The sequence below is a fragment of the Paracoccus sp. MA genome (assembly GCF_020990385.1).
Lineage (GTDB): Bacteria > Pseudomonadota > Alphaproteobacteria > Rhodobacterales > Rhodobacteraceae > Paracoccus.
Genome location: NZ_CP087598.1, coordinates 286,229 through 729,299, shown reverse-complemented (window position 1 = coordinate 729,299; position 443,071 = coordinate 286,229). Strand labels below are relative to the sequence as shown.

Sequence of the window (443,071 nt, the reverse complement as noted above, 5' to 3'; positions counted from 1 at the left end):
CCGGTGCGCCGGATGCGGCGCTGAAGTTGCAGGATGCCGTAAAGCAGCGCCTCGGCGGTGGGCGGGCAGCCCGGGACATAGATGTCCACCGGCACGATACGGTCGCAGCCGCGCACCACCGAATAGGAATAGTGGTAATAGCCGCCGCCATTGGCGCAGCTGCCCATGCTGATGACATAGCGCGGCTCGGGCATCTGGTCATAGACCTTGCGCAGCGCCGGTGCCATCTTGTTGGTCAGCGTGCCCGCGACGATCATCAGGTCCGACTGGCGCGGGCTGGCGCGCGGCGCGGTGCCGAAGCGTTCCAGGTCGTAGCGCGGCATCGAGGTCTGCATCATCTCGACCGCGCAGCAGGCCAGGCCGAAGGTCATCCAGTGCAGCGAGCCGTTGCGCGCCCAGTTGATGATGTCCTCGGTCGTGGTCAGCAGGAAGCCCTTGTCCTGCAATTCGCGGTTCAGCTCGGCCGTGGCGAATTCACGGTCGGCGCCCGCGGTGTTCAGGCCGGTCATCACGCCCATTCCAGCGCCCCTTTCTTCCATTCATAGGCAAAGCCCACGGTCAGGACCGCCAGGAACACCATCATACCCCAGAAAGCCACGTCCGACAGGCTGCCGAAGCTCACCGCCCAGGGAAACAGGAAGGCCACTTCTAGGTCGAAGATGATGAACAGGATCGACACCAGATAGAAGCGGACGTCGAACTTCATCCGCGCGTCGTCGAAGGCGTTGAAGCCGCATTCATAGGCGCTGACCTTTTCCGGGTCCGGGTTGCGCACGGCGATCACCGCGGCCGCCAGAATCAGCACGATGGCAAGCGCCGAGGCCATTCCCAGAAAAACCAGGATCGGCAGGTATTCTTGCAGCAGATATTCCACTGGGTTGGGCTCCCTTTCGCTCGCAGGAACCCGACTGGCGCCCCGCGATGGGTTTGGCTAAGGTCCGTTTATCCCCGGTCGCGGATATGGTCAACGGTGCCACCCCGCGTCAGACCGGCTTTGCAACCGCTGCGACGCGAGAAAACCGCAGGTCACGGCACGGGATTTTCAAGGTATTTTACTCGGCTTCCCGGCCGATTCGACCCAGATGCGTGTCGTGAAAGCCCGAGGGCGATTTCAGCCCGTATCCCAGCATCCGGTCGAAGCCGACATGCGCCAGCCAAAGCCCGCCGCCGGCGATCAGCCCGGTCGATCCCAGCGCCACGCCCAGCACCATCAGCAGGAAGGGCAGCGCATAGAGATGGCCCAGGTTGTAAAGCGCCGCGCCGGTGCGCGGGCCGGCCAGATAGCCGGCCATCGTCAGATCCGGCGCCGGCAGGATCGCCAGCCAGGCCAGCACCCCCCAGCCCGGAGAAGCCAGCGCCGCGACGGCGAGCCCGCCAAGTGCCAGTCCCGCGCCCTCGGCCCGCTGCCACAGCACCGGGCTCATTCCGCCGCCCGGCTGCGCGCGGCGCCAAGCATGGGCGCCAGGTAGCGGCCGGTATGGCTCACCTCGACCTTGGCCACGTCCTCGGGCGTGCCGGTGGCGACGATGCGGCCGCCGCCGTCGCCGCCCTCGGGGCCGATGTCGATGATCCAGTCGGCGGTCTTGATGACGTCGAGGTTATGCTCGATCACCACCACCGTATTGCCTTGGTCGACCAGGGAATGCAGCACTTCCAGCAGCTTGCGCACATCCTCGAAATGCAGGCCCGTGGTCGGTTCGTCCAGGATATACAGCGTCTTGCCGGTCGCGCGGCGCGACAGTTCCTTGGACAGCTTTACCCGCTGCGCCTCGCCGCCCGAGAGCGTAGTGGCCTGCTGGCCGACCTTGATATAGCCCAGCCCCACCTCGACCAGCGCGTCCATCTTTTCGCGGATCGAGGGCACGGCCTTGAAGAATTCCTGCGCGTCCTCGACCGTCATGTCCAGCACGTCGGCGATGGACTTGCCCTTGAAGGTCACCTCAAGCGTCTCGCGGTTGTAGCGTTTGCCCTTGCAGGTCTCGCAGGTGACATAGACGTCGGGCAGGAAATGCATCTCGATCTTGATGACGCCGTCGCCCTGGCAGGCCTCGCAGCGGCCGCCCTTGACGTTGAAGCTGAAGCGGCCCGGCTTGTAGCCGCGCGCCTTCGCCTCGGGCAGGCCGGCGAACCAGTCGCGGATCGGAGTGAAGGCGCCGGTATAGGTCGCCGGGTTGCTGCGCGGCGTGCGGCCGATGGGCCTCTGGTCGATGTCGATCACCTTGTCCAGCAGCTCCAGCCCCTTGATCGTCTCGCAGGGCGCGGGGGTCTGGCGTGCGCCATTAAGCCGCAGGCTCGCCGTCTTGAACAGGGTCTCGATGGTCAGCGTCGACTTGCCGCCGCCCGAGACGCCGGTGACGCAGACGAACTTGCCCAGCGGGAATTCGGCGGTGACGTTCTTGAGGTTGTTGCCGGTGGCGCCGACCACCTTCACCGCCTTGCCATTGCCCTTTCGGCGCTCGGCCGGCACGGCGATTTCGCGCGCGCCGGACAGATACTGGCCGGTCAGGCTGCAGGGATCGGCGGCGATCTCGGCCGGGGTGCCGCGGGCAACCACCTGGCCGCCATGCACGCCCGCGCCCGGCCCCATGTCGAAGACGTAATCGGCATGGCGGATCGCGTCCTCGTCATGCTCGACCACCAGCACCGAATTGCCCTGGTCGCGCAGCCCCTTCAGTGTGCCGAGCAGCCGGTCGTTGTCGCGCTGATGCAGGCCGATCGAGGGCTCGTCCAGCACGTAAAGCACGCCGGTCAGCCCCGAGCCAATCTGGCTGGCCAGGCGGATGCGCTGGCTTTCGCCGCCCGACAGCGTGCCCGCCGCGCGGGACAGCGTCAGGTAATCCAGGCCTACGTTGACCAAGAAGCCCAGCCTTTCGCGGATTTCCTTGAGGATGGCAGCGGCGATCTCGTTCTTCTGCTTGGTCAGGTGCTTCGGCGCCGCCTCGACCCAGGCCAGCGCCTCGCGGATCGACAGTTCGGTGACATTGCCGATATGCGCGCCCGCGATCCTGACCGCCAGCGCCTCGGGCTTCAGCCGATAACCCTCGCAGGCGCCGCAGGGGCGGTTGTTCTGGTATTTCTCGAATTCCTCGCGCACCCAGGCGCTGTCGCTTTCGCGCAGCCGCCGCTCCATGTTCGGGATCACGCCCTCGAACTGGCGGGTGACCTCGTAGACCCGGCCGGCATCGTCGAAGCGGAACGGGATCTCGTCCTGGCCCGAGCCGCGCAGGAACATCTGGCGCACCGATTCCGGCAGGTCCTTCCACGGCGTCTTCTTGTCGAAGCCGTAGAACTTGGCCAGAGCGTTGACGGTCTGGGTCAGATAGGCCGATTTCGACTTGGCCCAGGGCGCGATCGCACCCTGCGCCACCGACAACGCCGAATCGGGCACCACCAGCCGCTCGTCGAAGAACAGCTCGACCCCCAGCCCGTCGCAGACCGGACAGGCCCCGAAGGGCGCGTTAAAGGAAAACAGCCGCGGCTCGATCTCGGGGATGGTGAAGCCACTGACCGGGCAGGCGAAATTCTCGGAGAAGGTGATGCGCTCGGCTTCACCTTCGGAGGGGGCGGTTTCCAGCACCGCGATGCCGTCGGCCAGGTCCAGCGCGGTGCGGAAGCTGTCGGCCAGCCGCGTCTCCATGCCCTCGCGCACGACGATGCGGTCCACGACGACGTCGATATTGTGGCGGAATTTCTTGTCGAGGGTCGGCGGCTCGTCCAGCTCGTGGAACTGGCCGTTCACCTTGACGCGCTGGAAGCCCTGCTTCCGCAGCTCAAGGAATTCCTTTTTATATTCGCCCTTGCGGTCGCGGACGATGGGCGCCAGCAGATAGGCGCGCGTGCCCTCGGGCAGCTCCATCACCCGGTCCACCATGTCCTGCACCTGCTGCGCCTCGATGGGCAGGCCGGTGGCCGGCGAATAGGGCGTGCCGGCGCGGGCAAAAAGCAGCCGCAGGTAGTCGTAGATCTCGGTCACCGTGCCGACGGTCGAGCGGGGGTTCTTCGAGGTCGTCTTCTGCTCGATGGAAATCGCCGGCGACAGGCCGCTGATATGGTCGACATCCGGCTTGCCCATCATGTCGAGGAACTGCCGGGCATAGGCCGACAGGCTTTCGACATAGCGCCTCTGCCCCTCGGCATAGATGGTGTCGAAGGCGAGGCTGGACTTGCCCGAGCCCGACAGGCCGGTGATCACCACCAGCTGGTCGCGCGGGATGTCCATGTCCACGTTCTTCAGATTGTGCTCGCGCGCGCCGCGAACCTCGATGAACTTCTGTTCCATCGCGCCAGTCCTGATTCCGCCAAGCGCATGAGATAGGCATCCGCGCCGAAATGGCAACCCGGAACGGAACAACTCGGGAACATTTCTGCTTGCGGCGCCGGGTCCCCTGCCCCACCATGCAGGTGAGTCGCAAAAGGAGGCGCCGATGAGCCGACAGCATTACAAGGGCAGCTGCCAATGCGGCAGCGTCGCCTATGAGGTCGATGCCGATCTGGACCAGACCTTCACCTGCAACTGCTCGCGCTGCCAGCGGCTGGGCTTCGTGCTGGCCTTCGTGCCGCGGGCGGATTTCCACCTGACCAGCGACGGGCCGGTGACGGAATACCTGTTCAACCGCAAGCAGATCCACCACCGCTTCTGCCCGACCTGCGGCGTGGAATCCTATGCCTTCGGCACCGGACCGGACGGGGCCGAGATGGTGGCGGTGAACGTGAATTGCCTGGAAGGGGTCGATCCGCGCGCGCTGGCCAGCCAGGCGGTGGACGGGGCCAGCTCCTAGCCGCCGGTATGGCTCATGAAGCGGCTGACCTGGCCGGCGACATGCCGGCGGGAATAGTCGAAATCGTGGCCCTTCGGCTTGCGGGCGATGGCCTCGCGGATGGCATCGCGCAGCGGCGCGTCGCTTTGGCTGGCGCGCAGGGGCGCGCGCAGGTCGGCGCGGTCCTCCTGGCCCAGGCACATGAACAGCTCGCCCGTGCAGGTGACGCGGACGCGGTTGCAGCTTTCGCAGAAATTATGCGTCAGCGGGGTGATGAAGCCGATCTTCTGCCCGGTTTCCTCAAGCCGGACATAGCGCGCCGGCCCGCCGGTCCGCTCGGCCAGGGGGGTCAGGGTGAAGCGTTCCGCCAGCCGGTCGCGCAGGTCGGACAGCGCCCAATATTGGTCAAGCCGCTGCTCCTCGCCCATCTCGCCCATGGGCATGACCTCGATGAAGGTCAGGTCGTGGTCATTGGCGGCACACCAGTCGGCCAGGCGGAACAGCTCGTCCTCGTTGAATCCCTTCAGCGCCACCGTGTTGATCTTAACCCGCATGCCGGCGGCCTTCGCGGCCTCGATGCCCTGCAGGACCTGCGGCAATCGGCCCCAGCGGGTGATCCGGGCGAAACGCTCCTCGTCCAGCGTGTCCAGCGAGACATTGACCCGCCGCACCCCGCAATCGGCCAGCTCAGCCGCGAATCGCGCCAGCTGGCTGCCGTTGGTGGTCAGCGTCAATTCGTCCAGGCCGGCGCCCAGGTGCCGCGACATAGCGCGGAAGAATTCCATGATGTTGCGCCGCACCAGGGGCTCGCCGCCGGTCACGCGCAGCTTGCGCACGCCCAGGCCGATGAAGGCGGAACACAGCCGGTCCAGTTCCTCCAGCGTCAGCAGGTCGCGTTTGGGCAGGAACTGCATGTGCTCGGCCATGCAATAGGTGCAGCGGAAATCGCAGCGATCCGTCACCGATACCCGAAGATAGGTGATCGGCCTGGCAAAGGGGTCTATCAGCGGGGCCTGCGCGTCCATGCCGCAAAGATAGGACGGGGCCCGCATCGGCACAAGCCGGCCGATCCGTTAATACTGTCGTAACCACGAATGGAAGCTCGGGTGGACAGAGAGGCGCCGGCGGGTCTAGCCTCGACCCGACCGCACTGGCAAGACGAGGGGAACCGCCCATGACCAAGCCGATCCTGCGCCTTCTGGGCGCTCTGACGCTGCTGGCTCTGGCCGCCTGCACCCAGAGCCCGCAGACGGGGGATGCGCCCGCCGGCCGGGTGATGGACAGCATGATCGACCCCGCGACCGGCCAGCCGGTGATCTCGGGCCCGGTCCTGACCGGCACGGCGCCGCGCACGCCGGGCAAGACGCTCAGCACCGCCTCGCCCCCCGCGCCCGCCGCCCGCACCGCGGCGGAATTCGACACCACGACGCGCGAACAAAGGGCCGCGGCGGCCGCCGCACCGACCACGGGGGAACGCCGGCTCGGCACCACCATCGCTTCGCTCGGCGATCCGTCGCAGCCGGGCTTCTGGATCAAGACGCCGCTGGCGAAATCCGAATCGGAGGGTCGGATCGTGAACCCGGCGAACGGCAAATCCGCCAAGGTGCGGCTGATCCCGATGGGCGGCCCGGCCAGCGGCGGCAGCCAGGTCTCGCTGCCGGCGCTGCAGCTGATCGGCGTCAGCCTGACCGACCTGCCCACCATCGAGGTCTATGGCAGCTGATCGCCGCCGCCCGGCAAGCCCTTGCGATTCTCGGGCAGCCACCGCCCTGCCTCGCGCCGGGCAAAGGGCTTCAGCCGCGCCCCATCCGCCGCCAGCCAGTCGCGGACGCGCTGCGGATCATGCTTGGAGAGATCGCGCAGCCACCAGCCAATGGCCTTCTGGATGAACCATTCCCGGTCCTCGGCCAGACGCGCGAGCCAGGACAGCACCCGCTCGCGCCGTTCCAGATCCTGCGGCTTGGGGTTGCGGATGCGCGTCCAGGGCAAGGTCCCGACCAGGGCCGCGCGCCGCACCCACAGGCTGGGATGATCCAGCCACGGCGCGACCTCGTCGAGCCGCGCCGGCTCGGCCAGCAACCGCCGCTCGCCCGCCTTCATGGCGTGATCGGCGATCGCCCAGCCATCGAATTGCAGCACCCAGCCGGCGATCAGCCGCCAGACCTCTTCGTCCGGCCGGATGCGCGCCTGGGTCAGCAGCTTCGCCGCCGCGATCCGCGCCTCATGCACGTCGCTGTCCCAGAGCCGACGCGCCAGTTCGACCCGCGCCGGCACATCCCTGCCCTCGCGCCAGCCGCGGGCCAGCGCGTCGATCTCGGGCACGGCGACGCCCAGATAGACCCGCGGCGCCTTGTGATAGGCCGCCATCCCGGCCGCCTTGCCGGCATCGCCGCGCGCCTTCAGCTCGTCCAGTTCCCGCATCTTCTCTGTTTTCCAAATACTCCCGGGGGAGCCCTCGCAGGCCCCGTCGAGGGGCCTGCGAGGGCGGGGGCAGAGCCCCCTACTCCACCGTCACCGATTTCGCCAGGTTGCGCGGCTGGTCCACGTCGGTGCCCTTGGCCACCGCGGTGTGATAGGCCAGATATTGCATCGGCACCGCGTAAAGGATCGGCTGGAACAGCCCGCCGCCCGCAGGCATCGCCAGCCCGGCCCGAACGCCCTGGCCGCCGGTCGCCAGCCCCTCGACATCCGAAATCAGCAACACCTGGCCGTGCCGCGCCATGACCTCCTGCATGTTCGAGACGGTCTTTTCGAACAGCCCGTCGCGCGGCGCCAGCACCACCACCGGCACATTGCGGTCGATCAGCGCGATGGGCCCGTGCTTCAACTCTCCCGAGGCGTAGCCCTCGGCATGGATATAGCTCAGCTCCTTGAGCTTCAGCGCGCCTTCCAGCGCCACCGGGTAAAGCGGTCCGCGGCCCAGATACAGCACGTCCTGCGCCTCGGAAAGCCAGCCGGCCAGGCGGCGGCATTCGTCGCTGACCGCCAGCGCCTGGTTCAGCAGGCCCGGCAGCGCGCGCAGATCCGCCAGATGCGCCGCCAGCTCGGCCTCCGTCAGCCGGCCGCGATCCCGCGCCGCCTTCAGCGCCAGCACCGCCAGCACCGCCAGCTGGCAGGTGAAAGCCTTCGATGAGGCCACCCCGACCTCGATCCCCGCCAGCGTCGGCAGGGCGATGTCGGCGTCGCGCGCGATGGCCGAGGTGCCCACGTTCACCACGCCGACCGTCCGCGCCACCTTGTCGCGGGCATAATGCAGCGCCGCCAGCGTGTCCGCGGTCTCGCCCGACTGGCTGACGAAGAGCGCCCAGCTTTGCGGCGAAAGCGGCGGCTCGCGATAGCGGAACTCGGACGCCACATCCAGGTCGCAGGGCAGGCCCGCGAGCGATTCGAACCAATAGCGCGCGACATGCGCCGCATAGAAGGCGGTGCCGCAGCCGACCAGGGTCAGACGGTCCACGTCGCGGAAATCCAGCGCCTCGGGCAGGACGATCCGGTCGCCCTTGATGTAGTGGTTCAGCGCATCGCCCAACACCACCGGCTGCTCGGCGATCTCCTTGGCCATGAAATGCCGGTAGCCGCCCTTGTCGATCTGGGTCGCGCCCACGTCGATCTGCTGGATCTCGCGATTGGCGGGACGGCCCTCGGCGTCGAAGATCTCGGCGCCCGAACGGCGGATGATCGCATGGTCGCCGTCTTCCAGATAGGTGATCCGGTCGGTGAAGGGCGCCAGCGCCACGGCGTCCGAGCCGATGAACATCTCGCCCTCGCCATGGCCCACGGCCAGCGGGCTGCCCTTGCGGGCGGCGATCATCAGGTCGGGCTCGCCCTCGAACAGGAAGGCCAGCGCGAAGGCGCCATGCAGGCGCGCCAGCGTCGCCCGCGCCGCCTCGACCGGCGACAGGCCCTGGTCCATGTGCCAGGCGGTCAGCAGCGCCACGGTCTCGGTATCGGTCTGCGATTCCGGCTGCAGCCCCAGCGCCACCACCTCGTCGCGCAGCTCGCGGAAATTCTCGATGATGCCGTTATGGACCACCGCGACGGGACCGCGGCGATGCGGATGGGCATTGGCTTCGGTCGCCGCGCCATGGGTGGCCCAGCGGGTATGGCCGATGCCGGCATGGCCGGTCAGCGGCTCATGCACCAGCCGGTCGGACAGGTTCACCAGCTTGCCCACCGCCCGGCGGCGGTCCAGCCGTCCCTCGGCATCCACCGTCGCCACGCCGGCGCTGTCATAGCCGCGATATTCCAGCCGCTTCAGCGCCTCGACCAGCTGGGGCGAAACCTCGTGATCGCCGAGAATGCCGATGATGCCGCACATGGATCAGTTCCCCTTCTTCTGGCGCAGGGCCTGCATCAGCCGCGTGGCGAGGCCGGGCTTGGTGATCTGGCGCGCGCGTCCCAGCGCCAGCGCGTCGTCCGGCACGTCCTGGGTGATGACCGAGCCCGAGCCGGTCATCGCCCGCGTCCCCACCCGCACCGGCGCCACCAGCATGGTGTCCGAGCCGATGAAGGCATGGGCGCCGATCTCGGTCCGGTGCTTGCCGACGCCGTCGTAATTGCAGGTGATGGTGCCGGCGCCGATATTCGTCGCCTCGCCGACATGGGCGTCGCCCAGATAGGTCAGGTGGCCGACCTTGACGCCCTCGTCCAGCACGGCGTTCTTGATCTCGACGAAATTGCCGACATGCACGTCGCCGCCCAGCTCCGCCCCGGGCCGCAGCCTGGCGAAGGGGCCGACCGTGGCGCCGGCGCTGACATGGCAGCCTTCCAGATGGCAGAAGGGCAGGATCTCGGCGCCGCTTTCGACCGTCACGCCGGGGCCGAAGACCACGTTCTGCCCGATCACCGCGTCGCGGCCGATGCAGGTGTCGAGGGCGAACCAGACCGTCGCCGGATCGCTCAGCGTCACGCCGTCCTCCAGCGCCCGGGCGCGGGCGCGGGCCTGGAAGGCGGCCTCGGCCTGCGCCAGTTCGGCGCGGGTGTTGATGCCCAGCGTCTCGGATTCGTCGCAGGTCACCACCTCGACCCGGTGGCCGGCGGCGCGGGCCAGTTCGGGAATGTCGGTCAGGTAGTATTCGCCCGCCGCGTTGCGGTTGCCGATCCGGGGCAGGAATTCGCGCAACAGCGCCGCATCCGCCGCCAGCACGCCGGAATTGACCAGGCGGATGGCGCGCGTCGCCTCGTCGGCGTCCTTGTATTCGACGATGCGCTCCAGCCCCTCGGGGCCGGTGACCAGCCGGCCGTAGCGGCCGGGATCGGCGGCCTCGAAGCCCAGCACCACCACGTCGGCGGCATGGCTGGCAAGATTGGCCAGGGTTTCCTCGCCGATGAAGGGGGTGTCGCCGTAAAGCACGATCACCCGGCCCTCGAACCCTTCCAGCAGCGGCATGGCCTGGCGCACGGCATGGGCGGTGCCGAGCTGCTCTTCCTGCAGGGCGATGCGTGCCTCGGGGTCCAGCTTCGCCACCGCCTTGGCCACCGCCTCGGCGCCATGGCCGGCGACCACGATCACCTCTTCGGGTTCCAGCAGGCGGCCGGTGGCCAGCGCGTGCCCGACCAGCGGCACGCCGCCCAGCCGGTGCAGCACCTTGGGCAGGTCCGACTGCATGCGGCTGCCCTGTCCGGCGGCCAGCACGATCAGCGCGACGGGTTTCTCGGTCATCTCTGCCCTCTTGCCTGTTCCTTATCCTTGCCGGGCGTTCTACCTAGAGGGCGGCGGTCGGGAAAGGCCCCGACGGATCAAACATCTTGACGGAAGGTTACAGCATGGCGGGAACGGTGGTCTTCGATCTGGACGGCACGCTGGCCGATACATCCGGCGACCTGATCGCGGCGGCCAATGCCTGCTTCCATGCCCGCGGCCTGGGCGCATTGCTGGATCCCATCGAGGATGCGCTGATCGCCTTTCACGGCGGCCGCGCCATGCTGCGCGCGGGCTATGCGCGGCTGCCCGGTGACACCATCCTGCCGCCCGGCGCCGAGGACGAGGATTATCCGCGCCTGCTGGGCCATTACGGCGAGGCGATCGCCATCCACACCCGGCTCTATCCCGGGGCCGAGGCGGCGCTGGACCGGCTGGCAGCGGCCGGCCACCGGCTGGCGGTCTGCACCAACAAGCCCGCCGCGCTGGCCGAGACGCTGCTGCGCGAACTGGGCATCCGCGACCGGTTCGCGGCCATGATCGGCGCCGACACGCTGCCGGTGCGCAAGCCCGATCCCCGCCCCTATCAGGCCGCGGTCGAAACGGCGGGCGGCAAGGTGGCGCAATCCTTCCTGGTCGGCGATACCGAGACCGACCGCAGGACCGCCGCCGCCGCCGGCGTCAAGGTCGCGCTGGTCGCCTTCGGCCCCGAGGGCGAGGCGCTGCGCCGGCTGGCGCCCGAGGCGATGCTGGCGCATTTCGACGACCTGCCGCGGCTGGCCGCCGACTGGCTGGCCTGAGTCAAAGTGAAAGGGGGCCGCGACGGGCCCCCTGATGCGCGGAATTGCCCCCGGGACGGGACGGCCCCTATTCGGCCTCGTCGGCGGATTTGGCGTTGAGCTGGCCGTAGTTCTGCGCCCCGATCTCTTCGTAAAGGCCCAGCTGGGTTTCGAGGAAGTCGATATGCCCCTCTTCATCAGTCAGCAGCGCGTCGAACAGGTTCTTGCTGACGTAATCCCCGACCTTGTCGCAATATTCCCGCGCCTCGATGTAAAGGGTGCGGGCATCGTATTCGGCCGCCAGGTCGGATTCCAGCGTTTCCTTGAGGTTCTGGCCGATCCGCAGCGGGTCCAGCTTTTGCAGGTTGGGATGGCCTTCCAGGAAAATGATTCGCTGGATCAGCCGATCCGCGTGATGCATTTCCTCGATGGATTCGGCGCGCGACTTGTCGGCGACCTTGCCGTAACCCCAGTCCTCTTGCAGCCGGTAGTGCAGCCAATACTGGCTGACCGCGGTGAGTTCAGACCGTAGCGCTGCGTTGAGATACTCGATGACCTTTGCGTCGCCCTTCATGGCTTACCCCTGTGCGGTTGGCTTTCAGCCCCCGAAGGATGGGGGGCACGGCCAGATTATCGCATCCGCGCATGGTGTCCAGAAACAAAGGCATACAGCTCCCGCAATCGGCGCGCTTGCCGAGTGCGTGATAGATCTTGCCGGGGGTGATGATCGTTTCGGGGTCCGCGGCACGCATCCAGTCAATGGCGGCCTTGATGTCGTGGTCCGAAATCTGGGTGCAGTGGCAGACGATCATTTACTCACCTCGGTTGGGCAAAACTTACCCATTTCCTCGGATAAGTAAAGCCTGAGTTTTTCACTTTGTGATGAAGCCCGCCTTGACGCTTCCGGACGGCGCGGACAGAACCTAAGCCCATGAAGCTGGACGATTTCGATTTTCACCTGCCCGAGACGCTGATCGCGACCCGCCCGGCACGGCCGCGTTCCTCGGCGCGGCTGCTGCTGGCGCAGGGCGATTCGATTCGCGACCTGCACGTGCGCGACCTTGTCGACCTGCTGGGACCGGGCGACCTGCTGGTGCTGAACGACACCAAGGTCATCCCGGCGCGGCTGAACGGCACCCGCGCCCGCCAGACCCCGCAGGGCGAGGCGGTGGCGAAGGTCGAGGTCACGCTGCTGGAGCCCGTCGCCGATGGCTGGAAGGCGCTGGCGAAACCGCTGCGCAAGCTGAAGCCGGGCGAGGTGATCCGCTTCGGCGCGGCGCTGTCCGCCGAGGTGGCCGGGATCGCCGGGGGCGAGCTGACCCTGCGCTTCGACGCCACGGGCGAGGCGTTCGATGCCGCGCTGGCGCAGGTCGGCGCCATGCCGCTGCCGCCCTATATCGCCGCGCTGCGGGCGCCCGACGAGGCCGATCGCGAGGATTACCAGACCGTCTGGGCGCGGCGCTCGGGCGCCGTGGCCGCGCCGACCGCCAGCCTGCATTTCGACCGCGACCTGCTGGAGCGGCTGGCCGCCCGCGGCGTGCGCTTCGCCCATGTCACCCTGCATGTCGGCGCCGGCACCTTCCTGCCGGTCAAGGTCGAGGACGTGACCACCCACAAGATGCACGGCGAATGGGGCGAGGTCACGCCCGAAGCCGCCGCGGCGATCAACGCCGCCCGCGCCGACGGCGGGCGGGTGATCCCGGTCGGCACCACGGCGCTGCGCCTGATCGAATCGGCGGCCGCCGAGGACGGCACCGTGCAGCCCTTCCAGGGCGTTACGGAAATCTTCATCTATCCCGGCTATCGCTTCCGCGTGACGGATGCGCTGATGACCAATTTCCACCTGCCGAAATCGACTCTGCTGATGCTGGTCAGCGCCCTGATGGGGCCGGACCGCATCCGCGGCATCTATCGCCATGCGGTGGAATCGGGCTATCGCTTCTTCAGCTATGGCGACGCCTCCCTGCTGATTCCGAAGGACCCGTGATGCTGACCGTGCTGCGCACCACCTGGCCATTGCTTCTGGGCATCCTGCTCTTGATGGTCGGGAACGGCATGCAGGGCACGCTTCTGGGCATCCGCGGCAAGATCGAGGGCATTTCGACCACCCAGATGTCGGTGGTCATGTCGGCCTATTTCGGCGGCTTCCTGCTGGGCTCGCGGGTGGTGCCGGAACTGATCCGCAAGGTCGGCCATGTGCGGGTCTTTGCCGCGCTCGGCTCGCTGATCTCCTCGGTGCTGATCCTTTACGCAGCGGCGCCGCACTGGATCTCGTGGTCGCTGATGCGGCTGCTGATCGGCTTCTGCTTCTCGGGCGTCTACATCACCGCGGAAAGCTGGCTGAACGCCGGCACCACCAACGAGAACCGCGGCCAGGCCATGTCGGCCTACATGATCATGCAGATGCTGGGCATCATCTCGGCGCAGTTCCTGATGAACACGGCCGATCCGGCGGGCTATCTGCTGTTCGTGATCCCCTCGGTCCTGGTCAGCGTCTCCTTCCTGCCGATCCTGCTTTCGACGCAGCCCGCGCCGCAATTCTCGACCCTGAAGCGCATGAGCTTCGGCAGCCTGTTCCGCGTCTCGCCGCTGGGCTGCATCGGCATCTTCCTGATGGGCGGGGTGTTCTCGGCGCTGTTCGGCATGGCCTCGGTCTGGGGCTCGACCAAGGGGCTTTCGGTGCGCGAGATCTCGGCCTTCGTCGCCGCGATCTATGCCGGGGGGCTGTTGCTGCAATACCCGATCGGCTGGCTTTCGGACCATGGCGACCGGCGCTTCATCGTGCTGGGCCTGTCGGTTCTGGGCGCGGCGGTCAGCCTGGCCACGGTGACGCTGCAGCCGGGCATCTGGGGCCTGCTGCTGGCCGCGGCGCTGATCGGCGGCGTGGCCAATCCGGTCTATTCGCTGCTCTTGGCCTATACCAACGATTTTCTGGACAACAGCGACATGGCCGCCGCCTCGGCCGGGCTGCTGTTCATCAACGGCATCGGCGCCATGGCCGGGCCGCTGATCACCGGCTGGCTGATGTCGCTGCTGGGCCCGGACGGGTTCTGGGTCTATATCGGCCTGCTGCTGGCGATGCTGGCCTTCTATGCCGGCTGGCGCCGCACCCGCCGTCCGGCGGCCCCGGTGGCGGATCAGCAGAGCTTCGCGGTCATCGCCCCCTCGGCCACCCCCGTCGCGGTCGAGGCGGCGCTGGAAACCGCCAGCTCGGACGACGCCGACAAACCCGCCTGACGGGGTTGCGGCGCGCCGCCGGCTCTGCAACCATCCGGGAAAACGGAGGGCGCAGCATGACCGACACCGTGACACCCGAAAGCATCAACCGCTTCTGGCTCGACGAGATCGGCGAGAAGGGCTGGTATGTCCGCTCGGACGCGCTGGACGACACCATCCGCCAACGCTTCCTGCCGGTCTGGGAGCGCGCCGCCGATCTGGCGCCCGGCTGGGCCCGGACGCCCGAGGGCGCGCTGGCCGCGCTGATCCTGACCGACCAGTTTCCGCGCAACATGTTCCGCGAGGATGCCCGCGCCTTCGACACCGACCCCCTGGCCCGCAGCCTGGCCCGCGAGGCCGTCGAGAACGGCTTCCACCTGCGCATCGAGCCGCCCGGCCGGCAGTTCTTCTACCTGCCCTTCGAGCATTCCGAGGACCTGGCCGACCAGGAACGCGCCGTCAGCCTCTTCGCCGAGTTCATGCCCGGCGAGAACCTGCGCCATGCCGAGCTGCATCGCGACACCATAGCCAGATTCGGCCGCTTCCCCTGGCGCAACGCGGCGCTGAAGCGCGTGCCCACGGCGGCGGAAACCCGCGTGATGGAGGCCGGCGGCTATGGCGCGCTGGTCGCCGGCAAGCTGTCGCTTGCTGACCTCTGAAAAATGGTTTAACGCTGAACTATCTTTTTTGATAGGGGGACATCCATGGCGCAGAGCTTCGACATGGTGGTGATCGGTTCCGGCCCTGGCGGCTATGTCTGCGCCATCCGCGGCGCGCAGCTGGGGCTGAAGGTGGCCTGTATCGAGCGCGAGCATCTGGGCGGCATCTGCCTGAACTGGGGCTGCATCCCGACCAAGGCGCTGCTGCGCTCGGCCGAGGTCTTTCACCTCATGCACCGCGCCAAGGAATTCGGCCTCTCGGCGGACAAGATCGGCTACGACCTCGGTGCCGTGGTGCAACGCTCGCGCGGCGTGGCCAAGCAACTCGCCGGCGGCGTCGGCCACCTGCTGAAAAAGAACAAGGTCACCGTCATCATGGGCGAGGCCAGCCTGACCGCCCCCGGCAAGATCAGCGTCAAGACCGACAAGGGCAGCGAAGAGATCACGGGCAAGGCCATCGTGCTGGCCACCGGCGCCCGCGCCCGCGAGCTGCCGGGGCTGGAACCGGACGGCGACCTGGTCTGGAATTACAAGCACGCCCTGCAGCCGCCGCGGATGCCGAAAAAGCTGCTGGTCATCGGCTCGGGCGCCATCGGCATCGAATTCGCCAGCTTTTTCAACACGCTGGGCGCCGACACCACGGTGGTCGAAGTCATGGACCGCGTGCTGCCGGTCGAGGATGCCGAGATCTCGGCGCTGGCCAAGAAGCAATTCGTCAAGCAGGGCATGAAGATCCTGGAAAAGGCCGCGGTCAAGAAGCTCGACCGCGCCAAGGGCAAGGTCACCGCCCATATCGAGATGGGCGGCAAGACCGAGACGCATGAGTTCGACACGGTGATCTCGGCCGTCGGCATCGTCGGCAATGTCGAAAACCTCGGCCTGGAAAAGCTGGGCGCCAAGATCGACCGCACCCATGTCGTCACCGACGAATATTGCCGCACAGGGGTCGAGGGGCTCTATGCCATCGGCGACGTGGCCGGCGCGCCCTGGCTGGCGCACAAGGCCAGCCATGAAGGCGTCATGGTGGCCGAACTGATCGCCGGCGGGCACCCGCACCCGATCAAGCCGAACTCGATCCCCGGCTGCACCTATTGCAACCCGCAGGTCGCCTCCGTCGGCCTGACCGAGGAAAAGGCCAAGGCCGCGGGCTACGAGGTCAAGGTCGGCCGCTTCCCCTTCATCGGCAACGGCAAGGCCATCGCCTTGGGAGAGCCCGAGGGCCTGATCAAGACCGTCTTCGACGCCAAGACCGGCGAGCTTCTGGGCGCTCACATGGTCGGCGCGGAAGTCACCGAACTGATCCAGGGCTATGTCGTCGGCCGCACGCTGGAAACCACCGAGGCCGAACTGATGGAAACGGTCTTTCCGCACCCGACGCTTTCCGAGATGCTGCACGAGGCCACGCTCTCGGCCTATGGCCGCGCGATCCATTTCTGAACGACAAAGGGGCCTCGCGGCCCCTGATTTCTCCGTTTCACAAATACTCTCGGGGGTCCGGGGGCAGACAGCCCCCGGTCCGGCCGTCACGCCGGGATCGGCATCCGCGCCTCGACCATGCCGGCATACCAGCTCGACCCCGCCGGAATCGCATTGTCGTCGAAGTCATAGGCCGGGTGATGCACCATCGCCGTGTCGCCATTGCCGACGAAGATATAGGCGCCGGGCCGTTCATTCAGCATATAGCTGAAATCCTCGCCCGCCATCAGCGGCTCCATCTCCATGTTCACCTCGCCCGCCACCTGGCGCGCCACCTCGGCCGCGAATCCGGTGGCTTCCGGGTGGTTCATCGTCACCGGATAGCCGCGGTCATAGCGCACCTCGGCCGTGGCGCCGAAGGCGGCGGCGACATTTCCCGCAACGCGCTTGATGCCCTCTTCCAGCTGGTCGCGCACCTCGGGCGCGAGGCTGCGGGCGGTGCCCTTCAGCTTCACCACCTGCGGGATGACGTTATGCGCGGTCGAATCGGTCTCGACCACGCAGACCGAGACCACGCCGCTCTTCAGCGGATCGACATTGCGCGACACCACCGATTGCAGCGCCACGATGATCTGCGCCGCGACCAGAAGCGTGTCGATGGCCTCATGCGGCTTGGCGGCATGGCCGCCCTTGCCGGTGACCAGGATGTCGAACTGGTCGGCGGCGGCCATCATCGCGCCCTCGCGGATGGCGAAGCTGCCCACCGGATAGCCGGGCATGTTGTGCATGCCATAGAATTCCTGGATGCGCCAGCGATCGACCAGCCCGTCCTGCACCATGGCCAGGCCCCCCGCCCCGCCCTCTTCGGCGGGCTGGAAGATCACCACGGCGGTGCCGTCGAAGTTCCGCGTCTCGGCCAGGTATTTCGCCGCGCCCAGCAGCATGGCGGTGTGGCCGTCATGGCCGCAGGCATGCATGACCCCCGGATTCTTCGAGGCATATTCCGCACCGGTCTGTTCCTTGATCGGCAGCGCATCCATATCGGCGCGCAGCCCGATCACCCGGCCGCTGCTGTCGCTGCGGCCCTTGATGACGCCGACCACGCCGGTGCGGCCGACGCCCTCGGTGACCTCGTCCACGCCGAAGCTGCGCAGCAGTTCGGCCACCCGGCCGGCGGTGCGATGGACCTGATAGTCAAGCTCGGGGTTCTGGTGAAAGTCGCGGCGCCAAGCGGTGATCTCGGGCAGCAATTCGGCAAAGCGGTTCTTGACGGGCATGTGACGATCTCCTTCGGCCCGCAGGTTACGCCTTTCGCCCCGCGCCGCAAGGCCGTGCAGGCCGGCAATACGCAAGGCGCGACGCCGATGCCCGCGCCTCAGCCATGCGTCACCGGCTCGGTCAGCACCAGATGGCCGGGCGCGACCTCGGCATAGGTCGAGGGCGGCGGGACGTAGCCGAGGGGCTGGATCGGCGAGGGGATCGGGCGGAAGCGCAGATCCTCGCTGATCTTGCGGCGGCGCGGATCGGCGACCGGGACAGCGGCCATAAGCTGGCGGGTATAGCTGTGCTGCGGGTTCTCGAACACCTGCCGGCGGCTGCCGATCTCGACGATGCGGCCCAGATACATGACCGCGACATGGTGGCTAACCCGCTCGACCACCGCCATGTCATGGCTGATGAACAGCATCGAGATGCCCAGGTCGCGCTGCAGTTCCATCAGCAGGTTCAGCACCTGCGCCTGGACCGAGACATCCAGCGCCGAGACCGCCTCGTCCGCCACGATCAGCTTGGGGTCCAGCGCCAGGGCGCGGGCGATGGCGATGCGCTGGCGCTGGCCGCCCGACATCTCGTGCGGGTAACGCTTCATGAAGCCGCGCGGCAGCTCCACCCGGTCGAAGAGCTGGGCGATGCGGTCGCGGCGCTCGGTGCGGTTGCCGATGCCGTAGTTCAGCATCGGCTCCTCGAGCTGGTCCAGCAGCCGCATCTGCGGGTCAAGGCTGGCGAAAGGATCCTGGAAGATCAGCTGCATGTCGCGCCGCGCCTTGCGCAGGTCCGAAGCGCCAAGCGCCAGGATGTCCCGCCCGCCCAGGCTGACCTGTCCCGATGTCGGCTCGACCAGCCGCAGGATCGAGCGGCCGGTGGTGGACTTGCCGCAGCCCGATTCGCCGACCAGCGACAGGGTCTCGCCGGCATTGACGGTGAAGCTGACGTCCTCGACCGCGTGGACCTGGGCCACGGTGCGGCGCAGGATGCCGCCCTTGACCGGGAAGCGGGTGCAGAGATGCCGGACCTCCAGCAGCGGCTCGGGGGCGCGGGGGACGACCGGCTCGGGCCGGGCCGCCTGCCCGTCGCGCATCAGCCGCATCGGCTCGGGCGCGTCGCGGCCGGCCATCTCGCCCAGCCGCGGCACGGCGGCCAGAAGCGCCTGGGTATAGGGCTCGCGCGGGGCCTCGAAGATCTGCTCGACCGGGCCTTCCTCGACCTTGTTGCCGCGGAACATGACCACGACGCGGTCGGCCATCTGCGCCACCACCGCCATGTCATGGGTGATGAACAGCACCGCCATGCCGGTTTCGCGCTTCAGCCGGTCGATCAGCGCCAGGATCTCGGCCTGGATGGTCACGTCCAGCGCCGTGGTCGGCTCGTCGCAGATCAACAGGCGCGGCCGGCAGGCCATGGCCATGGCGATGACGACGCGCTGGCGCATGCCGCCGGACAGCTCGTGCGGGTATTGCCGCAGCCGCCGCTCGGGCTCGGGGATGTGCACCTCGGCCAGAAGCTCCAGCGCCCGGGCGCGGGCTTCGCGCCGCGACAGGCCGCGATGCACCATCAGCCCTTCCGAGAGTTGCTCGCCCACGGTGAAAACCGGGTTCAGCGCCGTCATCGGCTCCTGGAAGATCATCGCGATCTCGTTGCCGCGGATGTCGCGCATGGCGGCGGGCGGGGCCTTGGCTAGGTCGACCTCGCCCCGCTCGCGCTGGAAAAGCAGCCGGCCGCCGGCGATCTCGCCGCCGCCGAACTCGACCAGCCGCATCAAGGACAGCGAACTGACCGACTTGCCCGAACCGGATTCGCCCACCACGCAAAGGCATTCGCCGGGCCGGATGTCGAAGGACAGCGACTCGACCCCGGTAACCGGGCCGTCATGGGTCTGGAATTCGACCCGCAATCCCTCGACCCGGACCAGCGGCTTTCCGTCCAGCATCCGCACCCCCTGACCATTGCCCGACCATTGTTGCGGCATTCAGGCTAATGCCCCGCCGTCACATTGCAATCGCAAAGCGGGGCGGGAACTTGTTTCTTGCTTTTCATCCGGGACCTGTCTGAAACTCGGCGCATCCGAGGGACAGCAAGACCGGGGAAACGGCAGAAGGCAAAACACCACCGGAACCGGCAGCGCCAGAGGTCCCGCGCAGATCCACCGACAGGAGAGAGCGATGAAACTGAAAACCCTGATGCTGGGCGCGGCGGCAACCACCGCCTTTGCCGCCGCCATGACCCCCGCCGCCTTTGCCGCGCGGGGCGCCGACGGGCAGGTGAACGTCATCATGTGGCAGGCACCCTCGACGATGAATCCCTACCTCTCGGCCGGCACCAAGGACATCATTGCCAGCTCCATCGCGCTTGAGCCGCTGGCGAGCTTCACCACCGAGGGCACCATCGAGCCGCGGCTGGCGGCCGAACTGCCCTCGGTCGAGAACGGCGGCATCGCCGAGGACCTGAAAAGCGTCACCTGGAAACTGAAGCCGGGGATCAAATGGGCCGACGGCAGCCCCTTCACCGCCGAGGACGTGGCCTTCACCGCCGCCTATTGCATGGACCCCTCGGGCGGCTGCGCGCAGCTGGCGAAGTTCGAGGGAGTCGAGACGGTCGAGGCGGTGGACGAGCTGACGGTGAAGATCACCTTCGTCTCGCCGCGGCCCGACCCGTTCTCGGCCTTCGTGGGGGCGCAGTCGCCGGTGCTGCAAAAGGCGCAGTTCGAGAACTGCACCGGCGAGAAGGCCCCGACCTGCACCCAGCAGAACTTCAACCCCGTCGGCACCGGCCCGTTCAAGGTGGTCGAGTTCCGCACCAACGACACCATCACCTTCGAGGCGAACCCGGAATATCGCGACCCCGAAAAGCCCGCCTTCGCCCGGCTGGTGGTCAAGGGCGGCGGCGATGCGGCGGCGGCGGCGCGTTCCGTGCTGGAGACGGGCGAATTCGACTATGCCTGGAACACCCAGCTGGCCCCCGACGTGATCGCCGGCATGGAGGCGGCCGGCAAGGGCCAGAACGTCGCCGCCTTCGGCTCTCTGGTCGAGCGCATCCATGTGAACCTGACCGATCCCTCCTCGGACCTGCCCGAGGGCGAACGCTCCACCGCCAAGCATCCGCACCCGATCCTGACCGATGCCAATGTCCGCAAGGCGCTGTCCATGGCCATCGACCGCGAGCTGCTGACCGAACTCGGCTATGGCCCCGCCGGCCAGCCGACCTGCAACCTGGTGCCGGCGCCGGCGGCCTGGGCCTCGGACAATACCGAATGCCTGACCCAGGACATCGAGGGCGCCAAGAAGCTGCTGGACGAGTCCGGCTGGACGCCCGGCGCAGGCGGCATCCGTGAAAAGGACGGCAAGCGGCTGAGCTTCGTGTTCCAGTCCTCGGTCAACGCGGTGCGGCAGGACTTCCAGGCGCTGATCAAGCAATGGTGGTCCGAGATCGGCGTCGAGACCGAGCTGAAGACGGTCGACCCTTCGGTGTTCTTCGGCGGCGATGCGGGATCGCCCGACACCTTCCAGAAGTTCTATGCCGATATCGAGATGTATGCCAACAACTTCGAGGGCAACAACCCCGAGCCCTATCTGGCGCGCCAGACCTGCGACAAGATCCCCGGCCCGGACAACCAGTGGCAGGGCGAGAACACCAGCCGCTATTGCGACCCGGAATTCGACAAGCTGATCGGCGAGATGACGCAGATCGTCGATCCGGCCGAGCGCGGCGCCATGGGTCGCAAGCTGAACGACATGCTGACCAAGGACAGCAATGCCGTCATTCCGCTGGTCTATCGCGGCACCGCCTCGGCCGTGTCGAACACGCTGGGCGGCGTCAAGCTGAACGCCTGGGACAGCGAGCTGTGGAACGTCGCGGACTGGCATCGCATCAAGCAATAGGCCATGCTGGCGAAAGACCGGCCCCGTCGCGGGGGCCGGCCCCTGACCCGTCAACAGGCGGAAAGACCATGATGATTTCCCGACTGATCGCCTCGGCGCTGGCACTGGTCGTCGCTTCGCCCGCCCTTGCCGAACGCGGCGGCGACGGCGAGCTGCGCGTGCTTTACTGGCAGGCCGCCACGGTGCTGAACCCCTATCTGTCGACCGGCGCCAAGGACGTGGACCCGGCCTCGATGGTGATCGAGCCGCTGGCCATCGTCGCCGACGACGGCAGCCTGCTGCCGGTGCTGGCGGCCGAGATCCCCAGCCGCGAGAATGGCGGCATCGCTGAGGATTTCACCTCGGTCACCTGGACGCTGAAGCCGGGGCTGGTCTGGTCGGACGGCTCGCCCGTCACCGCCGAGGACGTGAAGTTCACCGCCGAATATTGCATGGACCCGGCCTTCGGCTGCGCGGTGCTGGCCGAGTTCGAGGGCATCGCCTCGGTCGAGGCGCTGGATGCGCAGAGGGTGCGGCTGAATTTCGACGCGCCACGCTATGCGCCCCTGCAAGCCTTCGTCGGCGGGCGCACGCCGGTGCTGCAAAAGGCGCAGTTCCAGCCCTGCATGGGCGCGGCGGGCGCCAGCTGCACGGCGCAGAATTTCGGCCCCATCGGCACCGGCCCCTATCGGGTGACGGATTTCCGGCCCGGCGACGTGGCGGTGTTCGAGATCAACCAGCATTACCGCGACCCCGCGAAACCCGCCTTCGACCGGGTGACGGTCAAGGGCGGCGGCGATGCCATGGCGGCGGCGCGGGCGGTGCTGGAATCGGGCGAATACGATTTCGCCTGGAACCTGCAGCTGCCGCCCGAGTCGGTGGCGGCGATGGAGGCGCAGGGCAAGGGCAGGCTGGTGGCCAGCTTCGGCTCGATGGTCGAGCGGATCGAGCTGAACCAGACCGATCCCAGCTTGGACCTGCCCGAGGGCGAGCGGTCCACCGCCGCGCATCCGCACCCGGTCCTGGGCGATCCGGCGGTGCGCCGGGCGCTGTCCATGGCCATCGACCGGCCGCTGCTGGCCGAGCTGACCTATGGCCCGGCCGGCAAGCCGACCTGCACCATCGTGCCGGTGCCGGCCGCCTATGCCTCGGGGCGCGACGAATGCCTGGCGCAGGACATCGAGGGCGCGAAAGCGGCGCTGGACCAGGCCGGCTGGCTGCCGGGCGGCGACGGCGTGCGCGAAAAGGACGGTCATCGGCTGTCGCTCGTGTTCCAGACCACGGTGAACCCGGTGCGCCAGGACGTGCAGGCGCTGGTCAAGCAATGGTGGTCCGAGATCGGCGTCGAGACCGAGCTGAAGGCGGTGGACGGCGCGGCCTTCTTCGGCGGCGATCCCGGCAATCCCGATTCGCAGCAGAAATTCTATGCCGATGCGCAGATGTTCACCGATGCCTTCTATATCCCCGACCCTGCCTCGTTCCTGAACAAGTTCGTCTGCTCGCGCATCCCCTCGGCGGAAAACCAGTGGCAGGGCAACAATTCCGTGCGCTTCTGCGACAAGGCCTATGACGCGGGCATCGCCGAGCTGCATCGCAGCGCCGAGCCGGAACAGCGGCAGGAGATCGCGAAGCGCCTGACCGACACGCTGACCGCCGAGGGCAATTACCTGCTGCCGCTGGTGCATCGCGGCATGGTCTCGGCCCATGCGGGCAGCCTGCGGGGCGTCGCCCCGAACGGCTGGGAGGGGCAGCTGTGGAACGTCGCCGACTGGAGCCGCGCCGAGTGAGGAGAAAGCCGTGAGCGGGAAAGGATCGCCATGCTGAGTTTCGCCCTGCGCCGGCTCTTGCTGGCAATCCCGACGCTGCTGTTCATCTCGCTGGTGATCTTCCTGCTGCTGGAAGCCTCGCCCGGCGATCCCTTGGGCGACGTGCCGCTGACCGTGCCGCCCGAGGTCAAGGAGCGGATGCGCGAGGCGCTCGGCCTCGGGCAGGCCTGGTATATCCGCTATGTGCTGTGGTTGAAGCAGTTCTTCTGGGTCGAGCCGCTTTACTGGTTCGACCGCGCCTTCGGCACTGGGTTCAGCGAAGGCATGCAGCGCATCATCAGCTTCCAGAGCCGCAGCCCGGTCTTCGACGTGATCGCGCAGCGGCTGCCGCAGACGCTGACCGTCGTCGGCATGTCCTACCTGATCGGGGTGCTGATCGCGATCCCGATCGGCATCGTCTCGGCCTACAAGCAATATAGCTGGTTCGACCAGATCGGCACCTTCGTGTCGATGGTCGGCTTCTCGCTGCCGACCTTCTTCACCGGGGTGGTGCTGATCATCGTCTTCGGCATCAAGCTGCAATGGTTCCCGTCGATCTACGACACCACCTTGCGGGTGACGGATTGGGACAGCTTCGCCCAGCAGGTGCGGCAGATGGTGATGCCGGTCACGGTGCTGGCGCTTTACAACGCCGCGCAGATCAGCCGCTTCATGCGCGCCTCCATGCTGGACAACCTGCGCCAGGATTACGTGCGCACCGCCCGCGCCAAGGGCCTGTCCGAGCGCGTCGTGGTGCTGAAGCACGTGCTGCGCAATTCGCTGATCCCGGTGGTCACGGTGATCGCGCTGGGTCTGCCAGCGGTCTTCGGCGGCGCCATCATCACCGAGCAGGTGTTCAAGGTGAACGGGCTGGGGCAATTGCTGATCCTGGCGATCAACGCCAATGACATCCCGATGGTGATGACGCTGACCTTCATCTTCGCGGTGCTGATCGTCACCTTCACCCTGATCGCCGACCTGCTCTATGGCGTGCTGGACCCGAGGATCCGCTATGACTGACCGGCTGCTGATCGAGGAAAGCGCGGTCAATGCCGCGGCACCGGGGGCCGAGGCGCTGCCACCGGCCGCCCCAACGCCCGAGGCCCCGGCCCGCAGCCAGTGGTGCGACATCTGGCGGCAGTTCCGCAGCCATCGCGGCGCCATGGTGGCGCTGGTGCTGTTCCTGGCGATCATCCTGTTCGTGGCCGTCGGGCCGCTGGTCTGGACCATCGAGCCGACCTTCGTGGACATCCGCGCCCGCAACCAGGGCTTCAGCGCCGCGCATCCGCTGGGCACCGACCAGCTGGGCCGCGACCTGCTGGCGCGGCTGATGGCCGGCGGCCAGGTCTCGCTGGCGGTGGGGCTGACCGCCATGGCGATCGCGCTGACGCTGGGCAGCCTGATCGGCATCAGCTCGGGCTATTTCCGCCGGCTCGACGCGCCGCTGATGCGGCTGACCGAGCTGTTTCTGGCCCTGCCGCTGCTGCCGCTGCTGCTTCTGATGGTAACGCTGTTCCGCGAGCCTTTGGGAAAGGCGATGGGCCCGGCGGGCGGCACCTTCCTGCTGATCGTCGGCGCCATCGGCGTCACCTCGTGGATGCAGACCGCGCGCATCGTGCGCGGCGAAGTGCTGGGCCTGAAGGAGCGCGAGTTCATCCTGGCGGCGAAATCCATCGGCACGCCGGCGCCGCGGATGATCCTGCGCCATGTGCTGCCCAACGTGGTCTCGCCCATCGTGGTGGCGGCGACGCTGGGCATCGCCACGGCGATCATCACCGAAAGCGCGCTGTCCTTCCTGGGGCTGGGCTTCCCGCCGGATTTCCCGACCTGGGGGCGGCTGCTTTACGACGCGGTGGACCAGATGCAGATGTATCCTTGGCGGGTGGTGCTGCCGGGGCTGCTGATCTCGCTGACGGTGCTGTCGGTGAACTATATCGGCGACGGGTTGCGCGATGCCATGGACCCGCGGATCCGCAAGCGCTGAACGGCGCGGTTGCATGGGTATTGGGCGAGCAAAGAAGCCTAGAGCGCCGCGGCCAGGCGCGGCAGTTCCGCGCGCGGCAGGATCAGGAGCATCGGGCCCTCGCATTCCAGCGTGACCGGGCCCGTGGCTTCGTTCGAGGTGCCGCTGCGGCCAGCCGGCGCGAAGGCCAGCCCGTCGATGGGCCATTTCAGGCCGGTCGAGCTGCCCGAGGCCGGGCCCATTGGGAACAGCGAGACCCGGGTGCCGGGGGCGAGGTCCAGCGCGAGGTGCGGGGGGGCGAGGGTGATCGCGTCCTCGCCGGCGATCAGGATGCAGGGCGGGCCGATGCGGCGGGCGAGCACGCCGAGCGCCGAGAGGAAATGATCGTGGCGCGCGCCCGAGAAACCCAGCGCAATGATGAAGGGCGCACCGAGCCGGGAGAGGCATTTCTCGAAATCGGTGCTGTCCTGCTCGGCGATGGGATGCTGGTTTTCGGCCGGGATCTCGGCCCGGGCGCGGGCCGAGATGCTGTCGAAATCGCCCCAGACCGCCGCCGGCATCAGCCCGTGGCTCAGCGCGGTATCGGCGCCGCTGTCCGCGGCGGCCACCACCGGCGCGAGCCGCAGCGCCTGTTGCAGGTCGGCGCGGCTGACCGGCGCGCCGCCGATCAGCGTGACCGGGCGGGCGCTGGTGAACCTCATTCGCCCTTGCCGATGCCGGAGAAGACCTTGCGGAAGGGCAGCGCCCAGAGGATGCCCAGGGCCACATAGACCGCAAGCTCGACCAGGACCGGCTGGCGGCCCCAGCTCCGGTCCATCCAGTTCACCAGGCTCACCGCCACCACGATATAGAGCGGCAGCCCGACCAGCAGGATCACCAGCGACCAGCGTTTGCGCGTCTTGAGGTCCATGTCAGCCCGCATCAGTCCGCGAAGGGATCGGTCACGAGGATGGTATCGTCGCGCTCGGGCGAGGTCGAGAGCAGCGCGACGGGGCACTGGATCAATTCCTCGATGCGGCGGACGTATTTGATCGCATTGGCCGGCAGGTCGGCCCAGCTGCGCGCGCCCTGCGTCGAATCCTGCCAGCCCTCCATCTCCTCGTAGACGGGTTTCGCACGGGCCTGCAGCGCCGCGGCGGTGGGCAGGTGGTCGTAATGCTGGCCGTCCACTTCGTAGCCGGTGCAGATCTTGAGCGTCTGGAAGCCGTCCAGCACGTCGAGCTTGGTCAGCGCGATGCCGTCCACGCCCGAGATGGCGCAGGTCTGGCGCACCAGCACCGCATCGAACCAGCCGCAGCGGCGCTTGCGGCCGGTGACGGTGCCGAATTCATGGCCGCGCTCGCCCAGGCGCTGGCCGTCGGCATCGTCGAGCTCGGTCGGGAACGGGCCTTCGCCGACGCGGGTGGTATAGGCCTTGACGATGCCCAGCACGAAGCCGATGGCCGAGGGGCCGAGCCCGGTGCCGCTGGCCGCCATGCCCGACATGGTGGTCGAGCTGGTCACATAGGGATAGGTGCCGAAATCGATGTCGAGCAGGCTGCCCTGCGCGCCCTCGAACAGGATGCGCTTGCCGGCCTTGCGGTAGTCGTTCATCACCTTCCAGACCGGCTGGGCGTATTGCAGCAGTTTCGGGGCGATTTCCAGCAGCCTGGCGCGCAGCTCCGCCCGGTCGATGGGCGCGGCGCCGAGGCCCTGGCGCAGGGCGTCGTGATGGGCGAGCAGGCGGTCGAGGCGCGAGTCCAGCGTCTCCTCGTCGCCCAGGTCGGCGACGCGGATGCTGCGGCGGCCGACCTTGTCCTCATAGGCGGGACCGATGCCGCGGCCGGTGGTGCCGATCTTGCTGGCACCGGCGGCTTCCTCGCGCAGCTTGTCGAGGTCCTGGTGCAGCGGCAGGATCAGCGGGGTGTTTTCCGCGATCATCAGGTTTTCCGGGCTGATCTCGACCCCCTGCGCAGCCAGCTTGTCGATTTCGGCGAACAGCGACCAGGGGTCCAGCACCACGCCGTTGCCGATGACCGCCATCTTGCCCTTGCGCACGATGCCCGAGGGCAGGAGCGACAGCTTGAAGACCTGATTGCCGATGACCAGCGTGTGGCCGGCGTTGTGGCCGCCCTGGAAGCGCGCGATCACATCGGCGCGTTCCGACAGCCAGTCGACGATCTTGCCCTTGCCCTCGTCGCCCCATTGCGCGCCGACGACCACCACATTGGCCATTGTGCTTCCCCTTGCGGTCATGAATGCCGCGAACCGTATAATGGCCGAAGCCCTTGGGGGGAAGCGCATTCCGCCCTGCCTGCGAAATGTCCAGCCTGCCCAGATTTCGCGCAGATCGGGGATCGGGCCGGCGGATCTGGTGCCTTTCCTTGCAGTCGCGGCGCGGCTCTGCCGATGCTTCGGGCAAAGAGGTCCCGATGCTGCACCAGACGATCCCCTGCCAGCTTCCCCGCGCCCAAGGGCGCGTCCGCGCCGGATTCGCGCTGCGCAGCGGCACGACCCGGCTGGAGCGGCTGCACCAGTCCGGCAGCGGCAAGGCCATGCTGCCGCCCGCAGGGGGCTGCGAGCTGGTGCTGCTGAACACTTCGGGCGGGCTGACCGGCGGCGACCGGATGGAGATCGCGGTCGGGCAAGGGCCGGGCACGCGGCTGGTGGTGACGACCCAGACGGCCGAACGCGCCTATCGCTCGGTGACAGGCCGGGCGGGGGTTCGGGCGCGCTATGCGGTGGCGGACGGCGCGCATCTGGACCTGCTGCCACAGGAAACGATCCTGTTCGACCGCGCCGCGCTGGTGCGCGAGCAGGAGGTGGCGCTGGCCGGCTCGGCCAGCTGCCTCTGGGCCGAGGTGCTGGTGCTGGGCCGCGCGGCCATGGGCGAGACGGTGACGCGGCTGGACCTGAGCGACCGGCGCCGCATCAGCCGCGACGGCCGGCCGGTCTTTGTCGAGAACCTGCGCATCACCGATGCCGCACTGGCCGGATGCGGGCCGGCGATGCTGGCCGGACGCCGCGCCTTTGCGACGCTGGTGCTGGTGGCCCCCGACGCCGCCGACCGCCTGGGGCGGGCGCGGGATGCGCTTGGCGCGGACGGCGCCGCCAGCGCCTTCGACGGCAAGCTCGTGGCGCGGCTGATGGCCCCGGATGGCTGGGAGCTGCGGCAGGCGCTGATGCGGCTGATCCGGGCGATCCGGCCCGGCCCCCTGCCCCGCGTCTGGCAAATCTGAAGGAAGCCTAGATGAACCTGAGTCCCCGCGAAAAGGAAAAGCTGCTCGTCTCGGTCGCCGCCATGGTGGCGCGCGCCCGGCTGGCCCGCGGCGTCAGGTTGAACCATCCCGAGGCCATCGCGCTGATCTCGGATTTCGTGGTCGAGGGCGCGCGCGACGGCCGCACGGTCGCCGAGCTGATGGAGGCCGGCGCCCATGTCATCACCCGCGAGCAATGCATGGAGGGTATCCCCGAGATGATCCATTCCGTGCAGGTCGAGGCCACCTTTCCGGACGGCACCAAGCTGGTCACCGTCCACGATCCCATCCGCTGAGAGGCTGCCATGAAACCTATCCTCCCCCTGCTGCTGATGCCGACGGCGGCCTTTGCCCATCCCGGCCATGTCGGCCATGCCGCGCCCTTCGCCGAGGGCTGGATGCACCCGCTGGGCGGCACCGACCATGTGCTGGCGATGGTCGCGGTCGGGCTATGGGCCGCGACGGCGGCGGACCGGCGGGGCCTCTGGGCGCTGCCGCTATGCTTCGTCGCCGCCATGCTGGCCGGCGGCGCTCTGGGGGTGGCGGGCCTGCCCCTGCCGGCGGTCGAGCCGATGATCCTGGCCTCGTCCGTCATCCTCGGCCTTGCCGTGGCGCTGGCGCTGCGGCCCTCGCTGGGCTTTGCCTTGCCGGTGGTGGCTGTCTTCGGCCTGATGCACGGCCATGCGCATGGGGCCGAGGGGCCGGCCTCGGGCCTTGCCGCCTATGCGGCGGGCTTCGTGCTGGCGACCGCGGCGCTGCATCTGGCCGGGATCGCGCTTGGCCGGCTGGGCGCCACGCGCCTGCTGGGCGCGGCAACGGCGGCGGCGGGCGTCGCGCTGGCGGTGCTGCCGTGATCCCGGGCGAACTCTTTCCGGCCGAGGGCGAGATCGTCCTGAACGCCGGGCGCGAGGCGATCACGCTGATGGTCGCCAATACCGGCGACCGGCCGGTGCAGATCGGCAGCCACTACCATTTCGCCGAGACCAATCCGGGGCTCGATTTCGACCGGGCGGCGGCGCGCGGCATGCGGCTGGACATCGCCGCCGGCACCGCCGTCCGCTTCGAGCCGGGCCAGCGGCGCGAGGTGCGGCTGATCCCGCTTGCCGGCCGCCGCGCGGTATACGGCTTCAACGGCGCGGTCATGGGCCCGCTGGATTGAGGAGAGGATCATGGCGCTGACCATTTCCCGCCGCGACTATGCGCAGATGTATGGCCCGACCACCGGCGACCGCCTGCGGCTGGGCGATACCGAGATCGTCATCGAGGTCGAGCGCGACCTGACCACCTATGGCGAAGAGGTCAAGTTCGGCGGCGGCAAGGTGATCCGCGACGGCATGGGCCAGTCGCAGGCCAGCCACGCTGAGGGGGCCATGGACACCGTCATCACCAATGCGCTGATCCTTGACCATTCCGGCATCTACAAGGCCGATATCGGCCTGCGCGACGGACGCATCCACGGCATCGGCAAGGCCGGCAATCCCGATACCCAGCCGGCCGTGACGCTGGTGATCGGCCCCGGCACCGAGATCATCGCCGCCGAGGGCCGCATCGTCACCGCCGGCGGCATGGATGCGCATATCCATTTCATCTGCCCGCAGCAGGTCGAGGAGGCCATCGCCTCGGGCATCACCACCATGCTGGGCGGCGGCACCGGCCCGGCGCATGGCACGCTGGCCACCACCTGCACGCCGGGGCCCTGGCACATCCGGCGGATGCTGATGGCGATGGATTCGGTGCCGGTGAACATGCTGATCTCGGGCAAGGGCAATGCCTCGCGCCCCGAGGCGCTGGAGGAGATGGTCCGCGGCGGCGCCGCCACGCTGAAGCTGCACGAGGACTGGGGCACCACCCCGGCCGCCATCGACTGCTGCCTGACCGTCGCCGATGCGATGGACGTGCAGGTGACGATCCATACCGACACGCTGAACGAATCCGGCTTTGTCGAGCACACGCTGGCGGCGATCAAGGGCCGCACCATCCACGCCTTCCACACCGAGGGCGCGGGCGGCGGCCATGCGCCGGACATCATCCGGCTGGTCGGTGCGCCGAACGTCATCCCCAGCTCGACCAATCCGACCCGCCCCTTTACCGCCAACACGGTCGAGGAGCATCTGGACATGCTGATGGTCTGCCATCACCTCGACAAGCGCGTGCCCGAGGACGTGGCCTTCGCCGAAAGCCGCATCCGCCGCGAGACGATCGCGGCCGAGGACATCCTGCACGACATGGGCGCCTTTTCAGTGATCTCCTCCGACAGCCAGGCCATGGGCCGGGTGGGAGAGGTGGTGACGCGGACCTGGCAGACCGCGCACAAGATGAAGCTGCAGCGCGGGCGGCTGGCCGGAGAGACGGGCCAGAACGACAACCTGCGCGCCCGGCGCTATGTGGCGAAATACACCATCAACCCCGCCATCGCGCATGGCATCAGCCATGAGATCGGCAGCGTCGAGCCGGGCAAGCGCGCCGATCTGGTGATCTGGGACCCCGCCATGTTCGGCGCCAAGCCGGAAATGGTGCTGGTCGGCGGCATGATCGCCTGGGCGCAGATGGGCGATCCGAACGGCTCGATCCCGGTGCAGCCCATGTATATGCGGCCGATGTGGGGCGCGATGGGCCGGGCGCGGCATGCCTCGGGCACGACCTTCGTCAGCCGGGCCGGGCTGGATGCCGGCTGCGCCGAGGGGATGCTGAAAGCGGCGGTGGCGGTGCGGGATACGCGCGGCATCGGCAAGGCCGACATGCGGCTGAACGACGCGACACCGCTGATCGAGGTGGACCCCGAAACCTACGAGGTGCGGGCGGATGGCGAGCTGCTGGCCTGCCAGCCCGCCACCGAACTGCCGCTGGCGCAAAGATATTTCCTGTTCTGAAAGCCGCTTACGCCCCCGCTGCAATGCAGCATTGCAAAAGAAGCCATGGTGATGACCGCGAAACAGACCTACATTCGACGCCAGGGGAGGAAACCATTCGCCAATACCGAAAGGGTTTCCAATGGCTACCATCTCGACCAACATCTTCTCGCCCCGCCTGCCGGAACTGTTCGACGCATTCCTCAAGCGGTTCGCGCGCGGCACCGAGGCCTATATCGAGAAGCATTCGCGCCGTGCCGAGATCGAGGCGCTGGAGGCGAAATCCGACGCCGAACTGGCCCGGATGGGCATCACCCGCGACCGGATCGTGCATTACGTCTTCAGCGACCGCATCTGGTTCTGACCTGCAAGGGGGCGCCGCGATGAGCGCGCCCCTGCCGTTGCGGGCCGTCGCGGTGCTGCGCGCGACCCCTGCCGACGACACGGTGGTCCTCGACTACGAGGGCCGCTTCCTGCGCCGCAAGCGCCTGACCTCGCGCGGCGGGCTGTCCTTTCTGGTCGACCTGCCCCAGACGGTCAGCCTTGATCCCGGCGACGCATTGCAGCTGGAAGACGGGCGTCTGGTCGGCATCGCCGCCGCGCTGGAGCCCTGCCTGCGCATCGAGGGGCCGCTGCCCCGCCTCGCCTGGCATATCGGCAACCGCCACACCCCCTGCCAGATCGAGCCCGACCACCTGCTGATCCGCGCCGATCATGTGCTGGAGGCCATGCTGCGCGGCCTCGGCGCCCGCATCACCCCGACCATGGCGCCCTTTGCCCCCGAGGGCGGCGCCTATGGCCATGGCCGCACCATGGGCCAGGACCATGCGCATTAGCCGATGTCCGCGCTGGACCGCCTGTCGCTGATCCAATGGCTGTCGCCGGCCTTCCCCACCGGCGGCTTCGCCTATTCGCACGGGCTGGAACAGGCGATGGCCGAGGGCGTGCGGGACGCCGATGCGGTTTCGGACTGGGTCGCGGATGTGCTGCGCCATGGCGGCGGCTGGCTCGACGCGGTGCTGCTGGCGCTGGTGCTGCGCGGCGAGGATGCCGAGGAGATCGCGGATCTTGCCCGCGCGCTGTCCGGCTCGGCCGAGCGGCTGGCGGAAACCGCGGACCAGGGCCGCGCCTTTGCCGCCACCGTCTCGGCGCTGTCGGCCGCGACGCTGCCGGCGCGGCCGCTGCCCGTCGCGGTGGGTGAGGCCGCGCGCCGGCTGACCCTGCCGGCCGAAGAGGTGATCGCGCATTACCTGCACGCCTTCGCCGCGAACCTGATCTCGGCCGCGACGCGCTTCCTGCCGCTGGGCCAGGCCGAGGCGCAGGCGGCGCTTTCCCGCCTGCATCCGCTGATCGCCGCGCTTGCGGCCGAAGCGGCGACGGCCGGGCGCGACCGGCTGGAAAGCTGCTGCTTCGGCGCCGATCTGGCGGCGATGCGGCATGAAACCCTGGAGGTAAGGATCTTCCGCACATGATGAACGGACCTTTGCGCGTCGGCATCGGCGGCCCGGTCGGCGCCGGCAAGACCACCCTGACCGAACAGCTGGCCCGGGCGCTGGCGCCGCGCCTGTCCATGGCGGTCATCACCAATGACATCTATACCCGCGAGGATGCCGAGGCGCTGATGCGCGCCCAGGTGCTGCCGGCCGAGCGCATCCGCGGCGTCGAGACCGGCGGCTGCCCGCATACCGCGATCCGCGAGGATGCCAGCATCAACCTGGCCGCCGTGGCCGATCTGCGCACCGCCTTCCCCGAGCTGGCGCTGATCCTGATCGAATCGGGCGGCGACAACTTGGCCGCGACCTTCTCGCCCGAGCTCGCCGATCTGACGATCTATGTCATCGACACCGCCGCCGGGCAGGACATCCCCAGGAAGCGCGGGCCGGGGCTGGCCCGATCCGACCTGCTGGTGGTGAACAAGACCGACCTTGCGCCGCATGTCGGGGTGGATCTGGCGCTGCTGGAAGGCGATGCACGGGCGGCGCGGGGCACGCGGCCCTTCGTCATGGCGCAATTGCGGCATGGCAAGGGGGTCCGCGAGATCGTGGATTTCCTGGTGCGCGAGGGCGGGCTGGCCCTGCGCTGACCCGTGAACGATCCGGCCGCGCGAGCACGGCACGGACGCTGCACCTGCACCGTGGCTGAGGGTATTTGGGCAACAGAGAAGAGACCGGAGAAAGGCGCCCGGCCACCGGCCGGCCTTGGCCGACATCGCCCCATTCCCATCGCCCCATTCCCATCGCCCCATTCCCATCGCCGCGGGTTACCGGCCGCCTCCGGAGGAGGTCCGGCGTGGCACAGCCGACCGGCTGCGACGCCTTTCCGGCCGGGGCAAGCAGCCGCCGGGTTCCGGGCCGCCGCAAGGCGGATGGCGCCGACTTTCGGGAGGGGTTTCGTGGCTCAGGCGACGGCGCGCAGCGGCCCCGGCCGGAAAGGCGTGATCGTCACCTCGGCGCCGTCGAAGATGCAGAAGCTTTGCGCCGGCACCTCCAGCCAGCCGGTTTCGTCGCTCTCCAGCGGTTCCGAGACCACCGCGCGGCCGCCGCGCGTGTCGGACCAGCGGTGGAACAAGGTCGGCGCATGCTCGTCGCTGGCATAGCGCAGGGCATAGAGTCTGGTCCCATCCGAGAAGGCCGCCGTCAGCCGCACATGCGGCGCCGCGCCCTTTTGCCGGGCCAGTGCCTCGAATTTCGCGGTGGCGCGGGCCATGGCGCCGGCGGGGTCGTCCTCCAGCCCCTCGCCCAGGGCCATCAGGAACAGCGCCTCGCTGTCGGTGGCGCCCTTGCGATGCGGATAGAGCTCGTCGGGGATCAGCACCTCGGCATGGCGGCGATAGCCGTCGTAGCCGCCGAACTGGCCGTTATGCATGAAGCACCATTTGCCGACGACGAAAGGATGGCAATTGTTGCGGCTGGTCGCCGTGCCGGTCGAGGCCCGCACATGCGCCAGGAACAGGTGCGATTTCACCGTGGCGGTCAGGCTGCGCAGGTTGCTGTCCGACCAGGCCGGCATGATGTCGCGGTAAAGGCCCGGCTCCTCGCGCTCGCCATACCAGGCGATGCCGAAGCCGTCGGCATTGACCGGGGTGTGACAGCGGGTCGCCCCGTGGCTTTGCCGGACCAGCGAATGGCCGGGCCGGCAGATGACATCCTCAAGATAGATCGGACTGCCGACATAGGCTGCCCAGCGGCACATTATCCTGCCCCTTTCCGCGCTTTTTCCTAGGGCTAGCACGAAAAGCCTGACGAATCACCAAAAAGTCTCAGGCGGGGTTTTCTTCCACGATCACAAGGTCGCGTTCGGCCGCATCCCGGGCATGGTCCAGCGCCGCCTGATACTCGGCCGAGCGGTAGCAGGCCACCGCATCCTCGACGCTGGGGAAGCGCGCCACGACATTGCGGGCGCGCTCCTTGCCTTCAAGCTGCACGTAGCGCGAACCGCGGGCCAGGAACACCCCGCCATGCGCGGCGATCGCCGGCCCCGCCAGCCGGGCATATTCGCCATAGGCATCGGAGTCGGTCACGGTCACATGGGCGATCCACAAGGCGGTCATGCTTTCTCTCCGATCAGGGTTTCAACGGCCGAGATGGCGCTGTCGGCCGCGGCAAGGCTGGGCGCCCCGCCCTGGGCGCGGTCGGGACGGCCACCGCCGCCCTTGCCGCCCAGCGCCGCGGTCGCGGTCTGCACCAGTTCGACGGCGCTGATCCGGCCGGTCAGGTCGGGGGTGACGCCCGCCGCTACCGTCGCCTTGCCGTCCGCCTCGGCCAGCACCACCACGGCGCCCGAGCCGAGCCGCGACTTCATCTCATCGACCAGCGGGCCCAGCTCCTTGCCGGTCACGCCCTCGACGCGCCGGGCGATCAGCTTGATGCCGTTGATGTCCTTGGGCTTGTCCTCGGACCCGCCGCCCATCGCCAGCTGGCGCTTGAGCTGCGCCACCTCGTTGGCCAGCGCCTTGCGCTCATCGGCCAGGGCGCGGACCTTGTTCACCACGTCGCCGGCCTGCGCCTTGACGATGCCGGCGATTTCGGAAAGCTCGGCGTCCACGCGACGCAATTCGTCCATCGCCGCCTGGCCGGTCAGCGCCTCGATGCGGCGGATGCCGGCGGCCGAGGCGGTCTCGCCGGTCAGGGCGAACATGCCGATATCGCCGGTGCGCGCGACATGGGTGCCGCCGCACAGCTCCAGCGAATAGGTCTGGCCGCCGGTGCCCTTGCCCGAGCCCGCCAGCTCGCCCATCGAGACCACGCGCACCTCGTCGCCGTATTTCTCGCCGAACAGCGCCTGGGCGCCCAGGGCGCGGGCATCGTCGGGGGACATGATCCGGGTCTCGACCGGGCTGTTCTGGCGGATGAAATCGTTCACCTCGCGTTCGACCTGGGCCAGCTCCTCGGGGGTCATCGCCTTGGCATGGCTGAAGTCGAAGCGCAGCCGATCGGGCGCGTTCAGGCTGCCGCGCTGCGCGACATGCTCGCCCAGGGCGCGGCGCAGCGCCTCGTGCAGCAGATGCGTGGCCGAATGGTTGGCACGGATGGCGCTGCGGCGGTCGTGATCGACGGAAAGCTGCGCCCCCTGGCCGCGCTGGATGCTGCCCAGCGTCACCTCGGCGATATGGATGAAGACGCCGCCCGACTTCCTGGTGTCGGTGACGCGCGCCGCGCCGGTCTCGGTCTTGATCAGGCCGGTATCGCCGACCTGGCCGCCGGCTTCGGCATAGAAGGGCGTCTGGTTCACCACGATCTGCACCTGCTGGCCCTCGGAGGCCGCATCCACCGCGGCGCCGTCCTGCACCAGGGCCAGGATCTGGCCCTCGCTGATCTCGGTGTCATAGCCCAGGAATTCGGTGGCGCCGTGCTCTTCGGCGATGTCGAACCAGATCGCGGCATCCTTGGTCTCGCCCGAGCCGGCCCAGGCGGCGCGCGCCTTGGCCTTCTGCTCGGCCATGGCGGCGTCGAAGCCAGCGGTATCGACCGCGCGGCCCTTTTCGCGCAGCGCGTCCTGGGTCAGGTCCAGCGGGAAGCCATAGGTGTCGTAAAGCTTGAACGCCGCCTCGCCCGGCAGGTTCGCCCCCTCGGGCAGCTTCGCGAGCTCGTCGTCCAAGAGCCGCAAGCCGCGGTCCAGCGTCTGCTTGAAGCGGGTCTCCTCCAGCTTCAGCGTCTCCTCGATCAGCGCCTGGGCGCGGCCGAGCTCGGGATAGGCGGCACCCATCTCGCGCACCAGCGAGGGCACCAGCCGATGCATCACCGGGTCCTTGGCGCCCAGCATATGCGCATGCCGCATGGCGCGGCGCATGATGCGGCGCAGCACATAGCCGCGCCCCTCGTTCGAGGGCATCACCCCGTCGGCGATCAGGAAGCTGGTCGAGCGCAGGTGATCGGCGATGACGCGATGATGCACCTTGCCGGGACCGTCCGGGTCGGCGCTGGTCGCATGCGCGCTGGCCTCGATCAGGCTCCGCATCAGGTCGGTGTCGTAATTGTCATGCTTGCCCTGCAGAAGCGCACCGATCCGCTCCAGCCCCATGCCGGTGTCGATCGACTGCATGTCGAGCGCGCGCATCGAGCCATCCTCGAACTGCTCATTCTGCATGAAGACCAGATTCCAGATCTCGATGAAGCGGTCGCCGTCCTCATCGGCGCTGCCGGGCGGACCGCCCCAGATCTGCTCACCGTGGTCATAGAAGATCTCGGTGCAGGGGCCGCAGGGACCGGTCGGACCCATCTGCCAGAAATTGTCGCTGGTCGGAATGCGGATGATGCGGTCGTCGGGAAGCCCCGCGACCTTCTTCCAGATCTCCGCCGCCTCGTCGTCGGTGTGATAGACGGTGACCAGCAGCTTGTCCTTGGGAATGCCGAAATCCTTGGTCAGAAGCTCCCAGGCAAAGGGGATGGCGCCGTCCTTGAAATAGTCGCCAAAGCTGAAGTTCCCCAGCATCTCGAAGAAGGTATGGTGGCGCGCGGTATAGCCGACATTGTCCAGGTCATTGTGCTTGCCGCCGGCGCGCACGCATTTCTGCGCGGTGGTGGCGCGCTTGTAGTCCCGGGTCTCGACGCCGGTGAACAGGTTCTTGAACTGCACCATGCCCGAATTGGTGAACATCAGCGTCGGGTCGTTTCGCGGCACCAGCGGGCTCGAGTCGACGACGCGATGGCCGTTGCGTTCGAAATAGTTCAGGAAGGTTGAGCGGATCTCATTCAAGCTGGGCATATCGGGCCTTCATCGCAAAGCGGTTTTTCCGGCCAGAACCGGTTTGCCGCCCGGTCTAGCCCCAGCCATGGCGGCTGTCCAGCAATCCCGCATGGCCGGGCGGCCTCCCGGCATCTCTCTTGGGCAAATATCCTGGGGGAGCGCCTCATGCGCCCCGTCGAGGGGCGCGTGAGGCGTGGGGGCAAAGCCCCCTTGGCGATGGAAATGCACGGGAACTTCCCTGCGCACCGCATGCAAGTCCTGTCGGAAGCCACCGATGCCCGCCGGGTCGATCCGGGATCAATCCTCGGTCAGCGCCTCGTCGCCATCCTCCGTAGCCCCGAAATCCAGGCCGTGGCTGGCACGGATCTTGTCCTCGATGGCATAGGCCACGTCGGGATTGTCGCGCAGATATTGCTTGGCATTCTCGCGGCCCTGGCCGATGCGCTCATCGCCATAGGAATACCAGCTGCCCGATTTCTCGACCACGCCGGCCTTGATGCCGAGGTCGATCAGTTCGCCGACCTTCGAGATGCCCTCGCCATACATGATGTCGAACTCGACCTGGCGGAAGGGCGGCGCCACCTTGTTCTTGACCACCTTGACCCGGGTCGAGTTGCCGACCACCTCGTCGCGGTCCTTGATCGAGCCGGTGCGGCGGATATCCAGGCGCACCGAGGCGTAGAATTTCAGGGCGTTGCCGCCGGTGGTGGTCTCGGGGTTGCCGAACATCACGCCGATCTTCATGCGGATCTGGTTGATGAAGATCACCATGCAGTTCGACCGCCCGATGCTGGCGGTCAGCTTGCGCATCGCCTGGCTCATCAGCCGGGCCTGGCTGCCCATCTGCATGTCGCCCATGTCGCCCTCGATCTCGGACTTGGGCGTCAGCGCCGCCACCGAATCGACCACGACCAGGCTGACCGCGCCCGAGCGCACCAGCGTATCCACGATCTCCAGCGCCTGTTCGCCGGTGTCGGGCTGGCTGATCAAGAGCTCGTCCAGGTTGACGCCCAGCTTCTTGGCATATTGCGGGTCCAGCGCATGTTCGGCATCGACGAAGGCGCAGACGCCGCCCTTCTTCTGCTCCTCGGCCACGACATGCAGCGTCAGCGTGGTCTTGCCCGAGCTTTCCGGGCCAAAGATCTCGATGATCCGGCCCTTGGGCAGGCCGCCGATCCCCAGGGCGATGTCGAGCCCCAGCGAGCCGGTCGAGGTCGCCTCGATCTCGGCCACCGGACTGTCGGCGCCCAGCTTCATGATCGAGCCCTTGCCGAATTGCCGTTCGATCTGGGCCAGCGCGCTGTCCAGCGCCTTCTGCTTGTCTGCGGATCGCTTGTCGTTCATGTCGAAAAGTGTTGCCCCTGCCATGCGGTCCTCATGCTTATTTCACACCCCGCCATCCGGGGCAATCAGCGCCCGCCCGCCATTTTGTTCACGGGTTGTTCTTATCTGCGCCCTATTGCGCCGAAATGCAAGTCCTGGTTGGCGAATCAGAGACCGCATCGCGACCTCCTGCCCCAGACTGCCGCGAAAGGATTAAGAAACGGTTTACAGCCGCAGGGCGGATGGCTATCCCGGCGCACATGCCGCAACGGCTGAAAGTATTTGGAAAATGCTGATCTTCTGGGAAAGGCGGCTGGTCTTCCTCGCGACACCCAAGGCCGGGTCCACCGCGGTGGAATCCGCGCTTGAGGCCCTGGCCAATGTCGCCGTCCAGCGCCCGGCCGCGCTGAAACATGCCGACCTGCAGACCTATCGGCGCCATATAGAGCCCTGGCTGCATTCGGCCACCGGCGAGAAATTCACCACCATCGCCCTGATGCGCGAGCCGATCGGCTGGCTGCGCAGCTGGTATCGCTTTCGCCTGCGCGACGATGACGAAGATCCCGATCACCCCATGATCGGCGTCAGCTTCGCGGATTTCGCCAGCGCCTATGCCGATCCCGACGGGCCGGAGGTGGCGCGGGTGGGCAGCCAGGCAGCCTTCCTGACCACGGAAGCCGATCGTGTCGATCGCATCTTCCGTTACGAGGACATGGAAACCTTTACCCATTTCCTCGAGGACCGGCTGGATTGCGCGATCAGCCTGCCGCGGGTGAACGTGCCGCCGACGGTCGACGTCAGCCTGAACCCCGAACAGGAGGCGGGGCTGCGCAAGGTGATGGCGGCGGATTTCGCGCTTTACGATTCGCTTTGATCCCGGCCCGGCGGCGACCTAGCGATTGCCGCCCAGTTGCCGGCTCACCAGCGCGGTCAGGTCCGAAAGCGAGAAGGGCTTGGCCAGGAAGGCGGCATCCGGCACCGGCGGACGGCCCTCCGAGAAGATGTCCTCGGCATAGCCCGACATGAAGATCACCTTGGTGTCAGGCCGGTCGCGCAGCGCGGTGCGCACCCAGGCCGGGCCGTCCATGCCCGGCATCACCACATCGGTGACGAAGACATCCACCTCCAGGCGCTGATCGGCCAGCAGCGACAGCGCATCCTCGGCGCAGGCCGCCTCGAGCACGTTGAACCCCTGCAATTTCAAGGCGCGGCTGGCAAAGGCGCGCACCGGGGCCTCGTCCTCGACCAGCAGCACGGTCGCCTCGACCTCGCGACGCGCGCGCATCGCAGCCGTCGGGGACTGCTGCTGCACCTCTTCGGCATCGCGGCGGTCATGCGCCGGGAAGAACAGAGAAAAGCAGCTGCCCTCGCCCGGCGCGCTGTCGCAGAAGATATAGCCGCCGGTCTGCTTGACGATGCCGTAAGCGGTCGAGAGTCCCAGTCCGGTGCCTTCGCCGGTGCGCTTGGTGGTGAAGAAGGGCTCGAAGATCTTGGCCAGATCATCGGCGGCAATGCCGCAGCCCTGGTCGCGGACCTGGACCCGGACATAATCCCCGGCCGGCAAGGTGGCGCGCCCGCAGGCGGCGCGGCTCTCCAGCCGGACATTGTCGGTGCAGATGGTGATGTCGCCGCCCTCGGGCATGGCGTCGCGGGCGTTCACCACCAGGTTCATGATCACCTGTTCCAGCTGGCGCCGGTCGGCGCGGATCATCCGCAGCGAAGGATCGTGATCGAAGGTCAGCACGATGCGCTCGCCCACCAGCCGGTTCAGCAGATGCGTCAGGTCCGAAAGCGTGTCGCGCAGGTCCATGATCTGCGGCTTGAGCGTCTGCTTGCGGGAAAACGCCAGCAATTGCCGCACCAGCGCCGCCGCCCGGTTGGCGTTCTGGCTGATCTGGTCCAGATCGGCGTAATCCGGATCGGCCTTGTCATGGCGCAGCATCAGCAGGTCGCAATGCCCGGTGATCGCGGTCAGCAGGTTGTTGAAGTCATGCGCGATGCCGCCGGCAAGCTGGCCGATCGCCTGCATCTTCTGGCTTTGCACGAACTGCGCCTCGAGCGTCTTCAGCGCGCTGGCATCGGACAGCACCGCGGTGACGTGATCCCCCTTGCCGCGCGTCAGCGAGACCTGAACGAACCGGTCGGGGCCCTCGGCCCGAACATGCAGCACCTCTGATCCGCCGATCGTCCGTCCCGCGCCGACATCCGCCACCCAATCGCCCATCTCGCGTCCGAGCCCGTCGAGCAGTGCGGCCAGGTTCTGTCCCCCGACCGCCCCCCCCCCAGCAGGTCGCAGGCGGCCGCATTGGCGCGGAGGATATTCGCCGCGGGGTCGAGGATCAGCAACGAGACCGGAAGCAGATCGAAATCGTCGATGTCGCTGCGCGGCGGCGCCGGCGCGGGCAGTGCCGGCAGCTCGGGGGCGGCGGCCCGCCACAGCTGGACGGTCGAGCCCGCCTGGCGGGTCACCATATAATCGCCCGCCTCGCCCAGATCGGCGCGGACCCTGCCGCTGCGGGAAAGGCCGATCCCCAGGTCCTGCCAGAACGCGGCCGGATCGGCATGGCGGCGGCTGAGCGCATCATGAACAGGTCGGCCGACCAGATCGCCGATCCGGTCCAGCGCCATCTGATTCTGCGCCAGGATCAGCCCGTCCGGCCCGACCGCAAAGGCCGGCAGATCATGGTCCAGGACAGAGGGCAGCAGCCGGGACAGGTCGCGCCGCGTCGCCAGCCCCCGCCACAGGTGACGGGCCGAAATGGCGCCGCCCAGAAGATACCAGGCCGTCACCGCCGCACCGACGGTCAAAAGAGTGACGCCGCCCTGCGCGTCCTGCGGGCGCAGCGCCAGCCACAACGCGCCGATCAGCGCGGGAAGCGTCAGAAACGGCACCAGGATTTGCGCAGAGCGCAGGATGTCCGCCCGTTCCGAAATCATCAGTCCCCTCGCAACCAATCTTTTCCTCTCTGCGTAGCGCATGCGGGTTAACCGGAGGTTAACGCCGACGCATCAAGGCGAGGTAGAAGCCGTCCGAAGCCTCCAGCGGCGTGAACCGGCGCTCGGCGACCGGTTCGAATCCCGGATTGCGGGCAAGGAATGCGTGTGCTTGCCCTTGGTTTTCCGCAGAAAGCACCGAACAGGTCATATAGGCGAGATACCCGCCCGGCGCGACGAATCCGGCCGCCTGATCCAGGATCCCGCCCTGCACCGACAACAGCCGCCGCAGCGCTTCGGGGGTCAGCCGCCATTTCGCCTCGGGGCTGCGCCGCCAGGTTCCGCTGCCCGAACAGGGCACATCGGCCAGGACGGTATCGAACCGGCCCGCGACCTTGCCCGGCGCGGCCAGGCGGATGCGCACCCCGGCTCTTTCGGCCCGGGCCGGCAGATCGGCCATGCGCCCGGCATCGATGTCATGCGCGGTGATCGGCCCCGCTCCCCGCGCCGCCATGGCCAGCGCCTTGCCGCCGCCCCCCGCGCAAAAGTCCAGCAGACTGCCCTGCGCCGGCAAAAGCGCGCAGGCCAGCTGGGGCGAAAGGTCCTGCAGCTCGACCAGACCCTCGCGATAGGCGCGGCAGCCGGACAGCCGCCGCGCGCCTTCGGAGACGCGCAGCGCCGTGGGCAATTCGGCATGCGCCACGGTCGCGATCCCCTCCTCGGCCAGCGCGGCGGCGGCGCGCGCCGGATCGGCGCGGCGCAGGTTGACCCGCAGCCAGACCGGCGCGCGGTCGCGCATCGCCAATGCCACCGGCTCGGCAGCGGCGCCCAGCGCCTCGTGCCACAGCGGCAAAAGCCAGTCCGGCAGGTCCAGCGCCTCTGCCGGCGTCGGCGCGCGGCCCGCCGCCAGCTCGGCCGCGGAAAGAGCCGGCGGCCCGTGCCCTTCGCCGGTGAACAGCGTTGCGGGATCGGCGCCTTCTTCGCGGCACAGCCCGAGAAGCAGCCCGCGCCCGGACAGCGCGCCGCCCAGGGCGGCACGAGAACGCCGCCGGCGCAGCGCATCGAAGACCAGATCCCGCACCGCCGCGCGATCCCCCGAACCGGCAAAGCGGCTGGCCCGGGCCCAGCGGATCAGCGCCGCCTCGGCGGCCTGTCCCGCAAGAACGCCGTCAAGGATGGCGATGGCCGCGGCGGCTCGGGCGGCGGGCGTCATGTCTGGCTGCGTCCCCGGCGCGGCGGTTGGCGGATCCCGCCCAGAAACGGCCCCGGCCGTGCTTTGTCAATCCCGTCAGGGCGGCAGGCCGGACCGCCAGAGCGAGGCCCCCTCTTCTCCCGAGGCGACGCGCACCGCGATCATCGGCCCGCCCGGAGCCCCCAGGGGCGAGCGTCCCGAGGCCAGCACCGCCAGCGAGCCGGGCCGGCCCGTGACCTGACTGCCCAGCGGCGCCCCCAGCAGCATCACCCTTTCCCGTACCCGCCGGCGCTGGCCGGACTCGATCGAGGCGAAGCTGTTATAGGTCTCGGGCGAGCCGGTCATGCCCTGGAATCCCCGGTCGCGCAGCATCTGGCGCAGCGTGTCGAAACGCGCCAGGTACCGCTGCGCATGGACCTGGGTGCGAGAGTGGAACGCGCCTGCCGCAATGCGCCAATCGCCCATCTCTCCATGCAGATCGCGCACGAAACGCGCGGCATAGCGGGCATTCTCCAGCGGGTCGAACATCTGCGCGACCGAGGAGAAGTTCTCGCCATGCCAGCGATAGTTCAGCTGGAAGCAGCCTATGTCGATATTGGTGCGGCCCCGGGCCACGCGATCCTCGGCAAAGGCCACCGCGCTGGCGGGGTCGTCGAACCAGGTCCCCTCGCCCTCGGCATTGGCGCTCCAGGCCCAGGGGCGCACGACGCCGTCCAGGCGGCGCCCCGTCTCGGTCAGGGTCAGCGCGCCCATGATGTCCATCGGCACGCCATATTCCTGCGCCGCCTGCTGCGCGGCCCATTCGCAGACATCGGCCGAAGGCAGCGCCCTGCCCCCGCCGGGGCCGAAAGCCGCAGCGCCAAGCGTCAGAAGAAAAAGGAAAGCCCGGAAAAGCATGAAAGGCCGCGAAGGAAGTTCCCTCACGACCTCTAGGGCAAACCGATTAAGATTCGGTAAGCGGATCAGCCCATGCGGTAATTCGGGCTTTCGCGGGTGATCTGCACGTCATGGACATGGCTTTCCTTCAAGCCCGCACCGGTGATGCGCACGAACTGGCAGCCGCCGCGCATCTCGGCCACGGTGGCGTTGCCGGTATAGCCCATGGCGGCGCGCAGGCCGCCGACCAGCTGGTGGATCACCGCCGCGGCCGAGCCCTTGTAGGGCACCTGACCCTCGATCCCCTCGGGGACCAGCTTGTCGCTGGCCGCGTCCTTCTGGAAATAGCGGTCGGCCGAGCCCCGCGCCATGGCGCCGAGGCTGCCCATGCCGCGATAGGATTTGAAGCTGCGGCCCTGATAGAGGATCACCTCGCCCGGGCTTTCATCCGTGCCGGCGATGGCCGAGCCGACCATGGCGCAGGAAGCCCCCGCCGCGATGGCCTTGGCGAAATCGCCCGAGAACTTGATGCCGCCATCGGCGATGACCGGCACGTCGCCGGCGCCGCGCGCCGCGTCCATGATCGCGGTCAGCTGCGGCACGCCGACGCCCGCGACGATGCGGGTGGTGCAGATCGACCCCGGGCCGATGCCGACCTTGATCGCATCCGCGCCGGCATCGACCAGCGCGCGGGCCGCCTCGGCGGTCGCCACGTTGCCGGCCACCACCTGCACCTCGTTCGAATGCGCCTTGATGCGGGAAACGGCACGGGCCACGCCCTCGGAATGGCCATGGGCGGTGTCGATGACCACCAGATCCACCCCGGCTTCGATCAGGGCAAGGCTGCGCTCATATCCCTCGTCGCCGACGGTCGAGGCGGCGGCGACGCGCAGCCGGCCCAACTCGTCCTTGCAGGCCAGCGGGTTCAGCACCGATTTCTCGGTATCCTTCAGCGTCAGCAGGCCGGTCAGCCGGCCCTCGGCATTGGTGATCAGCAGCTTCTCGATCCGGCGGGCCTTCATCAGGTCGATGGCCTCGGCCCGGTCGGCGGGCTCGCGCAGGATGGCGAGGTTCTCGGCCGTCATCACCGCCCGCACCGGCATGTCGTCGCTGTTGGCGAAGCGCATGTCGCGGTTGGTGATGATGCCGACGACCCGGCCGGCCGCGTCCACCACCGGAAAGCCGGTGACGTTGTAACGCTCCTGCAGGGCCTTGGCATCGGCGATGGTCTGGTCGGGGGTCAGGGTGATCGGGTCGTAGACGATGCCCGATTCGAAGCGTTTCACGCGGCGGACCTCGTCGGCCTGCTGCTCGGCGGTCAGGTTGCGGTGGATCACGCCGATGCCGCCGGCCTGGGCCATGGCGATGGCCATGCGGCTTTCGGTGACGGTATCCATGGCGCTGGAGAGCAGCGGAATGTTCATCCGGATCTGCTTGGTGACATAGGTCGTCACGTCGGCGGTCGAGGGCATCACCGAGGACGCCGCAGGAACGAGAAGAACATCGTCGAAGGTCAGAGCCTCACGAATCTGCATGGGAGCATCCTTGTCAGGGGTTCGTTTGGCAGTTTCCCATTTCACGCGGGGAGCGGATTGTCCAGCCTGCCGGGCGCGATCCGGGGCGATTTGGCGACGATTTCCGGATGCCGCCCTCTGGCGCGGCCGGACCGCTCCGATGACGGCCGGCAGGCGCATGCAACGGCCGGGCCGCTGACGCCGCGTTAACGGAATGTTGCGGAGAGGACACGCCCGGAAGGCGGCGGGGCCGGGACGCGGCGTCAGGATATGCGGGAGATTGACGCAACTGTGGCGCGTGCCGCAGGCTGAACCCAGAGGTTTGAAAAGAACCGGTCTCTGGGAGGAAACCATGAAAAGGATCATCACCGGCATCGGCGCCCTGCTGGCCACGGCCGCGCCTGTTCTGGCCGGCGGGATCGAACGCGCGCCGCAATCGCTGGCGCCGCTGTTCGAGCAGGGGAATTATCTGGAGCTCAGCTTCGGCGGCGTGACCCCCGACGTCTCGGGCCGGGACCTGGCGGTGTTCGGCGGCCGCGAGACCGGCGATGTCGCGCAGGGCTACGGTTTCGCCGGGTTCGCCTACAAGCACCAGTTCACGGATGCCCTGTCGGGCGTCTTCATCCTGGAACAGCCCTTCGGCGCCGATATCCGCTACGAGCCCGGCAGGTCGGTGGCCTTCGGCGGCACCGCCGTCGAGGTCAATTCGACCACCTATACCGCCCTGCTGCGCTACAAGTTCGAGAACAACTTCTCGGTCCATGGCGGTATCCGCGGCTCGCACGCCGATGGCGACGTGACGCTGAGCGGGGCGGCCTACGGCCCGCTGTCCGGCTATAACGTCAAGCTGGACGGGGCCTGGGGCGTCGGCTGGGTCGCCGGCGTCGCCTATGAGATGCCAGAGATCGCCGCCCGCGTCTCGCTGACCTACAACTCGCCCGTCGAGCATGATTTCGACACCACCGAGACCCATGCCGCCCTGCCGCCCTCGGGCATCAGCAGCGAGACCACCGTCAAGACGCCGCGCTCCTGGACGCTGGAGGGCCAGACCGGCATCGCCGCCGACACGCTGCTGTTCGGCTCGATCCGCTGGGTGAACTGGTCCGAGTTCAGGGTGAACCCGCAGGTTCTGGTCGGCACGCCGCCGGCGGGCTTCGGCATCGCGGACGGCCTGGTCGAGCTGGAGGACACCACGACCTACACCATCGGCGTCGGCCGCAAGTTCACCGAAACCTGGTCGGGCTCGATGTCCTTCATGTACGAACCCGACGGCGACGACCTGGTCTCGCCCCTGGCACCGACCAACGGGCGCAAGGGCGTGACGCTGGCCGCGATCTATACCCGCGACAACATCAAGGTGACGACCGGCGTCAGCTACATCAAGCTGGGCAACGCCTATGCCGAGACCGGGACGCCGGATGTCGCGCGGGCCAGGATGTCGGACAACCACGCCTGGGCCGCGGGCGTCCGCGTCGGCTATTCCTTCTGAGCCGCCGCAAGGATGAAGGCCCCGGTTCCGCCGGGGCCTTTTTCATGCAAGCCCGGTTCCTGGCTGCACGGTTTCATGGGTATTTGAGGAACGAAGAAGCCGGGTGCCGCGGCCGGATCGACGCAACGGGATCGTTGCCATCTCCTGCATGGGCCGGGCCTTGGCGGCATGGGCCGCTTGAGTATCAGCGCATGAGTATTTGGGAAACGGTGAAGATCAGCGCCGCAGCGCCTCGACCAGGGCGATGAAATGCTCGCCGCGCTTTTCGAAGTTGGGATATTGGTCGAAGCTGGCGGCGGCGGGGGCAAGCAGCACCGTCTCGCCCGGCCGGGCCTCGGCGGCGGCATGGGCGACCGCCTGCTCCATGGTCTCGGCGATCTCATAGGGAGTCTGGCCGATCTCGAGCGCGAAGTCGCGGGCGGAATGGCCGATCAGATAGGCCTTGGTGACATTGCCCAGATGCGGTTGCAGGGCGGCGATGCCGCCCTCCTTGCCCAGACCGCCGGCGATCCAGCGGATGTTGCGGAATGCGGCCAGGGCCTTGGCGGCGGCATCGACATTGGTGGCCTTGCTGTCGTTGACCCAGGCCACGCCGCCGATCTCGGCCACGGTCTGGCTGCGATGCGGCAAGCCTTCGAAGCTGTGGAAAGCGCGCTCGATCTCGCGCGGGGCAAGGCCCACGGCGCGGGTCGCGGCATAGGCGGCGCAGGCGTTCTGGTGGTTGTGCTCGCCCGGCAGGCCCTTGATGTCGCGCAGGTCGATCGAGGCGACCTGGCGGCCCTTGCGGCATTCCGAAAGAAAGCCCTTGCGGGCAAAGACCGACCAGCCGAAGCGTTCCAGCTTTTGCCCCGAGGAGATGCGGATCACCCGGTCGTCCGAGGGGGCCATGGCAAGCTGGCCGGCAAGGTAGCATCCCTCGATCTCATCGACGCCGATCACCGCCCGGTCCGGGCCGCCCTCGGCGAAGAGCCGGCGCTTGGCGGCGAAATAGCCGCCGGGGCCGCCATGGCGGTCGAGATGGTCGGGCGAGAGATTGGTGAACACCGCCACATCGGGCGTCAGGGCGCGGGCAAGGTCGGTCTGGTAGCTGGAAAGCTCCAGCACCACCACCTCGCCGTCATGGGCGGGGTCGAGCGACAGAACCCCGGTGCCGATATTGCCGCCGATCTGGGTCGGGCGGCCGGCTTCCTTCAGGATGTGGTGGATCAGCGCCGTGGTGGTGGACTTGCCGTTCGAGCCGGTGACGGCGATGACCCGCGGGGTGGTGTCGAACCGCTCCCATTCCGCGGTGGCGAAGCTGCGGAAGAACAGCCCGATGTCGTTGTCCACCGGCACGCCGAGCGCGTAAGCCTTGGCGATGAGGGGATGCGGTTTCGGATAGAGATGCGGGATGCCGGGGCTGGTGATCAGGGCCGAGACGCCCTCCCAGCTGGCGTCGCGGGTCAGGTCGAGGATGCGCAGCCCCTCGGCTTCGGCCTGTTCTCGGGTGTCGGCGCCGTCGTCCCAGGCGACGACATGGGCGCCGCCGGCGGCAAGGGCGGCGGCGGTGGCGCGGCCGGAGCGGCCGAGGCCGAGCACGGCGATGGTCTGGTTTTCGACGCCTTGGACGGGGATCATGGTTCTGCCTTCGGTAAAGGAAGGCCGGGGGCGCTTCGCCCCCCGGACCCCCCGAGGGTATTTGTGCAACAGAGAAGGATCAGCGCAGCTTGAGCGTGGCGAGGCCGATCAGCGCCAGGATCAGCGCGATGATCCAGAAGCGGATGACGATCTGCGCCTCGCCCCAGCCCTTCTTCTCGAAATGGTGGTGGATCGGGGCCATCAGGAAGACCCGCTTGCCGGTGCGCTTGAAATAGAGCACCTGGATGATCACCGACAGCGCCTCGACCACGAAAAGGCCGCCGACGATGGCCAGCACGATCTCGTGCTTGGTCGCCACCGCGATGGCCCCGAGCGCGCCGCCGAGCGCCAGGCTGCCGGTATCGCCCATGAACACCGCGGCGGGCGGGGCGTTATACCACAGAAAGCCCAGGCCGCCGCCGATCAGCGCCGCGACGAAGACCGCGAGTTCCCCGGTGCCGGGGACGAAATGCACGCCGAGGTAATTGGCGAAATTCGCGTTGCCGACCATATAGGCGATCACCGCGAAGCTGGCCGCGGCGATCATCACCGGCATGATCGCCAGCCCGTCCAGCCCGTCGGTCAGGTTCACCGCATTGGCCGCACCCAGGATCACCAGCACCGCGAAGGGCACGTAGAGCAGGCCCAGATTGATCAGCGCATCCTTGAAAAAGGGCAGCGCCAGTTCGCCGCTGAGCGCCGCGGGGTGCAGCCAGGCGGCGGCGGCCCCCGCGCCGGCAGCGATGCAAAGCCCGATCAGCAGCCGCACCTTGCCCGAGAGCCCGGCATGGTGCTGCTTGGTGACCTTGGCATAGTCGTCGGCGAAGCCGATGGCGGCAAAGCCCAGCGTGACCAGCAGCACGATCCAGACATAGCCGTTGTCGAGCCGCGCCCAGAGCAGCGTGCCCACCACCAGCGCGGCGAGAATCAGCAGCCCGCCCATGGTGGGGGTGCCGGCCTTGGAGAAATGGTTCTCGGGCCCGTCGTCGCGGATCGGCTGGCCCTTCTTCTGCTTGCGGCGCAGAAGGTCGATCAGCGGCCGGCCGAAGAAGAAGCCGAAGACCAGCGCGGTAAAGAAGGCGCCGCCGGCGCGAAAGGTGATGTATCGGAAAAGGTTGAAAAAATCCCCGCCGTCAGAGAGGTTCGTGAGCCAATAGAGCATTACGCTGTCCTTTCGCCAGGGGGCGTGCTTTGGCGCGTCCGCCTGAGCGCGTCAACCACCGTCGAGACCTTGGAGGATTTCGAGCCCTTCACGAGCACGATATCGCCGGGCGCGACCAGGTCCTGCGCGCGCTCGGCCAGTTCGGCGGCACTCTCGGCATGCAGCCCGCGGCGGGTTTCCGGCAGCGCCTCGTGCAGGGCGCGCATGCGCGGGCCGGCGGTGTGGACCAGATCGACCGAGGTCATGGCGGGGTCCTGCGCCATGCCGGCATGCATGGCGATCTCGTCGGGGCCGAGTTCCAGCATGTCGCCCAGGATCGCCACCCGCCGCCCGCCGGTCAGCCGCGCCAGCGTCGCCAGCCCGGCCGAAAGCGAGGTGGGGTTCGAGTTGTAGGCGTCGTCGATCAGCCGGATGCCGCCCAGATCCTCGACCGCGCCGCGGCCCAGCGGGGGGCGCCAGTCGGAAAGGCGCGCCGCGGCCTGCTTCACATCGGCCCCGGCGGCGGAAAGCGCCGCCAGCACGCCGACCGCGTTCATCACGAAATGCGTGCCGGCGCTGGCGAGGGTGAAATCCACCGTCTCGCCCAGCACCCGGGCGCGGACCCGGGTCGCGCCGTCCACGGTCTCGGCCTTCAGCGGCCTCGCCATGCCTTGCTGGCCGAAGCCGATGACGATGGCGCCGGCCTCGTCCGCGCAGTCGCGCAGCAGCTGGGTGACGGGCAGGTCCTCGGGGATCACGGCGGTGCCGGGCTGGGTCAGGCCGCGGAAGATGGCGCCCTTCTCGCGGGCGATGCCCTCGATGGCGCCGAAGGCTTCCAGATGCGCCGCGGCGACCGTGGTGATCATCGCCGCCTGCGGCCGGGCAAGGCGCGCCAGCGGCTCGATCTCGCCGGGGTGGTTCATGCCGATCTCGACGATGGCGAAGTCGGTGTCCTCGGGCATGCGCGCCAGGGTCAGCGGCACGCCCCAATGGTTGTTGTAGCTGGCCTCGGCGGCATGGATCCTGCCCTGCCCGGTCAGGGCGATGCGCGCCATTTCCTTGGTCGAGGTCTTGCCGACCGAGCCGGTGATGGCCACGACCTTGCCGCGCATGCGGGCGCGGCCGGCGCGGCCAAGCGCCTCCAGCGCCGCCAGCACCTCGGGGACCACCAGCAGCGGCGCATCATCCGCCACGCCCGCGGGGATGCGGCTGACCAGCGCGGCGGCCGCGCCCTTTTCCAGCGCCTGGGCGACGAAGTCGTGGCCGTCGCGGGCGGCCTGCAGAGCGACGAACAGATCGCCCGGCCGGATGGTGCGGGTGTCGATGGAGACGCCGGTGACGGCGAAGTCACGGGTGGCGCGGCCGCCGGTCGCGGCAACGGCATCCTGCGAGGTCCAGAGCGTCATATCTTGCCATCCAGCGCCGCGACGGCCACCGAGGCCTGCTCGGCATCGTCGAAGGGATAAACGTCGTTGCCGATGATCTGGCCGGTCTCGTGCCCCTTGCCGGCGATCAGCAGCGCGTCGCCGGGCTGCAGCGCATCGACGGCGCGCAGGATCGCCTCGGCCCGGTCGCCGACCTCGATGGCATCGGGACCGGCGCCGGCCAGCACCTCGGCGCGGATCGCGGCCGGGTCTTCCGAGCGGGGATTGTCGTCGGTCACATAGACCAGGTCGGCGAACTGCCGCGCCGCCTCGCCCATCAGCGGGCGCTTCAGCCGGTCGCGGTCGCCGCCGGCGCCGAAGACCACGATGATGCGGCCCAGGACATGCGGGCGCAGCGATTGCAGGGCCGAGGCCAGCGCGCCGGGCTTGTGGCTGTAATCGACGAAGACCGCCGCGCCGTTTTCCCGCACCGCCGCCAGTTCCATGCGGCCGCGCACGGTGGTCAGGCCCGGCAGCGTCTCGATCACCCGGGCGGGTTCGTCGCCGGCGGCGATGGCGAGGCCGGCCGCGGCAAGCACGTTTTCCGCCTGGAAGCCGCCGATCAGCGCCAGCCGCACCAGATGCGCCTGGCCGTGCAGGCTGAAGCGCAGGTCCTGCCCGGTCGCGTCGTAACGCTGGCCGAGGATGCGCAGGTCGGCGCGCTCATCCTTGCCGATGGTGGTCAGGTCGAGGCCGCGCTCGCGCGCGATCTGCGCCATCTGCCGGCCGCGCGGGTCGTCGATATTGACGACGGCTCCGGCGCCTTCGTCCAGCAGGTGGTCGAAGAGCAGCGCCTTGGCGGCGAAATATTCGTCGAAATCCTTGTGATAATCCAGGTGGTCCTGGCTGAAATTGGTGAAGGCCCCGGCCTTCAGCCGCACCCCGTCCAGCCGGCGCTGGTCAAGGCCGTGCGAGCTGGCCTCCATCGCCGCATGGGTGACGCCCGCGCTCGCCGCCTCGGCCAGCACCCGGTGCAGGGTGATCGGCTCGGGCGTGGTATGGGCCAGCTTGGCCTGGTAATCGCCCTGCACGCCCATGGTGCCGAGGCTGATCGCCTTGTGGCCCAGCGCCTGCCAGATCTGCCGTGTGAAGGTGGCGACCGAGGTCTTGCCCGAGGTGCCGGTGACGGCGACCATGGTTTCGGGCTGGGCGGCGAACCACAGCGCGGCGGCCCCGGCCAGCGCGGCGCGCGGGTCCTCGGCCACCACCAGCGCCGCGTCCGAGCCGGCCAGCTCGGCCGCGGCGATCTCGGCGCCCTTGCGGTCGGTCAGGATGGCGCCCGCCCCCTGGCGCAGCGCATATTGGATGAACTCGCCGCCATGCGTCGCCGAACCCGGCAGGGCCGCGAACAGATGCCCGGGCCGAACCTGCCGCGAATCGACGGACAGCCCCGTCACCTCGGGGTCGCGCCCCTTGTCCCCCCGAAGCCCCAGAAGGGACAGCCGCATCACCCGTTCGGTCACGGAACCTCCGCTCATCAGTTCGAGACGAGCTTTAGCCGATCCGGCAAAGGCCGTTCAACCATCGGCAGCTGGGTTTCCGTGCTGGGCCTCAGGCCCAGCAGCGGCGCGACGCGGCGGATCAGCTCGCCCGCCACCGGGGCCGCGGTGGCGCCGGCGGTGCGGCTTTCGCCGCCCCCCGCCAGCCCGACCGAGGGCTCGTCCAGCGTCAGCACCAACACATATTTCGGATCGCTGGCCGGAAAGACCGAGGCGAAGGTCGTCACGTTCTTGTTCTTGTAATAGCCGCCGGTCGGGCGCGGCTTGTCGGCGGTGCCGGTCTTGCCGGCGACCTCGTAGCCGTCGATATTCGCGGTCCGGGCGGTGCCGCGCGTCACCACCTGGCGCAGCAGCTGCATGGCGGTATGGGCGGCGGCGGGCGAAAGCACCTGCTCGCCCTCGCGCTGGCTGCGGCCGTGCACCAGCGTCGGGCGCACGCGCTTGCCGCCGTTGGCGATGGTCGCATAGGCCGAGGCCAGGTGCAGCGGGCTGGCCGCCAGCCCGTGGCCGAAGGCGACCGTGGCCGAGGTCACGGCGGGCCAGCGTTGCGGCACCAGCGGCTTGCCGGTCGGCGCCTCGCTCATCTCGATCGGGGTCGGCTCGAACAGGCCGAGCTTCTGCAGGAAATCCCTCTGCCGCTCGGGGCCCAGCAGCTGGGCGATGCGCACCGTGCCGACGTTCGAGGATTTGGCGATGATATCCGCCACCGAAAGCTGGCCGCCGTAATTGTGGAAATCGTTGATGAGGTATTTCCCGATCCGCATCGGCGACTTCGCGTTGATCATCGTGGCCGGGCTGACCAGCTTGAGGTCGATGGCCTGCGCCACCGGGAAGATCTTGAAGGTCGAGCCCAGCTCGTACTGGCCCTGCACCGCGCGGTTGAACAGCGGGCTGTCCGAGGGATCGCCCTTGAGCAGCGGCCGCGGCCGGTCGTTGGGATCGAAATCGGGCAGGCTGGCCATGGCGACGATCTCGCCGGTCTTGACCTCCATCAGGATGCCGGTCGCGCCCTTGGCGTTCATCACCTTCATGCCGTTGCCCAGCACCTCCTCCATCGCGGCCTGCACGGTCAGGTCCAGCGACAGGGTCAGCGGCGCGCCGTCATTGGCCGGGTCGCGCAGCCAGTGGTCGAAGGCCTTCTCGACGCCGGCGACGCCGACGACCTCGGCGCTGGCGACATCCTCCTTGCCGAAGGTGGCACCGCCAAGGATATGCGCGGCGATATGGCCGTTCGGGTAAAGCCGCATCTCGCGCGGGCCGAACAGCAGTCCCGGCTCGCCGATGTCGTGCACGGCCTGCATCTGCTCGGGGCTGATCTTCTTCTTGATCCAGACGAAGGTGCGCTTGCCGGTGAAGTCCTTGCGCAGACGCTCGATGTCCAGGTCCGGGAAGACGCGGACCAGTTCGCGCGCGGCGCGCTCCGGCTCGACCATCTGCTGGGGATGGGCGTAAAGCGAATGGGTCAGCAGGTTGGTGGCCAGCACCCGCCCGTGCCGGTCGGTGATGTCGGCGCGCTGCGAGATGATCTGCGCGCCCGTGGTCTGCACCCGCGGCTCGCTGGGCTGGCTGGAGGCCAGCACGCCCATCTTGGCGCCCACGGTGCCGAAGGCGACCGCGAAGGCGCAGGACATGAAGAACAGACGGGTGCGGGCGCTGCCGCGCGCCTTTTCCTGAATGACGGCATGCCTCTGGGCGCGGTTCTCGGCCTCGATGGCATCGGGGTTCTGCCCGGTTTCGCGGGCGCGAAGGATGCGGGCCAGCGGGCGCAGCGGGGTGCGGATCATGGCGTGCTCTCCTGTGGTCTGCGGGGCGGATATCCGGCGGGGCGCTCGACGGGCGCATCGGCGCCGGCCTCGGGACCGGCGGCGGGCTCGGGCGCCTGGGGCGCCGGGAAGGCCACCTGTCCGACATCGACGAACTGGTCCGAACCGAAGGGCACCAGCTTCAGCCGCTCGAAATTCAGGTCGACCAGCTGGCGCAGGCGCTCGGGACGGTTCAGATAGGCCCATTCGGCGCGCAGCACGCCCAGATCCTCGCGCAGGCGGCCGATCTGGCGCTGAATATCGCCCATCTCGCTGATGGCGGCCTGGGTGCGGTAATTCTCGCGATAGGCCCAGAAGGCCAGGCCCATCACCGCCAGCGTGGTCAGAAGGTAAAGCACGGATCGCATCAGCCCCTCCTATCCGACAGCACCGGCAGGCCCAGGGCCGCCGGATCGACCCGGCCGGCCGGCGCCCCGGTGCGGATGCCGACGCGCAAGAGCGCCGAGCGCGCGCGCGGATTCGCCGCCAGCTCGGATTCGTCCGGGCCGATGGCGCGGCGGAAGGGCAGCGTGAAGGCCGGCTCCTCGCGCGCGGCCTCGGGCGCATGGCGGCTGCCACCGCCGGCGCTGTTCGAGCGCGCCTGCATGAAACGCTTGACGATGCGGTCCTCGAGCGAATGGAAGCTGACCACCGCGAGCTTGCCGCCCGGCCGCAGCGCCCGCTCGGCCGCCGCCAGCCCGGCGACGAGCTGGCCGAACTCGTCGTTCACCCAGATGCGGATCGCCTGGAAGGTGCGGGTCGAGGGATGGCTCTGCCCCGGCTTGGGGCGCGGCAGGCAGCCGGCGACGATGTCCGAAAGCTCGCCGGTGCGCGACAGCGGCCGCGCCGCCACGATGGCCTTGGCGATGCGGCGCGAGGCGCGCTCCTCGCCGTAAAGGTACAGCACGTCGGCGATGACCGATTCGGGCGCGGTGTTCAGCAGCTCTGCGGCCGAGGGCCCTTCGCCGCCCATGCGCATGTCCAGCGGCCCGTCGCGCAGGAAGGAAAAGCCGCGCTCGGGCTGGTCGAGCTGCATCGAGCTGACGCCCAGGTCCAGCACCACGCCGTCGACCGGCCCGCCGGCCAGCTGGTCCAGATCGGAAAAGGTGCCCTCGACCAGATGCAGCCGGTCGCCGTATTCGCCCGCCCAGGCCCGGGCCATGCGAATGACCGAGGGGTCGCGGTCGATGCCGATGACGCGCTCGGCGCCCTGCTCAAGCAGGCCGCGCGCATAGCCGCCGGCGCCGAAGGTGCCGTCGACCCAGATACCCTTCACAGGCGCAACGGCCCGCAACAGCGGGCCAAGCAGGACGGGAATATGCGGAGCCTCGGCCATCTATCCCTCATCCCTCCCGCCAAGGGCCAGCAGCGACAGCGGGTCGGCGCCGGGCTCCAGCTCCGGCACGCGGGCCTCCAGCGCGCGCTCTTCCTCGGCATAGGCTTCGGGGGTCCAGACCTTCAGGCTGTCGCCGGCCGAGATGAAGAAGGCGCTGTCGGTCAGGCCGATCTTCTCGCGCAGCTTCTGCGGCAGGACCAGCCGGCCGTCGCCGTCGATCTCGGCCTCGTCGGCATGGCCCTGATAGATGTTTTCCAAGAGGTTGCGGGCGGCCGAGCCGCGCGGCATGCGGGCGATGCCCTCCTCGATCTCTTCCATGGCCTCGATGGTGAAGAGTTGCAGCCAATTCCAGTCGCGGGTGCCGTAGACGATGACGAGCTGCGCGCGCTTGCCGGCCTGCCAGTCGGGATCGGAGGCTTCAAAGACCCGGCGGAACTTGGCCGGGATGGAAACGCGACCCTTCGCGTCCACCTTGACCTCTTCCGACCCTCTGAACCGGCGTGCCAACGGCCCGCACTCCTTCCACTGTCCCGGCCTTTCCGGTTTTCCCGAAAAGGAAAGGCGGACCGGGCTGCTGCCACCGCCCGATCCGCCGCCCTCGTTCCCATCTCTGGGCCCCGTAGTTTCGGGGATCGCGCCCTGCGTTTCGCGCCACCTGGGGGAGGTGCTGCTCGCGCGCTGCAGAGGTCGTTCGGAAGCGGGTTGCCTGTATGAAAGCTGCTTGTCGCCTTTTGGGGTCTTGATGCCCCTCGTGCCCGTTCCGTGAGCTAAGGGATGCCATGGGAATTTACGGGACGCAATGGATTTGTTTGGGGGAAAGCAGGCTGCAGGCGGGCCATTGCCGGTGAACGGCAAGCGAACAAATTCACGCCAGCGCGATCAACACGGAAGGTTTCGGATTCTTTTCGCCGGCGACCACAAGATATGGTGTCGACCTGGGCTGTGGCACATAAATCCCACAGTTTCCCGGAATCGGCCCGATTTCCGCCCAGGCACGCCCTTCGGGGTGGGGAGAGCGTGGCGGGAATCGCGGATTCGTCGGTTCTTCACGGCCAATCACGCCGTGGTGATTCGGAATCGGAGCGCCTTTCCCGCGAATTCCCGGACCCGTTCCCGTGCTTTCCCGGACGGGTCCCGGGCGGCCGGCCTCAGGCCATGCCGCCAGAGATCAGCCGTTCGGCCAGCCGGGCAAAGGATTGCGCCGCCGGTCCGTCGCCGGCGGCGACCGGCGTGCCCGCATCGCCCGACAGCCGCAGGTCGAGGTTCAGCGGGATCTCGCCCAGGAAGGGCAGGCCCAGCGCCGCGGCCTCGGCGGCGACGCCGCCATGGCCGAACAGATGCGCCTCATGGCCGCAATTCGGGCAGATATAGGTGGACATGTTCTCGACCAGGCCCAGCACCGGGGTCTTGAGCTTGCCGAACATGTCGATGGCGCGGCGCGCGTCGATCAGCGCCACGTCCTGCGGGGTCGAGACGATGATCGCCCCGCTGACCTGCGCCTTCTGGCACAGCGACAGCTGCACGTCGCCGGTGCCGGGCGGCAGGTCGACCAGCAGCACGTCCAGCTCGCCCCATTTCACCTGATTCAGCATCTGCTGCAGCGCGCCCATCAGCATCGGGCCGCGCCAGACCACGGCCTCGCCTTCCTTCATCATCAGGCCCAGCGACATGACGGTGACGCCATGGGCGTGCAGCGGCTCGATCATCTGGCCGTCGCTGGTCGGGCGCTGCCCGGTCAGGCCCAGCATCCGCGGCTGCGAGGGGCCGTAGATATCCGCATCCAGCAGCCCGACCCGCCGCCCCTTGCGCGCCAGCGCCACGGCGAGGTTGGCGGTCAGCGTGGATTTCCCGACCCCGCCCTTGCCCGAGCCGATGGCCAGGATCCGCGCCACGCCGCTGACCGGGGCCGGCCCGGCCTGGGGCGTCGGGTGGCGGCCGATCTTCAGGCTGGGCGGCGCCTCGCCGCCCGAGCGCGCCGTGACTTGCGGCGGGGCGGCGCCGCGCGGCGCGGCGGGGGCGGTGGTGACGATCTGCACCTTCTCGACCCCCGGCAGGGCGGAAAGGCGGCGCTGCGCCTCGGCCTCGACGGGCGCAAGGGCGCGGGCGGCGGCGGCATCCGCGGCCTCGATGACGAATCGCACCACGCCCGATTCGACGCTGAGCGCGCGCACCAGATCGGCCGAAACAAGGGTTCCGCCCCCGGGAACCGCGATCTGCGCAAGTTCCGCAAGCACACGTTCGCGTGATATCGTCATCGCCACCCCCATTTCAAAGCGCCCGCAGCATGGCAATTCGGACGGGTGTCGGCAACCCGCACCAGAAGGCTGATACCGCTAACTGCCTGTGACCCCGCGTAAAATACGACCCGGCTACTAGAGAAACTTGATGAAGCTTGTAAAAAGGCTGAAAAGTTCACGGATTATTAACGCTTTGTGACAGCCTCCAAGAAACAGCCATGTGGTTTCTGCATAGCAGCATCTCGCCCGCGGCCATTGTGCATATGCAGAAAAGGGACCATGTTCGTCTCAACAGCGCGACAGGGAAAACCGACCGCGCCATCCGCAAGACGAAAGAGTGTATGAAATGGCTGTTCTCGATCTGATCCATGGCGGTCTGCACCGCAACGACATCGCCGGCAACGGCGCGATCGCGAAATTCGTGGCCAATATCCGTGAGAATATGGCACGCCGCGCGGTCTATCGCCAGACCCTGCGCGAACTGGGCGCGCTGTCGAACCGCGATCTGGCCGACCTGGGCCTGAACCGCGGCAACATCCGCAGCGTGGCCTACGAGGCCGCCTGGGGATCGAAGTAAGGCATAGAACACCCGACCCACTCCTCCTCCCTTGGGTCCGGGTTCAGGCGGCATCCTCCCTCCTCCTCCCTGAGGATGCCGCCGCTCAGATACGGCGAGACCCCCTCCTCCTCCCTGGGTCTCGCGGTTCAGGCGGCCGCCTCTCTCCTCCTCCCCGAGGCGCCGCCAAACCGATACGGCGAAGCCCCTCCTCCTCCCTGGGCTTCCCGGTTCAGGCGGCACCCTCCCTCCTCCTCCCTGAGGGTGCCGCCAAGAAATACCGCCGAAAGGCGGGACGAATGCGACGGTCCTCTCCTCCTCCCTGGGATCGTCGACACGCGGTGATGGCCTCCTCCTCCCTGCCATTGCCGCACCCCATACGGCGAGACCCCCTCCTCCTCCCTGGGTCTCGCGGTTCAGGCGGCCGCCTCTCTCCTCCTCCCGGAGGCGCCGCCAAACCGATACGGCGAAGCCCCTCCTCCTCCCTGGGCTTCCCGGTTCAGGCGGCGCCCTCCCTCCTCCCTGAGGGTGCCGCCAAGAAATACCGCCGATGGGCGGGACGAATGCGACGGTCCTCTCCTCCTCCCTGGGATCGTCGGCACGCGGTGATGGCCTCCTCCTCCCTGCCATTGCCGCACCCCATACGCGGCCCCTCCTCCTCCCTGGGCCAGCGTTGCGCGGCGGTGCCCCCTCCTCCTCCCTGGGCGCCGCCGCTTTTCATTTCCGGACCATCGGGTTAATCGCGGGACATGTTGTCCTATCAGCACGCCTATCACGCCGGGAACCTGGCCGACCTGCACAAGCACGCGCTGCTGGCTTGGGTGCTGGCCTATCTGACCGCCAAGCCCAAACCGCTGTCCTATCTGGAAACCCATGCCGGGCGCGGCCTCTACGACCTGGCGGCGCCCGAGGCCGAGAAGACCGGCGAGGCGGCGGTCGGCATTACCCGCGCGCTTTCCGAAAACTGGCTGTCCGAGGATCACCCGCTGCGGCTGGCGCTGGACGCGGTGCGCGCCCGCCATGGCGCGACCGCCTATCCCGGCTCGCCGCTGATCGCGCGGCATTTCCTGCGGCCGGGCGACGTGGCGCATCTGGCCGAGCTGCACCCGGCCGAGCACGAGGCGCTGGCGCAGGTCGCCGGCTTCGCGCATCTGCACCGGCAGGACGGCTTCCAGATGGCGCAGGCCCTCTGCCCGCCGATGCCGCGCCGCGGGTTGCTGCTGATCGACCCCAGCTATGAGGTCAAGGCGGATTACGACGCCATCCCGCGCCATATCGGCAAGCTGGCGCGCAAGTGGAACGTGGGCGTCATCGCGCTGTGGTATCCGATCCTGGCCGACGACCGCCATGCGCCGATGGTCGAGGCGCTGCGCCGGGACCATCCCGGGGCGCTGATCTCGGAGGTGCAGTTCCCGCCGGCGCGCCCGGGGCATGGCATGGTCGGCTCGGGCATGGTCGTGCTGAACCCGCCCTACGGGCTGGCCGAGGAAGCCCGGCGGATCGAGGCGCTTTTCTAGGACCGCTTGTCTAGGCGTGCTGCGGGGGGACTTCGCGTCCCCCGTCCGCCGCTGGCGCGGCGGCGTCCCCCTGCGGGATATTTGCGCAAGAAAGAAACCGGCCATCGGCAAGGGCGGCGGCGAGGCGGCGGTCGGTAGCGTCTTCGGGACCGCTGGCCCAGGGGCGGAAGCGCAGGCGAAAGGCGGCGAGGCGGTCGGGGTGCTCGGGATAGCCGATGCGGGTCAGGCTTGCGGCCAGCGGCCGGTCCTCGCCCGCGCCGTCCGGCCAGAGCGCCAGCCCCTGCAAGGCCAGCCGCCGCCAGTCGAAACGCGGGCCTGGGTCGATCTTGCGCCCCGGCGCCATGTCGGAATGCGCGATCACGCCCGCGGGGCCGATGGACCAGCGCGCCATGATGCCGTGCAGCAGCGCCTCCAGCGCCGCCATCTGCGGCTCGGGGAAGGGCCGGTCGCCGGGATTGGCCAGCTCGATGCCGATGCTGCGGGAATTGATGTCCTCGCGCCCCTGCCAGGACCCGGCGCCGGCATGCCAGGCGCGGCGGTCCTCGGGGACCAGCGCCTCGGCCGCGCCGTCCTCATGGATCAGCCAATGGGCGCTGACCTCGGCCGCGGGATCGCAGAGCCGGGCGCGCGCGGAAGGTCCGTCCGCCATGCCTGTGTAATGGATCACCACCAGCGAGGGGAGCTGCCCGCGCCGGTCGCCGTGATTGGGCGAAGGGCTCAAAGCCGGGGCTGGCGGAAGGGGCGCGGATCCCAGCCGCAGACGAAGCCGTCGCCGTCGGGGTCCAGCCCGCGCGGGTCGATCACCGGCCCGCCCGCCGCGATGAAAGCGGTCTGCGCCGCATCGGCGCTGGCATAGCCGCGGCAGGCCTGCGCCGCCGCCGATTCGGAACCGCCGCTGCGCTGATACTTCCGCGTGCCCGGCGCCTGCGCTTCCTGATGCGCGTAACGCACCAGCACCGGGGTCGAGCCGGGATAGGGACCGGTGGCGGCGACCTGGGCATTGGCCGGAACCGCTGGGGCGCGCACCGTCGTCGTCCCCGCCGGTTTCGCCGGCGTGCCGGCGATATCGGCGGCGGTCGGCGCCTGCACCGGCAACTGCACCGGGATCGCTGTCGGCACCGGGCCCCTGCCCTGCAGCGCGACTTCGCGCGCCTGCAGGTATTCGGCATAGCGCGAGCCGTTGTGCATGGCGCTGTAATTCGGGTTCCAGCCGGTATTCTCGCCGCAGCCGGCCAGCGCCAGAAGCGGGGCAAGGCCCAGGATCGCCAGGTTCCGCATCGGTCTCTCCCGTTTGAAGCCGGTCACCACCAGCGCGAGGGTTTCGCCGTGAAGCCTGCCGCAGATTCGAGGGCCTGCGCAAGGTTCAACAGGTTGCCCTCGTCCCAGGGCCGGCCGATCAGCTGCATGCCCAGCGGCAGGCCCTGCCTGTCCAGGCCCACCGGCACCGAGATTCCCGGCAGCCCGGCCAGGTTCACCGTGACGGTAAAGACGTCGTTCAGATACATCTCGACCGGGTCCTTGCCCGCCATCTCGCCCAGGCCGAAGGCGGCGCTGGGGGTGGCCGGGGTCAGGATCGCGTCGATGCCGTCGGCATAGACCTGATCGAAGTCGCGCTTGATGAGCGCGCGCACCTTGCGGGCGCGGTTGTAATAGGCGTCGTAGAAGCCCGCCGACAGCACATAGGTGCCGATCATCACCCGGCGCTGCACCTCGGGGCCGAAGCCCTCGGCGCGGGTCTTCTCATACATCTCGACCACGCCGTCGCCGGCGCCCAGCTTCGCGCGCCGGCCGTAGCGCACCCCGTCATAGCGCGCGAGGTTCGAGGACGCCTCGGCCGGGGCGATCACGTAATAGGCCGGCAGCGCGTATTTGGTATGCGGAAGGGTGATGTCCACCACTTCGGCGCCGGCATCGCGCAGCATCTCGGCCGCCTTGTGCCAGAGCGCATCGATCTCGTCCGACATGCCTTCCATGCGGTATTCGCGCGGAATGCCGATCCGCTTGCCGCGGATGTCGCCGGTCAGCGCCGCCTCGTAATCGGGCACCGCCCGCTCGGCGCTGGTCGAATCCTTGGGATCGACCGAGGCCATGGCGCCCAGCATGATCGCCGCGTCGCGCACCGATTTCGTCATCGGCCCGGCCTGGTCCAGCGAGCTGGCGAAGGCGATCACGCCCCAGCGGCTGACCCGGCCATAGGTCGGCTTCAGCCCGACCGTGCCGGTAAAGGCCGCCGGCTGGCGGATCGAGCCGCCGGTATCGGTGCCGGTCGCGGCCAGGCACAGGTCGGCCGCCACCGCAGCGGCCGAACCGCCCGAGGAGCCGCCCGGCGTCAGCTGCCGGTCGTCCACCTTCCACGGGTTGACCGCCGGGCCATAACAGGCGCTTTCGTTCGAAGAGCCCATGGCGAATTCGTCCATGCTGAGCTTGCCCAGCATGACCGCGCCGGCATCCCACAGGTTCTGCGTCACCGTCGATTCATATTGCGGCAGGAAGCCGTCGAGGATCCGGCTGGCCGCCTGCGAGGGCACGTCCCTGGTGCAGAACAGGTCCTTGATGCCCAGCGGGATGCCGCACATGGCGGGCGCGTCGCCCCCGGCGATGCGGCTGTCGGCGGCGGCGGCCATCTGCCGGGCGCGTTCGGGGGTGTTGTGGACAAAGGCGTTCAGCGCGCCGGCACCCGCAATGGCCGAAAGGCAGGCCTCGGTCAGCTCAAGGCTGGTGAAATCGCCCTTGCGCAGCCCGTCCCGGGCCTCGGCGATGGTCAGTCTGTTCAGATCGCTCATTCCACCACCTTCGGCACGGCAAAAAAGCCCTCGCGCGCATCGGGCGCATTCTTCAGGATCAGCTCCTGCATCTCGCCATCGGTGACGATGTCCTCGCGCCGCTTGAGCCGCATCGGCTCGACCCCGGTCATCGGCTCGACGCCCTCGACATCGACCTCGTTCAGCTGTTCCATGAAATGCAGGATGCCGTTCAGCTCCTGCGCCAGCGCGGGCAGGTCGGCGTCCTTGACCGCAATCCGCGCCAGATGCGCGACCTTGCGGGCTTCGTCCTCGGTGATCGCCATGGGAGGCTCCTTTCGCTTGCGCCGGGTTTTACCGGGGCGGCCGGGGCGGGGCAAGCACCCGCGCAGGCGGAACTTTACGCCCGCCGCCCGGCTTGGCAGGATGCGGCGACGCAAGCAAAGGAGCCTTCCGATGAAACTGACCTGGCTTGGCCATTCCGGCTTCCGGCTGGAGATCGAACAGGCGGTGATCCTGATCGACCCCTGGCTGTCCGGCAATCCGATGTTCCCCGAGGACAGCCGCGACGAGGCGATCCGGGACGCCACCCATGTCCTGCTGACCCATGGCCATGGCGACCATACCGGCGACGCGCTGTCGATCGCCCGCGAGCTGAAGATCCCGGTGGTCGGCATCTACGACCTGATCAACACCTGGCAGACGCATCAGGACATCGAGGGGCTGGGCTTCAACAAAGGCGGCACCGTCGATCTGGGCGGCGCCAAGGTGACGATGGTCAATGCCAGCCATTCCTCGTCCTTCGACGGCAACGAGGGGCCGGTCTATGCCGGCCACGAATCCGGCTACATGATCGCCGGCGAAGGCCATGTGATCTATGTCTCGGGCGACACCGACATCATGGCCGACATGGCCTGGATGGGCGAATATCACCGGCCCGACATCGGCATCCTCTGCGCCGGCGGGCATTTCACCATGGACATGGAACGCGCGGCCTGGGCGGCGCGGAAATATTTCGACTTCAGGACCGTGATCCCCTGCCATTACAGGACCTTCCCGCTGCTGGCGCAGGATGCCGAGGCGCTGAAGGCCGGGCTGCCCGGCGTGCAGGTGATCGAGCCCGAGGTGATGCAGCCGATCGCGCTCTGAGGCATTTCCGGCAAAAGCGGGCGCCGGCTTTGCGCGCGCGGAAATGCGCAAGGACAAGGCCCTGGCGCATTTCCGGCAGACCGGCGGACTGGCGGCGGAATGGTTCAGGGCCAGCGATAGGCGCTGGGCCCGGGCTGTGCGCGCGCCGCGGGCCGGGCCGGCGCGAAGATCTCGACCAGCAGCGGATGGCAGGCGGCGGCGTCGCTGGAATGCTCGCTGCCGCAATCGCCGCCCGGACAGGCGGACAGGCCGCCGATCAGGTCGATCTCGGCGAAGAACTCGATGTGGTCGCCGGGGCGCACGGGGCTTGCCTTCATGAAATACTGCCCGGTGTCGCGGGTGAAGCCGGTGCACATGAAGACGTTCAGCACGTCATGCACCAGCGGCTCGGCCTCCTCGCGCGCAAGGCCCAGCTCGGCCATCAGGGCGTTGACGAGGTTGGAGTGGCAGCAATGATGATAGTCCTGCCCGTTCAGCAGGCGATGGGTATAGGGATCGCAACGCGTGCCGATCACGTCATGGACCGAGCCGCCATATTCGTCGATGCCATACCATTCCAGCGTGTCCTCGGTCACCGTGGCCATCGGGCGCAGGTTGGGAAAATTCGACCACATCCGGTCGCCGCGCGTCAGATGCGTGCCGTGCAGGGCCCGGGTTTTGCCGGAATAGAACCGCTCATGCGGATCGGCGGCGGACCACAGGTTCAGATCGCCGACCTGCGGTCCCTCGATACTGGTGATGCGGAAGAAATGCCCGGCCGGGACGTGAAAGCAGCGCGCCTCGCGCGGCGGGACCAGGCATTCGCCGGATTTGCGCGCCGTCAGGCGGATCTCCTGCAAACCGGGCAGGTCCGGATCGGGAAGCGTGTGGTTCGGATAGCAGATGACCGGGGGGATGGCCCGGCGCTCGGCGGCGTCTTGCGGAATGGTGCGGATCATGCAGGCGATGCTATGCGGGCGTCCGCGATATCGCAAGCGCGTGCTGCCCCATGGGTATTTGGAAAACAGAGAAGCATACACCGCCCCGACGGCTTCTCTGTTTTCCAAATACCCAAAAACAAGAGCGCGGCCGGTCGGCCGCGCTGGAAGGCCCGCAAGAACGGGCGAGCGGCACGCCTCAGGCGGCGCGGCGCATATCGGCTTCGAGCGGCATCGGATCGAAGCTGAAATAGCCGTACATCTGTTCCAGCACCGCCAGGGCGGCGCGGTTCTCGGCCTTGGCCGGTTTCAGCACGGACAGGTTGGCGGTCGGTTTCCGGGTTTCGGCTTGGGATTTCATCTTGGAATCTCCGGGTCGAATGGTGCTCTCCCCGTCGAAAAAGATAACGCCGCACCGCAGAAAAATCCAGCTCTGCGACGCGGCGTCAAACGGTATGGCACGGCATACCGGCCATGCCCCCCATGCAGATCAGACGATCCGGTCCACCATCATGTGCTTGATCGAGGCGATCGCCCGGGCCGGGTTCAACCCCTTGGGGCAGGTGTTGGTGCAGTTCATGATCGTGTGGCAGCGATACAGCTTGAACGGATCCTCAAGCGCGTCCAGACGCTCGCCCGTGGCCTCGTCGCGCGAGTCGATGATCCAGCGATAGGCATGCAGCAGGGCTGCCGGGCCCAGGTAGCGGTCGCCGTTCCACCAATAGCTCGGGCAGGCGGTCGAGCAGCTGGCGCACATCACGCATTCATAGAGGCCGTCCAGCTTCTTGCGGTCCTCGATCGACTGGCGCCATTCCTTGTCGGGGGTCGGCGTCTCGGTGATCAGGTAGGGCTGGACCGAGGCGTGCTGGGCGTAGAAATGCGTCAGGTCCGGCACCAGGTCCTTGACCACAGGCATATGCGGCAGCGGATAGATGTTCACGTCCCCCTTGACCTCGTCCATGCCGAAGATGCAGGCCAGATGGTTGCCGCCGTCGATGTTCATCGCGCAGGAGCCGCAGATCCCCTCGCGGCAGGAACGGCGGAAGGTCAGGGTCGGGTCGATCTCGTTCTTGATCTTGATCAGCGCGTCGAGGACCATCGGACCGCATTTGTCCATGTCCAGGAAATAGCTGTCGATGCGCGGGTTTTCCCCGGTATCGGGATCCCAGCGGTAGATGTTGAAGCGGCGGATGTTGGTGGCGCCCTCGGGTTTCGGCCAGGTCTTGCCGACCCGCATGCGGCTGTTCTTGGGAAGGGTAAGTTGGACCATTGGGTAACTCCTGGTGGTCAGACCGCCGTCATGCGGTGGCTTGGGCGAAAGGCGTCAACTCGCCCTCCAGCCCGGTTGTTCGTAAAGCGGCCGCACGGGCATCTGCCCCGAGCGGCGCAGGACGCATTGGTTGAAGATCTCGGCCGGGTCGCGGCCCATGATATAGTCCGAGGACAGGTCCACGCTGACAAAGCCGCCGCGATAGCCGTGCGAGCCGACCCCGAAGCCGACCTCGGTGCGCGGCCCGCGGGCGTCCAGCGCCTTCACCATGCAGACGCGCTCGGCCTGTTCGACCGGAATCTGCGCCGGCGCGCAGGCCGCCAGCCCCAGCAAGGCCGGGGCAAGCAGGAAAGCCGCGCGGCGCGCGGCCATCAGGCCGCCCGCTTGGCCGCGGCAGCGGCCCCGGCGATGCATTGCGTGGTCGCCGGACGGCCGACGATGGCGGCCACCGCATCCCCGGCCCCCGCCGCGCCGGCATCAGCGATGCTGGCCAGTTCCGCAGTGGTGGCGTTCTGCATCACGCAATCCGTATAGGGCGCGACATTGGCGCCCGGCAGGCGCCGCGCCATCTCGCGGTTCACGATCACGCGCGCCGAGGAGCGGATCGCCGCATCCGGCGCGGGCGCCGCGACCGGCGGCAACGGGCCGGGGGCCGGCGCCATGCCGGGGTTCTGTACCACGCAGCCCGAAAGGGCCAGCGCAGCGGCGGTCAGGATCAGGGGAAGACGCATCAGTAAACCCTCGCTTTGGGTGCGATCTTTTTCAGGTCGATCCCGCCTTCCTCTTGCGTGGTCAGAGGCTCGAGGTGCACGGGCCGATAGGCCAGTTTAACATCGTTGCCTTCGATCCACGCAAGCGAGTGCTTGCGCCAGTTGGCATCATCCCGCTCGGGGTAGTCTTCATGGGCATGGGCGCCGCGGCTTTCCTTGCGCGCCTCGGCGCCGACGATGGTGGCCAGCGCATTGGGCATCAGGTTGGTCAGCTCCAGCGTCTCCATCAGGTCGCTGTTCCAGATCAGGCTGCGGTCGGTGACCTTCAGGTCGTCCATCTTGGCCGCGATCACCTTCATCTTCTCGACGCCCTCGGCCAGGGTCTTGTCGGTGCGGAACACCGCGGCATCGGCCTGCATGGTGCGCTGCATCTCAAGCCGCAGCTCGGCCGTCGGCACCGAGCCGTTGGCGTTGCGGATGCGGTCGAAGCGGTCCAGCGCCTTGTCCACCTGTTCCTTGTTGGTGCTGGGGATCGCCGCCTTGCGATCGATCACCTGCCCGGCGCGGATCGCCGCGGCGCGGCCGAAGACCACCAGGTCGATCAGCGAGTTCGAGCCCAGCCGGTTCGCGCCATGGACCGAGGCGCAGCCGGCCTCGCCCACCGCCATCAGGCCGGGGAAGACCGCGTCGGGGCTGTCCTCGGTCGGGTTCAGCACCTCGCCCCAATAGTTGGTGGGGATGCCGCCCATATTGTAATGCACGGTCGGCAGGATCGGGATCGGCTCGCGCGTGACATCGACGCCGGCGAAGATCTTCGCCGATTCCGAGATGCCCGGCAGCCGCTCGGCCAGGCTTTCCGGCGGCAGGTGCATCAGGTTCAGATACATGTGATCCTTTTGCGGGCCGACGCCGCGGCCCTCGCGGATCTCGATGGTGATGCAGCGGCTGACCACGTCGCGGGACGCCAGGTCCTTGTAGGTCGGGGCATAGCGTTCCATGAACCGCTCGCCTTCCGAGTTGGTCAGGTAGCCGCCCTCGCCGCGCGCGCCCTCGGTGATCAGGCAGCCCGAGCCGTAGATGCCGGTCGGGTGGAACTGCACGAATTCCATGTCCTGCAAGGGCAGGCCGGCGCGGGCCACCATGCCGCCGCCGTCACCGGTGCAGGTATGGGCCGAGGTGGCGCTGAAATAGGCGCGGCCATAGCCGCCGGTCGCCAGCACCACCATCTTGGCGTTGAAGACATGGATGGTGCCGTCGTCCAGCTTCCAGCACACCACGCCGGTGCAGGCGCCGTCGGTGATGATCAGGTCCAGCGCGAAATATTCGATGAAGAACTCGGCCTTTTCCTTCAGCGACTGGCCATAGAGCGTGTGCAGGATGGCGTGGCCGGTGCGGTCGGCGGCGGCGCAGGTGCGCTGCACCGGCGGGCCCTCGCCGAACTCGGTCGTGTGGCCGCCGAAGGGGCGCTGGTAGATCTTGCCTTCCTCGGTGCGCGAGAAGGGCACGCCGTAATGCTCCAGCTCGTAGACCGCCTTCGGGGCCTCGCGCGCCAGGTATTCCATGGCGTCGGTATCGCCCAGCCAGTCCGAGCCCTTGACGGTGTCATACATGTGCCACTGCCAGTTGTCGGGGCCCATGTTCGACAGGCTGGCGGCGATGCCGCCCTGCGCCGCGACCGTGTGCGAGCGGGTCGGAAAGACCTTGGTCACGCAGGCGGTGCGCAGCCCCTGTTCGGCCATGCCCAGCGTCGCGCGCAGGCCCGCGCCACCGGCACCGACGACCACGACATCATATTCGTGCGTTTCGTATTTGTAAGCAGCCATGGCGGAACCTCAGACGACGACGATCGCGCCCAGACCCATCCGGGCCAGGGCATAAACGGCGGCGGCGATCACCGCCCAGCCGAAGATGACGGAAAAGATGATGGCCGCCTTGCGCGTGCCACCCTGGAAATAGTCGTCGATCATGATCCGCGTGCCCTTGATGAAGTGGACCATGCCCACGATCACGAACAGCGCGGTGATGAGCGCCGGGAAGGGCCGGCCGAAATAGGCCAGGAACTGCTCGTGCGGCAGGCCGATGGCGCGGGCGATCACGATCATGAACAGCGGCGTCAGCACGGTCAGCGCCACGGCGCTGACGGTCATGGCCCAATGGTGCTGGGTGCCTTCATGGGCCGAGCCCAGGCCTTCGGCGGCTTTGCGGGGGGTGATGTAACGCATGATCCCTGCCCTTTTCTCAGAACGCGAAGAACACGATCAGCGTCAGCACGGCCAAGACGACCGAACCGGCGATCAGCGCCTGGCTGGATTTCTCGGCCTGCCGGATCTCGAGCCCGTAGCCGGCGTCGTAGGCCAGATGGCGCAGCCCGGCGAGCAGGTGATACCACAGCGCCCACATCGAGCCGGTCAGGATGATGAAGCCCAGCCAGGACCGCACCACCCAGTCGGCGCAGGCGAAGGCGCCGGGCGAGGTCACGGCGGCGACCAGCCACCAGGCGATCAGCACGATCCCGGCGACCAGGGCGTGGCCGGTGATGCGGGTCATGATCGAAGTGATTGCGGCAAGTGGCAGGCGATAGACCTGCAGATGCGGTGACAGTGGCCGGTTGCCCCGGTTGACGTCAGCCATGATGCGCTCTCCTGCGTTCAGGCCCCGCACGCTACGGCTGGCGGCGAGGGCTGGCCGAAATTGGGTTTGCTTTTAGCCGTCTTGTCGCATCTGTCACGGGCGGATGCCAGACGTAAGGCGGATAAGGGCAGATTTTCCGTTTTTGTGATCACGCAAATGCCGGCTGTGATCACAGGCGCCCCATCAAGCGCGAGATGATTGCGGTATCATGCCGGACTCGGCCCATTCGCCCGAATAGCCGAGGATTTCCGTCATGTTGGCCGGGGCGTCGCTCCGATTCGCCGCTCCTCCTTGCCAGCCGTCATTTCGGCATCAGCGCCCAGTAATCCAGGTCCAGCAGCACCTGCGGGGCGTATTTGCCCTCGCCGGTCTTCAGGGCGTGATCACCGGCGGCGCCCTTGTGGGCGACCAGCCGCAGCCGGATCGCGCCGATGCCCGGCGCATGGGTGTCGGCCTTGTCCAGCACCTCGGACCAGGCGCGGATGGTGTCGCCGGAAAAGCAGGGATTGGCATGCGCGCCGCCGTTCAGCGCCACGATCATCTGCGCATTGGCCAGCCCGTTGAAGCTGAGCGCGCGGGCCATGCTGATGACATGGCCGCCATAGATCAGCCGCCTGCCGTCCTCGCGCGCCGTTACGTCGAAATGCACCTTGGCGGTGTTCTGCCACAGCCGGGTGGCCAGCATGTGCTCGGCCTCCTCGACGGTGACGCCGTCGACATGGTCGATCACCTCGCCGATCTGGTAGTCACCCCAGCGATGCGGTTCGCCGGCCAGGTCGAAATCGTATTGGGCGAAATCCATCCCCTCGGGCACCACCAGATCGCCGGGCGCCACCGCCTTCGCCAGCTCCGGCACCACCGGCTCGGGCGCCAGGGCCGAGGCGTCGCGCTTGCGCACCATGACCCAGCGCACATATTCCAGCACCGCCTCGTCCAGCTGGTTCAGCCCGCGCGTGCGCACCCAGACCACGCCAGACTTGCCGTTGGAGTTCTCGCGCAGCCCGATCACCTCGGATTCCGAGCGCAGCGTGTCGCCGGGCCAGACCGGTTTCAGCCAGCGCCCCTCGGCATAGCCCAGGTTGGCGATGGCGTTCAGGCTGATATCCGGAACCGTCTTGCCGAAGACGATATGGAAGGCGATCAGGTCGTCCATCGGGCTGCCTTCCAGCCCCGAGGCCGCCGCGAATTCGTCCGAGGAATAAAGCGCATGCCGCGCCGGATAAAGCGCGTGGTAAAGCGCGCGCTCGCCCTCGGCCACGGTGCGGGGGACGGCGTGGCGGATCACCTGGCCGACGCGGTAATCCTCGAAGAAGCGGCCCGGATTGGTCTTGCTCATCATGGTCCCTTACTGTTGGCCCAGTTTCATCTCGGGGTGGTAATCGGCCTCGATCTCCTTGGTGACGGCCTGGGCGCAGCGCATTACGCCGCGCGCCGCGTCGAAGGCATAGGCCGGGGCGCCATGCAGCTCCCAGCCTTTCGACAGCGCCTCGCTGACCTTGTGGCAGAAGGCCGAGGTGTCGTCCTCGGTCAGCAGGCGATAGATCTTCGGCATGTCAGCCTCCAAACGGGTTATAGCCCAGCCAGGCGTGGATCAGCCCCACGACCAGCATGACGACGATGGCGCCGACCGCCGCCATCGCCTCCTTGCGGGCCGGGAACGGGCCGGCGGGCGGGGTCCAGCGCGGCTCGGCGCGGTTGATGACCGCCATCTCGACCAGCGCCCAGACCAGCAGCCCGCCGAACAGCACGAAGCTGGGCAGATCGCCGTTCGGCAGCAGATGCGCAAAGGCCCAGAGCGCGAAGCCGGTCAGCTGCGGGTGGCGCATGTGCCGGGTGACGCGGGTCTTCATCCCGGCGGCGGCGAAGAGATAGAAGGCCAGCAGCACCAGCAGGTTGTTGATGCCCTTCAGCGGCGCCGAGGCGCCCCACCAATAGGGCCCGTCGGCCATGCGATAGCCGACCACCATCAGCACCACCGACAGAAGCAGCAGTCCCGCGACGCCGCCACGGCCCAGCCGGGCGCGGGATTGCGGCGCAAGGCGCTTGAGCAGATGCGCGCCCCACCACAGGGCGAGGCCAAGGATCAGGATCAACATCTGGCTATTCCTTTCCGCTGGATGTTAATGGCCCTTACTTTGCCATCACCCCGCCAGTTCGGCAATCGCCGCTGCCTTGGCCAGCGTGGCCCGCGCGGTCTCGACATGCAGGTTCTCGACGATCCGGCCATCCACGACCGCGACGCCCCTGCCCTGCGCATTGGCCTCATCGAAAGCTTCGATCTGGCGGCGGGCCAGCTCGACCTCCGAGGCCGAGGGCGCGAAAACCTCGTTGGCGATGGCCAGCTGCGCCGGGTGGATCAGGGTCTTGCCGTCGAAGCCCATGTCGCGGCCCTGCTCGCATTCGGCGCGCAGGCCCTCGTCGTCCTTGAAGGCGTTGAAGACGCCGTCGACGATCACCCGGCCATGCGCCCGCGCCGCCAGCAGGCACAGGCCCAGCCCCGGCATCATCGGCAGCCGGTCGGCGCGAAAGCGGCTGTTCAGCTCCTTGGCCAGGTCGTTGGTGCCCATGACCATGCCCTGCAGGCGCGGATGCGCGGCGATCTCGGCGGCGTTCAGCATGCCCTCCGCCGTCTCCATCATCGCCCAGAGCGGCGTGTCGGGCACCAGCGCCGCCACGCGGTCCAGATCGGCACCGCGGCTGACCTTGGGCACCAGCACCGCATCGGCGCCGGTGGCAAAGGCGCGGGCATCGCCCTCGCCCCATTCGGTGTCCAGCCCGTTGATGCGCACGATCCGTGCCCGGCCGGCATAATCGGCCAGCAGCGCCTTGGCCAGAAGCTCGCGCGCGGCGGCCTTCTCGGACGGCGCCACCGCGTCCTCAAGGTCGAAGATGATCGCGTCGGCAGCCAGCGTCCGGGCCTTTTCCATGGCCCGCTGATTGGCGGCCGGAATGTAGAGAACAGAACGATAGGGACGGGTCATCGGGGCCTCGCGTAATAATCTTGCGCGAACCTGCCCGGAAAGGAAGCGAATCGCAAGCACCGATTTGCCGCACTGCGGCGTCAGATCCCGTCCCAGATCAGCTTGGCCGAAACTAGGATCAGCGCCCAGGTGATGAAGCGATAGAAAAACGCCGGCGACATGCGCCGCACCAGCCACAGCCCGGCAAGCACGCCCAGCACGCCCGGCACCATCAGCACGGCGGCCACCGACAGGTTATGCGCGGAAAGCTGGCCCAGCAGGGCATAGGGAATCAGCTTCACCGCATTGCAGATGGCAAAGAAGATCGTCGTGGTGCCGGCATAGGTCATCGGCGTCATGCGCAGCGGCTGGGCATAGACCTGATAGGGCGCCGCCCCGGAATGGGACACGAAGCTGGTATAGCCCGAGACCGTGCCCCAGAAACTGCCCGCGCCCCAGCGCGGCGGCCGGGCGCCGGCGCTGATGCGGCTGCGCAGCAATGCGTTCAGCGCGAAGGCCAGGCCGATCAGCCCGACGATCAGCCCGACCTGCGCGTCGTCGACATGATGCGCGGTCGCCCAGCCCAGGCCGATGCCGGCGATCGCCCCGGGCACCAGGGTCCGCAGCACCCGGCGGTCGAAATCGCGGCGAAAGGCGATCAGCCCGCCGATATCCGAGACGATATAGACCGGCAGCAGGATGCCCGCCGCCTGCACCGGCGACATGACCAGCGCCAGCAGCGGCACCGAGATGGTGCCGACCATCGACAGCCCGCCCTTGGCCAGCCCGATCGAAAAGGCGGCGATCACCGCCAGCACCCAGCCCAGCATCTCCATTCCGGCACGCCCTCCGCTTTGCCGGCCATGGAGTAATCCAGCCGTCCGGCCGCGGCAATGCACGGGCAGGTTTGTCCTGTTAGCGGTTGACAACGGCCGATTTCGCGCCGGTCCGACAGGCAAGGCTTGCGATTCTCATCCCGAGGGACTAGGCCACCGCGCGAACCCATCATGGAAATCGGAGGTTAACATGGCCCGACCCAAGATCGCACTCATCGGTGCGGGACAGATCGGCGGCACGCTGGCGCATCTGGCCGCGATGAAGGAACTGGGCGACGTCGTCCTGTTCGACATCGCCGAGGGCACCCCTCAGGGCAAGGCGCTGGACATCGCGCAATCGGGCCCGTCCGAGGGCTTCGACGCCAGCATGAAGGGCGCCAACGACTATGCCGACATCGCCGGCGCCGACGTCTGCATCGTCACCGCCGGCGTGCCGCGCAAGCCCGGCATGAGCCGCGACGACCTTCTGGGCATCAACCTCAAGGTCATGAAATCGGTGGGCGAGGGCATCAAGCAGCACGCCCCGAACGCCTTCGTGATCTGCATCACCAACCCGCTGGACGCGATGGTCTGGGCGCTGCGCGAGTTCAGCGGCCTGCCGCATGAAAAGGTCGTCGGCATGGCCGGCGTGCTTGATTCGGCGCGCTTCCGTCACTTCCTGTCGCTGGAATTCGGCGTCTCGATGCGCGACGTCACCGCCTTCGTGCTGGGCGGCCATGGCGACACCATGGTGCCGCTGACCCGCTATTCGACCGTTGCCGGCATTCCGCTGCCCGACCTGGTCAAGATGGGCTGGACCACGCAGGAGAAGCTGGACGCCATCGTGCAGCGCACCCGCGACGGCGGCGCCGAGATCGTCGGCCTGCTGAAGACCGGCTCGGCCTTCTATGCGCCCGCCACCTCGGCCATCGAGATGGCGGAAGCCTATCTCAAGGACCAGAAGCGCGTGCTGCCCTGCGCCGCCTACGTGAAAGGCGCCTACGGGCTGGACGGGCTTTATGTCGGCGTGCCGACCGTGATCGGCGCCGGCGGCATCGAGAAGGTCGTCGACATCACGCTGAACGCCGAGGAACAGGCGATGTTCGACAAGTCGGTCGATGCGGTGAAGGGCCTTGTCCAGGCCTGCAAGGGCATCGAAAGCGCGCTGGCCTGATCGCCGCATCCGCGCCGTGAACGACCCCGCCGGCGACGGCGGGGTTTTTTCATGGCCGTCTTTCCACGGCCGGGGCGCGAGGGGAAAAGGTGCCAGCGACCGGGCTTGCAGCGGCTCGCGCGCCCCGCGAGCCTCCCCGCAACCTGGGACCTTGGGATCTGTCAGGCCCCAAGGCAGCGGCTGCCCGCATCCCCTTGCAGGCGGCGGATTCCCGGGATGCTTGCGCGGCAAGGCGGCATTTGTGATCACAGCCTTGAAAACTGTGATCGCAAAACGCGAATTCCCGCCTGTTTTACGGATTTCGCCGATCATAGTGCTTTGGGGCGTGCGCGGAATGTGCCACAAGCCCGGCCAACCGACAACTGCGGGGAAGCACCATGAATATCCATGAATACCAGGCCAAGGCGTTGCTGCGCCAATACGGCGCGCCGGTCTCCGACGGGCGGGTGGTGATGAAGGCCGACGAGGCCAAGGCGGCGGCGGGGGAACTCGACGGTCCGCTCTGGGTCGTCAAGGCCCAGATCCATGCCGGCGGCCGTGGCAAGGGTCATTTCAAGGAGAAGGAAGCCGGCGAGAAGGGCGGCGTCCGGCTGGCGAAATCGGTCGAGGAGGCCGAGGAACTGACCCGCCAGATGCTGGGCCGCACGCTGGTCACCCACCAGACGGGCGAGATCGGCAAGCAGGTCAACCGCATCTATATCGAGGACGGCTCGGATATCGAGCGCGAGCTGTATCTGGCGCTGCTGGTCGATCGCGGCACCTCGCGCGTCAGCTTCGTCGCCTCGACCGAGGGCGGCATGGACATCGAGGAAGTCGCGGCCTCGACCCCGGAGAAGATCGTCAGCTTCAGCGTCGATCCGGCCTCGGGGCTTTCGGATTTCCACGGCCGCCGCGTGGCCTTCGCCCTGGGCCTCTCGGGCCCGCAGGTCAAGCAATGCGTCCAGCTGGTCAAGAACCTGTATCGCATGTTCATCGAGAAGGACATGGAGATGCTGGAGATCAACCCGCTGATCGTGATGAAGGACGGCAACCTCAAATGCCTCGATGCGAAGATGGGCTTCGACAACAACGCCCTCTATCGCCAGCCCGACGTGCTGGCGCTGCGCGACGAGACCGAGGAGGACCCGAAGGAACTGGCGGCCTCGAAGTTCGACCTGAACTACATCGCGCTGGACGGCGAGATCGGCTGCATGGTGAACGGCGCCGGCCTGGCCATGGCCACCATGGACATCATCAAGCTCTACGGTGCCGAGCCGGCGAACTTCCTTGACGTGGGCGGCGGCGCCTCCAAGGAAAAGGTCACCGAGGCGTTCAAGATCATCACCTCGGACCCGAACGTCAAAGGCATCCTGGTCAACATCTTCGGCGGCATCATGCGCTGCGACATCATCGCCGAGGGCATCATCGCCGCGGTGAAGGAAGTCGGGCTGCAGGTTCCGCTGGTCGTGCGTCTGGAAGGCACCAATGTCGAGCTGGGCAAGCAGATCGTCCGCGACTCGGGCCTGAACGTGATCCCGGCCGACGACCTGTCGGATGCGGCGCAGAAGATCGTGAAAGCGGTGAAAGGATAAGAAGATGGCCGTTCTCGTCAACAAAGACACCAAAGTCATCTGCCAGGGCATCACCGGCTCTCAAGGCACCTTCCACACCGAACAGGCGATCGCCTACGGCACGCAGATGGTCGGCGGCGTGACGCCCGGCAAGGGCGGCAGCGAACACCTGGGCCTGCCCGTGTTCAACAGCGTCCACGAGGCCGTGGCGAAAACCGGCGCCAATGCGACCGCGATCTATGTGCCGCCGCCCTTCGCGGCCGACTCGATCCTGGAAGCCATCGACGCCGAGATCCCGCTGATCGTCGCCATCACCGAGGGCATCCCGGTCCTCGACATGATGAAGGTCAAGCGCGCGCTGCAGGGCTCGAAATCGCTGCTGATCGGGCCGAACTGCCCCGGCATCATGACGCCCGACGAATGCAAGATCGGCATCATGCCCGGCAGCATCTTCAAGCGCGGCTCGGTCGGCGTCGTGTCGCGTTCCGGCACGCTGACCTATGAGGCGGTGAAACAGACCTCGGACGTCGGCCTCGGCCAGTCCTCGGCCGTCGGCATCGGCGGCGACCCGATCAAGGGCATGGAGCATATCGACGTGCTGCGCATGTTCCTGGACGACCCCGAGACCGAGTCGATCATCATGATCGGCGAGATCGGCGGTTCCGCCGAGGAAGAGGCGGCCGAATTCCTGGCCGAGCAGAAGCGCAAGGGCAAGTGGAAGCCGACCGCCGGCTTCATCGCCGGGCGCACCGCGCCGAAGGGCCGCCGCATGGGCCATGCCGGCGCCATCGTCTCGGGCGGCAAGGGCGACGCGGAATCGAAGATCGAGGCCATGAAATCGGCCGGGATCGTCGTTGCCGACAGCCCGGCGGGCCTGGGCGAGGCGGTGCTGAAGGCTCTCGGCCGGTAACGTCTTTGCAAGCTTTTTGACTTAGGCGTGGCCCCTGCCTACCTTCAGGGGGCCGCGCCAGACTTTACCAGCAGGTGCCAGATTGGACGTCCGCCGTCGCCAGATCGTCGCCAGAACCGCCGGGGCAGTGCCCTGCCCGGCCGACGGCCCTGCCCTGACCGTGCGGGGCGCGGCATGACCACGCAGCCCCCTCCGGCCGGCAAGCCCGCCCCCTCGCCCGATCCTTCGCCGGTCGCGGCGCGGAACTGGGCGCTCTGCGTCTCGACCTACAATCGCCGGCGGATGCTCTGCGACTGCGTTCGCGCCGCGCTGGCCTCGGACGAGCGGCCGGCGGAAATCGTCATCGTCGATGCCAGCGCCGACTGGCCGCTGAACCGCCAGAGCGTCGAGGCGGTGGTCGCCGAGGCCGGCGGCTGTCCCCTGACCTATGTGCCCGCCCTGCGCAAGTCGCTGACGGTGCAGCGCAACCAGGCCGTCGCGTTGGCCCGGGCCGACATCCTGTTCATGATCGACGACGACGCGCTGCTGCATCCCGACTGCGCCGGGCGGATCATGGCGCATTACCGCGCCGACAGCCGCGGCCGGATCGTCGCCATCTCGGCCCGCAACGCGCCCCGGACCCGCGACGCGGCCGGCGCGGCCGAGCTGAAGCGGACCAACCCCGCCGGCGGGCTGCTCGCGGACCGGGGGGGACCGGCGCGGCGCGGCATCGACTTCGTCCTGCGGCATCTGCTGATGATCCCCGCCGAGCAGCGTTTCCTGGCCTATGACCGCCCCGAACGGCGCTGGCAGGGCGATGCCACCCTGCCCGAGGGGCTGCTGCGCGTCGATTTCATCGTCGGCTTCGCGCTGACCCTGCGCCGCCACCTGGCGCTGCGCGAGCCATTCGACGAGGGGCTGGTCGGCAGCTCGATCGCCGAGGATCTGGACGCCAGCTACCGCTTTGGCCGGCACGGCATCCTGGCCATCGCGCCCGAGGCGCTGATCCACCATCTCGAAGCGGCGGCCGGCCGCGACCGGCGGCGGATCAACAGCGCCCTGGCGGTGCTGAACATCGCCTATTTCGTCCGCCGCAATTCCGAGCGGCAGGGCCGCGACCTGGCCCGCTACGCGCTGTGGTATCTGCGCATGGTGCTGGCCGAACTGCCCAAGGACATCGCCGGGGGCCGCTGGGACCTGCCGCAGCTGCGCGGCGCCCTGCTGGCCGGGCGCCACCTGCCCGCGCTGCTGCGCCAGCCGCGCGCCGGGCTGCCGGCATGGTATCAGACCCTTCAGACACGGCTGATGACCGGGGCTTCGCCCGGTCCTGGCCAGAACAAAGCGACCGCCCCCGACCCGGGCGCGAACGGATAGGATTTCCCGGAGGCAAGCCAATGAACGATCAATCCCCCAATTCGGCCTTCCACGATTCAAGCTTCCTGCAGGGCCATAACGCGGCCTATGTAGAGCAACTTTACGGCCAGTGGGCCCAGGACCCGGCGGCGGTCGATCAGGCCTGGGACGCCTTCTTCCGCAGCCTGGGCGACGAAGAGGCCGTGGTCACCCGCGAGGCCAAGGGCGCCAGCTGGCGCCGCGCCGACTGGCCGCCGGTGCCCTCGGACGACACCACCGCGGCGCTGACCGGCGAATGGCCGATGCTGCCCAAGGCCGAGGCCAAGGCGGCGCTGGACAAGATCGCCGCCAAGGCCGGCGAAAAGGGCGTCAGCTTGTCGGACGACCAGCTGAAGCGCGCGGTGCTGGACAGCGTCCGCGCCATCATGCTGATCCGCGCCTTCCGCATCCGCGGCCATCTCTATGCCGATCTGGACCCGCTGGGGATGCGCGACATCCCCGAACATGGCGAACTGAAGCCCGAAACCTACGGCTTCACCGAGGCCGACCTGGACCGGCCGATCTTCATCGACAACGTGCTCGGCCTGCAGATCGCCACGATCCGCCAGATCGTGGATCTGATGAAGCGCACCTATTGCGGCACCTTCGCGCTGCAGTTCATGCATATCTCGAACCCCGAGGAAGCCGCCTGGCTGAAGGAGCGCATCGAGGGCTACGGCAAGGAGATCGCCTTCACCCGCGAAGGCCGCCGCGCCATCCTCAACAAGCTTGTCGAGGCCGAAGGCTTCGAAAAGTTCCTGCATGTCAAATACATGGGCACCAAGCGCTTTGGCCTTGACGGCGGCGAGGCGCTGATCCCGGCCATGGAGCAGATCATCAAGCGCGGCGGCGCGCTTGGGGTCAAGGACGTGGTGATCGGCATGCCGCATCGCGGCCGCCTGTCGGTGCTGGCCAATGTCATGGGCAAGCCCTACCGCGCCATCTTCCACGAATTCCAGGGCGGCAGCTACAAGCCCGACGACGTGGACGGCTCGGGCGACGTGAAATATCACCTCGGCGCCTCTTCGGACCGCACCTTCGACGACAATACCGTGCACCTGTCGCTGACCGCGAACCCCTCGCACCTGGAAGCCGTGAACCCGGTGGTGCTGGGCAAGGTCCGCGCCAAGCAGGACCAGCTTTCCGACCAGACTCACCGCACGGCGGTGCTGCCGATCCTGCTGCATGGCGACGCGGCCTTCGCCGGCCAGGGCATCGTGGCGGAATGCTTCCAGCTGTCCGGCATTCGCGGCCACCGCACCGGCGGCACCATCCATATCGTGGTGAACAACCAGATCGGCTTCACCACGGCGCCGCATTTCAGCCGCACCTCGCCCTATCCGACCGACATCGCGCTGATGGTCGAGGCGCCGATCTTCCACGTCAACGGCGACGACCCCGAGGCGGTGGTGCATGCCGCCCGCGTGGCGACCGAGTTCCGGCAGAAGTTCCACAAGGACGTGGTCATCGACATCTTCTGCTATCGCCGCTTCGGCCATAACGAGGGCGACGAGCCCATGTTCACCAACCCGGCGATGTACAAGGCGATCAAGGGCCACAAGACCACGCTGCAGCTCTATACCGACCGCCTGGTCGCCGACGGCCTGGTGCCCGAGGGCGAGATCGAGGAGATGAAGGCCGCCTTCCAGTCGCATCTGAACGAGGAGTTCGAGATCGGCAAGAACTTCAAGCCGAACAAGGCGGACTGGCTGGACGGCAAATGGTCGGGCATCGAGGCCGAACATGCCGAGGAAAATCTGGGCCAGACCGGCATTTCGGCCGAGACCATGGCCGAGATCGGCGGCGCGCTGACCCGGGTGCCCGAGGGCTTCGACCTGCACAAGACCGTGGGCCGGCTGCTGGAATCCAAGAAGCAGATGTTCGAGACCGGGAAGGGCTTCGACTGGGCCACGGGCGAGGCGCTGGCCTTCGGCTCGCTGCTGGTGGAGGGGCATCCGGTGCGCCTGGCCGGCCAGGACTCGACCCGCGGCACCTTCTCGCAGCGCCATTCCGCCTTCGTGGATCAGGCCACCGAAGAGCGCCACTACCCGCTGAACCATATCCGCGGCGGGCAGGCGCGCTACGAGGTCATCGATTCGATGCTGTCGGAATATGCGGTGCTGGGCTTCGAATACGGCTATTCGCTGGCCGAGCCGAACAGCCTGGTCATGTGGGAGGCCCAGTTCGGCGATTTCGCCAACGGCGCCCAGATCATGTTCGACCAGTTCATCACCTCGGGCGAGAAGAAATGGCTGCGCATGTCCGGCCTGGTGATGCTGATGCCGCACGGCTATGAGGGCCAGGGCCCCGAGCACAGCTCGGCGCGGCTGGAACGCTGGCTGCAGATGTGCGCCGAGGACAACTGGATCGTGGCCAACTGCACGACTCCGGCGAACTATTTCCACATCCTGCGCCGGCAGCTGAAGCGCCCCTTCCGCAAGCCGCTGGTGCTGATGACGCCGAAATCGCTGCTGCGCCACCCGCTGGCGGTCTCGACGGCGGACGAGTTCCAGACCGGCTCGACCTTCAACCGGGTGCTGGCGGACGATGCCGACCGCGGCAAGTCCGAGTTCAGGCTGGTGCCGGACGACAAGATCCGCCGCGTGGTGATCTGCTCGGGCAAGGTCTATTACGACCTCGCGCAGGCCCGCGACGCGGCCGGCGCCGAGGATGTCTATATCCTGCGGCTGGAGCAGTTCTATCCCTTCCCGGCCCAGACCATGTCCAAGGAGCTGGAACGCTTCAAGGACGCCGAGATCGTCTGGTGCCAGGAGGAACCCAAGAACCAGGGCGGCTGGACCTTCGTCGAGCCCAATATCGAATGGGTGCTGTCGCGCATCGGCGCCAAGCATGGCCGTCCGCGCTATGTCGGCCGCCATGCCGCGGCCTCGCCGGCCACCGGGCTTGCCTCGCGCCACAAGGCCGAGCAGGAGGCCCTAGTCCACGAAGCCATCACCATCGGGTCCTGACATGGCAGTGGAACTGCGCGTCCCCACGCTTGGGGAATCGGTATCCGAGGCGACGGTGGCCACCTGGTTCAAGAAACCGGGCGACCGCGTCGCCGTGGATGAAATGCTGTGCGAGCTGGAAACCGACAAGGTGACGGTCGAGGTGCCCTCGCCCGTTGCCGGAAAACTGGCCGAGATCGTCGCCCCCGAGGGCACGGTGGTCGCGCCCAATGCGCTGCTCGCGCAGATCATGGAACAGGGCGATGCCGGCCCGGAAGAAATGTTGCCCAAGGCTGATGCGGGCACGAAGGCTCAGGAAGGACAGACGAAGATGAGCGGAAAATCCGTCGATGTGATGGTGCCCACCCTGGGCGAAAGCGTGACCGAAGCCACGGTGGCGACCTGGTTCAAGAAGGTCGGCGACAGCGTCGCGCAGGACGAGATGCTGTGCGAGCTCGAGACCGACAAGGTCTCGGTCGAGGTTCCCGCCCCGGCGGCGGGCGTCCTGGCCGAGATCCTGGCCCCCGAGGGCGCGACGGTCGAGGCCAGCGCCCGGCTGGCGATCATCACCGAGGGCGCGGCCGGCGCCGCATCGGCGCCCAAGGCCGAAGCGCCTGCCGCGGCCGCGGCCGCCGTGCAGTCGCCGGGCGCCGGTCCGGAAACGCCCGCCGCCCGCAAGGATGTCGAGGACGCGCCCTCGGCCAAGAAGGCCATGGCCGAGGCCGGCGTCAGCCGCGACGCCGTGACCGGCACCGGCCGCGACGGAAGGGTGATGAAAGAGGACGTGGCCCGCGCCGCCGCGGCCCCGGCGCCTGCCGCCTCGCCCGCCCCTGCCCCGGCCCAGGCCCCGCGCGCGCCCAGCTCGGCCGACGACGCGGCGCGCGAGGAGCGGGTCAAGATGACCCGCCTGCGCGCCACCATCGCCCGCCGCCTGAAGGATGCGCAGAACACCGCCGCGATGCTGACCACCTATAACGAGGTGGACATGAAGGGCATCATGGACCTGCGCAACACCTACAAGGACCAGTTCGAGAAGAAGCACAAGGTCAAGCTGGGCTTCATGTCCTTCTTCGTGAAGGCCTGCTGCCACGCGCTGAAGGAGGTGCCCGAGGTCAATGCCGAGATCGACGGCGGCGACATCGTCTACAAGAACTTCGTCCACATGGGCGTGGCGGTCGGCACCCCGACCGGCCTGGTGGTCCCGGTGGTGCGCGACGCCGACCAGAAGAGCTTCGCCCAGATCGAGAAGGAGATCGCCGAGCTGGGGCTGCGCGCCCGCGACGGCAAGCTGACCATGGCCGAGATGCAGGGCGGCACCTTCACCATCTCGAACGGCGGCGTCTACGGCTCGCTGATGTCCTCGCCGATCCTGAACCCGCCGCAATCGGGCATCCTGGGCATGCACAAGATCCAGGAGCGGCCGGTCGTCGTCGATGGCCAGATCACCATCCGCCCGATGATGTATCTGGCGCTGAGCTACGACCACCGCATCGTGGACGGCAAGGGCGCCGTGACCTTCCTCGTGCGCGTCAAGGAGGCGCTGGAGGATCCGCGCCGCCTGCTGATGGATCTGTGATCGCTTTGGGGCGCGGCTTCGGCCGCCCCCTTCCTCATTGCCGGGTTCCATGTCGCCGTCCCCTGCCATCGTCACCCCGATCCGCCGCGTCTTGCCGGTCCCGCCTCCCGCGCGGAGTGCGGCGCATGGCTGAGGACGCGGCGACCCTCCCGGCCGGATCGGTCTTCCTTGGCCCGGCGCTGCCCCCCGGTCCCGCCACCGCGCAGGCCGAGGCCATGCGGCGTGCCCATCCGCAGGACTTTCCCACCGCCGATGCGGCGGCGCAGTTCCTGCGCAGCATCCACATGCCCGCCAGCCTGCGCTGGGCCTTCCTGAACAACGGCAAATCCGGCACCAGCTCGGCCCGGAGGCTGTTGTTCCGGCTGGAATTCGGGGTTCCCCTGACCGCGGAATGGGACGTGCCCGGCGACATCAATTCCGACGCGGTCGTGCATTACCTGCAGGGGCCGGCCGGCATCCTGCGCCCGGCCCTCGCCATTCCCGAAGCCGCCGCGCGGCTGGCGGCGGCGCTGCGGATCACCACGGTCCGCCATCCGCTGGACCGCGCGCTTTCGGCCTTCGACTATCTCTGCCGCTCGCATGAGCTGCGCCATGGCTGGTTCGCGGCGGACCGGCTGCGCATGAACGCCCTGGTCGGCTTCGACTGGTCCCGGCATCCGCGCACGGAACAGGGCTTCGCGCGGTTTCTGGACTATGTGGCATGCATCCGCGCCCAGGCCGGCGCCGCCGCAATCGACCCGCATTGGCGCCCGCAGATCGAGAACGTCCGGCCCGCGCTGTTCCGCCCCGACCTGGTCGGGCGGGTCGAGGACATGCCGGGCTTTTTCGCCGCGCTAGCCGCGCGGCTGGATCGCCCGCTGCCGGGGGATGCCGCCGGCACCGCCTCGAACCGGCAGCATCATCGCAGCGACCGCGCCGCCCTGCTGAGCGCCGGGAACCGGGCAGCCATCCGGGCGCTCTATGCCGCCGATTTCGATTGGCTGGGCTATGATCCGGGGGATCGCTGATGCGTCTTTCCCCCTTCCCGGCCGGCGCGGCGCGGCTCAAGGCAACCCAGGCAGCGGCCGTTCCGTTGAACGGCAGGTCGAAACTTGCCCCCGGCAGGGCAGCAAAAAGCTGAAAGGACTGAAGCCATGCAGATGATCGCGCATTACACCGTCGCGGGTTACGCCGCCTTCAAGACCGCTTTCGACGCCGATGCCGAGGATCGCGGCAATAACGGCCTGTCGCTGCTGCAGCTCTGGCGCGAAAGCGACCAGAGCGCCTGGGCGCTGTTCCAGGTGCAGGACGCCGCGGCCGCCAAGGCCTATCTGGAGGGCGCGGCGGGGGTCTTCAACAGCCAGGCCGGCGTCTCGGCCACCGCGTTCCATTTCGTCGAGACCGCCTGATGGCGGCCGAGACCACCGCGCTGGCGCTGGCCGCCTTGCTGCAGGCCGTGCAGATCGGCCTGGCCGCCGCCTCGATGAACCGCGACGTCGGCGCGAAATGGAACGCCAGCCCGCGCGACCGGCAGCCGGAATTCTCGGCCCTGACCGGGCGGCTGCGCCGCGCGGTGGACAACCATTTCGAGGGGCTGATCCTGTTCACCATCGCCGTGCTTCTGGTGGTGCTGGGCGATGCCGGCTCGCCCCTGACCGTGCTTTGCGCCTGGACCTATCTGCTGGCCCGGCTGCTCTACATCCCCGCCTATGCCTTTGGCTGGTCGCCCTGGCGCTCGGTCATCTGGGCGGCGGGGTTCGTCGCCACGCTGGCGATGATCCTGACCGCTTTGTTCACCTGACTCGAATGGCGGCGCCGAAGGCGCGCCGCGAACTGCAAGGAGACCCGAATGTCCACCTATGACCTGATCGTGATCGGCGCCGGACCCGGCGGCTATGTCTGCGCGATCCGCGCCGCCCAGCTGGGGCTGAAGGTCGCCTGCGTCGAGGGGCGCGAGACCCTGGGCGGCACCTGCCTGAACGTCGGCTGCATCCCCTCGAAGGCGCTTTTGCATGCCAGCCACATGCTGCACGAGACGCATGAGAATTTCGAGAAGATGGGCCTGGTCGGCGCCGCGCCGAAGGTCGACTGGCAGAAGATGCAGGGCTACAAGGCCGAGACGGTCGGCGGCAACACCAAGGGCATCGAGTTCCTGTTCAAGAAGAACAAGATCGACTGGCTGAAGGGCTGGGCAAGCATCGAGGCGCCCGGCAAGGTCAAGGTCGGCGACACCGTCCACGAGACGAAGAACATCGTCATCGCCACCGGCTCGGAACCGGCCAGCCTGAAGGGGGTCGAGGTCGACAACGCGGCCGGCATCGTCGTCGATTCCACCGGCGCCCTGTCGCTGCCGAAGATCCCCAAGTCGATGGTGGTGATCGGCGCCGGGGTGATCGGGCTGGAGCTGGGCTCGGTCTATGCCCGGCTGGGCGCCGAGGTGACGGTGGTCGAGTTCCTGGACGCCATCACCCCCGGCATGGACGGCGAGGTGCAAAAGCAGTTCCAGCGCATCCTGGCGAAACAGGGGCTGAAATTCGTCCTGGGCGCCGCCGTGTCCGAGGTCGAGGTCGAGAAGGGCAAGGCCGAGGTCAAATACAAGCTGCGCAAGGACGACAGCGAGCATGAGATCAAGGCCGAATGCGTGCTGGTCGCCACCGGCCGCCGCCCCTATCTCGCCGGGCTGGGCCTCGACAAGCTCGGCGTCGCGCTGACCGATCGCGGCTTCGTCCAGATCGACCAGCATTGGCAGACCAGCGTCAAGGGCATCTACGCCATCGGCGACGCGGTGCCCGGCCCGATGCTGGCCCACAAGGCCGAGGACGAGGGCATGGCGGTGGCCGAAGTCATCGCCGGCAAGCATGGCCATGTGAACTATGACGTCATCCCCGGCGTGATCTATACCACGCCGGAGGTCGCCTCGGTCGGCCTGACCGAAGAGGCCGCGAAGGAAAGCGGCCGCAAGGTCAAGGTCGGCAAGTTCCCCTTCATGGGCAATGCCCGCGCCAAGGCCCTGTTCCAGGCCGAGGGCTTCGTCAAGCTGATCGCCGATGCGGAAACCGACCGGGTCCTGGGCTGCCACATCATCGGCCCGAATGCCGGCGAGATGATCCACGAGATCTGCGTGGCGATGGAATTCGGCGCTGCGGCCCAGGACATCGCCCTGACCTGCCACGCGCATCCGACCTGTTCGGAAGCGGTGCGCGAGGCGGCGCTGGCCTGCGGCGACGGCGCAATTCACGCCTGATCGGCGGAACTTCACCGAAACCGCCGCCGCGCTGCGGCAATAATCCGCCGATGGGCCGCCCCGAACCGGGCGGCCCTTTCTTTTGCATTCCCCGACTCCGGCGGCTGTGGCTAATCCTTCGGGCAATGAAAAGCCAAGGGGCAGTCATGAAATCCATTATCGCACTGTTGGCGCTGAGCGGCGTTCTGGCTGTCAGCGCCTGCGGCGACAATCGGGTCGATCCCGACCGCCGCTATCTGGTCGAACCCCGCGCCTCGGCGGCCCAGGTCGCTGCGCTGCACCCGAACGAGACACCGGAGCTGCGCCGGCTCATCCACAAATATGCCGCGGAATACGATGTGCCCGTCGATCTGGTGCAGCGCGTCATCATCCGCGAATCGACCCATCGCCCCGGCGCCCGCAACGGCCCCTATTACGGGCTGATGCAGATCCTGCCCGCCACCGCGCGGGGCATGGGCTATCGCGGCTCGCCCGCCGGGCTGCTGGATGCCGAGACGAACCTGAAATACGGCGTCAAATACCTGCGCGGCGCCTATATGGTCGCCGACGGCAACAAGGATGCCGCGGTGAAATGGTATGCCCGCGGCTATTACTACGAGGCCAAGCGCAAGGGCCTGCTGGAAGCCACCGGCCTGCGCTAAGGCGAGGGACAGCGGATCGCGGGGGCGGCCTTCGGGCCGCCCTTTGCATTACAGCTTGCGGTTGTAGCGGATGAAGGGCGACTTCTGGCCAACCCGGTCGTAGAGCATGCGGCCGGGATAGTTGTCCTCGGCCGTCAGCCAATAGACGGCGGGGACGCCGGCCCGGTCGGCCTCGGCATAGACGGCCTCGATCAGGGCGCGGGCGATGCCGCGGCCGCGCGCCTCGGGTGCGGTGAACAGGTCCTGCAGATAGCAGACCCCTTCGTCGCGCCACAGGTTCGGGTGAAAGACGTAATGCGTCAGCCCCAGCAGCCGCCCGTCCGACTCGGCCACCAGCCCGTGGAAGTCGCGCGGATCGCGCGCCATCAGCCGGGCAAAGGCGCGGTCGTAAAAGGACGGCGGCCGGTCGTCGAAGCCGTAAAAGGCCTGATACCCCTCGTAGAGCCGCTGCCAGCCCTTGCGATCCTCGGGGCGAAGCGCGCGGATCATCGCTGCCGCCCTCAGCGTTGACGGCGGGCCATGAAGGCCAGCCGCTCGAACAGCGCCACGTCCTGTTCGTTCTTCAAAAGCGCGCCGTGCAGCCGGGGCAACATCTCGCCGGCCGGGCGCTTCAGGTCCTCGGGCGACAGGTCCTCGGCCAGGATCAGCTTGAGCCAGTCCAGAAGCTCGCTGGTCGAGGGCTTCTTCTTCAGCCCCTGCACCTCGCGCAGTTCCAGGAACTGGCTCAGCGCCTCGTCCAGGATGCGGCGCTTGAGGCCGGGATAATGCACCTCGACGATGCGCTTCAGCGTTTCGGCGTCGGGAAAGCGGATATAGTGGAAGAAGCAGCGGCGCAGGAAGGCGTCCGGCAGTTCCTTCTCGTTGTTCGAGGTGATGATGACCACCGGCCGGTGCCGGGCCACCACCGTCTCGCCGGTCTCGTAGACATGGAACTCCATGCGGTCGAGCTCCTGCAGCAGGTCGTTCGGGAACTCGATGTCAGCCTTGTCGATCTCGTCGATCAGCAGCACGACCTTGCCCGGCGCCTCGAAAGCCTGCCACAGCTTGCCCTTGCGGATATAGTTCGCGATATCGTGAACCCGCGCCTCGCCCAGCTGGCTGTCGCGCAGCCGCGACACGGCATCGTATTCGTAAAGCCCCTGCTGCGCGCGGGTGGTCGATTTCACGTTCCATTCGACGATGGGCAGGTCCAGGCTTGCGGCAACCTGCCGCGCCAGCTCGGTCTTGCCGGTGCCCGGCTCGCCCTTGACCAGCAGGGGGCGTTCCAGCGTGATCGCCGCGTTCACGGCCATCGCCAGATCCGCGGGCGCCACATAGGTTTCGGTCGAGGAAAACTGCATCCGCCTGTCCTTTGCGCAATCTGCGCGACCCTAGCCAGCAGCCGCCGGCTTCGCAAGCCGCGGGCGAAACCTGTCGGAATGGCCTAGTGACAATTGGTCTGCCATACTTTAAGGGGGCCGCAAGGATCGGGCATCCAGTCGCCCGGCTCCCGGAGGAACGATGAAAGCCCAGACCTTTCTGCCCGAAGATTATCGCCCCGCCGAAGACGAACCTTTCATGAACGAGCGGCAACTCGAATATTTCCGCCGCAAGCTGATCGCATGGAAGCAGGAGCTGCTCGACCAGTCCGCCGAGACATTGGAAGGTCTGCAGGACAGCGCCCGCAACGTGCCCGACCTGGCCGACCGCGCCTCCGAGGAAACCGACCGCTCGCTGGAGCTGCGCACCCGCGACCGCCAGCGCAAGCTGGTCGCCAAGATCGACGCGGCCCTGCGCCGCATCGAGACCGGCGAATACGGCTATTGCGAAATGACCGGAGAGCCGATCAGCCTCAAGCGGCTGGACGCGCGGCCCATCGCCACCATGACGCTGGAGGCGCAGGAGCGCCACGAGCGGCGCGAGCGCGTGCATCGCGACGACTGAGCCCGCAGCCGCCCCGGCCTCGCAACCCGAGGGAGCAAGCATGCCGGAGACAAGCCTGAAACCCGTGATGATCCTGTTCCTGGACAGGTTCGCGGATTGGGAAACCCCGCTGATCTCCGGTATCGGCGGGGATTTCTACGGTCTGAGGGTCCGCCACGTCACGCCGGGCGGCGGCACGGTCCGCTCGATGGGCGGGCTGACGGTGACCGGGCTCGAGGATGCGGTGCCGCGCGAGGACGAGGTGATCGTGCTTTGCGGCGGCGAAAGCTGGACGGGCGAAGCGCCCCCCGACCTGGCCGAGATGCTGCGCGCGGCACATGGCCGCGGCCAGACTGTCGCCGGGATCTGCGCCGGCACCCTGGCGCTCGGCCGCGCCGGGCTTCTGGACGGGCGCGACCACACCTCGAACGGGCTCGATTTCCTGCGCCACTGGCTGCCCGGCTATGACGCGGCCGACCATTACCGCGACCTGCCGCATGCCGTGGCCGATGGCGGCATCATCACCGCGCCCGGCACCGCGCCCGTGACCTTCGCCGCCGAGGTGCTGCGCGCCGCCGGCCTGCCGCAGGACAGGCTGGACGAATTCCTTGCCATCGCCAGCGCCGAGGTGCGCCGCTGACCCGGCCCCCCGTCACCATCATCGGCGCCGGCATCGCCGGCCTGACCGCGGCCTGCGCGCTGGCGCAGCGCGGCTTTGCCGTGACGGTGCTGGAACGCGCCGGCGCGCTGCGCGAGGTCGGCGCGGGCCTGCAGATCTCGCCCAACGCGGTGCGGGTGATCGAGGCGCTGGGGCTGTGGCCGCGCTTCCGGGCGATCTCGGTGCCCTCGCAACGGGTCGAGCTGCGCGATTCCGCCGGCCGGCCGGTCGCGGTGCTGGATCTGGCCCGATACCGCCCGCAGGACCGTTTCCGCCTTGTCCACCGCGCCCGGCTGGTCGCGCTGCTGGAACAGGCGGCACGCGAGGCCGGCGCCCGGATCGAGCTGGGCCATGACGTGACCGACCTGCCCGACATGCCGCTGCTGATCGGCGCCGACGGGGTGAAAAGCCGCCTGCGCCCGGCGTTGAACGGCGCCGAGGCCCCCTTCTTCACCGGCCAGACCGCCTGGCGGGCGCTGATCCCGGCCGAGGCCGATGCCGCGGCGGCGGCGCAGGTCTTCATGGGGCCGGGCCGGCATCTGGTCAGCTATCCGCTGGGCCAGGGCCAGCGCAATATCGTCGCCGTGGTCGAACGTCCCGACTGGCACGAGGAAGGCTGGTCGATCCCCGGCGATCCGGCCGAGCTGCGCGCCGCCTTCGCCCGCTTCGGCGGCCCGGTGCCCGGCTGGCTGGAACGGGTCGAGCGGGTCGGCATCTGGGGCCTCTTCCGCCACCCGGTCGCCGCGCATTGGCAGGACGGCAAGCGGGCGCTGATCGGCGATGCCGCGCATCCGACCCTGCCCTTCATGGCCCAGGGCGCGGTCATGGCGATCGAGGATGCCTGGGTGCTGGCCGCCTGCCTCGATGCCGGCCCGGATCAGGAAACCGCACTGGCGCGCTTCCAGTCCCTGCGCCAGCCGCGCTGCCAGCGCATCGTCGAGGCGGCGAATGCCAATGCCCGCAACTACCACCTGCGCGGCCCGACCCGCGCCGTCGCCCATGCCGGGCTGCGCGCCGTCTCGCGCCTCGCCCCGGCCCGGCTGATCGAGCGTTTCGCCTGGCTCTACGATTACGACCCGACGGCGGTCTGACACCGCGCCTGCACTTCTCTGTTTCCCAAATACCCATGCCAAGGCCGCCACCGGCACGGCCCGCGCAGACGATCAGGCCGCCCGCTCCACCGCCGCGACGATACCCTCCACGACCTCGCGCAGCACGGTCTCGTCCTCGGCCTCGGCCATGACCCGGATCAGGGGCTCGGTGCCGGACTTGCGGATCAGCACCCGGCCGCAGCCGTCCAGCCGCGCCTCGGCGCGGGCGATCTCGGCCTTGACCGCCTCGACCGACAGCGGATCGGCGCCGGCGGCATAGCGCACGTTCTTCAGCAGCTGCGGCACCGGCTCGAACTGCGCCACCAGCTCCGAGGCCGGCCGGTCGCTATCCGACAGCGCCGCCAGGAATTGCAGGCTGGCGATCAGCCCGTCGCCGGTAGTGGCGTAATCGGTCATCACGATATGGCCCGACTGCTCGCCCCCCAGGTTGAAGCCCGCGCCGCGCATCCGCTCGACCACGTAGCGGTCGCCGACGGCAGTGCGCTCCAGCCGCAGCCCGCGGCCTTGCAAGAACCGTTCGAGCCCCAGGTTCGACATCACCGTCGCCACCAGCGCCCCGCCGCGCAGCCGGCCCTGCGCCGCCCAGCGGTCGGCCAGCAGCGCCATGATCTGGTCGCCATCCGCCACCTGGCCCTTTTCGTCGACGATCATCACCCGGTCGGCATCGCCGTCCAGGCTGATGCCCATGTCGGCGCCGTGCTCCAGCACCGCGCGGGCGCAGGCTTCGGGATGGGTCGAGCCGAGGCCGTCATTGATGTTGTGGCCGTTCGGGGAAACCCCCAGCGGGATCACCTCGGCGCCCAGTTCCCACAGCACGTCCGGCGCGGCGCGATAGGCGGCGCCGTTGGCGCAGTCCACCACCACCTTCAGCCCGTCCAGCCGGTGCCCGGCCGGAAAGGTGGTCTTGGCATATTCGACATAGCGGCCGCGCCCGTCGTCGATGCGCTTGGCGCGGCCGATATTCTGCGGCTGGGCCGGAATGATCTCGCCCGCCACGATGCTCTCGATCTCGGCCTCGGCCTCGTCCGAAAGCTTGAAGCCGTCGGGACCGAAGAACTTGATGCCGTTGTCCTGCGCCGGGTTGTGGCTGGCCGAGATCATGATGCCCACATCCGCCCGCATCGAGCGGGTGAGATAGCCCACCGCCGGCGTCGGCACCGGACCCAGCAGCAGCACGTTCATGCCTGTCGAGGTCAGCCCGGCGGTCAGCGCGTTCTCCAGCATATAGCCGGACAGGCGGGTGTCCTTGCCGATGACGACGCGGTGGTGATCCTCGCCGTTGCGGCGGAAATAGCGGCCGGCGGCGGCGCCCAGGCGCAGCGCCATCTCGGCCGTCATCGGATGGGTATTGGCGCGGCCCCGGACGCCGTCGGTGCCGAAAAGTTTCCTGCTCATCTTGCCCCGCTCAACTCGTTTCTGTGGTCACGGCCCGCCAGAGGGCGAGGCCCTGCCGTGTTTCCGCCACGTCATGGACGCGGTGGATCTGTATGCCCTGCGCGATCCCCGCCAGCGTCACCGCCAGCGTGCCCGCCACCCGGTCCGCCGGATGCTCGGCCCCGCCGAGGCTGCCGATGAACCGCTTGCGCGAAACCCCCAGCAGCACGGCGCAGCCCAGCCCGTGATAGACCGAGATCCGCCGCAGGATCGCCAGATTATGCGCCTGCGTCTTGCCGAAACCAATGCCCGGATCGATCACGATCCTGTCGCGGGGAATGCCCGCCGCCTCGGCCCGGGCGATGCGCTCGGCCAGGGCGTCATAGACGTCCAGCAGCACGTCGCCATAGGTCGGATTGTCCTGCATCGTCTCGGGGATGCCTTGGGCATGCATCAGGCAGACCGGCACGCCCGCCGCCGCGACCGTCGCCGCCATGGCCGGATCGAAATCGAAGCCCGAAACGTCGTTGACCAGCCCCGCGCCTGCCGCGATGGCGGCCCGCGCCACCTCGGCCTTGCGGGTGTCGATCGACACCGCCGCCAGTGCGCGGCCCGCGGCGATGGCGGGGGTAACGCGGGCGATCTCTTCGGCCACCGGCACCTCGCGGGCGCCCGGCCGGGTCGATTCGCCGCCGATATCGAGGATCTCGGCCCCCTGCCCGGCCAGCAGCCGCGCCTGCGCCGCCCCGTCATAGGCCCCGCCATCCGAGAAGCTGTCGGGCGTGGCGTTGACGATGCCCATGATGCGCGGGCGATCCATGGTCAGGCCCAGCAGCGGCGCGCGCGGCGCGGTCAGCGCCGCCAGCACCGCCTCGGGGGCGGCGTCCACCACGCGCGGCGGCTCGCCGCGCCGCAGAAGCTCGAATTGCGAGAAGCGCAGCCAGCCGCCGGCCAGTCGCCAGCGGCCCGTCTCGCAAGGGATGGGGCGGAAATAATCGGTCATGCTCCGGTCTCTACGCCGGCCGGCTGCCGATTCAAGCGCGAAGATCAGATGCGCCCGGTCGGAATGCGAAAACCCGCCGGCACGGCCGGCTCCGCCGCATCCTGGGGTAGAGCCCAGTCCAGCCGGCTCGCCCCCAGCCGCTCGGCCAGCCACAGCGCCAGCGCCTGCGGTTCGGGTGCCAGCCCGGCCACGTCGCGCACCATGCGGGCCGGGGCCCAGACCACGGCACGGCCCTCGCTCGCCGCCCAGTCCAGCTCGGTGCGGCTGTCGGCGACGGTCAGGCCCAGGTGGCCGGCCAGGGCCCAGGCGGCCTGGTCCAGCGCCAGCAGCTCGATCTCGCGCGAATTGCCGCCCTGCGGCAGGGGCAGGCGCGGGGCGTCCGGGACCAGCGCCACCGCGCCTTCGGGCAGCGCCATGTCGCGGCCGTGAAAGACCACCCGGATCGGCGCGGCGACGTCGTCGGCCTCGACCCGCGCCTGGCGGCGCACCAGCGTCACGCCCAGGGCGCCAGGGATGCGGTCCAGCTTCTCGACCGTGACCGAGACCTGTGCGGCGCGCGGATGGGCGAGGATCTGCGCGGCGATTTTCTCGGCCAGCGTTTCCAGCAGGTCGTAGCGGCGATCCGCCAGCCCGGCCGCCACGGCGCCGGTCAGGATGTCATAGCTGAGGATTCGGTCCACCTCGTCGTTCACGCCGACGACATGGGTCGCCAGCTCGACATCGATGTTGAAGCGCAGCCGCTGCGGATGCCCGCGCTCGGTCTGGAACGCGCCGATCTCGGCCGAAAGGATGTAATCGCGCAGGTGGATACGGTCAGGCTGGTCCATACCGCCCGTGTTTTCAGGAAAACGGCCCCGCCGCAAGAGACGGGACCGCGGAATCCACAGAAGGAATGCGTCAGCCCGCGGGCTCAGTTCGCGGCCAGCCGGCGATCCGAGCGATAGAAGGTATGGCTGCCGATGCGGGTCGTGCGTTCGAAACGCTTGGCCCAGGAGGGGCTGACGCCCCGGGCATGGAAATAGGTCGCGCCGTTGGTCAGCGTGCGCGGCGCACCGGCCAGCGCCGCCATGGCGACCTTCTGCACCCGGGCATAGGTGCCCTTTTCGCGGATGCGGGCGTTCTTGTTATAGGTGAACTGGCCGCGCTGGTTCACCACGCCGCAGACGGTCTTGGGGAAACGCGGGTGATCGACGCGGTTCAGGATCACCTCGGCCACGGCCTTCTGGCCTTGGACGCCTTCGCCGCGCGCCTCGAAATACAGCGCCTCGGCCAGGCATTGCAGGTCGGTGGGGTTGATCTGCACGGCGGCCTGACGGGCGCGGCCGGTCTTGGTTTCATAGGCGACCTGGTGCTGCCCATCGGCAAGGGCCGGAACGGTTGCGACAGGGGAAAAGGCGACAGCCACACACACGGAAACGCGCGCCAGCCATGACTTGCTAATCGACATGTTGGTCCTGTTTTCGGTCCGGGTCCGGCCCGGTCTGTTTCGTCGGAAGGGCCGCCCCGAGGTTCCCTCGCGGGCGGCGGTCTGGCGTTAAAGGCCCGAAACAGGACGCCCCTATCCAGCCCACATGGGCGTGAGCGGCGCGATTCGCTTGATTTTAAATGATTTTGGCGGAAACCCGCCGACGACAAAAAGGTTAACGGGCAGATTCCGGCCAAAACCGGCCGGGCCTAGGACCCGAACCAGGCCTGGGATTCCGTCTCTTCCCGCGCCATGAGAATCGATTCCTGCGCTGCAGCAAGGCGCGCCACCGGCACCCGGAAGGGCGAGCAGGAGACATAGTTCACCCCGGCCCGCAGGCAGAAGGCGATGGATTCCGGATTGCCGCCATGCTCGCCGCAGACCGAAATGGTGATGTCGGGTTTGTGGCTGCGGGCGCGCTCGGCGCCGATGGCCACCAGCTCGCCCACCCCGTCGCGGTCGAGGATATGGAACGGATCCTCGGAATAGACGCCCTGGTTGACATAGATGCCCATGAAGCGGCCGGCATCGTCGCGCGACAGGCCGTAGGTCATCTGCGTCAGGTCGTTGGTGCCGAAGGACAGGAAAGCGGAATGCTCGGCGATGTCGCCGGCGCGCAGCGCGGCGCGCGGCGTCTCCACCATGACGCCCAGCCGATAGGTGAAATCCTTGCGCGTCTCGTTGCGGACGGCGGCGGCCACGGCGTCGATGCGGGTCTTGACCAGCTCGACCTCGCGCCGGGCGCTGACCAGCGGGATCATGATCTCGGGCACCACCGGCGCGCCGTTGTGGCTGGCCTCGATGGTGGCCTCGAAGATGGCGCGGGCCTGCATGTCATAGATCTCGGGCACGGTGATCCCCAGCCGCACGCCGCGCATGCCCAGCATCGGGTTGAATTCCGACAGCGCCTCGACCCGGCGGGTGACGTCCGACAGCGGCAGGTCCAGCGATTCGGCCAGTTCCCGCATCCCCTCGCGGTCATGGGGCAGGAATTCGTGCAGCGGCGGGTCGAAGAGCCGGATGGTGACCGGCAGGCCGGCCATGATCTCGAACAGCTTGGCGAAATCGCTGCGCTGCATCGGCAGCAGGCGTTCCAGCGACAGGCGGCGGTCCTCGGGCTTGCCGGCGAAGATCATCTCGCGCATGGCGGGCAGGCGCTCGTCGTCGAAGAACATGTGCTCGGTGCGGCACAGCCCGATGCCCTGGGCGTTGAACATGCGGGCGGTGCGGGCGTCCTCGGGCGTGTCGGCATTGGCGCGGATGCGGATGCGGCAATGCTGGTCGGCCCATTCCAGCAGCTGGGTGAAGCTTTCGTCCAGCGCCGGCTCCAGCATCTCGGCGGCGCCGGCCAGCACCTCGCCCGAGGTGCCGTCGATGGTGATCTCCTCGCCCTCGTGGAAGATGCGCCCGCCGATCAGCATGGTCCGGGCGCGCGAGTCGATCGAGATGCCGCTGGCGCCGACGATGCAGGGCAGGCCGATGCCGCGGGCGATCACCGCGGCATGGCTGGTCATGCCGCCGCGCTCGGTCAGCACGGCGACGGCGGCATGCATGCCGCGGATGTCCTCGGGCACCGTCTCGCGACGCACCAGCACGCAGCGCTCGCCCCGCGCCTCGGCGGCCTGGGCGGCGGCGGCGGTAAAGACGATGCGGCCGGTGGCGGCGCCGGGGCTGGCATTGATGCCGCGGACGATGACGTCGCGGGGCGCGCGCGGATCGACCTGGTGGTGCAGCAGGTCGGAAAGCGCCCGCGGCTCGACCCGCATCACCGCCTCTTCCGCCGGGATGATGCCGTCGCGGGCCAGCGCCACGGCGATGCGCACGCTGGCGCGCGAGCTGCGGATGACCCGCACCGCGTCGATGATCGAAAGCCGGCTGTCCGAGACGACGAATTCGATCTGCATCTCCTCGCGCAGCCTTTCGCGGGCGGCGACCCCGAACCGGACCAGATCGGCAAAGACCTCGGGCGCGGCCTCCTCCAGCGAGGGGCCGCGCGGGTCGCGGGTCAGGTAGAGCGTCTCGGCCCCCTCGGCCTTCGAGCGGCCCTGGGTCTGGCCGCGGAACCGGCCGGTGATGCGCGGCGCGCCGGTCACGCTGTCGACGAACTGGATGGTGCCCGAGCCGGTGACGCCCGGCCCGATGGCCAGCGCCATGTCCTGCACCACCAGCCCCAGCGGCGCGATGGCCGGCGCCCCCTTGGCCTGGCGCAGAAGCCGCGCGGTCGGCCCGTCCCAGGCCCGCGCCATGCTACGCAGCACCTCGGCCAGCTGCCGGGTCGGGTCCTGGGGGAATTCCTCGTCCGTCTCGTCCTCATAGGCGCGCAGCGCCGCGTCGAGCCCGCCCTCGCTGTCCGAGAACATGTCGGGATCGAGCCGGGCGACATGGATGGCATAGGATTGCACGAAGCCCAGATAGATCGCGTCCGCCGCCGCCTTGCCGCGGGTCTGGACCAGCCGGGCGTGGCATTCGTGGTTGATGCCGACGTTCAGCACCGTGCCCGGCCCGCCCCAGGCCGGATTCATCGCCGAGGGCCGCACGCTGACCAGCCCGTCGGCGCGCTCGATGATGGCGGCGAGGCGGGCGCGGTCGGGCATCTGGCCGGCGGCGATGGCGCGCACCGCCTCGGCCGACAGCGCGAAGCTGGTCGGGACCGGCAGCTCCATGCGGATCAGGCGCTGCAGGCATTTCGCGCGCCAGCCGTGGCGTGCGGTCTGGATCCCCGCCGAGGGGGTGATTTCGACGATGGCTCCGGGATCTGTCAGCGCGGTCATGATGCCGTCACATTAGGCATGGCCGGCGCATTGCTGCAAGTGCGAAGAAAGCCGGAGGCGCAACCGGAGGCGGGGGCTCTGCCCCCACGCCCCTGCGGCCCCCCGACGGGGCCGCAGGGGCGTTCCCCCGGGATATTTGCGCAAGAAAGAAGCCGGGAGTCAGCCCTCGATGCGGCCGAAATCCGCGATCAGCCGGCCGGCCTCGCGGATGCGCGAGAGCAGGTTCAGCCGGTTGCGGCGGGTGATCTGGTTGTCGGTGTTGATCTGCACCGCCTCGAAGAAGGCGTCGATGGGCGCGCGCAGGCTGGCGATGCCCTGGGTCGCGGCCTGGAAATCCTCGAGCCGGACGGCTTCGCGGATCGCCGGCTCGGCCTTGTCGAGGGCGGCGAAAAGGGCGCGCTCCTCGTCGGTCTCGGAAAATTTCGGATCGGCGCCGAAACTGTATTCGACGCCGTCCTTCTCCTCGGCCTGGGCGAGGATATTGCCGGCGCGCTTCAGCCCTTGCAGCAGGTTGGTGCCGTCCTCGGTCTTCAAGACGTCGTTGAGCGCGGTGGCGCGGTTGACCAGCAGCACCAGGTCGTCATTGCCAGGCATCGCCAGCACCGCGTCGATGATGTCGTGGCGGATGCCCTGGTCGCGCAGGTGGACCTTGAGGCGGTCGTGGAAGAAGGCGATGAGGTCGGCGGCCGCGGCATCCGGATTGGCTTTGGCGAAGGTTCGGCCCAGATTGGCCCTCACCCCGTTCACCAGCACCAGCCGGATCACCCCCAGCGCGGCGCGGCGCAGCGCGAAGGGGTCTTTCGAGCCGGTGGGCTTCTCGTCGATGGCCCAGAAGCCGGTCAGCGTGTCGAGCTTGTCGGCCAAGGCCACCGCCACGGACACCGGCGCCGAGGGCACCGCATCCGAGGGGCCGAGCGGCGAGTAATGGTCGCGGGCAGCATCGGCCACCGGCTCGGGCAGGCCGGCCTCCAGCGCGTAATAGCGGCCCATGATGCCTTGCAGTTCCGGGAACTCGCCGACCATGGCCGAGCGCAGGTCGAGCTTGGCGATCTTGGCCGCCTGTTCCGCCTGATCGGCATCGGCGCCGACCAGCGGCGCGATCTCGCGCGCCAGCGCCGCGATGCGGGCGATGCGATCCGCCTGCGAGCCCAGCTTGCTCTGGAAAGTGACCGATTTCAGCCCTTCGGCCCAGTCGGCCATGCCCGCCCGCGCCTCGCGCAGGTCGTTGTCCCAGAAGAAGGCCGCGTCCGAGAGGCGGGCGGCCAGCACGCGCTGGTTGCCCTTCAGGATCGTCTCGCCATGGTCGGGGGTCTCGATATTCGCCACGGTGACGAAGCCCTCGATGCGGCCGGTCCTGGGATTGCGGGCCGAGAAGAATTTCTGGTGCTCCTTCATCGAGGTCTGCAGCACCTCGGGAGGCAGCGTCAGGAAGCGGTCCTCGATGGCGCCCATCAGCGGCACCGGCCATTCGACAAGGCCCGCGACCTCGGTCAGCAGGCCCTCGTCCGGCACGATCTCCCAGCCGCGGGCGAAGGCGAGGTTCGCCGCCTCCTGCCGGATCGCGGCCTCGCGCTCGGCGGAATCCAGCATGACGCGGGCGCGGCGCAGCCTGGCGGCGTAATCCTCGAAGCCCGAGACGGCGATCTCGTCCGGGGCCATGAAGCGGTGGCCGCGGGTGGTGTTGCCGGCGCGGATGCCGTCGATCTCCAGCGGCACCACCGCGGCGCCGGATTCGTCCGAGAGGAGGCAGAGGATGGAATGCAGCGGCCGCACCCAGCGCAGGCTGCCCGAGCCCCAGCGCATCGACTTGGGCCAGGGGAAGTTGCGGATCGTCGCCTCCAGCACCTCGGCGACGATCCCGGCGGCGGGGCGTCCCGGCTTCACGATGGTGGCGAACCAGACCTGGCCCTTCTTGTCGTCGCGCGCTTCCAGCTGGTCGCGGGTCAGGCCGGTCGAGCGCAGGAAGCCCTCCAGCGCCGCCTCGGGGGCGTCGGTGCGGGGGCCCTTGCGCTCCTCGCGCGTGGTGGGGCTTTCCGCGGTCAGCCCCTCGACGGCCAGCGCCAGCCGGCGCGGGGTCGAGAAGGCGCCGGCCGAGCGGTAGGTCAGGCCGGCCTCGACCAGCCCGTCGGTGACGAGTTTCTTCAGGTCCTCGCGGGCGCGGGCCTGCATGCGCGCCGGGATTTCCTCTGAGAGCAGCTCGATCAGCAGGTCGGGCATCAGTCCATCACTCCGCGTTCGGGGGTCTTGTCGTTGAATTGGTGCCAGGCAAAGGCGCGGCCGTCGGGATAGACGACGATCACCCGGTCCACGTCGGGGCGGATCTCGGCCTGGCCCAGCACGGCGCGCGCCGCGCCGGATTCCAGGTCGGCGGTCAGCGCCCGGGCGGAATAGCACTTGAACCAGCCCGGCCCGTTCAGCGGCGTCGCGGCGGGATAGGGCGCGGCATCGGCCAGCCCGGCCGGGTCCAGCGTGAAGCAGGCGCGATAGCGGATCGGCGAGCTTGCCGCGTCGATGGCCTTGAAATCGCCGACCGCGACCGGATGCGTCGCGCCCTGCGCATCGGTGACGACGATCTCTTGCGCGCCGCTGATCTCGTCCACCTCGTCATAGAAGCCGTAGACCTGCAGATACCAGACGGCAAGGCCGGCCATGACGGCCACCAGCACCAGCATCGAGGCGACGATCTTGCCCGAGCTCATGCCGCCTCTCCCTCGGCCGCGCCCGCGGCCTCGGTGGTCACGAACAGGTCGGCGCAGCGTTTCGCCAGCGCGCGGACGCGGCCGATATAGGCCTGGCGCTCGGTGACCGAGATCACGCCGCGCGCGTCCAGCAGGTTGAACAGGTGGCTGGCCTTGATCGCCTGGTCATAGGCCGGATGCGCCATCGGGATGCGGCGCCCGGCGCCGTCCGTCTCGGCCGCGGTCAGGATGCGGTCGCATTCCGCCTCGGCATCCTTGAAGTGCTGGAACAGCATGCCGGTATCGGCCTGCTCGAAGTTCCAGCGGGAATATTCGCGCTCGGCCTGGCGGAAGACGTCGCCATAGCTCAGCGGGATCGGGCTGCCGGGCGGGTTGAAGGGCATGTCCATCACGTGCTCGACCCCCAGCACATACATGGCCAGCCGCTCCAGCCCGTAGGTCAGCTCGCCCGAGACCGGCTTGCAGTCATGGCCGCCCACCTGCTGGAAATAGGTGAACTGGCTGACCTCCATGCCGTCGCACCAGACCTCCCAGCCCAGGCCCCAGGCGCCCAGCGTCGGGGATTCCCAGTCGTCCTCGACGAAGCGGACGTCGTGGATCATCGGGTCGAGGCCGATGGCCTTGAGGCTGCCCAGATACAGGTCCTGCAGGTTGGCGGGGGAGGGTTTGATGATGACCTGATACTGGTAGTAGTGCTGCAGCCGGTTCGGGTTCTCGCCATAGCGGCCGTCGGTCGGCCGGCGCGAGGGCTGGACATAGGCCGCGGCCCAGGGCCGGGCGCCCAGGCTGCGCAGCGTGGTCGCCGGATGGAAGGTGCCGGCGCCGACCTCCATGTCATAGGGTTGCAGCACCGCGCAGCCCTGTCCGGCCCAATAGGATTGCAGGCGCAGGATCACGTCCTGAAAGCAGACGGGTTTCGCCGTCTGATTGTCCTTTGGGCTGGTCATCGGGGCTTCCTTCGGCATAACTGGCAGGAAATGTCTGCCGCCTTCTAGGCAGAGGGCGGCGCAGGGTCAATGAGAGGGACATGCCCATGCGGCGCTTTGCATTCGTCATCGGTGCGGCTCTGCCGCTGGCATTCGGCGCGGCCGCGCAAGCCGAGGATGTGGTGATCCGCATCGAGGCCAAGCGCGGCGCCGAGGCCGCCCGCGCCAGTGCCGAAGGCTGGGGCGCCGCCTTCCCCGATGTCGTGACCTTCCCGCTGGCCGATGGCTGGATCGGCATCGCGCTTGGCCCGATGCCGCGCGAAGCGGCAGCGGCGCGGCTGGAGCAGCTGAAGCAGGAGCGCAAGGTGCCGGGCGACAGCTTCCTTTCCGCCGCCGAGGGCCGCGACCTGACCCCGGTGGCCGGGGCGGCCCCCGCCGCGCCGGGGGCGCCCGATGGCTCGACCGGCAATGCCTCGACCTTCCGGCAGGGCGCGGGCCAGCCGGCAGAGGAGGACGGCGAGCCTGCGGTGGGCGATCTGGCGGGCGAGGATGCGGCCACGGCCGCCACGCCCGAAAGCGCCGCCGCCGAAACCGCCCCCGAAAACGCCACCGAAAACACCACCGCGGCCGCGCCGGAACCCGCCCCCGAACCCGCGCCGGCGCAATTCTTCCTGCGCCTTGAATCCAGCACCGACCGCGCCAGGGCCGAGGAACTGCTGGCGAAATGGCGCGAAACCCTGCCCGAGGCCGGGCTCTGGACCCTGCCCAACGGCCGGTCGGCCATCGCCTTCGGCCCGATGGACGAGGCGACCGGCACCGCCTGGCTGAAAGCCTTCAAGGCCGCCGGCGCGGTGCCGAAGGACGCCTTCCTGTCGCCCGGCGAGGAGATGGGCGAGATCGCGATCATCGGCAAGGTGCCGGAGCTTGGCGCGCCCCCTGCCCCGGATGCCGCGCCGGTGCCCATGCCGCCGCTGGAGGACATCCAGCGCGCCCTGCGTTGGGCCGGCCATTACGACGGCGGCATCGACGGCAAGGACGGCCCCAAGACCCGCGCCGCCATCGCCGAAGAGATCGTGCGCCTGCGCGCCTCGCCCGATACCGCCACCGCCATGGCCGAGCTGATCCGGCGGCGCGAGGCCTGGCGGGCCGAGATGGGCCTGACCGAGCTTCGGGACAGCCATACCGGCCTTGCCCTGCCCGCGCCGATGGACAAGCTGCAATTCGACCGCGCCGAGCGCGCGCTGTCGATCTATGGGCCCAAGGACGGCTCGGGCGCGGCGCTGATCCTGTTCTCGCAGCCCGGCGGCCAGCAGGAGATGCTGGACCTCGCCGGCCTCGTCACCGCGCTCGGCTGGGTGCCGGCGCCCCAGCGCCAGGTGGAACGCGGCAGCGTCACGCTGGACGGAAGCAACCAGACCCATATCGGCCATGCCGAGGCCCGGGTCGTGGAAGGGCGCGTGCAGGGCTTCGTGCTGATCTGGCCGATCTCGGACCCCGAGGACCAGCACCGGCTGGCGGCCGAGATCTCGGACAACCTGACCCGCTTCGCCCCCGGCGCGGGCGAGGCGCAGCCCGAGGCGCCCGCCATCGCCCCGGCGGCAGCGCAGAACTAAGCGCGCCAGAACCGCGGCAGGAACAGCACCAGCACCGAGATCAGCTCGAGCCGGCCCAGATACATGCCGCAGATCATCAGCCATTTCGAGGCGGTGGGGAAATCCGTCACCGCCCCGCTCTCGGTCAGTTCCGGGCCCCAGACCAGGCCGACATTGGCGATGGCGGTCCAGGCCGCGGTCAGCGCGGTGCGCGGATGCAGCCCGGTCAACGCCAGCCCGACGATCAGCAGGCCGAAGGTCAGGATGAACAGGGTGAAGAAGGCCATGACCGAATCGACCACGTCCTCCTCCAGCGGGCGGCCGCCGTAAAGCAGCGGAAACACCCGATGCGGCGACTGCATCCGCCGCAGCTGCGCCTTGACCGCCTGGAGCAGCACCAGATAGCGGAATACCTTGACCGAGCACGAGGTCGAACCGGTGCAGCCGCCGATCAGCCCGACCACGATCAGGATGACGAAGGGGAAATGCCCCCATTGCGTGACGTCGGTCGAGGCGAAGCCGGTGCCCGAGAAGGTTGAGATCACGTTGAACGTGGTCTCGCGGATCACGGCGAGCGGATTCTTCGCCTCAAGCCACAGCAGCCGGTAAAGCACCACGACGGCGATGGCATAGAAGGTCCAGCGCAGATAGGCCCGCACCTGGATGTCGCGCCAGATCGGCTCGGCGGAGCCGCGGATCAGCTGCACCATGCGGATGAAGGGGATCGAGGCCAGGATCATGAAGAAGGCCGCCGCATATTCCGCCGGCCCGATGAAGGGCGCGAAGCTGGCGTCGTAATTGGAGAACCCGCCGGTCGAGCAGGTGGACAGCGCCAGCACCAGCGCGTCAAAGCCCTTCATGCCCAGCAGGATATAGACCACCATGCAGCTGGCGGTCATGGCGAAATAGACCCCGGCCATCTCGCGCGCGATGTCGAAGGCGCGGGGCAGGATCTTGCCCAGCGTGTCGAACCCTTCCGAGCGAAAGAACTGCATGCCGCCGACCTTCATCACCGGCAGGAAGATCATGGCGACCACGATGATCCCGAGGCCACCGGACCAGTTCAGGAAGGCCCGCCACAGGTTCGTGCCCTTGGGCAGGCCGTCCAGCCCGGCAAAGGCCGTGGTCCCGGTCGTGGTGACGCCCGACATGGCCTCGAAATAGGCATCGGTGAAGCCAGCATGCGGCGCGCCCAGCATGAAGGGCAGCGCGCCGGCCACCGGCACCACCAGCCACAGCATCGCCGTCAGCAGAAAGACCTGCTGGATGGTCAGGGAACTGTCCCTCTGCCGCGTCGACAGCGCCACCAGCCCGCCGGCCAGCATGGTCAGGATGCCGCATTCCAGAAAGATCAGCCAATGCGCGTCGCCGTGCCACCAGTCCACCAGCATGGGCAGCGCCATCGCCGCCCCGAGCGTGACGACGACCTTGCCGACGATATTGGCCACGGGACGGATATCGATCATGCCGCCCTGCTTGCCCCGCCGCCTTGCGACCGTCAAGCGCGCGACGCGGGACGGCTGGCGCAAGTGCTCGACTTTGCCGAATTCGGCATGGAGGCGGTCTGGCGCATCCGCTGACCCGCTTTCGCCGCATCCGCCGCGCCGATCTGGTCATGCACCGCTTCCTGGTGCGCGAAAGCGGCTCGGGCACCCGCATGGTGCACGAGCATTTCTTCCGCGAGGCCGGCCTGCCGCTGCCGCCGGCGCAGGAAATGGACAGCAACGCCAACATCAAGCAGGCGCTGATGGCGAACATGGGGCTCGCCTTCCTCTCCGCCCACACCATCGCGCTGGAGCGGCAGGCGGGCAAGCTGAGCGTCCTCAGCGTCGACGGCATGCCGCAGCTGCGCGACTGGTTCGTGGTCTATCCGCGCCGCAAGACGCTGGGCCCGGCCGCGCGCTCGTTGCGCGACTTCGTCACCACAGACGGCCCCGCCTTCATGCGCCAGTTCTTCGGCGAGGACTACGGGCCGGAATAGAGCCGGCAAAGCGGGCAGCCGCGGCCCCGCAGGACCGCGCGCTACGCCCAGGTATCCCCCACCGTGAAACCTTCGGCAAACGGATCGTCATGGTCCAGCACCAGGGTGTTCAACCCACAGATCCAGCTGGCCCCCGAGATTTCCGGCACCACGGCGCGGCGGCCGGCGATCTCCGTCTCCTCGACCAGCCGCCCGGTATAGACGTTGCCGAGAATGCCCTGGTGCCGGAAGCTCTTGTCCAGCGGCAATTCGCCCTTGGCATGCAGCACCGCCATCTTGGCGCAGGTGCCTGTGCCGCAGGGGCAACGATCCAGCGCGCCGGTCCAGGTCGCGGGATTGTCCCAGGAGAAATCCCCCGAGGCCATGGTTACGGCGTTCTTCCAATCCGCGTTCGGATCGTCCGTCGGCCCGGACAATTGCGAGATGGTGATGCCCACGCCCGGATAATCGGGATGCTCGACCGGCAGCTGCTCGATCGCCGCCTGCCGGATCATCGCCGAGATGCGGGCGATTTCGCGGCCATGCTCGGGGATCAGTTCCAAGCCGGGGAACTGCCTGACATCGGCGATGGCATAGAACATGCCGCCCCAGCCGACATCGACCCGGACCTTGCCCAGATGCGGCACCTCGATCTCGGCATCCAGATGGGCGGCGAAGGCCGGCACGTTGCGGAACGTCACGCTGGTCACCTTGCCGCCCCGGCATTCGGCGCGGACCCGGATCAGCCCCGCCGGCGCCTCCAGCACCAGCTCGGTGACGGGCTCCTTCATCGGCAGCAGGCCCATTTCCAGCAGCACCGTGACGACCGAGATGGTATTGCCGCCGGACATGACCGGATATTCGATCTGCTCCATGATGATATAGCCGGCATCGGCATCGGGATGCGAGGGCGGCACGATGATGTTGCAGCAATGCGCCGCATAGCCGCGCGGCTCGCGCAGCATCAGCTTGCGCAGCTGGTCGTCATTGGCCTGCAGCCATTGCATCTTCTCGTAGGACGAGCGCCCGGGAATATGGGGAACGCCGCCGGTAATCACCCGCATCGGCGTTCCGGCATGCGTATCGACGGCATGGATCATTCGCTTGAACGCCATGTTTGCTTCTCCTGAGGGGGTGTTCTTGAAGCCGGGATGGGAAAGGCGCGCCCGGTGATGACAGCCGGGCGAACCAAAGGGATCAGGGAATACGGACCGCTGCACCATAAGGCCGGTTTATCCGCCATGACGCAGCGGCCATGGTCACAGAGCGGCTTCGACCTTTTCCGCGACCTCGGCAGGAACCCAGCTCGTCCAGATATCCCTGTTCTCTTCCAGGAAATGCACGGCCGCATCCTCGCCCATGGCCTGGTTGTCGCCCTGCCATGCCATCAGCTTGGCCACGGTGTCGTTGCTCCAGCCGCGGGTGTTGAAATAGTCTAGGATCGCCGGGCTGGTCCGGTCGGCAAAATCCCTGGTCAACACCGTCATCACCGTGTCGATGGGCCAGCCGGTGACCTTCGGGTCGGCGCAATCGAGATTGGTGATGCAGCGTTTCCATTCGACCGGATCGTGCTCGGCGTTCGGTTCCAGCTGCACCAGCTGGTATTTGCCCAAGAGCGCGGTCGGCGCCCAGTAATAGGTGATGAAGCCTTCCTGACGCTCATAGGCCCGGGCGATGGCGCCATCCAGGCCCGCGGCCGAGCCCGGCCGCATCAGGTTGAAGCCCTTTTTCTCGGCCTCGTAGGCCTTGAACAATTGCGCGGTCACAACCGTCGCCCCCCAGCCTTCGGCGCCGTTGAAGATCACGCCGCGGCTGGGGTTTTCCGGGTCCGGGAAAAGCTCGGGATGCGCCAGGGCATCCTCGACCGTCTTGATCTCGGGATGCGCATCGGCCAGGTATTTCGGAATCCACCAGCCCTGAATGCCGCCATCGGGCAGGGCCGGCGCGCCGTAGACGATCTTGCCGTCCTCGAGCCCCTGCGGAACGATCTCGGGCAGCAGGTCCACCCAGGTTTCCGAGGAAACGTCGGGCGAGCCTTTCTCGATCATGGATGTGGTCGAGGGAACCGTATCCCCCGGAATGGTCTCGACGCTGCAGCCGTAACCGTTTTCGAGGATGAACTTGTCGACATAGGTCAGCAGTTCGGCGCTCTGGACGTTATGCAGTGCAAGGGTCACGTTGCCGCAATCCTGCGCGGCAGCCGACCATGCGCCGCCGGAAAGGCCAGTGGCAAGGACCGTCGAAGCGAGTAGTCTTTGCATTTCCATCTCCCTGTCTGCGGCGTTGTTTCAGGGCGGCGCGCCGCGTCTTTACCTGCCCTGTTCTCGGGACGGCTTGGCTACGGGGGGCCCTTTGGCCGCTTCATCCTCGTCGCCCGCTTCTGATCGCCATATTCGTATACGATATTTGTTCTACGAAATCTCTTGCCTTCGGGCGATTCTGTCAAGAAGTTCTTCGGTTCCGGCAATCCGCGTGCATCCATGGTGGCGCATGAAGCACCGGGCTGCTTTGGGCTCCCGCGCCTTGGGCGTCCTTTGGTGGGACGCGACAGGGGGCTCTGCCCCCGGAGTATTTGGGAAACGGTGAAAGCCTTCAGAGCTTCCCGGTCAGTTCCGGGACGACGGAGAACAGATCCCGACGAAGCCGTAATCGGTGACGATCACATTGCTGTCCTTCATCCCCGCAAGGTGCTGGATGGCGCCGGAGATGCCGGTGCTGATGGCGATGACCTCCTCGGCCTTGCCCGCCTCCTTCAGGGGAATCGCCTCTTCCACCGCGATCTGGTCGAGCGGGTCATCGACATCTTCACGTTGTAGTCGATCACGCGCTTCACGAGGACGAGGATCTTCATGGGATTGACCTGCCTGCTGTTGTCGATCCATCAGACCCGGAGCGCCCAGAGGGCGAACAGCGGTTCATCGCCGGATCGCATGGCGTGAACCGCGTTTGGCGGCACGAAGAAGCTGCCGCCGACGCCGGGCTCGAACCAGTCGCGCCCCGGTTTGCGGAATTGGCCCGGCGACAGGACCAGATAGGTTTCCTCGGGCGCGTGCTGGTGGTCGGGATAGCGCGTCTGCGGCGCAAGCAGGCTGAAGCCGATCCACAGGTCGCGGCGCTCCTCCATCCCGCCCGGGCCCAGCAGCATGGCATTGGCATGGCTTTCGCCGAAATTCGCGCTGGCGGTCGCGTCGCCGGTCCGCCTGCGCCAGCACAGCAGCGGCGTCAGCCGCTGTATCGCCTGCGAAAGATCGGAAAGATCCTGGTATTCCATGGGACGGGCCAGAGCCGTGTCGAGCCAAGCCTCGACCACGGGCAGGCGGGCCGGTGCCGCCCCTTGGTCCCCAACCGAAAGGATTGCCTCGGAAATGCCCTGAAGCGAGGCCGGCGAATTGCCGTCATGGGCGCGCGCCCGCATGGCGGGCAAGGCGATATCAAGGAAATCCTGCAGGGGTTGCAGTCGCGGCATTTCAGTTTACCTCCCGGGATCCGGCCGGCGCGCGGATCATCGCCGCGCGCCGGGGTGCGTTACAAGTCCTTGACCAGCCGCAGCGCGTCGTAGATCGCGGCATGGGTGTTGCGGGCGGCGACGGCATCGCCGATGCGGTAGAGGCGGAAGCGGCCCTCGGGGTTCTTGCGGACCTCCTGCAACCCGCCGGTGGTCAGGGCCTCGTAATCGACCTCGCCCAGGTTCGAGGAGAGCGGCTTCAACTCGAAATAGAGCTCGTCCAGCGGCCGCGTGCCGTGGTTGACCACCACCTGGTCGACGATGCGCTCGCGGGCGAAGGCGCCGTAATCGCTGCCGAGGCGCGCACGCAGCTGGTTGCCCTCGCGCGCCACCGAGCGGAGGCGCCAGGTGACGGTGAAGGTGGTGTCGCGCTTCTGCAGGTTGCGCATGTAGGGCACCAGGTTCATCGCCATCACCTCGGGCGAGAAGCTGCGGTCCGGCGTCACGATCTCGACCGCCGCACCGGTGGCCGAGATCAGGTCGGCGGCCTGCAGCGCCGCATGGTCGCCCGCATCGTCGAAGATCAGCACGTTGCGGCCCGGCTTCACGTCGCCCGACAGGATGTCCCAGGCGGATGAGACCAGCTCGTTGCCCGCCTCCAGCACCTCGACATGCGGCAGCCCGCCGGTGGCGACGATCACCTCGTCGGGCTCGGTGGCCAGCACGTCGGCCGCATCGGCGAAGGTGTTGAAGCTGAACTTCACGCCATGCTTCTCGCATTGCGCCATGCGCCAGGCGATGATCGAGGTCATCTCGCGGCGGCGCTCGTCCAGCGCGGTCAGGCGGATCTGGCCGCCGGGCTGGTCGGCGGCCTCGAAGACCGTCACGTCATGGCCGCGCTCGGCGGCGACGCGGGCGGCCTCCATGCCGGCCGGACCGGCGCCGACGATGGTGATGCGTTTCTTCGCCGGGGCGGGCGGGATCGTGTGCGGCATGGTCTCCTCGCGCCCGGTGGCGGCATTATGCAGGCAGAAGGCCATGCCGCCCTGGTAGATGCGGTCGAGGCAATAGTTCGCGCCGACGCAGGGGCGGATGTCCTCCTCGCGCCCCTCGACGACCTTGCGGACCAGATGCGGGTCGGCCATATGCGCCCGCGTCATGCCGACCATGTCCAGCAACCCCGAGGCGATGGCATGGCGCGCGGTCGGCACGTCCGGGATCTTGGCGGCGTGGAAGGTGGGGAAGCCCGTGGCCTTCCTGATCTGCCCGGCGAAGTCCAGATGCGGGGCGTTGCGCATGCCCTGCACCGGGATCACGTCGGTCAGCCCGGCATCGGTGTCGATATGGCCCTTGACCACGTTCAGGAAGTCGACCAGCCCGCTGTCCTTGAGCTTTTGCGAAATCGCCAGCCCGTCCTCGGCCGTCAGCCCGCCCGGCAGGTCCTCGTCGCCGGTATAGCGCACGCCCAGGATGAAATCCTCGCCGCAGCGTGCGCGGATGCCGCGCAGCACGTCGAAGGTGAAGCGCAGCCGGTTGTCGAGGCTGCCGCCATAGGGGCCGTCGAGGTCATTGGTCAGCGGCGACCAGAACTGGTCCATCAGATGGCCGTAGGCCTGGATCTCAAGCCCGTCCAGCCCCGCCGCCTTCATCCGCTCGGCCGCATCGACATAGTCGTCGATGATCCGGTCGATGTCCCAGTCCTCCATCTTCTTCGGGAACGAGCGATGCGCCGCCTCGCGCTCATGGCTGGGCGAGACGACGGGCAGCCAGTCGGCCTTGTCCCAGCGCGTGCGCCGGCCCAGATGGGTCAGCTGGATCATCACCGCACAGCCATGGTCGTGGCATTCGTCGGTCAGCTTCTTCATCCAGCCGACCACCTCGTCCTTCCAGGCCAGGATGTTGTTGAAGACCGGCGGACTGTCGCGCGAGACCGAGGCCGAGCCGGCGGTCATGGTCAGCGCCACCCCGGCCTTCGCCCGCTCGACGTGATAGGCGCGGTAGCGATCCTTGGGCATGCCGTCCTCGGGATAGGCCGGCTCGTGGCTGGTGATCATGATGCGGTTGCGCAGCGTCAGGTGCTTCAGCTGATAGGGCTGCAGAAGGGGATCGTTCGACATGGCTCTGCCTGTGCGGGTGGGAGTCGTTGCCCCAAGAAGGCAAGAAATGTTCACATGTGTCAATATAAAAATCATATGTGATCCTTTAGTATGCATCTATGGACAATTCGCTTGAGGCGAATCGGCGCGCGGGCTATGCAGGGGCATGGAAACCCATATTGCCCCCGAAACCGGCTGGCGCGGGTCGCGCGAGGGCTGGCTGGAAGCCGGCTACCAGGCGCTGATCGACAGCGGCATCGACGCGGTGAAGATCCTGCCGCTGGCCCGGCAGCTGAATCTGTCGCGCACCAGCTTCTATTGGTTCTTCGAGGATCGCGAGGCATTGCTGACCGCGCTGATCGACGGTTGGGAGGCGCGCACCACCCGGCCCTTCGTCGCCGCGACGCGGGAATATGCCGACAGCCAGGCCGAGGCGATGCTGAACGTGCTGGCCTGTTTCCTGTCCGGGGCCTTCGATGCGCGGCTGGAATTCGCGGTGCGCAGCTGGGCCTTGCAGGACGGCAAGGTGGCGGCGCGAATCGAGGCGGCGGACGAGACGCGGCTGGGGGCGCTGCGCGACATGCTGGTGCGCTGGGGACATGGAGAGCAGGAGGCCGATGTCCGCGCCCGCACCATCTACCTGACGCAGATCGGCTATATCTCGATGCGCGCCCGGGAGGAGCTGGAGACGCGGCTGGCCCGCATTCCCACCTATGTCGAGATCTATACCGGCCAGCGCCCCGAGCCGCGCGAACTGGCGCGCTTCAATGCGCGTTTCATGTCCCAGCCCGGGCCCCGTCCCGGCTCCGCGCCATGAGGATCGGCCGCATCGACAGCCCGGGCCGGAATCTGCCGGATTTCCCCCCGCCCGATTCCCGGCTGCGTCCGGTGCCGGGCCGCGGCGGGGCCGGTCCGGCCGGCGATGCTGACGATATCGTCGCACGACATGCCGCTATTGTTGCATCCGGGCCGCGGCCGGACGGGGAAGATACCGCATCGGCGGCCGCCGGCCGCCTGCTGGTTCCCCTCATGACAGGCATTCCCTTGCCCGAAACCGTTCCCACCGGCCTCCGATGCGCCCGCGCCCTGCCGAACGCGGCCGGGCCCAGCCCCGCCAGGGGCCCGGCAGAGGGTGCCGCCGGTGGTCCGGCCGGTCCGGCGGGCGCGATCCGAATTGCCCCGGCAGAGGCGGCGGTGAACCGTCGCGGACCGGGGCGCAAGCCGGCAGGAACCCCATCCTGACCCAAATCAGCCCCCGGCCTTCCGCGACGGGCCGGGCAGGCATGACCAATGTCGCGACAGGGAAGCGAAAACCATGAAACGATCCTATCTCTTTGGCACCGTCCTCGCCCTGCCGTTCGCTGCGCTGGCCGGGACCGCCTCGGCCGATTGCGGCAGCCTGACCATCGCCAGCATGAACTGGCAAAGCGCCGAGGTGCTGGCGAGCCTTGACCAGTTCATCCTGAACGAAGGCTATGGCTGCAGCGCCGAGATCGTCGCCGGCGACACCGTGCCCTCGATCACCTCGCTGGTGGAAAAGGGCAAGCCCGAGATCGTCCCCGAGGCCTGGGTCGACCTGATGCCCGAGATCGTCGAGGCCGGGCTGCGGGACGAAAAGATCGTCTCGCTCAGCCGCTCGCTGTCGGATGGCGGCAAGCAGGGCTGGTTCATCCCGCGCTACATGCTGGACGAGCATCCGAACCTGAACAAGATCGAGGAGATCCTGGCCCATCCCGAACTGTTCCCGGCCCCCGAGGATGTCTCGAAGGGCGCGGTCTACAATGGCCCGGCCGGCTGGGGCGGCACCGTGGTCACCACGCAGCTCGCCAAGGCCTTCGACATCGAGGGCAAGGGCTTCGCCCTGGTCGATACCGGCTCGGCCGCCGGGCTCGACGGCTCGATCGCCCGCGCCTACGAGCAGCAGGCGCCATGGCTGGGCTTCTACTGGGAACCGACCTCGCTTCTGGGCAAATACGACATGGTCGCGGTCGATTTCGGCATGGAGCACGATGTCGAGGAATGGCGGCGCTGCACCTCGGTCGCGGATTGCCCCGATCCCAAGCCGAACGCCTTCCCGATCGACAATGTCTTCACCCTGGTGTCGAAATCCTTCGCCGAGGCGGCCGATCCCGGCGTCGTCGACTACCTGTCGAAGCGCAGCTGGAGCAACGAGACCGTCAACAAGCTGATGGCCTGGATGACCGACAACCAGGCCACGGGCGAGGACGGGGCGCGGGAATTCCTGCGCGAGAACGAAGAGCTCTGGACCCAATGGGTGACGCCCGAGGCGGCGGAACGCATCAAGGCCGCGCTCTAGGCGCGGCCCGTCCGGCGGGGGGCGGCGCGACGCCGCCCTCTCTCCCTTCCCCTCCGAACCAGCGCGGACGAAATCACCATGGCATGGTTAACTTCCTTCCCCCAGCTAGACGACGGCTATCTTCGCGACCTCAAGCGGGTCATCGACGAGGGTTTCCGCCAGTTCACCCGCAACTACGGCGACAGCATCGAGGGCTTTTTCAGCCCGCTGCAAAGTTTCCTCATCTGGTCCGAGCGGCTGCTGACCAACGCGCCCTGGCCGCTTGTCCTGCTGGTGGTCGCGGCGCTGGCCTGGAGCGCCAGCCGCAGCCTGCGCGTGGTGATCGGCAGCCTGCTGACCCTGGTGCTGATCGGGCTGTTCGGCATGTGGGACGACACGATGAAGACCGTGTCGATGATCTTCGCCGCGACGCTGCTGTCGATCGCCATCGGCCTGCCGCTGGGCATCCTGATGTCGCGCTCGCAGCGGGTGCAGGCGGTGCTGAACCCGGTGCTGGACGTGATGCAGACCATGCCGAGCTTCGTCTACCTGATCCCGGTGGTGATGCTTCTGGGCATCGGCCGGGTGCCGGGGCTGATCGCCGTGGTGATCTATGCCCTGCCGCCGATGATCCGGCTGACCAACCTGGGCATCCGCCAGGTCGACCGCGAGGTGCTGGAGGCGGCCGACGCCTTCGGCTCCTCGGCCTGGCAGAAGCTGGTCAAGGCCGAGCTGCCGCTGGCGCTGCCCACCATCATGGCCGGCATCAACCAGACCATCATGATGGCGCTGGCCATGGTGGTGATCGCCTCGATGATCGGTGTGCAGGGGCTGGGCCAGCCGGTGCTGCGCGCCATCAACAACCAGTATTTCACCCTGGGCCTGTTCAACGGCTTCGCCATCGTCGGCATCGCCATCCTCTTCGACCGCATCAGCCAGGCCTGGGGCAAGCGGCTGCAGAAACATCGCGAGGTGGGTCATGGCTGATCCGATCGGCATCGAGATCCGCAATCTCTACAAGATCTTCGGCCCCGCGCCCGAGGCGCATGTCGAGGCGGTGCGCGCCGGCATGACCAAGGCCGAGCTGCAGGCCCGCCACGGCCATGTGCTGGGCCTGCGCGACATCAACATCTCCATCGCGCCGGGCAGCATCCAGGTGATCATGGGCCTGTCGGGTTCCGGCAAGTCGACGCTGATCCGCCACATCAACCGGCTGATCGAGCCCACCGCGGGCGAGATCGTCATCGAGGGGCAGAACGTCGTCGCCATGCCGCCCGAGGCGCTGCGCGCCTTCCGCCGCCACAAGACCGCGATGGTGTTCCAGAAATTCGCGCTGCTGCCGCATCGCACCGTGCTGGACAACGCCGCCTACGGGCTGGAGGTGCAGGGCGTGCCCGAGGCCGAACGTTACCGCACCGCCATGCGCTGGATCGAGCGGGTGGGGCTTTCCGGCTTCGAGAAGAGCTATCCCAGCCAGCTTTCGGGCGGCATGCAGCAGCGGGTGGGCCTGGCGCGCGCCCTGGTCAACGACGCGCCGATCCTGCTCATGGACGAGGCCTATTCGGCGCTGGATCCGCTGATCCGCTACGACATGCAGACGGTCCTGCTGGACCTGCAGCAGGAGGTCCGCAAGACCATCGTCTTCATCACCCACGACCTCGACGAGGCGCTGCGCATCGGCGACCGCATCGCGCTTTTGCGCGACGGCTGCGTCATCCAGCAGGGCACGGCGCAGGACATCGTGCTGCGTCCTGCCGACGATTACGTGGCGAATTTCGTGCAGCATGTCGACCGCGGCCGGGTGCTCAAGGTCGGCGCGGTCATGGTGGCCGAGCACGGCTTCGACAGCCTGCCCGAGGCCGCCATCGCCCCCGAGGCCACGGTCGCCGAGGCGCTCCAGCACATGGCGGCAAACCGCCTCCAGGCGCTGAGCGTCAAGAACCCGGAAGGCCAGACCCTCGGCGTCATCCCGTTCCAGAACGCCATCAACGCCTATACGGGCAACGTCGCGGCGAGCGCATGAGGATCGGCATCATCGGCGCCACCGGCTGGCTGGGCTCGGCGCTTGGCGCGGGGCTCTTGTCGCGCGGCATCGTCCAGCCGGGCGATCTGGTGCTCTTGAACCGCAGCGGGCCGCGTCCCGATTATCACGGCCATGCCGATGTGGTCTGGGCCCGGGACGTGGCCGATCTGACGGCGCAAAGCGACGTGGTCGTGGTCTCGGTGCGGCCCGAGGACTGGCCGGGGCTGGCGCTGCGGGCCGAGGGGCGGCTGGTCCTGTCCTTCATGGCCGGGGTGGATGCCCGCGAACTGGCCCGCTGCGGCGGCCGGATCGTGCGGGTCATGCCGAATGCCGCGGCCGAGATCGGGGCCTCCTATTCGCCCTTCTGGGCCGCCGAGGGCGTGACGGATTCCGACCGCGACACGGTGCGGCGCCTGCTTTCCGCCATCGGCACCACCGACGAACTGGCAAGCGAGGCCGAGATCGACCTGATGACCGCCCTGCCCGGCTCGGGCGCCGCCTATCCGGCGCTGATGGCCGTGGCGATGGCCGGGTTCATGCGGGCGCAGGGCATCTCGGAGGCCATCGCCTGGCGCGCGGCCGAGGCCGCCGTCATCGGCGGCGCGCGGCTGCTGGAAGGCCGGATCAGCGAAGCGCCCGCCATGCTCGCCGCCTATCGCGACTATCGCGGCACCACCGCCGCCGGCATCGAGGCCGCCGAGGCGGCAGGTTTCAGCCGCGCCGTCGTGGCGGCGCTGGAGGCGGCGACCGACAAGGCGCGGCGCATGGCGAAGGGTCCGGCGTGACGCGGCCTGCCCTTACCAGCCTCGACGGGACGGAATACGACGTCATCGTCATCGGCGCTGGCGCGGTCGGCTGCGCCAGCGCCCGGCAACTGGCCGGGCGCGGCTTTCGCACCCTGCTGGTCGACCGTGGCGATATCGGCGCCGGCACCTCGTCGCGCTCCAGCCGCATGCTCTATTCCGGTCTCGGCTATCTCGCCGCGCGCTATCCGCTGTGGCAGATGCCCTTTCGGCCCGCCGACATGCTGCGCCGCCTGCTCTACACCCGCGACGTCATGCGCTGCCGGGCCGAACTGGTCCGCGACATGCCCGGCCACCTGACGAAACACCGCTTTCACTATCCGTTCCGCAAGGGCGACCGCTATCCGCCCTGGCTGGTCGATCTGGGCTTCCGCCTGGTCGAGGCGCTGGACGGCTGGCGGGTGCCGCTGGCCTATCGCCGGCTTGCGCCCGCGCAGGCGGCGCGCGAAAGCGCCATGGCCGCGGCCCTGGGCGGGCCGCTGCGCGGCGTGGGGGTGTTTGAGGAATACATGTATGCCTGGCCCGAGCGCATCTGCGTCGATACCGCGCTGGATGCCGAGCGGCGCGGCGCCACCCTCCGCACCTATGCCGAGGTGACGGCCATCGCGCGCGAGGGCAAGGGCTGGCTGGTCACGCTGGACGAACGCGCGCCCGAGATGCAGGGCCGGGCGCAGGTCCGCGCCCGCATGGTAGTGAACGCCGCCGGCCCCTGGATCGACCGCGTGCCGGGCGGCGGTGCGGGCCGGCGCCGGGTGATCGGCATCAAGGGCGTCAATGTCATGCTGCGCCTGCCCGAGGCGTTCCGCGGCCAGGGGCTGGAGGCCTTTTCCCGCAAGGGCGAGCCCTATTACGTCTTTCCCTGGCGCGATTTCCATTTCATCGGCCCGACCGAAACCGAAGTCACGGCCAATCCCGACGACATCCGCGTCGAGGACGCCGAGATCGACTATATCCTCGCCGAGGCCAACCACCTGTTCCCCGACCTGCACCTGACGCGGGCGGATGTGCTGCATTGCTGGTGCGGCGTGCGACCGACCTCGACCCGCGACGGCCGGACCACCAGCCTGCCGGTCGAGGTGGCCGAGGATCCCGCGATGCCCGGCCTGCTGGCCGTCACCGGCTCGACCATCATGCTGCATCGCCACGCGGCGCGGAAGGTGGCGCGGGCGGTCGAAAACCGTCTGGGACGGCAGGGACCGGAACCCACGGGCGCCATTCCGGCGCCCGAAACCCATGACGACGGCATCGGCCAGATAGCGGCCCGCGAACATGTCGTGCGGCTCTCGGACCTCATCCGCCGCCGCCTGCCGGACGGGCTGGAGCCCGATCTGGGCCGGGGCCGGGCCGAGGCGCTGTCGCGCATCGCCGCCGCCAGCCTCGGCTGGTCCGAGGCGCGCCGACAGGACGAACTGCGGCATTTCGAGGCCGACACCGCACGGGTCTATCGCCAGCTGTAAGGATCTATCCCCAGACCAGCCAATCCGCGAACAGCCGGGCCTTGGCAATCCGACCCGGCCGGCGGGCGTCACCGGGCGGGTCGCAAGCTTATCCGAGCCGGAGGGCGCGCGCCACGCGGGATGAGGCAGGACCCGCCGGACCGAAGGGCTAAAGCCCGATCGCCTTGTAGGCCTGCGCCACCTCGTCGATGGCCAGCACATAGGCGGCGGTGCGCAGGTCCGGATAGCTGCCGTCGGGACGGTTCCACAGCGCGCTCATCCGGCGATAGGCGGCGCGCATGATGTCGTCGAGGCCCGAGCGGACCAGCGCGATCTCGCTGCGCGCCTCCAGAAAGCGGGCATGTTCGCTGGGAAAGTCCCGGCCGGTCATCTGCTCCAGCGAGCGGGCCAGCAGCCGGTGCTCGTCCTCCTCCAGCCGCCGCTCCATCAGGCCGAAGGGGATGTGGCTGAGGTTCTTCACCCATTCGAAATAGGACACCACCACGCCGCCGGCATTGGCAAAGAGGTCGGGCAGGATGATCTTGCCGGCCTGGCGCAGGATGGCGTCGGCCGCGTTGGTCGTGGGGCCGTTGGCGGCCTCGACGATCAGCGCCGCCTTGATGGCGGCGGCATTTTCGGCGGTGATCGCGCCCTCGGCGGCGGCGGGGATCAGGATGTCGCATTCGTCGGCCAGCGCGCCCATGTCGGACCGGCTCACCGCGCCGCCGGTAAAGCCCTCGACCGAGCCGGTCTGCACCAGATGCGCCTTGAGCGCGTCGATGTCGATGCCTTGGGGATTGCGCACCACGCCCGTGCGTTCGATCACCGTGACGATGCGCACGCCATCCTCCTGCGACAGGAACTTGGCGGCGTGGAAGCCCACATTGCCAAGGCCCTGCACCACGCAGGCCAGGCCGGTCAGGCTCTCGGACAGGAACCCGGCGCGGGCGCGGTCGGCGGGATGGCGGAAGAATTCGCGGATCGCATATTGCACGCCGCGGCCGGTGGCCTCGGTGCGGCCCTCGATGCCGCCGCCGCCGACCGGCTTGTCGGTGACGCAGCCCAGCGCGTTGATGTCCTGCGGCCGGGCGCGGCGGTATTCGTCGGCGATCCACATCATGTTCAGCTCGCCCGTGCCCATGTCCGGCGCCGGCACATTGGCGGCCGAGCTGAGGAATTCATGCGCCATCAGCTCCTGCGCGAAGCGGCGGGTGATCTTTTCCAGCTCGGTCTCGGTCCAGTCGGCGGGGTCGATCCGCAGCGCCCCCTTGGAGCCGCCGAAGGGCAGCCGCACCAGCGCGCATTTATAGGTCATCAGCGCCGCCAGCGCCTCGACCTCGTCCTGGTCGGCATTGGGGGCGAAGCGGATGCCGCCCTTGGCCGGGCGGCTATGCGTCGAATGGACAGCCCGCCAGCCGGTGAAGGTATGCATCCGCCCGCGCAGCCGCACGCCGAAGCGGGTCACATAGGTCGCGTTGCAGACCTTGATCTTCTCGGCCAGCCCCTCGGGCAAGTCGCAGCGCGAGGCCGCGACGTCGAACATCTCGTTCACATCGGCCAGGAATGACTGATTGCTCATGAACCCCTCCTCCGGGCTCTTTCTGGAAAACAGGGGGCCGCGGCCCCCTGCGGAATGTCAGCCGGCCAGCAGCGCGGCGGTGCCCCCGCGGCGGTGGGGCAGATACGCATCATGCCGATCTCCTCATTCGATGCGAGAGGGATACCAGAGGATCGCCAGGCGGTGCGCCTGAATATTGCCCATCAGCCAGCCAGATGGAACAAATTCGAGGCCATTTTCAGAACTTACCCGGATCTGGACAGGCGAATCGCGATGCCGAGCCCGCGCGGCGGGGTCGCAACATCTCCCTGAAGCCGGAGGTCGGGCTGAACGTCCGCCCGGCCCATCGCTCACTCCGCCATCACGCGCGCGATCCAGGACGCGATCATCAGGTCCAGATGCGCGCCGCCGCCGTTCTTGAACACGGTGATCTCGTCCTCCGATTGCCGCCGGCGGGCGCCGGGACGCACCAGGTCATAGAGATCGCCCAGCACGCTCTCGGCGGTGATCGCGCCCGAGGCGATGGGCAGCAACAGCTCGCCGATATGGCCCAGCGTGGTCGCGCGGCTGTCCACGAACAGCGCCGCCTTGGCCATCAGCGCATCGTCGGCCTCGCGCATGTCGGCCTTGAAGGCGCCGATCAGGTCGACATGGGTGCCGGCCCGGACCCAATCGCCCAGGATGACCGGCTGCCGCGCCATGGTGGCCGAAGAGACGATGTCGGCCTCTCCGACCGCGTCTTGCAGGTCGGGCACCGCCACCAGTTCGGCCTCGATTCCGTCCAGGCCGGCGACGAGGTTCCGCGCCTGTTCCGGGCGGCGCGACCAGACCGAGACGCGCTCGATCCCCGGCAGCACCGCGGTATAGGCCTTGACCAGACTGGTCGCGACCGTGCCGGCGCCGACAATCAGCAGGTGCCGGCTGTCCGGGCGCGCCAGCAGGCTGGCAGCCAGAACGGAATCGGCGGCGGTCTTGATCTCGGTGACCAGCGGGCTGTCCACGATGGCCTGCAGCGTGCCGGTTTCGCCGTCAAAGACCAGCATCGCCCCCTGGACCGTGGGCAACCCCCGCGCCGCATTGCCGTCGAAGACGGTGAAGGTCTTGGCACCGTAGCCCAGCCCCTCGATCCAGGCCGAGCGGCTCATCATCGTGCCGGTGGGCGGACCCAGGAACACGTCCCTGATCTCGGCCGGGGGCAGCCCGTGGCCCTGCCGCAACGCCTCGACGGCATCGGGCCAGTTCAGCCGGCCGATCGCATCGTCATAGGACAGGAATTGCGGGGCGTTTTTGCTTGTCATGGAAATGCGTTTCCTTCTTTTGCACGGGTCGGCGCCCGCCGGAAATGCCGCTACAGAGCCAGAGACGAGCCAGCCTGGCAAGAGCCGGGGCCTCCGGTGCTTCCTGCCGGCCGGCCATGCCCGTCCCCCGCATCCAGCCCGCCGGCAAGCGGGATGGCGATGCCCCCTATCGATCCATCGGCCAGGTATCCGACAGGCGATAGCCGCCCGGGAACGGATCCGCCGGATCGACCATCAACTGTTTCGTCCCAATAATCCAGGCCCGGCCCGAGATGATCGGACGGATCGCCGGCTTGCCGTTCAGGTCGATCTCGCTGTCGATCCGGCAATGAAACTCGGTCTCCAGAAGCGAGGTGCCGACGAAGCGGTCTCCGGCCTTCATCCGGCCCTTGGCATGCAAGACCGCCATCCGCGCCGAGCAGCCGGTGCCGCAAGGCGAGCGGTCCAGCTTGCCGGGACGGATCGCCACGGCATTCTTGCCCCACAGCACCCCGTCCTTCATCTGCACAGGGTCGGTGATCTGGCAGAACGAGATATGGTCCCAATCATTGGCGGGATGCTTGAAGCCCAGCTGTTCATTGGCGGCCTCGGTTACCTTCACGCCCATCCGGGCGATGTCGCGGGCCTGGTCGGGACGCAGTTCCAGCCCCAGCGCAGCCGCATCGACCAGCACGAAGCTGTCGCCGCCATAGGCGGTGTCCACGGTGATCGTGCCCAGCCCCTCGACCTCGATCCGCGCGTCCAGCCTGTCGGCAAAGGAGGGCACGTTGCGGACCCGGATGCGCTCGGCCTTGCCGTCGCGGCACTCGGCCTCGATCTCGATCAGCCCTCCCGGCGGTTCCAGCACCATGCGGGTGATCGGCTCCTGCATGGGAATGATCCCGGTATCGAGCAGCACCGTCGCCACACACATCGAGTTCGAGCCCGACATGGGCGGCGTGTCGGCCGGCTCCATGATGATCCAGCCCATCTGGGCGCGCGGGTCCTTGGGCGGCACCAGCAGGTTGACATGGCGGAACACGCCGCCGCGCGGCTCGTTGAGCACGAAGTTCCGCAGGGTCTCGTCCTCGGCGATCCAGCGCGATTGGTCCCAGACCGTCTCGCCGGGCGGCGGGGCGACACCGCCGACGATGACATCGCCGACCTCGCCTTCGGCATGGCAGGACACGACATGCACGACCTTGGATGTGCGCATTGGTTTTCCTCGATCATTGCGGACAGGCAGGGCTGGCCACATGTTGGTATTTCGTATACGATATCTCTTTACTACATTGCCGGTTTCGCCCTGCCCCGTCAAGCGCGCTTCCCGAGTCGTCACAGCCCGCACCTTCTCCGGGCGCGGCATCCTCTTGCGGGGGAATATCGGCTACCATATCTTCCTGCCCGTGCAGCCGCGCAGCTGGGGGAAGCAGAATGCCATTCAAGGATGCAGAGGTCCCCAATCTCGGGAAAGCCCCCACCGCCTCGGACATCATCCTGAAATTCATCCGCGATTCCATCGCCGACGGCACGCTGGACGAGGGCGAGCCGATCCGCCAGGACGATGTCGCAAGGATGTTCAACGTCAGCAAGATCCCGGTCCGCGAGGCGCTGAAGCGGCTGGAGGCCGAGGGTCTGGTCGAGTTCCAGCGCAACAAGGGCGCCATCGTCACCGCGGTTTCCGAGCCCGAGATCGCCCAGATCTTCGAGACCCGCGCCATCCTGGAATCGGCCGCCATCAAGCTTTCGGTGCCGCATATGACGCTGGAGACCTTCACCGATGCCGAGGCGTTCTGCGACGCCTTCGCGCGGGAAACCGATGTCGCGCAATGGTCGGCGCTGAACTGGCAGTTCCACAGCTGCCTCTATCTGGATGCGCAGCGGCCGTTCCTGGTCAGCACCATCCGCTCGGTGAACGACCGGCTGGAGCGTTACCTGCGCATCCAGCTGGCCCTGTCGCACGGCCAGGGCACGGCCGACCGCGAGCATCGCGAGATCCTCGCCGCCTGCCGGGCGGGCGATGCGGAAAAGGCGGGCGCGCTGGTCTATGCCCATATCATGGGCGCCTGTTCGTCCCTGCTGCACCACCTGCCGGCAAGCAAGGGCGCAAGCTGAGGCCCGGGCCGTTTCCAAGGGCGGCAACCCGCTTAAGCCATGGCCGGCCGGCCCGCCAGCCGCAACCGCCACGCCGCCCTGACCGGACGGCCTCGCGACCCGATGCCCGGCTGGCTGCCGCCAGGATCATGCGCCCTCGGCACGCTCCCCAGGCGGGGCGTGATCGCGTCAAGGGCATCGATACGGCGCCCGCCCCGTTGGACGTGGCGGCGCTTCGCCCCGCCGATCTCCATCCGCCCGCAACAGGCTGCGACCGACCGCACCCCGAAGGCCGGAAGCGCGGGGATCGATCATTCGAAGCAATGGAGCGGATGCGGCGCGGGGCTTCCGGGCGAATCCCTGCAGACGACCTGCCACGGGGCCGATCCGCAGCCAGGCAAGCTGCGGTCGGCGCCGATCCATCTCTGCAACGCTCCGCCGCGCCCGGGACAGGCTTGCCGCAATACCATCGCCCCCGGCACGCCACCGCGAAGGTCGTGGGCGGACGCTGCCTTTACCGCTACCCATCGCCTCCCTCCGGTCGCGGAAAGCGGGCCCCGCTGGCCCAAGATCACGGCCCAGCCGAACGGATCGGACCGCAGCTCCACAAGCCCGGCCCCCCCCGCCGACCAACGAGAAGCCATCAGGACCAGAGCCCCCGCCGTTGGCTTGCGAAGCATCTCGGGACAGGATACAAGCCAAGGCGATGCGGGTGTAGCTCAATGGTAGAGCAGCAGCCTTCCAAGCTGAATACGTGGGTTCGATTCCCATCACCCGCTCCACTCTCCCCTTCCGCTCGCCCTCCCGCCCGGCACCCGGCTTCTTTCTTGCCCAAATATCCCGGGGGGAGCGCCTCCTGCGCCCCGCAGGGCGCGGGAGGCGTGGGGGGCAGAGCCCCCAGCCCTTCCGTTCCCGCCGGATGCGCCCTATATCCTGCGGGCAATCCGCAAGACGCGGGCATCTCGCCCGACCATCCCGCGGGCGACTCGCCCGACGCGCCGAAAGGAAGCCCATGTCCCGGAAAGCCATGCAGCGCCTGTCCTTCTTCCTGCTGATGGGCCTGACGCTCTACGCCTCCTTCGTGGGCGCGGGCTGAGGGAGGCGGCGATGGCAAAGCGTTTCGGCGGCCGCTTCTCGCCGCAGCCCCGGCTGGACGGAACCGATCCGCGCCCGCCCGCGCGCCCGGCGCCCGGCGAGGTTCGGCATCCGCTGGAATCGCGCACGCGCTGGGTCACGATCATGGCCGTCCCCTTCCTGATCAGCGCCTTCTGGCAGGACCCGGCCGGGCTTGCCCTGCATCTGATCGCCTTCGGCAGCCTGGCCTCGGGCATGTGGATGACGCGCGAGGGGCTGCAGGCCGAGGCTGCCTATGACGCCCGCCGCGTCGCGCGCCGGCCGGCGATTCCGCGCAAGCTCTTCGGCGGCATCCTGACCGGGCTCGGCCTCGCCCTCGGCTCGTATGTCCCGGGCGCCGAGGCCGGTGCGGGGGTGATCGGCATCGCCGGCGCCATGCTGCACTGGCTGGCCTTCGGCACCGACCCGATGCGCGACAAGGGCATGGAGGGCATCGACGGCGTCCGGCAGGACCGCGCCCAGCGCATCGTCGCCGAGGGCGAGGCGCATCTGCAGGCCATGCAGCAGGCCATCCTGCGCACCGGCGACCGCCGGCTGGAGGCCCGCGTCGGCATGTTCGCCGCCGCGGCGCGCACGCTTTTCGGCCATGTCGAGGACAATCCCGACACGATCTCGGCCCTGCGCCGCTATCTCAGCGTCTATCTGCAGGGCGCGCGGGACGCGACGGTGAAATTCGCCGACCTCTACGCCCAGACCCGCGACCCCCGCGCGCGCCAGGATTACGAGACGCTCCTGAACGATCTGGAAACCGAATTCGCAGCCCGCAGCGCCCGGGTGCTGGAAGGCGGCCGCGCCGACCTGGACATCGAGATCAGCGTGCTGCGCGACCGGCTGGCGCGCGAAGGGGTGCGGCCCCCCGCCATCCCCGCCCAGCCGGACGAGCCGGCGGACCTGTCGCGGCCGATGACGCTGGACGACCTGCTGATCCCGCGCGATTCCGAAAAGCCGCGCCGCTAGCCATGCCGCGTTTCGCCCTGCTGATCGAATATGACGGCGGCCCCTTCGCGGGCTGGCAGGCCCAGGCTGACCGGCCCAGCGTGCAGGGCGCCATCGAGGCCGCGCTCGGCCGGCTCGACCCCGGCTTCGCGGCCGGCGCGCGCATCGCCGCGGCGGGCCGCACCGATGCCGGGGTGCATGCCACCGGGCAGGTCGCCCATGCCGATCTGGACCGCGACTGGGACCCGTTTCGCCTGCCCGAGGCGCTGAACTGGCACCTGAAGCCCGCCCCGGTGGCCGTCCTGGCCGCCGCACGGGTGGCGGATGACTTCCACGCCCGGTTTTCGGCGCATGAGCGGCGCTATCTGTTCCGGCTGATCGCGCGCCGCGCCCCGCTGACCCATGATCGCGGCCGGGCCTGGCAGGTGCAGAACCGGCTGGACCTTGCCGCGATGCGCGCAGGCGCGGCGCATCTCCTGGGCCGGCACGATTTCACCACCTTCCGCTCGACCATGTGCCAGTCGAACAGCCCGGTAAAGACGCTGGACGAGCTGAGCATCGACGAGGTCGAGGTCCCGCAGGGCCGCGAATACCGCTTTGTCCTGCGCGCCCGGTCCTTCCTGCACAACCAGGTGCGTTCGATCGTCGGCACGCTGGAGCGGGTCGGCGCGGGGGCCTGGCCGCCGGGGCGCGTGGCCGAGGCGCTCGCCGCCCGCGACCGCGCCGCCTGCGGCCCGGTCTGCCCGCCGCAGGGGCTTTACCTGACCGGGGTGGGCTATCCGCAGGACCCCTTTGCCCCTGTCGCGCGCTGACGCGGCGGCCCCGGCACATGCCGGGACGCGGCCCGCCCTTTGGCAGCAACCATGGGCAGGGCAGGCGTGGGCAGCAAGGACCCGGCGGCACCCCGCGGGCAACAGGCTGCACCCGCGGCCCGGCCCGCGCCGAAGCGGCGGGCTTGAAGATGTCGGGAGGAGGAGAGCGACGACAAGGCTGGCAGACCACAGGACGCGGCGCCGGCAGGCTGCGGCGACTCCCGGCGGCTTACTCGGCGGGAACGCTTGGCTGCGGGTGCACCGCCGGCAGCACGGGCTGGGGCCTGACCGGAGCAGCCGCCTGCGGCATGCTGGGCACCCGGCGGGCGCGGCGGCCCTGCCAATGCGGAATCACCACGGTCATCACCGTATGCCAGATGATCCACAGGTCCAGCCGCAGGCTGCGCCGGCGCTGATAGATCAGGTCCAGCCGCAGCTTGGTCGGCAGGCAGCGGCGGTAATAGGCGGCCTCGGTCGCCGCGGCGGTCTTGCAGCGCGCCATGATCCGGTCCTCATGCGCGTGATAGATCATCGTGGCCAGCCCGGTGACGCCGGGGGGGTTCTTCAGCACCTGGGCGTAAAGCGCCGGGAAACGCTCGACATATTCGCGCAGCGGCGGGCGGGGGCCGACGAAGCTCATGTCGCCGCGCAGGATGTTGAACAGTTGCGGCAATTCGTCGATGCGGGTGCGGCGCAGGATGCGGCCGACACGGGTGATGCGCCAATGCTTGTGCGCGCCGGTGGCGCCGAAATCCCCGTCTTCCAGCAGCATGGTGCGGAACTTGAGCAGGTTGAACGGCTCTCCCGGGGCGCGCATGCGCGGCGCGACGTAGAACAGCGGCCGGCCCTGGGTCAGCAGCAGGATCATCGCGACCCCGGCCATGACCACGGAAAGCGGGATCAGCAGCACCAGGGCCAGCACGATGTCGAAACACCGCTTGCCCGGCGTCATGCCGATCCGGCCCTGCACCTGCTCGCGCGCGATCCAGGTCAGATCGACGCTGCCCAGCGAATGCAGGTTGCGGCAGTCGGCTTTGTCCCAATCGTGGTGAATCGTCACAATTCCGTCCTGCGTTCGGCGCTTTGGCTAACTTTTCCCGCCTAACATAGCACCTCTTAATTTAAAACTACCGCAAGAGGGAAACTGCACGAGACTTGCGCAAGCGTGTCCTTTCGGCCAGTCTTTGCTCATTCTGGGACAACCGGGGCGGGATAAATGCGGAAATTTCTGGTGGTTCTGGACGATTCACGCGAGTGCCTGAACGCCATCCGCTACGCCGCCCTGCGCGCGGCCAAGACCGGCGGCGGCGTGCAGGTGCTGGCGGTGATTCCGGCCACCGCCATCCAGCACGGCATGGGCGTCGCCGACGTCATGCGCGCCGAGGCCTATGAGCGGATCGAGGCGCATTACGAGGTCTTTGCCAAATGGATGCGCGACCGCCCCGGCATCGAGCCGGAACTGGTGGTGCGCGAGGGCGAGCCGGGCGCCGAGCTTCTGGCCCAGATCCATGACGACCCCGAGATCGGCGTGGTGGTGCTGGCCGCCTCGACCGAAAGCGCGGGGCCGGGACCGCTGGTCACCCGGCTGACGCGCGAAGTGGCCAACCTGCCCTGCCCGGTCACCATCGTGCCCGGCGACATCTCGCGCGAGCGGCTGGAGCAGATCACCTGATGCACCGCCCGCTGGCGCTGGCCGCGTTGCTGGCCATCCCGGTCCTGGCGGCGCTGTTCCACGGGCTTCGGGCAAGCCCGCTGCGGCCGCTGAGCGGCCATCTGGCGGGGCTGGCGCTTTACTGGACGCTGCTGGCGCTGGCGCTGGCCCGCTGCGGCGGATGGTCGCTGCGGCTGCGGCCGCCCTCGGCGGCGGTGGTGCTGGCGCTGGCCGCGCTGGTGCTGGCCTGCGCGCTCTGGGCCGGAACCGCGCCGGCCCGGCTGTCCTGGCCGGTGCTCGCCGCCGTGGCGCTGGCGGCGCTGATCAACGGCACGCTCGAGGAGGCGTTCTGGCGCGGCGCGCTGATCCCCCGTCCCGGACCGGGCGCGCAAGCCCTTGCCGCGGCGCTGTTCGTGCTGTGGCACCTGGCGCCGGCGGTCGGCGCGGCGGGGCTGGACATGCCGGGCGGCGCGGGCGGAATCCTGGCCGGCGCGGCGCTGATCGCGCCCCTGATGATGGCGGCGCGGCTGTCCTCGGGCACGGCGGGGGCGGGGGCGCTGGCGCATGTGCTGGCGAATTTCCTCGTCTTCGTCCGGATCGCCGCCGATAACGGCGTGCCGGTCTGACTTGACTTGCCCGCCCTTCGATCCCCATATCCCGGGACAAAGGAGCCCGCCGCCATGTTCATCCAGACCGAGACCACTCCCAACCCCGCGACGCTGAAATTCCTGCCGGGCGAAACCGTGCTGGGCAGCGGCACCGCCGACTTCCCCGCGCCCGAGGCCGCCGCGACCAGCCCGCTGGCCCGACGCATCTTTGCCGTGCCGGGCGTGACCGGGGTGTTCCTCGGTTCGGATTTCGTGACCGTGACCAAGGCCGACGAGGCGGTCTGGGACCATCTGAAGCCCTCGGTCCTGGGCGCGATCATGGAACATTACCAGTCCGGCGCCCCGGCGATCGAGGGCGCGGCCGCCAGCGGCCATAACGACCAGGACGGGCCAGACGCGGAAATCGTGAACCAGATCAAGGAATTGCTGGACACCCGCGTGCGCCCGGCCGTGGCGCAGGACGGCGGCGACATCACCTTCCACGGCTTCGACCGCGGCGTGGTCTATCTGCACATGCAGGGCGCCTGCGCCGGCTGCCCCTCCTCCACGCTGACGCTGAAGATGGGCATCGAGAACCTGCTGCGCCATTACATCCCCGAAGTGACCGAGGTGCGGCCCGTTGGCTGAGGCGCTTTCGCTGGGCTTCGACACATCGGCCGCGCATTGCGCGGCCGCTTTGCTGCAGGGCGACCGGGTGCTGGTCCAGCGCCACGAGGACATGGCCCGCGGCCAGGCCGAACGGCTGTTCCCGCTGCTTGGCGAAGTGCTGGCCGAGGCGGGCGCGGGCTGGCGCGACCTTTCCGTCATCGGCTGCGGCATCGGGCCGGGCAATTTCACCGGCATCCGCATCTCAGTCGCGGCGGCGCGGGGGCTGGCGCTGTCGCTGGGCATTCCCGCCGTCGGCGTCGGCGCGACCGAGGCCGCCGCGCATGGCCTGCCCCGCCCCTGCCGCGTCGCCATCCCCGCCCGCCATGGCGAGGTGATCTGGCAGGATTTCGGCACCGGGCATCCCGGCCTGCCGCAGCAGGCCGCGCCGCAGGACCTGCCGCCGGGCCCGCCCCTTCTGCCGCCCGCCATGCCGCTGGCCGAGGCCATCGCCCGCATCGCCGCCGCGCGCCGCGACCAACCGGACCTGCCGCGCCCGGCGCCGATCTATCTGCGCCCGGCCGATGCCGCGCCGGCGCGCGACCGCGGCCCGCTGATCCTGTCATGACGCCCGAGGAACTGGCGGCGCTGCACGGCCGCTGCTTTGCCACCCATCCCCGGCCATGGGCGGCGGCGGAATTCGCCGACCTGCTGGCCAACCCGCTGAATTTCCTTCTGGTCGGGCCGCAATGCTTCCTGCTGGGCCGCAGCGTCGCGGACGAGGCCGAGCTGCTGACGCTGGCCGTCGCCCCCGAGGCGCGGCGCCGGGGGCTGGCCTCGGCGCTGCTGGCCGAATTCGCCGCCACGTCACGGATGCGGGGCGCGCACGAGGCCTTTCTGGAGGTCGCCTCGGACAATGCGGCAGCCACGGCGCTTTATGCCGGCGCGGGCTGGGAAATCGCCGGAAACCGGCGGAATTACTACGCGCCCGGCGTGGACGCGCTGCTGATGCGGCGCACGCTCTGACCGCGGACAAGGCTGTTGACGGATTCCGGCCCATGCGCCCTAATCCGGAAATCTCGGGCTGACTCGCCCGCAAACCGTCTTGAGGTCCGACATGTCCCTGATGAAATCCCTGCTCGCCGGCGCCTGCCTGTCCTTGCTGCCGGTCGCGGCGCTGGCCGATCCGGCGCTGATCTTCGACCTGGGCGGGAAATTCGACAAATCCTTCAACGAGGCCGCCTATAACGGCGCCGAACGCTGGAAGGCCGAGACCGGGGGCACCTACAAGGAGCTGGAGATGCAGTCCGAGGCCATGCGCGAGCAGGCGCTGCGCCGGCTGGCGCAATCGGGCGCCAATCCCATCGTGATGACCGGCTTCGCCTTCGGCGAGGTGCTGGGCAAGATCGCGCCGGACTATCCCGACACGAAATTCGTCATCATCGACATGGTGGTCGAGCAGCCGAACGTGCAGTCCATCGTCTTCACCGAAGAGCAGGGCTCGTATCTGGCCGGGGTGGCCGCCGCCAAGGCCTCGAAATCCGGCACGGTGGGCTTCATCGGCGGCATGGACATCCCGCTGATCCACAAGTTCGAATGCGGCTATGCCCAGGGCTTCAAGGCGACCAATCCGGACGGCAGGCTGATCATCAACTATACCGGCACCACGCCCGCCGCCTGGAACGACCCGGTGAAGGGGGGCGAGCTGCTCAAGGCGCAGGTCTCGCAGGGGGCGGATGTGGTCTATGCCGCGGCGGGCGGAACCGGCATCGGGGTGCTGCAGGCGGCCGCGGATGCCGGCGTGCTGTCGATCGGCGTGGACAGCAACCAGAACCACCTGCATCCGGGCAAGGTGCTAACCTCGATGGTCAAGGGCGTGGACAATTCGGTCTACGAAGCCTTCAAGGCCGGGACCGAGGTCGAGCCGGGCGTGAAGGTCATGGATCTGGCCTCGGGCGGGGTGTCGCTGGCCATGGACGAGAACAACCAGCCGCTGATCACCGACGAGATCGCCGCCGCCATCGACGCCGCCGCCACGGGCATCGAATCGGGCGAGATCAAGGTGCACGACTACATGACCGACAACAGCTGCCCGGTGCAGTAATGGCCGCGGCCGGCGCGCTGCCCGAGGCCCCGGCGATCGAACTGCGCGGGATCTCCAAGGCCTTCGGGCCGGTGCAGGCCAACAAGGACATCGACCTGATGGTGCCGCGCGGCACCATCCACGGCATCATCGGCGAGAACGGCGCCGGGAAATCGACGCTGATGTCGATCCTTTACGGCTTCTATCGCCCCGATGCCGGCGAGATCCTGATCGGCGGCAAGCCCGTCGCCATCGCCGACAGCCAGGCCGCGATCCGCGCCGGCATCGGCATGGTGTTCCAGCATTTCAAGCTGGTGCAGAACTTCACCGTGCTGGAAAACGTGATCCTGGGCGCCGAGGACGGCCGCCTGCTGCGCCCCTCGCTGGCGCGGGCGCGCGGCGAGCTGAAGCGGCTGGCGGCGGAATACGAGCTGCAGGTCGATCCCGACGCGCTGGTCGAGGAGCTGTCGGTCGGCCACCAGCAGCGGGTCGAGATCCTGAAGGCGCTGTATCGCCAGGCCGACATCCTGATCCTGGACGAGCCGACGGGCGTGCTGACCCCGGCCGAGGCCGATCACCTGTTCCGCATCCTGCGCGGCCTTCGGGACGAGGGCAAGACCGTCATCCTGATCACCCACAAGCTGCGCGAGATCATGGAGATCACCGACAATGTCTCGGTCATGCGCCGGGGCGAGATGGTGGCCTCGGTCCGCACGGCCGAGACCAGCCCGCCGCAGCTGGCCGAGCTGATGGTGGGGCGCAAGGTGCTGCTGCGGGTGGACAAGGCCCCGGCCCGGCCCGGCCCGCCGGTGCTGGAACTGCGCGGGCTGCGCATGGTCGATGCCGAGGGCGTCGAGCGGCTGCGCGGCATCGACCTGACCATCCGCGCCGGCGAGATCCTGGGCATCGCCGGCGTCGCCGGCAACGGCCAGACCCAGCTTCTGGAGATCCTGGGCGGCTATCCCGAGGCGGGCGCCCGGCTCTCGGGCGAGATCCTGCTCGGGGGCCGGCCGCTGCCGCTCTCCGGATCGGACGGCCGCGCCCGGCGCCGCGCCGGCATCGGCCATGTCCCCGAGGACCGCCAGGCCGAAGGGCTGATCATGGATTTCGCCGCCTGGGAGAATGTCGCCTTCGGCTATCAGGACGCGCCCGAGTTCCGGAGCGGCTGGCTGATGGACCATGCCGCCATGCGCGCCGAGGCGGCCGGCAAGATCGAGCGTTTCGACATCCGCCCGCCCGATGCGGACCTGCCGGCGAAGAGCTTCTCGGGCGGCAACCAGCAGAAGATCGTGGTGGCGCGCGAGGTCGAGCGCAATCCCGACCTGCTGCTGATCGGCCAGCCGACGCGCGGGGTGGATATCGGCGCCATCGAGTTCATCCACAAGCGCATCGTCGCGCTGCGCGATGCCGGCAAGGCGGTGCTGCTGGTCTCGGTCGAGCTGGACGAGATCATGGCGCTGTCGGACCGGATCGCGGTGATGTTCGACGGCCGCATCATGGGCGAGCGGCTGCCCGAGGAGGCGACGACCGGCGATCTGGGCTGCCTGATGGCCGGGGTCGATCCCGCCGTGACCCCGCCCGAAGCGGCGATCCCGCCGGCGGCGGCGCCGGGGGCGGATGCCGAGGGGGGCGCGGGATGAGGCGCCGCATGCCTCCGGCGGGGGTATTTGGACAACAGAGAAAGCCGGGGGAGGCGGGCTGATGGAGCGAATGCCGAAATGGGCGGATGTGATCCTGACGCCGCTGATTTCGCTGGCGCTGGCCTTTGCCATCTCGGCGCTGGTGATCCTGGCGATCGGGGAAAGCCCGGCCGAGGCGCTGAAGGTCATGGTCGAAGGCGCGCTGGGGTCCAGCTATGGCTGGGGCTTCACCCTGTATTACACTACGAATTTCATCTTCACCGGGCTGGCGGTCATGGTCGCCTATCACGCCGGGCTGTTCAATATCGGCGGCGAGGGGCAGGCCGCCCTGGGGGGCTTGGGCGTCGCGCTGGTGGTGCTGGCCCTGCCCTGGCCGCATTGGGCGCTGGCACTGCCGGCGGCGGCGGTCGGGGCGGCGCTGTTCGGGGCGCTTTGGGCGCTGATCCCGGCCTGGCTGCAGGCCCGGCGCGGCAGCCATATCGTCATCACCACCATCATGTTCAATTTCATCGCCGCGGCGCTGCTGAACTATGTCCTGGTCAACCTGCTGCGGCCCGTGGGCAGCATGGACCCGGCCTCGGCCCGGTTTCCCGCGGCAGCGCATCTGCCGAAGCTTTCCGACATGGCGCTGGGGCTCGGCTTCGAATGGGGCCGGAACACGCCCGCCAATGTCACCTTCTTCGTCGCCATCGCCGCCTGCCTGCTGGTCTGGCTGCTGATCTGGCATACGCGGCCGGGCTATGAGATCCGCGCCTTCGGCAAGTCCGAACCGGCGGCGCTTTACGCCGGCATCTCGCCGGTGCGGATCACGGTCCTGGCCATGCTGGTCTCGGGGGCGCTGGCCGGGCTGATGGCGATCAACAACGTCATGGGCGAGGCCGAGCGGCTGATGCTGAACGCGGTCGAGGGCGCCGGCTTCATCGGCATCGCCGTGGCGCTGATGGGCCGCAACCACCCGTTCGGGGTATTCCTGGCGGCGCTGCTCTTCGGCTTCCTCTACCAGGGCGGGGGCGAACTGGCGCTGTGGACCTCGATCCCGCGCGAGCTGATCGTGGTCATCCAGGCGCTGGTGATCCTGTTCACCGGGGCGCTGGACAACATGGTGCGCATGCCGCTGGAACGGCTGTTCACGGCGCTGCGCCGGAAGGGGGCGTGATGGATTTCGCGACCGTGATCCAGATCCTCGATTCGGCGGTGCGGCTGATGACGCCCCTGCTGCTGGCCTGCCTGGCCGGGCTTTATTCGGAACGCGCCGGGGTCTTCGACATCGGGCTGGAAGGCAAGATGCTGATGGCGGCCTTCACCTCGGCCTCGGTCGCCTATGCCACCGGCAGCGCCTGGCTGGGGCTGCTGGCCGGCATCGCGGGCGCCGCGGCCATGGCCGGGCTGCATGGCCTCGCCTCGATCAGCTTCCGCGGCAACCAGCTGATCTCGGGCGTGGCGATCAACTTCCTCGCCTCGGGGCTGACGGTGCTTCTGGGGCAGAAGATCTTCGGGCTGGGCGGCCGCACGCCCTCGCTCTCCGGCGCGGCGCGCTTCGGCGAGATCACCCTGCCCTTCGCCGACACGCTGCGCCCGGTGCCGGTGATCGGGCCGGTCTATGCCGAGCTGATCTCGGGCCACACCATCCTGGTCTATGTCGCCTTCGCCATGGTGCCGCTGACCTGGTGGGTGCTCTATCGCACCCGCTTCGGCCTGCGGCTGCGCGCGGTGGGCGAGAATCCGGCCTCGGTCGATACCGCCGGCGTCTCGGTCACCCGGCTGCGCTATGCCGCGGTGATGATCTGCGGGGTGCTGTGCGGCATCGCCGGGGCTTACCTCGCCACGGGCATCTCGGCCGGCTTCGTCAAGGAGATGACCGCCGGGCGCGGCTTCATCGCGCTGGCGGCGCTGATCTTCGCCAAGTGGCGGCCATGGAGCGCGCTGTTCGCCACCTTCCTGTTCGGGCTGATGGAGGCGGTGGCGAACCGCTTCCCGAATCTCGACCTGGGGGTGGTGACCGTGCCCTCGATGTTCATGAACGCCCTGCCCTATATCCTGACCGTCATCATCCTGGCCGGCTTCGTCGGCCGCGCCATACCGCCGCGCGCGGGAGGAGAGCCCTATGTCAAGGAACGCTGAGCTTGCCCGCCTGATCCGCGACCGCACCGGGGACGCGCCGCCGGAATACGGGCTGATCCTCGGCTCGGGGCTCGGGCATCTGGCGGCGGCGGTCGAGGGCGTGGCGATCCCCTATTCCGACCTGCCGGGCTTTCCCCATGCCGGGGTGTCGGGCCATGTGCCGCAGCTGGTGATCGGACAGCTGGAGGGGCGTCGGGTCGCGGTCCTGGGCGGGCGGGCGCATTACTACGAATCCGGCCGCGCCGATGTCATGCGACTGCCGCTCGAGGTGCTGAAGGCGCTCGGCACCCGGCAGCTGATCCTGACCAATGCGGCGGGCAGCCTGCGCGCCGAGATGCCGCCGGGATCCCTGATGCTGCTGTCGGACCACATCGCCTTCGCCGGCACCAACCCGCTGATCGGCGAACCCAGCGAGGCGCGCTTCGTGCCGATGACCGACGCCCATGACCCGATCCTCCGCGTCGGGCTCAGGGCCGCCGCCGAGGCCGAGGGGATCGCACTGCCCGAGGGGGTCTATTGCTGGTTCTCGGGGCCTTCCTTCGAGACCCCGGCCGAAATCCGCGCCGCCCGCATCCTCGGCGCCGATGCGGTCGGCATGTCCACCGTGCCCGAGGTGATCCTGGCGCGCTTCCTGGGCCTGAACTGCGCCGCCGTCTCGGTCATCACCAATATGGGCGCCGGCCTCTCGGACGAATCGATCAGCCACGAACATACCAAGGCCATGGCACCCCTGGGCGCGGCCAAGCTGGAGCGCATCCTGCGCCGCTTCCTCGGCGGGGGTGCCTGACCCCCGGCTTCTCTGTTTTTCAAATACCCCCGCCGGAGGCCACCGGCCTCGCCACCGGCGCTAGCCCGGCAAGCGCAGGCCCGGCAGCGCCGCCTCGACCCGGGCCGCAGCGCCGTCCAGATCGTCAAGACCGCCCAGCGCCACCACCGGGCCGCGCCCGTCGTCATGGCGCGCCCGGTGCCTTTCATAGCGCGGGTCGTAATGGTCGCGCATCAGCCCCGCCGCCAAGCCGGCCCAGTCGGCCGCGTCGATCATGCGCAGCCAGTCCTCGATCCGCTCGGCCGGATGCAGCGGGCGCAGGCTGTTCACGATCCGCGCCAAGGCCTCGGGGTCGGCGCAGGCCTCGGCATAGCTTCGCGCGGTATAGGCGGCGCGGGCCTCGACCGGTACGGCAAGGCGGATGCGCGGCGCGGCGATGATGGCCTGCCAGATGCCGCGCGGCAGGTTCAGATCGCCGATGCGCGAGCTTTCCGCCTCGACCAGCAGCGGGCGCGCGGGGTCGAGCGCCTCCAGCGCCAGGGCGAGGCGGCTTTCGAACAGCTTCTGCGACGGCTGGCCGCCCGGCAGCGCCCCGAACAGGCTGCCGCGATGGTTCGCCAGCCCCTCCAGGTCGATGACCTGATGGCCGCGCGCCGCAAGCCGCGCCAGGATTTCGGTCTTGGCGCTGCCGGTATTGCCGTCCAGCACCACCACCGGCGCGGTCACGGGTGCCGTGACCCGCGCCACCACCAGCGCCCGCCAGGCCTTGTAGCCGCCCTCGATGCGGCCGACACGCCAGCCGATCTGCGACAGGATGGTGGCGAAGGCGCCCGAGCGCTGGCCGCCGCGCCAGCAATAGACCAGTGGCCGCCAGCCGCCGCCGAAGCCGGAAAGCGGCCCGGCGATATGGCGCGCGGCATTGGCGGCGACCATGGCGCCACCCAGCTTGCGGGCATCGAAGGGGGAAACCTGCTTGTAGATCGTGCCGACCTGCGCGCGCTCCTCGTCGGACAGCACCGGCAGGTTGATCGCGCCCGGCAGGTGATCCTCGGCATATTCCGAAGGCGAGCGCGTGTCGATGACGGTGTCGAACCCGGACAGCGCCGGATCCGACAGCGATGTCAGGCGGATGTCCACTTAGTAGACGTAGACCGGGGTTCCGATCGGCACCTGCTCGAACAGGTCCATCACCGCCTCGTTGCGCATGCGGATGCAGCCGTTCGAAACGGCGCGGCCGATCGAGTTCGGCTCGGTCGTGCCGTGGATGCGGATCGAGGTATCGTTGCCCCTGGCGTCGTAAAGATACAGCGCCCGCGCGCCCAGCGGGTTGGTCGGGCCGCCCGGCATGCCGTCGGCCCATCTGGCATATTGCCCGGGATTGCGCTTGATCATCGCCGGCGTGGGCGTCCAGCTGGGCCATTCGGTCTTGCGCCCGACGGTGGCGCGGCCCTTCCAGACCAGCTCGTCCTTGCCCACGGCGACGCCATAGCGGACCGCCCGGCCCGGCGCGATGACGTGATAGAGGAAGAAGTCCTTCGAGACCACGACGATGCTGCCGACCTCGAAATCGTTGCGGATCGAGACCTCGGTCGGGGCATAGGGGTCGCGCCGGGGCTCGGCCTGGGTGGCCAGCGCCGCGGGCTGCGCCTGTGCCAGGGCCAGCGAGGGCACGGCCACCAGCGGCAAGGCGGCCATCAGCATCTGTCTGCGGTTCATCTGTCCGTCCTGAATCCTTGCGTTTCTTGACCATGCGCCTAACCGCTTGGGCGCCCGGGATCAACTCAAAGCGCCGTGACGCGGTTGAAACGCGCGGCAAACGTGCCTAGCTTGCATCGGGAAAGGACCGTCCGCCATGACCTGCGCGACTTGTGCCCCCGCTTTCCGCCCGCCGCGCCGCGCGCCCGCGCGCGCCCCGCATCTGTGCCGGGGCCGGGGCGGCCGCGGCTGCCGCTGCCATGTCGCGGCCCGTCCGCAACTGGCCCGCCCGGTTCTGGCCGGAAACGGCCACGCCTTGCGCTGGCGGCCCGATGCCGGCGAAGGTCCGCCGCGCCATCAGGTCCTGCACCACCTGCCCCAGCATCCGCAGGCTCCGCCGCATCCTGTCTGAATCGCGCCCTTCCCGCCATTCCGACAGGACAATCCGATGAAACATCTCCAGAACGATGCCGAGCTGACCGTCACCGGCATGAGTTGCGCCTCTTGCGTGGGGCGCGTCGAAAAGGCCCTGGCCGCCGTGCCGGGCGTCGAGAACCCGCAGGTCAACCTGGCCACCGGCCGGGCGCATTTCCGCCTGACCGCGCCCGAGGCCCTGCCCCGCGCCGTCGAGGCGCTGGCACATGCCGGCTACCCCGCCGAGTCCCGACTGACCCGGCTGGGCATCGAGGGCATGAGCTGCGCCTCCTGCGTGGGCCGGGTCGAAAAGGCGCTGGCCGCCATGCCGGGCGTGAGTTCGGCTCAGGTGAACCTCGCCACCGGCAGCGCCGCCATCCGGCATTCGCCCGCCGTCGCGCCGCAGGCGCTGGCCGATGCGGTGACCGCCAAGGGTTACCCCGCGCAGGTGCAGGCCGAGGCCGGCCACCACATGCACGACCACGGCGACGATGCGGCCGCACTGAAGCGCAATTTCCTGATCGCCCTGGCCCTGACCCTGCCCGTCTTCGTGGCCGAGATGGGCGGCCATGCCTTCCCGGCCTTCCATCACTGGCTGCACATGGCGCTTGGCCAGCAGACGCTCTGGGTGCTGGAATTCCTGCTGACCAGCGCCGTGCTCGCCGGGCCGGGGCGGATGTTCTTCCGCATCGGCATCCCCGCGCTGATGCGCCGGGCGCCCGAGATGAACAGCCTGGTGGCGCTGGGGGCCTCGGCGGCCTGGGCCTACTCGACCGTGGCGACCTTCGCGCCGGGTCTCTTGCCGGCGGATTCGGTGCATGTCTATTTCGAGGCCGCCGCCGTCATCGTCACGCTGATCCTGCTGGGCCGCTGGCTGGAAGCCCGCGCCAAGGGCCGGGCCGGCGACGCCATCCGCCGGCTGATCGAACTGGCCCCCGACAGCGCCCATGTCGAGCGCGACGGCCGCATCGTCGAAATCCCGGTGGCCGAGCTGCGCCCCGGCGACATCGTGCATCTGAAACCGGGCGAGCGGGTGGCCGTGGACGGCGTGCTGACCGAGGGCAGCGGCGCCGTGGACGAATCCATGCTGACGGGCGAGCCGGTACCGGTCGCCAAGAACCCCGGCGATGCGGTGACGGGCGGCACGGTGAACGGCAATGCGGCGCTGGCCTATCGCGTCACCGCGACCGGCGGCGACACGGTGCTGGCCCGCATCATCCGCATGGTCGAGGACGCGCAGGCCACCAAGCTGCCGGTGCAGGCGCTGGTGGACCGGATCACCGCGGTCTTCGTGCCGGTGGTGATCGGGCTGGCGGCCCTGAGCTTCGCGCTGTGGATGATCTTCACCGGCTCGCCGGGTCAGGCGCTGGTGGCGGCGATCTCGGTCCTGATCATCGCCTGCCCCTGCGCCATGGGGCTGGCGGTGCCGGTCTCGATCATGGTCGGCACCGGGCGCGGGGCCGAGCTGGGCGTGCTGTTCCGGCGCGGCGATGCGCTGCAAAGGCTGGCCGATGCCCGCATCGTCGGCTTCGACAAGACCGGCACGCTGACCCAAGGCGCGCCCGCCCTGACCGCGCTGGAGGCCGAGGAGATCGCGCCCCTTGAGGCGCTGCGCCTTGCCGCCGCGGCCGAGGCGCGCTCGGAACATCCGCTGGCCGCCGCCATCCTCGCCGCCGCCCGCGACAAGGGGCTGGAGCTGCCCGCGGCCGAGGCCGTGCAAGCCGCCGCCGGGCGCGGGCTTTCGGCGCGGGTCGAGGGGCGCGCGCTGCTGATCGGCAATGCCGCCGCGCTGGCCGAGGCCGGCATCACCCCTTCGCCCGCGCTGATCGCCGCGGCCGAGGGCTGGGCGGCGCAAGGCGCGACCCCGGTGCATCTGGCGGTGGAGGGCCGCCACGCCGCCGCCATGGCGCTGGCCGATCCCATCCGCCCCGAGGCGGCCGAGGCCATCGCCGCGCTGCACGGGCTGGGCCTGCAGACCGCGATGATCTCGGGCGACGTGCAGGCCACGGCCGAGGCGGTGGGCCGCAAGCTGGGCATCGACCGCGTGACCGCCGGCGTGCTGCCCGAGGGCAAGCTGGCCGCCATCCGCGAGATGGGGCCGGGCACGGTCTTCGTCGGCGACGGCATCAACGACGCCCCGGCCCTGGCCGCGGCCGAGACCGGCATCGCCATCGGCACCGGCACCGACGTCGCCATCGAATCGGCCGAGGTGGTGCTGGTCGGCGGCGATCCGGCGGGCGTGGCGCGGGCCATCCGCCTGTCACGCAGCGTCATGCGCAATATCCGGCAGAATCTGTTCTGGGCCTTCGGTTACAATGTCGCCCTGATTCCCGTGGCCATGGGGGCGCTGGTGCCCTTCGGCGGGCCGCAATTGTCACCCATGCTGGGGGCCGGGGCGATGGCACTCTCCTCGGTCTTCGTGGTCAGTAACGCGTTGCGATTGAGGCGTGCCGGATGATGCTGCGAACCCTTGTCCTGATCCTGGCGCTCGCCGCCGCACCGGCGGCCGCGGCGCCGTTGCGCATCCTCGCCTTCGGCGACAGCCTGACCGAGGGCTACGGCCTGCCCTCGCGCGACGGGCTGGTGCCGCAATTGCAGGCCTGGCTGAAGGCGCGGGGCCATGACGTGGTGGTGCTGAACGGCGGGCTGTCCGGCGACACCACCGCCGGCGGGCGGGTGCGGATCGGCTATTCGCTGGCCCGCCACAAGCCCGACGCGGTGATCGTCGAGCTGGGGGGCAACGACCTGCTGATGGGCTTTTCCCCGCAGACGGTCGAGGACAACCTGCACTCGATCCTGAAACAGGCCGGCAAGGGCGACAAGCCGCTGCTGCTGGTCGGCATCGCCCTGCCCGACGAGGACGCGCCGCAACGCGAGGAATGGGCGGGGATCTGGCCGCGCCTCGGCGCCCGGCACGGCGCGCTCGTGCTGGAGAACCTGTATCAGCCGCTCTACGACGGGCCGGGCGAAGCCTATATGTCGCTGCTGCAAAGCGACGGACTGCATGCCTCGGCCCAGGGGGTCAGGCTGATCGTCGAGGCGCTGGGGCCCAAGGTCGAGGAACTGATCGCCCGGGCCGCAACCCGGCGCTAATGCGCCATCGCGCCGTGGCCGGGCATGCGGCCGTTGTCCACCGGCAAGCGTGCCTCGATTGTGCCGCAGCCGCCGAAATCCAGCATGAGCACCAGCGTGTCGCCGTCTTGCAGGGGCCGCTTCAGCCCCATCAGCATGACATGATCGCCGCCCCGCGCCAGCGGGTGGCTGCCGCCGGCGGGAATCTCGATCGGCCCGGCCTGGACCATCCGCATCACCCCGCCCTCCTCGCGATGCGTGTGCAGCGCCACCCGCTCGGCCGTGTCCGAGGCGACCGCCGAAAGCGTGCAGGGCGCCGCGCCGCGATTCTCGATCACCATGAAGGCGGCGGCAGAGCGGGGATTGGCGGCGCGGGCATAGCCGTCGCGCAGCACCAGATCCTGCGCCATGGCGGCAGGCGGCAGCAAAGCGAGGCAAAGGGCGGGCAGCAGGGGCTTCATGGCGGCTCCGTTCCGGTTCCGGGCAAGGCTAGCGCAGGCGCCGCCCGGCCGCCATCCCGGCCGGAATCGCCCGCCGATCTGCCGCAGCCGCCCGGGTTTGCATATCTCTCTTGTGGAAATATCCACGGGGGTGCGGGGGCAGTCGGCCCCCGCGTCGCAAGGACGCAACCGGCACGTGCTCATGCAAAAGCCCCGCCGGTGAAGGCAGGGCGCATCGCATCCGCGACGGGCTCTCGATAAGGGGCCTCGAATCGACCGGCCCCTTCCCGAAAGCGGCGGATCAGGCTTTCGCCAGCTCGCGCTTGATCTTCAGGGCGCGATCCGACAGCTCGGCATCCTTGGCTTTCGCCAGGAAGGCGTCGAGGCCGCCGCGGTGGTCGACCGAACGCAGCGCCGCGGCCGAGATGCGCAGCTGGTAGCTGCGGCCCAGCTTTTCCGACAGCAGCGAGACTTCGTTCAGGTTCGGCAGAAACCGGCGACGAGTCTTGTTGTTGGCGTGGGAGACGTTGTTGCCGCTCATCGGGCCCTTGCCGGTCAGTTCGCAAACGCGCGACATGATCTTGTTCCTTCGATTCGATCCTGCACGGGCTTGGGCCCGCAATATGAAAGGGCGCCGCGTGGCAGCGCCCGGAAATCCGTTTGCGGGGGATAAAGCCAGACGGCGGGCGCGTCAAGCCTTTTCGCCCGGGTTTTCCGCCCCCGCCCGGCCCTTCGCGACGCGAAACCCCTCGGCCTCGTGGCGGATCAGCGCCTGCTTGCGCCACAGCCCGCCGCCATAGCCGGTCAGCCCGCCATCCGAACCGATCACCCGATGGCAGGGAATCACCACCGCGATCTGGTTCGCGCCATTGGCCCGCGCCACGGCGCGGACCGCGGAAGGCCGGCCGATACGCCGCGCCAGTTCGGCATAGCTGGTGGTCGTGCCCGCGGACAGGCGCTGCAATTCCCGCCAGACCTGCTGCTGGAAATCGGTGCCGTGCAGGACCAGCGGCAGGTCGAAAGCCGCCCGTTCGCCGGCGAAATAGCCGGCGATCTGCGCCTCGGTCCGGTCGGTGACGGCGGTGCGGCCCGGACCGATGCGGCCCCTGGCGGCAAGGCGGCGCAACTCGGCCGGCAGCGCCGCGCGTTCGAGGAATTCCAGCAGGTGCAGCCGCTCCTGGTCGGCGACCGCGATCATGCCGCCCAGGGGCGTGTCGAACCATGCGGCCAGCAGCTCGGCCGGCCCCTGCGGCGGGCCCGGCAGCGCAGCCAGCAGCGCGCCGGGATCGGCCTGCGGATCAGGCCCGGCGCTCATGCGCCTGCCGCCCGGCGATCAGCGAGTCGCATTCGGCGGCGCCCAGCCAGTCGAGCATCCGGGCCGCTGCCGAATCGGGATCGCTGTCGCCGCGCGCCACGGCATCGCCCAGCTCGCGCAGCCGGGCGCGCACCTCGGGGCGGTCGAGCCGCGCCAGCAGCCCGGCGCGCAGTTCCGACAGGAACCAGTGCCGCGCCTGCTCGGCCCGGCGGGTTTCGAAATGCCCGTGCTCGCGCCGCCAGTCGGCCAGCCAGGTCATGTTGGTCCAGGCCTTGTCCAGCCCCTCGCCGGTATAGGCCGAGACCGGCAGCGCCTTGGGGTAGCCCTCGGGGTCGTAGGGGCGCTTGCGCAAGAGCCGCAGCGCGCCGGCATAATCGGCGACGGTGCGCATGGCGGTCTCGCGCAGATCGCCATCGGCCTTGTTGACCAGGATGATGTCGGCGATCTCCATGATGCCACGCTTGACGCCTTGCAGTTCGTCGCCGCCGGCCGGGGCGAGCAGCAGGATGAACAGGTCGGACATCTCGGCCACCAGGGTTTCGCTTTGCCCGACGCCCACGGTCTCGATCAGCACCACGTCGAAGCCCGCCGCCTCGCAGAGCCGCACGGTTTCGCGGGTGCGGCGCGCCACGCCGCCGAGTTCGGCGCGCGAAGGCGAGGGGCGGATGAAGGCGTTGGGATCGCGCGACAGCGTCTCCATCCGGGTCTTGTCGCCCAGGATCGAGCCGCCCGAGCGCGCCGAGCTGGGATCGACGGCCAGCACCGCGACCTTGAGGCCCTGCGCGGTCAAGAGCTTGCCGAAAGCCTCGATGAAGGTAGACTTGCCGACCCCCGGCGTGCCCGACAGGCCGATGCGCAGCGCCTGCCGCTCGGGCAATTCCGCGAGCAGCGCCACGGCGCGGGCGCGGTGGTCGGGGCGGGTGCTTTCGATCAGCGTGATCGCGCGGGACAGCGCGCGGCGATTGCCCTGCGTCAGGGGTTCGGTCAGTTCGTCCATGCCCATCCCGGCTGCATCCTTGCGACGCGGGGGCCGACTGCCCCCGCACCCCCGTGGATATTTCCACAAGAAAGACATGTAAACGCCGGGGAGTTGTGGCGGATCGGCACGGGGGCTAAATCTGCCGGGAAAGGGAGCGGAGAAATGCTGACGCGGCGGACGATTCTGGCCGGGATGGCGGCGATGGCGGCGGCGGGGCCGGTCCTGGCGGCCCCGGGGCTGCAGCTGCTGATGGTGCGGCGCAAGGGCTGCGTCTATTGCGCGCAATGGGATCGCGAGATCGCCCCGGTCTATGGCCGGCATCCCGAGGGGCGCGCGGCGCCGCTGCTGATGGTCGATCTGGACGGCCCCTATCCCGACGGGCTGGCGCTGGCGCGGCGGCCCTGGCTGACCCCGAGCTTCATCCTGCTGCAGGGCGGCGTCGAACTGGCGCGATTCGAGGGCTATCCGGGGCAGGAGCGGTTCTTCGGCGTCTTGCGCGACATGCTGGCCCAGGCGGCGGGCTGAGATGGCGGGCTGAGGCTTTCGCCTTGCGCCGCTTTGGGTTATCCGGGGCCGCGTAACCTGCCAGAGGAATGGGCCATGCACGACATCCGCGCCATCCGCGAGAATCCCGCCGCTTTCGACGCTGCGCTTGCATTGCGCAACCTGCCGCCGGTTTCGCCCGAGATCCTGTCGCTGGATGCCGACCGCCGTTCCCGCATCGCGGCCGCCGAGGCCGCGCAGGCCGAGCAGAACAAGGCCAGCAAGGAGGCCGGCGCCGCCAAGGGCCGCGGCGAGGAGGCCGAGTTCCAGCGCCTGCGCGCCCTGGTCACCGCCAAGAAGGACGAGACCGCCCGGCTGCAGGCCGAGGCAACGGCCTTGGACGCCAAGCTGCGCGAGCTGCTGCTGACCGTTCCGAACCTGCCGCTGGACAGCGTGCCGCCGGGCAAGGACGAGGATGACAATGTCGAGATCCGGCGCTGGGGCGCGCCGCGCGAATTCGACTTCGCCCCGCGCGAGCATTTCGAGATCGAGGGCGTGAAGCCCGGCATGGATTTCGAGACCGCCGCGAAGCTCTCCGGCTCGCGTTTCGTGGTGCTGAAGGGCGGCGTCGCCCGCATCCACCGCGCGCTGGCGCAGTTCATGCTGGACCTGCATAGCGGCGAGCATGGGCTGGAAGAGACCTGGGCTCCGGTTCTCGTGCTTTCGGAGATGATGGAAGGCACCGGGCAGTTGCCGAAATTCGGCGAGGACAGCTATCAGACCCGAGAGGGCTGGTGGCTGATCCCGACCTCGGAGGTCACGCTGACCAACACCGTGCATGGCGATCTGATCGATCATGCCAGCCTGCCGCGGCGCATGGTGGCGCATAGCCAGTGCTTCCGCTCGGAAGCCGGCAGCGCCGGGCGCGACACGGCGGGGATGCTGCGTCAGCACCAGTTCGAGAAGGTCGAGATGGTCTCGATCACCGATGCGGAATCGGGGGTCGCGGAACATGCCCGCATGACCCGCTGCGCCGAGACGGTGCTGGAGCGGCTGGGCCTGCCCTATCGCACCATCGTGCTGTGCGGCGGTGACATGGGCTTCGGCGCCCGCATCACCCATGACCTGGAAGTCTGGCTGCCCGGACAGGGCAAGTATCGCGAGATCTCCTCGGTCAGCTATTGCGGCGATTTCCAGGCGCGGCGGATGAACGCCCGCTATCGTCCGGCAGGCGGCGGCAAGCCGGAATTCCTCCATACGCTGAACGGCTCGGGGCTGGCGGTGGGGCGCACGCTGATCGCGGTGCTGGAAAACGGCCAGCAGGCGGACGGCTCGGTCCTGCTGCCCGAGGCGCTGCACCCCTATCTGGGCGGCAGGACGCGGCTGGGCGTGGACGGCGTGCTGGCCTGACCTGACTTAACAAAAGCGGGACGGGGCGAAACCCGCCGCGAGCGCGGGGCGTTTTCTGCCCATGTCTCGCGCGGGCGCATTCTTCCTGATCCTGGCGGTGCTGGCCTTCATTGCCAGCACGCTGCTTTACGCGCTGCTGCCCGACCAGGGCATGACCGCCCCTATCGCCGAGCCGGCCCCGGCGCTGTCGCCATGGCAGGGTCTCCCCGGCGCCCGGCCGCAGCCGGTCGATCTGTCCGGCCTGTTCCTGCGGCCCCAGGGGCTGGGCATGGCCGGGCTGCTGGGCATGACCTGGGCGGCGCTCGCCTATCACGCCTTCCGGCGAGGGATCGAGCGGCGGCGGATGCGGCTGGCGCGCGCGGCCGCCCGGGACGCGGAACGGGCGCTGCCGCCGCAAAGCGCCGGGCCGCCGACGCCCGGCCACCTGCTGCGGCTGCACGAGCGGGACGACACCTTGGGCGAACATGCGCCGCTGATCGTCGGGCTGCTGGCCGGGGCGGTCTGGCCCTGGCTTCTGGACAGCCACCCGCTCGGCGCCTTCCTGCTGTCTGCGGCGATGCTGGCGGGGTTTTTGGCGGCGGCCTTGCGCGGCATCCGCATCGGCGGGCTGGTGCAGCACAGCTCCTCGCTGGGCTTCGTCGCCGGCTGGGGTCTGCTGGTCAGCTTTGCCGTCTTCACCGGGCTGCTGAGCGACCGGCTTGACGTGCCGCAGGAGGTGGCGGCGGTGATCGCCCTGCTGATCGGCTCGGTCGCCGCGGTCAGCGTGCAGCTGCGGCTGGGACGGCGGATCGGATTCAGCATCGCGGTGATCTGGGGGCTGATCGGCCTGGCCGCCGGCACCGTCACCACCGACGCGGCCATCGCCACCATGACGGTCATCGCCATCGCCATCATCGCCGTGGCGCTGGTGCAGGTGACGACCTAAGCCTCCGCCGCCTAGCTGCCCTTCGGCTTCTGCCGGTGCTTGTGCTTGGACAGCGCGCCGGACTGGCTGATCTTGCCGGCCTTGTCCCTGTAGGGGTTCTTGGTGCCCTGGTCGCGGAAGGTCAGACGGATCGGCGTGCCGGGCATGTCGAAATCCTGCCGCAGCCCGTTGACCAGATAGCGCTGGTAGCTGTCGGGTAGCTTGTCGGTATGGGTCGCCATGACCACGAAGGCCGGCGGGCGGGTCTTGACCTGGGTGATATAGCGCAGCCGGATGCGGCGGCCGCCCGGCGCCGGGGGCGGATGCGCCTCGGTCATCGCGCCCAGCCACTGGTTCAGCCGCGCGGTCGGGATGCGGCGGTTCCAGACCTCATGCGCTTTGAGGATCGCGTTGTGCAGCCGGTCCAGCCCCTTGCCGGTTCGGGCCGAGACCGTGACCAGCGGCGCGCCCTTCAGCTGCGGCAAGAGCCGCTCGAAAGCCTCGCGCAGTTCCTTGAGCTTCTCGGGCTTGTCCTCTTCCAGGTCCCACTTGTTCGCCGCGACGACCACGGCGCGGCCCTCGGTCTCGGCAAAATCGGCGATGCGCAGGTCCTGCTGCTCGAAGGGGATGCCCACGTCCAGAAGCACCACCACCACCTCGGCGAAGCGCACGGCGCGCAACCCGTCGGCGACGGAAAGCTTTTCCACCTTGTCGGTGACACGCGCCTTCTTGCGCATCCCGGCGGTGTCGAAGATGCGCACCGGCGTGCCCATGAAATCGGTGCTGACGCTGATCGAATCGCGGGTGATGCCGGCCTCGGGCCCGGTCAGCAGCCGGTCCTCGCCCAGGATCTTGTTGATGAGCGTCGATTTCCCGGCATTCGGCCGGCCGATCACCGCGATCTGCAAGGGCTTCGCGGCCGAGGGGCGCCAATCCTCTGCTTCCTCGTCGCCATCCTCGACGGCGACATCGGTTTCCGGCGCCTGCTGGACGTTCTGCGCCTCGAAGGCTTCGGCCAACGGCACGAGGGCGCGGTAGAGGTCGTCCATGCCCTCGCCATGCTCGGCCGAGATGCGCAGGGGCTCGCCCAGGCCAAGCGCATAGGCCTCCATCGCCCCCGCCTCGCCGGCGCGGCCCTCGGCCTTGTTCGCGGCCAGGATCACGTGCCTGGCCCGCTTGCGCAGGATGTCGGCGAAATATTCGTCGGCCGCCGTCACGCCCACGCGGGCGTCGATCACGAACAGGCAGACATCGGCCTCGTCCACCGCGCGCTCGGTCAGGCGGCGCATGCGGCCTTGCAGGCTGTCGTCCTCGGCGATCTCGAGCCCGGCCGAATCGACGACGATGAAGCGCAGGTCGCCCAGCCGCCCCGCCCCCTCGCGCAGGTCGCGGGTCACGCCGGGCTGGTCGTCGACCAGCGCCAGCCGCTTGCCGACAAGACGGTTGAACAGCGTCGACTTGCCGACATTGGGGCGCCCGACAATGGCGAGGGTGAAGCTCATCTGTATGCGATCAACTGGCCGTCATGGGTGACGACGTAAAGGGTCTGCCCCGCCACGGCCGGCGCCGCCGCGGCGCCGCCCGGGATCTGGGCGGTGCCGATCAGCGCGCCCGAGGCGGGATCGAAGACGCGCAGATAGCCGTCCGAGCCGGCAAGGTAAAGCTTCGATCCCGCCAGCACCGGACCGTAATGGTTCCAGACCTTGTCCTGCTTGCGGATGACGGTTTCGGTGAAATAGGGCAGTTTCTGCGCCCAGACCCGGGCGCCGTTCGCGGCATCCAGCCGGATCAGCTGCGCCTGGTCGTTGACCAGAAAGACCGAACTGCCGGCCGCCAGCACCGGGCTGGACGCGCCTTCGCGCGCCTGCCACTTGACCATGCCGCTGGCCAGGTCATAGGCGCCGACGCCGCCCGAGCTGGTGCCGGCATAGACCGTGCCGCCGGAAATGACCGGATCGCCGGTCATCTCGCGGAAATAGGCGACCGAACGGCCCAGCCGCGTGCCGCCGACATTGGCGCTCCAGAGCTGGGCGCCGTTCGAGGCGTCGACGCCGGTCAGCGCGCCGGTATTCGAGGGGAACACCACCGTGCTGCCCGACACCGCCGGCGCCGGCGCGCCCATCACCCCGGCCATGTCCTTGTTGCCGAAGCTGCGCCACAGCACCTTGCCGTCGCTGGCGCGCACCGCCCAGCCGGTCTGGTCGCGGCCCAGCACATAGACCACGCCGTTCGCCACCGTGGGCGCGCCGCCGATCGGCGCCTCGACCCTTTGCCGCCAGGCGATGCCGCCGGTGCGGGCGTCCAGCGCCACCAGCTCGCCATAGCCGGTGGAAGCGAAAAGCCGGTTGCCCTCGAAGGCCAGCCCGCCGCCCGAGACGCTGCGGTCGGATTCGCCGGCCGGGCGCAGGTCGCGGCTCCAGGCCCGGCCGCCGCCCGTGGTGGTGGCGGTGACGGTGGACTGGCTGTCCAGCGCAAAGACCAGCCCCGCCGCGACGACGGGATCGGCGGTGACGCGGTGGCGCTTGTTCGACCCCGCACCGATGGGCGCCGCCCAGATCCGGCTGGTTCCCGCGCCCAAGGCCAGGTTGCCCGGCGCATGCGCGGCATTGCCGGCGCGCTGCGCCCAGTCGGCATTGGCGCGCTGCGGCGGCAGCGACAGGGCGGCGGTGGTCGGCGCCCGGGCGCCCTCGGCGGCGGGGCCCTCGGGCGACAGCACGGCGCGCGGGTCCAGCCGTTCTCCGGGCAGGATCGTGTCGCGCTGCTGGCAGGCCGAAAGGGCGGTCAGGGCGGCCAGGGCGGCGATCAGGGGCAGCCTCGTCATCGCTTTCTCCTCTATCCGGGCCGGGCCTGAGGACGGGCACGGCCGCGGGCGCAGTGGTTCGGTTCGCCGGCGGGGCCGGGTTCAGTTCGCGGCGGGGGCCGGCATGGCCTGAGGGACGGCCTGCGGCCCGGGTCCCTCGCTCTGCTCGGGCTCGACGCCCAGCGTGATCATCATCTCGGACAGGCGGCGGCGCAAGGGCTCGGACAGGCCATCCTTTTGCTGGATCTGGCGGATCAGCATGACCGCGTCCTCCTGCCGGCCGGCGCCGATCAGGGCCACGGCCTTCTGCTCCAGCGCCAGCAGCTCGAAGGGGGCGCCGGGCTTGGACAGCTCGGCCAGCAGCCGGTCGCGCTCGGCCGCGTCCATGGCGGGACCGGCGACCATCACCGCCTTGAGCAGCGCCAGGTCGCGCAGCAGCGGGTCGCCCTCCAGCGTGGCCGCCGCGGCCTTGAGCCGCTCGGCCGCCTTCTGCGCCAGGCCGGCCTCGGCCTCGGCGCCGGCGGCCAGCATCTCGGACAGCGCCTTGCGGCCGGCGGACCCGGCCGGATCGACGGCGGAAAGCGCGGCGATCGGGTCCTGGCCCTCTTGCGCCGCGAGCACCGCGTCGCCCCAGGCCCGGGCCCGGGTCTCGGCCTGGTTGCGGGAATATTCGCGCCAGGCCGCACCGCCCACGATGCCCAGGACGACCAGAAGCGCGACCCAGCCATAGCGGCGGAACAGGCCGAACAGCCGGTCGCGGCGCAGATCCTCGGTGACCTCGTCGATGAAGCTGTCGTTCTGATTGGCCATGTCGCCCCCGGAAGTTCTTTGGCGCTGTTCTATACGGGGTTTCACCCGTTTGCCAATGGCGGGCCGCGCCGGGACTGCCGGAAGGCCGAGGCGCTGTAGACCGCCAGCGCCGCCCAGATCATCGCGAAGGCGATCATGTGCCAGCGCGTGAACGCCTCGCCGAAGAGCAGCACCGCGCAGAGGAATTGCAGCGTCGGGTTCAGGTAGAACATCAGCCCCAGCGTCGCCATCCCGACCCGGCGCGCGGCATAGCTGAACAGGATCAGCGGCACCGCCGTGATCACCCCCGAGGCGGCCAGCAGCAGAGAGACGGGCAGATTCCCGCCGAAGCCCAGGGGCTGGGCCAGGGGCGCGGGCATCAGCCCGAGCCCCTGCAGCAGCAGCCAGCCAAGCGCCAGCGGCGCCAGCAGCGCCACTTCGGCGGCGACGGACAGGACAGGGCCGAGCGGCAGCGATTTCTTGAGCGCGCCGTAGAGCACGAAGGTCAGGGCGAGCCCCAGGCTGATCCAGGGCGCCACCCCCAGGCCCCAGGTCAGCAGCGTCACCGCCAGCGCGGCCAGCAGCACGGCCATGCCCTGCGCCCGGCTCAGGCTTTCGCCGAAGACCAGCACCCCCGCCACCACCGCGATCAGCGGGAAGATGTAATAGCCCAGCGAGCTCTGCACGACATGCCCGGCCTGCACCGCCCAGATGAACAGCCCCCAGTTGAGCGAGATGGTCAGCGCCGCCAGCACGATCCGCCCCACATGCCGGCCGGCCAGCGCCCCGCGCAGCTCGGCCAGCCGGCCCTGCGCGCCCAGCACGACCAGGAACAGCACCAGCGACCACAGGGTGCGATGCGCCAGCACCTCGACCACGGGGACGTCGGAGAGTGCGCGGTAGAAGATCGGCGACAGGCCCCAGGTCACGCAGACCCCGATCATCGCCCAGAAACCCTTGGTCCATTCGCTCATGCGCATTCCCTTTCCGTCCGCCCCAGCCATGCGGTCGATTCGCGACGGAGGCAAGGGGGCGGGGGCTCTGCCCCCACGTCCGCCCGGCCCCGGGGCGGGGCCAGGCGGACGTTCCCCCGGGATATTTCGGCAAGAAAGAAAAGGCCCGCCGGTCGGGGCGGGCCTTGATGCGAAGCCGGGGATGCGAAGCCGGGCCGAGGATCAGAGGCGCGAGGCCACGTTTTCCCAGTTCACCAGGTTGTTCAGGAAGTTTTCCAGGTATTTCGGCCGGGCGTTGCGGAAGTCGATATAGTAGCTGTGCTCCCACACGTCGCAGCCCAGAAGCGCGGTCTGGCCGAAGCAGAGCGGGTTCACGCCGTTCTCGGTCTTGGTGACCTTGAGGCTGCCGTCCTTGTCCTTGACCAGCCAGGCCCAGCCCGAGCCGAACTGGCCGACGCCGGCCTCGGCGAATTTCTTCTTGAACTCGTCCACCGAACCGAAGGCTTCGGTCAGGGCCTTTTCCAGCTCGCCCGGAATGGCGCCGGGGTTCGGGCCCATCATTTCCCAGAACTGCGCATGGTTCCAGTGCTGGCTGGCATTGTTGAAGATGCCGTTCTGCGCCACGGCCCCCGACTGGTAGGTGCCCTTGACGATGTCCTCGAGGCTCTTGCCTTCCCATTCGGTGCCGGCCACCAGTTCGTTCAGCTTGTCGACATAGGCCTTGTGGTGCTTGTCATGGTGGTATTCCAGCGTCTCCTTGGACATGCCGCCAGCGGCCAGCGCGTCGTGAGCATAGGGAAGATCGGGAAGCGTGAAGGCCATTTTCGATTTCCTTTCCAACGGTTTCGGATTGTGTTCTGGCACAGGAGCCAGTCGGGGAAAAGCCCTGTCGGCCGCTAAACGCCTTCAACGCGGCGCGGGTTCCGGCCCTAGCCGCCGCCGGGCGAGCCGCAGACGCCCGTCCCGGTCATGACATTGTCATAGCCCTGCGCGACGGCGGTGACCGAGGCCGCGCCATCGGATTTCCGCACCGTCAGCCGGTAGTCCAGCCGCTCGGTCCGCTGGCCGGAGGCGTTGCGCACCCCGGCCAAGGCCCAGCCGTAGCTGCGGCTGCTGCGGTCGTCGGCGGTGATCCGGGCCTCGATCGGGCGGCCGAGCAGGTTCTGCAGGATCGGGTCGAAGACCTCGATCCTGCCCTGGCGCGGGCCGGAGGTCTGGCGGGTCAGCATGATGAATTCCGGCACCCAGCCGGTGCCGCTTTCGTCAAGGATCTGGCACATCATCACCACCGGCGGCTCCTGCGCGAGATCCTGCGCCCGCAGGGCCGGGGCCGGCGACAGCAGGCCGGCAAGGGAAAGGGCGGGCAGGATCAGAACGGGACGCATGGAATCAACCGGATGGCTTTCGCCTTCCATCCATACGCCGCCCTGCCGCCGCCACAAGCCCCGTCCGGACCCCGCAGCGCGGAACTAGCGCGGGTCGAGCTGCGTGCCCGGCGCCGCGGCGCCGGTCAGGATGCCGCGCAGGTAGTCGGTGACCGAGCGGAAGCCGATCAGCACATAGCCGCCCGGTTCGCGCCAGATGCCGCAGGCGACCTGGGCGGCGCGGGTGCGGCGCAGCCCGTCCTCGGGCATGGCGGCCAGGTCGGCGGGACAGAGCTTCATCAGCACGTCCAGCGCCTTGGCGCCCTGGATGCGGAAGGCGGCCCGCATGTCGCTGACATCCAGCACCAGCGCGTGTTCGGTGGACAGCGCGTCCTGCAGGGCGGCCAGCGCCTCGGCCGCCTCGGCGCGCGGCAGGACCAGCAGCAGTTCGTCCGGCGACATCCAGCCGAGAGAGCGGCTGCCGTCGGTGGTGATGCGGCCCTGTCCGGGCAGCGCCACCCCGGCCGCCGCGGCGATGGCCTCGCCCGCGCGCGCCAGATCGGCGCGGATCTGGATCATGCCCCAGTCCTGCACCTGAGAGATCTTCGCCAGTGCCTCAGCCATTCGCCCGGCTCCCTTCCTTGTCATAGAAGACCGGATCGCAGATCCGCGCCTTGTAGCTTTCCTGACCCGCGACCGGGAATTCCAGAACCTCGCCCATGCGCTCGGGGCCGTTCAGCACCAGCCCCATGGCGATAGGCTTGTTGAGCGTCGGCGACATGTAGGTCGAGGTCACCCGGCCCTGGGTGTTGCGCTGGCCGTTCGGGTTCACGCCATCGGCCACCGCATAGACGCCGTCGGGCAGCACCCGGCCGTCGACGCTTTCCAGCCCCACCAGCTTCCAGCGCCGGGGATCGGTCATGTGGCTGCGCTCCTGCGCCCGCTTGCCGATATAGTCGGCCTTCTTCTTGCTGATCGCCCAGCCCAGGCCCAGGTCCTGCGGGATCACCGTGCCGTCGGATTCGTCGCCGATCATGATGAAGCCCTTTTCGGCGCGCATGACGTGCATGGCCTCGGTGCCGTAGGGGGTGACGTTCAGGTCGCGGCCGGCCTCATGCAGCTTTTCCCACAGCTCCAGGCCGCGGTTCGCCGGCACCGCCACCTCGAAGCTGAGCTCGCCCGAGAAGCTGATGCGATAGACGCGGGCGGGGACGCCGGCGATCTCGCCCTCGGCCCAGCCCATGAAGGGCAGCGCCTCGGCCGACAGGTCCATGCCGCCCAGCCGCTCCAGCAGCACCCGGGCCTTGGGACCGACCACGGCGACCTGCGCCCATTGCTCGGTGACGTTGGCGGTATAGACCTTCCAGTCCCACCATTCGCATTGCAGCCAGTCTTCCATATGGCCATGCATCCGGTCGGCGCCGCCGGTGGTGGTGTGCACCAGCCAGGTATCCTCGCTGAGGCGCGCGGCCACGCCGTCGTCCACGAGGAAGCCGTTCTCGTTGCAGATCAGGCCATAGCGGCACTTGCCGATGGGCAGGCTGGACATCATGCCGGTATACATCATGTCGAGGAACTTGCCCGCATCCGGGCCCTTGACGATGATCTTGCCCAGCGTCGAGGCGTCGAGCGTGCCGACCGAGGCCCGCACCGCCCGGATCTCGCGCGCCACCGCGTCGCCATGGCTTTCGCCCGCCTTCGGGTAGCAATAGGGGCGGCGCCAATGGCCGACCGGCTCGAAGAAGGCGCCGTGGCTTTCGTGCCAGCCATGCATGGGCGTCTTGCGCAAGGGCTGGAAGATCTCGCCCCGCGCCTCGCCGGCGATGGTGCCCAGCGTCAGCGGCGTATAGGGCGGGCGGAAGGTCGTCGTGCCGGTGGCCGGGATCGGCTGGTTCAGCGCATTGGACAGAACGGCGAGGCCGTTGATGTTGCTGACCTTGCCCTGGTCGGTCGCCATGCCGAGGGTCGTGTAACGCTTGGTATGCTCGACGCTGTGATAGCCTTCCTGCGCGGCCAGTTCGACATCCGAGACCTTCACGTCGTTCTGGAAGTCGAGCCACATCTTGAATTTCATCTTGCGCGTGGCGTGGGCCGGCATGACCCAGACCGGCATGGTCGCGGATTCCGCCTGCGCGCCGGTCAGGTCCGGGACCAGCAGGTCGCCCGCCGCCGCGCCGACGCAGCTGGCCATCGCCTTGCCGTCCGCGCCGGTCGGCGGGCGGTTCGGGTCGGGGGCGAACATCGACTGCGCGTCGGACCAGGTCAGCTTGCCGCCGCAATGGCTCCACAGGTGCACCACCGGCGACCAGCCGCCGGACATGGCGACGCAATCGGCATCCACGGTCTCGGTCACCTCGCCCGAGCCGGAATGCGCGCAGATCTTGACCGCCTCGACGCCCTGGCCGCCCTTGATGCCGGCGATGGCGCTGCCGGTCAGGATGCGCACGCCGCGGGCGCGCACCGCCGCGGGCAGCGCGCCGCCGGCCGAGCTGCGGGCGTCGATCACCACCGGCACCTCCAGCCCCGCATCCAGCGCCACCAGCGCGGTGCGATAGGCGTCGTCGTTGTTGGTCACCACGACGATCTTGCGGCCCGGCGCCACGCCGTAATTGTCGATATAATCCCGCACGGCCGAGGCCAGGATCACGCCCGGCACGTCATTGCCGGCAAAGCTCAGCGGCCGCTCCAGCGCGCCGGTGGCGACGATCACATGGCCCGCGCGGATGCGCCACAGGCGCTGGCGCGGGATGCCCGCATTCGGGTCGTGATCGGCCAGCGATTCCCGCACCAGCAGATAGCCATGGTCGTAAAGCCCGGTCGCCTGGGTCGAGCGGCGCAGGGTGACGTTGGTCATGCCCCGCAGCTCCGCCAGCAGCGCGTCGACGCGGGACTGGCCGTCTGCGTGGTCGGTGGGGGTGCGGCCGCCGAAATGCGGCGTCTGCTCGACCAGCCAGACCGACTTGCCGTCGCGGGCCGCGTCGCGGGCCGCGGTCAGGCCAGCGATGCCGCCGCCGACCACCACCACGTCCACATGGGCATAGGCCTGTTCGTACTTGTCCGGATCGGCCTCGGTCGGGGCCTTGCCCAGCCCGGCCGAGCGGCGGATGATCGGCTCGAACACATGCTTCCAGAACGGGCGCGGATGCATGAAGGTCTTGTAATAGAAACCCGCCGGGAAAAAGCGATACATCCAGTTGTTGATCGCGCCGATATCGGCGTTCAGGCTGGGCCAGCAATTCTGGCTGGCGGTAACCATGCCGCCGACCAGCGGCGTGGTGGTGGCGCGCTGGTTCGGCTCGAACCGGCCGCCCTGACCCAGGCCCAGCAGCGCGTTCGGTTCCTCGGCGCCCGAGGCGATGGGGCCGCGCGGCCGGTGATACTTGAAGCTGCGGCCCATCATCAGCTGGCCGTTCGCCAGCAGGGCCGAAGCCAGCGTGTCGCCCGCGACCCCGCGCATCTGGCGGCCGTCGAAGCGGAAGGGCAGTTGATAGGCGCGGTCGATCAGGCGGCCGCCGCGCGGCAGGCGGAAGGGTCCGGTCTCGGTCATGCGTTCAGGCTTTCGGCGGGGGTGTCGGCGGAAGTGTCGGCAGGGATTTCGCTCCAGTCGGGCTGCCAGTCCGGACGCTGCGCCCGGATGGCGGCGACGATCTCGGGCGTCGGATGCGGGGTCTGGGCGCTGTAGGTGCCAAAGACCTGCAGCGTGGCGGTGTCGCGCGCCGCCAGGAACCACTTGCCGCAGCCATAGGCATGGCGCCAGCGTTCGAAATGCACGCCCTTGGGGTTCTTGCGGGCGAACAGATAGGCCTCGAACTCCTCGTCGGTCGAACCGGGGCCGAAACGCTTCAGATGCGCCTCGCCGCCGGGTTGCAGCTCGGTTTCCTCGGCCGCGATGCCGCAATAGGGACAGGTCAGGGTCAGCATGGATCACTCCTTCGGCGGCAGGGCGCGCGCAGGGGGAACCGGCCCGTGAGCAGGCCGGATGCGCAGGACAGCAGTGGAAATCGGGGAACGGGCCGGAAAGCCCCGGCCGGGGGCGGCAACGCAGGCGACCGCAGTCCGCCCCTGGCGGGGCCGGATCACGGGCGTTTCAAAGCGAAGGCGAACACGGCGCGGCAGCGGCGGCAGGCCGCAGGGCCCGCGCAACGCCGCGCTCATGCCAGCGTGGACAGGGACAGGCCCGCCGCGCTGCGCATGAAGACCAGCCGAGGGGCGCAATGCCCCCCGACCCGCGGAAGGGCCGGCACCCGAAGGCGCCGGGACAGGCGCCTTAGTTGGTGGAAGGCGCCGCAGGTTCGGCCGGAGCCGGAGTCGCAGGCTCGGCCGGGACCGGAGCAGCGGGATCGGCAGGAGCAGCAGGCTCGGCCGGCGGTTCGACGGAGATGGCGCCGTCATCGACGGGCGCGGGTTCGGACGAAACGGCCGGATCGGTCGGCGGCTCGGTCGCGGTCGGCTCGGTGCCCGAGGACACGAACCAATAGATGACCACCAGCACGACGACGACGACGCCAACGATGAGCCAGAGGTTGCTCTTGTTCTGTTCGGCCATGAAGAAAACTCCTTGGTCATGGGGACGTAACTTAACAATTCATTAGATGAATAAGAGTTTCCCATGACTTGCACGATTTTTTCCGCAACGGTGCGGAGATGGGCGAAATTCGGCCCAAAATCCGCCCCGCAGGCCGGCAGGAACCCGCCCGCGCCGCGCATCAATGCGCCACCCCCGCGGCGACGCTCTCGTCGATGAAGCGGCCCTCGACGAAACGGTTCAGGCCGAAATCCTTGGCCAGCGGGCCGGGCTGGCCCTTGGCCAGCAGCTCGGCCATCGCCCAGCCCGAGCCGGGGATGGCCTTGAAGCCGCCGGTGCCCCAGCCGCAGTTGACGAAGATGTTGCCGACCGGCGTGGTGGACAGGATCGGCGAGCGGTCGCCGGTCATGTCGACGATGCCGCCCCATTGCCGCAGCATCTTCAGCCGCGACAGCATCGGGAAGGTCTCGATCAGCGCGCGCACCGTCTCCTCGACATGGTGCCAGGAGCCGCGCTGGGTGTAGTTGTTGAAGCCGTCGGTGCCGCCGCCGATCACCATCTCGCCCTTGTCGGATTGCGACAGGTAGCCGTGCACGGTGTTGGCCATGATGACGATGTCGCAGCAGGGCTTGATCGGCTCGCTGACCAGCGCCTGCAGCGCCAGCGATTCGATGGGCAGGCGGAAGCCGGCCATCTCGGCCAGGACCGAGCTGTGGCCGGCGGCGATCAGCGCCAGCTTGTCGCATTCGATGCGGCCCTTGCCGGTGTTCACCGCCCTGACCTGCCCGTTCGCGGTCTCGATGCCGGTGACTTCGCAGTTCTGGATGATGTGCATGCCCATGGCCGAGCAGGCGCGGGCATAGCCCCAGGCCACGGCGTCGTGGCGGGCGGTGCCGCCGCGCTCCTGGTAAAGTCCACCGAGGACCGGATAGCGCGGCCCGTCGATGTTGATGATCGGCAGCATGTCCTTGATGCGCTTGGGGCTGACCCATTCGGTCGCCACGCCCTGCAGCTGGTTGGCATAGACGGTGCGCTTGTAGCCGCGCACCTCATGCTCGGTCTGCGCCAGCATCAGAAGGCCGCGCGGGCTGAACATGATGTTGTAGTTCAGGTCCTGCGACAGGTTCTCGTAAAGCTTCAGCGCCTTGTCGTAGATCGCCGCCGAAGGGTCCTGCAGGTAGTTCGAGCGGATGATGGTGGTGTTGCGGCCGGTATTGCCGCCGCCCAGCCAGCCCTTCTCGATGATGGCGACATCGGTGATGCCGAAATTCTTGCCCAGGTAATAGGCGGTGGCAAGGCCATGGCCGCCGGCGCCCACGATGACGACCTGGTATTTCTTCTTGGGCTCGGGACTGGCCCAGGCGCGTTTCCAGCCGGTATGCAGCCGCATCGCCTCTTTAGCGATGGCAAAGACCGAATAGCGGCCGGTGCTGGAACTTGCAGATGCGGGCATGGCGGAACCTCTTGCGACTCGACCCGTGCAGAGTGAAGCGAGGGCGGTGTTCGGGCAAGCCGCGTTGCGACGGGGCGATTGTTGAATTGCGTCAGGGGACGGCGCAGATGTCCCGAAGGCGATTTGCGCATTTGTCGCAGGGCTTTGACTTTCTCGCCGCGGCGAAAGCCGCTATCACCGGCAGCAGCCAAAAGGGGAAGCCGATGTTCTGGATCATCTGCGCCGCGCTGGCGGGGGTGGTGGCGGTGGCCATCGCCGCGCCGCTTCTGCGCCGGCAGGGCGAGGGCGCCGAGCCCACCGCCGCCTATGACCTGCGGGTCTATCGCGACCAGCTGCGCGAGGTCGGGCGGGATCTGGACCGCGGCCTGATCGACGAGGCCGATGCCGAACGGCTGCGGGTCGAGATCGGCCGCAAGGTGCTGGCCGCCGACCGCGCGCTGGAACGCGCCGGCAGTGCCCGCCGCGCGCCGGGCGGCTGGGCGGCGCTGGCGGTTCTGGCGCTGCTGCTCGTCGGGGCCTTCCTGCTTTACCAGCGCATCGGCCAGCCCGAGCGTCCCGACGCCCCCATCGCGCAGCGCATCGCCGAGGCACAGGCGCTTTACGACGGCCGCCCCAGCCAGGCCGAGGCAGAGGCCAGGACCCCCCGGCCCCAGCGCCCCGAGCCCGATGCAGATTATGCGACGCTGATCGAACGGCTGCGCGAGGCGGTGCTGAAGAACCCGAACGACCCCCGCGGGCTGGAACTGCTGGCCGAGCACGAGGAAAGGCTGGGCAACCTGATCGCCGCCAAGGACGCGCAGCGCCGGCTGGTGGCGCTGCGCGGCGAGGCTGCGAGCGCCGAGGAACTGGCGCGGCTGGCCGGGCTGACCATCGAGGCGGCGGGCGGCATCATCACCGCCGAAGGCGAGGATGCGGTGGCCCGGGCGCTGGCCCGCGATCCGCACAATCCGCAGGCGCGCTTCATGGTCGGGCTGCTGCATCTGCAGAACGGCCGCCCCGACCGCGCCTTTCCGATCTGGGCCGGGCTGCTGGCCGAGGGGCCGGAAAGCGCGCCCTGGATCCAGCCGATCCGCGCCGCGATCGGCGATCTGGCCTGGTTCGCCGGCCGCCCGGACTATACCCCGCCCGAGCCCCGGACCGATTCCGCGCCCGCTTCCGCACCCGGCTCGCCGGCCCTGCCCGGCCCGGATGCGGAGGCCGTGGCAGCGGCGGGGGACATGAGCCCCGAGGAACGCCAGCAGATGGTCGAGGGCATGGTCAAGGGTCTGGAGACCCGGCTTGCCACCCAGGGCGGCACGCCCGAGGAATGGGCGCGGCTGATCTCGTCCCTGCCGGTGATCGGGCAAAAGGACCACGCCGCCGCCATCCTGGGCGAGGCCCGGCAGCGTTTCGCGGGCAACCGGCCGGCGCTGGACCTGATCGAGGCGGCGGCGGAACAGGCGGGGCTGGAATGATCTGCGAGAGCATCGAGGCATTCGCCGCCGCCCTGCCCCGCACCGGCGCAGTGGCCGGGCTGGACCTGGGCACCAAGACCATCGGCGTCGCGGTCAGCGACGGGCTGCGCAGCGTCGCCTCGCCCCTGACGGTGATCCGGCGCGAGAAGTTCACCCTGGACGCCCAGGCGCTGCTGAAGATCGCCGCCGACCGGGCGCTGGTCGGGCTGGTGCTGGGCCTGCCGCGCAACATGGACGGCAGCGAGGGGCCGCGCGCGCAATCCACCCGCGCCTTCGCCCGCAACCTGGAACGGCTGACGCCGCTGCCCATCGGCTTCTGGGACGAGCGGCTCTCGACCGTCGCGGCCGAACGGGCGCTGCTTGAGGGGGATACCTCGCGCAAGCGCCGGGCCGAGGTGATCGACCAGGTCGCGGCCGGCTATATCCTGCAGGGTGCGCTGGACCGGCTGCGCTTCCTGGGCGCGGCGGGATGAAGCCCTCGACCCCCTGCATCGACATCTGCAAGATCGACCCGGCAAGCCGGCTTTGCACCGGCTGCCTGCGCAGCATCGACGAGATCACCCGCTGGGGCCGCATGACCGAGGCCGAGCGGCTGGCCGTCATGGCCGAGCTGCCCCGCCGGCGGCCGGCGGATTAGCGCGTCACCACCCGCACCTCGCGGATCGCGGCCTTCAACCGCACCCGGGTTTCCACCGGCTCGCGCGCCACGGCGTCCAGGATCGCCCGCATGTCGCCGCGCAGCCCGTGCAACTGGTCGACCAGCGACAGCACCAGGCCCAGCGCCTCCTCGTCGAGGTGATAGCCCTCGGCCAGGTCGACCACCAGGCTCAGCCGCGCCAGGTCCAGCTCGCGGAACAGCGGCCCCTGTTCGGATTGCACCGGCATGACGACGCCGGCGCGGATATAGCGGTCCAGCTGTTCGGGCGTCAGGTCGCTGACGGCCGCCAGCGTCTCGGTCAGGGTATAATGGCGCTGGGTCATTTTCCCCTCCTCGGGTCATAGGCGTGGGTCTGCCGCCATTGCTCCATGAAGCGCGCCAGCTCGTCATCGACCTTGGGCGGCATGACGATCTTAAGGACGACATGCTGGTCGCCGCGCCGTCCGCCCTCGCCCTTGATGCCGCGCCCCTTCAGCCGCAGCTTCTGGCCCGAGCTGGCGCCGCGCGGGATGGTCAGCATGACCGGCCCCTCGATGGTCTGCGCCTCGACCTTGCCGCCCAGCACGGCCTCGTCGATGGTGATGGGCAGCGTGGTCTCGACATCGTTGCCGTCACGCTTCCAGTCGGGATCCTCGGCCACGATCAGGGTCAGGAGCGCGTCGCCCGGCCCGCCCTCGCCGATGCCGGGCCCGCCCTTGCCGCGCAGCCGGATCACCTGGCCGTCATGGGCGCCCTCGGGGATCTTCACCTCCAGCACGCTGCCGTCGGGCATGGTGATCCGGGTCGAGCCGCCGCGCGCCGCGGTCATGAAATCGATCTCCAGCGTGAATCGCTGGTCGGGGCCGCGCATGTCGAAGCTGCGCGCCCCGCCGCCGCGCCGCCCGCCGGCGCCGCGCCCGAACAGGTCGGAAAACACGTCCGAGAGATCGTCGAAACCGTGATGCTGGCGATAGGGATTGTCGCCCGATTCGGCATATTCGCGGTAATAGTGCCGCTGCGGCCGCTCCTGTCCCTGGGCATCGATCTCGCCGCGGTCGAAGCGGGCGCGCTGCTCGGGATCCTTGAGCAGATCATAGGCGGTCGAGGCGGCCTTGAAGCGTTCATGCGCCGCCGGGTCCGGGTTCAGGTCCGGGTGGTCGGTCTTGGCGATCCGGCGATAGGCCTTCTTGATCTCGTCCTGCGTGGCATTCTTGTCCAGTCCCAGCGCCTTGTATGGATCGTCGGCCATGGCCGCGGCTTCCTTTCCTCACCTGTCCTCCCCGGAACGCATCGGCGCGTCCTGGGTTTCCTGCCCGTTCCGTCCCGGCCGCGGGGCGGTGAAACTGCCGCCCGGCATGAAGCCGGCGCTGAGCGGCAGCGCCGCCGCCCCCAGCGTGCGCGCCTGTCGCCCCAGGGTTCCGGCGCGCACCTCGGGCAAGGTGACGCCGTGATGGCGCATCGCGGCCAGGCCGTCGGCGGTCGCCTGCACCAGCGCCTCGCGCAGCGCGGCCGGCATGGCGCCGTCGATCACCACCAGCGGCAGGTCCAGCACCGCGACCGCCCCCAGCGCCGCATGGGACAGCACCCGCGCCGATTCGTCCAGCCATTGCCGGGCGATGGCCGGCGGCAGCTGCCAGTCGGCATCGTCCAGCGGCAGGTCGCGCCCCAGCGCCGTCTCCAGCACGGAAACCGAAGCCACGTCCAGCACCTGCCGCCCGCCCGGCACCGGGCAGGAGCCCATCGCCCCCGCATTGCGCGACGGTCCCAGCCGCAGCCGCCCGTCCAGCACCACGCCGCCGCCGCCGAAATGCGCAAGGTAGAAATACAGGAAATCCTCGGGCAGATCCTCGGTGCCGAACATCATCTCGGCCCCGCAGGCGCAGGAGCCGTCGTTCTCCAGCCAGACCGGCAGGTCCAGCGCCGCGGCCAGCTCGGCGCGCAGGTCGCGGCCGCGCCAGGGCTGCATCTCCTCGGCCCAGTCCCACAGGTAGAAGGGGCTGGCGATGCCCATGCCCGACAGCCGCGCACGCTGCGCCTCGGTCAGGTCCGCCAGGATCGCCGCGGTGCCGGCGACGGCGAAATCGCGGATCGCGTCGGGATGCGGATAGGCATGCGGCAGCACCCGGATCTGCCGGATCCGGCCGGCGAAATCGACCAGCACCAGCTCGGCCACCCGGCGCCCGACCTTGAGGCCCAGGAACAGCGCCCCCTCGGGCGCCAGGGCCAGCGGCAGCAACGGCTGGCCGACCTTGCCGCGCCGACGCTCGCCCCCGGCATCCAGCAGGCCGGCGGCGATCAGCTCGCGCGTGATGTTGGTGACGGCCTGCGCCGACAGGCCCGTCGCCTGCGCCAGCGCGGCGCGCGGCATCGGCCCGTTGCGGCGAATCAGCCACAGGATCAGGCGCTCGTTCTGGCTGCGGACCCCCTGCGGCGTCGCCGCCGCCGGCATGGTGTTCGGCATGGTTCCATCCTCCCCCCTATATAAATCAACGAAATTGATTTATTGACAAGCCCCTCTTTCTTCGGCAGCCTTTTGGAGGAGGCGGCGGTCAGACCCGCCCAGAGGAGGAAGGACATCATGACCAAGACGACACTGCTGCGCGCGGCGCTGGCGGGCACGGCCCTGACCCTGATCGCCGGCATGGCGCAGGCCGACAGCGCCTGTCTGATCACCAAGACCGACACCAACCCCTTCTTCGTGAAGATGAAGGAAGGCGCCCAGACCAAGGCGGCCGAACTGGGGATCGAGCTGAAATCCTATGCCGGCCGCATCGACGGCGACCACGAAAGCCAGGTCGCGGCGGTCGAGGCCTGCATCGCGGACGGCGCCAAGGGCATCCTGATCACCGCCTCGGACACCAAGGCCATCGTCGATTCCGTGCAGGCGGCGCGGGATGCCGGGCTGCTGGTCATCGCGCTGGACACGCCGCTGGACCCGATCGACGCGGCGGACGCGACCTTCGCCACCGACAATTTCAAGGCCGGCGAGCTGATCGGCCAATGGGCCAGGGCCACCATGGGCGACGCGGCGGCCGAGGCCAGGATCGCGCTTCTGGATCTGGCGATCTCGCAGCCCTCGGTCGACGTGCTGCGCGACCAGGGCTTCCTGCAGGGCTTCGGCATCGAGCTGGGCGACCCCGAGAAATGGGGCGACGAGACCGATCCGCGCATCGTCGGCCACGAGGTCACCTCGGGCAATGAGGAAGGCGGGCTGAAGGCCATGGAGAGCCTGCTGGCCAAGGACCCCGACATCAACCTGGTCTATACCATCAACGAACCCGCCGCCGCCGGCGCCTATGAGGCGCTGAAGGCCGTCGGGCGCGAGAACGACGTGCTGATCGTTTCGGTCGATGGCGGATGCCCGGGCGTGCAGAACGTCGCGGAGGGCGTGATCGGCGCCACCTCGCAGCAATATCCGCTGGACATGGCGTCGCAAGGCATCGAGGCCATCGCCGCCTTCGCCAAGGACGGCACCAAGCCCGCGCCGACCGAGGGCAAGGACTTCGTCGATACCGGCGTGCAGCTGGTCACCGACAAGCCGGCCGAGGGCGTCGAATCCATCGACTCGGCCCGCGGCGCCGAGCTTTGCTGGGGCTGAGCCTCGATTGAACCGCAGGGCGGGGGATGCCTCGCCCTGACCACAGGCAGCGGCGTCCGGAGCGGCGCCTTGCAAAGGGGGAGACCGTCCATGTCATCCGACACCAAGACGGCCGCCGGCTACGAGGAGGGCCTGCAAGGCGCCTCGGACAAGGTTGCCGAGTTCCAGGAACAGAAAACCGCCTTGAAGCGCCTGCAGCACTGGCTGCACATGACGCCCTCGGCGGTGCCGATGATCGTGCTGGTCGCGGCGATCATCGTCTTCGGCCTGCTGTCGCCGAACTTCTTCAAGGCGGTCACGCTGTCCACCATCCTGCAGCAGATCGCCATCGTCGGCATCCTGGGCTGTGCGCAGTCGCTGGTGGTGCTGACCGCCGGGATCGACCTGTCGGTCGGCGCCATCGCGGTGTTCTCCTCGGTGCTGATGGGGCAGTTCACCTTCCGCTACGGCATCCCGGCGCCGCTGGCCATCGCGCTGGGGCTGGCGGCGGGCACGGCCATGGGCTTTGCCAATGGCTGGCTGGTCGCCCGCATCAAGCTGCCGCCCTTCATCGTGACGCTGGGCACCTGGCAGATCATCCTGGCGGCGAACTACATCTATTCCGCGAACGAGACGATCCGCTCCTCGGCCATCGCCGCCGAGGCGCCGGCGCTGCAATTCTGGGGCTATTCCATCCAGCCCGGCGGGGTGAAGATCCTCTATGCCGTGTTCCTGATGGTGGCGCTGGTCGCGATCCTGGCCTACGTCCTGCGCCATACCGCCTGGGGCCGGCATGTCTATGCCGTCGGCGACGACCCGGAGGCGGCAGAGCTGGCCGGGGTGCGCACCAGGCGGGTGCTGATCCAGGTCTATGCGCTGGCGGGCCTGTTCTGCGCCATCGCGGGCTGGGTGATGATCGGCCGCTTCGGCTCGGTCTCGCCCTCGGCCTCGACCGGGCAGCTGGGCAACATCCAGTCCATCACCGCGGTGGTGATCGGGGGCATCAGCCTGTTCGGCGGCCGGGGCTCGATCGTCGGCATGTTCTTCGGCGCGCTGATCGTCGGCGTGTTCGAGATGGGGCTGAAGATGGTCGGCACAGACCCGCAATGGACCTTCTTCCTCATCGGCCTGCTCATCATCCTCGCCGTGGCGGTGGATCAATGGATCAGAAAGGCATCGGCATGAACGCGAACACTTCCGCAGAACCGCTTCTGAAGGCCCGCGGCCTGGTCAAGCGCTATGGCAAGGTCACGGCGCTGGACCATTGCGACTTCGACCTGATGCCGGGCGAGATCCTGGCGGTCATCGGCGACAACGGCGCCGGCAAGTCTTCGCTGATCAAGGCGCTGTCCGGGGCGGTCCAGCCCGACGAGGGCGAAATCACGCTGGAGGGCAGGCCGGTGCGCTTTGCCAGCCCGCTGGATGCGCGCGGCCATGGCATCGAATGCGTCTATCAGACGCTGGCCATGTCCCCTGCCCTCTCCATCGCCGACAACATGTTCATGGGCCGCGAATTGCGCAAACCCGGCATCATGGGCCAGTGGTTCCGCAAACTCGACCGCCCGGCGATGGAGAAATTCGCCCGCGAGAAGCTGACCGAGCTGGGGCTGATGACGATCCAGAACATCAACCAGGCGGTCGAGACCCTGTCGGGCGGCCAGCGCCAGGGCGTGGCGGTGGCGCGGGCGGCCGCCTTCGGCTCCAAGGTGGTGATCCTGGACGAACCGACGGCGGCACTTGGCGTCAAGGAAAGCCGCCGCGTGCTGGAGTTGATCCGCGACGTGCGCTCGCGCGGGATCCCGATCATCCTGATCAGCCACAACATGCCGCATGTCTTCGAGGTGGCCGACCGCATCCATATCCACCGGCTGGGCCGGCGGCTGTGCGTGATCCGGCCGCAGGATTACTCGATGTCGGACGCGGTGGCCTTCATGACCGGGGCCAAGGTTCCGGACGAGGTGGCAACGGCGGCCTGAACGGCACGGCTGCGGGGGGCTCTGCCCCCCGTCCTTCGGACTCCCCCCGGGATATTTGCGCATGAGAGAAATACTGGACCGGATTGCGGGGCTGGGACCCGGACGGCGGATCGTCGCCATCGTCGGGGCGCCGGGATCGGGGAAATCGACCCTGGCCGCCCGGCTGGCGGCCGGGCTTGCGGATGCGGCGCTGGTGCCGATGGACGGGTTCCATCTGGACAACCGGCTGCTGGAAGCGGAGGGGCTGCGCGGCTGCAAGGGCGCGCCCCAGACCTTCGACGCGGCGGGCTTCGTCGCGCTGGTGCAGCGGCTGAAGGCCGGGGGCGAGGTGGTCCACCCGGTCTTCGACCGCGGGCTGGACCTCTCCATCGCCGGGGCCGGTCGGGTCGAGGCGGCGACCCGGCTGGTGCTGGTCGAGGGCAATTACCTGCTGCTGGACCGGACGCCCTGGCGCAAGCTGGCGGGCCTTTGGGACCTGTCGGTCATGCTGGACGTGCCGATGGAGGAGCTGCGCCGCCGCCTGACCGCGCGCTGGCAGGGTCTTGGCCGTTCGCCGGCCGAGGTGATGGCGCATCTGGAGAACGATCTGGGCAATGCCGAGCTGGTGCTGCGCGAATCCCTGCCGGCCGATCTGCTGGTCCGGCCGGCGGCTATGTCTTCGGCCGGAACGCCTTGATGCGGGCGGGGTCGGTTTCCACATAGGCCGCCCCGATCAGGTCGAGGCAATAGGGCACCGCCGCGAAGACCGCATCGAGGCAGGTGGCGATGGCCGAGGGCTTGCCGGGGATGGTGATCATCAGAGTCGCGCCGCGGATGCCCGCGCTCTGCCGCGACAGGATGGCGGTCGGCACCTCGCGCAGGCTGGCGCGGCGCATTTCCTCGCCGAAGCCGGGCAGTTCCTTTTCGATCACCTCGGCCATGGCCTCGGGCGTCTGATCGCGCGGGGCCGGGCCGGTGCCGCCGGTGATCAGGATCAGGTCGGCGCCCTGTTCGTCGGCCAGGTCGCGCAGGCAATCGGCGACGATCTCGCGCCCGTCCGGAATGATGCGGCGCGTGATGTCCATGGGCGAGGTGATGGTTGCACGCAGCCAGTCCTCGGCCCCCGGCCCGCCCTTGTCCTGATATTCGCCGCGGGCGGCGCGGTCCGAGACGGTGACGATGGCGATATGGGCGGGGCGGTCGGGGTTCTGGGTCATGGCCGCATCCTGCCGCAGGCGGCGCGCGAAGGGAAGCGCGGCTCAGCCGCGCCGCGCCGCCTCGATGGCCGCGACGTCGATCCGGGTCATCTCCATCATCGCCTCGAAGGCGCGTTTCGCCTCGTCGCCGCCGGCGGCCAGCGCATCGGTCAGCACGCGCGGCGTGATCTGCCAGGAAATGCCCCATCTGTCCCTGCACCAGCCGCAGGCGCTTTCCTGGCCGCCATTGCCGACGATCGCATCCCAGTAGCGGTCGGTCTCCTCCTGGTCGTCGGTGGCGATCTGGAATGAGAAGGCCTCGCTGTGCCGGAAGGTCGGGCCGCCGTTCAGGCCGACGCAGGGGATGCCCGCGACGGTGAACTCGACCAGCAGCACATCGCCCGCCTTGCCTGACGGAAAATCGCTGGGCGCGTGGCGCACCGCGGTGACGGCGCTGTCGGGAAAGGTCTCGGCATAGAAGCGGGCAGCCGCCTCGGCATCCTTGTCATACCAGAGGCAGACGGTGTTCTTGGCCATGGTCATTTCCGGTTCCTCCCTGGACCGTTGCCTGCGGGCGAACGCGCCATGGCGGTCGCGGTTCCCCAGGCGGGGGAGCCGGAGAGCAGTGAGCGAGAGGCGGACGCCTCCGGCGAGGGTATTTTGGGGAACGAAGAAGCCGGCCAGGACGATGGGTCATCGGACGGATCGGCCAGCGAAAAGGCCGCGGAACCTGCCCGCGGCCTTTTGCATGCAATGCGGGTGCGGTTACTTGAACCGGGCGTTGCGGTTCGCCACCAGCTTCAGACGCAGCGCGTTCAGACGGATGAAGCCCGCCGCGTCCTTCTGGTCATAGGCGCCGGCGTCGTCCTCGAAGGTGACGTGCTTTTCGCTGTAGAGCGAATGATCCGACCAGCGGCCGACGGTATGGACGCCGCCCTTGTAGAGTTTCAGCCGCACGGTGCCGGTGACGTGCTCCTGGCTCTTGTCGATCAGGGCCTGCAGCATCTCGCGCTCGGGCGAATACCAGAAGCCGTTATAGATCAGCTCGGCATAGCGCGGCATGATCGAATCCTTGAGATGGCCGGCGCCGCTGTCCAGCGTGATCTGCTCGATGCCGCGATGCGCTTCCAGCAGGATGGTGCCGCCGGGGGTCTCGTAGATGCCGCGCGACTTCATGCCGACGAAGCGGTTTTCCACGAAGTCCAGCCGGCCGATGCCATGCTTGCGCCCGTATTCGTTCAGCGCCGTCAGGATGGTGGCGGGCGACAGCGCCTCGCCGTTGATCGACACCGCGTCGCCGCGCTCGAAGCCGATCTCGACATATTCGGGCTGGTCGGGCGCCTCCTCGGGGCTGACGGTGCGCTGATAGACGTAGTCGGGCGCCTCTTCGGCCGGGTTCTCCAGCGCCTTGCCTTCGCTGCTGGTGTGCAGCAGGTTGGCGTCAACGCTGAACGGCGCCTCGCCGCGTTTGTCCTTGGCGATCGGGATCTGGTTCTGTTCGGCGAACTCGATCAGCCTGGTGCGCGAGGTCAGGTCCCATTCCCGCCACGGCGCGATCACCTTGATCGACGGGTCGAGCGCATAGGCCGACAGCTCGAAGCGCACCTGGTCGTTGCCCTTGCCGGTCGCGCCATGGGCGACGGCATCGGCGCCGTGCTGATGCGCGATCTCGACCAGATGCTTGGAGATCAGCGGCCGGGCGATCGAGGTGCCGAGCAGATAGAGCCCCTCGTAGACCGCATTGGCGCGGAACATCGGGAAGACGAAATCGCGCACGAATTCCTCGCGCACGTCGACGATATGGATGTTTTCCGGCTTGATGCCCAGCAGCTCGGCCTTCTGGCGCGCCGGTTCCAGTTCCTCGCCCTGGCCCAGGTCGGCGGTGAAGGTGATGACCTCGCAGCCGTATTCGGTCTGCAGCCATTTCAGGATGATCGAGGTGTCGAGCCCGCCCGAATAGGCAAGGACGACTTTCTTCGGCGCGTCGGACATGCGGATGACCCCCAGTGAAATTTCGGCAGGGAATAGGCGCATTCGCCGGGCGTCACAAGGGGAGCCTTGCCGGGAGCGAGGTTGCGGCGGCCGCTTCATCGTGTTGCTCTGCCCCCGCGACAGATCTTTCCGCTGAGCCACCTTGCCAAATCGCCCGTTTCGCGCCATTCGCGGATATATGGAAAACTTTGCCGCCTCTGTCCGCCAGGCAGAGATCGCGTTGCGCGACCTCTTCGAGCCGACGCCCCTGCAGAAGAACGACCACCTCTCGGCGAAATACGGCGCTGAGATCTGGCTGAAACGCGAGGACCTGACGCCGGTGCGCAGCTACAAGCTGCGCGGCGCCTTCAACGCCATGCGCAAGATCGGGGCCGGCTCGCAGGGGCATTTCGTCTGCGCCAGCGCCGGCAACCATGCCCAGGGCATGGCCTTTGCCTGCCGGCATTTCGGCGCCCGCGGCACGATCTTCATGCCCGTCACCACGCCCAGGCAGAAGATCGACAAGACCCGCATCTTCGGCAACGGCGCCATCGAGATCGTGCTGACCGGCGATTATTTCGACCAGACCCTGGCGGCGGCGCAGGACTTCGCCCGGGCGCAGGACGCGACCTTCCTGTCGCCCTTCGACGATGCCGACATCATCGAGGGACAGGCCACGGTCGGGCTGGAGCTGCTCGACCAGTTGGGCGAGGCGCCGGATGTCGTGGTGCTGCCGGTCGGCGGCGGCGGGCTGGCCGCCGGCGTGACCCGGCTGCTTTCGGAACTGGCCCCCGGCACGCGCGCCGAATTCGCCGAGCCCGAGGGCGGCGCCAGCCTGCGTGAGGCGCTGCTGGCCGGGACGCCGGTGACGCTGCCGGCGGTGGACAATTTCGTCGACGGCGCCGCGGTGGCGCGGATCGGCGACCTGCCGTTTCGCGCGCTCGCCGGCTTCGGCGCCGACCGGGTCCATACCGCGCCCGAGGACCGCATCTGCGCCACCATGCTGGAGATGCTGAACATCGAGGGCATCGTGCTGGAACCCGCCGGGGCGCTGGCGGTGGACGTGCTGCGCGACATGCCCGGGCTGGCCGGCAAGCGCGTGGTCTGCATCTGCTCGGGCGGCAATTTCGATTTCGAGCGCCTGCCCGAGGTCAAGGAGCGCGCCCAGCGTTTCTCGGGCCTCAAGCGCTATTTCATCCTGCGCATGCCGCAGCGGCCCGGCGCGCTGCGCGACTTCCTGCAGCTGCTCGGCCCCGAGGACGATATCGCCCGCTTCGAATACCTGAAGAAATCGGCGCGCAATTTCGGCTCGGTCCTGATCGGCATCGAGACCACCGCCCCCGCCAATCTCGAACGGATCTGCGAAAGGCTGGACGCGGCGGGGATCGGCTATCGCGACATCACCCGCGACCCGGTCCTGGCAGAGTTCCTGATCTGATCCCGGCACGGCGCTAGGTCGTGTTGACAAAAGGGATTCCTCTGGCAGTCGTCCTATGATTCAAGCTCATCTCTACGTGGGAGATGAACTTGGCACGCAACCTGATATCCGACGATGAGTGGACCTTCTTCGAGGGCTTCATTCGTGCCGTCCGGCACCCTAACGGGCGGAAACCTGCGGACCATCGTCTTGTTCTGAATGGTATATTCTGGATCGCAAGGACTGGTGCGCCATGGCGCGATCTGCCCGAAGAGTTTGGCAAGTGGTCCTCGGTCTACCGTCAGTTCCGCCGCTGGACTTTGGCGGGACTGTGGGAGGATATCCTGGATGCGCTGAACCACGCTGGGATCGCGCCAGACAAGCTCCAGATGGTTGATAGCACTGTGATCCGCGCCCATCATCATGCGGCGGGCGCAAAAGGGGGACTCCGAAAGAGGCTCTTGGCCGTTCGAGAGGTGGCTTCTCGACCAAGATCCATCTCCGCGTCAACGGCGCAGGCCTCCCGATGAGGACCGAGATCACGCCGGGGCAGGATTCCGACTACACCGGCTATGATATGGTGATGGCCGACAACCTGCCGCAACCAGCAGTTCTGGTCGCCGACAGGGGCTATGACTCTGATAAAATTCGGGAAGACATCGAGAGCCGCAACGCCCTGCCCATGATACCGATGCGAAGGAACCGAAGGGTGCGCAAGGCTGTCGACATGACCATCTACACCCTGCGCAACATGGTCGAGCGCTGCTTCAACAAGCTGAAAAATAGCCGCCGCCTTGCAACCCGCTACGACAAAACCGCCGAAAGCTTCCTTGGCTTCGTCGACGTCGCCTGCATCAGGCTCTGGCTCCGCCATTTGTCAACATGACCTAGGCATGGCGGGCCCGCTTGCCGGGATGCAACGCCGCGTCCAGCTGACGCATCAGCGCCTGTTTCGAGGCGGAATAGCTGGCCAGCAGCGATTCGACATCGACCTCGCCGTGCCGGCCGGCGGCGGCCTTGCGCTCGCCCGCGTCGCAGAGATTGCCGAATTCCGAGAAACCCAGATTCCAGGCGCAGCCCTTCAGGAAATGCAGGTCGGTTTCCAGCCGCAGCGCGTCGCGGCGCGACAGGCGCATGATGACGCCTTCGACCTCGTCCAGAAACAGCTCCAGGATCAGCTGGAATTCGTCATCGCCGACTTCGCCGCGCAGCTCGTTGATACGGTTCCAATCCAGCATGGACAACCCTTGGAAGAATCACCCCTTATTCATAACAGGGAAATCATCCAGAACGTGTTAATCGCGAAAATTGTCCGGATTAACGGAACCTTCAGCGGCCCGGGCTTACACCGTCCGCATGATGATCCTGGACGGCCATGCAATAAGCTCCATCCCGCATAACTGGCGGCTGGTGCTGCTTGTCGATGACAGCCGGGCGCAAAGGCGCACCCTGGCGGTCCAGCTGACCCGCGCCGGCTATCACGTGGTGGAGGCCGCCAGCGGCGACGAGGCGATGCGCATCTGTCTGGAACGGCGCCCCGACATCGTGATCTCGGACTGGATGATGCCGGGGCAGAGCGGGCTGGATTTCTGCCGCCGCTTCCGCGAGATGCAGTCGGACCGCTACGGCTATTTCATCCTGCTGACCTCGCGCAACGACAAGAAGGACATTGCCGACGGGCTGCGCGCCGGCGCCGACGAATTCCTGACCAAACCGGTCTCGGGGGCCGAGCTGCTGGCCCGGCTGTCCGCCAGCGAACGCATCCTGCGCATGGAGGAAAGGCTGCGCAACGCCAATGCCCAGCTCAGCGCCACGCTGACCGAATTGCGCGCCACCCAGGCCGCGATCGAGCGCGACCTGCGCGAAGCGCAGCGCCTGCAGCAGGGGCTGGTGCGGGAACGTCATGGCCGCTACGGCGATTTCGACCTGTCCCTGCTGATGCGCCCGGCCGGCCATATCGGCGGCGACCTGGTCGGGTTCTTCCCGATCAATGCCCGCCGGGTCGGGCTGTTCGCGCTGGACGTGGCGGGACATGGCGTGGCGGCCGCCCTGCTCAGCGCCCGGCTGGCGGCGCTGCTCTCGGGCGCGACCGACCACAACATCGCGCTGCGCATCACCGAGCTGGGGCTCTACGACGCCCGCCCGCCCGCCGAGATCCTGCGCCAGCTCAATATGCTGATGCTCGAGGAATTGCGCACCGAATCCTATTTCACCATGGTCTATGCCGACCTGGACTTCCTGACCGGCCGGCTGCGGCTGGTGCAGGCGGGCCACCCGCATCCGGTGCTGCAGCGCGCCGATGGCCGGATCGAGCGCATCGGCGGCGGCGGCCTGCCCGTGGGCGTCTTTTCCCATGCCGAATACGAAGAGGTGCAGCTGACCCTGAGCCCCGGCGACCGGCTGTTCATCAGCTCGGACGGGCTGACCGAAAGTGAGAATCCCCGCGGCGAGCCCCTGGGCGAAGAGGGGCTGCACGCCATCCTGCGCACCAATGCCATGCTGCGCGGCGACGCGCTGCTGGAATCGATCTGCTGGTCTGCGGCGCATTATGCCGGCGGCCAGCGCAGCGACGACATTTCGGCGGTGCTGATCGAGCGGCGTCCGGACGGGCAAGGCCCTTGGGGCTGATCCGCCTCAGCGCCGGCGCAGCGCCGCCCTCACCATGGCGCGCGATCCCGGATCGGGCAGCAAGGCCGCGACGCGCGGCAAGGGCACCCAATGCGCCTCATGCCCCGGCTCGGCTGGCGCGCCCAGACGGGCGACCGGCCGCGCCAGCCAGACGGTGCAGAGCTTTTCCGCCCAGAACCCGTAATCCGGCATGTAGCAGAAGCGCCGATAGGCACCGAAGCGGCGCGGATTGCCGATGCTCCAGCCGGTCTCCTCGCGGACCTCGCGATGCAGGGCGGCCAGCGGCGATTCGCCCGGATCGATGCCCCCGCCGGGCAGCTGGAACTCCGGCGCGGGCGCCTGCTGGAAGGTCAGCAGCGCCGCCCCGTCGCGGACCAGCAGCGCATAGGCCCCCGGACGCAGCCGATAGGCGCGCCGTCCGGGCGGCGGTCCGAAACGCGGTATCATGCAGGCCCCTTTTCTTCCCCGCCCCATGCTGCAAGCCTGTCGGGGCCGGCTGCCGCGACCCCAGCACCGAAAGCCGGCGGCTTCTTCGTTCCCCAAATACCCATGCGACGCCGCCGCAGGCAACAAGGCCCGCCTGCCCGGCCCTGTCGTCAAAGCAAAAGCCGCGCAAACCCAAGGGCTTGCGCGGCTTTTGTATCATGGTGCCCAGGAGAGGACTCGAACCTCCACGCCTTGCGGCACACGGACCTGAACCGTGCGCGTCTACCAATTCCGCCACCTGGGCAGGTCGCGTGAGCCGGGTGATTAAGCCCAGCCGCGGGGGGTGTCAACGGGGGGGCAACAAAAATCTTCGCCCACCCGAATCTTTTTTCCGCGCCGCCGCGCGGGTCGCGATATTCTTTCGCCAGCCGCGGCCCGCCGCGCCGCATCGAACGCCGTCCACAACCGCAGCGGGCGATATCCTATCCTTTCGGTCAGGTTGCTGCCGGGAAGCGCCCGGGACTAGAAACCCTTCACAGGAAGTCATTTGTTGCCAGTGCTCTGATAAACGGAATTTTTCCATGGACGACCTCAAGACCCGCGAATGGGACGCCATCGTGATCGGCACGGGGATCGGCGGGGGAACCGCGGGCCGGCGCCTGGCCGAGGCGGGGCTTTCCGTGCTCTACCTGGAAAAAGGGCCCGACCTGGGCGACGCCCCCCTGCCCGCGCTTGGGATCGAGACCCGCGATCCCGAGGCGCGGATGGCCAACGGCGCCTGGCCCTGCATGCTCGAGGCCAAGCTGGACGGCGCCTGGTGCGAGCTTGACGGCATGATCGGCACCGGGGTGGGTGGCACCTCGGCCTATTACGCGGCGACGCTGGAGCGTCCCGAGCGGCACGACCTGGACACGACCGAGGCGCTGCCGCACCCGACCGGCGGCTGGCCGGTCGGCTATGACGAGATGCTGCCCTGGTTCTCGCTGGCCGAGAAATATTTCCATATCAACGGCGAGGTCGATCCGCTTGCCCCCGCGGGGGCCGAGCTGCTGCCGCCGATCCTGCCGCTGCCGGCTTCGGACGCGGCGCTGATGGCGGCGCTGCGCCGGTCGGGCATGCATCCCTATCGCACGCATATGGCGGCGCGCTTCCTGCCGGGCTGCGAGAGCTGCTTCGGCCGGCGCTGCCCGCGGCGCTGCAAGATGGACGGCCGCTCGGCCGGGGTGCTGCCGGCGATCGAGACCGGTCGCGCCGCGCTGATCGACCGCTGTTCGGTGACCCGGATCGAGGCCGACGGCCAGCAGGTCCAGGGCGTCACCTGCCGCCGCGACGGGCAGGAATTCACCCTGCGCGCCCGGACCTATGTGCTGGCGGCGGGCGGGCTGGGCTCGCCCTCGCTGCTCTTGCGTTCGGCCGGCGAGGCCTGGCCCCGGGGGCTGGGCAACCGCAACGGCCTGGTCGGCCGCAACCTGATGTTCCACCTCAGCGAGATCATCGCCATCTGGGCCGGACAGGGCCGGGACGAGACCGGCGCCTCGCGCTCGATCAGCATGCGCGACCTGTATTTCATCAACGGCCAGCGGTTCGGCACCGTGCAATCCATGGGGCTGACGGCCGGCTATGGCGAGATCCTGCACGCGCTGAACGGCCGCTTCGACCAGTCGCCGCTGCGCCGCATCCGGCCACTGCGGCACGGGCTGCGCTTTCCCGCCCTGGTCGCGGCGCGGATGCTGGGCAATGCCAAGCTGTTCGTGGGCGTGCTCGAGGACCTGCCCTATGCGCATAACCGCGTCCTGCCCGATCCGCAGGACCCCGACCGGCTGCGCTTCCGCTACGACATCTCGGACGAGCTGCGCGGCCGGCGGGCCGCCTTCCGCAAGGCGATGCGCGCGGCCTTCCGCCCGCATCGGGCGATGTTCATGGGCAGCGCGCCGCAGCTGAACTTCGCCCATCCCTGCGGCACGCTGCGCTTTGGCGACGATCCCGCCAGCAGCGTTCTGGACCGCGATTGCCGGATGCATGGCGTCGACAATCTCTTCGTGGCCGATTCCTCGTTCATGCCGACCTCGAACGGGGTCAATCCCAGCCTGACCATCGCCGCCAATGCGCTGCGGGTGGCGGACGCGATCGTCGCAGGACTGCGGCCACGGCTTGCCGCTGGCGGAAGCCTTGGGTATTGAACGATCAAGCAAGCCACGAAGGGAGCGCCGCATGTCCGCAGCCAAGCTGGTCACCATCTATGGCGGGTCCGGATTCCTGGGCCGGCAGATCGCCCGGATCATGGCCGCGCAGGGCTGGCGCATCCGCGTCGCCGTCCGCCGCCCGAACGAGGCCGGCGTCGTGCGCACCTATGGCGCGCCCGGCCAGGTCGAGCCGGTGCCCTGCAACATCCGCGACGACCTGTCGGTGACCGCCTGCATGGCCGATGCGGATGCGGTCATCAACTGCGTCGGCATCATGGTGCGCGAGGGCAAGAACACCTTCGACGCCATCCATGAGGAGGCGGCGGGCCGCGTCGCCCGCATCGCCGCCGAGACCGGGGTGAAGCAGTTCGTGCATGTCTCGGCCATCGGCGCGGATGCGGATTCGGAAAGCCGCTATGCCGCCTCCAAGGGCCGGGGCGAGGCCGCGGTGCTGGCGCATCGCCCCGATGCGGTGATCCTGCGGCCCTCGGTCATGTTCGGGCCGGACGATCATTTCTACAACCGCCTCGCCGCGATGACGCGGCTGGGCCCGATCCTGCTGGTACCGGGCGCGAATACGCCGATGCAGCCGGTCTATGTCGATGACGTGGCGCGCGCCGCCGCCATGGCCGCCGCGGGCGAGGCGCAGCCCGGCATCTACGAACTGGGCGGGCCGGACGTCCTGACGATGCGCGAGATCGCGCAGCAGGTGCTGACCGCCATCGGGCGCCGCCGCGCCGTCATCGGCCTGCCGCATTGGCTGAGCCGCGTGATGGGAACGGTGCTGGACGGCGTGCAGACCGTCACCGGCGGGCTGCTGACCAACCGCATCATGACCCGGGACCAGGCGCGGCTGCTGCGCCTGCCGAACCGGGTCTCGGGCCAGGCCAAGACCTTCGCCGACCTGGGCATCGAGCCGACCGCCGCCCCCGCCGTCATCGAAGGCTATCTGTGGCGCTTCCGCCCCTCGGGACAATATGAGGCGATCACCGCCTCGGCGAAGAACCTGCGCAACAGCTGATGGACCACAACACCCTTGTTGCCGTCGCCCTGGGTCTGCTGGAGGGGCTGACGGAGTTCATCCCCGTGTCCTCGACCGGCCATGTGCTGCTGGCCGGGCATTTCCTCGGCTTCGATTCGCCCGGCCGCGCCTTCGAGGTGCTGATCCAGCTGGGCGCGATCATGGCCATCCTCGGCGTCTATGCCGGGCGGCTGTGGCGGATCTTCACCAGCGCGCCGCAGGACCCGCGCGCGCGGCGCTTCATCCTGGCCGTCCTGCTGGCCTTCCTGCCCGCCGTGGTGATCGGCGTGCTGGCGCACCGCATCATCAAGGAGGTCCTGTTCGAGACCCCCGGCCTGATCGCGGTCATGCTGATCGTCGGCGGCGTGGTGCTGCTGTTCGTGGACCGGATGGCGAACCGGCCGCGCTATTTCTCGGCCGAGGACTTCCCGCTGCCCATGGCGGTCAAGATCGGCTTCATCCAGTGCCTGGCGATGATCCCCGGCGTCTCGCGTTCGGGCGCGACCATCGTGGGCGCCCTGCTTCTGGGCGCGGACAAGCGTTCCGCGGCCGAGTTCAGCTTTTTCCTGTCGATGCCGACGATGCTGGGCGCCTTCGTCTATGACCTCTACAAGAACCGCGACATCCTGGACGCGACAGCGACCGGGAACATCGTGATCGGCTTCTTCTGCGCCTTCCTGGCCGCCGTCGTCGTGGTGCGCGGGCTGCTGAACTATGTCTCGACCTACGGCTACGGCTTCTTCGCCTGGTGGCGAATCGTGGTCGGAGCCGCAGTTCTGCTGGCTTTGCAGGCAGGTTGGTAAACTATGCTGACCTATTTTTCGCATTTGCAGCATGGATTTTTTAACCCAAGAGCCGGAAATCGTTAATTAGGTCAACTCTGCTGACTTTTCTTTGGCGGCAGCCTGACTTATCAGGCTGTGAACACCCTCGTCATCGAAGGACGCGCAGCCATGGCCACGCAGAAGATGCTCAAATTCGTCACCATCGGGCGCGAGATGCCCGAGAAACGTGACGCGGCATCCCGCTCGGAAGACTTTCACGAGATCTATCGCGAATTCGCCGAGGCCAAGGCCAAGGAACAGGCCAGCCGCTGCAGCCAATGCGGCGTGCCCTATTGCCAGAGCCATTGCCCGCTGCACAACAACATCCCCGACTGGCTGCGCCTGACCGCCGAGGGCCGCGTGCAGGAGGCCTATCTGCGCAGCCAGGAAACCAACACCTTCCCCGAGATCTGCGGCCGCATCTGCCCTCAGGACCGGCTGTGCGAAGGCAATTGCGTCATCGAACAGTCCGGCCACGGCACCGTCACCATCGGCGCCATCGAGAAATACATCACCGACACCGCCTGGGAAGAGGGCTGGATCACCCCCGTCGTCCCCATGCAGGAGCGCCCGGAATCCATCGGCATCATCGGCGCCGGCCCGGGGGGGCTTGCCGCCGCAGACCGGCTGCGCCGCATGGGCTTCCAGGTCACGGTCTACGACCGCCACGACCGCGCCGGCGGGCTGCTGATCTATGGCATTCCCGGTTTCAAGCTGGAAAAGCAGGTGGTCGAGCGGCGCACCCGGCAACTGGCCGAGGGCGGCGTGGATTTCGTGCTGAACATCAATGTCGGCAAGGATATCAGCTTCGACGCCATCCGCGGCAAGCATGATGCGGTGCTGATCGCGACCGGCGTCTACAAGACCCGCGACCTGGACATCGACAATGCCGCCGCCAAGGGCGTGGTGCGGGCGCTGGACTACCTGACCGCCTCGAACCGGGTCGATCTGGGCGATGAGATCCCCGATTACGAGGATGGCGAGCTGAACGCCAAGGGCAAGCGCGTCGTGGTCATCGGCGGCGGCGACACCGCCATGGATTGCGTGCGCACCGCCATCCGCCAGGGCGCGCAATCGGTGAAATGCCTGTATCGCCGCGACCGCGCCAACATGCCCGGCAGCCAGCGCGAGGTGCAGAACGCCGAGGAGGAGGGCGTCGAATTCGTCTGGCTCTCGGCCCCCGGCGCATTCACCGGCCATGTCACCGGCGAGGCGATGGTGGCGCAGGAACGCGACGTGGACGATACCGGCGACATCCCGACCATCAGCGCCGTGCGGGTGCAGAAGATGCGGCTGGGCGCGCCGGACGTCTCGGGCCGGCAGTCGCCCGAACTGATCGAGGGCGCCGATTACGACGAGCCGGCCGAGCTGGTCATCAAGGCCCTGGGCTTCGAGCCCGAGGAGCTGCCGCGGCTCTGGGGCGTCGAGGGGCTGGAAGTGACGCGCTGGGGCACGATCAAGGCCGATTACCAGACGCATCAGACCAGCCTGCCCGGCGTCTTTGCCGTGGGCGACATCGTGCGCGGCGCCTCGCTGGTGGTCTGGGCGATCCGCGACGGCCGCGAGGCTGCCGACAGCATCGCCGGCTATCTTTCGGGCGCCGCCCGCGTCGCCGCCGAATAGGGGTGTGGCCATGGCGTCTGGACCAAGCATCAATCCCGCAACGCGCCGCGCGGCGCTGGCGGCAGGAATGGCAATCTTGCTGACCTTTCTGCCGCTGCCTGCCGCCGCGGCGAATTTCACCCCGCCCTCGGGCTGCAAGCTCGAGGTGACGGTGCAGAACCGCGGCTGCAGCGTCTCGCAGCATTATCGGTGCAGCGCCGATGCGCCGGGCGACCAGTGGGTGACCTATTTCACCGCCGAGGGCCCGACCTTCCAGTCGCGCATCGACCGCGAGACGCGCTGGATGGAAAGCACCGACCTGCGCAGCGGCCTGACCGACGTGCTGGAGGACGAGGCCGAGGACCACGCCTCGTTCAGCACGCTGCTGGACACGGGCCGGGACGATTTCGACTTCTGGACCCGCTCGAACAGCGGCGAGCGGCTGCGCCATGTCGGCCAGGACGAGCTGACCGGCGAGACGGTGCAGATCGGTGGCGTGTCGCTGGAGGTCACGCGCTTCGAGCTGACCACCTACAGCGAATCCGGCCAGGTGCTGATCCGGCGCCGGGGCCAGCAATTCGTCAGCCGCGCGCAAGGGCGGTTCTATGGCGGCGTCGAGACCTCCGAGGACTGGACCGGCGCCGTGCAGCAGACCAACGACAGCCCGGTGACGTTCTCGTTCCCGGGGCAGCCCGGCTTCGGCTCGACCACGCCGGAATATGATTGCGACCTGCAGATGGTGGGCGGCGAAGGCGCCGGCATCCTGTGGCAGCTTATGAAGGAGGCACGGACGTGATGGACTGTGAACAGATGAGCTGGGAACAGCAGGAACAGGCCCGCCGCGACTGGATGGCGGAACATTCGCTCTACCGTGCCGAGGACGAGCATTCGTCCTGCGGCGTCGGCCTGGTCGTCAGCATCGACGGCAAGGCCAGCCGCAAGGTGGTGGAAAGCGGCATCAACGCGCTGAAGGCGATCTGGCATCGCGGCGCCGTGGACGCGGACGGCAAGACCGGCGACGGCGCCGGCATCCATGTGCAGATCCCGGTGCCCTTCTTCTACGACCAGGTCCGCCGCACCGGGCACGAGCCCGACCATGACAAGCTGATCGCCGTGGGCCAGGTGTTCCTGCCGCGCACCGATTTCGCCGCGCAGGAACGCTGCCGGACCATCGTGGAATCCGAAGTGCTGCGCATGGGCCATTACATCTATGGCTGGCGGCACGTGCCGGTGAACACCGCGGTCCTGGGCGAAAAGGCCAACGCCACCCGCCCCGAGATCGAGCAGATCCTGATCCGCTGCGACAAGGACATCGACGACGAGCAGTTCGAGCGCGAGCTCTACATCATCCGCCGCCGGATCGAGAAGGCGGCGGTGGCGGCGCAGATCGCCGGCATGTATATCTGCACGCTGTCGTGCCGCAGCATCATCTACAAGGGCATGATGCTGGCCGAGCAGGTGGCCGAATTCTATCCCGACCTCAAGGACGAACGCTTCGAGAGCGCCTTCGCCATCTATCACCAGCGTTATTCGACCAACACCTTCCCGCAATGGTGGCTGGCGCAGCCCTTCCGCATGCTGGCCCATAACGGCGAGATCAACACGCTCAAGGGCAACTCGAACTGGATGCGCAGCCACGAGATCCGCATGGCCTCGCGGACCTTCGGCGAGATGGCCGAGGACATCAAGCCGATCATCCCCGGCGGCTCGTCCGACTCGGCGGCGCTGGACGCGGTGTTCGAGGTGCTGGTGCGCTCTGGCCGCAACGCGCCGATGACCAAGACCATCCTGGTGCCGGAAGCCTGGTCCAAGGCCACCACCGACATGCCCAAGGCCTGGGCGGACATGTATGCCTATTGCAACTCGATCATGGAGCCCTGGGACGGCCCCGCCGCGCTGGCGATGACCGACGGGCGCTGGGTCTGCGGCGGGCTGGACCGCAACGGGTTGCGGCCGCTGCGCTATGTCGTGACCGGCGACAACCTGCTGATCGCCGGGTCCGAGGCCGGCATGGTCCCGGTCGACGAAACCACCGTGCGCGAAAAGGGCGCGCTGGGGCCAGGCCAGATGATCGCCGTCGACATGGCCGAGGGCAAGCTTTACCACGACCGCGAGATCAAGGACCATCTGGCTGCCAGCCAACCCTTCGGCGACTGGGTGGAAAAGGTGGTGCAGCCCTCGGAACTGATGGCGAAGCTGCCCGAGACCGCGCTTTACGCCGGCGAAGAGCTGCACCGCCGCCAGATCGCGGTCGGCTATACCGTCGAGCTGGTCGAGCAGATGCTGGTGCCGATGGCCGAGGACGCCAAGGAGGCGCTGGCCTCGATGGGCGACGACACGCCGCCCGCCGTGCTGTCGCGCCAGTTCCGGCCGCTGTCGCATTACTTCCGGCAGAACTTCAGCCAGGTGACGAACCCGCCCATCGACTCCTTGCGCGAAAGCCGGGTGATGAGCCTGCGCACCCGCTTCGGCAACCTCAAGAACGTGCTTGAGGAAAGCTCGACCCATGCCGAGATCACCATGCTGGAAAGCCCCTTCCTCGCGAATGGCGAGTTCGAGGAGCTGACCCGCATGTTCGAGGGCCAGGCGACGCAGATCGACTGCACCTTCGCCGTCGATGGCGGGCCGGACGCCCTGGCCGAGGCGCTGGCGCGCATCCGCGCCGAGGCCGAGGATGCCGTGCGTTCCGGCAACGGCCATATCATCCTGACCGACGAGGGCATCTCGGCCGACCGCATCGGCGTGCCGATGATCCTGGCGACCAGCGCCGTGCACAGCTGGCTGACCCGCAAGGGGCTGCGGACCTTCTGCTCGTTGAACGTGCGGGCCTCGGAATGCGTGGACCCGCATGATTTCGCGGTGCTGATCGGCTGCGGCGCGACCACGGTGAACCCCTATCTGGCGCAGGACACCCTGGCCGAGCGCATCGAGCGCGGCCTGCTGGACGGCAACCTGATCGACATCATGACCCGCTATCGCGAGGCCATCGACGCCGGGCTGCTGAAGATCATGGCCAAGATGGGGATTTCGGTCCTGTCCTCCTATCGCGGCGGGCTGAACTTCGAGGCGGTGGGGCTTTCCCGCGCCATGGTGGCGGAATATTTCCCCGGCATGCAGTCGCGCATCTCGGGCATCGGGCTGCACGGGCTGCAGGCCAAGCTGGAGGAAGCCCATGCCAAGGGCTTCCGCGCGCCGCTGGTCGATCTGCTGCCGGTGGGCGGCTTCTACAAGGCGCGCCGCTCGGGCGAAAAGCACGCCTGGGAAGCCAATACCATGCGGCTGTTGCAGCTGGCCTGCGAAAGGGCGTCCTACGACATCTGGAAGCAGTTCACCGCCACGATGCGGGCGAACCTGCCGATCCATATCCGCGACCTTCTGGACATCAAGCCGCTGGGCAAGCCGGTGCCGCTGGAGGAGGTGGAATCGATCACCTCGATCCGCAAGCGCTTCGTGACGCCGGGCATGTCGTTGGGGGCCTTGTCGCCCGAGGCGCATATGACGCTGAACATCGCCATGAACCGCATCGGCGCCAAGTCCGACTCGGGCGAGGGCGGCGAGGACCCGGCGCACAGCCACCCGCTGCCGAATGGCGACAACCCCTGCGCCAAGATCAAGCAGGTCGCCTCGGGCCGCTTCGGCGTCACCGCCGAATACCTGAACGCCTGCGAGGAGCTGGAGATCAAGGTCGCGCAAGGGGCCAAGCCCGGCGAGGGCGGCCAGCTTCCGGGCATGAAGGTCACCGACCTGATCGCCCGGCTGCGGCATTCGACCAAGGGCGTGACGCTGATCTCGCCCCCGCCGCATCACGACATCTATTCGATCGAAGACCTTGCGCAGCTGATCTATGACCTCAAGCAGATCAACCCGCGCGCCAAGATCACCGTGAAGCTGGTGGCCTCCTCGGGTGTCGGCACCATCGCGGCGGGCGTGGCCAAGGCCAAGGCCGACGTGATCCTGATCTCGGGCCATAACGGCGGCACCGGGGCCAGCCCGGCGACCTCGATCAAGTTCGCCGGCCTGCCGTGGGAGATGGGCCTGACCGAGGCGCATCAGGTGCTGGCGATGAACCGGCTGCGCGACCGCGTCACGCTGCGCACCGACGGCGGGTTGCGGACCGGCCGCGACATCGTCATGGCGGCGATGATGGGGGCCGAGGAATTCGGCATCGGCACCGCCGCGCTGATCGCCATGGGCTGCATCATGGTGCGTCAGTGCCAGTCGAACACCTGCCCGGTCGGCGTCTGCACCCAGGACGAGAAGCTGCGCGCGATGTTCAACGGCTCGGCCGACAAGGTGGTGAACCTGATCACCTTCTACGCCACCGAGGTGCGCGAGATCCTGGCCCTGATCGGCGCGCGTTCGCTGGACGAGATCATCGGCCGCGCCGACCTGCTGACCCAGGTCAGCCGGGGCGACAAGTCGCTGGACGACCTGGACCTGAACCCGCTGCTCATCACCGTCGATGGCTCGGACAAGATCGTCTACGACCGCTCGAAGCCGCGCAACGCCGTGCCCGACACGCTGGATGCCGAGATCATCCGCGATGCCGGCCGCTTCTTCTCGGATGGCGAGAAGATGCAGCTGTCCTATGCGGTCAGGAACACCCAGCGGACGGTGGGCACGCGGACAAGCTCGATGATCGTGCAGACCTTCGGCATGCGCAACACGCTGCAGCCCGATCACCTGACCGTGCGCCTGACCGGCTCGGCCGGGCAATCGCTGGGCGCCTTCGCTGCGCCCGGACTGAAGATCGAGGTCTCGGGCGATGCCAACGACTATGTCGGCAAGGGGCTTTCGGGCGGCACCATCGTGGTGCGGCCGCCGATGGGCAGCCCGCTGAACGCGGCCGAGAACACCATCATCGGCAATACCGTGCTTTACGGCGCCACCGACGGCCATCTTTTCGCGGCCGGCCGCGCGGGCGAGCGTTTTGCCGTCCGCAACTCGGGCGCCAAGGTGGTGATCGAGGGCTGCGGCAGCAACGGCTGCGAATACATGACCGGCGGCGTCGCCGTGATCCTGGGCCGGATCGGCGCCAATTTCGGCGCCGGCATGACCGGGGGCATGGCCTATCTCTATGACCCCGAGGGCGTGGCGCGCGACTACATCAATGCCGAAACGCTGGTCCTGTGCCCGGTGACGCAGGCGCATTGGGAAGCGGAGCTCAAGGGCCTGATCGAGCGGCACCACCAGGAAACCCGCTCGCGCCGGGCCGAGGAGATCCTGCAGAACTGGGAGGAGGAGAAGCTGAACTTCCTGCAGGTCTGCCCCAAGGAGATGCTGCCGCATCTGAAGCATCCCATCGCCCCGGTCGAGGATCTGGCGGCGGTGCCGGCAGAGTAAACGCAGCGCGGATGACGACAGCGGGGGCCCTTGCGGCCCCCGTTTCGTTTCGGGGCGGTGAATCGCGGCTCCTGCGGCGGGGAATCGGCGGCGATTGCCGGGCTGCGCCGCTGGACCGGCCCGCACCGCCATGATGCGGCCTTTTTCCGCGATGGCGGTTGGCCCGCCTTGCAATCGCGGCTAAACCCCCGCGCGACGGATTCGGAAAAGGAAGCGCCCATGTCCGCGACCGAAAAGATCGCCCTCGGCAGCATCCTTGTCGGCCTGGTCGTGCTGGCGCTCAAGAGCTTCGCCTGGTGGCTGACCGGCTCGGTCGCGCTGCTTTCGGACGCGCTGGAAAGCACGGTGAACGTCGCCACCGCCGTCGCCGCGCTGATCGCCATCCGCGTCGCCGCCAAGCCCGCCGACCGGGACCACCCCTATGGCCATCACAAGGCGGAATTCTTCAGCGCCGTGCTGGAGGGGGTGATGATCATCGTCGCCGCGCTGCTGATCCTGCGTGAGGCGTATCACGGCTTCCAGAACCCGCGCATGCTGGATGCGCCGCTGGAGGGGCTGCTGGTCAACGGCCTGGCCAGCGTGCTGAACGGGCTGTGGTGCTGGGTGCTGGTCAGCCGCGGGCGCCGGCTGAAATCGCCGGCGCTGGTCGCGGACGGGCGTCACCTGCTGTCGGACGTGATCTCGTCGGTGGGCGTGGTGGCCGGGGTGGCGCTGGCGGTCGTGACCGGCTGGGCGGTGCTGGACCCGGCGCTGGCGGCGCTGGTCGCGCTGAACATCCTGTGGTCGGGCTGGAAGGTGATGACCAGCTCGCTCTCGGGTCTGATGGACGAGGCGGTGTCCGAGGACACGCTGGCCGATATCCGCGCCACCATCTCGGACGCCGCCACCGGCGCCATCGAGGCGCATGACCTGCGCACCCGCCATGCCGGGCCGCGCACCTTCATCGACTTCCACCTGGTGGTGGACGGCCAGACGACCGTCGATGCCGCCCACGACATCTGCGACCGCATCGAGCAGGCGCTGAAGCGCAAGCTGCCCGAGGCGCTGATCACCATCCATGTCGAGCCCGAGCACAAGGCCAAGCATTCCGGCGTCCTGGTGATCTAGCACAGTGATCTAGCGCAGCCGCCGGCCCTCGGCGTCGAAATGAAAGGCGCGGTTCGGCTCGAAGCCCAGGCCCACCACCTCGTCCACGGCATAGTCCTGCTCGCCGAACAGCCGCACGGTCAAGAGGCCGTGGTCCTCCGAGGAAAGATAGACCAGCGTCTCGCCCCCCAGCTTCTCGACATGGCTGACGCGGCCGCTGATCTGCCCGCCGCCGGGCACCAGATGCTCGGGGCGGATGCCCAGCCTGTCCGAGCGCAGGCCCAGCTTGCCGGCATCCAGGAAATTCATCTGCGGGCTGCCGATGAAGCCGGCGACGAAGGTGTTGTCGGGGTCGTTATACAGGTCCATCGGCCGGCCCACCTGCTCGACCACGCCGCCGCGCAGGACGACGATCTTGTCGGCAAGCGTCATCGCCTCGACCTGGTCATGGGTGACATAGATCATCGTCGCGCCCAGCTCGCGATGCAGCCGGGCGATCTCGATCCGGGTCTGCACGCGCAGCGCGGCGTCGAGGTTCGACAGCGGCTCGTCGAACAGGAACAGCTTGGGCCGCCTCACGATGGCGCGGCCGATGGCGACGCGCTGGCGCTGGCCGCCCGACAGCTCGGCCGGGCGCCGCTCCAGCAGATGGTCCAGCGCCAGCATCTCGGCCGCCTTCCCGGTCGCCGCCTCGATCTGCGCGCGGGGCGTTCCGGCCTGTTTCAGCGCCAGCCCCATGTTGTCGCGCACGGTCAGGTGCGGATAAAGCGCATAGCTCTGGAACACCATGGCGATCTCGCGCCGGGCCGGGGCCAGGTCGTTCACGCGCGCGCCGTCGATGGTCACGTCGCCCGAGGTCACATCCTCGAGCCCGGCGATCATGCGCAGAAGCGTGGACTTGCCGCAGCCCGAGGGGCCGACGAAGACGCAGAACTCGCCATCCTCGACCTTCAGGTCGACGCCCTTGATGACCTGGGTGGCGCCGAAGGACTTGGTGACTTGGGTAAGGGTCAGGGCTCCCATCGGGATCTCCTTGCTGCAAGACGGATCATTTGACGGCGCCGGCGGTGATGCCGCGGATCAGCTGGCGCGAGAAGATCAGGTAAAGCACCAGCACCGGCAGGATGGCGAGGCTCAGCGCCGCCAGCACGGCGTTCCAGTTGGTGACGAACTGGCCGATGAAGACCTGGCTGCCCAGGGTGACGGTCTTGGTCGCCTCGCTGGGCGCCAGGATCAGCGGGAACCACAGGTCGTTCCAGATCGGGATCATGGTGAAGACGGCGACGGTGGCCATGGCCGGCCGCACCAGCGGCAGCACCAGCCGGAAGAAGATGGTGTATTCCGACAGCCCGTCGATGCGCCCGGCATTCTTCAGATCGTCCGAGACGCCGCGCATGAACTCGGACAGGATGAACACCGCCAGCGGCAGCCCCTGCGCGGTATAGACCAGCACCAGCGCCGTCAGCGTGTTGACCAGCCCGGAGGCCACCATCATCTGCAATATGGCGACGGTGCCCAGCCGGATCGGGATCATGATCCCCAGCGCGAGGTACAACCCCATCAGCATATTGCCGCGAAAGCGGTATTCCGACAGGGCGAAGGCCGCCATGGCGCCGAACAGCAGCACGAAGAACAAGCTGGCCACGGTGACGATCAGCGAGTTCTGGAAATAAAGGACGAAATCCCCCTGCGCCAGCACCGTGCGATAGCCGATCAGGTCGAAGCTTTCCGTCGTCGGCACGGCCAGCGGATCGGCGAAGATCGCCCGGCGGTTCTTGAAGCTGTTGATGACCACGACAAAGACCGGGAACAGCGCGATCACCGTGTAAAGGATCAGCACGGCATGGGCGGCCAGGCTGCGGGCGGTGGAATGGCGGGCTTGGCTCATGGCTCTCCCCTCAGAACTGATAGCGGCGCAGCCGGCGCTGGATGGCGAACAGGTAGAAGCCGACGCCCAGCAGGATGATGCCGAACATGGCGGTGGCGATGGTCGCGCCCATATGCGGATCGCCGATCTGCAGCTGGAAGCCGAAGAAGGTCCGGTAAAGGAACGTCCCCAGGATGTCGGTCGAGAAATTCGGCCCCGCCAGCGCGCCTTGCGTCACATAGATCAGGTCGAAGGCGTTGAAATTGCCGACGAAGGTCAGGATCGAGATGATGCCGATCGAGGGCAGGATCAGCGGCAGCTTGATCTTCCAGAACTGCGACCAGCCGGTGACGCCGTCGATCTCGGCCGCCTCGATCACCTCGCCGGGGATCGACAGCAGCGCGGCATAGATCAGCATCATCGGGATGCCGACGAACTGCCAGACCGAGATCAGCGCCAGCGTGGTCAGCGCCGTGCCCTCGCGGCCCAGCCAGGGCGCGAACAGCGACTTCAGCCCGACGGCGTCCAGCATCCCCGGCGCGATGCCCCAGATCGGCGACAGGATCAGCTTCCAGACGAAGCCGACGATGACGAAGCTCAGGATGGTGGGGATGAAGATCGCGGTGCGATAGAACGCCGCCCCCCGCAGCCGCGGCGAGCTCAGCAGCGCCGCCAGCGCCACGCCGACCGGGTTCTGCACCAGCATGTGCACCAGGAAGAACCAGGCGTTGTTGCCGAGCGCGTTCCAGAAGCTCGCCGACCAGCGCGGATCGCCGAACAGCGTGGCGAAGTTCCGCAGGCCCACGAAAACCCGCCCGCCCTCGCCGATGTTGAACAGCGACAGGTTCAGCGTCCCGAACAGCGGAACGATCATGATGGCGGTATAGACCAGCACCGCGGGGGCAAGAAACACCGCGATATGCCAGCGAAACGCTTTCCGCTGCGCCATGACGCCCTCCTTCTCTGTTTGAAAATACCCTCGGGGGGTGCGGGGGGCGGAAAGCCCCCCGCCGCCGGGCCGTCAGGCCCGGCCAACATTTCACTTCGGGCCGTCAGGCCCGGCCAACATTTCACTTCGGGCCGTCAGGCCCGGCCAACATTTCACTTCGGGCCGTCAGGCCCGGCAAGCCGTCACTTCTGCTGCGGCGCGTACCACGAGGCCAGGCCCTGCTGCAGCCGCTCGGCCGCAGCCTCGGGCGTCTCGGCGCCGGTGATGACATTGGCCGAGGCGGTCCAGGTCTCGTTTTCCAGGTTCGGCGTGCCGCGCGACAGGATCTGGTAGGTCGAGCGGATGGTCGGCTCGCAGCTTTCGCGCCAGCCGACAAATTCCTTCGCCAGCGGGTCTTCCATCTCGACCGGGGCCGAATTCAGCGAGAAGAAGCCCGGCAGCGCATTGGCGTAAAGCGCGGCGAATTCCGACGAGCCGACCCATTCCAGGAATTTCCGCGCCTCTTCCGGATGCTTCGTCGCGGCATTCATCCCCAGCGCGATATCGGTATGGTCGCTGATATAGCAGGTGTCGCCCTCGGCCGGGACGGGGGGCGGAAACGCGCCCATCTCGAAGGCGCCGCCGATCTGCGGGCCGAAGACGCCGATTTCCCAGGACCCGGCCGGATAGATGGCGGCGCGGCCCAGGGTGAACAGGTTCTGGCTGTCGGGATAGGTCTGGGCCTCGAACCCGTCGCCCAGATAGTCCTTCCACTTCGCCAGCTGGCGGAAGGGCGCGACCCAAGGCTCGTCGGTCAGCTTTTGCGTGCCCTCGATCAGCGCCTTGCGGCCTTCCTCGCCCTTCCAGTAATTCGGGCCGATGTTCTGGTAGCCCATGGTGGCGGCCTCCCACTGGTCCGCGGTGCCCATGGCCATCGGGATATAGCTGCCGTCTTCCTTGATCTTGTCGAGCAGGGCAAAGAACTCCGCCTCGGTCTTGGGCGGGGTCAGGCCCAGCTCGTCGAAGGCGGTCTTGTTGTAGATGAAGCCATGGATCACCGAGGCCATCGGCACGCAGAAGGTCTGGGCACCGTCATCGGTCTGCCAGGCCGATTTCGCCACGTCCGAGAAATTCGCCATCGCCGCCAGGTCGCTCAGATCGGCCAGCTTGCCCTTCTTGAACAGCTCCAGCGAGGCATCGAAGGGCCGGCAGGTGATCAGGTCGCCGGCCGAGCCCGCATCCAGCTTGGAATTCAGCACCGCGTTGTATTCCGGCGGCGCCGAGGGCGCGAAATTGATCTTGATGCCGGGATTGGCCGCCTCGAAGGCCGGGATGATCTTTTCCTGCCAGATGGCGAGGTCGTCGTTGCGCCAGCTTTCGATGGTCAGCGTCACGTCCTGGGCCCAGGCGGCGCTGCCCAGCAATGTGCTGGCCAGCAGCGCCAGGCGGATGGTCTTGGTCATGGTCTTCTCCCTTCGGCATCGGGTCTCTCGCGGACCCTCCGGTTGCAATCAGATCAGCGGGGCCAGCAGGCCCCCGGTTTCGGCCAGCCGCGCCCGGGCCATGTCGGGCGCCATGCCGCGCGCGACCAGGATGGCGGGCTTGACCGCGCCGCCGCTGCGCGACAGCGCCGCCTCGGCCGCCTCGCGCCCGACCCCCGCGACGGCGGCGACGATGCGGGCGGCGCGGTCCACCAGCTTGATGTTGTCGGCCACCAGGTTGACCATGTAGCCGTCATGGACATGGCCCAGCCGGATCGCCACCAGCACCGAGAGCATGTTCAGCGCCACCTTCTGCGCCGTGGCCGCCCCCATGCGGGTCGAGCCGGAAACCACCTCGGCCCCCGTCTCGATCAGCACCGGGATATCGGCGCGTTGCAGCAGGGCCGAGCCCGCCACATGGGCAAGGCCGGCCACGGTCACCCCCCGTTCCTGCGCCGCCGCGCAGATCGCCAGCGCATAGGGCGTCCGCCCCGAGGCCGAGAGGCACAGAAGCACATCCCCCGCCGCCAGCCCGGCACGATCCAGGTCGGCCAGCGCGAGTTGCGGGTCGTCCTCGACGCTGCCCTGCAGATGCAGAAGCGCCTCGGCCCCGCCGGCGAACATCATCGGCGTGCGCTCGGGCGCGATGCCGAAAGTGCCGGCCAGTTCCAGGCAATCCGCCAGCGCCATCAGCCCCGAGGAGCCGGCCCCGGCATAGCCGAGCTTGCCGCCCCGGCGCAGCGCCTCTGCTGCGGCCTCGGCCGCGCGTTCCAGCGCCGGCAGCGCGGGCTGCAGCGCGCCCAGCGCCGCGACCTGCGCGTCCAGCAGGACGCGCAGCACCTCGCCGCCCGGGCGGGCGTGAAGCCCTGCGGATGCCGGATGCCTTGCCTCGGTGCCGGATGCGGTCATGTGATTCCCCCTGTTCCGTTGATAATGCCAAAACAATACCACTTGTAAAGGCCCTTCTTCAATATCCGCCAAAATTGGCGTTTCATGGCGATTCCGAAAATAGCTCTTCCCTTTTGGTATTGTTTTGGTATCGTGCAGCCAAAGGGAGTCGCCATGTCATATTTCCTGGGCATAGACGGAGGGGGGACCGGCTGCCGCGCTGCCATCGCGGACGGCGCGGGCCGGATCATCGGCCAGGGCGCGGCCGGGCCGGCCAATATCTCGGTCGAGACCGAGGGGGCCTGCGCCAATATCCTCGCCGCCGCCCGCGCCGCGCTTCAGGACGCCGGGCAGGGCCATCTGGACGAGCTGACCGCCGTGCTGGGGCTTGCCGGGGCCAATGTCACCGCCGCCGCCCGCAGCCTTCGGGCCATGCTGCCCTTTCGCCGCACGCGCATCGTCACCGATGCGGTGACCGCCGCCACCGGCGCGCTGGGGGGCGGGGACGGCATCGTCGCCGCCATGGGCACCGGCTCGGTCTTCGCGGTGCAGATCGGCGGCGAGATGCGGCAATATGGCGGCCGCGGCTTCGTCCTGGGCGACGAGGGCAGCGGCGCGGTGCTGGGCCGGGCGCTGCTGGCCGAGGCCCTGCGCGCCGAGGACGGCTTCGCCCCGATGACCCCGCTGCTGCAGGCGGTGCTGGACGAGCTGGGCGGGATCGAGGGGGTGATCTCCTTCGGCTTCCGCGCCCGGCCGGCCGAATTCGCGCAATTCGCGCCGCGCATCATTGCCGGCACCGACCCGGCGGGCGAGCGCATCTTTGCCGCCGCCGTGGCCGAGATCCGCACCATGATCGACAGGCTGCAAGCCGGCTGCGGCCTGCCGGTGGTGTTCCTAGGCGGGCTGGGCCCGCATTACGCCGCCCGCCTGCAGGGGCTATGGCCCATCCAGCCGCCCAGGGGCTCGGGCGTCGACGGGGCGCTGCATCTGGCCCGGCAGGAGGCGTGATGGGCGAGCTGTTCACCCCCGAGGCCTTCGAGGAAACCGGCGGCGGGCCGCTTTACCTGCAACTGCACCGGCTGATCGCCGAGGCCATCGCCTCGGGGCGGCTGCAACCCGGCGACAGCCTGCCGTCCGAGCGCGAGCTGGCGGCGATGACCGGCCTGTCGCGCGTCACCGTGCGCAAGGGGGTGGCAGAGCTGGTCGCCTCGGGGCAGCTGGTGCAGAAGCGCGGCTCGGGCACCTTCGTGGCGCCGAAAGTCGAGAAGCTGGAGCAGGCGCTGTCGCTGCTGACCTCCTTCACCGAGGACATGGCCCGGCGCGGCCGCAGCGTCGAAAGCCGCTGGATCGCCCGCGGGTTGCACGCCCCGGCGCCCGAAGAGGTGATGGCGCTGGGACTGGGCGTCGGCGAGAAGGTGGCGCGGCTGGAACGGGTGCGCAGCTCGGACGGGGTGCCGCTGGCCATCGAGCGCGCCTCGCTGTCGAAGGCGATCCTGCCCGATCCCGAAGGCGTCGATGCCTCGCTTTACGCGGTGCTGGAAGCGCGCGGCATGCGGCCGGTGCGGGCGGTGCAGCGCATCTCGGCCGCGAACCTGAACGCCAAGGACGCGGAATTGCTGGGCGTCAGCCCCGGCGTGGCCGGGCTGCGCATCGAACGCATCTCCTACCTGCCCTCGGGCAAGGTGGTCGAGTTCACCCGCTCGCTCTATCGCGGCGATGCCTATGACTTCGCCGTGGAACTGAAACTTGCCCCGGAAGGCGAAAGGAACCCGTGATGAGCCAGACGCATATGGCGCGCGAAGTGGCCGAGATCCCCGAAGCCGCCGCCCGATTCCTGGAACGCTCGCGCGATGCGGTCGCGGACGCGGCCAGCGCCCTGCGCCGCAAGGACCCCGACCTGGTGGTGACGGTGGCGCGGGGGTCCTCGGACCATGCCGCGACCTATCTGAAATACGCCATCGAGCTGGAGGCCGGGGTGCCGGTCGCCTCGGTCGGCCCCTCCATCGCCTCGATCTATCGCCGGCCCCTGCGGCTGGGCAAGGCGGCCTGCATCGGCATCTCGCAATCCGGCCGCAGCCCGGACGGGGTCGAGATGATGCGCGCCTCGGGGCAAGGGGGGGCGCTGTCCATCGCCATCACCAATGTCGAGGACAGCCCGATGGCGCAGGTCTCGGCCCATTGCCTGCCCCTGCAGGCGGGCGAGGAGAAAAGCGTCGCCGCCACCAAGACCTTCGTCTGTTCGGTGCTGGCCGGGCTGTCGCTCTTGGCGGAATGGCGCGAGGATCACGCCCTGCAGGATGCCGTCGCCGCCCTGCCCGAAGCGTTCGGGCAGGCCGTGGGGCTGGACTGGTCGCCCTTGTCGGCGCGGCTGGCGCGGGCCAGCTCGGCCTTCGTGCTGGGCCGCGGTCCCAGCTTCGCCATCGCCTGCGAATCGGCGCTGAAGTTCAAGGAAACCTCGGGCATCCACGCCGAGGCCTATTCCGCCGCCGAGGTTCTGCACGGCCCGGCCGCCATCGTGCAGGCCGGCTTCCCGGTGCTGGCGCTGGGGATCGAGGATGCCGCCCTGCCCCAGCTCAAGGCCACGGCCGAGCGGCTGGCGGCCCAGGGCGCGGATGTGTTCGTGACCGGCACCGAGGTCGGCGGCGCCGTCACCCTGCCATCGGTCCCCGGCCTGCATCCGCTGGTGGCGCCGCTGGTGACCATCGCCGGCTTCTACGCCTTCATCGAGGGGCTGGCGCGGCGGCGCGGCTTCGACCCCGACACGCCGCCGCATCTGCGTAAGGTGACGGAGACGGTGTGATGGCGCGCGAGGTCCTGACCGGCGCGCGGATCTTCGACGGCGCGCGTTTCCTCGACGGCCATGCGCTGGTGATCGAGGCGGGCAAGATCGCCGCCATCCTGCCCGAGGCCGAGGCGCCGGCCGAGGGGCGGCGGGCGGTGTCGGGCATCCTCGCCCCGGCTTTCCTGGATTTGCAGGTGAACGGCGGGGCCGGGCTGATGCTGGACGGCACGACCGATCTGGGGGGGCTGCACCGCATCTGCGCCGCACATCGCGCGCTTGGCACCGCCGGCGTGCTGCCGACGCTGATCACCGACACGCCCGAGGCCACCGCCCATGTCATCGCGCTGGGGATCGCGGCGGCCGAGGCAGGGGTGCCGGGCTTCCTGGGCCTGCATCTGGAGGGGCCGCATCTGGACCCGCGCCGCAAGGGCGCGCATGATCCGGCGCTGATCCGGCCGATGACCGACGATGATCTGGCCCGGCTTTGCGAGGCCGCCCGCCGGCTGCCGGCGCTGATGGTGACGCTGGCGCCCGAGGCGGCAAGCCCGCAGCAGATCGCGGCGCTGGCCGGGGCCGGGGCGGTGGTCAGCCTGGGCCACAGCGATTGCAGCCATGACGAGGCGCAGGCCGCCTTTGCCGCCGGCGCCCGCTGCGCCACGCATCTGTTCAACGCCATGAGCCAGATCGGCAACCGCGCGCCGGGGCTGGCCGGCGCGGTGCTGGCCGGCGAGGCCGGCGCCGGGCTGATCGCCGACGGCATCCATGTGCATCCGGCGGTGATGCGGCTGGCGCTGGGGGCGCGGCCCGAGGGCATCTTCCTGGTCAGCGATTGCATGGCCTTTGCCGGCACCGACCTGGCCGAGATGGAGCTGGGCGGCCGCAAGGTGCTGCGCCGCGACGGGCGGCTGACCCTGGCCGACGGCACGCTGGCCGGGGCCGACCTGACGCTGCCGCAGGCCATCGCCGTGCTGGTCCGCCAGGTCGGCATCGCGCCGGAACGGGCGCTGCGCATGGCCTCGGCCGTTCCGGCGGCGCTGCTGGGCTTGCAGGACCGCTACGGCGCCCTGGCCCCCGGCCGCGCGGCCGATCTGGTGCTGCTGGACGAGGATTTCGGCCTGCGCGAGCATTGGCTGTCGCCTTGAACGCCGGGAAAGGCCGAGCGGAATGCGCGGTCTTTCCCTCGCCGGCCGGGCGTGCCAGACTTGGGCGGCGCGAAACCATGGATGAGGAATCCGATGAACGCCCCCCTGCCCGAGGCGGTAAAGAAGTCCGTTCTGCTGAACGGGCTGGCCCCCGACATGCGCGACAAGCTGCTGAAGGACGCCCAGCGCCGCAGCTATCGCGAGGGCGAGACCATCTTTCTGCAAGGCGATCCGGCGCGGGCGGTGTTCATCGTCCTGAACGGCTTCGTCAAGCTGTCGCGGCTGACGCCGAACGGAACCGAGGCGGTGGTGGCGATCCTGGGCCGCAACCGCAGCTTTGCCGAGGCGATGGTGCTGCGCGGCGAACCCTATCCGGTCTCGGCCGAGGCGATCTCGGACTGCACGCTCCTGCAGATCGACGGCGCCCGGCTGCGGCAGTTCCTGCTGGAGAACCAGGAATTCGCCATCAGGATGCTGGCCTCGACCTTCGTGCATTTGCAAGGGCTGGTGGACCAGATCGAAAGGCTCAAGGCCCATACCGGTGTGCAGCGCGTGGCGCAGTTCCTGGCCGACCTTTCCGATGCCGAGGCCGGCCCGACCGAGGTGCGGCTGCCCTATAACAAGCGGCTGATCGCAGGCCATCTGGGCATGCAGCCGGAAAGCCTGTCGCGCGCCTTCGCCCGGCTGCGCCAGCACGGGGTCGAGATCGAGGCCGACAAGGCCATCATCGCCGATATCGCCGAATTGCGCATGATGGCCATGGATTGACGGCCGCGGGCGCCGCAAGCTGCGAAGGCGCCGGGGCCCCGCGCCTCAGATGAGATGCAGCCCCCAGATCAGCACCAGCCAGATCGCCAGCGGCACGGTGAAGGCGGCGCGCCAGCCCGTTGCCCGGTCGAGATGCAGAAAACCGGCAAGGATGGTGCGGGCCTTGAGCAGCGCCACCGCCAGCAGCCCTGCGGCGGCGGCGGGGCCGGGCACGAAGGCCAGCGCCGTGGTCGCGGCGGTCAGCGCCAGCAGCATCAGCCAGATGCGCGTCAGTCCCATCCCCTACCCCAGCAGATAGACGGGCGGCAGCAGCAGCACCCAGACCAGATCGACCATGTGCCAGAAGGCGGCGCCGGCCTGCACCTCCTCGGCGCGCAGCCGGATCGCCACCAGCGCCAGCACGCCGATGCCGAACAGCACATGCGCGGCGTGAAAGCCGGTCAGCAGGTAGTAGAAGGTGAAGAACGGGTGGCTCTCCATGCCCAGGCCGGCGCGCAGGTCGCCGGCATATTCCACCGCCTTCACCGCCAGAAAGCCCGCGCCGCCCAGCGCCGCCAGCGCCAGCCCGACGCGCGCCCGGCGCCGGTCGCCCAGGCGGCAGGCGCGCTCGGCCCGGGCAGCAAAGAAGCCCGAGGTGACCAGGATCGCCGTGTTCAGCGCCGCCATCCAGCCATGCAGCTGCGCCTGCGCCGCGGCAAAGCCGGCCGGGTCGGTCAGCCGGACCGCAGCCATGGCGGTGATGCCGGCGGCAAAGACCAGCAGCTCGGATGCGATAAGCACCCAGATGATCGGCTCGCCCGGCAGGTCCTGGACGCGCATCACGCCACCAGTTGCCGATAGATCACCGGCAGCGCCGCCAGCAGCCGGTCGGGATGCGGGATCAGCGAAAAGCCGCCCTGGCCAAAGATGCGGGGAAACCAGCTTTTCCCGTCGCGGTCCACGGTGATGCCGTGCACGGCATGGCCAGCCATGCGCGCCTCGCGCACGGCGCGGGCGCTGTCCTCGATGCCGTGGCGGCCCTCGTAATGGTCAAGGTCGTTGGGCTTGCCGTCGGTGATGACCAGCAGCAGCCGCCGGCTGCCGGCCTGGGCCGAAAGCCCGGCCGAGGCATGGCGGATGCCGGCCCCCAGCCTTGTGTAGAAGCGCGGCCGCAGCCCGGCGATGCGCCGCTCGACCGCCGCGCCCATCGGCTCGTCGAAAGCCTTGCAGGCGCTCAGGAACACCCGGTCGCGTTTCAGCGAGGAAAAGGCGTTGATCGCGAAGCGGTCGCCGCAGGCATCCAGCCCCCAGGCCAGCGCCGCCAGCGCCTCGCGCTCGATCTCGATCACCGCGCGGCCCGTCACCGCGCTTTCGGTCGAGCGCGACACATCGAGCAGGATCGACACCGCAAGGTTGCGCGCCAAGGGCCGGGACTGGCGCCAGATCCGGTCGCTGCCCTGCCCGGTCGCGCGCAGGTCGGCGGCGGCGCGCACGGTCAGCTCGGCATCCAGCTCCTCGCCGTCGCGATGGCCGGTCGAGGTCAGGCGGCCGGGGCGCAGGGCCTCGAACTGGCGGCGCACGGCGCGGATGCGCGCCTGCGCGCCGGGATCGGGGGCCGGCGCCTCGTCATGCTCGGGCGCGCGGTTTTCCAGCACGCGCACATGATGGGCCAGGTAGCGCCCGCGCCGCGCATCCCATTCGGGATAGGTGTGGATGCCGGCGACAGCCTCAAGATCCGCATCCTCGGGCGCAAGATCGAGATGCAGCCGCAGGCGCGTCGCCGGGGCCTTCGACACCTGGCCAAGGCCCAGTTCCTCCTGATCCTCGGCCGCCTTCTTCGCATCGTCCTGATCGTCATCGTCGACATGCCGGTTGAGGTTCATCAGATCGGCCCAGCTCAGCAGGGCCTCGAACTTGTGCAGGATCAGGCTGTCGCGGCGCTGCGGCTGATCGCTGCGACGGCGGCGGGCGCGAAACATGCGCGCGCTGGCCGGATCGGCGGCGATGCCGTCGGGCGCCTCGCCCGGCGCGGCGGCGAGCGCCGTCTCGGGCAGGGCCAGATCGGGCCACAGCGGCACCGGCCGCATCGGGCGATAGCCGCGCGGCGCCTGCGCCTGCGGATCGTCCAGCGCCGCCAGCCAGTCGCGGGCCAGCGGCGGCAGCGGCGCCGGATCGCCCAGCAGATGCCGGGCCAGCGCCTCGACCGCCGCCTCGGCCGGCGGCAGCGCGGCGCGGGGGCGCAAGGACAGCACCAGTTCGGCAAGGTCGTCGTAAAGCCCGGTCAGGCCCGGCGCATCCTCCAGCGTGGCGGCGACGGCCCGCTGCGCCGCGCCCAGCCGTGCCAGGTCGCGGCGCAGCGGATCGCCCTGCGCGGGCACCATGCTGCCATGCGCCGCGCAAGCCGCGAGCCACAGGAAAAGCGCGCCGTTCGCCTGGCGCGATGGCAGCGCCGACAGCCGCTCCGGCAGGCGCAGGATCTCGCCGTCGAAGCTGGCATGCGGCGTCAGTTCCGCCACCGTGCCCAGCCGGCGGCGCCAGCCGATGCGATGCCGCGACGCCTGGGCGGCGGCGGGCCGGATCTCGACCGCCGCACCGCCGCCCAGCCCCCGGAACAGCACCGCGAGCCGCCCCGAGACCTCGGAAAGCGCCACCGCCTGATCCTCGAATTCCTGCGGCGCGCCGAAGCCGCTGGCCCAGACATGCCAGAGCTTGCCGACGGTTTCCTCGGGCTCCCAGGGTTCAAGGTCCAGACCCATGGCACGCTCTCCTTTCAGCCGAAGATCGCCGCGACCAGGTCGCGCAACCCGCGCTTGACCTCGGCATCGTCGGTCAGGGGTTCGATCATCGCCGCCTCGATGGCGCGGTCGATCGGCATGCCGCCGGCGATCAGGCTGGCGGCATAGACCACCAGCCGGGTCGAGACGCCCTCTTCCAGGTCCTGGCCCTTGAGGCCGCGGATCTTGCCCGCCAGCCGCACCAGCCCGGTCACGCGGTCGCGGTCGAGCCTGCTTTCCCGAGCGACGATCTCGGCCTCGCGCGCCGGTTCGGGAAAGTCGAACTCCATGGCCACGAAACGCTGCCGGGTCGAGGGTTTCAGCGTTTTCAGGATGTTCTGATAGCCGGGGTTGTAGGAGGCGACCAGCATGAAGCCGGGCGCCGCCTCGATCTCTTCGCCGGTGCGGTCGATGGGCAGGATGCGGCGGTCGTCGGTCAGCGGGTGCAGCACCACCGTCACGTCCTTGCGCGCCTCGACCACCTCGTCGAGATAGCAGATCGCGCCCTCGCGCACGGCGCGGGTCAGCGGGCCGTCGGTCCAGACCGTCTCGCCGCCCTTGAGCAGGTAGCGCCCGATCAGGTCGGCGGCGGACAGGTCGTCATGGCAGGCCACGGTATAAAGCGGCCGGCCCAGCCGCGCCGCCATATGGGCGACGAAGCGGGTCTTGCCGCAGCCGGTCGGGCCTTTCAGCAGCACCGGCAGGTCGTTGGCGGCGGCGGCCTCGAAGACCGCGACCTCGTCGCCCTGCGGCAGGTAGAAGGGGGCGTCGGCCGCCCCGTTCCGTTCGGTTTTCACATGCGCGTTCATGGCTTACTCCGCGGCCTCCAGATGGCCGTCCTTGTGCGATTGCACCGGGCCGGGCACGACGACCTCGCGGCGCGGGAACAGCACCGCATAGATGAACAGCAGCGCGCCCAGCACCACGGCGACGCCCGAGCCGAAGCGCATCCAGTAGAACAGCGCCAGCCCGTCCTGCACGTCCATGAAGAACCCGCCCTCGACGCGCTGCAGATGGGTCTGCACCGTTCCGGCGAAGGTCAGCGTCACCGTCATGAACACCATGCCCGAGGACATCAGCCAGAACGAGGCCATGTTCAGCACCTGGTTGTAGGGGTCGCGATTCTTCATCAGCGGCATGCAATAGGTCACAAGCGCCAGCACCAGGCAGACATAGGCGCCATAGAAGGCCAGGTGGCCATGCGCGGCGGTGATCTGCGTGCCGTGGGTATAGTAGTTCACCCCGTGCAGCGTGTGCAGGAAGCCCCAGACCCCGGCCCCGAAGAAGGCCAGCACGGTGCAGCCCAGGCTCCAGACCAGTGCGGCCTTGTTCGGATGGTCGCGCCGGCCCTTCCAGACCATGACGAAGGCAAAAGACATCATGGCGAAGAAGGGCACGATCTCGAAGCTCGAGAAGATCGAGCCGATCCACTGCCAGTAAGCCGGCAGGCCGATCCAATAGTAGTGGTGCCCGGTGCCCAGGATGCCCGAGAACAGCGCCGTGGCGACGATGACGTAAAGCCATTTCTCGACCACCTCGCGGTCCACGCCGGTCAGCTTGAGCATCAGGAAGGCGAGGATGGCGGCCATGATCAGCTCCCAGACGCCCTCGACCCACAGGTGGATGACCCACCACCAGTATTGCTTGTCCAGCACCAGGTTCGCCGGGTTGTAGAAGGCGAAGAGCCACAGCAGCACCAGCCCCCACAGGCCCATCAGCAGCACGTTGGTCACCGCCGTCCGCCGCCCCTTCAGCGCGGTCATGCTGACGTTGTACATGAAGATCACCGCGGCGACGGCGATGCCGAGCTTGACCCATTTCGGCTGTTCCAGGAACTCGCGCCCCTCCTTGCCCAGCAGCCAGTGGCCGTGGAACAGGTCGAACAGATAGGTCACCACCACGCCCGCCGTGCCGAGCACGAAGATGCCCAGCTGGATCCAGGCCAAGAGCGGCGAATGGATCTCGCGCTCGGCCTCTTCGGGCAGGATGTAATAGGTGGCGCCGAAAAAGCCCAGGAGCAGCCAGACCACCAGGCTGTTGGTATGCAGCATCCGGGCGATGTTGAAGGGCAAGAGCTCGGACAGGAAGTTCGGGCTGACATAGATCCAGCCCATGATCAGGCCGATCGTGACCTGCACGGCGAAAAGCACCATGGCCACAAGGAAATAGGCATAGGCGATGCGTTGCGATTGGTATCTCATCGGTGTTTCCCCCTCAGCCCGCCTCGTTCGGCGGCCAGTTCTGGGTGTTGATCGTGCCGGTAAACAGCAGGAAGTCGGTCAGCGCCCGGTATTCCTCGTCCGTCAGCTCGAAGCGGGGCATCTGGCGGCGGCCCTCGATGCCGGTGGGCATGGCTTCCATCCAGCCCTTCAGCGTCTCGACGGCGGTTTCGGGGTCGTCCTGCACGCCCCAGCGTTTCATGACATTGCCCAGTTCGGGCGCGAAATAGGCGCCCTCGCCCAGCAACGTGTGGCAGTCGATGCAGGCGTTGCGTTCCCAGATATGCTTGCCCTCGGCCACCGAGGCCGTGAGCTGGCTTTCGTCCACGGCCCTGGTGCGGGCGTAGATATGGCTGTGCACCGTCAAGGCGCCAAAAATCAGAATGAAGAATATGGACCCGCCGTAGAAGACGTTCCGGGCCATGTTCTTGGTCATGATGTCGCTCATGACGCGGGTCCCTATCTGTTATTGTCGGATAATGCCTCACTGGACCCGGGGGCCGAGTCGTTCATTGACGGAAGTCAAGCGGCGAAAAACCTAGGCTTTTCCCGAAGAAATCCCGCCCGGCGCGGGGATCGCCAGTTCGATCCGGCAGCCCGGCAGCCGCGCCAGCGCCGCGCGGGCCGCCGCGGAGGGCATCAGGCAAAGCGCGGTCGAAAGACCGTCCGCCAGCGCCGCGCTGTCGGCGCTGACCGAAACAGTGTCCCAAAGCGGCGCCCCGCCGCCGGGCGCCAGGATATGCGGCAGGCCCCGCGGCCCGATCAGCGTGCCGCCGGGGGAAGAGGTGGCCAGCGCCCGCCCGGCCAGCCGGATGCGGCGATGCTCGTGCCCCGCGGCATCGGCCAGTCCCACGCGCCAGCCCCGCGGTCCCAGCGCCCGGATCTCGCCCGCATCGATCAGAAGGTCGGTCAGGTCGTGGCGCGCGGCGGCCTCGGCCAGCCGGTCGGCGGCCCAGCCCTGGGCAAGGCCGTTGAAGGTCAGCGCCATGCCGGGGCGGGCCAGCCGCACCTCGGACCGCGACCAGGCGACCGCATCCCAGCCGGCCAAGGCGCGGGCCGCCGCCTCGTCCCCGCCCCGGGCCCGCGCCAGCCACAGCGGCTGCACGGTCGGGTCGAAGGCGCCGCCGGTGGCGTGGTGCAGCCGGTCGGACAGGGCCAGCAGTTCCACCATCCCGGCCGCGGGAAAGCGCAGCCGCCCGTCGCGGTTCAGCCGCGCCAGATCGGAATCGCGATGCAGCGAGAACAGGCTTTCGACATGGGCCAGCAGCCGCGCCGCCTCGGCGAAGAAGCCGCGGGCCTGCGCCGGGCTTGCGCCGTGCAGCCGCAGGGCGACATCGGCGCCCATGGCGCGGCCCTGCCATTCCTCGGGCGCGGCCTTCGCCATGGCGGGCAGCGCGGCGCAGGCGGTCAGCAGCAGGAAGCGGCGGCGGTTCATGGCGCATCTCCGGCCGGGGCGGCGCTGCGGGCGCGGCGTTTCAGCACCGGGCAGGTGCCGGGGTCGTTCATCACCACCTGGCAGCGCAGGCACAGCACGCATTCGTTGGGATTGATCCGGCCCAGGGGATCGATGGCGCCGACGGTGCATTTCGTCTCGCAGAGCCGGCATTCGCGGCCGCATTGCGGGCGGCGCTTGAGCCAGTCGAAGATCTTCAGCTTGGCCGGGATCGCCAGCCCCGCCCCCAGGGGGCAAAGGTAACGGCAATAGAACCGCTCGATGAACAGCCCGCCGGCCAGCACCGCAAGCGCGAAGAGCACGAAGGGCCAGGCGCGCAGGAACCGCATCGAGATCGCGGTCTTGAACGGCTCGACCTCGGCCAGGATCAGCGCCTGCTCCATGCTGTAGAAGCTCAGCGCCACGATGGCGACGAACAGCGTGTATTTGATCACCCAAAGCCGCTCGTGCAGCGCCTGCGGCACGGCGATCTGCCGCACCCCCAGCCGCTGGGCGGCGGCATTGGTCAGTTCCTGCAGCGCGCCGAAGGGGCAGAGCCAGCCGCAGAACACGCCGCGGCCCCAGAACAGCAGCCCCAGCGCCACGGCGGACCAGATCAGGAAGATGATCGGCTCGATCAGGAAGGTCTCCCAGCGAAAGCCGGAGAGCAGCGCGTTCAGGAAGGCCACCACCTGCACCACCGAAAGCTGGCCGTTCAGCCCCCAGCCCAGCACGAAAAGCGTGGTGGCCAGAAAGCCCAGCCGCACCCGGCGCCACAGCACGGGCCGGCGCACCAGCGCCTCTTGCCCGAACAGGATCAGCGCCAGCACGAACAGCATGGCCCCGACCACGGCGATGCCGGGGATCTTCTTCAGCCAGAACTCCTGCCACAGCGGGACGCTCTCGGGCTCGGCTGCGGCGAAGGCTTCGGGCAGGCGGATGGTGGCGCGGATGGGCAGCGCGGCCTCTCCTCCCGCCGCCAGCGGCCGGGTCGCGCTCACCACCAGATCGAAGGGCCGGCGCGGGTCGATGCCGCCGGCGACGGGGTCGATGTTCAGCCGGAACAGGCTGATTTCCTTGAAGGCGGGCGCGTCGGGCAGCGCCAGCTTCTCGACCATGACGAAATCGCCGTCGCCCGGTTCGATCCGCAGCGCGCCCTGTTCGAAACCGATGCGCTCGAACCGGCCCGAGCGGCGCCATTCCGTGCCGCGCGGACTGTAAAGCCCGCGCGACAGCACCGCGACCAGCGCCTGACCGGGTTGCAGCGCGCCCGCCGCGGCGGTGAACGCCTGCGCGCCCAGCAGGTTGCGGCCGACGGTCGGCGGGTCGATCAGCCCGGCATAAAGCTCCAGGAAGGGCGCCTCAGATGGCTCGACCGGCACCTTGGCGCCGGCAAAGGCGCGCGCCGCCTCGGCCATCGAGACCGTGACATGGCCGAACGCCCCCTCGGCCAGCAGATCGGCCCAGGTCGCGGGGCGGTAGCCGACGCGGTCGATGCCGCCGCCGCCCAGCCCCTGCGCCTGCACCAGCACCCGGGCGCTGCGCAGGATGCCGTCGCGGATCACCCCGGTCGAGACCGTGGCGCGCGAGATCACCTCGGGCAGCGCCTGGCCGTCTCCCGGCCCCTGCGACAGATCGACGCCCCGGAAGCCGTCCACATAGGCGGCGATATGCGCCTCGGAAATGCCGAGGCTCAGCACCGGCTCGGTCTGGCGCACCAGCTTCGCGCCGGCAATGGCGCCCTGCGGCGTCACCGCGACCAGCACGTCCAGCGGCTTGCCGGAATAGCCGGCGGTCGCCGCGATCTCCCAGGTCGAGCCGATCATGCCCAGCGCCCGGCCGTCGCGGCTGACGTTCCAGCCCGGCACGGGCGTTTCGCGGCGGTCCAGCATCACCGGCCCGTCCGCGCCGAACAGCGCCTGCGCCAGCGCCGCATCGGGAACGGAAAGCGGCTCGGGCCGCGCCGGAAGCGCCAGCAGGACCAGCGCCAGCAGCGCCAGCAGCAGGCGGCAGGGGGCAAGGGATAGATCGCCGGGCATCGCCATCCGCATCCGTGGTTGCCCGCCCCTGATCGCGCAAATGCCGCACCCCGACCTTAACAAAGGTCAAAGCCCCGCGCGCGAAATGCGCCCAGGAACGGCTTGAACGCGCGCCAGCAAATAGGAAAGCCAGATGAGACAAAGGACTCCAATCGCCAGACCGGGCCTGCTGGCCTCGGCAGCCCTGGCCCTTGTCCTTGGGCCGCTTGCGGCTATCGCACAGGAACAGGCCCCCGCCGCCAAGGACCCCAAGGCCGCGCTGGAAGATCACCAGACCAAGACCGACAACCGATACGAACCCTCGCTGGACAATCTGGCGCAGCAGGACGTGGCCGCCCCCGGCGCGCCCGAGGGCATCCCGGCCCTGTCGGACGCCCAGTATAACGAGGCCAACAAGATCTATTTCGAACGCTGCGCCGGCTGTCACGGCGTGCTGCGCAAGGGCGCGACCGGCAAGGCCCTGACCCCCGACCTGACGCGCGAGCTGGGCTTCGACTACCTGCAGACCTTCATCACCTACGGCTCGCCGGCGGGCATGCCGAACTGGGGCACCTCGGGCGAGCTTTCGGCCGAACAGGTCGACCTGATGGCGAACTACCTGCTTCTGGACCCGGCCGCGCCGCCGGAATTCGGCATGAAGGAGATGCGCGAGACCTGGAAGGTCCATATCGCCCCCGAGGACCGGCCCCAGGCGCAGGAGAACGACTGGGATCTGGACAACCTGTTCAGCGTCACCCTGCGCGACGTGGGCCAGATCGCGCTGATCGACGGCCAGACCTACGAGATCAAGTCGGTGCTGGATACCGGCTATGCGGTCCATATCAGCCGCCTCTCGGCCTCGGGCCGCTACCTGTTCGTCATCGGCCGCGACGGCAAGGTCAACATGATCGACCTGTGGATGAAGGAACCCGCCACGGTGGCCGAGATCAAGATCGGCTCGGAGGCGCGTTCCATCGAGACCTCGAAGATGGAGGGCTGGGAGGACAAATACGCCATCGCCGGGGCCTATTGGCCGCCGCAATACGTCATCATGGACGGCGAGACGCTGGAGCCGATGAAGATCCAGTCCACGCGCGGCATGATCTATGACGAGCAGGAATACCACCCCGAGCCGCGCGTCGCCGCGATCCTCGCCAGCCATTACCGGCCCGAGTTCATCGTCAACGTCAAGGAGACGGGCAAGATCCTGCTGGTCGACTATACCGACCTCAAGAACCTCAAGACCACCGAGATCGAGGCGGAACGCTTCCTGCATGACGGCGGCCTGGACGGCTCGCACCGCTACTTCATCACCGCCGCCAACGCCCGCAACAAGCTGGTGGTGATCGACACCAAGGAAGGCAAGCTGGTCGCGATCGAGGATACCGGCGGCCAGACCCCGCATCCGGGCCGCGGCGCGAACTTCGTCCACCCGACCTTCGGCCCGGTCTGGGCGACCTCGCATATGGGCGACGATTCGGTGGCGCTGATCGGCACCGATCCCGAAGGCCATCCGGACAATGCCTGGAAGATCCTGGACAGTTTCCCGGCGCTGGGGGGCGGTTCGCTGTTCATCAAGACGCACCCGAACTCGCAATATCTCTATGTCGATGCGACCCTGAACCCCGAGGCCGAGATTTCCGGCTCGGTCGCGGTCTTCGACATCAAGGCGATGACCGGCGACGGCTCGGACCCCGAATTCGTCACCCTGCCCATCGCCGAATGGGCCGGCATCACCGAGGGCCAGCCCCGCGTCGTGCAGGGCGAGTTCAACAAGGAGGGCACCGAGGTCTGGTTCAGCGTCTGGAACGGCAAGGACCAGGAATCGGCGCTGGTCGTGGTGGACGACAAGACGCTGGAGCTGAAGCACGTCATCAAGGACGAGCGGCTGGTGACCCCCACCGGCAAGTTCAACGTCTACAACACCAAGACCGACACCTACTGAGCGGTCACGACCCAGGCGGGGGCGTTCGCGCCCCCGTCCAGGCAGATTTTCCGAGGGGGTCCGACATGGCCGGCAAGATGGTGACGAATGGCGCGGCGACAAGCGGGGCGGCGGCCCGACCGCCCGGCAAGACGGCGCGCGAGGCGGTGCAGGGCCTGGCCGCGCACGAGGCGGCGGCCCGCACGGCGGCATCCGGCGGGGGGGTGGGCCGCGTCCACCTGATCGGCGCCGGTCCCGGCGATCCCGAGCTGCTGACGCTGCGGGCCCTGCGGCTTTTGCAACAGGCGGACGTGGTGGTGCACGACCGGCTGGTCTCGGACGAGGTGATGGCCTGCATCCCCGCCCATGTCCGGCGCATCCCGGTGGGCAAGGCGGCGGGCTTCCACCCCGTCCCGCAAGAGCAGATCAACGCCCTGCTGGTCGAGCTGGGCCTTTCCGGCCTGACCGTGGCGCGGCTCAAGGGCGGCGATCCGACGATCTTCGGCCGCGGCGGCGAGGAGTTCGAGGCCGTGACCGCCGCCGGCATCCCCTGCGACTATGTGCCCGGCATCACCGCGGCGCAGGGGGCGGCGGCCTCGGCCCGCTTTCCGCTGACGCATCGCGGGCTGGCGACCGGGCTGCGCCATGTCACCGGCCACCGGGCCCGGGACGCGGCGCTGGATCTCGACTGGGCCTCGCTGGCCGATCCGCAGACCACGCTGGCCGTCTATATGGGCGCGGCCAATATGACCGAAATCGCGGCCGAGCTGATCCGCCACGGCATGCCCTCCGACCTGCCGGTGCTGGCCGTGTCGCAGGCCAGCACCCCGCAAGAGCAGCGGCTGCACGCCACGCTTCAGGATATCCCCGACGCCCTCGCGCGCCGGCCGCTGCCGGCGCCGGTGCTGTTCATCCTCGGCCATGTCGCGGCGCTGGCCGAGGATTGCGCCCTGCCCCAGGGGGTCGGCCGCCCGGAATGGCGGCTGGTGGCGCATGGCTAGGCTGGCGCTCCTGCTGGCGCTGCTGGCCGGGACCGCGGTCGCGGAACCGCCCGACGCCGCGCGGCAGGATCAGCTGCGCCATCTGGTGCGGCAGGATTGCGGCTCGTGCCACGGCTTGCGGCTGACCGGCGGACTGGGCCGCCCGATCACCGCCGGGGCGCTGGCCGGGCGCGATGCCGAGGATCTGGCCGGCCTGATCCTGGACGGCATGCCCGGAACCGCCATGCCGGGCTGGCGCCCGCTGCTGACCGAGGACGAGGCGCGCTGGATCGCCGATTACCTTCTGACGACGGAGACGCAATGATGCTCAAGGCAATTCTCGCCGCCCTGATGATCGCCGCCCCGGCGCTGGCCGGGGAGCTGCGCGGCACCGGCGATCTGGGCCTGATCGTCGAGCGCGAGGCGGGCTCGCTGCTGGTCGTGGACCGCAGCGAACGCGCCGCCATTGGCCGGATCGAGGGCCTGGGCGACCTGTCCCATGCCAGCCTGGTCTATTCCCCCGACGAACGCTTCGCCTATGTCTTCGGCCGCGACGGCGGGCTGACCAAGGTCGATATCCTGACCCGTCAGGTGGTCCGCCGCGTGGTGCAGGCCGGCAATTCCATCGGCGGCGCCATTTCGGACGACGGCCGGCTGGTCGCGGTCGCGAATTACGAGCCGGGCGGCGTCAAGGTCTTCGACGCCGAGACGCTGGAACTGGTGGCGGACGTGCCGATGGGCTCCAAGACCGTGGGCATCGCCGATGCGCCCGGCTCGCGCTTCGTCGTCGCGACCTGGGACACGGGCGAGGTCTGGATCCTCGACCATTCCACCGATGCCGCGCAGCCGGCGATCACCAAGCTGGAGGGCATCGGCGCCAATCCCTATGACGCGCTGCTGACCGGCGACGGGCGGCACTATATCGTCGGGCTGTTCGGCGAAAAGGGGCTGGTGCAGGTCGATCTGTGGCAGGATCCGCCCAAGGTCACGCGCTTCCTGCCCGATTACGGCAAGGACCAGCCCGACCTGCCGGTCTACAAGATGCCGCATCTGCAAGGCTGGACGCTGGCCGAGGGGCTTTTCGCCCTGCCCGCCGTGGGGCTGCACCAACTGCTTTGGGTCGATGCCGCGGACCTGACCGAGATCGCCCGCACCGACCTGGCCGGCCAGCCGGTCTTTGCCCTGGCCCGGCCCGACAAGCGCGAGGTCTGGGTGAACTTCGCCCCGCCCGACAACGACAAGCTGCAAGTGGTCGATGTGCTGACCCACGAGGTTCTGGACACGCTGACCCCCGGCAAGGGCGTGCTGCACATGGAGTTCGCCCCGCGCGGGCGCGAGGTCTGGCTGTCGGTCCGCGACGAGAACCGGGTCGAGATCCGCGACGCCCGCTCGCGCGCGGTGCTGGGCGAGATCGAGGCGCGCGCGCCCTCGGGGATCTTCTTCACCGACCGCGCGCATCGGACGGGGCTGTGACCATGGACGACCTGGACCTGCGCCTGCTCGACGGCTTCCAGCGCGACCTGCCGCTGGAGACCCGGCCCTTTGCCGCCATGGCCCACCGCCTCGGCACCAGCCAGGCCGAGGTCATCGCCCGCCTGACCCGGCTGCGCGACGAAGGCATCGTCTCGCGCATCGGCGCCACCTGCCGGCCGAACACCGCCGGCGCCTCGACGCTGGCGGCGCTGCGGGTGCCCCACCGGCGCATGGAGGAGGTCGCGGCGCTGGTCGGGGCCGAGCCGGGCGTCAACCATGCCTATCTGCGCGAGGGCAGCGAATGGAACCTGTGGTTCGTCGCCACCGCCCCCGATGCCGCGGCGCTGGCCGAAAGCCTTGCCCGGATCGAGGCGGCGACGGGCCTTGCCGTGCTGTCCCTGCCGCTGGTGCGCGCCTTCAACATCGACCTGGGATTTCCGCTGATCGGCCCGCGCCGCGCCATGGCGCTGGACCGGCCCGCCGACCTGGACGCCCTGCGCCCGCGCGACCGCGCGCTGATGCAGGCGCTTTCGACCGGGCTGGCGCTGATCCCGCGCCCCTTCGTCGCGCTGGGACAGGCGCTTCACCGCAGCGAAGCCGAGGTGATCTCGCGCATCCGCGCGCTGGCCGAGGCGCGCATCCTGACCCGGGTCGGGGTGATCGTGAAGCATCGCGCACTTGGCTGGTGCGAGAATGCCATGGTGGTCTGGCGCCTGCCCGAAGCGGCCGTCGAAACCGCCGGCACCGCGCTGGCGGGGGTGCCGGGGGTGACGCTGTGCTATCAGCGGCGCTGCGTGCCCGGGCTGTGGAACTGGCCGCTGTTCTGCATGATCCACGCCCGTTCCCGCGCCGAGGCGATGGCCGTGCTGGCCGAGGCCCGCGCCCTGCCGGAACTGGCCCGCGTGCCGCATCGCATCCTGTTCTCGACCCGCTGCTTTCGCCAGCGCGGCGCCACCATCGAGGTCGCCGCATGAGACGCCGGACCCTGCCGCCCGAGGCGCTGGACGACACCGACCGCGCCGTCCTGAACCGCCTGCAAGAGGGGTTTCCCCTGACCCCGCGGCCCTTCGACGATGCCGGCGCGGCGCTTGGCCTGACCGGGACCGCGCTGATCGAGCGGCTGGAACGGCTGCGCGAGATCGGCGCCATCACCCGCTTCGGCCCCTTCTACGATGCCGCGGCGATGGGCGGGGCCTTCTGCCTTTGCGCGCTCTCCGCGCCCGAGGCGGATTTCGACCGCATCGCCGCGCTGGTCAACGCCCATCCCGAGGTGGCGCATAACTATGCCCGCGACCATGCGCTGAACATGTGGTTCGTGCTGGCCACCGCCACGCCCGAGGGCATCGGTGAAACCTGCGCAAGGATCGAGGCCGAGACCGGGCTGACCGTCTGGCGCTTTCCCAAGCTGCGGGAATTCTTCATCGGCTTCCGGGTGGCGGCATGACGGCGCTGGACGATACCGACCGCCGGCTGATCGCCGCCACGCAGGCCGGGCTGCCGCTGGTCGAGGCGCCCTATGCCCGGATCGCCGCCGATCTGGGCCTGACCGAGGCGCAGGTCATCGCCCGGCTGGCCGCCATGCAGGCCAAGGGCGTGATCCGCCGCATCGCCATCGCGCCCAACCATTACGCGCTGGGAATGACCGCCAACGGCATGAGCGTCTGGGACGTGGACGACACGCGGGCGGAAGCCCTGGGCGAAAGGGTGGGCGCGCTGGATTTCGTGACGCATTGCTACCTGCGGCCGCGGGCGCCGGTCTGGCGCTACAACCTCTTCGCCATGCTGCACGGCCAGAGCCGCGCCGAGGTCGAGGACAAGCGCGCCCGGGTCCGCGCCCTGCTGGGCACCGCCTGCCGGGGCGACGACATCCTCTATTCCACCCGCATCCTGAAAAAGACCGGCCTGCGCCTGAAGGACGGCTAAGAAAGGCAAAGCCATGTTCCGCCTGACCCAATACATGCACCAGCTTCTGGACCCCTCGCCGCCGCGCCGCCGCAGCCGGCCGGATGCGGTCCGCCCGGTGGTGATCTGGAACCTGACCCGCAGCTGCAACCTGAAATGCCGCCATTGCTATACCGTCTCGGCCGACCGGCCCTTTCCCGGCGAGCTGACGCATGAGCAGGCCATGGCGGTGCTGCGCGACCTGTCGGATTTCCGCATCCCGGCGCTGATCCTGTCGGGGGGCGAGCCGATGTCGCGCTTCGACTTCTGGGAACTGGCCGAGGAGGCGCGGCGACTGGACTTCCGCCACCTGTCGCTGTCCACCAACGGCACCAGGATCGACGCCGGCAACGTGGAGCGGCTGGCCGGGCTGGGCTTCGACTATGTCGGCATCTCGCTGGACGGGATCGGGGCGGTGAACGACTGGTTCCGCGGCGTCGAGGGGGCCTTCGACCAGGCGCTGGCCGGCCTGCGGGCCTGCAAGGCGCAGGGCGTCAAGGTCGGCCTGCGCTTCACCATCACCGAGGGCAATGCCCATCACCTGCCCGCCATGCTGGACCTGTGCCGCGACGAGGGCGTGGACAAGTTCTACCTGTCGCATCTGGTCTATGCCGGCCGCGGCGACAAGCACCGGGGCGAGGATACCGAACATGCCCGCACCCGCCGCGCGATGGACCTGCTGATCGCCCGCGCCTGGGAGGCGGTGGAAAGGGCCGAGCCGCTGGAGGTGGTCACCGGCAACAACGATGCCGATGCGGTCTATTTCCTGCGTTGGGCCGAGACGCGCTTTCCGCCCGCCGCCGTCGCGCATCTGCGCGCGCATCTGGAGGCCTGGGGCGGCAACTCCTCGGGCCTCGGCGTCGGCAATATCGACCCGCAGGGCCGCGTCCATCCCGACACCTATTGGTCGGACTATACCTTGGGCTCGGTCAAGGAACGGCCGTTTTCCGCGATCTGGACCGGGGACGACCCGATCCTGGCCACGCTGCGCACCCGGCCGCGGCCGCTGAAGGGGCGCTGCGGCGCCTGCGCCTATCAGGCGGTCTGCGGCGGCAATACCCGCATCCGGGCGCTGCAACTGACCGGCGACCCATGGGCCGAGGATCCGGCCTGCTATCTCTCGGGCTCCGAGATCGGCGCAGAGGGCGCCGACCTTGACCGCCTTGCCGTCACGCCTTTCCGGGGAAAAAGCCATGATCCGGCCCATCGCTTCCTTTAGCCTGCTGCTTCTGGCCCTGCCGCTGGCGGTCCAGGCCGACCCGGCCGCCGACTATGCCGAGCATTGCGCCGCCTGCCATGGCGAGGATCGGCTGGGCGGCACCGGCCCGGCACTGATCCCCGAGACGCTGGGCCGCGTGCGCGGCATCGACGCGGTGATCGCCCAAGGCCGGGTCTCGACCCAGATGGAGGGCTTTGCCGACCGGCTGTCGCCCGAAGCCATCGCCGCGCTGGTCGGCTATGTCACCGCGCCGCTGGACCGGCGCCCGGACTGGAGCGCCGAGCAGATCGCCGCCAGCCGCGAGATGAATGCCGACTACCAGCCGGCGGACAAGCCGGTCTTTGCCGCCGATCCGCTGAACATCACGCTGGTGGTCGAGACGGGCGACCATCACGTCAGCGTGCTGGACGGCGACACGTTCGAGGTTCTGGACCGCTTCGCCACCCCCTTCGCCGTGCATGGCGGGCCGAAATTCAGCCCGGACGGGCGCTTCGTCTATATCATGTCGCGCGACGGCTGGGTGCAGAAATACGATATCTGGTCGCTGGCCGAGGTCGGCCGCATCCGCGCCGCGCTGAACAGCCGCAACATCGCCATCAGCCCGGACGGCCGGCGCATCGCGGTGGCGAACTACCTGCCGGAAAGCCTGACCATCCTGGATTCGGACCTGAACCCGCTGCGGCTGATCGACACGCAGGTCGGCGGCATCCCCAGCCGGGTCAGCGCCGTCTATCAGGCGCCGCAGCGCCACAGCTTCGTGCTGGCGCTGAAGGACGCGCCCGAGATCTGGGAGGTCGCGACCGCCGACCTGTCCATCCGCCGCATCCCCATCGACGAGCCGCTGGACGACTTCTTCTTCTCGCCCGACTACCGGCAGCTGATCGGCGCCAACCGCGACGGCGACAAGGGCGTGGTGATCGACCTGGACGACGGGCACAAGGTGGCGGAGCTGCCCCTGCCGGGGATGCCGCATCTGGGCTCGGGCATCACCTGGGAACGCGACGGCCGCCGCGTCATGGCTACCCCGCATCTGGGCGAGGGCGTGCTTTCGGTCATCGACATGCAGGACTGGAGCCTGGTCAAGCAGATCAAGACCGACGGTCCCGGCTTCTTCCTGCGCGGCCATGCCACCAGCCCCTATGTCTGGGCGGACGTGTTCTTCGGCCCGCACAAGGACGAGATGCACATCATCGACAAGCAGACGCTGGAGATCGTCAGGACCCTCGCGCCCTTCCCGGGCCAGACCTTCGCCCATAGCGAATTCACCCGCGACGGCAGCCATGTGCTGGTCTCGCTGTGGGAGGACGAGGGCGCGGTCGTGGTCTATGATGCCAGGACGCTGGACGAGGTGAAACGGCTGCCGATGCGCAAGCCTTCGGGGAAATACAATGTCTGGAACAAGATCACCTTCGAGGACGGAACCAGCCACTGACGGCTGGCCCGCCTGGAAACTGGCGCTGCTCTTCTATCCCTTCGCGGCGGCGGCGGTCTGGATCAACCTGTTCATGCTGTCGCTGCTGGCCAGCTGGACCGGCCTGCCGGTGCTGGCACCGCTGCGGGCGGCCGGGGCCGCGCTGGTGCTGGGCGTGCCGGCGGCCCGGGCCTCGGGGCGCTGGATCCGCGGCCTGATGGACCGCGCCCGCCCGCACGGCTGAACGGCCAAGGCACCTTGGGCAGGATCATAACTAAAGATTATTATAGCCATACAAACATATAAATTCCAAGTATTTTTAAAGCTGCTAGAACCTGTCGGCAGAGGGAGTGCAGATTCGCACGAGCCATCCGCTGCGGTCGCATGGCGGCCGCAGTCCGCACCCGGTATCTGCGCCGCCCCGGCGGCACGACCCAGCAAAGGAGAGCGATCATGGACGGAAACGACATCAAGACCACCGGCAAGTGCCCGGTGATGCATGGCGGGATGACCGCGATGGGCAGCTCGGTCATGGCGTGGTGGCCGAACGCGCTGAACCTCGACATCCTGCATCAGCACGACAGCAAGACCAACCCGCTGGGCAAGGATTTCAACTATCGCGCAGAGCTGCAGAAGCTGGACGTCGAGGCCCTGAAGGCAGACCTGCGGGCGCTGATGACCGACAGCCAGGACTGGTGGCCGGCCGATTACGGCAGCTATGTCGGCATGTTCGCCCGCACCGCCTGGCATGCCGCCGGCTCCTACCGCACCTCGGACGGCCGGGGCGGCGCCAATACCGGCAACCAGCGTTTCGCGCCGCTGAACAGCTGGCCCGACAACGTCAATACCGACAAGGGCCGCCGCCTGCTGTGGCCGATCAAGAAGAAATACGGCAACAAGATCAGCTGGGCCGACCTGATCGTGCTGGCCGGCACCATCGCCTATGAGCAGGCCGGGCTCAAGACCTATGGCTTCGCCTTCGGCCGCCAGGACATCTGGCACCCCGAGAAGGACACCTATTGGGGCGATGAAAAGGAATGGCTGGCGCCCAGCGATTCCCGCTATGGCGACGTCCAGAATCCCGGCACGCTGGCCAACCCGCTGGCCGCCGTGCAGATGGGCCTGATCTACGTCAACCCCGAGGGGGTGAACGGCAAGTCCGACCCGCAGGCCACCGCCTACCAGATGCGCGAGACCTTCGCCCGCATGGGCATGAACGACGAAGAGACCGTGGCGCTGACCGCCGGCGGCCACACCGTCGGCAAGTGCCACGGCAATGGCAGCGCCGCCGACCTGAGCCCCGACCCCGAGACCGCCGGTCCCGAGTTCCAGGGCCTGGGCTGGATGAACACCAAGGGCCGCGGCATCGGGCGCAACACCGTGGTCTCGGGGCTGGAAGGCGCCTGGACCACCAACCCGACCCAATGGGACAACGGCTTCTTCCAGATGCTGTTCAAGCATGAATGGACGCTGACCCACAGCCCGGCGGGCGCCTCGCAATGGCAGCCGATCTCGATCGCCGAAGAGGACATGCCGGTCGATGTCGAGGATCCCTCGATCCGCGTCATGCCGATGATGACCGATGCCGACATGGCGCTGAAGGTCGATCCGATCTATCGCGAGATCTCGCTGCGCTTCATGAACGACTTCGAGGCGTTCAGCGATGCCTTCGCCCGCGCCTGGTTCAAGCTGACCCATCGCGACATGGGGCCGAAATCGCGCTATCTGGGCCCGGACGTTCCGGCCGAGGACCTGATCTGGCAGGACCCGATCCCCGAGGGCAGCAAGAGCTACAACATCGCCGGGCTCAAGGCGCGCATCGCCGACAGCGGCCTGACCATCGCCGAAATGATCGCCACCGCCTGGGACAGCGCGCGGACCTTCCGCGGCTCGGACATGCGGGGCGGGGCCAATGGCGCGCGCATCCGCCTGGCGCCGCAGAAGGACTGGGAAGGCAACGAGCCCGAGCGCCTGGCCCGCGTGCTTGCGGTGCTTGAACCGCTGGCGGCCGAATTCGGCGCCAGCCTGGCCGACACCATCGTGCTGGCCGGCAATGTCGGGGTCGAACTGGCGGCCAAGGCGGCGGGCTTCGACATCGAGGTGCCCTTCGCGCCGGGCCGCGGCGATGCCACCGCCGAGATGACCGATGCCGAAAGCTTCGCGGTGCTGGAGCCGATCCATGACGGCTATCGCAACTGGCTGAAGCAGGACTATCTGGTCAGCCCCGAGGAGCTGATGCTGGACCGCACCCAGCTGATGGGCCTGACCGCGCCCGAGATGGTGGCGCTGGTCGGCGGCATGCGGGTCCTGGGCACCAACCATGGCGGCAGCCGCCACGGCGTCTTCACCGACCGCGTCGGCCAGTTGACCACGGATTTCTTCGTGAACCTGACCGACATGGGCAACAGCTGGAATCCGCTGGAAAACGGCCTCTACGAGATCCGCGACCGCAAGACCGACGCGGTGAAATGGACGGCCACGCGGGTCGACCTGGTATTCGGCTCGAACTCGATCCTGCGCTCCTATGCCGAGGTTTACGCCCAGGACGACAATGCCGGCAAGTTCGTCAACGATTTCGTCGCCGCCTGGACGAAGGTGATGAACGCGGATCGCTTCGATCTGCAAGCCTGATCGGGTCCGGCACTTCCGGGACGGAAACGTCCCGGGGGGCCTGTTTGCGTAACGATTGCAGCCCGGGGCCCGGCGACGGTTCCCGGGCGTTTTCATCAGCGGCAGGGTGCGAAAGCACCGGCCGGCATGGCCCTGCGCGGCCGCCCCGGCGCCGCCGGCATGAGCGGCCGGCGGCCCCGCCCGGACCATTCGTCACAGGAAGCTTTGCGGGTCGATATCGACGGCAAGCCGCAGGTTGGCCGGCGGCTTCGGCGCCCGGGCCAGCCATTGCGCGATGGCGCCCTGCACCGGCGCCTGGCGCGGCGCGCGGATCAGCATCCGCACCCGATAACGCGCGCGGATGCGGGCGATGGGCGCGGGCGCCGGGCCGAACAGTTCGGCGCCGATGCTGCGCAGCGGCTCGGCGCGGCGGGCCAGGTCGCGGGCATAGTCCTCGACCACCGGCTGGTCGGGATGCGACAGGATGATCCCCGCCAGCCGGCCGAAGGGCGGCATCCCCGCCGCCTGCCGCGCCGCCGCCTCGGCATCCCAGAACGCCTCGTCCTCGCCCGAGAGGATGGCGCGGATCACCGGATGCTCGGGCTGATAGGTCTGCAGAAGCGCCAGCCCCCGCGCATCGCCGCCCTCGCGCCCGGCCCGTCCCGCCACCTGCCGCATCAGCTGGAAGCTGCGCTCGGCCGCGCGCAGGTCGGCGCCCTGCAGGCCCAGGTCGGCATCAATCACGCCCACCAGCGTCAGGCGCGGGAAGTTGTGGCCCTTGGCGACGATCTGCGTGCCGATGATGATATCGGTCCCGCCCGCGCCGATCTCGGCGATCGCCTCCTTCAACGCCCGCGCCGAGTGGAACAGGTCCGAGGACAGCACCGTCGCCTTCGCCTCGGGGAAACGCTCGGCCACTTCCTCGGCCAGCCGTTCCACCCCCGGCCCGATGGCGGTCATCTTGCCCTCGACGCCACAGCTCGGGCAGGCCACCGGGATCGGCTTGGTCGCGCCGCATTGGTGGCAGACCAGGCGGTTCTGGAAGCGGTGCTCGACCATGCGGGCGTCGCAATGGTCGCAGCCGATCTGCTGGCCGCAGGCGCGGCAGGCGGTGATCGGCGCATAGCCGCGCCGGTTCAAGAACAGCAGCGACTGCTCGCCGCGTTCCTTGCGGGCGCGGATTTCGGCGGCAAGCCGGGGGCTGATCCAGCGGCCCTTCTCCATCTCCTGCTGGCGCAGGTCGATGGTGCCCATCTCGGGCAGGTCCGCCGTGCCATAGCGCGCCCGCAGGTCCAGGCGGCGATATTTCCCCGAGGCCGCATTCACCCAGCTTTCGACCGAGGGCGTGGCCGAGGCCAGCACCACCTGCGCGGCTTCGATGCTGGCGCGCAGCACCGCCATGTCGCGGGCGCTGTAATAGACCGCATCCTCCTGCTTGTAGCTGGAATCGTGTTCCTCATCGACGACGATCAGGCCCAGATCGGCAAAGGGCAGGAACAGCGCCGAACGCGCGCCCACCACCAGCCCGACATGGTTTTGCGCCGCCATGGTCCAGAGCCGCCGGCGTTCGCTGCGGGTGATGCCGGAATGCCATTCCCCGGGCCGGGCGCCGAAGCGCGCCTCGACCCGGTCGAGGAACTCGGCCGAAAGCGCGATCTCGGGCAGCAGCACCAGCGCCTGCCGGCCCTGCCGCAGGCATTCCGCGACCGCCTCAAGGTAAACCTCGGTCTTGCCCGAGCCGGTGACGCCGCGCAGCAGCGTGGTGCCATAGCCGCGGCTCTTCAGCGCCGCGCGCAGGGTCTCGGCCGCCTCAAGCTGATCGGGGGCCAGCGGCTTGCCCGGCAGGCTCGGATCGAGCTTCGGATAGGGCAGGTCGCGCGGCGCCAGCACCTCGGCCAGCGTGCCGGCCTTGACCAGCCCCTGCACCACCGACGCGCTGACCCCGGCCAGCTGCGCCAGCTCGCCCGGGGCGAAGCCGGCGCCGCCGTGATCCTCGATCACCCGCAGCACGGCGGCGCGGGCATCGGTCATGCGCGCGGGCTCCGGCCCGGCGCGATGGATGATGCGGCGCGCCGAGGGTGGCTGGTCCAGATCCGGCGCCCGCGTCGCCATGCGCAAAAGCGAGGGCAGCGGCGTCAGCGTGTATTCGCCCATCCGGGCCAGGAACTCGATCATCCCCGGCGCCAGCGGCGGCGCATCGATCAGCCGCGCCACCGGCCGCAGCTTCGCCGCGTCGAAATCGCCGATCCCCGGCCCCCAGACCGCGCCCATCACCCGGCGCGGGCCCAGCGGCACCACCACCAGCTGGCCCAGCCGCACGCCGCCCTCGGGCGCGAGATAGTCGAGGATGCCGACCACCTCCTGCGTCAGCACCGCGATGCGCGCGCCATGGGGATAGAAGAGCGGCGGGGACATCTCAGGCCGGCAGCGCCGCCCAGCCGATCAGCAGCAGCAGCGGCCAGTTTCCCACCAGGAACGGACCGGCGGCCAGGGCCGGCAACAGGGCGACGAGATCGGGCTGAAGGGCTTCCAAGTGCATTCCTCCTGCGGCAACGGCGGATAAGCGTGATCCAAAAGGTCCGCCACTAGTGGCATGTCGGCGCCCTGCCCCGCAAGCCGGGCCCGCAAGCCGCGCAGGCCGGACTTCACGCGCCGGCTGTTATGCGCTAAACCCACGGCAAAACCGCAAGAAGGGCTCCCTCCCATGAAATTCTTTGTCGATACCGCCGACGTCGCCGCGATCCGCGAACTGAACGACCTTGGCATGGTGGACGGCGTCACCACCAACCCGTCGCTGATCCTGAAATCGGGCCGCGACATCCTGGAAGTCACCAAGGAGATCTGCGACATCGTCGAGGGTCCGGTCAGCGCCGAGGTCGTCGCCCTGAAGGCCGAGGACATGATCCGCGAGGGCGAGCACCTGGTGAAGATCGCCCCGAACATCACCGTCAAGGTGCCGCTGACCTGGGACGGGCTGAAAGCCTGCAAGGCGCTGTCGTCGCAGGGCCACAAGGTCAACGTGACGCTGTGCTTCAGCGCCGCGCAGGCGATCCTGGCCGCCAAGGCCGGCGCCACCTTCATCAGCCCCTTCATCGGCCGGCTCGACGACATCAATTTCGACGGCATGGAGCTGATCGCCCAGATCCGCGAGATCTATGACAATTACGACTTCCAGACCCAGATCCTGGCCGCCTCGATCCGCTCGGTGAACCACATCACCGACGCCGCCCGCATCGGCGCCGACGTCATCACCGCCCCGCCCGCGGTCATCAAGGCGATGGCGAATCACGTGCTAACCGACAAGGGGCTGGAGCAGTTCACCGCCGACTGGGCCAAGACCGGGCAGAAGATCGTCTGATGACCGAGCAGACCGCGGCCGAACTGACCGAGGAGATCCGCGCCCGGCTGCTGGCGCAGCCCGAGCTGATCCTCGCGGATCGCGACCTGATGCGCGCGCTGATCGGCGCGCGCGAGGCCGAGGTGGGCGAGAACGTCATCGACATCCGCGGCCGCGCCATGCAGGCACTGGAATCGCGGCTCGACCGGCTCGAGGCGGCGCATGAATCGGTGATCTCGGCCGCCTATGACAACCAGTCGGGGATGAACACCATCCACCGCGCCGTGCTGTCGCTGCTGGAACCGACCGATTTCGAGGAATTCCTGGAAAACCTCGACGTCGCCGTGGCGCCGATCCTGCGGGTGGAAACCCTGCGGCTGGTGATGGAATCGGGCGGCGAGATCCCGGCGCCGGAAGCCAGCGGCCCGCTGGTGATCGCGCCCTCCGGCACGGTGGCCCGGCTGATCTCGGGCGGGCGGCGGATGCCGCGCGGCGACGACATCGTGCTGCGCCGCCTGGCGCGCGAGACCCTGCCCTTCCATGGCGAGGCCCGCGCCCCGATCCGCTCCGAGGCGCTGCTGCCCATCGACCTCGGCCCCGGCCGCTTCCCGGCGCTGCTGCTGATGGGCTCGGCCGATCTGGGGCGCTTCAACCCGGCGCAGGGCACGGATCTTCTGCGCTTCTTCGGCCAGGCCTTCCGGCTGGTGCTGATCTCCTGGCTCAGGAAATGACCGGCGGGGCCGAGCCTTTGGCGCTGGCCCCGGCCATGGCCGACGATCTCGCGCGCTGGCTCGACAGCGAACGCGCGACGCGCGACCGGTCCGACCACACGATCCGCGCCTATCAGGCCGACCTGCTGGCCTTCCTGGCCTTTCTCGGCGGCTATCACGGCACGCCCGCCTTGCCGGCGACGCTGGGCCAGCTGACGCAATCCGACATGCGCGCCTTTGCCGCCGCCGAGCGCGGGCGCGGGCTCTCGGCCCGCTCGCTGGCGCGCAGGCTTTCGGCGACGCGCAGCTTCATCCGCTGGATGTCGGACCGCCACGGCTTCGACGCCTCCAGGGCGCTGGCCTCGCGCGGGCCGAAATTCACCCGCTCGCTGCCGCGCCCGCTGGCCCCGGACCAGGCCGAGGCGCTGCTGGAAATCACCGGCGACACCCATCCCGAAGCCTGGATCGCCGCCCGCGACGTGGCGGTGCTGACGCTGCTCTGGGGCTGCGGGCTGCGCATCTCCGAGGCGCTGGGGCTGGACGGCGCCGACTGGCCACTGCGCGAGGCGCTGACCATCCGCGGCAAGGGCGGCAAGGAACGCCAGGTGCCGGTGCTGCCCGCCGCCCGCGAAGCGATCGCCGAATACCTGCGCCTTTGCCCCTATCCGCTCGAACCGGCGGCGGCGCTGTTTCGCGGCGCGCGCGGCGGCCGGCTGAACCCGGCGCTGATCTCGGGGGCCATGCGCCACGCCCGGCAGGTGATGGGCCTGCCGCCAAGCGCGACGCCGCATGCCCTGCGCCATTCCTTCGCCACGCATCTGCTGGCGGCAGGCGGAGACCTGCGCACCATCCAGGAACTGCTGGGCCATGCCAGCCTGTCCACCACCCAGGTCTATACCGGCGTGGACGACGCCCACCTGCTGGCCGTCTATCGCGCCGCCCATCCCCGCGCCTGAACGGGTTCGCCGTTTCCCGAATACTTCCGCAATCCGCACCCGGCGCAGGGCGCGAAGGCCATCCCCGCTCCCGAATACTCGCCCGCCCGCGCTATCGGGCCGGCTTTACATTTCCCGAACGGCGCCCCAAAGGGGCGGCATGTTCGAACTCTCCCTCGACCTCGTGCTGCTGCTGGCCGGCGCCGCCTTCGCGGCCGGTTTCGTCGATGCCATCGCCGGCGGAGGCGGGCTCATCACCGTGCCCGCGCTGATGCTGGCCGGAGTGCCGCCCGCCCAGGCGCTGGCCACCAACAAGGTCCAGGGCGTGTTCGGCGCGGCGACGGCGGTGATCGCCTATGCGCGGCGCGGGCTGGTGGACCTGCGCGGACAGATCGGCGCGGCGGCGGTGGCCTTCGCCGCCGGGCTCTGCGGCGCGGCTCTGGTCACCTGGATCCCCACGCAGGCGCTGCGCTACGGGCTGCCGCTGGTGCTGATCGGCATCGCCGCATTCTTCGCGCTGAAGCCGGGGCTGGACGATACCGACCGCATGCGCCGCATCGCCCCGGCCGCCTTCACCGCCTGCGTGGTGCCCGTCGTGGCCTTTTACGACGGCCTGGTCGGCCCAGGAACCGGCTCGTTCTTCATGCTGGGCTTCGTCATGCTGGCGGGCTACGGCATCCTCAAGGCGACGGCGCATACGAAACTGCTGAACTTCGCCTCGAACCTCGGCGGGCTGGTCGCCTTCGCCGCGGTGGGCAAGCCGCTCTGGCTGCTCGGCGGCGCCATGGCCGTGGCGCAGATCGCGGGCGCGATGCTGGGCGCGCGGCTGGCGATGCGGATCGGCGCGCGGGTGATCAAGCCGCTGCTGGTCGCCACCTCGACCGTTCTGGCGCTGCGGCTGATCTGGCAGCTTCTTTAGAAATGGGGGCTTTGCGCCCCCACGCCCGCCGGGCAGGCCCGACGGGCTTCTCCCGCAGGATATTTCTCCAAGAAAGAAGCATGGCGAAGGGCACCCCCAACCGCCCGGTTTCTTTCTTGTCCAAATATCCTGGGGGAGCGCGGAACGCGCGGGGGCAAAGCCCCCTTTTGGGTCGAAGCGGGCAAGGCGCAAGGCCCCGCCCGTCCCCCGGTCAGGCGAAGACGAACATCGTCTCGTCCAGGTCGGCCAGCGCCACGCCCTGCAGCACCAGCGCATTGCCGCCGCCGAAGTCGAAGACGGTATCGCCGCCGACCTGTTCGGCAGCTGCCATCAGATCGGCATGGCTGTCCAACCCGGCGATGTCGATGCGGATCAGCTCGGCCTCGTGACCGGTGCCGCAGCCGCAGGCGGCGCTGCCGGTCTCGAAGTCGATGATCCGGTCCCGGCCGCCGTTGAAGACAAAGGTGTCGCGCCCGTAACCGCCGGAAAGCAGGTCGTTGTCGGCACCGCCGTCGATCAGGTCGTCGCCGAAACAGCCGTTGAGCGTGTCGTTGCCGGCGCCGCCGAACAGCTGGTCGTCGCCGAAGCCGCCATGCAGGAAATCATGCCCCGCTTCGCCCCGCATGGTGTCGTCGCCGAAACAGCCGTGCAGGCGGTCATTGCCCAGGCCGCCCCAGATCTGGTCGTGACCCAGGCCACCATGCATGAAGTCGTTGCCGGCCTGGCCCCACATCTGGTCGTTGCCGTTGCAGCCATGCATGGAATCGCCGCCGTCGCCGCCCCACATGCGGTCGTTGCCCAGACCGCCATGCAGGAAATCGTTGCCGCCAAGGCCGCGCATCACGTCGTTGCCGGCGCCGCCCAGCAGCGCGTCGTCGCAATCGGTGCCGTCCAGCCGGTCGTTGCCCGCGGTCCCGGCGATGCGGTTGATCGTCGGCAGCCGCGCCATCTGCGCGGCAAGCTCGGCCGCGACCTCGGCGAGGGTGGCGGAGTAGACAGACCAGTAAAAATCATAGGAGAGGGTCGCCATGCTGATACCTCGTCAAAAAAATACCAAAAATTTTGCCCAATTTGTCTGGACCTCTCGGCTATGCCATATCCGCAGGCGAAACGCGATGCGCCCCGTCGCGCATCGGCAGCGGATCGCCTGTCTTCCGAGAGGCGGGATGTCAGACCGGGAAGCCCTCGGCGCGGCGCAATTCGCCCGTTTCCAGGCCGCGCCAGTTGCGCAGCGGGCCGGTCAGGTATTTCCGCACCACCGGGTCGCTTTCGCCGAGCAAGCCCAGATGGACCAGCAAGGCCGCGATCGCGGCCTCGGCGCCGCGGGTGCCGCCGTCCGAGACCTTCAGCGCGATGCCGAGCCCGCGTTCGGGAACGATGCCGACGAAGATCGCCTCGGCCCCGGTCTTGACCACGGCCCGGCCCTTCATGGCGCGCATGAGTTCCGTGCAGGCCCGCCCCTCGCCGGCGACCAGTTCGGGATGGGCCAGCATGGCCTCGACCAGGCGCCGCTGGGCCTGGCCCCGCGCGCCGGCGCCGGGACGGGCGAAACCGGCCATGGCATGGGCCAGCCCCTCGACCGTGCAGGCGAAGTTCGGCGCCGAGCAGCCGTCGACGCCCCAGCCGGCGGCGGTCTCTCCCGTCGTCTCCTCGAAGGCGCGGCGCACGGCGCGCTGCACGGGATGGTCGATCTCGACATATTCCGGCCCGGCCTTCATGTGCCGCTTGAGCGTCAGGAAGCCGGCATGCTTGCCCGAGCAGTTGTTGTGGATCTGGCAGGGCCGGCTGTCCGAGCAGAGCAGCCGGCAATGCTCCTCGGGGTCGCGCGGCATGTGGGCGCCGCAGCGCAGGTCCTCCTCCTCGAAGCCCAGGGCGGAAAGCCAGGCCGCGACCCGTTCGGTATGGATGCGTCCGCCGTTATGGCTGGCGCAGGCCAGGGCCAGATGCTCGCTTCCCAGCCCCGCCTGATCGGCGGCGCCGCTTTCGACCAGGGGCAGGGCCTGGATCATCTTGCAGGAGGAGCGCGGATAGATCACCGCGCCGGGATTGCCCCAGGCTTCGACGATGCCGTTCGCATCCGAAATCACCACATGGCCCAGATGACTGCTTTCGCGCAGCCCGCCACGCCACAATTCGATGAGTCTGGCAGCGGTCATGGCTGTGTTTCCTCTGACAATCGCGCGATTTTCCGCAAACGGGGGTTTTTCACGGCTTCCTTTTCGCATTATCTTGCCGCCAGATGGTTGAAAACACCACCATCATCGGCAACAAGCCGGATCGAACCGGACCATGGCAGGAGGCCAGAGCATGTTGAAATTCGCGCCGCGCGCCGCAGCGGCAGCCGCCGCACTCGCGATCGCCGCGTCTTCGCCAGTCCTGGCCCAGGACTCGACGAACGTAATCGGGACCGAGGGCGACTGGACCGTCTTCTCGGCGAACAGTCCCAAGGAATGCTGGGCCGTCTCGGCCCCGAAATCCACCCAGAACCTGGACACCAGCGGCAAGCCCAAGGAAGTGACGCGCGGCGACATCCGGCTTTACGTCGCCTATCGCCCCGGCCAGAACGGCGAGGTCTCGTTCTCGGGCGGCTACCCCTTCGCGCCGGATTCGGCGGTCGAGGTGAATATCGGCGGCAATGTCTTCAAGCTGTTCACCGAGGGCGAAAGCGCCTGGACCGGCTCGCCGGCCGAGGATGCCAAGCTGGTCTCGGCGCTGCGGGCCGGCTCGTCGGCGGTTATCACCGGGCGCTCGGCGCGCGGCACGGTGACCAAGGACACGTTCAGCCTGTCCGGCATCACCGCCGCGACAAACAAGGCGCAGGCGGCCTGCAAATAAGCCGCACCCGACCGATTCGGCACAGGCAGGGGCTTCGGCCCCTGTTTTCTTTTGGGCCGTCCTGCCCTATATAGGCCCATTGCCCCCTCCCCGCCCGGACAGCCCAGCCATGAACGCCCCGTCGCCCGTCACGCCCGCCCCGATCACCCAGGACCTGCTGACCATCCCGCGCAAGCTGCCCGAGACGGCGCGGCGGAACCTGATCGGCCTGACCCGCGCGCAGCTGCACGAGGCGCTGATCGAGGCCGGCACCCCGGAACGGCAGGCGAGGATGCGCGTCGGCCAGGTCTGGCAATGGCTCTATCACTGGGGCGTGCGCGATTTCGCGCAGATGACCAACCTGGCCAAGGACTACCGCGCCCTGCTGGCCGAGAAGTTCGAGATCGCCCTGCCCGAGATCGTCACCCGTCAGATCTCGGCCGACGGCACCCGCAAATACCTGCTGCGCATCAGCGGCGGGCACGAGGTCGAGACCGTCTACATCCCCGAGGAGAACCGCGGCACGCTGTGCATCAGCTCGCAGGTCGGCTGCACGCTGACCTGTTCCTTCTGCCACACCGGCACGCAGAAGCTGGTGCGCAACCTGACCGCGGCCGAGATCGTCGGCCAGGTCATGGTCGCCCGCGACGACCTGGGCGAATGGCCGAAGCCCGGCGCGCCCAAGGACGAGACGCGGCTGGTTTCCAACGTCGTGCTGATGGGCATGGGCGAGCCGCTGTATAATTTCGACAATGTCCGCGACGCGATGAAGGTGGTGATGGATGGCGAGGGCATCAGCCTGTCGCGCCGCCGCATCACGCTGTCGACCAGCGGCATCGTGCCCGAGATCGCCAAGACCGCCGAGGAGATCGGCTGCCTTCTGGCGGTCAGCTTCCACGCCACCACCGACGAGACCCGCGACCGGCTGGTGCCGGTGAACAAGAAGTGGAACATCGAGACGCTGCTGAATGCGCTGCGCGACTATCCGCGCCTGTCGAACAGCGAGCGCATCACCTTCGAATACGTGATGCTGGACGGGGTGAACGACAGCGACGAGGACGCCCGCCGGCTGGTCAAGCTGATCCGCGGCATCCCGGCCAAGGTGAACCTGATCCCGTTCAACGAATGGCCCGGCTCGCCCTATCGCCGGTCGAGCTGGGAGCGGATCGAGGCTTTTGCCGACATCGTCCACAAGGCCGGCTATGCCTCTCCGATCCGCACGCCGAGGGGCGAGGACATCATGGCGGCCTGCGGCCAGCTGAAATCCGCGACCGAGCGCGGCCGCAAGTCCCGCGCCGAGATCGCGGCCGAGGCGGGCGGAGCGGCCTGATCCGGGACCGCCTGCATCGACGGCGCACGGGGGGCCTTCGCGTCCCCCGTCCGCCGCAGGCGCGGCGGACTCCCCTGCGGGGTATTTCGGCAACGAAGAAGCGACCTCAGGCCAGGTCCAGCACCCGGCTTTCCTCGCGGCCGAAGCCCTGGATCTCGATCCGGTCCTGCTGGATCGTGACAATGGCGAAGCAGGACTGGTCGGGCGTATCCACCATGCCGCGGAAGTTCACGAAATGCTGCTTGCCGATGGCGGCGTAATTGCCGGCATGGTTGTGGCCGTTGAACCAGGCCAGGCAATGCGGATGCGCCTTGACCAGCTCGACGATGCGCTCGCTGTCCCAGAGATTGTGCTCGTTCGCCGGATAGACCGGGTAATGGCACAGCAGGATGGCGCGCTCGCCCGCCCCCACCGCCGCCTTCAGCCGCTCCTCGAGCCAGGCAAATTGCTGGTCCGACAGCGAGCCGTTCCAGCTTTGCGCGTTCTCGGCACCGCTTTCCTTCAGCTTCGCCAGCCGCTCCTCGGCCAGGGTGCGGCGCGGATCGTCCTCGGGCGGCGCGAAGGTCGAGACATCGTTGCCGTCCACCACGATGAAGCGGATGCCCTTGACCGCGAAATCGTAATAGGGCGCCGGCATGCCCACGGTGCGGACCACCGAGGGAATCCATTCCGGCGGATAGTCGTAATCGTGATTACCGAGCAGGAAATGCTTGCGATGCCTGAGCCGGTCATAGACCGGCAGGATATGGCCGTAGCTTTCCCAGTGCCGGTCGATGATGTCGCCCAGCGTCACCACGAATTCCAGGTCGTCATGCTGGTTCAGCTCGGCGATGGCCGCGTCCAGCTTCCACAGCGAATTGCCGTAGAAGCGGGTGGCGGTGGCGTTCGGGACGACCGGGGCGAATTGCGGGTCGCTGATCACCCCGAAGCGGAAGGGAGTGAAGCCGGCCGATGCGGTTTCGCCCTCCTGCGCCAGCGCCGCCGTGCCGGCGGCGGTCGAAACGAGGGCGGCGGCGGCCGGTGCCGCTGCCAGCAGATCGCGGCGGGTGAACATGGTCGGTCCTCCTGAGACGGATGATGGAATGCGTCCCGCTTAGCGGGCTTCCTTGACGGCAGGGTGACATCGCCGCCCGCCGGCCGGCTTCACGATTCCGGCACAATCGCGCCCGAACTTGCCCCCCGCCGCCTGCGGTCGTAGAAGCGTCACGACCCGCGAAAGAGGTGCCGCATGACCCGTCCGAAACCCGTCGTCCTTTGCATCCTCGATGGCTGGGGCATTTCCCCGCGCCCCGAGCAGAGCGCGCCCGACCAGGCCAGGACGCCGAATTTCGACCGGCTGATGCGCGACTGCCCGCATGGGACGCTGGTGACCTTCGGCCCGGATGTCGGCCTGCCCAAGGGGCAGATGGGCAATTCCGAGGTCGGCCACACCAATATCGGCGCCGGCCGCGTCGTCGCCATGGACCTGGGCCAGATCGACCTGGCGATCGAGGACGGCAGCTTCTACGAGAACCCTGCCCTGGGCGAGTTCATCCGCAAGCTCAAGGCCAGCCGCGGCACGGCGCATCTGATGGGCGTCGTCTCGGATGGCGGGGTGCACGGCCATGTCCGGCATGTCGTCGCCGCCGCCCGCGCCATCGCCGACAAGGGCGTGCCGGTCGTGGTCCATGCCATCACCGACGGCCGCGACGTGCCGCCGAAATCCGCCTCGGGCTTCGTCACCGAGTTGCTGCGCGGCCTGCCCGAAGCCGCCCGGATCGGCACCGTCATCGGCCGCTATTACGCCATGGACCGCGACAACCGCTGGGACCGCGTCGCCCGCGCCTATGCCGCCATGGTGCGCGGCGAGGGGCTGCCCGCCCCCGATGCCGCCCAGGCCGTGGCCGATGCCTATGAGCGCGACGAGACCGACGAGTTCATCCAGCCCACGGTGATCGACGGCTATGCCGGCGCCGGGGACGGCGACGGTTTCTTCTGCCTCAACTTCCGCGCCGACCGGGCGCGCGAGATCCTCGCCGCCATCGGCCAGCCGGATTTCGCCGCCTTCGATACCGGCAGGCGGCCGCAATGGGCGGCGCTGCTGGGCATGGTCGATTATTCCGCCAGTCATGACGAATACATGGACGCCGCCTATCCCAAGCGGCAGGTGGTGAACACGCTGGGCGCCTGGGTCGCCGCCAAGGGCCTGCGCCAGTTCCGCCTGGCCGAGACCGAGAAATACCCGCATGTCACCTTCTTCCTGAACGGCGGCAAGGAAACGCCCGAGCCGGGCGAGGACCGCTTCATGCCGGCCAGCCCCAAGGTCGCGACCTACGACCTAGCGCCGGAAATGGCGGCGCCCGAGGTCAGTGCCAAGCTGGTCGAGGCGATCGAGGCGGGCTACGACCTGATCGTGGTGAACTATGCCAACCCGGACATGGTCGGCCATACCGGCAGCCTGCCCGCCGCGATCCGCGCCTGCGAGGCGGTGGACAAGGGGCTGGGCATGATGCTGGAGGCGCTGGAAAAATCCGGCGGCGCCGCCGTGATCATCGCCGACCACGGCAATTGCGAGACCACCATCGACCCCGAGACCGGCGGGCCGCATACCGCCCACACCACCAACCCGGTGCCGGTGATCGTCTTCGGCGGCCCCGAAGGCGCGCGGCTGCGCAACGGCCGGCTGGCCGATGTGGCGCCGACCGTGCTGGACCTGATGGGCCTGGGCCTGCCGCCCGAGATGACCGGCACCTCGCTGATCGAGCACGCATGAAACACGGGCTGCTCCTGCCGCTGCTGATGGGCGTCGCCATCGGCTCGATGGCCCTGGCCCAGCCGGCGACGCCCGCGCAGGGCGATTCGCAGTTGAGCCAGGCCGCGCAGGAGGCGGCGCAGGCCGCAACCATGCTGCGCGAGGCAGCGGGCCAGCTCGACGATGCGCTGACCGAGGACGACCAGGTCGTCGCCCTGACCCGGATGATCCGCGCCTACGAGCAGGGCATGGCGGCCCTGCGCGACGGGCTGCGCCGCGCCGGCATCCGCGAGCAGGAGATCCGCACCGAATTCGACGCCCGGCGCGAGCGGCTGGGCCGGGTGCTGGGGGTGATGACCTCGATGCAGAAATCGCCCGAGACCATGCTGCTGCTGCATCCCTCGGGGCCGGAATCCTCGGCCCGGGCGGGGATGATCCTGTCCTCGGTCGCCCCCGGGCTCGAGGGCGAGGCGCGCGAGATGCAGCAGAAGCTGGAGGAAATCCGCGCCGTGCGGACCATCCAGCTGAACGCCGCCAACACGCTGGCGCAGGGGCTGGGGCAGGTGCAGGAGGCGCGGCGTCTGCTGGCCTCGGCCGTCACCGACCGCTCCAGCCTGCCGGTGCGTTTCGGCGAGGACCCCAAGGAGCTGACGGCGCTGGTGCAATCGGCCGACACGCTGGACGCCTTCGCCTCGGGCATCGCCGGCATGGAGCAGGATGTCGGCCCGCCCATGGCCGATTTCGAGGGGGCGCAGGGCAGCCTGGCGCTGCCGGTGCTGGGCACGGTGCTGCGCCGCTATGGCGAGGCCGACGCCTCGGGAGTGCGGCGCCCGGGCATGGTCGTCGCCACCTCGCCCGCCGCGCTGGTGACGGTGCCCTGGCCGGCGACGATCCGCTATCGCGGGCCGCTGCTCGATTACGGCAATGTGATGATCGTTGAGCCCGCGCGGGGGTATCTGATGATATTTGCCGGGCTGGCGCAGGTCTTCGGCGAGACGGGCGACGTGCTGGCGGCGGGCGAGCCGGTCGGGCTGATGGGCGGGCAGGAACCGCCCGCGCAGGAGTTCGGCGCCGAATTCGTCGCCAATGCCGCCGCCGGAGGCGGTGCTGGACAGACCGAGACACTGTATGTTGAACTCCGCAAGGGCAAGGAAACTCTGGACCCGGCAGAATGGTTCGTGATGAATCCCATTGTCGGAGAGGCCACGGACGGGACAGGCCGCAACGCAACCGGGCAGGACGGAACTGAATGAAACATTATATTCTGGCAGGGGCGATCGGCACGCTTGCGGGCATCACCGTCGCCACCCAATTCGCCGGCCCGCTGGTCGCGCAGGAATCGGGCAAGAACGCCTCGGTCTATGAACAGCTGGACCTGTTCGGCAACGTCTTCGAGCGCGTGCGCGCCGATTACGTCGAGCAGGTGGACGACAAGAAGCTGATCGAGGCCGCGATCAACGGCATGCTGACCTCGCTCGACCCGCACAGCTCGTTCCTGTCGGCCAAGGACTACAACGACATGCAGACCCAGACCCGGGGCAGCTTCGGGGGCCTGGGCATCGAGGTCGGGCAGGAGGACGGGCTGGTCAAGGTCATCTCGCCCATCGACGACACGCCCGCCGCCGAGGCCGGGGTGAAGGCCGGCGACTACATCACCCATGTGAACGGCGAATCGCTGATGGGGCTGAACCTCGACGAGGCGGTCGAGAAGATGCGCGGCCCGGTCGGGTCCGAGATCAAGATCACCATCCTGCGCGAGGGCGAGAAGGAGCCCTTCGACCTGACCATCACCCGCGACATCATCAAGCTGACGGTGGTCAAGACCCGGATCGAGGGCCATGCCGTGGTGCTGCGCGTCACCACCTTCAACGACGAGACCATGGAGACGCTGCGCACCGAGATGGCCAAGGCGATCAAGGATGCCGGCGGCATCGACAAGGTCACGGGCTTCGTGCTGGACCTGCGCAACAATCCCGGCGGCCTGCTGAACCAGGCCATCGAGGTCTCGGACGCCTTCCTCGACAAGGGCGAGATCGTCTCGACCCGCGGCCGCAAGTCCGAGGACAGCGAACGCTGGAACGCCAAGGCGGGCGACCTGGCCGAGGGCAAGCCCATGGTGGTGCTGATCAATGGCGGCTCGGCCTCGGCCTCGGAAATCGTCACCGGGGCGCTGCAGGACCACCGCCGCGCCATCGTCGTCGGCACCAAGAGCTTCGGCAAGGGCTCGGTGCAGACGGTGATGCCGGTGACCGCCGAAAGCGCCATCCGCCTGACCACGGCGCGCTACTACACGCCCTCGGGCCGCTCGATCCAGTCGCTGGGCATCCAGCCCGACATCATCGTCGAGCAGCCGGCGCCGAAGCCGCAGGAGGAGGACGAGGACGGCAAGCCGCGGACCGAGTCGAAATTCCTGAACTCGGAAGCCGACCTGCGCGGCGCGCTGAACAACGATTCGATCAGCGACGAGGAGCGCAAGCAGATCGAGGAAGAGGCCAAGCAGGTCGAGGCCACCGCCAAGCTGCGCGAGGAGGACTACCAGCTGGCCTATGCCGTCGATATCCTCAAGGGCCTGGCGGCGGTGGATTACCATGCCCAGGCCGTGCCCGAGGCCGCGAAACCCGCCGTCACCGGCGAGGACGCGGCCCAGGGGGCGCAAGCGGAATGAGCGGCGATCTGCTGGGCCCCTCGGGCCTGCCCTACCGGCCCTGCGCCGGGGTGGTGCTGATCAACCCGGCGGGGCTGGTCTTTGCCGGGCAGCGCATCGACAATCCCGGCCCGGCCTGGCAGATGCCGCAAGGCGGCATCGACCGCGGCGAGACCCCGCGCGAAGCGGCCCTGCGCGAGCTGGTCGAGGAAACCGGAGTGACCACCGATCTGGTCGATGTGGTGGCGGAAACGCCCGATTGGGTGACCTACGACCTGCCGCCCGAGCTGCTGGGCAAGGTCTGGAAGGGCAAATACGGCGGGCAGAAGCAGAAATGGTTCGCCATGCGCTTCCTCGGCCCCGACGACGCCATCCGCATCGCGACCGCGCATCCCGAATTCGACCGCTGGCAATGGATGCGGGCGGTGGATCTGGTCGACAGCATCGTGCCCTTCAAGCGCGAGGTCTATGCGCGGGTGCTGGGCGAGTTTCGCGGAATCCTGGCCTGACCGCGCCGGTTGCGCGGCCGGTTTGGGTATTTGTGAAACAGAGAAAGCAAGAAGGGCGGCTTTCGGGGCCGCCCCTTTTCCTTAGCTGCGCAGCATGGCCAGCAGGCGGGTATCGGCATAGCCGTCGGGCGTCACGCCGCGGGAACGCTGGAAGGCCTTGATCGCCTCGGTCGACTGGCTGCCGAGCTTGCCGTCCACGCCGCCGGTGTCGAAGCCGCGGGCCATCAGCAGGCGCTGGATCTCGGCCTTTTCGCTGTTCGACAGCGTGCGGTCGCCGCGCGGCCAGCTGCCCTGGATGCCGCGGCGGCCGGCGATGGCCTCGCCCAGATAGGCCACGCCGAGGGCGTAGCTGTCCGAGGCGTTGTATTTCAGGATGGCGCGGAAGTTTTCCGTGATCAGGAAGGCCGGGCCGCGCGATCCCGCCGGTGCGAGGATCGAGCCCGAGGGCACCGGCGCGCCGCTGACCGTGCGCACGCCCATCGCCGCCCATTGGCTGCCGGAATGCTGCACCGACTTGCCGGCCTGGTTGAAGTCGAAGCCCTGCGGCAGGATGACCTCGGTCCCCCAGCTCTGGCCGGGGCGCCAGCCGTTCTGGCGCAGGTAGCTGGCCGTCGAGGCCAGCGCGTCGGTCGGGTCGTCCGACCAGATGTCGCGGCGGCCGTCGCCGTTGAAATCGACGGCGTGGGAGAGGAAGGACGAGGGCATGAACTGCGTATGCCCCATGGCCCCGGCCCAGCTTCCGACCATATGGGCGCTGTCCACGTCGCCGGACTGGATGATGCGCAGCGCCGCCACCAGCTCGCCGGCGAAGAATTCGCCGCGCCGGCCATCATAGGCCAGCGTCGCCAAGGCCGGCACGATCCGGGTATTGCCGCGATTGGCCCCGAAATTCGACTCCATGCCCCAGACCGCCAGCACGATCTCGCGCGGGACGCCGTAGCGCGCCTCGATGGCCGAAAGCGTGCCGGCATATTGCGCGGCCTTCGCCCGGCCGGTCGCGCCGCGCGTGCCGATGGCCCCGTCGAGATAGTCCCAGATCGGCTTGGTGAATTCGCTTTGCTTGCGGTCCAGCGCCACGATGCTGGGCTGGTAATGCGCCCCCGCCATGGCGCTGTCGAAGGTGCCGGGCGAGACGCCGGCCGCCAGGGCGCGCGGGCGGAAGCTTTGCACCCAGTTCTGGAAGCCGGCCTCGGAGCCCTGCCCGCCCGCCGTGGGCAGCCCGCCGAAATTGCCGCCGACGCCGCCCGGGCCCTGGTTCATCGACACGCCGCAGCCTGCCAGGGCGATGGTCAGCACGGCCGAGGTCGCGATGCGGGAAATGCGTCTGGTCATTCTGCCTGTCCGTTCCGTTGCTCGTTCATGGGCTTTTCTTCTGGTTGCGGCCAGTCTAGCCCAGCCCGGCGCGGCTGGATAGGGGCGGATCAGCCGTCCTCCTCGGCAAAGAGCGGCTCCATCTGGGCGACGATCACCGCGTTCTCGTTCAGCGCGCGGTCCATCAGGGCGCGCTCCTCCTCGGGGATCTCGTGGCCCTCGGCCAGGCGCTCGTCGATGCTGCCATGGCCGGTGACCTCGATGGGCGCCAGCCCGGCCTGCTTGAGGATGGCGACGGTCTCGCGCACCGCCTCCTCCTCGGTCACGCCCGAGGCGTAGCAGACCAAAGCCGCGCCGCTGGCGCCTTCCGGCAGACCATCATCCGCGGCGCGGCCGACCTCGACCAGAAGCGTGTAGACCTGCTGGGCCATGGCTTTTCCTTTGCTGCATTTTCGCGTCATATCGCCCGAAACCGGAGGGAGAGACAATGAGCAAGAGCTTGAAGCGGGTGCAATCGGCGCTGCAGGCGGCCGGGCTTGCCGTCGAGATCCGCGAGACCGACGACAGCGCCCGCACCGCCGAGGGCGCGGCGGCCGCGGTCGGCTGCGCGGTCGACCAGATCGCCAAGTCGATCATCTTCCGCGGCGAGACGACCGGCCATGTCGTGCTGTTCCTGACCGCCGGCGGCAATCGCGTCGATCCGGCCAAGGCGACGGCGCTGGCGGGGCAAAGCCTCGGCAAGGCCGATGCGGACCTGATCCGGGCCGAGACCGGCTTCGCCATCGGCGGCGTCGCGCCGGTCGGGCATCTGCGCCAAGTCCAGGCCTGGCTGGACCCGCGCCTGCTGGATTTCGAGACGGTCTGGGCGGCGGCCGGGACGCCGCGCCACGTCTTCGCCATCGCGCCGGAGGATCTGGTCCGCATCACCGGGGCGAAACAGGCGGATTTCATCGCCTGACAGGAAAAGGGGCGGGAAACCCCGCCCCGTTTTCGCTATCCGGCCACTGCCCGGTAAAGCCAGATCAGCACCACCGCGCCGATGAGCCCGGCGACCCCCTGCGCGAGCCAGCTGCCGGCCTGGGCGTTCAGCCCGACCAGACCCAGAAGCGCATTACCGACGATGGCGCCGACGATGCCCAGGATGACGTTGAGGATGATCCCCGTATCCGCCTTCATGATGCTGCTGGCGATCCAGCCCGCAAGACCGCCGACGATGATCGCGGCCAGCCAACCCAAACCCTGCATGTGAAACTCCGCTTTCAGGATACCTGTGCGGGTTGAACGCAGCGGCGGCGCTTGGGTTTCACGCCGGACTCACGCAGGGGTGAGTCCGGTGCAGGGCTGCAACAGGTCAGTCGCGCAGCAGCTCGTTGATCGAGGTCTTGGAGCGGGTCTGCGCATCGACGCGCTTCACGATCACCGCGCAATAAAGGTTCACGCCGTTCTTTGAGGGCATCGAGCCGGCGACCACCACCGAACCGGCCGGCACCTCGCCATACATGACCTCGCCGGTCTCGCGGTCGACGATCTTGGTGGACTTGCCGATGAAGACCCCCATGCCCAGGACCGAGCCCTCGCGCACGATGCAGCCCTCGACCACTTCCGAACGCGCGCCGATGAAGCAATTGTCCTCGATGATGGTCGGACCGGCCTGCATCGGTTCCAGCACGCCGCCGATGCCGACGCCGCCCGAAAGATGCACGTTCTTGCCGATCTGCGCGCAGGAGCCGACGGTGGCCCAGGTGTCGACCATGGTGCCCTCGTCGACATAGGCCCCCAGGTTCACGAAGCTGGGCATCAGCACCACGCCCTTGGCGATATAGGCCGAGCGGCGCACCACGCAGTTCGGCACGGCGCGGAAGCCGGCGGCCTGCCATTGCGCCTGGCCCCAATGGGCAAACTTGCTGTCCACCTTGTCCCACCAGGTGCCGCCCTGCGGGCCGCCCATATGCACTTCCATGTCCTTCAGGCGAAAGCCCAGCAGCACGGCCTTTTTCGCCCATTGGTTCACATGCCAGTCGCTGCCGCGCTTTTCGGCGACGCGCAGAGCGCCCTTGTCCAGCGCCTCCAGCGTGGCCTCGACGGCGTCGCGAACCTCGCCCTTGGTCGCGGGGGTGATCTGGTCGCGGATCTCCCAGGCGGATTCGATGGCGGCTTCAAGTGCGTCATTCGACATGGTCTGGCCTCTCAACGGTGGAAACTCCTGTCCAAGGGCTATAAGCCGAGGGGTGCAGCCGCGCAATGTGCGGCGGTCCCCGCCAGAGGTTTGGATGACAGAACTAGAAGAGCGCAGCCACCCGTTCCGCGACAGCCATCAGGACGTGGCGGTGGCCGAGATCACCCCCGACACGGCCCAGACCCGCGCGCCGGCCTATCGGCTGGCCTTTACCGATACCGAATTCCTGCTGCGCGAGGAACTGCGCCCGGTGCGGCTGCAGCTTGAACTGCTGAAGCCGCAGATGATCATGGACGCGCGCGGCATCCGCTCGACCGTGGTGATGTTCGGCGGCGCCCGCATCCCCGCGCCCGAGCGGCGGGAAGGCGCGCGCACCCCGGAGCTGGCCGCCCTGTCGCATTACTATGACGAGGCGCGGCGCTTTGCCCGGCTGATGACGGAACGCAGCCTGGAAAGCTATGGCGCCGAGAACGTGATCTGCACCGGCGGCGGGCCGGGGGTGATGGAGGCCGGCAACCTGGGTGCGCATGAGGCGGGCGGCGCCTCGATCGGCCTGTCCATCGTGCTGCCGCACGAGCAGACGCCGAACGCCTATGTCACGCCCGACCTGTGCTTCAACTTCCATTATTTCGCCATCCGCAAGATGCATTTCCTGATGCGGGCCAAGGCGGTGACGATCTTCCCCGGCGGCTTCGGCACCATGGACGAGATGTTCGAGGCGCTGACCCTGATCCAGACCGGCCGCATGAAGCGGGTGCCCTTCATCCTGTTCGGGCCGGAGTTCTGGCACAAGGTGATCAACTGGCAGGCGCTGGCCGAGGCCGGCACTATCAGCCCCGAGGACCTGGAGCTGATCAGCTTCGTCGAAAGCGCCGACGAGGCGGTCGAGATCATCGACAACTGGGAGGTGCCCTGCCCCTGACGGGGGACCCCTTGCGCCGGCAGCCCCTCGAGGGCCTTCGCTTTCGGGCCCGACGGACGCCTCGCTCCGGCTATGTCCCGCCGACGGCGATGCGCCGAGCCGAAGCCCGGCCGCCGCGCCTCGCCGCCTGGCCCGCTCTTGCGGCGAACCGCAAGGCCGGCAACGGGCGAGCCTGCGACCATCGCGTCGCACCGGCGCAGTAAAACCGTTAAAAGGCCGCTGGAAAACTCTGAAAAGGCTATGGTGCCGGAAATCGTTCCGGAGCTGGTGAAGATCCGCCTCAGCATCGGGAATTTCCGGCCGTGTCTGAGGCGGGTTTTCTGGTTCCTGGCGCAGGCTGTCCCCACGCGTGGACTTTTTCAGCAGACAGTTAAGGCTTCTACTCCGGCCGAGCCCCAGAGCGGGATACGCCGCAAACCCGTTCGCCGCAAACCTGCTCGGGCGAACCTGTCGACCGCCTGTGACGCCCGGGCGAGCCGTGATCTCGAAATTGCGCCGGCAATCGACCGTCACCCGGTCCAGCCCAGTGCCCCCTGTGCACCGCCTGATTTCAGTCGGCGAGCCATGACAGCCGCCACCCGCTCGCCGCTGCCATTCGGGCTGCGACGGTGCCGGGCAACGCAATTCCGGACGCGTCGACTGCAACCGTCGCTATTTCGGCCACCAGGCGATGAAATCGGTCGCGCCGACAGCTTGGGGCTGGCCGCCTGAGCTGCGCTCGGGCAGAGGCTCGGCAGGCGGATCCGCCTGCTCTGCGCCATGACGATAGATCGCAAGGGAAAGCTCGGGCCGCAATTCGGGGTCGGGCGGATCCTCGGCGGCGCGGATCACGATGGTGCCGAGTTTCAGCGCCCGCCGAAAGGATTCGTCATCGCCATAGATCGCGGTCAGGAACCTGATCACCTTGGCACGGAACACGGCGCGATCCTGGGGGCCGTCCATATCCTCGGCCGCCCTGGCCGGCTTGACGGCCTGCCGCCGGGGCGGGGCCGCTTCGGTCTGCTGCGAGCGGTCGATGCCTCCGCGCCCAAGCGGCACGTCGCCGGCGACGGCACCGGATTCCTCGACCACCGGCACTTCGGGCTGGGCGCGGGCGATGGTTGGACCGACGACCTCGACCTCTCGCGCCGCCTGGGGGGTGGCGGGGCCGGCCCGGCTGTGGATCTGATTGACGATTGGGATCATGACATACCCCGGAAACTGATGACCTTGATGGCCCATCCTAGCAGAGAGGTCTGGGAAATTCACCTGGGCCCTCCCGGCATTCTGCCTAAAAACTTAATCGTTCAAAGGCGTTGCACTCATTCGCGATGATAGGGGCTGCCGGCGAGGATGGTGGTGGCGCGATAGATCTGCTCGGCCAGCATGACGCGGACCAGCATATGCGGCCAGACCATGCGGCCGAAGCTGATCGCCAGGTCGGCCCGGTCGCGCAGGCCGGGGTCGATGCCATCCGCGCCGCCGATCACGAAGGCCACATCCCGGGCCTGGTCGCGCCAGCCGGCGATTCGCGCCGCGAATTCCGGAGAGCTGAGCATCTGGCCGCGCTCGTCCAGCACCACCAGGGCCGCGCCGTCGGGGACGGCCCTGGCCAGCAGCGCCGCCTCGGCCGCCATGCCGCCGCCGCGCCGGTCCTCGACCTCGGCCAGCGTCACGGGGGGCAGGCCCAGGCTGCGGCCCGCCTTGGCCTGACGGTCCAGGTAATCGGCGATCAGCTTCGCCTCGGGGCCCTGCCGCAGCCGCCCGACCGCGGCAATGACCATGCGCATGGGTCAGTTCTGGGTCTTGCGGGCCTCTTCGGCCGCGTGTTCAGCACGCATCCGGTCAAGCGTGGCCGAGCGCAGCGCGTCGGCCGGCATCCACATCTTTTCCAGCTGGTAGAATTCCCGGACTTCGGGACGGAAGACATGGACGATCACGTCGTCGGTGTCGATCAGCACCCAATCGCCGGTTTCCTTGCCCTCGATCCGGGCCGAGCGGCCGGTCTGCTCTTTCAGGCGCTCGACCAGCTTTTCGGCGATCGAGGCCACCTGCCGCGCGTTGCGGCCCGAGGCGATCACCATGTGATCGGCCATAGCCGAGCGGCCGCGCAGGTCGATGGTCACGACATCTTCGGCCTTGTCGTCGTCAAGAGAGGCAAGAATGCGGCCCAGTAGCTGATCGCTCGTCAGCCCGGACTCCGCGGTGGTCGCAGCCGGCGCAGAAGCCGGCGAGACGGTATTGGACAGGGGTTCATCCTCCGGTCATCACGCCGATCTCCCCCGGCGCCGGGGCCCTAGTAATGTAGCACGGAATCGCGCCTGCTCAATGTGGCGGCGGCGGATTTCTGGCGGGCTCGGCCGAGGAACAGGCGGAAAGCGGCAGATTCCCCCAGGGATCGACGCATCGCACCTGCCCGGCACCCCAGGCCAGCTGCCGGGTTTCGGCCCCCGCCACCCCCTGCGCCGGGCCCGGCCGGTCCTGTTCCAGGCCCACGGCCAGCGCAAAGGCGGCCACGCAGAGCAGGGGAATCGTCCGCAGGATGATGCGAATCAGCATGATCGGTCCCTTTCTTGTTCCTTGCGTAGAAAATAGGGGCCATTTCTCAACTTGGAATTAACAGGACCGTGTGGCGATATTGAATATGACGTGAAATCGACCTATTACTGCTGTCATGCGAGGATTCGTCTATTTCGACATTCACGACCGCGCCCGCCTGCCGGGCCGGTTCTACGGCGAAAGCCTGTCCGTCACCGCCCGACTTTGACGACGGCGGGCGCCTTTGCGCGCCCTGCCGCAGGTTGCGGCCCCTCCGCCCTTTCCCAGCTAGTCTTCCAGAAAAGAGACAGCCATGACCGGCAACACGAACGCGGGCGCGCCCCGCACCCTCTACGACAAGATCTTCGACGCCCATGTGGTCGAGCGTTCCGACGACGGCACCTGCATCCTCTATATCGACCGCCACCTGGTGCATGAGGTGACCTCGCCCCAGGCCTTCGAGGGCCTGCGCATGGCCGGCCGCAAGGTGCGCCGCCCCGACCAGACCATCGCCGTGCCGGACCACAACGTGCCCACCACCGCCGACCGCGTGGACGGCATCGAGAACCCCGAGGGCCGCATCCAGGTCGCGGAACTGGACAAGAACGCCCGCGAATTCGGGCTGAACTATTACCCGATGAACGACATCCGCCAGGGCATCGTCCATATCGTCGGGCCGGAACAGGGCTGGACCCTGCCCGGCATGACGGTCGTCTGCGGCGACAGCCACACCGCGACGCATGGCGCCTTCGGCGCGCTGGCGCATGGCATCGGCACCTCGGAAGTGGAACACGTCCTGGCCACCCAGACGCTGATCCAGAAGAAATCCAAGAACATGAAGGTGGAAATCACTGGCAAGCTGCGTCCCGGCGTCACCGCCAAGGACATCACGCTGGCGGTGATCGGCAAGACCGGCACCGCCGGCGGCACCGGCTATGTCATCGAATATTGCGGCGAGGCGATCCGCGACCTGTCGATGGAAGGCCGCATGACCGTCTGCAACATGGCCATCGAGGGCGGCGCCCGCGCCGGCCTGATCGCCCCGGACGAAAAGACCTTCGACTATTGCAAGGGCCGCCCCCATGCCCCGAAAGGCGCCGCCTGGGAGGCCGCGGTCAGCTGGTGGAAGACCCTCTTCAGCGACGAGGGCGCGCATTGGGACAAGGTCGTCACCATCCGCGGCGAGGACATCGCCCCGGTGGTGACCTGGGGCACCTCGCCCGAGGACGTGCTGCCGATCACCGGCACGGTTCCCGCCCCCGAGGATTTCGAGGGCGGCAAGGTCGAGGCCGCGCGCCGCAGCCTCGACTACATGGGCCTGAAGCCGGGCACCCCGCTGAACCAGATCAAGATCGACGCGGTCTTCATCGGTTCCTGCACCAACGGCCGGATCGAGGACCTGCGCGCCGCCGCCGGCATCCTCAAGGGCCACAGGCTGGCGCCGGGCGTGCGCGGCATGGTCGTGCCGGGCTCGGGCCTGGTGCGCATGCAGGCCGAGGAAGAGGGCCTGGACAAGATCTTCATCGACGCCGGCTTCGAATGGCGTCTGGCCGGCTGCTCGATGTGCCTGGGCATGAACCCCGACCAGCTGGCGCCGGGCGAACGCTGCGCCGCGACCTCGAACCGCAATTTCGAGGGACGCATGGGCCGCGGCGGCCGCACGCATCTGATGTCGCCGGTCATGGCGGCGGCGGCGGGCATCAAGGGCCACCTGACCGACGTGCGCGAGCTTCTGGCGGAAACCGTCTGATGCTTCGGGCGGGGCCCCTAGCGGCCCCGCCGCAGAAGCAGCAGGGCGTTGATCGCGATCAGCACCAGCCCGGCATTCTCGAACCAGAAGTTGAACTTGAGGTTCGCGAAATCCATGCTGATGAGCATATCGACATGATGGAAACCCACCGCGCGCACCAGCACGAAACCGCACAGCACGGCCAGCCCCAGCAGGGCAAGGCCGTTGCGGCGCATGTGCCCGCGCAGGGCCTTCGTCGCCCAGATCAGCGCAACCGCCACGCCCAGCACCAGCCCGGCGATAAAGGCCAGCTGCACCAGGTAGCGGCTGTCGTACCAGCCTTGCGCCCGGGCCATGCAGCGTCCGGTGGCAGTCAGCGCCGTCTGCAGGTCAAGCTGCTTGTTCAGCGCCAGGAACGCCATCAGCCCGGCGATCGCCAGCCACAGCCCGCGCGCCGCGCCGGCCGGCCGGCGGCGCAGCACCTTCACCGCCAGGAACAGGCAGACAAGATACGAGAGCACCGTCAGCCAGCCGGTGATCTCGGGATCGCCGATCTGCGGCGTCCAGTCGCGCGCGATGCAGGCGCGCAGGGCGGCGAAACTCGAAAACCCGAAAAACATCAGCAAGACCCGTATAGCCATGGCGCCAGGCGCCGCTCGGGTCTCGGTTAACGGGCGCGCGCGCCCCAAGTCAATTCTGCGAGGATCAAGACATGGACAAGTTCACCACCCTGACCGGCATCGCGGCGCCCATGCCGCTGGTCAATATCGACACCGACATGATCATCCCCAAACAGTTCCTGAAGACGATCCACCGCTCGGGTCTGGGCAAGAACCTGTTCGACGAGATGCGCTACGACGCCGAAGGCAACGAGATCCCGGATTTCGTGCTGAACCAGCCGGCTTACCGCGAGGCGCAGATCATCGTCGCCGGCGACAATTTCGGCTGCGGCTCGTCGCGCGAACATGCGCCCTGGGCGCTGCTGGATTTCGGCATCCGCTGCGTGATCTCCACCAGCTTCGCCGACATCTTCTACAACAACTGCTTCAAGAACGGCATCCTGCCCATCGTCATGCCGCCCGAGGTGGTGGAGGTGCTGATGGAGGACGCGAAGAAAGGCGCCAATGCCCGCATGACCGTGGACCTGGAAAACCTGACCGTGACCACCTCGGACGGGCAGAGCTTCCCCTTCGAGCTGGACCCGTTCCGCCGCCATTGCCTGCTGAACGGGCTGGACGATATCGGCCTGACCATGGAAAAGGCCGGCGCCATCGACACCTTCGAGGCGCAGATGGCCCAGAGCCGGCCTTGGGTGTAAGGGCGCTTGCCGGGGCGGTCCTGCTGGCCGTCCTTGGCCTCGCCGCCCATGCCGAGCCCTTGCGGATCGCCACCTACAGCCCCGACCTGTCGCGCGACGGGCCGGGGCTTTTGTTGCGCGACCTCGGCCGCGAGGATGCGCAGGTCGCAGCGGTCGTCGCCGTGCTGGCCGAGACCCGGCCCGACATCCTGCTGCTGACCGATTTCGACTGGGATCTGGACGGCCGGGCGCTGGACGCCTTTGCCGCAAGGCTGGCCCGGGTCGGGCTGGACTATCCGCACCGTTTCGCGGCGCGGCCGAATTCCGGCATGGCGACCGGGCTGGACCTGAACGCCGACGGGCGGCTGGGCACGGCGGACGACGCGCAGGGCTATGGCAGATTCTCGGGCCAGGGCGGCATGGCGATCCTGTCGCGCCATCCCATCGGGCCGGTGACGGATTACACCGGCGTCCTGTGGCGCGACCTGCCCGGCCACCTGATGCCGCCGCTGCCCGAGAAGGTGGCGGCGATCCGCCGGCTGTCCTCGACCGCGCATTGGGACGCGGTGGTGACGGTAGCGGGCAACCCGCTGCACCTGCTCGCCATGTCCGCGACGCCGCCGGTCTTCGATGGGCCCGAGGACCTGAACGGCCGGCGCAACCATGACGAGCTGGCCTTCTGGCTGCACCACCTGCCGGGCGGCCCTTTCGTGCTGGCCGGCAACCTGAACCTCGACCCCATGGACAGCGAGGGCCGGCCCGAGGCGCTGGCCCGGATCATGGCGCATGTCACCGACCCCCGGCCCCGCAGCGCCGGCGGGGCGGCAGCAAAGGGCGGCGTGAACGACCGCCACAAGGGCGATCCGGCGCTGGATACCGGCGACTGGCCCGACGACAAGCCGCCCGGCAACCTGCGCGTCGATTACGTCCTGCCGGCCAAGGGCCTCACGGTGCTGGACGCGGGCGTGTTCTGGCCGGCCGAGGGCCCGCTGGCCGAGGCCGCCCTGGCCGCTTCCGCGCACCGGCTGGTCTGGGTCGATCTGGACTGGCCGCCGGCCCCGTGATCCGGACAAGCCCGCCTGCCTCGATCCCCGCGCGATCCCTCGGGCATCTTCTTCGTTCTCCAAATACCCATGCGACAGCGCCGCCCGCCGGCCCGCCGCCCGGTCCTCGATTCCGCTTGCCGCCGCGGCGGCGTCGCAGGTAACATATGCGTGTATCGGTGCCCCTTTCCGGGGCCAAAAGGGAATGCGGTGCGGCCCGGGGCATCCGGGGCCAAATCCGCAGCCGCCCCCGCGACTGTAAGCGGAGAGCGGACGCCCATCATGCCACTGGCCAACCGGCCGGGAAGGCGGGCGTCTGCCGTGACCCGCAAGCCAGGAGACCTGCCGATGCGCAAAACCGCAACGTCGTCGGGTTGGACGACATAAGGAAAGGGTCGCGGATGACCGCAAAACCCATGACCGCCGCGGGGGCCAGCCGCGCCTCGGTGCTGTTTCCCGCCATCGCCGCCTTCGCCATCGGCTTCGGGCTGATCTTCATGTCCGGGCTGGTGCAGGCCGAAACCCTGCATGACGCTGCCCATGACGTGCGTCACGCCACCGGCTTCCCCTGCCACTGACATGTTCTCGCGCATTCTGACCAGCGGATTGATCGCTGGCGCTGCAACGGGGCTGATTGCCGCCCTGTTGCAGCTTTGGTTCGTGCAGCCGGTGCTGCTGCATGCCGAGCTTTACGAATCCGGGCAGCTGGCGCATTTCGGCGCCGAATCCGTCAGCGCGCATCAGGATCTCGGCCCCTTCGAATGGACCCGCAACATGCTTTCGGTGCTGTTCACCATGCTGGTCTATGCCGGCTACGGGCTGATGCTGGTGGCGCTGATGGCGGTTGCCGAATCGCAGGGCAATGCGGTCACGGCGCGGCAGGGGCTGCTTTGGGGTCTTGCCGGCTACCTGACCATGCAGCTCGCCCCCGCCTTCGGCCTTGCCCCCGAGGTGCCGGGCGTCGCCGCCGCCGATGTGCAGATCCGCGCCATCTGGTGGCTGGGCACGGCGCTGGCCACCGGGCTTGCGCTGTGGCTGATCGCCTTTGGCAGGGGCTGGGCGGCCTGGGGCGTGGCAATCGTGCTGATCCTCGCGCCGCATCTGATCGGCGCGCCGCAGCCCGACAGCTATGCCGGCCCGGTCCCGCCCGAGCTTTCGGCCGAATTCGCCGGCCGCGCGCTGGGGGCCGGCGCCCTGGCCTGGGCGGTGCTCGGCCTGCTGGCCGGCTGGTTCTGGCAGCGCGAGGGGCAGCGCGCGCCCCTTCCGCAAGCCGCCTGATCCGGCCGCAGCCTTCCGGCCGGGCGCGCAGCCGTGCCCGGCCCTTTCCATGAACCGGGGGGACAGACATGGATCGCTCGATCCCGATGCTGCTGATCGGCCTGATCTTCGGCGGCGGCATGGGCTTCGTCATCGCCGCCGCCAACGGCATCACGCTGGACGGCCACGACCACGGCGCGCATGGCCATGGCGCGCAGGCCGCGGCGCATGACCACGGCGCGCCCATCGACCTGCCCGCCGGCAGCGCCACCGCCTCGGCCCGGCTGGAGCCCGACAGCGTCGCGGGCTGGAACCTGTTCCTGCAAAGTCCCGGCTTCTGCTTCGCCCCCGAACATGCCGGGCTGGCCGACCGGCCCGGCGAGGGGCACGCGCATCTTTACCTGAACGGCCGCAAGATCGCCCGGCTCTACGGCCCGGCCCATCACCTCGACGCGCTCGCGCCCGGCGACCGGCTGCGGGTCGAGCTGAACGCGAACGACCACCGGCCGCTGACGGTTGCCGGCCAGCCGCTCGCCGTCGAGTTGACCGTGCCCGACCGGCCGGTCGCCATCCGCGCCGGGGCCGCGGGCCTGCCCGACAGCGCCATCTGCGCGGCGTCCTGATGGAGTTCGGCCCCAAGGACAGCGCCGCACTGGAGCGCATCCTGCGCTGGCGCCGCGACGTGCGGCATTTCCGCGACGACCCGATCCCCGAGCCGCTGCTGGACGAGTTGCGCGCGGCGATGGAACTGGCGCCCTCGGTCGGCAATGCCCGGCCCTGGCGGGTGATCCGGGTCGAAAGCCCGGCGCTGCGCGCCGAGATCCGCGCCGATTTCCTGCGCTGCAATGCCGAGGCCGCCAACCGCTATCAGGGCCGGCAGCGGCAGGAATACGATGCGCTGAAGCTGGCCGGCCTGGACCGCGCGCCCGTCTGGCTGGCCGTCTTCACCCGGATCGACCCGGCCGAGGGCCATGGCCTCGGCCGCGCCACCATGCCGCAAACCCTGCGGCAATCGACGGCCATGGCGATCCATGCGCTGTGGCTGGCGGCACGGGTGCGCAACCTGGGCCTCGGCATGGTCTCGATCCTCGATCCGGCGCGGATCACGACACTGCTGCAAGCCCCCGACCACTGGGAGTTCTCGGCACTCCTCTGCCTCGGCTGGCCCGAATTCACCGACGACACGCCGCTGCTGCACCGCGCGGGCTGGCAGGAAAACACCGCGCGGGACTGGCAGCGGCGCTGAGCCCTACATCTTCTCGCCGGGCAGGCGGCTGGCCTGGCGCACCCAGTCGGCAAACTGGTCCTCGTCGAACGGCCCCTCGGGGATGTGCAGGTAGCGCACCTCCGGATGTTTCGAGGCGACCGGCGGCATCGGCTCAAGCTGCGTGCCGCGAAAGAAGCCGATCTTGATGTATTTCGTCATGCAATGGAAACTAAGGAACCAGTGCCCCTCCTCGACCCCGTAAAGGGGCGAGTTCCATTTCACCGCCTTCTTCACCCCCGGCACGGTGCGGGTGATGATCTCGTCCAGCTTCTGGCCGATCTCCTGCTTCCAGCCCGGCATGGCGGCGATATAGGCGCGGACCGGCGCCTCGCCATAGCCCTTGGGGATTTGCGGGTTGCCGCCCGAAAGCAGCTTCGGCTTGTCCTGCGATTTCTCCATGCTCCTAGAACTCCACGCCCGGCTGGGCCTTGATCCCGTCGCGGAACGGGTGCTTGACCTGCTCCATCTCGGTCACAAGATCGGCCAGCGCGATAAGTTCCGGCCTGGCATTGCGCCCGGTCAGCACGACATGGTTCATCGGCGGCTTTTCGTCGCGCAGGAAGGCCAGCACCTCGTCCAGATCCAGATAGTCATAGCGCAGGGCGATGTTGATCTCGTCCAGCAGCACCATGCGGATCGAGGGATCGCGGATCAGCTGCTTGGCCTTTTCCCAGCCGGCGCGGGCGGCGGCGATGTCGCGCTCGCGGTCCTGCGTCTCCCAGGTGAAGCCCTCGCCCATGGCGTGGAACTGGCACAGATCGGCGAAATGCGCGGTCAGCAGCCGCCGCTCGCCGGTGTCCCAGGCGCCCTTGATGAACTGCACCACCGCGCAGGGCATGCCATGGGCGATGCAGCGCAGGATCATCCCGAAGCCCGAGGAGGACTTGCCCTTGCCCTTGCCGGTATGGACGATGACCAGCCCCTTCTCGCCCTGCTTCCCGGCCATCATCCTGTCGCGGGCGGCCTTGATCTTCGCCATCTTCTCGGCGTGGCGGGCGTTGTCGTCGGTCTGCATCGGGCACTCCTTCGCTTGACAAGTCGGGACCGGGCGCGCACAGACAGGGGGCGCTGGTTCCTGTCCTATGACAGGCGAAGAGGGAATGCGACAGGCAACCGCCTGGAAGCAGCCGCCCCCGCGACCGTGACCGGAGAGGTCGCCCCGAAGCCACTGGCGAAAGCCGGGAAGGCGGGGCGGCCGTGGGCCAAGGCCCGAATCCGCAAGCCGGGAGACCTGCCAGCGCAGAAGGATCGACCGGCGGACGGGGTGTTCCCGCTGGGGCTTGGGGCATTCGCGCCCCTGCGCCCTGCCGCCACAACGGATGAAGGGCGCATGACAGTCACGCTGCATGTCTGCATCACCTGCCGCGCCGGCCAGCCGGTGCTTGAGGGCGAGCCGGTGCCCGGCGCGCGGCTGCATGACGCGCTGACCGCCGAAGGCGCCCCCGACGGCGTGCGCATCGTCCCGGTCGAATGCCTGTCGGCCTGCGCCAGCGGCGCGGCCATCGCGCTGTCGGCACCCGGCCGCTGGACCTATGTCTATGGCCGCATGTCGGCCGAGGACGCGCCCGAGATCCTGGCCGGCGCCGCCGCCTATGCCGGCGCCCCCGACGGCATCGTGCCCTGGCGCGAGCGCGTCACGATTTTCCGCAAGCGCAGCCTCGCGCGCATTCCTCCGATTGGGTAGCCCATGACCGACCTGACCAAGACCCCCGTGACCGTCATCACCGGCTTTCTCGGCGCCGGCAAGACCACGCTGATCCGCCACCTGATGCTGAACCCGCAGGGCAAGCGGCTGGCGGTGCTGGTCAATGAATTCGGCACCATGGGCGTCGATGGCGAGATCCTGAAATCCTGCGCCGACGAGAACTGCCCGGCCGAGAACATCATGGAACTGTCGAACGGCTGCATCTGCTGCACCGTGGCCGACGATTTCATCCCGACGCTGGAGCGGCTGATGGCGATGCCGGTGAAGCCCGACCACATCCTGATCGAGACCTCGGGCCTTGCCCTGCCCAAGCCCTTGCTGAAAGCCTTCGACTGGCCCGCCATCCGCTCGCGCATCACCGTGGACGGGGTGATCGCGCTGGCTGATGCCGAGGCGGTGGCCGCCGGCCGCTTCGCCCCGGACGAGGCCGCCGTCGAGGCGCAGCGCGCCGCCGACGACAGCCTCGACCACGAAACGCCCCTGTCCGAGGTGTTCGAGGACCAGATCGCCTGCGCCGACATCGTCCTGCTCTCCAAGGCCGACCTGGCCGGCGAGGACGGGCTGGCCGCCGCCCGCGCGGTGATCGAGGCCGAGGCGCCGCGCAAGCTGCCGATCCTGCCGCTGACCGATGGGGTGATCGACCCGCGGGTGATCCTTGGGCTGGGTGCGGCGGCCGAGAACGACCTTGCCGCCCGCCCCAGCCATCACGACGGCGCCGAGGACCACGAACATGACGATTTCGACTCGGTGGTGATCGAGCTGGCCGAGATCGCCGACCCCGCCGAGCTTGCCGCCCGCATCGAGCGGCTGGCCCGCGACCAGAACATCCTGCGCGTCAAGGGCCATGTCGCCGTCGCCGGCAAGCCCATGCGCCTGCTGGTCCAGGCGGTGGGCGAGCGGGTGCGCCACCAATACGACCGGCCCTGGGGCGACGGCCCCCGCGCCTCGCGCCTTGTCGTCATCGCCGAGCATGACGATATCGACGAGGCCGCGATCCGGGCGATCCTGGCGGCCTGACGATGCACGTCGTCTTCCGCGAAAGCCGTGGGCTTGAGGAAACCGAGGTCCCGACCGACCCCGGCCAAAGCCCCGCAGAGCTGGTGGTGCTGTCCTATTCCGACAGCGACCTCGGCGCTTTCGCGGCGGGCTGGCACCGGGCAGCCGGCGGCCTGCCCACGCTGCGGCTGTGCAACCTCTCGGCGCTGCGGCACCCGGTCTCGGTCGATCAATATGTCGAGGCGACGCTGTCCGGCGCCCGCGCCGTGCTGGTCCGGCTGATCGGCGGCGAGCCCTATTGGCCCTATGGCGTGGCCAGCCTGCAGGATCTGGCGCGCAGGCGCGGCATCGCGCTGGCCTTCCTGCCGGCGGACGGCCGGCCCGATCCGACGCTGGACCGGTTTTCCACCCTGCCGGCACCGCTGCTGCGCCGGCTTTCGGCGCTGTGCGACCAGGGCGGCGCGGTCGCGGCGCAGATGGCGCTGGCGGAGCTGGCGCAGGCGGCAGAACTGCCCGCCGCCCCGGTCCGTGGCGAGGCCGCGATCCCGGATTTCGGCTTCTACGACCCCGACCGCGGCGTGATCGACCGCCCCGAGCCCGGCCTGCTGGTCAGCTTCTATCGCAGCTACCTGACCGCGGCCGACCTGGCGCCGGTGGATGCGATGATCCGCGCCCTGCGCGGGGCGGGGCTGGCGGCGACCGGGGTCTTCGCGCCCTCGCTCAAGGCGCCGGGCTTCGCCGGCTGGCTGGCGCCGCATCTGCCCGGGCTTGCGGCGGTGGTGAACCTGACCGCCTTTTCCGCCCGCGACGATGCCGGCGCGACGCCCTTCGACGGCGCGGATTGCCCGGTCTTTCAGGTGGCGCTGTCCACCGCCCCCCGCGCGCTCTGGGCGGCCGAGGAGCGCGGCCTTTCCGCCGCCGATCTGGCCATGCATGTCGTGCTGCCCGAGGTCGATGGCCGCATCTTCCTGGGCGCGATCAGCTTCAAGGAACCGCAAGAGCGCGACCCCGACCTGCAATTCGCCCGCGTGATCCACGCCCCGGACACGGGCCGCATCGAGGCTGCGGTGGCGCGCATCAAGGCCTGGCTCGGCCTGCCGGCGCCGCGGCGGGCGGTGGTGCTGTCCACCTATCCCGGCAAGGCGCATCAGCTCGCCCATGCGGTGGGACTGGACGCGCTGGCATCCTGCGGCGCGATCCTCGGGCTTCCGCATGACACCCTCGGCCACCGGCTGACGGCCGAACGCATCCACTGGCCGCTCTCGGCCTATCGCGAGGCGCTGGCCCGCCTGCCCCGACGCCTGCAGGACGACCTGCAGGCGGCATGGGGCGAACCGCCGGCCGAGGGCTTCCGTTTCGCCGCCCTCCGCCACGGCGCCGACCTGATCGCCCTGCAGCCCGAACGTGGCGAGGTGAAGACCCGCGCCGACGACTACCACGACCTGACGCGCACCCCGCGCCACGACTACGTCGCCTTCTACCTCTGGCTGCGGACGCAGGCGGAGGTCCTGATCCACATGGGCGCACATGGCACGCTGGAATGGCTGCCGGGCAAGTCGGTTGCCCTGTCGGACACCTGCTGGCCCGAGGCGCTGCTGGGCGACCTGCCGGTGATCTATCCCTTCATCGTCAACGACCCCGGCGAGGCGGCGCAGGCCAAGCGCCGGCTTTCGGCCGTGACGCTGGGCCACCTGCCGCCGCCGCTGGTCGACTCCGCCATCCCCGAGAGCCTGGCGCATCTGGAGCGGCTGCTGGACGAATATTCCACAGCCGACGGGCTGGACCCGCGCCGCCGCGACCGGCTGATCGCAGGTATCCGCGACGAGGCCCGCGCGGCGGGGGTGGAAGCCGACCTGGGCCTGCCCCCCGATGCCGCCCCGGCCGAGGCGATCCCGCTGATCGACCGCTTCCTCTGCGACCTCAAGGACAGCCGCTTCGGCGACGGGCTGCATGTCTATGGCACCGCTGCCGGCGAAACCGAGGGGCTGGCCCGGGCGCTCTCGGGCCATCGCGTGGCGCCCGGCCCCTCCGGCTCGCCGGCGCGGGGGCGGCTGGACGTGCTGCCGACCGGGCGCAACCTTTATGCCGTCGATCCGCGTGCCGTGCCCTCGCGCAATGCCCATGCCCAAGGGGTGAAGCTGGCCGAGGAGCTGCTGCGCCGGCACCTGCAGGATCACGGCGACTGGCCCAAGGGGCTGGTCGTGGACCTGTGGGGCAGCGCCACCATGCGCACGGCGGGCGAGGAATTCGCCATGGCCCTGCATCTGGCCGGGCTCAGCCCGCGCTGGGACGCCGTCTCGGGCCGCGTCACGGGCGTCGAGATCCTGCCCCTGGCCGAACTCGGCCGGCCGCGGATCGACGTGACGCTGCGGGTCTCGGGCCTGTTCCGCGACATCTTCCCCGGCCTCGCGCAGCTTTTCGAGACCGGGGCCGAGGCGCTCTCCACCCGCGACGAAACCCCGGCGGACAATCCCTACTGCAGCCGCGCCCCCCGCGTCTTCGGCCCGAAACCGGGGCTCTACGGCCTCGGCCTCGCCGACTTGGCCGAAAGCTTCACCGACGAGGCCCGGCGGGCGGCGGGCGAGGCGTGGCTGGCCGCCTCCTCCCATGCCATCGCCGCCGATGGCCGGATCACCCACCAGCCGCAGGCGATCCGCGACCGCTTGGCTCGGGCCGACGCCTTCGTCCACGCGCAGGACCTGCCGGAATCCGACCTGCTTCTGGCCGGCGACTATGCCGCGCACGAGGCGGGCTTCGCCGCCGCCATGGCCCGGATCGGCGCACCGGCGCCCGCGCTCTACCACCTCGACGCCACCCGCCCCGGCCAGCCCCGCGCCCGCAGCCTGACCGAGGAAATCGCCCGCGTCACCCGCGCCCGCGCCGCCAATCCGGCCTGGGCCGACGGCATGATGCGGCACGGCTTCCGCGGCGCGGCCGAGATCGCGGCGACGCTCGACCACATGGCCGCCTTCGCCAATCTGGCCGGGGTGGTGCCCGGGCACCTCTTCGACCTCTATCACGACGCGACGCTGGGCCGGCCCGATGTTCTGGCCTTCATGCAGCGGGAAAACCCGGCCGCGCTGGCCGCCATGCGCGCGCTCTTCGCGCGGCTGCTCGATTCGGGCCTCTGGACCACGCGGCGCAATTCGGTTCTGGCAGGGGCGGCGCCATGAGCTTCGAGGTCAAGGGCTGGTGCCCCGGCGCATTGCGGCCGATGGCGTCCGGCGACGGGCTGGTCCTGCGCATCCGCGCCCGAAACGGACGGCTGGAACCCTGGCAGGCGCAGGCCATCGCCGACCTGTCCTGGAGCCACGGCAACGGCATGATGGACCTGACCAGCCGCGCCAACCTGCAATTGCGCGGCCTCGACGCCCGGGGACATGGCAAGGCGACCGCCGCGCTCGCCCGCCTCGGCCTGCTCGACGACAGCCCCGAGGCCGAGGCGCGGCGCAACGTGATCCTGTCGCCCTTCGCCCCCCTGGGCGGCGCAGCCTGGCAGGCGGCCGAGACCATCGCCCGGGCGATGACCGCGCCCGACGCGCCGCCGGTGCCCGGCAAGTTCGGCTTCGCCGTCGATGCCGACCCGCCGGTGCTGGCCGGGACGCCCGCGGATATCCGCCTGCGCCCGCAGGGTCCGGGCTGGCTGGTCCTGCCCGATGGCGGCGACTGGGCGCTGCCGGCCCGGAACGCCGGCCAGGCCGCCGCCCGCGCCGTCGAACTGGCGCGCTGGTTCACGCAGGGCGGCGTCCGGGACGGCCGCGGCCGGATGCGCGACCACCTGTGCCACGCCCCCGACCCGGCCCCCGGCGCGACGCCGCTCCCGCCTTCTCTGTTGTGCAAATACCCATGCGACAGCGCCACCGGAACCGCCGGCGCCGATCCGGCCGGCCCCGGCCCGGCGCCGAACGGCTGGCTGCTGGGCTTCGCCTTCGGCCAGATCACCGCCCGGCAACTGGCCGAGGCCGCCGCCCTGGGCCCGCTGCGCCTGACGCCGTGGCGGGCGCTGCTGATCGAGGGCGCCAGCCGCCCGCATATCGGCGGCGCCATCCTCGACCCCGGCGACCCGCTGCTGCGCATCCATGCCTGCACCGGCGCGCCCGGCTGCCCGCAGGCGCTGGCCAATGTCCGCGCCCTGGCCCGCAGCCTGGCGCCGCGCCTTGCCCCCGGCCAGAGCCTGCATGTCAGCGGCTGCGCCAAGGGCTGCGCCTATCAGGGCGCCGCCTCGGTGACGCTGGTCGCCACCGGCCCCGACCGCTTCGACCTGATCCGGAACGGCCGGCCCCGCGATCCCGCCGGGCTGACCGGGCTCGCGCCGGACCGAATCCCGCCCCTTCTCCGATAGCCGCCCCAGGAAACCCCGATGCTGCACCGATACGAAACCGACGGCGCCCGGATCTACGCGCAGTCCTTCGCCACCATCCGCGCCGAGGCCGACCTCGCCCGCTTCTCCGCCGAGGAAGAGCCGGTGGTGGTGCGCATGATCCATGCCGCCGGGCTGGTGGGGCTGGAACGCGACGTGGTCTTCTCGGCCGGCATGGCCGCGGCGGCGCGTCAGGCGCTGGAAGGCGGCGCGCCGATCCTCTGCGACGCGCGCATGGTCAGCGAGGGCATCACCCGCGCCCGCCTGCCCGCCGCGAACCGGGTCATCTGCACGCTGAACGACCCTCGCGTGCCGGACCTCGCGGCGCAGATGGGCAATACCCGCAGCGCCGCGGCGCTGGAGCTGTGGCGCGACGACCTCGCCGGCAGCGTGGTCGCCATCGGCAATGCGCCGACGGCGCTGTTCCACCTGCTCAACATGCTCCGCGATCCGGCCTGCCCGCGTCCGGCGGCGATCATCGGCTGCCCGGTGGGCTTCGTCGGCGCGGCGGAATCCAAGGCGGCGCTGATGGACGACCTGCCCGCGCCGGCGCTGGTGGTGCGCGGGCGGCTGGGCGGCTCGGCCATCACCGTCGCCGCCGTCAACGCGCTGGCCAGCCGGAAGGAATGACCATGGGCAAAATCATTTGCGCGGGGCTCGGCCCCGGCGATCCCGACCTGATCTCGGTCCGCGCCGACCGCGCCATCCGCGGTGCGCGGCAGATCGCCTATTTCCGCAAGAAGGGCCGCGCCGGCCAGGCCCGCCGCATCGTGGCCGAGATGCTGGCCCCGGACGTGGTCGAACACGCGATGGAATATCCGGTCACGACCGAGATCCCCTTCGACAGCCCGGAATACAACCGGCTGCTTGCGGGTTTCTACGACGACTGGACAATGCGGCTGGCCGCCCTGGCCGCCGACAGCGACGTGGTGGTGCTGTGCGAGGGCGACCCGCTGTTCTACGGCTCGTTCATGCATCTGCACGCGCGGCTGCAAGGCATCGTCCCGGTCGAGATCATCCCCGGCATTCCCGGCATGACCGGCTGCTGGAACGCCATCGGCCAGCCGATGACCTGGGGCGACGACGCCATGACCGTGCTGATGGGCACCCTGCCCGAGGCCGAGCTGGCCCGCCACATGCGCGCCGCCGACGCGGTGGTGGTGATGAAGACCGGCCGCAACCTGCCCAAGATCGCCCGCGCGCTGGCCTCGGCCGGGCGCATGGCCGATGCCTGGCTGGTCGAGCGCGGCACCATGCCCAGCCAGCGCGTGACCCCCCTGGCGCAGGCCGAGCTGGAGGCCTGCCCCTATTTCGCCACCGTGCTGGTGCATGGCAACGGCCGCCGGCCGCTGTCCGATTCTGCCGCGGATGCCGCCGAATGACGGGCTGGGTCGCGGTGGCGGGCCTCGGGCCGGGCGCGGAGGCGCTGGTCACCCCCGAGGTGCGGGCGGCGCTGGCCGAGGCGACCGATGTCGTGGGCTACATCCCCTATGTCGCCCGCATCGCCCCGCGCGAGGGGCTGGCGCTGCACCCTTCGGACAACCGGGTCGAGCTGGACCGCGCCCGCCTCGCGCTGGATCTGGCGGCGGACGGCAAGCGGGTCGTGGTGGTCTCCTCGGGCGATCCGGGGGTTTTCGCCATGGCCTCTGCCCTCTTCGAGGCGCTGGAGGAGCGTGGGGAGGCCCCCGAGATCCGCATCCTGCCCGGCATCACCGCCATGCTGGCCGCCGCCGCCCGGATCGGCGCGCCGCTGGGCCATGATTTCTGCGCCATCAACCTGTCGGACAATCTGAAACCCTGGGCGCTGATCGAAAAGCGCCTGCGGCTGGCGGCCGAGGCGGATTTCGCCATGGCCTTCTACAATCCGCGCTCGAAATCCCGGCCCGAGGGTTTCGCCCGCGCGCTGCAGATCCTGCGCGAATGCTGCGGGCCGAACCGGCTGATCTCCTTCGCCCGCGCCGTCTCGACCCCGGACGAGGCGATCCGCACCGTCACCCTGGCCGAGGCGCGGCCCGAGATGGCCGACATGCGCAGCGTCATCATCCTGGGCAACAGCGCCACCCGCCGGGTCGGCCCCTGGGTCTATACGCCGCGATCCGCGCCATGAAGCCAGGCCATGACCTCGGCCGGCGAGGCGACGACGCGGCGCAGCGGCAGCGCGGGCCGGTCGATCATCACCACCGGCAGGCCAAGGGCGCGGGCGGCGGCCAGCTTGGCCCGGGCGGCCTGACCCCCGGCATTCTTGGCGACGACATGGGCGATGGCGTGCCGCCGCATCAGCGCCATGTCGCCCGCGACGGTGAAGGGCCCGCGCGAGACGATCAGCGTCGCATCGCGCAGGGGATGCGCCGCCACCTCGGCAAAGCGCAGCATCCAGACGTGATTCAGCCCGACGAAAGGTTGCAGGTTCTGCCGCCCGATGGCCAGGAACACCGCCGAACCGTCGCCGGGCAGCGCCCTGGCGGCGGCGGCGTAATCGGGAACGTGCAGCCAGCGGTCTCCGGGCTGCGCGGCCCAGGGCGGGCGCTCCAGCGCGATCAGCGGCGTGCCGGTGGCCGTGCAGGCGGCGACGGCATTGCGGCTGATCCCCTCGGCAAAGGGGTGGGTGGCGTCGATGACATGGCTGATGCGCTCGGCCCGCAGATAGTCCACCAGCCCCTCGGGCCCGCCGAAGCCGCCGATGCGCATGGGCAGCGGCTGCGCCACCGGCTTCCTGGTGCGGCCGGCATAGGAATAGACCGCGTCCAGCCCGGCCTCGGCCAGCGCGCGGGCCATGGCCCCCGCCTCGGTGGTGCCGCCCAGCAGAAGGATGCGCGTCATGCCTGATCCCTGGCTTTCCATCATCGGTCTGGGCGAGGATGGCCCCGCCGGCCTGCCGCCTGCAAGCCGCGATGCGCTGGATCGGGCGGAAATCGTCTTCGGCGCCCCCCGGCATCTGGGACTAGCGGGGATCGCGGGGCCGCGGGGCCGGGAATGGCCGGTGCCCTTCGACCTGGCGCCGCTGCTGGCCTTGCGCGGGAAGCGGGTGGCGGCGCTGGTCTCGGGCGATCCGTTCTGGCACGGCGCCGGCGGCAGCATCGCCGCCGTACTGCAAGCGGGCGAATGGCGGGCCTTTCCCGCGCCCGGCACGTTTTCGCTGGCCGCCGCAAGGCTGGGCTGGCGGCTGGAGGAGGTCGCCTGCCTTGGCCTGCATGCCGCGCCCTTCGCCCGGCTGCGCCCGGTGATGGCACGCGGTGCGCGGGCGATCTGCCTGCTGCGCGACGGCGCCGCGCCGGCCCAGCTTGCCGAATGGCTGGTGGCGCAGGGGCTGGGCGCGACCCGCATGGTGGTGCTGGAGGCGCTTGGCGGCCCGCGCGAGCGCATCCGGCAGGCGCGGGCCGACGGCTTCGCGCTGGACTGCGCAGCCCCGGTGGCGGTGGCGCTGGATGGGGCGGACCTGCCGTCGGGCGCGGGCCTGCCGCGCGGCTTCGGCCTGCCCGACGACAGCTTTGCCCATGACGGCCAGATCACCCGCCGCGCCATCCGGGCGATGACGCTGGCCGCGCTTGGCCCGCGCGCGGGCGAGATGCTTTGGGACATCGGCGGCGGCTCGGGCTCGGTCAGCGTCGAATGGTGCCTGAACGGCGGCCGGGCAGTGACGCTGGAGCCCCGCGCCGACCGCATCGCCAATATCGCCGCCAATATCGAGGCGTTCGGGCAGGCCGGCCGGATGCGCGCGGTTCACGGCGATGCGCCCGACTTTCTGCGCGATCTGCCGCCGCCCGACGCGATCTTCCTCGGCGGCGGCGCCAGCATCGAGGTGATCGACGCCCTGCCCCCCGCCCGGCTGGTCGCGAATGCGGTGACGCTGGAGACCGAGGCGCTGCTGATCGCCCTGCACGCCGCGCGCGGCGGCAGCCTGACCCGCATCGCACTGGAGGAGGCCGCGCCGCTCGGCCGGATGCGCGGCTGGACCCCGGCGCGCAGCGTCACGCAATGGAGCTGGCCATGAGGGTCGCGGGCATCGGCTTTCGCCGGGCGGCAAGCCTCGCCTCGCTTGCCGACGCGCTGGCCCGCGCCGGTTCGGCGGATGCGCTGGCGACCAGCCCGGCCAAGGCGGATGCGCCGGTGATCCGGGCGCTGGCCGCCCGCACCGGCCTGCCGCTGATCGCCGTCGAGGTCGCCGGCATCGCCACCCCCACCCGATCGCCGCGCATCCTGGCGCGGCTCGGCACCGGCTCGCTGGCCGAGGCTGCCGCCTTGGCCGCCCTCGGCCCCGGCGCGCGCATCGTCGCGCCGCGCGTCATCTCGCAAGACGGCATGGCCACCGCCGCCATCGCAGAAGGAGACCCCGCATGACCGTCCATTTCATCGGCGCCGGCCCCGGCGCGGCCGACCTGATCACCCTGCGCGGCCGCGACCTGATCGCCGCCTCGCCGGTCTGCCTCTATGCCGGTTCGCTGGTGCCCCAGGCGCTGCTGAGCCATTGCCCGCCCGGTGCGCGGATCGTGAACACCGCGCCGATGGACCTGGACCAGATCATCGCCGAGATCGCCGCCGCGCATCAGGCCGGCCAAGACGTGGCGCGGCTGCATTCGGGCGACCTGTCGGTCTGGTCGGCCATGGGCGAGCAGTTGCGGCGGCTGCGCGACCTCGGCATCCCCTATGACGTGACCCCCGGCGTGCCGTCCTTTGCCGCCGCCGCCGCGGCGCTGGGGGCGGAACTGACCCTGCCGGGCATCGCGCAATCGGTGGTGCTGACCCGCACCTCGGGCCGCGCCTCCTCGATGCCCGAGGGCGAGACCTTGGCCAATTTCGCCGCCACCGGCGCGACGCTGGCCATCCACCTGTCGGTGCATGTGCTGGACCGCGTGCAGGCGGAACTGCTGCCGCATTACGGCCCCGACTGCCCGGTCGCGGTGGTGTTCCGCGCCAGCTGGCCCGACCAGCGCATCCACCGCGCCACGCTGGCCACGCTGGACCCCGCCATCGGCGCGGGCGAGCGCACGGCGCTGATCCTGGTCGGCCCGGCGCTGGCGGCCGAGGGCTTCGAGGAAAGCCGCCTCTATGCCGGCGATTACGACCGCCGCTTCCGCCCCGTGGGCACCGCGCCGCGGTTTCCCGAATGAAGGGGCTGGTCATCAGCGCCCCCGCCTCGGGCAGCGGCAAGACCACGGTCACGCTGGGGCTGATCGCCGCCCTGCGGGCGCGCGGTCTGGTGGTGCAGCCCTTCAAAAGCGGGCCGGATTATATCGACCCGGCCTTTCACCGCGCGGCGGCCGGGCGGGAATCCTTCAACCTCGACAGCTGGGCCATGGGCCGGGCGCAGATCGCGCATCTGATCGGCGCGGCGGACGGCGCGGATATCGCGCTGGCCGAGGGCTCGATGGGCCTTTTCGACGGCGTGGCGCGGACGGGCGGCTGCGGCAACGGCGCCAGCGCCGACATCGCCGCGCTGACCGGCTGGCCGGTGCTGCTGGTCATGGACTGCAAGGGACAGGCGCAATCCGCCGCCGCCGTGGCGCTGGGATTCCGCGAGATGCGCCGCGACGTGCCTCTGGCCGGGGTGGTGCTGAACCGCGTCGCCTCGCCCCGGCACGAGGTGTTGATGCGGCAGGCTTTCGACCAGCTCTCGATCCCGGTGCTGGGCGTGCTGCCGCGCGAGGCCGGGATCGAGCTGCCCGAGCGGCATCTGGGGCTGGTGCAGGCCCAGGAACATGCCGCGCTGGAGGCCCTGCTGACGGCGGCGGGCGAGGCGGCGGCGCGGCATCTGGACCTTGACGCCATCATCGCGGCGGCTTCTGGCGGGATCGCGACCGAGCCGTTTCGCCCGCTGCCGCCCCCGGCCGAACGCATCGCGCTGGCGCAGGACGAAGCTTTTTCCTTTGTCTATCCGCATCTCATTGCCGGCTGGCGGGCGGCGGGGGCGACGATCATGCCCTTCTCGCCGCTGGCCGATCAGGCGCCGGACGACAGCGCCGGGGCCTGCTGGCTGCCCGGCGGCTATCCCGAACTGCACGCGGGCCGGCTGGCCGCGGCCGGTCGCTTCCGCGACGGGCTGCGGCGCTTTGCGGAAACGCGGCCGGTGCATGGCGAATGCGGCGGCTACATGGCGATGGGCGCCGGGCTGGTCGATGCCCAGGGCACACGGCACCAGATGGCCGGGCTGCTGGGGCTGGAGACCAGCTACGCGCAGCGCCGCATGCATCTGGGCTATCGCCGCGCCGAGCCGTTGGCCGGGCTTTATCGCCAGCCGCTGGCCGGGCACGAGTTCCACTATGCGACGATCCTTGCCCAGCCCGACGAACCGCTGGCCCGCGTCGCGGACGCCAATGGCGATGCGGTGCCCGAGACCGGCTCGCGGCGCGGCCAGGCCACCGGCAGCTTCTTCCACCTGATCGGAGCGGCGCCATGATCGAGCTTGCGCTGATCGGCATCGGCACCGGCAGCCCCGGCCACCTGACGCGCGAGGCCATCGCCGCCATGGCCGATGCCGACCTGATCCTGATCCCCTCGAAGGGCGAGGACAAGGCCGACCTGGCCGAGCTGCGCCAGGCGCTTTGCCGGCAAGTGCTGGCCAGCCCGCCGCCGCTGGCGGTGTTCGACATGCCCACGCGCGACGTGAGCGAGGGCTATCGCCAGGGCGTCGAGGCCTGGCACGACGCCATCGCCGCCTGCTGGGAACAGGTGATCCGCGCCCATGGCGCCATCCGCCCGGCGCTGCTGGTCTGGGGCGACCCCTCGCTTTACGACAGCACGCTGCGCATCGCGGAACGGGTGGCGTGCCGCCTGCCGCTGAACCTGCGGGTGATCCCCGGCATCACCGCCATCCAGGCGCTTTGCGCCGCCCATGCCATGCCGCTGAACGCGGTGGCCGCGCCGGTGCTGATCACCACCGGCCGCCGGATCCGCGATCATGGCTGGCCGGACGGGGTGGACCGGCTGGTCGTGATGCTGGACGGCGAATACTCGTTCCAAAGCCTCGACGCGCAGGGGCTGCATATCTGGTGGGGGGCGTTCCTGGGCATGCCCCAGCAGATCCTGATTGCGGGACCGCTGCCCGAGGTCGCCGGGCGCATCCTTGAGACCCGCGCCCGCGCGCGGGCGGAGCACGGCTGGATCATGGACATCTACCTGCTGGATCGATGCCGGTCACGCTGACCCTGCCGCCGGGCGCCGAGGCCGATGCCTTGGCCGAGGCGCTGCGCCCGCTTGGCCCCGACATCGCCCTGCGCCGCGCCAGCTTGCGGGCGCGGGACGCCCGGCCTTTGCTGATGGCGCTGCAGGCGCCGGGGCGCGGCGCCTATCTGTTCCACGACCTGCGCCCGGGGGACGCCGCCGACGTGGCCGCGACGATCCGCGCCTATCTGGCGGCGCCGGACGGCTGGATCCGCGACGCCCGGCCCTGCGGCCGGCTGCGCTTCTGCCTGAAGCTGCGCATCCCGGCGGGCTGAAACGCCGCCGTCCATGCCGCGTGGAGGGAGGAGACGCGGCATGAACGGCGGTCACTGCCATGCAGGCCCCGTGCGGCGCGGGGCTGACGGAGGATGCGACCCCGTCCCCCTCAGCTTGCGCCCGCCGCGCGGCGGGGCGCAAGCGCCGCATGGCCCCTCAACCCCTGCGAGAAGGGTTTTGCCCAAATCTTGGCCATCCGGGCAGGCGGGCGGCGAAAAATGCGCGGCCCGGCAAAGTCCGGCAAAGCCCGGCCGCCGGAAAAAAATCGCGCGAGGCCGGGGGGTTTCACGAAAATGGCATCGCCCGATGCGTTGGCAGGCGCGGCGGGCTGTGCAACTCTGATCCCGCGCGAACCCGATTGAAGCCATACGCCACATGAAAGGAACGACGACATGCGCCTGATTCTTGCCGCCGCCACCCTTGCCGCGGTTCCGCTTGCCAGCCTGGCCCAGGACGATCCGGTCGGCCAGGCCATCGAGGCCCGCCACGGCTTCTATCAGATGCTGGCGATCAGCATGGGCACGCTGTCGGGCATGGCCAAGGGCGAGATCGCCTATGACGAGGCCGCCGCCAGCCGCGCCGCGGCCAATATCGAGGCGCTGACGCAATACGACCTGCCCGGCCTGTTCATCGCGGGCAGCAGCTCGGCCGATGCCCAGGACAGCGCGGCCAAGCCCGACATCTGGAACAACCCGGACGAATTCAGGTCTAAATTCGCCGGGCTGCAACAGGCCGCCGCCGGCGTGTCCGAGGCGGTCAAGGGCGGTGAAGGCAATGTCGGGCCGGTCGTCGGCAAGCTGGGCGAGGCCTGCAAGGCCTGCCACGACGTCTTCCGCGAGAAAAGCTGATGGCCGGGCGCGGTCCGCTGCGCGAGGTCCGGCTTTGGGACCCGCTGCTGCGCGCGTTCCACTGGCTGCTGGCCTTCTTCGTGATCGCCGGATGGTGCCTGGGCCAGTTCGGTCCGGCCAGGATGACGCTGCATTTCTGGTGCGGCTATGTCGTGGCCGGGCTGCTGGTCTTTCGGCTGGTCTGGGGCTTCGTCGGCCCGGCCCCGGCCCGGTTCTCGCATTTCATCCGCGGGCCGGGCGCCGTCGCCGGCTATATGCGCGGCATGTTCCTGCGCGAGCCCAGCTACTGGCCCGGCCATAACCCGCTGGGGGCGCTGTCGGTCATCGCGCTGCTGGCAGTGCTGGCGGCGCAGGTCACCAGCGGGCTGATCTCGGACCCCGACGACTATATCAATGTCGGCCCGCTGGCCTCTTACGTCAGCAGCGCCACGCGGTCCAAGGCGGTGGGCTGGCACAATCTGGGCGCCAACCTGATCCTGGTCCTGGTGCTGCTGCATGTCGCGATGATCCTGTTCTATCGCTTCTGGAAGCGCGAGGATCTGGTGCGGCCGATGATCACCGGCCGCAAACAGGTTCGTGAGGACTAGGCCGCGGAATTGATCGAATCGCCGTCGCGTGTCAGGCTGGGACATGCCGGGCCTGCGCCCTGGCCTGTCCGGCATGCCTGAACCGCAGGAAGGAGCCGATGATGATCAGCAAGACCGTCGCCCTCGCGCTGGCGCTTTCGATGGCCGCAGTTCCCGCGCTTGCGGACTGCCCGGGCCACAAGAAGATGTCCAGCGACCAGACAGCGGCCACCACGCCGGTCGAACGCCCGGCCACGCCGCCGAGCACGAACAGCTAGCGAAAAGGGCGGAGCCGCCCTTCTCAGTTGAACCTGTTGTCGCGCGGGAAGCCGCGCGGCGCCATGTAGCCTGCGCCCGCCCGCTTGCCGAGCCATTCGGTCAGGTCCGGCTCGCTGCGGGTCCTGCCGCCGGATTCCTGCCAGCGCAGCCCTTCGGCCAGCGTGATGCAGATCGCATCCGACAGCCCGCCATCCTTGTATTTCTGCAGCCGCACGCCCTTGCCGCGCGCCATTTCCGGCAGTTCGGACAGCGGGAAGACCAGCAGCTTGCGGTTCTGGCCCACCACGGCGAGGTGATCGCCGGTCACGCGCCGGCACAGCGCGGCCTCGCCGTTCAGCACCTGCTTGCCGGCGCGGGTCTGCGCCAGGATGTCGGCCCCGGCGACGATGAACCCGTCCCCGGCCTTCGAGGCGACCAGATAACGCTCGCCCTCGCGCCAGGGGAAGATGTCGATCACCGCGGCGTCGTTGGGCAGGTCGATCATCAGCCGCAAGGGCTCGCCCATGCCGCGCCCGCCGGGCAGGCTGTTCGCCGGCAGGGTGTAGAAGCGGCCATTGGCGGCAAAGATCATCAGCTTGTCGGTGGTCTCGGCATGCAGCGCCATGAAGGGGCCGTCGCCATCCTTGAACTTGACCTCGGCATCCAGCGGCTGGTGGCCCTTCATGGCGCGGATCCAGCCCATCTTCGACAGGATCACGGTGATCGGCTCGCGCTCGATCATCGCATCCATGTCGATCTCGGCCACCACGCCGGCCTCGCCGATCTCGGTGCGGCGCTGGCCGCCGGGGGCGGACTTGCCGAATTTCGCCCGGGTCTCGCGCAATTCGCCGGCGATCCTGGCCCATTGCGCGCCCTCGTCGCCCAGCATGGCCGTCAGTTCGGCGCGCTCGGCGGTCAGCTTCTCGTGCTCGGCCCGCAGCTCGATTTCCTCGAGCTTGCGCAGCGCACGCAGGCGCATGTTCAGGATCGCCTCGACCTGCACCTCGGACAGCCGGAACTCGGCCATCATCACCGCCTTCGGGTCTTCCTCGTGACGGATGATCTCGATCACCCGGTCGAGGTTCAGGAAGGCGATCATGTAGCCCTCCAGCACCTCCAGCCGAGCCGCGATCTTGTCCAGCCGGTGGTTCGAGCGCCGCACCAGCACCTCGCGCCGATGATCGAGGAAAGCGCGCAGCACCTCCTTGAGCGAGCAGACCTTGGGCACCCGGCCGTCGATCAGCACGTTCATGTTCAGGCCGAAGCGCACTTCCAGGTCGCTGACCCGGAACAGCGCCGCCATCAGCTGCTCGGGGTCCACGGCGCGGGTGCGCGGCTCCAGCACGATGCGGATGTCCTCGGCCGATTCGTCGCGCACATCGGCCAGGATCGGCACCTTCTTCAGCTGGATGACCTCGGCCAGCCGCTCGATCAGCTTGGATTTCTGCACCTGATAGGGGATCTCGGTCACGACCACCTGCCACTGGCCGCGGCCCAGATCCTCGACCGACCAGCGCGCCCGCAGCCGCAGGCTGCCGCGGCCGGTCCGGTAGGCCTCGGCGATGGTCTCGCGCGATTCGACCAGCACGCCGCCGGTCGGGAAATCCGGGCCGGGGATGATGCTGACCAGCGTATCGTCGCGGGCATCCGGCGCCTTGATCAGATGCAGGCAGGCGTCGATCACCTCGTGCAGGTTATGCGGCGGCACGTTGGTCGCCATGCCCACCGCGATGCCCGAGGCGCCGTTGCACAGCAGGTTCGGAAAGGCGGCGGGCAGCACGATGGGCTCTTCCAGCGTGCCGTCGTAGTTGGGGCGGAAATCGACCGCGTTCTCGGCCAGCCCTTCCATCAGCGCCTCGGCGGCGGCGGTCAGGCGGGCCTCGGTATAGCGGCTGGCGGCGGGGTTGTCGCCGTCGATATTGCCGAAATTGCCCTGCCCGTCCACCAGCGGGTAGCGCATGGCGAAGGGCTGGGCGAGCCGCGCCATGGCGTCGTAGATCGCCGCGTCGCCATGCGGGTGATAATTGCCCATCACGTCGCCGCTGATCTTGGCCGATTTGCGGAAGGCCCCGCTGGGCGACAGCCGCAATTCGCGCATGGCGAACAGGATGCGGCGATGCACCGGCTTCAGCCCGTCGCGGGCATCGGGCAGCGCCCGGTTCATGATCGTCGACAGCGCATAGGTCAGGTAGCGTTCGCCGATGGCGCGCGACAGCGGCTCGGAGCTGGTCTGATCCGCGCTGGGATCGGGCGGGGTCGGATCTGGAAGGTTCGGATCGTCGGACATGGCCGATTGAATAGGCCCGACAACGCCTTCGGTCCAGCCGGAAATGCTCGGCTTGCACAAGGCCCGGCCTTGGCGCAGAACCGCCCGGCAAGGAGGCGCGCATGAAGACCGTTCTGATCACCGGCTGTTCCTCGGGCATCGGGCTGGACGCGGCGCGGCACATGCGCGGGCGCGGCTGGCGCGTCATCGCCACCTGCCGCAAGCCCCAGGATATCGCGGCCCGCCGCGCCGAGGGCTTCGACACCCTGCCGCTGGAACTGGGCTGCGAGGACAGCGTGGCCCGCTGCGCCGAAGCCGCGCTGGCGCTGGGGCGCATCGACGCGCTGGTCAACAACGCCGCCTTCGCCATCCCCGGCGCCGCCGAGGACCTGCCGCGCGGCGCATTGCGGGCTATCTTCGAGGCGAACCTGTTCGGCACCCATGACCTGACCCGCCGGCTGCTGCCGCATTTCCGCGCGCATGGCGGGCGGGTGGTCAACATCAGCTCGGTCCTGGGCCTGGTCGGCATCCCCTGGCGCGGCGCCTATGTGGCGACGAAATTCGCGCTGGAGGGGCTGACCGACGTGCTGCGCGTCGAGATGGCCGATACCGGCGTCAAGGTCATCCTGATCGAGCCCGGCCCCATCGGCACGAAGATCCGGCTGAACTCGATCCCGCATTTCGAACGCTGGATCGACTGGCAGTCGAGCCCGCGCGCCGAGCAATACCGCCGCACGCTGCTGAAGCGCCTCTACGAACCGGCCGCGAAGAAGGACCGCTTCGAACTGCCGCCCGCGGCGGTCAGCGCCCGCATCGCCCAGGCGCTGGAAAGCCCGAGGCCCCGCCCGCGCTATTACGTCACCACGCCGACCCATGTCTCGGGCATCGGGCGGCGGCTTCTTTCCACGCGCGCTCTGGACTGGTTCGCGCGCCGCAGCTAGGCTTCGCGCCGAAAGGGCCCGCCCATGCATGACAAACCGCTGTTCTACCTGCTCGCGATCTGCTGCCTTGCGGTGGTGGTGATCCTGGCCACCGGCATCGGCGGCTTCGCGCGCGGCGGCGAATTCAACCGCAAGCACGGCAACCGCATGATGCGCTGGCGCATCATCGCCCAGGCGATCGCCATCGCGGTCTTCCTGCTTTATCTCTGGGTCAGGAGCTAGCCCATGGTCGTCCTCAACAAGATCTACACCCGCACGGGCGACAAGGGCGAAACCGCGCTGTCGAACGGCGAGCGCGTGCCCAAGCATTCCCTGCGGGTCGAGGCTTACGGCACGGTGGACGAGCTCAACGCCACGCTGGGCCTTGCCCGCCTGCATGCCACGGGCGAGATCGCGGCGCGCATCGCGGTGATCCAGAACGACCTTTTCGACCTCGGCGCCGACCTGTCGCGCCCGCGCATGGACGAGGATGCCGAGGCGCCCTATCCGGTGCTGCGCATCATCGACGCCCAGGTCGAGCGGCTGGAATCGGAAATCGACGCGATGAATGCCGGGCTTTCGGCCCTGCGCAGCTTCATCCTGCCGGGCGGCTCGGCGCTATCGGCGCATCTGCACCTGTCGCGCACCGTGGCGCGGCGGGCCGAGCGCGCCGCCGTGGCGCTGGCGGCGACCGAGGATGCGAATCCCGCCGCGGTGAAATATCTCAACCGCCTGTCGGACTGGCTGTTCGTGGCGGGGCGCGTCGCCAATGAAAACGGCGCGCAGGATATCCTGTGGGTGCCAGGAGCCAGCCGTTAGCGACAACATGACGGAATGGAAATGTTACGACGCGTTACGGTCGTTTTTTCCCTGTCATTGCCGCCGACGGCCCGCTAACAAACCCTCCGAACAGGTGACGCAACCAAAGGGGAGAGGCCGATGAAGGTTCTCGTGCCAGTGAAGCGCGTGATCGACTACAACGTGAAGGCGCGCGTTAAGAGCGACGGCTCCGGTGTCGATTTGGCGAATGTGAAGATGTCGATGAACCCGTTCGACGAGATCGCGGTCGAGGAGGCGATCCGTCTGAAGGAGAAGGGTCAGGCCGAGGAGGTCATTGCGGTTTCCATCGGCGTCAAGCAGGCGGCCGAGACGCTGCGCACGGCGCTGGCCATGGGCGCGGACCGGGCGATCCTGGTCGTGGCTGCGGACGACGTGCATCAGGACATCGAGCCGCTGGCGGTGGCGAAGATCCTCGCCGCGGTGGCCAAGGCCGAGGGCACCGAGCTCATCATCGCCGGCAAGCAGGCCATCGACAACGACATGAACGCCACTGGCCAGATGCTGGCGGCGATCCTGGGCTGGGCGCAGGCGACCTTCGCCAGCAAGGTCGAGATCGAGGGCGGCAAGGCCAAGGTCACCCGCGAGGTCGATGGCGGCCTCCAGACCATCGCGGTCAGCCTGCCGGCGGTGGTCACCGCCGACCTGCGGCTGAACGAACCGCGCTATGCCTCGCTGCCGAATATCATGAAGGCGAAGAAGAAGCCGCTCGACGAGAAGACCGCCGGTGATTACGGCGTCGACGTCGCGCCGCGGCTCGAGGTGGTCTCGGTGCGCGAGCCCGAGGGCCGCAAGGCCGGCATCAAGGTCGGCTCGGTGGACGAGCTGGTGGGCAAGCTGAAAGAAGCGGGGGTGATCTGATGGCTGTTCTGCTGCTTGGCGAAGTCACGAATGGCGAGCTGAACCGCGACGCGACGGCGAAGGCGGTGCAGGCGGTCAAGGCGCTTGGCGATGTGACGGTGCTCTGCGCCGGGGCCTCGGCGAAAGCGGCGGCCGAGGAGGCCGCGAAGATCGCCGGCGTGTCGAAAGTGCTGGTGGCCGAGGCCCCGCTCTACGGCCACCGCCTGGCCGAACCGACCGCGGCGCTGATCGTCGGCCTGGCCGGGGATTACGACCACATCGCCGCGCCGGCGACCACCGATGCCAAGAACGTCATGCCGCGGGTTGCGGCGCTTCTCGACGTGATGGTGCTGTCGGACGTCTCGGCCATCCTCGACGCCGAGACCTTCGAGCGGCCGATCTATGCCGGCAACGCCATCCAGGTGGTGAAGTCGAAGGACGCGAAGAAGGTCTTCACCATCCGCACGGCAAGCTTCGACGCGGCGGGCGAGGGCGGTTCGGCCGCCGTGGCCGAGACCGCCGCTGCCGCCGATCCGGGCCTGTCGGCCTGGGTTGCCGACGAGGTGGCCGAGAGCGACCGTCCCGAGCTGACCTCGGCGAAACGCGTGGTCTCGGGCGGCCGCGGCCTCGGCTCGAAGGAGAGCTTCGCCATCATCGAAGAGCTGGCCGACAAGCTCGGCGCCGCGGTGGGCGCCTCGCGGGCGGCGGTGGACAGTGGCTACGCCCCGAACGACTGGCAGGTCGGGCAGACCGGCAAGGTCGTCGCCCCCGAGCTTTACGTCGCGGTGGGCATCTCCGGCGCCATCCAGCACCTTGCGGGGATGAAGGACAGCAAGGTGATCGTGGCGATCAACAAGGACGAGGAGGCGCCGATCTTCCAGATCGCCGATTACGGCCTGGTGGGCGACCTGTTCACCGTGGTGCCGGAACTGACCGGGAAGCTCTGAGGGCTTTCACCGTTTCGCAAATACTCCGGGGGAGCGCCCCTGAGGCCCCGTCGAGGGGCCGCAGGGGCGCGGGGGCAGAGCCCCCAACCGCCCGGAACATATCCCGAAAACCGCCCGGCCGCCCGCCGGGCGGTTTTTACATTGAACCTTCGGGGCGCTTGCGCCTATCGTCCCGACTGACCGACAAAAGGATGAGGTTCATGGCGATTCAATCGGTGGGCGTGATCGGCGCCGGGCAGATGGGCAACGGCATTGCCCATGTCTTCGCGCTGGCGGGCTATGACGTGCTGATGACCGACATCTCGCGCGAGGCGCTGGACAAGGCCGTGGCGCAGATCGACCACAACCTGGACCGCCAGGTCAGCCGCGGCAAGATCTCGGCCGAGGACAAGGATGCGGCGATGAAGCGCATCACCACCACCATGACGCTTTCCGATCTGGGCAAGACCGACCTGATCATTGAGGCCGCGACCGAGCGCGAGACCGTCAAGCAGGCGATCTTCGAGGATCTGCTGCCGCATCTGAAGCCCGAAACCATCCTGACCTCGAACACCTCGTCGATCTCGATCACCCGGCTGGCCAGCCGCACCGACCGCCCCGAACGCTTCATGGGCTTCCATTTCATGAATCCGGTCCCGGTCATGCAGCTGGTCGAGCTGATCCGCGGCATTGCCACCAACGAGGAGACCTACAAGGCCCTTGTGGAAGTGGTCGAGAAGATCGGCAAGACCTCGGCCAGCGCCGAGGATTTCCCCGCCTTCATCGTCAACCGCATCCTGATGCCGATGATCAACGAGGCGGTCTATACGCTTTACGAGGGCGTCGGCTCGGTCAAGTCCATCGACCAGTCGATGAAGCTGGGCGCCAACCATCCGATGGGGCCGCTGGAGCTGGCGGATTTCATCGGCCTCGATACCTGCCTGGCGATCATGAACGTGCTGCACGAGGGGCTGGCGGACACGAAATACCGGCCCTGCCCGCTTCTGGTGAAATATGTCGAGGCGGGCTGGCTGGGCCGCAAGACCGGGCGCGGATTCTACGACTATTCCGGCGAGGAGCCGGTGCCGACGCGATAGGGGGCTCTGCCCCCATGCTTGAGCGGCCCCTCGACGGGGCCGCTCAAGCATTCCCCCGGGATATTTGGGCAAGAAAGAAGCTCAGGTTTTCTTGCCGATGCGGGGCTCTGTCCCGGCCAGGATGCGGCTGATATTGGCGTGGTGGCGGATGAAGATCAGCGCCGCCATGAACACCGTCACCGCCGCCATGCGCGGGCCGTCGAGCCAGAGGGCGAGGAAAGGCGTCAGCGCCGCCGCCACCAGCGCCGAGAGCGAGGAGATCCGGCCGACCAGCGCGGTCAGCAGCCAGATCCCGCAGGCCGCGAGGCCGAGCCGCCAGTCGAGCGCCAGAACCGTGCCAAGGAAGGTGGCGACACCCTTGCCGCCCCGGAACCCCAGCCAGACCGGGAACAGGTGGCCCAGGAAGGCCGCCGCCCCCGCGACCAGCGCCGCTTCGGGACCGGCGAGCCAGCGCGCCAGCAGCACGGCGATGGCGCCCTTGCCGCTGTCCAGGACCAGCGTCGCCAGCGCCGCCGGCTTGTTGCCGGTGCGCAGCACGTTGGTGGCGCCGATATTGCCCGAGCCGATCCGGCGCAGGTCGCCCAGCCCCAGCGCCCGGGTGATGACGATGCCGAAGGGCACCGAGCCCAGAAGATAGCCGATCACGGCCCAGAGGATCAGGCTCATGCGTCCGCTCCGAAGACGCGGCGCCCGGCGACCCAGGTGCCCAGCACCCTGCCCTCCATCCGCGCACCGTCAAAGGGGGTGTTCTTCGACTTCGACAGCAGGGTGAAGCGGTCCAGCACGAAGGGCGCGTCCGGGTCGAACAGCAGCAGGTCGGCCGGCGCCCCCGCCGCAAGCCGCCCGCCGGGCAGGCCGAGGCGGCGCGCCGGATTGAGCGACATGGCCCGCCAGAGCTGCGGCAGGCTCAGCCCGCCCTGATGGTAAAGCCGCATCGCCGCCGGCAGCAGGGTCTGCAGCCCCACCGCGCCCGGCGCCGCCTCGGCGAAGGGCAGGCGCTTGCTTTCCTCGTCCTGCGGGGTGTGGAAGCTGGCGATCACGTCGATCAGCCCCTCGGCCACCGCCTCGACCATGGCCAGCCGGTCCTCCTCGGAGCGCAAGGGCGGGGTGAAGCGGAAGAAGGTGCGATAGCCGCCGACATCGTATTCGTTCAGCGTCAGGTGATGGATCGAGATGCCGGCACTGACGTCCAGCCCCGCCTCGCGCGCGCGGCGCAGCGCCGGCAGGCTGGCCGCAACGGTGATCTGGTCGGCATGGTAGCGGGCGCCGGTCATCGCCACCAGCGCCAGGTCGCGGTCGAGCCCCATCACCTCGGCCATGGGCGAAACCGCCGGCAGGCCGTAAAGCGAGGCGAACTTGCCGCCGGTCGCCGCCGCGCCTTTCGACAGGCCCGGCTCCTGCGGATGGCCGACGATCAGCGCGCCCAGGCCGCGGGCATAGGTCATGCAGCGCGACAGGAGCCGGGTGTCCGAGACCACCCGCACCCCGTCGGTGAAGGCCACGGCGCCGGCATCCTGCAGAAAGCCCATCTCGACCATTTCGCGCCCTTCGCGGGCGCGGGTCAGCGCCGCCATGTGGCGGATGTTCACCGGCGCGTCGGCCGCCCGGCGGGTGGCGAATTCCAGCGATTCCGGCGCATCGATCGGCGGCATCGTGTCGGGCCGCGCAATCACCGTGGTCACGCCCCCCGCCGCCGCCGCCAGCCCGGCGCTGCGGAAGCTTTCCTTGTGCCGCTCGCCCGGCTCGCCGATCTTGACGCCCCAGTCGATCAGCCCGGGCGCGAGGCATTTGCCGCCGCAGTCGATCAGCTCGGCGCCTTGCGGAGCGTCGGCGCCCATGGCCTCGATCACGCCGTCGCGGACGGTCAGCGAACCTTCCTCGACCGATTGCGCCTCGGGGTCGACCAGCCGGGCATTGTGGAAGTGCAGGATCATGCCATCATCTCCGCCGCCTTGGCGCCGCGCTCGGCGCGCAGGTTGCGTGCCAGCAGGTCCATCGCCGCCATGCGCACCGCGACGCCCATTTCCACCTGATCCTGGATCACCGAACGGTTGATGTCGTCGGCGATGGTGCCGTCGATCTCGACCCCGCGATTCATCGGCCCCGGATGCATGACGATGGCATCGGGCGCCGCCAGCGCCAGCTTCTCGGCGTCCAGCCCCCAGCGGTGGTAGTATTCCCGCTCGGACGGGATGAAGCCGCCGTCCATCCGTTCCCGCTGCAGGCGCAGCATCATCACCACATCGGCGCCCTTCAGCCCCTCGCGCATGTCCTCATAGACCTCGCAGCCCCAGTCCCGCGCCCCCGAGGGCATCAGCGTCGCCGGGCCGACCAGCCGCAGCCGGTTCTCCATCTTGCCGAGCAGGATCAGGTTCGAGCGCGCGACGCGGCTATGCGCGATATCGCCGCAGATCGCCACGGTCAGCCGGTGCAGCCGCCCCTTGGCGCGGCGGATGGTCAAGGCGTCCAGAAGCGCCTGGGTCGGATGCTCGTGCCGCCCGTCGCCCGCGTTCAGCACCGCGCAATTCACCTTCTGCGCCAGCAGGTCCACGGCGCCCGACTGCGGATGGCGCACCACCAGCAGGTCGGGATGCATGGCGTTCAGCGTCAGCGCGGTGTCGATCAGCGTCTCGCCCTTCTTCACCGAACTGGTCTGCATCGCCATGTTCATCACATCGGCGCCCAGCCGCTTGCCGGCCAGCTCGAAGCTCGACTGCGTGCGGGTCGAGTTTTCGAAGAACATGTTGATCTGCGTCATCCCCGCCAAGGCATCGGAATGCTTCACCGTGCGGCGGTTCAGATCCACATAGGTCTCGGCCAGGTCGAGAAGCGTGGTGATCTCGGGCGGGGCGAGCGGCTCGATCCCCAGAAGATGGCGGGCACGGAACATGGCTTGGGTCCCCCAGGTCGCGGTCGGCCCTCTATGGCAAAAGCCGCGCGGCCCGGCAAGCGGCCCCGGCCCCGATATCGGCCCCTTGCATCGGCGCGGATTTTGCCGCATCGCGGAACGATGAACAGCAAGGGCCATGTCAGCTTCGTCTCGTCAGGACCGGGGGACCCGGACCTGCTGACCCTGCGCGCCGCGCGCCTGCTGGCCCAGGCGGATGTGGTGCTTTACGACGACCTCGCCTCGGGCCCGGTGCTGGACCAGGCCGGGCCGCAGGCCGAGCGCATCCCGGTCGGCAAGCGCGCCGGCCGCCCCTCGGCCAAGCAGGAAAACGTCAACGCCCTGCTGGTCGAACATGCACAGGCCGGCAAGCATGTGGTGCGGCTGAAATCCGGCGATTCCGGCATCTTCGGCCGGCTCGAGGAAGAGTTGACGGCGCTGCGCCGCCACGCCATCCCGTTCCAGATCGTGCCGGGCGTGCCCTCGGCCATGGCCGCCGCCGCCGTCGCCGGTCTGCCGCTGACCCGGCGCCAGACCGCGCGCCGGCTGCAATTCGTCACCGGCGCCGACGTGACCGGCGGCTTGCCCGAGGACCAGAACTGGGCGGCACTGGCCGATCCGCGCGCCACCACCGTGGTCTTCATGGGCCAGCGCACCTTCCCGCGCATGGCGGCGCTGCTGGTCGAGAACGGCCTGCCCCCCGACACGCCGGCGCTGCTGGCCGAGGCGGTGGGCCATCCGCACCAGCGCCTGGTCCGCAGCACCGTGACCGGCCTTGCCGCGCAGCTTGCAAGCGAAGGCCCCAGCCCGCATCCGGCGCTGATCCTCTACGGCCCGCTGGCCGAGGGGAACTGAGCCCTTCACCGTTTTCCAAATACTCAATATTGCGCCCGTGCGCCCATGGACTATGCTGGCCGCCGAGAGAGGACCGCCATGCTGGGTTTCGTCACCATCCAGGACCATGCGCCGGGCGCCGGCGACCGGCTGCTCACCGCCACGGCCGAGCGGCTGGCCGCCGCCGGGCTGCGGCTGGCCGGCGCGGTGCAGATCAATACCGAGCCGGCGCCGGGCTGCGAATGCGACATGGACCTGCGCATCCTCGGCGATGACGGCCCCTTGGTGCGCATCACCCAGTCGCTGGGCGCGGGCTCGCAGGCCTGCCGGCTGGACAGCGAGGCGCTGACCCGCGCCGTCGCCCGCACCGAATCGGTTCTGGACCGCGGCGCCGAGCTGCTGATCGTCAACAAGTTCGGCAAGCAGGAATGTTTCGGCCGCGGCTTTCGCGACACCATCGCCCGGGCGCTGGCCGCGGGCATCCCGGTGCTGGTGCATGTCCCCGACGAACAGCTGCCGGGCTTTCGCGACTTCGCCGGCGATATGGCCGAACATGTCGCGGCCGAGCGCATCGAGGACTGGTGCCGCACGCAGCTGGCCCGCCCTGCCGCATGAGCCTGCTGCCATGAGCCTGCAGATCGACGCGCGCGGCCTTCTGTGCCCCCTGCCGGTGCTGCGGCTGCGCAAGCGGCTGATGGCGCTGCCCCGGGGCGCGCGTGTCACGCTGCTGGCCACCGACCCCGCCGCGGTGATCGACGTGCCGCATTTCTGCGCCGAATCCGGCCACCGGCTGATCGGCAGCCGCGAGGTGGCGCCGGGCGAGACCGAATATACCGTCGAGCGCGGCCCCGCCTGCGCCATCGCCGCGGACTGATGCTGGCGATCTTCGTGAAGACCCTGCCCTTCTTTCTCGTCATCGGCACGGGCTGGCTGGCGGGGCGCACGCGCTTCTTCCCGCCCGAGGCGACCGGCTGGCTGACGAAATTCGTCTTCTACTTCGCGCTTTCGGCCATGCTGTTCCGCTTTGCCGCGACGCTGGACGTGGCCAGCCTCTTCGACCCCGCTTTCGTCCTGGCCTATCTGTCAGGCTCGGCCGCGCTTTGGGCCCTGGGTTTCGCGGTGGCGCGCTGGCGCCGCCAGCCGCTCGTCACCGCGGCGATGGAGGCGCATACGGCAATGACCGGCAATACCGGCTTTCTGGGCGTGCCGATGCTGGTCGTGCTGCTGGGCGAACGCGCCATCGGCCCGGTGCTGATGGTGCTGACCATCGACATGGTGGTGTTCTCGACCCTCATCACCCTGATCGTCACCGCGGCAAGGCAGGGGCGGGTGCGACTCTCGACGCTGGCGCCCTTGCTGCGCGGCATCGTCTCGAACCCGATGATCGTCTCGATGCTGGCCGGCCTGGCCTGGGCCGGGCTGCACCTGCCGATGCCGGGCCCGCTGGACGAGTTCCTGGCGCTGCTCGGCGCCTCGGCCACGCCGGGGGCGCTCTTCGCCATCGGTGCCAGCCTCGCCGGCCGCGCGGCCGAGCGCATGGGCCCGGCGCTCTGGCTCAGCTTCGCCAAGCTGGTGCTGCATCCGCTGGCCGTGGGCATCGCCGCGCTGGCGGTCTTCGGGGTCGAGCCCTATGCGGCGGGGGTGATGATCGCCGCCGCCAGCCTGCCGGTCGCGGGCAATGTCTATATCCTCGCGCAATATTTCGGCACCGCCGTGCAGCGCGTCTCGGCGGCCATCCTGATCTCGACCGCGGCCAGCATCGCCACGGTTCCCGTCGTCATTCACTGGATCACGAAAGGCTAGACCATGCGCGACATCTCGGCCCTGACGCTCGACAACCTGCTGTTTCGGATGGACGAGGACGGCATCGCCACCGTCACGCTGAACCGCGCCGCCAAGCGCAACGCGCTGAGCGCCGAGACCATCGAGGAGCTGGTCGAGGTCTTTTCCGCCCTGCCCGCCTCGGGCGCCCGCGCCGTGGTGCTGCGCGCCGAGGGGCCGCATTTCTGCGCCGGGCTGGACCTGGTCGAGCACGGGCGCGAGCAGCGCAGCCCCGCCGAGTTCATGCGCATCTGCCTGCGCTGGCACGAGGCATTCAACAAGATCGAATACGGCGGCGTGCCGGTCATCGCGGCGCTGAAGGGCGCGGTGGTCGGCGGCGGGCTGGAGCTGGCCTCCTCGGTCCATATCCGGGTCATGGACGAGACCACCTATTTCGGCCTGCCCGAGGGCCAGCGCGGGCTGTTCACCGGCGGCGGCGCCACCATCCGCGTGCCGCGGCTGATCGGCCAGGCGCGCATGGTGGACATGATGCTGACCGGCCGGCTTTATTCCGGCGAGGAGGCGGTGCAGGTCGGGCTGGCGCAATACCGGGTCGCGGACAGCGAGGCCAAGGCCTATGAGCTGGCCCGCCGGGTGGCGCAGAACACGCCCTTGTCGAATTTCGCCGCCTGCTCGGCGATCTCGCACATGCAGAACATGTCGGGGCTGGACGCCGCCTATGCCGAATCCATGGTCGCCGGCATCGTCAACACCCAAGACGCGGCCAAGGGCCGGCTGGACAGCTTCGCCCAGGGCACGGCGCAGAAGATCAAGCCGGAGGCCGAGGCGGGCTGACCGCCCGACCGCGGCCGCCCGGGTCAGTCCACCGGCCGGATCAGCTTCTTCTCCAGCACCCGCAGCACGGTGGGCAGGTCGTGGCCGCGCTTGAGGATGCGCCCATCCATGCCGATCACCGCATATTGTCCCTGCGCGTTGCGCAGCTTGGGCCGCTTTTCGATGCGATAGAGCGGATGCTCGGCCGCCCGGCGAAACACCGAGAACACCGCCATGTCGCGCAGGAAGGACATGGCATAGTCGCGCCACTCGCCCGCCGCGACCATGCGCCCGTAAACCGACAGGATGACGCCCAGTTCGGCCCGGTCGAAGGCCACGCGATCATGCTCGGACGGGAAACCGAAGGGCATATTCATCATAGACGAATGGTGACACCGCCCCGGCACGCAATCAACGAAAAAGGGCCGCCGCGCGCCAGTTTGCCGATCTGCCCGCAACGCCCGGCGTCAAAACCCGGCGCGCTGCCGCCCGGCCATGCGCGCCAGCGTGCCGTCGCGCCACATCCCCTCATGCACGCCCACCATGACGACATGGCCCGCGATCAGCGCCAGCAGCAGCCAGGCCATCTCGCCATGCAGCGCATCGCCGATCCCCACCATCCAGCCGATCGGCGGCTGCCGGGCGGCGAAGATCTCGAAGCCGAAGGGGGCAAAGGCGCGCTCGCCGCCATAGGCGCGCAGCAGGGCGGCGAACGGCACCAGGGCCATCACCAGATACAGCGCCCCATGGCCCAGCCGCGCCGCCAGCCCCAACAGCCCCGCGCCATGGTCGGGCCGGTTGCGGCGGTTCGCCAGCGCCCAGAGCACCCGCAGCACGATCAGCAGGAACAGAACCGTGCCGACCTTCTGATGCGAGCCGACGAAGAAGGACACCAGCGGCGTGCGGCCCAGGACCAGCCGCAACCCCATGCCCAGGAACTGCCACAGCATCAGCGCGGCGATGCTCCAATGCAGCAGCCGCGTCAGCTTGCCATAGAGCCGGGCGGAGTCGCGCCAGGGAAGGGAATCGGGGGTCATGGCGGCTCCTGCGCGGTCCGGTCGCGCCCGGGTAAAGTTGACTAATTTTCTTAGCGACAGTATGGCCATGGCCCGAAACGGGCAAGACCCGCGAACCTGTCTGCGGGGTAACATGGTCGTCAGCATCCGTTTCGTTTCCGTTTCCCTTGTGCCTGCCAAGGTGTGGCCCAGATGAATGCTCAGAATCGCGACCTCCCGACCGAGACCGGCTGCCCGCTGACCGAGGCGCAGGAGGGGCTTTGGTATGTCCAGGCGCTGGACCCGGACAACCCGATCCTGAACACCGGGCAATATCTGGAACTGACCGGCCCGCTGGACCGCGACGCGCTGGCCCAAGCCGTACAGCGCACCATCGCCGAGACCCCGGCCCTGGCGCTGCGCTTCGCCGCCGGGCCCGAGGGGCCGCGGCAATGGCTGGGCCTGCCGCCGATCCTGGGCTTTGCCGACCTCTCGGCCCAGCCCGATGCCGAGGCGCAGGCACTGGCGCAGATGCAGGCCGACAGCCGCCGCCCCTTGGACCTTGCGCGCGAGCCGGCCGGGGCGCTGGCCCTGATCGCACTCGGCCCCGAGCGGCATTTCCTTTACGAGCGCATCCACCACCTGGCCATCGACGGCTACGGCATGGTGCTGGTGACCAACCGCATCGCCGCGCATTACGCCGCGCTGGTGGCGGGGACGCCCGAGCCCGAGCCCTTCGGCCCGCTGGCGCTGGCGGCCGAGGAGGACGCGGCCTGGCGCGCCTCGCCCCGGCGCGCGGCAGATCGGGACTGGTGGCACGCCCAGCTTGCGGGCCTGCCCGAGGTCGCGGGCCCGGCGCCGGGCCGTGCGGTCAGCGGCCATGACTTCCTGCGCGATTCGCGCCGGTTGCCGCAGGCGCTGCTGGACCGGCTGGCCGCCTATGCCGCCCGGCACCGGCTGGGCTGGCCGGATGTGCTGAACGCGCTTTGCGGCGCCTATCTGGCGCGCTGGACGGGGGGCGAGGCGGTGATCGGCCTGCCCTTCATGGCGCGGATGGGTCGCAGGATCGCGCAGGTGCCTTGCATGGCGATGAACGTGCTGCCGCATCGGCTGCGGCTGGACGAGGACGCGCCGCTGCCCGAATGGCTGGCCGCCCAGTCGAAGGCCATGGCCCAGGCCCGCCGCCGCGGCCTCTATCGCAGCGAGCTTCTGCGGCGCGAACTGGGGCTGGTCGGCGGCACGCGGCGGCTTTACGGTCCGCTTGTGAACGTGCAGCCCTTTGACAAGCCGCCGGAATTCCCGGGGCTCGACTGCCGGCTGCACATCCTGGGCGCCGGGGCGGTGGACGACCTGACGCTGACCTTCCGCGGCGACCCGGAAGCGGGCATGATCTTCGAGGTGGACGCGAACCCCGCGCTCTACACCCCCGAGGAGGTGCGCGGCCATGGCGACCGGCTGGCGGCCTTCCTGGCCGCGGCGCTTGCCGCCGAAACCCTGGCCGAGGTGCCGACCGCCAGTCCCGCCGAGATCGCCGCGGCAAGGGCGCGGGCCGAGGCGACGCGCCACCCCCTGCCCGACACCACCCTGACCGCGCTGATCGAGGCGCAGCTTGCCGCCACGCCCCAGGCCCCCGCCGTCAGCTTCGGCGCGGACAGCCTGGACTTCGCGGCGCTCGACCGCCGCAGCGCCGCCCTGGCCGCGCGGCTGCAAGAGCTTGGCGCCGGTCCCGACCGCATCGTCGCGGTGGCGCTGGAACGCTCGCTGGAGCTGCCCGTGGCGCTGCTGGCGATCCTGCGCGCGGGCGCCGCCTATCTGCCCCTGGACCCGGCGCATCCGCCCGAGCGCATCGCCCGCATCCTGGCGCAGGCCCGGCCGGCCGCGGTGCTGACCTCGGCCGATCTGGCCGGGCTGTTCCCCCCGGGCACCGGGCTGCTGCTACCCGCCGACTGGCCCACCGACCCGCCGGTCGAAGGCCGCCCCAAGGCCGCGCCGGCGCCGGACGATCTGGCCTATGTGATCTTCACCTCGGGCTCGACCGGCGAGCCGAAGGGCGTCGCCGTCGAGCATCGCGCCATCGTCAACCGCCTGCTGTGGATGCAGGCGCATTACGGCATCAATGCCAGCGACCGCATCCTGCAAAAGACCCCGGCAACCTTCGACGTCTCGGTTTGGGAGTTCTTCCTGCCGATGATCGCCGGGGCCGAGCTGGTCATGGCGCCGCCCGGCGCGCATCGCGACCCCGCCGCCATCGCCCGGCTGATCCGGGACCGCGGGATCACCACCTGCCATTTCGTGCCCTCGATGCTCTCGGCCTTCCTGGCCTCGCCCGCCTCGCAGGGGCTGGCGATGGCCCGCGTCTTCTGTTCGGGCGAGGAGCTGACGGCGGATCAGCGCGACCGCTTCCACGCCCGCATCCGGGCCGAGCTGCACAACCTCTACGGCCCGACCGAGGCGGCGGTGGATGTCAGCTTCTGGCCCGCCGGGCCCGAGGACCGCGCGAACCCGGTCCCCATCGGCTTTCCGGTCTGGAACACGGCGCTGGAGGTGCTGGACGAGCGCATGCGCCCGGTGCCGCCGGGCCTGGCCGGGCACCTGTATCTGGGCGGCGTGCAGCTGGCGCGCGGCTATCTGGGCCGGCCCGACCTGACGGCGGAACGCTTCGTCGACGCCCCCCAGGGGCGGCTTTACGCCACCGGCGACCTGGCGCGGCTGCGGCCGGACGGGGCGGTGGTCTATCTGGGCCGCTCGGACCATCAGGTGAAGATCCGCGGGCTGCGCGTCGAGCTGGGCGAGATCGAGGCGGCGATCATGGCCTCGGGCCTGGCCCGCGAGGCGGTGGTGATCGCGCGCGAGGACCATGCCGGCGAAAAGCGCCTCGTCGCCTATCTGGTGCCGGCGGCGGATTGGCGGCCTGGCCTGCTGGCCGAGCGGCTGTCGGCCAGCCTGCCCGCCTATATGCTGCCCGCGGCCGAAGTGGCGCTGAAGGCCCTGCCCGTCACCGCGAACGGCAAGCTGGACCGCAAGGCGCTGCCGGCGCCGGAATTCGCCGCCGCCGGCCGGGCGGCCGAAAGCGCGACCGAGCGCCTGCTGGCGCGGCTTTACGCCGAGATCCTGCACCTGGACGCCCCCGCCCCGGCCGAGGCGGATTTCTTCGCCCTCGGCGGCGATTCGCTTTCCGCCGTGCGGCTGGCGCAGGCGCTGGAGGCCGCGACCGGCCGCGATCCGGGCTTGGGCACCATTTTCGAGCAGCCGGTGCTGGCCGCCCTGGCCGCCGCGCTGGATGCGCAGGCGCCCCGTGACGACGGGCTTGGCCCGCTGATCCTGCTGGCCGAGGGCGACCCGCAAGCCGCGCCGCTGTTCCTGATCCACCCGGCCGGCGGCCTGGCCTGGGGCTATCGCGGGCTGGCGCGGCGCATCGCCCCGGCGCGGCGGGTCTGGGGCTTGCAGCATCCCGGCCTCGACCCGGCGGTGGCCATGCCCGAGAGCCTGGCGGCGCTGGCCCGGGACTATGCGCAGCGCATCGCGGCGCTGGTGCCGGAAGGCCAGCCGGCGCATCTGGCAGGCTGGTCGGTCGGCGGCATCCTGGCGCAGGACATCGCGGTGATCCTGTCCGAGACCGGGCGCGAGCCCGGCCTGGTCGCCATGCTCGACAGCTATCCCTGCGATGCCTGGCGGGACGAGCCCGAGCCCGATCCGGTCGCCGCCCTGCGCGCCCTGCTGGCCATCGCCGGCTACGATCCCGAGGCGCATCGCGACCTGGACACGCGCGAGGCGGTGGTGGCCTTCCTGCGCCGGGGGGACAGCGCGCTTGGCGCCCTGCCCGAGCCGGTTCTGGACGGGGTGGTGCGCACGGTGACCGGCACCAACCGGCTGATCCGCGGCCATCACCACCGCCGCTTCGGCGGCACCGTCACGCATTTCCGCGCCGCGCGCGACCACAAGGACCGCATGCTGACGCCCGAAATGTGGGCGCCCTATGCCACCCGGCTGGAGGTCATCGACCTGCCCTTCCTGCATGCCGAAATGACCTCGGCCGAGGCCACGGCGCTGATCGCGCCCGAACTCAGCCAGAGGCTGGATCGGGGCTGACGGCCGGGCGGCCGGGCCCTGCCGCCGGGCGCATCGCGGCCGGCGTTCCGGCGCGCGGAAAGGCCAGCGCGAACACCCCGCTGGCCAGCCCGCCGATCAGCCAGGCGATGCCCAGCAGGATTTCATTCGCATCGGCCTGCAGCTGCGCGATCCCGCGCGAGACGTAAAGGCCGGGAATCCCCTCTTGCACCTGGGCCGCGCCGATCAGGCACAGCCCCACCCCCAGCAGAACCAGGAAATATCTGGCGAACACCATCCGAATCCTCTTTCCTTGCCGGCCGACAGCCAAGCACGAAAGGCTGAAGATCCGGTTAATCCGCGGCCGCAAAGGGAAGGACCAGCGGGAAAGAGCCGGCCAGCGTCTGGATATGCACATGGCCGGGCAGGACATGGACCTGCGCCCGGTGGCCGGGATGGCGGGCCAGATCGGCGACGAACTGCATGGTCGCCGGCGCGGGCCCGTCGGGCGGCGGGCCGTCGCTGCCCGAACGCTTCTCGCGGTCGCCCAAGGCCACCAGCAGCGGCAGCGAGGCCGGCGCGGCCTCTTGCGCCACGCGGCGGATCAACGCCTCGTCCCACCAGATCGAGGGGCTGATCGCGGCATGGCGGGCAAAGCCCTGCGGCCGCGCCAGCAGCGCGTAAAGCGTGAAGAGGCCGCCGAAACTGTGCCCCCAGAGCGTGCGGCGGGCCGGATCGACGGGCAGCCCGGCCTCGGCCGCCGCGCGCAGCGGGCCGGTCAGCCGGTCGTGAAAGATCGCCGCGCCGCCGGCCGTGCGGCCTTCGTGGACATGGTCGGGGCGCAGCCCGTCGCCCGGCCCGTCCGGCGCGGTGAAATCCAGCGTCCGCAACTCGCGCGCGAATTGCCGGTCGGTGTCATAGCCGACGCCGACGATCATCAGCCCGGGGGCCAGCGCCAGATGCTCGGGCGTCAGGAAATCGAAGGCGGCGTTGCCGTCCAGCATGTAAAGCACCGGCCAGACCCCGGCCGGCGCAGGCGCCCTGGGCACGGCCAGGAACAGCCGGTAGCCGGGGCCGACCGCCACCACCTGCTGCGACAGCACATGCGTCGGCGCCCCGGTCTGGAACAGGCGCAGCTCGGCCTGCTTCCTGGCGTGATCCGGTCCGACGCGTCCCAGCTGCGACATCATGCGACAATCCTTTCGTTCACAAAACCCTGTGCCTTGCCCGGCCTTAATTGACAAGGACTGTCAGGAATATAGGTTGCCGCCTGACACGAGCCAGCCCGAGTGGTCAGCCAAGTCCGGTCCCTTTCTTCAGGAGTTCCCATGGCCATTCAATCCCGCCGTCCTTTGCAAGCCCTGCTCGGCGCCTCGGCGCTGGCGCTTTCCGTCCTCTCGGGTCCGGTTCTAGCCGAGACCGTCTTCACCAAGCCGCTGGTCGATTTCGCCGGCCGGGTCAGCGCCGGCGGCGCCGAGCGCGCCCCGGTCCACAAGGGCGGCAAGGCGGTGATCGAGGGCGAGAACCTGATCCCCGGCCAGACCGTCACGCTGATGCGCGGCACCACCGCGCTGAACGCCGAGCCGATCACCGTCGATGCCGAGGGCAAGTTCAGCTTCGCGCTGGACATCGATGCCGAGGCCGAGACCGGGTTGCAGCCGGTCGTGGTCATCACCGAAAACCCGGCCTCGGCCCGGGTGGTCGAGCTGAAGGTCTCGCCCGAGGTGCCGGTCGCCGGCGCCGAGAAATTCGCCGTCACCAGCGAGCCGGTGGTGCGCGGCCTTTATCAGGTGAAGTTCAGCGAAGCCGCGAATGCCGCCTTCGTGACCAGCGCGGTCGGCCGGCCGCCGGTCAAGGAATCGAAGCTGGTCAAGATCAACCCCGAGACGCTGCAGGTCGAGGCCGAGGCCACGCCCGGCGCCGCGCCCGCCCGTCCCGACGGCAGCGACGGCGGCGTCTTCGCGGTCTATGGCGTCGATGTCGACGAGGCGAACGGCCATGTCTGGGTGACCAATACCCGCCAGGACACCGCGGCGGTCTACAAGCAATCCGACCTGTCGCTGGTCAAGCAGTTCGAGCCGGGCGCCGTGCCCCATGCCCGCGACGTGGTGGTGGACGAGGCCAACGGCCGCGCCTATGCCAGCGCCACCGGCACGCCCGAGATCAAGGTCTTCGACACCAAGACGCTGGAGCCGCTGGAGCCGATCACCATCCAGTCGCAGATCCGCGGCGAGGAATTCTCGACCATGGCGCTGGACATCGACGAGGCGGGCGGCAAGCTGGTCACCGTCAGCCTCTCCACGCCGGAGGCGGCGCTGGTCGACCTGGCCTCGGGCGAGGTCAAGGTGATCCCGCTGCCCGGCGCCAAGGCGGCCTCGGGCGTGGCCTACGACCCGCAGGAGGGGCTGATCTTCGTCGCCTCGCAGGCCACCGACAACCTGCTGATCGTCAAGGCCGAGACCGGCGAGGTGATCCATGACGTCGCCGTGGGCGCCGGCCCGCTGAACGTGGCCTTCGAGCCGGTCAGCCGTCTGGCCTATGTCGCCAATCGCGGAGCCGGCACCATCGCCGTGGTCAGCCCCGAGGGCGAAATCGTCGCCAATCTCGACGCCGGCAGCTATCCGAACCAGCTGCGCGCCGACGGCAAGGGCAATGTCTGGGCGGTCAACAAGTCGCGGGGCGAGGACGACGAGGCGGGCGACCGCATCTGGCGCATCACCCCCGCCGCGCAGTAAAGAGGGGCACCGACCCCGCCGGGGCGCCCACGCGCGCCCCGGCCTGAGCCAACGGAACCGCCATGATCCTGACCCGCCCGCTGCTTGCCGCCCTTGCCCTGATCGCCTCGCTTGGCGCTGCCGCGGCGGATGTGGTGGCCACCGACATCCTGGGCCGAGAGGTGCACCTGCCCGAGCCCGCCCGCCATATCGTGCTGGGCGAGGGGCGCCACCTGTCGGTGCTGGGCCTGATCCATGACGATCCGGTGGCGCTGGTTTCCGGCTGGCGGCTGGACAAGGCGCTGGACGAGCCGACCATGCGGGCCTATCGCGAGAAATTCCCGGCCATCGACGCCATCCGCCCGATCGGCTCGGGCAATCGCGACATCTCGGCCGAGGCGATCATCGCGCTGCATCCCGACCTGGTGTTGCTGACGCTGATCGACCAGAAGGATCCCGGCATGGAGGTCGCCCGCCGGCAGATCGAGGCGGCGGGCATCCCGGTCGCCTATGTCGACTTCTTCTCGCATCCGCAGGAGAACTCGATCCCCAGCCTGCGCATCCTGGGCAAGCTGACCGGCGCCGAGGAACGCGCCGAGGAATTCGCCACCTTCTACGAAAGCCGGCTCGACCGCATCCGCGACCGGCTGGCCGTGCCGGGCATCACCCGGCCGCGGGTCTTCTTCCATGTCCATGCCGCCGCACAGAACTGCTGCTCGACCGTCGGCACCGGGGTGTTCCATGACTTCATCACCACAGCGGGCGGGCAGAATATCGGCAATGACAGCGTCAAGGGCGTGCTGGGCAATGTCAGCCTGGAATACCTGATCGGCGCCGATCCCGACGTCTATATCGCCACCGGCGGCACGCATATGGCGGCGCGCGGCGGGCTGGTGCTGGGCTCGGGCGTCGATGCGCAAACCGCCCGGGCCAGCTTCGACAGGCTGATCTCGGCGCCCGGATTCTCGTCGCTGCGCGCGGTGGAACAGGGCCGGGCCGCCGGCGTCTGGCACCTGTTCAACGATTCGCCCGTGCATATCGCGCTGATCGAATACCTGGCCAAGACCTTCCATCCCGACCTGTTCGAGGATGTCGATCCCCTCGCCACCCTGGCCGAGATCAACGCCCGCTTCTCGCCGGTCATCGTGCCGGGGACATGGTGGGTGACGCCGGAACAATGAGCGACGCGACGCTTCAGCTTTATCACCGGCAGGGCCGGCGCAACGCCCTGCTGGTCGGGGTGCTGGGACTGGCGGCGCTGGCGGCGCTGCTGCTGGATCTGGTGACCGGCCCGGCCGGGCTGCCGCTGGCCGATACGCTGCGGGCGCTGGCCGGCGGCGAGGTGGCGCGCGGCACCAGCGTCATCGTCTGGGAGGTGCGCCTGCCCGTGGCCTGCATGGCGCTGCTGGTCGGCGCGGCGCTGGCGCTGGCCGGGGCCGAGATGCAGACGGTGCTGGAAAACCCGCTGGCCGAGCCCTTCACGCTGGGCGTGTCCTCCTCGGCCGCGCTCGGCGCCGCCGTGGCGATCGTGCTGGGCCTGACCCTGCCCGGCCTGCCGGCGGTCTGGAGCGTCTCGGGCAACGCCTTCCTGTTCGCGCTCGGCGCGCTGGGGCTCTTGCAGCTCTTGGGCCGCATCCGCGGCGGCGGCCCCGAGGTGCTGATCCTGTTCGGCGTGGCGCTGAACTTCACCGCCGCCGCGCTGCTGTCGCTGCTGCAATTCGTCGCCTCGGCCGATGCGCTGCAACAGCTGGTGTTCTGGACCATGGGCAGCCTCGCCTCGGCGCAATGGCCCGGCGTGGTGCTGATCGCGGTGGTCCTGCTGGTCTCGGTGCCATTTTCCTTCCGCGCGGCCTGGAAGCTGACGGCGCTGCGGCTGGGCGAGGACCAGGCGCGCAGCTTCGGCGTCGATGTCACCGGCCTCAGGCGCTGGACGCTGCTGCGGGTCAGCCTGCTTGCCGCCTCGGCGGTGTCGATGGTCGGGGTGATCGGCTTTGTCGGCCTGGCCGGGCCGCATATCGCCCGGATGCTGGTGGGCGAGAACCACCGCGTCTTCCTGCCCGCCAGCCTGCTGACCGGGGCGCTGGTGATGTCACTGGCCTCGACGCTGTCGAAGACGCTGGTGCCCGGCGTGCTGCTGCCGGTCGGGCTCGTCACCTCGCTGATCGGGCTGCCGATCTTCTTCGCGCTGATCCTGCGCGGCAGGCGGCGCTGATGCAGGGGCTGCTGGCGCAGGGCATCTCGGTGCGCTACGGCGCGCGCAGCGTGCTGGAAGGGCTGGACCTGCCGCTGCTGCGCCCGGGCGAGGTCACGGTGCTGGCCGGGCCGAACGCCGCCGGGAAGTCCACGCTGCTGCGCGCCATCGCGCAGCTGCAGCCGCATGGCGGCAAGGTGCTGCTGGACGGCAGGGACCTGGCCCATGTGCCGATGCGCGACCGCGCCCGGCTGGTGGGCTTCATGCCGCAAAGCCTGCCGGCCGGCTCGTCGCTGGTGGCGCTGGAAAGCGTGATCGCGGCGCTGCGCGCGGGCGACACGCTGGGCGCGCGCGGGGCCGATGCCACCGCCATGGCGGTGCTGGACAAGCTGGGCATCGGCGCGCTGGCGCTGGAGCCCCTGTCGGCGCTGTCGGGCGGCCAGCGGCAGATGGTCAGCCTGGCGCAGGCCATCGTGCGCGACCCGCGCCTGCTGCTTCTGGACGAGCCGACCAGCGCGCTGGATCTGGCGCGGCAGGTGCGGCTGCTTTCCGAACTGCGGCGCCTGGCGGCCGAGGGGCGCATCGTCGTCGCCGTGCTGCACGATCTGGCGCTGGCGGCGCAATGGGCCGACCGGATCGTGCTGATGCATGGCGGCCGGACCCATGCCGAGGGTCGCCCGGAAGAGGTCCTGACCCCCGCCCTGCTGGCCGAGGTCTATGGCGTCGAGGCAAGGGTCGAGCGTTGCTCGCGCGGCCGCATCATGGTGCTGATCGACGCCGAACACGCGCCGGGCTAAGGGCTCGTCAGGCCCGGCGGCCGCTCAATGCGCCCGCTGCCGCGACCGGAAGGGCAAGGGCGCGACCGGGATGCCATCCTCGAGCAGCTTCCTGGCATCCTCCAGCCTGGCCTCGCCATGGATGGCGCGGGCGGGCGCCAGGCCCTCATGCATGGCGCGGGCCTCGGCGGCGAAGGACATGCCGACGTAATCCGAATGTTCCTCGACATGGCGGCGCAGCTTCTCAAGCGCGGCCTCGTGGTCGTTGCGGGGACTGTGCAGGTCGGCGGCCTCGTCGCGGGGCTGGGCGACGCGCGGCGCCATCAGCGCCTTTTCCACCTCGGCCGAGCCGCAATGCGTGCAGGTGACCTGGCCCGCGGCGCGCAGGCTTTCGAACCCGTCCGAGGACCGGAACCAACCATCGAAATCATGGCCTTTGTCGCAACGCAGGGCATAGCGGATCATCTCGACTCCTTTCCCTGTCAAATATCGGGCCGCGCAAGGGCTTATACAAGGTCAGGGCCGCGCCAGACGCCGAATCCGCGCGATCAGCGTTGCGGGATTGCCAGCCCGCGCCAGCAGCAGCGCCCGGGCCGCCGCACCCATGCGGCGCTGGCCCGCGGCGTCCTGCACCAGCGCGGCCAACGCCTGCGGCAGCGCCGCGGCCTCGCAGGGCCGCGCCCCGCCCGCCGCCGCCAGATCGGCATAGTCGCAGGCATGGTTGGCGACATGCGGCCCGTTCAGGATGGCACAGCGCCAGGCGGCCGGCTCCCATGGCGTATGGCCGCCGTGATCGGCGAAGGAACCGCCGGTGATGCAGATGCCGGCGGCGCGATACCACAGCGCCATCTCGCCCAGCGTATCGGCCAGCAGCACCGGAGCGCCGGGCCCGCCGCCCCGGCTGCGGCGGGCGAAATCCAGCCCGCGCGCCGCGATCAGCGCCGCCACGGCGTCGCCGCGCTGGGGATGGCGCGGCGCCAGGATCAGCCGCAGCTCCGGCACCGCCGCGCGCGCGGCGGTCCAGGCATCCAGCATCAGCGCATCCTCGCCCTCATGGGTCGAGGCCGCCAGCACGGTGCGGCAACGCTCCGGCGCATCCTCGCCCGGATCGACACGGGCCGGGCCCAGCAGCTTCAGGTTCAGCCGCGGCGTCAGCGCATCAGCCCGCAGCCCCAGCGCCAGAAGCCGCGCCTCGCTGTCCGCATCCTGCGCCGAAAGCGCGTCGATGCGGGCCAGCATCGGCCCGATCAGCCCCGGCAGCCGGCCCCAGCGCGCCGCCGAGCGCGCCGAGATGCGCGCGCCGACCACCACCTGCGCCACGCCCCGCGCCGCCGCCATGGCCGAGCGGTTGGGCCAAAGCTCGTTCTCGACCGTGACCATCACGGCGGGCCGCACCCGGTCCAGAAACCGCCCCACCGCCTGCGGCACGTCCAGCGGCGCCAGCGCGCAGGCATGGCCCAGCCGCCGGGCCAGATCGCGCCCGGTCAGGCTGTTCGTCGTCACCACCAGGGGAAAATCCCGCGCCAGTTCCTCGGCCAGCACCTGAACCGAGTTGAGCTCGCCCAGGCTCGCCGCATGCAGCCAGATCCCGCCCGGCGCGGCTTCGGGACCCGAAAGCGCCAGCCGCTCGCGCCAATCCGCCCCGGCCAGCGGCGCGGCCAGATCCAGCGCCCCGCCGGCCAGCGCCGTGGCGCCGCGCCAGATCAACGCAGGGCGGCCTCGGCGGCCTCGCGGATGGCGCGGATGTTCTCGCCATAGGGTGCGCTGTTCGACACCGAACCGCCCCGGAACACCGCCGAGCCGGCGACCAGCACATCCGCCCCCGCCGCCGCGACCAGCGGCGCGGTGGTGGGATCGACCCCGCCGTCGATCTCGATATGCACCGGCCGGTCGCCGATCATGGCACGCAGGTCACGCACCTTCTCGATCTGGCTGTGGATGAACTTCTGCCCGCCGAAACCGGGGTTCACCGTCATCACGCAGATCAGGTCGATATCGTCCAGCAGCGGCCGCGCCGCCTCGGCGGGCGTGCCCGGGTTCAGCGCCAGCCCGGCCCTGGCGCCGGCGCCGCGAATGGCCTGAAGCGTGCGGTGGACATGCGGCCCGGCCTCGACATGGACGGTGATGATGTCGCTGCCCGCCTCGGCGAAGGCCTCGATATAGGGATCGACGGGCGCGATCATCAGATGCACGTCCATCACGCCGCGGATATGCGGCCGGATCGCCTTGCACATGGCGGGACCGAAGGTCAGGTTGGGCACGAAATGCCCGTCCATCACGTCGACATGGACCCAGTCGGCGCCCTGATCCTCGACCGCCCGGCATTCCTGGCCGAAATTGGCGAAATCCGCGGAAAGGATCGAAGGCGCGATCTTGATGCGGCGGTCGAACGTCATGGCTGGCTCCCTGCACATACCCGCTCGGGTTACCGTCCCGGCCCGCCGGCCGTCAACCGGCATGAAAGTCGCATTTCTCCGTTTTCCAAATACTCCGCGGGGTCCGGGGGCGCGAAGCCCCCGGCTTCCCTCTTGGGCTTTCCGCCGCAGGGCCTATATTGGGACCAAGGCGCCAGGCCGCCGCCGGCCCCGCGCATCCGCATTCCGAAGGACTTGTAATGACCGAAACGAAGGATCTTTCCTGGGACGACAGCGTGCTGCCCTTCCAGCTGGAGCGCTCGGGCATGCGCGGCCGCGCCGCGCGTCTCGGGCCGGTGCTCGAACATATCCTGTCGCGCCACGACTATCCGGTCGCGGTCAGCGCCATGGTGGCGGAGCTGACCGCCCTGACCGCGCTGATCGGCCAGACCATCAAGCTGCGCTGGAAACTGTCGCTGCAGGTGCGCGGCAACGGGGCCATCCGCACCATCGCCACCGACTATTACGCCCCCGAGACCGAGGGCGGTCCGGCCCGCATGCGCGCCTGGGCCAGCTTCGACGCGGACCGGCTGCACGAGGGCCTGCCCGGCTTCGACCAGCTCGGCCAGGGCTATTTCGCGGTGCTGATCGACCAGGGCGAGGGCACGACCCCCTACCAGGGCCTGACGCCCCTGGCCGGCGGCTCGCTTGCCACCTGCGCGCAGACCTATTTCGAACAGTCCGAGCAGCTGCCGACCCGCTTCGAGCTGACGGTGGGCCGCGCGCGCATGCCGGGCCAGGCCGAGGAGCACTGGCGCGCCGGCGGCATCATGCTGCAGACCCTGCCCGCCGCCAGCCATGCCGCGCCCGAGGGCGGCACGCTGCAATCCGCCGACATCCTGCAGGGCGCGCAATCCGAGGACTGGAACCGCAGCAGCATGCTGATGGCCACGGTCGAGGCGATGGAGCTGGTCGATCCCGCCCTGCCCCTGCCGAATCTGGTCTTCCGCCTGTTCCACGAGGAGGAACCGACCGCCTTCGAGGTTCAGGACCTGGTCTTCGGCTGTTCCTGCAATGCCGACCGGGTGCGCGGCACGCTGTCGATCTATTCCGCCAAGGACATCGCCCACATGACCAACGAGGACGGCATCGTCACCGCCGATTGCCAGTTCTGCGGCGCGCATTACGAATTCGACCCGCAAAGCCTCGGCTTCGAGGCGACCGTGGATGCCGAGGGCAATCCCCTGCCGCAAGCCGGGGCCGGGGAAAACCGGGCCGCGCTTTGATGACGGCGATCCGCGAGACATTGATGCGGGCCCTGTCGGGAACGACGGGGCCCTCGTCCGATTTCGACTTCGGCGGCGCCCCCGCGCCGGCCGAGGTCGCGCTGCGCCCCGCCGGGGTGCTCGCCGCCTTCGACGCCGCGGACGGGCGGCTGGTCCTGACCAAGCGCGCCTCGAGCCTGCGCCACCATCCCGGCCAGATCGCCCTGCCCGGCGGCAAGGTCGATCCCGGCGATGCCGACGAGGTCGCCGCCGCCCTGCGCGAGGCGCATGAGGAGGTGGGCCTCGATCCCGCCCGGGTCGAGGTGCTGGGCACCATGCCGCCGCATCGCACCATCACCGGTTTCGCCATGACCCCTGTGCTGGCGCTGATCCACGGCCCCTTCATCCCGATCCCCGAGGCCGGAGAGGTCGAGGAAGTGTTCACCGTCCCCTTCGCCCATGTCGCCGATCCGGCCAGTTACCACATCGAGGGCCGGATCTGGCGCGGCGCGCGGCGGGACTATTATGTCGCCCCCTGGGGGCCCTATTATATCTGGGGCGCCACCGCCCGCGTGCTGCATTCGCTCGCCACCCGGATTTCAACCAGGCTTTCCGCATGACCCGCCTGACCGCCCCTTTCCTCGACGATCCGGCCCTGAAGCAGGTGCTGGCCGCGCTTTCCGCCGAAGGCGCGCAGGCGCTGATCGTCGGCGGCGCGGTCCGAAACGCGCTTCTGGGCGAGCCGGTGGCGGATGTGGACATCTCGACCTCGGCCCCGCCCGCAGAGGCGATCCGCCTGGCCGAGGCCGCCGGGCTGCGCACCGTGCCCACCGGCATCGAACACGGCACGGTCACCGTCATCGCCGATGGCCGCGGCTTCGAGGTCACCAGTTTTCGCCGCGATGTCGAGACCTTCGGCCGCCGCGCCGTCGTCGCCTATTCCAACCGGATCGAGGACGACGCCCATCGCCGCGACTTCACCATGAACGCGCTTTACGCCACCGGCTCGGGCGAGGTGCTGGACCCGGTGGGCGGCCTGCCCGACCTGGCCGCGCGCCGGCTGCGCTTCGTCGGCGACCCGCGCGCCCGCATCGCCGAGGACTATCTGCGCATCCTGCGCTTCTTCCGCCTGCTGGCCTGGTATGGGCGCGAGGCCGAGCTGCATGCGCTCGCCGCCTGCCGCGAGCTGCGCGAAGGGCTGACCGGCATCTCCAGGGAACGCATCGGGCACGAGATCCGCAAGCTGCTGGACGCCCCCGACCCGTCCCGCGCCGTGGCGCTGATGGCCGAGGCCGGGGTGCTGCCTCTGGTCCTGCCCGGCGCCGATGCCGGCGACCTGCCGGAACTGGTCGAGATCGAGCAGGAATTCGGCACCGGCGCCCTGCCCCGCTGGCCGCGCCGTCTGGCCCTGCTGGCGCCGCGGGATGCCGCGGGCGCCCTGCGGCTGTCGCGGGAGGAAGCCCGCGTGCAGGACCACATCGCCGCCGCGCTGGCCTTGCCCGCGCCGGCCGCGGCCTATCGCTTGGGCCGCGCCGCCGCGGCGCAATCGGTGCTGATCCGCGCCGCCCGCGGCGACAGGCCCGCCTTTGGCTGGTGCCACGAGCTGGCGCGCGGGGCCGAGGCGAAATTCCCGCTGACCGCCCGCGACCTGATGCCCGAACTTTCCGGCCCCGCCCTGGGCGAGGCGCTGCGCCGGGCCGAGGACGCCTTTGTCGCAAGCGATTTCACCCTGCCGCGCGAGGCCCTGCTGCGGATCGCGCTGCAACAGGAGGCCCGGGCCTGATGCATGATTTCTTCGCCCGCATGATCGACGCCTTCCGCCCGGCCGAGGGCCCGCCGCCGCGCAGCCTGCTGGCCTTCTTCCGCTGGTGCCTGTCCGGGGCCTGGCCGGGCCTGACCATCGCCGCCGTGGCCTCGGCGCTCAGCGGCATCGCGGATATCGTCTCGGCGGTGCTGCTGGGCTGGGTGGTCGATGCCGTCGTCACCACCACGCCCGGCACGATCCTGGGCGAAAAGGGCGGGCTGATCGCCGGCTTCGTGCTGTTCTTCCTGGTGGTGCGCCCGGCGATCTTCGGCCTCTCCACCGCCTCTTCCAGCGTCATCATCGGGCCGAACCTGTTCCCGCTGGTGCTGTCGCGGCTGCACCGCTGGACCATGGGCCACGCGGTGACCTTCTTCGACAACGACTTTGCCGGCCGCATCGCCCAGAAGCAGACCCAGACCGCCCGGGCGGTGACCGATGTGGCGACGGAATTCGTCAACGTGGTGGCCTTCGCGCTGGCCTCGATCATCGGCTCGGCCGCCTTCCTGGTCTCGGTGGACGGCTGGGGCGCGGTGGCGATGCTGGCCTGGCTGATGGCTTATGTCCTGCTGATCCGCTTCTTCCTGCCGCGCATCCGCACCCGCTCGGCCAGCCGGGCCTCGGCGCGGGCCATGGTGACGGGGCAGGTGGTGGACACGATCACCAACATCAAGACCGTGAAGCTTTTCGCCCATGCCGAGCACGAGGACCGCGCCGCGCTTGGCGCCATGGCCGGATTCCGCGAACGGGCGCTGGATTTCGGCCGCGTCAGCACCTGGTTCCGCTTTTCGCTGATGTTCGTCGCCGGCGCCCTGCCGGTGGTACTGATCGGCGGCACGCTGATGCTGTGGAGCGAGGGGCTGGCGACGGCCGGCGACATCGCCGCCGCCGGCGCGATCTCGATGCGGCTGGCGCAGATGACCGGCTGGGTCAGCATGGCGCTGATGGGCGTCTGGGGCAGCATCGGCGAGGTCGAGGACGGCATGAAGACCCTGTCGCCGCCCCATGCCCTGACCGACGCCCCCGATGCGGTCGCGCTTGACCGCGTGGCAGGGCGCATCGACTTCGACCATGTCGATTTCGCCTATGGCCGCGACACGACGCGGGAAGGCGGCGGCGGCATCCGCGACCTCGACCTGCATATCGCCCCGGGCGAGAAGCTGGGCGTGGTCGGCGCCTCGGGCGCGGGCAAGTCCACCATGGTCTCGCTGCTGCTGCGGCTTTACGACGTGGAACGCGGCGCGGTGCGGGTGGACGGCCATGACGTGCGCGCGGTGACGCAGGAAAGCCTGCGCCGCAACATCGCCATGGTCACGCAGGAAACCGCGATGTTCAACCGCTCGGCGCGCGAGAACATCCTTTACGGCCGCCCCGACGCGACCGAGGAGGAGATCGTGGCGGCGGCCCGGGCGGCCGAGGCGCATGATTTCATCCTGACGCTGCAGGACCACATGGGCCGCACCGGCTACGACGCCCATCTGGGCGAACGGGGCGTCAAGCTGTCCGGCGGGCAGCGCCAGCGCATCGCGCTGGCCCGCGCGCTCTTGAAGGACGCGCCGATCCTGGTCCTGGACGAGGCGACCTCGGCGCTGGACAGCGAGGTCGAGGCGCAGGTGCAGGAGGCGCTGCACCGCGCCATGCAGGGCAAGACCGTGCTGGCCATCGCGCACCGGCTCTCGACCATCGCCGAGCTGGACCGCATCGTCGTGCTGGAATCCGGCCGCATCGTCGAGCAGGGCAGCCATGCCGAACTGCTGGCGCTGGACGGCACCTATGCCCGCTACTGGAACCGCCAGTCCGGCGGCTTCCTGGGCACCGACGAGCACGAGGAAACCACCGAGGCCGCCGAGTGATCTGGACCGTCGAGCGGCTGGGCCGCAAGGGTGATGGCGTGGCGGTCGGGACCGGGGGCCGCGCGCTGGCGGCGCTGACCCTGCCCGGCGAGGTGATCGAGGGCGAGGCCGAGGACGGCCGCATCGCCAGCCCGCGCATCGTGACGCCTGCGCCCGAACGGGTGCGGCCGCCCTGCCCGCATTACCGCGCCTGCGGCGGCTGCGCGCTGATGCACGGCTCCGAGGCTTTCGTGAAGGCCTGGAAGGTCGGCGTGGTGACCCAGGCGCTGCGCGCGCAGGGGCTTTCCGCGCCGATCGCGGGGGTGCATGTCTCGCCGCCGCGCTCGCGCCGGCGGGCGGTGCTGTCGGGGCGGCGGACGAAGAAGGGCGCGCTGCTGGGCTTTCACGCCCGCGCCTCGGAGGTGATCGTGGACATTGCCGATTGCCATGTGCTGCGGCCCGCCATCCAGTCGGCCCTGCCGCTGCTGCGGCGGCTGGTCGCCGCCGGCGCCTCGCGCGCGGGCGAGCTGTCGCTGACCGTGACCGACACGCCGGCCGGGCTGGACGTGGCGGTGGCCGGCGGCAAGCCGATGGAGCCGGGGCTGTTCCAGACCCTGTCGGCGCTGGCCGACGAGGGCGACCTCGCGCGGCTCAGTTGGGACGGCCAAAGCATTACCCGCCGCCCGCCGGCGCTGCCGATGGGGCGGGCGCAGGTCGTGCCGCCGCCGGGCGGTTTCCTGCAGGCCACCGCCGAGGGCGAGGCGGCGCTGCTGGCCGCCCTGCGCGACATGCTGCGCGGCGCCGGCCGGGTGCTGGACCTGTTCGCCGGCTGCGGCACCTTCACCCTGCCCCTGGCCGAGGCGGCCGAGGTCCATGCCGTCGAGGGCCTTGCCGCGCCGCTGCAGGCGCTGGACGCCGCCGCCCGCCGCAGCCCCGGCCTGCGCCGAATCACGACCGAGATTCGCGACCTTGCCCGCCGGCCGCTGCTGCCCGACGAGCTGGCCTATGACGCAATCGTGATCGACCCGCCGCGCGCCGGGGCCGAGGCGCAGGCGCGCGAGCTGGCCCGTTCCGGGGTGGGCAGGCTCGCCTGGGTCAGCTGCGATCCCGTCACTTTCGCCCGCGATGCGCGGATTCTCGCCGAGGGCGGGCTGGCGCTGACGCGGCTCTTCGTGGTCGATCAGTTCCGCTGGTCGCCGCATGTCGAGACCGCGGCGGAATTCCGCCGGCGCTAGCGAAATCTTAATCTCTGTGGTATTTCATAACAAAACGAAGCGCATAGCGCACATAGAGGGCAGTGATGATTCGGGCAATTCGCGCATTTTTCGCGGTTGTCGCGGTTGCCGTTGTGGCAAGCTGCGGCGGTGGCGACAGCCTGCAACCCAGCAAGACCTATCAGGGTCCGCCGATCACGCAGATCGTGGTGAAGAAGGCCGATCGCAAGATGTATCTGGTCAGCGGCAAGGAAGTCGTCAAAAGCTACAAGATCCATCTCGGCAACCAGCCGGTCGGACCCAAGCGGTTCGAAGGCGACGGCCGCACGCCCGAGGGCCTGTATTTCGTCGACCGCTTCAATCCGCGCAGCCGCTACCACCTGTCGGTCGGGATCTCCTATCCCTCGGCGCAGGACGTGGCCAATGCGGCGGCCATGGGACTGCGGCCGGGCGGCGACATCTTCATCCATGGCCTGGGCCCCGAGGGCAAGGCGCTGAACCGCCCGGACTGGACCGCCGGCTGCATCGCCGTCACCGACGAGGAGATCGAGGAGATCTTCACCATGCTGCGGCCGGGCGTGCCGATCTTCATCTACCCCTAGGCGCCGCTAGCGCTCAGGCTGGTGCCTGGAACGACAAAGGCTCCGCGCATCGTCGCGGGGCCTTGGCTTTCAGGAAGCTCGCAGGCCGGCTGATTGATGGCCTGTTCTCCGCCCTGCAGCCTTGCAGGGCCTTGCGGCAGCCGGCCGCCGCAGCAGGAAAGCCCGGGATGGGGATGCCTGTCCTGTCCGGCGGTGCCTGCCTTGCCATCCAGACGCGCCGGGCGACAGAGCATTGCCGCCTGCCGCCTGCCGCAATCCGGGTCGCAGCCACCCAGACTTCCGGGACCCGACCGATACCGCCTGCCCGCCTTGCGGGCCGGCAAGCGAAAGGCGCGGCCCGCCTCGGGGCCGCGCTGCCGGATCAGATGCCGGCGCCCGGCGCGAAGCCGCCCGCCATGGCCGTCGGCGCACCCGCCCCGCCGCCGGTGATCAGCACCCACCAGATCTTGCCTGACGGCTCCTGATACCAGCCGACGCCGAATTCCGCGGCGCGCGGATCCATGATCACGTCGCGCGTGTCGCGATTCTGCATCCAGGCATTCAGCGTGGTGATCTCGTTCTCATAGGTTTCCGAGATGTTCTCGCCGACCAGATGGCCCATGTAGCCTTGGCGCCGCACCCGATCCAGCGGCGACGAGCCGTCCGAGCCGAAATGCCAGGCGCGGTTCTGCGCCGCCATGTCGCGGGCATGCACCTTGGCCGCCGCGTCCAGCATCGGGTTCTGCACCACGCCGGGCGCCGCGATATTGGCGCGCAACGCATTGATCTGGCCGGCGATCCGGCCGGGGATCTGCGCCTCTTCGCGCGGCGTGATCTTGTAGGCGACCGGCAGCGGCTGGCCATCGGGGCCGAGTTGCTGCTGCGGCTGCTGGCAGGCCGCAAGGGCCAGAACCGACACGAGCGCCAGGGTGGAGAGTTTCAGCATGATGTCCTGTCCCGAAAGGATATTTTGCGCCAGCCATACAAAAGCCCGGGGCCCGCTTCAAACCCAAGATTGCGTGAGGGCCACAGGCTGCGACTCTGTTGCGACAATGACGCTTGTTTGAATTGCAAGGTGTCCGGCGCGGGCGTAAATCCGCGCATCAGCAGACCTCTTTCGCAAATTCGGGCAGAGAAGGCCGCCGCAAGCGGTCCGTCACATATCAGGAGCGACACATGATCACGCCGAAAAATCCGGTCTCGCGCCGGAAATTTCTGACCGCCTCGGTGGCGATGGGCGCGGCAGGGCTGGCGGCGCCGGCCATCGCGCAGTCCTTCGACCCCTATACCGGCCAGCCGCTGCAGGGCACGGCGGGCGGCGCCACCCCGGATGCGGGCATGGTGCAATACGACGCCGGGCAGGATTCGCGCCGCAACATCTCCAGCTTCCGCATGCAGGACTGGCAGCCCTATTTCAGCACCCTGACCAACGGCGCCATCCTCGTGGACCTGACCTCGCGCGCGCTGCATTACTGGTCCGAGGACCAGACGGTCTACAAGCTGTTCCCGACCTCGGTCCCGGTCAGCCCCGACCTGACCCGCACCGGCCGCACCGAGATCATCAAGAAGGTCGAGGGCCCGAGCTGGGCGCCCACCCCCGAGATGAAGAAGCGCAACCCCGAATGGCCGGATTTCGTGCCGCCGGGGCCGGACAACCCGCTGGGCACCCATGCGCTGTGGCTGAGCTGGCAGTATTACCGCATCCACGGCACGCATGACACGCGCAAGATCGGCCGCAAGTCCTCGAACGGCTGCATCGGCCTTTACAACGAGCATATCAAGCAGCTCTACGACCTGACCAAGATCGGCACCCAGGTGCTGCTGATCTGACCCGGCCGGGACAGGAACGACAGCAAGGGGCCGCAAGGCCCCTTTTTCGTTTCGACCGCTTGGATCAGCCAAGGCTCGGGCCGCACCGCCGGAGGATGCGGCCCGACCTTTGGTCACGCCTCCGGACCCAGACCGAATGCCGGATGATGGATCAGCTTCCGCAAGGCTCGGTGCCGTCGAAGGGCGGGGCCAGAACCACCCCGGGCAGCCAGCTGCGCCCAGGCCAGGGAAGGCCCGGAAACCGGGCCGGCCATGCTAGGCGGGCTCGCCCACCAGCGCCGCACCGCGGCCGGTGGCCCGCAACCGGCGGAGGGGCCTGTGCCATTGACGGCAAAACGGCAAGCGGGCCGATCAGGCCCCAGCCGTCCTGCGTGCCGATCCGTGCCGCCGAAGCGCCCAGGTAGCCGATCACCTCACCCTCGTCCTCGGCCACAAGCGAGAGGGAAAGCGGCCTCTCCGCCCGCAGCGCCGCGACGAGGCCGGCCTCGGTTCCAGTGGATTGCGCAAGCATCCATGGCTTCGGCGACAAGCCGGCTGATCGCCGGGATGCCACCGGCGGTTTCATTGCGCATCAGCATGTCAGGCCCCCTGATTGTCGAGCTGCGCGCGAACAGAGGAGCGGCCGCGTTTCGAGATCCGATACGGGCTGCCTGACCGGGATTCGATCAGCCCTTTCCGCCGCAATCGGGTGAAGACGGCCAAATCGAAGCCGGCAAGGATCATCCCCTCGCGCGTGACGCATGTCACGGAGGTGATCTTGGCGCTGTCGACGCGCTCGTGCAGGATACGGCCGCCAAGGGCCAGGACGTGCAGCGCACGTTGTTCATTTCGTGAGATGTTCATGGAAGTCTCGCATGACGGACGTGAAAGACACCCCGAGCGCACATGCACCCGGCGGCTTTGAATTCACGCGGCTCTCCGAGATTCAGAGAGCCTTGTCACACAAGCTCTGACATCCGGTCTCCACAGGCAGCAGGGGATCGTCGCTGCTCACGCCCCCAATCCAGGAAACGGGCGGCTTTGGAACAACCCCGTAACATAGACGAACCGTGGCGGCCTGCCCCCGCAATCGGCGTCAGCGGCTGCGCGGGCCTTCAGACCCACCCCGCCAGGTTCTCGCCGATCACCGCGGTCAGCACGTCGATATGCGCGGGCTCGGCGTTCAGGCAGGGGATATAGGTGAACTCCTTGCCGCCGGCATGGATGAAGGCCTCGCGGATCTCGCCCTGGATCTCTTCCAGCGTCTCGATGCAATCGGCGGAAAACGCCGGCGAGATCACCGCGATCTCGGTGATGCCCTGCCGCGCCAGCTCGGCCACATGCTCGACCGTATAGGGGCGCAGCCATTCCTCGGTGCCGAAGACCGACTGGAAGGTGGTGTCGATCGCGCCCTCGTCCCAGCCCAGCCGCTCGCGCAGCAGGCGCGAGGTCTTCTGGCACTGGCAATGATAGGGGTCGCCCTCCAGCAGATAGCGTTTCGGCATGCCGTGATAGCTGGCGACCAGCTTGCGGGGCTGGCGGCCGCCCAAGGCACGCTCGACCGAGCCGGCCAGCGCCGCGATATAGTCCGGCCGGTCGAAATAGGGCGGCACGGTGCGCGAGGCCGGCTGCCATTTCTGCGCCATCAGCGCCCGGAAGAACTGGTCGTTCGCCGTCGCCGTCGTCGCCCCCGCATATTGCGGATAAAGCGGGAAGAACAGGATGCGGTCGCAGCCCGCCTTGACCATGCGTTCGACCACGTCGGGGGTCGAGGGATTGCCGTAGCGCATGCAGAAATCGACCATCACCCGGTCGCCCCACAGCGCCGCCGCCCGGTCCCGCAGCGCCGCCGCCTGTTCCTTGGTGATGGTCATCAGCGGGCTTTCATTCGCCTCGTTGTTCCAGATGGTCTTGTAGTTCGCCCCCGAGGTGAAGGGCCGCTTGGTCAGGATGACGGTCTGCAGCAGCGGCTGCCATTTCCAGGCCGGGTAGTCGATCACCCGCTTGTCCGACAGGAACTCGGACAGATAGCGCCGCATCGACCAGTAATCGGTCGCGTCGGGCGTGCCCAGATTGGCGATCAGCACGCCGATCTTGCGGGCGGGAATCGGAGGGTGGCTGGCGGGGGCGTGCTCGGCAAGGGTCATTCGGGCTTTCTCGTGTGGGCCAGGGCTTCGGCAAGCGGCATCCTGGCCGAGCCCGGGCGAAGCGGTTTCTGCTGGCTGGCATCGGGCGCCCATCCGGTCAGGAAGACCAGGTCGAAGGTCGCCCGGATGCGCGTGCCGTCCTGCGGGTCGGGATGGGTTTCGGCATAAAGCGCGGCGGCGCGCAACAGGACATCTCGTCGCGTCGGGCGGCGCAGCCGGCCGGCCAGCGCGTTGCCCTCGCCCATGGCGCGCAGGTCGCGGGCCAGATGGAACAGGCTGCGATAGCTGGCGAACTGGGTGATCTGGTCGGCGACCGGCAGCGCCAGCCCGGCGCGCGGCAGCAGACCGCCCAGGTCGCGGATCTCGCCCATGGGCAGGACGCGGGGCGACAGGCCGCCGGCGACCTCGGCCTCGGCGCGGGTCAGCGCCTCGCGCAGCTCGGAGAGGCTGCGCCCGCCGGGACAGGCGGCGATCAGCAGGCCGTCGGGGCGCAGCGCGCGGGCGGCCTGCGCAAGCTGGCCGACCGGGTCCTCGGCCCAGTGCAGCGCCATGGCGTGGATCACCAGGTCATGCGCGCCGGGTTGCAGGTCCAGCTGGGGCGCGTCGGCGACGATCTTCGCGCCGGGCATGGCCTCGCGCCAGAACTCCGGCAGGCCGGTCACCACGGCGACGTCGCTAAACCTTCTGTTAACCTCCGCCAGCCTATCCTGGATCTCGTCGGCGACGATTCGATGCAGGAAATCCACCGGCCCAAGGCGCAGGGCGCGGCGGCGGTTCCGCTCGAGCGCGCCGCGGTCGGTAAGGCTGGGAACGGGGGTGGAACGGTCGGGCATCATGGGGGCAGAACATAGGGGGCTTCGCGGCCTGATGAAAGGCGCATTGCGGTTGGTCTACCCGCCGCAATGCCTGTGTTGCGGCGCGCCGGTGGCCGAGGAGGGCGGGCTTTGCCCCGCCTGCTGGCGCGAGGCGGAATTCATCCAGGGCACCTGCTGCGGGCGCTGCGGGGTGCCGCTGCCCGGCGACGGGCTGGAGGATGCGGCCGATGAGGCGGCGGGGCTGCTGGTCTGCGACGACTGCCTGCGCATCCAGCGGCCCTGGCTGCGCGGCCGCGCGGCGCTGGCCTATCGCGGCACCGGACGCCAGCTGGCGCTGATGCTGAAACATGGCGACCGGCTGGACCTGGCGCCCGCGCTGGGGGACTGGGTGGCGCGGGCGGCTCAGCCGCTGCTGCGCCCGGGCATGGTGGTGGTGCCGGTGCCGGTGCATCTGCGCCGGCTGTTGCGGCGGAAATACAACCAGGCCGAGATGCTGGCCCGGCACGTGGCGCGGGCGCATGGGCTGGCGCATCTGCCCGGGGGCCTGCGGCGGCTGCGGCACACGCCGATGCAGGACCACGGCAGCGTCGGCGACCGGTTCGCGAATGTCGCGGGCGCCATCGCCGTGCCGGCGCGCATGGCTTCGCGCCTGCAGGGCCGCGCGGTGCTGCTGGTCGACGACGTGATGGCCTCGGGGGCGACCATGGCGGCGGCGGCCGAGGCGCTGCGGACCGCCGGCGCCGGGCCGATCTCGGTGGTGGTTCTGGCGCGGGCGGTCAAGGATGCATAGATAAGGGCCGAACAATGACTGCCGGGACGCGCTTATGGCCAAGGTCGAGATCTATACCACCCCCACCTGCCCCTATTGCATTGCCGCCAAATCGCTGCTGCGCAAGAAGGGCGTCGCCTATGAGGAAACCGATGTCAGCCGCGATCCGCAGCTGCGCGGCGCCATGACCCAGCGCGCCGGCGGCCGGCGCACCGTGCCGCAGATCTTCATCGACGGCCGCCATGTCGGCGGCAGCGACGACCTGCATGCGCTGGACTATCAGGGCAAGCTCGACGGGCTGCTGGGCCTGACGGCATGAGCGAGGCGCTGCGGGCGGCGCTGGTGCAGCTCAGCGTCTCGGACGATCCGGCGCGCAACCTGCCGGTCACGCGGGCGCTGGTCCGCGAGGCGGCGCAGGGCGGCGCCGGCTGGGTGCTGACGCCCGAGGCCACCAACCTGCTGGGCGCCGGCCGCGAATTGCAGGAGCGCATCCTGCATGTCGAGGCCGAGGACCCGACCCTGGCCGCCCTGCGCGAGGATGCGCGCGACCTGGGGATCTGGCTGCTGATCGGTTCGCTGTCGCTGAAGACCGGCGATCCGGCCGAGACGCGCTTTGCCAATCGCAGCTTCCTGATCGCGCCGGACGGCGCGATCCGCGCGCGCTACGACAAGCTGCACATGTTCGACGTGACGGTGTCGGACAGCGAATCCTATCGCGAATCCGCGGCCTTCCGCCCCGGCCGCCAGGCCGTGCTGGCCGAAGGGCCGCTGCCGGTCGGCATGACGGTCTGCTACGACCTGCGCTTTCCGCAGCTCTACCGGGCGCTGGCCAAGGCCGGGGCCGAGGTGCTGACCGTCCCCGCCGCCTTCAACGACACGACCGGCGCCGCGCATTGGGAGGTGCTGTTGCGCGCCCGCGCCATCGAGACCGGCTGCATCGTGCTGGCCCCGGCGCAATGCGGCAGCCATGCGACGCATTTCGACCCCGGGCGCCGGGTCCGCCGCAGCCATGGCCATTCCCTTGCGGTCGGTCCCTGGGGCGAGGTGCTGGCCGACGGCGGCAGCGAGCCCGGCGTCACCTTCGTCACGCTTGACCGCGAGGCCGTTCTCGGGGCACGGTCCCGCATCCCATCGCTCACGCATGACCGAGACTTCGCCGGCCCATGACCGACAAGACCCCATGATCGACAAGACCCATGACAACCCGGCAGGGCATGCCGACATCTCGGCCGATGCCCTTGCGGCCAGCCTGTTTTCCGAGGTGTTCATCGCCGACCAGCTGGCGCGCGACCTGATCGGCAAGGCGCTGCCCAAGGGCATGCAGATCTCGCATTTCTCGGTGCTGAACCTGCTGGCGCATCTGAATGTCGAGCGCACGCCGGCCGAGCTGGCCGAGGCCTTCCATGTCACCCGCGGGGCGATGACCAACACGCTGTCGCGGCTGGAATGGGCCGGGCATATCCACATCCGCCCGGACTGGGACGACGCGCGGCGCAAGTTCGTGGCGATCAGCCCGGCGGGCCGGGCGGCGCGGGACGCGGCGCTGGCGGCCTTCATGCCGCGAATCGCCGATGTGGTGCGCGATGTCGGCGCCGACCGGGTGCGCGCGGCGCTGCCGGTGCTGCGCATGCTGCGCAAGCAGCTGGAAGAGACGTTGCGTCACGAATCGCGCGGCGGGCGCTGAGGGGCGCCGGTCGCCCGAGTATTTGGGAAACGGTGAAAGCCGGCTGTGGCCCGCCCCGCCGCTCTGTGTCGGTCGGGTATTTGCGGAACGAAGAAGCTCAGGCGTCGCGCAGGGCGGTCATCGCGTAATTGACCGACAGGTCGCGATGCGACAGCGACCAGCTCCAGCCCAGCGGGTTGAAGACCATGCCGCAGCGGTCGACGACGCGCAGCCCCGCCGCCTCGGTCATCCGCGCCAGCTCGTCGGGGGTGATGAAGCGGCGCCAGTCATGCGTCCCCTTGGGCAGCCAGCGCATGACCCATTCCGCCCCGACGATGGCGGCGGCGAAGCTGCGCGCCGTGCGGTTCAGCGTCGAGGCGATCAGCATGCCGCCCGGCGCCACCAGGTCGCGGCAGGTGGCGATGAACTGCGCCGGGTCGGCGACGTGCTCGACGATCTCCAGCGCCATGACCACGTCGAAGCGGCGCCCCTCGGCCGCCAGCGCCTCGGCCGTGGTGGCGCGGTAGTCGATGGAAAGGCCCTGTTCCGCGGCATGCAGGCCGGCGATGGCGATGTTGCCCTCGGCCGCGTCGGCGCCGGTCACGGTGGCACCCAGCCGGGCCATCGGCTCGGCCATCAGCCCGCCGCCGCAGCCGATGTCGAGCAGCGTCAGCCCCTCGAAGGGCCGGGGGGCGGCCAGGTCGCGGCCGAACTGCGCCGCGACCTGGGCGGTGACATAGTCCAGCCGCGTCGGGTTCAGCATGTGCAGCGGCTTGAACTTGCCGTTCGGGTCCCACCATTCCCGCGCCATGGCCTGGAACTTGGCGACCTCGGCCGGGTCGATGCTGCTGGGGGCCGGGCTGGCGGGGGCTGGTCTTTCGGTCATCTGGCCGTCCTTCATGTGGCGGGCGCGCGCGAGGCGCTATATAGTGGTGCCATGGACAGATTGGCAGGGCAAATCGGCGGCACGCCGTCGCATGGCAGGCTGCATCCGATGGTCGAGCCCTTCGACCGCCGGATGATCGTGGTCGGCGACGGCCACATGCTGCATGTCGAGCAGAGCGGCAATCCCGACGGCGTGCCGGTGATCGTCCTGCATGGCGGACCCGGAGGGGGGTGCAGCCCCTTCATGCGGCGCTTCTTCGACCCGGCGCATTACCGCGCGGTGCTGTTCGACCAGCGCGGCTGCGGCCGCTCGCTGCCGCATGCCGCGGTGGCGGCGAACACCACCCAGCACCTGATCGCCGATATCGAGGTGATCCGCCGCGAGCTGGGGATCGAGCGCGCCATCCTGTTCGGCGGCAGCTGGGGCGCCACCCTGGCGCTGGCCTATGCCCAGGCGCATCCCGACCCGGTGGTGGCGCTGGTGCTGCGCGGGGTGTTCCTGGGCCGGCGGGCCGAGCTGGACTGGTTCTATGGCGGCGGCGTCGCGCGCTTCTTTCCCGACCGCTGGGCCGAATTCCAGGCGCCGATCCCCGAGGCCGAACGCGACGACATGATCGCCGCCTATCACCGGCGGCTGTTCAGCGGCGACCGCGGACGGGAGATCCGCTATGCCCTGCCCTGGCTGGTCTGGGAAAACGCCCTGGCGGGGCTGGAGATCAACGGGCCGGGCCATGCGCCGCCCGACTATGCCCGCACCTTCGCCCGTCTGGAGAATCACTATTTCGCCCATGACTGCTTCCTGGCCGAGGGCCAGCTTCTGCGCGACCGCCACCGCATCGAGCACATCCCGGCCGTGATCGTGCAGGGCCGCTACGACATGGTCTGCCCGCCCCGCACCGCCTGGGAGCTGGCCGAGGGCTGGGCCAAGGCCGACCTGCGGCTGGTCCCCGCCTCGGGCCATGCGCTGAGCGAACCGCGAATCGCTGCGGAACTGGTGCGGGTGATGGATTGTTTCCGGGATGCGGCGCGATAGGGCGCGCCGCCTGTTTGGGCGGGGTGCGGCGTGACGTTCCTGTTCTTCCTGATCGCTTGCGGCGCGGCGGCCGCGACCGGCCTGATCTTCCCGCCCGGCGGCTGGTATGACGGGCTGCGCAAGCCGGATTTCACTCCGCCCCGCTGGGCGTTTCCGGTGGCCTGGACCACGCTTTACCTGCTGCTGGCCTGGGTGGGCGCGCGACTGGCCGGCCTGCCCGGCGCCGGGCCCGCTCTGGCGCTGTGGGCGGCACAGATCGCGCTGAATACCCTGTGGACGCCGGTGTTCTTCGGCGCGCGCCGGCCGGGCGCGGCCATGGCGGTGCTGGCGATCCTGTGGCTGGTGGTCGCGGCGCTGCTGGTCGCGGCCTTCCGGCTGGACCTGCTGGCCGGCGTGCTTCTGCTGCCCTATCTGGCCTGGCTGACCCTGGCCGGGGCGCTGAATTTCCGCATCTGGCGGGACAATCCGGCGCCGCGATGAGGGCCCCGCCGGTTTTCCTTGCAATCCCGCGCGCCGCGCCCTATATGCGGCTCAACAGCGGCGCAGGCGTCCACACCCTGCCCACCGGGAAGACGCACGGGCCGCCTCGGCCCGTTTTTTGTATTTGGGGTATCACGAATGACCGACCTCATCGCCAAGACCGCCATCGACCGGCGCCTGGCCGAGATCATCGCCCCGGTCATCGAGGATCTGGGTTTCGAGCTGGTGCGCATCCGCCTGCAGGGCGGCAAGACCGCCACGCTGCAGATCATGGCCGACCGGCCGGAAGGCGGCATCAATGTCGACGACTGCGCCGATATCTCGACCGCCGTCAGCGCGATCCTCGATGTCGAGGACCCGCTGGAGGACGCCTATCATCTGGAGGTCTCCAGCCCCGGCATCGACCGGCCGCTGACCCGGCTGAAGGATTTCGAGACCTTCGAGGGCTATGAGGCGCGGCTGGAGACCAACCAGCCCATCGACGGCCGCAAGCGGTTCAAGGGCGTGCTGGCGGGCGTCGAGAAGGGCGAGGGCGGCGACGAGGTGCTGCTGAACATCGAGGAAGGCGGCGAGGTCCAGACCATCGGGCTGAACTTCGACTGGCTTTCCGATGCGAAGCTGGTCCTGACCGACGAGCTGATCGCCGAGATGCTGCGACAGAAAAAGGACGCGGGCGTGCAGATCGACAATCTGGACGAGACCGCCTTTGACGAGATCGAAACGGAAGCCGGCGAAGACAACGCCGCCGCGAAGGAGTGAGGAATGGCCATCACCTCTGCCAACCAGCTTGAACTGCTGCAAACCGCCGAGGCCGTTGCACGGGAAAAGATGATCGACCCCGATCTGGTGATCGAGGCGATGGAGGACAGCCTGGCCCGCGCCGCGAAGTCGCGCTACGGCTCGGAAATGGACATCCGCGTCCATATCGACCGCAAGACCGGCAACGCCACCTTCACCCGCGCCCGCACCGTGGTCGAGGATGACGCGGTCGAGAACTACCAGGCGCAATTCACCGCCGACCAGGCGCGCGCCTATTTCGAGCCCTCGAAGGACGGCCGCGCCCATTGGCTGCGCGACGGCCAGCTGCTGACCGATTTCTCGGGCAAGCCGCAGCCGGGCGACGTGTTCCAGGAGCAGGTGCCGCCGGTCGACCTGGGCCGTATCGCCGCGCAATCGGCCAAGCAGGTGATCCTGCAGCGCGTCCGCGAGGCCGAGCGCGACCGCCAATACGAAGAATTCAAGGACCGCGCCGGCACCATCATCAACGGTGTCGTCAAGCGCGAAGAATACGGCAACATCATCGTGGACGTGGGCCGGGGCGAGGCCATCCTGCGCCGCAACGAGAAGATCGGCCGCGAAAGCTATCGCCCGAACGACCGCATCCGCGCCTATGTCAAGGACGTGCGCCGCGAGGCCCGCGGCCCGCAGATCTTCCTGTCGCGCACCGATCCGCAGTTCATGGCCGAGCTGTTCAAGATGGAAGTGCCGGAAATCTATGACGGCGTCATCGAGATCAAGGCCGTAGCCCGCGACCCGGGCTCGCGCGCCAAGATCGCCGTGATCAGCTACGACAACTCGATCGACCCGGTCGGCGCCTGCGTCGGCATGCGCGGCAGCCGCGTGCAGGCCGTGGTGGGCGAGCTGCAGGGCGAAAAGATCGACATCATCCCGTGGTCCGAGGATCAGGCGACCTTCCTGGTGAACGCGCTGCAGCCGGCCGAGGTGGCGAAGGTCGTCTTCGACGAGGACGCCACCCGCATCGAGGTGGTGGTGCCGGACGAGCAGCTGTCGCTGGCCATCGGCCGGCGCGGCCAGAACGTGCGGCTGGCAAGCCAGCTGACGGGCCTCGACATCGACATCCTCACCGAAGAGGAAGAGTCGAAGCGCCGCCAGGCCGAGTTCAACGCCCGCACCAAGCTGTTCATGGACACGCTGGATCTGGACGAGTTCTTCGCCCAGCTTCTGGTCGCCGAGGGCTTCACCAACCTGGAAGAAGTGGCCTATGTCGATCTGGACGAGCTTCTGTCCATCGAGGGCGTGGACGAAGGCACCGCCGAGGAGTTGCAGACCCGCGCCCGCGAGCATCTGGAGGCCGCGAACAAGGCCGCGCTGGAGAATGCCCGCGCCCTTGGCGTCGAGGACAGCCTGATCGAGTTCGAGGGCCTGACCCCGCAGATGGTCGAGGCGCTGGCCAAGGACGGCGTCAAGACGCTGGAGGATTTCGCCACCTGTGCCGACTGGGAACTGGCCGGCGGCTGGACCACGCAGAACGGCCAGCGCGTCAAGGATGACGGCATCCTGGAACCCTTCGACGTCTCGCTGGAAGAGGCGCAGAATCTGGTGATGACCGCCCGGGTCATGCTGGGCTGGGTCGACCCGACCGAGCTCGAATCGGCCGGCGAGGCCGAGGCCGGCGACGAACAGGAGGCCGGGGTGTAACGCCCCGGGAGCCGGATGACACGCGGGGGCCGTATCAAGGACCGCGAGACGCCCGAACGGCGCTGCATCGTCACGGGCGAGGTCCAGCCGAAGGCTGGGCTGATCCGCTTTGTCGCGGCCCCCGATGGCGAGGTGGTGCCGGATCTGGCCGAGAAGCTGCCCGGACGCGGCTTCTGGGTGGTGGCCGACCGGCAGGCGCTGGACAAGGCGGCCGCCAAGGGCTTGTTTTCGCGAGGCGCCAGGGCGCGGGTGACCGCCCCGCCCGAGCTGCTGGCGATGATCGAATCCGGGCTGGCGCGGCGGGTGACGGACACGCTGTCGCTGGCGCGCAAGGCCGGGCTGGCGGTCGCCGGCTTCGAAAAGGTCAAGGACTGGCTGGCCGCCGGCAAGGCCAAGGTGCTTCTGCAGGCCAGCGACGGATCGGAACGCGGCAAAGGCAAGCTCTGGACCCCGCCCGGGGGCCGGTGGTTCGGCTGCATGACCGCATCAGAATTGGGTTTGTCCTTTGGGCGCGATCATGTCATACACAGCGCGCTTGCGCCGGGGGGCCTGACCGACAAATTGATCAGGGACGCGAGCAGACTGACGGGTCTGCGCGAGCATGACGGCGGCAATGCGGCTGCCGGGAAGGAATGAAGATCGGATGAGCGATACTGACGGAAAGAAACCCCTGGGTCTTGGTGGCGGCCGTTCGGGCCATGTGAAGCAAAGCTTCAGCCACGGCCGGACCCATAATGTGGTCGTGGAGACCAAGCGCAAGCGCGTGGTCGTGCCCGGCAAGACCGGCGCGGCGGCCGGCGGCGGACGCTCCGGCTCGCCCTCGGCCGTGTCGGGCGACCCGTCGAAGCGTCCCGCCGGCATCTCGGATGCCGAGATGGAGCGGCGCATGGCCGCCCTGCGCGCCGCCAAGGCCCGCGAGGTCGAGGAAGCCGCGCAGCGCGTCGCCGAGGAAAAGGCCCGCGAGGAAGAACGCGAACGCCGCCGCCTTGAGCTGGAAGCCAAGGAGCGCGAGGAGCGCGAGCGCGAGGAAGCCCTGCGGCTGAAGGCCGAGGAGGACGAGCGCCGCGCCCGCGAAGCCGAGCTGCGCGAGAAGAAGAAGGCCGAGATCGCCAAGCCCAAGGCGGATGCGCGCCCGGCCACCCCGGCCGACCGCGCCGCCGCCGAAGCCGCCGCAGCGCGCGCCGAGACCAAGGGCGTCAGCGCCACCACGCCGCGCAAGACCGACCGCGACCGCGACACCCGCGGCCCGGCCGACGACCGCGACAGCCGCAACAAGAGCCGCGACGACAGCCGCCGCACCGGCAAGCTGTCGCTGAGCCAGGCGCTGGACGGCGAGGGCGGGCGGCAGCGTTCGCTGGCCGCGATGAAGCGAAAGCAGGAAAAAGCCCGGCAGAAGGCCATGGGCGGGAGCCAGCGCGCCGAAAAGCAGGTGCGCGACGTGCAGTTGCCGGAAACCATCCTGGTGTCCGAACTGGCGAACCGCATGGCCGAGCGCACCCCCGATGTCATCAAGTCGCTGATGCGCATGGGCATGATGGTCACCGCCAACCAGGCGGTCGATGCCGACACCGCCGAGCTGGTGATCGACGAATTCGGCCACCGCGCTGTCCGGGTCTCGGATGCCGACGTGGAGCAGGTCATCGACCAGGTCGAGGACAAGCCCGAGGATCTGAAGCCGCGCGCGCCGATCATCACCATCATGGGCCATGTCGACCACGGCAAGACCTCGCTGCTGGACGCCATCCGCCACGCCAATGTCGTGGCGGGCGAGGCCGGCGGCATCACCCAGCATATCGGCGCCTATCAGGTGAAGGCGTCGAACGGGGCGGTGCTGACCTTCCTCGACACGCCCGGCCACGCGGCCTTCACCTCGATGCGGGCCCGCGGCGCGCAGGTGACGGATATCGTCGTTCTGGTGGTCGCGGCCGATGACGCGGTGATGCCGCAGACGGTCGAGGCGATCAACCACGCCAAGGCCGCCAAGGTGCCGATGATCGTGGCGATCAACAAGATCGACAAGCCGGATGCCAATCCGCAGAAGGTCCGCACCGACCTGCTGCAGCACGAGGTCGTCGTCGAGGCGATGTCGGGCGACGTGCAGGATGTCGAGGTCTCGGCCAAGACCGGCCAGGGCCTGGACGCGCTGCTTGAGGCCATCGCCCTGCAGGCCGAGATCCTGGAGCTGAAGGCCAATCCCGACCGCCCGGCTTCGGGCGCGGTGATCGAGGCCAAGCTGGACGTGGGCCGCGGCCCGGTCGCGACGGTGCTGGTGCAGAACGGCACGCTGAAGCGCGGCGACATCTTCGTCGTCGGCGAACAGTGGGGCAAGGTCCGCGCCCTGATCAACGACAAGGGCGACCGCATCGACGCCGCCGGCCCCTCGGTCCCGGTCGAGGTGCTGGGCCTGAACGGCACGCCCGAGGCCGGCGACGTGCTGAACGTGGTCGAGACCGAGGCGCAGGCGCGCGAGATCGCGGATTACCGCATCCAGGCCGCCAAGGACAAGCGCGCCGCCGCCGGTGCCGCGATCACGCTGGACCAGATGCTGGCCAAGGCCAAGGCGGACGAGAACGTCGCCGAGCTGCCGGTGGTCATCAAGGCCGACGTGCAGGGCTCGGCCGAGGCGATCGTCCAGGCGCTGGAAAAGATCGGCAACGACGAGGTGCGCGTCCGCGTGCTGCATTACGGCGTCGGCGCGATCACCGAATCGGATGTCGGCCTGGCCGAGGCCAGCCAGGCGCCGGTCATCGGCTTCAACGTCCGGGCCAATGCTCCGGCGCGGAACGCCGCGAACCAGAAGGGCGTCGAGATCCGCTATTACTCGATCATCTACGACCTGGTGGACGACATCAAGGCGGCGGCCTCGGGCCTGCTTTCCGCCGAGGTGCGCGAGAACTTCATCGGCTATGCCGAGATCAAGGAAGTCTTCCGCGTCTCGGGCGTCGGCAATGTCGCCGGCTGCCTGGTGACCGAGGGCGTGGCGCGGCGCTCGGCCGGCGTGCGCCTGCTGCGCGACAACGTGGTGATCCACGAAGGCACGCTGAAGACGCTCAAGCGCTTCAAGGACGAGGTCAAGGAAGTGCAGTCCGGCCAGGAATGCGGCATGGCCTTCGAGAACTACGACGACATCCGCAAGGGCGACGTCATCGAGATCTTCGAGCGCGAGGAAGTGCAGCGCCAGCTGTGATCCGGCAACCGAATGGCATGAGGGGCGGGCCTGCAGGTCCGCCCTTTCCATGTCCGGCGCCCGGCGATTCCTTTACAGAACTGTAAAAGACGCCCCTGCCCCCGCCGGCATGGGCGCCGCTGCCGGGCCCCTGGAAGCCTCGGCCGCCTGGCCGCTTTCCATTCGCCGAATGCTCGCGCCGGTGGCGCGCGGCCCATGGTCCGGCAAGAAGAAACGGGACCCCGAAGGACCCCGTTTCCGTAAGCATGGGCACGTTTCTGCTGCGTCAGGACAGGACGGGCTTGCCCTCATAGGTTTTGCTGCCTACTCGGACCACGATGTTCCCGTTCGCCTGCTGCCGTTCAAAGATACCTTGGACAGAAATACAGCTGCCGATCGTGATCGTGCGAATCATGTCCGATCTCCTCCTCCTACAGGATTTCAGAATTGTCGCAAAATCGTTAAATGTTAACTAAGAATGTCCAAAGCTACGGCAAAATGATGATGATGCCGCGCCCGGCGTGACGGATATGTCTCATAGCCAGTCGCGCAGGATGGGTAGCAGCGGCAGGTCCGCCGGCGGCATCGGATATTTGTCCAATTCCCGGGCCCGGGCCCAGGCCAGGTTCTGCCCTTCCCGGGGCATCGGCACGCCCTGCCAGCGCCGGCAGGCGAACAGCGGCATCAGCAGGTGGAAATCGTCATAGGCGTGGCTGGCGAAGGTCAGCGGCGCCAGGCAGGAATGCCAGGTCTCGATGCCCAGCTCCTCGTGCAGCTCGCGGATCAGCGCGGCCTCGGGGGTCTCGCCCGGCTCGACCTTGCCGCCGGGAAACTCCCACAGGCCCGCGAGGGACTTGCCCTCGGGGCGCTGCGCCAGAAGCACGCGGCCGTCCGCGTCGATCAGCGCGACGGCCGCGACAAGCACCATCTTCATGAGCGGTAATCGGCGTTGATGTCGATATAGCCATGCGTCAGGTCGCAGGTCCAGACCGTGCGCCTGCCCTTGCCCAGCCCCAGGTCGACGCCGATGACCAGATGGTCGCGCTTCATATAGGCGCTGGCAGCGGATTCGTCATAGGCCGGGGCGCGCCAGCCGTTCTCGGCCAGCACCATGTCGCCGAAGCGGATGGTCAGCCGGTCGCGGTCGGCCTCGGCCCCGGACTTGCCGACGGCCATGACCACGCGGCCCCAGTTCGCATCCTCGCCGGCGATGGCGGTCTTGACCAGCGGCGAATTGGCGATGGCCATGGCGACGCGATGGGCATCGGCATCGCTGACCGCGCCCGTCACCTGCACCTCGACGAATTTCGTCGCCCCTTCGCCATCCCGGACCACCTGCTGCGCCAGGTCCAGCATGACCTGGGTCAGCGCCTTGCCGAAGGCCCGCGCCGGGGCCGAGCGCAGGTCGGTGATCGGCGCGGCCTTCGACTTGCCGGTCGCCGCCAGGATCAGCGCGTCCGAGGTCGAGGTGTCGCTGTCCACGGTGATGGCGTTGAAGGTCTCGTCCAGCCGCGCCGACAGCATGCGCTGCAGCAGCGCCGGGGCGATCTGCGCATCGGTAAAGACATAGACCAGCATCGTCGCCATGTCGGGCGCGATCATGCCCGAGCCCTTGGCGATGCCGGTGATGTTGATGGTGCCGCCATCGCCTTCGAAACTGGCCGCCGCGCCTTTCGGGAAGGTGTCGGTGGTCATGATGGCCCGCGCCGCGCCGGCCGCGCCGGCCGCGTCCAGGTTGGCGGCGAGATCGCCGATCACGGCGGTGATGCGCTCGGCCGGCAGCGGCTCGCCGATCACCCCGGTCGAGGACGAGAAGACCCGCTCGCGCGGCACGCCCAGCGCCTTGGCGACGCCGCCGGTCACGGCATCCACCGCCTCTTGCCCGTTCCGGCCGGTGAAGGCATTGGCGTTGCCCGAGTTCACGATGATCGCCGCGCCCTTGCCGGTGTCCTGCTTCAGCGCCAGCTTGGCCTGGCAGTCCAGCACGCTGGCGGCGCGGGTCGAGGACTTGGTGAAGGCGCCGGCGATGGCGGTGCCCGGCGCCAGCCGCACCAGCATGACATCGGTGCGGCCCTGGTATTTCACCCCCGCCGCGCCCGAGGCGAATTCGGCGCCCTCGATCACCGGCAGGTCGGGAAAGCGCGCCGGAGCCAGCGGCGAGACCGGGTTCTGGGGCTTGGCCTTGGCCACGGCCTCCACCGCCGCCTCGGCCCGCGCCTCCAGGCTGGCGGCGGCTTCCTTCAGCGCGGCCTTCAGCTTCTTCAGCCGCTTCTTCACCGTCTTCAGCTTTTCGGCATCGGAGGGCTTGCTCTTCTTGTCGGCCGATTTCGCCATGTCACTCCCCCAGGATATCGGTCTTGTTCAGCAGGTCGGGGGCCAGCCCCTCGGTCTTTTCGACCTTGGCGTCGGACACGCGTTGCTCGATCTCGGCCTGCACCTTGTCGCGGCGCACCTGCATGGCCAGCTGCTCCTTGATCTCGTCAAAGGCCGGGGGCGTGACCTCGCGCGTGTCGTTCAGCTTGATGACATGCCAGCCGAACTGGGTCTCGACGGGCTCCGAGACCTGGCCCTTGTCCAGCGCCTTCACGGCATCGGCGAAGGGCTCGACCATCTGCTCGGGCTGGAACCAGCCCAGGTCGCCCTTGTTCGGGCCGGAATTGTCGGTCGATTTCTGCTCGGCCAGCGTGCCGAAATCGGCGCCGTCCTGCAACTCCTTGGCGATGGCATCGGCCTCTTCCCTGGTCTTCACCAGGATATGGGCGGCATTGTATTCGATCTTGGGCTCGGTCTGGCCGCCGAAGGCCTGGTCATAGGCGGCTTTCAACTCGGCCTCGCTCGGCTCGGCGCTCGCGACCTTTTCCAGGACCGAGCCGGCCAGATAGGCGCGCTTCTCGATCTCCAGCGCCACGGCGTCGCGCTTGCTCAGCGGCTCGGCGGCCTGCGCCACGGCGGTCTGGCGGATCATCTGGTCCAGCATCAGGTCCCACAGCGCGGCATCCGGCAGGCCCTGCGTGGTCTGCGCGTCCAGCCCCTGCCGCATGGCGATCATCTGGCCCAGCGTGATCGGCTCGCCGTTGACGGTGGCGACCACGGTATCGGCGTCCTGCGCCAGGCCGGGCATGGCCGATACGGCCCCCGAGAGCAGCACGGAGACGGCAAGAAGCGGTTTCAGCATAGGTTTCCCCTTCGTGGGACGGCGCGTCCACGCAGAGGTGAACGGGCGCAAGCGTTGACAGTGGGCCGGCCGGGGCATACATCCGGCGCAACCGAAAATGCGCGCCCGTCGCCGTTTTTCCGGCCCAAGTGATAGGGCAAGGCGAATGGTGCCGGCAAGTGGGCGGAACGTCCCGCGCACCCCCAGATACGCGATTTTGAAGGTTCATATGCTCGGCATCGGAAACTTGGCGAAACTGGTCTTTGGCACGCCCAACGACCGCAAGGTGAAATCGGTCCGCCCGCTGGTGGCCCAGATCAACGCGCTGGAGGAACAGTTCCGCGCCCTCTCCGACGCGGACCTGATCGGCAAGACCCGCGAGTTGCAGGGCCGCGCGCAAACGGGCGAGGATCTGGACAAGCTTCTGCCCGAGGCCTTCGCCAATTGCCGCGAGGCGGCGCGCCGCGCGCTTGGCCTGCGCGCCTTCGACACCCAGCTGATGGGTGGCATCTTCCTGCACCAGGGCAATATCGCCGAGATGAAGACCGGCGAGGGCAAGACCCTGGTCGCCACCTTCCCGGCCTATCTGAACGCGCTGGCGGGCAAGGGCGTGCATGTCGTCACCGTCAACGACTACCTGGCCAAGCGCGACGCGCATTGGATGGGCAAGGTCTTTGCCCAGCTGGGCATGACCACCGGCGTGGTCTATCCCTTCCAGGAGGACGCCGAGAAGCGCGAGGCCTACCGGGCCGACGTGACCTATGCCACCAATAACGAGCTGGGCTTCGACTACCTGCGCGACAACATGAAGGGCTCGATCGAGCAGATGACCCAGCGCGGGCATTTCTTCGCCATCGTCGACGAGGTCGACTCGATCCTGATCGACGAGGCGCGGACGCCGCTGATCATCTCGGGCCCCTCGCAGGACCGCAGCGAGCTCTACAAGACGCTCGACGCCTTCATGCCCGAACTCGCGCCCGAGCATTACAAGCTGGACGAAAAGGCCCGCAACGCCACCTTTACCGAGGAAGGCAACGAGTTCCTGGAAAAGCGCCTGCAGGCGGCGGGCGTGCTGCCCGAGGGCCAGACGCTTTACGACCCCGAATCGACCACCATCGTCCACCACGCCAACCAGGCGATGCGGGCGCACAAGCTGTTCATGCGCGACCAGCACTATATCGTGCGCGACGACGAGGTGGTGCTGATCGACGAATTCACCGGCCGGATGATGAAGGGCCGCCGGCTGTCGGACGGGTTGCACCAGGCCATCGAGGCGAAAGAGGGCGTGGCGATCCAGCCCGAGAACGTGACGCTGGCCTCGGTCACCTTCCAGAACTATTTCCGGCTCTACGACAAGCTGTCCGGCATGACCGGCACCGCGGCCACCGAGGCCGAGGAATTCGCCGAGATCTACAAGCTCGGCGTGGTCGAGGTGCCCACGAACCGCCCGGTGCAGCGCATCGACGAACACGACCGCGTCTATCGCACCGCGGCCGAGAAATACGCCGCGGTGATCGAGGCGATCAAGGAGGCCCATGCCAAGGGCCAGCCGATCCTGGTCGGCACGACCTCGATCGAAAAATCCGAGATGCTGTCGCAGATGCTGACCAAGGAAGGCATCCCGCACAACGTGCTGAACGCCCGCCAGCACGAGCAGGAGGCGAAGATCGTCGCCGATGCCGGCAAGCTGGGCGCGGTGACCATCGCCACCAACATGGCCGGCCGCGGCACCGACATCCAGCTGGGCGGCAATGTCGAGATGAAGGTGATGGAGGCGCTTGCCGCCGACCCCGAGGCCCATCCGGACGAGCTGCGCGCCCAGATCGAGGCCGAGCACGCCGCCGAGAAACAGGCGGTGCTGGACGCCGGCGGGCTGTTCGTGCTGGCGACCGAACGCCACGAAAGCCGGCGCATCGACAACCAGCTGCGCGGCCGCTCGGGGCGGCAGGGCGACCCCGGCCGCTCGCTGTTCTTCCTGTCGCTGGAAGACGACCTGATGCGCATCTTCGGCTCGGAACGGCTGGACAAGGTGCTGTCGACGCTGGGCATGAAGGATGGCGAGGCCATCGTCCACCCCTGGGTCAACAAGTCGCTGGAACGCGCCCAGGCCAAGGTCGAGGGCCGCAACTTCGACATCCGCAAGCAATTGCTGAAATTCGACGACGTGATGAACGACCAGCGCAAGGCGATCTTCAGCCAGCGCCTGGAAATCATGCATACCGACGAGGTCGGGGACATCGCCGCCGACATGCGCGCGCAGGTGATCGACGACCTGATCGACCAGCACCTGCCACCGCGCGCCTATGCCGAGCAATGGGACGTCCAGGGCCTGCACGACGCGGTGGTCGACAAGCTGAACATGGACCTGCCCATCGCCGATTGGGCGGCCGAGGACGGCGTGGACCAGGACGCGATCCGCGAACGCATCCAGCAGGCCACCGATACCTATATGGCGCAAAAGACCGAACAGTTCGGCCCCGAGAACATGCGCCAGATCGAAAAGCAGGTGCTGCTGCAGCAGATCGACAGCAAATGGCGCGAGCATCTGGTCACGCTGGAGCATCTGCGCTCGGTCGTGGGCTTCCGCGGCTATGCACAGCGCGACCCGCTGTCGGAATACAAGACCGAGGCCTTCCAGCTGTTCGAGACCATGCTGGACGGGCTGCGCTTCGACGTGACCCAGCAACTGGCCCGCATCCGGCCGCTGACCGATGCCGAGCGCGAGCAGATGCTGCGCGAATACCAGCAGCAACAGGCGGCGACCGAGGCGCAGATGCATCCCGAACACGAGGAAGCCGAGGGCGGCGAGGTCTCGGGCCGGGTCGCCGGCTTCGACGAGACCGACCCCACGACCTGGGGCAACCCCTCGCGCAACGATCCCTGCCCCTGCGGCTCGGGCAAGAAGTTCAAGCACTGCCACGGCGCGCTCGCATGAACTGGGGCCTTCGGGCCCCTTTTTCATGCACCATGCGGATTGCGCACTCGGCAAATGGGTATTTGGAAAACAGAGAAGCACGAGCCGCCTCGCTCGGATCTTCTCTGTTTTCCAAATACCCATTGCGGCCGCGAAAGCTGCGCGGAAGGTTCCTAGTCCGGCACCAGCATGTAGCCGGTTCCGCGCACGGTCTGCAGGTAGCGCGGCTCCTTGGGATCGGGCTCGATCTTGCGGCGCAGCCGGGTGATCTGCACGTCGATGGCGCGTTCGGAATTCTCGCCCGCCTCCTCCGACGGGCTGCGGCCCAGATCCTCGATCAGCGCGCTGCGGCTGACCGGCTGGCGCGGCGTATCGGCCAGGCGCTTCAGCAGCGCCTGCTCGGTCCCGGTCAGGCGCAAGGGGGCGTCGCCCTGCCAGAGCTCGCCCTTGTCGGCGTCGTAGCGCAGAGGACCCAGCGACAGGAACTTCGGCCCCTTGGGTTCGGCCGCCGGGATACGGCGCAGGATGGCGGCGATGCGCAAGAGCAGCTCGCGCGGCTCGAAGGGTTTCGGCAGGTAGTCGTCGGCGCCGCTTTCCAGCCCCTCGATGCGGTCGCCGGTCTCGCCCCTGGCGGTCAGCAGCAGGATCGGCGTGGTCATCTGCTTGCGCAGGTCGCGGGTCAGCGAGAATCCGTCCTCGCCCGGCATCATCACGTCGAGCACGATCAGGTCGAAATCCAGGCCCTCCAGCAGGCGCCGGGCATGGGCGGCGTCCCGCGCCGTGGTCACCAGGAAATCGTTGCGCATCAGGAAGCGGCGCAACAGGCTGCGGATGCGCTCGTCGTCATCGACGACAAGGATATGGGCGGCGGGCTGCAGGTCGGCCGAGGTCATGCGTCGGGCAGCTGCTTCAGGGCGCGATACTGGCGCAGCGTCTCGCGATCCATCATCGCCTCGAGCACCTGCCGGAAGCCCGCCACCGCCTGCGGTCCGGCGGCGCGATAGGCGGCGCGCATGCGGGCGCGCTGCGCCTCGGACAGCCGGCGTTCCAGCGCCGCGCCCTTTTCGGTCAGGTAAAGCTGCCGCTCGCGCCGGTCGCGGCGGCCGATGCGGCTTTCGACCAGCCCGTCCTCGATCAGCGTGCGCAGCACCCGGTTCAGCGACTGCTTGGTCACCCCCAGCACGTCCAGAAGCGCGGTCACCGTCAGCCCCGGCTCGCGGTTGATGAAATGGATCGCCCGGTGATGGGCGCGGCCGTAATCCAGCTCGGCCAGAATCAGGTCGGGATCGGCGGTGAAGGCGCGATAGGCAAAGAACATCGCCTCGATCCCGCGGCGAAGCTGATCGTCGGTAAGAAACAGCAGGTTCTCGCTTCCTGCCGCGGCGACGCCACCCTTGTTCTGCATGACCTCTCCGTAATGCATGGCCCTTATTACGTCAGACTTATTGACTTTCCAACCATGAATGGATAGCCCAGACCGCAAGTTGCGCAACTTTCTTTGCCAGACGCGGCAGACCAACGCAACATTCCGCAAACAGAACCGGCCGGAGGGAAAAATGGCGGGCGCATATGACGATCGTGACGGCAAGATCTGGATGGATGGCAAGCTTGTGGAGTGGCGCGATGCGAACATCCACATCCTGACCCATGCCCTGCACTATGCCAGCTCGGTGTTCGAGGGTGAGCGCTGCTACAGCGGCAAGATCTTCAAGGGACACGAGCATTCGCTGCGGCTGATCGAATCGGCCCGGCTGCTGGACATGCAGTCGCCCTATACCGCCGAGGAGATCGACGCCGCCAAGGAAGAGGTGCTCAACGCCAACGGCTTCAAGGACGCCTATGTCCGCGCGGTGATGTGGCGCGGCTCGGGCGAGGACATGGGGGTTTCCGCCCGCCGCAACCCGGTGCGCATGGCCGTCGCCGCCTGGGAATGGGGCAGCTATTACGGCGAGGCGAAATGGCAGGGCGCCAAGCTCGACATCGCCAAGTGGAAGCGGCCGAGCCCCGAGACCATCCCCACCGCCGCCAAGGCCGCCGGGCTTTACATGATCTGCACCATGTCCAAGCACGCCGCCGAGGAGAAGGGCTGCTCGGACGCGCTGTTCATGGACTGGGAGGGCTATGTCGCCGAGGCCACCGGCGCCAACATCTTCTTCGTCAAGGATGGCGAGGTGCACACGCCCCTGGCCGACCGCTTCCTGAACGGCATCACCCGGCAGACCGTCATCCAGATGCTGAAGGACAACGGCACCGCCGTGCATGAGCGCCGCATCAAGCCCGAAGAGCTGGCGGGCTTCCAGGAATGCTTCCTGACCGGCACCGCGGCCGAGGTCACCCCGGTCGGGCAGATCGGCGACTGGCATTTCCAGGTCGGCGACACCACCCGCAAGATCGCCGAGGATTACGAGCAGCTGGTCCGCAGCTGAACGCGGCCCCGGGCGAAGGACGGAATGAAAACCGGCCGGGCGGCAGCGCCCGGCCGGTTCCGCATTGGCGGGTCAGCGGTCAGACCCGATGGCCGCGCTCGATCCTGGCGAATTCGGCGGCCCGGCGATTCGCAGCCTCGCTGCGGACGCGGGGCCGCATGCGCAGGGCGGCGATGGCCGGATGAAGGCCGGATTCGCGTTCCTGCCGCGTGTAGTATTGCGTGCGGCCGGAACTGCTTTCGTGACTGCGGTCTGCGATATGTCTGGTCATTTCGGTCTTCCTCCCCGCGCGCGAGTATAGCGCGGATGCGGGGACATTTCACCCCCTGCCGGCCGGGCTGCGACCTCAGGCCGCCTTGATGCCGGGCGCCGCCGCCAGCATGGCGTGCAGCGCCACCGGGTCCTCGTTGGCGCGCAGCTTGGCGCGCAGGTCCTGGTCGCGCAGCGTGCGCGAGACCAGCGCCAGCGCCTTGAGGTGATCGACGCCGGAATTCTTGGGCGCCAGCAGCGCAAAGATCAGGTCCACCGGCTGGCGGTCCACCGCGTCGAAATCCAGCGGCTTTTCCAGCCGCAGGAACAGGCCGACCACGCGGTCGAGCCCGTGCAGCCGCGCATGCGGTAGCGCCACGCCATGGCCGACGCCGGTCGGGCCCAGGCTTTCGCGCTCCTGCAGCGCGTCCAGCGTCTGCGGCGCGTCCACGCCATAGACCGCGCGCGCCTGCTCGGCGATTTCCTGGAACAACCGTTTCTTGCTGGTGGTCTGGCTCATCGTCCGCACGGCGGCGGGAGAGAGAATGTCGCTGATCTGCATGTCGCCCGAAAATTGTCAGGTCCCGGCTGCGGGCCGCGCAGCCGGGACGTTTGGTTCAACAAGACTGCCCTTCTGCGTCAGTCTAGCCCAGATTGCGGGGGTCGATCCAGCCCACGTTGCCGTCGTCGCGGCGGTGAACCACGTTCACGCCCCCATGTTTCTCGTTGCGAAAGACCAGCAGCGGGCTGCCGGCCAGTTCCATCTGCATCACCGCCTCGCCGACCGAGAGGGTTGGCACGCGGGTCTCCATCTCGGCGATGATCATGGGCTGCAGGCCGTCGCCCTGCGATTCCCATTCGTCCTCATCGGCGGCCAGCACATACATGCCCGCCTGCTCGAATTCAACCGGCTGGGTGCGATCCTTGTAGTGATCCTTGAGCCGGCGCTTGTAGCGGCGCAGCTGCTTGTCCATCCGCTCGCGGCACTGTTCGAAGGCCGCGTAGATATCGGTGGCCGCGCCCTTGGCCTGGGCGGTCAGCCCGGTCGAGAGATGCACCACGGCATCGCAGATGAATTCATGCGCGTTGCGGGAAAAGATGACCGTCGCATCCGTCGGGCGTTGCGAATATTTCTCAACGGTTTCACCCAGTTCGGTCTTGACGTGAGTCGAAAGCGCATCGCCCACGTCGATCTGTTTTCCGCTGATCTGGTAGCGCATGGTGGTCCGTCCTTTCGGTTGCCCGATCTTGTCGCCAACGCCCTCGCGCGGGCGTCGCGTCCGGGTTTCTCTGGCCGGGCGGTCTTGCCCGGCCATACCCTCATTTGGTGACAGCCACGGCGCTGTGTCAACGGCTGCGCGCGGCGGATCGGCAGGACCTCGCATTCAGTTCATGCGGAAGGTTTCGCCCAGATAGACGCGGCGCACCTGCGGATCGGCGACGATCTCGGCGGTGGTGCCGGATTTCAGCACGTGGCCGTCATGCAGGATATAGGCGCGGTCCACGATCTCCAGCGTCTCGCGCACGTTGTGATCGGTGATGAGCACGCCGATGCCGCGGCTTTTCAGGTCGTGGACCAGGGCGCGGATCTCGCCCACGGCGATGGGATCGACGCCGGCGAATGGTTCGTCCAGAAGCAGATAGGCCGGATCGGCCGCAAGGCAGCGGGCGATCTCGACCCGCCGCCGTTCGCCACCCGACAGCGCCATGGCCGAGGCATTGCGCAGATGGCCAATCGAGAAATCGCCCAGCAGCTCCTCCAGCCGCTCGCGGCGCTGGTGCACATGCGGCTCGACCAGTTCCAGCACCGCCATGATGTTCTGTTCGACCGTCAGGCCGCGAAAGATCGACATCTCCTGCGGCAGATAGCCGATGCCCATCTGGGCGCGGCGATACATCGGCAGCGCGGTGGCGTCCTGCCCGTCGATCAGCACCTGGCCCGAATCAGGCGCGACCAGCCCGGCCACGCAATAGAAACAGGTGGTCTTGCCCGACCCGTTCGGACCCAGGAGCGCCACCACCTCGCCGCGGTCCAGATCCAGCGCCACGTCGCGGATCACCGGACGGTTGCGATAGGATTTGCGCAGGCCCCGGACCCGCAGCCCCTGTTCCCCCGCCATCGGTCAGTTCCCCGGCTGCAGCACGCTGCGCACCCGGCCCGAGGCATTGGCCGTGCCGCTTTCCAGGTTCACCGTCACCCGGTCTCCGGCCAGCACGTTTCCGCCCTGGGTCAGAAGCACGTCGCCGGTCAGCACGACGGTGCCGGTCTCGACATCGTATTCGGCGGCCTGCGCCTCGGCCGCGTCGGCGCCGCTGACCAGGGTGACGCCGCCCTCGGCATGCAGGGCGCTGATGCGGCGCTGGTCGCCCTGGGCATAGGTCACCGTCACACGCGCGGCCGAAAGCCGCATGGCGCCCTGGCCGATCAGAACATTGCCGGAAAAGGTCGCCTGGCCGGTCTTCTGATCCACGGTCAGCGAATCGGCGGTGACTTCGACCGGCTGCTTGACATCCTGCGCATTGCCGAAGCCGGTGGTCTGGCCCATGGCCGCGCCCGCCGCCAGCGCAAGCGACAGGAACACGGGCAAAAGCGGTCCGGGCCGGATCATCGGATTTCCTTTCTGGCGCCTGAGGGCCCCTTGCGCGGGAGTCGGCGCCGGGTCATGGCCGGTATATCAAGCGAACTCCGCCGCTCAAATCAAGAACGTGATCGCCGCTGCCCTCCCCCGAGGGCCGCAGCTCCATCCGCCCCGCCGTCAGATCGCCGAAGGGGGCGAGGACATTGACCTCTTCGTCCGAAACCAGCCTGCCCTCGCCGGTCGAGGCCCGCAGCTCGGGCGCGGTCAGCACCCAGCCGTCGGCGGTGGTCATGCGCACCCCCTCGCCCAGCCGGACCTGATCGCCCTCAAGCGCAGCCGTGCCGGCGCTGACATCCGCCGCCCGCCCGTCCTGGGCGCGCAGGGTCATGCGCACCGCCTGCGCCAAGCCGTCGCCCTGTTCCGCGCCGGGCCGGGCCTCGGCGGCCGAGATGCTCAGCTGCGCCCCGTCCTCGGTCACGCCGGCATAGGTCGGGCTGGTCACCGCCTGCCGCTCGGCCAGTTCGCGCGGGTCCACGTCGGCATAGGGAATGCTGGCCTCGGGGTCGGGCTTGCGGCCCAGAAGGAACAGCACCGACAGGATCGCCAGCGCCGTCAGCGGCAGGATCACCCGCAACCAGGCCACGATGCACGAGCGGGTGGTCACCGTCAGACAAGCCCCGTGCGCAGGAAGTCGTGGATGTGGATCAGCCCGGCCGGCGCCCCCTCGGGGGTGACCACGAACAGGCAGGTGATGCGGCGCGCCTGCATCTCGGCCAGCGCCGCCTCGGCCAGCGCGTCCGGGCCGATGGTGCGCGGGTTGCGGGTCATCACCTCGGCGGCGCTATGGTCCAGCAGCCCCTGCATGTGCCGCCGCAGGTCGCCGTCGGTGATGATGCCGGTCAGCCGGCCCTCGGCATCGGTGACGCCGGTCACGCCGAAGCTTTTCTGGCTGATGGTCAGCAGCGCCTCGGCCATGGGCGCGGTCTCGGGGACCAGCGGCATGTCCTCATGCATCAGGTCGGCCACCCGCGACAGTTTCGCGCCCAGCTTGCCGCCGGGATGGAAGGTGCGGAAATGCTCGGGCGTGAACTGGCGATGCTCCATCAGCGCCACGGCCAGCGCATCGCCCAGCGCCATGGTCATGGTGGTCGAGGTGGTGGGCACGATGCCGGTGCCGCAGGCTTCGGGCGCCGCGGGCAGGACCAGCGCCACGTCCGCCTGGCGCAGCAGCGTCGATTGCGGCCGCCCGGCGACGCCGATCAGCGGGATCTGGAAGCGCCGGGTATGGGCGACGATATCGGCGATCTCGGGCGTCTCGCCGGAATTGGACAGCACCAGCGCCACGTCGCCCTGCGTCACCATGCCCAGGTCGCCATGGCTCGCCTCGGCCGGATGGACGAATTGCGCCGGCGTCCCGGTCGAGGCCAGCGTCGCCGCGATCTTGCGCCCGACATGGCCGGACTTGCCCATGCCCGAGACCACGACCCGGCCGCGCGCGGCCAGGACGGTCTCGACCGCGCGGTCGAAGCTGTCGCCAAGGCTCTCGGCCAGCAGGGCCAGCCCCTCGGCCTCGGTGCGGATCACCCTGCGGGCGGTGTCGAGATATGCGCTCATGGCCCGCAACCTAGTGGTGGAAGATGTCGTTTTCATCCCCCCAGCCCAGCAGGTCCAGATGGGCCCGGGCAGGAAGGAAGTCGAAACAGGCCTCGGCCAGGCCCAGCCGCCCCTCGCGCGCCAGCCGCTTTTCCAGTTCGGCCTTCAGCGCGTGCAGGTAAAGCACGTCCGAGGCGGCATATTCCAGCTGCGCATCCGTCAGTTCGGCCGCGCCCCAGTCGCTGGTCTGCTGCTGCTTGGAGATGTCGACGCCGACCAGTTCGGACAGCAGGTATTTCAGCCCGTGCCGGTCGGTATAGGTGCGCACCATCTTGCTGGCGATCTTGGTGCACCAGACCGGCTTCGTCACCACGCCGAAGGCCGCCTCCAGCGCGGCGATGTCGAAACGGCCGAAATGGAACAGCTTCAGCACCTCGGGATCGGTCAGCATCCGGGTCAGGTTCGGCGCCTCGTGCTGGCCGCGGGCGATCTGCACCAGATGCGCGTTGCCGTCGCCCGAGGACAGCTGCACCAGGCACAGCCGGTCGCGGCGCGGGTCCAGCCCCATCGTCTCGGTGTCGATGGCCACGACCGGACCCAGGTCCAGATCGTCCGGCAGGTCGTTGTGGTAAAGGGTAATCGTCATCTGTGGCTTCTCGGGCTGCGGGTTTGGGTTGCTGTAACCCCTTTGCCCCCGCCTGCGCCAGCCCCGGCGTCGGAAGTCGGCAGGCCGCGGCCCATCGCCGCATCCCCGCCGGAAGGTGGCGCAGGAGCGCAACAATCCCGATTGTTTCTCTCTGGACCGGCATAATATCCGAGTAAAATACTTGTGCATTTTGGGACCGGCCATATAACTCGCGCCAGTTTCGAACGAATCAAGGCAGTGACCATGAAAATGCGCCGTATCATCCCGCTGGCGGGCGTATCCTCGCTTGCGCTCGCGACAGCCCTTTACGCCCAGGAGGGTCAGAATGCCGAGGCCGTCGTCCTGAATCCGATCACCCTGATCGCCGACGGCCAGGAGAATGTCGAGGCGACCGGCGGCGTGTCGGTCACCCCGGAGGATATCGAGGCGATGCAGCCCGCCGACGTGTCCGAGCTGTTCGCCCGCGATTCCGCCATCACCGTTTCCGGCGGCGCCGGCCCGTCCAAGCGCATCCACGTCTTCGGCATGGAGCAGTCGAACCTGGCCGTCACCGTGGACGGCGTGCCGCAAGGGCCGACCAGCTGGCATCATACCGGCTCGAACGTCGTCGACCCGGCCTTCCTGAAATCGGTCGAGGTCGAGGCTGGCGCCGCCGCTGCCGATGCCGGCTTCGGCGCCGCCGCCGGCGCGCTGCGCTATGAAACCGTCGGCGCCAAGGACCTGCTGACCGATGGCAGGACCCAGGGCGGCCGCGTCGGGCTGTCCTATGGCAGCAACGGCCGCGGCGTCGCGGGTTCGCTGGCCGGCTATGGGGTCTATGAGGGCTTCGACTGGTTTGCCATGGTGCACGGCGCGAACGGCGACAATTACGAGGCCGCGAACGGTCGCGAGATGCCGGGCACCGAACCGGCCACCCGGGGTGCATTGCTTAAGCTGGGCTATGAATTCGACACGCATCGCGTCGAATTGTCCTATGACCACAGCAAGGACGACGCCGACCGCGTCATCAAGATGAACATGGACCTGAATGCGGACGACGCTGTCTATCCGCTGAAAGTCACGCGCAACACGCTGAAGCTGAAATACAGTTCGACCGCGCCGACCGATGCCTGGGACCCCGAAGCGACGGTCTATGTCAGCCGCAACGAATATTGGCGCCCGAACTATGCCGTCGGCGACCTGATCAGCGACGATCCAGGCGCGTCGTCCCGCCCCAATGGCGACATGATTCTTGAAACCACGACCATCGGCGGCGTTCTGAAGAACACCTACACGCTGGACCAGGGCCGGATCACCGCCGGGATAGATTGGCAGCACGACGACTATCACATCGACAACTACGGTGACCACTCGGCGGCGCGGACGCGTCCGTTCAACCTGGACACCATGCAGATCGGCACTTTCGTGCAGGGCCGCTTTGCGTTCGACAACGGCATCGACCTGTCCACAGGTCTGCGGCTGGATCATCACCGCTATACCGACTGGAACAACAACAGCTATTCCGATACCGGCGCCAGCGTGAATGGCACGATTTCGTATGAATTCGCGGAAGGATACGAGGTCTTTGCCGGCGCATCGCGCACATGGCTGGGTTACGAAATCGGCGAATACGGTCTGCTGCACGCGCGGAACGATGCGTTCACCACCGACCCCGACTATGAGCCGGCGACGGCTCGCAACGTCAAGCTGGGCTTGAATGCCAATCAGGGCAACTGGACCGGAAACATCACCTTCTTCGACACGCGGCTGGACGGGCTGGCCGAATATGATGTTGCCAGCGGCTATCTGACCAATGCCGACGAATACCGCAGCAAGGGCTTTACCTTGCAAGGCAGCTACACTTGGGGTTCGGGCCGCATCGGCGCCAGCTTCACCAAGGCCGACGTAACCCAGAACGGCGAGGACAAGGTGCCGGACGGCGGCACCGTGATGCCGGTCGGCAAGCTGGCCACCCTGTTCATCGACCAGGAGATCCCCCAGTATAACCTCAAGGTCGGCGGCACCGTCGAATGGGCCGGTTCGCTGAACAGCGGTTCACTGGTCGATGAGAGTGGCGCCCCGCTCGGCTTCGAAGACCACGATTCCTATACCATCGTGAACGTCTATGGCCAGTGGCGTCCCCAGAACTACGAGAACGTGGTCGTGCATCTGGGCGTCGATAACCTGTTCGACGAAAGCTATTACGAGCGCAGCAGCTATGTCGAACGCGTCATGGGCAGCCGGATCATCGACCCCCTCTACGCCCCCGGCCGCACCGTCACGCTGGGCGTGAAGATGGACTTCTGATCCAGCCCGGCAGACGCATAGGAAAGGCCCCCGCCCGCGGGGGCCTTTTTCCATGGCTGAGCCGGTAGAAATGATGTTTGAAATATCACTATCACCCTGCTAGACATCCATTATCAAGGATTGGAAATCACTGCATGATGACCTCGGCCCAGATGCGTGCGGCGCGTGCCCTGCTTGGCATCGACCAGAAGCGCCTGGCCGAGCTCTCGGGCCTGTCGGTCCCGACCATCCAGCGCATGGAGGCCAGCGACGGCAATGTGCGCGGCGTGGTCGAAAGCCTGACCCGCGTGGTCGAGGCGCTGGAGGCCGCCGGGATCGAGCTGATCGGCGAGGGCGCCGCCAGCCCCTCGGGCGGGCGCGGCGTGCGGCTGAAATCCGGTCCGCAGACGTAATCGCGACGGCGACCGCCGACAGACAGCCGACGATCCCGCCGCCTCCTTCGCGAAGGTGCGGCCCAGATGAACCAGCAGGCAAGCGCGGCGCCCGGATTTGCGCCGCTGTTCACCCCGAAACTGATCACCGTCCTGCGCGAGGGCTATGGCGCGGCCCAACTGCGCGCCGATGCCCTGGCCGGGCTGACCGTCGCCATCGTGGCGCTGCCCCTGTCGATGGCCATCGCCATCGCCTCCGGCGCCTCGCCGGCGCAGGGGCTCTATACCGCCATCGTCGGCGGCTTCCTGGTCTCGGCGCTTGGCGGCTCGCGCTACCAGATCGGCGGGCCGGCGGGGGCCTTCATCGTGCTGGTCGCCGGCATCGTGGCGCAGCACGGCATGTCGGGGCTGATCCTGGCGACCTTCCTGTCGGGGCTGATGCTGGTCGCCATCGGGCTGCTCAGGCTGGGCACCTTCATCAAGTTCATCCCCTTTCCGGTGACGGTCGGCTTCACCGCCGGCATCGCGGTGATCATCTTCACCAGCCAGCTGAAGGAGATCTTCGGCCTGTCCCTGGCCCATGAGCCGGGCGAGCTGGTGGAAAAGATCCCCGCCCTCTGGCAAGCCCGCGCCAGCCTGTCCCCCGCCGCGCTGGGGATCGCGCTGGGAACGATCGCGGTGATCCTGGGGCTGAAGCGCGCCCGGCCGCACTGGCCCGGCATGCTGATCGCCGTGGCGCTGGCGGCGGGCTTCACCGCGGCGACGGGGGCGGATGTCGCGACCATCGGCAGCCGCTTCGGCGGCATCCCCTCGACCCTGCCCGCCCCGGCGCTGCCGGAGCTGTCGCTGGACAGGGTGCTGACGCTCTTGCCCGCCGCCCTGTCGCTGACGCTGCTCGGCGCCATCGAATCGCTGCTTTCGGCGGTGGTCGCGGATGGCATGACCGGCCGCCGCCACCGCTCGAATTGCGAGTTGGTGGCGCAGGGCGTGGCCAATATGGGCTCGGCGCTGTTCGGCGGCATCTGCGTCACTGGCACCATCGCGCGGACGGCGACCAATGTGCGCGCGGGGGCGCATGGGCCGGTGGCGGGGATGCTGCATGCGCTGTTCCTGCTGGGCTTCATGCTGCTGGCGGCACCGCTGGCGTCTTATATCCCGCTGGCGGCGCTGGCCGGCGTGCTGGCAGTGGTGGCCTGGAACATGATCGAGAAACCCGCCATCGCCATCCTGCTGCGCTCGGGCTGGGGCGAGGCGGCGGTGCTGCTGGTCACCTTCGGGCTGACGATCTTCCGCGACCTGACCGAGGCCATCGTGGTGGGCCTGGCGCTCGGCTCGGTGCTGTTCATCCAGCGCATGAGCCAGGCCGTGGGGGTCGAGGCGCTGGTCGGCGCCGACACGGCCGACAGCGCCCAGCCGCGCCCGGACCAGCCGCAGCCGCGCGACGTGGTGGTCTATCGCATCTCGGGAGCACTGTTCTTCGGCGCCACGGCCTCGATCGGCTCGGTCCTGGATCGCATCCAGGACGGGTTCCGGGTGCTGGTGGTGGATTTCAGCGCCGTGCCCTTCCTGGATTCCACCGGCGCCAACATGATCGAGGGACTGGCGCACAAGGCGCAGCGCCGCGGCATCGCGCTGTGGCTGACCGGCACCAGCCGCGACATCCGCCGGGTGCTGCTGACGCATGGGCTGCGCCGTCCGCTGGCGCGCTATGCGCCGACGGTCGAGGAGGCGCTGCGCCGGCGTCACGGGTCATAGCGATTCTGCGCGCGCCGTGCCTGCTGGGAGGTCTTGCCTCCGGCGGGAGTATTTTTCCAACGGTGAAGCGGCGGGCGCGAAAAGGGCGGCTCGATGGCCGCCCGGCGCTGTTTCAGCCCATCCTCTCGGATGCGTAGCTTCCCGGAGACGCCGGGAAGACGACGGTCTTGTTGCCGTTGAGGAACACCCGGCGGTGGATATGGGCGTGGATGGCGCGGGCCAGAACCTGGCTTTCCACGTCGCGGCCGAGGCTGACATAGTCCTCGGGCGATTGCGCATGCGTCACCCGGATGATGTCCTGCTCGATGATCGGGCCCTCGTCGAGATCCGCGGTCACGTAATGGCTGGTCGCGCCGATCAGCTTCACCCCGCGCTCGAAAGCCTGCTTGTAGGGGTTGGCGCCCTTGAAGCTCGGCAGGAAGGAATGGTGGATGTTGATGATCCGCCCCGACATCTTCTTGCACAGCGCATCCGACAGCACCTGCATGTAGCGCGCCAGCACCACCAGCTCGGCGCCGGAATCCTCGACCACCGCCATCAGCTGCGCCTCGGCCTGCGGCTTTTTCTCCTTGGTGACCTTGATGCAGTGGAAGGGGATGTCGTGGTTCACCACCACCTTCTGATAGTCCATGTGATTGCTGATCACCGCCACGATGTCGATCGGCAAGGCCCCGATGCGCCAGCGATACAGAAGGTCGTTCAGGCAATGCCCGAAGCGGCTGACCATGATCACCACCTTCATCTTCTCGGCCTCGTCATGGATGGCATAGTCCATGCCGAAGGGCTTGGCCGGCTCGGCCAGCCCGGCGCGCAATTCCTCCAGCCCCACGCCCTCCTCGGAGACGAAGCTGACGCGCATGAAGAAGCGCCCGGTCTCGGTATCGTCGAATTGCGAGCTGTCGGTGATGTTGCAGCCGTGCTCGGCCAGGAAGCCGGCCACGGTGGCGACGATGCCGCGGGTCGAGGGGCAGGCGACCGTCAGCGTGTATTTCTTCATCTGGCTCTCCACTGAGAGGGCAAAGGCCCTGATTTCTTTCTTGTGCAAATATCCCGGGGTCCGGGGCAGCGCCCCGGTCCGGCGGCGCGCTCAGGCGGTCAGGCCCTCGGGCTCGGGCCAGCCATTGGCCCGGCAGCAGGCGGTCAGCGTATTCGCCAGCAGGCAGGCGATGGTCATCGGCCCGACGCCCCCCGGCACCGGGGTGATGGCGCCGGCGACCTGCGCGGCAGCCTCGAAATCCACGTCGCCGACCAGCCGCGAGCGGCCCTCCTCCGCGATGCGGTTGATGCCCACGTCGATCACCGTCGCCCCCGGCCTGATCCAGTCGCCGCGGATCATCCGCGGCCGGCCCACCGCCGCGACCAGGATATCGGCCGTCCGGCACAGGCCGGCCAGGTCCTTCGTGCGCGAATGCGCGATGGTCACCGTGCAGCTGTCCCCCAGCAGCAGCTGCGCCATCGGCTTGCCGACGATGTTCGAGCGCCCCACCACCACCGCGTTCAGCCCGGCCAGATCGCCCAGCCGGTCGCGCAACAGCATCAGGCAGCCCAGAGGCGTGCAGGGCACCATGCTCTTCTGCCCGGTCCCCAGCAGCCCGACATTCGAGATATGGAACCCGTCCACGTCCTTCGCGGGATCGATGGCGTTGATCACCGCATCGGCGTCCATATGCGCGGGCAGCGGCAGCTGCACCAGGATGCCGTGCACCGCCGGATCGGCATTCAGCCCTTCGATCAGCGCCAGCAGTTCCGCCTGCGCGGTCTCGGCCGGCAGCTTGTGCTCGAAGCTCGCCATGCCGGCCTCGCGGGTCTGGATGCCCTTGTTCCTGACATAGACCTGGCTGGCCGGATCCTCGCCCACCAGCACCACCGCCAGGCCCGGCACCACCCCGTGCGCGGCCTGCAGCCGCCCCACATGCCCGGCAACCCGCGCCCGAACCCCGGCCGCAAAAGCCTTGCCGTCGATGATCGCTGCTCCCATTCGCCCAATCTCCTTTGCGTTCCGCACCGTGTTGCGGATGGCATCGGCCGCCCGCCCCGCTCGCGGATAGCGCAGGCGCCGGCATGTGCAAGCCCAGATCGACGCGCCTGCCCGCTCCGGTTCGCCTCTATCCCCGTTGCCGTCTTTTTCCAACCGCAAGCCGCAAGGGTCCGGCCGTATTGCGACAGGCCGGTGTCGTTTTGCGACGAGCGCGCGCGCGGGCTGCGTCAGCCGGACAGATAGTTTGCGACAGCGACCACGCCCAGGACCATCAACGCCAGCGCGGCAAGGAACAGCAGGCCGCGCAGCAGCGCAAAGGCCCGCTTGCGGCCGCGCAGCCAGCGCCCGAAACTGTAGACCACCAGCCAGGCCCAGGCTGCAGCACCGGCCAGCGCGATGCCGATCCCGGCCGCGCCTGCGCCCAGCCAGGGCGAGAGCAGCAGCACCAGCAGGCCGGCCAGCATGGCGAGAAGCAGGAAGCGGTCGGCCATCATGCGCCGGTAGCTGCCCGGCAAGGCGAAGCGCGTCAGGGCCGAGACCAGCCCGCCCCCGGCCCGCAGCGCCGTCGCCCCCCGCGTGCCCAGGATGCGCAGGATGCCGTCATCGGGCAGATCGTCGATCATGCGCGACAGGATCGCCATGCTGCGGCTGCCCCAGGCGGCAATGTCGCGCGGGCGCGGGCCGATGGGCTTGAGGTCCTTGTAATGCGCCCCGAAGCGGCCGAGATCCAGCGCGGCGGCATCCTTGACCCCCAGCGCCCGGGCGGCGGTGTCCTCGAAGGCGTCCTCGTCGATCCGGGCATCGCTCAGCTTGGCCTTCAGCAGCGCCAGACGACGCGTCTGCCCGGCGGGCTCGCCATATTCCTCGGCCAGGATCCGGCCCTGCAATTCGTCGATCCAGGCCTTGCGCTCGGCCTCGGGACGGTCGGACATCAGCGCGGCGACGATGCGCTCGGCGCCGTCGAGGCGGCCCCAGAGGATGTCATGCTCGCGCCAGTCGCGGTTCAGGAAGCCGCCGAAGGCGCCGACCGCGATCCCCGCCAGCTTGTCGGGGCGCGGGTTCAGCCCGCTGTCGGCGGGGCTGATGCGGAACACCTCGACCTGCGCGTGCTCCTGCAGCTCCGAGCCTTCGAGGAAGGGATAGGTCAAGACGTCGTGCCAGTGGAAATCGTCATAGACATCCAGAAGCGGCTGCAGCGCGGGCGCGGCCAGTTCGGCGCGCATGGCGGCGCTGCTGGCGTCGAAGGCCGCGCGCATGTCCCGGCCCAGCCCGGCCAGCGCCTTGTCCACCAGCGGCCTGATCTCGGTCTGGCGATAGATCTCGCGCGCCCTGTCGTAACGCTGGTCCAGGGTGGCGAGCCGCATCACCGCGCTGTATTCGGCCGAGTTCAGCTGCTCCAGCCGCGCGATCTCGGCATCGCTCAGCAGCGCCCGCGCCTGGCTGCTGTCGCGATTGCCCAGCCGGCGCAGCTCGGCCAGCTCCGCCTCGATCTTTTCGCGCAGCCGCACCAGCTGCGCGGGCGGCATGCCGCGGGCGACCTCGTCGCCCTCGATGCGCTTGCGCCGGTCCAGCGCCTCGTCGACATGGGCGCGCAGATGGATCAGGCGGCGCAGCCGGAAATCCAGGTCGTGGCGCGACAGGAAGGCGTTCTCGGTCTCGCGCGACCCGTCGCGATAGGCGCTGAAATTCGCGTCGCGCCAGGCGCGCAGGATCTGGCGCAGATACAGCGCCACGTCCGATTCCGGCTCGTGGCCCGCCAGCCCTGCCACGATTTCCGTCAGCCTGTCGGTCGTGCCATAGACCCGCAGGTGGTGATAGAGCGGATAGTTCTGCGGATATTCATGCTCGCCGGTCATCAGGTCGGCCAGATCCATCTGGTCCAGATCGTCCGGCTTGCGCTTCTGGCACATCACCCGTCCGGCGGCCTCGACCCGTTCCTGATCCCGGCGCCAGCGCGCCTGCAGCGTGCCCAGCCGTTCCAGCCGCCGGTTCATGCGGGCGACGGCGCGGATATCGTCGCGGATCACCTCGTAGCGCGGCAGGCCGGTCAGCGCCAGCCGGGCGTTCTGCAGGAAATCCACCCGTCCGGACGGCCGGTCGGGCTGCGGCCCGGCATCGGGAAAGGGGTCGATGAACAGCAGCTTGCGCGCGCCCGGCAGGGTGGTCGGCCGAAAGGGGATCAGCTCGATCGCATGGCTGAAGGGCCGGTTGTCCAGATAGCCGCCATCGGCGAACAGCCGGCCGGAATAATCCGGATCATGGCCGAAGAAGCGCCGATGCCCCGGGTCCTGCGCCGAGGCCGGCATGTCCGCATAGCGCATCGGCGGAAAGGCCACCGGAAAGGACGAGGTGCAGCGCGCGGCAAAGGCCAGCATGGCCTCGTTGCCGGGGGCGAAATCGTTGCGCCGCACCTCCTTGTCCGAACCGTCAAAGGCAAAGTGGAACACGCTGCGATGCACCCGTTCATCCAGCCGCGCCCCGGTCAGGTGGATCGGCGCATAGCGCCCCTGCAGGTCGGTGGCGGTGACGAACAGGTCCATCGACTCGGTCAGCGCCTTGCCGTCGCCGGTCAGCCGGCCAAGCGTGTCGTGCAGCATCTTGAACATATGGCCGCCGTCCAGCAGCGACTCGACCGGCTGCAGCTTGCCGGAAAGGCCGCTGCGGTCGTTGAGCAGCTTGCCGATATCGGCCTCGTTCGTCCAGGCGTCGCGCAGCACGTCGATGTTGCTTGCCCCCACGACCAGCGCCTTGGCCAGCGCCACGCCGTTGATGCCGCCCGCCGATGTGCCCGAGATGATGTCGATGACGAAGCGCCTGCGCCCCTCGCCGGGCCGCGCCAGTTCCCGCGACAGCCGGCGATAGATCTTCTCGCCCTCGTCCAGCGCGTCCTCGGGCAGGGCCGAGCTGCCGCGCACCATGCGCAAGAGTTCCTGCGCGATGCCGTTCATGTAGATCGCCAGCGAAACGCCGCCGTAAAGCACGACCGCGAACCGCACCTCGCCCGTAATCCGTTCGTCCATCCTGTCCCCCAGGGTGTGCCGTCGCAAGGAATCGTTCTGCTTCAGGATGGTAAGCCGATTTGCCTAATTTGTCCCGGAGGAAATACAACCGTCAGACGAGCGGGCGGTCGCCCAGATCCAGCTGCTGGAACGCTTCATAGGCGGCGATCACGGCGGCGCGCTGCGCCTCGTGCGCGGCGACGAAGCCGTCGCCCAGCAGCGTCTGGTCCGGGCATTCGGTGATCAGCATCAGCGGCACGGGCGCCCGCCGGTCCTCGGTCAGGATGCGGATGAAGCCCTGCGGCGCCTCCGGCAGCACGCCATGCCGCCGCGCCAGCGCCAGCTGCGCGGCGTTGCGTTCGGCCAGGCCCGGCACCTGGCGCAGCCGGGCGATCACCGCCTCGGCCAGCCGCGCGGCGGCGGCGCCCCAGCCGGGATGATGGCGCAGGATCAGGAAGAAGCCGCGCGGCAGGGTCCAGCCTTCGAAGCCGCGCGGCACATAGCCGCTGAGCGGCCGGGTCCATTCATGCGCCGGATAGCCGTGCAGGCTGACATGCAGCAGCGCCGCCGACAGGCAATAGGCCTGGTCGCGCAGCGCGCGCTCGGCATCGGGCGGGCCCTGGCGATATTCCAGGTCGTCGCCCAGCGCCGTATAGCGCGCGGCATGCAGCATGTGGCGCGGATTGTCGCGGGCAAGCCGCTGGCGCAGCGCATAGCCGTCGGGATTCTCCAGCGGGCAAAGCGAGAAATGCGCCCCTTCGCGCCCGGCAAGCTCCTGCGCGGCGCGCAGGGCGCCCACGGGGCCCGAGACCTCGTTGGCATGCTGCCCGGCCGAGATCATCACCGCCCGGTCGCGCCCCGGCAGGTAGCGCCCCTCGATCACCCGCCCGGCGACCGAGCGGGCATGAAAGGGCCGGCCCGGCAAGCCCGCCAGCTCGGCGGCGATCTGCTGCGGCGACAGCGCCTCGCGGGCCCGGTCGAGCGGCTGGCAGCCGCCCTCCCCGGCGCTGCGGCCCCAAGGGCGGGTCTCGATGCGCAGGCTGTGCCCCTCTCCCTGGCGGATGCGTGGCACGATCTGGCCGGGACGCAGGCCGCGATCACCGGGGGGTCGGCCCAAGCGGTGCCGGAAATGCTCGATGAGCGAGAAATACAGGTCCTCGTGCAGCGCCTCGACCAGCGACACCGCCTCGTCGCCCCAGCCCAGCGCCCGGTCGCGGACCGGCAGCGTGGCCGAGATCTCCAGCTCCTGAAAGAACGGCGCCTTCTGCCAGGGCGCGGCGGCGACGGCGCGCATGGCGTCGCGATACAGGGTCTCGTAATCGGTCAGCAGCTTCTCGCCCTGCCCGTCCCGGATCAGCCAGCCGCAGGGCGACAGCGCGGGCTGCATGGCGTGGTCGCGATGCAGGCGGTTGGGCGCCAGCACCGTCATCTCGCGCCGCATGCCCGAGACATAGCCGAGGCTCAGGCGATAGGCCGGCATGGCGGCGCTGTCCGGCCCCTCCTGCAGGTCGAATTCGGTCAGGGGGAACAGCGCCGGCAGCGGATAGGCTTCCAGCAGGAAGCGCCCCGGCGCGGCTTCGGGATGGCGCGGGCAGAGGATCCGCGCCTCGGCCAGGCCGGCGGTCTCGATCTCTTCCAGGAAGGCGTGCAAGAGCGGCTTGTAGGCCGAGCGGCAATGCGCCCGCACCCCGCGCAGCGCCAGCGCCGCCTCGGCCGCGCGGCGGGTCGGCGCGTCGTCGAAGCTCCAGATCTCGGCCTGGGCGCAGGTCAGCTCGCGCGCAAGCCGCGCCAGCGTGGCGGGATAGCGCGCCTGAAAGAGCAGCCGGGTGTCGTCCATCAGCCTGCCTTGCGCAGGACCTCGCAAAGCTGCGCGACCGTGGCCGGGAAGGGATTGCCCTTCATCGAGGAACTGGCCAGCGACGCCTCGGCCACTGCCTCGTGCCGCGCCGGGTCCAGGCCCTGCGCTTGCAGGCCCGGCAGGCCGGCCTCGCGCGCCCAGCAGGCCAGGGCCTGCGGCGCCGCGGCCTCGTCGCAGCCCAGCACGGCAGCGATCTCGGCGCAGACCTCGCGGATGCGGGCGGGTTCGGGGGCATGGGCGCGGTTCATCTCCAGCACCGGGCCCAGCAGCGCGCCGCAGACCGCGCCATGGGCGGCGGGCGTCACGCCGCCGATCACACCGGCCAGCCCATGCACCGCGCCAAGCCCGCCATTGGCCAGGGCGATGCCGCCCGACAGGCTGACCCAGGCCATGCGGTCGCGCGCCTGCGCATCCTCGGCCAGCATCAGCCGCAGCAGCGCGCGCAATCCCGGCCCGATGGCCGGACGGGTCAACGCATCGGTGAAGGGCGTGGCGTGGACCGAGACATAGGGCTCGATCACCTGCGCCAGCGCGTCGAGACCCGATGCCAGCGTCACCGCGCGCGGGCAATGGTCGGTCAGCGCCGGGTCGACGATGGCAAGCCGCGGCAGCATCCTTTCGTCGCGGATCGAGACCTTGCGGCCATGCTCGGGCAGGCCGATCACCGCGTTCCGCGTCGCCTCGGCCCCGGTGCCGGCGGTGGTCGGCAAAGCGACATAGGGCAGGGGCGGCGCGGCCAGCGGCAGGCCGCGGCCGACGACCTCCAGATGGTCCATGATCCCGCCCGGCGCCGGGATCAGCGCCGCCAGGGCCTTGCCCAGATCCAGCGCCGCGCCGCCGCCAAGCGCCGCCACCCAATCGGCGCCGAAGCCCTTGGCCTGCACCAGCGCCGCCTCCAGCATCGGCAAGCTCGGCTCGGCCCCGCAGGCGACGGCCAGCACCTCGGCCCCCGCCTCGCGCAGCCCGTCGAGCAACCAGCCGGCGCGGGCCGGATTCGCGCCATGCACCAGCACGCCGCGCGATCCATGGACCCGGATCATCGCCGGGGCGTTCTGCGCCTGGCCGCGGCCGAAGATCACCCGGCCCGGCAGGGCAAAGGAAAACCCGCTCATGCCGTCCCCGCTCATGCCACCCCCATCGTCGCTTCCACGGCGCTTTTCCACCTTGCGTATCGGGCCTCGCGCTCGTCCTCGGCCATGGCGGGCTCGAAGCGGCGCTCCAAGGCCCAGGCGCGGGCGAAATCCTCGGGCGGCGGGCACAGACCCGCCTGCAGCCCCGCCAGATAGCCCGCGCCAAGCGCCGTCGTCTCGGTCACCCGCGGACGGTCCACCGGCGCGCCCAGGATGTCGGCCAGGAACCGCATCGTCCAGTCGCTCGCCGCCATGCCGCCATCCACCCGCAGCACCCCCGCAGCGGCGCCCGGCCAGTCCGCCCGCATCGCCTCCCACAGGTCGCGGGTCTGGAAGCCCACGCTCTCCAGCGCCGCCCGCGCCAGCTCCGCCGGGCCCGAGTTCCGCGTCAGCCCGAACACCGCGCCCCGGCAGTCCGGCCGCCAATAGGGCGCCCCCAGCCCGGTGAAGGCCGGCACCAGCACCAGCTCCTGCCCCGGATCCGCCGCCTCGGCCAGACCCTGCGTCTCGGCCGCCGAACGGATGATCCCCAGCCCGTCGCGCAGCCATTGCACCACCGCCCCGGCCACGAAGATCGAGCCCTCCAGCGCATAGCTCGTCCGGCCCCCCAGCCGGTAGGCGATGGTGGTCAGCAGCCGGTTTTTCGAGGCCACCATCTCCTCCCCGGTGTTCAGCAGCGCGAAGCAGCCGGTGCCATAGGTCGCTTTCATCATCCCGGGCGCGAAACAGGCCTGGCCCACCGTCGCCGCCTGCTGGTCGCCGGCGACGCCGAGGATCGGGATCTCGCGCCCGAACAGGTCGGCCCGCGCCATGCCGAAATCGGCGGCGCAGTCGCGCACCTCGGGCAGAAGCTGCATGGGGATGTCGAAAAGCGCGCAGATCTCGGCGTCCCAGCGGTTCTCGGCGATGTTGAAAAGCAGGGTGCGGGCGGCATTGGTGGCGTCGGTGGCATGGGTGCGGCCCCCGGTCAGGTTCCAGATCAGCCAGCTGTCCACGGTGCCGAAGGCCAGCTCGCCGCGCCGGGCGCGATCCCGGGCGCCGTCGATATTGTCCAGCAGCCATTTCAGCTTCGAGCCCGAGAAATACGGGTCGAGCAGCAGCCCGGTGCGGGCGGCGATCATCGGCTCGTGCCCCTCGGCCCTGAGCCGGTCGCAAAGGGCGGCGGTGCGGCGGTCCTGCCAGACGATGGCGCGGTGCAGCGGCCGGCCGGTCCTGCGGTCCCAGAGGAGCGTGGTCTCGCGCTGGTTGGTGATGCCGATGGCGGCGATGTCGCCGGCATGCAGCCCGGCCTTCTCCACCGCCGCCCGCGCAACCCCCGCAACGCTGACCCAAAGATCCGAAGCATCGTGCTCGACCCAGCCGGAAGACGGGAAATGCTGCGGGAATTCGTGCTGGGCGCCTGCCACCGCGCGCAGCCCCGCATCGAACAGGATCGCGCGCGAGGACGTGGTGCCCTGATCTATGGCAAGAATATGGGTCATCGGCGGCCTGCTGGCTTGGGGGTGATGCGCAGGCTGCACCGCGGCAAACAGGCGGTCAAGAGCGGCTTTCGTTTCCGGGCGGAGCGCCGGCGATCCGAACATCCGCGACGGCTCCCGGCCCGGCAGGGAACGCTTGCGCGCGGGGGCGGATCGCTTACAGTGATCGCGGTCCAGCCGATGGAGAGCGCCCTTGGCCCTCAGCATACGCCAGAGCGAAATCCTTGAACTCGCCCGCGCCGAGGGGCGGGTTCTGGTCGAGGACCTGGCGCAGCGTTTCGACGTGACCTTGCAGACCATCCGCCGCGACCTGGGCGAAATGGCGGGCGCCGGGCTTCTGGACCGGGTGCATGGCGGCGCGGTGCCGCGCGCCGGCGCGGTGAACCTGGGCTATGAGGCGCGGCGGCGCATGAATGCCGCGGCCAAGGCCGCCATCGGCGCCGCCTGCGCGGCGGAAATTCCCGACAATTGCAGCCTGATCCTGAACCTGGGCACCACGACCGAGGCGGTGGCCCGGGCGCTGATCCACCATTCCAACATCACCGTCGTCACCAACAACATGAACGTCGCCAATATCCTGCTGGCCAATCCGGGCTGCGAGATCATGGTGGCGGGCGGCGCGCTGCGGCGTTCAGACGGCGGGCTGGTGGGCGAGCTGACCACCCAGTTCTTCGAGCAGTTCAAGGTCGATTACGCGGTGATCGGCACCTCGGCGCTGGACCATGACGGCGACCTGCTGGATTTCGACCTGGCCGAGGTCCGGGTCAGCCGCGCCATCCTGCGCCAGTCGCGGCGGGCCTTCCTGGTCACCGACCATTCCAAGCTGGGCCGCCCCGCCCCGGCCCGCATCGCCAGCCTGTCCGAACTGGACACGATCTTCACCGACCGGCCGCTGCCCGAGGACCTGACCCGGCGCTGCGCCGAATGGGGCACCGCAGTGCGGGTCTGCCCGCCGGCCGGCGGCTAGGCTTCAGGTCACCGCCGCGCGCAGGGCGAAGCGCGGATCCCGCCAGCTTTCGCCGCGCAGGACCTCCTCGAGCAGCTCGGCCGCGCGCAGCATGTCGACATGGCGCAGGTAAAGCGGCGCGAAGCCGAAGCGCAGCGTCGAGGGCGCGCGGAAATCCCCGATCACTCCGCGCGCGATCAGCGCCTGCATCACCGGCCAGGCGTGGTCGTGGCGGAAGGCGACCTGGCTGCCGCGGCGGGCGCCGTCGCGCGGGCTTTCCAGCGCCAGCCCCAGCCCGGCGCAGCGCGCCTCGACCAGCCGGATGAACAGGTCGGTCAGGGCCAGGCTTTTCGTCCGCAGCGCCGCCATGTCCACCCCGTCCCAGATCGCCAGCGCGCCCTTCAGCGCCCGCATCGACAGGATCGGCTGGGTACCGCATTGAAAGCGGCGGATGCCGGGATCGCCCTCGTAGCCGGTCTCGAAGGCAAAGGGCCGGGCATGGCCCCACCAGCCGCTGAGCGGCTGGCGCGCCTGCCCCTGATGCCGGCGCGCGACATAGACGAAGGCGGGCGAGCCCGGCCCGCCGTTCAGGTATTTGTAGGTGCAGCCGACCGCGAAATCCGCCCCGGCCGCGTCCAGCTCGACCGGCAGGGCCCCGGCCGAATGGCACAGGTCCCAGACGGCGACGGCCCCCGCCGCCTGGATGCGGGCGGTCAGCGCGGCCATGTCGCGCAATGCGCCGGTCTTGTAGTTCACATGGTTGACCAGCACGGCGGCGACATCGGCGTCCAGCATGTCCTCGATGGTCGCGCCGTCCACGCCCTCCAGCCGCAGCCGCGCGCCGGGCAGGGTCGAGACCACGCCCTCGGCGATATAGAGATCGGTCGGGAAGCTGCCGCTTTCCGCGACGATGGTGCGGCGCCCCGGCCGCAGGCCCATGGCGGCATGCAGCGCCTTGTAGATGTTGACCGAAGTGGTGTCCGCCACCACGACCTGCCCCGGCGCCGCGCCGACCAGCCCGCCGATGCGGTCGCCCAGCTCGACCGGCAGGTCGAACCAGCCGGCGCCGTTCCAGCTGCGGATCAGCCCGCCCGCCCATTCGTCGCGGGCGGCGCGCAGCAGTTCCTCTTGCGCGGCGCGGGTCGGGACGCCCAGCGAATTGCCGTCCAGATAGATCTCGTCCGGGGACAGGATGAAGGCGTCGCGCAGATGGCGCAGCGGGTCCTGCGCGTCCATCGCCTCGATCGCGGCACGGTCGGGAAGGGTCATGGTCCGTCCTTGGCTGTTCATTCCGGCGCCGGGCCGGTCGAGTTGCGGATGATCAGCTCATGCGGGCCGACGCGCTGCAATTCCTTCAGCGGCCGGCCCTCCAGCAGGCCGGCCAGGCAATCGGCCAGCGGCTCCCAGCTGTCGCGCAGCGGCGCCTTGGTCACGCTGAGCGCCGGGAAGAAGGCCGAGGCCCGCAGCGCCGGCATGTGGTCGTCATGCGCCATGACCGAGACGTCGCCGGGGATCGACAGCTCCAGCGCCTCCAGCGCCTTGTAGACCCCCTTGGCGATATGGACATGGCTGCAGATGATCGCGGTGGGCCGCGGGCCGCCCAGGCGGAACATCTCGACGGTCGAGATCAGCCCCAGCGCCTCGGTCATCTCGCCGTGGCGGGTCAGCGCCGGGTCGAAGGCGATGCCGGCCTCGTCCAGCGCCCGGCGATAGCCGCGCATCCGGGCCGAGGCGAAGCTGAGCCCCTGCCGGCCGTTGATCAGCGCGATGCGCCGGTGGCCCAGCCCGGTCAGGTGGCTGGCCATCTGGTGCAGGATGCCCTCGTTCTCGATGTCGAAATAGGCGTGGTCGGGCGCGGGTCCGATGCGGCCATGCACGACGAAGGGGATGTCGTTCTGGCGCAGGAACGCCGCGCGCGGGTCGTCGTCCAAGGGGCTGAACAGCACGAAACCGTCCAGCATGCCGTTGCCGATCAGGCGCTGATAGACCTCGACGATCGGCGCGTCCTGCCGCGCGACATGCAGGACGAACTGCATGCCGCGGCCCGAGAACTGCGCCGACAGCCCGGCGACGCCCTCGATGAACAGCCCGTCCTGGGCCAGATTGGTCGATTGCGGCACCACCAGCGCCACCATGCCCGAGCGCCCGGTGACCAGCTTGCGCGCCGAGATATTGGCCTGATAGTTCAGCGAACGCGCCACGGCCTTGACCCGCTTGCGCGTCATCTCGTTCACGTCGGAATGGTCGTTCAGCGCCCGGCTGGTCTGGGTGATCGACAGCCCGGCGGCGCGCGCGACATCCTTCAGCGTGGCCAATTCCCCAGCTCCTCCGGAAAGCCCGGGCCGCAGTCCTGCCGCCCCCGCAATGTCTAGAGCATCCGCCCGCACCGGTCCATAGCGGCGGCCCGGCCCGCCGGCGCGGGCAGGGGGTCAATAGCGCAGCCGGGCGTAATAGGAATGCTCGGCCTCGGCCCGGGCCTGACCCAGCGTGACGATGCCGCGCGCCCCGAGCAGCGGCAGAAGCCGCAGGAAGACCTGGGCGGTCACCAGCGCATCGCCGGCGGCGTTGTGGCGGTGGGTGATCTCGACCCCCAGCCGCGCCGCGATGGCCTCGAGCGAATGCGAGGGCTCGTGCGGCTGGGCGATGCTGGCCAGAAGCAGCGTGTCCAGCACCGGCTGGTCGAAGCGCAGCCCGGTCGCGGCCTCCTTCATTTGCAGGAAGCGCATGTCGAATGCGACGTTATGGCCGACCAGCACCGTGTCCGAGGCATAGGCGTGGAAGGCCGGCAGCACCTCGGCGATGCGGGGCTGGCCCCGCACCATCTCGGGGCGGATGCCGTGATAGGGGATCGACTCGGGCGGGATCTCGCGGCCCGGATCGACCAGCTGGTCGAAACGCTCGCCCCCCAGAAGCTTGCCGTTCAGGATGCGCACCGCGCCGATCTGGATGATCTCGTCGCCCTGACCCGGGTTCAGCCCGGTCGTCTCGGTGTCGAAGACGGTATAGGCCAGCCGCTCCAGCGGCTGGTCGTCCAGAGAACGGCTGGAATCGCTGGCCGCGAACAGGTCGAAATCGTAGAATTCGGGCCGCGCCTCCAGCGCCGCGGCCTCGGGTCCGGCCTCGGCGGTGGGCAGCAGGAAACGAAGGAAGGACAGGCCCGCCGGGCGGTCCTGCTCCAGCCACAACTCGCCGCCGTGCCGCTCGGCGATGTCGCGGGCGGCGGCCTGCGCGCCGCCGCTGGCGCCGGCAGACGGCGCGGCCGGATCAAGCGGCCAGACCAGATCCAGATGCGCCCAGCCCGGCGTCGCGGCAGGCGCAAGGCGCAGCGTCAGGGACGGCATGCCCTGCGGCCCCGACAGCGATTCCGCCAGCGCGCCAAGCGCCTGGATCAGCGAAAAGCTGTCCAGCCGCAACCAGAGTTCCCCGTCGGCATTCTCGACCTTGGCCACCCGCCCGGTCTGCGCCAGCACATGCTGGGCCGCCGCCGCCAGCAGGTCGTCGCCCAGCATCTCCTGCAGGGGCCAGCGGGTCAGGATCTCTTGCGAGGCATCCGCCGTCATCGCCGCCAGCCGCTGACCCATGGCCGCCACCTCGTCGCGAACGATGGCATGGAAACCGTCGCGCTCGGCCGGCTCCAGGTCGGGATAGTCCAGCATGTCCAGCGCCGCCTGCATGTTGGCCAGCGAGGCGCGGCTGGCCTCGGTCAGCTCGGTCAGGCTGCGGTCGCGGCGGGACTGGGCGGCGTAGTCGCGGGTGATGTCGTCCAGCAGCAGCACATAGCCGCTGATCGCATCGGGTGCGCCGCCTTGCGGACGCACCGGGGCCAGCACCACATGCAGCAGGCTGCCCGAGGGCGTGGTGGTGACGAATTGCGCCGAAACCGCCATGTCGCCGCGGGCGATATGCCGGTCCACCGTCTCGCGCGCATGGTCGATCAGCGCCCGGTCGATCACCGCGTGGATCGAGCGTCCCAGCCCGATCAGCTCGGCCCCGCCGGCGATGGGCTGGCCGCCCGAGACGCGATGAAACAGGCCGCGGGCATGGTCGTTGTAAAGCAGGATGCGGCCGTCGAGATTGCAGACGACGACGCTTTGGCGCAGCTCGGCCATCAGCGCGCCGAGCTGGTCGCGTTCCTGCGCCACCTTCTGCTGCGCCTCGGCCACCAGCCGGGCCATGTCGGTCCGCAGGGTCTGGCGCTGACCGGCCAAGCGGTTCACCGCCTCGGCCAGCGCGGCGGGGGCACCGGGGACGTCGGCCTGAAGCAGCGGGGCATCGGCATTGTCGGCCAGCAGCCGCGCCGCATCGGCCAGCCGCGCCGGGGCCCGCACATGGCGGGCATGCAGCCGCACGGCCAGCCAGCCGGCCAGCGCCGCGCCGGCCAGCCACCAGCCGAACAGGATCGCGCCGCTGCCATGCAGCGCCGGGGCAAGCGCCGCCCCGAGCCCGGCGCGCTGATCCGGCGGCAACGCGGCCCCGAACAGCACCGCGCCGCCCAGCGCCCAAAGCGCCAGGGCCAGTCCCGGCGCGGCGACAAGCAACAGGCGGCGCAGGCCGGGCTTCATGCCAGCATCTCGCGGATGCGGACGATCAGATCGCGGGTCGAGAAGGGCTTCGTCACATAGGCGTCGGCGCCCGCGCCCATGCCGCGGGCGATGTCGGTGTCGCGGCCCTTGGCGGTCAGCATCATGATGCGGATGCCGGAGAGGTCGGGATCGGCGCGCACCGCCTCGCAGACCTCGAATCCGGTCATGCCCGGCATGGCGGCGTCCAGCAGCACCAGCCGGGGCCGCTCGCCGCGGATCATCGCCAGCGCCTGCGTGCCGTCGGGGGCCACCAGCACCTCGTAACCCTCGCGCTTCAGCATGAAGGACAGCGACACGACGATGTTCGGCTCGTCATCCGCGATCAGCACCCTATCCGTCATCGGATCCTCCCTTGCTGTGAAGCGGCAGGCTGAAGGCGAAGCACGCGCCCTGCCCCGGCTGGCTGTCCAGCCACATCCTGCCCCCCAGATTAACCACGATCTGCCGGCTGATCGGAAGCCCGAGCCCGGTGCCGGGCGGGCGGTTTCCGGCCTCGCCGCCCTGGCGGAACTTGTCGAAGACGGCGGCCTGGTCCTCGGGCGCGACGCCGGGGCCGTTGTCGCGCACCGTGACCACCAGCTCGTCGCCGCGCTGGCGCAGCGCCACCTCGACCCGGCCGCGGCCCTCGGGGACGAATTTCGCGGCATTCGACAGCAGGTTGACCAGAACCTGCGTCACCCGGTCGGGATCGGCCAGCACCGCCGGCACCCGGTCGGGCAGGTCGGCGAGCACCTCGGCGCCGCGCTCGCGGAACAGCTCGGCGGTCGAGCGCAGGGCCGCCGCGACCAGCGCCTTCATGTCCACCTCGGTATTGTGCCATTCCGCCATGCCGGATTCGATCTTGGCGAGGTCCAGCACCTGGTTGACCAGCCGGCTCAGCCTTTCGCTTTCCGACAGGATGATGTTCAGGAACTCCTCGCGCTCCTGCGGCTGGATGTCGGGCGTATCCAGCATCAGCTCGGTCAGTGCCCGGATCGAGGTCAGCGGCGTGCGCAGCTCATGCGTGACCGAGGACATGAAGTCGTCCTTGAGCTGGTCGAGGCTTTTCAGCTTCTCATTGGCGGCGCGCAGTTCGACCGTGGCTTCCTCCAGCTCTCGGGCGTAGTTGCGCACCTGCGAGGCCTCGTCGATGATCTCCAGCACGTCGCCGACGCTCAGCGGCTCCTCCTGCGCCACCGATTCCACCATGACCCGGGCCGAGGCGGTGCCGATGGCGCCGGCGATCTGGCGCTCGATCCGATCGACCAGCCGGGCATCGGCGGTCAGGCTGTCCAGCGCGGTGCCGGTCTCGCGCGCGTGGTCGCGAAACAGCGCCTCGGCCCGCGCGGCGCCCAGAAAGCGGCCCGCCAGCCGGCGCAGATCCTCAAGCCGCGCCCGGCCGCGCCAGAACACCGGCTGCGCCTCTCCGCGCTCGAACACGTCGACGAACAGCAGCGCCTGGCTGGCCTCGCGCGCCGAGGCGCGGCCCATGAGAGACAGGCCGAGGTAAAGCCCGATATTGACCGTCAGGCTCCAGAACAGCGAATGGGTCAGCTCGTCAAAGCCGGTCAGCCCGAACAGGCGCTGCGGCGCAAGGAAGGCCAGGCCGAAGGGACCGTCGAGGAAGCCCGCCCCGATCCAGCCCGAACGCGCCAGCGAGGGCAGCATCAGGGTATAGGCCCAGACCAGCGAGCCGCCGATCAGCCCGCCAAGCGCCCCGGCCCGCGTCGCACCCTGCCAATACATGCCGCCCAGCAGCGCCGGGGCGAATTGCGCCACCGCGGCAAAGCTGATCAGCCCGATCGAGACCAGCGCATAGGCCTCGCCCGCGATGCGGAAATACAGATAGCCCAGCAGCAGCACCAGAAGGATCGCGGCGCGGCGGATGTTCAGCAAAAGCCGGGTCAGGTCGCCGCCGGTGCGGGCAAAGCGGCCGCCGCGCAGCAGCGCCGGCATCACCAGGTCGTTGCAGACCATGGTCGAGACGGCGACGGTCTCGACGATGATCATGCCGGTCGCCGCCGAAAGCCCGCCCAGATAGGCCAGCAGCGCCAGCCATTCCATGCCCTGCGACAGGGGCAGCGTCAGCACGTAGCTTTCCGCCCCCGCCCCGCCGTCGCCAAGGATCAGCATGCCGCCGATGGCGATGGGCAGCACGAAGATGTTGATCAGCAGCAGATAGGCCGGAAACAGCCACGAAGCGCGCAGGATGTGCCGCTCGTTCACGCATTCGACCACCATCATCTGGAACTGGCGCGGCAGCATCAGGACCGAGAGCATGGACAGAAGCGTCAGCGCGAACCATTGCGCGCCCTGGAAGCCCTCGAATCCCTCCCCGCCCAGGCGCAGGAGACCGGCGATGTCGGGCTGGGCCTGCGCGCGCGCCCAGATGTCGCCCATGCCGCCGAAAAGCCCGTAAGTGACGAAGACGCCGACCGCCAGAAAGGCCGCAAGCTTGACCGCGGATTCAAAGGCGATGGCGGCGACCATGCCCTCGTGCCGCTCGGACAGGTCGAGGTGGCGGGTGCCGAAGACCACCGCGAAACCGGCCAGCGACAGCGCCATGTAAAGCGTGCCGTCGCGCCACCAGGCGGCATCGGACTGGCCCAGGCCGCCGGTCAGCGCCTCGTAGCCGGCCGAGACCGCCTTCAGCTGCAAGGCGATATAGGGCAGGATGCCGACCACGGTGATCAGCGTCACCAGCGCCGCCAGCAGCGGGCTCTTGCCGTAGCGGCTGGCGATGAAATCCGCGATCGAGGTGATGCGGTAGCTGCGCGCGATCCGCACCATCTTGCGCAGCACCAGCCAGGCCAGCAGCATGGCCAGCATCGGCCCCAGATAGATCGGCAGGAACCACACCCCGCCCGAAGCCGCCCGGCCCACGCTGCCGAAATAGGTCCAGGCCGAGCAATAGACCCCCCAGGACAGCGCATAGACAAAGCTGCTGTCGATCAGCGAGCGCCCCTGATCGGCGCGGCGGTCGCCATGCGCCGCCACCGCCACCAGCAGCAGCAGATAGCCGAAGGAGACGGCAAGGACGAGGCCGGGCTGGATCATCCGTCCCGCTCCTTCTGCTTCTCCGGCTCCTTGCCGCCCCGCCCGCCGCGCGACGCGCTGACCCAGGCCAGCGCCGCGATCAGCCCCGCCCAGATCACGAACAGCGCCACCGGCAGAAGCGGCAGGCCAAGCACCGTCAGCGGCTGGTCCCAGATCAGCAGCAGCGGAAAGTTGAACAGCAGGAAACCGGCGCCGCACAGCGCCAGCAGCACCTGCGCCGGGGGTCCGTCGCGCCGCCTCATAGCAGGTCCAGCCGGTAATGCTGGCCCAGCCATTGCTTGAAGTCCCGCACGATGTTCAGCGAATCGCGCAGGGCCTGCCGGTCCAGCCGGCCCAGCTCGGCCGGGCGGATGCTGTTGTCGGGCGCCTGCCCGCGGGCGATCTGCGCCAGGTTGCTGTCCAGCTTCAGCGCCATCATGCAATGCAGCGCATCGGCCAGGTCGCGGGCCAGCCCGGCGTCGATGCGCCCCGCCGCGGACAGCGCCTGCAGCCGGGCGGCGGTGCCGGTCGCGGCCACGCCATGCTCCAGCGCCAGCGCCCGGGTGCCATGCACCACCGGAAAGATGCCCAGCTTCTTCAGGTCGATCTCAGCCGCTTCGGGCCCGCGCAGGCCCGGCAGGCGGCGCCACCAGCCGCCCTCGGCGCCGCTGTCGAACTGCCGGATCGCGGCGGCGAAGCGGGCGTGAAAGCTGTCGCTGCCGGTCAGCATGCGCCGCAACCGCTCGCGCAGCGCGGCCAGCAGGCTCTCGTCCCCGGCGACGGCGGCGGCGTCGAGGAAGATGGCCAGGTTCATCGGCCCCTCGGCGTCGTCGCCATGGATCCAGTCGCGCAGCGTGTCGCCGAAGCCCCGCACGTCCTGGCACCACAGCGGCCGGCTCAGCATGATGCCGCCCGGACAGGGCGGATAGCCGAAGGAGATCAGCGCCTCGGTGAAGGCCCGCGTCACGCGGTCGAGCCCGTCGAAGGCAAAACCCTCGCGCAGGATCAGCGCATTGTCCTGATCGGTGCGGATGATCTGTTCGGACCGGCCTTCGCTGCCCATGACGATCAGGCAGCTGTTCTCGCGCAGCGCCTGCGGCGCCAGCATCTGCCACAGCCGGCGAAAGATCTGCCGGTTCAGCCCGCCCACCAGCCCGGCGATGACCTCGATGCGGACGCCGTCGCCGTGCAGGACGCGGATCAGCGCCTCGACCTGGGCGGCGGGCCGGGCCAGTTCGGCCGGGCTGGTCGCCCGCGCGATCTCGGCCGAGACCAGATGAGACTGGTTGGCCAGGAAGCCCATCAGGTCCATCTGGCTGAGGATGCCGACCACCTCGTCGCCCTTGCGCACCAGCACGCGGTGGATGCGGTGCCGCAGCATCAGCATCATCGCGTCGTAAAGGTCGTCCTCGACCGAAACCGAGCGGGGGTTGAAGCTGGTGAAGTCGCGCACCTTCAGCGCCGCGGGCGGCGCATCGCGCAGGATCGCCTGCACGAGGTTCGTCGTGGTGAAGATGCCGAGCCTGTCGCCGTCGCGCACCAGCGCATCGGCGATGCCGCGCGCCGCCAGCTCGCCGCAGAGCGTGACCAGATCGGTATCCGCATCGACGAAATGCGGCTTGCGCAGGATGGCGTCGCGCACCCGCGCGGTGACCAGCGTCACCATCTCGCGCTGCTCGTGGCGCAGCGGATCGTCGGCCCCCGTCACCGCCCGCCCTCCTGCGCGCCGGATGCGGACCAAACCTTGCCGTCAGAGGAATCACGCATGGCCCCCTGCCCCTCCCAACCCTGTAACCGCGCCGTGCCAGGCCCTTGCGGGCGCTGCCCGGCGCCAACCGGCGTTCCTCCTGCTCGCGTTCCATTGATAGGCCCAAGCGCGGGGCCTTCACAACACCCGGCGCATGACGAGAGGTGATGTGAACCGATGCGGTGGATGCCCCCACCCGACGGCATCTTGTATGCCTTGATGGTTTGCAGCGCTACTGGCGGAGCAACCTGCGTGCGTGGTGGCCATGGAGGCCTGCGCCACGTCGCGTCACCGGGGCCGCGTGGCGCAATCCCACGGTCACGAAATACGTCTGGTGCCTGCTGTGTATGTGAAGCCGTTCGTAAAGCGCCAGAAGCATGGCCGGGCTGATGCTGAGGCGATTGCGGAGGCAGCCCTGCGCCCGGCCATGCGGTTCGTGGCGATCAAGAGTGCCGACACACAGGGTCGCGCGTCGTCCATCGGGCTTGAACCGATGGCGCCCTGATGGACGACCGTTTCGGACGCATCAACGCCTGGTCCGGCAGCGCAAGCAACTCATCAACGCCCTCCGCGGGCATCTGGCCCAGTTCGGACTGGTGGCGCCGAAGGGGCCGGCGAGCCTGAAGGTCTTGGAGAACGCGCCGGCAGATCCGGCCAGCGATGTACCAGGCCCTGTCCGGGCAGATGGGCGCGATCTAGGTCGTGTTGACAAAAGGGATTCCTCTGGCAGTCGTCCTATGATTCAAGCTCATCTCTACGTGGGAGATGAACTTGGCACGCAACCTGATATCCGACGATGAGTGGACCTTCTTCGAGGGCTTCATTCGTGCCGTCCGGCACCCTAACGGGCGGAAACCTGCGGACCATCGTCTTGTTCTGAATGGTATATTCTGGATCGCAAGGACTGGTGCGCCATGGCGCGATCTGCCCGAAGAGTTTGGCAAGTGGTCCTCGGTCTACCGTCAGTTCCGCCGCTGGACTTTGGCGGGACTGTGGGAGGATATCCTGGATGCGCTGAACCACGCTGGGATCGCGCCAGACAAGCTCCAGATGGTTGATAGCACTGTGATCCGCGCCCATCATCATGCGGCGGGCGCAAAAGGGGGACTCCGAAAGAGGCTCTTGGCCGTTCGAGAGGTGGCTTCTCGACCAAGATCCATCTCCGCGTCAACGGCGCAGGCCTCCCGATGAGGACCGAGATCACGCCGGGGCAGGATTCCGACTACACCGGCTATGATATGGTGATGGCCGACAACCTGCCGCAACCAGCAGTTCTGGTCGCCGACAGGGGCTATGACTCTGATAAAATTCGGGAAGACATCGAGAGCCGCAACGCCCTGCCCATGATACCGATGCGAAGGAACCGAAGGGTGCGCAAGGCTGTCGACATGACCATCTACACCCTGCGCAACATGGTCGAGCGCTGCTTCAACAAGCTGAAAAATAGCCGCCGCCTTGCAACCCGCTACGACAAAACCGCCGAAAGCTTCCTTGGCTTCGTCGACGTCGCCTGCATCAGGCTCTGGCTCCGCCATTTGTCAACATGACCTAGGTCGTGTTGACAAAAGGGCTTCCGCTGGTCGGCGACCTATGATTCAAGCTCATTACGACCCTGGAACTGAACCATGGTCCCGTAACTCACCAAAATCAGCGCCCGGCAAACCCGGTGCGGTTCAATGCGGGCGACCGGCGCCGGTTCTGCTTGCGAAAAAGCCCTTGTTTCCGAGATGCCCGATCCATATACGGGGCGACGGAGACGTGGCCGAGTGGTCGAAGGCACACCCCTGCTAAGGGTGCAGGCGGGAAACCGCCTCGAGGGTTCGAATCCCTTCGTCTCCGCCACACTCAAATGCTGAATCCGTCCAAGGGCCCCGATTGGTGCCTTTTTTCTTTTTGTTTCAAAGGGCGTTGGCAGGGCCATCCGCCCTTCGGAGACCCGGCGCTTGACGTAGAAAGGGTCTCCGAATGGCCTGCGTCTCTCTTCGAGCGCCCCTCGACGGCCACAGGACGGCGCAAAACATCCTCGCATTTCCAATGGGTTACCGGGTTCATGGGGTCGCCCCGTTCGCGAGATAATCCGGTGACGGAGACCGACACGAAGGCGCAGGGCGGTCAGAAGGACGGCTCCGTGGCGGCCGATCACCGGGCCGGTGCGCTGGTGCATGGGCCGGCAACAGCAGCAAGATCCCTGCCGGAAGTCTCTGATAACAAACAGACTTCGCGCCCATAGCCTGGCGCAATGTCGAACGGGCCCTGGACGGATGAAGAGAATGACCTGATCGTCGCGGATTACTTCGCGATGCTGGCCGATGACGTCTCCGGGCGCCGCTACAGCAAGGCTGAACACCGCCGCGCACTCCTCCCGCTCCTGAACGACCGGTCCGAGGGGTCCGTCGAGTTCAAGCACCAGAATATCAGCGCGGTGCTGAAGGGGCTCGGCGAGGACTGGATCCCCGGTTACAAGCCCGCGTTCAACTTCCAGATGACCTTGGTGGATGCCGTGGCGCGGTGGCTGGCGCTGAACCCGGCCTGGCTCGGGCGCCAACCTGACCTGCAACCCGCAGGCGGTTTGCGCGAGGCGGCGCAGATCTGGGTGGGTCCGCCGCCGACGCTGTCGAACCAGCCGCCGCCGCAAGAACTTGAGCAGATGCTGCACATCGCCCGCAAGTTCGACGTGGCGGGCCGGGACGAGCGCAACCGGGCCCTCGGGCGCGCGGGCGAGGAGCGTGTGTTGGCGCATGAGCGCGCGGCATTGCGGACGGCAGGACGTGACGATCTGGCGCGCAAAGTGCGCTGGGTGTCGGAGGAGGATGGCGACGGCGCGGGCTACGACATTGCGAGTTTCGCTCCGGACGGGTTCCCGCGGCTGATCGAGGTCAAGACGACGAACGGATGGGAGCGCACGCCCTTCCACATCACCCGCAACGAGCTGGCCGTGGCCGAGGAGCGCCGGTCGGAATGGCGCCTGTTCCGGCTGTGGAATTTCTCACGCGAGCCGAAGGCATTCGAACTGCACCCGCCGCTGGACGCGCATGTCTCGCTGACCGCGACGACGTTTCAGGCGAGCTTTCACGGAGGCTCAGTCGAACACCTGCCCCGGCTGTTCGTGCCATGGCAGGGCCGCGACGTCGGTCAGTTTCAACAGGGTCACGGCGGGCACCTCGCGCTTGTAGACCAGTCGCTTGAGGACACCTGGCGCGAGATAGGCGAGCCGCAGCTGTCGGCTGACATGGCGTTCGGCAAGCCCCACGGCTTTCGCCAGATCGGTGACCGTGTTGAATTCGCCAGCCTCCATCCGCCGCCGCCAGCCCCACGCCCGACCAATGGCGCGCAGGATATGCGGATCCTGCGTTCGGTCTTCGCTGGGCAGATAGGTGGCGGGCGGCATGATCTTCGGCCGCCCGTTCTGCTTGCGAACCTTGAGCGGCACGAAGATCTGGATGGACTCGTCGGGTTTCATCATTCCGCCGCCACCTTCTTTCGTGGCGCCATCATGTCGCGCATGACGCCCGAGACGCCGTCGGTCCGGACATCGATCACCAGCCCCTCGGACGTCACAGTGACCCGGCGCACCAGCAACTGTACGATCCGGGTCTGCTCCGCAGGGAACAGCTGGGCCCAGACGTCATCGAACGTCTGCAGCGCGGAGATCACGTCGGCCTCGGCGAAGGCGTGACCCTCGCGCGCCAAGTGGGCGATGACCTGCGCCGTGATCGAGGGCGCGCGCATCACCCGCCGCAACTCGGTCACCACGGCCGCTTCCACGAGGTCGGCAGGAAGACGGCGCGGGATGCCTTCATCGCTGGGTTCGCGGTTTTTGATGACGTCCATCGAGACGTAGTACCGGTATCGCCGCGCGCCCTTCTTCGTGCTGCTCGGGGTCATGGCGGCGCCCGTGGCCGTGAAGATCAGCCCCTTGAGCAGCGCTGGCGCCTGCGCGCGGGTGTTGTTGGCGCGCTTTCGCGGATTCTGCCGCAAGATGGCATGGACCTGATCCCACAGCTGCTCGTCGATGATGGCCTGATGCTCGCCGGGATAGGCCTTGCCCTTGTGGACCGCCTCGCCGCGATAGACGCGGTTCACCAGCACTCTGTAGAGATATCCCTTGTCGACCAAGGTGCCCTGCTTGTTGCGGAGCCCTTTGCGGCGCAGTTCGCGGGCCAGCACGGTCGCTGATCCGACCTCGACGAACCTCTCGAAGATGCCCCGCACGGTGGCAGCCTCGTTTTCATTCACCACGAGCTTGCGGTCCTTCACATCGTACCCGAGCGGGACATAGCCGCCCATCCACATGCCCTTCATACGGGAGGCGCGGACCTTGTCCCGGATGCGCTCGGCCGTGACCTCGCGCTCGAACTGCGCGAAGCTGAGCAGGATGTTCAGCGTCAGCCGCCCCATGGACGTGGTGGTGTTGAAGGACTGCGTGACCGACACGAAAGTCACGCCGTTGCGGTCGAAGACCTCGACCAGCTTCGAGAAGTCCATCAGCGACCTCGACAGGCGGTCGATCTTGTAGACGACCACCACATCGATCAGGCCGTCCTCAATGTCGGCCAGAAGCTGCTTAAGGCCGGGCCGTTCCAGCGTCCCGCCCGAGATGCCGCCGTCGTCATACTGATCGCGGACCAGAACCCAGCCCTCGGAGCGTTGGCTGGCGATGTAGGCCTCGCAGGCCTCTCGTTGGGCGTGCAGGCTGTTGAACTCCTGCTCCAGCCCTTCCTCGGACGACTTGCGCGTGTAGATAGCGCAGCGCTGGCGGCGGACGGGATTTGGACGCTGATCCATCAATCATTCCCCCGCTTTCGTTCGCGCAACCCGAAGAAGCGGTAGCCATTCCAGCGCGTCCCGGTGATCGCCCGCGCAATCGCGGACAAGGATTTGTACGGTCGCCCTTGCCACTCGAATCCGTCCCGCAAGACCGTGATCGTGTGCTCGACCCCGTTCCATTCTCGGATCAGCCTCGTGCCGACCACGGGATTGCGAGGATCGGCGATCTGGCTCTTGCGTGTCAGGCTGCCGCCGACCTCGTCGGCTAGCAGGTCGAGCATGCGCCGGGTTTCGCGATCAGGACCGCCATAAGTCAGTTCCTGGATGCGGTAGGCCAACCGGCTCTCGAGAAACGCCCGACTATTGTTTGGCGCCGCCGTGGCAAAGATGGTCTGCCACTCCGCCTTCAACTGGGTGACGGACATGGACTTCAGCGCGGCCAGGCGCGCGGGGATGGGATCGGGCTTCGTCATGCGTTTCTCCGGTGAGTTGGAGTTGCATGACGGCATTGGTCGTCGGGATAGTGTAGGCAACGTTCTCCAGTATTGTCAGATACTTCGCGTCCATCCTGCCCGAGCAGCCGAACCAGCCCGAGCGCCAGCAGGCCGCAAAGCTCGGCGCGGCGCTCGGAGGCGGTCATCTGGTCGGGAGGGAGCGGGTTCGGGCGTTTCATGTATCGGCAGCCGTGTTCGGTGGTGTCGTTACCGATCAAAAGCCACCCAGCCGCCCCCGACGGGACATCTCAGCTGAACGAGATGAGTGAATGCGAACAGGAAGGGAACATCAGGGCTTGCCGATCACGGATTTGTCCATGATCATCGGGAGTTGAATCAAGCGAGAGCAGTTGTTCGATGAGGTGAGTTCATGCCGTGCAAAGCAAGCCCGATCGGTCCCCGTATTTCGGCGCTGATCGAGGACGCGCGCGTGAATCTTGCCCTAACGATTCTCTCGGCCCGGGAAGGTGGTGTTAGTCAACTCGGCCCCCTGAGGCGACGTCGCGGTGTCGAGCCCCGTTCTAGGCACTACGGTCGCGATCTATAGTTCAGCTCAGTATTTTGGGAGATTTATATGGTACGCGCCCCGGCCAGAACTTGCCCCAATCTTTCTCGGCTATTCGACGATGCAGAGCCGGAACTGCTGTCCGGATTCCTCAAGAGCAAGGCTTTCGAGAGGCTGAGCTGGCTTGGGCCCTACAGGTTCGACCCCGAGAATCCGGACGGTCCGTCGGTTGCCAGAAATATGCTGCCCCAGGAAAAGAAGGACCGGCTGGGGCCTCTCGAAGCTGAAGCTGCCCGGATCGTCACAATCGCAAGCGACCGTGGCGAGTATGTCCTCGAAGGTCTCGCCAAGACCACGCTCGAACCCGAGCGCGCCAAGGAACTTCTGAACCGGCGGGACAAGCTCGCGCGAAGCCTGTGGGCTTACGCCAACGAACACGGCTTGTTTGAAGCGGCGGAGAACAGCCTGCACCTGCGTCTCTACCGGCGCTACGACAAGCACTACCAGACCTTCACGGCCGAGCCTTCGGTCGATGGGGGCCCCGACGCCGGCAGTGCATTGCTCGACGAGCTTCTGGTCGACCTCAACAAGCGTCTCGATCGCGGCGACGGCTACAGCATCGACAAGTTCGACATCCCCGAGGACGGCGATGAACCGGCGGCGGAGATGTACCTGCTGTTCCATCCCGATCCCCCCACGAGCGTTCGGGAGATCGATGACGATGGCAATCGGTCGAGCATCTATTTCCGCCCGCCTGGAGAGGCGATGATCGTATATACGCCATCGACTGGGCGGGTCCATGTCCGCGCAGGCAACCGAAAGCTCAGGCACACAGTTGCCGAACGCTTCATCGAGACTGCCCTCGAGCAGACTTACTCCAACCAGCCCGTCGACTTTCAGGCCTACGACATTTCGCAGTTCCTGCAGGGGCTCGATCTTGAACCGCCGGAACTTGACGACGTGGTGATCGACCGCGCGCAGGTGATCCGCGCTGACATCAGCATCGGCAATCTCGCCAACCGCCTCTCGCTTTCCACCACGATCGACCAGGACATCTCAGAGATCATCGACAGCCATCCGGGCCTTCCGAGGATCTTCGAGCGGGCGCTCGCAATCCGCTTCGTCGAGATTGCGGTCCGGTATTTCCGCGCGGGACGAGATGAGGCGCAAACCCTCAACTTCACGCTCACCGACCGCAACACGAGCAGCCTTCTCAGCATCGACGACCCTTTCGAGCGCGTTCTGGGGCATCGCTTGCTCAGACACTGGAACATCCTCCGTGATGGCCGTGCACCGGGCGATGAGGAGAGCATGGCTGTCATGCCCGCCTTGCTGGCCATATGGGATATCGGAGCTGACAGGGTCACCGGCGCATGGCTCCAATCTCGCGGTGTCGATCCTGGCCTCCTGAACGATCTGGGCTTCCTCGTGCCGGCCGGCTGGGAAGGCGACGACCTGATCGACGATGAAGACGAGGTCGGCCCGGTGGCAGCCGAAGTGGTCGTTCGTATCGAGAAGGGAGATGCGGAGGAAGAAGACCGTAAGGTGGCCGACCTCAAGGTCACCGAGGGACAGGCGACGTCTGCGGGCAACCCGGATCGCTACAGGATCTATCGGGTGCGTGACGGCTGGGTCGCGCAACACCTGAAGGAACGTCTCGAAAAGGCGCTCGATGCGCCCGCCATCGAGAAGCTGACCGATCATCTCCTCTACCTTGGAACGCTCAGTATCGATGGCGGCGATGTTCCGATCTACCTTGCGCGTGGTCTCGACCGGGAGAGGGTCCGGTCTGCCGTCGATACGGAACTTCGGGCGCGCCACAACCTCGGTATTGGACTGGTTCTGCAGGCCGGCACCGCTCCTGGACCGTGCCTGGCGGCCAATGTTCTGACGCCGCTTGTTGATCAGATCGACACCAAGCAAGCCGAAATCGCGTTGGTCGCAGACAAGCTCCGGTCCGTGTTCCGGCGACATCGGATATTGGCCCGTGGAGGCATGACGGTCGGACTCACCCGTAGCGGCGATGATATCGCGACCCTCTTCGTGCCAGGGAAAGGCACCATCGACATCAAGGGCGAAAACCGCATCCAGATCATCCAGCGGCTGGTCGATGCCCACAACAACGGCCCGACGCCGATGTCGACCAAGGATCTTGTCAAGGGAATCGCTGAAGACCAGTCCCTGTCGAACATCTTCAAGCAGCCGCTGTGGGACAAGCTGAAGGCCAACTTTCTGAGAAGTCTTGGCGCCAAGGGGCCGTGGGAGATCGCAATCTGACAGCTGGCTCCGATCCGGCTCCGATTGGGGGGTCTGACGGGCTCCGATTCCTCAGGCCAATGGGAGTGCTCCATCGATCAGAGGAGCACTTCCATGCCGACTCCCTTCCCCTCGCGCCAGGCAGCCCCGACGAGCTGGTCCGGCACCGCGAAGACCAAGCCCACCAACCACAACTCGGAATGGCGCTGCACGCGCTGTGACAAGCTGCTCGGCGTCTGCCGGGACGGCCGCATGCACCTGCGCTTCGCGCGGGGGCACGAGTATCTCGTGGGCTTCCCGGTTCAGGCCACCTGCCGCGGCTGCGGCACGCTGAACAACGCGACCGCGCCCGCGCGCTGACGCGCGCATTCACCCAATCCCCTGAAATCGCAGAGACGCGCGACGTCCTGACCTGGCCACGAGAAGGCGCCGGACGCCTGGCCGCAAGGCAGGCGTCCAATGTCCTTCGCGTGGCACGAGATCCGTGATCACCTCATGCATTCATCCTCCAACCTTCACTTCCAGCGCAGTTTCGACGCCGTCCGGCGTGAACAGGCCGCCCTTTCGGCGTTCCGTGATCCGGCGGCCCTGCTGGACGGTCTGCATCGCACCCCCGGCGATCCGGACCGGAAGAACCGGATCCTCTCCGCGCTCGTCGGGGCGGCGCAGGGCGACGGTCCCGCGTTCAACTGCGCCCTGACGCTGCTGTTGCTGGCGCTCTGGCCCGGCCTCGACGCCATCCGCCGCCGGTCGCTCTGGCGCAGGCTCGGCACCGCCGACGAGATCGCGTCCGATGTTCTGGCGCGCACCACCGAGGCTGTCCGCGGCCTCGATCTCGGTCGCGTCAACTGGATCGCGGCCACGGTGCTGCGCAACGTCGAGCGCGACATGATCCGCATGCGCCAGCGCGACCAGACGCGCGAATATCTCGCCAGCGGCGCCGACCCCGACGAGGTGGCGGACAGCGGCGAAAGCGGGATCGGCGCGGCCGGGTACGCAAAGCTGAACGGCGCCATGCGGAAGCTGCTCGGCGACGACGCCCTCCTGGTGATCCGCGTGTCGATCGAGGGCTTCTCGCAGGCCGAGGTCGCCGTCGAACTGGGGCTGACCGAGGCGGCCGCCCGCAAGCGGTACCAGCGCGCCATGCGCCGGCTGCACGGCGCCCTCCAGGAAATCCCCTGAACCGATGTCCCGATCCGGTCCCGCCGGTGGCTTTTCCCATTCGAGCGCCCCGAGCGCCTTCCCTCCAACCGAAAGCAGACACGCATGAACCGCACTGCCGATCTGTCGCTCGAGGATTTCAGGCGTCTTCCGGGGCTCTATCGCCGCTGGGAGCTGACCGAGGTCTGCGAGCCCAACCGCAACTATCAGATCGAGGACGCCGGCGCCCACGCCGACGGGACGCCGCTCTTGGCGATCTACGTCGCCGAGCCCGCGCCCGACGTCCGCGAGGCCGCGTGATGGGCCGCCTCGATCACATCATCTCACGGAGAACCGCCATGCCGGACCAGCCGGACGACATCACCCGTCTTCGCGCCGCGAGCTACGCCCTCGAAGACCTCCCCGAAACCATCGCCTTCCCGCAGCGCGCCGGTGACGAGCCGCGGGAGCCGCTGCCGGTCGTCGAGGCGACCGTCGACGAGATCGCCTTCGCGATCGTGGAGGCGGAGCGCGAGAGCTCGGCCGCCTACCGCCGCGCCGACGCGCTGAAGCGACTCTACAAGCTCGCCCGCGAGGCGGGGTGCATCGGCGCAGATCGCGCCGCTGCGGCGGTGATCAAGAAGGAGGGCCAGTGATGGCCCTTCCCATCATCGGCGCCGATGAGCGGCTCGCTCAGCGCAAGGGCATCAAGGGCGTCATCTTTGGCCGGTCCGGCATCGGCAAGACCAGCCTGCTCTGGACGCTGAACGCCTCGACCACACTCTTCCTCGACCTCGAGGCTGGGGATCTGGCGGTCGAGGGGCTGGAGATCGACACGCTCCGGCCCCGCACCTGGAAGGAATGCCGCGATTTCGCGGTGTTCATCGGCGGCCCGAACCCGGCGCTGCGCGAGGACCAGCCCTACAGCCAGGCGCATTTCGACGAGGTCTGCGGCCGATACGGCGATCCGGCGGTGATCGGGAAGTACGAGACCGTCTTCATCGACTCGATCACCGTGGCCGGGCGGCTCTGCTTCCAGTGGTGCCGTGGGCAGCCCGAGGCGTTCTCCGAGAAAACCGGCAAGCCCGACATCCGTGGCGCCTACGGTCTGCATGGCCGCGAGATGATCGGCTGGCTGACCCACCTGCAGCACACGCGCGACAAGCATGTCTGGTTCGTGGGCATCCTCGACGAGCGGCTCGATGACTTCAATCGCAAGGTCTTCCAGCCGCAGATCGACGGCTCGAAGACCGGGCTCGAACTGCCCGGGATCGTCGACCAGGTCATCACCATGGCCGACATCCCGGACCCGGGCGGCCAGCCGCAGCGCGCCTTCGTCTGCCAGACGCTGAACCCCTGGGGCTATCCGGCCAAGGACCGCTCCGGTCGCCTCGACAGGGTCGAGCCGCCGCATCTCGGCCGGCTGATGGAGAAGATCCAGCGCCCCGCGGCGCCAGCCTCCGAACGCCTGACCTGGCCGCCGGTGATCCCGGCCGATCCCGCGCCCGCGCAGGAGTCTGGCCATGGCTGAGCGCATCTCGCCATGCCCCGTGTCCCGATCCGGTCGCCGGGGTGGCTTTTCTCCTCTGACGCCGCTGCGCGTCCCATCCTCCAACTGAAAGGAGCCGCGCAATGTCCGGACCCTGGAACGACTTCAACTCCGCCCAATCCAACACCAACGTCATCCCGAAGGGCACGCTCGCTAGGGTGCGCCTGACGCTCCGCCCGGGCGGCTTCGACGACCCCTCGCAGGGCTGGACCGGCGGCTGGGCGCGCCGCGCCGCCACCGGGGCCGTCTATCTCGACGCCGAATACACCGTAGTCGAGGGGCCCTATGCCCGGCGCAAGGTCTGGTCGCTGATCGGCCTCTACAGCCCGAAGGGCCCTGACTGGGCCAACATGGGGCGCGGCCTGATCCGCGGCATCCTCAACTCGGCGCGCGGCGTGTCCGACAAGGACAACTCGCCCGAGGCGCAGGCCCGCCGCCGCATCAACGGGTTCGGCGATCTCGAGGGCGTCGAGTTCATCGCCCGCATCGACATCGGCACCGACACCAACGGCGAGGACAAGAACGAGATCCGCGCTGCCGTCACGCCCGACCATCGCGACTACGCCGCGCTGATGGGCGCGGTCGCGCCGCAATTCACCGCCGCCCCGGCGCAGGGCCACGCCCAGCAGCAGCCCACCACGGCGCCCCAGCCCAGCCAGCCCGCGTCCGCCCCCGGCGCCGCCGGTCGGCCGAGCTGGGCGCAGTAAGGGGGAGACCGGCCATGCGCCTGCGCCCCCGCCAGAAGACCTTCGTCGAGCGCAGCGTGGCTGCGCTCGCCTCCCGCGGCAACACGCTGGGCGTGGCGCCCACGGGTGCTGGCAAGACCATCATGCTCTCGGCGGTCACCGGCGAGATGATCGGCGACGGCGCGAAGGCTTGCGTTCTGGCCCATCGCGACGAACTGACGGCGCAGAACCGCGCCAAGTTCCAGCGCGTGCTGCCGGGCGTCGCCACGTCGGTCATCGACGCCACGGAGAAGTCCTGGGGTGGCCAGGTCGCCTTCGCCATGGTGCCGACGCTGGCGCGGGCCTCGAACCTCGCGGACATGCCGCGCCTCGACCTGCTGGTCGTGGATGAGGCGCATCATGCCGTCGCCGACAGCTATCGCCGCATCATCGACCGCGTGCGCGAGGCCAATCCAGACGCCCGCATCTTCGGGGTCACGGCGACGCCGAACCGGGGCGACAGGAAGGGCCTGCGCGAGGTCTTCGACAATGTCGCCGATCAGGTGCGGTTGGGCGAGCTGATCGCCTCGGGCCACTTGGTGCCGCCGCGCACCTTCGTCATCGACGTGGGCGTGCAGGACGAACTGCGCTCGGTCCGCAAGACCATGTCGGATTTCGACATGGCGGAAGTGGCGGGCATCATGGACCGCGCCCCCGTCACCGACGAGGTGATCCGCCACTGGAAGGAGAAGGCGGCTGACCGGCAGACCGTGGTGTTCTGCTCCACCGTCGCCCATGCCGAACACGTCACCGACGCCTTCAGGGCGGCGGGCGTTTCCGCCGCGCTGATCCACGGCGATCTGGCGGCCGAGACCCGCAAGGCGATCCTCGCCGACTACGCGGCGAGCGACATCCGCGTCATCGTCAACGTGGCGGTGCTGACGGAGGGCTGGGACCATCCGCCCACCTCCTGCGTCGTGCTGCTGCGGCCCAGCTCCTACAAGTCCACCATGATCCAGATGGTCGGGCGCGGGCTGCGCACCGTCGATCCCGAGGAACACCCCGGCATCGTCAAGACCGACTGCGTCGTGCTGGATTTCGGGACGTCGAGCCTGATCCACGGCACGCTGGAACAGGATGTCGATCTCGACGGCCAGACCGAGGTTGGTGAAGCCCCGACGAAATCCTGCCCCGGCTGCGGCGCCGACATCCCGCTGGCCGCCACCGAATGCCCGCTCTGCGGCGAGGCGTTCCCGCGTGAGGACCTGGATGCGGGCGAAGGTGGGGACGCCGCGCCGCTCTCGGGTTTCATGATGACCGAGATCGACCTGCTGAAGCGCTCCAGCTTCGCGTGGGTCGACCTCTACGGCACGGACGACGCGCTGATGGCCACGGGCTTCGCAGCCTGGGGCGGCATCTTCTGGCTGGACGGGGTCTGGTACGCCATCGGCGGGGCGAAGGGCGAGCGCCCGCATCTGCTGGGCGTGGGCGAGCGCACGGTCTGCCTCGCGCAGGCAGACGACTGGCTGAATACCCATGAGACCGACGAAAGCGCCTTCAAGACCCGTTCCTGGCTGCGCCAGCCGCCGACCGAAAAGCAGCTCCAGTACCTGCCGCCCGAGTGCCGCCATGACTTCGGGCTGACGCGTTACCGCGCCTCGGCGCTGATGACCTTCGGCTTCAACAAGCGCGCCATCCGCCAGTTGATTGACACGGCCGCCCGGCCCGAACGGAGGGCGGCATGACCCATGATGCCCTTCACATCCATCAACGCCGAGGACCGGCGGCGGCTCTGGCATCCGCGTGGAACGCTCTGTGCTGTCTGCCGGCAACCCACCCGTGGTTTTGGCTGGTTCGATCCGGTCCGGTCGAAGCGGCCCCGGCCCTCGGTCTGGTTCTGCTCGATGCCCTGCCAGTCCTTCTGGACGCGCTTGGCCAGGGAGCGTTTCGCCATGGTTGACCTGACCGAGGAAGAGCGCGCCGCGATCACCGCCACCATGAAGCGCGTGGCGCTGCTGATGGACGAAATCGGCTGGGCCACCCCGCTGGCCGAGCTGACCGAGGCCCAGGTGCGCGCGCTGATCGAGGAAGCCGTCGAAGGCTTCCGCGAGGCCATGTCCGACATCGCCCGGGCACAGACGCCGGAGGTACCGTTTTGACCCTCGATTACAATCATCGGCCCAGTTTCGCGGAGCAGGTCGACGCCGCCGTCGATCGGGTGCTCACCGCCGATCAGGCGACGCGGCCACCCCGCGACTATCTCGGCGGCTCGCGCCTCGGCCATGCCTGCGAGCGTGCCCTTCAGTTCGAGTTCACGGCGACGCCGAAGGACGAGGGCCAGGACTTCAGCGGCCAGTCGCTCCGCATCTTCGCGATCGGCCACGCGCTCGAGGATCTGGCCGTCGCCTGGCTGCGCGGCGCGGGCTTCGACCTCTACACCCGGAGGGGCAACCGGCCAGATGGCGGCCAGTTCGGCTTCTCGGTCGCGGGCGGACGCATCCGCGGCCATGTCGACGGCATCATCGCTGCTGGGCCGGAGGAGTTCGGTCTGGCCGTTCCCGCGCTCTGGGAATGCAAGACCATGAACGCGAAGAACTGGCGCGCATGCGTGAAGGACGGCGTGACCAAGTCCAAGCCGGTCTACGCCGCCCAGATCGCGGTCTACCAAGCCTACATGGAAGGGACGGTCCCCGGCATCTCGGCCGCGCCTGCGCTCTTCACCGCGATCAACAAGGACACCGCCGAGCTGCACCACGAGCAGGTCGCGTTCGATGCCGATCTCGCGCAGCGCATGTCCGACCGGGGCGTGCGGATCCTGCAGGCGACCGATGCGGCTGAGCTTCTTCCACGCGTCGCGACCACGTCCGACTTCTTCGAATGTCGCTTCTGCCCGTGGGCCGAGCGCTGCTGGGGGCTGCCCGCATGAGCGACGACGGCATCCTGCACTTCAACCCCTGGATGGACTTCAACGACGGCCCGCCGTCCGAGAACCCCTTCGGCTGCGACCCCGGCCCCGAGCAGATCGCCGTCTTCCTCGACACGGTCTTCAGCTGGTGCGAGGGGCTGATCCCGCTCCGCGGCTTCGTCGACAAGGGTCAGGGCCGGGACGGCAAGCCGCACAACATCTGGATCCCCGCCGACGACACCGCGCCCGACAAGCTCGCGACCTTTGCCGCATGGGCCAATCGCGAGGGCGCCGCCGTCTATGTCATCCCCGGCACGGTCGCCGAGCAGGGCCAGGCACGCGCCGCCGACGTGCTGCAGATGCAGGCCATCGTCGTCGATCTCGACGCGGGCGACATCCCTGCCAAGCTGGATCACGTCACGCGCTACCTCGGCCCGCCCACACTCATCATCGAAAGCGGAGGGCGCACGCCCGAGGGTGCAGCGAAGCTCCATGTCTGGTGGCAGTTGACCGAACCGGCCGAGGGCGAGGATCTGGCCACCCTCTGTCGTCTGCGCGGCGAGATCGCCGTGAAGGTCGGCGGCGACACGCATTTCCGCTCGGCGCACCAGCCGATCCGTGTGCCGGGCACCGTCTATCACAAGCACGGCCATCAACGCCTCGTGCAGATCCGCGAACATCGAGAGGTCGAGGTGGATCTTGCCGATTTCGCGGAAAAGGTCGCCGACATGCCGCCGCTGCCGGGCGTGGGCTTCGCCAGCGACGCTACCGCGCCGACCGCGAAACCCGGCATCGACGCGGTGCTCACCACGCCGGTGCGGGAGGGCGCGGTCGACGACTGGTCCCGGTTCCAGGGGGCCAGCGCCGCCATCGGCCACTACGTCCGCCTTGTGCACGAGGGACGCCTCGACCCCTTCGCGGGCTGGGAAGCGATCTGCGGCTACAACGCCGCCATGCTGCGCCCGTCCTGGCCGCTTGATCGGCTGATGGCCGAGTCCGAACGCCTCTGGGCGCTGCATGTAAAGCGCAACGGTCCGCCGCTCCTGCGCGCAGCCCATGTCGATGCCCCGGCCAGCCCGCTGCCGACCTTCAGCCTCGGCGCGCTGCTGGACGACACCAGTCCGATGCCTGAGGACGTCATCGGGCCGCGCGTACTGACGCCGGGCGGTCTCCTGGTGCTGGGGGGCGCGCCGAAGGTCGGGAAGAGCGACTTCCTGATCTCCTGGCTCGTGCACATGGCGGCGGGCGTGCCGTTCCTCGGCTTCACGCCGCCCCGGCCGCTGCGCGTGTTCTACCTGCAGGCCGAGATCCAGTATCACTACCTGCGCGAGCGCATGCAGCAGATCGCGCTGCCCGCCACCGTGATCGCCGCCGCGCGCGACACCTTCATCGCCACACCGAAGCTGAAGCTGCTGCTCGACGCGGAGGGGATCACCCGCGTGGCCGAGGCGATCCGGGCTGCATTTCCCGACGCGCCACCCGACATCATCGTCATCGACCCGATCCGCAATCTCTTTGACGGCGGACCTGAGGGTGGCGGCGAGAACGACAACACCGCCATGATGTTCTTCCTGAAGGACCGGGTGGAGCTTCTCCGCGATGCCGTCAATCCGGATGCGGGCGTCATCCTCGCCCACCACACCCGCAAGGCCAGCAAGCATCAGGTCAAGGACGACCCGTTCCTCGCCCTCTCCGGCGCCAGCGCGCTGCGCGGCTTCTACACCTCGGGGCTGCTCATGCATCGCCCTGACGAGGACAGCACCGTCCGCAGACTGGAGATCGAGCTGCGGAACGGACCGGCGCTGCCGGGCAAGCTGATCGACAAGGTGAAGGGCGAATGGGTCGAGCTGAACCCGCTGAACGAGCGCCTGGTGCGCAAGGAGGTGGGCGCCAGGCTCGATGCCGAACGGCTGCGCAAGCACGATGTCATCCTCGGAATGCTGCTGGATGAGGCGGCGGGCGAGCGCCTCTACACCGCCATGCAGTTTGCCGAGACCTTCGAGAACCAGGGCGGTCTGGGCAGCAAGCACACCATCCGCGAGCGGCTCAGCGTGCTGGCGACCAAGGGTTTCGTGAAGTTCCTGCGCGACCCCTCGGGGTTCGGCTTCCCCGTCACCCGGTCCCGGTTCGGCTACCTCTGCGTGGAAGGCATGCAGTTCGGCGCGCCCGTCGAGCATGTCGATCCGGACACCGGCGAAGTCACCACAAGCGCCCGTCCGGTCCTGCCCAGCCACTTCAAATGCCCCCAGTCCGGGCTCTGCCTGCAGGTCGAAAACCCCGCCGTCTGGGTCTACCCGGAGGGGCTCGAGGACGACCTCACTCATATGAGTGAGGCCTGACTCATATGACAGCGCCAACTGTGCACTCAACGAAATCAACGGGTTACGGGCAAACAAGAGTTAGCTCCCTAACTCATGCCCGAAGACTTCATGAAGTCTTATTCCGCTATGATTTCAGCCACTTGCACGCCTCGGAACAGTTAGGTGTCAAACCCCCATACTACGTATGGGAGGGCCACCCCACAGGGTTGGCCACTCCTCCCATACGTCCGGGTCAGCCGCGCGCGCCGCCGTGACGGTCTGTTGTGCTTCCCGATCCGACGACGGCGGCCCCGTACCGCCAAGCACCAGACCGCCGTCGTCTTCCACCACCACAGGCCACCGGCAAAGGAGACCCATCATGGCTCAGCCGACTCTGATCCCGAATTGCGACGGCGCAAGGTTTGAATCGCTGCCGCTCGACACCCCCCGCAACCGCTGCATCCTCGCGCTCGACCTCGGCACCTCGACCGGCTGGGCGATCCGCGGCCATGACGGTCTGATCACCAGCGGCACCGTCTCGCTGCGCCCGGGCCGCTTCGACGGCGGCGGCATGCGCTACCTGCGCTTCACTAACTGGCTGACCGAGGTCGACCGGCTGTCCGGTCCAGTCGCCGCGATCTGGTTCGAGGAAGTCCGCCGCCACGCCGGCACCGATGCGAGCCACATCTACGGCGGGCTCATGGCCACGCTGACCGCATGGGCGGAACTGCGCGGCGTGCCCTACGAGGGCGTCCCGGTCGGCACGATCAAGCGTCATGCCGCAGGCAAGGGCAACGCCGACAAGGCCGCCATGGTCGCCGCCGTCCGTGCTCGCGGCTTCAGCCCGGCCGACGACAACGAGGCCGACGCCATCGCGCTCCTGCTCTGGGCGATCGAGACGAACGGGGGTGTCGCATGAGATGGCATCCCCACGGCTACGGCGGCCGCCGCCGGGATCCCGAGCAGGTCAAGCGCGAGGGCTGGCGGGAACAGGGCGTCCTCGCGGTCTCCGCCGATGACGACCGCCTCACCTGGCCCGAGCGTGAACTGGTCCGCCAGCTCGGCGAGAAGCTCTACGGCCCGCGCCCTTCCGACAGGGAGGCGCGCCATGGCTGATCGCGAATGGACCGCCGAGTGCGTCGCCGATCATTTCGAGGAGGCGTTCCGCACCCTGCGCAAGCTGCCGCCGGTGAAGGCGCAGGGCTACTTCAACACCTGGCCCGACATCGTGCGGACCAGCCGCGAGATCGCGGCGATGGAACCCCAGCCGATGCGGGTCTGGCCCTCGGCCGCCGCGATCACCCGGCTCGAGCAGACCTTCGACTGGGTGCTCTGGATCGAGGAGGCGGAGCGCAAGCTGGTCTGGTCGCGCGCCGCCCGCGTGCCATGGAAGCAGATCAGCGGCGAGCTGGGGTGCGACCGCACGACCGCCTGGCGTCGCTGGCAGCTGGCGCTGACCAAGATCGCTGCGCGCCTGAATGCGCAGTGACTCCAATGTGTTGCAACACTTTTTCCTTCGACATCTGCAACATGATCGTGCTATTCCGAAGGCAAGATGGGGAGAGTGCGCTGGATAGCTCGCTCTCCCCTTTGCGTTGACGGGGGCCACCTGGACCCCGGTATCCATCGAGGGTCCGGCCGGGGTCCAGCCCGCGGCAGTTTCCGGTTCCTTCCTGGCGATATTCGTATGCTGGCGGGCGAAGCGCGGAATATCGCCAGCGACAGGGCCGGTTTTTTGGGAAGCCACCCGGAAGCCGGAGCCACGCGCGCCCCGCGCAAACACCAATGAACGCTGGCCTTCCGACCGGACACCGCTGGTGGCCGCTGGACCCCGTGTGGAGTCCAGCGCGGCATCCGGAGTCCGGAAGCCACCGGCATCCACCCGACCGAGGAACCTTGCCCACCATGACGCTGAGCTTCGCCCCGGACGCGATCGAGACCTGGCCGCTCTCGCGCCTGCAGCCCTACGCGAAGAACGCGAAGGCGCATGGCGCGGACCAGGTCGCCAAGATCGCCGCCAGCATGGCCGAGTTCGGCTGGACCGTGCCGTGCCTCGTGGGCGAGGACGGGGAACTGATCGCAGGCCACGGACGCGTGCTGGCCGCGACGCAGCTCGGGCTGACCGAGGCGCCGGTGATCGTGCTGGGGCATCTGACCGAGGCGCAGCGGCGGGCTTACCGGATTGCGGACAACAAGCTGACGGAACTCGGCACCTGGGACGAGGCGCTGCTGTCGGCAGAACTGAACGATCTGCTGGCCGAAGACTTCGACCTGTCGCTGGTCGGGTTTTCCGATGGCGAACTGGACAAGCTGCTGGCCTACGTCGCGGAAGACGACGGTGAAGAAAGTGGCACCGGGGGCTCCGTGCCGCCGGTGACCATCCCCGAACCGCCGCGCAATCCGGCGTCGCGCACCGGAGATCTCTGGATCCTCGGCGATCACCGGCTGCTCTGCGGCGACAGCACCAGCGCAGCCGACGTGCGCCGTCTGATGAACGGAGAGCGCGCGGTGCTGTTCGCGACCGATCCGCCGTATCTGGTGGATTACGACGGCTCGAACCACCCGACGCGGAACAAGGACTGGTCGCAGTCCTATGGCGTGACCTGGGACGACAGTTCACAGGGGGCTGAACTCTACGACGGCTTCATCGCGGCGGCCGTTGCCGAAGCGATCACGGACGACGCCGCCTGGTATTGCTGGCACGCCTCCCGCCGCCAGGCGATGCTGGAAGCGTGCTGGGAGAAGGCAGGAGCTTTCGTCCACCAGCAGATCATCTGGGTGAAAGATCGCGGCGTCCTGACCCGATCGCACTACCTCTGGAAGCACGAACCCTGTTTCATGGGCTGGCGTCGCCCGAACCGGCCGCCGAAGGTGGCCGAGCAGACGCTGCCATCGACATGGGAATTGCCGTCCTTCGCCAAGGACGACCGCCCCGACCATCCGACGCCGAAGCCGCTGGACGCCTTCGGGATCCCGATGCGCCAGCACGTCGCGCGAGGCGGCCTCTGCTACGAGCCCTTCTCGGGCTCCGGCTCGCAGATCATGGCGGGCGAGGCCAACGGCCGCCGCGTCTTCGCGATGGAGATCAGTTCGGCCTATGTCGATGTCGCCGTGGAACGCTGGCAGGCCGAGACCGGCCGCGACGCGATCCTCGATGGCGATTGTCGGACCTTCGCTGAGGTGAGGACCGAGCGGCTGGGCGACGACGATACCGTGCCCTCGGCAATGACCAACGTCGACGCCGAACCCGAACCTGCTCGAAAGCGCAAGACCGCAGTATGAAACAGTCGCGTCACATGTCGCTGGTCGAATCCGTCGCCAACGTGATCGTTGGCTACAGCGTTGCCGTGACCACGCAAATCCTGATCTTCCCCATCTTCGGGCTGCACACGACGCTGGCCCAGAACCTGAAAATGGGCGCAGTTTTCACCGTGGTCAGCATCGCGCGGTCCTACGTCCTGCGGCGGCTGTTCGAGGCGATACGGGTGCAGCACTCTGCCGATGGAGAAAGATAGACCTGCGGAACGCGCCGACGGCTGACTGTAAGTGTATGGCCCCAAATCAAGTGAAAAAAAGGAAATGGATTCTGTCAACGAAGCTGGGCCATCTTCCGGCGTCAAGTGTGTTAGTCTGGCAAGATAGCTCTAGGATACAGGGGCGAAACCGACACATCTTTGGCCGACTTCTTGAGATTGCAGGGCTCGCAGAGAAGTTGGATGTTCGTAATGTCATTGGCTCCGAACCTAGCTAATGGAACAATATGATCGTATCGTTCCGTCTCAATCTGGTTCACAGTCAATGCGAGGCTGCGCTTGCAGTCCCGACACTCACCCTTGTCTCGATGGAAAATCGCCTTTCGTACCCAAACCGGAAGGGCAACTCGTTTAAGGTGACCTTTTCGGGTTCTTAGGTCATGTTGACAAATGGCGGAGCCAGAGCCTGATGCAGGCGACGTCGACGAAGCCAAGGAAGCTTTCGGCGGTTTTGTCGTAGCGGGTTGCAAGGCGGCGGCTATTTTTCAGCTTGTTGAAGCAGCGCTCGACCATGTTGCGCAGGGTGTAGATGGTCATGTCGACAGCCTTGCGCACCCTTCGGTTCCTTCGCATCGGTATCATGGGCAGGGCGTTGCGGCTCTCGATGTCTTCCCGAATTTTATCAGAGTCATAGCCCCTGTCGGCGACCAGAACTGCTGGTTGCGGCAGGTTGTCGGCCATCACCATATCATAGCCGGTGTAGTCGGAATCCTGCCCCGGCGTGATCTCGGTCCTCATCGGGAGGCCTGCGCCGTTGACGCGGAGATGGATCTTGGTCGAGAAGCCACCTCTCGAACGGCCAAGAGCCTCTTTCGGAGTCCCCCTTTTGCGCCCGCCGCATGATGATGGGCGCGGATCACAGTGCTATCAACCATCTGGAGCTTGTCTGGCGCGATCCCAGCGTGGTTCAGCGCATCCAGGATATCCTCCCACAGTCCCGCCAAAGTCCAGCGGCGGAACTGACGGTAGACCGAGGACCACTTGCCAAACTCTTCGGGCAGATCGCGCCATGGCGCACCAGTCCTTGCGATCCAGAATATACCATTCAGAACAAGACGATGGTCCGCAGGTTTCCGCCCGTTAGGGTGCCGGACGGCACGAATGAAGCCCTCGAAGAAGGTCCACTCATCGTCGGATATCAGGTTGCGTGCCAAGTTCATCTCCCACGTAGAGATGAGCTTGAATCATAGGACGACTGCCAGAGGAATCCCTTTTGTCAACACGACCTAGCTCTTCGCCGAAGCCCGAACCCTCGATGTAGTTCGCGCACAACTGGTTAAACCTCTGGAGGAACTGCAGGTCATTAAATAGGACGTGGAATACCTCATCAGTCAGCTCCTCAATGGCAGCATGGTATCTAGGTCATGTTGACAAATGGCGGAGCCAGAGCCTGATGCAGGCGACGTCGACGAAGCCAAGGAAGCTTTCGGCGGTTTTGTCGTAGCGGGTTGCAAGGCGGCGGCTATTTTTCAGCTTGTTGAAGCAGCGCTCGACCATGTTGCGCAGGGTGTAGATGGTCATGTCGACAGCCTTGCGCACCCTTCGGTTCCTTCGCATCGGTATCATGGGCAGGGCGTTGCGGCTCTCGATGTCTTCCCGAATTTTATCAGAGTCATAGCCCCTGTCGGCGACCAGAACTGCTGGTTGCGGCAGGTTGTCGGCCATCACCATATCATAGCCGGTGTAGTCGGAATCCTGCCCCGGCGTGATCTCGGTCCTCATCGGGAGGCCTGCGCCGTTGACGCGGAGATGGATCTTGGTCGAGAAGCCACCTCTCGAACGGCCAAGAGCCTCTTTCGGAGTCCCCCTTTTGCGCCCGCCGCATGATGATGGGCGCGGATCACAGTGCTATCAACCATCTGGAGCTTGTCTGGCGCGATCCCAGCGTGGTTCAGCGCATCCAGGATATCCTCCCACAGTCCCGCCAAAGTCCAGCGGCGGAACTGACGGTAGACCGAGGACCACTTGCCAAACTCTTCGGGCAGATCGCGCCATGGCGCACCAGTCCTTGCGATCCAGAATATACCATTCAGAACAAGACGATGGTCCGCAGGTTTCCGCCCGTTAGGGTGCCGGACGGCACGAATGAAGCCCTCGAAGAAGGTCCACTCATCGTCGGATATCAGGTTGCGTGCCAAGTTCATCTCCCACGTAGAGATGAGCTTGAATCATAGGACGACTGCCAGAGGAATCCCTTTTGTCAACACGACCTAGCGCCGCCGTGATCGAGACGGGGGGCTTGTCCATTGCGCCGAGAAGGGCAGAGGCTTCCGCCAGAGGCGCGAAGGTCCCATCGGAGCGGATAAGCGCCTCAAGCCGCGTGAGCAGGTTGTCAATCGTCCCGGCTGCCAGTTCCGCCGCCGGGCGGTAAGGAAACCCGCGCGCCTGCGCCAGCCTCCGCGCCGCCTCATAGGCGGCAGCCGCATCATCGGCTTGGCCGGCTGCCAAGGCTTCCCAATAGGCCATGACTTCGGCCTCGACCGCTGCGGCTTTGATCCTCGCCTCGCGTTCGGAGTCGGTCCAGAGCGCCCGCGTCACCTTCTGCCGGGGATCGACATGGGCGAACCTTTTGGGCACCCGTTTCACGAAATACCAGTAACCGCGATCCTTGGTGATGCCCATCGCCCTGCCTCATGTTCCGGGACATGTTCCGGGATTTAAGAGCGATTTCAAGGGCGCGGAAGGCGAATATGCTGCAAATGCTGGGAATTTTACAGTTGCATAGCGAGTGAACTGGTGGAGCCGAGGGGAATCGAACCCCTGACCTCATCATTGCGAACGATGCGCTCTACCAACTGAGCTACGGCCCCATCGGCGTGCTATCTCGCCGAAGCGCCGCGCCTTGTCAAGAGCCGCAAAGACCCCGCACGCAGCTTTCTGCAGCCCCGTCGGGCAGCTTGCCCCCGCCGCCACAGCGGCGGGGGCACAGGGTCACTCGGCCGCCTCGGCGTAATCCTCGAGCGGCGGGCAAGTGCAGACCAGATTGCGGTCGCCATAGGCATTGTCCACCCGCCCGACCGGAGGCCAGTACTTGTCCACCCGGAACGCTCCCGGCGGGAAGCAGCCCTGCTCGCGCGAATAGGCCCGGTCCCAGTCGGCGACCAGGTCCTCGACCGTATGCGGGGCATGGCGCAGCGGCGAGGCCTCGGCGCTGATCCTGCCCTGGGCAATCTCGGTGATCTCGTCGCGGATCGCCAGGAAGGCGGTGATCAGCCGGTCGATCTCGGCCTTGGTCTCCGATTCCGTCGGCTCGACCATCAGCGTGCCGGCGACCGGCCAGCTCATGGTGGGGGCGTGGAAGCCGTTGTCGATCAGCCGCTTGGCGATGTCGTCGACGGTCACGCCATGCTCTTGGAACGGCCGGGTGTCCAGGATGCATTCATGCGCCACCCGGCCCCGATTGCCCATGAACAGCACCGGATAGGCCCCGGCCAGCCGGCTGGCGACATAGTTCGCGTTCAGGATCGCGACCCGCGTCGCCTGAGTCAGCCCCGCCCCGCCCATCATCAGGATATAGGCCCAGGAGATCAGCAGGATCGAGGCGCTGCCCCAGGGCGCCGCCGAGACCGCCCCCGAACCCTCGCGCGGGTCGGCGGGCAGGAAGGGCGCCAGATGCGCCTTGACCCCGATCGGCCCCATGCCAGGACCGCCGCCGCCATGCGGGATGGCAAAGGTCTTGTGCAGGTTCAGGTGGCTGACATCGCCGCCGATCTCGCCCGGCTTCACCAGACCGACCAGCGCGTTCATGTTGGCGCCGTCGATATAGACCTGGCCGCCATGCTCATGGGTGATGCGGCAGACCTCGCGCACGGTGTCCTCGAAGACGCCATGGGTCGAGGGATAGGTGATCATCACCGCCGCCAGCCTGTCGCCGGCCTTCGCGGCCTTGTCGGCGAAGTCCTCCAGGTCGATATCGCCGTTCGGGGCCGATTTCACCACCACGACCTTCATCCCCGCCATCTGCGCGCTGGCCGGGTTGGTGCCATGGGCGGAAACCGGGATCAGGCAGATATCGCGATCCTCGCCGTGCGACTCGTGATAGGCGGCAATGGTCAGAAGCCCGGCATATTCCCCCTGCGCGCCGCTGTTCGGCTGCAGCGAAAACGCATCATAGCCGGTGATGGCGCACAGCTTCTCGGTCAGGTCGGCAAAGACCTCGTGATAGCCGGCGGCCTGGTCCTCGGGCGCAAAGGGATGCAGCGCGCCGAATTCCGGCCAAGTGATCGGCATCATCTCGGCCGCCGCGTTCAGCTTCATCGTGCAGCTGCCCAGCGGGATCATCGCCCGGTCCAGCGCCAGGTCGCGGTCCGACAGGCGGCGCATATAGCGCATCATCTCGGATTCCGCCCGGTTCATGTGAAAGACCGGATGGGTCAGGTAGTCACTTTCGCGGATCAGCGCCTCGGGGATCGCCGGCACCTTGGCCGGCGCGGCCGGATCGGTGATGCCGAAAGCGTCCAGCACCCGGGCGATCACATCCGCATCCGTGGTCTCGTCGACCGAGATGCCGACCCGGTCGCGCCCGACCTTGCGCAGGTTGATGCCGCGATGGCGGGCGGCGGCGAGGATGCCCGCCTGCCCCACGCCCACCCGCACGGTGATGGTGTCGAAGAAGGCCTCGGGCTGCACCTCGGCCCCGGCGGCGCGCAGCGCATCGGCCAGCGTCACCGCGTTCAGATGCACCCGCTGGGCGATGGCGCGCAGGCCCACCGGCCCATGGAACACGGCATAGAAGCTCGCCATCACCGCCAGCAGCGCCTGGGCGGTGCAGACGTTCGAGGTCGCCTTCTCGCGCCGGATATGCTGCTCGCGGGTCTGCAGCGACAGGCGATAGGCCTGGTTGCCCTTGGCGTCGATGGAAACCCCGACGATCCGCCCCGGCATGGCGCGCTTCATCTCGTCGCGGCAGGCCATGAAGCCGGCATGCGGCCCGCCATAGCCCATGGGCACGCCGAACCGCTGGGCCGAGCCGATGGCGATGTCGGCGCCCATGGCGCCCGGCTCCTTCAGCACGCAAAGCGCCAGAAGGTCGGTGGCCATGATCGCCACCGCGCCCGCCGCATGCAGCGCCGCGATCTCGGCGGTGTAGTCCCGGATCTCGCCGAAAGTGCCGGGATACTGGAAGATGGCGCCGAAGACCTGCGAGGGGTCGCATTGCCGGCCGCGGACGATCTCGATGCCCAAGGGCGCGGCGCGGGTCTCGATCACGGCGACGGTCTGCGGGTGCAGGTTCTCGCTGACGAAGAAGGCGCGGGCCTTGGACTTCGCCGCGCGCTGCGCCATGGCCATGGCCTCGGCGGCGGCGGTCGCCTCGTCCAGCAGGCTGGCATTGGCCACCGGCAGCCCGGTCAGGTCCGCGACCATGGTCTGGAAGTTCAGCAGCGCCTCCAGCCGGCCCTGGGCGATCTCGGGCTGATAGGGGGTATAGGCGGTATACCAGGCCGGGTTCTCAAGAATATTGCGCTGGATCGCCGGCGGCGTCACGGTGCCGTAATAGCCCTGCCCGATCAGGCTGGTCATGACCTGGTTCTTCGCCGCCACCTCGCGCATGCGCTGCAGCAGCTCCGCCTCGGACAGCGCCGGCCAGTCCAGGGCCTCGGCCTGCCGGATGCTCGCCGGGACGGTCTGGCCGATCAGCTCCTCCAGCGTCTCGGCGCCCACGACCTTCAGCATCGCCGCCATCTCGGCCGGAGAAGGCCCGATGTGACGGCGATTGGCGAAATCGTCGGGATTATAGTCGGTCGGGGTCCATTTACCCATCACTGGCCTCGATGCGTCAGAATGTTCACAAGCATTGCCTTCGGGATCGCACGGGCCGGGAACGCCCCGCCTTTCTCCGTTTTCCAAATACCCTCGGGGGGTCCGGGGGGCGAAGCGCCCCCCGGCTTCCGCCGGGCCGCAAGGCCCGGCAGCTTCAGCCGATCAGCGCCTGATAGCCCGCCTCGTCCATGAAGCCGGACAGGTCGACCGAGGCCGGCTTGATGCGGAAGAACCAGGCCGCCATCGGGTCCTCGTTCACCGCGCCGGGCGCGTCGGGCAGCGCCTCGTTGACGGCGGTGATCACGCCGGCGACCGGGGCCACGATGTCCGAGGCGGCCTTGACCGATTCGATCACCACGATCTCCTCGCCCGCCTCGACCTCGCGCCCGACCTCGGGCAGCTCGATGAAGACGACATCGCCCAGCTGCTCGCTGGCATGGGCGGTGATGCCGACGACGATCTCGTCGCCGTCCTGTTTCAGCCATTCGTGGTCTTCGGTGTATTTCAGCATGCCTGGCCTCTCAGCGCTTGTAGCTCGGTTTGTGGAAGGGAAGCGGAGTAATCGTCACCGGAATGCGCTTGCCGCGCAATTCGGCCCAAAGGGTCGCGCCGGGGACAAGCCCGGCGGGCAGGACCGCCATGGCAACCGGCCCGCCGACCGAGGGGCCGAAGCCGCCCGAGCAGACCGTGCCGATCGCCGCGCAGCCCTCGGCCCCGTCGAAGATCTCGACCCCCTCGCGGATGGGCGCACGGCCCTCGGGGCGCAGGCCCATGCGGCTGCGGGCGGGGCCTTCGGCCAGTTCCTGCAGGATCGCCTCGGCGCCCGGGAAACCGCCCGCGCGCGCGCCGCCCGCACGGCGGACCTTGGGGATCGACCAGCCCAGCCCGGCCTCGCCCGGCAGGGTCGAGGCATCCATGTCATGGCCGTAAAGCGGCATCCCCGCCTCCAGCCGCAGGCTGTCGCGGGCGCCCAGCCCGACGGGCGCGACCTCGGGCTCGGCCAGCAGCGCCTCGGCCAGCGCGACCGCGCGGTCCCCGGGCACGGAAATCTCGAACCCGTCCTCGCCGGTATAGCCCGAGCGGCTGACCCAGAGCGTCGCGCCCTGCCAGTCGAACTCGGCCACGTCCATGAACTTCATCGCCTGGGCGCCGGGCACCAGCCGCGCCAGCACCGCCTCGGCCTCGGGGCCCTGCAGGGCCAGCAGCCCGCGATCCGTCACCGGCTCGACCGAGATGCCGGCGGCTTCCAGCCGGCGCAGATGGGCGATGTCCTGTTCGGCGCAGGCGGCGTTCACCACCAGCAACAGGTGGTCGCCCTTGTTGGCGATCATCAGGTCGTCGAGGATGCCGCCCACGTCATTGGTGAACAGGCCGTAACGCTGCCGACCCTCGGCCAGCCCGACGATATCGGCGGGCACCAGCCTCTCCAGCGCCTCGGCCGCGCCCGGGCCGCGCAGGATCACCTGGCCCATGTGGCTGACGTCGAACAGGCCGGCATGGGCGCGGGTGTGCAGGTGCTCGTTCAGCACGCCCATCGGATATTGCACCGGCATCTCCCAGCCGGCAAAGGGCACCATCTTCGCGCCGCGCGAAAGGTGCAGGTCGTATAGCATCGTGCGCCGAAGCTCGGCCATGGGCATCCCCTGTCTTGCGGACGGACCGATCCCGCCCGGTTAGATGCCCCCTCTGTCCCTACCCCGAAACGGGGGCGCCTGAGATCGTTATCCCTTCGGCGGACGGCATCTGCCGCCTCTCTCCAGAGCGTACATTGGAAAACGGTCCCTTTGCCTGAGAGATTCCCGGGGCGGTTGCTCCTTCGGCCCTGGCTTGCGCCAATGTCTCCCGATTTCCGACTTTTGTCGTAGCCGGGCCGCGGGGTTCTGGCAAGAGCCTTCCTGCGCCCGACGCGCCGACCGCCCGGCCGACCGGCCCGCCGCCGCGCCCTCAGATCGAGATGTTCGAGGCCCCGCCGTCCAGCAGGATGTTCTGCCCGACGATGAAGCGGGCATGCTGGCTGCACAGGAAGGCGCAGGTGGCGCCGAAATCCTCGGGCAGGCCGTAGCTGCGGGTCGGGATGGTCGCCTCGCGCCTGCGGCGGGCCTCGTCGACGCCGATGCCCTCGGCCTTGGCGACGCCGGAATCCAGGCTGTCCGCCCGGTCGGTGGCATGGATGCCGGGCAGCAGGTTGTTCACCACCACGCCATGCGGCGCGACCTGCCGCGACATGCCGGCGACAAAGCCGGTCAGCCCGGCGCGGGCGGTGTTCGACAGGCCCAGGATGGCGATGGGCGTGCGCACCGATTGCGAGGTGATGTTGACCACCCGGCCCCAGCCGCGCTCCATCATGCCCGGCACCAGCGCCTGCATCAGCGCGATGGCGGTCAGCATGTTGGCGTCGATGGCCTTGATGAAATCCTCGCGCGACCAGTCGGTCCAGCTGCCGGGCGGCGGGCCGCCGGCATTGTTGACCAGGATGTCGGCCTGCCCGCCCAGCGCGTCGAGCACGGCGGCGCGGCCTGCCTCGGTGGTGATGTCGGCGGCGACCGGCGTGACCGAAACGCCGTGTTTCGCCGCGATCTCCTCGGCCGTGGCCTGCAGCGCCTCGGCGCCGCGGGCGTTGATGACCAGATCGACCCCAGCCTCGGCCAGCGCCTCGGCGCAGCCCCGGCCCAGGCCCTTCGACGCGGCGCAGACAAGGCCCTTCTTGCCCCTGATCCCCAGATCCATGGCTTCCCTCCTGTTCAGCTTGCCGACAAGGAAGCGCGGGGCGGCCGGATTGTCCAGTTCAGAAACAGAGGATCTCGGCCTCGGCCTCGGCGCGGCGGAAATTGGCGATCATCTCGTTGACGGCGACGCCCTGCCGGAACATGCCGGCGCGCTCGCCGGCGGTCTGGCGCATGGCCAGCACCGTCTCGGCCTTGACGTAATCGTCATAGGGCAGGATTTCGGCGATCTGGTCGATGGCGCAGCTGCACCGCTCCAGCATCTCGCGGGTATGGCCGTTCGTCGCCATGCAGACGAAGACGTAATCGGCGCGCGCATTGGTCGGATAGTCGTTCACCGCCTGCGCCCCGGCCATGCCGGCCGAAAGCGTCAGGGCTGCCGTCAGGGTTGCCCGGATCATTTCAACACCATCTCGCTGTGATAGGCCGGCCGGCCGCCCGCCAGCGGGCCGGTTTCGGCCAGCATGCGCCGGATCGGCCGCTTCGGATCGCCCAGGGTGAAGCGCAGCTCAAGCGTGTCGAAGCCGAACATGCGCTCGCGGTTCTCGTCCTCGCGGAAGGGGGCGAAGACGGCGACGGTCGCCTCGCCCTCGCGCCGGACCTCGCCGCCCCGGAACAGCGCATCCTTCAGCCGGTTGCGGATATAGAACGGGCTGCCGCCGGTCAGCGCGACCATGTCCCGCGCCGTGGTTTCCAGAAAGAAGGTCAGCGCCGGATCGCCGCCCGAGACCGGGAAGGGCCCGATCCTGCGCTGGATGCGCTCGGTTTCCTCGGCCAGTTCCAGAACCGGCTGGCCGTCCGAGGGATCGGCAACCTGGCTGAGCGAGATCGTGCCCTCGCCCAGCGGGGTGAAGCCCTCGACCTCGGGCCCGGTCTGGCGCAGCGCCCAGACCAGCGGGCCCTGCGACAGGTCCCAGGGGCCGCGTTCGGCAAAGACCAGATCCCCCGCCTCGCCCGCCGCAAGCGGCGAAGCCAGCAATCCGATCACCGCCAAGCCGCGCAAGATCCTCATCCCGATCCTCCCTTTCCTGTTTGCGACCCTGCCCCCGCCGGGGTCGGGACGAAAGCCCGCCGGCGGCACTTTCGTGCTTTGGTCTTAGGCCAGCATCTGCTGCAGCATGGCCTGCAGATCCTCGGGACGGACCGGCTTTTCCAGCACCGGCACGCCCATCCGCTGGCTTGCGCCCAGTTCCGGCGCGCGGCGGGCCGAGACGACGATGGCCGGCACCGCCTGTCCCGCAGCCTCGCGCAGGGCGGCGATGGCCTCCAGCCCGGTATCACCGTTGTCGAGATTGTAATCGGCGATCACCACGTCCGGCGGCTCGTCGCCCATCTGCGCCAGCGCCTCGGCGATGCCGCCCGAGACGCGGGCGACCATGCCCAGCTTGTCCTGCAGCACCAGTTGCAGGGCGCGGCGCATGGCGTCGTCGTTCTCGACCACCAGAGCCACCCGGCCGCGCAGATACGGGCCATGACCGGCGCCCTCGGGCCGCGCCGGCTCGACCCCCGGCGCGACCAGCGGCAGGCTGACGCGGAACACGGTGCCGCGCCCCGGCTCGCTGTCCATGGCGATAGGATGGCCCAGCTTGGCGCAGGCGCGGCGCACGATCGACAGGCCCAGCCCCATGCCCGGCACGCCGCCGCCCTCGCGGCCGATGCGCTGGAACTCGTCGAAGATGCGGGCGCGGTCGGGCGCGGCGATGCCGATGCCGGTGTCGTAGATCTCCAGCCAGGCGCGCTCGCCGCGCTTGCGCACGCCCACCAGCACCCCGCCCCGGTCGGTATACTTGATCGCGTTCGAGACCAGGTTCTGCGCGATCCGCCGCAGGAATGTCGGGTCGCTTTCCACCGCGGCCGTGGTCGGCGCGAAGCTGAGCCGCAGCCCCTTGGCCTCGGCCATAGGCGCGTATTCGACGGCGAGGCGGCGGAACAGCTCGCCCAGATCGACGGGCTTGCGCTGGAACTCGATGCGCTGGCTGTCGAGGCGCGAGATGTCCAGCACCGCATGCATCAGCTCCTCGACCGATTCGAAGGCTCCCGACAGCCGGTCGGTCAGCTCGCGCTGCAAGGGGTCGAGCGGCGTGTCCTTCAGCGCCGAAAGGAACAGCTTGGCGGCCGAAAGCGGCTGCAGCAGGTCGTGGCTGGCGGCGCGCAGGAAGCGGGTCTTGGAGCGGTTCGCCTCCTCTGCCGAGGCGCGGGCCACGGCCAGCTCGCGGTTGCGCTCGGACAGGTCGGCCAGCGCCTGCTCCAGCTCGCGGGTGCGGACCTGCACCTCCTGCTCCAGCGCCACGGCGGCCTGGAACATCGACCAGGCCGAGCCGCGGCTTTCCTCCAGCCGGTCGATGCGCTCGACCAGCACATCGGCGATGCGCGTCAGCTTCTCGACCCGTCGGGCGGGGGGATCGTCGTCGCGCAGGAACATGGTTCAGCCGGGCTCGGGGGGCATCAGCGCCATGCCGACGAAGGTCTGGTTCACATGCATGCCGCTGTGCTGCTCGCCATAGGTGTTGAAGCCGGCGACGCGATAGCGCGCCAGCAATTCGGACATCTGCCCGTCCATGCCGGCGCGTTCCAGCGCCAGCCGCCGCAGCACGCAGTCGAAGCCCAGCACCATCAGCGGCGGGCGCGGCAAGGCGTCCAGCACCTCGGCAAAGCCGCGGGTCATGTCCATCGCCCGGCCCAGCGTCAGGATGTTGCCGGCCTCGATCCCGGACAGCAATTGCAGCCCGCCCTGGGGGGTGATGGCGCGAATGGCGCGGACATGGTGGCGCTTGCCGGTCCGCAAGAGCAGCGGGTGGCGGGCGAATTCCGTCGGCGTCAGCGCCTCGACCGGGATGCCGGCCAGCCGGGCGTATTCCTGCGCCGCCGGCTCGCCGTTCAGCTCCAGGATGACGCGGTTGTGCCGGTCGGCGGCCGTCACCACGGCGCGCCGGTCGGTCGGGCTGAAATGCGAGAACGAGACCTCGGCCGCCGCCAGATCGGTCTCGACCAGCAGGAACAGCGCCGCGCCGGGATGGGCGGCGCCGTCCACCATCTGGCAGGTCGGCTCGAAGCGCATGCCCTCGGCGCTGGAGCCGCCGACGATCGGCAGGCCGGGGATGGCCGCGTCCAGCGTCGCCGTCAGCACGTCCTCCTGCCGGGCCAGCGCATCGGCCAGAAGCACGCCGAAACTGGAGCGCCGCAGGTCGGGGCGGAAATCGGCGTGAAAGCGGCGCAGCGTGGCCATCCATTCCGACACCGGCACCAGCGCCTGGTCGCGCAGCACGCAGACGCCGACCCGGAAGCTGGCCGAGGGAAAGCCCAGCGCCGTCACCGTCCGGGCGCAATAGCCGCCGGGGCCGATCTCGCCCACCGAGGAACAGCCGACGACGCGGCAGCCCTGACCCAGCGCCTCGCGCAGCGCGGTGCCCAGGGCGGGCAGCCCCTCGGCCGGCATGCCGAACAGCAGCACCAGGGCCGGGTCCAGCGGCGCCATGGCCTCGGCGATGCGCCGGGCGGTGTCCTCGCCCTCGGCCGGGACCGAGACGGCGACGGGCGCCGGCGGCAGGACCGGCCGCGCCTGGGGCCGGACGCCGCCGGGCCAGGGCTCGGGCCGGGCTTCGGGCAAGGCGGGGCTCATGCCGGTTCGAACAGCCTCACGCTATTGGCCAGCAGCACCGCCTGGGTGCGGCGGCGGGCATTGATCTTGGACATGATCGCGGTGATGTGGGTCTTGACCGTCGCCTCGGCGATGGACAGCTCGTAGCTGATCTCCTTGTTGGCCTTGCCCTGGCAGATCAGCCGCAGGATCTTCATCTGCTGCGGCGTCAGGGTGGCGAAGCGGCGGGCCAGCTCGGCGCGGGCCGCGTCCTCCTCGCCGGCATGTTCGGGCTGGTAGCTGTCGGGCGTCACCCGCTCGCCCTCCCACATGCGGCGCAGGCTGTCGACCAGCGCCTCGCGGCCCAGCGACTTGCTGATATAGCCCTGCGCCCCCGCCGCCATCGCGGCCGAGATCATGGCGTTTTCCAGATCGGCCGAGATCATGGTGATCGGCACGTCCGGGATCTGCCGGCGCAGCGTCACCAGCCCCTCGGCCCCCTTGGCGTCGGGCAGGTTCAGGTCCAGGATCACCGCGTCCGGGGCGCCCTGGCTGCGGATCTGTTCCAGCGCGGCGGCAAGGCTGCGGGCGGTGCGCACGTTCCTGAGCCCGAAGCTGATCTTCAGCGTCAGGGCCAGCGCGTCGCACATCAGCGGATGGTCGTCCACGATCAGGATTTCGCGGACACGATCTGCGGAAAGCCTTGGCGATGCGGCGCGGTCTTGCGACTGCATTTCGGCTGAGGCCATCGTTCTCCTCCCAAAGAAACGACAGGGCCGGGGGTTTCGGCGCGCCGGCCTTTGCGCAACCATCTTAAGACCGCCGCCCGCCGGCGCAAGCCCGTTGGACCGGAAAACCGCGCCGCGGCTACGACTTCGGTTGTATTGGCCGCAAATCGGGCACATGTCACTTTCAGCTGGTCCAAGGGGGGAAATCACCATGCCATTCAGCCGCAGAATCACCCTGGTGGCCGCAGCCGCCGCGCTTGTCGGGCTGGCGCTGCCCGCCCATGCCCAGGGCGCCGACGAGCCCCCGGTGATCCGCATCGGCACGCTGGAGAACGGCACCGTCAACTGGGAGATCGAGACGATCCGCAAGCGCGGCCTCGACCAGGAGAACGGCTTCACGCTGCAGCCGCTGATCCTGGCCGGCAATCCCGCCACCCAGGTCGCCATGCAGGGCGGCGAGGTCGATACCATCGTCTCGGACTTCCTCTGGGTGGCGCAGCAGCGGGCGCGCGGCGCCGGTTTCCGCTTCCTGCCCTATTCGACCGCCGTGGGCGGCGTGATGGTGCGCGGCGACAGCCCGGCGCAGTCGCTCGCCGACCTGAAGGGCAAGAAGATCGGCATCGCCGGCGGGCCAGTCGACAAGAGCTGGCTGATCCTGCGCGCCTGGTCGCGCGAGAGGCTGGGCGAGGACCTCGCCGACGTGACGCAGCAGGTCTTCGGCGCACCGCCGATGATCCTGAACGCCGCCGAGACCGGCGAGGTCGATGCCGCGATCAACTTCTGGCATTTCCAGGCCAAGATGCAGGCGCGGGGCATGCGCGAGATCATGTCGGTCGAGACGGCGGCCAGCGATCTGGGGCTGGACCCCTCGACGCCGCTTCTGGGCTATGTGCTGCGCGACGACTGGATCGCGGCCAATCCGGCGCTGGCCGAAGGGCTGGCGCGCGCCTCGCGCACCGCCAAGGACCTGCTGGCCAAGGACGATGCCGCCTGGGAAGAGCTGCGCCCGATCATGGAGGCCGCCGACGATGCCGAATTCGAGGCGCTGAAGGCCGGCTGGCGCGCCGGCATCCCCGCCCATGGCCCGGTCGATGCCGAGAACGCGCAGCAGATGTTCGCCACCATGGCCGAGCTTGGCGGCGAGGAACTGACCGGCGGCGTCGCCACCCTGCCCGAGGGACTGTTCTGGTGGCCGGAGTAGCCCCGCATTGACCGGCACGCCCAAGCCCCCCTCGTCCCGCCCCGGCCTGGTGCCGGGGGTTCTGTCGATCCTGGCCATGCTGCTGCTGTGGACGCTGGCCTCGCAGCTGACCGACCGGCCGCAGACCCTGCCCGCGCCCTGGGATGTCGCGGCCCGCATCGCCCGGCTGAGCGCCAGCGGCGAACTGTGGTTCAACGCCGGCATGACGCTGTTCCGCGTCATCGCCAGCTTTGCCCTGGCCATGGCCGCGGGCATGGCGCTGGGCCTGTGGATGGGCCGCAGCCGCGGGGCGGACCAATGGTTCAATCCCGGGGTCATCATCCTTCTGAACGTGCCGGCGCTGGTGGTGATCGTGCTGTGCTACATCTGGATCGGGCTCAACGAGACCGCGGCGATCCTTGCCGTGGCGCTGAACAAGATCCCGGTGGTCACGGTGATGATCCGCGAGGGCACGCGGGCGCTGCGGCCCGACCTCGACGACATGGCCCGCGCCTTCCGCATGGCGCCGCTGGCGCGGCTGCGCCATGTCGTGCTGCCGCAGCTGGCGCCGCATATCGCCGCCGCGGCCCGGGCCGGCATCTCGCTGATCTGGAAGATCGTGCTGGTGGTCGAGTTTCTCGGCCGCTCGAACGGCGTCGGCTTCAAGATCCACCTGCTGTTCTCCAGCTTCGACGTGACCGGCGTGCTGGCCTGGGCGCTGGCCTTCGTCGCGGTCATGCTGGCCATCGACCTTTTCCTGCTGCGCCCGTGGGAGCGGCGCGCCAATCGCTGGAGGCAGGATGCGGCTTGAACTCGACGGCAAGTCCTTCGGCCCGCGCGAGGTGCTGGGGGCGCTGACGCTTTCGGTCGCGCGCGGCGAGCGGGTGGCGATCCTCGGCCCCTCGGGCATCGGGAAATCGACGCTGCTGCGCATCCTGGCCGGGCTGGACCGGGCCTATCGCGGCCGGCTTGACGGCGCCGACCGCCTCGCCGTGGTGTTCCAGGAGCCGGTGCTGCTGCCTTGGCGCGACGCGGTGGCGAACATCATCATCCCGACCGGCTGCGACGCGGCCACCGCGCGGGACTGGCTGGCGCAGGTCGGACTGGCCGGGCACGAGGCGAAGTTCCCCCGCCAGCTGTCGCTGGGCCAGCAGCGGCGGCTGGCGCTGGCCCGCGCCTTCGCCGCGGCCCCCGACATCCTGCTGATGGACGAACCCTTCGCCTCGCTGGATGCCGGGACGGCGGGCCGGATGCTGGCGCTGACCGATGCGCTGCTGACCCGCACCGGCGCCGGGCTGGTGCTGGTCACCCACGACCCGCGCGAGGCCGAGGCGCTGCACGCCCGGCCGCTGCTGCTGGCCGGCCAGCCGGCCCGACTTCAGACCCGGCTTCAGAAGGACTGATCCCAGACCCGGCCCTCGGTATCCTCGGCATGGACCGTGACCGGCCCCTCGCCCGGCGCATGGGCAAAGCGGAACACCGGGTCCTCCGAGATCGAGATCCCGGCCTCCATGGTGAACAGCGGCTCCTCGCCCCGCTTCACCTCCAGCACCTGGATGAACTCGGCCGGGATGGTGAGCAGCGTCACCTGATCGCGCTGCAGGCCCGAGAAATTCGGGTGCCGGATCATCAGCGTGCCGACCTGCCGCCCGTCCTCCTCGGCCGCGCGAAAGCGCATCTCGCCCATGGTGGCGCGCACCTCCTCCATGCTTTTCCCGGCCGGCGCCGCGCAGCCGCCCGAGGCTTTCACAAAGCGCCCGGCCATCACCTTGCGCCCGTCCGCCAGCGTGGCGATGGCGCGCAGGTCGGAATAGCTGTCCACCCGCACCCGCACCTCGAAATCCAGCGGCATCAGCGCCTCGCCGAAGGTGAACTCGGCCGCGACCGGCGCGGGATTGCCGTCCACCACCAGCGCCAGCGCGCGGATCGCGGGCGCGCCGGGCGGCTGGGTGATGCGCACCGGCACCAGCGCCGGATTGTCGGCACGCGGCGGCGCGTCCAGGTCGAAGATCGCCGGATCGACCGGCGGCTCCTCCTCGGTGCCGATCACCGCCAGCCGCATGTCGTCCCACAGGGCCGAGGGCTGCAGGGGATTGGCCACCTCGGCCGCCATCGCCGCCGGCGCAAGGACAAGGGCGGCAAGCAGGGCTGCCAGTCTCATGGTCGTTTCTCCCGTGTCATGCGGCGATAGACCAGCACGGTCGAATCGCTCGCCGCCTCGGCCTCGGCAGCGGCGCGCAGCCGGGCGTGCAGGTCCGAGCGCAAGCAGACCGGATCGGTCGCCCGCGCGTCGCCGGCAAGCGCCATGGCCTGGCAGCGGCAGCCGCCGAAATCGATCTCGCGCCGCTCGCAGGAAGCGCAGGGCTCGGGCATCCAGCCGGTGCCGCGAAAGGCGTTGAACGCCGCCCCGTCATGCCAGATCCGGGCCAGCGGCACGTCGCGCACGTTCTCGAAGGCCAGCCCCTTGATGGTCTGGGCGGCATGGCAGGGCAGCACGGTGCCGTCCGGGGCCACGTTCAGCCCGGTCGAGCCCCAGCCGCCCATGCAGCTTTTCGGAAAGGCCGACAGGTGGTCGGCGGGTACGTAGTCGATGACCATGCGGCCCCGCAGGCGCTGGCGGGCCCCGTCCACCACCGCGCGCGCGCGGCTCGCCTGCGCCTGGGTCGGCATCAGCGGCCGGCGGTTCAGGTCGGCCCAGCCGTGGAACTGCACGGTCGCGACCTCGATGCGCCGGCAGCCGAGCTGTTCGGCAAGGTCGATCATCTCGGGCAGGCGGTCGAGGTTCTGGCGATGCACCACCGCGTTCAGCGTCAGCGGAAAGCCGATGGCCCGCACCCATTCCGCGACCTGCATCTTGCGGGCGAAGCTGCCGCCATAGCCGCTGATCCAGTCGGCCATCTCGGCATCGATGCCCTGCAGCGACAGCTGGATGTGATCGACCGCGCCGTCCAGTTCGCGCAGCCGCGCCTCGGTCAGCCCGATGCCCGAGGTGATGAGGTTGACGTAAAGCCCGGCGTCGCGGGCCGAGGCGGCGATCTCGGCCAGGTCGCGGCGCGAGGCGGGCTCGCCGCCCGACAGATGCAGCTGCAAGACGCCCAGATCGGCGGCCTGCCGGAATACGTCGGCCCATTCCGCCGCCTTCAGCTCGGCGCTGGCGCGGGTCAGCTCGACCGGGTTCGAGCAATAGGGACAGGCCAGCGGGCAGCGATGCGTCAGCTCGGCCAGCATCGCCATGGGCAGGCCGACGCGGACCGGATTGCCGTCGATGTCGCGGGGAACGGGATGGTCTCTCATGCCGCATCCCCGTCCAGAAACACCATGCGCCGCTCCATCAGGTCGCGCAGGAAATCCTGCACATCGCCCTCGATCTGCTCGGGCGGCGCGTCGTAGCGGGCGCAAAGCGTCAGGATCACCTCGGCCAGGCTGCGCTTGCCGTCCAGCTCGGACAGGATGGCATGGCCCACCGGATCGAGCTGGATCACCCGCTCGGGCGCCAGCAGCACGCGCAGGCCGCGCACCCGGTCGTCCTGCAGCCGCACCCCGCGCGGCAGATAGGGCACCGCGGCACCGCTGATGCGCGGCCCGGTCATGAGGCCGCCGCCGCATCGGGGGCGGGGGCGGGGGTTGCTTCCGGACCCGGCTCGGGGATCGCCGAATCCAGCAGCCCCTCGCCCGGCCGCCAGGCGCCGGGGGGAATCCGCCCCTCGACATAGCCGTGCCAGAGCGCGTCGAGCTGCGCCCAGAGCACATCGGTCTTGAATACCAGCGCCGCCGCCGCCGCGTCCTGCTTTTCCAGCGTGTCGGCATGGTCCAGCACATAGGTCAGGCCGAACTCGACATCCTTCGGCGCCTCGCTCAGCCGGTTGCGGAAATAGGCGAGGCTGGTCTCGTCGGCGAAGTCGTAATGCTTCAGCAGCCCCTCGATGCGCTCGGCATGGATCTTGGGCGCGAACATCTCGGTCAGGCTGGCGGCCACGGCATCGAGCAGCGGCATGTCGCGCACGAAGCGGACATAGGCATCGACGGCGAAGCGCGTCGCCGGCATCACCCCCGCGCCGCTGGCGACGTAATCGGGATCAAGGCCCACGGCGCGGGCCAGGGCCAGCCAGCGCCGGATGCCGCCGCCCGCCTCGGCGCCGCCGTCGTGATCCTCGATGCGGTGGCGCCAGATGCGGCGCAGCTGCGGGTCCTCGACGCGCGACAGGAAGGCCGCGTCCTTCATCGGGATGCGCGACTGGTAATGCCAGCGGTTGATGACCCAGGCCCGCACCTCGTCCGGCGTGCATTGCCCGCCATGCAGGCGTTTGTGGAACGGGTGGCGGTCGTGATAGCGTTCGGCGCCGATGCGCTTCAGGCGTTCGTGGAACTCGGCGCGGGTCTGTGCGCGGTGGTCGGCAAGCTTCATGGCGCGATCTCCATGCCGTCATGGCCGATCTGCCAGCCCGCCGCCTGCGCCTCTGCGCGCTCGGGGCTGGCGGGATCGACCAGCGGGTTCGAATTGTTCAGATGCACATAGATGCGGGCGCCCAGGGGCACCGCGCGCAGCCCGTCCAGGCTGCCGCCGGGACCCGAGACCGGCACATGGCCCATGCGCCGCCCGGTCTTGGCGCCCAGCCCGGCGCGAACCATCTCGTCATCGGTCCAGAGCGTGCCGTCGAACAGCAGCGCATCCGCGCCCGAGATGCGGGCGCAAAGCCAGTCCGGGACCGAGGCGCAGCCGGGAATGTAGAACACCCGCCGACCGTTGGCGGCCAGCTCGACCCCCACGGTCTGCTCGCCCATCAGCCCAATCTCGACCCGCTCGCCTTCCAGATACAGCGGCACCTTGCCGGGCACCGCGAACAGCGTGGCGGTGAGGCCGGGGGCAAGGTCGAAGGCGGCGTCCAGCGCCACCTCGCGCCGGGCGACCAGGCGCGGGTCCAGCGCCGACAGCAGCGGATTGCCGGCCAGCACCGCATGGATGGCGGGCGTCGCGAACAGGTCGAAGCCCTGCCCCTCGCGCAGGGTCAACAGCCCCGCGACATGGTCGATGTCGCCATTCGTCACCAGCACCGACCGGATCGGAGAGCCGCGCAGCCCCTCGGGCCGCAGCGCCGGGGTGGCGACCAGCTGCTGGCGCAGGTCGGGCGAGGCGTTGACCAGCGCCCAGTCCCGGCCATTCGCGGAAACGGCGATCCCGCTCTGGCTCATCGCGGGAATGCGTCCTGCGCGCGCGGCGTCACAGTTGCGGCAACCGCAGTTCCACTGCGGCACGCCACCGCCTGCGCCGCTGCCGAGAATCACGATACGCATGGGAAAGGCTCCGGCAGGCCCGGCCCCCGGCAAACGGGGACCGGACCCGGATTGTCGCCGGCGGGTTAGAACAGGACCGGCTCGTCCTCGGCCGGGGCATACATGTTGATTTCCATGCCGCAGGCGATTTCCTTCGGCGCGGGTTTGGTCCAGGCCATATGGTCTCCTCCTCAAGGCCGCCGCATGGGTGCGGGCAGGTCGATGCTAGGCCGCTCGGGCCGGCAGTCAACGCGCCAAAGGTCGTAGATGGCGCGAGGGGCATCGCTGTGCTAGCCTGTCGGGCCGAGAGGAGAGCGGATGTTCCATCTGGTCCTTGCCGCCTGTCTGGCGGCCCAGCCCGCCACCTGCCAGCCCCGCCTGCTGCCCGCCGGCGACGCGCCCACGCGCGAGGAATGCGAGGCGCGCGCCGCGCCCATCGCCCGCGACTGGCTGGCCCGGCACCCTGAACTGACCGGCAGCGAGGGCGCGCGCTGCGTCGAAACCGCCGCCCTGCCCGCCCTGACCGTGCAAGAGGTGGCGCCGGGCGTGCATGTGCATCAGGGGGCGGTGGCGCAGATCTCGCCGCAGAACCGCGGGCGGATCGCGAATCTCTCCTTCGTCATCGGCGAGACGGTGGCGGTGATCGATGCCGGCGGCAGCCGGGCCGAGGGCGAGGCGCTTTACGCGGCGATCCGGCAGGTGACCGACAGGCCGGTCAGCCATGTGATCCTGACCCATATGCATCCCGACCACATCCTGGGCGCCGAGGTGTTTTCCGAGGCCGGCGCCACCGTCGTCGCCGATGCCCGCCTGCCCGAGGCGGTGACGCGGCGCGCGGACAGCTGGATGGCCTCGGTCCCGCGCCAGATCGGCGCGGCGAATTTCGCCGGCACGCGCATCGCCAGCGTGGACCAGACCGTCGAGGCGACGCAGACGCTGTCGCTGGGCGACCGGCAGTTGCGGCTCACGCCGGTGCCCTCGGCCCATACCGGCAGCGACATGACCGTGCTGGACGAGGAAACCGCCACGCTGTTCGCCGGCGATCTGGTGTTCCTGGGACTGACGCCGTCGCTCGACGGTTCGCTGGCGGGCTGGCTCGACTGGATCGGGCGGAAGCCCGACCCCGAGCCGGCGCTGATCGTGCCCGGCCACGGCCCGGTCGTGGAAAGCTGGGACGAGGCGGTGACGCCGCAGCGCCATTACCTGACCGCCCTGCGCGACGCCACGCGCGAGGCGATCGGCGCCGGCCTGCCGCTGTCGCGGGCGATCCCGGCCATCGTCGCGGCGATGCAGCCGGTCTCGGAAGGCTGGGCGGATTTCCGGGCCACCACCGCCCGCAACGCCGCGGCGGCCTATACGCAGCTGGAATGGGAATAGATTGCCTCGCCCGCGCCCCGGTGCCACAACTATGCCGAGCGCGGAAGGAGGAAGGTCATGGCACATCCCGTCTGGCACGGTTTCATCGCGGCGGCCCTGGGCGGGCTTCTCATCGCCGGCACCGGCGCGCTGGCGCAGGACGCGCCCCTGCCCGAGCGGCGACTGTCGCTGCAGGCCGATACCGACCTGCCGGGCGGCGACCTGGGGCCGGTCTTCGACACCACGCTGCAAGCCTGCGTGCAGGCCTGCCTTGGCAATGACGACTGCCGCGCGCTGACCTACAACCAGCGGTCCCGCGCCTGCTTCCCCAAGGGCGAGGGCGCAGGGGCCGCGGCGCCCTTTGCCGGTGCGCTGTCGGGCCATGTCGTCGCCTCGACGGCCGAGGAGCGGCTGCGCGCCGAATCCCGCGCCGGTGCCGCGCCCTTCCTTGCCGCGCAGGACCTGGCCGCCGCGCAATCGCTGGCCCGCAGCTTCCCCGCCCTGCACCCGCCCTTGGGCGCGGATTATCCGCAGGGCAGCGCGCAGGATGCCGAGAACACGGGCGAGCTGGTGCTGGCCGCCCGCATCCTCGCCGCCGAGGCCGCGCGCTACGACCGGGCCGAGGACTGGACCAATCTGGCCCGGCTGACGCTCTATACCAGCGACCAGAGCGACCGCGAGGCGTCGAACGCCATCGCGTCGATGGCGATCAACGGCTATCTGCGCGGGGCCGAGGACGCGGTGGCCGCCCGGGCGCTGTCCTGGCTTGCCATGGCGTGGGAGCGGCTGGACCGCGGCCGCGACGCGCTGGCGGCCTTGCGGCTGGCGGCGCGGCTCGCGCCCGGCGACAATGCCATCGCCCAGGCGCTGGAGGAATCGCAGGCCCGCAACGGGCTGCGGGTCACCGACACCCAGGTCGAATCCGAAGGCAAGCTGCCGCGGTTCTGCGCGGTGATGTCGCGCGACCTGTCCTCCGGCACCGATTACGCGCAATTCCTGCGCCTGCCCGGCCGCGACCTGACCGTCGAGGCCGATGGCGACCGGCTTTGCGTCGCCGGCCTGACCCATGGCCAGGAGGTGGAACTGACCCTGCGCGCCGGCCTGCCCGCCGCCGACGGCGAGGTGCTGGCCCGCGACGTGACGGTCAAGGGTTATGTCCGCGACCGCGCGCCCTCGGTCCGCTTTCCCGGCCGCGCCTATGTGCTGCCCGCCTCGGGCGACCAGCGGCTGTCCATGGTCACGGTCAATGCCGATACGATCAACCTGCGCCTCTTGCGGATTTCTGACCGCAACCTGATCCGCGCCATGGCCGAGGACATGTTCGCGACGCCGCTGGACAGCTGGCGCGCCGATTATTTCAGCGACCGCATGGCGCGCGAGATCTGGAAAGGCACGGCGCAGGTCGCCAAGCCGATGGGACAGGACAGCCTGAACCAGGAGCTGACCACCAGCCTCGCCCTTCCCGCCGAGGCCGGCCCGCTGGAGCCCGGCATCTATATCGCCGAAGCCGGGATCGAGAACGAAAACGTCCAGGACACCGGGCTGGCGACGCAATGGTTCGTGATCTCGGATTTCGGGATCTCCACTTTCTCGGGCGCCGACGGGCTGACCGTGGCGGTGCGCAGCCTGGCCGACACCTCGGCCAAGGCGGGGGCCGAGGTGGCGCTGGTCAGCCGCTCGAACGAGGTGCTGGCCAAGGCCGCGACCGATGCCGAGGGCATCGCGCATTTCGCGCCGGGCCTCGCCATGGGCAAGGACGGCGCCGCCCCGGCGCTGGTCACGGTGACCGACTGGCAGGGCGAGGGCGCCGAGCGCGCGCCGCGCGACATGGCCTTTCTGTCGCTCTCGGACCCGGAATTCGACCTTTCCGACCGCGGGGTCGAGGGCCAGCCGCCCGCCCCGCCCATCGACCTGTTCCTGACCACCGACCGGGGCGCCTATCGCGTCGGCGAGACGGTGAACGCCACCGTGCTGGCCCGCAATGCCGAGGCCCGGGCGCTGGAGAACCTGCCGCTGACCGCGGTGATCCTGCGTCCCGACGGGGTCGAGGCGACGCGCCTGCCCGCGCAGGATGCCGGCGCCGGCGGCAGCGTGGTCAACTGGCAGATCCCCGGCAACGCCCCGCGCGGCACCTGGCGGATGGAGCTGCGCACCGAGGCGGACGGCCCGGCGCTGGCCACGGCGCGCCTGCTGGTCGAGGATTTCCTGCCCGAGCGCATCGACTTCACCCCGCGCCTGCCCGAAGGCCCGGCCCGCGCCGGCGGCACGCTGGAACTGTCGCTTTCGGCGCATTGGCTGTTCGGCGCACCGGCCGCGAACCTGCCGGTCGAGGGGCAGCTGCGCCTGTCGCCGACCCGCAGCCTGACCGGCTTCGACGGCTATGTCTTCGGACGCGAGGATGACGACAGCGCGCCGGTGACGGACAGCCTGCCGCCGGGCACCACCGATGCGCAGGGCCATTACCAGACGCAGATCGAACTGCCGCCGGCCGGCCGGCTCGGCCCCCGCCCGGTCGCGGCCGAGGTGGTGCTGGACATCCGCGAAGGCGCCGGCCGCCCCGTCGAGCGCAGCGAAACGCGCGTGGTCATGCCCGAGGCGCCGGTCGCCGGCATCCGCCCGCTGTTCGAGGGCGACACCGTGTCCGAAGGCTCGGACGCGCGCTTTGCGCTGGTCGCGGTCGGCCCGGACCTGAAACCGGCCGCCGAGCCGCTGCGCTGGGTGCTGAACCGCATCGACACCGACTACCAATGGTATTCGCTGGGCGGGCAATGGAACTGGGAGGCGATCACCACCCGCACCCGCATCACCGAGGGCGTGGCCGAGCCGGGCCAGGCCCCGGCCGAGATCGCCGCCCCCGTCGAATGGGGCCAGTATGAGCTGGTGGCCGAGCCGGCCTCGGGTCAGGGCGGGCAAAGCTCGGTGCGGTTCTATGCCGGCTGGGGTGCGGTCGCCAATTCGGGGACCGAGACGCCCGACCGCTTGCAGGTGGTGCTGGACAAGCCCGCCTATCGCAGCGGCGATGTCGCCCGCGTCCGGGTCGAGGCCGCCAGCGAGGGGCTGGGCCTCGTTTCGGTGCTGTCGAACCGGCTGGTGTCCATGCAGACCGTTGCCCTGAAGGCGGGCGAGAACCAGATCGACCTGCCGGTGACCGACGACTGGGGCGCCGGGGTCTATGTCACCGTCAGCGCCATCCGCCCGCTGGGCGAGGCGCGGCCCGGCGACCGCCAGCCGGTGCGGGCGCTGGGTCTGGCCCATGCCGCCGTCGATCCCGGCGACCGGAGGCTTGCCGCCAGCATCGAGGCCCCGGCCGAGACCCGGCCGCGCGGCACGATCCCCGTCACGCTGAAGGTCGAGGGCGCGGCGGGCGAGACGGTGCATGCCACCGTCGCCGCCGTCGATCAGGGCATCCTGAACCTGACCCGCTTCCAGCCGCCGAACCCCTCGCAGCATTATTTCGGCCAGCGCCGGCTGGGCGTGGCGCTGCGCGATCTTTACGGGCGGCTGATCCTGCCGACCGGCGCCCCGGACGGCGCGCTGCGCGAGGGGGGCGACGCCAGCCTTGCCGGCAATGCCGAGGCGCCGCCGCCGACCGAAAAGCTGATGAGCTGGTTCTCGGGTCCGCTGACCGTGGGCGCGGACGGCACCGCCACCGTCGAGGTGCCGGTGGGCGATTTCAACGGCGAGGTGCGGATGATGGCCGTGGTCTGGTCCGCCAAGGGCCTGGGCCAGGCCGATGCCTCGGTGCTGGTGCGCGATCCGGTGGTGATGACCGTGACCGCGCCGGCCTTCCTGGCGCCGAACGACAGCGCCCGGCTGGGCCTGCGGCTGACCCATACCTCGGGCCCCGCCGGAGAGATGCGGCTGGCGCTGTCGCAGGTCGGCGGCGAGGGCGGGCTGACCTATTCGGTGGAGCCGCAGGTGCAGCTTGGCGAACAGGCCGAGGCGCAGCTGCAGATCCCCGTGACCGCGACCGAGGCGCTTGGCACCGCCAACCTGCGGCTGGTGCTGACCACGCCCGAGGGCGAGGATCTGACCAAGGACATCGCCATCCCCATCGCGCTGAACGAATCCGACATCCAGCGCCGCGACCGGCTGGTGGTCGAGCCGGGGCAAAGCGTCACCATCCCCGCCGGGCTGACCCAGGGCCTGCTGCCGGGCGCCGAGATCACCGCCGCCATCGGCCCCTATGCCCGGCTGGACGTGGCGGGCGCGCTGATGCGGCTGGCGCGCTATCCCTATGGCTGCACCGAACAGCTGACCTCGGGCGCCATGCCGCTGCTCTACCTGCCCGGCCTGGCCGCCGCCGAGGGGATCCGGGGCGAGGATACGGCCGAGCAGGTGCAGAAGGCGATCACCCAGATCCTGACCCGGCAGGGCAGCAATGGCGGCTTCGGCCTGTGGTATGCCGATTCGGGCGATCTGTGGCTTGAGGCCTATGTCACCGATTTCCTGTCGCGGGCGCGGGCGGCGGGCCATCAGGTGCCCGAGACCGGCTTCCGCATGGCCATCGACAACCTGCGCAACCGTGCCAATTACGCCACCGAACCCGCCGCCGCCTCGGCCGAGGAGAACGCGGCGCTGGCCTATGCGCTGGCGGTGCTGGCGCGGGAACGGGCGGCGACGGTGGGCGATCTGCGCTATTACGCCGATACCGCCGCGGGGTCGTTCTCGACCCCGATGGCCGCGGCCCATCTGGGGGCTGCGCTGGCCTCTTACGGCGACCAGCAGCGGGCGGATCGCCTGTTCACGCAAGCGCGGAACCTGCTGAACCTGGGCGCGCCCGAGCCCTATGCCTTCCGCGCCGATTACGGCACTCGGCTGCGCGACGCCACGGCGCTTCTGGCGCTGGCGGCCGAGGCAAGGACGCAGGCGGTCGACGCCACCGGCCTGACCAGCCAGATCGCCGAGCGCATCGCCCGGGCCGAGGAGGACGGGCGCAGCCTGTCCACCCAGGAATCGGTCTGGACCGTGCTGGCGGCGCAGTCGCTGTTCGGCGCGACCCCGCCCGCGACGCTGAACGGCGTGGCGCTGACCCAGCCGGTCGCAAGCCTGCCGGTGGATGCGAGCATCGCCAATACCGGCGAAAGCGCGCTGGAAGTGACGCTGACCGCGACCGGCAAGCCCGCGGGCCCAGTCGCGGCCGGCGGCAAGGGCTATGCCATCGCGCGCCGCTATTACAGCATGCAGGGCGAGGCGCTGGACCCCGCCAGCCTGCCGCAAGGCACGCGCATGGTGGTCGAGCTGGAGATCTCGCCGCAGGCCGAGGGCGGCGGGCGGCTGGTCATCGCCGATCCGCTGCCGGCGGGGTGGGAGATCGACAACCCGAACCTCTTGCGCGCCGGCGACGTCTCGGCGCTGGACTGGCTGGAAGGCGAGACCTCGGCCGAGATGACCGAGTTCCGCGCCGACCGTTTCGCGGCGGCGCTGACCTGGACCTCGGCCGAGCGGTTCCGGCTGGCCTATATCGTCCGCGCCGTGACGCCGGGCGAATTCCGCCACCCGGCCGCCAGCGTCGAGGACATGTATCGCCCCGAATTCCGCGCCTGGTCGGACAGCGGCACCGTCACCGTCACGCCCTGAAAACCGCAGGCATCCCGGCCGCGAAACGGCCGGGGTGTTTCGCCGCAGGCGGGTCACGAAAGCATTGCTTGCCCGATCGCGTCCCGCCGGGCCATAATCCCGCCATCGCGTAAGGAAGGGGAGGACGCCTTGCCCGAGACCCGCCCGGCAACGCCCAGCACAATCCGCCACGAGGATCGCGTGGTCCAGGCCTCGCAATCGCCCGGCGCCGTCAGCCGGCTGGCGGCAAGCTGGCGGCGCTCGATTCTCAAGCATGGGCTGGACCCGACCCGGCCGCCCGAGCCGCGCCGCCTGACCGAGCGCGAGCTGTCCGAGCGCGTCGAGCGCATGGACCGCTTCATCGCCGTCGCCCGGCCGCAGCTGGACCAGCTGTTCCAGCTGGTCTGCCCGACCGGCTGCAACCTGCTGCTGACCGACGCGCAGGGCATCGTGCTGGAGCACCGCGTCAGCCAGGGCGACGCCGCCACCTTTCGCGGCTGGGGGCTGTGGCGCGGCATGGACTGGTCCGAGGAGGTGCAGGGCACCAACGGCATCGGCACCTGCCTGGCCGAGGGACGGCAGGTCACGATCCACCGCGACGAGCATTTCTATGCCAGCAATACCGGGCTGTCCTGCATGGATGCGCCGATCTGGGGACCGGACGGCCGGCTGATCGCGGCGCTGGACGTCAGTTCGGCCCGCGCCGACCATACCGAACGGCTGAACGCGCTGATCGCGGCGCAGGTCGCGCATAGCGCCCGCGCCATCGAGGCAGCCTTCTTCCGCGTCTCCTTCCCCGGCGCGCGCATTGTCGCGCCGCCTGCCGAGGGGGTCGAGGACGGCACGCTGCTGATCGCGGTGGACAAGGACGATCTGGCCATCGGCGCCAACCGCGCCGCCCGCCGCGCCTTCGGCCTTGAGAAAGAGGGGCAATTGCGCCCGCGCCCGGCCTCGGACCTGCTGGGCCGGCAGGACGAGGCGACCGGGTTCGAGCGCGCCGAACGCGCCGCCGTGATTCGCGCGCTGGCCAGGGCCGAGGGCAATGTCTCGGCCGCCGCCCGGGCCCTCGGCGTGGGGCGGGCGACGCTCTATCGCCGCATGGCGCGGCTGGGCATCGACGAAAATCCCGGCAAACTGTCTCGCCCCTGAAACACATCCGCCCTGCGGCGCGAAGCCCCGCGTTGACCCGGAAGGCGTCCGGGCACAGGCTCTTGTGCAACCGGCTGGAGGAGCCGGGCTGACAGGAGGAAGATCATGCCGAACGACCAGACGCATCCCTTCCGGGGCGTGAACGCGCTGCCCTTCGAGGCGCGCTACGACAATTTCATCGGCGGCAAATGGGTGGCGCCCGTCTCGGGCCGGTATTTCACCAACACGACCCCGATCACCGGCGCCGAGATCGGCGAGATCGCGCGCTCCGAGGCCGGCGATATCGAGCTGGCGCTGGATGCCGCCCATGCCGCCAAGGACAAATGGGGCGCGACCAGCCCGGCCGAGCGCGCCAACATCATGCTGAAGATCGCCGACCGGATGGAGCAGAACCTGGAGCTGCTCGCCACCGCCGAGACCTGGGACAACGGCAAGCCGATCCGCGAGACCATGGCCGCCGACCTGCCGCTGGCCATCGACCATTTCCGCTATTTCGCCGGCGTGCTGCGCGCGCAGGAAGGCTCGATCAGCCAGATCGACGACGACACCGTCGCCTATCACTTCCACGAGCCGCTGGGCGTGGTGGGGCAGATCATCCCGTGGAACTTCCCGCTGCTGATGGCCTGCTGGAAGCTGGCCCCGGCGATTGCCGCCGGCAATTGCGTGGTGCTGAAACCGGCCGAGCAGACCCCCGCCGGCATCATGGTCTGGGCCAACCTGATCGGCGACCTGCTGCCGCCGGGCGTGCTGAACATCGTCAACGGCTTCGGGCTCGAGGCCGGCAAGCCGCTGGCGTCCAGCAACCGGATCGCCAAGATCGCCTTTACCGGCGAGACGACGACCGGGCGGCTGATCATGCAATACGCATCCGAAAACCTGATCCCGGTGACGCTGGAACTGGGCGGCAAGTCCCCGAACATCTTCTTTGCCGATGTCGCGCGCGAGGACGACGATTTCTTCGACAAGGCGCTGGAAGGCTTCACGATGTTCGCGCTGAACCAGGGCGAGGTCTGCACCTGCCCGTCGCGCGTGCTGATCCAGGAATCGATCTATGACAAGTTCATGGAGCGCGCGGTCCAGCGCGTGCAGGCGATCAAGCAGGGCGACCCGCGCGAAAGCGACACCATGATCGGCGCGCAGGCGTCGAGCGAGCAGAAGGAAAAGATCCTCAGCTATCTCGACATCGGCAAGAAGGAAGGCGCCGAGGTGCTGACCGGCGGCAAGGCGGCCGATCTGGGCGGCGAGCTGTCGGGCGGCTATTACATCGAGCCGACGATCTTCCGCGGCAACAACAAGATGCGGATCTTCCAGGAGGAAATCTTCGGCCCGGTGGTCTCGGTCACCACCTTCAAGGACCAGGCCGAGGCGCTGGAGATCGCCAATGACACGCTTTACGGGCTTGGCGCCGGTGTGTGGTCCCGCGATGCCAATACCTGCTACCGCATGGGCCGCGGCATCAAGGCCGGCCGGGTCTGGACCAATTGCTATCACGCCTATCCGGCCCACGCGGCCTTCGGCGGCTACAAGCAGTCCGGCATCGGCCGCGAGACGCACAAGATGATGCTGGACCACTATCAGCAGACCAAGAACATGCTGGTCAGCTATTCCCCGAAGAAGCTGGGCTTCTTCTAAGGGAATGGCCGGGCGCGCGTCACCCCGCGCCCGGCCCGTTCCTCCCCTCCCCGATGACAACTGCAAGGAGTCCCCTCTCATGGCCAAGACCATGAAGGCCGCCGTCGTGCGCGCATTCGGCAAGCCGCTGACCATCGACGAGGTGCCGGTCCCCGAACCCGGCCCCGGCATGATCCAGGTCAGGATCCAGGCGTCCGGCGTCTGCCATACCGACCTGCACGCCGCCGAGGGCGACTGGCCGGTCAAGCCCAACCCGCCCTTCATTCCGGGGCACGAGGGCGTGGGCTTCGTCTCGGCCGTGGGCGCCGGGGTGAAGCATGTCAAGGAAGGCGACCGGGTCGGCGTGCCCTGGCTCTATACCGCCTGCGGCCATTGCCGGCATTGCCTGGGCGGCTGGGAGACCTTGTGCGAAAGCCAGCTCAACACCGGCTATTCCGTGAACGGCGGCTTTGCCGAATATGTGGTGGCCGATCCGAACTATGTCGGCCACCTGCCGAAGAACGTCGATTTCCTGGACATCGCCCCGGTGCTCTGCGCGGGCGTCACGGTCTACAAGGGGCTGAAGGTCACCGACACCAAGCCCGGCGACTGGGTGGTGATCTCGGGCATCGGCGGGCTGGGGCACATGGCGGTGCAATATGCCAAGGCCATGGGGCTGAACGTCGCCGCCGTCGATATCGACGACGACAAGCTGGCGCTGGCCCGCAAGCTGGGCGCCAGCGTGACGGTAAACGCCGCAACCGAGCCCGACCCGGCGGCGGCGATCAAGCGCCAGACCGATGGCGGCGCGCAGGGCGTGCTGGTCACGGCGGTCGGCCGCAAGGCCTTCGAGCAGGCCATCGGCATGGTCGCACGCGGCGGCACGGTGGCGCTGAACGGCCTGCCCCCGGGCGACTTCCCGCTGGACATCTTCGGCATGGTGCTGAACGGCATCACCGTGCGCGGCTCGATCGTCGGCACCCGGCTGGACCTGCAGGAATCGCTGGATTTCGCCGGCGAGGGCAAGGTCAGGGCGACCGTGCACAAGGCGAAGCTCGAGGACATCAACGACATCTTCGGCAAGATGCACCAGGGCCAGATCGAGGGCCGCATGGTGCTGGACATGGCGGGCTGAGCATGGAACCCGTCGCCAATCCCGATGGGCCGGACCAGGTCGAGGCCACCCCGGCGGCGCTGGCGCTGCTGGCCGAGATCGTCGCCGATCACGGGCCGGTGCTGTTCCACCAGTCCGGGGGCTGCTGCGACGGGTCCTCGCCCATGTGCTACCCGCAGGGCGAATTCCGCATCGGCGCGCATGACGTGAAGCTGGGCGAGATCGGCGGCATGCCCTTCTATATCTCGGCCAGCCAATACGAAGCCTGGAAGCATACCCGCCTGGTCATCGACGTGGTGCCCGGCCGCGGTGGCATGTTCAGCCTGGACAACGGGCGCGAGCGGCGCTTCCTGGTGCGGTCCGAGATCTGCCGGCTCTGACCGCGGCGCGGGCGCACGACCTCCCCCAAGCCGTCCGTGCGCCCGCCCTTTTCTCAGGCGCGGATCTGCCGCGCCTCGTTCAGCAGCATGATCGGAATGCCGTCGCGGATCGGAAAGGCCAGCCCCGCGGCCTCCGAGACGAGCTCCTGCGCCCGGGCGTCGTAGCGCAGCGTCGCATGGGTCACCGGGCAGACCAGCGCCTCGAGCATGTGGCGGTCATAGCCGCGTTCGGTCGCATCGGTCACTGGATCGTCTCCTCGTTGTCGCCGCCGTGCAGGGCGTATTCCAGCAGCCCCTCCAGCAGGATGCGGCGCTTGAACAGCGTCGGCGCCTCCAGCAGCGCCTGCTTTTCCTCGGGGGCGAAGGGCAGCAGCATGGACAGGGAATTGACCAGCGTCTCCTCCTCGGAAGCCTCGGCGGCGTCCCAGTCGGTGGACAGGCCGCGCTGCTCCATATAGCGGCCCAGCCGCGCCATGAAGCCCTTGCGCTCGAACCGCGGGTCTTCCTCGGGCTGGACGGCCAGGTCCGTCTCATAGCCAGACCAGTCCACCTGGCCGCGCAGATAGGGGGTGAAGCCGGGCCGCACCTCGTTCAGCCGGAAGCGCGAGCGCGCCTTGAGCGAGATCATCAGCCGCCCGTCGTCCAGTTCGGAAAAGGCGACGATCCGGCCCGCGCAGCCGACCTGGGCCAGCGCGTCCAGCCCGCCCTCGGCCGGCTGGATCATGCCGATCAGCCGCGAGGGCGTCTTCAGCACGTCCTCGACCATCTGCAGATAGCGCGGCTCGAAGATCTGCAGCGGCAGGCGGGTGCGGGGCATCAGCACCGCGCCCGGCAGCGGGAACAGCGGGACTGTCTCGGGCAGGTCGATGCCGCGCGACATGTCAGGCGAAGATCAGCGAGGACAGCCGGCGGCGCCCCTTCTGCGCCAGCGGATCGGTGGGCTTCATGGCGTCGAAGATGGTCAGGAGCTGCGCCTTGGCGGCGCCCTCGTTCCAGTCGCGGTCGCGGCGGAAGGCTTCCAGAAGCTGATCGATGGCCTCCTCGACCTCGCCCGCGGCATGCAGCGCAGTGGCATAGTCGAAACGCGCCTGCTGGTCGGCCGGGTCGGCCTCGACCTTCTGGCGCAGCTCGTCCAGCGGCCCGGCCTCGGCGGCCTGCCGCGCCAGCTGCAGCTGGGCGCGCGCGGCCTCGACCGGCGCGGCATTGGCGATGGCAGCGGGCACCTGCGCCAAAGCCTCCTGGGCGCGGTCGGCATGGCCGGCGGCCAGATGGGCGCGGACCAGACCGCCCCAGGCGGCGGCGTTCTCGGGCTCCTCCTCCAGGATCGCGGCAAAGGTCTCGGCCGCATCCTCGGGCGCACCCTCGGCGATCATCGCCTCGGCCGCCTCCAGCGCCTCGGCCAGGCCGCCGTCATCGCCGGCCATGGCCGCCAGCTTCTCGACGAACTGCTTGATCTGGCTTTGCGGGATCGCGCCCTGGAAGGCGTCGACCGGCTGGCCCTGGAAGAAGGCATAGACCGTCGGGATCGACTGCACCCGCAACTGGCCGGCGATCATCTGGTTCTCGTCCACATTGACCTTGGCCATGCGGACGCGGCCCTTGTGGCGGGCGACCTCGGCCTCCAGCTGCGGGCCCAGCGTCTTGCAGGGGCCGCACCAGGGCGCCCAGAAATCGACGATGACCGGCACCGTCATCGAGGCATCGACCACATCGGCCATGAAGGTCGCCTCGGTCACGTCCTTGATGAGATCGGCCGGGGCGGCATCTTTGGGGGCGGAGCCAAGCTCGAGCATCGGAATTCCTCATGCGAAAGGGTTGCCCCCTAGATGGCGCAGCGGCCGGCGCGATGCAAGTTTCGCCTGGCGGCGCGGCCTTCGGGCGGGGTCAGAGATCGAAGCTCGCCAGCACCGGCACATGGTCGCTGGGCTGCTGCCAGCCGCGCAGCGGCCGCAGGATGCGGCTGCCATGGCCCGCATTGGCGATGTCCGGCGTGGCCCAGATATGGTCCAGGCGCCGGCCCTTGTCGGCGGCGTCCCAGTCGCGGGCGCGATAGCTCCACCAGCTGTAAAGCAGGCCCTGCGGAATGTCCTGGCGGGTGATGTCCACCCATTTCCCGGCATCCTGCGCGGCGCCCAGATGTTCGACCTCGACCGGCGTGTGGCTGACGATCTTCAGCAATTGCTTGTGCGACCAGACGTCGTCCTCGCGCGGGGCGATGTTCAGGTCGCCCACCATGATCGAGCGCACCGGCCTGTCGGCGTGGAAGGCGTCGCGCATCTCGGTCAGGAAATCCAGCTTCTGGCCGAACTTCACATTCTGCTCGCGGTCGGGAATGTCGCCGCCCGCCGGCACGTAGAAGTTGTGGATGATGACCCCGTTCTCCAGCCGGGCGGCGACATGGCGGGCATGGCCAAGCCCGGCATAGTCGCGGTCGCCCGCATCCTCGATCGGCAGCTTCGACAGGATGGCGACGCCGTTATAGCCCTTCTGCCCGCGCGCCACGAAATGCCGGTAGCCCAGCGCCCGGAACGCCTCCAGCGGGATCTTCTCGACCGGGCTCTTGGTCTCCTGCAGGCACAGGATGTCCGGCGCTTCCTCGGTCAGGAAGCGGGCGACCAGCGCCTCGCGCAGACGGACCGAATTGATGTTCCAGGTGGCGATGGTGAACATGGCAGCTCCTTTTCGGGGACGGACCCTAAGGGGCCATGGCCGGCTTGTCCATCACGGCTGCGGCCGGGGGCTGTCTGCCCCCGGACCCCCGAGGATACTTGCACAAGAAAGAAGGACACCCCCGCATCAGGGGGCCGAGCCTTCGGGCTTCTTTCTTGCTTAAATATCCTCGGGGGGTGCGGGGGGCGAAGCGCCCCCGCAGGGCCGCGCCGACGGAAAACCCGGCCGCCGGACGGGCCGGGGCCGGGTCATCATGTGGCCGCATCCGCCGACCACCGGGCTTCGCAGGCAGAACCCGCAAGCCATGCTCGGGTTCCGCCGATGAACATAGATCAAGCGACCAGGCGATAGCCGCCGGATTCGGTGACCAGCAGCCGCGCGTTCGAGGGGTCGGGCTCGATCTTCTGGCGCAGGCGATAGATATGGGTCTCCAGCGTATGCGTGGTCACGCCGGCATTGTAGCCCCAGACCTCGTGCAGAAGCACGTCGCGCGGCACCACCCCGTCCTGGGCGCGATACAGGAATTTCAGGATGTTGGTTTCCTTTTCCGTCAGCCGGATCTTGCGGTCCTTCTGGTCGATCAGCATCTTCATCGCCGGCTTGAACGTATAGGGGCCAAGCTGGAAGATCGCGTCCTCGGACTGCTCATGCGTGCGCAGCTGGGCGCGCAGCCGGGCCAGCAGCACCGGGAACTTGAACGGCTTGGTGATATAGTCGTTCGCGCCCGAATCCAGGCCCAGGATGGTGTCCGCGTCGGTATCGTGGCCGGTCAGCATGACGATGGGGCACTTGACGCCCTGCTTGCGCAGCCGCTTGCACAGCTCGCGCCCGTCGGTGTCGGGCAGGCCCACGTCCAGCACCACCAGGTCGAAGATGGCGCCCTTGCTCTTTTCCACCGCCTCGTGGCCCGTGCCGGCCTCGAACACCTCGAAATCCTCGGTGGCGACCAATTGCTCGGCCAGGGCCTCGCGCAGGTCTTCCTCGTCGTCGACCAGCAGGATCTTTTTCAGTCCGGCCATTCTTGCCTCCTTTGGCGTTATGGCGGAAAACTGTGGCGCGGCGCGGCAGGCGTCCAGCGGTTTGCAGCAATTCTCACATGGAGTTGTCGGAAATCCGCCCTATGTTTCAGATTGTTTCAACCATGCTGGCCCGATGACCCTGATCCCGACCCTGACCGAGACCCTGTCGCGCGCCCGCGCCGATCTGCGCATCGGCCTGCCCGTGGTCATCGGCGGCCAGCTGGTCGCGGCGGTCGAGACACTGCGCGCCGACCGGCTGAAGACGATGCGCGCCCTCGGCCCCGCCGTGCTGGCGATCACCGAGCCGCGGGCCGAGACGCTGAAGGTCCGGGTCTATGACCGCGACCTGGCGCGGGTCGCGGTGCCGGACGATGCCGATCTGGCCTGGCTGCGCGCCGTGGCCGATCCGGCCGGCGACCTGATGACGCCGATGAAGGGGCCGTTCCGCAGCCCGCGCGGCGGCGATGTCGATCCGCATCGCGCCGGCATCGCGCTGGCGAAATCGGCGCAGCTGCTGCCTGCGGTGCTGGTGGTGCCCCTGGCCGATCCGCCCGAGGGGCTGACGCGGCTTTCCCCCGGCCCGGCGCTGGCGCAGATGGCGACCGAGGCCGCGATGGCCCCCGTCGCCGCCGCGCGCCTGCCGCTGCTGGCCGCCGAGAACGCCAAGCTGCACATCTTCCGCCCCGACACCGGCGAGGCCGAGCATTACGCGGTCGAGATCGGCGCCCCCTCGCGCGCGGCGCCGGTGCTGGCGCGGCTGCATTCGGCCTGTTTCACCGGCGACGTGCTGGGCAGCCTGAAATGCGATTGCGGCCCGCAGCTGCATGCCGCGCTGGCCGCCATGGGTCAGGCGGGCGAAGGCGTGCTGCTGTATCTGAACCAGGAGGGGCGCGGCATCGGCCTGGCCAACAAGATGCGGGCCTATGCCTTGCAGAACCAGGGCTTCGACACGGTCGAGGCCAACCACCGCCTGGGCTTCGAGGACGACGAGCGCGATTTCCGCATCGGCGCCGGCATCCTGAAGAAGATGGGCTTCGGTTCGCTGCGGCTGATGACCAACAACCCGCGCAAGGTCGCGATGCTGGAGGGCCACGGCATCCGCGTGGCCGAGCGCGTGCCGCTGATCACCCCCCGCAACCGCCACAATACCGGTTATCTGGACGTGAAGGCGGCTAAATCGGGGCACCTGCTGTGATCCGGCTGACGCCGCTGGGGCTGTGGGCGCGCGGCCGGCTGCTGCCCTGTTCGGTCGGCCGCGGCGGGCTGACGCGCGCCAAGCGCGAAGGCGACGGCGCGACCCCCGTCGGCCGGCACCGCATCGTCGGACTGCTCTATCGTCCCGACCGGGTGGCGCGGCCCTCGGGCTGGGCGCGGCCGATCCTGCCCGGCGACCTGTGGTGCGATGCCTCGGGCGATCCGGCCTATAACCAGCCGGTGCGCGCGCCCTTCGCCCCCAGCCACGAGGCGATGCGGCGGGCCGATCCGCTTTACGACATCGTGCTGGTCACCGACTGGAACTTTCCGCAGGCGCGGCCCGGCGCCGGCTCGGCGATCTTCCTGCATCAATGGCGCCGGCCGGGCTTTCCCACCGCCGGCTGCATCGCCATGGCCCGGCGCGACCTGACCTGGCTCGCCTCGGTGGTGCGGCCGGGCGAGTTGCTGGAGGTGCCGGACCTGCCGCGCTGGCCGGCTCGCCACCGCATGGCAAGGATCGGCAAGGACTAGGCCGCTAGGGGCGAATGAAGTCCCAGTTCACCCGGATCGAGCGCGGTTCGCAATAAAGCCGCAGGCTCTCGGTCTCGCCCCGGTCGCTCTGGAAGGCGTCGAGGCTGTCGTAGACATGCAGCTGCGCCATGCGGACATGGCCGCCGTCCACCCCGGTCACGAAGAAGGCATAGACGTGCTGGCCATGCGCCAGGCCGAAGCCCTGGGTATTTTCGGCATCCTGGCTGGGCTGGTAATATTTGGTCGAGAAATAATAGCCCGTGTCCTCGAAATAGAGCTCGGGTGCGCCGAGGGCCTCGGCGAAATTGTAGCTGTAGCGGTTCGACTGCCCCTCGGCGTCCGGCCGTTCGGCGCAGAACTCGACCCGCTGGTCGGCGGTCAGGATGTCGCAGGTCAGCACCGGCATCATGCCCGGCCCGCAATTCGCCACCGCCTGCCCGGCCAGGCAGGCCAGGCCCAATCCGGCAAGAAACTGCCTTTTCCCCGTCATCGCTTAGCCCGGCCCGAAATTTTCATCATCGATCCTGATCGAGGGAGGATAGCAGACCCGGCGCTGGATCGGCCTGTCCTGCTTGTAATCGTTGAAATCCTGTTCCGAGCCATAGACCTGCAGCACCGCCGGGTTGGGCGAGCTCAGCTCTTGCCCTTCGCCGTCCAGGTTCATCAACGCGCCGTCCACGAAGACCGCATAGACCGTGCCCCCGTTCGACAGCGCGGTGGCATAGGCCGGGCCATGGATGCCCTGCACATGGCCCTTGACGCCGCCGATGCCGCTGTCGGCCCGGAAGCTCAGCTCGCGGCCCTTGGGCGAGATATAGGCGTAGTCCAGCGCGCCGCCGGGCAGCCTGCAGATCTCGACCCGCGCCTTGCGCTCGGGGAATTCGCAGGCAAAGAGCAACTCGCCCGGCGGCGCGCAATCGGCCAGCGCCGGGCCGGCGGCCAGCGCCAGGATCAGGGCGGCGATGCCCCGGCTTCCGGCGCGGCCCCTCACAGCGGCCCCGTCTGCCACAGCCGCACCTTCAGCCCGCCATGCGCGACATATGGGCCGGGCTCGCGGAACGGCAGGCCGGTGGCGCGGGCCAGAGGCGCCTCGCTGGTCACCAGGCCGACGCGCCAGCCGCGGAAGCGGTCGCGCAGCACCTCGCCCAACGCCGCATGCAGGCCGAAGAGCGGCCCCTTGTTGCCGATGCGGGCGCCATAGGGCGGGTTGATGATGACAAGGCCGGGCGGTCCCTCGGGACGCTCCAACTCGGCGATGGCGCGGTTCTCGAAGCGGGTCCAGCCTTCCAGCCCGGCGCGTTCGGCATTCTCGCGGCTCATGCGGATGGCGCCCGGGTCGCGGTCGCTGCCGTGACAGCGGGGCTGCGCGGGGGCAGAGGGGACCGCGGCGGCACGCATCGCCTGCCATGCCTGCGCGTCGAAGCCGGGCAGCCGCTCGAAGGCGAAATGCCGCATCCGGCCGGGACGCAGGCCCGCCGCGATCTCGGCAGCCTCGATGACGAAGGTGCCCGAGCCGCACATCGGGTCCAGTACCGGCTCGGCCCCGTCGAAGCCGCATTGGCGCAGGAACATCGCCGCCATGGTCTCGCGCATCGGCGCCTTGCCGACCGCCTGCTTGTGGCCGCGCCGGTGCAGCGATTCGCCCGATGTGTCCAGGCTGAGGGTGCAAAGGTCGTCCTCGATGCGGATCTTCAGCGTGACCGGCGCATCCTCGGCCACGGAGGCGCCCAGGCTGTCGCGGAGGGCGGCCCCGACGCGCTGAGTGATGGCGCCGGCGTGATAGATGCGGGACTTGCGGCTGCTGGCCTCGATGCGGATCGGCACGTCCGGGCGCAGCCAGTCGGCCCAGGGAAAGCGGCGCGCGCGCTTGTCGAGCTGCGCCGGATGCATGGCGCGAAAGGCGCCGATGCGGGCCAGAACCCGCGTCGCGCCGCGGATGTCCAGATTCGCCCGCCAGACATCCGGCCAGCCGCCGATGAAGCTGACGCCACCCGGCTGGACCTGCGCGTCCCAGCCAAGCGCGCGGGCTTCCTCGGCCAGCGGTTCCTCCAGCCCGGGGGTGGCGACCAGGAAGATCTCCATCCGCGCCGGATCGGCGGCCAGCGGCGCCGGCTCGGGTTGCGGTCCGGGCGGGGGCTTGGGCGCGGCATGGCGGGACGGGGTCTTGGCGGATCGGGTCTTGGGGGCGCGGGGCTTCATCGGGTTCCGGCAGGCGAAAAGGGCCCCGCATCATGCGCCGCGGCGTCAGGGAAGGCAATCCGCGCCGATTGTCGCCTTATTGGCGTCAGTTTTTCCCGATTGGCGCCATTTCCTGCCATTCCGCCCGCGCCTATCTGGGGCGTAACGGGAATGAAGGAGACCGACATGGCCACGAGCGATGCCCCGATCCAGATCGGCCGGGTGGCGCTGATCGTCAACGACCTCGACAGGGTCGCGGATTTCTACCAGTCCGCCATCGGGCTGGAACGGCTTTCGGGCGGCGGCGAGGAGCTGGTGCTGGGCGCCGGCAGCCTGCCGCTGCTGGAGCTGCATCGCGACAAGGCCGCCCGGCCGCGCCCGCAAGAGGCGGGGCTGTTCCACACCGCCTTCCTGCTGCCCGACCGTCGGGCGCTGGGGCGTTGGCTGCGCCATGCCGCCGACCGGGGGATCGGCCTTGACGGCGCCTCGGACCATCTGGTCAGCGAGGCGGTCTATCTGCGCGACCCCGAGGGCAACGGCATCGAGATCTATGCCGACCGGCCGCGCTCGGCCTGGCAGCATGACGGCGCCGAGGTGCGGATGGACACCGGCGCGCTGGACCTGCGCGCCCTGCTGGCGGCGGCGGACGGGCCCTGGCGCGGTGCGCCCGGGGGCAGCGTGGTCGGGCATGTGCACCTGCAGGTCGGCGATCTGGCCGCGGCCGAGGATTTCTGGATGAACCGTCTGGGCATGGCGCGCATGGCGCATCGCTTCGGCGCCAGCTTCTTCGCCACCGGCGGATATCATCACCATGTGGCGGGCAATGTCTGGAACAGCCGCGGCGCGGGCTTGCGCAGCCCGGATGCGGCCGGGCTGGCCGAGGTGGTGCTGGCCGCCGATCCCGACCGGCTGCAGGCGCTGGGGGCGACCGAGTTCCGCGACCCCTGGGGCACCCGGATCCGCGTCGAGCCCAGGCGGTGACGCCGGCCGGGGGCTCTGCCCCCGCGCCTTCCCGGCCCCTCGACGGGGCCGGGAAGGCGCTCCCCCGGGATATTTGTCCAAGAAAGATCTCAGGCCGGGCGCCAAAGCCCGCTGCGGCGCGTGAAGCGCAGATGTTCGGGCGGGCGGAAGCCGGGTTCGGTCATGGGTGCGACATGGCGTTCGACCAGCAGGTCCGGGCCGGCGAAGTCCAGCACGGCGAATTCGTTCTGACGGTCGCCGGGGCGGTCGCAAAGCGCGGTGCCGGCCTGGACCTGCAGGATCGCCCGCCCCTCGTCGCCGAGGAAGGCGCCGATCGACCACAGATGCAGATGGCCGGACAGGACCAGTTGCACGCCCTCGGCCTCGAAGCGGGCCAGGGCGGCGGGGGCGCCCTGCATCAGCGCCTTGTCCACCTGCGGGCGCTGCTGCATCGGGTGGTGCAGCGCGACGATGTTGATGCAGTCGGGGTCCAGCCCGGCGATCACCCGCGCCACCTGCGCCGGCGTGATGATCCCGCGCTGCCAGGCCATCGGATCGACGCTGTTCACGCCCTGCACCCGGAGGTGGCCGACATGGCCGACAGGCTCGAGATTCTCGGCGATGGCGCGGCGCCAGCGGCGATAGGGGCGCATCATCCGGTCCGCCAGCCGATAAAGCGGGATGTCGTGATTGCCGGGCACCGCCAGCAGCGGCGATTCGATCCGCCGCAGGAAGGCGGCGGCTTGGGCGAATTGCGCCGAGCGACCGCGATGGGTCAGGTCGCCCGTCACCACCACCAGATCGGCGCGGGCGGCGTTGATCCGCTCGATCAGCGGCTCGACCAGCGGCTTGCGCTCCAGCCCGAAATGCAGGTCCGAGAGATGCAGGATGCGGGTCATCCGGCATCCCGCCCGCCGCTTCCAGCCGGGACCAGCACCTTCAGCGCGCCGTGCCGCACGCGGACGCGAAAGGGTGAATCCATCCAGGTCTTTTCGCCGTCATGGGCGACGTATTCATGGCGCGGCACGGTCTCTAGCTCGAATTCATCGGCGCAGATCAGGTCGAAATCGGCATAGCGCGCCGTCTTGCCGATGGCCAGCCGCAGGGCCGAGCGCACCAGCGGCCCCGGCCGCCTGGCCCGCGCCACCAGCAGCGCCAGCTGGCCCCGGCGCACGCAATCGGCCCCCTCCAGCCCGAAACTGTCCAGCTGGTAGGCGCTTTTCGCCACGAAGGCCAGCGCGGTGGTGAAATGCCGCTCTTCGCCATTCGCGCGCACCGTCAGGTGCAGCGGCCGGCGCAGGGTCCACAGCGCCACCACCGCCGACCAATAGGCCGCAAGCCGCGAGCGGCCCCAGCGGCGATAGATGCTTTCGCGGCGCCGCAGGATCTCGGGATAGGCGCCGAAGCTGGCGTTGTTCAGGAAGATCATGCCGTTCATCTCGCCGACATGGACCCGGCGGATGCGGGGGGCGTCGAAGATCGCCAGAGCCGCCTCGACCGTCTCGCCCGAGTCGAGGTCGCGGGCGAAATAGTTGAAGGTGCCGCCGGGGATCACCGCCATCGCCACCCGCGTGCCCGCGACCGCTCCGGCCACGGCGGCCTGGGTGCCGTCGCCCCCCGCCGCGACGATCAGGTCGAAGCCCTCGGCCACCGCGGCCCGGGCCATGGCGGGCAGGTCGGCGCCCTTGCCGGTGCCGCGGACCTCGAACGCGGCCACCCGCCCGTGCAGCGCGCCGCGCAACTTGCCGGCGATGTCCTCGCCCGCCTCGCGGCCCGAGCCCATGTTCACGATGGCACAGACCCGTGCATTGCCCAGTTCGAATCCGGGGCCTTCCGCAGGGTCGCATTGGCTGGTCATCTGGTCGTCTTTCCCCGTTGCCACGCCCCGCAACCCCCTTGCCCGGCGCCGGGTTCCGACCCTGCCCATGGGTAAATCTGCGACATTTCGCCTGCCGGGAATAATCCTGATCTTTTTACTTGCCTTTCCGGAGGTGCTTTGACAGATTGCGCCCGGGAAGCTGAGGGGCGGGACATCCACCCGACCGGCCCGGCCCCTTGGGGGTTGCGGCGGTTCGCCACCCGAGACGTCAGTCACCAACCCTGCGCAGGAGAGTTCTGCCCCGGATATCTGATCGCAGCATCGTCCATGTCTGCGCAGCCCACGCCATTTTCCCCGCAGCGGGCGGCACCCGGGCCCGGGGCGAAATTCCTTTGAAAAGAGATGCATCATGAACATCCGCCTGTCCGAGGCGCCTGAGAAAGCGGCGTCGCCTGTGCCTGATCCAGTCCTTTTCGGTTTCGACGGCCCTTCGGGGCGCATCCTTGGCCGGGGCGCGGCGCGGCGGGTCGCCCCCGGCAATGCGGCGACGCTGGAGGCGCGGGTCGCAGCGGCCCTTGCCGCAGCCGCGCCGGGCGAGATGATCGGCGGTGCCCTGCCCTTCGACCGCGAGGCGGCGGACTGTCTGTGGCAATGCCGGCGCGGCGAGGCGCCCGCGCCGACGGGCATCGCGCCGCAGGGCCTGCCGCTGCCGGACTGGCACCTGGCCGCCGAGCCTGCGGCAGGGGACTATGCCGGCGCCGTGGCCCGCGCGCTTGGCATCATGGCCGAAGAGGCCGGCAGCCGCCACGCGCTGGAAAAGATCGTGCTGGCCCGCACGCTGCTGGTCGAATCCGCCGTCCCGATCCCGGTCGAGGCGCTGATGGCCCGGCTGCGCGCCGACCGCAGTGTCACGGCCTTCCGCGTGGCGCTGCCCGCCGGGCCCGACCATCCGCAGGGCCGGACGCTTTGCGGCGCCACGCCCGAGTTGCTGGTCGAGAAGCGGGGCCGCAGCATCGCCTCGCATCCGCTGGCAGGTTCGGCGCGCCGGCTGGCCGATCCGGTCGCCGACCGCGCCGCCGCCGAGGCGCTGGCCGGCTCGGGCAAGGATCACCGCGAACATGCGCTGGTGGTGGAATCCATCCTCGACACGCTGGCGCCCTGGTGCCGCGAGTTGGGCTGCCCCGAGGGCACGCGCGTCACCTCGACCCGCAGCATGTGGCACCTGGGCACCCGGATCGAGGGGCGGCTGAAGGACGAGGGCACGCCCTCGGTCGTGCTGGCCTCGGCACTGCATCCGACGCCGGCGGTCTGCGGCGTGCCGATGGCGCGGGCGGCGGGCTTCATCAAGGCCCTTGAACCCGTGGCGCGGGATTTCTATGCCGGCGCGGTCGGCTGGTGCGAGGCAGGCGGCGACGGCGCCTGGTATGTCGCCATCCGCTGCGCCGAGATCAGCGGCCGGCGGGCGCGGCTTTATGCCGGGGCGGGGATCGTTCCCGGCTCGGACCCGATGGCCGAGGCCGCCGAAACCGGCGCGAAATTCGGCGCCTTCCTGGCCGCCTTGGGCCTGCCGCAGGATGCGGGCCTGGCCGGGGTGGCGCGCAAGGACGGAGAGAACTGATGGCCCTGCCCGGCATCGCCCCCTATGCCCCCCCAACCGAGGCCGAGCTGCCCAAGGCCCGCGGGCCCTGGCAGCCCGACCGCGACCGGCTGGCGCTGCTGGTCCACGACATGCAGCGCTATTTCTGCCGCCCCTATCCCGAGGGCGCGCCGCTGGCGCCGGTGGTCGGCAATATCGCGCGGCTGATCCATGCGGCGCGGGCGGCGGGCGTGCCGGTGTTCTACACTGCGCAGAAGGGCGACCAGTTCCGCCCGGATCGCGGCCTGCAGGCCGACCTGTGGGGGCCGGGCATGAGCGCCGTCCCCGAACACGAGGAGATCCTGCCCGAACTGGCCCCGGCCGCGGGCGACATCGTGCTGGTCAAGCATCGCTACAGCGCCTTCCAGCGTTCCAACCTGGAGCATCTGATGCGGGCGCGCGGCCGCGACCAGCTGATGATCTGCGGCGTCTATGCCCATATCGGCTGCCTCGCCACCGCCGTCGAGGCGTTCCAGCGCGACATCGAGGTCTTTGCCGTGGCCGATGCCCAGGCCGATTTCTCGCGCGAGAAGCACGACATGGCCATGGGCTGGATCGCCGCCACCTGCGGCGTGGCCCTGTCCACCCGGCAGGCGCTGGCCGCACTGGAAGCGCAAGAGGTGAAGTCATGCGCCTGACCGGATTTCAGGGCCGGACCGCCATCGTCACCGGCGCGGCCGGCGGCATCGGCCGGGCCGTGGTCGCCGCACTGCTGGACGCCGGCGCGACGGTCGTCGCCAGCGATACCGAATCGGCGCTGGCCGCGAACCCGGTCGCGGGGGCCGAGAACCGGGCACTGGACGTGCGCGACGGCGATGCCGTCGAGGCGCTGGTGGCCGAGGTCGAGGCCGCGCATGGCCCGCTGGGGCTGGGCGTCCATGCGGCCGGCGTGCTGGGCATCGGGCCGCTGCTGGATATCGCGCCCGAGGAATGGGAGCGGGTGATGGGCGTCAATGCCCGGGGCACCTTCAACGTCACCCGCGCCTTCGGCCGCGCCATGGTGCGCAACGGCGGCGGCGCCATTGTCGCGGTCAGCTCGAACGCGGCGGGGATTCCGCGCCTGAACATGGGCGCCTATGCCGCATCCAAGGCGGCGGCGACCATGCTGGTCCGCTGCCTGGGGCTGGAACTGGCGGCGCAGGGCGTGCGCTGCAACATCGTCGCGCCGGGCTCGACCCTGACGCCGATGCAGACCGGCATGTGGACCGAGGACGGCGGCGCCGGCGAGCGCGCGGTGATCGAGGGCAGCCTGGAAGCCTATCGCACCGGCATCCCGCTGAAGAAGCTGGCGACGCCCGAGGACATCGCCGGCGCGGTGATGTTCATGCTGTCGGATCAGGCGGGCCATGTCACCATGGCCGACCTGTATGTCGACGGCGGCGCGACGCTGCGCGCCTGAAGCCCGTTACAGCCGCGACGCGATCAGCGCCCACCAGTTGTCCAGCGACGGCTCGCGGGCCAGCTCCTCGAAGCTGGCCTCGATGCCCATCTGCTTCAGTTCGGACGAAAAGGTCATCACCGCGATCGAATCGAGCCCGTAAAGGACGAGGTTCTCGCCCGGCTCGATCTCGCAATCGTCCTCGATCATCGCGGCCACGCGGGCGGCCAGCCATTCGGGGCTGAGATCGGTCTTTTCGGCAATATCCATCCTTCGTCCTTTCAGGCGGTTTCGGCCACCAGGCTGTCGCGCAGGCGGCGCTTGTCGATCTTGCCCACCGCCGTCAGCGGCAGTTCGGGCAGGAAGCGGAAACGGTCGGGCAGCTTGTATTCGGCCACGCCCAGTTCCAGCAGGTGCCGGCGCAGCGCCGGCGGGGAAAGCTTGCCCGCCCCGTCGCGCAGCACCAGGAAGGCGCAGCTTTTCTCGCCCAGATGCGCATCGGGGGCCGCGACCAGCGCGGCATGGGTGATGTCGGGATGGCGGACCAGCAGGTTCTCGATCTCCTCGGCGGCGATCTTCTCGCCGCCGCGGTTGATCTGGTCCTTGATGCGGCCGACGACGCGCAGGTTGCCGCCCTGCCGCACCACCACGTCGCCCGAGTGATAGAAGCCCTCGGCATCGAAGGCCTTCGCATTGTGCTCGGGGCTGCGGTAATAGCCGCGGAAGGTATAGGGGCCGCGGGTGGCCAGCGCGCCCGGCGTGCCATCGGGGACCGGCTGGCCGTCCTCGTCCAGGATGCGGACCTCGTCGTCGGGGCTGATCGGGCGGCCCTGGGTGGTAAAGATCACCTCCTCGGGGTCGGTCAGGCGGGTGTAGTTCACCAGCCCTTCGGCCATGCCGAAAACCTGCTGCAAGCGGCAGCCCAGCAGTTCCGGCACGCGCCGAGCCGTGGCCTCGGCAAAGCTGGCGCCGCCGACCAGCATCAGGTCGAGGCTGCCGATCTGCACCCGGCGCGCGGGCTCTTCCTCGACCGCGCGCAGCCACAGCGCCACGGCGGGCGGGACCAGCGGGGCCATGGTGACGCGCTCGCGGGCGATGATGTCGAAACAGGTCAGCGGCTCGGGGCTGGGGGCCATGACCACCGTGCCGCCGGCATGGAACACCCCCAGCGCGCCGGGCGAGCTCATGGTGAAGTTGTGCCCCGCCGGCAGCGCGCAGAGGAAACGCGTGGCCGAGGTGACGCCGCAGATCTCGACGCTGGCGCGGATGCTGTAGTCGTAATCGTTATGGGTGCGCGGAATCAGCTTGGGCGTGCCGGTGCTGCCGCCCGACAGCTGGAAGAAGGCAACCTGATCGGCGGGCGTCGGCCCGGCCCCCGCCGGCAGTTCGGCGCCATCGGCCAGCCAATGGGTCAGGCTGCGTTCGGGCGCGTCCTCGCCCAGCAGCAGGACATGGCCCACCCCGCCGGCGCGCAGCTCATCGGCAAGGGCGTCGTCGCGGAACAGCTCGTGCTGGCGCGAGGCGATGACCAGACGCGGCGCGATCTGGCGCACATATTCGGTCAGCTCCAGCCGGCGATGGCTGAACAGCGCATTCACCGGCGCCACGCCGATGCGCAAAAGCGCGAAGAAGGCGATGTAGAACTCGGCCACATTGGGCAGCTGCACCACCGCCGTGTCGCCATGGCCCAGCCCCTGCTGCGCCAGCCGCGCCGCCAGGTTGCGCGACAGCCGGTCCAGGTCGGCATAGCTGAAACGCCGGTCGCCGCAGACCAGCGCCTCGGCTGCGGGCGCGGCGGCAAGCTGGGCGTCGAGGATATGGGTCAGCGGCTGGTCGATCCAATAGCCGGCCTCGCGATAGCGTTGCGCGAGATCCTGCGGCCAGGGGCTGAATTCAATCATGCGAATACCTTATCGACGGCAAAGCCCCGCTCAGGGCACCTGCGGCACCTTGACGGGCGTTAATAGTTGAGTATTTTTATCTCGCTTTCTCTCTCGAAGCAAGCCAGCCGCGCCTTCCCGGCGTTTCCCAGCCAGCCCTCTCTCGCTTCGCATCGTCAAGCCTTGGGACAGGGACGGGATTTCATGACGCATCATCAGGCCGCGGGGTTGTGGATGCCCCTGACGCTGGCCCAGCTGGATTTCTGGGAAGAGTTCCGCTTTCACCCCGGCGAGGCGGTCTCGACCGTCGCCCATGCCATGGAACTGCGCGGGGTCGCCGAGCCCGAGGCGCTGGCCCGCGCCATCGAGGCCACCATCGCCGAGACCGACATCATGGCGTTGCGCTTCCGCACCAACGCCGACGGCCAGCCGGTGCAGCGGGTCGATCCGGCGCGGCGGCCCGCGCTGCGCCGCATCGACCTGTCGGACCGCGCCGATGCGCGCGACCACGCCTTCGCGCTGATGCAGGCCGATGTCGATGCGGCGCTGGACCTGCTGGCGCAACCCATCGCGGCGCAATGGCTGATCCGGCTGGCCAACGGGCATTACCTCTGGTTCAACCGCGGCCATCACATCGCGCTGGACGGCTATGCCATGGGCCTGATCGAGCGCCGCTGCGCCCAGCTTTACGCCGCGCTGGTCCAGGGCGCCGATCCCGGCCAGCCGCTGCGCCCGCTGGCCGACTATCTGAACGAGGAAACCGACTATCGCGCCAGCCCGCGCCACGCCGCCGACGGCCGGCACTGGGCCGCGGTGCTGGAAGCCGAGCCGCACCCGCGGGTGCTGCGCAAGGGCTCCGAGGACTATCCCGCCGAGGCGCTGTCGGCCGCGCATGACCTCTCGGCCCTGCGCGAGGCGCTGATGCGGCAGGCGCAGGCGGTCGGCATGGGCTGGCCGGACCTCTTGACGGTGCTCTGCTCGGCCTGGGCGGCGCTGCGCCTGCGCGACGGCTCGGCCGCGTACAAGCGCGATGCGCAGGGCCGCATCGCCATGCCGGTCTGGCTGCCCTATATGAGCCGCATGGGCAGCGTCGCCGTCTCGGTCCCGGCGCTGGTGGTGAACATCCTGCCGCTGGACGTGACGCTGCATCCGGGCGAACCGCTGGCCGAGGCGCTGGCCCGGCTGGGCGCGCGGCTGCGCAAGCTGCGCCGCCATGGCCGCTATCGCATCGAGCAGATCGCCGAGGATTACGGCATGGAACCGCGCAGCCGCTTCTTCTTCTCGCCGCTGATCAACGTGCTGCCCTTTGACGAGGCGCGCTTCGCCGGCTGCGACACCGCGCGGCACGTGCTGTCGAACGGGCCGGGCGACGGGTTCAACATCACCATCCGCGGCGATGGCGAGGCGCGGGGGCTGGAGCTGCTGGTCGAGGCCGATCCGACCCTGACCCCGCCCGGGGATTTCGCCCGGCTGGCCGGGGGCCTGCCGCGCTTCCTTTCCGCGGCGCTGGCGCCGGAAAACCTGGCGCGGCCGCTGGACGAACTGCCCGGCTGACGCGCCCTTGCCGGCCCGCCCGCCCCGGCGCAGACTGCCCAGGCAGGAGGGCACGGGATGGACAACGACGACATGCGCCTTGCCACGGCCGGCGATCTGGCCGGAATCGAGGCGCTGGTGAACAGCGCCTATGCGCATTACGTGCCCCGCATCGGCCGCAAGCCGGGGCCGATGCTGGACGACCATGCCGCGCGCATCGCCGCCGGCCGGACGCATCTGCTGGAACGGGACGGCGCGGTGCTGGGCCTGATCGTGCTGATCCCGCAGGCCGATGCGCTGCTGGTCGAGAACGTGGCGGTTTCACCCCGGGCGCAGGGGCTGGGGCTTGGCCGGCGGCTGATGGATTTCGCGGAAAAGCGCGCCCGCGCGGCGGGCCTGCCCCGGCTGCGGCTTTATACCCATGTGGCCATGGTCGAGAATCAGGCGCTCTATGCCCGGCTCGGCTATGCCGAAACCCGCCGCGTGACCGAGGCCGGGCTGCACCGCATCTATATGGAAAAGCCCCTGGCCTAGTCGCGATAGGGAATCGCCGCCGCCGCCCCCGGCCGCTGCGGCCCGGCGGGAATGAAGCTGCGGGCGCTGCAGCCCGTCGCGTCGCGCGCCGCCGGTCCGGAGGGGCGTCGCGGCGGCAGCTCGAACCCGGCGCAAAGCCGATAGCTGCGCGGCCCCGTCACCTCGTAGCGATAGGCGTCGCCGGTAAAGGGATCGGCCAGCCGCACCTGCCAGTCGCATTGCGGCGTGATCGCCAGCGCCGCGGGCAGACGGTCGCCGTTCTCGCGCGCCAGACAGACCACCAGCCGGGCCAGCGCCGAAAGGTCGCTTTCCCGCTCGCGGTCGCGGCGCTCCTTGCGGGCCTGGCCGGGGCCGCCGGTCAGCGCCAGCCCGGCGATGACCGCGACGGCGGCCAGCAGCGCAATGGCAAAGGCGGCCCAGCCCTTAATCATTCAGCTCGTCCCGGTAATAGGCGAAGACCAGCCCCGCGACTCCGGCCACCAGCGCGGCCTTGGCGGCGAAACGCGCGGTCAGGTCGCCGTTCAGCAAGGCATAGATCACCGAGATCCCGTCCGCCAGGAACACCAGCGAGGCGACCAGCAGCGTCAGCGAGGCGAACCATTTGCGCACCAGCGACCGCCGCCGCCCGGCATCGCCCTGGCTGATCCGCGCCACCCGGCGGTTGAGCGCCAGGAACAGCGGCACGAAGGCGATCAGCGAGGCGATGGACCAGCGCACCGAGCTGCCGGGGCCGTAATAGGGCCGGTCGGCCGGATCGGGAATCAGCCGGTCGATCAGCGCCATGCCCAGCTCGCAGACATGCCAGCCGATCATGCCCAGCGACAGGAACAGGAGCCCGTAAAGCAGCGCCTCCTGCGCCGAGGCATAGGGGCGCGGGCGCGGCACCGGCGGCAGGCCGGGGGCGGTTTCCCAGCCCTCCAGCGCCTCGTCGATCTCGGGCGCGGACCAGCCGGCATGGGCCAGCGCCCGGGCGATGCCGTCGCGGTCGCCGCCTTGCGCCATGGCCCGGCGGACGAATTCGGAAAGCTGGTCGGATGGTTTCATCGGCGTCCCCTCTGGCCGGCAGGTTTCGGCAAGCCGGGCCTCCGGTCAAGCCCGCCGCGCCCGTTGCGGAGGGCTTTCGCGCCGGCCCGGAGCATGGCGCGAAAATTTTCCCGGCCGCGCGATTTTTCCCCTTGCACCCCCCGGCGCGCTCCCATAAATGACGCCTCACCGAAGGCGAAGCGTCATCGGAACGGAGCGCGGGCGTAGCTCAGGGGTAGAGCATTACCTTGCCAAGGTAAGGGTCGTGAGTTCGAATCTCATCGCCCGCTCCAAATTCTTCCTTCGGGATCGGCGAAGAGGCGGCCTTTCGGGCCGCTTTTTGCTTTTCCGGCACCCGTTTCCGCGCAGCAGGATCAACCTGCGGCAGACCTGTCACCCGGGCTCTGGCCATTTTCGGCGAATCGGCGCTAGTATGGCACCGGAGTTGCCCCGGCTGCCACATCCGGGACAGCCGTCAGGAACAAGCTGCCGCGCCTCGCAACCACAATCCCCCGAATCGCGGCCAGTCAAGCGTGAGGTGATCATGCCGGCTCTGGAAGCTCTGATCGAACGGAAACTGCAACAGCTCTCGGTCCCCTTGGCGGTGCACCTGCCCTCGGGGCGGCGGCTGGGCCCGCCCGACGCGCGGGTCACCATCACCTTCAAGGACATGGCCGCGCTGGCACCGCTGGCCTCGGCCCGGCTGGGGCGGCTGGGCGACGAGATCGTCCGCGGCCGCGCCCGGATCGAGGGCTCGATGCGCGACCTGATGCGGATCGTCGCGGCGCTGGTGCCCCAGGACGGCCAGCCGGTCACACCGAAGCCCTGGCAGCGGCTGTCCAATCACCTGCTTTCGGTGCTGCGCCACAGCCGCGGCCGCGACGCAAGGCAGATCCGCGCGCATTACGACGTCTCGGACGAGTTCTACGCGCTCTGGCTCGATCCGCGCCGGGTCTATTCCTGCGCCTATTTCGCCGAGCCGCAGATGACGCTGGCGCAGGCGCAAGAGGCCAAGCTGGACCTGATCTGCCGCAAGCTGGACCTGCGCCCGGGCGAGCGTTTCGTCGATATCGGCGCCGGCTGGGGCGGGCTTTTGCTGCATGCCGCGCGCCATTACGGCGTCGATGCCACCGGCATCACCCTGTCGCAGAACCAGTTCGACCATGTCAGCCGCATCATCGCCGAGGAGGGCCTGGGCGACCGGGTTCGCATCCTGCTGTGCGACTATCGCGATCTCGAGCCGGGGCGGCCTTTCGACAAGCTCGCCTCGGTGGGGATGTTCGAGCATGTGGGCCGCGCCAGGATGGGCACCTATTGCGAGACCCTGCGCCGCCTGCTGCGCCCCGGCGGGCTGGCGCTGAACCACGGCATCGCCGCCTCGGGGCTGGACGATGCCATGGTCGGCGGCGGCCTGGGCGATTTCATCGAGAAATACATCTTCCCGGGCGGCGAGCTGATCCATGTCAGCCAGGCCATCCGCAGCATGTCCCAGGCCGGGCTGGAAATGGTCGATACCGAAAACCTGCGGCCGCATTACGCGCGCACGCTTTGGGCCTGGTCCGACGCGCTGGAAGCGCAGCTGCCCGAGGCCGAGCGGGTTCTGGCGCGCTCGATGCCGCCGAACCGCGCCTCCGAGGTGCTGCAGGCCTATCGGCTGTATCTGGCGGGCTGCGCGCTGGCCTTCGAGCAGGGCTGGGTGGCGCTTTACCAGATCCTGCTGATCCGCCCCGATCCGAGCCTGGCAACCCCGGACCTGCCCGGCGCGCAATCCGCCTATCCGTTCCGGCGGGACCATATCTATCGCTGAGCCAGCGACGGGGATGGCGGCGGTCCGGCCGTCTGCCGGAAAGCGCCGGGCCCGCAACAACCCTCTTGACCCCGCGCCGCGAAAACCCTAGCAAACGCGAGGCTCCGGCGGGTTGGCGGAGAGGTTACGCAGCGGATTGCAAATCCGTGAAGACCGGTTCGATTCCGGTACCCGCCTCCAAGTCTTTTCAAGAGCTTGTGCCGTTCCGGTCTTTCCCCTCATTCCGGCGTTTACAGTTTCGTTCACTTTGCGCCCCCTTTCGACCGAAGGGGGCGACGCGGAAGGTGCGCTTCCAATGCAGGCACTCCTCGATGTTTCGATCCCCGCCCCCGCGAAGGGAGCGACGGGTTGTAGCGCATGCGCAGCGTGTCCGTGTTCAGGTTTCGATCCCCGCCCCCGCGTAAGGGATCGCAAAGATAATCCTGCGATGCCCATGACGTGCCGCGTGGTCCAACGCAAAGCCCAGTGAAGCCAGCGTCTTGCCGCCGCCGGTGGGCACGGTCAGCGTGAAAAGCCCCGGCGCCATCGCCGCAGCCTGCCGGACATGGATCAGGATCTCGGCGCGCAGGCGGTTGATGCGGCCATTCTGGCGAAACCCCGCCATATGCGCACCGAAGGCGTCTCTCCATTCCGGCAACAGATCGGCCAGGGCCGGCCAGTCGCGATCCGGCCGCGTGCCGTTCAGCCCGGCATAGAAGGACTCGGTATCGCGGAAATCGGCATCGACCAGACAGGAAAACACCATGCGCGCCGCGACCGACAGGTCGAAGCCGCAAGATGCCGGGCGCATCAGCTTAGCCAGTTCCCTGGCAACCGGGCCAAAATCTGGGCTGGCCGCGGCCGAGATTTCCGGCGCGATCGGGTCGCGGAAGGTCTCAAGCCGGCGCTCCATACTGCTGTCGCCGCCATGGCGATCAGGCAACCCGGCGTGATGGCCCAGAATAGCATAGCCGATCACTTCAGAAATTGGCCGCAAACCGGCAGGCGTCCGGGCATGCAGCAGGGCAGCCCCAGCCGTCGAATGATCCACAAGCAATTTTTCGCCGGACAGGACACGATCAAAGGCGGGGTCATATTTGCCAAAGTCATGGAAAAGGCCAGCCATATACGCCGCCGCCGGCAACCCGAGGGGTGCAGCTCGACCGGCAGCCAGAGCAGCCGTATTCTCGAGATGGTCGGCCAGCAATTGCCAATCGCTTCGATCCTCACGAATACCCGTATGCGCATAGTATTTCAAAATCTTCATTCCTCCAGCCGCAGGCTATTGACTGATAATAAATTCGAGAAACGAGTATTACCAGCGTTTGGGGGCAGAGCTGCTCCAACCCGCAAACAAGTGCTTTCTTAGGATTCGGGCAATTCGAATGGGCAGGTGGCGAATTGCGATACCGGGAACTCGAACTCTACCGCGTTTCATAATCCGAAGAACAAACGCGATCTTGCCCAGGATCTCGATATCCTGCCGATCGCCATATTATGTATTGCCGACGGATTCGCCGCTCTCTACGCTATTATCAGTCCGCTCTCGCCCGTTTGCAACAGTCACCCTCCCAGGTCGCTTCGTTATGGACGAACGGTGGCGCTCACGAGATACGCAGATGCGATGCCGTGAGGCGCCCGCCACACATCGAATCAATATCGCCCTTAGCGGCACGCCTCGGCATATTCGCGGGATCTTCCCGGACGTCCTCCAGCCCGATGACGGGGGCGGAATCAGCGGCCAAGACGCTCGGCACCCCCACGGCCCAGGCGATCATGGCAGCGATTTTTATGGAGACCCCAAAACATGCCCGCAGTTCCAGTTCACGGGCCTCGGCGCATCTCGCACGATCTGAACGATATCGCGGGGGTCTGATCCCATCGCTATAGCTATTTCGACCAGTTCCACCACCTCGACCCGCCGCTCGCCGTCCTCGTACTTCGCCACGAAGGATTGAAGGTGCGCATTGCCGGAGGCAAAGGGGATACAGCCGCCCGGACCGGCGAAAATGCCGCCGGGCCTGGTTCAGTAGCAGCCGATCTTGGCGATCCGGCCGTCTTCGCCGATCTCGAAATTCATCCGGCTTGCACGGAAATCCATCGTCACCGCATCGCGCGGACCAATGACGCGCGTGCCCGCGGGCAACGTCATCCTGTCAAGGACCCCGCGCGGCTGGCCGATCAGGCCGCGGAAGGATGCCGCGTTGCAGCTGTCGGACTCGGTCCCGGGGGCCTGCGCCGGAGGCTCGGCCTCGACGCAGGCGGCAAGCGCGCAAAGCGGGACGAGCAGCAGGAAACGCCGCATCCGTCAGCCGCAGTCGATGTTGTAGATGTTGCCGGCCGCATCCAGGCGGAACACGATGCGCAGCGGGTCGTATTCCTGCGGCTCGATGCCGCGATATTCCACGACCCGATATTCGCGCGTGACGCCCAGGCTGGGGATGATCGTGCCGGGTTGGCCCAGGGCCGAAACGTAATTCTTGGCATGGCAGGCATCGGGCTCGCGCGATTCCAGCCCGCTGACGCCGGCCACCGGGACGGGCGGCAAGGGCTGCACGGCGGCAACCGGCTCGGGCGCGGACTGATAGGCCGGCGCGCAGGCGGCCAGGGGGGCAAGGGCAAGAAGCGCGATCAGGGCTCGGGTCATCGGGCGATCATCCAGTGAGAGAATTTCTGCCGCGGCATCATAAGCGGGCCGCAGGGGAATGAGAAGCGGCCCCCCGCAGGAAGCGCCGGTGCGTTGCATCAAAGCATGGCTACCTATTCGGCAGCCTCGATCAACGATTTGCGACCATTGCCATAGCAGGCCAGGAACATGGCCACCGCGCTGCGATTCACCTTGCGCAGCAGCTCCTTGTCCACCGATTGCGGTCCCAGGAACAGGGCGCGGTCGTGGATGGTCACGCCCGCCAGCTCGATCAGCTGGTCGGCCGCCAGCTCCAGGTCCGTGATGCTGAGTTCGCCGCGCTGGACGCAACGGTCGAGATAGCCGATGAGCTGCTGGCGCAGCAGCGCCGGCCCGGATTCGTAATATTCCTGCGCCAGAGAGGGGAAACGCTCGGCCTCGCCCACGCTGACCCGAAAGATGCGCAGCCCAAATTCCGAGATCATATGCGCCGAGATGATCTGCACGATGAAGGGCAGCACCTGCTCGACCGGCAGGTCGACCTCGATCAGCGCGCTGGCATCGGCGGCCTCGCGCGCAAGCTCGTTGCGGAAGACCTCCATGAACATGATGCGCTTGTCGGGAAAATAGCTGTAGAGCGTCGCCTTGGACACCCCCGCCTCGCGGGCGATGTCGTCGACGCTTGCCCCCTCGAACCCATCGCGCAGAAAGATCGTACGGGCGCCTTCCAGCACCTGCAAAAATTTTCGGCCGCGCGTCACCGGAAGAGCCTTAGGCATCCGCAAGAAACCCCCTCATTACTCCTTAACTTGCTCCGCAAGGCCCGCGGAACAAAAAACTCGTACACAGTGACGCCGACGCAAATCGAACCTTCATGTTCATAAGGCAAACCGGATTCTTTGCAAAGCCTCCGCGCGGCGAAGTCCAATATGTCTAATACCTCGCGCATTGATTGGCCCAGCAATGCTGACGGATCAATAGCGAATCGTCCACCGTTGGGGCACCGGGCGGATATGACGGAAAAAACCCGAAAAAACAGGCGCTTTTCCGCGCATGACCGGTTGGGCGGAAAGAATGCCGCCAGAACCGTCCGACCGGGGACGATCCGAGTCCTGCGTCGCCGGACCCGTTGGAACAGTCCATTTCCCATGATTCGGCAAGGCAGCGGCGTCCCCGCCGCAAAGCTCGATGGTCCCGCAGCGCGATGCGCCAGGACGCCCCTTCCTCCGCCACGATTCGACATCCGGACCAACGGCCCGCGCCGGCGAAGGAGGGAAATCGCAGAAAGCGACGCCGGCGGGTCGGTGCCGACGGCGCACGCCGCCCCGCGTGACCTCTACCTTGTCGAGCAATTCGAAGCGCTGGCGGACCGTCACCACAATCTCAGCTTTGCGGCTGTCTTGTCGGATACGCAGACGCCCCCATCGGCATGGCGCGTGACTGACGCAGTGGCCCAGGATCTCAACCGACTTCGACGGTAGAAAAAGGCTCCCCAAAGTGTGAACCGGCGTGCAAAATTGACCCCGTAACGGGGTAATCGGCTTCCAAAAATGACCCCCTTACGCTGATGGTCATGATGCCTCCGAGGCTATCGGGGGGCACAGTGTGGGATGCTGGTTGTGGAGACGATTGCGAAGATCCGCCGGGCGTATTTCCAGGACAAGAAGTCGATCAAGCATATCTGCCGAGAGCTGCGGGTATCGCGGAACACGGTTCGGAAGGTGATCCGGTCCGGCGCAACGGAGATGACTTACGAGCGAACCGTCCAACCGCAGCCGAAGATCGGTCCCTGGAAAGGCAAGCTCGACGAGATGCTGGCGGCGAATGCGCGCAAGCCGAAGCGCGAGCGGCTGACCCGCATCCGGATTTTCGAAGAGCTCAGGGCCCTCGGATATGACGGCGGCTACGACGCGGTCCGACGCTATGCGGCTTCGTGGTCGCAGGCGGAGCAGGAAGCGTCAGCCGCCGCCTATGTGCCACTGAGCTTCGATCCGGGTGAAGCCTACCAGTTCGACTGGAGTCACGAGGTCGTTCTGATCGACGGCGTGACCACCACGGTGAAGGTGGCTCACGTCCGGCTTTGTCATAGCCGGATGCTGTTCGTCCGGGCCTACCCGCGAGAGACGCAGGAAATGGTGTTCGATGCCCATGACAAGGCCTTTGCCTTCTTCGGCGGCGCCTGTGCGCGTGGGATCTACGACAACATGAAGACGGCGGTGGACACGATCTTCGTCGGCCGCGACCGCGCGTATAATCGCCGGTTCCAGCAGATGTGCGGACACTACCTTGTCGATCCCGTCGCCTGCACCCCCGCGTCCGGCTGGGAGAAGGGACAAGTAGAGAACCAGGTTGGCGTTGTCCGGCGGCGGTTCTTCGTGCCGCGGCCGCGCTTCAAGAGCTACGCGGAACTCAACGCCTGGCTTCAGGATCGCTGTATTGCCTGGGCCAAGGCCCATCCGCACCAGGAATTGCGTGATCGGACAATCTGGGACGTGTTCCAGGATGAGCGGGCGAGCCTGGTGCCCTACGTCGGCCCTTTCGACGGATTCCATGCCGTGCCGGCCTCGGTGTCCAAGACCTGCCTCGTTAGGTTCGACAAGAACCGCTACTCGGTCGATGGTCGCGCCGTCGGCCGTCCGGTCGAGATCCGCGCCTATGCCGAGCGGGTCGAGGTCTGGCAGGACGGCAAGATCGTCGGCCGGCACGACCGCGCCTTCGGGCGCGACAAGGCCATCTATGACCCGCTGCACTACATCCCGGTGCTGGCCCGCAAGCCCGGCGCCCTTCGAAACGGCGCTCCCTTCAAGGAATGGGAACTGCCGCCGGCGATACGACGCGTCCAGCGTAAGCTGGGGCGCGTGCCGAACGGTGACCGTCAGATGGTCCAGATCCTGAGCATGATCCCAACGGATGGACTGGAAGCCGTCGAGGCTGCCTGCGTCGAGGCCCTGACCGAAGGCGCCCCGGCGGCATCGGTCGTTCTGAACATCCTGGCCCGACATCGCGAGCCACCACCTCCGTTGACCATCGCCACGCCGGACGCGTTGCGCCTGACCTGCGAGCCCGTGGCCGACTGCAAACGCTACGACAGCCTCAGGAGACCCCGCCATGGAAAGATCACAGGTGCTGGACGCGATGGGCCAGTTGAAGCTCTACGGCATGAAGGCCGCCTACGATGAGATCATCGCCACGGCGGTGAAGCGACAGCACGAACCGCAGCAAATCGTGGGCGACCTGCTGAACGCCGAGATCAGCGAGAAACAAGCTCGCTCGATCAAATACCAGATGACCATCGCCAAGCTGCCCTTGGCCAAGGAAGTCGACGAGTTCAGCTTCGAAGACACGCCCGTAAACGAAACGCTGGTGCGCGATCTGGCCTCCGGAGAGTTCCTCGAGCATCAGCGTAACGTCGTCCTCATCGGCGGCACCGGGACCGGCAAATCCCACCTTGCCGTCAGCATCGCCCGGGCCTGCATCCGCCGTGGCAAGCGCGGCCGCTTCTTCAACGTCGTGGACCTGGTGAACAAGCTGGACGCCGAAGCCCGCGCCGACCGACAGGGACGCACTGCGGATCTCCTGTGCCGCCTCGACTTCCTGATCCTCGACGAGTTGGGATATCTGCCGTTCGCCCAGACGGGTGGCCAGCTCCTGTTCCACCTCATCAGTCGCCTTTACGAACGCACCTCGATCATCGTGACGACGAACCTCGACTTCGGCGAATGGCCGACCGTCTTCGGAGACGCGAAGATGACAACGGCGCTCCTCGACCGACTGACCCATCACTGTGACATCGTCGAGACCGGCAACGAGAGCTGGCGCTTCAAGACGCGGGAATGACCGAGACGCCGCTGGCCCGATCCGGTTGCGCTGTATGGAGGCTACACCGCATCGGGCCAGCTACCCGTGCTGACCAAGCGGGGTCATTATTGGGCGCCGAAAGGGGGTCAAAGTTGCGTGCCGATTGACACCCCAAAGGGAGTTTGATCGTGTCAGTCGCATTATGTACGCTATTTGTTCTCATCTGCATAGAAGGCCTTCCATGACAAACCAGCCTCTCATTTATGTCTTGGTGCCGATGGTGGCGTTCCTGGTCCACTATGCCCCGACTTCACAAAATGCTATCCTGATTCTTCTTCTGGTCAGTTCCTTTCTCATCATCCCAGGATACCCCGGGAGTAAGCAGGCCACCGGGCGCAAGATTATCGAGTGGGGGTTTGTCCAACCGATGGCAGCAGCAGGGGCCGTCGCGACATATTTTGTAACGGTCGAGGGCTACCCGATCTCGTCTGAACTCGTTCTCCTAGGTCGTGTTGAGCAAAGGGCTTCCGCTGGTCGGCGACCTATGATTCAAGCTCATCTCTACGTAGGAGATGATCTTGGCGCGCAACCTGATATCCGACGATGAGTGGGCCTTCTTCGAGGGCTTCATTCGTGCTGTTCGAGAGGTGGGTTCTCGACCAAGATCCATCTCCGCGTCGACGGCGCTGGCCTCCCGATGAGGACCGAAATCACGCCGGGCCAGGATTCAGATGACACCGGCTCCGATCTGGTGATGGCCGACACCCTGCCGCAGCCCGCCGTTCTGGTCGCCGACAGGAGCTATGACTCTGATAAAGATCGGGAAGATATCGAGAGCCGCAACGCCCTGCCGATGATCCCGATGCGCAAGAGCCGGAAGGTTCGCAAGGTCGTCGACATGGCCATCTACACCTTGCGCAACATGGTCGAGCGCGTTCGCCCGTTCTCTCGAACCGGTGGCATTCACGGGCTCACTCAACAAGCTGAAGAACACCCGACGGCTGGCAACCCGCTAGGACAAAACCGCAGACAGCTTCATCGGCTTCGTCGACATAGCCTGCATCAGGCTATGGCTTCGCCATTTGTCAACATGACCTAGACCAAGCAGCCGCCGAGCTTGTGGAAGACCGGTCCGGTGCCGAAGCTGCGGTGCTTTTCCAGCGTCCGGCCTGAGAGGCCGAGGAAATACGCGGCCTCCGGTGTGCGCAGGAAGCGCGGCGGCAGGTCGGAAAGGTCGGGCTTCATCGTCGGGTCTCCGTGCGGTTCGCGAGGCCGCTGGGCCGACCGCGACCATCGAGGCATCCGGGTGGGCGCTGCGCCGGGCACCGGGCAGTTCTGCCAGAAACCGGTTCAGCAGGCCGAAGCCGCGATAGGTCCCGGCGGTCCGGGGATCGAAGGCGGGCCAGTCGCGGCGCAGGGCCTCGTCCATCCGGGCGCCGTTCAGGGTTTCCTCATAGGGCGAGCGGTCCCAGGAGGCATATCCCATCACCGTGCCGCCCGGCCCCACGGCATCCAGCAGCGCCTGGACGACCCCGGCCGCTCACCCTCGACCGGGCCGAGCGCCTTCAGCGAGGCGTGGACCATCACCAGATCGCCCGGCCGCAGGCCAAGCCGCCGGAGATCCGCCGTGATCGTGGCCTTGCCGCGCATGACCCTAGGGATTGTCCCTGAACCAGTCGGCGATGGCGGGCATGTCGCGCTCGAACCCGCCGGGGATGAAGACGTTGAGAAGGCCGACACGCTCTGCGGTGCGGTTCCTGAAATCATGGGTCACGCCGGCCGGGATGCGCAGGAAGGTCCCTTGCGGCGCGTCCAGCCAGTCCTCCCCGGCAAGGAAGCTGACGGTGCCGGCGATGACGTAGAAGATCTCGTCATTGCCCTCATGCGCATGCGCACCCGGACCGTCGGCGCCGGGCTCCAGCCACCATTCCGAGACGCTGTAGCGCGCGGCCGTCTCACCCTCGTCGGCCTTGAACACCGCCGTCATCCGGCCGAGGACGTAGCGCCGTCCGTCGCCCGGCGGTAGATGGATGACACCCTTGCCCGCGTGTTCGTCGCTCATCGCTGCCTCCCGGTGGCTGGTGGAAAGGACCCCGACAGCATAGCCTGCCGAGGCCCCGCTGTCAGGTCCGCCGCCAGGAGCCCCAATGCCCGGAGGCCCTAAGTCGCGTCCTGATCCGCCTTGCGCAGAACCACCCTCAGCGTGCCGCTGCTGCCGCCGCCGCAGAAGAACCGCGCGCCGCCATCCGATTCCAACCCCGAGACCCCGGTGCCCGGCGGCATCTCCAGCCGTTCCAGCACTGCGCCGGTGGCGGGGTCGATGCGCCGGATGTCGCTTTCCTCGCCCTGCCAGGTGCCGTGCCAGAGCGCGCCGTCGGCCCAGGTGACGCCAGTGACGAAGCGGTCGCAGTCGATGCTGCGCAGCACCTTGCCGGTCTCGGGATCGACCTGGTGGATGCGGCGCCCGCGATGCTGGCCGACCCAAAGCGCGCCCTCGGCCCAGGCCAGCCCGGAATTGCCGCCCTCCGGCGCGGGAATGGTCGCCAGGACCTCGCCGCTCTCGGGATCGATCTTGCGGATGACCGGCCCGGCGATCTGGAACAGATGCCGGCCGTCGAAGGCCGTGCCGGCATCGGCGGGGATCTCCAGCGCGCCCAGCAGCTCGCCGCTGGCGAACCAGACCTGCCTTCCGTCGAAACTGACGCCATGCACCTCCTCGATCCCCGGAAAGGGGCCGTATTCGCGGATGATTTCGGCCATGCGTTTCATGAGGCCATCCTAGCGCATCGGCAGCGCGGCCGGGAGTAACAAGCCTGTCGGGAAACCCGGCACGCTTCGCGCGACCCAACGCCGGGCGCGGCCGTGGCCCAGCCATTCCACCCTGCCGGCCCGCTCCAGCGCCTTGAGCCCGCGCTGCACGCTGCGCGGGCTGACATCCAGCGCCAGGGCCAGCGCCGAACTCGACCAGGCCTCGCCATCGGCCAGCAGGGCCAGCAGCCCGGCATGATCACCCTCGACCGGCGGGGCCAGCACGGCGATCCTGCGCCCTCCGCAAGGCTCCAGCACGAAGCCCCGGCCCGTCGCCTTTATCCCGGCCAGCGGGGAGAGGTGTTCGCGCAGCCGCCCGATCTCCACCCGCAATCTTGCCCGATGCGACTCGTCGGCATGGCGGGCGCGAAAGGCACGCGCGAGCAGGGTTTCGCGCGGCGCGTCGCCGGGCCATGCCTCGGCCAGCGCGCGCAGCAGCGCCATCAGCACCGGCCGCCCGGCCAGCGGCACCAGCGTCGCGCCGCCGCGCAGAAGGTTGCGGCAGGCATCGACCAGCAGCAGGTCCGCGCCGAGCAGCGCCTCGACCCCGGCCAGGTCCAGCAGGGTCTCGCGCCCGCTTTCGATCAGCCGCCCGGCCGGGGCGTCGAAGGCGGCGCGCGCCTGTGCGACCTCGGCCGCCAATGCGGCGATGCCCGTCTGATGCGCGGCACGGGCGGCCCGGTCCAGCGCGGCCCGCGCATCGCCGGCCCGGATGCGCCGCATGGCGATGCCCGCGGCGACCAACCAGCAGCCGGGGCGCGACGCCGGGGGCAGCGCGGCGGCATCCAGCGTCTCAAGCACCGCCTCGGCCTGATCGAGACGCCCGGTCAGCAGCAGCAGCCGGGCCTGCAGGTAGCCGGCATGGGCGGCGTTCGCCCAGTCGCCTTGCGCCGCAAGCGCGCCTCGCGCCGTGCCAAGCGCCCGCTCCAGACCGCCCAGGTCGCGCGTGATCAGCGCGATTTCCGCCGCGGCCAGCCGGCAGCGGGCGCGGGCCAGGGGATCGGCACCGAGCCCCCGCGCGGCGCGGCGCAGCAGGTCCCGCGCCCGGTCCAGATCGCCAAGCTGTGCCATGGCGATGCCGCGCAGCGCCAGCGCCGGCGGGTCGTCGCGCAGGGCGACCCGCTTCAGCGCCGTCAGCGCATCCCTTGCCGCCAGCGCCTGTGACGCCGCCGCAATCCCGTCATGCTTGTTACTCACGCCCGGATGCCGCCCCGTCCTAGACTGCTTCATGTCCCGCAAAGCATCGGACGGGAGGCCCCGAATGACAACGTCCACGGAAAAGCCCGGCGCGGCCGGCTGGCTGGCCCTTGCGGCGGCGCCCTGCTTCGCCGCCATGGCCGGAATCACGGCGGCCTCGCCCGCGCTCTGCCTGTCCGACCCCGGCCCGCTGCCGCTGGACGGCATGACCATGATGTATCTGCTGATGAGCCTGTTCCACCTGCCGCCCTGGCTGCGGCTGCTGCCGGGCCAAGGCCCAACCCGGAAAGGAAACCAACCATGACCCAAGCCATCGTTTCCCGCGAGGCATGGCTGGAAGCCCGCAAGGCGCTGCTGGCCCGCGAACGCGACATGACCCATCAGCTCGACGCGCTGCGGGCCGAGCGGCGGCGGATGCCCTGGGTCCGCATCGACAAGCCCTATCGCTTCGACGGGCCCGACGGCGAGGTGACGCTGGCCGACCTGTTCGGGACCCGAAGCCAGCTTGCCGTCTATCACTTCATGCTGACGCCGGGATCGGAGCATCTCTGCTCGGGCTGTTCCTTCGTCGCCGATCATGTCGATGCCGCCCGGCAGCATTTCGAGCAGGCGGACCTGGCCTTCGCCGCCGTCTCGCGCGCGCCGGTCCCGCAGATCGAGGAGGTCCTCCGGCGGATGGGCTGGCGCTTTCCCTGGCTGTCTTCGGGAGACGGCGATTTCAACTACGATTTCGGCGTCTCGTTCACGGAAGAGGACCGCGCCGCCGGCCGGGCGATCTACAATTACGGCACGGTGATCAGGAACACCCCGGACATGTTCGGGGTCAGCATCTTCGTGCGGCAGGACGGCGCCCTCTTCCACAGCTATTCCACCTATCACCGCGGCGTGGAACTGCTGATGGGCGCGTTCAACTGGCTGGACCTCACCCCCAAGGGCCGCAACGAGAACGGCGCCATGAGCTGGCTCAGGCTGCATGACGAATACTGAGCCGGGCGCAGAGGATCAGGGCGGGCGCTGAGCATCCGGCGCTCTGGACGATATCAGGGCATCTGTCCGGACGAGGGGCCGGGCGCGGCTGGCCGGGCAAGAATGCCCCTCGATAACCGCGAGCAAGGGGAACAGGTCGCAAGCGGCCAGGGAACATGGCTTGCAGCCCCCGGCTGCCCGCCTTAAATTCCGACCATGATGTTCATGTCTACATTCTTCCCGCTGATCTGACCGGCCCTGCCGCCGGCGCTTTCGCGCCATCAGATCGACACGGCGCCCGCGATTGGGGCGCCAAGCGGAGAATGCATGATGACCAATCCCGAACCCACCGGCCTGACCGAGCGTCAGGTCCAGAGCTTCATCGAGGACGGCTTCGTCAGGATCGACGGCGCCTTCCCCACCGACCTCGCCCGGCAATGCCGGGACGAGTTGTGGGCAGCTGCGGGCCTCTCGCCCGACCGGCCCGAGGGCTGGACGCGACCCGTCATCCGGATCGCAGCGATGTCCACGCCCGCCTTCGTCCAGGCCGCCAACACCCCGCTGCTGCGCCGGGCCTATGACCGGCTTGCCGGGCCGGGGCGCTGGCTTGCGCCGCAAGGGCTGGGCAGCTTCCCGATCCGCTTCCCCTCGCCCATCGCCCCCGGCGACGATGGCTGGCATGTGGACATGAGCTTCGGCGACAGCCCGGATTTCATGGAGTGGCGGGTCAATGTCAAAAGCAGTGGCCGCGCGTTGCTGATGCTGTTCCTGTTCTCGGATGTCGGGCCCGGCGATGCACCGACCCGGATCAGGCGGGGCTCGCACGCCACCATTGCCCGAGAGTTGCTGCCCCATGGGGCGGCAGGCGCGACACTGCGGCAATTGTCGGCGAACGGCTATGCCTCGACCGAGACCTGCCCCGAGGTGCTGGCGACCGGCGGGGCGGGCACGGTCTATCTGTGCCATCCGTTCCTGGTCCATGCCGCACAGCCGCACCGGGGAACAAGACCCCGTTTCATGGCCCAGCCGCCCTTGCTGCCCAAGGGCGAGTTCGACCCGGCCTTGCCGCCCTCGCCCGTCCAACTCGCCATCCGCAGGGCCTGCGGGCTGGCGTTCTGAAGCCGGCAAGGTCCGGGGCTGCGTCAGATGACCGACGCCCAGGCATCGGTGACGACACCCTGCGTCTTCCTGGCCCTCTCCATGCCGCCGCCGTCGTTCACCTTGCGACGATGAAAAGACGGCTGCCGTCGCGGATCAGTTCCAGCGCCGCGACGGCTCGGTGGCCGGCAAGCATGTCACGCAAATCCGCGACCGAGGAAACCGGCGTCCGGTTGACGGCGACGATCATGTCGCCGCGGCGCAGGCCGATCCAGGCCGCAAGGCTGTCCGGCTCGACGCTGTCGACCATGATCCCGGCACCCCCCGCCCGGCGCGCCTCCTCCGCCGAGGCGTTGCGCAGCCGGGCGCCATCCAGCGGCGTGCCGGCGAAATCACCGGAGGAGGTCGCATCGGCGGTGATGGTCAGGTCGACCTCCCGCGCATCCCCCTCGCGCCTGACCGTCAGGCGGATGGTGCTGCCGACGGGCGTCAGGCCCAGCCGGTTTCGCAGATGCGTGGCGCCCTGCACCGGGGCGCCGTCGACAGCGGTCACCACGTCCCCCGCCTTCAGCCCCGCCTTCTCGGCGGGAGAGCCGGGCTCGACATTCGCGATCACCGCGCCGTGGATGCCGCCCAGCTCCAGCGCCTCGGCCAGGTCGGGCGTCAGATCGTGCATGCCGATGCCCAGCCTGCCGCGCCGCACCTCGCCGTGCTCGATCAGCTGCCGCATCACCGCGACGGCCATGTTGCTGGGCACCGCGAAGCCGATGCCGATATTGCCCCCTGCCGGGGTCAGGATGGCGGTGTTGATGCCGACCAGCCGGCCGTCCAGCGTCACCAGCGCGCCGCCCGAATTGCCCGGGTTGATCGAGGCGTCGGTCTGGATGAAATCCTCATAGCCCTCGCGGCTGATGCCGCTGCGCCCCAGCGCGCTGACGATGCCCGAGGTCACCGTCTGGCCCAGGCCGAAGGGGTTGCCGATCGCGGCGACGAAATCGCCGACCTGAAGGCGGTCGGAATCGCCGATCTCCAGCGCGACCAGATCCTCGGCCTCGATCCGCAGCAGGGCGATTTCCGTGGCCTGGTCGGCGCCGACGAGCTCGGCCCGGAACTGGCGCCCGTCCTTCAGGGTGACGCTGATCGCGCTGGCCTCGGCGACGACGTGATGGTTGGTCAGCACATAGCCGTTTTCGGCATCGACGATCACGCCGGAGCCGGCGCTCATCTGCCGCCGCATCGGCGGGTCGCGAAGATCGAAGAAGCGGCGGAAATAGGGATCGTTGTAAAGCGGGTTCGATACTACCGGGGTTTCCGAGACCACCGCGATATTGACCACCGCCGGGGTCACGCGCGACAGCATCGGGGCGATGGTGGGAATACCGCCCCCAGCCTCGGGCATGGGCTGCCCGACAGCCGCTTGGGGCGGCGCGACCAGCGCCAGGATCGTGCACAGCGTGATGACGGCCGCGCGCAGTCGGGGGATTTTCATCGACATCGGCAATCTCCGTTTGATCGGTGGTGATTTCCTTTCTCGCCCGAGACCAGACGGAGAACAAGAAAACGGCCCGGCGGGTTGCCGGGCCGTTCGGGAGGTCACGCTGTCGAATAGGGCCGGTCGTCGCCCGACCACAGGCTGACGCCCGCCAGGATCGCGACGACCAGACCGGCGATCACATGCACCCACATCGCCGCCGCGAGGGTCGCGAAGCCCAGAACCCAGGGCGCGATCACCGCCCAGAGGCCAAGGGCGACATTGGCCCATTCCTCAAGCCTGTGGAACGCGAAGAGCGCGGCCAGCGCGATCAGCGTCATCGCGGCCCCGACGAGCCAGGCGTTCCACGCCGCGGCGGTCTCGGCCGCGAAGCCGAGATACCAGGGCGACAGCAGAAGACCGAGACTGGCAACGACATTGGCGATGTCGAATGCCGTCCGGCGATCGAGAGACAGGGATTTCAGCATCGTTCACTCCTCCTTGTCGGTTGCTTGGTGATCCCGTCAATGGACCTTCCCCTGCGGGGGAAGGCTGGATGCGGCGGCGGCGGTTGTCGCCGCCGCGATGGCTCAGCCCTTGATGGCGATGCGCTTGACCTGCGACTGCGCCTTTTCCGTCTTGGGCAGGGTCACGGTCAGCACGCCGTTCCTGAAATGCGCATCGACCTCGTCCTCGCGGATCTCGGCGCCCAGCGGGATACGGCGCTCGAAACGGCCGTAAAAGCGTTCCGAGAATTGCCGGTCCTTATCCTCGACCTCCGAGCGTTTCTCGCCCTTCAGCGTCAGCACGCCGTCATCCAGCAGGACTTCGATGTCCTTCTCGTCAAGGCCCGGCACCTCGGCCGTCACCCTGATCTCCTTCTCGTTGTCGGAGATCTCGACGCTCGGCCAGCCGCCGCCAAAGGCAGGGACCGTGCCGACCGCGGGCAGGCCGAAGCCGCGGAAGACGTCGTCGAACAGCCGGTTCACCTCGCGATGCAGCGACAGGAAGGGATCGCGGTCGCCGTCGCGGAAGGCGGTGGGAAGCTGGTTGCCGCCATTGCGGTTCCAGGGGATCAGATCTCGGACATTCATGGTTTTCCTCCTTCATGGCAACAGGTTGCCGGAGACGCCGGGCGCTGCCCGGCGGCCGGCGGGGATCGTGCGGTGACAGGGCCTCAGGCGGCCTGCTTGCCGGTCTCGACCTGCTGCGGCTGGGATTTGGGCAGGGTCTGGGCCGGCGCGATCTCGATCCGGCGCGGCTTCATCTCTTCGGGGATCTCGTGCCGCAGGTCGATCGTCAGCAGCCCGTTCAGCAGTTCGGCGCCGGTCACCTTCACATGATCGGCGAGCTGGAAGCGCCGGCGGAAGCTCCGCTCGGCAATGCCGCGATGCAGATACTCGCCCTTGTCCTCGCCAGCCTTGCGGCCGGTCACTGTCAGAACGGTCCGTTCCTGCGTGATGGCCAGCTCGTCGGGCGAGAAACCCGCCACCGCCATGGTGATGCGATAGTCGTCCCCGCCGGTCTTGGCGATGTCATAGGGCGGCCAGTTGTCGATCGTCCCGACCCGGCTTGCCGCTTCCAGCGCGTTCAGCATCCGGTCGAAACCGATGCTCGACCGGTAGAGAGGGGCTCTGTTGCACAAATCCCGTCAGGGATTCAGATCGTGAATCCAGGGTGGTAGCTGTGATGTATGAGCAGACCCACACCGCCAACCTACAGGACCAGAAACTGGCCAGCCTACAATGAAGCGCTCAAGCGCCGGGGCTCGCTGACGATCTGGTTCGACCCCGAGATGAGCTGGGATGCCGTGCCGACGGGGAGGCGTGGCCGCCAGCAGACCTACAGCGATACTGCCATTCAGAGCTGCCTGACGATGAAGGTGCTATTCGGCATGGCGCTCCGGCAGACGACCGGGTTCGTCGAGAGCCTGCTGCGTCTGGTTGGCCTCGACGGGACGGTGCCTGACTTCAGCACACTGTCCCGCCGCCAGAAGACCTTGGCTGTGAACATCCCGTATCGCGGCTCCAAAGGGCCGCTGCACCTGCTGATCGACAGCACAGGAATCAAGGTCGAGGGCGAAGGCGAGTGGCACGCTCGCAAGCATGGTGGCCCCAAACGGCGGGTCTGGCGCAAGATCCACCTTGGGATCGACGAGGAAACGCTAGAGATCCGGGCTGTCGAGATCACCGGGAGCAACGTCGGCGATGCGCCGATCCTACCTGACCTTCTCGACCAGATCCCGGAGGACCAGGAAATCGGTAGCGTCACGGCAGATGGCGCCTACGACACGCGCAAGTGCCACGATGCGATTGCAGATCGCGGAGCCCATGCCGTCATCCCACCGCGCAGGAACGCGAAGACCTGGAAGACCATCACCGCTGGAGCCGTCGCGCGCAACGAGGCCCTCCGGGCGTCCAGGTATCTCGGCCGCACCCTGTGGCGACGATGGAGTGGATACCACCGCCGGAGCCGCATCGAGACGAAGATGCATTGTGTCAAACTGCTGGGCCAGCGGCTCATGGCAAGGGACTTCGACCGTCAGGTCGCCGAGTTCCAGATCCGCATCGCCGTCCTGAACGGCTACACCGCGCTCGGCATCCCGGTCACGGAAGCTGTAGGATAAGTCTGTCCGGGGAGGGGGTAACCGCGCCCATCACCTGAGTTATGCAACAGAGCCGTAGAGAGGGGAAAAGTCGAAAGTGGTTCTCATAGCCACATCCTCCGTTGAGCAACATGGATACAAGTCTTTCGCCGTGCGGTGCCGTTGCATCCGCCCCGGCATGCCGGACCCGTTCAAGGCTTCCGGCGATCCACGATTTAGGGCGAGGAAATGGCGGTTCAAGGGGGTGAAAGCACCGCGAGTGCGGCCTCTTTCGTGCGCCGGGAAAGCCCCTGTCTGGCTGATAAAAGGCACAGGAAAAGCGCGGGAGACTGTCCGCCGTCAAGCCGGCTAGCGCTGGCCTAAAAAAGATGAATATCCCCTGCATCCCGTCCAATCGGAATCATGGGAAATGGATCGAGACATCTTCGCGCAGCGTTTCGGCGGTAGGGAGAGTCGGCGTTACAGCGAAGAAAGCAGGTGCCCCCGCGCATCCGCTATTTCTTGCGTTTTTCGCAGGCACGCCGGTGGCGGCGTCTGCCGCCTCTTTCGCCAACCGTGCAGCCTTGAGGGATGCCGTCAGCTCGCTCCTCTTGCGGGCCTGTTCATCGACGATGAGCTTCGCCTCGGAAGTGGTGCGATCCATCGCCGTCAGGGGCGCAGGGTCGCGGAAAAGGTTTCTCGCCTTGGCCAACATACGGGTCTCCCGAAGGGGTTCAGCCCGGCCAGATGGCCAGGCTGTTCGACAGGATCAGGCGAGCGCCAGCCTGCTGGCCGATTCGCGACCATCGCGGCCCGACTCGATTTCGAAGGTCACGGCCTGACCATCCGCAACGCTGTTAAGCCCGGCCCGCTCGAGGGCCGAAATGTGCAGAAACACGTCCTTGCCGCCATGCTCGGGCGCGATGAAGCCGAAGCCCTTGGCGGCGTTGAACCATTTCACGGTGCCATTCGCCATCGTGATATCTCCTTGTGGATTTGTCGCTCGCGGAATGCAGCAACCCGGCCCGGTCAGTTCAAAAGCAGACTGAAGCCGAAAGGAGACAGGATGCAGAGAGAAGCAACGTAGCGCCCCCTGTATGCGCCTTCGCGCCGGATAAAGCAAAACATTCTTGCATCGCATTTGTCCGATGCCTCAATCAATGGAGCCAAACCTGGCTATTTTCCACTTGGCCAGACAAAAATTCCCGGAATCGCTCGAAAACCGATTGATCTGAGAATTTTCGACTGGAACCCGACCATGAGAATGGTGGGACATTATCTTCTGCCCCCATCTTCGGACGCACCTATAGCGTATACCTACTAAGCGCAGGGTTGGCTTGTACGCCAAGGGCATCGGAATATCCGAGGCACTCGAAAGTCCCGGTAGCTTATCTTTCTTGCGATAGCTCTTGGCCGAGGCCCCACAGCCTGTTCAGGATCGACCAGCTGGCTTTCGGCTGGTCACTCTGCGGAGCATTTCCATTCCCGCACAGGCACCGCCATAGCAGGACCAACCCCGGTCTCAGATCGTCGCCATGCAAGCGGACAAGGGACGTGCGGATTGTGCGATCGAGGTTTCGGGCACGAAACCGGCAGCTTTTGCAGCGGCAATGAAAGCCCGCCGCGCCGATCCCACCGATACAAGGCAGTGCAGGGCGGCATCCAGCTGCTCGAGCGCATGGTGCTGGGCCGTATTGGAAACCGGCCACCTCCTGCGGAGCCAGTATCTCGCCTGCTCGATCTTGCTGAACTTCTGCACCTCGCCGGCAGACGAAATGACGAATGAAAGGGGCGTGCCCCAGTGAATTTCCATAATGAAACTTTTCTGTCGGAACGGTTGGAATGGCGGGCAACGCATGCCCACCCTCCTCAAGGAAAAGCGGAGACGGCATGAAGCCGACCCCGCCTGTATTACCCTTCGGCGCTGCTCTCAGGAGAGCACGAGATTCGTTGCCGATTCCCGGCCATTGCGGTCACGCTCGATATCATAGGCGATCGCCTGGCCATCGTTCAGATGATGGATGCCGGCGCGCTCGAGCGCGGAAATATGGATGAAGACATCCTTCGAGCCCGTTTCCGGGGCAATGAAGCCGAAGCCTTTATTGGAGTTGAACCATTTCACGGTGCCATTGGCCATCGTGCTGTTCCTTTCAAAAATACCGCTCACACAGCGCAGCGGCTCGGCAAAGCTGAAGATCGAAGCTGAGCCGCAAGGAACAGGGTCCGAAAACAAGAGATGCTGATCCTATATAGGTCATGCCGGCTGAATTTACGAGGAAATTCCGGGAATCATGCGATCCCGGCCCATTACCCGTTGTTCGGCAAGGAAAGAATTTGCGACCCGCATCGACGGAAAATCCGGAGAAACGCCGTTTTTACCGCAAACTGCAAGTCTCAGCTTTCGTGCTGTTCCTTGCCGCCCAGTTCCCGGGCGTTCGTTTCCGCTATCGTCTCATGCAGCCGCGAATGGGCGGATTGCCATGCATCGAGCGCGCCCACGGCCTGGTCGAGCGCCTTTCTGTCCGGCCCATCGAATTGGGGAGCCGCCTCCTTGATCGCCCAGTAGAGCCGGCGCACCACCGGGGTCATCCGCTCCAGCCAGGCCAGGACATCCCTCAGGCTCTGCTCCTTGCCGCCGGGGTTGGAGTAGACCCCGCCCTGGAGGCCCTGCAGTTCCAGCTCGCTCAAGCGGAGCTCGATATCGCTCAGCCGTTCCCTGATATCTCTGTCGCTGTTCTCGACCAATGAGACCATTTTCGCCCCCTCCCTTTATGTGATTGCTCTTCTTGGGCCTGCCGGCCCATCGATCACGCCCTGTCGGTCGTCGGATCGCCCATGCCGCTCGCGACGCGAACCAGCATGCCGCGCTCGTTCCCGTCCCTTTTCCGACGCCGGCGCACTCCTGCATCATGCTGCGGCTCGGGTCGTTTCTCGGGGGTGCTGGCGATGTCTGCGGAATCCACGGTCTGGGTCTCCCTGTTGCCGGACGAAAAAATTCGAACAGGCATGGCTGATATGGGGTGTCAGGGGGCTGCAGGCCATAGGAGACATTCGCCTATCGACCAACCTCCGGAAAGCCCGAGAAAGAAATCTCGGTGACGACGAAGCGGTTCTGCAACGGCAGGATGAGGTCAGCGCAGTCGATGGCCGTTACGACGAGTTTTGCGTCAGTCGGCTTTTGCGATTCCTATTCAGGCGCGGGATCGGTTCTTTCCGCTGCCGCGTCGATCCGGTCGGCCCATTCGATCAGCAATCGCGCTGCGCCGAAATCTCCGTGCCTGTCGCGCTTCTGGGCGGCGAGAGCGAGGTGTTCCCGCAGATCCGTCGTCATGAGCAGGCCGGGCCGCTCGGTGGCCAGAAAGAGCATTTGCAGCAGGTGCTCTATGGCGGCTTCGTATTGATCCGGGCTTTCGATTGCCACCTTCCTGCCTTCCATCGGTTGCTGCCTGGCGCCTCGTGTCAGGCGATTGCTGGTTGCCCCAAAGGACGAAGACCGGATACCCGTTTTGCATCGGTATCGGCCCGCTTGACAGTCAGCATGGCTGGCGCGTGTCGCGTCACCAGTCCCGGAACCGCTCGAACAGCCCGGACGTGCAAGATCTGATCGGAATGAGCCGGGTTGTTCCGTCGTCATGGGCGAGCTTCACCAGATCCCCATTCTGGAAATGGCGGATCCCCTCAAGATGCCACGGCGGCTGAGCAAAGATTTCGGTAGCTCCGGTGAGCGCGTCGGTCAGGGCAACACGTTTGGTCATGGAAACCTCGCTATCTGGACGAGCGAAAACGGCGGACCTGGATCCGCCGCTTCACCTTCCAGCTTTTGAATGCCGCATACCAGCGCAGATTTCGACCACACCTTGGTGCGGCAATTTACCGGAAGATCGGGGGTCCGCAGGTTTCCACCCGCTTCGCCTTTCGCATGGCAGCCGGCTGTCATCTGTGGTCAGCAGGCTTCCGCATTGGGTCATCTTTCGGATCGTTGTCGCCCTGCTGCGGGACTGCCGGCGGCTCGCCCTGCTGGGCCTGACGGGTCTCCCCCTCGGGTCCAGAGCGTCGTTCTTTGGGCCGGTGCCCACAATGGGGTCTTCCATGGCACCGCCCGGAGATCCCGCTCGGATGAACAAGACATGGGGTCGAAGGGATGGAATTGCGCCCTCCGGATCGAAACTATCGTGCAAGCTGGTCATATGGCTGGAAAGAATGTCGCTCCGATCTCGTGGCTCCTTAAGCGCCGCCAGCGTCGTTACCGACCGTCGGGGCCCGCGCCCTCGAGATACGATGATGTCACGTCAGCTATTTCCTCCGCGCGTCCAGGACATGGGAAACGAGACTTTACAGATGCTGAACTGCGTCCGCTTCAAGGTTGACCTTCCGCGGATTCCCCGAACAGCCGTCGTCGAGACGCACCTGCTGGCTTGACAACATCAGGTCTCACCTTCATTGTCTCAACATATCTTGAGAGGTTGATTCGATGGAAGAGCAACACGCCCTTGTCGGCTTCGCGGCCCTGTCGCAGGAAACCCGGCTGCGCATCGTCCGGCTGCTGGTCAAGGCCGGGCCGGAGGGCATGGCGGCCGGAGCCATCGGCGAGGCCCTGGGGGGTGCCAGCACCTCGCGGCTGTCGTTTCACCTGACCCATCTCGAACATGCCGGGCTGATCCGGTCCCGGCGCGAAGGGCGCTTCATCATCTACAGCGCCGTCTTTGCCACATTGGCGGGGCTGATCGCATTCCTGATGCGCGATTGCTGCGACGGCCACCCGGACATCTGCGCGCCGGTCGCGGCCGCGCTGGATTGTGCCTGTGACCCCACTTTGACCCGCGAGGCCTGAGCATGGATGTCGTGATCTATCACAACCCGGATTGCAGCACCTCGCGCAACGTGCTGGCCATGATCCGCAATGCCGGGATCGAGCCGCATGTGGTGGAATACCTCAAGACGCCGCCCTCGCGCGCGATGCTGGAACAACTGATCGCCCGCATGGGCATCGCGCCGCGCGAGTTGCTGCGCGAAAAGGGCACGCCCTATGCCGAGCTTGGCCTGGACGATCCGGCGCTGACTGATGCCGCACTGATCGAGGCGATGCTTGCGCATCCGGTGCTGATCAACCGGCCCATCGTGGTCAGCCCCAGGGGGGTGCGGCTTTGCCGGCCTTCGGAGCAGGTGCTGGATTTGCTGCCACCGCAGCAAGCGGCTTTCAGCAAGGAAGACGGCGAGCAGGTCGTGGATGCCCAGGGCAACCGCATCCGCCCGGCCTGAAAGGAATAGGTGATGACCCCCGACCGCCCGGCCCGCCGGCTTTCCTTTCTCGACCGCTACCTGACCTTGTGGATCTTCGCGGCCATGGCGATCGGCATCCTGCTGGGCACGCTGTTCTCCGGCCTGCCGGATGCGCTGAACGCCATGGCGGTGGGCTCGACCAACATCCCCATCGCCATCGGCCTGATCCTGATGATGTATCCGCCGCTGGCCAAGGTCCGCTACGAGGACCTGCCCCGGGTCTTTGCCGACAAGCGCGTGCTGATGCTGTCGCTGGTGCAGAACTGGCTGATCGGGCCGGTGCTGATGTTTGCGCTGGCGGTGATCTTCCTGCGCGACCAGCCGGAATACATGACCGGGCTGATCCTGATCGGCCTGGCGCGCTGCATCGCCATGGTGCTGGTCTGGAACCAGCTGGCGCGCGGCGACGGGCAATATGTCGCCGGGCTGGTAGCGTTCAACTCGATCTTCCAGATCCTGTTCTTCTCGACCTATGCCTGGCTGTTCCTGACCGTGCTTCCACCCCTGTTCGGGCTGGAAGGCAGCGTGATCGAGGTGGGTTTCCGGACGGTGACCGAGGCGGTGCTGATCTACCTGGGCATCCCCTTCGCCGCCGGGTTCCTGACCCGGCATGTGCTGATCGCGCGCAAGGGCGACGCTTGGTATCAGAACGTATTCCTGCCGAGGATCGGCCCGATCACGCTGGCCGCGCTGCTTTTCACCATCGTGGCGATGTTCAGCCTGAAGGGCGGCGACGTGCTGCGCCTGCCGCTCGACACGATCAGGATCGCTATCCCGCTGGTGCTGTATTTCGCCATCCAGTTCGTCGTCAGCTTCGCCATGGGCCGCCTGATCGCCCGGGACTATCCGCGCAGCACCGCCATCGCCTTCACCGCCGCCGGCAACAACTTCGAGCTGGCCATCGCCGTCGCCATCGCCGCCTATGGGCTGGCCTCGCCCGTGGCCTTCGCCGCGGTCATCGGCCCGCTGGTCGAGGTGCCGGTTCTGATCCTTCTGGTCAACGCCGCCCTGTGGCTGGGCCGCCGCTGGTTCCCCGCAGCAACCCCGCAAGAGGCCCGCGCATGATCCCCGACTTGCCGAACCTGTCGCCCGGTGCGGTCCACCAGCCGGACCTGCCCCCGGTTCCGCGCGCAACCCATCCGCCGCGCATCCTGCTGCTCTATGGCTCGCTGCGGGAACGCTCCTACAGCCGCTTCGCCACGCTGGAGGCCGAGCGCCTGCTGCGGCATTTCGGTTGCGAGACGCGGGTGTTCCACGCCAATGGCCTGCCGCTGCCCGAGGATGCCGACCCGTCGCATCCCAAGGTGCAGGAGCTGCGCGATCTGTGCCTGTGGTCCGAGGGCCAGGTCTGGACCAGCCCGGAACGCCACGGCGCGATGACCGGGGTGATGAAATCACAGATCGACTGGATCCCCTTGTCGATGGGGGCGATCCGTCCGACGCAGGGCCGCACGCTGGCGGTGATGCAGGTCTCGGGCGGCTCGCAGAGCTTCAATGCGGTGAACCAGATGCGGGTGCTGGGCCGCTGGATGCGGATGCTGACGATCCCCAACCAGTCCTCGGTCGCCAGGGCGTATCAGGAGTTCGACGAGGCCGGCCGCATGCGGCCGTCGAGCTATTACGACCGCATCGTCGACGTTATGGAGGAACTGGTGAAGTTCACCCTGGCGACCCGCGACCTGTCGGCCTTCCTGACCGACCGATACAGCGAGCGCAAGGAAGCCGCGGCAAAGCTCGAGGAACGGGTAAACCTCAAGGCTGCGACATGAGGCTGGAGAGGCGCGATATCGGGCGGGGAGCGATCGCGAGACGCACCCGGATCGCACCGTAAAGGGCGACCGAACCGGGTCTGAACCGGGCAACCGTCTTGACATTCCATCGTCGTCGTCGGAATTTTCCGGCATGGGGTCTTGCGACGCCCCACGAGGCGCCAGCCGAAGTTCGCGTTCCATTCCGACAACTGACTCAATGGAGGGAACGCAGATGCCTGCGCCTGATGCCATAACCTGCGACAAGCTCGCCAAGCTGATCGGCACCGCACGATGCCCCGTCGTCCTCGACCTGCGCCGGGCGGATGCGAGAGACACCGAACCCCGTCTCATCCCCTCCGCCCGATGGCTGGCTGAGGATGAAATCGCTCCTGCGGCGCTTTCGGAGCTGGCCCGCAGCCTGGATCGTCCGGTGGTGGTCCTATGCGCCGAGGGACACGGGCGCAGCCAGGGCGTCGCCGCCTGGCTGCGCCATGAAGGGGTCGCAGCCGAGTATCTGGAGGGAGGCATGGCGGCATGGCTTGCCGCCGGCCTGCCACTCGTCACGACCACAAGGATCACCGGCCATGATCCGCAGGGTCGCAGCCTGTGGGTGACACGGGCGCGGCCCAAGATCGATCGCATCGCCTGCCCCTGGCTGATCCGGCGCTTCATCGATCCACGGGCGGTGTTTCTGTTCGTCGCCCCGGCCGAGGTCCCCGCAGTGGCCGAGCGGTTCGGCGCCATGCCCTTCGATGTCGAAGGCGTGTTCTGGAGCCATCGCGGCGAGGACTGCACCTTCGACACGCTGCTGAAGGAAACCCGGTTGAGCATCCCGGCGCTCGACCGGCTGGCGTTGATCGTGCGCGGGGCGGATACCGCCCGCCTGGACCTCGCCCCCGAAGCGGCGGGCCTGCTTGCGGCGTCCCTGGGCCTGTCGCGGATGTATTCCGACGATCTGGAACAACTCGATGCCGGATTGCAGCTCTATGACGCCTTCTACCGTTGGGCGCGCGATGCCACGGACGAGATCCACAACTGGCCCACCAACGCCAGGGGTACGGGCCGGAGCGCCACATGAAACGGCGTGATGGATTTCCAACGCTGGGCCAGGCCACCGGGGTCTGGGCCAGGATCGCCGCGCTGAGTTTCGGCGGGCCGGCCGGCCAGATCGCGGTGATGCACCGGATACTGGTCGAGGAGCGGAAGTGGCTCGGGGATGCGCGATTCCTCCATGCCCTGAACTTCTGCATGTTGCTGCCCGGCCCCGAGGCGCAGCAGATGGCGACCTATATCGGCTGGCTGATGCACGGCGTGCGCGGCGCGCTGATCGCGGGGATGCTGTTCATCCTGCCGGGTTTCATCGCCATGATGGTGCTGAGCTGGGTCTACGCGCTCTATGGCGATGTGCCGGTTGTGACCGCGCTGTTCTTCGGGCTCAAGGCCGCGGTGCTGGCGATCGTGCTGCAAGCGGTGTTCCGCATCGGCAAACGTGCCCTGAAGAACAAGGTCATGCTCGGCCTGGCCGCCGCGTCCTTCCTGGCCATCTTCCTGTTCGATGCACCCTTCCCGGTGATCGTGGCGCTGGCGGCGGCCATCGGCTGGATCGGGGCAAAGGCCGGGATTGCGGCCTTCCGGGGCGGCGGCGGACATGGCTCGTCAGGTGGCGCACATGTCAGCGACGCCGACACGATCCTTGGCGAAGACCTTGACCTTCCGCCCTCGGCGCGCAGAAACGCCTTTCGCGCGGGATGGGCGGCGGTCGCGCTCTGGCTGTTGCCGGTGCTGCTGCTGCTCGCCCTGGTGCCGGGCAGCGTCTTCACCGACATCGCGCTCTATTTCTCGAAACTCGCGGTGCTGACCTTCGGCGGGGCCTATGCCGTGCTGGCCTGGGTCGCGCAGGAGGCGGTCGGCAGCTATGGCTGGCTGCAGCCGGGTGAGATGCTCGACGGTCTCGGCATGGCCGAAACCATGCCGGGGCCGCTGATCAAGGTGTTGCAGTTCGTCGGCTTCATGGGGGCAATGCGCGAGGCCGGATGGGCCATGCCGCTGCTGGCGGCAACGCTCGGGGGCGTCCTGACGACATGGGTGACCTTCGCGCCCTGCTTCGCCTGGATTCTGCTCGGGGCACCGTTCATGGAAGGGCTGCGGGAAAACCGGGCGCTCGCGGCGGCGCTGGCTTCGGTCACGGCGGCGGTCGTGGGGGTGATCCTCAATCTCGCGATATGGTTCGCGATCCATGTGGTCTGGCGCGAGGTCGAGCCTTTCGACTGGGGCCCGGTCTCGACCAGCGTTCCGGTGCTGGAAACACTGGATGGCTGGGCGATGGCCCTTTCGGCGCTGGCGATCCTCGCGGTGTTCCGTCTGAAGCTCGGCATCGGCCTCGTGCTTGGTGGTGCGGCACTGGCTGGCCTCGGACTGCATATGGCCGGGGCGATCTGACGGCGGATGGCGAGGCCGCTGCCCGAACCCCGAAGAAACCCGGATATCCGCGATGCCAGGGCGGATGCGGGTCGCCCGCGGTCAGTTGATGGTGGTGCCTGCCCTGATTCGCATCACATGGGGATGGTCGGCATGGTAACAAGGCCGACCGGGACGCTCACCTTGCAGCTCGGTGGCGAGTACAGCCGGTTGACCACACCTGGAAACAGTGGACGGAACATCCAGAGCTGATCATTTGCGCCGGATCAGTCTCCAACGGCAGCAATGGACTCGCGAGCAACTCGCTGCGGGACAGCAAGTGGCAGGTTTGGCCGAGCCGGGCGATCTGCCCCCGGACAGGCAAGGTCGGTCCTTAGCTGCCGTCCATATTCGGCATGGGTGGCAGGGCAGCGCCCCCAATGCGGTCATTCGCGCTACGCGCGGCAAGATCGACTGCCTCTTCCATCTCGGCTGTGCTCCCGCTAGCCGCAGGCACTCGGTGCGCGAACTGATTGCTGAAGGTTGAAAACGGCTGCCCGCATATCATAGTGTCGCGAAGGAGCACCTAGGTCGTGTTGACAAAAGGGATTCCTCTGGCAGTCGTCCTATGATTCAAGCTCATCTCTACGTGGGAGATGAACTTGGCACGCAACCTGATATCCGACGATGAGTGGACCTTCTTCGAGGGCTTCATTCGTGCCGTCCGGCACCCTAACGGGCGGAAACCTGCGGACCATCGTCTTGTTCTGAATGGTATATTCTGGATCGCAAGGACTGGTGCGCCATGGCGCGATCTGCCCGAAGAGTTTGGCAAGTGGTCCTCGGTCTACCGTCAGTTCCGCCGCTGGACTTTGGCGGGACTGTGGGAGGATATCCTGGATGCGCTGAACCACGCTGGGATCGCGCCAGACAAGCTCCAGATGGTTGATAGCACTGTGATCCGCGCCCATCATCATGCGGCGGGCGCAAAAGGGGGACTCCGAAAGAGGCTCTTGGCCGTTCGAGAGGTGGCTTCTCGACCAAGATCCATCTCCGCGTCAACGGCGCAGGCCTCCCGATGAGGACCGAGATCACGCCGGGGCAGGATTCCGACTACACCGGCTATGATATGGTGATGGCCGACAACCTGCCGCAACCAGCAGTTCTGGTCGCCGACAGGGGCTATGACTCTGATAAAATTCGGGAAGACATCGAGAGCCGCAACGCCCTGCCCATGATACCGATGCGAAGGAACCGAAGGGTGCGCAAGGCTGTCGACATGACCATCTACACCCTGCGCAACATGGTCGAGCGCTGCTTCAACAAGCTGAAAAATAGCCGCCGCCTTGCAACCCGCTACGACAAAACCGCCGAAAGCTTCCTTGGCTTCGTCGACGTCGCCTGCATCAGGCTCTGGCTCCGCCATTTGTCAACATGACCTAGCGGCATTTTGGAGAGAGCAATGGAAACGGTAGACCATCGTGTGGTCGATATTGCGCTTGAGCGTGTACCTGGCTCCTCCTTTGAGGGATTTGTACAAGCCTACTTTGCCGCCACGATAGGTCACCAATATGTTCCACTGGGAGGCACCCACGATGGTGGCGCTGATGCGATAGAGGACTCTGGTTTATATGAATCCTCGACGCCGACCCGCTTCCTGCAAGCTTCCGTA

General features: G+C 68.7%; 439 protein-coding genes, 6 tRNA genes, 6 pseudogenes and 3 riboswitches (2 of these 454 cut by a window edge). Of the genes and pseudogenes, 227 read left to right on the top strand and 224 right to left on the bottom strand.

Annotated elements, in window-relative coordinates:
• The 4 genes from LOS78_RS10695 to uvrA all read right to left on the bottom strand — a co-directional run.
• On the bottom strand, positions 1–509 hold the 5' portion of the coding sequence (locus tag LOS78_RS10695; protein ID WP_028711930.1) for an NADH-quinone oxidoreductase subunit B family protein. Its footprint begins 16 nt before the window's first position; the window shows 509 of its 525 coding nt (coding positions 1–509); its start codon is at positions 507–509; the stop codon falls past the left edge of the window.
• Positions 509–874, bottom strand: coding sequence for an NADH-quinone oxidoreductase subunit A (locus LOS78_RS10690; RefSeq protein ID WP_028711929.1), 366 nt, complete (start codon positions 872–874; stop codon positions 509–511). The genes LOS78_RS10695 and LOS78_RS10690 overlap by 1 nt, the downstream gene beginning before the upstream one ends.
• Before the next feature lie 178 nt (positions 875–1,052).
• Complete coding sequence (locus LOS78_RS10685) at positions 1,053–1,424, bottom strand: DUF4260 domain-containing protein (RefSeq protein ID WP_230378212.1); 372 nt, start codon at positions 1,422–1,424, stop codon at positions 1,053–1,055.
• Positions 1,421–4,279 carry an excinuclease ABC subunit UvrA gene (gene uvrA, locus LOS78_RS10680; RefSeq protein ID WP_230378211.1) on the bottom strand — a complete coding sequence of 953 codons (2,859 nt, stop codon included), beginning with the start codon at positions 4,277–4,279 and terminating at the stop codon, positions 1,421–1,423. The genes LOS78_RS10685 and uvrA overlap by 4 nt, the downstream gene beginning before the upstream one ends.
• Before the next feature lie 145 nt (positions 4,280–4,424).
• On the opposite strand from uvrA, the gene LOS78_RS10675 reads away from it, so the two are divergent.
• The gene (locus LOS78_RS10675) at positions 4,425–4,778 is read left to right on the top strand and encodes a GFA family protein (RefSeq protein WP_028711926.1); all 354 of its coding nucleotides are present in this window, start codon (positions 4,425–4,427) and stop codon (positions 4,776–4,778) included.
• Here LOS78_RS10675 and moaA read toward each other — a convergent pair.
• Positions 4,775–5,809 carry a GTP 3',8-cyclase MoaA gene (gene moaA / locus LOS78_RS10670; protein ID WP_230378210.1) on the bottom strand — a complete coding sequence of 345 codons (1,035 nt, stop codon included), beginning with the start codon at positions 5,807–5,809 and terminating at the stop codon, positions 4,775–4,777. The two genes, LOS78_RS10675 and moaA, sit on opposite strands and share 4 nt — an antisense overlap.
• A gap of 122 nt (positions 5,810–5,931) precedes the next feature.
• Between moaA and LOS78_RS10665 the strand changes: the two genes are divergently transcribed.
• Positions 5,932–6,480, top strand: coding sequence for a hypothetical protein (locus LOS78_RS10665; RefSeq protein WP_230378209.1), 549 nt, complete (start codon positions 5,932–5,934; stop codon positions 6,478–6,480).
• On the opposite strand, the gene LOS78_RS10660 is transcribed toward LOS78_RS10665, so the two are convergent.
• From LOS78_RS10660 to glmU, 3 genes are all read right to left on the bottom strand, one after another.
• Positions 6,468–7,178, bottom strand: a complete 711-nt coding sequence (locus tag LOS78_RS10660; RefSeq protein WP_230378208.1) for a DNA alkylation repair protein — start codon at positions 7,176–7,178, stop codon at positions 6,468–6,470. The genes LOS78_RS10665 and LOS78_RS10660 overlap by 13 nt on opposite strands.
• Positions 7,179–7,257: 79 nt before the next feature.
• Positions 7,258–9,075, bottom strand: coding sequence for a glutamine--fructose-6-phosphate transaminase (isomerizing) (glmS, locus tag LOS78_RS10655; protein ID WP_230378207.1), 1,818 nt, complete (start codon positions 9,073–9,075; stop codon positions 7,258–7,260).
• A gap of 3 nt (positions 9,076–9,078) precedes the next feature.
• A complete protein-coding gene (glmU, locus tag LOS78_RS10650; protein ID WP_230378206.1) occupies positions 9,079–10,419 on the bottom strand; it encodes a bifunctional UDP-N-acetylglucosamine diphosphorylase/glucosamine-1-phosphate N-acetyltransferase GlmU in 1,341 nt (446 codons plus the stop codon).
• Positions 10,420–10,523: 104 nt separating this feature from the next.
• Here glmU and LOS78_RS10645 point away from each other — a divergent pair, with 104 nt between their 5' ends.
• A complete protein-coding gene (locus tag LOS78_RS10645) occupies positions 10,524–11,198 on the top strand; it encodes an HAD-IA family hydrolase (RefSeq protein WP_230378205.1) in 675 nt (224 codons plus the stop codon).
• Positions 11,199–11,265: 67 nt separating this feature from the next.
• On the opposite strand, the gene bfr is transcribed toward LOS78_RS10645, so the two are convergent.
• Positions 11,266–11,751 (bottom strand): bacterioferritin, encoded by a 486-nt coding sequence (gene bfr / locus LOS78_RS10640; protein ID WP_028711919.1) that lies wholly within the window; start codon positions 11,749–11,751, stop codon positions 11,266–11,268.
• Positions 11,699–11,989: a bacterioferritin-associated ferredoxin gene (locus LOS78_RS10635; protein WP_084637777.1), complete on the bottom strand. Its 291-nt coding sequence runs from the start codon at positions 11,987–11,989 to the stop codon at positions 11,699–11,701. The genes bfr and LOS78_RS10635 overlap by 53 nt, the downstream gene beginning before the upstream one ends.
• 119 nt (positions 11,990–12,108) lie before the next feature.
• Here LOS78_RS10635 and queA point away from each other — a divergent pair, with 119 nt between their 5' ends.
• From queA to lpdA (LOS78_RS10615), 4 genes are read left to right on the top strand one after another with little or no spacing between them, the layout of a single operon-like run.
• Positions 12,109–13,164: a tRNA preQ1(34) S-adenosylmethionine ribosyltransferase-isomerase QueA gene (gene queA, locus LOS78_RS10630; RefSeq protein ID WP_230378204.1), complete on the top strand. Its 1,056-nt coding sequence runs from the start codon at positions 12,109–12,111 to the stop codon at positions 13,162–13,164.
• Positions 13,164–14,414, top strand: coding sequence for an MFS transporter (locus LOS78_RS10625; RefSeq protein ID WP_028711917.1), 1,251 nt, complete (start codon positions 13,164–13,166; stop codon positions 14,412–14,414). The genes queA and LOS78_RS10625 overlap by 1 nt, the downstream gene beginning before the upstream one ends.
• A 56-nt stretch (positions 14,415–14,470) precedes the next feature.
• Positions 14,471–15,052: a DUF924 family protein gene (locus LOS78_RS10620; RefSeq protein ID WP_230378203.1), complete on the top strand. Its 582-nt coding sequence runs from the start codon at positions 14,471–14,473 to the stop codon at positions 15,050–15,052.
• 45 nt (positions 15,053–15,097) lie between these two features.
• On the top strand, positions 15,098–16,489 hold the full coding sequence (gene lpdA / locus LOS78_RS10615; protein ID WP_028716138.1) for a dihydrolipoyl dehydrogenase: 1,392 nt from the start codon (positions 15,098–15,100) through the stop codon (positions 16,487–16,489).
• Positions 16,490–16,575: 86 nt separating this feature from the next.
• Here the strand turns inward: lpdA (LOS78_RS10615) and LOS78_RS10610 are convergent, their stop codons facing one another.
• Complete coding sequence (locus LOS78_RS10610) at positions 16,576–17,745, bottom strand: M20 aminoacylase family protein (protein ID WP_230378202.1); 1,170 nt, start codon at positions 17,743–17,745, stop codon at positions 16,576–16,578.
• Between the two features lie 98 nt (positions 17,746–17,843).
• The gene (locus tag LOS78_RS10605) at positions 17,844–19,673 is read right to left on the bottom strand and encodes an ABC transporter ATP-binding protein (RefSeq protein WP_230378201.1); all 1,830 of its coding nucleotides are present in this window, start codon (positions 19,671–19,673) and stop codon (positions 17,844–17,846) included.
• 232 nt (positions 19,674–19,905) lie between these two features.
• Here LOS78_RS10605 and LOS78_RS10600 point away from each other — a divergent pair, with 232 nt between their 5' ends.
• From LOS78_RS10600 to LOS78_RS10585, 4 genes are all read left to right on the top strand, one after another.
• The gene (locus tag LOS78_RS10600) at positions 19,906–21,621 is read left to right on the top strand and encodes a peptide ABC transporter substrate-binding protein (protein ID WP_230378200.1); all 1,716 of its coding nucleotides are present in this window, start codon (positions 19,906–19,908) and stop codon (positions 21,619–21,621) included.
• 68 nt (positions 21,622–21,689) lie between these two features.
• Complete coding sequence (locus tag LOS78_RS10595) at positions 21,690–23,387, top strand: peptide ABC transporter substrate-binding protein (protein ID WP_230378199.1); 1,698 nt, start codon at positions 21,690–21,692, stop codon at positions 23,385–23,387.
• A 30-nt stretch (positions 23,388–23,417) separates the two neighbouring features.
• A complete protein-coding gene (locus tag LOS78_RS10590; protein ID WP_230378198.1) occupies positions 23,418–24,425 on the top strand; it encodes an ABC transporter permease in 1,008 nt (335 codons plus the stop codon).
• On the top strand, positions 24,418–25,389 hold the full coding sequence (locus LOS78_RS10585; protein WP_230378197.1) for an ABC transporter permease: 972 nt from the start codon (positions 24,418–24,420) through the stop codon (positions 25,387–25,389). Before LOS78_RS10590 ends, LOS78_RS10585 begins: the two co-directional genes overlap by 8 nt.
• Positions 25,390–25,427: 38 nt before the next feature.
• Here LOS78_RS10585 and LOS78_RS10580 read toward each other — a convergent pair whose 3' ends face one another.
• From LOS78_RS10580 to LOS78_RS10570, 3 genes are read right to left on the bottom strand one after another with little or no spacing between them, the layout of a single operon-like run.
• Positions 25,428–26,069, bottom strand: a complete 642-nt coding sequence (locus LOS78_RS10580; protein ID WP_028711908.1) for a thiamine diphosphokinase — start codon at positions 26,067–26,069, stop codon at positions 25,428–25,430.
• The gene (locus tag LOS78_RS10575) at positions 26,066–26,278 is read right to left on the bottom strand and encodes a DUF2842 domain-containing protein (protein WP_230378196.1); all 213 of its coding nucleotides are present in this window, start codon (positions 26,276–26,278) and stop codon (positions 26,066–26,068) included. Before LOS78_RS10575 ends, LOS78_RS10580 begins: the two co-directional genes overlap by 4 nt.
• An 11-nt stretch (positions 26,279–26,289) precedes the next feature.
• A complete protein-coding gene (locus LOS78_RS10570; protein ID WP_028711906.1) occupies positions 26,290–27,582 on the bottom strand; it encodes an adenylosuccinate synthase in 1,293 nt (430 codons plus the stop codon).
• A 197-nt stretch (positions 27,583–27,779) separates the two neighbouring features.
• Between LOS78_RS10570 and LOS78_RS10565 the strand changes: the two genes are divergently transcribed.
• The 9 genes from LOS78_RS10565 to ureG all read left to right on the top strand — a co-directional run bounded on the left by LOS78_RS10565 (position 27,780) and on the right by ureG (position 33,536).
• A complete protein-coding gene (locus LOS78_RS10565) occupies positions 27,780–28,586 on the top strand; it encodes an urease accessory protein UreD (RefSeq protein ID WP_230378195.1) in 807 nt (268 codons plus the stop codon).
• Positions 28,587–28,597: 11 nt separating this feature from the next.
• On the top strand, positions 28,598–28,900 hold the full coding sequence (locus LOS78_RS10560) for an urease subunit gamma (protein WP_028711904.1): 303 nt from the start codon (positions 28,598–28,600) through the stop codon (positions 28,898–28,900).
• Between the two features lie 9 nt (positions 28,901–28,909).
• Positions 28,910–29,458 (top strand): HupE/UreJ family protein, encoded by a 549-nt coding sequence (locus tag LOS78_RS10555; protein WP_230378194.1) that lies wholly within the window; start codon positions 28,910–28,912, stop codon positions 29,456–29,458.
• On the top strand, positions 29,455–29,763 hold the full coding sequence (locus LOS78_RS10550; RefSeq protein ID WP_230378193.1) for an urease subunit beta: 309 nt from the start codon (positions 29,455–29,457) through the stop codon (positions 29,761–29,763). The genes LOS78_RS10555 and LOS78_RS10550 overlap by 4 nt, the downstream gene beginning before the upstream one ends.
• 10 nt (positions 29,764–29,773) lie before the next feature.
• Positions 29,774–31,474, top strand: coding sequence for an urease subunit alpha (ureC, locus tag LOS78_RS10545; RefSeq protein WP_230378192.1), 1,701 nt, complete (start codon positions 29,774–29,776; stop codon positions 31,472–31,474).
• Between the two features lie 121 nt (positions 31,475–31,595).
• A complete protein-coding gene (locus LOS78_RS10540; protein ID WP_028711900.1) occupies positions 31,596–31,817 on the top strand; it encodes a hypothetical protein in 222 nt (73 codons plus the stop codon).
• A 19-nt stretch (positions 31,818–31,836) separates the two neighbouring features.
• The gene (locus tag LOS78_RS10535; RefSeq protein ID WP_230378191.1) at positions 31,837–32,289 is read left to right on the top strand and encodes an urease accessory protein UreE; all 453 of its coding nucleotides are present in this window, start codon (positions 31,837–31,839) and stop codon (positions 32,287–32,289) included.
• Between the two features lie 3 nt (positions 32,290–32,292).
• Positions 32,293–32,925: an urease accessory protein UreF gene (locus tag LOS78_RS10530; RefSeq protein ID WP_230378190.1), complete on the top strand. Its 633-nt coding sequence runs from the start codon at positions 32,293–32,295 to the stop codon at positions 32,923–32,925.
• A complete protein-coding gene (gene ureG / locus LOS78_RS10525; RefSeq protein ID WP_230378189.1) occupies positions 32,922–33,536 on the top strand; it encodes an urease accessory protein UreG in 615 nt (204 codons plus the stop codon). The genes LOS78_RS10530 and ureG overlap by 4 nt, the downstream gene beginning before the upstream one ends.
• Before the next feature lie 314 nt (positions 33,537–33,850).
• Here the strand turns inward: ureG and LOS78_RS10520 are convergent, their stop codons facing one another.
• The 4 genes from LOS78_RS10520 to recA all read right to left on the bottom strand — a co-directional run bounded on the left by LOS78_RS10520 (position 33,851) and on the right by recA (position 39,007).
• Positions 33,851–34,645, bottom strand: coding sequence for a class II glutamine amidotransferase (locus LOS78_RS10520; protein ID WP_230378188.1), 795 nt, complete (start codon positions 34,643–34,645; stop codon positions 33,851–33,853).
• A gap of 67 nt (positions 34,646–34,712) precedes the next feature.
• On the bottom strand, positions 34,713–35,003 hold the full coding sequence (locus tag LOS78_RS10515) for a DUF1330 domain-containing protein (RefSeq protein ID WP_230378187.1): 291 nt from the start codon (positions 35,001–35,003) through the stop codon (positions 34,713–34,715).
• Complete coding sequence (gene alaS / locus LOS78_RS10510) at positions 35,000–37,657, bottom strand: alanine--tRNA ligase (protein WP_230378186.1); 2,658 nt, start codon at positions 37,655–37,657, stop codon at positions 35,000–35,002. The genes LOS78_RS10515 and alaS overlap by 4 nt, the downstream gene beginning before the upstream one ends.
• A 279-nt stretch (positions 37,658–37,936) precedes the next feature.
• On the bottom strand, positions 37,937–39,007 hold the full coding sequence (recA, locus tag LOS78_RS10505; RefSeq protein ID WP_230378185.1) for a recombinase RecA: 1,071 nt from the start codon (positions 39,005–39,007) through the stop codon (positions 37,937–37,939).
• Positions 39,008–39,251: 244 nt separating this feature from the next.
• On the opposite strand from recA, the gene LOS78_RS10500 reads away from it, so the two are divergent.
• Positions 39,252–39,836: a sulfotransferase family protein gene (locus LOS78_RS10500; protein ID WP_230378184.1), complete on the top strand. Its 585-nt coding sequence runs from the start codon at positions 39,252–39,254 to the stop codon at positions 39,834–39,836.
• An 18-nt stretch (positions 39,837–39,854) separates the two neighbouring features.
• Here the strand turns inward: LOS78_RS10500 and LOS78_RS10495 are convergent.
• The 4 genes and pseudogenes from LOS78_RS10495 to guaB form a co-directional block, all read right to left on the bottom strand.
• A pseudogene (locus tag LOS78_RS10495) lies at positions 39,855–41,899 on the bottom strand (ATP-binding protein).
• Positions 41,900–41,957: 58 nt separating this feature from the next.
• The gene (locus tag LOS78_RS10490) at positions 41,958–43,109 is read right to left on the bottom strand and encodes an RsmB/NOP family class I SAM-dependent RNA methyltransferase (RefSeq protein ID WP_230378183.1); all 1,152 of its coding nucleotides are present in this window, start codon (positions 43,107–43,109) and stop codon (positions 41,958–41,960) included.
• A gap of 75 nt (positions 43,110–43,184) precedes the next feature.
• Positions 43,185–43,985 carry a hypothetical protein gene (locus tag LOS78_RS10485; RefSeq protein ID WP_230378182.1) on the bottom strand — a complete coding sequence of 267 codons (801 nt, stop codon included), beginning with the start codon at positions 43,983–43,985 and terminating at the stop codon, positions 43,185–43,187.
• Positions 43,986–44,050: 65 nt separating this feature from the next.
• Positions 44,051–45,499: an IMP dehydrogenase gene (guaB, locus tag LOS78_RS10480; protein WP_028711889.1), complete on the bottom strand. Its 1,449-nt coding sequence runs from the start codon at positions 45,497–45,499 to the stop codon at positions 44,051–44,053.
• 331 nt (positions 45,500–45,830) lie between these two features.
• Here guaB and LOS78_RS10475 point away from each other — a divergent pair, with 331 nt between their 5' ends.
• A complete protein-coding gene (locus LOS78_RS10475; protein WP_028711888.1) occupies positions 45,831–46,967 on the top strand; it encodes an OmpP1/FadL family transporter in 1,137 nt (378 codons plus the stop codon).
• A 216-nt stretch (positions 46,968–47,183) separates the two neighbouring features.
• Here the strand turns inward: LOS78_RS10475 and murD are convergent, their stop codons facing one another.
• From murD to LOS78_RS10430, 9 genes are all read right to left on the bottom strand, one after another.
• Entirely contained in the window at positions 47,184–48,584 is a 1,401-nt protein-coding gene (murD, locus tag LOS78_RS10470; RefSeq protein WP_230378181.1) for a UDP-N-acetylmuramoyl-L-alanine--D-glutamate ligase, read from the bottom strand.
• 79 nt (positions 48,585–48,663) lie between these two features.
• Complete coding sequence (gene mraY / locus LOS78_RS10465) at positions 48,664–49,746, bottom strand: phospho-N-acetylmuramoyl-pentapeptide-transferase (protein WP_028711886.1); 1,083 nt, start codon at positions 49,744–49,746, stop codon at positions 48,664–48,666.
• On the bottom strand, positions 49,746–51,131 hold the full coding sequence (gene murF, locus LOS78_RS10460) for a UDP-N-acetylmuramoyl-tripeptide--D-alanyl-D-alanine ligase (RefSeq protein WP_230378180.1): 1,386 nt from the start codon (positions 51,129–51,131) through the stop codon (positions 49,746–49,748). Before murF ends, mraY begins: the two co-directional genes overlap by 1 nt.
• Positions 51,128–52,597 (bottom strand): UDP-N-acetylmuramoyl-L-alanyl-D-glutamate--2,6-diaminopimelate ligase, encoded by a 1,470-nt coding sequence (locus LOS78_RS10455; protein ID WP_028711884.1) that lies wholly within the window; start codon positions 52,595–52,597, stop codon positions 51,128–51,130. The genes murF and LOS78_RS10455 overlap by 4 nt, the downstream gene beginning before the upstream one ends.
• 29 nt (positions 52,598–52,626) lie before the next feature.
• The gene (locus LOS78_RS10450) at positions 52,627–54,432 is read right to left on the bottom strand and encodes a penicillin-binding protein 2 (RefSeq protein ID WP_028711883.1); all 1,806 of its coding nucleotides are present in this window, start codon (positions 54,430–54,432) and stop codon (positions 52,627–52,629) included.
• Positions 54,429–54,818, bottom strand: a complete 390-nt coding sequence (locus LOS78_RS10445; protein WP_230378179.1) for a cell division protein FtsL — start codon at positions 54,816–54,818, stop codon at positions 54,429–54,431. Before LOS78_RS10445 ends, LOS78_RS10450 begins: the two co-directional genes overlap by 4 nt.
• Positions 54,818–55,786, bottom strand: a complete 969-nt coding sequence (gene rsmH / locus LOS78_RS10440; RefSeq protein WP_230378178.1) for a 16S rRNA (cytosine(1402)-N(4))-methyltransferase RsmH — start codon at positions 55,784–55,786, stop codon at positions 54,818–54,820. The genes LOS78_RS10445 and rsmH overlap by 1 nt, the downstream gene beginning before the upstream one ends.
• Entirely contained in the window at positions 55,787–56,293 is a 507-nt protein-coding gene (gene mraZ, locus LOS78_RS10435) for a division/cell wall cluster transcriptional repressor MraZ (protein ID WP_028711880.1), read from the bottom strand. It lies immediately after the preceding gene.
• Between the two features lie 641 nt (positions 56,294–56,934).
• The gene (locus LOS78_RS10430) at positions 56,935–58,041 is read right to left on the bottom strand and encodes an Mrp/NBP35 family ATP-binding protein (RefSeq protein ID WP_230378176.1); all 1,107 of its coding nucleotides are present in this window, start codon (positions 58,039–58,041) and stop codon (positions 56,935–56,937) included.
• A gap of 328 nt (positions 58,042–58,369) precedes the next feature.
• On the opposite strand from LOS78_RS10430, the gene LOS78_RS10425 reads away from it, so the two are divergent.
• Positions 58,370–58,600 carry a DUF1127 domain-containing protein gene (locus tag LOS78_RS10425; protein ID WP_028711878.1) on the top strand — a complete coding sequence of 77 codons (231 nt, stop codon included), beginning with the start codon at positions 58,370–58,372 and terminating at the stop codon, positions 58,598–58,600.
• 728 nt (positions 58,601–59,328) lie between these two features.
• Positions 59,329–60,096: a 23S rRNA (adenine(2030)-N(6))-methyltransferase RlmJ gene (locus LOS78_RS10420; RefSeq protein WP_230378175.1), complete on the top strand. Its 768-nt coding sequence runs from the start codon at positions 59,329–59,331 to the stop codon at positions 60,094–60,096.
• A 10-nt stretch (positions 60,097–60,106) separates the two neighbouring features.
• On the opposite strand, the gene LOS78_RS10415 is transcribed toward LOS78_RS10420, so the two are convergent.
• Genes LOS78_RS10415 through gatC form a run of 4 tightly spaced genes read right to left on the bottom strand, consistent with a single transcriptional unit; the run spans position 60,107 to position 63,163 of the window.
• Positions 60,107–60,817, bottom strand: a complete 711-nt coding sequence (locus LOS78_RS10415) for an N-acetylmuramoyl-L-alanine amidase (RefSeq protein WP_230378174.1) — start codon at positions 60,815–60,817, stop codon at positions 60,107–60,109.
• Entirely contained in the window at positions 60,814–61,374 is a 561-nt protein-coding gene (locus LOS78_RS10410; protein WP_230378173.1) for a hypothetical protein, read from the bottom strand. Before LOS78_RS10410 ends, LOS78_RS10415 begins: the two co-directional genes overlap by 4 nt.
• A 23-nt stretch (positions 61,375–61,397) precedes the next feature.
• Positions 61,398–62,879 (bottom strand): Asp-tRNA(Asn)/Glu-tRNA(Gln) amidotransferase subunit GatA, encoded by a 1,482-nt coding sequence (gatA, locus tag LOS78_RS10405; protein ID WP_230378172.1) that lies wholly within the window; start codon positions 62,877–62,879, stop codon positions 61,398–61,400.
• Positions 62,876–63,163, bottom strand: coding sequence for an Asp-tRNA(Asn)/Glu-tRNA(Gln) amidotransferase subunit GatC (gatC, locus tag LOS78_RS10400; RefSeq protein WP_028711874.1), 288 nt, complete (start codon positions 63,161–63,163; stop codon positions 62,876–62,878). Before gatC ends, gatA begins: the two co-directional genes overlap by 4 nt.
• A 130-nt stretch (positions 63,164–63,293) precedes the next feature.
• Here gatC and LOS78_RS10395 point away from each other — a divergent pair, with 130 nt between their 5' ends.
• A complete protein-coding gene (locus LOS78_RS10395; RefSeq protein WP_230378171.1) occupies positions 63,294–63,986 on the top strand; it encodes a metal-dependent hydrolase in 693 nt (230 codons plus the stop codon).
• A gap of 104 nt (positions 63,987–64,090) precedes the next feature.
• On the opposite strand, the gene LOS78_RS10390 is transcribed toward LOS78_RS10395, so the two are convergent.
• The 13 genes from LOS78_RS10390 to LOS78_RS10330 all read right to left on the bottom strand — a co-directional run bounded on the left by LOS78_RS10390 (position 64,091) and on the right by LOS78_RS10330 (position 73,310).
• Complete coding sequence (locus LOS78_RS10390) at positions 64,091–64,924, bottom strand: urea carboxylase-associated family protein (protein WP_028711872.1); 834 nt, start codon at positions 64,922–64,924, stop codon at positions 64,091–64,093.
• 178 nt (positions 64,925–65,102) lie between these two features.
• A complete protein-coding gene (locus tag LOS78_RS10385) occupies positions 65,103–65,264 on the bottom strand; it encodes a hypothetical protein (protein WP_156929423.1) in 162 nt (53 codons plus the stop codon).
• Between the two features lie 129 nt (positions 65,265–65,393).
• Positions 65,394–66,173: a succinate dehydrogenase iron-sulfur subunit gene (locus LOS78_RS10380; RefSeq protein ID WP_028711871.1), complete on the bottom strand. Its 780-nt coding sequence runs from the start codon at positions 66,171–66,173 to the stop codon at positions 65,394–65,396.
• A 54-nt stretch (positions 66,174–66,227) separates the two neighbouring features.
• On the bottom strand, positions 66,228–66,545 hold the full coding sequence (locus LOS78_RS10375; protein WP_230378170.1) for a hypothetical protein: 318 nt from the start codon (positions 66,543–66,545) through the stop codon (positions 66,228–66,230).
• Positions 66,545–66,904 (bottom strand): hypothetical protein, encoded by a 360-nt coding sequence (locus LOS78_RS10370; protein WP_028711869.1) that lies wholly within the window; start codon positions 66,902–66,904, stop codon positions 66,545–66,547. The genes LOS78_RS10375 and LOS78_RS10370 overlap by 1 nt, the downstream gene beginning before the upstream one ends.
• A complete protein-coding gene (gene sdhA / locus LOS78_RS10365) occupies positions 66,904–68,706 on the bottom strand; it encodes a succinate dehydrogenase flavoprotein subunit (RefSeq protein ID WP_230378169.1) in 1,803 nt (600 codons plus the stop codon). Before sdhA ends, LOS78_RS10370 begins: the two co-directional genes overlap by 1 nt.
• Positions 68,707–68,715: 9 nt before the next feature.
• Positions 68,716–69,105 carry a succinate dehydrogenase, hydrophobic membrane anchor protein gene (sdhD, locus tag LOS78_RS10360; RefSeq protein WP_028711867.1) on the bottom strand — a complete coding sequence of 130 codons (390 nt, stop codon included), beginning with the start codon at positions 69,103–69,105 and terminating at the stop codon, positions 68,716–68,718.
• A gap of 16 nt (positions 69,106–69,121) precedes the next feature.
• Positions 69,122–69,514, bottom strand: coding sequence for a succinate dehydrogenase, cytochrome b556 subunit (sdhC, locus tag LOS78_RS10355; RefSeq protein WP_028711866.1), 393 nt, complete (start codon positions 69,512–69,514; stop codon positions 69,122–69,124).
• Positions 69,515–69,815: 301 nt separating this feature from the next.
• The gene (locus LOS78_RS10350; protein ID WP_230378168.1) at positions 69,816–70,850 is read right to left on the bottom strand and encodes a MaoC family dehydratase; all 1,035 of its coding nucleotides are present in this window, start codon (positions 70,848–70,850) and stop codon (positions 69,816–69,818) included.
• 9 nt (positions 70,851–70,859) lie between these two features.
• Positions 70,860–71,066 carry a DUF1737 domain-containing protein gene (locus tag LOS78_RS10345; protein WP_028711864.1) on the bottom strand — a complete coding sequence of 69 codons (207 nt, stop codon included), beginning with the start codon at positions 71,064–71,066 and terminating at the stop codon, positions 70,860–70,862.
• A gap of 1 nt (position 71,067) precedes the next feature.
• A complete protein-coding gene (locus LOS78_RS10340) occupies positions 71,068–71,610 on the bottom strand; it encodes an NnrU family protein (protein WP_230378167.1) in 543 nt (180 codons plus the stop codon).
• 45 nt (positions 71,611–71,655) lie between these two features.
• Complete coding sequence (locus LOS78_RS10335; RefSeq protein ID WP_028711862.1) at positions 71,656–72,495, bottom strand: CoA ester lyase; 840 nt, start codon at positions 72,493–72,495, stop codon at positions 71,656–71,658.
• 80 nt (positions 72,496–72,575) lie between these two features.
• Positions 72,576–73,310: a sulfite exporter TauE/SafE family protein gene (locus LOS78_RS10330; protein WP_028711861.1), complete on the bottom strand. Its 735-nt coding sequence runs from the start codon at positions 73,308–73,310 to the stop codon at positions 72,576–72,578.
• Positions 73,311–73,500: 190 nt separating this feature from the next.
• Here LOS78_RS10330 and mdh point away from each other — a divergent pair, with 190 nt between their 5' ends.
• From mdh to LOS78_RS10275, 11 genes are all read left to right on the top strand, one after another.
• Positions 73,501–74,463 carry a malate dehydrogenase gene (gene mdh / locus LOS78_RS10325; RefSeq protein WP_028711860.1) on the top strand — a complete coding sequence of 321 codons (963 nt, stop codon included), beginning with the start codon at positions 73,501–73,503 and terminating at the stop codon, positions 74,461–74,463.
• 377 nt (positions 74,464–74,840) lie between these two features.
• Complete coding sequence (gene sucC / locus LOS78_RS10320) at positions 74,841–76,034, top strand: ADP-forming succinate--CoA ligase subunit beta (protein ID WP_230378166.1); 1,194 nt, start codon at positions 74,841–74,843, stop codon at positions 76,032–76,034.
• 4 nt (positions 76,035–76,038) lie between these two features.
• A complete protein-coding gene (gene sucD, locus LOS78_RS10315) occupies positions 76,039–76,923 on the top strand; it encodes a succinate--CoA ligase subunit alpha (protein WP_028711858.1) in 885 nt (294 codons plus the stop codon).
• Positions 76,924–77,097: 174 nt separating this feature from the next.
• The gene (locus LOS78_RS10310; RefSeq protein WP_230378165.1) at positions 77,098–78,276 is read left to right on the top strand and encodes a glycosyltransferase family 2 protein; all 1,179 of its coding nucleotides are present in this window, start codon (positions 77,098–77,100) and stop codon (positions 78,274–78,276) included.
• Between the two features lie 20 nt (positions 78,277–78,296).
• Complete coding sequence (locus tag LOS78_RS10305) at positions 78,297–81,263, top strand: 2-oxoglutarate dehydrogenase E1 component (protein WP_230378164.1); 2,967 nt, start codon at positions 78,297–78,299, stop codon at positions 81,261–81,263.
• Between the two features lies 1 nt (position 81,264).
• Complete coding sequence (gene odhB / locus LOS78_RS10300; RefSeq protein ID WP_230378163.1) at positions 81,265–82,818, top strand: 2-oxoglutarate dehydrogenase complex dihydrolipoyllysine-residue succinyltransferase; 1,554 nt, start codon at positions 81,265–81,267, stop codon at positions 82,816–82,818.
• 125 nt (positions 82,819–82,943) lie between these two features.
• Complete coding sequence (locus LOS78_RS10295) at positions 82,944–83,825, top strand: sulfotransferase family 2 domain-containing protein (protein WP_230378162.1); 882 nt, start codon at positions 82,944–82,946, stop codon at positions 83,823–83,825.
• Between the two features lie 126 nt (positions 83,826–83,951).
• The gene (locus LOS78_RS10290) at positions 83,952–84,206 is read left to right on the top strand and encodes a hypothetical protein (protein WP_230378161.1); all 255 of its coding nucleotides are present in this window, start codon (positions 83,952–83,954) and stop codon (positions 84,204–84,206) included.
• Positions 84,206–84,598 (top strand): MAPEG family protein, encoded by a 393-nt coding sequence (locus LOS78_RS10285; protein WP_028711852.1) that lies wholly within the window; start codon positions 84,206–84,208, stop codon positions 84,596–84,598. The genes LOS78_RS10290 and LOS78_RS10285 overlap by 1 nt, the downstream gene beginning before the upstream one ends.
• Before the next feature lie 48 nt (positions 84,599–84,646).
• A complete protein-coding gene (lpdA, locus tag LOS78_RS10280) occupies positions 84,647–86,041 on the top strand; it encodes a dihydrolipoyl dehydrogenase (protein WP_028711851.1) in 1,395 nt (464 codons plus the stop codon).
• Positions 86,042–86,187: 146 nt separating this feature from the next.
• Positions 86,188–86,682, top strand: coding sequence for a lytic transglycosylase domain-containing protein (locus tag LOS78_RS10275; RefSeq protein ID WP_028711850.1), 495 nt, complete (start codon positions 86,188–86,190; stop codon positions 86,680–86,682).
• A gap of 48 nt (positions 86,683–86,730) precedes the next feature.
• On the opposite strand, the gene LOS78_RS10270 is transcribed toward LOS78_RS10275, so the two are convergent.
• The gene (locus tag LOS78_RS10270) at positions 86,731–87,171 is read right to left on the bottom strand and encodes a GNAT family N-acetyltransferase (protein WP_028711849.1); all 441 of its coding nucleotides are present in this window, start codon (positions 87,169–87,171) and stop codon (positions 86,731–86,733) included.
• Between the two features lie 11 nt (positions 87,172–87,182).
• Positions 87,183–88,022 carry a MoxR family ATPase gene (locus LOS78_RS10265; protein WP_230378160.1) on the bottom strand — a complete coding sequence of 280 codons (840 nt, stop codon included), beginning with the start codon at positions 88,020–88,022 and terminating at the stop codon, positions 87,183–87,185.
• 160 nt (positions 88,023–88,182) lie between these two features.
• Between LOS78_RS10265 and dksA the strand changes: the two genes are divergently transcribed.
• The 3 genes from dksA to LOS78_RS10250 are packed head-to-tail and all read left to right on the top strand — an operon-like array spanning position 88,183 to position 90,333.
• A complete protein-coding gene (gene dksA / locus LOS78_RS10260) occupies positions 88,183–88,605 on the top strand; it encodes an RNA polymerase-binding protein DksA (RefSeq protein ID WP_024842929.1) in 423 nt (140 codons plus the stop codon).
• A gap of 40 nt (positions 88,606–88,645) precedes the next feature.
• Entirely contained in the window at positions 88,646–89,224 is a 579-nt protein-coding gene (locus LOS78_RS10255; protein WP_051476448.1) for a DJ-1/PfpI family protein, read from the top strand.
• Positions 89,221–90,333: an FAD-dependent oxidoreductase gene (locus tag LOS78_RS10250; protein ID WP_230378510.1), complete on the top strand. Its 1,113-nt coding sequence runs from the start codon at positions 89,221–89,223 to the stop codon at positions 90,331–90,333. Before LOS78_RS10255 ends, LOS78_RS10250 begins: the two co-directional genes overlap by 4 nt.
• 72 nt (positions 90,334–90,405) lie before the next feature.
• On the opposite strand, the gene glmM is transcribed toward LOS78_RS10250, so the two are convergent.
• From glmM to LOS78_RS10210, 8 genes are all read right to left on the bottom strand, one after another.
• Positions 90,406–91,749, bottom strand: coding sequence for a phosphoglucosamine mutase (gene glmM / locus LOS78_RS10245; protein WP_028711845.1), 1,344 nt, complete (start codon positions 91,747–91,749; stop codon positions 90,406–90,408).
• Positions 91,750–91,759: 10 nt separating this feature from the next.
• Positions 91,760–92,731 (bottom strand): dihydropteroate synthase, encoded by a 972-nt coding sequence (gene folP / locus LOS78_RS10240; RefSeq protein WP_230378159.1) that lies wholly within the window; start codon positions 92,729–92,731, stop codon positions 91,760–91,762.
• A gap of 44 nt (positions 92,732–92,775) precedes the next feature.
• A complete protein-coding gene (locus LOS78_RS10235; protein WP_230378158.1) occupies positions 92,776–93,558 on the bottom strand; it encodes a dihydroneopterin aldolase in 783 nt (260 codons plus the stop codon).
• Between the two features lie 83 nt (positions 93,559–93,641).
• Positions 93,642–94,178 (bottom strand): cell wall hydrolase, encoded by a 537-nt coding sequence (locus tag LOS78_RS10230; protein ID WP_028711842.1) that lies wholly within the window; start codon positions 94,176–94,178, stop codon positions 93,642–93,644.
• A 227-nt stretch (positions 94,179–94,405) separates the two neighbouring features.
• Positions 94,406–96,967: a putative PEP-binding protein gene (locus LOS78_RS10225; RefSeq protein WP_230378157.1), complete on the bottom strand. Its 2,562-nt coding sequence runs from the start codon at positions 96,965–96,967 to the stop codon at positions 94,406–94,408.
• A gap of 159 nt (positions 96,968–97,126) precedes the next feature.
• Positions 97,127–99,184, bottom strand: coding sequence for a glycine--tRNA ligase subunit beta (glyS, locus tag LOS78_RS10220; RefSeq protein ID WP_230378156.1), 2,058 nt, complete (start codon positions 99,182–99,184; stop codon positions 97,127–97,129).
• Entirely contained in the window at positions 99,184–99,666 is a 483-nt protein-coding gene (locus LOS78_RS10215; protein ID WP_028711839.1) for a DUF6446 family protein, read from the bottom strand. Before LOS78_RS10215 ends, glyS begins: the two co-directional genes overlap by 1 nt.
• Entirely contained in the window at positions 99,663–100,613 is a 951-nt protein-coding gene (locus LOS78_RS10210; protein WP_230378155.1) for a glycine--tRNA ligase subunit alpha, read from the bottom strand. The genes LOS78_RS10215 and LOS78_RS10210 overlap by 4 nt, the downstream gene beginning before the upstream one ends.
• A gap of 86 nt (positions 100,614–100,699) precedes the next feature.
• Between LOS78_RS10210 and LOS78_RS10205 the strand changes: the two genes are divergently transcribed.
• The gene (locus LOS78_RS10205; RefSeq protein WP_230378154.1) at positions 100,700–102,205 is read left to right on the top strand and encodes a peptidoglycan-binding protein; all 1,506 of its coding nucleotides are present in this window, start codon (positions 100,700–100,702) and stop codon (positions 102,203–102,205) included.
• Here the strand turns inward: LOS78_RS10205 and LOS78_RS10200 are convergent.
• Entirely contained in the window at positions 102,202–103,650 is a 1,449-nt protein-coding gene (locus LOS78_RS10200; protein ID WP_230378153.1) for a TrkH family potassium uptake protein, read from the bottom strand. The two genes, LOS78_RS10205 and LOS78_RS10200, sit on opposite strands and share 4 nt — an antisense overlap.
• A gap of 149 nt (positions 103,651–103,799) precedes the next feature.
• Here LOS78_RS10200 and LOS78_RS10195 point away from each other — a divergent pair, with 149 nt between their 5' ends.
• On the top strand, positions 103,800–104,165 hold the full coding sequence (locus LOS78_RS10195) for a LysR substrate-binding domain-containing protein (RefSeq protein ID WP_230378152.1): 366 nt from the start codon (positions 103,800–103,802) through the stop codon (positions 104,163–104,165).
• 41 nt (positions 104,166–104,206) lie between these two features.
• Here the strand turns inward: LOS78_RS10195 and LOS78_RS10190 are convergent, their stop codons facing one another.
• The 5 genes and pseudogenes from LOS78_RS10190 to hpbA form a co-directional block, all read right to left on the bottom strand.
• Complete coding sequence (locus LOS78_RS10190; protein WP_230378151.1) at positions 104,207–105,259, bottom strand: proline racemase family protein; 1,053 nt, start codon at positions 105,257–105,259, stop codon at positions 104,207–104,209.
• Between the two features lie 144 nt (positions 105,260–105,403).
• Positions 105,404–106,321, bottom strand: a complete 918-nt coding sequence (locus tag LOS78_RS10185) for a glycine betaine ABC transporter substrate-binding protein (RefSeq protein ID WP_230378150.1) — start codon at positions 106,319–106,321, stop codon at positions 105,404–105,406.
• Positions 106,322–106,828: 507 nt separating this feature from the next.
• Positions 106,829–106,995 (bottom strand): annotated as a pseudogene (locus LOS78_RS10180) (electron transfer flavoprotein subunit beta/FixA family protein); the annotation flags it as partial.
• Positions 106,996–107,025: 30 nt separating this feature from the next.
• Positions 107,026–107,610 (bottom strand): dimethylsulfonioproprionate lyase family protein, encoded by a 585-nt coding sequence (locus tag LOS78_RS10175; protein WP_230378149.1) that lies wholly within the window; start codon positions 107,608–107,610, stop codon positions 107,026–107,028.
• Between the two features lie 59 nt (positions 107,611–107,669).
• Positions 107,670–109,706, bottom strand: a complete 2,037-nt coding sequence (hpbA, locus tag LOS78_RS10170) for an N-methyl-L-proline N-demethylase HpbA (protein ID WP_230378148.1) — start codon at positions 109,704–109,706, stop codon at positions 107,670–107,672.
• Between the two features lie 145 nt (positions 109,707–109,851).
• Between hpbA and LOS78_RS10165 the strand changes: the two genes are divergently transcribed.
• The 6 genes from LOS78_RS10165 to LOS78_RS10140 all read left to right on the top strand — a co-directional run bounded on the left by LOS78_RS10165 (position 109,852) and on the right by LOS78_RS10140 (position 116,264).
• A complete protein-coding gene (locus tag LOS78_RS10165) occupies positions 109,852–110,502 on the top strand; it encodes a TetR/AcrR family transcriptional regulator (protein ID WP_028716939.1) in 651 nt (216 codons plus the stop codon).
• Between the two features lie 498 nt (positions 110,503–111,000).
• Positions 111,001–112,002: an ABC transporter substrate-binding protein gene (locus LOS78_RS10160; RefSeq protein ID WP_230378147.1), complete on the top strand. Its 1,002-nt coding sequence runs from the start codon at positions 111,001–111,003 to the stop codon at positions 112,000–112,002.
• Positions 112,003–112,080: 78 nt separating this feature from the next.
• On the top strand, positions 112,081–112,968 hold the full coding sequence (locus LOS78_RS10155; protein WP_230378146.1) for a proline/glycine betaine ABC transporter permease: 888 nt from the start codon (positions 112,081–112,083) through the stop codon (positions 112,966–112,968).
• Entirely contained in the window at positions 112,961–114,004 is a 1,044-nt protein-coding gene (locus tag LOS78_RS10150) for a glycine betaine/L-proline ABC transporter ATP-binding protein (protein WP_036698211.1), read from the top strand. Before LOS78_RS10155 ends, LOS78_RS10150 begins: the two co-directional genes overlap by 8 nt.
• On the top strand, positions 114,001–114,789 hold the full coding sequence (locus LOS78_RS10145; RefSeq protein WP_230378145.1) for a pyrroline-5-carboxylate reductase: 789 nt from the start codon (positions 114,001–114,003) through the stop codon (positions 114,787–114,789). Before LOS78_RS10150 ends, LOS78_RS10145 begins: the two co-directional genes overlap by 4 nt.
• A complete protein-coding gene (locus LOS78_RS10140) occupies positions 114,786–116,264 on the top strand; it encodes an FAD-dependent oxidoreductase (protein ID WP_230378144.1) in 1,479 nt (492 codons plus the stop codon). Before LOS78_RS10145 ends, LOS78_RS10140 begins: the two co-directional genes overlap by 4 nt.
• 148 nt (positions 116,265–116,412) lie before the next feature.
• Here the strand turns inward: LOS78_RS10140 and LOS78_RS10135 are convergent, their stop codons facing one another.
• From LOS78_RS10135 to LOS78_RS10125, 3 genes are all read right to left on the bottom strand, one after another.
• Positions 116,413–117,822 (bottom strand): Glu/Leu/Phe/Val dehydrogenase, encoded by a 1,410-nt coding sequence (locus tag LOS78_RS10135; RefSeq protein WP_230378143.1) that lies wholly within the window; start codon positions 117,820–117,822, stop codon positions 116,413–116,415.
• A gap of 329 nt (positions 117,823–118,151) precedes the next feature.
• A complete protein-coding gene (locus LOS78_RS10130; protein WP_230378142.1) occupies positions 118,152–119,099 on the bottom strand; it encodes an ornithine cyclodeaminase family protein in 948 nt (315 codons plus the stop codon).
• A 166-nt stretch (positions 119,100–119,265) separates the two neighbouring features.
• On the bottom strand, positions 119,266–120,294 hold the full coding sequence (locus LOS78_RS10125) for a proline racemase family protein (protein ID WP_230378141.1): 1,029 nt from the start codon (positions 120,292–120,294) through the stop codon (positions 119,266–119,268).
• 218 nt (positions 120,295–120,512) lie between these two features.
• Between LOS78_RS10125 and LOS78_RS10120 the strand changes: the two genes are divergently transcribed.
• The 4 genes from LOS78_RS10120 (at position 120,513) to truA (ending at position 124,054) form a co-directional block, all read left to right on the top strand.
• On the top strand, positions 120,513–121,193 hold the full coding sequence (locus LOS78_RS10120) for a GntR family transcriptional regulator (RefSeq protein WP_230378140.1): 681 nt from the start codon (positions 120,513–120,515) through the stop codon (positions 121,191–121,193).
• A 687-nt stretch (positions 121,194–121,880) separates the two neighbouring features.
• Positions 121,881–121,954, top strand: a tRNA-Gly gene (locus LOS78_RS10115).
• Between the two features lie 325 nt (positions 121,955–122,279).
• Positions 122,280–123,263: a 5-bromo-4-chloroindolyl phosphate hydrolysis family protein gene (locus tag LOS78_RS10110; protein ID WP_028711820.1), complete on the top strand. Its 984-nt coding sequence runs from the start codon at positions 122,280–122,282 to the stop codon at positions 123,261–123,263.
• Positions 123,264–123,265: 2 nt separating this feature from the next.
• Complete coding sequence (gene truA / locus LOS78_RS10105; protein ID WP_230378139.1) at positions 123,266–124,054, top strand: tRNA pseudouridine(38-40) synthase TruA; 789 nt, start codon at positions 123,266–123,268, stop codon at positions 124,052–124,054.
• A gap of 229 nt (positions 124,055–124,283) precedes the next feature.
• Here truA and LOS78_RS10100 read toward each other — a convergent pair whose 3' ends face one another.
• Positions 124,284–125,114, bottom strand: a complete 831-nt coding sequence (locus LOS78_RS10100; RefSeq protein ID WP_230378138.1) for a sugar transferase — start codon at positions 125,112–125,114, stop codon at positions 124,284–124,286.
• A gap of 156 nt (positions 125,115–125,270) precedes the next feature.
• Between LOS78_RS10100 and LOS78_RS10095 the strand changes: the two genes are divergently transcribed.
• The 10 genes from LOS78_RS10095 (at position 125,271) to LOS78_RS10050 (ending at position 133,529) form a co-directional block, all read left to right on the top strand.
• On the top strand, positions 125,271–125,726 hold the full coding sequence (locus LOS78_RS10095) for a universal stress protein (protein ID WP_028713089.1): 456 nt from the start codon (positions 125,271–125,273) through the stop codon (positions 125,724–125,726).
• Positions 125,726–126,331, top strand: coding sequence for a type II CAAX prenyl endopeptidase Rce1 family protein (locus LOS78_RS10090; protein ID WP_230378137.1), 606 nt, complete (start codon positions 125,726–125,728; stop codon positions 126,329–126,331). Before LOS78_RS10095 ends, LOS78_RS10090 begins: the two co-directional genes overlap by 1 nt.
• 54 nt (positions 126,332–126,385) lie before the next feature.
• Positions 126,386–126,940: a NifU family protein gene (locus LOS78_RS10085; protein WP_028713091.1), complete on the top strand. Its 555-nt coding sequence runs from the start codon at positions 126,386–126,388 to the stop codon at positions 126,938–126,940.
• Positions 126,933–127,526, top strand: a complete 594-nt coding sequence (tsaB, locus tag LOS78_RS10080) for a tRNA (adenosine(37)-N6)-threonylcarbamoyltransferase complex dimerization subunit type 1 TsaB (RefSeq protein WP_230378136.1) — start codon at positions 126,933–126,935, stop codon at positions 127,524–127,526. Before LOS78_RS10085 ends, tsaB begins: the two co-directional genes overlap by 8 nt.
• Positions 127,523–127,924 (top strand): GNAT family N-acetyltransferase, encoded by a 402-nt coding sequence (locus tag LOS78_RS10075; RefSeq protein ID WP_028713093.1) that lies wholly within the window; start codon positions 127,523–127,525, stop codon positions 127,922–127,924. Before tsaB ends, LOS78_RS10075 begins: the two co-directional genes overlap by 4 nt.
• A gap of 91 nt (positions 127,925–128,015) precedes the next feature.
• The gene (locus tag LOS78_RS10070; RefSeq protein WP_028713094.1) at positions 128,016–129,002 is read left to right on the top strand and encodes a BMP family protein; all 987 of its coding nucleotides are present in this window, start codon (positions 128,016–128,018) and stop codon (positions 129,000–129,002) included.
• The gene (locus LOS78_RS10065; RefSeq protein ID WP_230378135.1) at positions 129,002–130,621 is read left to right on the top strand and encodes an ABC transporter ATP-binding protein; all 1,620 of its coding nucleotides are present in this window, start codon (positions 129,002–129,004) and stop codon (positions 130,619–130,621) included. The genes LOS78_RS10070 and LOS78_RS10065 overlap by 1 nt, the downstream gene beginning before the upstream one ends.
• A gap of 61 nt (positions 130,622–130,682) precedes the next feature.
• Entirely contained in the window at positions 130,683–131,777 is a 1,095-nt protein-coding gene (locus LOS78_RS10060) for an ABC transporter permease (RefSeq protein ID WP_028713095.1), read from the top strand.
• Positions 131,777–132,742: an ABC transporter permease gene (locus LOS78_RS10055; RefSeq protein WP_230378134.1), complete on the top strand. Its 966-nt coding sequence runs from the start codon at positions 131,777–131,779 to the stop codon at positions 132,740–132,742. The genes LOS78_RS10060 and LOS78_RS10055 overlap by 1 nt, the downstream gene beginning before the upstream one ends.
• Positions 132,726–133,529, top strand: coding sequence for a purine-nucleoside phosphorylase (locus LOS78_RS10050; protein ID WP_230378133.1), 804 nt, complete (start codon positions 132,726–132,728; stop codon positions 133,527–133,529). The genes LOS78_RS10055 and LOS78_RS10050 overlap by 17 nt, the downstream gene beginning before the upstream one ends.
• 60 nt (positions 133,530–133,589) lie before the next feature.
• Here LOS78_RS10050 and mnmH read toward each other — a convergent pair whose 3' ends face one another.
• Positions 133,590–134,645, bottom strand: coding sequence for a tRNA 2-selenouridine(34) synthase MnmH (mnmH, locus tag LOS78_RS10045; RefSeq protein WP_230378132.1), 1,056 nt, complete (start codon positions 134,643–134,645; stop codon positions 133,590–133,592).
• Positions 134,646–135,224, bottom strand: coding sequence for a L,D-transpeptidase (locus tag LOS78_RS10040; RefSeq protein WP_028713099.1), 579 nt, complete (start codon positions 135,222–135,224; stop codon positions 134,646–134,648).
• 427 nt (positions 135,225–135,651) lie between these two features.
• Between LOS78_RS10040 and LOS78_RS10035 the strand changes: the two genes are divergently transcribed.
• Positions 135,652–138,075, top strand: coding sequence for a heavy metal translocating P-type ATPase (locus LOS78_RS10035; protein WP_230378131.1), 2,424 nt, complete (start codon positions 135,652–135,654; stop codon positions 138,073–138,075).
• Complete coding sequence (locus LOS78_RS10030) at positions 138,072–138,710, top strand: arylesterase (protein WP_230378130.1); 639 nt, start codon at positions 138,072–138,074, stop codon at positions 138,708–138,710. The genes LOS78_RS10035 and LOS78_RS10030 overlap by 4 nt, the downstream gene beginning before the upstream one ends.
• On the opposite strand, the gene LOS78_RS10025 is transcribed toward LOS78_RS10030, so the two are convergent.
• The 4 genes from LOS78_RS10025 to meaB all read right to left on the bottom strand — a co-directional run bounded on the left by LOS78_RS10025 (position 138,707) and on the right by meaB (position 141,441).
• On the bottom strand, positions 138,707–139,150 hold the full coding sequence (locus tag LOS78_RS10025; RefSeq protein ID WP_230378129.1) for a copper chaperone PCu(A)C: 444 nt from the start codon (positions 139,148–139,150) through the stop codon (positions 138,707–138,709). The two genes, LOS78_RS10030 and LOS78_RS10025, sit on opposite strands and share 4 nt — an antisense overlap.
• Before the next feature lie 280 nt (positions 139,151–139,430).
• A complete protein-coding gene (rpmB, locus tag LOS78_RS10020) occupies positions 139,431–139,706 on the bottom strand; it encodes a 50S ribosomal protein L28 (protein WP_011748713.1) in 276 nt (91 codons plus the stop codon).
• Positions 139,707–139,820: 114 nt separating this feature from the next.
• Positions 139,821–140,444, bottom strand: coding sequence for a methylated-DNA--[protein]-cysteine S-methyltransferase (locus LOS78_RS10015; RefSeq protein WP_230378128.1), 624 nt, complete (start codon positions 140,442–140,444; stop codon positions 139,821–139,823).
• Positions 140,428–141,441 (bottom strand): methylmalonyl Co-A mutase-associated GTPase MeaB, encoded by a 1,014-nt coding sequence (meaB, locus tag LOS78_RS10010; RefSeq protein ID WP_230378509.1) that lies wholly within the window; start codon positions 141,439–141,441, stop codon positions 140,428–140,430. Before meaB ends, LOS78_RS10015 begins: the two co-directional genes overlap by 17 nt.
• Before the next feature lie 144 nt (positions 141,442–141,585).
• Here meaB and LOS78_RS10005 point away from each other — a divergent pair, with 144 nt between their 5' ends.
• The 3 genes from LOS78_RS10005 to LOS78_RS09995 all read left to right on the top strand — a co-directional run bounded on the left by LOS78_RS10005 (position 141,586) and on the right by LOS78_RS09995 (position 144,241).
• Positions 141,586–141,948 (top strand): SoxS protein, encoded by a 363-nt coding sequence (locus LOS78_RS10005; RefSeq protein ID WP_230378127.1) that lies wholly within the window; start codon positions 141,586–141,588, stop codon positions 141,946–141,948.
• Between the two features lie 75 nt (positions 141,949–142,023).
• Entirely contained in the window at positions 142,024–143,316 is a 1,293-nt protein-coding gene (gene serS / locus LOS78_RS10000) for a serine--tRNA ligase (RefSeq protein WP_230378126.1), read from the top strand.
• 61 nt (positions 143,317–143,377) lie between these two features.
• Positions 143,378–144,241, top strand: a complete 864-nt coding sequence (locus LOS78_RS09995; protein WP_230378125.1) for a hypothetical protein — start codon at positions 143,378–143,380, stop codon at positions 144,239–144,241.
• Between the two features lie 11 nt (positions 144,242–144,252).
• Here LOS78_RS09995 and der read toward each other — a convergent pair whose 3' ends face one another.
• From der to LOS78_RS09940, 11 genes are all read right to left on the bottom strand, one after another.
• Positions 144,253–145,722 (bottom strand): ribosome biogenesis GTPase Der, encoded by a 1,470-nt coding sequence (gene der / locus LOS78_RS09990; RefSeq protein WP_028713106.1) that lies wholly within the window; start codon positions 145,720–145,722, stop codon positions 144,253–144,255.
• Positions 145,719–147,041 (bottom strand): PQQ-binding-like beta-propeller repeat protein, encoded by a 1,323-nt coding sequence (locus LOS78_RS09985; RefSeq protein WP_230378124.1) that lies wholly within the window; start codon positions 147,039–147,041, stop codon positions 145,719–145,721. Before LOS78_RS09985 ends, der begins: the two co-directional genes overlap by 4 nt.
• 81 nt (positions 147,042–147,122) lie before the next feature.
• A complete protein-coding gene (locus tag LOS78_RS09980; RefSeq protein WP_036698221.1) occupies positions 147,123–147,830 on the bottom strand; it encodes a tetratricopeptide repeat protein in 708 nt (235 codons plus the stop codon).
• A gap of 41 nt (positions 147,831–147,871) precedes the next feature.
• Positions 147,872–148,783 (bottom strand): EamA family transporter RarD, encoded by a 912-nt coding sequence (gene rarD / locus LOS78_RS09975; RefSeq protein ID WP_230378123.1) that lies wholly within the window; start codon positions 148,781–148,783, stop codon positions 147,872–147,874.
• Positions 148,784–148,984: 201 nt separating this feature from the next.
• Positions 148,985–149,584 (bottom strand): superoxide dismutase, encoded by a 600-nt coding sequence (locus LOS78_RS09970; RefSeq protein WP_011746863.1) that lies wholly within the window; start codon positions 149,582–149,584, stop codon positions 148,985–148,987.
• 107 nt (positions 149,585–149,691) lie between these two features.
• Positions 149,692–150,147 (bottom strand): hypothetical protein, encoded by a 456-nt coding sequence (locus LOS78_RS09965; protein WP_230378122.1) that lies wholly within the window; start codon positions 150,145–150,147, stop codon positions 149,692–149,694.
• Between the two features lie 84 nt (positions 150,148–150,231).
• Positions 150,232–150,750: a sarcosine oxidase subunit gamma gene (locus tag LOS78_RS09960; protein WP_028716949.1), complete on the bottom strand. Its 519-nt coding sequence runs from the start codon at positions 150,748–150,750 to the stop codon at positions 150,232–150,234.
• Positions 150,743–153,673, bottom strand: a complete 2,931-nt coding sequence (locus tag LOS78_RS09955) for a sarcosine oxidase subunit alpha family protein (RefSeq protein ID WP_230378121.1) — start codon at positions 153,671–153,673, stop codon at positions 150,743–150,745. Before LOS78_RS09955 ends, LOS78_RS09960 begins: the two co-directional genes overlap by 8 nt.
• The gene (locus tag LOS78_RS09950) at positions 153,670–154,047 is read right to left on the bottom strand and encodes a sarcosine oxidase subunit delta (RefSeq protein ID WP_230378120.1); all 378 of its coding nucleotides are present in this window, start codon (positions 154,045–154,047) and stop codon (positions 153,670–153,672) included. Before LOS78_RS09950 ends, LOS78_RS09955 begins: the two co-directional genes overlap by 4 nt.
• A 346-nt stretch (positions 154,048–154,393) precedes the next feature.
• Positions 154,394–154,672: a hypothetical protein gene (locus LOS78_RS09945; protein ID WP_028713114.1), complete on the bottom strand. Its 279-nt coding sequence runs from the start codon at positions 154,670–154,672 to the stop codon at positions 154,394–154,396.
• A 160-nt stretch (positions 154,673–154,832) separates the two neighbouring features.
• Positions 154,833–156,104: a sarcosine oxidase subunit beta family protein gene (locus tag LOS78_RS09940; protein WP_028713115.1), complete on the bottom strand. Its 1,272-nt coding sequence runs from the start codon at positions 156,102–156,104 to the stop codon at positions 154,833–154,835.
• A gap of 203 nt (positions 156,105–156,307) precedes the next feature.
• On the opposite strand from LOS78_RS09940, the gene ccmI reads away from it, so the two are divergent.
• From ccmI to LOS78_RS09925, 3 genes are read left to right on the top strand one after another with little or no spacing between them, the layout of a single operon-like run.
• Complete coding sequence (gene ccmI, locus LOS78_RS09935) at positions 156,308–157,558, top strand: c-type cytochrome biogenesis protein CcmI (RefSeq protein ID WP_230378119.1); 1,251 nt, start codon at positions 156,308–156,310, stop codon at positions 157,556–157,558.
• A complete protein-coding gene (gene ruvX, locus LOS78_RS09930) occupies positions 157,555–158,031 on the top strand; it encodes a Holliday junction resolvase RuvX (RefSeq protein ID WP_028713117.1) in 477 nt (158 codons plus the stop codon). Before ccmI ends, ruvX begins: the two co-directional genes overlap by 4 nt.
• Positions 158,028–158,195 carry a DUF1289 domain-containing protein gene (locus tag LOS78_RS09925; RefSeq protein WP_028713118.1) on the top strand — a complete coding sequence of 56 codons (168 nt, stop codon included), beginning with the start codon at positions 158,028–158,030 and terminating at the stop codon, positions 158,193–158,195. The genes ruvX and LOS78_RS09925 overlap by 4 nt, the downstream gene beginning before the upstream one ends.
• Here LOS78_RS09925 and LOS78_RS09920 read toward each other — a convergent pair.
• From LOS78_RS09920 to LOS78_RS09910, 3 genes are read right to left on the bottom strand one after another with little or no spacing between them, the layout of a single operon-like run.
• Positions 158,192–158,539, bottom strand: coding sequence for a hypothetical protein (locus tag LOS78_RS09920; protein ID WP_028713119.1), 348 nt, complete (start codon positions 158,537–158,539; stop codon positions 158,192–158,194). The genes LOS78_RS09925 and LOS78_RS09920 overlap by 4 nt on opposite strands.
• The gene (locus tag LOS78_RS09915) at positions 158,536–159,444 is read right to left on the bottom strand and encodes a DnaJ C-terminal domain-containing protein (protein ID WP_230378118.1); all 909 of its coding nucleotides are present in this window, start codon (positions 159,442–159,444) and stop codon (positions 158,536–158,538) included. Before LOS78_RS09915 ends, LOS78_RS09920 begins: the two co-directional genes overlap by 4 nt.
• An 18-nt stretch (positions 159,445–159,462) precedes the next feature.
• Entirely contained in the window at positions 159,463–160,656 is a 1,194-nt protein-coding gene (locus tag LOS78_RS09910) for an ROK family transcriptional regulator (protein ID WP_230378117.1), read from the bottom strand.
• A 117-nt stretch (positions 160,657–160,773) separates the two neighbouring features.
• Between LOS78_RS09910 and LOS78_RS09905 the strand changes: the two genes are divergently transcribed.
• The 4 genes from LOS78_RS09905 to LOS78_RS09890 all read left to right on the top strand — a co-directional run bounded on the left by LOS78_RS09905 (position 160,774) and on the right by LOS78_RS09890 (position 164,424).
• Positions 160,774–161,793 (top strand): sugar ABC transporter substrate-binding protein, encoded by a 1,020-nt coding sequence (locus tag LOS78_RS09905; RefSeq protein ID WP_230378116.1) that lies wholly within the window; start codon positions 160,774–160,776, stop codon positions 161,791–161,793.
• A 90-nt stretch (positions 161,794–161,883) separates the two neighbouring features.
• On the top strand, positions 161,884–162,957 hold the full coding sequence (locus LOS78_RS09900; RefSeq protein ID WP_028713123.1) for an ABC transporter permease: 1,074 nt from the start codon (positions 161,884–161,886) through the stop codon (positions 162,955–162,957).
• The gene (locus LOS78_RS09895; RefSeq protein WP_230378115.1) at positions 162,954–163,748 is read left to right on the top strand and encodes an ATP-binding cassette domain-containing protein; all 795 of its coding nucleotides are present in this window, start codon (positions 162,954–162,956) and stop codon (positions 163,746–163,748) included. The genes LOS78_RS09900 and LOS78_RS09895 overlap by 4 nt, the downstream gene beginning before the upstream one ends.
• Positions 163,749–163,809: 61 nt before the next feature.
• Complete coding sequence (locus tag LOS78_RS09890) at positions 163,810–164,424, top strand: nucleoside/nucleotide kinase family protein (RefSeq protein WP_230378114.1); 615 nt, start codon at positions 163,810–163,812, stop codon at positions 164,422–164,424.
• Here LOS78_RS09890 and mog read toward each other — a convergent pair.
• The 3 genes from mog to LOS78_RS09875 all read right to left on the bottom strand — a co-directional run bounded on the left by mog (position 164,399) and on the right by LOS78_RS09875 (position 166,915).
• The gene (gene mog, locus LOS78_RS09885) at positions 164,399–164,944 is read right to left on the bottom strand and encodes a molybdopterin adenylyltransferase (RefSeq protein ID WP_230378113.1); all 546 of its coding nucleotides are present in this window, start codon (positions 164,942–164,944) and stop codon (positions 164,399–164,401) included. The genes LOS78_RS09890 and mog overlap by 26 nt on opposite strands.
• A 42-nt stretch (positions 164,945–164,986) precedes the next feature.
• Positions 164,987–165,466: a VOC family protein gene (locus tag LOS78_RS09880; protein WP_036714055.1), complete on the bottom strand. Its 480-nt coding sequence runs from the start codon at positions 165,464–165,466 to the stop codon at positions 164,987–164,989.
• Between the two features lie 222 nt (positions 165,467–165,688).
• The gene (locus LOS78_RS09875; protein ID WP_230378112.1) at positions 165,689–166,915 is read right to left on the bottom strand and encodes an argininosuccinate synthase; all 1,227 of its coding nucleotides are present in this window, start codon (positions 166,913–166,915) and stop codon (positions 165,689–165,691) included.
• A gap of 178 nt (positions 166,916–167,093) precedes the next feature.
• Between LOS78_RS09875 and ilvA the strand changes: the two genes are divergently transcribed.
• Both ilvA and LOS78_RS09865 read left to right on the top strand, forming a co-directional pair.
• Positions 167,094–168,332, top strand: a complete 1,239-nt coding sequence (gene ilvA, locus LOS78_RS09870) for a threonine ammonia-lyase IlvA (RefSeq protein ID WP_230378111.1) — start codon at positions 167,094–167,096, stop codon at positions 168,330–168,332.
• 83 nt (positions 168,333–168,415) lie between these two features.
• Positions 168,416–169,197 (top strand): IS5 family transposase gene (locus LOS78_RS09865; protein ID WP_085999836.1). Its coding sequence is split into 2 segments (ribosomal slippage): positions 168,416–168,758 and positions 168,758–169,197, totalling 783 coding nucleotides; the frame shifts between segments, so codons are not numbered across the junction.
• Between the two features lies 1 nt (position 169,198).
• On the opposite strand, the gene LOS78_RS09860 is transcribed toward LOS78_RS09865, so the two are convergent.
• Entirely contained in the window at positions 169,199–169,549 is a 351-nt protein-coding gene (locus LOS78_RS09860) for an Hpt domain-containing protein (protein WP_028713130.1), read from the bottom strand.
• A 118-nt stretch (positions 169,550–169,667) separates the two neighbouring features.
• Here LOS78_RS09860 and LOS78_RS09855 point away from each other — a divergent pair, with 118 nt between their 5' ends.
• A complete protein-coding gene (locus tag LOS78_RS09855) occupies positions 169,668–170,939 on the top strand; it encodes a PP2C family protein-serine/threonine phosphatase (protein WP_230378110.1) in 1,272 nt (423 codons plus the stop codon).
• A gap of 6 nt (positions 170,940–170,945) precedes the next feature.
• Here the strand turns inward: LOS78_RS09855 and LOS78_RS09850 are convergent, their stop codons facing one another.
• Positions 170,946–171,386, bottom strand: coding sequence for an NUDIX domain-containing protein (locus tag LOS78_RS09850; RefSeq protein ID WP_230378109.1), 441 nt, complete (start codon positions 171,384–171,386; stop codon positions 170,946–170,948).
• A gap of 198 nt (positions 171,387–171,584) precedes the next feature.
• Positions 171,585–171,669, bottom strand: a tRNA-Leu gene (locus LOS78_RS09845).
• A 277-nt stretch (positions 171,670–171,946) separates the two neighbouring features.
• On the opposite strand from LOS78_RS09845, the gene LOS78_RS09840 reads away from it, so the two are divergent.
• The 7 genes from LOS78_RS09840 (at position 171,947) to LOS78_RS09810 (ending at position 183,445) form a co-directional block, all read left to right on the top strand.
• Complete coding sequence (locus tag LOS78_RS09840; protein WP_036698228.1) at positions 171,947–173,545, top strand: GMC oxidoreductase; 1,599 nt, start codon at positions 171,947–171,949, stop codon at positions 173,543–173,545.
• A 31-nt stretch (positions 173,546–173,576) separates the two neighbouring features.
• The gene (locus tag LOS78_RS09835; protein WP_230378108.1) at positions 173,577–174,569 is read left to right on the top strand and encodes a complex I NDUFA9 subunit family protein; all 993 of its coding nucleotides are present in this window, start codon (positions 173,577–173,579) and stop codon (positions 174,567–174,569) included.
• Positions 174,566–175,372: an undecaprenyl-diphosphate phosphatase gene (locus LOS78_RS09830; RefSeq protein WP_028713134.1), complete on the top strand. Its 807-nt coding sequence runs from the start codon at positions 174,566–174,568 to the stop codon at positions 175,370–175,372. The genes LOS78_RS09835 and LOS78_RS09830 overlap by 4 nt, the downstream gene beginning before the upstream one ends.
• Positions 175,373–175,522: 150 nt before the next feature.
• Positions 175,523–177,016 carry an NAD(P)-dependent oxidoreductase gene (locus LOS78_RS09825; protein ID WP_230378107.1) on the top strand — a complete coding sequence of 498 codons (1,494 nt, stop codon included), beginning with the start codon at positions 175,523–175,525 and terminating at the stop codon, positions 177,014–177,016.
• A 67-nt stretch (positions 177,017–177,083) separates the two neighbouring features.
• Positions 177,084–177,791: a hypothetical protein gene (locus LOS78_RS09820; RefSeq protein ID WP_230378106.1), complete on the top strand. Its 708-nt coding sequence runs from the start codon at positions 177,084–177,086 to the stop codon at positions 177,789–177,791.
• Positions 177,791–182,338, top strand: a complete 4,548-nt coding sequence (gene gltB, locus LOS78_RS09815; RefSeq protein WP_230378105.1) for a glutamate synthase large subunit — start codon at positions 177,791–177,793, stop codon at positions 182,336–182,338. Before LOS78_RS09820 ends, gltB begins: the two co-directional genes overlap by 1 nt.
• A gap of 219 nt (positions 182,339–182,557) precedes the next feature.
• Positions 182,558–183,445 carry a cation diffusion facilitator family transporter gene (locus LOS78_RS09810; RefSeq protein WP_028713138.1) on the top strand — a complete coding sequence of 296 codons (888 nt, stop codon included), beginning with the start codon at positions 182,558–182,560 and terminating at the stop codon, positions 183,443–183,445.
• 9 nt (positions 183,446–183,454) lie between these two features.
• On the opposite strand, the gene LOS78_RS09805 is transcribed toward LOS78_RS09810, so the two are convergent.
• The 5 genes from LOS78_RS09805 to LOS78_RS09785 form a co-directional block, all read right to left on the bottom strand.
• Positions 183,455–184,447, bottom strand: a complete 993-nt coding sequence (locus tag LOS78_RS09805) for an ABC transporter ATP-binding protein (RefSeq protein WP_230378104.1) — start codon at positions 184,445–184,447, stop codon at positions 183,455–183,457.
• A gap of 25 nt (positions 184,448–184,472) precedes the next feature.
• On the bottom strand, positions 184,473–185,312 hold the full coding sequence (locus LOS78_RS09800; protein ID WP_230378103.1) for a carbohydrate ABC transporter permease: 840 nt from the start codon (positions 185,310–185,312) through the stop codon (positions 184,473–184,475).
• 10 nt (positions 185,313–185,322) lie between these two features.
• Positions 185,323–186,240 carry a carbohydrate ABC transporter permease gene (locus tag LOS78_RS09795; RefSeq protein WP_230378102.1) on the bottom strand — a complete coding sequence of 306 codons (918 nt, stop codon included), beginning with the start codon at positions 186,238–186,240 and terminating at the stop codon, positions 185,323–185,325.
• Between the two features lie 182 nt (positions 186,241–186,422).
• Positions 186,423–187,682 (bottom strand): ABC transporter substrate-binding protein, encoded by a 1,260-nt coding sequence (locus tag LOS78_RS09790; protein WP_230378101.1) that lies wholly within the window; start codon positions 187,680–187,682, stop codon positions 186,423–186,425.
• A gap of 48 nt (positions 187,683–187,730) precedes the next feature.
• A complete protein-coding gene (locus LOS78_RS09785; RefSeq protein WP_230378100.1) occupies positions 187,731–188,609 on the bottom strand; it encodes an N-acetylmuramic acid 6-phosphate etherase in 879 nt (292 codons plus the stop codon).
• Positions 188,610–188,762: 153 nt separating this feature from the next.
• On the opposite strand from LOS78_RS09785, the gene LOS78_RS09780 reads away from it, so the two are divergent.
• The 5 genes from LOS78_RS09780 (at position 188,763) to LOS78_RS09760 (ending at position 193,280) form a co-directional block, all read left to right on the top strand.
• The gene (locus LOS78_RS09780) at positions 188,763–189,596 is read left to right on the top strand and encodes a BadF/BadG/BcrA/BcrD ATPase family protein (RefSeq protein WP_230378099.1); all 834 of its coding nucleotides are present in this window, start codon (positions 188,763–188,765) and stop codon (positions 189,594–189,596) included.
• Complete coding sequence (locus LOS78_RS09775) at positions 189,596–190,363, top strand: GntR family transcriptional regulator (RefSeq protein ID WP_230378098.1); 768 nt, start codon at positions 189,596–189,598, stop codon at positions 190,361–190,363. Before LOS78_RS09780 ends, LOS78_RS09775 begins: the two co-directional genes overlap by 1 nt.
• Complete coding sequence (locus LOS78_RS09770) at positions 190,363–191,388, top strand: SIS domain-containing protein (RefSeq protein ID WP_024842996.1); 1,026 nt, start codon at positions 190,363–190,365, stop codon at positions 191,386–191,388. Before LOS78_RS09775 ends, LOS78_RS09770 begins: the two co-directional genes overlap by 1 nt.
• Entirely contained in the window at positions 191,388–192,512 is a 1,125-nt protein-coding gene (gene nagA / locus LOS78_RS09765) for an N-acetylglucosamine-6-phosphate deacetylase (RefSeq protein ID WP_230378097.1), read from the top strand. Before LOS78_RS09770 ends, nagA begins: the two co-directional genes overlap by 1 nt.
• A 93-nt stretch (positions 192,513–192,605) precedes the next feature.
• Positions 192,606–193,280: a Crp/Fnr family transcriptional regulator gene (locus LOS78_RS09760; RefSeq protein WP_028713148.1), complete on the top strand. Its 675-nt coding sequence runs from the start codon at positions 192,606–192,608 to the stop codon at positions 193,278–193,280.
• Between the two features lie 45 nt (positions 193,281–193,325).
• Here LOS78_RS09760 and LOS78_RS09755 read toward each other — a convergent pair whose 3' ends face one another.
• The 8 genes from LOS78_RS09755 to LOS78_RS09720 all read right to left on the bottom strand — a co-directional run bounded on the left by LOS78_RS09755 (position 193,326) and on the right by LOS78_RS09720 (position 201,729).
• The gene (locus LOS78_RS09755; RefSeq protein ID WP_230378096.1) at positions 193,326–193,559 is read right to left on the bottom strand and encodes a cytochrome C oxidase subunit IV family protein; all 234 of its coding nucleotides are present in this window, start codon (positions 193,557–193,559) and stop codon (positions 193,326–193,328) included.
• Positions 193,560–193,562: 3 nt separating this feature from the next.
• A complete protein-coding gene (locus tag LOS78_RS09750) occupies positions 193,563–194,099 on the bottom strand; it encodes a cytochrome c oxidase subunit 3 (protein ID WP_028713150.1) in 537 nt (178 codons plus the stop codon).
• A complete protein-coding gene (locus LOS78_RS09745) occupies positions 194,099–196,015 on the bottom strand; it encodes a nitric oxide reductase activation protein NorD (RefSeq protein WP_230378095.1) in 1,917 nt (638 codons plus the stop codon). Before LOS78_RS09745 ends, LOS78_RS09750 begins: the two co-directional genes overlap by 1 nt.
• Positions 196,016–196,029: 14 nt before the next feature.
• Entirely contained in the window at positions 196,030–196,842 is an 813-nt protein-coding gene (locus LOS78_RS09740; protein WP_028713152.1) for a CbbQ/NirQ/NorQ/GpvN family protein, read from the bottom strand.
• Between the two features lie 3 nt (positions 196,843–196,845).
• Entirely contained in the window at positions 196,846–198,234 is a 1,389-nt protein-coding gene (locus LOS78_RS09735; RefSeq protein ID WP_028713153.1) for a cbb3-type cytochrome c oxidase subunit I, read from the bottom strand.
• Positions 198,235–198,247: 13 nt separating this feature from the next.
• Positions 198,248–198,700 carry a cytochrome c gene (locus tag LOS78_RS09730; protein WP_028713154.1) on the bottom strand — a complete coding sequence of 151 codons (453 nt, stop codon included), beginning with the start codon at positions 198,698–198,700 and terminating at the stop codon, positions 198,248–198,250.
• Between the two features lie 90 nt (positions 198,701–198,790).
• Positions 198,791–199,687, bottom strand: coding sequence for an FAD:protein FMN transferase (locus tag LOS78_RS09725; protein WP_230378094.1), 897 nt, complete (start codon positions 199,685–199,687; stop codon positions 198,791–198,793).
• The gene (locus tag LOS78_RS09720) at positions 199,684–201,729 is read right to left on the bottom strand and encodes a NosR/NirI family protein (protein ID WP_230378093.1); all 2,046 of its coding nucleotides are present in this window, start codon (positions 201,727–201,729) and stop codon (positions 199,684–199,686) included. Before LOS78_RS09720 ends, LOS78_RS09725 begins: the two co-directional genes overlap by 4 nt.
• A gap of 127 nt (positions 201,730–201,856) precedes the next feature.
• Between LOS78_RS09720 and LOS78_RS09715 the strand changes: the two genes are divergently transcribed.
• From LOS78_RS09715 to katG, 11 genes are all read left to right on the top strand, one after another.
• Positions 201,857–203,647 carry a nitrite reductase gene (locus tag LOS78_RS09715; RefSeq protein WP_230378092.1) on the top strand — a complete coding sequence of 597 codons (1,791 nt, stop codon included), beginning with the start codon at positions 201,857–201,859 and terminating at the stop codon, positions 203,645–203,647.
• 65 nt (positions 203,648–203,712) lie between these two features.
• On the top strand, positions 203,713–204,627 hold the full coding sequence (gene cobA / locus LOS78_RS09710; protein WP_230378091.1) for a uroporphyrinogen-III C-methyltransferase: 915 nt from the start codon (positions 203,713–203,715) through the stop codon (positions 204,625–204,627).
• A complete protein-coding gene (locus tag LOS78_RS09705; protein WP_230378090.1) occupies positions 204,620–204,931 on the top strand; it encodes a cytochrome c in 312 nt (103 codons plus the stop codon). Before cobA (LOS78_RS09710) ends, LOS78_RS09705 begins: the two co-directional genes overlap by 8 nt.
• The gene (locus LOS78_RS09700) at positions 204,928–206,079 is read left to right on the top strand and encodes a cytochrome D1 domain-containing protein (RefSeq protein WP_230378089.1); all 1,152 of its coding nucleotides are present in this window, start codon (positions 204,928–204,930) and stop codon (positions 206,077–206,079) included. The genes LOS78_RS09705 and LOS78_RS09700 overlap by 4 nt, the downstream gene beginning before the upstream one ends.
• Before the next feature lie 2 nt (positions 206,080–206,081).
• Entirely contained in the window at positions 206,082–207,053 is a 972-nt protein-coding gene (locus tag LOS78_RS09695; RefSeq protein ID WP_230378088.1) for an AsnC family transcriptional regulator, read from the top strand.
• Positions 207,050–207,523 (top strand): Lrp/AsnC family transcriptional regulator, encoded by a 474-nt coding sequence (locus tag LOS78_RS09690; RefSeq protein ID WP_230378087.1) that lies wholly within the window; start codon positions 207,050–207,052, stop codon positions 207,521–207,523. Before LOS78_RS09695 ends, LOS78_RS09690 begins: the two co-directional genes overlap by 4 nt.
• Positions 207,520–208,002, top strand: a complete 483-nt coding sequence (locus tag LOS78_RS09685; RefSeq protein ID WP_230378086.1) for an AsnC family transcriptional regulator — start codon at positions 207,520–207,522, stop codon at positions 208,000–208,002. Before LOS78_RS09690 ends, LOS78_RS09685 begins: the two co-directional genes overlap by 4 nt.
• 13 nt (positions 208,003–208,015) lie before the next feature.
• The gene (gene nirJ, locus LOS78_RS09680) at positions 208,016–209,239 is read left to right on the top strand and encodes a heme d1 biosynthesis radical SAM protein NirJ (RefSeq protein ID WP_230378085.1); all 1,224 of its coding nucleotides are present in this window, start codon (positions 208,016–208,018) and stop codon (positions 209,237–209,239) included.
• Positions 209,214–210,671: a nitrite reductase gene (locus LOS78_RS09675; protein ID WP_230378084.1), complete on the top strand. Its 1,458-nt coding sequence runs from the start codon at positions 209,214–209,216 to the stop codon at positions 210,669–210,671. Before nirJ ends, LOS78_RS09675 begins: the two co-directional genes overlap by 26 nt.
• Positions 210,628–210,894: a hypothetical protein gene (locus LOS78_RS09670; RefSeq protein WP_230378083.1), complete on the top strand. Its 267-nt coding sequence runs from the start codon at positions 210,628–210,630 to the stop codon at positions 210,892–210,894. The genes LOS78_RS09675 and LOS78_RS09670 overlap by 44 nt, the downstream gene beginning before the upstream one ends.
• Before the next feature lie 209 nt (positions 210,895–211,103).
• The gene (gene katG, locus LOS78_RS09665) at positions 211,104–213,281 is read left to right on the top strand and encodes a catalase/peroxidase HPI (RefSeq protein ID WP_230378082.1); all 2,178 of its coding nucleotides are present in this window, start codon (positions 211,104–211,106) and stop codon (positions 213,279–213,281) included.
• Between the two features lie 192 nt (positions 213,282–213,473).
• Here katG and LOS78_RS09660 read toward each other — a convergent pair whose 3' ends face one another.
• Positions 213,474–215,675: a primosomal protein N' gene (locus LOS78_RS09660; protein WP_230378081.1), complete on the bottom strand. Its 2,202-nt coding sequence runs from the start codon at positions 215,673–215,675 to the stop codon at positions 213,474–213,476.
• Positions 215,676–215,964: 289 nt separating this feature from the next.
• On the opposite strand from LOS78_RS09660, the gene fsa reads away from it, so the two are divergent.
• The 4 genes from fsa (at position 215,965) to LOS78_RS09640 (ending at position 219,161) form a co-directional block, all read left to right on the top strand.
• Positions 215,965–216,618 carry a fructose-6-phosphate aldolase gene (gene fsa, locus LOS78_RS09655; protein WP_024843021.1) on the top strand — a complete coding sequence of 218 codons (654 nt, stop codon included), beginning with the start codon at positions 215,965–215,967 and terminating at the stop codon, positions 216,616–216,618.
• Positions 216,618–217,328, top strand: a complete 711-nt coding sequence (locus LOS78_RS09650; protein ID WP_230378080.1) for a DUF484 family protein — start codon at positions 216,618–216,620, stop codon at positions 217,326–217,328. The genes fsa and LOS78_RS09650 overlap by 1 nt, the downstream gene beginning before the upstream one ends.
• The gene (locus tag LOS78_RS09645; RefSeq protein WP_028713170.1) at positions 217,325–218,263 is read left to right on the top strand and encodes a tyrosine recombinase XerC; all 939 of its coding nucleotides are present in this window, start codon (positions 217,325–217,327) and stop codon (positions 218,261–218,263) included. The genes LOS78_RS09650 and LOS78_RS09645 overlap by 4 nt, the downstream gene beginning before the upstream one ends.
• A gap of 139 nt (positions 218,264–218,402) precedes the next feature.
• Positions 218,403–219,161, top strand: coding sequence for a TSUP family transporter (locus LOS78_RS09640; RefSeq protein ID WP_230378079.1), 759 nt, complete (start codon positions 218,403–218,405; stop codon positions 219,159–219,161).
• Between the two features lie 211 nt (positions 219,162–219,372).
• Here LOS78_RS09640 and LOS78_RS09635 read toward each other — a convergent pair whose 3' ends face one another.
• The gene (locus tag LOS78_RS09635) at positions 219,373–220,191 is read right to left on the bottom strand and encodes a calcium-binding protein (protein WP_230378078.1); all 819 of its coding nucleotides are present in this window, start codon (positions 220,189–220,191) and stop codon (positions 219,373–219,375) included.
• A gap of 139 nt (positions 220,192–220,330) precedes the next feature.
• Positions 220,331–221,317, bottom strand: coding sequence for an asparaginase (locus tag LOS78_RS09630; RefSeq protein WP_230378077.1), 987 nt, complete (start codon positions 221,315–221,317; stop codon positions 220,331–220,333).
• A gap of 151 nt (positions 221,318–221,468) precedes the next feature.
• Between LOS78_RS09630 and LOS78_RS09625 the strand changes: the two genes are divergently transcribed.
• Complete coding sequence (locus tag LOS78_RS09625) at positions 221,469–221,996, top strand: invasion associated locus B family protein (protein WP_028713174.1); 528 nt, start codon at positions 221,469–221,471, stop codon at positions 221,994–221,996.
• A gap of 109 nt (positions 221,997–222,105) precedes the next feature.
• Complete coding sequence (rlmN, locus tag LOS78_RS09620) at positions 222,106–223,305, top strand: 23S rRNA (adenine(2503)-C(2))-methyltransferase RlmN (RefSeq protein WP_028713175.1); 1,200 nt, start codon at positions 222,106–222,108, stop codon at positions 223,303–223,305.
• 106 nt (positions 223,306–223,411) lie between these two features.
• On the opposite strand, the gene LOS78_RS09615 is transcribed toward rlmN, so the two are convergent.
• Entirely contained in the window at positions 223,412–224,359 is a 948-nt protein-coding gene (locus tag LOS78_RS09615) for a metallophosphoesterase (protein WP_230378076.1), read from the bottom strand.
• A gap of 174 nt (positions 224,360–224,533) precedes the next feature.
• Here LOS78_RS09615 and gpmI point away from each other — a divergent pair, with 174 nt between their 5' ends.
• From gpmI to LOS78_RS09595, 4 genes are read left to right on the top strand one after another with little or no spacing between them, the layout of a single operon-like run.
• A complete protein-coding gene (gene gpmI / locus LOS78_RS09610; RefSeq protein ID WP_230378075.1) occupies positions 224,534–226,057 on the top strand; it encodes a 2,3-bisphosphoglycerate-independent phosphoglycerate mutase in 1,524 nt (507 codons plus the stop codon).
• Positions 226,054–227,289, top strand: a complete 1,236-nt coding sequence (locus LOS78_RS09605; RefSeq protein WP_230378074.1) for a murein hydrolase activator EnvC — start codon at positions 226,054–226,056, stop codon at positions 227,287–227,289. The genes gpmI and LOS78_RS09605 overlap by 4 nt, the downstream gene beginning before the upstream one ends.
• Complete coding sequence (locus tag LOS78_RS09600; RefSeq protein WP_230378073.1) at positions 227,286–228,701, top strand: S41 family peptidase; 1,416 nt, start codon at positions 227,286–227,288, stop codon at positions 228,699–228,701. The genes LOS78_RS09605 and LOS78_RS09600 overlap by 4 nt, the downstream gene beginning before the upstream one ends.
• Positions 228,698–229,189, top strand: a complete 492-nt coding sequence (locus tag LOS78_RS09595; protein WP_028713180.1) for an RNA pyrophosphohydrolase — start codon at positions 228,698–228,700, stop codon at positions 229,187–229,189. The genes LOS78_RS09600 and LOS78_RS09595 overlap by 4 nt, the downstream gene beginning before the upstream one ends.
• Before the next feature lie 81 nt (positions 229,190–229,270).
• Here LOS78_RS09595 and LOS78_RS09590 read toward each other — a convergent pair whose 3' ends face one another.
• Entirely contained in the window at positions 229,271–230,521 is a 1,251-nt protein-coding gene (locus tag LOS78_RS09590) for a lytic murein transglycosylase (protein ID WP_028713181.1), read from the bottom strand.
• Between the two features lie 89 nt (positions 230,522–230,610).
• On the bottom strand, positions 230,611–230,931 hold the full coding sequence (locus tag LOS78_RS09585; RefSeq protein ID WP_028713182.1) for a hypothetical protein: 321 nt from the start codon (positions 230,929–230,931) through the stop codon (positions 230,611–230,613).
• A gap of 56 nt (positions 230,932–230,987) precedes the next feature.
• On the opposite strand from LOS78_RS09585, the gene LOS78_RS09580 reads away from it, so the two are divergent.
• Positions 230,988–231,458: a YbaK/EbsC family protein gene (locus tag LOS78_RS09580; RefSeq protein ID WP_230378072.1), complete on the top strand. Its 471-nt coding sequence runs from the start codon at positions 230,988–230,990 to the stop codon at positions 231,456–231,458.
• A 35-nt stretch (positions 231,459–231,493) separates the two neighbouring features.
• Here LOS78_RS09580 and LOS78_RS09575 read toward each other — a convergent pair whose 3' ends face one another.
• Together LOS78_RS09575 and dapD are read right to left on the bottom strand one after the other, a co-directional pair.
• Entirely contained in the window at positions 231,494–231,745 is a 252-nt protein-coding gene (locus LOS78_RS09575) for a GlsB/YeaQ/YmgE family stress response membrane protein (RefSeq protein WP_028713184.1), read from the bottom strand.
• A 106-nt stretch (positions 231,746–231,851) separates the two neighbouring features.
• Complete coding sequence (gene dapD / locus LOS78_RS09570) at positions 231,852–232,676, bottom strand: 2,3,4,5-tetrahydropyridine-2,6-dicarboxylate N-succinyltransferase (protein WP_028713185.1); 825 nt, start codon at positions 232,674–232,676, stop codon at positions 231,852–231,854.
• Positions 232,677–232,770: 94 nt separating this feature from the next.
• On the opposite strand from dapD, the gene LOS78_RS09565 reads away from it, so the two are divergent.
• Complete coding sequence (locus LOS78_RS09565) at positions 232,771–233,598, top strand: LOG family protein (RefSeq protein ID WP_230378071.1); 828 nt, start codon at positions 232,771–232,773, stop codon at positions 233,596–233,598.
• 651 nt (positions 233,599–234,249) lie between these two features.
• On the opposite strand, the gene LOS78_RS09560 is transcribed toward LOS78_RS09565, so the two are convergent.
• The 4 genes from LOS78_RS09560 to LOS78_RS09545 all read right to left on the bottom strand — a co-directional run bounded on the left by LOS78_RS09560 (position 234,250) and on the right by LOS78_RS09545 (position 236,136).
• Positions 234,250–234,783: a hypothetical protein gene (locus tag LOS78_RS09560; protein ID WP_230378070.1), complete on the bottom strand. Its 534-nt coding sequence runs from the start codon at positions 234,781–234,783 to the stop codon at positions 234,250–234,252.
• 116 nt (positions 234,784–234,899) lie between these two features.
• The gene (rlmH, locus tag LOS78_RS09555) at positions 234,900–235,367 is read right to left on the bottom strand and encodes a 23S rRNA (pseudouridine(1915)-N(3))-methyltransferase RlmH (RefSeq protein ID WP_028713188.1); all 468 of its coding nucleotides are present in this window, start codon (positions 235,365–235,367) and stop codon (positions 234,900–234,902) included.
• A 3-nt stretch (positions 235,368–235,370) separates the two neighbouring features.
• The gene (rsfS, locus tag LOS78_RS09550) at positions 235,371–235,826 is read right to left on the bottom strand and encodes a ribosome silencing factor (protein WP_084637832.1); all 456 of its coding nucleotides are present in this window, start codon (positions 235,824–235,826) and stop codon (positions 235,371–235,373) included.
• 76 nt (positions 235,827–235,902) lie between these two features.
• Positions 235,903–236,136: a hypothetical protein gene (locus tag LOS78_RS09545; protein ID WP_028713190.1), complete on the bottom strand. Its 234-nt coding sequence runs from the start codon at positions 236,134–236,136 to the stop codon at positions 235,903–235,905.
• 292 nt (positions 236,137–236,428) lie between these two features.
• Between LOS78_RS09545 and leuC the strand changes: the two genes are divergently transcribed.
• Complete coding sequence (gene leuC / locus LOS78_RS09540; RefSeq protein WP_230378069.1) at positions 236,429–237,865, top strand: 3-isopropylmalate dehydratase large subunit; 1,437 nt, start codon at positions 236,429–236,431, stop codon at positions 237,863–237,865.
• Between the two features lie 17 nt (positions 237,866–237,882).
• On the opposite strand, the gene LOS78_RS09535 is transcribed toward leuC, so the two are convergent.
• Positions 237,883–238,464 carry a hypothetical protein gene (locus tag LOS78_RS09535; protein ID WP_230378068.1) on the bottom strand — a complete coding sequence of 194 codons (582 nt, stop codon included), beginning with the start codon at positions 238,462–238,464 and terminating at the stop codon, positions 237,883–237,885.
• Between the two features lie 92 nt (positions 238,465–238,556).
• Between LOS78_RS09535 and leuD the strand changes: the two genes are divergently transcribed.
• The 6 genes from leuD (at position 238,557) to bluB (ending at position 242,687) form a co-directional block, all read left to right on the top strand.
• Positions 238,557–239,162 (top strand): 3-isopropylmalate dehydratase small subunit, encoded by a 606-nt coding sequence (gene leuD, locus LOS78_RS09530; protein WP_230378067.1) that lies wholly within the window; start codon positions 238,557–238,559, stop codon positions 239,160–239,162.
• Positions 239,153–240,205, top strand: coding sequence for an endonuclease/exonuclease/phosphatase family protein (locus LOS78_RS09525; RefSeq protein WP_230378066.1), 1,053 nt, complete (start codon positions 239,153–239,155; stop codon positions 240,203–240,205). The genes leuD and LOS78_RS09525 overlap by 10 nt, the downstream gene beginning before the upstream one ends.
• Before the next feature lie 139 nt (positions 240,206–240,344).
• Positions 240,345–240,549, top strand: a riboswitch (cobalamin riboswitch).
• Between the two features lie 36 nt (positions 240,550–240,585).
• The gene (locus LOS78_RS09520; protein ID WP_024843046.1) at positions 240,586–240,762 is read left to right on the top strand and encodes a CbtB domain-containing protein; all 177 of its coding nucleotides are present in this window, start codon (positions 240,586–240,588) and stop codon (positions 240,760–240,762) included.
• A gap of 1 nt (position 240,763) precedes the next feature.
• Positions 240,764–241,462 (top strand): CbtA family protein, encoded by a 699-nt coding sequence (locus LOS78_RS09515; protein ID WP_230378065.1) that lies wholly within the window; start codon positions 240,764–240,766, stop codon positions 241,460–241,462.
• 68 nt (positions 241,463–241,530) lie between these two features.
• The gene (locus LOS78_RS09510; protein WP_230378064.1) at positions 241,531–242,064 is read left to right on the top strand and encodes a hypothetical protein; all 534 of its coding nucleotides are present in this window, start codon (positions 241,531–241,533) and stop codon (positions 242,062–242,064) included.
• Complete coding sequence (gene bluB, locus LOS78_RS09505) at positions 242,064–242,687, top strand: 5,6-dimethylbenzimidazole synthase (RefSeq protein WP_230378063.1); 624 nt, start codon at positions 242,064–242,066, stop codon at positions 242,685–242,687. Before LOS78_RS09510 ends, bluB begins: the two co-directional genes overlap by 1 nt.
• 3 nt (positions 242,688–242,690) lie before the next feature.
• On the opposite strand, the gene LOS78_RS09500 is transcribed toward bluB, so the two are convergent.
• Entirely contained in the window at positions 242,691–243,107 is a 417-nt protein-coding gene (locus tag LOS78_RS09500) for a DUF1801 domain-containing protein (RefSeq protein WP_230378062.1), read from the bottom strand.
• Positions 243,108–243,111: 4 nt separating this feature from the next.
• On the bottom strand, positions 243,112–243,723 hold the full coding sequence (gene cobO, locus LOS78_RS09495; RefSeq protein ID WP_230378061.1) for a cob(I)yrinic acid a,c-diamide adenosyltransferase: 612 nt from the start codon (positions 243,721–243,723) through the stop codon (positions 243,112–243,114).
• Between the two features lie 37 nt (positions 243,724–243,760).
• A riboswitch (cobalamin riboswitch) is annotated at positions 243,761–243,962 on the top strand.
• Between the two features lie 76 nt (positions 243,963–244,038).
• On the opposite strand from cobO, the gene LOS78_RS09490 reads away from it, so the two are divergent.
• The 7 genes from LOS78_RS09490 to cobJ are packed head-to-tail and all read left to right on the top strand — an operon-like array spanning position 244,039 to position 251,876.
• Complete coding sequence (locus LOS78_RS09490; RefSeq protein ID WP_028713200.1) at positions 244,039–244,392, top strand: DUF1636 domain-containing protein; 354 nt, start codon at positions 244,039–244,041, stop codon at positions 244,390–244,392.
• 3 nt (positions 244,393–244,395) lie between these two features.
• The gene (gene cobW / locus LOS78_RS09485; RefSeq protein ID WP_230378060.1) at positions 244,396–245,430 is read left to right on the top strand and encodes a cobalamin biosynthesis protein CobW; all 1,035 of its coding nucleotides are present in this window, start codon (positions 244,396–244,398) and stop codon (positions 245,428–245,430) included.
• A gap of 2 nt (positions 245,431–245,432) precedes the next feature.
• Complete coding sequence (cobN, locus tag LOS78_RS09480; protein WP_230378059.1) at positions 245,433–248,582, top strand: cobaltochelatase subunit CobN; 3,150 nt, start codon at positions 245,433–245,435, stop codon at positions 248,580–248,582.
• Positions 248,579–249,751 carry a precorrin-3B synthase gene (locus LOS78_RS09475; RefSeq protein ID WP_230378058.1) on the top strand — a complete coding sequence of 391 codons (1,173 nt, stop codon included), beginning with the start codon at positions 248,579–248,581 and terminating at the stop codon, positions 249,749–249,751. Before cobN ends, LOS78_RS09475 begins: the two co-directional genes overlap by 4 nt.
• 18 nt (positions 249,752–249,769) lie before the next feature.
• A complete protein-coding gene (locus tag LOS78_RS09470) occupies positions 249,770–250,399 on the top strand; it encodes a precorrin-8X methylmutase (protein WP_028713203.1) in 630 nt (209 codons plus the stop codon).
• A 2-nt stretch (positions 250,400–250,401) separates the two neighbouring features.
• Positions 250,402–251,151 (top strand): precorrin-2 C(20)-methyltransferase, encoded by a 750-nt coding sequence (cobI, locus tag LOS78_RS09465; protein ID WP_230378057.1) that lies wholly within the window; start codon positions 250,402–250,404, stop codon positions 251,149–251,151.
• Positions 251,148–251,876 carry a precorrin-3B C(17)-methyltransferase gene (gene cobJ / locus LOS78_RS09460; protein WP_230378056.1) on the top strand — a complete coding sequence of 243 codons (729 nt, stop codon included), beginning with the start codon at positions 251,148–251,150 and terminating at the stop codon, positions 251,874–251,876. The genes cobI and cobJ overlap by 4 nt, the downstream gene beginning before the upstream one ends.
• Here the strand turns inward: cobJ and LOS78_RS09455 are convergent.
• Positions 251,852–252,589, bottom strand: a complete 738-nt coding sequence (locus LOS78_RS09455) for a cobalt-precorrin-6A reductase (protein WP_230378055.1) — start codon at positions 252,587–252,589, stop codon at positions 251,852–251,854. The genes cobJ and LOS78_RS09455 overlap by 25 nt on opposite strands.
• Between LOS78_RS09455 and cbiE the strand changes: the two genes are divergently transcribed.
• The 6 genes from cbiE to LOS78_RS09425 are packed head-to-tail and all read left to right on the top strand — an operon-like array spanning position 252,588 to position 257,202.
• Positions 252,588–253,760, top strand: coding sequence for a precorrin-6y C5,15-methyltransferase (decarboxylating) subunit CbiE (cbiE, locus tag LOS78_RS09450; protein WP_230378054.1), 1,173 nt, complete (start codon positions 252,588–252,590; stop codon positions 253,758–253,760). The genes LOS78_RS09455 and cbiE overlap by 2 nt on opposite strands.
• Complete coding sequence (locus LOS78_RS09445) at positions 253,757–254,107, top strand: cobalamin biosynthesis protein (protein WP_028717403.1); 351 nt, start codon at positions 253,757–253,759, stop codon at positions 254,105–254,107. Before cbiE ends, LOS78_RS09445 begins: the two co-directional genes overlap by 4 nt.
• A complete protein-coding gene (cobM, locus tag LOS78_RS09440; RefSeq protein WP_230378053.1) occupies positions 254,104–254,877 on the top strand; it encodes a precorrin-4 C(11)-methyltransferase in 774 nt (257 codons plus the stop codon). The genes LOS78_RS09445 and cobM overlap by 4 nt, the downstream gene beginning before the upstream one ends.
• The gene (locus LOS78_RS09435; RefSeq protein ID WP_230378052.1) at positions 254,874–256,163 is read left to right on the top strand and encodes a cobyrinate a,c-diamide synthase; all 1,290 of its coding nucleotides are present in this window, start codon (positions 254,874–254,876) and stop codon (positions 256,161–256,163) included. The genes cobM and LOS78_RS09435 overlap by 4 nt, the downstream gene beginning before the upstream one ends.
• Positions 256,160–256,909, top strand: a complete 750-nt coding sequence (cobF, locus tag LOS78_RS09430; RefSeq protein ID WP_230378051.1) for a precorrin-6A synthase (deacetylating) — start codon at positions 256,160–256,162, stop codon at positions 256,907–256,909. Before LOS78_RS09435 ends, cobF begins: the two co-directional genes overlap by 4 nt.
• Positions 256,894–257,202: a DUF1636 family protein gene (locus LOS78_RS09425; RefSeq protein WP_230378050.1), complete on the top strand. Its 309-nt coding sequence runs from the start codon at positions 256,894–256,896 to the stop codon at positions 257,200–257,202. Before cobF ends, LOS78_RS09425 begins: the two co-directional genes overlap by 16 nt.
• A gap of 110 nt (positions 257,203–257,312) precedes the next feature.
• Here the strand turns inward: LOS78_RS09425 and LOS78_RS09420 are convergent, their stop codons facing one another.
• Positions 257,313–257,597 (bottom strand): hypothetical protein, encoded by a 285-nt coding sequence (locus tag LOS78_RS09420; RefSeq protein ID WP_230378049.1) that lies wholly within the window; start codon positions 257,595–257,597, stop codon positions 257,313–257,315.
• Here LOS78_RS09420 and LOS78_RS09415 point away from each other — a divergent pair.
• The 3 genes from LOS78_RS09415 to LOS78_RS09405 all read left to right on the top strand — a co-directional run bounded on the left by LOS78_RS09415 (position 257,596) and on the right by LOS78_RS09405 (position 258,895).
• Positions 257,596–258,051, top strand: a complete 456-nt coding sequence (locus tag LOS78_RS09415) for a cytochrome c (protein WP_230378048.1) — start codon at positions 257,596–257,598, stop codon at positions 258,049–258,051. The genes LOS78_RS09420 and LOS78_RS09415 overlap by 2 nt on opposite strands.
• On the top strand, positions 258,051–258,638 hold the full coding sequence (locus LOS78_RS09410) for a cytochrome b/b6 domain-containing protein (RefSeq protein ID WP_230378047.1): 588 nt from the start codon (positions 258,051–258,053) through the stop codon (positions 258,636–258,638). Before LOS78_RS09415 ends, LOS78_RS09410 begins: the two co-directional genes overlap by 1 nt.
• 101 nt (positions 258,639–258,739) lie before the next feature.
• Positions 258,740–258,895, top strand: coding sequence for a hypothetical protein (locus LOS78_RS09405; RefSeq protein ID WP_230378046.1), 156 nt, complete (start codon positions 258,740–258,742; stop codon positions 258,893–258,895).
• A gap of 23 nt (positions 258,896–258,918) precedes the next feature.
• Here LOS78_RS09405 and parC read toward each other — a convergent pair whose 3' ends face one another.
• Positions 258,919–261,162 (bottom strand): DNA topoisomerase IV subunit A, encoded by a 2,244-nt coding sequence (gene parC, locus LOS78_RS09400; RefSeq protein WP_230378045.1) that lies wholly within the window; start codon positions 261,160–261,162, stop codon positions 258,919–258,921.
• 101 nt (positions 261,163–261,263) lie between these two features.
• Here parC and LOS78_RS09395 point away from each other — a divergent pair, with 101 nt between their 5' ends.
• The 6 genes from LOS78_RS09395 to LOS78_RS09370 all read left to right on the top strand — a co-directional run bounded on the left by LOS78_RS09395 (position 261,264) and on the right by LOS78_RS09370 (position 265,761).
• The gene (locus LOS78_RS09395; RefSeq protein WP_230378044.1) at positions 261,264–262,082 is read left to right on the top strand and encodes an SDR family NAD(P)-dependent oxidoreductase; all 819 of its coding nucleotides are present in this window, start codon (positions 261,264–261,266) and stop codon (positions 262,080–262,082) included.
• A gap of 24 nt (positions 262,083–262,106) precedes the next feature.
• The gene (locus LOS78_RS09390; RefSeq protein ID WP_024843070.1) at positions 262,107–262,304 is read left to right on the top strand and encodes a twin transmembrane helix small protein; all 198 of its coding nucleotides are present in this window, start codon (positions 262,107–262,109) and stop codon (positions 262,302–262,304) included.
• A 3-nt stretch (positions 262,305–262,307) separates the two neighbouring features.
• Positions 262,308–262,880 (top strand): cob(I)yrinic acid a,c-diamide adenosyltransferase, encoded by a 573-nt coding sequence (locus tag LOS78_RS09385; protein WP_028714670.1) that lies wholly within the window; start codon positions 262,308–262,310, stop codon positions 262,878–262,880.
• A gap of 120 nt (positions 262,881–263,000) precedes the next feature.
• Positions 263,001–263,759: an electron transfer flavoprotein subunit beta/FixA family protein gene (locus LOS78_RS09380; protein WP_230378043.1), complete on the top strand. Its 759-nt coding sequence runs from the start codon at positions 263,001–263,003 to the stop codon at positions 263,757–263,759.
• Positions 263,759–264,685 carry an electron transfer flavoprotein subunit alpha/FixB family protein gene (locus LOS78_RS09375; RefSeq protein WP_230378042.1) on the top strand — a complete coding sequence of 309 codons (927 nt, stop codon included), beginning with the start codon at positions 263,759–263,761 and terminating at the stop codon, positions 264,683–264,685. The genes LOS78_RS09380 and LOS78_RS09375 overlap by 1 nt, the downstream gene beginning before the upstream one ends.
• A gap of 200 nt (positions 264,686–264,885) precedes the next feature.
• Complete coding sequence (locus LOS78_RS09370; RefSeq protein ID WP_230378041.1) at positions 264,886–265,761, top strand: 3-hydroxybutyryl-CoA dehydrogenase; 876 nt, start codon at positions 264,886–264,888, stop codon at positions 265,759–265,761.
• A gap of 81 nt (positions 265,762–265,842) precedes the next feature.
• On the opposite strand, the gene plsY is transcribed toward LOS78_RS09370, so the two are convergent.
• Genes plsY through LOS78_RS09355 form a run of 3 tightly spaced genes read right to left on the bottom strand, consistent with a single transcriptional unit; the run spans position 265,843 to position 268,651 of the window.
• The gene (gene plsY / locus LOS78_RS09365; RefSeq protein ID WP_028713985.1) at positions 265,843–266,427 is read right to left on the bottom strand and encodes a glycerol-3-phosphate 1-O-acyltransferase PlsY; all 585 of its coding nucleotides are present in this window, start codon (positions 266,425–266,427) and stop codon (positions 265,843–265,845) included.
• Positions 266,424–267,695 carry a dihydroorotase gene (gene pyrC / locus LOS78_RS09360; RefSeq protein WP_230378040.1) on the bottom strand — a complete coding sequence of 424 codons (1,272 nt, stop codon included), beginning with the start codon at positions 267,693–267,695 and terminating at the stop codon, positions 266,424–266,426. The genes plsY and pyrC overlap by 4 nt, the downstream gene beginning before the upstream one ends.
• Entirely contained in the window at positions 267,692–268,651 is a 960-nt protein-coding gene (locus tag LOS78_RS09355) for an aspartate carbamoyltransferase catalytic subunit (protein ID WP_028713983.1), read from the bottom strand. The genes pyrC and LOS78_RS09355 overlap by 4 nt, the downstream gene beginning before the upstream one ends.
• A 120-nt stretch (positions 268,652–268,771) precedes the next feature.
• On the opposite strand from LOS78_RS09355, the gene cobA (LOS78_RS09350) reads away from it, so the two are divergent.
• The 5 genes from cobA (LOS78_RS09350) (at position 268,772) to LOS78_RS09330 (ending at position 272,098) form a co-directional block, all read left to right on the top strand.
• Positions 268,772–269,503: a uroporphyrinogen-III C-methyltransferase gene (gene cobA, locus LOS78_RS09350; protein ID WP_230378039.1), complete on the top strand. Its 732-nt coding sequence runs from the start codon at positions 268,772–268,774 to the stop codon at positions 269,501–269,503.
• 78 nt (positions 269,504–269,581) lie between these two features.
• Entirely contained in the window at positions 269,582–270,097 is a 516-nt protein-coding gene (locus tag LOS78_RS09345; RefSeq protein WP_230378038.1) for a DUF2478 domain-containing protein, read from the top strand.
• A 10-nt stretch (positions 270,098–270,107) separates the two neighbouring features.
• Entirely contained in the window at positions 270,108–270,356 is a 249-nt protein-coding gene (locus tag LOS78_RS09340) for a sulfurtransferase TusA family protein (protein ID WP_036698857.1), read from the top strand.
• Positions 270,356–271,285 carry an AEC family transporter gene (locus LOS78_RS09335; RefSeq protein WP_230378037.1) on the top strand — a complete coding sequence of 310 codons (930 nt, stop codon included), beginning with the start codon at positions 270,356–270,358 and terminating at the stop codon, positions 271,283–271,285. The genes LOS78_RS09340 and LOS78_RS09335 overlap by 1 nt, the downstream gene beginning before the upstream one ends.
• A 3-nt stretch (positions 271,286–271,288) precedes the next feature.
• Positions 271,289–272,098, top strand: a complete 810-nt coding sequence (locus LOS78_RS09330) for a crotonase/enoyl-CoA hydratase family protein (RefSeq protein WP_028713978.1) — start codon at positions 271,289–271,291, stop codon at positions 272,096–272,098.
• A gap of 23 nt (positions 272,099–272,121) precedes the next feature.
• Here the strand turns inward: LOS78_RS09330 and LOS78_RS09325 are convergent, their stop codons facing one another.
• Together LOS78_RS09325 and LOS78_RS09320 are read right to left on the bottom strand one after the other, a co-directional pair.
• Positions 272,122–272,454 (bottom strand): DUF2794 domain-containing protein, encoded by a 333-nt coding sequence (locus LOS78_RS09325; protein WP_028713977.1) that lies wholly within the window; start codon positions 272,452–272,454, stop codon positions 272,122–272,124.
• Positions 272,455–272,544: 90 nt separating this feature from the next.
• Entirely contained in the window at positions 272,545–273,114 is a 570-nt protein-coding gene (locus LOS78_RS09320) for a cytochrome b (protein ID WP_230378036.1), read from the bottom strand.
• 171 nt (positions 273,115–273,285) lie between these two features.
• Here LOS78_RS09320 and LOS78_RS09315 point away from each other — a divergent pair, with 171 nt between their 5' ends.
• The gene (locus LOS78_RS09315) at positions 273,286–277,161 is read left to right on the top strand and encodes a non-ribosomal peptide synthetase (protein ID WP_230378035.1); all 3,876 of its coding nucleotides are present in this window, start codon (positions 273,286–273,288) and stop codon (positions 277,159–277,161) included.
• On the opposite strand, the gene LOS78_RS09310 is transcribed toward LOS78_RS09315, so the two are convergent.
• Both LOS78_RS09310 and LOS78_RS09305 read right to left on the bottom strand, forming a co-directional pair.
• Positions 277,136–277,417 carry a hypothetical protein gene (locus LOS78_RS09310; RefSeq protein WP_230378034.1) on the bottom strand — a complete coding sequence of 94 codons (282 nt, stop codon included), beginning with the start codon at positions 277,415–277,417 and terminating at the stop codon, positions 277,136–277,138. The genes LOS78_RS09315 and LOS78_RS09310 overlap by 26 nt on opposite strands.
• Positions 277,418–277,472: 55 nt before the next feature.
• Entirely contained in the window at positions 277,473–278,309 is an 837-nt protein-coding gene (locus LOS78_RS09305; RefSeq protein ID WP_230378033.1) for an alpha/beta hydrolase, read from the bottom strand.
• A 138-nt stretch (positions 278,310–278,447) separates the two neighbouring features.
• Between LOS78_RS09305 and LOS78_RS09300 the strand changes: the two genes are divergently transcribed.
• The 4 genes from LOS78_RS09300 to LOS78_RS09285 all read left to right on the top strand — a co-directional run bounded on the left by LOS78_RS09300 (position 278,448) and on the right by LOS78_RS09285 (position 282,821).
• Positions 278,448–279,854, top strand: coding sequence for a YncE family protein (locus tag LOS78_RS09300; protein WP_230378032.1), 1,407 nt, complete (start codon positions 278,448–278,450; stop codon positions 279,852–279,854).
• A 62-nt stretch (positions 279,855–279,916) separates the two neighbouring features.
• Complete coding sequence (locus tag LOS78_RS09295; protein ID WP_028713971.1) at positions 279,917–281,014, top strand: ABC transporter substrate-binding protein; 1,098 nt, start codon at positions 279,917–279,919, stop codon at positions 281,012–281,014.
• The gene (locus LOS78_RS09290) at positions 281,011–282,045 is read left to right on the top strand and encodes an iron ABC transporter permease (RefSeq protein ID WP_036698855.1); all 1,035 of its coding nucleotides are present in this window, start codon (positions 281,011–281,013) and stop codon (positions 282,043–282,045) included. The genes LOS78_RS09295 and LOS78_RS09290 overlap by 4 nt, the downstream gene beginning before the upstream one ends.
• Entirely contained in the window at positions 282,045–282,821 is a 777-nt protein-coding gene (locus LOS78_RS09285) for an ABC transporter ATP-binding protein (protein WP_028713969.1), read from the top strand. The genes LOS78_RS09290 and LOS78_RS09285 overlap by 1 nt, the downstream gene beginning before the upstream one ends.
• A 24-nt stretch (positions 282,822–282,845) precedes the next feature.
• Here LOS78_RS09285 and LOS78_RS09280 read toward each other — a convergent pair whose 3' ends face one another.
• From LOS78_RS09280 to rpe, 3 genes are read right to left on the bottom strand one after another with little or no spacing between them, the layout of a single operon-like run.
• The gene (locus LOS78_RS09280; protein WP_028713968.1) at positions 282,846–283,265 is read right to left on the bottom strand and encodes a DUF1178 family protein; all 420 of its coding nucleotides are present in this window, start codon (positions 283,263–283,265) and stop codon (positions 282,846–282,848) included.
• 51 nt (positions 283,266–283,316) lie between these two features.
• Entirely contained in the window at positions 283,317–284,507 is a 1,191-nt protein-coding gene (locus LOS78_RS09275; protein WP_230378031.1) for a 3-deoxy-D-manno-octulosonic acid transferase, read from the bottom strand.
• The gene (gene rpe / locus LOS78_RS09270) at positions 284,504–285,196 is read right to left on the bottom strand and encodes a ribulose-phosphate 3-epimerase (protein WP_230378030.1); all 693 of its coding nucleotides are present in this window, start codon (positions 285,194–285,196) and stop codon (positions 284,504–284,506) included. Before rpe ends, LOS78_RS09275 begins: the two co-directional genes overlap by 4 nt.
• A gap of 218 nt (positions 285,197–285,414) precedes the next feature.
• Here rpe and LOS78_RS09265 point away from each other — a divergent pair, with 218 nt between their 5' ends.
• The 6 genes from LOS78_RS09265 to LOS78_RS09240 all read left to right on the top strand — a co-directional run bounded on the left by LOS78_RS09265 (position 285,415) and on the right by LOS78_RS09240 (position 291,868).
• A complete protein-coding gene (locus LOS78_RS09265; RefSeq protein ID WP_028713965.1) occupies positions 285,415–286,440 on the top strand; it encodes an Hsp33 family molecular chaperone HslO in 1,026 nt (341 codons plus the stop codon).
• Positions 286,440–287,039 (top strand): CoA pyrophosphatase, encoded by a 600-nt coding sequence (locus LOS78_RS09260; protein WP_230378029.1) that lies wholly within the window; start codon positions 286,440–286,442, stop codon positions 287,037–287,039. Before LOS78_RS09265 ends, LOS78_RS09260 begins: the two co-directional genes overlap by 1 nt.
• Positions 287,036–288,202 (top strand): CCA tRNA nucleotidyltransferase, encoded by a 1,167-nt coding sequence (locus LOS78_RS09255; RefSeq protein WP_230378028.1) that lies wholly within the window; start codon positions 287,036–287,038, stop codon positions 288,200–288,202. The genes LOS78_RS09260 and LOS78_RS09255 overlap by 4 nt, the downstream gene beginning before the upstream one ends.
• Positions 288,202–290,073: an ABC transporter ATP-binding protein gene (locus LOS78_RS09250; protein ID WP_230378027.1), complete on the top strand. Its 1,872-nt coding sequence runs from the start codon at positions 288,202–288,204 to the stop codon at positions 290,071–290,073. Before LOS78_RS09255 ends, LOS78_RS09250 begins: the two co-directional genes overlap by 1 nt.
• Positions 290,070–291,287, top strand: coding sequence for a class I SAM-dependent RNA methyltransferase (locus LOS78_RS09245; protein ID WP_230378026.1), 1,218 nt, complete (start codon positions 290,070–290,072; stop codon positions 291,285–291,287). The genes LOS78_RS09250 and LOS78_RS09245 overlap by 4 nt, the downstream gene beginning before the upstream one ends.
• 65 nt (positions 291,288–291,352) lie before the next feature.
• Entirely contained in the window at positions 291,353–291,868 is a 516-nt protein-coding gene (locus LOS78_RS09240) for a murein L,D-transpeptidase family protein (protein WP_028713960.1), read from the top strand.
• A gap of 361 nt (positions 291,869–292,229) precedes the next feature.
• On the opposite strand, the gene LOS78_RS09235 is transcribed toward LOS78_RS09240, so the two are convergent.
• Positions 292,230–292,793, bottom strand: a complete 564-nt coding sequence (locus LOS78_RS09235; protein WP_028713959.1) for a CAP domain-containing protein — start codon at positions 292,791–292,793, stop codon at positions 292,230–292,232.
• 230 nt (positions 292,794–293,023) lie between these two features.
• Here LOS78_RS09235 and LOS78_RS09230 point away from each other — a divergent pair, with 230 nt between their 5' ends.
• Positions 293,024–293,677 carry a L,D-transpeptidase gene (locus LOS78_RS09230; protein WP_028713958.1) on the top strand — a complete coding sequence of 218 codons (654 nt, stop codon included), beginning with the start codon at positions 293,024–293,026 and terminating at the stop codon, positions 293,675–293,677.
• 579 nt (positions 293,678–294,256) lie between these two features.
• Here the strand turns inward: LOS78_RS09230 and LOS78_RS09225 are convergent.
• The 3 genes from LOS78_RS09225 to LOS78_RS09215 all read right to left on the bottom strand — a co-directional run bounded on the left by LOS78_RS09225 (position 294,257) and on the right by LOS78_RS09215 (position 296,639).
• Positions 294,257–294,520, bottom strand: a complete 264-nt coding sequence (locus LOS78_RS09225) for a YjhX family toxin (protein ID WP_230378025.1) — start codon at positions 294,518–294,520, stop codon at positions 294,257–294,259.
• A 251-nt stretch (positions 294,521–294,771) separates the two neighbouring features.
• Positions 294,772–295,803: a ferrochelatase gene (hemH, locus tag LOS78_RS09220; RefSeq protein WP_230378024.1), complete on the bottom strand. Its 1,032-nt coding sequence runs from the start codon at positions 295,801–295,803 to the stop codon at positions 294,772–294,774.
• Entirely contained in the window at positions 295,800–296,639 is an 840-nt protein-coding gene (locus tag LOS78_RS09215; RefSeq protein WP_028713956.1) for a methyltransferase domain-containing protein, read from the bottom strand. Before LOS78_RS09215 ends, hemH begins: the two co-directional genes overlap by 4 nt.
• 31 nt (positions 296,640–296,670) lie before the next feature.
• Between LOS78_RS09215 and LOS78_RS09210 the strand changes: the two genes are divergently transcribed.
• From LOS78_RS09210 to LOS78_RS09195, 4 genes are read left to right on the top strand one after another with little or no spacing between them, the layout of a single operon-like run.
• Complete coding sequence (locus tag LOS78_RS09210) at positions 296,671–297,408, top strand: double zinc ribbon domain-containing protein (protein ID WP_028713955.1); 738 nt, start codon at positions 296,671–296,673, stop codon at positions 297,406–297,408.
• Between the two features lie 34 nt (positions 297,409–297,442).
• The gene (gene grxC, locus LOS78_RS09205) at positions 297,443–297,706 is read left to right on the top strand and encodes a glutaredoxin 3 (protein ID WP_028713954.1); all 264 of its coding nucleotides are present in this window, start codon (positions 297,443–297,445) and stop codon (positions 297,704–297,706) included.
• Entirely contained in the window at positions 297,703–298,554 is an 852-nt protein-coding gene (locus tag LOS78_RS09200) for a carbon-nitrogen hydrolase family protein (protein ID WP_230378023.1), read from the top strand. The genes grxC and LOS78_RS09200 overlap by 4 nt, the downstream gene beginning before the upstream one ends.
• A 13-nt stretch (positions 298,555–298,567) precedes the next feature.
• A complete protein-coding gene (locus LOS78_RS09195; RefSeq protein WP_051416308.1) occupies positions 298,568–299,071 on the top strand; it encodes a MarR family winged helix-turn-helix transcriptional regulator in 504 nt (167 codons plus the stop codon).
• 97 nt (positions 299,072–299,168) lie between these two features.
• Here LOS78_RS09195 and ubiG read toward each other — a convergent pair whose 3' ends face one another.
• Positions 299,169–299,936: a bifunctional 2-polyprenyl-6-hydroxyphenol methylase/3-demethylubiquinol 3-O-methyltransferase UbiG gene (gene ubiG, locus LOS78_RS09190; RefSeq protein WP_230378022.1), complete on the bottom strand. Its 768-nt coding sequence runs from the start codon at positions 299,934–299,936 to the stop codon at positions 299,169–299,171.
• Between the two features lie 51 nt (positions 299,937–299,987).
• Here ubiG and pip point away from each other — a divergent pair, with 51 nt between their 5' ends.
• The 6 genes from pip (at position 299,988) to infB (ending at position 307,074) form a co-directional block, all read left to right on the top strand.
• On the top strand, positions 299,988–300,968 hold the full coding sequence (gene pip / locus LOS78_RS09185) for a prolyl aminopeptidase (RefSeq protein ID WP_028713950.1): 981 nt from the start codon (positions 299,988–299,990) through the stop codon (positions 300,966–300,968).
• Between the two features lie 30 nt (positions 300,969–300,998).
• On the top strand, positions 300,999–301,448 hold the full coding sequence (locus LOS78_RS09180) for a TspO/MBR family protein (protein ID WP_028713949.1): 450 nt from the start codon (positions 300,999–301,001) through the stop codon (positions 301,446–301,448).
• A gap of 138 nt (positions 301,449–301,586) precedes the next feature.
• Positions 301,587–302,207, top strand: coding sequence for a ribosome maturation factor RimP (gene rimP, locus LOS78_RS09175; protein ID WP_230378021.1), 621 nt, complete (start codon positions 301,587–301,589; stop codon positions 302,205–302,207).
• A 3-nt stretch (positions 302,208–302,210) separates the two neighbouring features.
• Positions 302,211–303,887, top strand: coding sequence for a transcription termination factor NusA (gene nusA, locus LOS78_RS09170; RefSeq protein ID WP_028713947.1), 1,677 nt, complete (start codon positions 302,211–302,213; stop codon positions 303,885–303,887).
• A 15-nt stretch (positions 303,888–303,902) separates the two neighbouring features.
• Positions 303,903–304,523: an RNA-binding protein gene (locus LOS78_RS09165; RefSeq protein ID WP_230378020.1), complete on the top strand. Its 621-nt coding sequence runs from the start codon at positions 303,903–303,905 to the stop codon at positions 304,521–304,523.
• A 7-nt stretch (positions 304,524–304,530) separates the two neighbouring features.
• Positions 304,531–307,074: a translation initiation factor IF-2 gene (gene infB, locus LOS78_RS09160; protein ID WP_028713945.1), complete on the top strand. Its 2,544-nt coding sequence runs from the start codon at positions 304,531–304,533 to the stop codon at positions 307,072–307,074.
• A 265-nt stretch (positions 307,075–307,339) separates the two neighbouring features.
• Here the strand turns inward: infB and LOS78_RS22010 are convergent, their stop codons facing one another.
• The 4 genes from LOS78_RS22010 to LOS78_RS09145 form a co-directional block, all read right to left on the bottom strand.
• Entirely contained in the window at positions 307,340–307,468 is a 129-nt protein-coding gene (locus LOS78_RS22010; RefSeq protein WP_028713944.1) for a hypothetical protein, read from the bottom strand.
• A 120-nt stretch (positions 307,469–307,588) separates the two neighbouring features.
• Positions 307,589–307,987, bottom strand: a complete 399-nt coding sequence (gene mutT, locus LOS78_RS09155) for an 8-oxo-dGTP diphosphatase MutT (protein ID WP_028713943.1) — start codon at positions 307,985–307,987, stop codon at positions 307,589–307,591.
• Positions 307,984–309,387, bottom strand: a complete 1,404-nt coding sequence (gene argJ / locus LOS78_RS09150; protein WP_230378019.1) for a bifunctional glutamate N-acetyltransferase/amino-acid acetyltransferase ArgJ — start codon at positions 309,385–309,387, stop codon at positions 307,984–307,986. Before argJ ends, mutT begins: the two co-directional genes overlap by 4 nt.
• Position 309,388: 1 nt before the next feature.
• On the bottom strand, positions 309,389–310,228 hold the full coding sequence (locus LOS78_RS09145; RefSeq protein WP_230378018.1) for a peptidylprolyl isomerase: 840 nt from the start codon (positions 310,226–310,228) through the stop codon (positions 309,389–309,391).
• A 208-nt stretch (positions 310,229–310,436) separates the two neighbouring features.
• Between LOS78_RS09145 and secA the strand changes: the two genes are divergently transcribed.
• Positions 310,437–313,142, top strand: coding sequence for a preprotein translocase subunit SecA (gene secA, locus LOS78_RS09140; RefSeq protein WP_230378017.1), 2,706 nt, complete (start codon positions 310,437–310,439; stop codon positions 313,140–313,142).
• A 152-nt stretch (positions 313,143–313,294) separates the two neighbouring features.
• Here secA and LOS78_RS09135 read toward each other — a convergent pair whose 3' ends face one another.
• Entirely contained in the window at positions 313,295–314,014 is a 720-nt protein-coding gene (locus LOS78_RS09135) for a response regulator (RefSeq protein ID WP_230378016.1), read from the bottom strand.
• Complete coding sequence (locus tag LOS78_RS09130; RefSeq protein ID WP_028713938.1) at positions 314,011–314,526, bottom strand: MarR family winged helix-turn-helix transcriptional regulator; 516 nt, start codon at positions 314,524–314,526, stop codon at positions 314,011–314,013. Before LOS78_RS09130 ends, LOS78_RS09135 begins: the two co-directional genes overlap by 4 nt.
• Positions 314,527–314,677: 151 nt before the next feature.
• On the opposite strand from LOS78_RS09130, the gene LOS78_RS09125 reads away from it, so the two are divergent.
• Positions 314,678–315,547: a branched-chain amino acid aminotransferase gene (locus LOS78_RS09125; protein WP_028713937.1), complete on the top strand. Its 870-nt coding sequence runs from the start codon at positions 314,678–314,680 to the stop codon at positions 315,545–315,547.
• A 79-nt stretch (positions 315,548–315,626) separates the two neighbouring features.
• Here LOS78_RS09125 and LOS78_RS09120 read toward each other — a convergent pair whose 3' ends face one another.
• From LOS78_RS09120 to LOS78_RS09085, 8 genes are all read right to left on the bottom strand, one after another.
• Positions 315,627–315,818 (bottom strand): hypothetical protein, encoded by a 192-nt coding sequence (locus tag LOS78_RS09120; protein WP_028713936.1) that lies wholly within the window; start codon positions 315,816–315,818, stop codon positions 315,627–315,629.
• A gap of 75 nt (positions 315,819–315,893) precedes the next feature.
• Complete coding sequence (locus LOS78_RS09115; RefSeq protein ID WP_028713935.1) at positions 315,894–316,358, bottom strand: PTS sugar transporter subunit IIA; 465 nt, start codon at positions 316,356–316,358, stop codon at positions 315,894–315,896.
• Positions 316,359–316,440: 82 nt separating this feature from the next.
• Positions 316,441–317,016, bottom strand: a complete 576-nt coding sequence (gene hpf, locus LOS78_RS09110; protein ID WP_028713934.1) for a ribosome hibernation-promoting factor, HPF/YfiA family — start codon at positions 317,014–317,016, stop codon at positions 316,441–316,443.
• Positions 317,017–317,181: 165 nt separating this feature from the next.
• Entirely contained in the window at positions 317,182–317,916 is a 735-nt protein-coding gene (lptB, locus tag LOS78_RS09105; RefSeq protein ID WP_028713933.1) for an LPS export ABC transporter ATP-binding protein, read from the bottom strand.
• A 3-nt stretch (positions 317,917–317,919) separates the two neighbouring features.
• The gene (lptA, locus tag LOS78_RS09100; protein ID WP_230378015.1) at positions 317,920–318,405 is read right to left on the bottom strand and encodes a lipopolysaccharide transport periplasmic protein LptA; all 486 of its coding nucleotides are present in this window, start codon (positions 318,403–318,405) and stop codon (positions 317,920–317,922) included.
• A 52-nt stretch (positions 318,406–318,457) separates the two neighbouring features.
• Positions 318,458–319,039 (bottom strand): hypothetical protein, encoded by a 582-nt coding sequence (locus LOS78_RS09095; RefSeq protein ID WP_230378014.1) that lies wholly within the window; start codon positions 319,037–319,039, stop codon positions 318,458–318,460.
• A 2-nt stretch (positions 319,040–319,041) separates the two neighbouring features.
• A complete protein-coding gene (locus LOS78_RS09090) occupies positions 319,042–319,989 on the bottom strand; it encodes an SIS domain-containing protein (RefSeq protein ID WP_230378013.1) in 948 nt (315 codons plus the stop codon).
• A 10-nt stretch (positions 319,990–319,999) separates the two neighbouring features.
• Positions 320,000–320,614: a ribonuclease D gene (locus tag LOS78_RS09085; protein WP_230378012.1), complete on the bottom strand. Its 615-nt coding sequence runs from the start codon at positions 320,612–320,614 to the stop codon at positions 320,000–320,002.
• Between the two features lie 243 nt (positions 320,615–320,857).
• Between LOS78_RS09085 and LOS78_RS09080 the strand changes: the two genes are divergently transcribed.
• The 3 genes from LOS78_RS09080 (at position 320,858) to LOS78_RS09070 (ending at position 325,026) form a co-directional block, all read left to right on the top strand.
• The gene (locus tag LOS78_RS09080; RefSeq protein ID WP_230378011.1) at positions 320,858–322,900 is read left to right on the top strand and encodes a TonB-dependent receptor domain-containing protein; all 2,043 of its coding nucleotides are present in this window, start codon (positions 320,858–320,860) and stop codon (positions 322,898–322,900) included.
• 134 nt (positions 322,901–323,034) lie between these two features.
• Complete coding sequence (locus LOS78_RS09075) at positions 323,035–323,292, top strand: helix-turn-helix domain-containing protein (protein ID WP_028713927.1); 258 nt, start codon at positions 323,035–323,037, stop codon at positions 323,290–323,292.
• A 66-nt stretch (positions 323,293–323,358) separates the two neighbouring features.
• The gene (locus LOS78_RS09070; RefSeq protein ID WP_230378010.1) at positions 323,359–325,026 is read left to right on the top strand and encodes a SulP family inorganic anion transporter; all 1,668 of its coding nucleotides are present in this window, start codon (positions 323,359–323,361) and stop codon (positions 325,024–325,026) included.
• A 112-nt stretch (positions 325,027–325,138) separates the two neighbouring features.
• Here the strand turns inward: LOS78_RS09070 and purU are convergent, their stop codons facing one another.
• The 6 genes from purU to glpK form a co-directional block, all read right to left on the bottom strand.
• On the bottom strand, positions 325,139–326,023 hold the full coding sequence (gene purU / locus LOS78_RS09065) for a formyltetrahydrofolate deformylase (RefSeq protein ID WP_230378009.1): 885 nt from the start codon (positions 326,021–326,023) through the stop codon (positions 325,139–325,141).
• Between the two features lie 90 nt (positions 326,024–326,113).
• Complete coding sequence (gene folD, locus LOS78_RS09060) at positions 326,114–327,004, bottom strand: bifunctional methylenetetrahydrofolate dehydrogenase/methenyltetrahydrofolate cyclohydrolase FolD (RefSeq protein WP_230378008.1); 891 nt, start codon at positions 327,002–327,004, stop codon at positions 326,114–326,116.
• A gap of 227 nt (positions 327,005–327,231) precedes the next feature.
• Entirely contained in the window at positions 327,232–330,024 is a 2,793-nt protein-coding gene (locus tag LOS78_RS09055) for a patatin-like protein (RefSeq protein WP_230378007.1), read from the bottom strand.
• A 91-nt stretch (positions 330,025–330,115) separates the two neighbouring features.
• Positions 330,116–331,840 (bottom strand): M14 family zinc carboxypeptidase, encoded by a 1,725-nt coding sequence (locus LOS78_RS09050; protein ID WP_230378006.1) that lies wholly within the window; start codon positions 331,838–331,840, stop codon positions 330,116–330,118.
• A complete protein-coding gene (locus LOS78_RS09045; RefSeq protein ID WP_230378508.1) occupies positions 331,840–332,973 on the bottom strand; it encodes an iron-containing alcohol dehydrogenase in 1,134 nt (377 codons plus the stop codon). Before LOS78_RS09045 ends, LOS78_RS09050 begins: the two co-directional genes overlap by 1 nt.
• An 11-nt stretch (positions 332,974–332,984) precedes the next feature.
• Positions 332,985–334,472, bottom strand: a complete 1,488-nt coding sequence (gene glpK / locus LOS78_RS09040; RefSeq protein WP_230378005.1) for a glycerol kinase GlpK — start codon at positions 334,470–334,472, stop codon at positions 332,985–332,987.
• A gap of 190 nt (positions 334,473–334,662) precedes the next feature.
• On the opposite strand from glpK, the gene LOS78_RS09035 reads away from it, so the two are divergent.
• Complete coding sequence (locus tag LOS78_RS09035; protein ID WP_028714401.1) at positions 334,663–335,436, top strand: DeoR/GlpR family DNA-binding transcription regulator; 774 nt, start codon at positions 334,663–334,665, stop codon at positions 335,434–335,436.
• Positions 335,437–335,439: 3 nt separating this feature from the next.
• Here the strand turns inward: LOS78_RS09035 and kynU are convergent, their stop codons facing one another.
• From kynU to LOS78_RS09000, 7 genes are all read right to left on the bottom strand, one after another.
• On the bottom strand, positions 335,440–336,684 hold the full coding sequence (gene kynU, locus LOS78_RS09030) for a kynureninase (RefSeq protein WP_230378004.1): 1,245 nt from the start codon (positions 336,682–336,684) through the stop codon (positions 335,440–335,442).
• Positions 336,685–336,701: 17 nt separating this feature from the next.
• Positions 336,702–337,730: a substrate-binding domain-containing protein gene (locus tag LOS78_RS09025; RefSeq protein WP_230378003.1), complete on the bottom strand. Its 1,029-nt coding sequence runs from the start codon at positions 337,728–337,730 to the stop codon at positions 336,702–336,704.
• 114 nt (positions 337,731–337,844) lie between these two features.
• Entirely contained in the window at positions 337,845–339,977 is a 2,133-nt protein-coding gene (locus tag LOS78_RS09020) for an exonuclease domain-containing protein (protein ID WP_230378002.1), read from the bottom strand.
• Positions 339,974–340,339 carry a response regulator transcription factor gene (locus tag LOS78_RS09015; protein ID WP_230378001.1) on the bottom strand — a complete coding sequence of 122 codons (366 nt, stop codon included), beginning with the start codon at positions 340,337–340,339 and terminating at the stop codon, positions 339,974–339,976. The genes LOS78_RS09020 and LOS78_RS09015 overlap by 4 nt, the downstream gene beginning before the upstream one ends.
• On the bottom strand, positions 340,329–343,034 hold the full coding sequence (locus tag LOS78_RS09010) for an ATP-binding protein (protein ID WP_230378000.1): 2,706 nt from the start codon (positions 343,032–343,034) through the stop codon (positions 340,329–340,331). Before LOS78_RS09010 ends, LOS78_RS09015 begins: the two co-directional genes overlap by 11 nt.
• Complete coding sequence (locus LOS78_RS09005; protein WP_230377999.1) at positions 343,031–343,276, bottom strand: hypothetical protein; 246 nt, start codon at positions 343,274–343,276, stop codon at positions 343,031–343,033. The genes LOS78_RS09010 and LOS78_RS09005 overlap by 4 nt, the downstream gene beginning before the upstream one ends.
• Positions 343,273–344,721 carry a putative nucleotidyltransferase substrate binding domain-containing protein gene (locus tag LOS78_RS09000; RefSeq protein WP_230377998.1) on the bottom strand — a complete coding sequence of 483 codons (1,449 nt, stop codon included), beginning with the start codon at positions 344,719–344,721 and terminating at the stop codon, positions 343,273–343,275. The genes LOS78_RS09005 and LOS78_RS09000 overlap by 4 nt, the downstream gene beginning before the upstream one ends.
• A gap of 804 nt (positions 344,722–345,525) precedes the next feature.
• Between LOS78_RS09000 and LOS78_RS08990 the strand changes: the two genes are divergently transcribed.
• From LOS78_RS08990 to LOS78_RS08980, 3 genes and pseudogenes are all read left to right on the top strand, one after another.
• A protein-coding gene (locus LOS78_RS08990) for an IS5 family transposase (RefSeq protein ID WP_085999836.1) occupies positions 345,526–346,307 on the top strand; the annotation gives its coding sequence in 2 pieces (ribosomal slippage) (positions 345,526–345,868 and positions 345,868–346,307; 783 coding nt in all).
• A gap of 205 nt (positions 346,308–346,512) precedes the next feature.
• Positions 346,513–346,602 (top strand) — tRNA-Ser (locus LOS78_RS08985).
• 397 nt (positions 346,603–346,999) lie between these two features.
• Positions 347,000–347,833, top strand: a pseudogene (locus LOS78_RS08980) (DUF3883 domain-containing protein); the annotation flags it as partial.
• A 386-nt stretch (positions 347,834–348,219) separates the two neighbouring features.
• Here LOS78_RS08980 and LOS78_RS08975 read toward each other — a convergent pair.
• Both LOS78_RS08975 and LOS78_RS08970 read right to left on the bottom strand, forming a co-directional pair.
• A complete protein-coding gene (locus LOS78_RS08975; protein ID WP_230377997.1) occupies positions 348,220–349,545 on the bottom strand; it encodes a recombinase family protein in 1,326 nt (441 codons plus the stop codon).
• Positions 349,545–350,000 (bottom strand): DUF2924 domain-containing protein, encoded by a 456-nt coding sequence (locus tag LOS78_RS08970; RefSeq protein ID WP_230377996.1) that lies wholly within the window; start codon positions 349,998–350,000, stop codon positions 349,545–349,547. Before LOS78_RS08970 ends, LOS78_RS08975 begins: the two co-directional genes overlap by 1 nt.
• A gap of 595 nt (positions 350,001–350,595) precedes the next feature.
• Between LOS78_RS08970 and LOS78_RS08965 the strand changes: the two genes are divergently transcribed.
• The 16 genes from LOS78_RS08965 (at position 350,596) to LOS78_RS08890 (ending at position 364,856) form a co-directional block, all read left to right on the top strand.
• Positions 350,596–352,803: a hypothetical protein gene (locus LOS78_RS08965; protein ID WP_230377995.1), complete on the top strand. Its 2,208-nt coding sequence runs from the start codon at positions 350,596–350,598 to the stop codon at positions 352,801–352,803.
• Positions 352,804–352,896: 93 nt separating this feature from the next.
• On the top strand, positions 352,897–353,142 hold the full coding sequence (locus LOS78_RS08960) for a hypothetical protein (protein WP_036732858.1): 246 nt from the start codon (positions 352,897–352,899) through the stop codon (positions 353,140–353,142).
• A gap of 99 nt (positions 353,143–353,241) precedes the next feature.
• Entirely contained in the window at positions 353,242–353,964 is a 723-nt protein-coding gene (locus tag LOS78_RS08955; RefSeq protein ID WP_230377994.1) for an RNA polymerase sigma factor, read from the top strand.
• A gap of 84 nt (positions 353,965–354,048) precedes the next feature.
• Entirely contained in the window at positions 354,049–354,243 is a 195-nt protein-coding gene (locus tag LOS78_RS08950; RefSeq protein WP_018303655.1) for a hypothetical protein, read from the top strand.
• Between the two features lie 38 nt (positions 354,244–354,281).
• Entirely contained in the window at positions 354,282–354,578 is a 297-nt protein-coding gene (locus LOS78_RS08945; RefSeq protein WP_230377993.1) for a hypothetical protein, read from the top strand.
• Entirely contained in the window at positions 354,578–355,453 is an 876-nt protein-coding gene (locus LOS78_RS08940) for an ATP-binding protein (protein WP_230377992.1), read from the top strand. The genes LOS78_RS08945 and LOS78_RS08940 overlap by 1 nt, the downstream gene beginning before the upstream one ends.
• 101 nt (positions 355,454–355,554) lie before the next feature.
• Positions 355,555–356,178 (top strand): hypothetical protein, encoded by a 624-nt coding sequence (locus tag LOS78_RS08935; protein ID WP_230377991.1) that lies wholly within the window; start codon positions 355,555–355,557, stop codon positions 356,176–356,178.
• A 14-nt stretch (positions 356,179–356,192) separates the two neighbouring features.
• On the top strand, positions 356,193–357,881 hold the full coding sequence (locus LOS78_RS08930; RefSeq protein WP_230377990.1) for a DEAD/DEAH box helicase: 1,689 nt from the start codon (positions 356,193–356,195) through the stop codon (positions 357,879–357,881).
• Positions 357,882–358,088: 207 nt separating this feature from the next.
• Positions 358,089–358,295 carry a DUF6511 domain-containing protein gene (locus LOS78_RS08925; RefSeq protein ID WP_099650109.1) on the top strand — a complete coding sequence of 69 codons (207 nt, stop codon included), beginning with the start codon at positions 358,089–358,091 and terminating at the stop codon, positions 358,293–358,295.
• Entirely contained in the window at positions 358,292–359,062 is a 771-nt protein-coding gene (locus tag LOS78_RS08920) for a hypothetical protein (RefSeq protein ID WP_230377989.1), read from the top strand. The genes LOS78_RS08925 and LOS78_RS08920 overlap by 4 nt, the downstream gene beginning before the upstream one ends.
• Positions 359,059–361,380, top strand: a complete 2,322-nt coding sequence (locus tag LOS78_RS08915) for an AAA family ATPase (RefSeq protein WP_230377988.1) — start codon at positions 359,059–359,061, stop codon at positions 361,378–361,380. The genes LOS78_RS08920 and LOS78_RS08915 overlap by 4 nt, the downstream gene beginning before the upstream one ends.
• 340 nt (positions 361,381–361,720) lie before the next feature.
• Positions 361,721–362,260: a hypothetical protein gene (locus LOS78_RS08910; RefSeq protein WP_230377987.1), complete on the top strand. Its 540-nt coding sequence runs from the start codon at positions 361,721–361,723 to the stop codon at positions 362,258–362,260.
• Positions 362,257–362,457, top strand: a complete 201-nt coding sequence (locus LOS78_RS08905; protein ID WP_071796301.1) for a hypothetical protein — start codon at positions 362,257–362,259, stop codon at positions 362,455–362,457. The genes LOS78_RS08910 and LOS78_RS08905 overlap by 4 nt, the downstream gene beginning before the upstream one ends.
• Positions 362,450–362,830: a DUF6362 family protein gene (locus LOS78_RS08900; protein ID WP_100929097.1), complete on the top strand. Its 381-nt coding sequence runs from the start codon at positions 362,450–362,452 to the stop codon at positions 362,828–362,830. Before LOS78_RS08905 ends, LOS78_RS08900 begins: the two co-directional genes overlap by 8 nt.
• 416 nt (positions 362,831–363,246) lie before the next feature.
• Positions 363,247–364,623: a site-specific DNA-methyltransferase gene (locus LOS78_RS08895; RefSeq protein ID WP_230377986.1), complete on the top strand. Its 1,377-nt coding sequence runs from the start codon at positions 363,247–363,249 to the stop codon at positions 364,621–364,623.
• Positions 364,620–364,856: a hypothetical protein gene (locus LOS78_RS08890; RefSeq protein WP_230377985.1), complete on the top strand. Its 237-nt coding sequence runs from the start codon at positions 364,620–364,622 to the stop codon at positions 364,854–364,856. Before LOS78_RS08895 ends, LOS78_RS08890 begins: the two co-directional genes overlap by 4 nt.
• A gap of 110 nt (positions 364,857–364,966) precedes the next feature.
• Here LOS78_RS08890 and LOS78_RS22085 read toward each other — a convergent pair whose 3' ends face one another.
• The 14 genes from LOS78_RS22085 to LOS78_RS08825 all read right to left on the bottom strand — a co-directional run bounded on the left by LOS78_RS22085 (position 364,967) and on the right by LOS78_RS08825 (position 377,683).
• A complete protein-coding gene (locus LOS78_RS22085) occupies positions 364,967–365,134 on the bottom strand; it encodes an HNH endonuclease (RefSeq protein ID WP_371824720.1) in 168 nt (55 codons plus the stop codon).
• 118 nt (positions 365,135–365,252) lie between these two features.
• Positions 365,253–366,034 (bottom strand): IS5 family transposase gene (locus tag LOS78_RS08885; protein ID WP_085999836.1). Its coding sequence is split into 2 segments (ribosomal slippage): positions 365,253–365,692 and positions 365,692–366,034, totalling 783 coding nucleotides; the frame shifts between segments, so codons are not numbered across the junction.
• A gap of 202 nt (positions 366,035–366,236) precedes the next feature.
• Positions 366,237–367,018 (bottom strand): IS5 family transposase gene (locus LOS78_RS08880; protein ID WP_085999836.1). Its coding sequence is split into 2 segments (ribosomal slippage): positions 366,237–366,676 and positions 366,676–367,018, totalling 783 coding nucleotides; the frame shifts between segments, so codons are not numbered across the junction.
• On the bottom strand, positions 366,984–367,496 hold the full coding sequence (locus LOS78_RS08875; RefSeq protein WP_230377984.1) for a DUF6538 domain-containing protein: 513 nt from the start codon (positions 367,494–367,496) through the stop codon (positions 366,984–366,986). The genes LOS78_RS08880 and LOS78_RS08875 overlap by 35 nt, the downstream gene beginning before the upstream one ends.
• 112 nt (positions 367,497–367,608) lie before the next feature.
• A tRNA-Ala gene (locus LOS78_RS08870) sits at positions 367,609–367,684 on the bottom strand.
• A gap of 121 nt (positions 367,685–367,805) precedes the next feature.
• The gene (gcvP, locus tag LOS78_RS08865; protein ID WP_230377983.1) at positions 367,806–370,634 is read right to left on the bottom strand and encodes an aminomethyl-transferring glycine dehydrogenase; all 2,829 of its coding nucleotides are present in this window, start codon (positions 370,632–370,634) and stop codon (positions 367,806–367,808) included.
• A 154-nt stretch (positions 370,635–370,788) separates the two neighbouring features.
• A complete protein-coding gene (gcvH, locus tag LOS78_RS08860; protein ID WP_084637895.1) occupies positions 370,789–371,145 on the bottom strand; it encodes a glycine cleavage system protein GcvH in 357 nt (118 codons plus the stop codon).
• 10 nt (positions 371,146–371,155) lie between these two features.
• Positions 371,156–372,268, bottom strand: coding sequence for a glycine cleavage system aminomethyltransferase GcvT (gene gcvT, locus LOS78_RS08855; RefSeq protein WP_230377982.1), 1,113 nt, complete (start codon positions 372,266–372,268; stop codon positions 371,156–371,158).
• Positions 372,269–372,400: 132 nt separating this feature from the next.
• A riboswitch (glycine riboswitch) is annotated at positions 372,401–372,489 on the bottom strand.
• Positions 372,490–372,578: 89 nt separating this feature from the next.
• Positions 372,579–373,361 (bottom strand): SDR family oxidoreductase, encoded by a 783-nt coding sequence (locus LOS78_RS08850; protein WP_028714127.1) that lies wholly within the window; start codon positions 373,359–373,361, stop codon positions 372,579–372,581.
• A gap of 58 nt (positions 373,362–373,419) precedes the next feature.
• On the bottom strand, positions 373,420–373,758 hold the full coding sequence (locus LOS78_RS08845; protein ID WP_230377981.1) for a hypothetical protein: 339 nt from the start codon (positions 373,756–373,758) through the stop codon (positions 373,420–373,422).
• Positions 373,755–374,369, bottom strand: a complete 615-nt coding sequence (locus LOS78_RS08840) for a hypothetical protein (RefSeq protein WP_028714129.1) — start codon at positions 374,367–374,369, stop codon at positions 373,755–373,757. Before LOS78_RS08840 ends, LOS78_RS08845 begins: the two co-directional genes overlap by 4 nt.
• 84 nt (positions 374,370–374,453) lie before the next feature.
• Entirely contained in the window at positions 374,454–375,779 is a 1,326-nt protein-coding gene (locus tag LOS78_RS08835) for a hybrid sensor histidine kinase/response regulator (protein WP_028714130.1), read from the bottom strand.
• A gap of 3 nt (positions 375,780–375,782) precedes the next feature.
• On the bottom strand, positions 375,783–376,976 hold the full coding sequence (locus LOS78_RS08830) for an FIST N-terminal domain-containing protein (RefSeq protein WP_028714131.1): 1,194 nt from the start codon (positions 376,974–376,976) through the stop codon (positions 375,783–375,785).
• Positions 376,973–377,683, bottom strand: a complete 711-nt coding sequence (locus LOS78_RS08825) for a response regulator transcription factor (RefSeq protein WP_028714132.1) — start codon at positions 377,681–377,683, stop codon at positions 376,973–376,975. The genes LOS78_RS08830 and LOS78_RS08825 overlap by 4 nt, the downstream gene beginning before the upstream one ends.
• Before the next feature lie 190 nt (positions 377,684–377,873).
• Here LOS78_RS08825 and LOS78_RS08820 point away from each other — a divergent pair, with 190 nt between their 5' ends.
• The 3 genes from LOS78_RS08820 to LOS78_RS08810 are packed head-to-tail and all read left to right on the top strand — an operon-like array spanning position 377,874 to position 380,245.
• Positions 377,874–378,863 carry an ABC transporter substrate-binding protein gene (locus LOS78_RS08820; protein WP_230377980.1) on the top strand — a complete coding sequence of 330 codons (990 nt, stop codon included), beginning with the start codon at positions 377,874–377,876 and terminating at the stop codon, positions 378,861–378,863.
• A gap of 7 nt (positions 378,864–378,870) precedes the next feature.
• Positions 378,871–379,653 (top strand): ABC transporter permease, encoded by a 783-nt coding sequence (locus tag LOS78_RS08815; RefSeq protein WP_230377979.1) that lies wholly within the window; start codon positions 378,871–378,873, stop codon positions 379,651–379,653.
• Complete coding sequence (locus tag LOS78_RS08810) at positions 379,643–380,245, top strand: ATP-binding cassette domain-containing protein (protein WP_036698510.1); 603 nt, start codon at positions 379,643–379,645, stop codon at positions 380,243–380,245. The genes LOS78_RS08815 and LOS78_RS08810 overlap by 11 nt, the downstream gene beginning before the upstream one ends.
• Here LOS78_RS08810 and LOS78_RS08805 read toward each other — a convergent pair.
• From LOS78_RS08805 to pqqA, 6 genes are all read right to left on the bottom strand, one after another.
• Complete coding sequence (locus LOS78_RS08805) at positions 380,233–381,003, bottom strand: quinoprotein dehydrogenase-associated SoxYZ-like carrier (RefSeq protein ID WP_230377978.1); 771 nt, start codon at positions 381,001–381,003, stop codon at positions 380,233–380,235. The two genes, LOS78_RS08810 and LOS78_RS08805, sit on opposite strands and share 13 nt — an antisense overlap.
• On the bottom strand, positions 381,000–382,136 hold the full coding sequence (gene pqqE, locus LOS78_RS08800; RefSeq protein ID WP_230377977.1) for a pyrroloquinoline quinone biosynthesis protein PqqE: 1,137 nt from the start codon (positions 382,134–382,136) through the stop codon (positions 381,000–381,002). The genes LOS78_RS08805 and pqqE overlap by 4 nt, the downstream gene beginning before the upstream one ends.
• On the bottom strand, positions 382,133–382,432 hold the full coding sequence (gene pqqD, locus LOS78_RS08795) for a pyrroloquinoline quinone biosynthesis peptide chaperone PqqD (protein WP_028714138.1): 300 nt from the start codon (positions 382,430–382,432) through the stop codon (positions 382,133–382,135). The genes pqqE and pqqD overlap by 4 nt, the downstream gene beginning before the upstream one ends.
• Complete coding sequence (gene pqqC / locus LOS78_RS08790) at positions 382,429–383,247, bottom strand: pyrroloquinoline-quinone synthase PqqC (RefSeq protein ID WP_051416327.1); 819 nt, start codon at positions 383,245–383,247, stop codon at positions 382,429–382,431. The genes pqqD and pqqC overlap by 4 nt, the downstream gene beginning before the upstream one ends.
• Entirely contained in the window at positions 383,244–384,134 is an 891-nt protein-coding gene (pqqB, locus tag LOS78_RS08785; RefSeq protein WP_230377976.1) for a pyrroloquinoline quinone biosynthesis protein PqqB, read from the bottom strand. The genes pqqC and pqqB overlap by 4 nt, the downstream gene beginning before the upstream one ends.
• Before the next feature lie 65 nt (positions 384,135–384,199).
• Positions 384,200–384,292, bottom strand: coding sequence for a pyrroloquinoline quinone precursor peptide PqqA (gene pqqA, locus LOS78_RS08780; RefSeq protein WP_024843519.1), 93 nt, complete (start codon positions 384,290–384,292; stop codon positions 384,200–384,202).
• Between the two features lie 139 nt (positions 384,293–384,431).
• Between pqqA and LOS78_RS08775 the strand changes: the two genes are divergently transcribed.
• From LOS78_RS08775 to LOS78_RS08750, 6 genes are all read left to right on the top strand, one after another.
• Positions 384,432–385,490 (top strand): quinoprotein relay system zinc metallohydrolase 2, encoded by a 1,059-nt coding sequence (locus tag LOS78_RS08775; RefSeq protein WP_230377975.1) that lies wholly within the window; start codon positions 384,432–384,434, stop codon positions 385,488–385,490.
• Between the two features lie 57 nt (positions 385,491–385,547).
• On the top strand, positions 385,548–391,049 hold the full coding sequence (locus LOS78_RS08770; RefSeq protein WP_230377974.1) for an alpha-2-macroglobulin family protein: 5,502 nt from the start codon (positions 385,548–385,550) through the stop codon (positions 391,047–391,049).
• Positions 391,050–391,178: 129 nt separating this feature from the next.
• Entirely contained in the window at positions 391,179–392,177 is a 999-nt protein-coding gene (locus tag LOS78_RS08765) for a GAF domain-containing protein (protein WP_051416329.1), read from the top strand.
• A gap of 105 nt (positions 392,178–392,282) precedes the next feature.
• Complete coding sequence (gene adh / locus LOS78_RS08760) at positions 392,283–393,809, top strand: aldehyde dehydrogenase (protein ID WP_036698515.1); 1,527 nt, start codon at positions 392,283–392,285, stop codon at positions 393,807–393,809.
• Between the two features lie 79 nt (positions 393,810–393,888).
• Entirely contained in the window at positions 393,889–394,923 is a 1,035-nt protein-coding gene (gene adhP, locus LOS78_RS08755; RefSeq protein ID WP_028714144.1) for an alcohol dehydrogenase AdhP, read from the top strand.
• A gap of 2 nt (positions 394,924–394,925) precedes the next feature.
• Positions 394,926–395,282, top strand: a complete 357-nt coding sequence (locus LOS78_RS08750; RefSeq protein ID WP_028714145.1) for a DUF779 domain-containing protein — start codon at positions 394,926–394,928, stop codon at positions 395,280–395,282.
• A 53-nt stretch (positions 395,283–395,335) separates the two neighbouring features.
• Here the strand turns inward: LOS78_RS08750 and LOS78_RS08745 are convergent, their stop codons facing one another.
• From LOS78_RS08745 to LOS78_RS08725, 5 genes are all read right to left on the bottom strand, one after another.
• Entirely contained in the window at positions 395,336–395,527 is a 192-nt protein-coding gene (locus tag LOS78_RS08745; protein ID WP_028714146.1) for a Trm112 family protein, read from the bottom strand.
• Complete coding sequence (locus tag LOS78_RS08740; protein ID WP_028714147.1) at positions 395,524–396,162, bottom strand: LON peptidase substrate-binding domain-containing protein; 639 nt, start codon at positions 396,160–396,162, stop codon at positions 395,524–395,526. The genes LOS78_RS08745 and LOS78_RS08740 overlap by 4 nt, the downstream gene beginning before the upstream one ends.
• Position 396,163: 1 nt before the next feature.
• Positions 396,164–397,075: a co-chaperone YbbN gene (locus LOS78_RS08735; protein ID WP_230377973.1), complete on the bottom strand. Its 912-nt coding sequence runs from the start codon at positions 397,073–397,075 to the stop codon at positions 396,164–396,166.
• 91 nt (positions 397,076–397,166) lie between these two features.
• Positions 397,167–397,952, bottom strand: coding sequence for an exodeoxyribonuclease III (locus LOS78_RS08730; RefSeq protein WP_230377972.1), 786 nt, complete (start codon positions 397,950–397,952; stop codon positions 397,167–397,169).
• Positions 397,953–398,284: 332 nt separating this feature from the next.
• On the bottom strand, positions 398,285–398,971 hold the full coding sequence (locus LOS78_RS08725; RefSeq protein ID WP_028714150.1) for a response regulator transcription factor: 687 nt from the start codon (positions 398,969–398,971) through the stop codon (positions 398,285–398,287).
• Positions 398,972–399,104: 133 nt separating this feature from the next.
• Between LOS78_RS08725 and ribA the strand changes: the two genes are divergently transcribed.
• Positions 399,105–400,166, top strand: a complete 1,062-nt coding sequence (ribA, locus tag LOS78_RS08720) for a GTP cyclohydrolase II (RefSeq protein ID WP_230377971.1) — start codon at positions 399,105–399,107, stop codon at positions 400,164–400,166.
• The gene (locus LOS78_RS08715) at positions 400,163–400,696 is read left to right on the top strand and encodes a L,D-transpeptidase (protein ID WP_230377970.1); all 534 of its coding nucleotides are present in this window, start codon (positions 400,163–400,165) and stop codon (positions 400,694–400,696) included. Before ribA ends, LOS78_RS08715 begins: the two co-directional genes overlap by 4 nt.
• A 4-nt stretch (positions 400,697–400,700) precedes the next feature.
• On the opposite strand, the gene LOS78_RS08710 is transcribed toward LOS78_RS08715, so the two are convergent.
• Genes LOS78_RS08710 through LOS78_RS08700 form a run of 3 tightly spaced genes read right to left on the bottom strand, consistent with a single transcriptional unit; the run spans position 400,701 to position 402,895 of the window.
• A complete protein-coding gene (locus tag LOS78_RS08710; RefSeq protein WP_230377969.1) occupies positions 400,701–401,186 on the bottom strand; it encodes a hypothetical protein in 486 nt (161 codons plus the stop codon).
• Between the two features lie 3 nt (positions 401,187–401,189).
• Complete coding sequence (locus tag LOS78_RS08705) at positions 401,190–401,705, bottom strand: hypothetical protein (protein WP_230377968.1); 516 nt, start codon at positions 401,703–401,705, stop codon at positions 401,190–401,192.
• Positions 401,684–402,895, bottom strand: coding sequence for a class I SAM-dependent RNA methyltransferase (locus tag LOS78_RS08700; RefSeq protein ID WP_230377967.1), 1,212 nt, complete (start codon positions 402,893–402,895; stop codon positions 401,684–401,686). The genes LOS78_RS08705 and LOS78_RS08700 overlap by 22 nt, the downstream gene beginning before the upstream one ends.
• A 165-nt stretch (positions 402,896–403,060) precedes the next feature.
• Between LOS78_RS08700 and LOS78_RS08695 the strand changes: the two genes are divergently transcribed.
• Complete coding sequence (locus tag LOS78_RS08695) at positions 403,061–403,855, top strand: VOC family protein (RefSeq protein ID WP_036698561.1); 795 nt, start codon at positions 403,061–403,063, stop codon at positions 403,853–403,855.
• A gap of 89 nt (positions 403,856–403,944) precedes the next feature.
• On the opposite strand, the gene LOS78_RS08690 is transcribed toward LOS78_RS08695, so the two are convergent.
• Both LOS78_RS08690 and LOS78_RS08685 read right to left on the bottom strand, forming a co-directional pair.
• Positions 403,945–404,733, bottom strand: coding sequence for a metallophosphoesterase (locus tag LOS78_RS08690; protein ID WP_028714156.1), 789 nt, complete (start codon positions 404,731–404,733; stop codon positions 403,945–403,947).
• Positions 404,730–405,692, bottom strand: a complete 963-nt coding sequence (locus LOS78_RS08685) for a diacylglycerol kinase family protein (protein ID WP_230377966.1) — start codon at positions 405,690–405,692, stop codon at positions 404,730–404,732. The genes LOS78_RS08690 and LOS78_RS08685 overlap by 4 nt, the downstream gene beginning before the upstream one ends.
• 415 nt (positions 405,693–406,107) lie before the next feature.
• Between LOS78_RS08685 and LOS78_RS08680 the strand changes: the two genes are divergently transcribed.
• From LOS78_RS08680 to LOS78_RS08670, 3 genes are read left to right on the top strand one after another with little or no spacing between them, the layout of a single operon-like run.
• Complete coding sequence (locus tag LOS78_RS08680; protein WP_230377965.1) at positions 406,108–407,271, top strand: isochorismate synthase MenF; 1,164 nt, start codon at positions 406,108–406,110, stop codon at positions 407,269–407,271.
• Complete coding sequence (locus LOS78_RS08675; RefSeq protein WP_230377964.1) at positions 407,271–407,927, top strand: isochorismatase family protein; 657 nt, start codon at positions 407,271–407,273, stop codon at positions 407,925–407,927. Before LOS78_RS08680 ends, LOS78_RS08675 begins: the two co-directional genes overlap by 1 nt.
• Positions 407,918–408,688, top strand: coding sequence for an SDR family oxidoreductase (locus tag LOS78_RS08670; RefSeq protein WP_230377963.1), 771 nt, complete (start codon positions 407,918–407,920; stop codon positions 408,686–408,688). Before LOS78_RS08675 ends, LOS78_RS08670 begins: the two co-directional genes overlap by 10 nt.
• A gap of 6 nt (positions 408,689–408,694) precedes the next feature.
• Here the strand turns inward: LOS78_RS08670 and LOS78_RS08665 are convergent, their stop codons facing one another.
• Together LOS78_RS08665 and LOS78_RS08660 are read right to left on the bottom strand one after the other, a co-directional pair.
• Positions 408,695–408,937: a phosphopantetheine-binding protein gene (locus LOS78_RS08665; RefSeq protein ID WP_230377962.1), complete on the bottom strand. Its 243-nt coding sequence runs from the start codon at positions 408,935–408,937 to the stop codon at positions 408,695–408,697.
• 11 nt (positions 408,938–408,948) lie between these two features.
• Positions 408,949–410,568, bottom strand: a complete 1,620-nt coding sequence (locus LOS78_RS08660) for a (2,3-dihydroxybenzoyl)adenylate synthase (protein ID WP_230377961.1) — start codon at positions 410,566–410,568, stop codon at positions 408,949–408,951.
• Between the two features lie 183 nt (positions 410,569–410,751).
• On the opposite strand from LOS78_RS08660, the gene LOS78_RS08655 reads away from it, so the two are divergent.
• Positions 410,752–412,101, top strand: coding sequence for a condensation domain-containing protein (locus LOS78_RS08655; protein ID WP_230377960.1), 1,350 nt, complete (start codon positions 410,752–410,754; stop codon positions 412,099–412,101).
• A 57-nt stretch (positions 412,102–412,158) separates the two neighbouring features.
• Positions 412,159–412,614, top strand: a complete 456-nt coding sequence (locus LOS78_RS08650; RefSeq protein WP_230377959.1) for a GNAT family N-acetyltransferase — start codon at positions 412,159–412,161, stop codon at positions 412,612–412,614.
• Here LOS78_RS08650 and LOS78_RS08645 read toward each other — a convergent pair.
• Entirely contained in the window at positions 412,611–413,045 is a 435-nt protein-coding gene (locus tag LOS78_RS08645; RefSeq protein WP_230377958.1) for a hypothetical protein, read from the bottom strand. The two genes, LOS78_RS08650 and LOS78_RS08645, sit on opposite strands and share 4 nt — an antisense overlap.
• The gene (locus tag LOS78_RS08640; protein WP_230377957.1) at positions 413,038–413,658 is read right to left on the bottom strand and encodes a DUF5671 domain-containing protein; all 621 of its coding nucleotides are present in this window, start codon (positions 413,656–413,658) and stop codon (positions 413,038–413,040) included. The genes LOS78_RS08645 and LOS78_RS08640 overlap by 8 nt, the downstream gene beginning before the upstream one ends.
• A 197-nt stretch (positions 413,659–413,855) precedes the next feature.
• Between LOS78_RS08640 and LOS78_RS08635 the strand changes: the two genes are divergently transcribed.
• The 3 genes from LOS78_RS08635 (at position 413,856) to LOS78_RS08625 (ending at position 415,624) form a co-directional block, all read left to right on the top strand.
• Positions 413,856–413,930, top strand: a tRNA-Gly gene (locus LOS78_RS08635).
• A 251-nt stretch (positions 413,931–414,181) separates the two neighbouring features.
• Positions 414,182–415,444: a class I SAM-dependent methyltransferase gene (locus tag LOS78_RS08630; RefSeq protein ID WP_230377956.1), complete on the top strand. Its 1,263-nt coding sequence runs from the start codon at positions 414,182–414,184 to the stop codon at positions 415,442–415,444.
• 106 nt (positions 415,445–415,550) lie between these two features.
• Positions 415,551–415,624: transfer RNA gene (locus LOS78_RS08625), tRNA-Cys, on the top strand.
• 196 nt (positions 415,625–415,820) lie between these two features.
• Here LOS78_RS08625 and LOS78_RS08620 read toward each other — a convergent pair.
• From LOS78_RS08620 to LOS78_RS08605, 4 genes are all read right to left on the bottom strand, one after another.
• Entirely contained in the window at positions 415,821–416,690 is an 870-nt protein-coding gene (locus LOS78_RS08620) for a CRISPR-associated endonuclease Cas3'' (protein WP_230377955.1), read from the bottom strand.
• A 759-nt stretch (positions 416,691–417,449) separates the two neighbouring features.
• Complete coding sequence (locus tag LOS78_RS08615; RefSeq protein WP_230377954.1) at positions 417,450–417,728, bottom strand: I78 family peptidase inhibitor; 279 nt, start codon at positions 417,726–417,728, stop codon at positions 417,450–417,452.
• Positions 417,729–417,731: 3 nt separating this feature from the next.
• The gene (locus tag LOS78_RS08610; RefSeq protein WP_230377953.1) at positions 417,732–418,070 is read right to left on the bottom strand and encodes a hypothetical protein; all 339 of its coding nucleotides are present in this window, start codon (positions 418,068–418,070) and stop codon (positions 417,732–417,734) included.
• 113 nt (positions 418,071–418,183) lie between these two features.
• Positions 418,184–418,828 carry a TetR/AcrR family transcriptional regulator gene (locus LOS78_RS08605; RefSeq protein WP_230377952.1) on the bottom strand — a complete coding sequence of 215 codons (645 nt, stop codon included), beginning with the start codon at positions 418,826–418,828 and terminating at the stop codon, positions 418,184–418,186.
• 831 nt (positions 418,829–419,659) lie between these two features.
• Between LOS78_RS08605 and istA the strand changes: the two genes are divergently transcribed.
• The 3 genes and pseudogenes from istA to LOS78_RS08590 all read left to right on the top strand — a co-directional run.
• Complete coding sequence (istA, locus tag LOS78_RS08600; protein WP_028717560.1) at positions 419,660–421,228, top strand: IS21 family transposase; 1,569 nt, start codon at positions 419,660–419,662, stop codon at positions 421,226–421,228.
• Entirely contained in the window at positions 421,158–421,886 is a 729-nt protein-coding gene (gene istB / locus LOS78_RS08595; protein ID WP_024843951.1) for an IS21-like element ISPkr1 family helper ATPase IstB, read from the top strand. Before istA ends, istB begins: the two co-directional genes overlap by 71 nt.
• Positions 421,887–422,487: 601 nt before the next feature.
• Positions 422,488–422,941: pseudogene (locus LOS78_RS08590) on the top strand (transposase); the annotation flags it as partial.
• Between the two features lie 4 nt (positions 422,942–422,945).
• On the opposite strand, the pseudogene LOS78_RS08585 reads toward LOS78_RS08590, so the two are convergent.
• The 5 genes and pseudogenes from LOS78_RS08585 to LOS78_RS08565 all read right to left on the bottom strand — a co-directional run.
• Positions 422,946–423,092: pseudogene (locus LOS78_RS08585) on the bottom strand (helix-turn-helix transcriptional regulator); the annotation flags it as partial.
• Between the two features lie 25 nt (positions 423,093–423,117).
• A pseudogene (locus tag LOS78_RS08580) lies at positions 423,118–423,497 on the bottom strand (AAC(3) family N-acetyltransferase); the annotation flags it as partial.
• 4 nt (positions 423,498–423,501) lie between these two features.
• A complete protein-coding gene (locus tag LOS78_RS08575; RefSeq protein ID WP_230377951.1) occupies positions 423,502–423,909 on the bottom strand; it encodes a cupin domain-containing protein in 408 nt (135 codons plus the stop codon).
• Positions 423,910–424,007: 98 nt separating this feature from the next.
• Complete coding sequence (locus LOS78_RS08570) at positions 424,008–424,616, bottom strand: PQQ-binding-like beta-propeller repeat protein (RefSeq protein ID WP_230377950.1); 609 nt, start codon at positions 424,614–424,616, stop codon at positions 424,008–424,010.
• Positions 424,617–424,625: 9 nt separating this feature from the next.
• Positions 424,626–425,852, bottom strand: a complete 1,227-nt coding sequence (locus tag LOS78_RS08565; RefSeq protein ID WP_230377949.1) for a helix-turn-helix domain-containing protein — start codon at positions 425,850–425,852, stop codon at positions 424,626–424,628.
• Between the two features lie 64 nt (positions 425,853–425,916).
• Between LOS78_RS08565 and LOS78_RS08560 the strand changes: the two genes are divergently transcribed.
• The 3 genes from LOS78_RS08560 to LOS78_RS08550 all read left to right on the top strand — a co-directional run bounded on the left by LOS78_RS08560 (position 425,917) and on the right by LOS78_RS08550 (position 427,937).
• Positions 425,917–426,156 carry a hypothetical protein gene (locus tag LOS78_RS08560; RefSeq protein WP_230377948.1) on the top strand — a complete coding sequence of 80 codons (240 nt, stop codon included), beginning with the start codon at positions 425,917–425,919 and terminating at the stop codon, positions 426,154–426,156.
• The gene (locus LOS78_RS08555) at positions 426,153–426,839 is read left to right on the top strand and encodes a thioredoxin family protein (protein ID WP_230377947.1); all 687 of its coding nucleotides are present in this window, start codon (positions 426,153–426,155) and stop codon (positions 426,837–426,839) included. The genes LOS78_RS08560 and LOS78_RS08555 overlap by 4 nt, the downstream gene beginning before the upstream one ends.
• A 306-nt stretch (positions 426,840–427,145) precedes the next feature.
• The gene (locus LOS78_RS08550; RefSeq protein WP_230377946.1) at positions 427,146–427,937 is read left to right on the top strand and encodes a phytanoyl-CoA dioxygenase family protein; all 792 of its coding nucleotides are present in this window, start codon (positions 427,146–427,148) and stop codon (positions 427,935–427,937) included.
• 97 nt (positions 427,938–428,034) lie between these two features.
• Here the strand turns inward: LOS78_RS08550 and LOS78_RS08545 are convergent, their stop codons facing one another.
• From LOS78_RS08545 to LOS78_RS08530, 4 genes are all read right to left on the bottom strand, one after another.
• On the bottom strand, positions 428,035–429,411 hold the full coding sequence (locus LOS78_RS08545) for a DegQ family serine endoprotease (protein ID WP_011749416.1): 1,377 nt from the start codon (positions 429,409–429,411) through the stop codon (positions 428,035–428,037).
• 98 nt (positions 429,412–429,509) lie between these two features.
• Positions 429,510–429,875, bottom strand: coding sequence for an SPW repeat protein (locus LOS78_RS08540; RefSeq protein WP_028716852.1), 366 nt, complete (start codon positions 429,873–429,875; stop codon positions 429,510–429,512).
• A 102-nt stretch (positions 429,876–429,977) separates the two neighbouring features.
• Positions 429,978–430,481 (bottom strand): Hsp20/alpha crystallin family protein, encoded by a 504-nt coding sequence (locus LOS78_RS08535; protein ID WP_011749414.1) that lies wholly within the window; start codon positions 430,479–430,481, stop codon positions 429,978–429,980.
• Between the two features lie 83 nt (positions 430,482–430,564).
• Positions 430,565–430,984, bottom strand: a complete 420-nt coding sequence (locus LOS78_RS08530; protein ID WP_230377945.1) for an Hsp20 family protein — start codon at positions 430,982–430,984, stop codon at positions 430,565–430,567.
• A gap of 96 nt (positions 430,985–431,080) precedes the next feature.
• On the opposite strand from LOS78_RS08530, the gene LOS78_RS08525 reads away from it, so the two are divergent.
• Positions 431,081–432,013 carry an IS5 family transposase gene (locus LOS78_RS08525; RefSeq protein WP_230375481.1) on the top strand — a complete coding sequence of 311 codons (933 nt, stop codon included), beginning with the start codon at positions 431,081–431,083 and terminating at the stop codon, positions 432,011–432,013.
• A 379-nt stretch (positions 432,014–432,392) separates the two neighbouring features.
• On the opposite strand, the gene LOS78_RS08520 is transcribed toward LOS78_RS08525, so the two are convergent.
• From LOS78_RS08520 to LOS78_RS08490, 7 genes are all read right to left on the bottom strand, one after another.
• On the bottom strand, positions 432,393–432,686 hold the full coding sequence (locus LOS78_RS08520; protein ID WP_230377944.1) for a hypothetical protein: 294 nt from the start codon (positions 432,684–432,686) through the stop codon (positions 432,393–432,395).
• A gap of 54 nt (positions 432,687–432,740) precedes the next feature.
• On the bottom strand, positions 432,741–432,947 hold the full coding sequence (locus tag LOS78_RS08515) for a cold-shock protein (RefSeq protein ID WP_011749411.1): 207 nt from the start codon (positions 432,945–432,947) through the stop codon (positions 432,741–432,743).
• Between the two features lie 546 nt (positions 432,948–433,493).
• Positions 433,494–433,784 carry a DUF982 domain-containing protein gene (locus LOS78_RS08510; protein ID WP_230377943.1) on the bottom strand — a complete coding sequence of 97 codons (291 nt, stop codon included), beginning with the start codon at positions 433,782–433,784 and terminating at the stop codon, positions 433,494–433,496.
• A 117-nt stretch (positions 433,785–433,901) separates the two neighbouring features.
• Positions 433,902–434,108, bottom strand: coding sequence for a cold-shock protein (locus LOS78_RS08505; protein WP_011749408.1), 207 nt, complete (start codon positions 434,106–434,108; stop codon positions 433,902–433,904).
• Positions 434,109–434,365: 257 nt separating this feature from the next.
• Positions 434,366–434,725 (bottom strand): hypothetical protein, encoded by a 360-nt coding sequence (locus LOS78_RS08500; RefSeq protein WP_011749407.1) that lies wholly within the window; start codon positions 434,723–434,725, stop codon positions 434,366–434,368.
• A 433-nt stretch (positions 434,726–435,158) separates the two neighbouring features.
• Positions 435,159–435,407 (bottom strand): hypothetical protein, encoded by a 249-nt coding sequence (locus LOS78_RS08495; protein WP_017998452.1) that lies wholly within the window; start codon positions 435,405–435,407, stop codon positions 435,159–435,161.
• A 121-nt stretch (positions 435,408–435,528) separates the two neighbouring features.
• The gene (locus LOS78_RS08490; RefSeq protein ID WP_041530327.1) at positions 435,529–435,726 is read right to left on the bottom strand and encodes a hypothetical protein; all 198 of its coding nucleotides are present in this window, start codon (positions 435,724–435,726) and stop codon (positions 435,529–435,531) included.
• Between the two features lie 716 nt (positions 435,727–436,442).
• On the opposite strand from LOS78_RS08490, the gene LOS78_RS08485 reads away from it, so the two are divergent.
• The 8 genes from LOS78_RS08485 to LOS78_RS08450 form a co-directional block, all read left to right on the top strand.
• Complete coding sequence (locus tag LOS78_RS08485; protein WP_011749404.1) at positions 436,443–436,802, top strand: helix-turn-helix transcriptional regulator; 360 nt, start codon at positions 436,443–436,445, stop codon at positions 436,800–436,802.
• A 2-nt stretch (positions 436,803–436,804) separates the two neighbouring features.
• A complete protein-coding gene (gene arsC, locus LOS78_RS08480; protein ID WP_230377942.1) occupies positions 436,805–437,230 on the top strand; it encodes an arsenate reductase (glutaredoxin) in 426 nt (141 codons plus the stop codon).
• 12 nt (positions 437,231–437,242) lie between these two features.
• Positions 437,243–438,316, top strand: coding sequence for an ACR3 family arsenite efflux transporter (gene arsB / locus LOS78_RS08475; protein WP_011749402.1), 1,074 nt, complete (start codon positions 437,243–437,245; stop codon positions 438,314–438,316).
• Positions 438,313–439,020 carry an arsenical resistance protein ArsH gene (arsH, locus tag LOS78_RS08470; protein WP_011749401.1) on the top strand — a complete coding sequence of 236 codons (708 nt, stop codon included), beginning with the start codon at positions 438,313–438,315 and terminating at the stop codon, positions 439,018–439,020. Before arsB ends, arsH begins: the two co-directional genes overlap by 4 nt.
• A gap of 214 nt (positions 439,021–439,234) precedes the next feature.
• Positions 439,235–440,080 carry a sulfurtransferase/chromate resistance protein gene (locus tag LOS78_RS08465; RefSeq protein ID WP_011749400.1) on the top strand — a complete coding sequence of 282 codons (846 nt, stop codon included), beginning with the start codon at positions 439,235–439,237 and terminating at the stop codon, positions 440,078–440,080.
• Positions 440,077–441,441 carry a chromate efflux transporter gene (chrA, locus tag LOS78_RS08460; protein ID WP_011749399.1) on the top strand — a complete coding sequence of 455 codons (1,365 nt, stop codon included), beginning with the start codon at positions 440,077–440,079 and terminating at the stop codon, positions 441,439–441,441. Before LOS78_RS08465 ends, chrA begins: the two co-directional genes overlap by 4 nt.
• Positions 441,442–442,055: 614 nt before the next feature.
• A protein-coding gene (locus tag LOS78_RS08455) for an IS5 family transposase (protein ID WP_085999836.1) occupies positions 442,056–442,837 on the top strand; the annotation gives its coding sequence in 2 pieces (ribosomal slippage) (positions 442,056–442,398 and positions 442,398–442,837; 783 coding nt in all).
• 24 nt (positions 442,838–442,861) lie between these two features.
• Positions 442,862–443,071: the beginning of a hypothetical protein gene (locus tag LOS78_RS08450; RefSeq protein ID WP_230377941.1), read on the top strand. The gene runs 2,046 nt beyond the window's last position; 210 of the gene's 2,256 nt are visible here — the first part of the coding sequence; it begins with the start codon at positions 442,862–442,864; the stop codon falls past the right edge of the window.

Coding starts and splice junctions, on each gene's coding strand:
- LOS78_RS10685 (WP_230378212.1), bottom strand. CDS start 1,424: ATGAGCCCGGTGCTGTGGCAGCGGGCCGAGGGCGCGGGACTGGCACTT.
- uvrA (WP_230378211.1), bottom strand. CDS start 4,279: ATGGAACAGAAGTTCATCGAGGTTCGCGGCGCGCGCGAGCACAATCTG.
- LOS78_RS10675 (WP_028711926.1), top strand. CDS start 4,425: ATGAGCCGACAGCATTACAAGGGCAGCTGCCAATGCGGCAGCGTCGCC.
- moaA (WP_230378210.1), bottom strand. CDS start 5,809: ATGCGGGCCCCGTCCTATCTTTGCGGCATGGACGCGCAGGCCCCGCTG.
- LOS78_RS10665 (WP_230378209.1), top strand. CDS start 5,932: ATGACCAAGCCGATCCTGCGCCTTCTGGGCGCTCTGACGCTGCTGGCT.
- LOS78_RS10660 (WP_230378208.1), bottom strand. CDS start 7,178: ATGCGGGAACTGGACGAGCTGAAGGCGCGCGGCGATGCCGGCAAGGCG.
- glmS (WP_230378207.1), bottom strand. CDS start 9,075: ATGTGCGGCATCATCGGCATTCTCGGCGATCACGAGGTTTCGCCCCAG.
- glmU (WP_230378206.1), bottom strand. CDS start 10,419: ATGACCGAGAAACCCGTCGCGCTGATCGTGCTGGCCGCCGGACAGGGC.
- LOS78_RS10645 (WP_230378205.1), top strand. CDS start 10,524: ATGGCGGGAACGGTGGTCTTCGATCTGGACGGCACGCTGGCCGATACA.
- bfr (WP_028711919.1), bottom strand. CDS start 11,751: ATGAAGGGCGACGCAAAGGTCATCGAGTATCTCAACGCAGCGCTACGG.
- LOS78_RS10635 (WP_084637777.1), bottom strand. CDS start 11,989: ATGATCGTCTGCCACTGCACCCAGATTTCGGACCACGACATCAAGGCC.
- queA (WP_230378204.1), top strand. CDS start 12,109: ATGAAGCTGGACGATTTCGATTTTCACCTGCCCGAGACGCTGATCGCG.
- LOS78_RS10625 (WP_028711917.1), top strand. CDS start 13,164: ATGCTGACCGTGCTGCGCACCACCTGGCCATTGCTTCTGGGCATCCTG.
- LOS78_RS10620 (WP_230378203.1), top strand. CDS start 14,471: ATGACCGACACCGTGACACCCGAAAGCATCAACCGCTTCTGGCTCGAC.
- lpdA (WP_028716138.1), top strand. CDS start 15,098: ATGGCGCAGAGCTTCGACATGGTGGTGATCGGTTCCGGCCCTGGCGGC.
- LOS78_RS10610 (WP_230378202.1), bottom strand. CDS start 17,745: ATGCCCGTCAAGAACCGCTTTGCCGAATTGCTGCCCGAGATCACCGCT.
- LOS78_RS10605 (WP_230378201.1), bottom strand. CDS start 19,673: ATGCTGGACGGAAAGCCGCTGGTCCGGGTCGAGGGATTGCGGGTCGAA.
- LOS78_RS10600 (WP_230378200.1), top strand. CDS start 19,906: ATGAAACTGAAAACCCTGATGCTGGGCGCGGCGGCAACCACCGCCTTT.
- LOS78_RS10595 (WP_230378199.1), top strand. CDS start 21,690: ATGATGATTTCCCGACTGATCGCCTCGGCGCTGGCACTGGTCGTCGCT.
- LOS78_RS10590 (WP_230378198.1), top strand. CDS start 23,418: ATGCTGAGTTTCGCCCTGCGCCGGCTCTTGCTGGCAATCCCGACGCTG.
- LOS78_RS10585 (WP_230378197.1), top strand. CDS start 24,418: ATGACTGACCGGCTGCTGATCGAGGAAAGCGCGGTCAATGCCGCGGCA.
- LOS78_RS10580 (WP_028711908.1), bottom strand. CDS start 26,069: ATGAGGTTCACCAGCGCCCGCCCGGTCACGCTGATCGGCGGCGCGCCG.
- LOS78_RS10575 (WP_230378196.1), bottom strand. CDS start 26,278: ATGGACCTCAAGACGCGCAAACGCTGGTCGCTGGTGATCCTGCTGGTC.
- LOS78_RS10570 (WP_028711906.1), bottom strand. CDS start 27,582: ATGGCCAATGTGGTGGTCGTCGGCGCGCAATGGGGCGACGAGGGCAAG.
- LOS78_RS10565 (WP_230378195.1), top strand. CDS start 27,780: ATGCTGCACCAGACGATCCCCTGCCAGCTTCCCCGCGCCCAAGGGCGC.
- LOS78_RS10560 (WP_028711904.1), top strand. CDS start 28,598: ATGAACCTGAGTCCCCGCGAAAAGGAAAAGCTGCTCGTCTCGGTCGCC.
- LOS78_RS10555 (WP_230378194.1), top strand. CDS start 28,910: ATGAAACCTATCCTCCCCCTGCTGCTGATGCCGACGGCGGCCTTTGCC.
- ureC (WP_230378192.1), top strand. CDS start 29,774: ATGGCGCTGACCATTTCCCGCCGCGACTATGCGCAGATGTATGGCCCG.
- LOS78_RS10540 (WP_028711900.1), top strand. CDS start 31,596: ATGGCTACCATCTCGACCAACATCTTCTCGCCCCGCCTGCCGGAACTG.
- LOS78_RS10535 (WP_230378191.1), top strand. CDS start 31,837: ATGAGCGCGCCCCTGCCGTTGCGGGCCGTCGCGGTGCTGCGCGCGACC.
- LOS78_RS10530 (WP_230378190.1), top strand. CDS start 32,293: ATGTCCGCGCTGGACCGCCTGTCGCTGATCCAATGGCTGTCGCCGGCC.
- ureG (WP_230378189.1), top strand. CDS start 32,922: ATGATGAACGGACCTTTGCGCGTCGGCATCGGCGGCCCGGTCGGCGCC.
- LOS78_RS10520 (WP_230378188.1), bottom strand. CDS start 34,645: ATGTGCCGCTGGGCAGCCTATGTCGGCAGTCCGATCTATCTTGAGGAT.
- LOS78_RS10515 (WP_230378187.1), bottom strand. CDS start 35,003: ATGACCGCCTTGTGGATCGCCCATGTGACCGTGACCGACTCCGATGCC.
- alaS (WP_230378186.1), bottom strand. CDS start 37,657: ATGCCCAGCTTGAATGAGATCCGCTCAACCTTCCTGAACTATTTCGAA.
- recA (WP_230378185.1), bottom strand. CDS start 39,007: ATGGCAGGGGCAACACTTTTCGACATGAACGACAAGCGATCCGCAGAC.
- LOS78_RS10500 (WP_230378184.1), top strand. CDS start 39,252: ATGCTGATCTTCTGGGAAAGGCGGCTGGTCTTCCTCGCGACACCCAAG.
- LOS78_RS10490 (WP_230378183.1), bottom strand. CDS start 43,109: ATGACGCCCGCCGCCCGAGCCGCCGCGGCCATCGCCATCCTTGACGGC.
- LOS78_RS10485 (WP_230378182.1), bottom strand. CDS start 43,985: ATGCTTTTCCGGGCTTTCCTTTTTCTTCTGACGCTTGGCGCTGCGGCT.
- guaB (WP_028711889.1), bottom strand. CDS start 45,499: ATGCAGATTCGTGAGGCTCTGACCTTCGACGATGTTCTTCTCGTTCCT.
- LOS78_RS10475 (WP_028711888.1), top strand. CDS start 45,831: ATGAAAAGGATCATCACCGGCATCGGCGCCCTGCTGGCCACGGCCGCG.
- murD (WP_230378181.1), bottom strand. CDS start 48,584: ATGATCCCCGTCCAAGGCGTCGAAAACCAGACCATCGCCGTGCTCGGC.
- mraY (WP_028711886.1), bottom strand. CDS start 49,746: ATGCTCTATTGGCTCACGAACCTCTCTGACGGCGGGGATTTTTTCAAC.
- murF (WP_230378180.1), bottom strand. CDS start 51,131: ATGACGCTCTGGACCTCGCAGGATGCCGTTGCCGCGACCGGCGGCCGC.
- LOS78_RS10455 (WP_028711884.1), bottom strand. CDS start 52,597: ATGCGGCTGTCCCTTCTGGGGCTTCGGGGGGACAAGGGGCGCGACCCC.
- LOS78_RS10450 (WP_028711883.1), bottom strand. CDS start 54,432: ATGATCCGCACCCCGCTGCGCCCGCTGGCCCGCATCCTTCGCGCCCGC.
- LOS78_RS10445 (WP_230378179.1), bottom strand. CDS start 54,818: ATGCGATCCGTGCTTTACCTTCTGACCACGCTGGCGGTGATGGGCCTG.
- rsmH (WP_230378178.1), bottom strand. CDS start 55,786: ATGGCCGAGGCTCCGCATATTCCCGTCCTGCTTGGCCCGCTGTTGCGG.
- LOS78_RS10430 (WP_230378176.1), bottom strand. CDS start 58,041: ATGACGATATCACGCGAACGTGTGCTTGCGGAACTTGCGCAGATCGCG.
- LOS78_RS10425 (WP_028711878.1), top strand. CDS start 58,370: ATGGCTGTTCTCGATCTGATCCATGGCGGTCTGCACCGCAACGACATC.
- LOS78_RS10420 (WP_230378175.1), top strand. CDS start 59,329: ATGTTGTCCTATCAGCACGCCTATCACGCCGGGAACCTGGCCGACCTG.
- LOS78_RS10410 (WP_230378173.1), bottom strand. CDS start 61,374: ATGCGGAACCTGGCGATCCTGGGCCTTGCCCCGCTTCTGGCGCTGGCC.
- gatA (WP_230378172.1), bottom strand. CDS start 62,879: ATGAGCGATCTGAACAGACTGACCATCGCCGAGGCCCGGGACGGGCTG.
- gatC (WP_028711874.1), bottom strand. CDS start 63,163: ATGGCGATCACCGAGGACGAAGCCCGCAAGGTCGCGCATCTGGCGCGG.
- LOS78_RS10395 (WP_230378171.1), top strand. CDS start 63,294: ATGAAACTGACCTGGCTTGGCCATTCCGGCTTCCGGCTGGAGATCGAA.
- LOS78_RS10390 (WP_028711872.1), bottom strand. CDS start 64,924: ATGATCCGCACCATTCCGCAAGACGCCGCCGAGCGCCGGGCCATCCCC.
- LOS78_RS10385 (WP_156929423.1), bottom strand. CDS start 65,264: ATGAAATCCCAAGCCGAAACCCGGAAACCGACCGCCAACCTGTCCGTG.
- LOS78_RS10380 (WP_028711871.1), bottom strand. CDS start 66,173: ATGGTCCAACTTACCCTTCCCAAGAACAGCCGCATGCGGGTCGGCAAG.
- LOS78_RS10375 (WP_230378170.1), bottom strand. CDS start 66,545: ATGGCCGCGCGCCGCGCGGCTTTCCTGCTTGCCCCGGCCTTGCTGGGG.
- LOS78_RS10370 (WP_028711869.1), bottom strand. CDS start 66,904: ATGCGTCTTCCCCTGATCCTGACCGCCGCTGCGCTGGCCCTTTCGGGC.
- sdhA (WP_230378169.1), bottom strand. CDS start 68,706: ATGGCTGCTTACAAATACGAAACGCACGAATATGATGTCGTGGTCGTC.
- sdhD (WP_028711867.1), bottom strand. CDS start 69,105: ATGCGTTACATCACCCCCCGCAAAGCCGCCGAAGGCCTGGGCTCGGCC.
- sdhC (WP_028711866.1), bottom strand. CDS start 69,514: ATGGCTGACGTCAACCGGGGCAACCGGCCACTGTCACCGCATCTGCAG.
- LOS78_RS10350 (WP_230378168.1), bottom strand. CDS start 70,850: ATGAGCAAGACCAATCCGGGCCGCTTCTTCGAGGATTACCGCGTCGGC.
- LOS78_RS10345 (WP_028711864.1), bottom strand. CDS start 71,066: ATGCCGAAGATCTATCGCCTGCTGACCGAGGACGACACCTCGGCCTTC.
- LOS78_RS10340 (WP_230378167.1), bottom strand. CDS start 71,610: ATGTTGATCCTGATCCTTGGCCTCGCCCTGTGGTGGGGCGCGCATCTG.
- LOS78_RS10335 (WP_028711862.1), bottom strand. CDS start 72,495: ATGACCCGTCCCTATCGTTCTGTTCTCTACATTCCGGCCGCCAATCAG.
- LOS78_RS10330 (WP_028711861.1), bottom strand. CDS start 73,310: ATGGAGATGCTGGGCTGGGTGCTGGCGGTGATCGCCGCCTTTTCGATC.
- mdh (WP_028711860.1), top strand. CDS start 73,501: ATGGCCCGACCCAAGATCGCACTCATCGGTGCGGGACAGATCGGCGGC.
- sucC (WP_230378166.1), top strand. CDS start 74,841: ATGAATATCCATGAATACCAGGCCAAGGCGTTGCTGCGCCAATACGGC.
- sucD (WP_028711858.1), top strand. CDS start 76,039: ATGGCCGTTCTCGTCAACAAAGACACCAAAGTCATCTGCCAGGGCATC.
- LOS78_RS10310 (WP_230378165.1), top strand. CDS start 77,098: ATGACCACGCAGCCCCCTCCGGCCGGCAAGCCCGCCCCCTCGCCCGAT.
- LOS78_RS10305 (WP_230378164.1), top strand. CDS start 78,297: ATGAACGATCAATCCCCCAATTCGGCCTTCCACGATTCAAGCTTCCTG.
- odhB (WP_230378163.1), top strand. CDS start 81,265: ATGGCAGTGGAACTGCGCGTCCCCACGCTTGGGGAATCGGTATCCGAG.
- LOS78_RS10295 (WP_230378162.1), top strand. CDS start 82,944: ATGGCTGAGGACGCGGCGACCCTCCCGGCCGGATCGGTCTTCCTTGGC.
- LOS78_RS10290 (WP_230378161.1), top strand. CDS start 83,952: ATGCAGATGATCGCGCATTACACCGTCGCGGGTTACGCCGCCTTCAAG.
- LOS78_RS10285 (WP_028711852.1), top strand. CDS start 84,206: ATGGCGGCCGAGACCACCGCGCTGGCGCTGGCCGCCTTGCTGCAGGCC.
- lpdA (WP_028711851.1), top strand. CDS start 84,647: ATGTCCACCTATGACCTGATCGTGATCGGCGCCGGACCCGGCGGCTAT.
- LOS78_RS10275 (WP_028711850.1), top strand. CDS start 86,188: ATGAAATCCATTATCGCACTGTTGGCGCTGAGCGGCGTTCTGGCTGTC.
- LOS78_RS10270 (WP_028711849.1), bottom strand. CDS start 87,171: ATGATCCGCGCGCTTCGCCCCGAGGATCGCAAGGGCTGGCAGCGGCTC.
- LOS78_RS10265 (WP_230378160.1), bottom strand. CDS start 88,022: ATGCAGTTTTCCTCGACCGAAACCTATGTGGCGCCCGCGGATCTGGCG.
- dksA (WP_024842929.1), top strand. CDS start 88,183: ATGAAAGCCCAGACCTTTCTGCCCGAAGATTATCGCCCCGCCGAAGAC.
- LOS78_RS10255 (WP_051476448.1), top strand. CDS start 88,646: ATGCCGGAGACAAGCCTGAAACCCGTGATGATCCTGTTCCTGGACAGG.
- glmM (WP_028711845.1), bottom strand. CDS start 91,749: ATGAGCAGGAAACTTTTCGGCACCGACGGCGTCCGGGGCCGCGCCAAT.
- folP (WP_230378159.1), bottom strand. CDS start 92,731: ATGACCGATTATTTCCGCCCCATCCCTTGCGAGACGGGCCGCTGGCGA.
- LOS78_RS10235 (WP_230378158.1), bottom strand. CDS start 93,558: ATGGACCAGCCTGACCGTATCCACCTGCGCGATTACATCCTTTCGGCC.
- LOS78_RS10230 (WP_028711842.1), bottom strand. CDS start 94,178: ATGTCGATTAGCAAGTCATGGCTGGCGCGCGTTTCCGTGTGTGTGGCT.
- LOS78_RS10225 (WP_230378157.1), bottom strand. CDS start 96,967: ATGACCGCGCTGACAGATCCCGGAGCCATCGTCGAAATCACCCCCTCG.
- glyS (WP_230378156.1), bottom strand. CDS start 99,184: ATGCCCGACCTGCTGATCGAGCTGCTCTCAGAGGAAATCCCGGCGCGC.
- LOS78_RS10215 (WP_028711839.1), bottom strand. CDS start 99,666: ATGAGCTCGGGCAAGATCGTCGCCTCGATGCTGGTGCTGGTGGCCGTC.
- LOS78_RS10210 (WP_230378155.1), bottom strand. CDS start 100,613: ATGACCAGCCCAAAGGACAATCAGACGGCGAAACCCGTCTGCTTTCAG.
- LOS78_RS10205 (WP_230378154.1), top strand. CDS start 100,700: ATGCGGCGCTTTGCATTCGTCATCGGTGCGGCTCTGCCGCTGGCATTC.
- LOS78_RS10200 (WP_230378153.1), bottom strand. CDS start 103,650: ATGATCGATATCCGTCCCGTGGCCAATATCGTCGGCAAGGTCGTCGTC.
- LOS78_RS10195 (WP_230378152.1), top strand. CDS start 103,800: ATGCACCGCTTCCTGGTGCGCGAAAGCGGCTCGGGCACCCGCATGGTG.
- LOS78_RS10190 (WP_230378151.1), bottom strand. CDS start 105,259: ATGGCGTTCAAGCGAATGATCCATGCCGTCGATACGCATGCCGGAACG.
- LOS78_RS10175 (WP_230378149.1), bottom strand. CDS start 107,610: ATGCCGCGACTGCAACCCCTGCAGGATTTCCTTGATATCGCCTTGCCC.
- hpbA (WP_230378148.1), bottom strand. CDS start 109,706: ATGTCGAACGATCCCCTTCTGCAGCCCTATCAGCTGAAGCACCTGACG.
- LOS78_RS10165 (WP_028716939.1), top strand. CDS start 109,852: ATGGAAACCCATATTGCCCCCGAAACCGGCTGGCGCGGGTCGCGCGAG.
- LOS78_RS10160 (WP_230378147.1), top strand. CDS start 111,001: ATGAAACGATCCTATCTCTTTGGCACCGTCCTCGCCCTGCCGTTCGCT.
- LOS78_RS10155 (WP_230378146.1), top strand. CDS start 112,081: ATGGCATGGTTAACTTCCTTCCCCCAGCTAGACGACGGCTATCTTCGC.
- LOS78_RS10150 (WP_036698211.1), top strand. CDS start 112,961: ATGGCTGATCCGATCGGCATCGAGATCCGCAATCTCTACAAGATCTTC.
- LOS78_RS10145 (WP_230378145.1), top strand. CDS start 114,001: ATGAGGATCGGCATCATCGGCGCCACCGGCTGGCTGGGCTCGGCGCTT.
- LOS78_RS10135 (WP_230378143.1), bottom strand. CDS start 117,822: ATGAGCAATCAGTCATTCCTGGCCGATGTGAACGAGATGTTCGACGTC.
- LOS78_RS10130 (WP_230378142.1), bottom strand. CDS start 119,099: ATGACAAGCAAAAACGCCCCGCAATTCCTGTCCTATGACGATGCGATC.
- LOS78_RS10125 (WP_230378141.1), bottom strand. CDS start 120,294: ATGCGCACATCCAAGGTCGTGCATGTCGTGTCCTGCCATGCCGAAGGC.
- LOS78_RS10120 (WP_230378140.1), top strand. CDS start 120,513: ATGCCATTCAAGGATGCAGAGGTCCCCAATCTCGGGAAAGCCCCCACC.
- LOS78_RS10110 (WP_028711820.1), top strand. CDS start 122,280: ATGGCAAAGCGTTTCGGCGGCCGCTTCTCGCCGCAGCCCCGGCTGGAC.
- truA (WP_230378139.1), top strand. CDS start 123,266: ATGCCGCGTTTCGCCCTGCTGATCGAATATGACGGCGGCCCCTTCGCG.
- LOS78_RS10095 (WP_028713089.1), top strand. CDS start 125,271: ATGCGGAAATTTCTGGTGGTTCTGGACGATTCACGCGAGTGCCTGAAC.
- LOS78_RS10090 (WP_230378137.1), top strand. CDS start 125,726: ATGCACCGCCCGCTGGCGCTGGCCGCGTTGCTGGCCATCCCGGTCCTG.
- LOS78_RS10085 (WP_028713091.1), top strand. CDS start 126,386: ATGTTCATCCAGACCGAGACCACTCCCAACCCCGCGACGCTGAAATTC.
- LOS78_RS10075 (WP_028713093.1), top strand. CDS start 127,523: ATGACGCCCGAGGAACTGGCGGCGCTGCACGGCCGCTGCTTTGCCACC.
- LOS78_RS10070 (WP_028713094.1), top strand. CDS start 128,016: ATGTCCCTGATGAAATCCCTGCTCGCCGGCGCCTGCCTGTCCTTGCTG.
- LOS78_RS10065 (WP_230378135.1), top strand. CDS start 129,002: ATGGCCGCGGCCGGCGCGCTGCCCGAGGCCCCGGCGATCGAACTGCGC.
- LOS78_RS10060 (WP_028713095.1), top strand. CDS start 130,683: ATGGAGCGAATGCCGAAATGGGCGGATGTGATCCTGACGCCGCTGATT.
- LOS78_RS10055 (WP_230378134.1), top strand. CDS start 131,777: ATGGATTTCGCGACCGTGATCCAGATCCTCGATTCGGCGGTGCGGCTG.
- LOS78_RS10050 (WP_230378133.1), top strand. CDS start 132,726: ATGTCAAGGAACGCTGAGCTTGCCCGCCTGATCCGCGACCGCACCGGG.
- LOS78_RS10040 (WP_028713099.1), bottom strand. CDS start 135,224: ATGAACCGCAGACAGATGCTGATGGCCGCCTTGCCGCTGGTGGCCGTG.
- LOS78_RS10035 (WP_230378131.1), top strand. CDS start 135,652: ATGAAACATCTCCAGAACGATGCCGAGCTGACCGTCACCGGCATGAGT.
- LOS78_RS10030 (WP_230378130.1), top strand. CDS start 138,072: ATGATGCTGCGAACCCTTGTCCTGATCCTGGCGCTCGCCGCCGCACCG.
- LOS78_RS10025 (WP_230378129.1), bottom strand. CDS start 139,150: ATGAAGCCCCTGCTGCCCGCCCTTTGCCTCGCTTTGCTGCCGCCTGCC.
- rpmB (WP_011748713.1), bottom strand. CDS start 139,706: ATGTCGCGCGTTTGCGAACTGACCGGCAAGGGCCCGATGAGCGGCAAC.
- LOS78_RS10015 (WP_230378128.1), bottom strand. CDS start 140,444: ATGAGCGCCGGGCCTGATCCGCAGGCCGATCCCGGCGCGCTGCTGGCT.
- meaB (WP_230378509.1), bottom strand. CDS start 141,441: ATGGACGAACTGACCGAACCCCTGACGCAGGGCAATCGCCGCGCGCTG.
- LOS78_RS10005 (WP_230378127.1), top strand. CDS start 141,586: ATGCTGACGCGGCGGACGATTCTGGCCGGGATGGCGGCGATGGCGGCG.
- serS (WP_230378126.1), top strand. CDS start 142,024: ATGCACGACATCCGCGCCATCCGCGAGAATCCCGCCGCTTTCGACGCT.
- LOS78_RS09995 (WP_230378125.1), top strand. CDS start 143,378: ATGTCTCGCGCGGGCGCATTCTTCCTGATCCTGGCGGTGCTGGCCTTC.
- der (WP_028713106.1), bottom strand. CDS start 145,722: ATGAGCTTCACCCTCGCCATTGTCGGGCGCCCCAATGTCGGCAAGTCG.
- LOS78_RS09985 (WP_230378124.1), bottom strand. CDS start 147,041: ATGACGAGGCTGCCCCTGATCGCCGCCCTGGCCGCCCTGACCGCCCTT.
- LOS78_RS09980 (WP_036698221.1), bottom strand. CDS start 147,830: ATGGCCAATCAGAACGACAGCTTCATCGACGAGGTCACCGAGGATCTG.
- rarD (WP_230378123.1), bottom strand. CDS start 148,783: ATGAGCGAATGGACCAAGGGTTTCTGGGCGATGATCGGGGTCTGCGTG.
- LOS78_RS09970 (WP_011746863.1), bottom strand. CDS start 149,584: ATGGCCTTCACGCTTCCCGATCTTCCCTATGCTCACGACGCGCTGGCC.
- LOS78_RS09965 (WP_230378122.1), bottom strand. CDS start 150,147: ATGCGTCCCGTTCTGATCCTGCCCGCCCTTTCCCTTGCCGGCCTGCTG.
- LOS78_RS09960 (WP_028716949.1), bottom strand. CDS start 150,750: ATGGCTGAGGCACTGGCGAAGATCTCTCAGGTGCAGGACTGGGGCATG.
- LOS78_RS09955 (WP_230378121.1), bottom strand. CDS start 153,673: ATGACCGAGACCGGACCCTTCCGCCTGCCGCGCGGCGGCCGCCTGATC.
- LOS78_RS09950 (WP_230378120.1), bottom strand. CDS start 154,047: ATGCTGACCCTGACCTGTCCCTATTGCGGCATCGCGGCCGAGGAAACC.
- LOS78_RS09945 (WP_028713114.1), bottom strand. CDS start 154,672: ATGGCCGAACAGAACAAGAGCAACCTCTGGCTCATCGTTGGCGTCGTC.
- LOS78_RS09940 (WP_028713115.1), bottom strand. CDS start 156,104: ATGCCCGCATCTGCAAGTTCCAGCACCGGCCGCTATTCGGTCTTTGCC.
- ccmI (WP_230378119.1), top strand. CDS start 156,308: ATGTTCTGGATCATCTGCGCCGCGCTGGCGGGGGTGGTGGCGGTGGCC.
- ruvX (WP_028713117.1), top strand. CDS start 157,555: ATGATCTGCGAGAGCATCGAGGCATTCGCCGCCGCCCTGCCCCGCACC.
- LOS78_RS09925 (WP_028713118.1), top strand. CDS start 158,028: ATGAAGCCCTCGACCCCCTGCATCGACATCTGCAAGATCGACCCGGCA.
- LOS78_RS09920 (WP_028713119.1), bottom strand. CDS start 158,539: ATGACCCAGCGCCATTATACCCTGACCGAGACGCTGGCGGCCGTCAGC.
- LOS78_RS09915 (WP_230378118.1), bottom strand. CDS start 159,444: ATGGCCGACGATCCATACAAGGCGCTGGGACTGGACAAGAATGCCACG.
- LOS78_RS09910 (WP_230378117.1), bottom strand. CDS start 160,656: ATGCCGAACACCATGCCGGCGGCGGCGACGCCGCAGGGGGTCCGCAGC.
- LOS78_RS09905 (WP_230378116.1), top strand. CDS start 160,774: ATGACCAAGACGACACTGCTGCGCGCGGCGCTGGCGGGCACGGCCCTG.
- LOS78_RS09900 (WP_028713123.1), top strand. CDS start 161,884: ATGTCATCCGACACCAAGACGGCCGCCGGCTACGAGGAGGGCCTGCAA.
- LOS78_RS09895 (WP_230378115.1), top strand. CDS start 162,954: ATGAACGCGAACACTTCCGCAGAACCGCTTCTGAAGGCCCGCGGCCTG.
- LOS78_RS09890 (WP_230378114.1), top strand. CDS start 163,810: ATGAGAGAAATACTGGACCGGATTGCGGGGCTGGGACCCGGACGGCGG.
- mog (WP_230378113.1), bottom strand. CDS start 164,944: ATGACCCAGAACCCCGACCGCCCCGCCCATATCGCCATCGTCACCGTC.
- LOS78_RS09880 (WP_036714055.1), bottom strand. CDS start 165,466: ATGACCATGGCCAAGAACACCGTCTGCCTCTGGTATGACAAGGATGCC.
- LOS78_RS09875 (WP_230378112.1), bottom strand. CDS start 166,915: ATGTCCGACGCGCCGAAGAAAGTCGTCCTTGCCTATTCGGGCGGGCTC.
- ilvA (WP_230378111.1), top strand. CDS start 167,094: ATGGAAAACTTTGCCGCCTCTGTCCGCCAGGCAGAGATCGCGTTGCGC.
- LOS78_RS09860 (WP_028713130.1), bottom strand. CDS start 169,549: ATGCTGGATTGGAACCGTATCAACGAGCTGCGCGGCGAAGTCGGCGAT.
- LOS78_RS09855 (WP_230378110.1), top strand. CDS start 169,668: ATGATGATCCTGGACGGCCATGCAATAAGCTCCATCCCGCATAACTGG.
- LOS78_RS09850 (WP_230378109.1), bottom strand. CDS start 171,386: ATGATACCGCGTTTCGGACCGCCGCCCGGACGGCGCGCCTATCGGCTG.
- LOS78_RS09840 (WP_036698228.1), top strand. CDS start 171,947: ATGGACGACCTCAAGACCCGCGAATGGGACGCCATCGTGATCGGCACG.
- LOS78_RS09835 (WP_230378108.1), top strand. CDS start 173,577: ATGTCCGCAGCCAAGCTGGTCACCATCTATGGCGGGTCCGGATTCCTG.
- LOS78_RS09825 (WP_230378107.1), top strand. CDS start 175,523: ATGGCCACGCAGAAGATGCTCAAATTCGTCACCATCGGGCGCGAGATG.
- LOS78_RS09820 (WP_230378106.1), top strand. CDS start 177,084: ATGGCAATCTTGCTGACCTTTCTGCCGCTGCCTGCCGCCGCGGCGAAT.
- gltB (WP_230378105.1), top strand. CDS start 177,791: ATGGACTGTGAACAGATGAGCTGGGAACAGCAGGAACAGGCCCGCCGC.
- LOS78_RS09810 (WP_028713138.1), top strand. CDS start 182,558: ATGTCCGCGACCGAAAAGATCGCCCTCGGCAGCATCCTTGTCGGCCTG.
- LOS78_RS09805 (WP_230378104.1), bottom strand. CDS start 184,447: ATGGGAGCCCTGACCCTTACCCAAGTCACCAAGTCCTTCGGCGCCACC.
- LOS78_RS09800 (WP_230378103.1), bottom strand. CDS start 185,312: ATGAGCCAAGCCCGCCATTCCACCGCCCGCAGCCTGGCCGCCCATGCC.
- LOS78_RS09795 (WP_230378102.1), bottom strand. CDS start 186,240: ATGGCGCAGCGGAAAGCGTTTCGCTGGCATATCGCGGTGTTTCTTGCC.
- LOS78_RS09790 (WP_230378101.1), bottom strand. CDS start 187,682: ATGACCAAGACCATCCGCCTGGCGCTGCTGGCCAGCACATTGCTGGGC.
- LOS78_RS09785 (WP_230378100.1), bottom strand. CDS start 188,609: ATGACCGCATCCGGCACCGAGGCAAGGCATCCGGCATCCGCAGGGCTT.
- LOS78_RS09780 (WP_230378099.1), top strand. CDS start 188,763: ATGTCATATTTCCTGGGCATAGACGGAGGGGGGACCGGCTGCCGCGCT.
- LOS78_RS09775 (WP_230378098.1), top strand. CDS start 189,596: ATGGGCGAGCTGTTCACCCCCGAGGCCTTCGAGGAAACCGGCGGCGGG.
- LOS78_RS09770 (WP_024842996.1), top strand. CDS start 190,363: ATGAGCCAGACGCATATGGCGCGCGAAGTGGCCGAGATCCCCGAAGCC.
- nagA (WP_230378097.1), top strand. CDS start 191,388: ATGGCGCGCGAGGTCCTGACCGGCGCGCGGATCTTCGACGGCGCGCGT.
- LOS78_RS09760 (WP_028713148.1), top strand. CDS start 192,606: ATGAACGCCCCCCTGCCCGAGGCGGTAAAGAAGTCCGTTCTGCTGAAC.
- LOS78_RS09755 (WP_230378096.1), bottom strand. CDS start 193,559: ATGGGACTGACGCGCATCTGGCTGATGCTGCTGGCGCTGACCGCCGCG.
- LOS78_RS09750 (WP_028713150.1), bottom strand. CDS start 194,099: ATGCGCGTCCAGGACCTGCCGGGCGAGCCGATCATCTGGGTGCTTATC.
- LOS78_RS09745 (WP_230378095.1), bottom strand. CDS start 196,015: ATGGGTCTGGACCTTGAACCCTGGGAGCCCGAGGAAACCGTCGGCAAG.
- LOS78_RS09740 (WP_028713152.1), bottom strand. CDS start 196,842: ATGAACGCGCATGTGAAAACCGAACGGAACGGGGCGGCCGACGCCCCC.
- LOS78_RS09735 (WP_028713153.1), bottom strand. CDS start 198,234: ATGAGATACCAATCGCAACGCATCGCCTATGCCTATTTCCTTGTGGCC.
- LOS78_RS09730 (WP_028713154.1), bottom strand. CDS start 198,700: ATGAGCGACATCATGACCAAGAACATGGCCCGGAACGTCTTCTACGGC.
- LOS78_RS09725 (WP_230378094.1), bottom strand. CDS start 199,687: ATGAACCGCCGCCGCTTCCTGCTGCTGACCGCCTGCGCCGCGCTGCCC.
- LOS78_RS09720 (WP_230378093.1), bottom strand. CDS start 201,729: ATGGCGATGCCCGGCGATCTATCCCTTGCCCCCTGCCGCCTGCTGCTG.
- LOS78_RS09715 (WP_230378092.1), top strand. CDS start 201,857: ATGAGACAAAGGACTCCAATCGCCAGACCGGGCCTGCTGGCCTCGGCA.
- cobA (WP_230378091.1), top strand. CDS start 203,713: ATGGCCGGCAAGATGGTGACGAATGGCGCGGCGACAAGCGGGGCGGCG.
- LOS78_RS09705 (WP_230378090.1), top strand. CDS start 204,620: ATGGCTAGGCTGGCGCTCCTGCTGGCGCTGCTGGCCGGGACCGCGGTC.
- LOS78_RS09700 (WP_230378089.1), top strand. CDS start 204,928: ATGATGCTCAAGGCAATTCTCGCCGCCCTGATGATCGCCGCCCCGGCG.
- LOS78_RS09695 (WP_230378088.1), top strand. CDS start 206,082: ATGGACGACCTGGACCTGCGCCTGCTCGACGGCTTCCAGCGCGACCTG.
- LOS78_RS09690 (WP_230378087.1), top strand. CDS start 207,050: ATGAGACGCCGGACCCTGCCGCCCGAGGCGCTGGACGACACCGACCGC.
- LOS78_RS09685 (WP_230378086.1), top strand. CDS start 207,520: ATGACGGCGCTGGACGATACCGACCGCCGGCTGATCGCCGCCACGCAG.
- nirJ (WP_230378085.1), top strand. CDS start 208,016: ATGTTCCGCCTGACCCAATACATGCACCAGCTTCTGGACCCCTCGCCG.
- LOS78_RS09675 (WP_230378084.1), top strand. CDS start 209,214: ATGATCCGGCCCATCGCTTCCTTTAGCCTGCTGCTTCTGGCCCTGCCG.
- LOS78_RS09670 (WP_230378083.1), top strand. CDS start 210,628: ATGTCTGGAACAAGATCACCTTCGAGGACGGAACCAGCCACTGACGGC.
- katG (WP_230378082.1), top strand. CDS start 211,104: ATGGACGGAAACGACATCAAGACCACCGGCAAGTGCCCGGTGATGCAT.
- LOS78_RS09660 (WP_230378081.1), bottom strand. CDS start 215,675: ATGTCCCCGCCGCTCTTCTATCCCCATGGCGCGCGCATCGCGGTGCTG.
- fsa (WP_024843021.1), top strand. CDS start 215,965: ATGAAATTCTTTGTCGATACCGCCGACGTCGCCGCGATCCGCGAACTG.
- LOS78_RS09650 (WP_230378080.1), top strand. CDS start 216,618: ATGACCGAGCAGACCGCGGCCGAACTGACCGAGGAGATCCGCGCCCGG.
- LOS78_RS09645 (WP_028713170.1), top strand. CDS start 217,325: ATGACCGGCGGGGCCGAGCCTTTGGCGCTGGCCCCGGCCATGGCCGAC.
- LOS78_RS09640 (WP_230378079.1), top strand. CDS start 218,403: ATGTTCGAACTCTCCCTCGACCTCGTGCTGCTGCTGGCCGGCGCCGCC.
- LOS78_RS09635 (WP_230378078.1), bottom strand. CDS start 220,191: ATGGCGACCCTCTCCTATGATTTTTACTGGTCTGTCTACTCCGCCACC.
- LOS78_RS09630 (WP_230378077.1), bottom strand. CDS start 221,317: ATGACCGCTGCCAGACTCATCGAATTGTGGCGTGGCGGGCTGCGCGAA.
- LOS78_RS09625 (WP_028713174.1), top strand. CDS start 221,469: ATGTTGAAATTCGCGCCGCGCGCCGCAGCGGCAGCCGCCGCACTCGCG.
- rlmN (WP_028713175.1), top strand. CDS start 222,106: ATGAACGCCCCGTCGCCCGTCACGCCCGCCCCGATCACCCAGGACCTG.
- LOS78_RS09615 (WP_230378076.1), bottom strand. CDS start 224,359: ATGTTCACCCGCCGCGATCTGCTGGCAGCGGCACCGGCCGCCGCCGCC.
- gpmI (WP_230378075.1), top strand. CDS start 224,534: ATGACCCGTCCGAAACCCGTCGTCCTTTGCATCCTCGATGGCTGGGGC.
- LOS78_RS09605 (WP_230378074.1), top strand. CDS start 226,054: ATGAAACACGGGCTGCTCCTGCCGCTGCTGATGGGCGTCGCCATCGGC.
- LOS78_RS09600 (WP_230378073.1), top strand. CDS start 227,286: ATGAAACATTATATTCTGGCAGGGGCGATCGGCACGCTTGCGGGCATC.
- LOS78_RS09595 (WP_028713180.1), top strand. CDS start 228,698: ATGAGCGGCGATCTGCTGGGCCCCTCGGGCCTGCCCTACCGGCCCTGC.
- LOS78_RS09590 (WP_028713181.1), bottom strand. CDS start 230,521: ATGACCAGACGCATTTCCCGCATCGCGACCTCGGCCGTGCTGACCATC.
- LOS78_RS09585 (WP_028713182.1), bottom strand. CDS start 230,931: ATGGCCCAGCAGGTCTACACGCTTCTGGTCGAGGTCGGCCGCGCCGCG.
- LOS78_RS09580 (WP_230378072.1), top strand. CDS start 230,988: ATGAGCAAGAGCTTGAAGCGGGTGCAATCGGCGCTGCAGGCGGCCGGG.
- LOS78_RS09575 (WP_028713184.1), bottom strand. CDS start 231,745: ATGCAGGGTTTGGGTTGGCTGGCCGCGATCATCGTCGGCGGTCTTGCG.
- dapD (WP_028713185.1), bottom strand. CDS start 232,676: ATGTCGAATGACGCACTTGAAGCCGCCATCGAATCCGCCTGGGAGATC.
- LOS78_RS09565 (WP_230378071.1), top strand. CDS start 232,771: ATGACAGAACTAGAAGAGCGCAGCCACCCGTTCCGCGACAGCCATCAG.
- LOS78_RS09560 (WP_230378070.1), bottom strand. CDS start 234,783: ATGATCCCAATCGTCAATCAGATCCACAGCCGGGCCGGCCCCGCCACC.
- rlmH (WP_028713188.1), bottom strand. CDS start 235,367: ATGCGCATGGTCATTGCCGCGGTCGGGCGGCTGCGGCAGGGCCCCGAG.
- LOS78_RS09545 (WP_028713190.1), bottom strand. CDS start 236,136: ATGCTGATTCGCATCATCCTGCGGACGATTCCCCTGCTCTGCGTGGCC.
- leuC (WP_230378069.1), top strand. CDS start 236,429: ATGACCGGCAACACGAACGCGGGCGCGCCCCGCACCCTCTACGACAAG.
- LOS78_RS09535 (WP_230378068.1), bottom strand. CDS start 238,464: ATGTTTTTCGGGTTTTCGAGTTTCGCCGCCCTGCGCGCCTGCATCGCG.
- leuD (WP_230378067.1), top strand. CDS start 238,557: ATGGACAAGTTCACCACCCTGACCGGCATCGCGGCGCCCATGCCGCTG.
- LOS78_RS09520 (WP_024843046.1), top strand. CDS start 240,586: ATGACCGCAAAACCCATGACCGCCGCGGGGGCCAGCCGCGCCTCGGTG.
- LOS78_RS09515 (WP_230378065.1), top strand. CDS start 240,764: ATGTTCTCGCGCATTCTGACCAGCGGATTGATCGCTGGCGCTGCAACG.
- LOS78_RS09510 (WP_230378064.1), top strand. CDS start 241,531: ATGGATCGCTCGATCCCGATGCTGCTGATCGGCCTGATCTTCGGCGGC.
- bluB (WP_230378063.1), top strand. CDS start 242,064: ATGGAGTTCGGCCCCAAGGACAGCGCCGCACTGGAGCGCATCCTGCGC.
- LOS78_RS09500 (WP_230378062.1), bottom strand. CDS start 243,107: ATGGAGAAATCGCAGGACAAGCCGAAGCTGCTTTCGGGCGGCAACCCG.
- cobO (WP_230378061.1), bottom strand. CDS start 243,723: ATGCAGACCGACGACAACGCCCGCCACGCCGAGAAGATGGCGAAGATC.
- LOS78_RS09490 (WP_028713200.1), top strand. CDS start 244,039: ATGACAGTCACGCTGCATGTCTGCATCACCTGCCGCGCCGGCCAGCCG.
- cobW (WP_230378060.1), top strand. CDS start 244,396: ATGACCGACCTGACCAAGACCCCCGTGACCGTCATCACCGGCTTTCTC.
- cobN (WP_230378059.1), top strand. CDS start 245,433: ATGCACGTCGTCTTCCGCGAAAGCCGTGGGCTTGAGGAAACCGAGGTC.
- LOS78_RS09475 (WP_230378058.1), top strand. CDS start 248,579: ATGAGCTTCGAGGTCAAGGGCTGGTGCCCCGGCGCATTGCGGCCGATG.
- LOS78_RS09470 (WP_028713203.1), top strand. CDS start 249,770: ATGCTGCACCGATACGAAACCGACGGCGCCCGGATCTACGCGCAGTCC.
- cobI (WP_230378057.1), top strand. CDS start 250,402: ATGGGCAAAATCATTTGCGCGGGGCTCGGCCCCGGCGATCCCGACCTG.
- cobJ (WP_230378056.1), top strand. CDS start 251,148: ATGACGGGCTGGGTCGCGGTGGCGGGCCTCGGGCCGGGCGCGGAGGCG.
- cbiE (WP_230378054.1), top strand. CDS start 252,588: ATGCCTGATCCCTGGCTTTCCATCATCGGTCTGGGCGAGGATGGCCCC.
- LOS78_RS09455 (WP_230378055.1), bottom strand. CDS start 252,589: ATGACGCGCATCCTTCTGCTGGGCGGCACCACCGAGGCGGGGGCCATG.
- LOS78_RS09445 (WP_028717403.1), top strand. CDS start 253,757: ATGAGGGTCGCGGGCATCGGCTTTCGCCGGGCGGCAAGCCTCGCCTCG.
- cobM (WP_230378053.1), top strand. CDS start 254,104: ATGACCGTCCATTTCATCGGCGCCGGCCCCGGCGCGGCCGACCTGATC.
- LOS78_RS09435 (WP_230378052.1), top strand. CDS start 254,874: ATGAAGGGGCTGGTCATCAGCGCCCCCGCCTCGGGCAGCGGCAAGACC.
- cobF (WP_230378051.1), top strand. CDS start 256,160: ATGATCGAGCTTGCGCTGATCGGCATCGGCACCGGCAGCCCCGGCCAC.
- LOS78_RS09425 (WP_230378050.1), top strand. CDS start 256,894: ATGCCGGTCACGCTGACCCTGCCGCCGGGCGCCGAGGCCGATGCCTTG.
- LOS78_RS09415 (WP_230378048.1), top strand. CDS start 257,596: ATGCGCCTGATTCTTGCCGCCGCCACCCTTGCCGCGGTTCCGCTTGCC.
- LOS78_RS09420 (WP_230378049.1), bottom strand. CDS start 257,597: ATGTCGTCGTTCCTTTCATGTGGCGTATGGCTTCAATCGGGTTCGCGC.
- LOS78_RS09410 (WP_230378047.1), top strand. CDS start 258,051: ATGGCCGGGCGCGGTCCGCTGCGCGAGGTCCGGCTTTGGGACCCGCTG.
- LOS78_RS09405 (WP_230378046.1), top strand. CDS start 258,740: ATGATCAGCAAGACCGTCGCCCTCGCGCTGGCGCTTTCGATGGCCGCA.
- parC (WP_230378045.1), bottom strand. CDS start 261,162: ATGTCCGACGATCCGAACCTTCCAGATCCGACCCCGCCCGATCCCAGC.
- LOS78_RS09395 (WP_230378044.1), top strand. CDS start 261,264: ATGAAGACCGTTCTGATCACCGGCTGTTCCTCGGGCATCGGGCTGGAC.
- LOS78_RS09390 (WP_024843070.1), top strand. CDS start 262,107: ATGCATGACAAACCGCTGTTCTACCTGCTCGCGATCTGCTGCCTTGCG.
- LOS78_RS09385 (WP_028714670.1), top strand. CDS start 262,308: ATGGTCGTCCTCAACAAGATCTACACCCGCACGGGCGACAAGGGCGAA.
- LOS78_RS09380 (WP_230378043.1), top strand. CDS start 263,001: ATGAAGGTTCTCGTGCCAGTGAAGCGCGTGATCGACTACAACGTGAAG.
- LOS78_RS09375 (WP_230378042.1), top strand. CDS start 263,759: ATGGCTGTTCTGCTGCTTGGCGAAGTCACGAATGGCGAGCTGAACCGC.
- LOS78_RS09370 (WP_230378041.1), top strand. CDS start 264,886: ATGGCGATTCAATCGGTGGGCGTGATCGGCGCCGGGCAGATGGGCAAC.
- plsY (WP_028713985.1), bottom strand. CDS start 266,427: ATGAGCCTGATCCTCTGGGCCGTGATCGGCTATCTTCTGGGCTCGGTG.
- pyrC (WP_230378040.1), bottom strand. CDS start 267,695: ATGATCCTGCACTTCCACAATGCCCGGCTGGTCGACCCCGAGGCGCAA.
- LOS78_RS09355 (WP_028713983.1), bottom strand. CDS start 268,651: ATGTTCCGTGCCCGCCATCTTCTGGGGATCGAGCCGCTCGCCCCGCCC.
- cobA (WP_230378039.1), top strand. CDS start 268,772: ATGAACAGCAAGGGCCATGTCAGCTTCGTCTCGTCAGGACCGGGGGAC.
- LOS78_RS09345 (WP_230378038.1), top strand. CDS start 269,582: ATGCTGGGTTTCGTCACCATCCAGGACCATGCGCCGGGCGCCGGCGAC.
- LOS78_RS09340 (WP_036698857.1), top strand. CDS start 270,108: ATGAGCCTGCAGATCGACGCGCGCGGCCTTCTGTGCCCCCTGCCGGTG.
- LOS78_RS09335 (WP_230378037.1), top strand. CDS start 270,356: ATGCTGGCGATCTTCGTGAAGACCCTGCCCTTCTTTCTCGTCATCGGC.
- LOS78_RS09330 (WP_028713978.1), top strand. CDS start 271,289: ATGCGCGACATCTCGGCCCTGACGCTCGACAACCTGCTGTTTCGGATG.
- LOS78_RS09325 (WP_028713977.1), bottom strand. CDS start 272,454: ATGAATATGCCCTTCGGTTTCCCGTCCGAGCATGATCGCGTGGCCTTC.
- LOS78_RS09320 (WP_230378036.1), bottom strand. CDS start 273,114: ATGACCCCCGATTCCCTTCCCTGGCGCGACTCCGCCCGGCTCTATGGC.
- LOS78_RS09315 (WP_230378035.1), top strand. CDS start 273,286: ATGAATGCTCAGAATCGCGACCTCCCGACCGAGACCGGCTGCCCGCTG.
- LOS78_RS09310 (WP_230378034.1), bottom strand. CDS start 277,417: ATGGTGTTCGCCAGATATTTCCTGGTTCTGCTGGGGGTGGGGCTGTGC.
- LOS78_RS09305 (WP_230378033.1), bottom strand. CDS start 278,309: ATGATGTCGCAGCTGGGACGCGTCGGACCGGATCACGCCAGGAAGCAG.
- LOS78_RS09300 (WP_230378032.1), top strand. CDS start 278,448: ATGGCCATTCAATCCCGCCGTCCTTTGCAAGCCCTGCTCGGCGCCTCG.
- LOS78_RS09295 (WP_028713971.1), top strand. CDS start 279,917: ATGATCCTGACCCGCCCGCTGCTTGCCGCCCTTGCCCTGATCGCCTCG.
- LOS78_RS09290 (WP_036698855.1), top strand. CDS start 281,011: ATGAGCGACGCGACGCTTCAGCTTTATCACCGGCAGGGCCGGCGCAAC.
- LOS78_RS09285 (WP_028713969.1), top strand. CDS start 282,045: ATGCAGGGGCTGCTGGCGCAGGGCATCTCGGTGCGCTACGGCGCGCGC.
- LOS78_RS09280 (WP_028713968.1), bottom strand. CDS start 283,265: ATGATCCGCTATGCCCTGCGTTGCGACAAAGGCCATGATTTCGATGGT.
- rpe (WP_230378030.1), bottom strand. CDS start 285,196: ATGACGTTCGACCGCCGCATCAAGATCGCGCCTTCGATCCTTTCCGCG.
- LOS78_RS09265 (WP_028713965.1), top strand. CDS start 285,415: ATGACCGAAACGAAGGATCTTTCCTGGGACGACAGCGTGCTGCCCTTC.
- LOS78_RS09260 (WP_230378029.1), top strand. CDS start 286,440: ATGACGGCGATCCGCGAGACATTGATGCGGGCCCTGTCGGGAACGACG.
- LOS78_RS09255 (WP_230378028.1), top strand. CDS start 287,036: ATGACCCGCCTGACCGCCCCTTTCCTCGACGATCCGGCCCTGAAGCAG.
- LOS78_RS09250 (WP_230378027.1), top strand. CDS start 288,202: ATGCATGATTTCTTCGCCCGCATGATCGACGCCTTCCGCCCGGCCGAG.
- LOS78_RS09240 (WP_028713960.1), top strand. CDS start 291,353: ATGATTCGGGCAATTCGCGCATTTTTCGCGGTTGTCGCGGTTGCCGTT.
- LOS78_RS09235 (WP_028713959.1), bottom strand. CDS start 292,793: ATGCTGAAACTCTCCACCCTGGCGCTCGTGTCGGTTCTGGCCCTTGCG.
- LOS78_RS09230 (WP_028713958.1), top strand. CDS start 293,024: ATGATCACGCCGAAAAATCCGGTCTCGCGCCGGAAATTTCTGACCGCC.
- LOS78_RS09225 (WP_230378025.1), bottom strand. CDS start 294,520: ATGAACATCTCACGAAATGAACAACGTGCGCTGCACGTCCTGGCCCTT.
- hemH (WP_230378024.1), bottom strand. CDS start 295,803: ATGACCCTTGCCGAGCACGCCCCCGCCAGCCACCCTCCGATTCCCGCC.
- LOS78_RS09215 (WP_028713956.1), bottom strand. CDS start 296,639: ATGATGCCCGACCGTTCCACCCCCGTTCCCAGCCTTACCGACCGCGGC.
- LOS78_RS09210 (WP_028713955.1), top strand. CDS start 296,671: ATGAAAGGCGCATTGCGGTTGGTCTACCCGCCGCAATGCCTGTGTTGC.
- grxC (WP_028713954.1), top strand. CDS start 297,443: ATGGCCAAGGTCGAGATCTATACCACCCCCACCTGCCCCTATTGCATT.
- LOS78_RS09200 (WP_230378023.1), top strand. CDS start 297,703: ATGAGCGAGGCGCTGCGGGCGGCGCTGGTGCAGCTCAGCGTCTCGGAC.
- LOS78_RS09195 (WP_051416308.1), top strand. CDS start 298,568: ATGATCGACAAGACCCATGACAACCCGGCAGGGCATGCCGACATCTCG.
- ubiG (WP_230378022.1), bottom strand. CDS start 299,936: ATGACCGAAAGACCAGCCCCCGCCAGCCCGGCCCCCAGCAGCATCGAC.
- pip (WP_028713950.1), top strand. CDS start 299,988: ATGGACAGATTGGCAGGGCAAATCGGCGGCACGCCGTCGCATGGCAGG.
- rimP (WP_230378021.1), top strand. CDS start 301,587: ATGACCGACCTCATCGCCAAGACCGCCATCGACCGGCGCCTGGCCGAG.
- nusA (WP_028713947.1), top strand. CDS start 302,211: ATGGCCATCACCTCTGCCAACCAGCTTGAACTGCTGCAAACCGCCGAG.
- LOS78_RS09165 (WP_230378020.1), top strand. CDS start 303,903: ATGACACGCGGGGGCCGTATCAAGGACCGCGAGACGCCCGAACGGCGC.
- infB (WP_028713945.1), top strand. CDS start 304,531: ATGAGCGATACTGACGGAAAGAAACCCCTGGGTCTTGGTGGCGGCCGT.
- LOS78_RS22010 (WP_028713944.1), bottom strand. CDS start 307,468: ATGATTCGCACGATCACGATCGGCAGCTGTATTTCTGTCCAAGGTATC.
- mutT (WP_028713943.1), bottom strand. CDS start 307,987: ATGAAGATGGTGCTTGTCGCGGCCGTCGCGCTGATCGACGCGGACGGC.
- argJ (WP_230378019.1), bottom strand. CDS start 309,387: ATGGCGAAATCGGCCGACAAGAAGAGCAAGCCCTCCGATGCCGAAAAG.
- LOS78_RS09145 (WP_230378018.1), bottom strand. CDS start 310,228: ATGCTGAAACCGCTTCTTGCCGTCTCCGTGCTGCTCTCGGGGGCCGTA.
- secA (WP_230378017.1), top strand. CDS start 310,437: ATGCTCGGCATCGGAAACTTGGCGAAACTGGTCTTTGGCACGCCCAAC.
- LOS78_RS09135 (WP_230378016.1), bottom strand. CDS start 314,014: ATGACCTCGGCCGACCTGCAGCCCGCCGCCCATATCCTTGTCGTCGAT.
- LOS78_RS09130 (WP_028713938.1), bottom strand. CDS start 314,526: ATGCAGAACAAGGGTGGCGTCGCCGCGGCAGGAAGCGAGAACCTGCTG.
- LOS78_RS09125 (WP_028713937.1), top strand. CDS start 314,678: ATGGCGGGCGCATATGACGATCGTGACGGCAAGATCTGGATGGATGGC.
- LOS78_RS09120 (WP_028713936.1), bottom strand. CDS start 315,818: ATGACCAGACATATCGCAGACCGCAGTCACGAAAGCAGTTCCGGCCGC.
- LOS78_RS09115 (WP_028713935.1), bottom strand. CDS start 316,358: ATGCAGATCAGCGACATTCTCTCTCCCGCCGCCGTGCGGACGATGAGC.
- hpf (WP_028713934.1), bottom strand. CDS start 317,016: ATGCGCTACCAGATCAGCGGAAAACAGATCGACGTGGGCGATGCGCTT.
- lptB (WP_028713933.1), bottom strand. CDS start 317,916: ATGGCGGGGGAACAGGGGCTGCGGGTCCGGGGCCTGCGCAAATCCTAT.
- lptA (WP_230378015.1), bottom strand. CDS start 318,405: ATGATCCGGCCCGGACCGCTTTTGCCCGTGTTCCTGTCGCTTGCGCTG.
- LOS78_RS09090 (WP_230378013.1), bottom strand. CDS start 319,989: ATGAGCGCATATCTCGACACCGCCCGCAGGGTGATCCGCACCGAGGCC.
- LOS78_RS09085 (WP_230378012.1), bottom strand. CDS start 320,614: ATGACGATTACCCTTTACCACAACGACCTGCCGGACGATCTGGACCTG.
- LOS78_RS09080 (WP_230378011.1), top strand. CDS start 320,858: ATGAAAATGCGCCGTATCATCCCGCTGGCGGGCGTATCCTCGCTTGCG.
- LOS78_RS09075 (WP_028713927.1), top strand. CDS start 323,035: ATGATGACCTCGGCCCAGATGCGTGCGGCGCGTGCCCTGCTTGGCATC.
- LOS78_RS09070 (WP_230378010.1), top strand. CDS start 323,359: ATGAACCAGCAGGCAAGCGCGGCGCCCGGATTTGCGCCGCTGTTCACC.
- purU (WP_230378009.1), bottom strand. CDS start 326,023: ATGAAGAAATACACGCTGACGGTCGCCTGCCCCTCGACCCGCGGCATC.
- folD (WP_230378008.1), bottom strand. CDS start 327,004: ATGGGAGCAGCGATCATCGACGGCAAGGCTTTTGCGGCCGGGGTTCGG.
- LOS78_RS09055 (WP_230378007.1), bottom strand. CDS start 330,024: ATGGACGAACGGATTACGGGCGAGGTGCGGTTCGCGGTCGTGCTTTAC.
- LOS78_RS09050 (WP_230378006.1), bottom strand. CDS start 331,840: ATGGACGACACCCGGCTGCTCTTTCAGGCGCGCTATCCCGCCACGCTG.
- LOS78_RS09045 (WP_230378508.1), bottom strand. CDS start 332,973: ATGAGCGGGTTTTCCTTTGCCCTGCCGGGCCGGGTGATCTTCGGCCGC.
- glpK (WP_230378005.1), bottom strand. CDS start 334,472: ATGACCCATATTCTTGCCATAGATCAGGGCACCACGTCCTCGCGCGCG.
- kynU (WP_230378004.1), bottom strand. CDS start 336,684: ATGACCCTTCCCGACCGTGCCGCGATCGAGGCGATGGACGCGCAGGAC.
- LOS78_RS09020 (WP_230378002.1), bottom strand. CDS start 339,977: ATGAAGCCCGGCCTGCGCCGCCTGTTGCTTGTCGCCGCGCCGGGACTG.
- LOS78_RS09015 (WP_230378001.1), bottom strand. CDS start 340,339: ATGACGGATAGGGTGCTGATCGCGGATGACGAGCCGAACATCGTCGTG.
- LOS78_RS09010 (WP_230378000.1), bottom strand. CDS start 343,034: ATGATCCAGCCCGGCCTCGTCCTTGCCGTCTCCTTCGGCTATCTGCTG.
- LOS78_RS09005 (WP_230377999.1), bottom strand. CDS start 343,276: ATGAGGCGGCGCGACGGACCCCCGGCGCAGGTGCTGCTGGCGCTGTGC.
- LOS78_RS08975 (WP_230377997.1), bottom strand. CDS start 349,545: ATGGATCAGCGTCCAAATCCCGTCCGCCGCCAGCGCTGCGCTATCTAC.
- LOS78_RS08970 (WP_230377996.1), bottom strand. CDS start 350,000: ATGACGAAGCCCGATCCCATCCCCGCGCGCCTGGCCGCGCTGAAGTCC.
- LOS78_RS08965 (WP_230377995.1), top strand. CDS start 350,596: ATGGTACGCGCCCCGGCCAGAACTTGCCCCAATCTTTCTCGGCTATTC.
- LOS78_RS08960 (WP_036732858.1), top strand. CDS start 352,897: ATGCCGACTCCCTTCCCCTCGCGCCAGGCAGCCCCGACGAGCTGGTCC.
- LOS78_RS08955 (WP_230377994.1), top strand. CDS start 353,242: ATGTCCTTCGCGTGGCACGAGATCCGTGATCACCTCATGCATTCATCC.
- LOS78_RS08950 (WP_018303655.1), top strand. CDS start 354,049: ATGAACCGCACTGCCGATCTGTCGCTCGAGGATTTCAGGCGTCTTCCG.
- LOS78_RS08945 (WP_230377993.1), top strand. CDS start 354,282: ATGCCGGACCAGCCGGACGACATCACCCGTCTTCGCGCCGCGAGCTAC.
- LOS78_RS08940 (WP_230377992.1), top strand. CDS start 354,578: ATGGCCCTTCCCATCATCGGCGCCGATGAGCGGCTCGCTCAGCGCAAG.
- LOS78_RS08935 (WP_230377991.1), top strand. CDS start 355,555: ATGTCCGGACCCTGGAACGACTTCAACTCCGCCCAATCCAACACCAAC.
- LOS78_RS08930 (WP_230377990.1), top strand. CDS start 356,193: ATGCGCCTGCGCCCCCGCCAGAAGACCTTCGTCGAGCGCAGCGTGGCT.
- LOS78_RS08925 (WP_099650109.1), top strand. CDS start 358,089: ATGGTTGACCTGACCGAGGAAGAGCGCGCCGCGATCACCGCCACCATG.
- LOS78_RS08915 (WP_230377988.1), top strand. CDS start 359,059: ATGAGCGACGACGGCATCCTGCACTTCAACCCCTGGATGGACTTCAAC.
- LOS78_RS08910 (WP_230377987.1), top strand. CDS start 361,721: ATGGCTCAGCCGACTCTGATCCCGAATTGCGACGGCGCAAGGTTTGAA.
- LOS78_RS08905 (WP_071796301.1), top strand. CDS start 362,257: ATGAGATGGCATCCCCACGGCTACGGCGGCCGCCGCCGGGATCCCGAG.
- LOS78_RS08900 (WP_100929097.1), top strand. CDS start 362,450: ATGGCTGATCGCGAATGGACCGCCGAGTGCGTCGCCGATCATTTCGAG.
- LOS78_RS08895 (WP_230377986.1), top strand. CDS start 363,247: ATGACGCTGAGCTTCGCCCCGGACGCGATCGAGACCTGGCCGCTCTCG.
- LOS78_RS08890 (WP_230377985.1), top strand. CDS start 364,620: ATGAAACAGTCGCGTCACATGTCGCTGGTCGAATCCGTCGCCAACGTG.
- LOS78_RS08875 (WP_230377984.1), bottom strand. CDS start 367,496: ATGGGCATCACCAAGGATCGCGGTTACTGGTATTTCGTGAAACGGGTG.
- gcvP (WP_230377983.1), bottom strand. CDS start 370,634: ATGGGTAAATGGACCCCGACCGACTATAATCCCGACGATTTCGCCAAT.
- gcvH (WP_084637895.1), bottom strand. CDS start 371,145: ATGCTGAAATACACCGAAGACCACGAATGGCTGAAACAGGACGGCGAC.
- gcvT (WP_230377982.1), bottom strand. CDS start 372,268: ATGGCCGAGCTTCGGCGCACGATGCTATACGACCTGCACCTTTCGCGC.
- LOS78_RS08850 (WP_028714127.1), bottom strand. CDS start 373,361: ATGGATCTGGGGATCAGGGGCAAGAAGGGCCTTGTCTGCGCCGCGTCG.
- LOS78_RS08845 (WP_230377981.1), bottom strand. CDS start 373,758: ATGATCCGGGCAACCCTGACGGCAGCCCTGACGCTTTCGGCCGGCATG.
- LOS78_RS08840 (WP_028714129.1), bottom strand. CDS start 374,369: ATGAGGATCTTGCGCGGCTTGGCGGTGATCGGATTGCTGGCTTCGCCG.
- LOS78_RS08835 (WP_028714130.1), bottom strand. CDS start 375,779: ATGTTCCTGCGCGACGACGATCCCCCCGCCCGACGGGTCGAGAAGCTG.
- LOS78_RS08830 (WP_028714131.1), bottom strand. CDS start 376,976: ATGAGCCCCGCCTTGCCCGAAGCCCGGCCCGAGCCCTGGCCCGGCGGC.
- LOS78_RS08825 (WP_028714132.1), bottom strand. CDS start 377,683: ATGGCCTCAGCCGAAATGCAGTCGCAAGACCGCGCCGCATCGCCAAGG.
- LOS78_RS08820 (WP_230377980.1), top strand. CDS start 377,874: ATGCCATTCAGCCGCAGAATCACCCTGGTGGCCGCAGCCGCCGCGCTT.
- LOS78_RS08810 (WP_036698510.1), top strand. CDS start 379,643: ATGCGGCTTGAACTCGACGGCAAGTCCTTCGGCCCGCGCGAGGTGCTG.
- LOS78_RS08805 (WP_230377978.1), bottom strand. CDS start 381,003: ATGAGACTGGCAGCCCTGCTTGCCGCCCTTGTCCTTGCGCCGGCGGCG.
- pqqE (WP_230377977.1), bottom strand. CDS start 382,136: ATGAGAGACCATCCCGTTCCCCGCGACATCGACGGCAATCCGGTCCGC.
- pqqD (WP_028714138.1), bottom strand. CDS start 382,432: ATGACCGGGCCGCGCATCAGCGGTGCCGCGGTGCCCTATCTGCCGCGC.
- pqqC (WP_051416327.1), bottom strand. CDS start 383,247: ATGAAGCTTGCCGACCACCGCGCACAGACCCGCGCCGAGTTCCACGAA.
- pqqB (WP_230377976.1), bottom strand. CDS start 384,134: ATGCGTATCGTGATTCTCGGCAGCGGCGCAGGCGGTGGCGTGCCGCAG.
- pqqA (WP_024843519.1), bottom strand. CDS start 384,292: ATGGCCTGGACCAAACCCGCGCCGAAGGAAATCGCCTGCGGCATGGAA.
- LOS78_RS08775 (WP_230377975.1), top strand. CDS start 384,432: ATGTTCCATCTGGTCCTTGCCGCCTGTCTGGCGGCCCAGCCCGCCACC.
- LOS78_RS08770 (WP_230377974.1), top strand. CDS start 385,548: ATGGCACATCCCGTCTGGCACGGTTTCATCGCGGCGGCCCTGGGCGGG.
- adh (WP_036698515.1), top strand. CDS start 392,283: ATGCCGAACGACCAGACGCATCCCTTCCGGGGCGTGAACGCGCTGCCC.
- adhP (WP_028714144.1), top strand. CDS start 393,889: ATGGCCAAGACCATGAAGGCCGCCGTCGTGCGCGCATTCGGCAAGCCG.
- LOS78_RS08750 (WP_028714145.1), top strand. CDS start 394,926: ATGGAACCCGTCGCCAATCCCGATGGGCCGGACCAGGTCGAGGCCACC.
- LOS78_RS08740 (WP_028714147.1), bottom strand. CDS start 396,162: ATGTCGCGCGGCATCGACCTGCCCGAGACAGTCCCGCTGTTCCCGCTG.
- LOS78_RS08735 (WP_230377973.1), bottom strand. CDS start 397,075: ATGCTCGAGCTTGGCTCCGCCCCCAAAGATGCCGCCCCGGCCGATCTC.
- LOS78_RS08730 (WP_230377972.1), bottom strand. CDS start 397,952: ATGTTCACCATCGCCACCTGGAACATCAATTCGGTCCGTCTGCGCGAG.
- LOS78_RS08725 (WP_028714150.1), bottom strand. CDS start 398,971: ATGGCCGGACTGAAAAAGATCCTGCTGGTCGACGACGAGGAAGACCTG.
- ribA (WP_230377971.1), top strand. CDS start 399,105: ATGACCCTGATCCCGACCCTGACCGAGACCCTGTCGCGCGCCCGCGCC.
- LOS78_RS08710 (WP_230377969.1), bottom strand. CDS start 401,186: ATGACGGGGAAAAGGCAGTTTCTTGCCGGATTGGGCCTGGCCTGCCTG.
- LOS78_RS08700 (WP_230377967.1), bottom strand. CDS start 402,895: ATGAAGCCCCGCGCCCCCAAGACCCGATCCGCCAAGACCCCGTCCCGC.
- LOS78_RS08695 (WP_036698561.1), top strand. CDS start 403,061: ATGGCCACGAGCGATGCCCCGATCCAGATCGGCCGGGTGGCGCTGATC.
- LOS78_RS08690 (WP_028714156.1), bottom strand. CDS start 404,733: ATGACCCGCATCCTGCATCTCTCGGACCTGCATTTCGGGCTGGAGCGC.
- LOS78_RS08685 (WP_230377966.1), bottom strand. CDS start 405,692: ATGACCAGCCAATGCGACCCTGCGGAAGGCCCCGGATTCGAACTGGGC.
- LOS78_RS08675 (WP_230377964.1), top strand. CDS start 407,271: ATGGCCCTGCCCGGCATCGCCCCCTATGCCCCCCCAACCGAGGCCGAG.
- LOS78_RS08670 (WP_230377963.1), top strand. CDS start 407,918: ATGCGCCTGACCGGATTTCAGGGCCGGACCGCCATCGTCACCGGCGCG.
- LOS78_RS08665 (WP_230377962.1), bottom strand. CDS start 408,937: ATGGATATTGCCGAAAAGACCGATCTCAGCCCCGAATGGCTGGCCGCC.
- LOS78_RS08660 (WP_230377961.1), bottom strand. CDS start 410,568: ATGATTGAATTCAGCCCCTGGCCGCAGGATCTCGCGCAACGCTATCGC.
- LOS78_RS08655 (WP_230377960.1), top strand. CDS start 410,752: ATGACGCATCATCAGGCCGCGGGGTTGTGGATGCCCCTGACGCTGGCC.
- LOS78_RS08650 (WP_230377959.1), top strand. CDS start 412,159: ATGGACAACGACGACATGCGCCTTGCCACGGCCGGCGATCTGGCCGGA.
- LOS78_RS08645 (WP_230377958.1), bottom strand. CDS start 413,045: ATGATTAAGGGCTGGGCCGCCTTTGCCATTGCGCTGCTGGCCGCCGTC.
- LOS78_RS08640 (WP_230377957.1), bottom strand. CDS start 413,658: ATGAAACCATCCGACCAGCTTTCCGAATTCGTCCGCCGGGCCATGGCG.
- LOS78_RS08630 (WP_230377956.1), top strand. CDS start 414,182: ATGCCGGCTCTGGAAGCTCTGATCGAACGGAAACTGCAACAGCTCTCG.
- LOS78_RS08620 (WP_230377955.1), bottom strand. CDS start 416,690: ATGAAGATTTTGAAATACTATGCGCATACGGGTATTCGTGAGGATCGA.
- LOS78_RS08615 (WP_230377954.1), bottom strand. CDS start 417,728: ATGCGGCGTTTCCTGCTGCTCGTCCCGCTTTGCGCGCTTGCCGCCTGC.
- LOS78_RS08610 (WP_230377953.1), bottom strand. CDS start 418,070: ATGACCCGAGCCCTGATCGCGCTTCTTGCCCTTGCCCCCCTGGCCGCC.
- LOS78_RS08605 (WP_230377952.1), bottom strand. CDS start 418,828: ATGCCTAAGGCTCTTCCGGTGACGCGCGGCCGAAAATTTTTGCAGGTG.
- istA (WP_028717560.1), top strand. CDS start 419,660: ATGCTGGTTGTGGAGACGATTGCGAAGATCCGCCGGGCGTATTTCCAG.
- istB (WP_024843951.1), top strand. CDS start 421,158: ATGGAAAGATCACAGGTGCTGGACGCGATGGGCCAGTTGAAGCTCTAC.
- LOS78_RS08575 (WP_230377951.1), bottom strand. CDS start 423,909: ATGAGCGACGAACACGCGGGCAAGGGTGTCATCCATCTACCGCCGGGC.
- LOS78_RS08570 (WP_230377950.1), bottom strand. CDS start 424,616: ATGAAACGCATGGCCGAAATCATCCGCGAATACGGCCCCTTTCCGGGG.
- LOS78_RS08560 (WP_230377948.1), top strand. CDS start 425,917: ATGACAACGTCCACGGAAAAGCCCGGCGCGGCCGGCTGGCTGGCCCTT.
- LOS78_RS08555 (WP_230377947.1), top strand. CDS start 426,153: ATGACCCAAGCCATCGTTTCCCGCGAGGCATGGCTGGAAGCCCGCAAG.
- LOS78_RS08550 (WP_230377946.1), top strand. CDS start 427,146: ATGATGACCAATCCCGAACCCACCGGCCTGACCGAGCGTCAGGTCCAG.
- LOS78_RS08545 (WP_011749416.1), bottom strand. CDS start 429,411: ATGTCGATGAAAATCCCCCGACTGCGCGCGGCCGTCATCACGCTGTGC.
- LOS78_RS08540 (WP_028716852.1), bottom strand. CDS start 429,875: ATGCTGAAATCCCTGTCTCTCGATCGCCGGACGGCATTCGACATCGCC.
- LOS78_RS08535 (WP_011749414.1), bottom strand. CDS start 430,481: ATGAATGTCCGAGATCTGATCCCCTGGAACCGCAATGGCGGCAACCAG.
- LOS78_RS08530 (WP_230377945.1), bottom strand. CDS start 430,984: ATGCTGAACGCGCTGGAAGCGGCAAGCCGGGTCGGGACGATCGACAAC.
- LOS78_RS08525 (WP_230375481.1), top strand. CDS start 431,081: ATGAGCAGACCCACACCGCCAACCTACAGGACCAGAAACTGGCCAGCC.
- LOS78_RS08520 (WP_230377944.1), bottom strand. CDS start 432,686: ATGTTGGCCAAGGCGAGAAACCTTTTCCGCGACCCTGCGCCCCTGACG.
- LOS78_RS08515 (WP_011749411.1), bottom strand. CDS start 432,947: ATGGCGAATGGCACCGTGAAATGGTTCAACGCCGCCAAGGGCTTCGGC.
- LOS78_RS08510 (WP_230377943.1), bottom strand. CDS start 433,784: ATGGAAATTCACTGGGGCACGCCCCTTTCATTCGTCATTTCGTCTGCC.
- LOS78_RS08505 (WP_011749408.1), bottom strand. CDS start 434,108: ATGGCCAATGGCACCGTGAAATGGTTCAACTCCAATAAAGGCTTCGGC.
- LOS78_RS08500 (WP_011749407.1), bottom strand. CDS start 434,725: ATGGTCTCATTGGTCGAGAACAGCGACAGAGATATCAGGGAACGGCTG.
- LOS78_RS08495 (WP_017998452.1), bottom strand. CDS start 435,407: ATGGAAGGCAGGAAGGTGGCAATCGAAAGCCCGGATCAATACGAAGCC.
- LOS78_RS08490 (WP_041530327.1), bottom strand. CDS start 435,726: ATGACCAAACGTGTTGCCCTGACCGACGCGCTCACCGGAGCTACCGAA.
- LOS78_RS08485 (WP_011749404.1), top strand. CDS start 436,443: ATGGAAGAGCAACACGCCCTTGTCGGCTTCGCGGCCCTGTCGCAGGAA.
- arsC (WP_230377942.1), top strand. CDS start 436,805: ATGGATGTCGTGATCTATCACAACCCGGATTGCAGCACCTCGCGCAAC.
- arsB (WP_011749402.1), top strand. CDS start 437,243: ATGACCCCCGACCGCCCGGCCCGCCGGCTTTCCTTTCTCGACCGCTAC.
- arsH (WP_011749401.1), top strand. CDS start 438,313: ATGATCCCCGACTTGCCGAACCTGTCGCCCGGTGCGGTCCACCAGCCG.
- LOS78_RS08465 (WP_011749400.1), top strand. CDS start 439,235: ATGCCTGCGCCTGATGCCATAACCTGCGACAAGCTCGCCAAGCTGATC.
- chrA (WP_011749399.1), top strand. CDS start 440,077: ATGAAACGGCGTGATGGATTTCCAACGCTGGGCCAGGCCACCGGGGTC.